The sequence below is a fragment of the Gilliamella sp. ESL1225 genome (genome assembly GCF_058502635.1).
In genome coordinates, this window is the sequence record NZ_CP196358.1 from 865,071 (window position 1) to 1,326,443 (window position 461,373).

Consider the following 461,373-nt stretch of genomic DNA (forward strand, 5'->3'; position numbering starts at 1 on the left):
CAGTTCAATTTGTTCTGGCAGATCTAATATTGTCACTTTGACGTCAGGATGATGATTAGCACAATAAAGAGCCCATTTACCGGTATTGCCGCCGACATCATAAATATGTGAAGGATTAAGCTGATGTATATATTTGAATGCGGCAGGGAAAGACCTGTCTGAATAAAAATGATCAAATGCAAACCAGCTCTCTTGAGCCTTTTTAGGTAGCTTGCTTAATGCGGGGTAAATGGTTGACCAATCACCAAAAACAGATAACCCAGCAGGTTTTCCTTTTTCTAAAGATTCTTCAAGATGGAACATCGCTTGATAACAGACGTTTTGCGTAAAATCCATATTAACGCGAGTCATTTTATCGTGTAATAAAAAGTGACCGACTTTGCCCAAAATATAGTATTCATCTTTTAAATAAATAATATGCATACTTAAAGCAACATCTAGTAATAGTTGAATAGCATAAGGAGGTAAAACCACATTATTGCAAATTTGCTCAAATTGAGCGCCTTTATCAGCAAATTGATCTAAATAGGCAAAAATGCCTTTATCTCGCATACATATTACGGCTTGAAATAAAATCGGTGAAAATGCGATTTTCTGGGCTTCGGTTATCGCTTCTAATGCAGTATAAGACTCTTTATCATAACCATATTTAACCCATTCTTTACTATTGTTTTGCAATTTATTTCCTTTTTGTATAATCTTATATCAATAAATGGTTGCGTAGCATACCCTTTTTAGGCATATTAGTCTAATACTTTTTTGTTTTTGGATAATCAAATAATTGACTGTATACTGGCGAGCCAGTAAATACTCAGTAATAATGATAAATAATAAAAATGAAATTTTCCTTTTCAATTGAAACTTGGTATGCATTATCATCAGCTTTAGCTACTAAAGCTGACTGGCAAGCATGGTCAAGTCAAATAAATCACGATTGGACGTTACCATTACCGCCGCTAACAAGGTTACCTATGATGCAAGCGCGAAGAATGAGCATACCTTCTCGTTTAGCAGTTGAAGTCGGACTGAATTTAATTAACGAAAAAAAAGTGGATTTTGCTATATTTGTTAGTCGCCATGGCGAATTAGAAAGAACTTATAAAATTCTTACAACGCTGAATCAAAATAAAGATATTTCGCCAACAGATTTTGCCTTATCTGTGCATAATACGGCATCAGGATTATTATCTATTATTGCCAAACAAGCTATTCCTATCACCTCAATATCTGCCATTGAAGATGGATTTCATCAGGGATTAATCGAGGCTCAAGCTTTACTTAGTAAAAATCATGAGCGTGTGTTATTGATTGATTTTGATGGGACAATTCCTGATATTTATCAAACACACATTCAAACAAATGCACAAAATTATGCAGTAGGTTTGATTCTTACCTCCGGTGATGCAATAAATGTTGAGGCGGTGCCAAAAAGTTCACGTACTTATCAATGTCATTATCCACAATCACTGGCATTTTTACATGGTTATTTAAGTCAGCAAAAAAAATTTACTTTGCAGGGTAATTTTCAAGATTGGCAATGGACTATTGAGTAAAAATGAAATCGTTATTGAATAAGTTAAACCTATTATGGCGAATATTTGCCACTGGATTGGCATTTGCTTTATTTGGGCTAGGTGGGTTAATTATTTTATCAACTTTGTTATTTAATTTATTAAGGTTATTTATTTGGAATCAAAGTTGTCGTAATATTATTGCTCAACATAGTATCAATTTAAGTTTTAAATTTTTTTTGAGGATTTTGAAATTATTAAGAGTTTTTGATTATCAATTCAATGGACTTGAAAAATTAAAACAAGATAAACATTGTTTGATTGTTGCAAATCATCCTACTTTATTAGATTTTGTTTTACTTGCCTCGGTAATGCCTCGTTGTGAGTGTATGGTTAAAGAGTCCCTCTTTAAGAATATTTTTGTTAGGGGAATTATCAAATCTGCAGGATATATTGCAAATACACAGGCAAGTAAAATGTTACCTAATTGTGCTGAAACGTTAAAAGATGAAGGGCGAATTTTAATTTTTCCAGAAGGGACGCGCAGCACACCGAGTAAACCGCTCAAATTGCAAAGAGGTGCAGCTAACATTGCATTACGCTGTCAGGCAGACATTAGAATTATTCATATTGAATGCCATCCTCTTTTCTTACTAAAAGGGCAAAAATGGTATGATGTGCCAAAGCAAAAACCAATTTTTACTATCACTATTGGCGATAAGATTGCAATAGGTGATTTTAATGACGATAATGTCACGCTTGCGGCAAGAAAATTGACGCAATATTTAACATTAAAATTAATTAATCATACAAATAACAATAATCTTTATAATAGGGAAATCGATGAATAAACTACATGAAGAAATAAAGCAACTCATTATTGATGTATTAAATTTAGAAGAAATGACTCTGAACGATATTGAAACTGACGCCCCATTATTTGGTGATGGTTTAGGATTAGATTCCATTGATGCATTAGAGCTTGGACTTGCCATCAAAAATCATTTTGGTATCGTTTTATCGGCAGAAAATGAAGAAACAAAACAAATTTTCTATTCAGTCAAAACGCTGGCTGACTTCATTTCTTCTCAACAATAATAATAAAGGAAATAAACCATGGAAAAACAACAAATATTTAATGAAATACAAACTTCCCTTGTGCAACTTTTTGAGCTATCACCAGAAGATATCAAGCCAGAATCTAAATTATTTGAAGAATTAGATCTCGATAGTATCGATGCAGTTGATCTTGTTGTTCACCTTCAGAAAAAAATCGGCAAAAAAGTCGATCCTGAAACATTTAAATCAGTGAGAACTGTCCAAGACGTCGTTGAAGCGGTGAATAAATTGATTAATGGTTAATTTCTAATATTTCAATTTATTCATTTCATTACGATGAAAAAATTACAAATAATCATCAAAATAGTGACTAATATTTTATTAGTCATCTATCCGGTTATTCTTTTTTTCGCGTTCCGTGATGGACGTATTAGTTTAGCTATTTTATTTTTAATCGTTATCTCACTATTAAGATTAATTATGCTTCCGGCATTATTTTCACAGCGATATTGGTTAGCCAAACTTTTGCCAAGCATTGGGCTGATATTAGCTATTGCTAGCTGGTTACTGGCTAAGCATCAGCTGTTACTTTACTATCCGGTTATGATTAATGTGGTTTTATTGGTTGTATTTAGTTACTCATTAAAAGAACCACCCACGATTATTGAACGATTTGCCCGAATGCAGCAGCAAGATTTACCGGCAAAAGCGATAGCTTATACACGTAAAGTGACGATTTGTTGGTGTTTGTTTTTTATCTTTAATGGCAGTATGGCTTTACTTACCTGTCTATTAGGTCAAATCGAATGGTGGACTTTATATAATGGTTGTATAAGTTATATGCTTATGGCGGTATTAATGGGGGGAGAATGGTTAATTCGCAAAAAAATTCAGCATTAATGCCATTAACAAAACAGCTTGATAGATTTGATGATGACATTATTGCCTTTAGAAAAGCCGCCCCTTTATATAGCGCAGATCTTAAGCAGCAAGTAATAGTAATTTATAAGCAATTGGTTTTGTCACCGTTTGAGCGTTGGGCTTTAGTCATAGAAGATAGCTTTAATTTTGTTGTGGGATTATTAGCATTACTTTATTCAGGTAAGCATCCTATATTAATTAATCCTTTGTATAAAGGAGCAAATAGGTATTATGAGGCAATATTGACTGATAGGGTTTTGGAGAATAATGCGTGGTCAGTAAAGCAAGTGATTAATATCAATCAACTTGAAACAAACCAGCAATTTTCTTTTATGCCTAATGGTTTTCAATCTACAGAATTAACCTTATTTACATCAGGCTCGACGGGTTTACCTAAACCTATTATCAAGAATATTTTTCAGCTTGAAAAAGAAAGTGAAATCCTTGCGGAAAATTTAGATCTATTACCTAATCACACCATTTTAGCGTCAGTTACGCATGACCATTTATATGGCCTAACGTTTAAGATTATTCTTGCATTAACAAATCAACTTCCTTTTGTTTGTGAATCAATTCAATATCAAGAACAACTTACACATTATAAAGATAAAAAAATTATCTATATTACAACGCCTTCTATTATTAAAACATTAGATTGCCATATTCAAAAAATATCTTGTGATAAGGTGATATCGGCGGGCGGTCCCCTTGCGTTTTATGAAGCACATTTAAGTTTACAGTGCCTTGGTGTTTTACCGACTGAAATATACGGCTCGAGCGAAACAGGGATTATTGCTACACGAATACAATGTCAAGAAAATACTCCTTGGAAATTGTTTCCACAAATGCAATTAAAATTGAGCGATGAGAAAAGCCGCCTTTTATCTCCACTACTTAGTCATGAAGAGCTGCTAAACGATAAGCTTGAAATTATCGATGATCATCATTTTTATCTAAATGGACGTTTGGATAAAATTGTTAAAATTTCAGAAAAACGCATTTCGCTCACTTATATTGAAAATTTACTGCATCAAATGAGCGAAGTCATTGATGTGAAAGTTATCCCACTCGAACAGCAAAATCGAACCGTTTTAGCTGCCGCCGTACAATTATCAAAGAACGGAAAACAGAAGTATCAACAATTAGGTCATTTTCAATTATCGCAATTTTTTCGACAACAGTTGAAAGATAAATTATCACTCGTAACAATTCCTAAAAAATGGCGATTTGTAGAACAATTGCCAACCAATACGCAAGGAAAATCAACGTATATGGAATTGAAAGCATTATTTGATAAAGCAGAGCCAATTATGAATAAGTTACTCCCAAATTTACTAAAAACAGAGATTGATGGAAAAAAAGCCGATCTCGTTTTGCATGTTCCAGAAGATCTATTTTGGTTTAAAGGGCATTTTACATCACAACCTCTGTTGCCTGGATTTGTGCAGCTTAATTGGGTTATGCATTACTGCAACATGTTACTTAATATTCAGTCGACGATTAAAGCAATTGATGTTATTAAGTTTCAAATGCCCATCTTACCTAATGATACGGTACAGCTTAATATTGAATGGGATGAACCATTAAAAAAACTACGTTTTGCCTACATTGTTGGCGATAACATTGCTAGTTCAGGGAAGCTAAAATTATGCCCATAGATATTCGGTCTTCTTACTGCTTTGTTATCCCTTGCTATAATCATGGCGAGACGATTATATCGGTGCTTGAAAAAATTGAGTCTTATCATATACATTGTTTTTTAATTGATGATGGTAGTGTTGCGGATACAGCGCAAAAACTAAGGGATATTGCGCACAATTTTAGTTGGATAACTTTAATTCGTTTGCCATATAATCAAGGTAAGGGGGCAGCCGTGATGACCGGTTTTAATCACGCTTTGTTGCAAGGCTATTCCCATGCTATTCAAATCGATGCTGATGGGCAACATAATTGTCAAGATATCAAAAAACTGATTAATGAATCCTTAACTTATCCAAATTCATTAATATCAGGGCGACCAATATATGATAAGTCGGTACCTAAACACCGATTAATTGCACGTTATATTACGCATTTTTGGGTTTGGGTAGAGACTCTCTCATTTTCAATTAAAGACAGTATGTGCGGTTTTAGAATTTACCCACTTGCACAAAGTGTTGCTTTGATGCAAATGCATCAAATAGGCAAACGTATGGATTTTGATACAGAAATGATGGTACGCTTGTATTGGAATGGCATACCTTCTTATTTTATTGCAACTCAAGTAATTTATCCTGAAAATGGGGTATCGCATTTTCGAGCATTTAAAGATAACTTACTTATTTCGTGGATGCATACCAAATTATTTTTTTGCATGTTGCCAAAGATACCGTCACTGATTAAACAAAATTATACTTTAAAAACTGAACAAGCCCATTGGTCACAAACAGCGGAAAGAAAAGGACTATGGGGAATAAAATTTATTTTATTTTTGTATCGAATCTTTGGGCGTAAGGTAGCGCGCCTAATTATGTTACCAGTTATTACTTATTTTTGGTTAACGGGCAAAAAGCAACGACAAGCGTCAAAAATTTATTTACAAGCCATTAAACAAAACTACGAAAAAGTCCCTTTGATAAGTCAAAATAAACTGACGACATTTCATCATTTTAATCGTTTTGGCGACTCATTGCTTGATAAACTCGCCAGCTGGCGCGGTGATATACAATTACAAGATCTCTATTATCCTCATAAAGATAAATACTTAGATATTATTAATAAAAAACAAGGGATTATTTTATTGGGATCGCATTTAGGTGATCTTGAAATATGTAGAGCTATTGCCAATTTTTCTCATCAGGTGGTTATCAACGCTTTAGTATTCACCCATCATGCAGCGCGATTTAATCAGGTGTTAAAAGAAGTTAATCCTAAATCACCGATTAATTTAATTCAAGTTGATAATCTAGGCGCAGATACCGTTATTTTACTTAAACAAAAATTAGATGCAGGAGAATGGATCGCAATTGTCGGTGATAGAACATCGACCAATCATTATCATAGAGATGCCGATGATTCGATTGTTTGGGCAGATTTTTTAGGTAAACTGGCACCTTTTCCTAAAGGTCCTTTCATTTTAGCTTCTGTGCTTGCAGCTCCCGTATACCTTATTTGGGGATTAAAACCCAATGATCGTTTTCAATTTTATTTTGAACACTTTACCGATAAATTAGAGTTGCCAAGAAAAGAACGAAATCAAGTTTTAAAAACAATTATTCAAACTTATGCAAGCAGGTTAGAACATCATTGTTTAATTTCACCACTTGATTGGTTTAATTTTTACGATTTTTGGCAACAAACAAAACCTAAACAATTTCAAGTAAATAAGAATAAATATGAAAAATAATACAAATTATAGTGCAACAATCACGCTGACAACTTCATTCCATGATACCGATGCGATGGGCGTTGTTTGGCATGGTAATTATTTAAAATTTTTTGAAAAAGCCAGGGAGGCTTTATTTCAAAAGTTTCATTTTGGTTATAAAGAGATGCTCGATTCTGGTTACGTTTGGCCAATCGTTGACACTCGCGTAAAGTTTATTTCGTCAACTTTTGCGGAACAAACGCTACAAATAACGGCACAACTTGAAGAGTATGAGCATCGGCTTAAGATTAATTATGTGATATATGATGCAAAGACGCTAAAAAAAACCACATCAGGTTATACGATTCAAGTTGCCGTATCAGCAGCAACAAAAGAGATGTGTTTTGTTACTCCTAATATTTTATTAGAATACTTTGGATTATTGAAATGAAAAAATATTTAGTACTTTGCTTTACATTATGCATTACGTTTTTTTCCGCATTTAGCTATGCGATCACTTTGGACACCTTACAAAAGCAATTTAGTCAATATTCAGTAACACGCGCGAATTTTGTCCAAGATCGTTATATCCAAGGTCTAAATAAACCTCTCCATTCGACCGGGCAAATGATTATTTCTAAAACACTGGGGTTATGGTGGCAGCAGCAGGCACCTTTTTTAATGACGTTAAAGATGAATAATCAACGGATGGAACAAAGTATTGGCAATCAATTACCACAAGTGATAACAGCTGAAACACAAGGACAATTATTTCAGTTTAATTATTTATTGGCAGCTATCTTTAATGCAGATATGGCGACGTTAGAGGAAAATTTTATACTGACATTGTCGAATAAAGATAAAGAGTGGACACTATTATTGCAGCCTAAAATGGCGCCACTTAATCGAATATTTGAGCAAATAACGCTAAGTGGAAAAGACTATCTATTACAAATTGTGATTGATGATAAACAGCATGATAAAACGATTATTCAATTTTCTCATCATCAAACTGAACAGCTAACACAAGATGAACAGCAATTATTTCAATAATATTAGCAGTAATTTTACGATTAATCGCTTAAAAAAAGTCGCTTTATTGTGGCTGATCATTGTTATTGGTTTATTATTGTCTTTAGCCTATTTAGTCCCTAAAAGTAAGTTAAACAGTAATGTTCTTGCATTGTTACCACATGAACAAACCAATGATATACCACTAGAAATCATTGATGGCTTTCAAAGTAGGTTAGATAAACAACTTGTCTGGTTAATTAAACCTGCTAATGCGAATAATATTGAAGCTGTATCTTTTTGGTATGAGCAATTAAAAAAGCTGAATTTTATTGCTGAAGTTAATGGTTTTTTTGATCAAAATTTTCAATATGAATGGGGACAATTTGCTTACCAATATCGTTATCAACTTGCTGATGATCAAACCCTGCAACGATTAAATAATCATACTCAATATGATTGGATTTTAAGTCAAATTTATTCACCTTTCAGTGGGATTAATATTACCGAATTAAACCATGATCCCTTATTGTTAACACGAAGCGCCCAGCTAAACCAACTCAGTCATAGTGATGGGTTAACTATCAATAATAATTGGTTAACTGTTAAAGATAAGCATGGCAATACCTGGTATATGATCGTTGCTGAATTGAGCGGATCCTCATTTAATATGAATCAATCGCATGATATGGTCACTCAATTAGAAAATCTTACGCTTTCATTAAAGCAGCAGTGGCCAGATACCGAAATTTTAAAACGAGGAATTTTATTTTACAGCGATTATGCGAGCAATCAGGCAAAAAGTGAGATATCAATGATTGGTAGCTTATCAATGATAGGTATTATTATTTTAATGCTGACGATTTTTCGTTCTCTTCGTCCCATTCTATTAACCATTTTATCAATTGCGATAGGTATTTTATCGGGACTTATTGCGGTATTAGCCATATTTGGTGAAATTCATGTTATTACCTTAGTTATGAGTACAAGTATTATTGGCGTTGTTATTGATTATGCTCTGCATTATTTAACCGATCGCTTGTTACATGGAGATAAGCAATCTCCTTATCTTAGCTTAACTAAACTATTGCCAACATTAACGGTTGCATTAAGCACAAGTTTAATTGCCTATTTAATCTTATTAATTACCCCTTTTCCTGGTTTAAAACAATTAGCAATATTTGCAATAATTGGACTTATTGGGGCTTTTTTAACAGTCATTAGTTGGTATCCGTTTTTAGTCAAACGCTTACCAGTTCGAGAAAAGGTGGCTGAGCGTATACTCCTTTTTTGGCTTAAAATTTGGCAAAAAAATCCTGTGCAAATCATTATGGTGAGTTTGGCGATTATTTTCATGGTATATGGAATTAATCGTTTAGTCATCGATGATGATATCGGTCGCTTACAAACATTACCTGCACATTTAAAGAATGAAGAGCAGGAAATAGCTGCTATTACGCAGCAATCTGGGGATCAAAAATGGTTTATTATTTATGGGCAAACAGCTGAACAGACTCTTGAGCGATTAGAGTTATTTTTACCCAAATTAGATAAAGCAAAAAAAGAGGGAATATTTAAGCAATATCAAACCATTAATTTACCGTCACAGCAAAAACAATTACACAATATAGCGATTATTGAGCAAAATTCGTCGCAAGTTATTGAATCTTTACAGCAATTAGGTATTGCTGTAACTCCCATTACTTTTGCGCCTAAACCCGAATTAATTACGCCAGAATTATGGCAAAAAAATGCCATTAGCCGAGGAAGAAATTTACTTTGGATCACTTTAGAAGATGGTCAGAGCGCAACACTAATTGCAATTAGTGGTATCAATAATAGCGAAGAAGTAAAGAAATTAGCGATAAATGAAGAAGGAATACAGTGGTTAGATAAAAGGCAAGAGTTTAACGATATGTTTGCTAGCTATCGAATACATATAACGCAATTGTTGGCAGTTGCCATTGCCATTATTTGTCTTAGTTTTATCTATCGTAATCGCCGTTTTGGTGTAGTCGTCGCTTTAAAAAATACGCTACCCACATTATTGTCGGTTGGATGTGCGGTATCTATATTAGGGATAACCCATCAACCTCTTAATTTGTTTGCGATTTTAGCACTTATTTTGGTTATTGGTATTGGTATCGATTACACATTATTTTTGGGCAATGAGAAAAATCAAGCAACCAGTTCTTTATTAGCCGTATCAATGGCTGCACTGACAACACTATTATCATTTGGTTTATTAGTACTCAGTCATACCAGTGCAATCGTTGGATTTGCATTGGTTTTATTAGTTGGCATTTTTACCGCTTTTTTATTTTCACCGCTCGTACAAAAATCATAAGAGAGACAACAATGAAAAAAATTCGATTTTGGTTATTATGTTTAGGCATATTATTTTTATCAGGCTGCGCAACAAAACAATCAACGCAAGCTTGGCTAACTAAACAAAATAAAGTTAGTTTACCACCGGCAAATTTAGTGCAAAATTATCATGATCAGCAATTATTGACCTTTAATTATAATAATCAAACTCACTCACTTATTACCTTGGTTGATACTGATGCTGATTCGCTTACGGTGATTGGTCTTTCGACCCTCGGTATTCGTTTATTTAAAATTGAATATCGAAATAATTCAATTACAACAGAACAAAATATCTTTATTAAAGAATTGCCATCTGCATCGCAAATTTTAGCGGATATTATGCTGAGCATTTATCCAACTGAAGAATGGCAAGCGGTATTACCAACGGGCTGGCAATTAATTGATGATGGATTATATCGAAATTTAGTCAATGATAAGCAGGAAGTTATTATTAGTTTCACCTATGAAAAACCAGTTTCCGTTGAGATTCGAAAACCGATTAATATTAAACACAATGTGTTTGGTTATCAAATAGCCATTCAGAGTATGGAATAATTATTATGGTTTATATTGCTGCATTAGGTGCGATTAATTCTTTAGGTAATGATATTACTGAAATCAGTAAAAACTTAGCAAATAGCCATGTTAATAATTATTTGGTCGAGAAAAAAAATTGGTTATTGCATAACAAAAGTGCTTGGTTTGGTGCTGTGAGCTGCGAACTGCCACATATTCCGCCGTCTCTTTTGCAATTTAGCAGTCGAAATAATCAGTTAATTTATGCTGCCTATTTACAAATTCAAACGGAAATTAAGCAGGCGATAGCAAAATATGGCGTAAAAAGAATTGCGATTATTATGGGAACGAGTACATCAGGAATCGATGAAGGTGATCTTGCTATAAAACACTATTTACACACTCAATCATTACCTGAAAACTATTATTATAATCAACAAGAGCTAGGTGATCTTTCTTATTTTTTAGCAACGTTACTTAATTTAGAAGGTCCTGCTTATTCAGTTTCAACCGCTTGTACATCAAGTGCGAGAGCAATAATCAGCGGAAAACGATTAATTGAAGCAGGCATCGTCGATGCGGCGATTGTGGGTGGCGCAGATAGTTTAAGTCGAATGCCAATTAATGGTTTTGATGCGCTTGAGTCTATGTCAAACAAACCTTGTAGACCTTTTGCAGAAGATCGTGATGGTATTAATATTGGTGAAGCAGGCGCATTATTTTTACTCACTAAAACTAAAAGCAGTGATATTGCGATTTTAGGGACTGGCGAATCCTCGGATGCTCATCATATATCGGCACCTCATCCAGAGGGTATTGGTGCTGAAAAAGCGATGCAAATGGCATTAAAGGATGCAAGTCTTCAGGCAAATGATATTGGCTATATTAATCTGCATGGCACAGCTACTCCTCTAAATGATCAAGCGGAAAGTCGGGCAGTGCATCGGTTATTTAAACATACCGGTACTGTTTGTAGTTCAACTAAACATTTAACCGGTCATACCCTTGGAACGGCTGCTGCAACTGAACTTGCTATCAGTTATCTACTTATTGAACAAAAAATAAAGTTACCTAAACAAGATTTTTCAATATCGCCCTTTGATTCTAAACTTGATAACATTAATCTTGTTACGCAAGATATGATGCTCGAAAAACCCATTATTATGTCAAATTCATTTGCATTTGGTGGGAATAATGCTTCTTTAATTATTGGTAAAAAATAATGCAATACGAGTTAGCTATAAACTACCTTCCCCATGACACGCCGATGGTTATGATCCAAGATGTAATATTAGTGGATGATGAAAGCTGTATTTGCCGTGTTGAGGTAAGTAAAGACGGAATTTTGTTTCCTTTCTTAAATGATCAATTCGCCTTACCTAACTATTTCGCCATCGAGTTGATGGCACAAACGATAGGTGTTTGGAATGGTTTCCATGAAACAGAAACAAGCCAAACATGCAAAATCGGTATGTTATTAGGCGGGCGTGCAATAGATATGACAATGAGTCAATTTCCGTTAGGGAGTCTATTAGACATTCATGTAAAAATGGTTTTTGCAGATACAAAATTGGCGAGTTTCGATTGCCAAATAAAAATAGCCGATACCACTGTTGCAACGGGTAGGTTAAATGTTTACCAACCTGATAATTCAGAATTTGAAAGTTTATTCGGCAATAAGCGATTAGGAGAATAACATTGATACAAGTAAAAAAAGTCCTGATAACAGGCGCTAGCAAAGGAATAGGTAAAGCAATTGCCTGTAAACTTGCTCAAGATGGTTTTAATATTGTTGTACACTATCATAAAGATCGCGAAGGTGCTTTAGATACATTAGCTCAAATTGAAACAATGGGTGGCACCGCGCGTTTATTACAATTTGATGTTAGTGAACGCGTTGAATGTCAGCAAGTACTGGAAAATGAAATTCAGCAAAATGGCGCATTTTACGGCATTATTAATAATGCGGGTATTATTCGAGATTGTGCTTTTCCAGCGATGACAGAAAAAGATTGGCTTGATGTGATTCATACAGATTTAAACAGTTTTTACAATGTAATTCATCCTTGTATTATGCCAATGATAGGTTTACGTGACGGTGGGCGCATTATTGTTATCTCATCCGTATCAGGTCTTGTCGGTAACCGTGGTCAAGTTAACTATAGTGCAGCAAAAGCTGGTGTTATTGGCGCAAGCAAAGCTTTAGCGATTGAGCTTGCTAAACGCAAGATCACAGTAAATTGTATTGCTCCTGGTTTAATTGATACGGGCATTTTAGAGATGGATCCGATAGCTTTACAAAAAGCAATGAAAATGATCCCATTAAGACGTATGGGACAGGTTGATGAAGTTGCCGGTCTTGCCAGTTATTTAATGTCAGATATTGCCGGTTATGTTACTCGACAAGTTATTTCAATTAATGGAGGAATGGTATGACTAGGCGTGTTGTAATAACCGGAATGGGTGGAGTAACGGCATTAGGTAACGATTGGGCAACAATTTTTAAGCAACTAAAAAATTTACAAAATGCGGTTAGATATATGCCAGAGTGGGAGATCTACGAGGGTTTAAATACTAAACTTGGCGCACCTATCGATGATTTTAAATTACCTGAACATTATACGCGTAAGAAAATTCGTTCAATGGGGCGTGTATCTTTAATGGCAACGCGAGCGACAGAAATCGCATTAATGCAATCGGCTCTGCAAGATGATCCCGTTTTAACGAATGGACAAACGGGAATTGCATTTGGCTCTTCAACAGGTAGTACAATGCCTGTTGCTTCGTTTGCAACTATGCTAAATGAAAAACATACCAATAATATTACCGCAACAACGTATGTACAAATGATGCCACATACAACGGCTGTCAATGCCGGATTATTTTTTGGCTTGAAGGGGCGGGTTATTACGACATCTAGCGCATGTACTTCGGGTAGTCAGGCAATTGGTTATGCCTATGAAGCGATAAAATTTGGTATGCAAAATGTGATGGTTGCTGGTGGTGCCGAAGAGTTGTGCCCATCTGAGGCGGCGGTGTTTGATACTTTATTTGCAACTAGCCAAAAAAATGATCAACCAAAAAGCTCACCTCGACCATTTGATCAAGATCGTGATGGTTTAGTGATTGGAGAAGGGGCGGGCGCTTTAATACTTGAAGAATATGAGCATGCCAAAGCCAGAGGCGCTAAGATTTATGGTGAAATAGTTGGCTTTATGACAAATTGTGATGCAAGTCATATCACCCAACCACGCAAAGAAACCATGCAATTTTGCATTGAACAAGCGTTAAAACAAGCCAATCTTCCACCAAGTGCTATAGGTTATATTAGTGCACATGGTACAGCAACAGATCGTGGAGACATTGCCGAAAGCAATGCAACAGCTGCAATCTATGGCAATAAAACCCCTATTTCATCATTGAAAAGTTATTTAGGGCATACTTTAGGGGCGTGTGGAGCATTAGAAGCGTGGATATCTGTCGAAATGATGCATTCTAAATGGTTTCACCCAACTATTAATCTTAATAATCCCGATCCAAATTGTGGCGATTTGGATTATATAAAAGGTAATGGGCGAGTATTAGATGTTGAATATGTCCAAACCAATAATTTTGCGTTTGGAGGTATTAATACTTCAATTATTATAAAAAGAATGGATTAACTTTTCAGATTAATTGAATTTAAAGTAATGAGATTATTTTAAATCAGCTTTATTCCGCTTTTTAATCAGATATAATCTAATTAAAACACCTGATTCATTATAATTATATAATGATTATCTTAAATCAGAGCGGAGTTAGAAAACAAGTTGGGGTACTGTCAAATTAACTTTTAATAATGAATTTTAATTTGGCAGTTAACCTCTAATGTTGAAATTCAGACGTAACTTGGGTAATAATTTTCCATTCTTTAAACCTTCGTTCGGCTAAAATACGAAAAGTTTTAGCTGAGCATAAATGCCTTGCACAATTGAAATGATCATATATGTTTCCAAAACTAGATAAGAATAACTGTGCTTGCTTTAATGATTTAAATTTATGCATTTTCTTTTCTTTAAGCTTTGTTGGTTGATGTGAATTTTCAGCGCGATTATTGGCATATTGATGCGTAATATGAGGAGTGGTTGAAAGTAACGTTTTGATTGGTTTAATGTAGCTTTTAAGTTTATCTTTAACGACCTTTGAAACAGGTTGTTTAATACTTTTTCTTACCTTTTGAATAAATCGATTAGCGGCTTTACTGTCTCTCTTTTCATGAACCAACACATCAATTGTTTGACCATCTTGGTCAACGGCTCGCAACAAATAAACACGTTTACCGTGAATTTTGCAAAAAACTTCATCCATATAAACATAATTACCATGCTGTTTAGTCTTTTTAATACGTTTAGCATAAAGTTTACCAAATTTAATACACCAATAACGAATAGATTCATAAGTCACAGAGATGCCTTTTTCCATCATGATGAGTTCAATATCACGATAGCTTAACGTGAAATGATAATAGAGCCATATGCAGTAGCTAATAATGGATGAGTGATAACGATGTCGTTGATAGATTTTACTTGTTTTCATCTGTATAATTATACTTAAGATGAGTTAACTTGACAGTATAGATGAAACGAGAGTTACTAAGCCCGCGTTATACCACTCGTTGGGATGAGCTGTTAATGGCTAAATGACTAATTTGAGTTTGACTTAGTAAAATTATGAATTATGATTTATCAATATAAACGTTAATGGAAAAGGTATGTTTTGGATAAAAGTCGAATAAATTCAGCAAGCGTACAAAATCATTTAGGGTGATACGGATGATTAACAATATAACGAATAAACTTAATAGCTTAGATGCTGTAATTAATTCCTCTCCTTGCATTTCCATTTATCGCTCAAAAAAACGACAAATATTGTTAAATATTCCTATATTAAAGCCTCTACTCATCATTATATTAAATGGACATAAACTTGTGGGTAACAAAACAAAACACACCTGTAATGTGGGCGAGTTTATTTTTTTTACGAATATGCAGTCTGTCGATATGAGAAATATTCCAAGTAATTCTAATTACTTGGCATTACTGATAGAGTTTGAGTTCTCTGATTTCTATAATTTACCATTAAAAACAGAAAAGATTAAATACGAAGGTTATACAACAGGTTCAGTCAATGATTCTCTAGGTAAATGTGTCCTACAATTTATAGATATGATCGAGTGGGCTCCTCCAGAAATACTTGAGGGTAGGAGAATAGAAATCATAAAACTGTTAATTTCTATGGGATATGAAAATTTAAGTTATTTACCTAATCACAAAGAAACAACTCAAAAAGTTATTAATTTATTCAGAGAAGATAATAAAATAACAACCGCCGAAATTTGTAAAAAAGTCTGTATGAGCGAATCAACTTTATATCGAAAACTAAGATCAGAAGGTGAAAATATCCTAAAGATTAAGGAAAAGATCTTGATGGGAAAAGCAATCCACTTGTTGCAAACAACGAATTTATCTATTGAACGAGTCTCCGAGCAAGTTGGTTATGCATCTTCACTTCGCTTTTCACAGAGATTCAAATTATATTTTGGATTAACACCCAGGGATTTAAAAAATACCAAATAAAATTGATTATGGAATATAAATCTACCTACTTTAAATACGGATGGAACTCCGATGTGGTCACAAGGAATAATAGGCTCAATTTCTTATACTCAAAAAATGATTGCTGTGTGTATCTGTAGTACGTTTTATTATGCTGCTGTGGGTATAGATATTGAAGCAATAATGAATATACAACAAAGTAATGCTGTAACGGAACTAACATTCAATGAACCTGAATTTTTTGAAAATAGACCAAAATCTATGTTCAACTATAATCGTGAACTGTACTCAACTATTATCTTTTCAGCAAAAGAATTTATTTTTAAAGCGATATATCAAAGTTCTGGATGTTATTCTGATTTTAAGAATATTTGTTTAATTAATTATAATAATATATTGAGCTTCAAGATCATGTCAACAATCAGCGAAAAATGGTGCGTAAACAGGGTAATCAATGTTTATTTTGATATTTTTGAAGAAAATGTATTAACACTAGTTTTAGAAAAGTGAACAACAAATAGTAAAGAATGTATATTAAAATTTCTCCCTTAGCTATACAGTATTCCAAGTTCTGCGAATAAATCACTTAATCAAAATAATCTAACAGTCACGTTTAAAACTAGTAACTGTTAGATCAGTTTTTTAGCTAGTACAAAAGTTAAGATAGTTCAATAACTGCTTTAACTAATTTTGATATTCCTTGGTACGCATCGGCTAAATTTATACCGTCATCCATATAGGCGGGTGTCGTGACTATCTTATTTTTCTCATCAATTATACAATCTGCTGTGTGGCATTTATGATGTGAAACCCCTGTTTTTTCAATTTCATCTGCAAGATTTTTATCATTTCCTAAAGTAATGCTAGGTTTATTAGCGCCTAAAGATAATGCAATTAAAGCAGGCTAAATACATATAGCGCCAATAGGTTTTTTATCAAAATGAAATGCATGGATAGTCTTTAAAACAATGGGATTCATTTTTGCATTGATGCCATCAAAAGCAAAGCTACAAAGATTCTTAGCAACACCAAATCCACCTGGAATAATTAACGAAGAATAATTATCAACATTAATTTTAGTAAGATCCTCAATTTTACCCCTAGCAATTCTAGCTGACTCCTCTAGAATATTCCGCTTTTCATTATCCTGTACATTACCTGTCAAATGATTAACTACATGGTATTGATCTTCATTCAAAGAAAAAATATCATATTTTACTTTTAGAGTGTCTAATGCCAAAAGAGTTAAAACAGATTCTCTAATTTCTGAACCATCTAAATATCCACATCCTGAGAGTATTACAGCTATTTTTTTCATATTAAACCTCAACTTGATTGATAATAACATTGTTTTTTACTTTGATACTTGTTGATACTAAAGAGATTAAGGCATCAACATTTTTTTATTGTGATACATCAGCGATTTTTAAATTTAACTCTGTATCTTTACCAGAAAAGGTATTATTCAGTTGACTAACTAATTGTATTTTAGTGACATCACTACAACTCCCTTGCCTATGCAACGCTCGTATTCTTTGTCTCTCTTTCATCACTATCCTTTATTTATATATAAGAACATGAAATTTTAATTTTTAGAGAAAATAAAAAAATAACAATTAACATCATTATCTATACAAAATAGTTCATTTTGATAGTAAAGAGATTAAAATGAGCGTCCATTGTATTTACAGCCGACGATAAAGTAACTAGTGCTTTTATGTTGATGATAGTTTTAAACAGTGTTCAATAGCTTATATTTTTTAGATCAGAACAATGTTTTTAACACTTAATTCATTAGGGTATTACATTGTTTATGTTAGCCACAACTTTTAAATACGGATTGTTGTAAACAATATCAGGAATAAGCATTTTGGGGTCGTCAAATAAGTAGCTATGTACTTTTTTAGTACTTTTGGGGACTTCAACTGCACAAGTCCAAATACTATAACCATCTTCTAATCGTTTGTGGTATCTGAGCTTTTCAAATGCTTTTTGCATATATCGCCAGGCAGGTGTTTTTTCAGCTTTAGCAACCTGTTGCACTTGCGGAAATTCCACCACGTAACGCATAAAAATACCAGGTTCTTGATTTGGGGAATAAGGTGTTAGCAAAGTGAATCCGTTAACGTACAAACCTTCCTCATGATTTTATGTTGTATACCGGTTTTTCTCATGATGCAGAAGAGGCAACTTTAACTATTTTAAGATCTTTAACCACACAATGAATAAGATATTTGATATTACCATTGTCGGAAATGGTTTATTGGGAAGTACATTAGCCTTCTATTTATCTGAACTAGGCTATAATGTTTGTATTATAGGGGCTAGTTATGGGCATAAAAATAAGTATTTTTCATCTCATCAAGATGAAACTAGGATAGTGAGAACATTTCATCACGATAATGAATATTGGGAACAATTAGCTAAAGATTCTTTTGATGTATTGATGAATATTTCATATGAAAATCAAAATCTTTTCAAGATGGCCCCAGTTAAATATTTATTAAAAGATGATAATAAATATATTAATCCCTATTTAATAAAAAGTGTTAGTGATCATTTTAATTATGTTGATGCATTTGGTGGTATCTTAAATCCTATTTTATATATTAATTATATGAATAATAAGGCAATTAACATTGGGGCATCTTTGATTCTGGATGATGTTGTTTCTATAGAATATAAAAACGAATCTTATTGTTGTAATGGTGATTTTGGAGAAATCAAATCTGAATGACTTATTGATTCCAGAGGAATTCATGATATTACAGGAAAGAATGATAATGAAATGATTGTTGGTAAGATTGCGATGTTCTTTGGTTTAACTGACACCGGAAATTACTCTAGCTTTGCTTTTATTGATGAAATAACCAAATCAAAATTAATCAACGATTTTTATGGTATTTGCTATTACAAAAACCAATTTGGTCAGTTGATGTCAAAAATTTCATTTACTGAAACAAGTCCTATTATTTTAGAACCAAAAACAGTATCAAATATAGTTTTAAAAATAAACACCATAACTTCTTATACCAGTAATGAAAACACAGTTAACTATCCTTTTTTAGCATTATTTGATTGTACTAGAGATTTATTAATGTTGGTTTCATCTTATGAAGATGTTTTAAATTTTAACGCTAATTTTATAAATTGGGATTCTTTCAATTTTGTTGGTTTTATTGTAGCCTCAAAACCTAATAACGGAAGTGTATATTTCAGGTTTTTTGCACCTAAAGCCGGAATTCCCGAAGATCGAGCCTCTGCTTCAGTTATTCCCTCTTTAATCCAATGCTCTTTGTTGTTAGACTTAAATGTAAATGATTTAAAATATATTCAGTTGTCTGGATTTGATGTAAGTTTTAGTGTATGTAATAAAAATGAGTTAGTTTATATCTCTGGTAATGTTTTTGAAATTTAATAATTAAAGGAGTTTTTATGAGTATCGAACAAATGGTTCATTATCAATCAAAATTATCTTATGAGTTAGATTCATCGGATTTATTCTCTGCAATTAGTCAAAAAGAAAATATTGTTATTGTAGATGCAAGATCTCCGATCTCATATAAAAAAGAGCATATTCCTAATGCAATTAATTTGTGGCATAAAGATATGTCATTTAACACTACTGATAATTTAGATAAATCTAAAATATATATTTGTTATTGTGATGGGATTGGATGTAACGCTTCTACAAAAGCTTGTTTGAAATTATTAACTTTAGGGTTTAATGTCAAAGAATTGATGGGTGGGTTGGATTGGTGGAAAAGAGATGGTTTTGCTACTGAAGGCGATGAACCTCAATCTGGAACGGAAATTAATTGTGGTTGTTAACTTATAAGAGAAAAATGATGAAAAAAATTATTACCTTATAATTATTGGAGCCAGCCTTGCTGGCTGTGCTGCCGCCATAATGTTAAAAAAAATGGCGCATTTGTCACAATAGTAGAAAAGTCCGAATCAATTGACGCATATAAAAAATTGTGTACCCATTTTATTCAACCAATTTCAACTCCAATCTTGCACGAGCTGGGTTTATTCGATTTTGTTCAAGAGCATGGATTAAAAAGTAAAGCAAAATTTTATACACCTGCTGGTGTAATTGAAAGTTCTGGACCATATTCGGATAAGGAAAATTCGATAGAATATTATGCATATAATATTGAACGTTCAGTGTTAGATCCTGAGATAAGAAAAATAGTATTAGAGCATGGTATCGGATTAAAAATGAATGCTACTTTTCAAGAAGTTGCTATTTCTGAGAATAGTTGTACAGTTACAATAGATGATAATGGTAAAAGTTCTAAACTAGAATGTGATGTTTTAATTGCAGCAGATGGAAGAACCTCTAACGTTTCAAAATTTTGTAATTTTCAACAGCAAGAATTCCCAAATGACAGATTAACATTATTTGCTTATTTTGATGGTTATCCATTGTAGTACAACTTGGATAACCACCCCCATCATTGGTTTGGGCTAGCCCTGCATCAAAGAGTTTTGCCCGAGCAGGTCCATAACAATCATGTGTAAAATCAGCGATTTCTTGAGCAAGCAGTGGATCATTGATACGGGTATTATCAATGTCGATACGCATTTGTCGTAAATCGATGCCACAGGGTATTGATGCTACTGCGCTACTAGTGATCCCTTTTGAGACGGAATGTATTAAAAACCACCACAGCGGCACTCTAGCCGTTTGATTATTGAGTGAAGTAAAAGCATTATTCCAGTTTGTGTCTTCAGGTTTTGCGACTAATACCTGACATTGTTCAGAACGACTCGTGTCATATTTGATGCTAGCAAGGTTAATATCAATAAAAGGCACTCCCGCAAATAGAATTACGACAATCGCTACCCAAATGCGGTTTTCCACCCGAATTGCAGATAAAGCACCTTTGTTACCCTCGTCCGCTCCTTCGGCTCGGGCTTTAAGCCATTCTTGTAGGATGATGCTAATAAAAGGTAAGACAAAGAGTCCCGAGGCTTCAAGCACTTGCCAAATGCCGTTACTAACTATCCAACCTACAAGAGTTAAGTAGTATTCTAAATAATCGGAGGAATAAAGCGTCATCATAAAGGTTTTATCTCCCTAAACCATTACTCACTTCCAATACTACAAAAGCGATAGCGGTTGCTAGTTCAATGCGTAATAAACGTTGCTTAAATGCCGTCATTGATTGTTCATCTTCCTTTTCCTCACGAGCCATTAGGCGTTTTTTAACCCACAGCCAACCGACGAGTATCAGACTATACAAAACAACTCGCCACACTAAAAAGTAGCGGACATTTTCGGTTAGATATCGTTGCCAAATTTCTATCGTGCTAGTAACACGAATACCGAGCATGTTGATAACAAGAGCCACCATCATTAATCCAAGTAAACTTAGAAAGAACAAAGCGATTGAACGGTTGAATAACCACTGTAGTTTTGATTTTTTTAGCATAGTTATGTGCCTATTCATTTTGTAGTTTTTGAATTTGCTGTAGACGATTACGATCTGGGTCGCCTTGGTAAATGGTGCGTGAGTTTTCGCTACGCTGCTGATGACGGTCTAAAATGGTTTTAGCGGCGTTATTAGCTAGTTTTTGTCGTAAATCAAGTTCAGCATTAAGATTATTAATTTCTTGTTCTAAAATGTTGTTTTCACGGCTTAGTGCTGTTTGTGCAAGTTCATTACTGGCAACATTAGGCTCTTTGCTCCCTGTAATCATCACACGTTGTAATAGCAGAGCTTGTTCCATGACAGACGATAACGCCACTTCAGACGCAAGTCGTGTTGTCATCATATCTAAATCAGGTTCATCGCGCAGCGCTTCTATAACACCGCGCGTAAAATGATTGACTACCTGCATTTTGTAAGTTTTCAAAAGTCATACTTTTATTACCCGACACTAAATCCTCAATAGTTTTGAGTTTTTCTTCATAAGCTTCTTGTATCAAGGGGGTTAATCCTACGCCGGCTGTGGTTTGGGTTTTGGTGCAACCATCACATGTTTGGTTTATTTGTTCACCTAGAATACGTACCGCAAAGTTACTGGCTTGGTCTGGCGTGACAGACGAGATTGTTTCCACATTGCTTTTTATCGGTACTACTCGTTGCGATGACAGCACGTCCATTAAGCAGGTTGTAACAACCCTAATACGAAACAATTGGAAATTGATGTAAAAAAAGCGATTTTTTGTGTTGATGGCGTCATTAGTATAGGTGAATTTGATATTTTGCTCGATGCTGAAACAAGAGAGTTTATTATTAAAATTTCCTATACAGATAAATATAACAATACTAACGAGGCATCATTTAATGTTACAGATAACAGATAAAGGGGTTGAAATTGATGATGTTGAAACGATTAGAAATCGCTTAATTGCCTCGTTTAAATCCATTTATGGTGAAAATATTAATCTTGATAGTGATACACCTGATGGACAATTATTAGGCTTGTTTTCGCAAGAGCTGGCTAACATTCATCAAGCAGTATCATTTATTGTGCAAATGCTAGATCCTTATCAAGCAACAGGTCAATGGTTAGAACAACGTGCGATGTATGCAGGATTAACGAGAATCACCGCCTCTTATTCCTATATTGATGACGTCATTTTTACAGGAAAACCAAAAACCGTAGTACCGAACAATTCTATCTATATTGATAAAAACAAAAATAAATGGGTAACAACGAACGACATTATATTAAACGATCTAGGTAGTGCTAGAGCTCAATTCAGATCGTTAGAGCTTGGCAATTATAAAACCGATGCGCAAGAAGAATTTACGGCAAGCACAATTATTATCGGTATAGACAAAATAATTGCAACTATCGCAAGTTATGGTGGTGTTGACGAAGAAACGGACAGCCAATTATTAAAGCGATTCATGCTTTCACACTCAATTAACAATTCTGATAACAAACAAGGAATACAATCAGCATTAATAAATATAGAAGGCGTTAAAAAATGTATTGTTTACGAAAATTACACGAATAAAACCGATGAAAAAGGTGTACCGCCTCATTCATTTAATGCAGTTATTCTTGGCGGAACTAACGAGAAAATAGCGGAAATTATTACAAAGAAAAAAATAGGTGGCTGCGGATTGTATGGTCAAATCGATGCTAATTATCTTTTAGAAGGCATATTAAGAAAGGTATTTTTTGATAGACCTAAAAAAATAGATATTAATGTCTCAATGACGATAGGTCGTTACAAGTCATTTAATGATATCAATTCAGAGCAGATCAAAGCTAATTTAAAAAATCTCGATTTTGATATTGGCGAGAATGTTTACGCGTCACGCATCATATCTAGCATTAATTTAGTTGATGGTTTTTATATTAAAACCCTAACTGTAAATAATGGAAATATTGCTCAAATTGGCTATAGAGAATATGCGCAAATAACAAAAGTCGAGGTGCTAATTGAATAGAGAAAGATTTTTAATTTGGCAATATCGAACTAAACCAAAAGCGCTTGGCACGGTTAGAGCAATTTACAAAGAAACAACCGAGACATTTAAAAATGTCATACAAATTAGCGACATTCTTAGCATTGATGATGCCACAGGTTACGCGCTTGATTTGGTTGGTCGTCATGTCGGCGTTTTTAGAGTTTTACCTACCGCAATTGCTAAAGAATATTTCGGGTTTTTAGACGACAAAACTGCATTATCATTCAATTTAGGTGAATTTTATCGTTATAACGATTCATTATCAGCCTCAGTTATCTTAAATGACGAGGATTACCGTTTTTTCATTAAAGCCAAAATTACTAAAAACTATCAAACAGGGGAAATCTCAAATATTGTTAAATCAATTAAATTTATTATGGGTAATCACAGCAACATAATCGATTCACAGAATATGTCAATGAACATAATAGTAAATGGGGATAGCCTTAATTCACTTACGTTATACGCAATTAGTGAAATGGATATTTTGGTGAGACCTGTTGGCGTAATGTACCAATATTTAATATTAATCAATGATAAGCCATTTGGTTTTTCAAATGAAAATAAATCGTATGGATTTAATTTAGGTAAATTTGTCAGACTTCAAAAAATAGGAATTAAACAATGATTGTACAAGAAAAACCGGATTATTTAATTTTTGCAGAATCAGCAAAAAATGGAGAGTTAACCGATTTTCCCAATGTTAGTAGAGGATGGGGTGTCACTATAGATCAGACTGCATCAAAACCGCCAATGGAATGGATGAACGGCGCATTTAATCGCATAGATAAAAATATGTTGTATTTAATACAGCAAGGTATACCTGAATGGAGCGAATCGGTTAAATATCCCGTAAATGCCATTATTAAATATAACGGTACTCTATATACAGCAATAGTTGAAAATGATAGTACAAACCCATCAACCAATAACACAAAATGGAAAAAAACTCAGGAAGAAATCGAAAATGCAACTTTAACTACAAAAGGAATTGTGAAGCTAAGCTCACGCATTGATAGCGATTCAGAATCAGAGGCAGCAACTTCAAGAGCTGTTAAAACAGTAAATGATAACGCCAATAATAATATTGCAGGCATTAAAGAAAATTTTTGTACAAATGAAACTGAATCACGCATTTATTCACAAGACAAACGAACATGTATAAATGTATCTGATAAAGGATTAGTAGAAGTGTATCACTCTAGAGAAGACGAGCCTGTATGGCGCATTCATAGTGATGGTGTTTTAGGGAAGGGTTATATCCCTACAAGTCAAGTTTTAAATCTTGATGAATTTGTGAAAGATAGAGCTGTAACATTAACAAATTATACACAAAATTTTGCCCAGAATGGTTACTGTAAATTACCTAATGGACTAGTTTTTCAATGGGGAAAGATTGATACATATAGAAAGAACCAAAATTTCTCTATAACATTTCCTGTCACTTTTCCTATTGCTTGTGTATCTGTTTGTTATGTTAAAAGTAATAATGGCGATGCATATTATACAGGTAATAATGATAATTCATGTATTGGGTTAGTAACAAAAACATCATTTCAAGCACGTGGTGACAATAATGATTATTTATCATGGTTTGCAATTGGTTATTAAAAGAGGATATTAAATGACAAGTATAATCAATAATGAAATTATAAAATATTATTATAGTAAATTAAATAATAGTTTTTATGGCAGTGATGTAAATAATGATCTTCCTCAAGATGCGATAGAAATAATTAAGTTGAAGCATGAAGAACTATTTACTGCTATAAACCAAGGCTGTATTATTTTCGATGATCTTACTTATTCTACACCACAACCGACACAATTTCATAATTGGAATGGTACAAAATGGATAGAAGATAATAAAAGAAAAGAGCATTGGATTAATAGTATAAACCAGTTAAAACTTAATGAATTAAAACAAGAAGCTACTCAAAAGATAGCAATACTCCAAGATGCCATTGATTTAAATATGGAAGAAAACGGCGACACAGATAAATTAAACCAATGGCGGAAATATAGAGTGTTACTAAGTCGAGTAGATGTAAATATTGAGAAAATGGAGTTACCACAAAAGCCTAGTTAATAGGATTTAATTTCGGTTATTTTTTTAGTATAAGCGGTGCAGTTATCTGGAATATTTTGGTTAATGAAAGACATTGCGCCGATAACAACATTGTTCCCAATAGTGACTTCACCGCCCAAAATTGTAGAATGGGCTCCTATTTTTACATTATCACCAAGTTTAATTTGGTATGGGTCTTTAGCAAAACCAATTGTCACGCCTTGATAGCAAGTAAAATTTTCACCTATAATTGCTGTTTTTGTAATGGTAATTGCTGAATAATGAATAATTTTCAATCCTTTACCGATTTTCGCACCAAGCTCTATTTCAATATTATATTTTGATATAAGAAGTTCTTGAATTTTAAAAGCAATTGATTTTTGCTTTTTATTTCCAAAAGAATACATTTCATTGGCTAAACGCCACCAAAAGTAATAGTTTACATTCTTTTTATTTTTAAAAATACGAACTAGTAATTTTATCCATGAAAATTTGTCTGTATTCATATGTTCATCTAGCCAAAAATCTTTAAGTCTACTTAAATCATGTGACATTAAAAAAATAATTATAAGTATATATTTAAACATTATAGCTATTCCATATTTTAGTTTTATCCGTTCAATTGACATAAAATAGCATAGAATGTGCTAAAAGGGAAAGTATGGAAAATATACAGGGTATTTTTCTCTAGAATTGATACAAATCATTTGGAAATTGAGTTGCCAATTAAGCCGTAACTGATTATCTGAAATAATTAATTGTATGCAATTATTTCAGATGCTTTATTGACAATAATGAAGTAAAAAGTGACAAAAATATTACAACTGTATATTACAACTTATTACAAGTGATTAATAATTATTCAGTTAAGATTGAAAGTATATAAACACTAACTATTTGAAATTGCTCAGGAAAGATGGCGGAAGCGCAGAGATTCGAACTCTGGGAAGGTCGCCCTTCGCCGGTTTTCAAGACCGGTGCTTTCAACCGCTCAGCCACACTTCCGCAATGCCGCAGAATATTAAAGTAGTTCTGAGGGTTTGTAAATAGTTAATTTTAAAAAAAATGCTTGTTTGCTTTTATTTTCATCACTTTGTCGTTTTTTTGTTAGATTTATACAGCTTTATTCTTAAAAGAGTATCTCAATTTATTTAATTAAGTATAATAAATCACATTAAATTTTAAATGATTAATGTATTGACTAAAATGTTAGCGCAAATTGCAACTGATGAAGCAGGTTATTTACAAAATTGGCAGGATTGGTCTATTGATTTGGTTCCTGAGCTTGCTTTGCAAGAAAATATAGAATTAACAGATGCGCATTTTGAAGTTATTTTATTCGTGCGTGAGTTTTACTTAGAATATAAAACATCGCCGGCAATTAGAGCGTTAGTTAAGGCGATGGAAAAGAAATTTGGCATTGAAAAAGGCAATAGTCGATATCTTTATAAGTTATTTCCGCAAGGACCTGCCAAACAAGCGACCAAATTGGCTGGTTTGCCAAAACCCGTAAAATGTATTTAACAGTCTAAAGTAATTAAATGATGAGATGGAAATTACCTTTACTTTTATTTGCGATATTATGCTATTTACAGTACTCATTATGGAGTGGCAAAAATAATTTTTCAGATTATCAGAATAATATTGTTATGCTGAAAAATTTACGACATGAAAATAATACTTTAAAAGCGCGTAATGAAGAAATGTTTGCCGAAATAAATGATTTACAGCGCGGATCTGAAGCAATTGAAGAGCGTGCTCGTAATCATTTGGGTATGATTAAACCTGATGAAGATTTCTATCGAATTATTCCCAATGTGAAATTTCCATAGTTATGGATAAAATAGTTAAATAACAATAGGTGTCTTGTGCATATCATTCCAAAAATTATTGCAATTGTTCCGGCTGCCGGTCAAGGTATGCGAATGAAGAGTAAAATTGCAAAACAATATCTGAAAATCGGTGATAAAACCATTTTAGAACACACGCTTGATAAATTATTAGCTCATCCTTCTATCGCTAGAATTATTGTTGCAATCCATCCAAATGATCATTTGTTTGAAACCTTAGCTATTGCTACTCATCCTAAAATTACCTCTGTAATAGGCGGTAATACTCGTGCTGAATCTGTGATGATGGGGTTAAATTGTCTTCAAGATGATGAAATGGCGTTGGTGCATGACGCAGCAAGGCCCTGTGTTCATCTTGATGATATAACAAGGCTAATTGAAACAGTGCAAAGCAAACAACAAGGCGGCATTTTAGCCATGCGGCTTTCTGATACTATTAAACGCGCATTGCCGAATGAGCAAGCAATCAAAACGACAGAAAATCGTGAGTATCTATGGGCTGCGTCAACGCCTCAGCTTTTTAATGCTGCTGAACTTAAGTCAGCATTACAATCAGCACTGCAATTAGGTATTGTTATTACAGATGAATCTTCGGCAATGGAACAACTCGGTATGCATCCATTATTGATTGAGTGCCGGCGCGATAACATAAAAATTACCCATGCTGAAGATTTAGCCTTAGCAACATTTTATTTAACGGTAAATAATCCAAAATAGGAGCATTTTAATGAGGATAGGACAAGGTTTTGATGTACATAAATTTGGCGGTGAAGGTCCTATTACATTGGCTGGAGTAAAAATCCCTTATCCTATGGGGTTAATTGCTCATTCCGATGGTGATGTTGTTTTACATGCTATCACTGATGCATTTATTGGAGCTTTAGCTTTAGGTGATATTGGGAAATTATTTCCTGATACCGATCCGCAATATAAAAATATTGATAGCCGAATTTTACTTAAAAATGTATATAAGTTAGTACAAGATAAAGGTTACGAACTTATAAATTTGGATACAACGATTATTGCTGAGCAACCAAAAATGAGACCTCATGTTGATCAAATGCGCGTCAATATCGCAGATGATTTACATGTTCATTTTGATCAGATTAGCATTAAAGCAACCACTACTGAGCAATTAGGATTTACCGGCAGACAAGAAGGTATTGCTTGTCAAGCGGTGGTTTTATTGAAAAAAATGAATTAACAGCATAAAGGCAATTATTGTGTTAACGGATCTACAATATTTATATACTAAACCTTCTGCAACAGGTAATTATAAACAGCAATGTGAAGATTTTATTGTCAAAGAAGAGTTAGGATTTGATTTTACAGGTGAGGGTGAACATGTTTTAGTTCACATACGTAAACGTAATGCTAATACGCTATTTGTTGCTGAACAATTAGCAAAATATGTGGGTATTGCTCCCAAACTTGTCAGTTATGCAGGATTAAAAGATCGACAGGCAATTACTGAGCAATGGTTTAGTCTTCATATGCCAGGACAAATGACGCCTGATTTTGCCGATTTTAATCTTGAAGGATGCCAAATTTTAGCGGTTACTAGGCACAATAAAAAATTAAAAATTGGTGCCTTAAAAGGTAATCATTTTACATTAACATTAACAGATATTAGCAATAAAAATGAAATTGAAGAAAAATTACAAATAATCGCTAAAAACGGCCTGCCTAATTATTTTGGTGAACAACGATTTGGCCGAGATGATAATAATTTACATCAAGCCATTAAATGGGCAAAGGGTGAAATTTCGGTAAAAGATCGTAAAAAACGTAGTTTTTATTTATCAGCTGCGAGAAGTGCCATTTTTAACGCCATTATTAGTAAGCGCATTGAAAAAAACATTTTTCATCAAATCCTTGCTGGCGATGCGTTGCAATTAGCCGATCGTGGCAGTTGGTTTATTGTGACTGCAGATGAAGTTGTAAGCGCTCAACAACGTTTAGAAGAAAATCAAATTAGTATTACTGCTCCGATGCTAGGTGATTCCTCCTTAGCGACAAAAGAACAAGCGTTAGCTTTTGAGCTTGATTGCTTAAATGATTGGTTAAATTTCCAACCTTTATTTAACAAAGAACGGCTAGAAACAGCAAGGCGCTCTATTTTATTAATACCAAAAGCCTTAAATTGGCAATGGAAAGACAATAATCAATTGCTGATTCATTTTTATTTAAATGCCGGCAGTTATGCAACATCTGTATTGCGAGAATTGATAGTTAGGAATAATGAATGATAATACAAAGTTTAAAAGCTCAATCATTAATTAAGTTTTTAAAGCAGCAAGGCATTAAAGATGAGCGAGTTTTAATGGCTATGGCATCAATACCTCGCGAGCTTTTTGTTGATGAAGCGTTATCTCACCAAGCTTATGATAATCGTTCATTACCAATTGGCGCAGGTCAAACTATTTCGCAGCCTTTTATTGTTGCGCAAATGACAGAGCTTTTAAATTTAAATCCCAAATCTAAAGTTTTAGAAATAGGAACAGGATCGGGATATCAAACAGCAATTCTTGCAAAATTAGTTGATCATGTTTGTTCGGTTGAACGTATTAAAAATCTTCAATGGAATAGTAAACGGCGATTAAAGCAGTTAGATATTCATAATGTTTCAACTAGACATGGTAATGGTTGGCTAGGCTGGTCAGAACGATCGCCTTTTGATGGCATAATTGTAACCGCTGCTGCATCGGAATTACCGATAAAATTACTTGAACAATTAAATGACAAAGGACGATTGGTTATTCCCATTGGTGAACATCAACAAAAATTACAATTAATAGAACGTGATGGAGACAGATTTATCACTAAAATTATTAGTGAAGTAAAATTTGTACCATTAGTTAAAGGAGAGATTGTTTAGTTTTTTCATTAAGGTAACTTAGTAAGTTGTCACCTTAATGAAAACAATTTAATGTGTTTTATAATTGGAAGTGGTGTTCGAAGTCGCCTGCTTAATCGATAAATTCCATTCGCAAATACCATAAATAGCATTAAACAAATAAACACAATATTGTGTTGCTATTATGGGGTTGTTGGTATAGATGTTTAGTGCAATGACTAATACATTCATGATAATCCATAAATACCAGTTAAATGAATAACGTGTCATCAATAAAAATTGTGCTACAACCGATAATCCCAAAACTAAACAATTCGTGATTAGCTGATAATCTGTATTGTCAATGCCCACCGAGTCAGTGAGAAAAATATTAAGATAAATAACAGCAATTAAAAAGATAAGTGTGTATAAAAAGGCTTTTTCACTCAGAACCCGTACCTTGACATGATTATGTGTATCTTCATTTTTTTTCCAAGTAATTAGCCCATAAACATGAGATGCAAAATTATAGATTACTTGTAAACTTGCGCCAAAATTGCCACCTAAGAAATTTGCGATACTTTCAAATACAACGGCAAACATCCCTAAGATATTACCGATATTGTTACGTTTAGCTAATAAAATGACACAAATTAATCCCAAAAAAGCACCTAAATAAGATATAACATAACGCCAATTTAAAGATGTAAAAGGATCGGTATAAATAAATGAAAGCGTGATAATTAATAAACATAGGTAAGGGTAGAATCGATTACGACCTATCATTATGATAAATTGGCTAATGCGGTTCATGTTTTTATTCTCCATCATTAATAAGTTGATTAACAAGTTTTATACAATTCAAATAGCGTTCATCATAATTGGCAGAGTTTATTTTGACATATTTGATCTTATTTTTATTAAGTAGATTGATAAGTAATTGTTGAAAATCTTTGCGTTGACTGGCTGAGCCAAGATGTCTTAAACCGTCGGCAACCCATGGGGTATTATTTTCTAATAATATGACTAGATCAAAACGATAATTGTTGATCATCGCTTGTACAAATGGATGTTCCTTGCCTTCGTACTTTTTGCAAAAAGCTTGGGTTGTTATAAAATCGGTATCCATAAATGAGATACGATTAGCATGTTTGATAGCAAAGTCGATATATTGAGCTTGTCCTAAGGCAATTTTGGCGTAATCAGTAAATTGTAGCGCACGTTCATCTCCTCCTAATTGAGAAAACACATATTCGCGTCCATATTCCCATGCACTTGTTGTGTTAAAAATATTAGCAAGTTTATTGATAAGGGTAGATTTACCACTGGATTCCCCCCCCAAAATAGCGACAGTTTTAACAAAAAATGATCGGACTTCGGTTGGAATATATTGCCAATTCTTTAGTGGTGCTTTCCTAATTTGTGTTGCACTGACAGGCATAAATTCACGATTAGGGTCAATTAAAACGGTGTCTAAATCAAAAAGATTTTTATACATGTCAGCATCTTGAGGTTCACTTGAAAAGACACAATCCGGTTTAATGCCTTTTTCTTTAAATAAAGATTTAACGCGTAAACTCCATTCTTGCCAACCGGTTGGATATGCAGGTAAACCATCTTCTTCAAGTATTTCTATATGAATATTTTTTTGATATTTGAAGGTTTGTAAAAGCCACCGAATCCTATCTTTTATTGTGGGCTGTTTAACCATGGCACTTTGTTTAAATAATGATAAATCACGTTCAGTATCGGAACACAAAATAACATAAAGTTCATCGACTTGGCTGATTGCACGTTGAATTAAATAAATATGTCCTGTATGTAATGGGTAGAATTTGCCAAAAATAACGCCAATTTTTTTCGTTTTCGTTTGGGGTTCGATATTTAAAAAATGATGAAGATCATGTAATTTTTTTGCACTCGGATTTTTGATTTTTCCATTGATAAGCTGGCTTAAATAACCTTTTGTCATATGACAAGCATCAGCAACTTGTTGAAGAGATAAATTTTTTCGCTTAATTTCTGATTTAATATATAAAAAATTATGCATAAGATGACTCACGATAGTTTTTGATATAAAACGAAATTTAACATATAAATTAATTACGTTCAATAAACTAAACAATTTTGATTAAAAATATTGAATAATTTGTTCAATATTTTTTAAATATATATGAGGAATAATTAGGTAAGCTTATAATTTTTTATATTAATAGATAACAAAATAATCGCATTTGACGAAGTTGTTTTGTCGTAATAAGGCTAATATGTCATAATTTCTCATTATCGATTATTTATATGAAAACCCTTTTTAACGGATTGTAGAATTAATGATGTCATCTTGGTTAGAACTTCTAAAACAACATGCACAGGTAACGTACCTTGATATCCATTTAGCACAATTTATAACGGATAAAAGTCATTTTGATGATCCGTTAATGAGTAAGCGTTTTGCTTTTTTAGTCACTAAATTAAGTATTGAAGTGCGAGCCGGGCATGTCTGTTTAGAGATGATAAATTTTGCCAATCAGTTAATCGATAGTCCCTTTTGGCAAGTGTTAGAAGCACCAGATATTCATGATTGGAATAAGATACTTAATCAAGCAATACAAAAACAAAGTGTCAGTAATGGTCTTTTTTTAGCGCCTCTTATATTTGTCGACAATCGACTTTATTTACAGCGTATGTGGTTTGATGAGCAAAATGTTGCTGCGTTTTTTAAATATAACCCCCCTTTAAAAGCCGATATAATTCCAATTTTAAATCAATTATTTAATCATAATGATTACGAAATCGACTGGCAAAAAATCGCCGTCACGTTGGCTTTAACACGTAAAATTGCGATTATATCTGGCGGCCCTGGTACGGGTAAAACAACCACCGTTGCCAAAATATTAACGAGTCTCTTATTTATTGATCCAAAAACGCGAATTATAGCCGCAGCACCAACCGGTAAAGCGGCTTCACGATTAAGTGAATCGTTAAAACGTTCTGTCGCTGAGCTTAAAATTGCGTCCGTTAATCTACAAACCGAAGCCATAACATTACACCGCCTACTAGGCGCTAAATCTGACAATCGTAGTTTTATTTATCATAAACAAAATAAACTTAATTTAGATGTGCTTGTTATAGATGAAGCGTCTATGGTTGATCTCAATATGATGGCTAGGGTGATTGACGCATTACCGGATAATGCTAGGTTAATTTTATTAGGAGACAAAGATCAGTTATCGTCAGTTGAGGCAGGGGCAATATTTGGGGATTTATGTGAATTTATTCAATATGGTTACAGTCAAGGTCGCACTGAAGAATTAGCAGCATTAACCGGTTATCGCTTACCAATTAGTGATTCAAACATAACAATTGCAGATAGTATTTGTTTATTACAAAAAAGCTACCGTTTTCATGAACAATCAGGCATTGGGCAGTTAGCTAATGCGATTAAATTAGGTCAGCAGCAACAAGTTAACCAAATATTAACAAATGATACGTTATCTGACATAAAATTTTACTCATTATCAGAGATGCAAAATTATAACGAAGTGATCATAAAAAGTGTTTATTATTATCAGGCTTATTTACAGGCAATTAAATCAGCTGATTCAGTTGATATTGATTCTATTATTAATAGTTTTGCCTCTTATCGATTGTTATGCGCGTTGCGTGAAGGTATTTTTGGCGTGAAGCAACTTAATAAAGCAATAGAATTGCTATTAGCACAAAAAAAATTGATAAACCTTAAACCCAATGATGTTTGGTATATTGGTCGCCCGGTGATGATTGTGCAAAATAATAGTGCATTAGGATTATATAATGGTGATATTGGTATAACGCTACCGTCTAAACGCGATACAACAAAATTACGTGTTTATTTTCCTTTTTCAGATGGAACAATTAAAGGATTTTCACCTTTTCGTTTACCTGAACATGAAACGGCTTATGCGATGACGATACACAAATCGCAAGGTTCAGAATTTGACCATGTCAGTGTGATATTACCGACCGAAAAAACGCCTTTAATTAGTCGTTCTCTTTTATATACTGCTATTACGCGCGCTAAGAAAAGCGTTGCCGTTTATGCAACTTTTCAAACAATAAAGCATGCGGTAACGACGCAAATGGTAAGACAAAGTGGACTTGTCGATTTATTGAAAAAATCTTAAAAATAAAAAAGAGAAAAACCGCAAAATTTATTGCGGTTTTAAAGATAATTGTTCTAGTTATTTATAGCATTAATGAATAATTTTAGCTAAAAAGTCTTTAGCGCGATCAGATTGCGGATTAGAAAAGAATTGTTCTTTCGAAGTATCTTCAATAATTTCACCTTTATCCATAAAAATGACGCGATTAGCAACTTTACGCGCAAAACCCATTTCATGTGTTACAACCATCATGGTCATACCTTCATAAGCTAATTCGACCATGACATCTAATACTTCATTGACCATTTCAGGATCGAGTGCTGAGGTTGGTTCATCAAATAACATAACAATTGGATCCATACAAAGCGCGCGAGCAATAGCAACACGTTGCTGTTGTCCACCCGATAATTGCGATGGGTATTTTTTAGCATGCTCTAACAATCCGACACGTTTTAATAAATTTGCAGCGTTTTCTTCGGCAATTTTTTTACTACGTTTTAATACTTTAATTTGTGCCAGTGTAAGGTTTTGAAGTATTGTCAAATGAGGAAATAACTCAAAATGTTGAAAAACCATCCCGACTTTTGAACGTAATTTTGCTAAATCAGTATTTTTACTGGTTACCTCTGTATCGGCAATTGAAATTTTACCTTTTTGCACAGGCTCAAGCCCATTTACTGTTTTGATTAATGTTGATTTACCTGAGCCAGAAGGTCCACATACAACAACAACTTCGCCTTTACCAACTCTGGTTGAGCAGTTTTTTAAAACCTGAAATTGTCCATACCATTTGGATACATTTTCTAAGGAGATCATTGACTTATCCCTTTCTTAAAATAATTAACTAAACGAGTTGCAGAATAACAAATTATAAAATAAATTGCTGCTGCAAAAATAATCATAGAATATTTAACGGTTCCACCAGAATTATTACCAATATTTATCATACTGGCACTAAAGAAATCGGTTAAACCAATCACATAAACAAGCGACGTATCTTGAAACAAAATAATCCCTTGTGTTAAAAGCAAAGGCACCATAGCTTTAAACGCTTGCGGTAAAATAATTAAGAGCATGGTTTTGCTTTTTGTCATACCCAGCGCATAAGCAGCATGAAATTGCCCTTTATTTACAGCAGTGATACCTGCTCGAATAATTTCAGAATAATAAGCCGCTTCAAAAAGGGCAAAAGCAGTCATCGCAGAAATGATTCTAACGTCAAAATCGGGTGATAAATTGAATATAAATTTAATGACTTGCGGTAACGCTAGATAAAACCACAATAACACTAATAAAAGTGGGATTGATCGAAATAAATTCACATATAATTTAGCAATAAACTTTAACGATTTATAACTGGATAAACGCATCAACGCTAATAAGGTACCTAAAGAAATACCGACAACGACCGCAACGAATGTTATTTTAATCGTTAACCATAATCCATTAAGCAATACTTGGTAGTTATTTATTACTAATGAAGGTATATTGGCTATCCATTCAAATAATTGCATATTTAGCCCCCACTCACTGTATTTGGTAAACGTGTTGCATTTTCGACACGACGCATAATAAGGATAACACTATAATTGATTAACATAAAAGCGAGCGTAACACCGATTAATACCTCAACAATTCTATTAGTTGCATCGTTAATTCGCTCAATTTGACCGATTAAGTCAATTAGACCAATTGTTGATGCGACCGACGAATTTTTAATAATATTAGTCATTTCTGAGGTTAAAGGAGGAATAATTCGACGATACGCATTAGGCAATAGCACATACCAATAAGTTTGTTTGATTGATAAGCCTAACGCAATCGTTGCATATTTTTGCCCTTTTGGTAATGATTGAATACCTGTTCTTACTTGTTCAGCAATACGAGCAGAGGTAAATAATCCTAAAGCAATAGCGGCCGTAATAAACGCGCTCACATTAGGCGATAAATCATTAATAAACCAAGAATGTAAATTGCCGATTAGCATTTCAGGAAGCAACATATACCATAAGAACATTTGTACTAATAAGGGGATATTGCGGAATAATTGAATGTAACCTGCAGCAAAATTACTGATTATTTTATTTTCAGACGTACGTAATACACCAATAATTGAACCAAGTACAAAAGCGATAATCCATGCAGTGATTGATAAAGTGATCGTCACAAGCATGCCGCTTAAAAGCCAATCGAAATAGACACCATCACCATAAGGGGTAGGCTCTAAAAAAAGGCGTACGGTATCGTACATTAAATAGATGAAATTAATTACACCGTAATAGAGATATTTAATACTATCTATTAGGCCAATCATGCCATCGGTTATCGAAGAATGTAAAAAATTAAAATTCATAATATACTTAAATTCATTAAATTAAGTTATATGCTAATGCAAATAAAAGCGACACAGTTATTTTAGTAAAAAATAGTGGAAAATAATAAAATTATTGTCGATTTATCGAGATACAATAATAAATTTGAAAATGTTTATTATTGTATCTTGTCATCTGATTTTAAATTTGATGAGTTTTTAGATACATTGAGCAATTATTTTCAAACTATATATTTAAACAATAATGTATAGTTATAGATGCATAATGTTAACATCAATAATTAATCTAAAGCTTTATCATTAGGATGTTCAAAAAGTTCTACCATTTTAGGTGAAATTTCAAGATCCATATTTGCGCCATTAGGCGGAATTGGTTGGGTAAACCAACGGTTATAAAATTCTAGTGCTTTACCAGATAATTGTGCATCTGCAATTGTTTTATCAATTAATTGCTTAAATTGATCATCATCTTTCCTTAACATGCAGCCATAAGCTTCATAAGAAAGAGGTTCACCAACAATTTTCCAATCACTCGGTTTAATCGCGCGCGAACGTTCACCGGCTAATAATGCATCATCAATAACAAAAGCAACAGCACGACCTGTTTCAAGTGCATTAAAGGCATCACTATGGTCTTTAGGCGTAATTATACGCATTCCCAATTTTAGTTGGTTATTGATTTGATTTAATCTTACTTCTGAGGTTGTTCCCGCTGTTGTTACAACATTTTTACCTTTTAAATCTTCGATAGAATTAATGTTGCTATCAGCTTTAACAAGAAAACGGGTACCGACAATGAAAATAGTATCAGAAAAACTCACTACTTTTTGGCGTTCTAGATTATTAGTTGTTGAGCCACATTCAAAATCATATGTTTGATTGTTAAGTAATTGAATACGCGTTTTAGATGTAACCGGTAAATATTTTACTTTAAGATCCGGTAAATCTAATTGTTTTTTTACTGCATCAACGATTAAATCAGAGTACTCTTGTGAATAGCCTATTACGGTTTGGTTATTCCCATAATAAGAAAAAGGAATTGAAGATTCACGATGTCCGACAACAATTACCCCATTTTTTTTAATTTTGGCTAAGGTTCCGCTGAGATCTTCTGCAATAGCTGCGCTACTCATTATCCCTAACATGGCAAATGATAATACGAGTTTTGCTAACTTCGTCTTCTTTTTCATGTGTATCTCCTTCAATTAGATTCGTGTTCTATTATTTTTTACTATAATAGCCAACAAAGGACAGCCATTATAACTTATTTTTTACTATAAAAGTACTTTTTACTGTTTATTTATATATGTTAAAAGTCTATCCTTTTGAATTTAAAAGCATAATTTTAGATAAGTTTGAAATAACAATAACTCATTGGCTCATAATTAGATGCAAAAACTATACCAATTTTATTATTTTTTAAAATTTTTCTATTGTTGTCATTGTTTTCTTAATTTTTGGGATCAATGGAAGTCTTTTTATTAAAGGAATTATTAAAAATATTTTTAATAAAATGACTTTTTTTAATAAAAAGTATGATTAACATAATCATTATAGCCATATAGTAAAGCGTGTTACCACAAGAGGCATAAGGAGTTAATCCAATCGTTGGTGATAAAGAGAGGGTTAATGTGTTGCTTTCAAATTGGGGTAATTGCTTAATGATATTACCATTGTGATCAATAATCGCCGTTATACCATTATTAGTGGCTCGAATAAGGGGGCGCCCAAATTCTAATGCTCTAGCTTGTGCCATTTGCAGGTGTTGCCATGGTCCAATACTATTACCAAACCAAGCATCGTTAGAAACCGTTAATAAGAAATCTGTTTTATCAGTAAAATTTTGCCAAATTAAATCCGATAAGATAATTTCATAGCAAATTGCCGTTGTAAAATTAAATCCTTTCATTTTAAGAGGCGGCTGTATTGCTTGACCTTGGCTCATCGATGACATGGGAATGTTTAGCAATGTAGCAATTGGGGATAGCAGTGTTTCAAATGGGGTAAATTCGCCAAAAGGTACAAGGTGATGTTTGACATAATGCTGTGCTGTTGCATTTTGATAATCTTGTTTGTCACCTAATACTAATAATGTATTAAAAATATCAAATTTACTTTTATCAGCATTCAAACGGGCATCTAAAATTCCTAATGCAATTTGCGAATTCTTTAATTTACTAAGATTATCAAGATAATTAATTATCGCCTGTTGTCTTATTTCGATATCGGTAATACTACTTTCGGGCCAAATAATAATATTATTTTCTTTGGTATTTTGTAGTGTTAATGAAAGATAAGTATCGATTGCTTGCTGGACCATCGACTCATTCCAAAGTAGAGACTGAGGAATATTACCCTGTACTAAAACAAAGTTAGCGGTGCGGCTTGAATCAGTATGTAACTTTTGGGTGTTATAAGTCAAAATTGGTGCACCAATGATCACTATCAGTGCAACAAGAGCATATGCGATATATTTATATTTTTTCTGATGATATAAATGATAAGCAATATAAACAAATAAACCACTTATTATCGTGGTAATTAAATCCACTCCATGAATACCAGCAATGGCAAAATAATGACGTAAAGGGCTATCGATTTGACTATAACCTATTTCGAGCCAAGGAAATCCACTTAAAATTGTACCACGTAAATATTCAGTAAACTGCCAAAGCAGTGGCATAAGTAAAGTTAATTGTTTGATTGAATAACTGGGTGCTAAACGAGGAAAACATCTTACTAATAACGCAAATAGTAACGGAAAAATAGATAAATAGATGATAAGTCCGGTTAATATACTTGCGGCAAGTACATCAGATAATTCACCGTATTGTTTAATACTAATATATATCCAATGTATTCCTGAAGAGAAATAAGCAACTCCCCACAAAAATCCTAATAACATGGCTTGTTTTTTGGTTTTATTGGCGATTACCCACATTAAACCGCCAATTGAAACGAAGGCTAAAAACCAAAGATGAAATGGGGCATAGCTAAATACACCCATTGCTCCAAAAAGCATGCTTAAAAAAATAAATTTCACCATTCATTAGGACTCAAGGTTAGGAGTAGGTTTGCCATCAGGTATAGTTACATGAACTTGTATGATACGCCTTCTATCGACTATTGAGACTTTAAATAAGTAACCATCAATATTAATCGTTGCATTACGAACAGGTAAACAGCCAAATTGTTGCATAACTAATCCACCAACCGTATCATGATCTTCATCACTAAAATGTGTGTCAAAAATTTTGTTGAAATCGGTGATAGGTGTTAATGCTCTAACCGTATAAACAGATGAAGATAAACGGCGGATATCGCGATCTTCTATTTCGTCATATTCATCTTCGATATCACCCACAATTAGCTCAAGAATATCTTCAATCGTAACTAATCCGGATACACTACCAAATTCATCAATAGCTATTGCCATATGATAACGTTGTAAACGGAATTCTTTAAGCATGTGGTCAACCCGTTTACTTTCAGGAACAATAATGGTTGGTCTTAAGATCGATTTTAAGTTAAATGTTTGCTTGTTTTTTTGTAAAGCATAGATTAATAAATCTTTAGCAAGCAAAATACCTTCAATATGATCTTTGTCTTCCCCTATGACTGGATAGCGTGAATGACCATGTTTTGAGATCACATCTAAACACTGATCTAATGAATCATTATCGTTTATGGTAACAATTTGTGAGCGAGGAATCATAATATCGCGAATGCGCTGATCGGCGATATCCATCACACCTTCAATCATATCTAGGGTATCAGGATCAATTAATTGTTTTTCTTCAGCATCGCGAATAACGTTAATAAGTTCTTCTTTATCTTTGGGTTCTGAATTAAATAATTGGCTTAACCATAATGTAAAACCGTTTTTTGATCGCCGATGATTATCATCACTCATTGATTTGTCCTTTCATAAGTTAACATAAAAATTTAAGATAAAATTTATTTAAAACGTCATTAATCTTCTGTAATTGGAAGATAAGGATTAGTAAATCCTAATTGTTTCATAATATCGATTTCAATATTTTCCATCTCTTCAGCTTCTTCGTCAATAATATGATCGTAACCGAGTAGATGTAAACAGCCATGCACAATCATATGAGCCCAATGTGACATTAATAATTTATGTTGTTCATTGGCTTCGGATTCGACGACTTGTTTGCAAATAATTAAATCGCCTAATAAAGGTACCTCGATTTCGATTGGTGCTTCAAACGGAAAAGATAATACGTTAGTGGGTTTATCTTTATGGCGGTATTGATTATTTAAATTTTGGCTTTCATCGCTATCAACAATGCGAATAGTTATTTCGGCAGTTGGCATAAATTGCGGTAAAATGATATCTAACCATTGTTGAATTTGTTGTTCAGTTGGTAGATTATCGCTATTTTGTGTTGCAATTTGTAAATCTAAAATAATCTTATTCATAAATGAGATATCCAAAATTATTCACGGTGATAAGGGTGATTTGTCGTTAAGCTCCATGCTCTATAAAGGCTTTCAGCGACAATAACACGTACTAACGGGTGAGGTAATGTTAAAGGTGAAAGTGACCAACTTTGCTTAGCTAAAGATTTACAACTTGGCGCTAATCCTTCAGGCCCACCAATTAATAAACTTACATCACGACCGTCGTTTTTCCATTTCTCTAATTGCTCGGCTAATTGATGAGTCGTATAGGGTTTACCGGGTATATCAAGCGTTACAACGTGATTACCTTTTGCAATCGACGTTAACATTTGTTCGCCTTCTTTATCTAAAATGCGCGCAATATCGGCATTTTTAGTCCGTTTACCGGCGGGAATTTCAATTAATTCTAACGGTAAGTCTTTAGGAAAACGTGATTGATAATCAGTAAAAGCAGTTGTTACCCAGTTAGGCATTTTTGTACCAACAGCAATAAGCTGAATTTTCACAGCTTTAACCCCATAGTTTTTCTAGTTGATAAAGATCGCGACTTTGTTCTTGTAAAATATGAACAATTACGGATCCCATATCGACAACAACCCAATCCGCATCTTGTTGTCCTTCACTTCCTAAAATGGAATAATTATGCTTTTTGGCTTCGTCAATCAGGTGGTTTGCAATAGAGGATACATGACGGGAAGATGTGCCAGTGCAGATAATCATTAAATCAGTAATACTTGATTTTCCTTTTACATCGATTTGAACAATATCTTGTCCTTTTAAATCGTCAATTTTATCGATAATAAAATCGGCTAGTGTTTGTTGCAAAATAGACTCTCTATAAATAAAAAACAAAGCATAAGTATATCATGTTTTAATAAAGGGATCTTTTATCTAAAAAGGAAATTTATTATCGATAAGGATGAATAAATCCTAAATAAAAAAGCTATCAATATAACTTGATAGCTTGATTAACGGAAATTAACGCTAATTTAAGAAACTAACATTTTGATTATATTTTTAATAATCAAGCTAATTATTTAGCTAACTTTGTTCTTTATTGATTTTATTTAATAATTTAGAGGCTTCTTTAGTGAGTCCTAATTGTTCTAAATGTGTCACCATAGATTTTTGATAAACGATATTATTTCGAATCGATCTAGGTTGTTTTTTCCACCAAGTTTGTATAGAAGAGGGATCTTCTTGTGCCAATTGATCCATTCGTTTGATATAGGCAGTTTGCTGATACTTATTTAATACAGAATCAGTAAAAATATGTTGTTTCATCATATCGGGTAAAATATCAATTATTGCTTCAAAATCGCCGAGGGTAAAATAAACTTCATTGGCAAGTTTTAAGACTTCTTGATTATGTGGCTTTTGATTTAACAACTCGTCAATAATTTTCTTTGCGGATTCATATTGTTTATTTTTAATGAATAAACGAATCTGAATCAATTTTAAGGCAAACTGATCTTTAGGATGGCAAATTCGCGCAGCGTCATCAATATAAGATTTAGCTTGATCTAATTGATTATTTTCTATTTGAGATTGCGCGAGTAATAAATAAATCAATGATTTATTTTTAGATCCTTTTAAACTTTTAATTAAATATTTACTAGCTTTGGTATAATCGCCTTCGAGTAAAAGTAATTGAGCAAGTTCAAGGTGTTTGATAGACCATTTAGCGCGATTAAAGCTAAACCAATTTCCAAATAACGTGCTAGGGTAACAGATTTTTTTGCCTAACCATAAAATAAAAGACAAAACTAAATACACTAAAATTAAGGCAACCATAAAAACTGTAAATGACATAGAAATTTTATAATTAGCAACATCAAAAACAACCGAGCCTTGATTACCTTGTAATGAAGGACCAACAAAGAAGCCCGCAACTAATATTAAGAAAATAATAAATAATTTAAACATACTAAGCTCCTAGTCTGCCAAAAATGATCGCACACGTGTTTGCATAAGTTTTTCAAGCTCAGGTAAACTTTCTAATTTTTCCGTGACATTAGTTGCACTAATGGATTGTTCTTGTAGATGATTAAGATCATTTAAAAATTCTTTTACACTTGGAATATTTGGATCGAAATACGCCTTGACCCATGTGGCGACATCTTTTAGTGATTGTTCATAAATCTGTGCTTGATGCCTTGGTACGGCTTGTGCCGCTATCAACAAAAGAAAACGAATGTTTTCACGTAAATATAAAGATTGTTCTAAACTAATCGGTTTTTTTAAGATTTGACAGCGAACCATTTGTTCTTCATCTTTGCCAGCTTGCGCTAGGCAAGTAGCAAAATTGCTTTCATTTTCATCTTTCTTTTCAATAGTGATAAATTTTTCTAGAAAACTTTGTGAGCTATGCCACAGGTTTGTTGACCATTTTGATAATAGAGATGGGATTGTTTCATTTTCATTTGTTGGGACATCTGTTTGCTGATCAGTTGCCACTATTGATTCATTTGCGGCAAGTTCATTAGGTTGTTTTTCGATTTTGGTTAATGGTAAATCATTAATCGCATTGGCGAGTCCCATTAAATTCATAATAATGCCATCAGTATCAACCTGGCTAATACTCGCGAGTGATGCAATATCATTATGTAATGCTTTTCTTGCAGGTAATAAACTTGGATCATTGATTTGCGCTAAATTTTCATCGGCATTTTTAAGCAATAATCGTGCAGTAACATAATCTTGATCATTCCATATTTTACGTCCTGCTAGGTTAACGAGGTAATTAGCTTGTGAAATAAGCCACACATGATTTTCGGTCGGCGATAAAGCGGCTAAACGTTCATTAAATTTACTCAGGTTTTTTTCGGTCAGAGTAATATTATCATTGATACGGTTTCGTAATTCTTGCTGAGATTGTGCTTGCTCTTTAAGTTGTTGTTGCATGTTTTGTTCTAATGACGAAAAAGCCAGCCATTGTTTTTTATTGCTCTCATTAAATTTAATGTCTAATTCTGTTGTCAATGCGGTTTTGGTCGATAATGTAAAATCTGTTAATTGTTTTTTAAGGTCATGAATTGTTTCTGATTGTTGTTTTAATGAGTGATAGCCATAATAGACGGCGCCCCCTAAACATAAAGAAAGCAAAATGGCGACAATCGATAGTTTTGACGAAGGTCGTGATTTTTCTGTTGTTATTTGGGATTTATTATTGGCATTTACAGATGAGGGTTGTTTGTCATTTAGTGTGGTTTGTGTTTTTTCAGTCATAATCGGATCCGCTTTATTGTTGGTACCGCTATTAACATTGTTAATATTATCAGTCTTAATATTAGTAGCAGAATTAGGATTTATGGTTGAGTGTCGTGGTTCACTAGCTCGTGATGTACTCATAGTTGAATTGGTCGCATTTGCGCCATAATATCTCGATTGCATAGTTCATCCCTCATTTCCTATTATAAAAATATTTAGGCATTATGACATAAAGATTTTACTTCTTTAAATAAAATCTGATTATTTGCACTTGGCACCGTTACAATTGTTGACCAGTTTAATTGTTTAGCTTTTTCGAAAATTCGAAGGCTTGTTACGATTAATTTTGACTGTTTTTTTAAATGAGGTGTACATAGCATTTCGAGTTGCATTAAATGTTTAACACTCGTAACAATAAAAAGCGAATTGTTTTTTATTTTGATTGTATTATTTAGGGCATAATCAATCGGAATAAGTTCATAGCAGGTTAATGGCAAAACGAATGCTTGATTGGCACATAATGTTTCTTCTAATAAGGCACGGCCTTCTTCACCTCGAAGAATTAATATGCGCTTTTGTTTGATTTTTTTTAATTCGGGTAAAGAAAGTAATCCTTCGCTATTTTCTTGTTTTGGATACTTAACCTCGCAATGACATAATGCCGAAAAAAGCTGCGCTGATTTTTTGCCGATCGCATAATAATGAATATCAGTTGGAAACTGTATATGAATGTTATGATTATTAATCATGTAGCTAACTTGGGGCGAAACGACAATAACCATATCATTTGGCTTCAATCGATTAAGTTCTGTTTGTAACGAATTTAAATCACGACCTTTAACAATATTAAATAAAGGCAAGTGAATGGCAGATAAATTTGCTTGATGGAATAAATGGGTTAATTCTTGCCCTGATGTAGAAGGTCTTGTGACATAAATCATCAACAATATAATTCCTTTAAAATGCGATCGGCTCCATTTTTTAATAATAAATCTGCAACGTTAATGCCAATTTGTATAGCGTCTATTTCATTGCCAGCCAATTTTGCAGTAATAATTTCACAACCATCAATTGTCCCAACAAGTCCTTGTAAATAGATATGGTTATTAATCAATTGGCTATTGCAAGCTATAGGGACTTGGCAACCTCCTTGTAATCGACGATTCATTGCTCTTTCAGCTTGAATACAATAGCGCGTTTGGCGATCATCTAAAGGAGCAAGTAGTGATAAGATTTCTGTATCATTGTCACGGCACTCTATACCAATTGCACCTTGACCGACGGCGGGTAACATTATATCTGTATCAAGGTATTGGGTAATTCTGTCTTCTAAACTTAAGCGTTTTAGTCCTGCTGCCGCTAAAATAATGCCATCGTATTGTTGATTATCTAATTTTTCAATACGGCTACCAACATTGCCACGTAAATCTTTAATTTGTAAAAAAGGGAATTTTGCTCGTAGCTGACATTGGCGCCTTAAACTTGATGTGCCAATCACCGCATTAGAGGGAAGTTCATTAAGAGAGTTATAGCGATTAGAGACAAAAGCGTCACGTTTATCTTCGCGTTTGCAAATTGTGGCAAGCGTTAATCCTTCAGGAAATTCAGTTGGAACATCTTTAATAGAATGAACAGCAATATCTGCTTCATTATTTAATAATGCGTGTTCAAGTTGCTTTACAAATAGCCCTTTACCACCGATCTTGGATAAGGGACTATCTAAAATAATGTCACCTTGCGTAACCTTTGGTATTAGGTCAATGGTTAAATGAGGATGAGCAATTAATAGTTGTTGTTTAATAAAATTAGCTTGCCAAAGTGCTAATGGGCTTTGTCGAGTTGCAATGCGAATTTTCATGCAAAGTTCCTTAATTTAGCAGATTATGTATTATAGTTTATTGACTAAATACTCAGCTAAGCCTAAATAATTAGCAGGTGTAAGTTGTTTTAAACGTGTTTTTTCTTCATCTGGTAAAGAAAGTGAATCAATAAATTGTTGCATGCCTAACGCATCAACACGTTTACCTCGCGTTAGTTCTTTTAATTTTTCATAAGGTTTCTCTATACCGTATCGGCGCATAACGGTTTGAATAGGCTCAGCAAGAACTTCCCAATTACGATCTAATTCTTCACGTAAGTGATTTTCGTTGACTTGTAATTTACTTAATCCTTTTAATGTTGATTGATAGGCAATAACAGCATAACCAATACCAACACCTAAATTACGTAATACGGTTGAATCCGTTAAATCTCGTTGCCAGCGAGAAACAGGTAATTTTTGGCTTAAATGATTCATCATTGCATTAGCAATTCCTAAATTACCTTCTGAATTTTCAAAATCGATAGGATTTACTTTATGTGGCATCGTTGAGGAGCCTATTTCACCCGCAATGGTTTTTTGTGTAAAATGATTTAAGGCAATATATCCCCAAATATCACGATTAAAATCGATCATTACAGTATTAAATCTTGCAATACAGTCAAAATATTCCGCAATGTAATCATGCGGTTCGATTTGCGTCGTATAAGGATTCCAGCTTAAACCTAACGAGGTTACAAAATCCTTACTTAATAAATGCCAATCAAGGGTAGGATAAGCGGCAATATGGGCATTGTAATTACCGGTTGCACCATTAAATTTACCGAGGATCTCGATTTGTTGTAATTGTTTTAATTGGCGTTTTAATCGATAAGCAACATTAGCAAATTCCTTGCCAATCGTTGTTGGCGTCGCTGGTTGACCATGTGTACGAGCCAGTAGCGGCAATGATTGAAAAATTTTAGCTTGCTCAGTGATTGTATCAATTAATTGTGCCCAATAAGGAATTAAAATGGTATCGCGTGCTGTTTTTAACATCAGCGCATAAGATAAATTATTAATATCTTCAGAAGTACAAGCAAAATGAATAAATTCACTAATGGCATTAAGTTCAAGATTATCTTTTATCTTTTCTTTTAAAAAGTATTCAACGGCTTTAACATCATGATTTGTTGTTTGTTCTATGGTTTTAACGCGCATTGCATCTTGCAATGAAAAATCCTCAGCTATTTGTTTTAATTGCCCAATTGATTTTTCTGAAAGCATCGGAACTTCATCAATATCAGGCTGTTTCGCTAATTGTAAAAGCCAACAAATTTCAACATAAACTCGATATTTTATTAGCCCAAATTCACTAAATATAAGGCTTATGTCAGTCGTTTTATCTTTATAGCGACCATCAAGAGGAGATAGAGCTGTAAGGGCAGAAAATTCCATTAAGTAACTCCGTGTTAGCGGTTAGGTTAAATGATTTAAGATAATGTTATACAGGTTTATCCTTAAAAATCATTATGTGCATTCATCATTTAACAAGATAAATAAGGTATTAAAATAATAAAATACAAATATTCAATTAGATGATTGATTTATGGTTTGCAAAATCTCTGTTGCTGCGCGATAGAGTCGTTTGCGAGCAAAAATAAATTGAAATTTATTTCCACCGACTTGCTTATAAAGTAATGCAGAACGGACACAGCCCAATAACGCTGTTCTCACTTTTGCTTGTATTAATGTATTTTGCAAAAATTCAACTTTACCCATTACTTTTATTTTAATCGATAGCGGACTTACAATATCGACATATATTCCGGCTAATGAATAAGTCAGTGTTTCGATATTTTCATGAATAGTTTCATTATTAAGTGAAGGATAAAGTGCAGAGATATGAGTTAACCGTTGCCCAATTTTCGTTAAGGCAGTTTGATTATTATTTAACTTATTAGCAAGACCAATACTGGCAAATAAATAGCGTAATACATCCATTAAATGTTTTTGCTTATTAGTTAATAATTGAATTAATAAATTTAAACCGACTTTTAGATTATCGACACCGCCATAAATATCATCAAAAGAGGTTGGCTCAGTTTGAAAGAGCGTATAAATTGATTTTTCATAAAATTTTTGATCACAAGCGCCAGTATTGGCTAATTGCGGTATCAACATTGCGCTTTGACAAATTCCTGCCAAAGCCATCGCAATATCATGATATTTATTATTCATTAATTAGACCTTTATTGATAATATTTGAGTCGTTTGATATGTCAATAATGCGTTCTTCGATAATGCCACCACCTAAACAAATCTCCCCTTGATAAAAAACAGCAGATTGACCTGGTGTTACTGCGGCGACAGGTTCGTTAAAAATAACTTTTATTGTATCGTTATCAAGTGGAATGATTTGACAAGGTATATCTTGTTGTCGATAACGTGTTTTAACGGTGCAAGAAAAAGGTTTCGTTCTGACATTGCGATCGACCCAATGCAATTGAGCAGCAATTAATCCCGCTGAAAATAGAGAAGGGTGATCATGACCTTGAGCCACAATTAATTCGTTTTGTTCTATATTTTTATCAACCACATACCAAGGTGTATCATTGGCATCTTTAAGTCCCCCAATGCCCAATCCTTTACGTTGACCTAATGTGTGATACATTAAGCCCTGATGCTTACCAATAATATCACCATCAACAGTTCGAATGTTTCCTTGTTGAGCGGGTAAATAACGTGCTAAAAATTCAGTAAACTTTCGTTCCCCGATAAAGCAAATTCCGGTTGAATCTTTTTTTGTCGCCGTTATCAAACCTAAATCCTTAGCAATGGCACGGACAACAGGTTTCTCTAACTCACCAACAGGGAATAAACTTTTTGCAATTTGTGTTTCGCTAAGCGTATATAAAAAGTAGCTTTGATCTTTATTGTTATCTATACCACGTAATAATTCGACATTATTATTAATTTCGCGCTTACGAACATAATGACCTGTTGCAATATAATCAGCTTGTAAATCTTGTGTCGCATAATCTAAAAAAGCTTTAAATTTAATTTCTTTATTACATAGAATATCAGGGTTTGGCGTTCGTCCAGCTTTATATTCTGATAAAAAATGTTCAAAAACATTATCCCAATATTCAGCGGCAAAATTGATGGTCAGTAATTCGATATCTAATTTTTCGCATACTTTTTTTGCATCTAAAAGATCTGCGGCGGCAGAGCAATATTCTTCGTTATCGTCTTCTTCCCAATTTTTCATGAAAAGACCAACAACATCATAACCTTGTTTTTTTAATAAATAAGCGGAAACTGAGGAATCAACGCCTCCTGACATACCGACAATGACTTTTTTTTGACGTAAATTTGACATACTTACATAGCTAATATTGAGTAGAGATAATGGAAGATTTTAACATAATCCATCGTAAAAAGCATAAAGTTATGAGGGGAATGGAAATCGAAAAATTAAAATTATATTATTTTTATAATAAGATAAAGATTAATTGTAGAGATCGTTTTTTATTACTTAAACTTCATCTTTCAAAGAAGCCCATATAATTCTTTTTAAAAACGCGTTATTTAAATAAGTAACTCGGTTAATTAAATAATTTTTTAATAAGAGAAGACATAAGATAAAATTTTTTTGAAAAAATTGAGATTTCGCATGACAAGTTATATAACTTAAACTATTATAATATATAAGAAAATTAGAATATCGGTTATATTGTGATTTTCTTGTTTAACTCAAAAAAAGAAAGGTGATTTAGAATTCATTTAATTAATAGTTATTTTTTTATCATTTAATTTTATACTAATTTTTAGGATTTCGTTTTTTTCTTTTGTTTTCGTTTTTTTTGAAATTTTTTACTTGAGTTCAGGTGTTTATGTGCTATTCTGTACTGAAGTTTTTTTTGCTTTTAATCTAGTAAAGTAGATAATCTTTAGTATGGTAAAAGCTAATATTTGACAATGAGGATCTCCCAATGAGAGAACAAGAACAAGATTGGTCACCTTCAAGAGTAGTCGGTGAAATTAAAATTCGTGGTGGTAGTTTACGTGCATTATCACGCGCAAGTGGTTTACAAGCTGATACCCTTCGTAATGCTTTATACCGTCACTGCCCTAAATACGAAAAAATTATTTCGGATTACTTAAAAGTTCCAGCCGAAAAAATTTGGCCAACTCGTTATCGTAAACCGAAAAATAAACTTATTTAAGTTTGTGTTCTTCTAAATTTTAATTTAACAAGTTAAATTAAATCAGGGAAAGAAAGACGCATGATGCGTCTTTTTTCGTTTTTAATCATAGGGATAATACCATTATCTCTATGATTATAGGCAAGGCAAAGTCGATTATTTCGTTTTATTTTTGGCAAGCGCTGCGGCTTTTACAATTGTTGCAAATGCATCTGCTTTTAGAGAAGCACCGCCAACTAAAGCCCCGTCGATATCGGGTTGAGTAAATAGCTCAGCTGCATTTTTATCATTAACAGAACCGCCATATTGGATAATAACTTGATTTGCAACTGCGGCATCATGTTTAGCAATATGATCACGAATAAATTTGTGAACGGCTTGTGCCTGTGCTGGAGTCGCTGATTTCCCGGTACCAATCGCCCAAACAGGTTCATAAGCAATTACAGCTCCCATAAATGCTTGCACGCCTTGAGAGTTTAATACGGCATCAATTTGTTTTGCACATACTTGTTCGGTAAGTCCAGCTTCATTTTCTGCTTCAGTTTCACCAATACAAAGAACAGGGGTTAATCCAACTTCTTTTAAAACTGCAAATTTTTGAGCAATTAATTCATCAGATTCTTTATGATAAGTACGTCGTTCAGAATGACCAATAATGACATGAGTGACACCAACATCTTTTAGCATTTCAGCCGATGTTTCGCCCGTATAAGCACCCGATAAATGAGTGCTAACATCTTGTGCACCTAAAAAGATATTTGAGCCACCTAATTGGTGTTTAACAAAATCAAGATAGACAAAAGGAGGAGCAATAGCAACATCACATCCAGATACAGTTGATACTTCAGCACGAATACCCGACACTAAGTTTTTCGCCATATCTATACTACCGTTAAGCTTCCAGTTACCCATCACGAGAGGTTTACGCATAATTTTCTCCATCTTAGAGTTTAAAAAAGTGTAGATTTCAAATGAATTCGTTATAATGGGCGTTATTATACACCAAATAAATATATCCTGAGGTAAAATATGTCTTTAGAAATGTTGAATCAATTAGAAAGTAAAATTCAAGTTACGGTAAACACGATTAATTTATTGCAACAAGAAATCGTTACGTTAAAACAAGCTAATCTTGAATTAGAGCAACTTTTTAATGAAAGTTCAGATGAAATGACTGCCTTACGTGACGAAAATCAAGCATTAAAGCAAGAACAACAGATGTGGCAACAGCGGATCCAAACTTTATTAAGCAAAATTGGTGAAATCACGCAATAATAGTTTGTAGTGATAGATTAAAGATCAAATTTAAACGCGGCATTGTCGCGTTTGTCATTTTAAAAATAAACTGTTATTATGTTTTCTGTTTATCTTATTGTTTTTTAATAATAAAGATAAGCCATTTGAACATCTATTTTTAAATGAGCTAATGTAAAATAACTTACGAAAGTTATTTTATAATAATTAACTTATAATAAACATTTTATAATACTTATTTATATAACAAAGAAGTTAGAAGACTAGATTTTAGATGACCAAGAATTTATATAAATAACAAAACTAGATTTCTCTTTTTATTTGGTTATTAGGCGATATTTATTTTATCGGAATTAAATAACAACTAAGAATCTTCAGGTATAAAATTCTAATGTTAAATAAAGTGATTCTTTAACGTTGTAAAATATCAAGTAGCAAATCTTGCTAACTTAAATTAAACATTAGAAGTAAAAGTACGGGAATGATAGAAATGGTAGAAAAGAACAAGCAATTAAATTGTGATATGGCATATTATATTAATGATCGCTCTTATTATTTTTGCAAAATGTTTATGATAATGATGGCTTTATTTATGTTGTTTGGTTGTAGTTCGACCGAAGGACAGTTAGCCGTTAAAAATGGCAAACCTGATGCATTAATGCTCGCCAAAATCGATTCTCATTATAAAACATGGAAACATACCCCATATCGATATGGTGGTGCCTCCCTTAAAGGTAGTGATTGTTCCGGTCTAGTCATGAATTTTTTTAAAACTAAATTTTCTCAAAAATTACCTCGAAGTACTGCAGAACAATCTAAATTAGGTTATAAAGTTTCTAAACCACAAGCTGGCGATCTTGTATTTTTCAAAACAGGGCGAGGAAATAATGGATTACATGTGGGCATTTATTATTCAGATGGTAAATTTTTACATGCTTCTACTTCTAAAGGCGTTATTTATTCAAATTTAAACGATAATTATTGGAAAAATCGCTATTGGATGACAAGACGCATTAGTGATAATTTATAATTAATGCGATTTATTTTAATTTTGATGCGACACAAACAATCCAGTTAGTATCGCTCTCTTATCTATTCCTATTTATGATCTTAAACTAATTTATAGTTGCTTTATTTTAAACCATTTTATTGTGCACATTTAATAATGAATCATCTTAATTAAGGAATTTTTATTGATTGATATTATACTGATATATAATAATTTTAACGACAATACTTCAAAATAAAGAATTAAATAAGGAAAGAAATTCAAATGATAGATTTTCGTCAAAAAATTAATTATCAAAGACATCAAAACAGAACATTAACTCAACCCTTCGATGATTATGGGATCATTAAACAGTTTGAAAGTGATCGGGGGCGAGTTTTAAACTCAGCCGCTATCCGTCTTTTGCAACAAAAAACGCAAGTATTTCCTCTTGAGCGTAATGCAGTCGTCCGATCCCGTTTAACTCATTCAATGGAAGTAGAGCAAGTGGGTCGTTATATCGTCAAAGAAATAATAAATCGATTAAAAAAGGTTGATGCAAATGATAATTATGGCTTACAACAGTATCAGATTGCATTAGAAAGCTTAGTTGAAATGGCTTGTCTATTACATGATATTGGTAATCCACCTTTTGGTCATTTTGGTGAAGCAGCCATTAATAAATGGTTTTCTTGCCGTTTAGGAATAGATAAAACTTCTGATCAAATTAGCGATTATTCACCGTTACAATTTCATTCTCACGATGATTTATCATTAACAGAATTAAAACACAAAATCCGTTATGATTTATCACATTTTGAAGGTAATGCCCAGGCAATTCGCTTAGTGCATAGCATTTTGCAGCTTAATCTAACTTATTCACAAATAGCCTCAATTTTAAAGTATACAAAACCTGCTTATTTGTCGAAACCTATCCCAAAAGAATTTGATTATTTAATGAAAAAGCCGGGTTACTATTTATCTGAAGAGCCATTTATTAAGGAATTATCACAGCAATTAGATATTGAACCATTTCACCGCTATCCACTCAGTTATATTATGGAAGCCGCAGATGATATCTCGTATTGTATTGCAGATTTAGAAGATGCTGTTGAGAAAAAAATCTTCACTGTCGATGAACTTTATAAATATTTACAAAAAGCATGGGATAATCCAAAAAAAGATGATCTTTTTGATAAAGTCGTCAATCGCCCTTATCTTAATTTACAAAAAGCTAAATATCAGGCAATTGGTATCGATCAGTTTTTTATGTATCTTCGTGTTAATTGTTCAAAATATCTTGTGGCACATGCCGCCGAAAGATTTATTGAAAACATTGAGTTGATTTATCATGGTTCATTTAATCATGCTTTACTTGAAGATTACGGTGAAGAATATAAATTATTACAAATGTTTAAAAATGTAAGTTGTGATCATGTTTTTAATCATCAATCTGTTGAAAATCTTGAATTACAAGGTAATCGAATTATTTCCGGATTATTAGATATTTACAATCCATTATTAGCTATGCCTACCGGCGATTTTTTACATTTGATCGAAAAAAATAATCATAAATCTTATCCAATTGAAACAAGATTATTTCATCGATTATCAACCAAACCGCTTGGTGCTTATCTGCAATCAATTGAGCAATTAGATAAAAATGATAATGCATTTTCATGCTGGGAATTTTATTATCGATCTCGTTTATTACAAGATTACATTAGTGGTATGACAGATCATTATGCTTACGATGAATATCGTAATCTAATGGTAATTTTTTAATATTTAATGTATTACAAAAAATTGTCTTTTTTTATTGCGATTTTTAGTTAAGATAAAAACAGGCAATTTTTATTTAATATAAGACATATAAATCCTTTGATAATCCTATTCATTTATCCCTAAAAACTTTACTGCACGCTTTTATATTCAATAAAATTTTATCTCTTTCTTTTTTTATATTGATTTATTTAACTAATTTTCGTCATTAACATATTGAAACAATTGGCACAACTTTTGCATTTTTTATAAAGAAATCTTATTTCTTGTAGGAGTTAATTATGAAATTAGTTACCGTAATTATTAAGCCATTTAAGTTAGAAGAAGTTCGTGAAGCACTCTCAAATATTGGTATTACAGGATTAACTGTAACTGAAGTCAAAGGATTTGGTCGACAAAAAGGACATGCCGAACTCTACCGTGGTGCAGAATATAATGTTAATTTTTTACCTAAGGTTAAAATTGACTTAGCGATTAGCGATGACATATTAGATGAAGTCATCAACACGATATCAAAATCAGCCATTACCGGCAAAATTGGTGACGGTAAAATTTTTGTCACAAATCTTGAACATGTCGTTCGTATTCGTACTGGCGAAACCGATGAATCAGCACTATAAATAAGGAAAGGATTATGTTTAAAAAAATATTATTTGTTTTAGCCATTTTATTTTCAAATTCCGTTTTTGCCGATGAGATTGCGACTGTTGATAAAGCTGATAATGGCTTTATGATGATTTGTACAGCGCTTGTATTATTTATGTCTATCCCGGGGATTGCACTCTTTTATGGCGGTTTATTACGTGCAAAAAATGTATTATCTATGTTGTCGCAAATTTTAGTTACTTTTTCATTAATTGCGATTTTATGGGTGATTTATGGTTATAGCCTAGCTTTTGGTGAAGGTAATTGGATTTATGGTAACTTTGATAATTTTCTTTTAATAAATGTAAATATTAATGATATTTCAGGTACTATTAGTGAATTTGTTTGGGTTGCTTTTCAAGGATCATTTGCATGTATTACCTGCTGTTTGATACCGGGGGCATTTGCGGAAAGAATTCGTTTTTCTGCTGTTATGATTTTTATGGTGATTTGGTTTACCTTCTCTTATGTGCCTATGGCTCATATGGTTTGGGGAGGGGGCATATTAAATAACGAAGGTGAATTGGATTTTGCAGGTGGGACTGTTGTACATATTAATGCTGCAGTTGCGGGATTAGTGGGAGCTTATTTGCTTAAAAACCGCATTGGATTTAACAAAGAGCCGCTAAAACCCTTTAATTTACCGCTTGTCTACTTAGGTGCGGCAATTCTTTATATTGGTTGGTTTGGTTTTAATGCGGGTTCATCAACACAGGCTGACAATGTTGCGGCTTTAGCGTTTATTAATACAGTTATTGCAACGGCTGCCGCTGTTTTAGCATGGACTTTTGCAGAATGGATAACGCACGGTAAACCTTCGTGTTTAGGTGCTGCTTCAGGCATTATTGCAGGTCTTGTTGGCATTACACCTGCTGCTGGTTTTGTGGGAATAGGGGGAGCATTAATTATTGGTTTAATTTGTGGTGTTGCGGGTATATGGGGAGTTTCAAGTTTAAAACGCTTATTAAAAATTGATGATACTTGTGATGTTTTTGGTGTACATGGTGTTTGCGGAATTATTGGTTGTTTATTGACAGGTATTTTTACGTCAGACTTATTAGGTGGAATAGGTTATGAAGACGGTAGAACATTGTTAAGTCAACTTGGCGTACAAGCTTTAAGTGTAATTATTTGTATTGTTTGGACGGCAATTGTTGCCTTTATCGCATTTAAAATTGCAGATAAATTAGTTGGGCTAAGAGTGTCTGAAGAACATGAACGCGAAGGTTTAGATATTAATAGCCACGGTGAAAGTGCTTTTAATAATTAACTAGATGAGGTACCAATAAAAAGAGTCAAAATTATTATATCTATCTTAATCACCGTTTTGCCGGTATAAATTTATAAGGCTGATAAACGGTGATTAGCTTTTATAAAGAACAATATTTTATTTAAAAATAGATATGCCATAATCCATGGGCGTTAATGAAAAATAATCTGCAATCGATTGCCCAATATCTGCAAAGGTTTCACGATGACCTAATGATCCACTTTGTACATTTTTGCCATAAAATAAAACAGGAATATATTCACGGGTATGATCGCTACCATACCAAATGGGATCACAACCATGATCGGCTGTAATGATTAAAATATCGTCTTGTTGCATTAAAGCAAATAATTCAGGTAAGCGACTATCAAAATATTCAAGAGCGGCGGCATAGCCGGCTACATTTCGACGGTGACCATAATTTGCATCGAAGTCGACAAAATTAGTAAAAACAATCGAGTTATCATCAGCTGTTTTAATTTCATCTAACATTTTGTCAAATAATTGGTTGAGACCAGTCGCTTTAACTTTTTTGCTAATACCTTTATGAGCATAAATATCCGCTATTTTACCAATTGAAATAACATGACCAGATTTTTCATTGATAAGTTTTTCGAGTACTGTTTGTGCTGGCGGTTCTACTGCTAAATCACGACGATTGCCCGTTCGCTCAAATTGACCAACTTGCGTACCAATAAATGGGCGAGCAATCACTCGACCAATGTTATAACCACCTAAATTTAACTCTTCTCGTACAATTTGACAAAGCTCGTATAAACGCTCAAGACCAAATGTCTTTTCGTGGCAAGCAATTTGAAAAACGGAATCAGCCGAAGTGTAAAAAATCGGTTTGCCACTTTGCATATGTTCAAGACCAAAATCATCTAAGACTTGTGTTCCCGAAGCATGACAATTAGCAAGGTAACCCGGTAAATTACCGCGTGTAGCGATTTTATCTAACAAATCTTGTGGGAAGCTATTTGTTTTATCGGCAAAATAGCCCCAATCAAAAAGTACGGGAACACCGGCGATTTCCCAATGCCCAGAAGGTGTATCTTTACCTGATGAAATTTCGCTTGCAAAACCATATGCACCGATAATTTTATCAGGTTGAGGCATTTTTGCCGCATAGCGTCCGGTTGCTTCTTCGGACGCTTTAGTTAATCCTAAGCGCGTTAAGTTCGGTAAACTGAGTGGACCTTGCCGACCGATATCTGCAAATCCTAAAGCACATTCTTGTGCAATATGACCAAAAGTATCGGCTCCTCGATCATTAAATTTATCGGCATCTCGGCTATAGCCTATACCAAATGAATCTAATACAGCGATAAATACTCTTTTCATAACTTAACCTTAACTTAAACTAAAAAGTGTGAACAGATTATTTTAGTTTGTTTCACTTTTTGGATGACGATAATTAAATAAAAAATAGAAAGCAATAAATAAAATAAAAGCATAGCCTGCAAAAATAAGCCAAATGGTATGCCAATCTTTAACACCTTGTGAATTTGTAAAAGTATCAATAACCATACCACTCAATATTGAACCAATATAGGCACCTACACCATTTATCATGGTCATATATAAACCTTGTGCACTGGCACGCATCGAAGGATCAACTTCTTTCTCGATAAAGATAGAGCCCGAAATATTAAAAAAGTCAAATGCGCAACCATACACGATCATCGAAAGAACGAGTAAAACGAATCCCTCATTTGAAGGACTGCCATAAGCAAATAAACCAAATCTAAGTGTCCAAGCAAATAAACTAATTAACATAACCGTTTTAATGCCTAATCTTTTTAAGAAAAAAGGAATAGCAAGGATGAAACCAATTTCGGCTATTTGCGACAAAGATAATAAGATAGAAGGATAATTCACAACTAAACTATCAGCATATTCTGGTATAGTGTCAAAGCTATGTAAAAAAGGATTAGCAAAAGTATTGGTAATTTGCAAAATAGCGCCGAGTAGCATGGCAAAGATAAAAAATACAGCAATGATAGGGCGTTTAAATAATACAAAAGCATTTAAACCTAAGCGTTCTATTAAACTTGTTTTTTCATTGTCATTATTTTCAATTTTGTTAACTGGCACAGTGGGTAAAGTAAAAATATAAGCAATTAAAATAAGACTTGCACCGGCAGAAATATAAAGTTGGTAATGGCTAAGTTCAAATTTTAATAAACTAACAGTCCACATTGCTGTTACAAAACCGATAGTACCAAAAACACGAATTTTAGGGAAAATCGATACCGCTTCTAATTTGTTTTTTGCTAAACAATAATAACCAATTGCATTGGATAATGATAAGGTTGGCATAAATACGATTGCGTTAGCAAGCATCACCCAAAACATTAAGGATGGAGAATTGACTTGTGCTGCGTAAACGAGTGTTAATGCCGATAACAGATGACATGTCGCATATAAATATTTAGCAGGAATAAACTTATCGGCAATAATTCCGATTAAGCATGGCATAATAAGTGCAGAAAAACCTTGTGCACTATAAACAAGACCGACTTCAGTACCCGTAAAATTTAGGGTATACATCATGTAAGCGCCAAAAGTTAGTAGCCAACTCCCCCAAATAAAATATTGACCAAACATCATTATTTTTAAGCGACTTGTAATATTCATGGTTTATACCCAATTGGTTTGTAAGTGAATAAAATAAATGTTTTTGTTACATACGAGCAATAGTTTCTTTAACCAATGATAAGAAAGTGTTTTTTACGCGTTCAGCTGTTTCTATCACTTCTTCATGCCCAAGAGGTTGTTCTAAAATACCGCAAGCCATATTGGTTAAACATGAAATACCTATGGTTTTAATACCAGAATGATGGGCAATAATCGCTTCGGGTACGGTTGACATACCGACAGCATCTGCACCTAATGTGCGAATCATGCGAATTTCGGCCGGTGATTCGTAGGTTGGACCACTCCACCAGGCATAAACTCCTTGTTGCAAATCAACATTGAGATCTTTTGCAACATCTTGAACAATCGAACGTAATTGTTTGTTATAGACTTCACTTAAATCTAAAAAGCGTACGCCTAAATCAGGATTATTTGGTCCAATTAAAGGATTGTTCCCGGTAAGATTAAGGTGATCTGTGATTAGCATTAATTGACCGGGTTTGAAGCCGGTATTGACGGCACCACATGCATTAGTGATAATCAGTTTTTCAACACCGAGCATTTTCATCACACGTACAGGAAAGGTGACTTGATCTAAAGTACAACCTTCGTAATAATGAAAACGCCCTTTCATAGCAATAACGATTTTACCTTCAAGTTCACCAATAACAAGTTCATTGGCATGCCCAACGGCTGCTGATTTAGAAAAATGAGGAATGGTATTATAAGGAATATGAACAGCATTTTTTAGTGAATCCGCAAAAGGTCCCAATCCTGAGCCAAGAATAATACCTATAGTGGGTTTTTTATCAGTTTTAGTTTGAATAAAATTAACGGCTTGTTGAATATCAGCGGTGTGATGCATATTATATCCTTTAGAATTGAAGAAATATCATGATATAGGTTAAATCAAAAAAGTGCTGTTAGAAAGGTAATGAGTATATAGGCAAACAGGCTTTACGTCATCAAGATTATGTAGGCAATTTAAAAAAATAAAGTTAAAAATTATATTCTTGTTCATTACCATTATTAATGGAGTTATTAATAGTTATATTCGATTATCAACACTAAAACAGTTAAGCTACTGCATTTAATTTTAATCGTTAAATAAGCAGGCTATTAGATTTTATTTTTCGATTAAATTTTAATAAAATCACAGAGATACCGATAATCTTTGCTTGTCATAATATCTCTGTAATTGAAATTAAGTACTTAAGATAGATGCGATAAACTGGTTTCCTCATCTTGTTGTAATATTTTTTTATCTGTTTGATGTAAAATCTGACTAGTTAGCATGCCAGCTGTCATGGAGCCATTGACATTTAACGCAGTGCGTCCCATATCGATTAAGGGTTCGACTGAAATAAGCAATGCAACTAGGGTGACAGGTAAACCCATGGCAGGTAACACAATTAAAGCGGCAAAAGTTGCACCCCCACCAACACCAGCCACACCAACTGAACTGATGGTTACAATACCAATTAGAGACGCGATCCACCAGGGATCCATTGGATTAATGCCCATAGTTGGGGCAACCATGGTGGCTAACATAGCTGGATAAAGTCCAGCGCAACCATTTTGTCCAATGGTTGTACCAAATGAAGCCGCAAAGCTAGCAATAGATTTTGGAATACCGAGTCTTGATGTTTGTGCAGCTATACTTAAAGGAATAGCTGCAGCACTTGAGCGACCAATAAAAGCAAAGGTTAATACCGGCCAGACTTTGTAAAAATATTTCCACGGATTAATGCCAGCAATTAACAATAAAATGGCATGGAATACAAGGATGGTAAATAAAGCAAGATATGACACAAGTACAAAATCAGCCAGTTTAATGACATTATGGACGTTTGATTCAGCCACAACCTTGGTCATTAGCGCCAGTACTCCATAAGGGGTAGCTTGCATGACAAGTCGGACAAGTTTCATGATCCAGCTTTGTAGTACATCAATTGCCGAAATAACGCGTTTGCCTTTTTGTTCATCGCTTTGTAATAATTTGATAGCAGCAATGCCTAGTAAAGTTGCAAAAATAACAACGCTAATGATAGAGGTGGGATTGGCTCCCGTTAAATCAGCAAACGGATTTTTAGGAATAAAAGATAATAATAAATCAGGGATATTTAAATTAGCGACTTTACCTGCATAATTTTGTGAAATATTTTTCCATCGCGCTGTTTCAGCATCTCCTTGTACTAAACCATCAGCCGTTAAACCAAATGCACTGACAAATAAAGTACCAATTAAGGCGGCAATAGCGGTCGTAAATAGTAAGATACTAATAGTTACCACACTGATTTTACCCAATTGGTTAGCATTATGTAATTTTGCAACGGCGCTGAGGATAGACGCAAATACGAGTGGCATAACGATCATTTGTAATAGTTTTATATAACCATTACCCACTACATTAAACCATAAAATGGATGCTTTTAATATTGGATTATTAAGACCATAACATGCTTGCAAGCCTAAGCCAAATACAATGCCGATAATCATGCCTACCAAAACTTTTTTTGATAAACTCCAGTTAAGGCGACGTGTTTGCGACAGTAAAATCAGTAAAATAATAAACAGCAATATATTTACCAAAAGGAAAATATTCATCGAGTTACTCCAAAGTAATAACAATTTCGGTATCTTAGATACAGTAGGGTACGCATAACTCGTTATAAAGTGAAATAGTTTTTATATAAATATTTATTACTTTTAGTTATAAAGATAATGATAAAACAAGCTTTAATGTCATTATTTGCACCGTATTTGCTTTATTTATTATGTAGTTATACTTTAATTCGATCAGATCCGGAATAAATGACACCTTTATCCCCCCGAAAAAATCCAATTAAAGTTAGATTCGTTTTTTTTGCCATTTCAACCGCCATTGAAGTTGCAGCTGAAACAGCCAGTAAAATTTCAACACCACTTTGGACTGATTTTTGTACCATTTCATAACTTGCTCGACTTGAAACTAAGATAACCCCTTTCCCGTCATGTGCTTTTTGATAGATTTTTTTAGCTCGATAGCCCAGTAATTTATCTAAAGCGACATGTCGTCCAACATCTTCAAATCCCGCAATAAATTGACCATTTAAATCAAGCCAAATAGCTGCATGGGTGCAACCTGTTTGTTGTCCAACCTCTTGCACCGAGGCTAAATGAGTTGGGCTTGCCTGAAAATCAGTTAATTTTATGTAATGATTATTTGGCAAACTAAGCAAATTTTGACAGACTTGCTGTAATTGTTCGCTGCCACAAATGCCACAACCAGTTCGTCCACTTAGGTTACGTCTTTTTTGTTTAAGTTGCATAAAACAACGAGATGAAATTTCAAGATGAATTTCAATACCTAATTCAGTTGTAATAATATCTATCCCATAAATATCTTGTATTTGATTAACAATATTTTCAGTTAATGAAAAACCAACCGCAAAATGTTCAAGATCTTTTGGTGTTGCCATCATAACCACATGCGAGATCCCGTTATAAACTAAGGCAATAGGCATTTCGACCGCAATATTATCTTCTTGCAAAAGCATACTTGGCAAAGATAAATCATGTTTTAGAGAGAATTTTGTTACTTGGGTCGATTTTAGGGTCGTTATCATCAAAAATCCTACATTTATTTTATATCTAGCTTAGTTATCATTATTATTTATATTTATGAGAAATAATAGCGTTTATATCTTTTATTGTTTGATTTAGAATGTTTTAATTCAACTACAAATTTATTCATTAAACGGTAAAGTTAACATTTATGTCAATTTCTGAATATTTGCATATCTTATTGGATTTTATTTCACAACATCAGATATGGGCGATTCCAATTGTTTTTTTATTAGCTTTTGGAGAATCATTAGCTATTATCTCTCTTTTAATCCCGGCGACCGCTTTTTTATTAGGGGTGGGGGGATTAATTGGCGTGGGAGCTTTACCTTTTTTACCGATACTTATTTCCGCGACAGTAGGTGCTATTATTGGCGATTTTTTATCTTACTGGTTAGGTAAACATTATCACACGCAATTATTGAGAGCTTGGCCTATTAATAAATATCCCAAATTAGTGAAGAAATCCGAACAGTTTTTTTTTCATTATGGCATGTTAGGGGTATTTATTGGTCGCTTTTTTGGTCCATTTAGAGCTTTTGTTCCCCTCATTGCAGGTATGTTTAAGATGTCATTATTAAAGTTTAATATCGCCAATATAACTTCAGCACCAATATGGGTTTTTGTGCTGTTGGCTCCGGGAGCATATGGAATTGGCTGGCTAGCATCGTTATTTGGTTAATCTTTTAACTGTCTTTACGGACAGTTAAAAGAATATATTTCTATCACCTTGAGGAGGTATCGATTTAAATACTTCCTACCTTATAAGTACGACGTTCATTTTTACGTCCCATCGCTTCTAAATTGGTTTGTAGCGGAGGGAAAGGTAGATGTAAGCCATGCTTACGATAGCCGGCTACAATTAATTGTTGTATTTCACTGCGTAATAACATTCGATGACCAATTTCGGCAGCAAAAACACGTAATTCAAATAATTGTATCCCTTCTTGAATATCAACTAAAAAGATTTGTGGTTCAGGATCCTCTAAAACATAGCCACAATCTTCAGCGGCTTGTTTTAAAATGCTGATAACTAAATCAGTATTAGCATCGGCGGTTGCAGGGATTGTCAATACTATTCGAGTGATCGTATCAGATAATGACCAGTTAACTAATTGTTCTGTGATAAAGGCCTTATTCGGCATGACAATTTCTTTACGATCCCAATCAACAATTGTTGTCGCCCGAGTATTAATTTTTGTAATAGTCCCTGTTAAATCTCGAATAGTGATTGTGTCACCAATACGAACTGGTTTTTCAAATAAAATAATTAAACCTGAGATAAAATTAGCAAAGATCTCTTGTAAACCAAATCCTAAACCAACACCTAACGCAGCAATGAGCCATTGAATTTTAGACCAATCTATCCCGATGAAGGAGAAAGCAATCATTGAACCAATCATTAAAATTACATATTTAGATACGGTCGAAATGGCATATCCGGTCCCAGGTGAAAGATCAATATGTTGTAAAATTCCAAGCTCTAATAAGGAAGTTAGATTTTTTACCATTTGCAGTGTGATGGTCATCACTAAAATAGCAATACATAACGACCCTAACGTAATATATTGTTCTACTTCTGCACCATTGACAATGGTGCTTGTGCCCCATAATTTAATATTGTCCATAAATGCAAAGGCAGAATGCAGCTCGGACCAAAGTAAAATCATGCAGATAAGTGCAATTAACATAATGATCGAACGTACAAGGTTTAATGATTGCACACTAAGTGTGTTAAGATCGACGACGGGTTCTTCTAAAGTTTCATTACTTGAAGCTGATTCATCTTCATCATTAGTTTTAGCGCGTTGCATGCGTTCTAAGCGTTTTTGTTTTTGTCTTTCAAATTCAAGTCGTCTTTTTTGAATTAACATCCAACGTCGAATCATAAAATAAATAACGAGTAAACTTAACCATATGATGACGGAGGCTTCTAATCGTCCTAATAAGATTTGTGCTGTTGATAAGTAACCTAAACTTGCAGCTATAATAGCTAACCAAGGTGCACACAATAAAATAAACCAAATTATATGGCTTAATAAATTATCGCCAGAGCCTTTTTTGTCTATATACATCGGCACATCAGCACGATGGATTGAATTAGACATAAAAACTAAAGTAAGGCAAAGTAATATAAAGGCAAAACGTCCAATAGTTGCCGCAAATTGACGATTATTGTATTGATCTAAACTCATTACAATAACCACAAGTGGAATCAAAACCCAAACGGATAATTGGTAATATTTCATTCCTGAGCGAACAGCTGTTTCTGACCAACCTAAATGGCCGATAAATAATCCTTTTGGTAAAGCAAAGTGTGCAGTAATAATAAAAACCCATAAAATAGGAGCGGCTTTATTAACCCCATAACCGATAGCAACAGCTGCCGGATAATCCGAATTAATTTGTAAGCAATAACCTAAAACTGCCCATAAAATGGGAATGGCAAGCGCCATAATTAACGAAAAAATAATTACTTTGGTGGTTAAAATAAAATTGTCTTGGGTAACTTTACCAATACGTGATGAGGATTTAGATAAAAAACCATAATATTTATGGCGCATTTTAAAATGAATACCAACAAAAACTAATGATAAAATAATTAAAAATAAAGTTTTAGGTGTTTGAATTGCATCTAAACCTGCATGATAAATCTGCGATAAGATATCAACAGATACAATCATATAAACCATGTCTTTAGCGAGTTGAATAGGATAATTAATCGATATTGGATTAACATCCGCTACCCAGAAGAAATAACGATGCGACGCATCGTTCACTTCATCAATCGCATAATTTAATTGTTTATTGGCAATTTTAAGCTTGGTTAATTCTAAAATTGTGGTATCTGTGCCGGCAATTAGTGTTTTGATAATTTCGGCTTCGTCGCGTAATAATCTTCGATATTGAATGCCAGATTTAGTATTAATTATATTTTCAGGGAGGTTTTTTAAGGTGTCTATCTCGTTTAATCGATTACTGTAATTTAATTGTTGCAGTTTAATTTCGGCAATCTCGGCATCAAGAGGTTGAGATTTTGGTTTTTCTGGCAATCTTAGTAATTGTTGACGTAATGTTTCGCCAAGTGCTGTTGAAAAACCTATCCATTCTCCTTGTTCATCAAGTGTTGATAAGGTATTTTGGACGTGCGAAATCTGTGTTGAGATATTATTTTGTTCATTAACAATGCTAATTAAATGATTTTTTTGTGATTCAATATTTTGCTGGAGTTCCTCATTGTTATTAGTTAATTGCTGAATATGCGTGTTAAGATCATCTTCATTATTAATAACAAAAGGTTGCTCGTCTGCCGCATAAACTAATGATGTCAAAAATATCAATAAACAACATAGTATGTTGCACATCCTCATATCATTAAATCCTATCTGCTAATTTTTGACCGACGCGAACTTTAGTATTCAACGTTAATTCTTTATTAAATTGCGTTGTATTTGCGGCAAACAAGTTAATGACAGTTGAGCCTAGTTTAAAACAGCCCATTTCTTGTCCTTTAGTCAATTTAACCTCATCTGTATAGGTCCAACGTTTGATGATTCCTTCACGAGGAGGCGTTATCACACCTTGCCAACTTGTTTCAATACTTCCAACAATGGTTGCGCCGATTAAAATTTGCGCCATTGGGCCAAAATCTGTTTCAAATAAACAAATTACTCGTTCATTACGGGCAAAAATATTGGGAATAGTGGCAGTTGTTGCTTTACTGACTGAAAATAAGGAACCAGGAACATAAATCATTTCGCGCAATGTGGCATCACATGGCATGTGAACACGGTGATAATCAGCAGGGGATAGATAGGTGGTTGCATAAGCTCCGTTTTTGAAAAACGAGATCATATCAGGGTTACCAGCAACAAGAGAATCAAGGCTATATAAATGTCCTTTAGCTTGTACTAATTGGTTTTGTTGAATGATGCCAAATTCACTTAATGTACCATCCGCAGGCATCACAATATCGTTAATATTTGAATCTATTGGTCTTGCGTCTGCTTTTAATTTTCGGGCAAAAAAATCATTAAAAGTGAGGTAATCTTGAGCATTTGTAAATTCGGCTTCCTGTAAATTAACTTTATAAATTTTACAGTAACCTTTAATGATCCAAGTCGTTAATTTGCCTAATCGACGATTTGCCAACCAACCTACCATTATTGTTAATAATTGCTTAGGTAAAATATATTGGAACATGGCTTTAAATAGATTTAACATAGGTTATTTCCTAACGTTTATAAAATTAATAATTATAGCAATATTAGAAACAAAAGTATAAAGCTGACCCTATATCCATGGCAAGTTTTACATGTGTTTTTGAATAAAAAAATGATTAAAATTAGATATGTTAGAATCAAAAAATAACAAGCTAACGTTGATTGTTTGATACATTTTATTTAGCAGATAGAATATATATCATAATGATTTGATTTAATATTTCTTCCTTTAATCTAGATAAAGTCTTTATAAAAAAATTAAATTATCGATTATAAAAATGGGCATTAATAAAAGTAGTGTCCATTTCATATAACCGATAAAGCTTGGCATGCGAATCATGTTTTGTTCAGCAATGGATTTAACCATTAAATTTGGCGCATTACCTATATATGTTATTGCACCCATAAATACTGATCCCATTGAAATTGCTAATAAACTATATCGCTGGCTTGTCATTAACACATTGGGATCGCCTGAGGCTAGATTAAAGAAGATTAGGTAAGTGGGTGCATTATCTAAAAATGCTGAACATAAGCCAGATAGCCAAAAATACCCAGAGGTAATAAAGCTAATATCTTGATTTTTTAACCATGCTATATAAAACGCCATATCACCTTCGTTATTATTACGTAATAGCGTTAATATAGGCATGATTGTAATAAATATCCCGATAAATAATTTAGCAACCTCAATAATAGGTTGCCAATTATAGTTATTTTCTTGGCGAATTGAGGTTGGCGTCGTGAATAAAGAGATAATAATAATTAAGATGAAAATGCTATCCCGAATTAAATTGGATAGGGTTATATTTGTCTCAAATAAACAAAAGCTTAAAGATGATTGCCATAAGCCAGAAATGAATACATTAATAATAATTAGAATGAGTAACAATACATTTATATAACCTCGCAATTCAAATTTATGTTTAATGGGCGGGTTTATCGCGAATGGTGTCTGTTTATATTGTTTTAAAAAATAATAGCTATCAAGGCAATAAAAAATAATTAATAGCATCAAGGTATTGGTTAATACCGGTAACAACATAAATTGCATTGTCCAAAAGAAATTAACGCCTTTTAAAAATCCAATAAACAAGGGGGGATCGCCTAAAGGTGTTAACCCACCACCGATATTGGCAACTAAAATAATAAAGAAAATAATAATATGACATTGTTTTTTTCGATAGTGATTTGCTCGAATTAATGGGCGAATCATTAACATCGCGGCACCTGTTGTACCCATGATTGATGATAAACAAGTGGCGATAGCTAAAAAAATGACATTAGATTTGGGCGTACTCATTAAGTCACTTTTAATTACAATTCCTCCCGAAACGGTAAAAAGTGCTGTTAATACGAGAATGAAAGGTAGGTATTCTTCAATAATAATATGAAAAGTTAGATTAAATGTGGTTTGTAATCCCAAAGATAAGATTGCCGGGAATAAAAACAATAAAGTGCAACTAAGGATAATTTTTCCATAATGAGAATGCCAAAGTGTTGGCAAAAAAGCGGGTAATAGGGCAATGGATAGTAAGATCAGTAAAAAAGGTAATCCCCATAATAAAGTAAAATGAGGGGCGTTTACCTCACTCGCGAATGAATATGAAGGTAAAAAACAAAATAAGACGACAAATAGAATGAATAGCAAATTTGAATTTTTGCTATTTTGCTTTTTTTTAAATGCATTATTTTTTAACATATTGTTTTTTTAATGATTGCTTTTTAATACAGACATAAATGAATTGGTATTATTGCAACAATTAGAATGAATAGCAAATTTGAATTTTTGCTATTTTGCTTTTTTTTAAATGCATTATTTTTTAACATATTGTTTTTTTAATGATTGCTTTTTAATACAGACATAAATGAATTGGTATTATTGCAACAATTTTTTAAGTTTATAAAGTTCATCAAGCGCTTGTTTTGGTGAAAGCAAATCAAGATCAATATGCTTTAACGCTTCTTCAATGATTGAGGGCTCAGCATCAACTTGAAGAGATAATTGGGATGTATCAATAGTGCCATTTCCGCTATGTTTGGATAATGATTCTAACTCGCGCAATTTTTGTTTAGCGCGTTGTAATATTATTTTTGGCACACCCGCTAAGCCGGCAACGGCAATACCAAAGCTTTTACTTGCTGCGCCTTCAGCAACTTCATGGATAAATGCAACTTTATTATCATGCTCAATAGCATCGAAATGAACATTATATACGCCGTGAATTTGCTCTGGTAATTGTGTTAATTCAAAGTAATGGGTGGCAAATAAGGTCATCGCTTTTATCTGATTAGCGAGATTTTCCGCACATGCCCATGCTAGAGAAAGCCCGTCATAAGTTGAAGTGCCGCGACCGATTTCATCCATTAAGACTAAACTTTTCTCAGTCGCATTATGCATAATATTGGCGGTTTCGGTCATTTCAACCATAAAAGTCGAACGTCCTGAGGCTAAATCATCAGAGGCACCAATGCGCGTAAAAATGCGATCGATAGGTCCAATCACTGCCTTGTTAGCAGGCACAAAACTGCCAATGTAAGTTAGCAAGACAATTAATGCTGTTTGCCTCATATAGGTACTCTTCCCCCCCATATTCGGACCCGTAATGATCAGCATTTTTCGATTAGGCGATAATTGCAACGAATTAGCAATAAAAGGTGTTTTTAATGCTTTTTCAATAACAGGATGACGACCTTTTTCAATATGGATCCCAAGTTTAGGTGTTAATGTAGGGCAATGGTAATTAAGTGTTAAAGCACGCTCGGCAAGATTACAAAGTACATCAAGTTCGGCTAATGCTTCAGCACTTTGTTGTAAATCAGGCAATATGGGTAAACAGAGATCAAACAATTGTTCATATAGCTGTTTTTCTAACGCTAAGGCTTTGCCTTTTGAACTTAACACTTTATCTTCATATTCTTTTAATTCAGGAATGATATAACGTTCAACATTTTTAAGCGTTTGTCGACGAACATAATGAATTGGTGCAAGGTGGCTTTGTGCTCGGCTAATTTGAATATAATAACCATGCACAGCATTAAATCCGACTTTTAAAGTTTCAATGCCAAGGCTTTGCCGTTCTCTGATTTCTAAATTATCAAGATATTGATTTGCGCCTTCAGCTAATAGGCGTAATTCATCTAATTCTGCATGATAACCGTTTGCAATCACTCCCCCATCGCGAATAATTGCCGGTGGCGTATCAATAATAGCTTTGGTTAATAGATCGGCTAACTGATCAAATTGATTAATTTTCTGTTTAAGGGTTAATAAATAAGGTGTTTTAAAGGTACTTAATGTTTGTTGAAGGAGAGGTAATAGATTATAGGCATCGCGTAATTTTGCAAAATCACGTGGTCTTGCGCTGCGCAATGCTAATCTCGCTAAAATTCGCTCTAAATCACCAATGGGTTTTAATAAACTTTGAATATCGCTAATCGCACTTTGTAATTCGGCAATTGATTGTTGGCGATGAAGTAATGTTTCGGTATGACGGATTGGCGAATGTAACCAGCGACTTAACATGCGACTACCCATCGCAGTTTGAGTATTATCTAAAATTTCAGCAACTGTATTTTGCTTGGTACCTGAAAGATTTTCTGTTAATTCTAAATTACGGCGAGTTGCTGCGTCTAATAACACAAAATCAGTAAGAGATTGCTTAATAATAGTACGAATATGGGGTAAGGCAATACGCTGTGTATCTTTAACGTATTGTAATAAACACCCTGCCGCGCAAAGGGCGTAATGACAATCTTCAACACCAAAACCTATGAGATCTTGAGTACCAAATTGTAAATTAAGTTGTTGCTTTGCAGTTGCTAAGTCAAAATCCCAAATGGGTCGACGGCGTAAACTGTGGCGGTTTTCGATTAATGACATCGCTTCGAAATCTTCAGGATAAAGCAGTTCAACAGGATTTGTACGCTGTATTTCGGCTTGTATAGATTCTAAATTGTCACTTTCAAATACATAAAATCGACCAGAACTGATATCTAATGTTGCATAACCGTAATGATTTTTAGATTGATAGATAGCTGCTATAAGGTTATCTTTACGATCTTCTAATAATAATTCGTCACTGACTGTACCGGGCGTTAAAATGCGTACAATTTTACGTTCAACAGGTCCTTTACTGGTCGTTGGATCGCCAATTTGTTCGCAAATAGCAATAGATTCGCCCATTGCGATTAGTTTGGCTAAATATCCCTCAACAGCATGATAAGGCACACCTGCCATCGGAATAGGCTCACCGTTAGATGCTCCTCGTTTAGTGAGGGAAATATCTAACAGTTGTGAGGCGCGTTTAGCATCATCATAAAAGAGTTCGTAAAAATCCCCCATACGGTAAAATAATAAAATATCGGGATTTTCCGCTTTTAATTTAAGATATTGTCGCATCATTGGGGTGTGATCAGCTAAATTATCATCAATCATAGAATCAACTCTTTCAGTTTTAATGTTTTTTTATTAAGCGAAAATAGTTAGGTATTATAGCCAAATATTCTTAGATGGCGGAACGATTATTTTTAATAGATTTTATTAATTTGGCTAGCATCCATTTTAAATATCAGCGATAATGCGAGGCATTATGTTTTCTACATGGATTAGATTCGATGAAATTTTGTAAATTTTTGCTTATTACTCTATTAGCTAGTTTACTGTTAACTGGCTGCTCGTTTGTCGATGAGTGGATCTATCGTCCTGATATAAATCAGGGTAATTATGTTTCACAAGACAATCTGGATAAACTCAAAATTGGGCAAACAAAAGAACAAGTTCAATTCATTATGGGATCACCTATGCTAAAATCTGTATTTGGTGATAATGTTTGGTATTATGTTTTCCGTCTACAACCTCGTCATGATTCGGTTTCTCAAAAAACGTTTACTGTTATATTTAATCAGGCGGGTCGTGTTACTGATATTAAAACCTCTGAATTAGGTAAAGCAATATCTCTTGAAGAAATGTCTAAAAAAGAAATTTCAGATAAAATTGATTATGACAATAGCAGTTCTTCTTCAATAAATATGAACGAGAAAGAAAATACTGACGATAAAGAAAGTAAGGAATGATATTTCAAACTTTGTTAGATGAATGAAACCTCGCAATAAGCGGGGTTTTTTATTGATTAAAAGATATTTAGCATAAATTAACTGTAATTATGTTAAAGGGTAGTAGAGTGGAAACTAATTAACGACGCCAAGCAAACTAGGGGTTAATATTCACTAATGATAATAATTATAAAACCAATAAATTATCATTAATACGTTTCGAATCAAATCAGTTAATTTTCCCCGTTTTTTTGTAAAAAATTACCTAATAAATAGAATTCAACAGAGTAATTAATTCAATCGTCTGATATGTGTGGGCGCAGCTAAAATTTCACGAGGTGATTTAGAAACAATTAAAACATTTGTAATTAGAAGCAACGATATGACTAATAAATATCAAGACTAATGTTAACTTAGAAAAGGAAATTGGCTCTTCTAAGTTAGTTAACAATAATTGAATAAAAAAATAGTTTTAAAGTGCATCAAAATGCGCTTTGATTTCATCTTCTGGTAGATTAATACCAATAAAAATCATTACGCTTTTTTTGTCTTCATTAGGTAACCATTCACGATCCCAATCAGCACTATACAAACGTTGAACTCCCTGGAATAATAAACGCCGATTATCCTCTTTAATTGCGAGCAATCCCTTATAACGTAACAGATTATCTGCAAATTTAACCAATAAGGATTCCATTAAAACGGAGATGGTTTCTAAATCAACAGCATGATCCAGTTCAATTACAAGTGATGTTACATTATTTGATGGCGTTGGGATAAATCGAAATAATGGTTTTGATAAGGTAAGTTTATCGTTGAGAATAAATCCTTCAATATCGAACAAATTCTCAAGTGCTATTTTGCCATGGCACACCTTATGAATTGGAGCACGAACATTAATTTTATGTAATCGATCAATCAGATGATTATTGTCATCTTGAATATCGGTTTTTGTTAGTAAAATACGATCAGCATAACCTACTTGTGATTGGGCTATGGTAAATTGTTCTAGTTGCTTATCTGCGTGAACGGCATCAACGAGTGTAATAATCCCATCAAGTAAAAATCGTTCACATAAAACAGGGTGGGAGAAAAAAGTTTGTGTTATTGGACCCGGATCAGCCATACCGGTACATTCAATGATAAGACGATCAAAATCAAGTTTGTTGTTATCAAGACCATTAAGTAAATCTTGCAAAGCCTCGGCTAATTCGTTAGCACTATTACAACAAATGCAGCCATTACTTAATGTTGTGATGTTTGTCGTAGTATTTGGTAATATCTGATTGTCAATTGCTGTATCACTAAATTCATTTTCAATGACAGCAATTTTATAACCATGTTTTGCATTGAGGATATAGCTCAGTAATGTCGTTTTCCCTGAACCAAGAAATCCCGTTAATATCGTTACAGGAATTGCTGATGCCATCATTTATCCTTATTTAAATAGCAAGTTAATTAGCAACATTTAAAGCCACCTTTACCATCTCCCCCATAACGAGCTTGTTGGCGTTCACGAAAAAACTCTTCATAGGTCATTGGTGGTTGCTCTGGATGGTTTAACTTCATATGTTCAACATAGGTATCATAGTCAGGTACACCTATTAACATCCGAGCAGCTTGCCCTAAGTATTTACCCGCTTTTCCCAAATTGTCAAACATGATGTTCCCCTTATTAATATTTTTTCTTTTTTTAAAAAGGTTTCAAGGCTAAGCCCTGAAACCTTACTCATTAATGATAACTAATGTTAATAAAGAATTATAATTCGTTTTATTTATTAATGACCTGAAACAGTTTTCACACCACCTTCAGGAACTGGAACATAAGGTGTTTCTTGATCAGTTCGTTCTGGTTTTTTGCTGGCTTTATAAGCAACGCGAATACCGTAGAAAATGATACTGTAAACAACAACCAAGAATAAAATACTTAATCCAGCATTAGTATAGTTATTAATGACAATATGATGCATATTACTGATAGCTTGTGTATTAAGTTCAGCGCCCGCACTCATTTCAGTAATTTTACTGTTGTAGTGATTAGCCATATAGAAGAAACCTTCTAATGATGGATCTTGACTAAAGAGTTTTAATCCTATCGCGCAGGTTGTACAAATGAGTAACCAAACAGCAGGGATAAGTGGCACCCAAATATATCTTGAACGTTTCATTTTAATTAGAATAACTGTCGAAAGTATTAACGCAACAGCGGCTAACATTTGGTTTGAAATACCAAAGAGTGGCCATAAACTTTTTACTCCGCCTAATGGATCGACAACCCCTTGATATAATAGATAGCCCCATAATCCAACACAACCTAGTGTGCCGATAATACCCGCAACAATAGAGTCGGTTTTCTTCAAAAATGGCACAAAGTTACCTAATAGATCTTGTAGCATGAATCGACCAGAGCGAGTACCTGCATCTAATGCAGTTAAAATAAATAACGCTTCAAATAAAATACCAAAATGATACCAGAATCCCATATTAGCTGCAGGTATAATTTGATGGAATACATGAGCAATACCAACAGCTAGCGTTGGCGCACCGCCAGCACGATTAAGAATTGAAGGTTCACCTATGTCTTTTGCTGTTTGTAATATTTCCTCAGGTGAAATCACAAATCCCCAAGAGCTAATTTTTGCAGCAGCAACAGAACTTGCTTCTTTAAGCGCGCCAAGAATCTCTGGTGCATTAGTTTCATTTAAATCGTGAAGATTTGGCATAACAATGCCCAATCCAGCGGGTGGCGTGTTCATTGCAAAATAAAGTCCTGGTTCAATAATTGAAGCAGCAACTAACGCCATTACGGCTACAAACGATTCCATTAACATCGCACCATAACCAATAAAACGAGCATCCTTTTCATTAGCAAGCAATTTAGGTGTCGTTCCAGAAGAAATTAAAGCATGAAAACCAGAAACGGCCCCACACGCAATGGTAATGAATAAAAACGGAAATAGTGTTCCTTTCCAAACAGGACCAGAACCATCAACAAATTGAGTAATGGCTGGCATTTTTAAATCCGGATTAAGAATCACAATACCAACAGCAAGCCCAACAATGACCCCAATTTTTAGAAATGTCGCTAAATAATCACGTGGCGCTAAAATTAACCATACAGGCAACATTGATGAAATAATTGAATAGATAATTATCGTATAAGTAATAGTTGTATCTTTAAAAGTTAATGCCGGTCCCCAGTATGGATCATGAGCAATCACGCCACCAAACCAGATCGATAAAATAAGTAATACAATACCTATTACCGAAACCTCTGCAACTCGACCTGGGCGGAGATATCGCATATAGATACCCATAAAAAGTGCGATAGGTACTGTCGAACAAACAGTAAATACGCCCCATGGGCTTTCTGCTAATGCTTTTACAACAATCAGGGCAAGAACAGCTAAAATAATTAACATGATCAAGAAACAACCAAACAAGGCTATGGTTCCAGGTATAACCCCCATCTCTTTTTTAATCATTTCGCCTAATGAAGCCCCATTACGACGGCTTGAGAAGAATAAAACCATAAAATCTTGAACTGCACCAGCAAAAACTACCCCTGCGAGTAGCCATAAAACCCCGGGTAAATAACCAACTTGTGCAGCGAGTACTGGACCCACTAATGGACCGGCACCGGCAATAGCCGCAAAATGATGTCCAAAAAGAATATTTTTATTCGTTGGAACAAAATTTAAGCCATCATTATTCGTTACTGCTGGTGTTGCTCGAGTAGGATCGAGTCCTAATACTTTATTCGATATATATAAACTATAATATCTATAAGCAATCAAATAGACTGACACTGACGCAGCAATAATCCATAATGCACTAATATGTTCGCCACGCCGCAGAGCGACTACAGCCAAACAACACGCTCCAATAATGGATAATATTATCCAAGGAATGTGTTTGAGAGTTTTTTTATTAAACATCTTTTTTCCTCATTAAAAACGTTTTATTTTCAATCAGTTTAGTAGTTAAGATTGATGAAATCACCATAACTACTTTAATAACAGCGTCATACTATCTTTACCAATAAGGCAAAGATATTTAAAATTAGGTGACTGGTTGAATTTTAATGTTGAGTGGTTAATAACTAAATATGAGCGGTTTAAGTCTATTTGACTTGGATGATCACTTGATGTTGTTCACTTAAGCTGTATATTACGAAATTAAACAAACTGTCTTTATTACTGATAATTAATTTAACAACATAATGATAAAATTATATATCTAATAATGTTTTCAAAATTTTTAGATAACGCCGGCTAACGGGCGTTGCTGCGCCATTAGTTAAAATAATTTCAGTTTGTCCTTCTTTACTAAAATTAATCTCTTTTAGCTGTTTCATATTAACCAAATATTGACGATGGCATCGAACCAAAGAGGTTCGTTGTTCCAATGTATTTAGGGTTAGTTCTGAAAAATATTCGGTATTATTCTGAGTAAATACAGAAACGCCGGTAATTTTTGAACAAACATAATAAATTTCATCGGCATTTAATAAATATATTCGGCTATGACCAACACAAGGAACATATTTAAATAATTCGCTAGAGACTAAATTTGTAATATTTTGTGGCGAATGATGCAAATGTAATCGTTGTAATGTTTTATTTAAACGAGCAGGATCAATTGGTTTCATTAAATAATCAAATGCCTGCTCTTCAAATGCAGTCAAGGCATATTCATCATAGGCTGTAACAAAAACCACATGCGGTAAGTATTTTGGATCTATCATACTTAACATTTCAATACCATTAATGCGTGGCATTTGGATATCTAAAAAAATGACATCAGGATGTAAACGGTGTATTGCACTGATGCCTTCAATAGCGTTACTCGCTTCCGTCAACACTTTTATATTTTCATCTTTTTCAAGTAATGTACGTAAATTTTCACGAGCTAATGGCTCATCATCAATAATTATTACATTTAGCATAATTCAGTCCAACTAAGCGGTAAGGTCAAACGAATACGTGTATAGTGCGATGGCTTACACACCACATTCATACCATAATCTTCACCGTAACAAACTTGAATTCGTTTATGTACTAAACTCATTCCTAATCCTTGTTCATCTTTTTTATCTTCTTGGTATAATCCAGCATTATCTTCAACATCAATAAATAAATTATTGTTTTTATGATGAACATTGATCATTATTTTTCCTGTTTCTAATAAGTTAGCAATGCCATGTTTTACTGCATTTTCAACCAAAGGTTGTAAAGAAAAAGCAGGGAGTTTTGCTAGTAAATATTGTTGTGGTACATTGATTTCTACTAGCAAATTGTCCATAAAGCGTGCTTTTTCAATTTGTAAATAGGCGTCAATATGCTCTAATTCATCTTTTAATGTGACAACTTTATCGGGGCGTTTCAAATTTTTTCTAAAAAAAGTTGACATGTTTTGTACTAATTTGCAGGCTTCGAGATCATTTTTTCGAATCACTGCGACTAACGTATTTAGCGCATTAAATAAAAAATGGGGATTCACTTGGGCATGTAATAGTTTGATCTCTGTTTCGGAAAGTAATTGTTTATAGTGTTCATTTTGTCCAGCTAAAATCTGTGCCGAAAGTAAACTTGCGATGCCTTCTCCTAAAGTTCGATTCATTGAACTGAATAATTTATTTTTCGCCTCATACAATTTTATTGTGCCAATAATCGTTTGGTTTTCACCTTTTAATGGAATAACGAGCGTTGAACCCAATCGACAGTTTTTATCAATTGAACATTGATAGGGCGTATTAATTCCATCGACATATTCTACTTCATTATTTTTTATTACTTGCCATGTATGCATAGATGATATCGGGGTTCCAACAATATGGTGATCATCACCAATTCCAATAAAAGCGAGCAATTTTTCTCTATCTGTAATCGCAACGGCACTCAACTCTAACTCATGATAAATAATATCAGCAACTTTCATGCTATTTTCAGCATTGAAACCTTGCCGAAGTATTCCTTCTGTACTTGCTGCAATTTTTAATGCGCGGGACGAAAATGCAGTGGTATATTTCTCAAACATCGCTCGTCTGTCAAGCAGTATTCGCATGAACATAGCAGCACCAATACTGTTAGCGAGAATCATAGGCGCTGCAATATTATGTACTAAATTGAGGGCTTCAGAATAAGGCTTAGCAATTAAAATGATAAGTATCATTTGTAAACATTCAACTATTGCCACAATTGTGGCTACAGTAATTGGGTTATATAATTGATCGATTCGTCCTTTACGAAGTAATTGTGCATTTATTATTCCCCCGACAAGTCCAGCAAGAATCGTTGATAACATACAACTTTCAGCCGTCATTCCGCCTAAAAAATAACGATGTATGCCGCCTGTTATTCCAACTAATAAGCCAACTAGAGGACCGCCAAGTAACCCACCCAAAACAGCGCCGATGGCTCTTGTATTTGCAATCGAGTCTTGAATATCTAAACTTAAATAAGTCCCCATAATACAAAAAGAGGAAAAGGTAAAAAAACATAACAACTTATGAGGTCTATGTAGGTTGGTTTGCATTAATGGAATAAACAATGGAGTTTTACTTAGTAAATAAGCAATCACTAAATAAATACACATTTGTTGTAAGAGTTGAAAAATTAAACTAAGTTCATGCATGATTCAAACAACTATAACTAATAATAAGTTTTCTTTAATTGCCTGTTTCGATAATATCGCTGCAGTATTTTAGCTAATCGAGTAAGGCTGTTGTCATGTTTTCATCGTAAATAGGGTTGCCGATTATGAAAAAAATTAAATTTGTTTTTATAATAATACTAAAGTGTTCGTGCTAATCATTTTCTTAATCGTAAAGAATCGATGCAAAATATCAAGGGTTGAGCATTTACACTTAATTCCCTTGGTGACAACCTCATCAAAGTGTTTTATGGCGTCCCCTACAGGATTCGAACCTGTGACCTACGGCTTAGAAGGCCGTTGCTCTATCCAGCTGAGCTAAGGAGACATTGAAGATTTTTTGAATTAACGGGCGTTATTATATAAAGCTATTTAGATCCGTCAATCGATTTTGTAATTTCTGCATGAGTTTTATCAAAATATCATCAAAAATTAAACTGAATTGGAAATAAATAGCCATTTTGCCAAAATCAAAGTCCTAATTATGGTTAGTTCGAGAATTAGCGACAAGCGCTTTTAATTTTGCCAAGTGATTTTGATCTTGCTGTAATTTCTTTTCGGCTGATAATTGTTTTTTACTATCTTGCCATATCAAATCGTCCTGTGGTAATTCTAACAAAAAGCGACTTGGCTCAACAGTTAAGGTCTCGCCATATTGTTTACGTTGGCGACTAAAGCTAAAGGTTAATTCTTGCTGAGCACGTGTGATGCCCACATAAGCTAATCTTCTTTCTTCTTCGATATTATCATCATCGATACTATTTTGATGGGGGAGTAGACCTTCAGATACACCAATTAAATAAACAAAAGGAAATTCTAATCCTTTAGAAGCATGAAGTGTCATTAATTGGACTTCTTCACTTTCTTCTTCAAAATCATTACGATCTAGCATATCACGTAACGTCAATCTAGCAACGGCTTGTTCTAACGTCATCGGCTCCTCAAGATCATTACCACTTAACATCTCTTGTAACCAATCAATAAATTGAAAGACGTTACGCATGCGCATTTCACCAGCTTTAGGTGAGGTGGATGTTTCATAAATCCAACTCTCGTAATGGATATCGTGTAATAGCGTTTCTATCGTTTCAACAGGATAAGTAGACATGTGTTGTCTAAGATTCTCAAACCATTGAATAAAGGTCGCTAGTGATTCTATGCGTTTACCGCTAAAGAGAAGCGTTACTCCCATATCACAACTAGCTTGATAAAGGCTGATTCCTTTTTCCCTTGCTAAGTCTCCTAATTTTTGTACCGTCGCTGGACCTATGTCCCTTTTTGGCGTATTGATGATACGAATAAACGCATTATCATCATCAGGATTTGTTAATAAGCGCAAATAGGCCATTAAATCTTTAATTTCAATGCGCGAAAAAAACGAGGTACCTCCAGAAATGCGATAGGGGATGCGATACTGCATTAGCATTTTTTCAATTAATCTGGATTGATGATTTCCTCGGTATAAAATAGCATATTGTCCATAGTGATTATTATTCGCAAATCGATGCCCCATCAAGTGTTCGACGACTTTACTTGCTTCATGCTCTTCATCATTGGCGGAAATTATGTTGACTTGTTCACCATAATCGAGATTTGAAAATAATTTTTTACTAAAAATATGAGGGTTATTTTCAATCAGAATATTGGCAATTTTTAAAATTCTGCCTGACGATCGGTAATTTTGTTCAAGTTTAATGACTTCGAGATGGGTAAAGTCCTGTTGGAGTAAGACTAAATTTTGTGGGCGAGCACCACGCCAAGAATAGATGGACTGATCATCATCACCGACTACAGTAAATTTAGCGCGATCACCGACGAGTAGTTTTATAAATTCATATTGGCTTGTATTGGTATCTTGATATTCATCTACTAATAAATAACGAACCTTATTTTGCCATTTTTCGCGAACTTGTTGATTTTGTTTTAATAATAAGGTTGGCAATAAAATTAAATCATCAAAATCTAATATGCTACATGCTTTTAATTGCTTTTCATAAAGTTCGTAGCAATAAGCAAATAATTTTTCTTTTTCTGTTTGTGCACGCGCTAAGGCGGTAGTTGCATCAATAATATCGTTTTTCCAATTTGATATAGTTATGCGTAATTGATTAAGGAGATCTTTATCACCTTCAAGCCATTCTTCAGTCAGATCTTTTAATAAAGCAATTTGATCATGATCATCAAATAATGAAAAATTAGCATTAATACCAAGATGTTTATATTCTTGACGAACAATATCTAATCCTAAAGTATGGAAGGTTGAAATTTTTAGTCCACGTGTTTCTTGTTTTGATAAGGATTGGCTAATTCGTTCTTTCATTTCACGAGCGGCTTTATTAGTAAAAGTTACAGCAAAAATATGTCGTGGTAAATATTCTTTTACGCGAATAAGATAGGCAATTTTATTAATAATTACCCGAGTTTTACCTGAACCTGCGCCCGCTAAAACTAAGCATGGTCCCGATACATATTCCACCGCTTGTTGTTGACTAGAATTTAAACGCATTAATGAGCCTTTTATGTTTAAATTAAAACACTTTTATAAAACGAACATTACAAATGAACTTATTCAGATATAAAGGATAACGCTTGCTCAACAACCTTTATGCCTGCATCTTTTTTATGTGCATTCTCACTGAGATGCCGGCGATATTGCCTTGCACCTTTCATACCATTAAATAAACCTAGTGTGTGTCGCATAATATGATTTAGTTGTGCGCCTTGTCTTAGTTGCTTTTCAATATAAGGATATAACGCCATAATAATTTGCTTCGCTGTTAAAATCTCTTGATCTCTATTAAATATTTGTTTATCGATTTCTGTTAATAACATCGGATTTTGATATGCTTCTCGACCAATCATTACCCCATCGACATGATTAAGATGCTGTTTTATTGCTTCTAGCGTTTTAATACCGCCATTAATGGCAATCGTTAAATGAGGATAATCACGTTTTAACTGGTAAACGCGTTCGTAGTTAAGAGGTGGAATTTCGCGATTTTCTTTTGGGCTTAATCCTGATAACCACGCTTTACGTGCATGAACAATAAAAGTTGAGGTATAAGGCATAACTGTCTCAATAAATTGACATAAAAATTCATAGCTATCTAAATCATCAATGCCAATACGTGTTTTAACGGTGACGGGAATTGTAACAACGGCTTGCATCGCCTCGATACAATTTGCAACTAAATGCATTTTATTCATTAAGCATGCGCCAAACATCCCGTTTTGAACGCGGTCAGACGGGCAGCCCACATTTAAATTAATTTCATTATAACCGCGCGCTTGCGCTAATTTTGCGCATTTAGCAAGCGCATCAGGATCACTGCCACCTAGTTGTAAACTAATTGGTTGCTCTTCATCATTAAACGCTAAATAATCCCCTTTACCATATAAAATAGCACCTGTTGTGACCATTTCAGTATAAAGGAGTGTTTGTTTGGTTAATAAACGATAAAAGTAGCGACAATGTTTATCAGTCCAATCGAGCATAGGGGCGACTGAAACGGTGTTTAAATTATTAGCCATTAACATTCCAATATTTATCTCAGTTTTATCATATATTTTAAAATCGTAATTTTTGAATTTTTTGTTTATTTTACTTTATTGAAATAATATAAAAGATCTCAAGTAATAAATAAAATAAGTTAAGATTTTAAAAATGCGCCATTATATCATAGACAAATAAAGAAATAGGCGAAGAGGTGAAAAGAAGATTGAATAATTAACAAACATTTGTTTTTATGATTAAAATCTAAAATTTTTTAGAGGAGTAGATAAAATGAAGAGAGAATTATTTGTCTTGCTGTTTTTATTAGCTATTCATAATCACAAATTAAATCGTGATTATGAATAGTAAAAAATAAAGCGATTAGAGCGAATCTATATCATCAATAATGCCATTAATCGCTTCTTGTCGTTGTTTTTGTTTATTTTCATCAACTTTACCGTCATTAGCTAAAAAATCATGACGTTGGAAGTAAGCATTACGCATAAAATTATAAGGATCATCACTATTTTTAATCAGATCTTCATATTCCATCGCAACAGCACGCATTTCAATACCATCAAATATACCGCGAATTAATGTGCCTTCAAAACCTAACCAATGAAGGGGTGGATATAAAGAATCGACCATTTTTCCTCCGTCCTCTCTAAGTGTTGCTTGCCCATAGAAAGGTAAAACAACATAAGGACCATAAGGCACATCATAATGACCTAAGACGCTACCAAATTCCCGATTAGTGCCTTTTTGTAACTGCGGATCGGCTCGACTAGCGACGTCAATTAAACCACCAAAGCCAAATACGGTATTAAGGAAAAAACGCGCTAGATGAGTACCTGCTCTGTGAACATCACCAACTAAGACATTATTAACCATCGATGCCGGTTCTGAAAGGTTTGATGAAACATTACTAATACCTGTGCGGACTGGCATTGGTACATAATCTTTCCAAAAGACAGCAGTAGGACGTAGAATATAAGGATCTAAAGCGTAATAGTTAAAATCAAACATTACACTATTGAACCCTGATAGGGGATCGCTATAACTATTATCTTTAGAGTCGTAATTTGCGCAACCCGATAATGTCATTAGAGACATAAATATGATGATTATATATTTTTTCATAAATAAAATGATTATTTGTTATAGGTAAGAGTAAAGATGACAAAATTGTAACATGTTTATTATAAAGATAAAGAAGCTAAATATAAAAATTTTCGTTTTTATTTGGCATTATCTATTTAAATTGATTAGAATATCTGCCTACGACCCCATAGTTAAATGGATATAACGAGCCCCTCCTAAGGGCTAATTGCAGGTTCGATTCCTGCTGGGGTCAGATTTTTGCGTGCATATTCAATGCTAGTTATAACTTTCCAATATTTTTTAAGTTCGATGAAATTGTCGATAAAAGCCCTTTTATCAAAAGGGCTTTTGCTGTTCTATTTGCCATTGATTGCTTAACTTTAATATTTATTACATTTATTAAAAATAATTTTAATAAATATGCTAATAAATTATTGTAATAAAGTATCAATTTTATCTTTAGCGGCTTCTTTAATAACCTGAGTAACTGTTTTTCCATTTAGTTTTTCTTTAATCAATTCATCAAGTTTATCTTTATCGCCTTGAGCTTCTGCAGTTATTTGTTTTACGATTTTGTCTATAGCATCTTTAAATTGTTGTTTTTCACTGTCGCTTAGACCATTAGAAAGTTGTTCAACGGAAGTTTTTAGAGATTCAGGAGAAGAAAAATCTAATTTTTTATCACCACAAGCCGCTAATAAAGTTATTGCTAATAAAACAACTAAAAGTTTTTTCATTTTTTATTCCCTCATTGATATAGACTAACTGTGAACTAACTTATTGAAGTTTAATAATATATTTTCATTGTATAAAAAGCAATTAACATTAGTTTATTATTTATCATTTATGATATGAAAAACAAAATAAAGGAAAAAAGAGGATAATTATTAATTGATGGAATTATTATTGGGGAGCTATATTAAATTGTCTTTTTATTATGATTTAAAACTATAGATAAAAAGACAAGATAAATGAAGTTCTTATATAAAAGAGCGATGAATATTTATGATATTTATTTAAAAAAGCATTTAATAATTAATGCAATAAATCTTCATATTTAGTTATTGATTTCATTAATAATTTGGCTAGCTGTTTTACCATCTAATCTTTCTTTGAGTAATTCAAACATTTTAGTTTTATCACCGCCTGCTAAAAATGCAGCTTGCATGGTAATTTTAGTTAAAGCATCACTAAATTGTTCTTTTTCCCTATCATTTAATTCATTACCAATTTTTTGAACGGAAGTTTTAAAAGATTCCGGAGAAGAAACATCCATTTTTTTCTCACCGCAAGCCGTTAATAATGTTATTGCTAATAATATAACTAAAACTTTTTTCATATCTAATTCCTTAATAAATATGGACTAAGTTATCGGAATTTATAATATATTTTAAATATATATAAAGCAAGTAGCATTATTATCGGTTATTATTACTCATTGTTATTTATAATTATTTAACAATAAGATAAATAGAATCATTAAACGTTATAATAAACGTTTAATGATTCTATCAATGCGTATACGGCTTAAGCGCTTAATGAGTCGTTCTACATTTTTTGGATAAAATTGACTAGCTTGAATTTGTTGAAAATGTGTAATTTGCGTAGTATGCGCGCGTATATGTTCTAATTCATTATCAAATTCCGTTTGTAATTGTTGTTTGGGATCATGGATAAGAATGCCATTTTCAAGATCTAAACGCCAGGCTCGAGGATTTAAATTATTTCCGGTAACTAATATCCAATCGTTATCAATCCAAATTCCTTTTAAATGATAACTATGTTCTTCATCTTTCCAAAGACGAATAATAAGTTGATCTTTATCAATATAATTTTGTAACCGTTCAACAAATTTACGCAAATTGATTTCGTAAAGATAGGGTAATCCGCCTGTAATATTAAATGGTTTATCTTCAGGAATATAAAAATCATTAGCTGTTTTATCGCCAATAATAATTTCTATATGTTTACCTTTACGTAATAGGCGAATAATATCGCGTACTAAAATATTCGGTAAATTAAAATAAGGAGTACAGAAAATCGCTTTATGTTGGGTGACATTAATTAGATGATGAATAGTTTTATTAAGAGGATTTCCTTTACCTAACCCAACGAGAGGGGTAACGGATAAAGAATCATGGTTATGATCTTTATTAAATTGATATTCCGCCTCCATTAAATGTTGGCGTAGAATTTTAATATCTTGTTTAATTTGTTTACGTGTCTTTTGTTTCTCGACATCAAGGCGACTTACGGCTTCAAATGGTATAAAATGGTGATTAAGGTAATTGACTAAACTATCGGCAAGTTTAGCATTATGAATCACATGATAACGATCATAACGATATTTATCTAATTTATGTAAATAGACGTTATTAATACTCGCTCCGCTATAAATTACGGTATCGTCGAAAATAGATCCCTTTAAATGTAAAACGCCTAACACTTCGCGTCGATTAACGGGAACGCCATAAAGCGGAATATCGATATCTGGATGTTGTAATTTTAGCTGATAATAATAACTGGCATTATTTAGGTTTTTTTCTTCACCAATGCGACCACGCTGAGCGCGATGCCAATCGATAAAAATTTTAATATCAAGATTTGGATGTAATTTTTTAGCTTCATATAAGGCGTCTAAAATTTCCTTACCCGCTTCATCACGCTCTAAATATAACGCGACAAGATAAATGCGGTTTTGTGCATTTTTGATATTATTCAATAATGATTGATGATAAGCTTTAGCATCTAATAAAATTTGATAATTGTCAGCTGTTTGTTCGATTTTATTTAGTTCATCAAGATATTTTTTGTGATTATATTTTATAAAAGGTATACGCATATTTCTGGTGTTCTATCAACTTACTTGCTCGTTAGCATATCATAATTTTAACAAAAAAATAACTGCTCATAGCGGCTGTAGATTGAGTTCATTAATATCACTAATCAGCATTATTTTATAGATAAAATCTAAAAAATGCATAATCATAATATTGCTACCTAATGTTATATGATTTTTTAAAAATCAATGACAATCAATAGTTACGGATTGTCTTATTCTTTTTATCAGACTATCTATATTTGCTTCTCAGCTTGTCGTATCTTTCTTGCTATTTATTGTTTAGCGGTGATAATTTAAAACACGCATTTTTTAATAGTTCAACGCATTCTAAATTAGTGCGGTTATAACTTAGTGGTGTAACGGCAATATAATTATTGTTAGCTGCTGTTAATTCGGTGTTTTCACCTAAAATATGTTGATTTCGATAGGCGCGAAACCAAAAATAATCGTTTCCTTCGGGATCAGTTATACATTTAACTAAATAATCATCAACATTTGCCTCGCCTTGTTCGGTAATCTTTATCCCTTTAACCTTATCACGCGGGCAGTTAGGAAAATTAATATTAAAACAAATTTGGGACGTTAGCTTAAGGGATAACAATGATTTAATTACGCATAAAGCATAATGCGTTGATGCTTGCCAATTCGTTGGGTCTTTATTTTCAGAAGTAAATTGACTTAATGCCATAGCGGGAATGCCAAGAACAGTTGCCATCATTGCACCACCCACTGTGCCTGATAAAGTTGTTTCAAAACCGACATTTGATCCATTATTGATGCCACTTAAAACTAAATCTGGCAAACAATCTTGCATTAAATATTTAATTGCAACGACAGCACAATCAGCCGGTTTACCATAAACAGCAAATTTACGCTTTTGGCGTTTTTTGACTCTAAAGGGGGATGATAGACTGACTGAACAAGATACGCCACTTTCATCATTGGCAGGGGCAACAATCCAAACTTCATTTGCTAATTGATTTGCAATGAGTTCTAGATGATTCATACCTTCGGCATCAATACCATCATCATTGATAAGAAGAACACGATTAATAATTTTGTCAGACATATTCTTTCCTTAAGGTTTGTTATTTTTTAGCCTATAATGGCATAATTATTCGCTTGAGTTAACTATTAATTTTATACTTAAAAAATAAATACCAAATAGGCAAATAATCTATTTTTTTATGATAATTAATAAGGTTTAGTTATTAGGATTAATATTAATTGATGGGAGTATAATTAATTTAATGAGGAATAATTGTTTCTATCTGTACAATAATAAAATTAGTATTAACCTATATCTATATTATCAATAAGCAATGAGCAATATTTAAATTATGATGGATAAAAGCCTATCTCAATATTTAAAATAATCGTTAAATTTTGCGGTAGAGTAGAAAGTTTTATATCATTCTCATACAAATATAACTTAGTAATAAGGTTTATATTCTCATTAATGTGTTATTAAATAAGGTGTTAAATATGGCAGACAAAAAGAATCGACAAATCGTAAATGCAACATTAACTGTGCAATCTATTGAGCATCTATCGAATAGTCTCATACGTATTATTTTTTTAAGCGATAAAACCCTTCCGATTAATCCTGCCTGGATTGGACCTCATCTAAAATTAATTTTTCCAAATCCGGCAACTCACCGAGTTGAATTTCCATTATTGAATGAAGAGAATAAAATTGACTGGCAACAAGGGATGCGTGAAAGGGTACGTACTTATAGCGTGCGTGATTATGCCTCGGTCGAAAAATGGTTAACAATCGATTTCGTTATTCATGATAATGGTATTGCAACAACATGGGCAAAAAAGGCAAAAGTAGGCGAAAAAATTGGTTTATTAGGCATGGGAGCTAAACGAGAGTTTGATGACCATCATTTGGTTTTAATTGGTGATTTATCAGCCGTGCCTGCCATCTGTTATATTTTAAAAACGTTACCAGAGCAAAACAAAGCGACGGTATTTATTGAAGTCAATCATCAAGATGATATCTTACCGATTAAAGAAGCACACAATTATTCAATTGAATGGATTATTAAAGATACGCAAAATGCAAATCAATTAACCGATAAAGTTATAAATCATTCCTATAAAAATCAGCATCTTCTTTTTTGGGGAGGATTAGAAGCTACAGCAGCTCAGAACTTGCGCCATGCGATTAAAGATCATTACCCTAATATCGATCCGGATGCTATCCAAATTATCGCTTATTGGCGAGAAGGTTATGCCGAAGGTGAATTTAAACATCGTGAATAGAAGATAGATGTCTGCGGATGGTTTGTGTTTAGGCATGCTAACTTAACAAAACATTAACATTATTAAAATGACAAATCGCTTTAAACTAGTTAGCACTATTAATTAAAATTAACAGCGCTAGCTAGTTTAATCAAATTGAATTATTTATTCTAAATCAATTGGGCGGTGCGTAAATCTCAAAATAAACAATTAGATAATGCTAAAAACTTGGCACATGAATAATACCGTTTTTGGCTGTAATTTTATTTTTTGATAATGGCGTTATTTCAATCGGCGAATAATTTTCTAAACTTGCAGGATCGGTTATGCCTTCGACGTTAGTACGTTTAAGCGTTCGGACAACTTGATTTTCTGGTAAAGGAGTATCTTTATTAATACTATTCCACATTAAATTCATAGCTTCATTGCTATAATAATCAATATTCAATAATGTATCTTCAAACGGTTTATTACCCTCTAAATAACTGCTATTTTCGATTTCAATATAATGTAAATTAGTATTAGGACTTTCAGCAATACTATTAAGTGCAACATAAGCCCGTGAATTATGATTCGCTAATTGTTTAATATTAACTTTACCTTGAACGATAATGGTTTTAATTTGATTTAAATGACCCGTGGCTCGAATTTCTTCAATACCTTCTTTAACACGGCGGTCATTTAATTTGTCATTTAAACAAATCACCCCTTGAGTATTATAATCTATTACAGGGCTATCTATTGAAGATGAAAATAATTCTCGACGAGGTTGATGCGGATCGCGATTAGAAACAAGGTCGATCGCAGCAACTTCATCATCAAGCCATAATGGCATACGACCATTACCTTGTGACCATAATTGAGCGAAATCATTATCTTTTAATGGTTCCATTTCGCCTTGGTTATATACATGTTTTTGGTTAGTACTACCAATAGAATAATCGCATAGATTTTCAGTCACATCATATCGCCCATATGAACTAATATATTGATATGCTAAGGCAATCGTGTCATGGTAATAAGAATAAGGTAATTGCTTTAACATTGCTGTCGACCAACCTGCTGCTTGTAATTTCATTAATGCATCATAGGGGTTATCCGAATTTATTAATCCAGCCTTTTTGAGTGCTTCGCAACGGTTTTTGGCAAAAACAAATTTAGAACTATAAGGCACTTTTTCATTAATTTGTTTATCTATTATTGGTACAACACACGGTAAATATAAAGCAGCTTGCAAAGAATAATCGGCAATAGATATGGGTTTTAATGGCACAGGAGCAATCTTGGCATAGGTAATTTGCAAATTGTTTCGATCTTCCGGAAGAATTTGTGGATTTATTGCAACAATACCATCGATTAAATTAACAGAATCTAATTCACCAGCACGTAAGGCAGCCCCTCCACCATCATTGGCACCATAGACTAATACCTTAGTATTTTTATTATTAAATAATTCTTGTTTGCCATCGCCATATTTTTGATTTAATGCAATAAAAGCAAATTGAATTGAGCGTAATACATATTCACCCCATTTTTGCTCTGGATTCGTCATTGAATGAAAAGATTTAGCTGCAAATCGATTAGGAAACTGTTGTTTATATTGTTCTGCATTTTTAATAGTCGGCTTAAACATTAAATCTGTCGATTGCACTTTACCGTCTATTGTATAACCTAAATCATGAGAAATATCATATAAATTATTACCCTGACCTTTATCATTATAGACAACAGCGCAATGATGATTTAATCCCCATAGTCCTCGAATTTGTAAATCATAAGCATTATAAAGCCCCTCTGCATCTATGCTTGGTACGGCAATAATGCAAGGATTTTTTTTATCGAAATCAAGCGGGATTTGCAGTAAAAAACCGGCTTCATTTTGATTATATGTCGCAAGAGTTTCATAACCGGCAATTTTGCCATCAAATAAAGGGGATAGTTTTTTTTGATTAAATCCAAAAAGAGAGCCTTCACCGTTCGAAGTATGAATAAAACGCTTTAATTTTGCACGACGCAATTCATGAAGAGTAGGATGAGCGGGATCTTGATAATGGGCTTTTTGATTTAATGTTGATAACTGTGTAAATCCAAAGCCAGCTGTGACTAAATCATCGCTATCGCCATCATAATAAAAGGTTTCTCTAATATTAAGCCAACTGGGTATATCTACAAATGGGTGTTCAGATTTTGCCTTATTAGGTATTTCATTTGCAGGGGTAAGCTGTGCACTCGCCTGATTCAATAAGGTAAAAAAAGTAATAAAAATTAATAAGTTAAATGAACTTAATTTATGAGTTATCTTCATGGCTCGACAGTAATTTACGATATATTCTGTTTAATATTTGTTTTTATTATAGCTAATCATAAGTGGATAATAAAAAAAAATTTTTTTTTCAATTAAATATTTTGATTGTTTAAGTTCCAAAAAGCGGCAATCGTTTTTTCATTTAAGCGTTTTTTTTGTACACAAATACCAATATCAAAGGCTTCAATCGGATTGACCGACCATTCAATAATACGATTGCGAACCGTCTCAGGACTATTTTCGATCACGACTTTGGGTAATAATGCCACTCCGCAACCTAAAGCCACCATCGGCACAATAGCTTCATGACCGGCAACGGTTGCATATATTTTAGGCATGGTAATTTGTTGTTGTTTAAACCATAAATCAATACGATGACGGCTAGGTCCATGTTCTGGAAGGATAAACGGGATATCATGCCAATCGGGATTTTTTTGATAAAGCTTTTCGCTAAAAATAGCATTAACTTTTGGTATTAATAGTACCATTTCTATCTCGGCAATTTTTAAAAATTCAATGCCTGATGGTAATTTTTTAGGACGGCCAGCAATAGCTAAATCAGCATGGTGAGATTGTACTTTACTCACTGCATCAGCGGCATCGCCGGTTGATAATTTAATTTCAACTAGCGGATAATGACTTCGAAAGCGATCTAAGATAGTTGGCAAATGACTATAAGCCGCGGTAACAGAACAAAACAGCGTTAATTCGCCAATTATTTGTTGTTTTGTTTGATCAAGATCTTGTTTTAGTTGTTGATAATGAGTAATAGTTTGCTGTGCAAAATAACGGACTTTTTCGCCCTCCTTGGTCAAACCAACTTGCCTTTTATCACGCATAAATAACGTTTGACCGACATGTTCTTCTAACCGTTGGATCTGTCTTGAAAGCGTTGAAGGGCTAACATGCATCATATTAGCTGTTTTACCAAAGTGGCAAGTTTCACAAAGATGCAAAAATAATTTTAGGTCGCGAATATCCATAATGATTTCCTAGCTATGAGGCAGTTATCTTAAAACAAAAAGCCGCTATGTGGTAGTCTTTGCGCAAAGCGCCTTCTCAAAAAGTAAGAAAATAGTATTATGCTTAGATATCTGTTAAAATCCTTACATTTTTTGAATGTATAATAATTAGGTAAAATCAATAACTTTATGACAGATCAAGCTTATTTAGATCAAGTTAAGGCAAGGCGTACTTTTGCAATAATATCTCATCCCGATGCGGGTAAAACAACTATAACCGAAAAAGTATTATTATTCGGTCAAGCCATTCAAACAGCAGGCACCGTTAAAGGGCGCGGTGCTGATGCCCAGCACGCGAAATCTGACTGGATGGAAATGGAAAAACAGCGAGGAATTTCCATTACTACCTCAGTTATGCAATTTCCTTATGCTAATTGTTTAGTGAATCTTTTAGATACGCCAGGACATGAAGACTTTTCAGAGGATACTTATCGGACTTTAACGGCTGTTGACAGTTGTTTAATGGTGATAGATGCGGCCAAAGGGGTAGAAGATAGGACTCGTAAATTGATGGAAGTGACACGCTTACGTAATACGCCTATTTTAACTTTTATGAATAAGTTAGATCGTGATATTCGTGATCCTTTAGAATTGCTTGATGAAGTTGAAAATGAACTCAATATTATGTGTGCGCCTATTACCTGGCCAATTGGATGTGGTAAATTATTTAAAGGCGTTTATCATTTAGCCAAAGATGAAACGTATTTATACCAATCTGGTAAAGGTCATACCATTCAAGAAGTTAGAATCATTAAAGGAATTGATAACTCTGAACTTGATACAGCTATTGGCGAAGATTTAGCTAAACAGCTTCGCGCTGAGCTCGAATTAGTGCAAGGTGCATCTAATCCATTTGATTTAGATGCTTTTTTAGCTGGTGATTTAACGCCCGTTTTTTTTGGTACTGCATTAGGGAATTTTGGTGTTGATCATATGTTAGATGGCTTAACTAAATGGGCACCAATACCGAAACCACGTTTAACGGATAAACGTGAAGTACTGGCAAGTGAAGAAAAATTTAGTGGTTTTGTATTTAAAATTCAAGCTAATATGGATCCTAAGCATCGCGATAGAGTCGCTTTTTTGCGTATTGTTTCTGGTAAATATGAAAAAGGCATGAAGCTTAAACATGTTCGTATTGGTAAAGAAGTTAATATTGCCGATGCGTTAACTTTTATGGCGGGTGACCGGGAACAAGTCGAAGAAGCTTATGCAGGTGATATTATTGGACTACATAATCATGGTACCATCCAAATTGGTGATACGTTTACACAAGGGGAAGAATTAAAATTTACAGGTATTCCTAATTTTGCTCCTGAATTATTCAGACGTATCCGATTAAAAGATCCCTTAAAACAAAAACAATTATTAAAAGGTTTAGTGCAACTTTCAGAAGAAGGTGCGGTACAGGTGTTTAGACCTCTTATTAATAACGATTTAATCGTGGGAGCGGTTGGGGTTTTGCAATTTGATGTTGTCGTTGCGAGATTAAAATCTGAATACAATGTTGTTGCCGTTTATGAGCCAATAAATGTCACAACTGCAAGATGGATCGAGTGTAATGATGTTAAAAAGTTAGAAGAGTTTAAACGTAAGTGTGAACAGAATCTTGCTTTAGATGGGGGGGATAATTTATCTTATATCGCTCCAAGTATGGTTAATCTAAATCTTACTCAAGAAAGATATCCAGATATCGTCTTTTGTAAAACAAGGGAACATTAATCTATCGATTATTATAATAATGGGCTAAAGTAATGCTGAATATAAATTTTATAATAAAATTTGTGCGTTGTTTGATTATTTTACTTTCTTTGATAAATTTTAGTGCAGTATGGGCTTTTCAACAGGAAATCATTATGCCTAAAAAACTAATTCACGTTGAGCAAAGTGATCGTGATAATCGTTTGTATCAAGTTATAGAACTTGATAACAAGATGAAAGTGTTACTGGTATCCGATCCACAAGCAGTTAAATCCTTGGGATCGCTTGCTTTACCTGTTGGATCATTGCAAGATCCGCATAACCAACAAGGTTTAGCCCATTATACCGAACATATGGTTTTGATGGGATCTAAAAAATACCCCGAACCTGCCAGTTTTTCGGTATTTTTAAACCAACATGCCGGTAGTTATAACGCAAGTACGGCTGCTTATCGAACAGCATTTTATTTTGCCGTTGAAAATAATGCTCTTGATGGCGCTTTAGATCATCTAGCTAATGCAATTGCAGAGCCTCTTTTAGACGTACATAATGCAGATAAAGAACGTAATGCCGTTAATGCTGAGTTAACTCTTGCACGTAGTAATGATGGATTTCGTATTCAACAAATTGATTCAGAAACGCTTAATCAAGATCATCCCGCAGCACAGTTTTCTGGTGGTAATCTTGAAACATTAAGCGATAAACCTCAGAGCCAGTTACAACAAGCATTAGTTAATTTTCATGCCACTTATTATTCCGCTAATTTAATGGTCGGGGTAATATATAGTAACAAGTCTATTGAAACTTTAACGCAATTAGCAAAACAAACCTTTGGTCAAATTCCCAATAAGAATGTTGTTGTAAAACCATTAACGCAAATCGCACTTAAGGCAGAAAATTTGAGTAAGCAAATTTTCATGAAGCCAGCACAACCCAAAAGAGTCTTATTATTACAATTTCCTATCAATAATAATATAGCTGATTTTGCCGAAAAATCTGATGAATACATTGCCTATATGCTCAATAATCGTAGCGAATCGACCTTATTTGATCAGTTACAACGACAAGGTTTAATAGAAAGTTTGAACGCTTATAATGATCCAAATCGTTATGGTAATAGTGGACTTTTTACAATTAGTGTTAGTTTAACCGAACAAGGATTACAACAAAAAGATAAGGTAATAGCCGCGATTTTTAATAATCTACAATTGATTAAACAAAAAGGCGTGCATGATTCTTATTATCAAGAAATGCAAAAAGTTTTAACGTTAGATTTTAAATACCAAAGTATTACTCGTGATATGTCGTATGTGGAATGGTTATCCGATCAAATGCTATTTTACCCAATCCCCCATATTTTAAATGCTGATTATGTTGCGACACATTTTAACGCCGCTGCTATTTTGGCAAGATTGGATAAGATGACAATTAATAATGCGCGTATTTGGATCATATCCCCTAATGAGCAGACAAATAAAACCGCTTATTTTGTTGATGCCCCTTATAGAATTGAATCAATAACGGCACAGCAACAAAAACATTTGCAACAGCTAGAACATGATTTCCATTTTGAGTTACCAAAGTTGAATCCTTACATTGCAGATGATTTTACGATTTTCAAACATAACAAAAATGAAATAAAACCGACTAAATTTGATAGTAAAGGGAATTATATTTATTTGGTAAGCCAACATTTTGCCAATGAACCAAAAGCCAATATTATTTTATCATTACGAAATAATCATGCATTGCAAGATGTCAAATCACAAGTGATGTTTAATTTATTAGACTATATCGTCTGGCGAGGTTTAGCACAATTACAATACCAAGCAGGAATTGCCGGTATTTCATTAACAGCTCAAAATGACCATGGTCTATTGATAAGGGTAGATGGTTTTAATCAGTATTTACCTGAGATGCTCCTTACCGTTTTAAACACATATAAACAAACTGAGATTGATGATCAAAACCTACAGTTAGCAAAATCTTGGTATCTACAAAAATTAGAAGCTGCCGATCATGCCAATAGTTATTCATTGGCTATGCAACCGATTATGGCTTTATCATCAATCCCTTATTTTGATAGGCAAACCAAACGCGACATAATGAATACAATTACTGTTCAAGACGTAATTGAATATCGTAATACATTATTAGCAAATGGCGTACCTTATTTATTTAGTCTTGGTAATTTATCTAATCAAAATACGGAAGATCTTTATCAAAAGATAAAACAAGATTTATCGAATAAAACACAATTTATTCCCCCAAAAACAATTAATATTACTCAGAGTCAAAATGCACAAATTACTCAAAATGCTGCATCGACAGATAATGCACTTATGATGGGATTTGTTGCTAAAGATTATGATGAGGCGAAAAGTTTTTCATTAAGTTATCTTTTATATAAAATTATTTCACCTTGGTTTTATGATGAATTACGCACTAATGAACAATTAGGTTATGCTGTATTTGCACTTCCCGTCACCATCGGTCAATCTTCAGGTATTGGATTTTTAATTCAAAGTAACCAATATGATACCAATTATTTAATGCAGCGTTATCAAGCGTTTTTTCCTGTGATTGAGAAAAAACTCAATGCGTTGTCAGATGAGGAGATAAAACAGTACAAAAAGAGTTTGCAAAATGAGATGCTAATGCCGCCACAAACGCTTGAAGAAGAAGTAGCGCGTTATCAATCTGATTTTGCTCTGTCACGTTTTGATTTTACAAGTCGTGCTAAAAAAGTTGCTGCATTAGAAACTATTTCAAAACAAGATATTATCGATTTTTATAAAAAAACTGTTTTAAATGAGCAGGGTTTATCATTGATTTCACAAGTTCTTGGTAAAAAACAAGACACTTTTACTAAACCTATCATTCAATATCAACCCTATAATGGCGCTTCTGAATTACAAAATAGGCTATTAAAAGATCAATAACGAGTTAATTTATAACGCTAAAAAAGTTATACAGATAAAAAAATCCCGAAAGAGAATATCAATCGGGATTTTTTGACAGTTAAATTATTTGCTTAATAATTTATTCATAATTTGAATAAATTTACTTGGATCACTTAAAGAGCCTTTTTCAGCTAATAAAGCTTGATCTAATAATAATTCGATCCATTCATTAAATGCGTCGTCTTCTTGAATATCAGCAACACGTTTTACTAATGGATGAGACGGATTAATTTCAAATGTATATTTGATATCTGGCGCTTTTTGACCGACTGAGGCAAATAATTTTGCCATTTGTGTCGTCATTTCATCGGCAGCTGTTGTTACAACAGCAGGCGTATCTGTTAAACGATGTGTTAATTTCACATCCTTCACTTTGTCACCTAACACAGTTTTAACTCGCTCAATAAATGGCTCTAATTCTTTATCGGTTTGTTTTTGTTGTTCGTCATCTTGATCAGCAAGTTTTTCGATAGATTCATCTGACTTACTGATAGATTGGAATGATTTACCCTCAAATTCGGTTAAATTATTCATCATCCATTCATCAACGCGATCGGAAAGTAATAATACTTCAATGCCTTTTTTGTTGAAAAGTTCAAGTAACGGGCTATTTTTAGCGGCACCATAACTATCAGCGGTAATGTAATAAATTTTTTGTTGCTCTTCTGGCATACGAGCAAGATAATCTTCGAGTGAGACAGTTTGCGCATCGCTTTCGCTTTTGCTTGTGCTAAAACGTAATAATTTTGCTATAAATTCACGATTAGCAAAATCTTCGCCAGTACCTTCTTTTAACACTTGACCAAATTCGGTCCAAAATTGTTGGTATTGTTCTTTATCATCGCTGGCTAGTTTTTCAAGCATTTGTAATACGCGTTTAGTACAAGCGCTACGTAAGCTTTGTGTTACTTTATTATCTTGCAAAATTTCGCGTGAAACATTTAAAGGGAGATCATTTGAATCAATTAAACCTTTTACAAAACGTAAATAATTAGGCATGAATTGATCAGCATCATCCATTATAAACACACGTTGTACATAAAGCTTTAAGCCATGTTTATTATCGCGGTTCCACATATCCCAAGGTGCTTTAGCAGGAATATAAAGTAAACTTGTATATTCTTGTTTACCTTCAACCCGGTTATGACTCCAACAAAGCGGATCAGCAAAGTCGTGCGAGATATGTTTATAAAACTCTTTGTATTCCTCATCACTAATATCGGCTTTATTACGTGTCCAAAGTGCTTGTGCTTTATTGATTTTTTCCCATTTTTTCTCTTTTGTTTCATCGTCAGTGACTTCAACTTCAACCGGTAATGAAATATGGTCAGAGTATTTACTAATGATAGAGCGTAGGCGCCAATCATCTAAAAATTCTTTTTCGTCATCTTTTAAATGTAATGTAATTTCAGTGCCGCGAGTTTCTTTTTTATCATCACTAATCGTGTATTCACCTTCGCCCGCCGATTCCCATTTAACAGCTTCATCTTCATTCGCTGTGGCTGCACGAGTCAGTACTGTCACATTATCTGCAACGATAAATGCTGAATAAAAACCAACACCAAATTGACCGATTAATTGGCTATTTTTTGCTTTATCTTGCCCTAATGAATCCAAAAATGCTTTGGTGCCTGACTTAGCAATAGTTCCTAAATTTTCAATGACTTCGTCACGAGTCATACCAATGCCATTGTCCGAAATCGTTAAGGTTCCTGCTTCTTTATCAGCATAAACACGGACACCTAATTCAGTATCACCCGCATATAAATTAGGATTTTCAAGTGCAACAAAGCGCAATTTATCAGCAGCATCAGATGCATTAGAGATAAGTTCTCTTAAAAATATTTCTTTATTGGAATACAACGAATGAATCATCAAATGAAGAAGTTGTTTTACTTCGGATTGAAAACCGCGGGTTTCAGAATGGTTAGATGTTTGGCTCATTGAATAATACCTCTACAATAAATGGTGTCAATTTAATAAACGTAAACTGTATATGGGTATTAAAAAGGGAAATTCAAGCAAAAATGACAGATTTGTTGTTTTGTCATTAATAGGTTGCTTATTCTTTATTTTGATAAAAGATAAGCCCCTATTTTTTAACTACTTTTAATTTTCGTCATTTCCTAAATTTTAGTAATCGTAGTGCATTGGCGGTTACTAGGGCTGTTGCTCCTGAATCAGCAAGTACTGCCATCCAAAGCCCGGTAATACCTAATAAGCTTGTCACTAAAAAGACAATTTTAAACCCAAGTGCTAGGGTAATATTTTGTTTAATATTACGATTGGCAAAACGACTTAAGCGAATTAATTTAGGCAAACTAAGCAAATTATTTTGTGTTAAAGCTGCATCAGCGGTTTCAAGAGCAACATCGCTTGCGCTACCCATAGCAATCCCGACCGAGGCAGTTTTCATCGCTGGTGAATCATTAATTCCATCACCTACCATAGCAATAGGTGCCTTTTGTGCTAATGATTCAATTTCATGTACTTTATCGGATGGTAATAGCTGACTACGGTAATCAATAGATAATTTTTGTGCAATGGTGTGTGCGGCACGCTGATTATCGCCAGTCAACATAATAGGATGGATCTGTAATTCATCTAACTCAGCTATGGTTTTTTTTGCTTCAGGGCGTAATTTATCAAGTAAAGCTATTAGTCCAATGCATTGTTGTAAATTAGACGATGTCTCTTGCCAAATGAGCATTAACGTTTTGCCTTCATTTTCGAATTGCATTATTTGGGATTGATAATATTGTTTAAATTGTTGCTGTTTTTTATTGTCAAGCTTGCAAATTAAATGATTGGATTGCGCTGGCGACAGAATCAAATACCGCTTATTATCAATCATGCCTTGAATACCACTGCCAATTAATGTTTTCTTTTCGGTAGCCATCGGATAATCAATGTGTTGCACTGTAGCAAAATCAATAATGGCTTTAGCGAGAGGATGCGAAGATCCTTCTTCAACTGCCGCGACGAGCGAAATAAGATCGAATTTTGGCAGTAAATGACTATAAATATCGGTAATTTCAGGTTTGCCTTCGGTCAAGGTACCTGTTTTATCAAATGCTATTGTTTTTATTGTGCCTAAGCGTTCTAATGTTGCGCCGCCTTTAATTAAAACACCTTGCTTAGCCGCACAAGATAATGCGGATGTAATTACAGCGGGCGTTGAAATCACAAGCGCACAAGGGCAACCGATTAATAATAACGTTAACCCTCGATAAATCCAAGTATACCAATCGCCTCCCCAAAATAAAGGTGGGCATAGCATAACCAAAAAAGCAACCAGTGTAATAGCAGGGGTATAATAACGGCTAAATTTGTCAATAAAACGTTCGATAGGCGCTTTGCGATCGTCGGCTTGCTCGATCAATTGTAAAATACGATCGACAGCATTTTGCCCTGATTGGGACTGCACTTTTAATATAATGGTTGTATCAATAACCAAAGAGCCAGCTAAAATTTTATCTCCTTTCACATAATCAACGGGTAATGATTCCCCCGTTAACATACTTTCGTCAATGCTCGCTTGTGCACTTAGTAAAATTGCGTCAGCCGGCAATCGACCACCTGATGAAATTTCGATAACATCATTGGGCTTTAATGTTTGGCTGGGTACTTTTATCCTAACCCCTTCTTTTATTAATAATGTTTCTTCAGGCATTAATGCAATTAAAGAAGATATGCCTGTCTTGGCTTTATAAGATGCAACGCCTTCAAGCATTTCGCCAATCATAAATAAAAAAATCACCATGGTAGATTCTTCAGCAGCACCAATCAATAACGCGCCAATGGCTGAAATAGTCATTAGAGATTCAATAGCGAAAGGGGTGCCACTTTTTAATAAAATTAATGCTTTTTGGGCGATAGGAATAATGCCGATAATTGCCGTTACTGTAAATGCCCATAAAGCAAAAGGCTGATTAATTAAAAGAACGGCATAACTGGCAATAATTAAAAAGGCGTAACCAATAATAGGTAAAAATGTTTTTTTGCCCAATGATGTTTGAGTTAAGGTTAATCTTTTATTGCTATCTAATCGAATAGCTTCATAACCTAATTGTTTAATTTTTCGTTCGATATTCTTAATTATTTGCGGATTTTGATCGATATCAATAGTTTTATTATTCAAAAACACCACTAATTTTTGTGTTGCAAAATGAATTTTAATGTGTGAAATAGATGGAATAACAGCTAAAGCATTTTTAATTTTTTGGGCACAACTGGCGCAATCCATTCCTTTTATTTGCCAAACAAGAGATATTGATGAGGAACTGGGGTCGGGATCATCAGATTCATTTAATGAACTTTGATCATCATCAATATGACAACACTCATGAGTATGATTTTCATGAACTTGAATTTTCTTGATATGTAGACGTGTTCCTTGATGGTTGTGATTATGTGTAATATTTGAACAATTATGATGACAATGATCATGGGATTTGTTATTAAATAACATAGTGTTACCTCGTGTAATTAGTGATATTATTTTAAATTCTAGATTAAAAGAATAAGAAATAAAAGTATTTTAATCGTATTTATCTTACTGAAAAGCTTATGCCAATGTGACTACAGATAAAAATTTAATCTATAAAAAAATCTGGGATTTCGCTCTGACATGTATATAATTAAACTCTATTCTGCAATGATAAAGAGGTGATAATGTCAAATTTGCATAATCTTCTTAATAAAAGTCCTGTCATATTTGTTGCCTTTCTCTTTTCAAGTTTTATTATTGGTATTGCAGGCGCACTACAATCTCCTACCTTAAGCCGTTTTTTATCGGGCGAAGTTAAAGCAAATGATATCTCTGTCGGTATATTTTATTCTGTTAATGCAATTGCTTGCATTGTCGGTAGTTTTTTACTCGCTAAATATTCCGATAAAAAAGGGGATAGACGTAACATTGTTATGTTTTGTTGTTTGATGGGGATTGCGAATAGTTTAGTTTTTGCTTTTTCACGTCAGTATTTTATTTTAATTACTGTCGGTGTTTTTTTTGCCGCCTTAGCATCGGCCGCTATGCCACAAATTTTTGCTCTAGCACGCGAATATGCGGTTAGTAGTAATCGTAATGTCGTTTATTTTAATTCCTTAATACGAGCACAATTATCGTTAGCTTGGGTAATTGGCCCGCCACTTTCTTTTACTTTAGCCGAAGGTTTTGGTTTTACTACCATGTATTTAAGTGGCACATTAATGTATGTGATTGCTATTATCTTTGTGGCAATATTTTTACCGAAAGTTATCAAAAACCCGACAACACCCATTCAACGTCCAACTGATCTCGTCAAAGTTAATCAGCCCATTTTTAAAAATCATGATGTCGTTTATTTATTTTTAGCGACGATATTTATGTGGACTGCCAATATGATGTACTTAATTGATATGCCTCTTTATGTTGACGAAGTGTTGCATTTATCTCCATCATTACCCGGTCATTTAATGGGGATGGCTGCGGGTATAGAAATTCCCGTTATGATCGCTGCAGGTTATCTTGTTCCATTTTTAGGAAAACGTAATTTATTTTTTATTGCGATAACCTGCGGATCGTTGTTTTATATGGGAATTTTATATTTTACAAACGAAGTCTCATTAGTTGCATTACAAATCTTAAATGGTTTATTTATTGGTATTGTTGCTAATATCGGTATTCTTTACTTTCAAGACCTATTACCAACACGCATGGGCGTTGCCTCTACCTTATTTAATAATGGGGTCTCTTGTAGTGTCATTTTAGCCGGTCTATTGCAAGGTATAATCTCGCAATTTTATGGACATCATGCTATTTATTGGATAGCACTTATAATGATTATTATTTCTTTCTTCTTTTGTGCCAGATTGAGAGTGCGTTAATGAAGTTATGATTATATCATTTGGATTTATTTGATTTATATTTTTTATAAATCTTGATAACTATTCAAAAATAAGTATACAATTTAAAACAGTAAACAATAAGTAATTTACTGTTTAATAATATTAATGTACAAACCTGTATTTTCCGATGTGATCTTTTATAAATTAATCGACAATAAGGGTTGAAGGACAGGTATATAAGCATATTAATCATAAAATCAAGTTATACATTTTAAGTTATAGATATTGCATAAATGCAGTCATGTATCAAATAGGAAACTTTTATTTAATAAAAGAAAATCTAATAATAAAAGGTAAAAAAACAAATTAAAAATAATATATTGTGAGAAAGAGGTAATAAAATGTTTGACACTACATCAATTAATGGTTATGTTATACTGTTATACTGTTATACTGTTATACTGTTATCTAAATTAAAGTATATAGCTAAATCATTTATCCATTTCTTAACTTATCAAAACTCATCCCCCTTTAGACTAAGACAATTAACAATACAGACACTTTTGACCTTGAGTAGCTTATTATTTAGCGCTAATAGCCATGCTGAGCAACCTCTAAGTGCTACAAGTGCTGGCAGGATTCAAGGTACATTACCGTATTTCTCTCTCGATGGTGGCGTGACAAAATCACAAAATATGGATGAGCTCGTGTCACTGAAATTAACGGATGGTCGAGTATATAAAAAAGAGGATTCAAATACAATAACTCAATTAAATCCTATTATTTTGCCGAAAGGAGAACATAATTTATTAACCATAAGCCCGTTGCATTTGGTAGATAAAACAACAGTTAATACCTGGACTACTAGTGATTTTAAGCAATATTGGTTTGATGATAATGGTGATGAAATAATTTCAAATGGTCGGGGATTCAATATTCAAATTAAAAATATAGATAGTAACAATGTGGCTATCGATGAAGATTTAAAAGATTGCTATACTCCCTATAAAATTCAATTATCTCTCGCTGATATAAATATTAGAACTCTTTATGGCTATCCACGCAATCCGAATGTCAAAGAAGCACAAAGCGTTTTTTATATTGACCAAATCGTTGAAAACCCATATGTTTGTTGGGCGCAAAGGTTTATATATGATGCCGAAGCAGAAAATAATCCCCATAATATTCGAACGAAAGAATATGATTTGGATTATGGATTTCGACCAATAGATTTAAATAACCCCAGCACGAATTTTCCGACAACAGGATTTGATAATGCTTATTTTTATTTAATTTTTGGTGGTATAAGAGATGGGGAATTTGAGATAGACAAAACACCAATTAACTCGCCGATAACGGTTAGCTTGTCGGGGTGGGGTAAATCCGATAGAGAATACTTTTCCACGAAGAAGAAAAAAAATCGATGGGGATATAAACTAATATTAAGAGGTCCAGGTAACAATGCATCTAAAACGGAAGCTTTGTCGTTTGTACCTACTACATTTAAATTATACCGTAAAGGTGATAAAAGTAAGGTAATATATAGTTTTCAAATAAAAGACTGGTTTATTCCAACTGGAAAAACGTATAGCAAAGAGCAAGCTGCTGATGCTGCCACAGATTGCGTAACAAGCTTTGGTTATCGAATCTCTTCAGTACGAGAGATGACAAATGCACATTCTAGTGATATTCCTGGTGGTTATCAAGGAACTCATGCTGGAGCTTCTGTCCCCCAAATAGGAGGTGGTCTAGCGCCTGAATGGGACGAGTTATCTCTACGAGGTTATCCCGATTCTGGATTTCCATCTGAAATCAATGCCTATTATTTTTCTCTTTATAACAGTAATTATTATGTTTCGTCTAGAGGTATCGGTGATCTTCAAAAATTATCTCGTGTTGATAGTTCATGGATAAAATATTCTGCTGTTTGCATATATCCATAAAATTAGGCCAATTTGACAAAAAATAGAAACACAAAAAAATGCCTCATCACGATCAAAAATGACAAAATAAGACAGGTTTTATTGTGCAATAATTTCTGCAAAATTTGCCAATGATGGGCAAATTTTGCTTATGTTCTCCATTTTTTACTTTGTGTTATTACTTTTTACTTACGCTTTTTTAACAAAACATGCTTTTAACATAATTTTTATGCCATCGACTTTACAATCAATCTCGTGATCGCCTTCAACTAAACGGATTCCTTTGGCTTTAGCCCCTTTTTTTAACACAGTTGACGAGCCTTTTAATTTTAAATCTTTAATTAATAACACATCATCACCGTCTGCTAATAAATTACCGTTACTATCTTTAACTATTAAACTTTCAGAATCGTTCGACGATTGCGCTGGATCCCATTCATTTGCACACATTGAACAAATTAAAAGATTACCATCGGGGTAGGTATATTCTGATTGGCAAGAAGGGCAGTGAGTAGATTGAGTCATAGCATTTCCTAAATAGTAGAGTAAACAAAATAAATAGCGGGCGATTATAACAGGTTTTATTAATTCCGTTTAGATAGAACTCATACAATCGCCGTTTTGTATTTAGCACATTTCAATAAAATAACGCATGATAGTATTATTTGCGGTTAATTCAGGATGAAATGAACACACCAATATATTATTTTGCTTTGCCATGACGCATTTATTATTAACAAAAGCAAGTTGCTCAACCGCCGATCCCGCTTTTAAAATATAAGGAGCACGTATAAAAACAGCGGGGATTGAATCGCCAATATTTTGGATAGATAAATGGGTTTCAAAGCTATTAATTTGACGACCAAAACCATTACGTTCAACTTCAATATCGATTAACTGTAATAATTCAACTTCATTGTTTGGTGTTGACATACCGCATAATACCAAACCCGCACAGGTACCAAAAATGCCTTTACCTCGGTTGGCAAAATCTTTTATAGGAGCAAAGAGATTGTTTTGTTTAATTAAACGACTTATGGCTGTTGATTCTCCACCTGGAATAATCAAACCAGCAAGATCGTTTAATTGATCGGCATGTTTAATAGCAACAGCTTCTATATTATCGATCGTTTTTAGCATGGCAAGGTGCTCACTAACTGCACCTTGCAAATTCAAAACGCCGATCTTTTTGGTGTATTTGACCGCATTTGTTGTCATTACCAGCCTCGCTCTTGCATTCTGTCTGCATCAGTTAAACGGCTGATTTCAATGCCTTTCATTGCTTCACCTAAACCTTTTGATAATTCAGCTAAACGCGGATAATCATCAAAATACGTTGTCGCTTGAACGATGGCCCTAGCAAATTTTTCAGGATTTTCAGATTTAAAAATACCTGAACCAACAAACACCCCATCTGCACCTAACTGCATCATTAAAGCAGCATCAGCAGGGGTTGCAATGCCGCCAGCAGCAAAATTGACAACAGGCAATTTGCCTAATTCTTTAATTTGTAAAACTAATTCGTAAGGTGCGCCGATTTCTTTCGCAAATGTCATAAGTTCATCTTTTGATTTACTAGTGACTAATCGAATTTGTTCGTTAACGCGGCGCATGTGTCGCACAGCTTCAACAATATTGCCTGTTCCTGGTTCACCTTTAGTGCGTAACATTGAGGCACCTTCACCAATTCGTCTTAATGCCTCACCTAAATCACGGCAACCACAAACGAAAGGCACGACAAATTCATTTTTTAATAAATGATATTGTTCATCAGCCGGTGTTAATACTTCGCTTTCATCAATATAGTCAACGCCCATTGATTCTAAAATACGTGCTTCGACAATATGACCAATTCGTGCTTTAGCCATCACAGGAATGGTGACTGCGTTCATCACTTCTTCGACAATGGTTGGATCAGCCATTCTTGCTACGCCACCGGCTGCACGGATATCAGATGGGACACGTTCTAATGCCATAACCGCTACTGCGCCTGCTTGTTCTGCAATTTTAGCTTGCTCAGCATTGATTACATCCATAATCACCCCTCCTTTTTGCATTTGTGCCATACCACGTTTTACAGCGTCAGTTCCAATAATATGCGTCATTTAATGCTCCTAAAAATAAGTTTTAAAAAAGGTAAGTTAAGCTACGGGCTAACAATTAATTAATAAAAAATTAATTGATAAAAATTTATCAATATTAATAAAAGTTGATAAAAATAAATAAAACATTAAAAAATAAAACCGAATATAAAGATTTGTTGAGTTAGATAAGTTATGATATTTAGCACTCATCTAATGCTTTATAAGAATAAATCTTTACTCGATAACTTAATTGATTGGTATTATGACAAAAACCATCATAAGGGTTAAACGTCCAATTGGACTATAATTAAACCATCCAATTTTCAAACATTAGGTTATCAAGTAAATAGGTAATTAAATGTGGAATAATCAAGCGCTTGACGCTTTTAATGGTGCTTTATTTAAAAAAATCATCGCCTTAATTGAACAATATATCGATCAGGGGATATTAATTGCGGGCGAAAAAATACCTTCTGAGCGCGAATTAGCTAAAGTATTACAGGTCAATCGTTCAACTATTGTGCATGCATTAGATGTTTTAACTGAACGCAATGTGCTTATACGAAAAAAAGGTAGTGGTACTTTTGTGAACGATCAAAAATGGGGTTTACAAATTCAACCCTCAATTAATTGGCGCCTACCTGCCTCGTTTTATCAACATAATCAAACATTATATCAACAAAAATCCAATCAAATTCGCACCTTAAATCACGATATTAATGATTTAAGCAATGGTGATTTACCGAGTGATTTGATGCCTCGCTTAATGTTACCGAATTTAACAACGCAAGAATTAGTTTGGCATGAAAAAAATACCGAAAAATTACAACTTGGTTTACCATCTTTAAAAACACAAATCGCAACTTATATGTTAAACCGTTTTGGTATGCAGGTTGATACAAGTGAGATTTTAATTACCTCTGGCACCCAGCAATCACTTTTTTTATTAACGCAAGGATTATTAAAACCCGGTGATGCAATAGGCATAGAATTGCCATCTTACTTTTATTCATTGCCCTTATTTCAAGGTGCGGGATTACGTTTATATGGCATTGAAACTGATCAAGAGGGGATCACTCTTGATAGTTTACAAGCCGTTGTAAAAACGCATCCTATAAAATGGTTATTTCTAAATCCTATTTTTCAAAATCCAACCGGCTATGTTATGAGCTCAAAGCGTAAGCAAGAAATTTTATCTTTTTGCTTTAAACACTGCATTGGTATTGTTGAAGATGATGCCTATAGTGGAATTTGTTTTGATAAAAATAGTGATGTTACGCCGATAAAAAAATTAGATAAACAAAATCAAGTTATATATTTAGGGTCATTATCTAAATATATTGGTCGCAGTATTCGTGTTGGGTGGATGATCGCACCCAATGCGATTATCAAAAAATTATCAGAAATACGTAAACAAATTGATTCAGGGCTGAGTATTTTACCGCAATTATTAGCCGAGGATTACTTAGCTCATCATTATCAGTCACATCAAGAACAATTAAGTCAGGCATTAAATCTTAAAGCAAATCAATTAATGAATTGGCTAGATACACAGTTTCATTATAAAATTACTTATTATAAACCGCGAGGAGGCTTTCATCTTTATGCACAATTTCCTGTTGAAACTGTGCAACAAGAAACGCAATATTTTAATCAATTACTCAGCCAAAAAATAATTGTTGCGCAAGGATATGAATTTGGTGACAAGCTGGGCATGGCAAGATTAAGTTATGGGCATTTTAGGCAAGATTTGTTGAAAGGCTAAAAATGGCTATAGATTTTTATTCGACTTATAAGCTTGGCTGGCTTTATTTATTAGCATTATCTATTAAAAGAGACTTTTTAATTAGTTTATGACATAGGACTTATACTACATATGGGATACTTAAATGAAAAATAAAACAACAATTTCAGTTAATAAATTATTATTAATTGCAGGAACCGGCTGGTTATTTGATGCAATGGACGTCGGTTTATTATCATTTATTTTAACGGCTCTTAAAGAGGATTGGGGATTATTACCTACTGAATTAGGATTGATTGGTAGTGTCAATTCAATTGGTATGGCGGTTGGGGCATTTGCTTTTGGTATTTATGCCGATAAAAAAGGGCGAAAAGCGGCTTTTATGCTGAGTTTATTAATGTTTAGTCTTGCTAGTGGGTTAAGTGCTTTTGCATTTGGTTTAACAAGCTTATTAATTCTTCGATTCTTTATTGGTATGGGTTTAGGTGGAGAATTACCGGTTGCATCGACTTTAATCAGTGAAAACGTCGACAGTAAGATAAGAGGTCGAATGATTGTATTAGTCGAAAGCTTTTGGGGATTAGGATGGATTGTTGCCGCTTTAATTGCTTATTTCTTGATTCCAATACCTGAGATTGGTTGGCGTGGTGCGTTACTTTTATGTGCTCTTCCTGCTTTGTATGCTTTATATTTACGTCGTAATTTGCCGGATGGAACTCACTATATTAAAAACATGTCTCAATCACAAAAAGAATCAATTTTTAATAAAATAAAAGGATTATGGACTGCCAATTATCGTCGACAAACTTTAATGCTATGGATTTTATGGTTTTGTGTTGTCTTTTCGTATTATGGCATGTTTTTATGGTTACCAACTGTTATGACAACTAAAGGTTTTCCGATGGTAAAAAGTTTTGGTTATATGTTTATTATTACCTTAGCACAACTACCGGGTTATTATACCGTTGCTTGGTTAATTGAACATATTGGTCGTAAATTAATTTTAGTCATTTATTTATCTGGAACGCTAATTAGTGCTTATTTATTTGGTATTGCTGATTCCGAAACACAATTATTAATTTTTGGTTCTTTACTTTCCTTTTTCAATTTAGGTGCCTGGGGGGCGATGTATGCTTATACACCTGAACAATATCAAACATCAATACGAGCTACAGGTGCAGGCATGGCTGCGTCAATTGGACGAATTGGCGGGATATTAGGTCCTTTAATGGTGGGATACTGCATTTCATTTAATATATCTATTAGCCTTATTTTTACGATATTTAGTCTTGCTATCTTGTTGGCTATTATTGCTGTTATCTTTTTAGGGAAAGAAACAAAACAAACTGAATTACTTTAATATTCAAAAGTTAGTCTATTATTAAAAAATAAAAGACAAACCAAAATTAAATAATAACCAATGCTAGATTATTATTTGATCTTGATATTAAACTAAATTAAATCAAATGCTTACTGAGTTATCAACAGGTTTATTAATAACTTATTAAGCCTTTGCGTGCATAACCTAAAAAGAATATAAACAGGGCTTTTTTAATAGCAATCTTTATGGAGATTGCTAATTTTTATTAATAATTCTTATTCTAAATCCTATTTGTTATTTATTCACAAAAGCAACATTAATTTGAAGGAATCATTATGAAAAGCGAATTAAAAAGTAATCCTCAACCTGTGACTAATCCTCCTGGTAAATCTGCAATGTTTATGTCTTTCAATATTAAAGCAACGCCAGAGGCGCAATCAGCTATTAAGGCATTTTGTACCGATTTTTCTGCTTTAATTCGCAGTATGACCTTGCGCGATTTTTCACGTAGCTTTTGTGCCATTATTGGATTTGGTTCTGATGCCTGGGATCGGTTGTTTGGCATACCCCGACCTAAAAAATTACATCCTTTTCAAGAAATTAAAGGTGAAAAACACATCGCACCAGCAACTCACGCCGATTTGTTTTTTCATATTCGAGCCAATGATATTGATCACTGTTTTGAATTTGCACGTGAAATGATGATAAAAATTGGTGAGGCAGTTATACCGGTTGATGAAGTTGTTGGGCATCGCTCGTTTGATGCAAGAGGGATTTTAGGATTTGTCGATGGCACTGAAAATCCATTAGGAATTGATGCTATCAATTATACAGTGATTGGTGATGAAGATCCTGAATTTAGTGGTGGCAGCTATGTGTTAGTACAACGTTATGAACATAATATGAAAGCTTGGGCGCAATTACCCATTGAGCAACAAGAATTAGTGATTGGGCGCCGTAAAACAGATGACTTAGAACTTACTGCGCAAGAAAAACCGCACAACGCACATAACTTTTTAACCAGTATTAAAGATGAAAACGGTAATGATTTAAAAATTGTTCGTGATAATTTACCCTTTGGTAGCCCAGCCCACGATGTTTATGGGACATATTTTATTGGCTATGCTAAAGATCCTGATGTAACGGAAAGAATGCTACGTAATATGTTCATTGGTGATCCAGTTGGGAATTATGATCGAATATTAGATTTTAGTACAGCCATAACTGGGGCATTATTTTTTGTACCGTCGTTAAATTTATTAAAACAATTGGCACATAAATAAGATTTATTATTTCGAGGTAAATAGCAAGGAATAAATTAATAGTTATTTGATTTATTTATAAAAATAAATTTTTAATTTATTAATGAGCGATATAGACAGTAAAATCAATCGTTTTATAATGCTAAGAGTTAGTCCAATAGTTGATGAGTTATTTTAATCAGTTATTTCATTTTAACAAAAGGAAAACCTATGAAAAAGCTTACTGTAAAATTAGTGCCTATGTTATTAATATTAGGATTGCCTCTATTTGCTTTTGCAAACAATTGCGACGAAATTCGTCAAAATATTGCGACTAAAATCGAGAATAATGGTGTTCCAGCTGATTTATTTCAATTAAATCTTGTTGCGAGTGATTTAGCAGATAGCCAAGTTGAAGGTCAAATTGTTGGCTCATGTGATGCGGGACAACAAAAAATAGTTTACTTGCGTTTAGATGAAGTGGCAACAAAACCGCAAAGGTCAATTGATCAGACGGTAGATGCTAAATCACAAGAAATATTAACAAATCAATCTGTTGATCAGCAAAAAAGCAATATTGAAAAAGCATTACCCAATACTAAAGATACACAACCAATTATCGTTGAAGAACAAAAAGAAATCTTGATTGCACCTACTGCAAATTAATTGATTTGATGGAATGCATATTTAGGTAAAACTATCGATTAAATAAGATGTCAGGAATAGTTCTAAATAGTTCAATTCGCTTCTAACTAAAAAGCAAAAAAGCAGGATGAACCTGCTTTTTTTATTTATTAAATACTATTATCAAGCTGATTTAGCCTTGATATTTTTTCATCACGATTGATGCATTAGTTCCACCAAAACCGAAGCTATTTGACATTACTGTTGTTAATTCGCGTTCAGTTGGTTTAGTAATAATATTCATACCAATTGCAGCTTCATCTAACTCATCAATGTTAATACTTGGCGTAATAAAACCGTTTTCTAACATTAATAACGAATAAATTAATTCTTGTGCGCCTGTTGCACTTAATGAGTGACCTGTCATCGATTTAGTTGATGAAATCGCTGGAATATTATCACCAAATACTTGTTTAATCGCCCATAATTCTTTCACATCACCTACTGGGGTTGATGTGCCATGGGTATTAATATAGTCAACCGGTACATCAAGATCTTGAATTGCTAATTGCATACAGCGCATAGCACCTTCACCTGATGGTGCAACCATATCATAACCATCCGATGTAGCAGCATAACCGACAAGTTCACCGTAAATGTGCGCACCACGTGCTAAAGCGTGCTCTAATTCTTCAACAACGACCATACCCGCACCACCGGCAATAACAAAACCATCACGATTAGCATCGTAAGCACGTGATGCTTTTTCAGGTTCATCATTATATTTGGTTGATAAAGCGCCCATGGCATCAAATTCACATGACATTTCCCAGCAAAGCTCTTCGCCACCACCCGCAAAGACAATATCTTGTTTACCTAATTGAATTAATTCTGCCGCATGACCAATACAATGAACGGAAGTGGCACAGGCAGAAGTCATAGAATAGCTTACGCCTTTAATCTGAAATGGTGTTGCAAGGCAAGCTGAAATAGCAGATGACATTGAACGAGTAACAGCGTAAGGACCAACGCCTCGTAAGCCTTTGTTTTTCATACCTTCAACGGCAGAATATTGATTTTTTGTAGAGCCGCCATAGCCAGCAATTAAACCTGTGCGTGGGTTTGAGACTTGTTCTGGGGTTAATTTGGCATCTTCAATGGCCTGTTGTAGTGCTAAATATCCATAAACAGAAGCATCATTCATAAATCGGGCAACTTTACGATCAATAAGACCTGTTGTATCTAATTTAACGTTTCCGCAAACGTGACTGCGCATTCCGCTATCTTTCATTTCTTGTGAAAAGGTGATACCACTTTTACCAATTTTTAATGATTCTAATACTTCTTTGGTATTATTTCCGATACTAGAAAGAATACCTAATCCAGTAATAACTACACGTTTCATTAATACAAAACTCCTACATTAACTTGCTTCTTACGAAAATTGTGTTAATTATAGCGTACACTTGTAAGCTGAACAACACTAAAATAATTTATTTATCACATACAATGATTAGAAAGATACCGTATTACGGTATTTAGTTAAAATACTTAACCCCAAAACAACATGGCAACATAACAAAATTAAAATAAATTTGGATAAATTTAAATTATTTTTACTTGCTATAAGCATTAAATTAGCTAAAACATTTTTTATATAAATGTATTTAGGTGATAAAAAAGGTTAAAAATAATGAGTCAACTTGAAATCATTAAAATATTCGCACTTTTTATTTATTTCTGTATAATGTTGCAACCCACGTTACAGCAACGTTCTTCCCAACGTTGTTTTCGGTTGTGAAAAATTAATATAACAACTCGAAGGGGTTTGTTAGTTAACAATAGCAATCAAAAAGTGTAAATAAATCAATAGATTTATTAACGTGAGATTAATTAAATTTTTGGATAATTACTAATGAGTACTTTTTCAGCCAAACCAGAAACAGTTAAACGCGACTGGTATGTTGTCGATGCAGCAGGTAAAACATTAGGTCGTTTAGCTACTGAGATCGCCAGCCGTTTGCGTGGTAAACACAAACCAGAATACACACCACATGTTGATACAGGTGACTATATTATTGTTATCAATGCAGAAAAAGTTGCTGTAACCGGCAAAAAACGCACTGATAAAATTTATTATCGTCATACTGGTTATATTGGTGGACTTAAAGAAGCGACTTTCAAAGAAATGATTGAACGCCATCCTGAACAAGTCATCGAGATTGCCGTAAAAGGCATGTTACCGAAAGGTCCTCTTGGTCGTGCAATGTACCGTAAACTTAAAGTTTATGCAGGTAGTGCGCACAATCATGCGGCTCAACAACCGCAAGTATTAGATATTTAAGGGGAATAAAAGATGGCTGTTAATCAATATTACGGTACAGGTCGCCGCAAAAGTTCTTCTGCTCGTGTTTTCATCAAACCAGGTAGTGGAAATATCGTTATTAATCAACGTTCATTAGAGCAATATTTTGGTCGTGATACAGCTCGTATGGTTGTTATGCAACCACTTGAGTTAGTAGAAATGACTGATAAACTTGATCTTTATATCACAGTAAAAGGTGGTGGTATTTCAGGTCAAGCTGGAGCAATCCGTCATGGTATTACTCGTGCTTTAATGGAATATGATGAAACATTACGTTCTGCTTTACGTCAAGCAGGTTTTGTTACTCGTGATGCTCGTCAAGTTGAACGTAAAAAAGTGGGTTTACGCAAAGCGCGTCGTCGTCCACAGTTCAGCAAACGTTAATTGTATTGCGAAAGCATGTTTCAAAACCCAGCAATTGCTGGGTTTTTTATTTTGTAAAAAAAAGATATTTTTAATGTAAATAGGAATTAACCAATAAATTAAATTCATAATTATTACGGGTTTATTTTCTCAAAACAAGTCAGTAAAAGAGGTTTTTTTCTTATCTTTCAAGCATATTTTAATTAAATTGTAATTTAAAAAATTAAAAAAATAAAAATAAAACAAACAGTTAAATAAATGGTTATAAAAAGAATTACATTTTTTTAACAAATTTGTTAATCAATTTGATAGAATAAGTAACAAGTCGGTATTTAAATAATATGTTTGGGAGTGAACATGGTTGTTGCTGTGAATAAACGTTCTGTAATGACATTATTTTGTAATACAACGGATATATATGGACATCAAATTCGTTTTGTTTTAGCCGAAAAAGGGGTAACGGCAGATATAGAATTTGTTAATGCTGAAAATATTCCCCAAGAATTATTAGATCTAAATCCATACGGCTCTATTCCAACGTTGATTGATCGCGATCTAACTCTTTATGATCCCCATATAGCTTTAGAATATCTTGATGAACGTTTTCCTCATCCTCCTTTAATGCCTGTATATCCTATCATTCGAGCTAATACACGTTTATCCATGTATCGAATGAAAAAAGAGTGGTATAAAGGATATGAAATCATTATATCTGAGCCTGAAAGCGCGCAAGCTAAAGAAGCTAGAAAAAATTTAACAAATGATTTAATTGCAATTTCTATCATGTTTAAAGAAAAGGATTACTTTTTAAGTGATGATTTTTCACTAAGTGACTGTTATTTTGCTCCTCTACTTTGGCGTTTACCCTTATTAGGTATAGAGTTACCAAAAGTTGCTGAAAAAAATTACTTGCCTTATATGGCACGTATATTTGATCGTAGCGCGTTTATCAATTCTTTAACGGATGATGAAAGAAAAATGCGTATGCAGCGTAATTATTAGTATTATAATTAATGATCATATTGATTTAATCATTATATAATGATGATTTATAGGTAAAACATGATTGATATCGAACAAATGACACCAAGGCGTCCTTATTTATTTAGAGCGTTTTATGATTGGATTTTAGATAATGAATTAACACCTTATATTGTTGTTAATACAACTGTTTTAGGTGTGATGGTACCAGAATCTTTTATTGAAAATAATCAGATTATTCTAAATATTGCGCCTCAATCAGTTGGGCAATATTCTTTTAATAATCAAAAAATTGAGTTTAATGCTCGTTTTTCTGGCGTTCCTGAACATATTATTGTTCCTATGGCTGCAATTCAAGCTATTTACGCACGAGAAAACAACGTTGGACTAGCCTTTGAAGAAGAACCTTATTACCTAAAAGAGCATCATAAACAAGAAATATCGCAAGATGAAAAGTCAGCAACGAACAAAAAACAGACAACGAATCCGTTTCATATTGTTGAATAATTTGCAGATGTTTTCTTTGTCATAATAAATCGATTATTAAGGTAGGTTATACTTTCTTTTGATGAGAGTTAACTTATCTTCAATTAGTGGTATTTGTTTTTTATGATGATTTTCCGTTATTGAAGCGAAATTTGTAATCCATCTTCCGTTACAAGCCCCATCATTATTTTGCCGCTTAATAATCTTACTTTGATAAAATCCCCTAATTGACCATTCGTCAAAGCTTTACCTTGAGATTCAATTCGAAAACCGTCACCCAGCAAAATAATTTTTATATTCTGCCCAGCTTTAGCTAGCCAGCTTTTACGTAACATTGTTGATTTAATAGGTTGATTACGTTGAATGTTTCGTAATGCGACTTGTCCTGTAATTATATCGTCATCAATGATTATATCTCTCGCCAATTGATCTAAAGGTCCAGTAATTAACTCAATATCGTCTTGCATTAAAGTCTCACCAGAGGATATATTGCGTTTAGCGACATAATAATTGCCAATAACGTGAATATGCATATGTAAAAAATATTTTTTGCCATTACAACTTGCGACAAGAATCGTTTTTCCGAAATATTTATTAGGGTTAGTTAATGATAGGTCTGGCTGCTTACAAGACAAGTTTGGTAAAGGATTTGTTTGTTTTACATTAATATTATCAATCGCTTTAGCAAAAGGTGACGTAATTAATTTTTCGCTAAAGAATTGATTGATTTGTGTCGATAATTCATCCGCAAAGGCGGGATTTTTTGTTAAAAATAACAAAAAAAATAATCCTATCAACTTGAATTTTTTCATATTTTTTAATTCTATTCCATAACAAGATAATCATTGTAACGGATTACGACTTAGTTCAAAGCTTGAAATAAGGATAAATTTAACCGTTATTTATACAATAATTTTTTTTTGACTAGCTTAAAATTTATAACATCGAAATGAAGAGAGTTAAGGAAATGTTAAATAAACTGGAATCAATGATTGGTTTTCATCGTCAAGCATTAAGTTTACGCGATCAGAGGCAACAAATATTAGCCGCTAACATTGCCAACAGTGATACACCTAACTATCAAGCGCGTGATATTGATTTTAGTGCGCAATTAAAAAAAGTTATGATGAACGAATCCGACATGGACGTTAACCTCAATATTACTAAAACAAATCATATTAGTGATAATAGTAATTTATCCATTAATCATCCTATTTTATATCGCATCCCTTACCAAGCCTCTGCTGATAATAATACAGTCGATATGGATATGGAACGTATGGCATTTATGGATAATAGCCTACGTTATCAAACCAACCTAACGATTTTAGGTGAACAATTTAAAAGTTTAATGACAGTATTACAACAAGGATAATTAGGCATGAGTTTTTCAATTTTTGCGATTTCAGGCTCCGCCTTAAGCGCGCAAACACAGCGTATGAATGTTAGCGCAAGTAATTTGGCAAATGTTGACAGTGTTACAAGCACAAATGGGGAAGCTTATAAAGCTAAGCAAGTTATTTTTCAAGTAGATGATGGATATATGCATAGCGGCATTGGTGGCGTAAAAGTGAGTCAAGTGATTGAAGATCCTACGCCAATGAATTTAGTTTATGAGCCTCATCATCCCTTAGCAGATGAACGTGGTTATATTCAAAAACCCAATATTGATGAAGTAGCTGAAATGGTTAATACCATATCGGCATCACGTAGTTATCAAGCTAATATTGAAGTCATTAATACGGCAAAAAATCTAATGTTAAAGACATTATCACTCGGACAATAGTAGGGAAAAATTATGGGTGTCTCAAGTATGTCTATTCAGCAAAATAGCGCTATCAGTCCGACTAATAAAGCAAGTTTAAGTCAGGGTAATTCAAGTCAAGAATTACATGATAGTTTTTTAACGTTATTAATTGCACAAATGAAGAATCAAGATCCGACTAACCCAATGGACAACAGTCAATTAACTTCACAATTGGCACAAATTAGTACTTTATCGGGTATAGAAAAATTAAATACGACATTAGGTGTCGTATCAGGGCAAATGGATAATAATTTATCGGTAACAGCCAGTAATATGATTGGACATGGCGTTATGATTCCGGGTAATAAAATTTTAGTTGCGTCATCAAAACCTGAATTCCAACCACGTGCGGAAGAGGGGGGGGATAAAGATAATATCCCACCAACTGGCGAAACAGTCACGACTCCTTTTGGTTTTGAGTTAGCCAATAAAGCTGATTCAGTTATTGTGACAATCAAAGACGAAAAGGGCAATGTAGTACGCAAGGTTGACATGGGGAGTGTTGCGGCAGGTGTTAGTTCATTCACTTGGGACGGTGAATTAGACGATGGAACAATGGCGCCTGATGGCAGTTATAGTTTTTCAATTGATGCCACCTACAATGGACAAAAAGTCCCGGCGACTTCTTTGTCTTATTCAGTCGTATATGGGGTTATCAATAGTAAAGTGAATAATACGATATTACTTGATTTAGGTTTATCAGGAACTATTAGCATTAATGAAGTCAGACAAATTCTTTAAAATTCAAATTTGTCATGATTTAAATTCTTTGTGATTTAAGGAGTAGAAATGGGATTTTCTCAAGCAGTCAGTGGTATGAATGCAGCATCAAAACAGTTAGATGTTATCGGTAATAATATCGCTAACTCGGCGACAGTCGGTTTTAAAAGTGCGGGTATTTCGTTCGCTGATATGTATGCAGGATCTAAAGTAGGGATTGGGGTAAAAGTTGCCGCAATTACACAAAATTTTAATGATGGTGTAACGACAAATACTAACAATAAGCTTGATGTGGCAATTTCTGGAAATGGTTTTTTTCGTTTAATAGACAGTAATGGACAGGCGCTATATACACGTAATGGGCAATTTCAATTAGATAATGAACGAAATATTGTTACAGCCGATGGATTAAAGCTAACCGGCTATTTAGCGAGCGGTAATCCGCCTAAAATACAAGAAACCGGTAATCCTGTCCCTTTATCTATCCCTCAAAATAGTTTAGCCGCGACAGCAACGACGAAGGGTTCATTGGTTGTTAATCTTAATGCTAATAATAAAGTGCCTGAAAAATCACCCGTAAATGCAACAAATGCAGAAACATTTAATTATTCTAATACGATAACAACCTATGATTCATTAGGTAATGAACGTAATATTCAATTGATTTATGTAAAAACGGCTGATAATAAGTGGGATGTACATTACCTTGATACCAGTGATCCAAAAGCGGCTCTTAAGCAAGCAGGTGTGATGGAGTTTGATAAATCGGGTAAATTAATTAGTGATCCTTCGATGACGCTAAATATTAGCGGTTTAAATGGCTCAGCCGATAATACCATTACCATGGCGTTCGATAAAACAACGCAACAAAATATGGGTAGCGACGCTGGAAGCATTAAAACCCCTATAATTGATGGATATGCAGCAGGTAATTTAATTGGTTATAACATTAATAATGATGGCAGTATTTATGGAATTTATTCTAATCAACAAACGTTATTATTAAGCCAAATCGTAATGGCTGATTTTTCTAATATTAATGGTCTTGAATCCGTTGGTGGTAATAATTGGCAAGCAAATGGTAACTCAGGGCAAGCAGTGATAGGTTTTGCAGGTACCAGCACATTTGGCTCATTAACTAGCGGTGCAGTTGAAGCTTCGAATGTCGATATGAGCCAAGAATTAGTCAATATGATTGTTGCACAACGTAATTATCAATCTAATTCGCAAACCATTAAAACGCAAGATCAGATTTTAAGTACGTTAGTTAATCTACGTTAATTGTTAGGATTACTATGGATCGTGTAATTTATACATCAATGACAGGCGCAAGCCAAACATTGTTGAAACAATCAATTACTTCACAAAATCTTGCTAATGTATCAACGCCCGGTTTTCGGGCGCAGTTAGCTGCAATGAAAGCAGTCCCTATTTTAGGGTCGGATTTACCAACTCGAACAATGGTCACAACAACTACGCCTGGATTTGATTCAAGCCTCGGTATGATGGATTATACAGGAAGGGAGTTAGATGTTGCTTTAGAGCAAGATCATTGGTTAGCCGTATCTTTGCCAGATGGATCTGAAGCATATACGCGTTATGGGGCGATTCAAATAGATAATGAAGGGCTTTTAACGGTAAAAGGTTACCCTTTATTAGGCACTAATGGTGAATTAACTGTACCAACTCAATCGCAAGTGAGCATCAGTAACGATGGTACCATCTCGTTTTTGGGTGCGGGTAATAAAGCGACGACGATTGCACAGGCAGGCAAAATTAAACGTGTCAATATTACTTCTAATGAGCTTATACGTGATGATAATGGCTTATTTCGTTTGACCAACAAAGCACGTAATGAACGAGGCGCAGTATTAGATGATAACCCTAATACTTCATTAATGTCAGGCGTGCTTGAAGGGAGTAATGTTAACCCCGTGTCGTCAATGGTTGAGCTCATTAGTCAAGCAAGGCAATTTGATATGCAAATGAAAGGAATTTCAACGGCGGATGAAAATGCCCAAAAAGCCAATCAATTATTATCATTAAGTTAATGGATTATTATTTTTATAAAATCAGTAAGTTAAAAGGTTAAACTCATGATTAAATCATTATGGATAGCCAAAACCGGTTTATCTGCACAGCAAATGAATATGGATATTATTTCTAATAATCTTGCGAATGTCAGTACCAATGGTTTTAAACGTAATCGTGTTGTATTTGAAGATTTGCTTTATCAAACAGTTCGTCAACCTGGCGCACAATCTTCAGAACAAACAACATTACCTTCAGGATTACAAATTGGTACGGGGGTCAGACCCGTCTCAACAGAACGTATTCATAGCCAAGGTAATCTTGAAGCCACTGACAATAGCAGTGATGTTGCGATTAATGGGCAAGGTTTTTTTCAAGTATTATTACCGGATGGTACGCAAGCCTATACTCGTAGTGGTACATTTCAAGTTAATCAAAATGGACAACTTGTAACTGCAGCTGGTTATGAAATCCAACCTTCTATTACAATGCCAAGTAATGCAACGAAAATGAGTATTTCGCGTGATGGCATAATCAGTGCAACTTTAGCTAACCAAACATCACAAGTACAAGTTGGTCAATTAACATTAACCACATTCATTAACGACACAGGGCTTGAAAGTGTCGGTGAGAATTTGTATTTAGAAACAGAAAGTTCAGGGGCACCGACCGAAAACACACCAGGTTTAAACGGCGCGGGACTGTTATATCAAGGATATATTGAAACCTCAAATGTTAATGTTGCTGAAGAATTAGTCAATATGATCCAGGTACAACGTGCGTATGAAATCAATAGTAAAGCGATTTCGACCTCAGATCAGATGTTACAGCGTTTAAATCAACTCTAATTAATTGTGAAGATAGGCGACGTGATGAAATATTTTTGGTTATTTATTTGTGCAAGCTGTTTAATGGCTTGCGCACAATTACCGAAAAAATCTTTAATTGAAGGTGAGACAAGTATTGAGCCTCATATGCCCAATATGATTAATATGAATGGTTCAATTTACCAAACACCTGAATTAAGTAATTATGGTTATCAGCCTATGTTTGAAGATAGACGCCCAAGGCATGTGGGCGATGTTCTAACGATTCTATTACAAGAAAATGTCAGTGCAAGTAAAAGCTCGTCAGTTAATGCAGGTCGCAGTAGTGCTTCTAGTTTAGGTATTAAATCGATCCCAAAAATTCTTGGATTAAATAATCAATTAGGCAATGGAAAATTAGATACCGATATTTCTGGCGGCTCCGATTTTAAAGGATCAGGCGGAGCGAATGCAAAAAATACCTTTAGTGGAACTATCACAGTTACGGTTAGTGAAGTATTGATAAATGGTAATTTAAAAGTGATTGGTGAAAAACAAATTGCGATTAATCAAGGTACTGAATTTATACGTTTTTCGGGTATTGTTAATCCACGCACAATTAGTGGTGCAAATTCAGTTATATCAACACAAGTTGCCGATGCGCGTATTGAATATGTAGGTAGCGGTTATATTGATGAAGCGCAAAATATGGGTTGGTTGCAACGCATATTTTTGAATCTTTCCCCTTTCTGATAGGTTAAAACGTGATAAAAAAATTCTTTTTTAATCTTAAATTAGTCATAGTGTTTTTTTTAGGTATAGCAAACGTTAATGCTGAGCGTGTTCGTGATCTTGTTATGATTGAGGGAGTCCGAGAAAATGCCCTTTTAGGATATGGGCTTGTCGTTGGTTTAGATGGCACAGGCGATCAAACATCACAGACTCCATTTACTATTCAAAGCATAACCAATATGCTTTCCCAATTAGGTATCACAGTTCCCTCAGGAACTAATATGCAATTAAAAAATGTGGCAGCTGTGATGGTTACAGCTAAATTACCGCCGTCACCACGTGTAGGACAAGAGATAGACGTTGTTGTTTCCTCATTAGGTAATGCAAAAAGTTTACGTGGTGGGACTTTACTCATGACACCTTTAAAAGGTGCTGATAATCAAATTTATGCTATCGCACAAGGTAATCTATTAGTTGGCGGAGCAAGCGCGGGTCAAGGAGGTAATAATATTACCGTTAATCAACTCGCAGGAGCGATTATTCCAAATGGTGGACGAGTTGAACGTGAATTGACAACCACTTTTGGCAAGCAAGATGTGCTACATTTGCATCTTAATGAATATAGCCTTTCGCAAGCTTTAGCAATAACCAACGCGATTAATAAACTTAAAAAATTATCCGCAAAGACCATTGATGGAAGTACCATCGCACTTTCGATGCCTAAGGATAGTCAACAGCGCATCGAGTTTTTAGCTCGGATTCAAAATCTTGAAATTGTAAAAAGTCCAATCCCAGCTAAAGTTGTCATTAATTCGCGTACAGGCGTTGTAGTTATGAATCAAAATGTAAAATTAGATAATTGTGCTGTCGCACAGGGAAATCTCTCGGTCACTGTTAATAATAGTTTTAATGTTAATCAACCTAATACTCCTCTTGCCGGTGGCTCAACTGTCGTTACCCCACAAACAAATGTAGGGATGCAAGAAGATGGGGGGTATTTACATGCGATTAATAAAAGTACTAATTTACAACAAGTCGTTAATGCGCTAAATCTTTTAGGTGCAACACCGACTGAATTAATGTCAATTTTACAGGCATTAAAATCAGCAGGTTGTTTAAATGCGTCGTTAGAAACACTTTAATAAAACTCGGTTATGCATAATATGATAAAAGATCCCATTAACCGCTTTGCCTATGATATGAATGGTTTTAATCAATTAAAACGTCAGGCGGCCTTGGGATCTCATCAAAATGTTCAGGAAGTTGCCAAGCAGTTTGAAGGGCTTTTTATTTCAATGATGATGAAAAGCATGCGTCAAGCGGTACCCGAAGGCGGATTATTTAATAGCTCTGCAACTCAATTTTTTACGTCAATGTTTGATCAACAAATAGCAATGCAATCCAGTAATAAAGGATTAGGTATTGCTAAAATGCTGACTAAGCAATTAATGGCAGACACAAATGCCTCGACAACGGTAGATTCTAGCAATAATTCTTCAAACAACGCGACCGATTTACAATCTAAACACCTAGACAAGAAAAGTAATCGCTTTACATTTGCCGATCAGCATTTAGCGCAATCTTTATATCATGATGCCTTTAAAAATAATTCAACAAATATTCCAACGCAGGCACTAGGTCATTTGTTATATCGCGCTAATAAACCAACTACGTTACATCAAGCTAACGACATTAATGTTATTCAAACAAGTCATGCTTTAGAGGATAGTGTAAATAAAAAAGTACACCACTTTATTCAAACATGGTTAGAGCCAGCACAAAAAGCGGCTAACAAAGTCGGGATCCCTTACGAAATTATTATTGCCCAAGCCGCGTTAGAATCAGGATGGGGCGAAAAGCAAATTTTAACTCATGATGGTAAACCTAGTTATAATTATTTTGGCATTAAAACAAATACGGCATGGCAGGGTAAAACCACCGAAATTATGACCAGCGAATACATTAGCGATCAAAAACAAAAAACCATCGCCAGCTTTAAAGTTTATGAGAATCATGAGCAAGCCATTGAAGATTACACTAAATTATTAACAACCAATAAACGCTATGAACCCATCAAGCAAGTATCAACTGCCAAAGAAGCGGCGCATGCATTACAACAAGCAAATTACGCCACCGACCCCAATTATGCCGCTAAACTTAATAAATTAATTGATAAAATTCATCTATTTAATAAAACAAATCATCAGTTAAATTCATCAAGCATTAAACCATTAAAATTTTCAATGAGTCCGTTTTGATTATTTTATCATTTTACTTTCGAGCAATAAAAACAGCTCTAACAGGGGCAGGATAGCCTTCAATCGTTTTATTGATATCGTTTGCATCAAGAAAATCAGCTAAAGAATTGGACGTCATCCATTCGGTTTTACGCTGCTCGGTCAGTTCAGTTTTAGCCACATCGACAACTTTGACTTCTTTAAATCCGCATTTATTTAACCAATTAATCATCGTTTTAACTGTTGGAATAAAATAGACATTACGCATTTGTGCATATCTTTCACCTGGCATTAAAGCTTGATGTTCATCCCCTTCAATGACAAGAGTTTCAAGGATAAGTTGTCCATTCTCGATAAGCTGATCTTTTAATTGATATAAATGATCTAAAGGTGAACGACGATGATATAAAACACCCATTGAAAAAACGGTATCAAAAGCTTGTAATTTAGGTAATTGCTCTATACCTAATGGCAATAAATGGGCGCGGTTATCATCACCTAATAATTTTCTAATGGCTTCGAATTGGCATAAATAAAGCGCCATAGGATCTATGCCTACTGCTAATTTAGCGCCAGCACCAAGCATACGCCATAAATGATAACCACTATTACAACCAACATCTAACACTGTTTTATTATGTAACGGATCGATATGGTTAATTAAACGTTGCCATTTCCAATCGGAGCGCCATTCAGTATCGACATGAATACCATAAAGAAAAAAAGGACCTTTTCGCCATGGCATCATGGTTTTTAAAAGATGAGTAATACGCTGTTTTTCACCTTCTGATAAAGGTTTATTGCAACTTGCAGTTACACTATCTTGTAAATCAATTATATCTGGAGTGAGATGCGGTAAATGATCAATACTGTTTAATAATTTTTGATAGTTGTTATCATTATTTTGTTTTTGCCAATGGGCTAACTGGCCAGGAAGAACTAAAAGCCAGTCGGCTAATTGTTTATGCTCCGCTATTAATTTATAAAAACGACCAAAATCAATCATTAAATTTAATCCTGTAAAACTATTTGATATCGCGTTTAATGGCAATAATCGATCCAAAATTAAAACATTGATACCAAGTATCAATATGGCTAAAACCTGCATGCTCTAAACGCTGTTTATGCGTTGCAATAGAATCGGTTAGCATCACATCCTCAAGCATCGTTCTTTTTTGGCTAATTTCGAGTTCGCTATAGCCATTTGCACGTTTAAAATCGTGGTGCATATTGAAAAGCAAATTATTGATTTCATTATCTTGGAAGCTAAATTTTTCCGATAAAACTAGAATGCCATTAGGATTTAGTGATTGATAAATATGATTTAATAGCAATTGTTTTTTTTCGGGTGCTAAAAATTGTAAGGTGAAATTAAGCACAATCATTGAGGCATTATGCATTTTAACATCACAGATATCTTGGCAAATAACCGATACAGGTGTTGACGATTTATAAGCATCAATATGGCGTTGACAGCGGTCAACCATCGCTTTCGAATTATCAATTGCCACGATATGACAATTAGGTTTTTGAATATTACGCCTAATAGCTAAAGTCGCCGCACCTAAAGAACAACCTAAATCATAAATCATGGAATTAGCTTGTACAAATCTTTCGGCTAACATGCCTATCATCGAAATAATATTTGCATAGCCAGGTATTGAGCGTTCGACCATATCAGGAAAGACTTCGGCAACTTTCTCATCAAATGCCCAATTGCCTAATTTATGGATAGGTGTTGCGAACAATTGATCTTTTTTAGAATTCATAAAATTGACTAATAATACAAAGTTTTTAGGTGAACAAAAATAATTCTGCTATGATACCACTTTTATTTTGTGATTGTTTGTAAAATGAAGAATTTAATCTTAATAGTCGCTGTTATAGTGATTATTTGTATGTCGATATATTTAGGAAAACGTTTAAAAGTTTGGTTTAATTTACGTTTTAATCAATTGGTTAATGTTCTGTTTTGGTTAATAATTTTCAGTTGCTCTTTTTCGTTTTTTACTTCGCTTATTCTTCAGTCTTTTTCTTATTTTTGGTTACCAATTATAAGTGAATATCTTTTTGCTGTTGTAATATGTGCGGTCTATATGATGCTTCTATTTGATGGGTTACATTTGCTATTTAAACAGTATTTTCCTATTGATAATTGGACTCGTCTTTCCTATATCCTATCAGTATTCTTATTATTCGGTTACGGTTATCTTTTAGCAAACGATCCTACCATCCGTTATTATCAAGTTACCATAAATAAAAAGGCGAATATTGACCATTTACGCATTGTACAAGCTTCTGATTTACATATAAATGAAAAGACATCCAATGGATTTATTGATAAGTTAGTCAGCGATATTAATCAATTAAAACCCGATATTATTGTATTTACCGGTGATATTATTGATAAGCGTTTATCACCTTTTGTTGATCATGCTTTTGATAAACAATTACAGCGATTAAAAGCTAAATATGGCACTTATGCCGTAGTTGGTAATCATGAATATTATGGATTAAAAGAAGAAAATAAAACGATAGATGATGTAATTAACGCTTATTCGACAGCTAATATGAAAGTCATGGCGGATGATGTCATTTATAATGATAAGTTAGGAATAACGTTGATAGGTCGTTATGATTATTCCGCTTATCAATATGGGATCCCGCGTGCAAAGCTAGACGATTTAGTCTTATTTGCCGATGATGAAAATCCTATTATCTTATTAGATCATCAGCCGAAAGAATTGGAACAATCAGCAAAATTAGGCATAGATCTCATGATATCAGGCCATACGCATGCCGGACAATTATTTCCACTTAATTTGATTGTCGCTGCTATGTATAAAAATTCGCATGGAAAATATTATGATAATAAACATGCCTTTACAAGCATTGTTAGTAGCGGTTATGGATTATGGGGCCCCCCAATACGTTTAATGACACAAAGTGAAATTGTGGTTATTGATGTTACATTTAATGATTCTAAAACACATTAAAAGGAACCGATTTTGTCTTACGTTTATATTACGACTGACGAGCAATTGGCTGATTATTGTACAAAAATCGCTAACAGCCACGAACTGGCATTAGACACCGAATTTATGCGAACAAGAACGTTTTATCCGATATTAGGATTAATACAAGTTTATAATGGTGAGTTTGCCGCTTTAATCGATCCACTAAAAATTACGCAATGGCAATGCTTTATTGCTATTTTGCGCGATAATAAAATAAAAAAATACTTGCATTCGGGTAGTGAGGACATTGAAGTTTTTTTACATTATTTTAATTGTATCCCTGAACCTATCATTGATAGTCAAATTTTAGCTTCTTTTTTAGATAACCCTATTTGCGCAGGATATGCTACGTTAGTTAATAAATATTTACATATAGAATTAGACAAAACAGCAACCCGAACCGATTGGTTAAAACGGCCTTTAACTCCTATTCAATGTGATTACGCCATTAATGATGTACTTTATTTATTGCCGTTAATTCATAAACTACAGACTTTATTAAGCGAAAAAAAATGGCTTAACGCTGCCTATGAAGAATGTGAACTCCATCTACGAAATAGAATTGAACCTATAGATGAAAATTCACTTTATATACAAATTAAAAACAGTTGGAAATTAAAAGGCAAAGCATTAGGACAATTACAAAAACTAACAAAATGGCGTTATAATCTCGCTAAAAAACGAAATATTGCGGTTAATTTCATTGTTCCAGAACCTATATTATGGTGTATTGCCAAAAATGAACCTACTTCATTAGCGGAACTAAATCATTTAGGATTAGCCGGAAAAGAAATTCGCCTTTACGGTATGGATATCGTCGATTTATTAACGCAAGAGACGCCTTCATTACCTGATATAAAACGCCTTAATCATTTACCAAATTACAAATTGCAGGTCGAGAAACTAAAGCAAGCAACTGATGAGATAGCTAAATTAACGGGATTAAGCCCAACGCTTTTAATATCAAAACGTCTAATCCATCAATTTATTCGATGGCAGATAAATAAAACCGATGATTTACCGGATATTTTGACGGGTTGGCGAGCTCAGCTTTTTCGTCCATATTGTGAAGAGTAAAATAACGAATAAAGATAACGCCTTATCCAATACCTAAATTAATACCTGAACAATACGTTATCTTTTTTTTGATTTTTCAAAAATGTTATTCTGTTAAAAATAACTTGCTATATTAGCTATATTAATAAATCAGCAATTAATTTAATGTCTGCTGGGGTTGTTTGGCAACACCCACCAATTAACTTAGCCCCTAATTTTTGCCAAATAGGTAATTGATTGCTGAACGTGCAACTCGAAACCTGAGTAGCATGCCATTTTTTGCTAATAGGATCGTAAATTTCTCCCGAATTTGGATAAACAATTAACGGTTTATTGGTTAAATGATTTAATTTTTCTAAAGCCGGGGTAACCTTATCAAGTGCGATACAATTAATCCCAATACTTGCGACTTGATCATTATCATTTAAAAAATTCACGACATTTATTAAATCTGTACCATCACTTAAATGTTCACTATCTTTTAGGGTAAAGGAAAACCATGCAGACATATCTTTGAACGATTTAAGTATTTGCATCAATGCTTTAATTTCACTAAATGACGGTAAAGTTTCAAAAGCTAATATATCAACTCCTGCCTCGACTAAGGCTTGTATTCTAGCAAAGTGAAATTTAATAAATTCTGCTTCAGTTAATTGATATTGACCTGTATATTCAGCGCCATTGGCGAGATAAGCACCGTAAGGACCAACAGAGCCCGCAATAAATAAAGACTTTTCATTAATGTTAGCACAGTGATTTAGGTATTGCGCTTTAGCTTGCAAAGCAAGGTCTACACTGAGTTTTATTAAGCGGATTGATTCATCGTTATCTATTCCTTTTTGTGCAAAAGCAAGCGGTGTTGCTTGATAGCTTGCTGTTATGGCACAATTTGCTCCGGCATTGAAATAATCATAATGAATTTGTTTTATGATCTCTGGGGCTTCATAAAGCACCTTAGCAGACCAAAGGACATCGCTTAAATTACAACCTCGGCGCGTTAATTCACTTGCTAAGGCGCCATCTAAAACAATATGCTGTTTAGATTCTAAAATTTGACTGATTGGGTTATTTTTTAACATATATCACTCTGTTTAAATTAGCATTTAAAATTAACTTATTTGATTATTTTTTGCTGGAATACTTTTTGCATAATTGTGTTAAGTGATAAAGCATAAAACAAACAATAATAAATGGTATGCCAAAATAAAGTCCAATTCGTTGTTCTGGATCAAAAGCAAGCCCAATACACGCTAACAAACACATAGAAAACCCCAAAATAGGGACTAGTGGATAAAATGGGGTTTTATATTTGAGTTGTTTAACCTGATCTATCGAAAGTTGCCTTCTAAAAAAGAATTGTGAAGCGCAAATTGCTAGCCAAACGGCAACGACGGCAAAACCAGAAATAGCCGTTAATGCAACATAAACGGTAGATGCAGCATATTTTTCACAAAATAATGATAAAACGCCACCAAGCATACTAACGCTAATGGCAATAGCTGGGATCCCTTTAGACGTTAATTTACTAAAGCATTTTGGTAAAGTGCCTTGATTTGAAAGTGACCACATCATTCGCCCTGATGCATATAGTCCAGAATTAGTTGCCGATAAAATAGCCGTTAATATAACAAAGTTCATAACATCAGCAGCATAAGGTATGCCTATTTTTTCGAATGCAACAACAAAAGGAGATTGGCTCACGTTTGCTTCATTTTGTGGTATTAAAGCAGCCAAAACAAAAACGGTACCAATAAAAAAGAATACTAAACGAAAAATTGTTGTTCGAATAGCAATAGGAATATTTTTTGCCGGATCTTTAGTTTCGCCTGCAGCCACGCCGATTAATTCTGTCCCGGAATAAGCAAAGTTAACGGCGATCATGGTCATAATAATCGGTAAAATTCCATGAGGAAATAAACCTGATGATGTCAAATTATCTAAATACGGGGCTGGCTTATTATCTGTCATTGGAATAAGTCCAAATATTGCAGCCGAGCCAGCAATAATAAAAACAATAATAATCATTACTTTAACAATCGAAAACCAAAATTCGCTTTCTGCAAAAAATCGTACGGTAAAAATATTTAATAAAAAAATCATCAAACCAAAGAGCATACACCAATGCCACGAAGGGACATCAGGAAACCATCGGGTCATAGAGGTAGCACAAGCAATTAAATTTGAGCCTAAAGCGACAGTCCATGTTAACCAATATAACCAAGCAACAGTATAACCGGTAGCAGGGCTGATATAACGGGATGCATAAGTATGAAAGGCACCCGTTTCAGGCATTGCAACGGCAAGTTCTCCTAAACATAGCATGACTAAGTAAACAACAAGAGCACCGATAATATAAGCTAAAATAGTACCCATTGGACCTGCTTTAGCAATCACATCACCTGTACTATTAAAAAGACCTGTACCAATTACACCCCCAAGAGATAACATAATTAAATGGCGAGATTTCATTGTACGTTGAAATTGTTTAACGGGTGATGTTGTCGAATCTTGATTTTGGTTTATCATAATAATTCTCCATTCCTTTTGGTTTATAATAGCTATTAATATTTTTGCAAAAGTTATTTAGATTTTTAGCTAAATAATTAAAACTTGTAACACAAAAATTTTAACCATGTTTCACATATTTACTTTTTGAATCATGGTTAAAAATAATTTTTAAAAAAATTGTACTAAATTAAAAGGATTAAAAAAATTTCAAAAAAGCTTATTTTTCTAATGATCATCACCAAAGATTGCTTCAAGTATTTCAAATGGATAACTAACACCATTAATAATAACTTGATCGTCATTTGTCCCTTTATCATAATGTACATCGCTGTAAACACCGGATTTACCGTCTTTTTCAAATTTAAAATAAGGGAGTGTTTGTAGAAAATACAAACTCATATTTACATCTCTTTTAGCGCTTGAAAATTGTTCATCTGAAACGTTATTATTATCTGGATCCATTATTTGAGCATAGGTATAACTTAAGCTATCTAACGGTGCATCCAGTTTAAGATCAAAATTCGTTAAAGCGCCTATAATTGAATAATTATCCCATATTGAGCTGTCCGTTATCGAATTATCCGTTTTAGTTAAAAAATCAAGTTTTATTTCGCCTTTTTTATTTTTAAAAATCAAATTCTTAATGTTTAAATAATTTAATTTATTAGTAATTATTAAATCACCCTCAAGATCAAGATCAAACATGAGGTTGCCAAGATTTTGCTTACCATATTGGAAAGCGCTTAGTTGATTTTTAGATTGAATATTATTGAAATTAGGTGAAACAGAAACTTGGCTTGAAAAGTTATCCATTATGAGAGATAGAGGATTAGATAGCTCGCTATTATCGTTTAATTTAAGTTTACCTATTTTTAACGTATATTCATTATTTGTTTTTGACGTTAACAAGAAGTCATCGAATTGCACTGCTCTTGTAGCGTTATCCGTAATATTTAAGTTATTAATACTATAATTAAGCTTCAAAATTTGAATATTATTTAAAAAATAATTATTTGTATATAAATTTAAATCCTGACATTGCTTAGAATCGCTACTATTATTTTGTCCTGAATCAGAAGTACAATTTAATAATGATTGAATATTTAAATTATTTTTAATTGTTGTATCGACTTTTAAATCATTAATTTGCAGACTTGCTTTGTCACCACCTGATGGTAACAATGAAAAGTTTCCAACATCTATCGAATAATCTAATAATTTCGTTTTCTTATCATAACTAATTTTTATATCACTCTTATCGATATTGAGATTATGATCACCATGATTAAGCTTAAATTTAGGGTAATTAAGCTCAACTTTAACATTATCTAAATCGGCATTTGTTTTTACTATTGTTTTACCAGCAGCAAATTCAAAATTACAATTGCTGGTATTTCCGCAAATTTTTTCTTTTATATTAGAAGAGTTTGTAGATAAGGCGTCATTTAAAAAAGTTACGGTTATATCATTTGAGTAACTGACATTAATATCCGTTGTAATAAACGGCTTATTTCCTGCTAATTCCCAAAGTTCAGGACTCGCTTTTTCACTCATTTGATAATTTACCCATAATAATTTAGGAGCAAAATTACCAGCCTTTAAAGCAGCTATTGGGAAAGGACCATGATCAATAGTAATGTCATCATCAAATATTGTTTCATTATCTTTGTTATCACTTGATGTAACGGTTAAATGCAAATGCGTCGTAAAAATCCCTTTTTTATAATTACTATATTTAATCGTTAACGAATTGTCATTATTAAATTGGTTTATGCTGTGTGTTAATTCATCTAATTGAAGGGGTAAATTTTTTTCAATAAGATTACCTGTATACCATGAAGTACCTACATAAGCTATTCCTAAAATAACTAAAGTACTAATGGCGATAGTGCTTTTTTTCATGATTTTCTCTTCTCTTTGCTTTTAGTTGATATTAATGACTATTTATAAAAATAGGTCTGCTATTTTGACGAGTTTGTTTTTTTATGCAAGTATATTTATTAAGTAATTTATAATTATGATAAATAAAAAATACACAAATAATATTTTAATATAGATGGTTTTTTTAAAAATAGTACTCGATGATGCCTTTTATTCAAATTTGAAATTTATTTTCCTCTCATATTTACTTTTCTAAAAAAACAGACCATTGATTAAAAATTTATTATTTATTACTAGTAAGGCGTGTTTAAACATGCTTAATAATGCCGGTTGCCGCAGGTATTTGAGGAGCTTAAGGGCGTTAACGTATAGGAATTCGATATCTATCGGTAAGATTATCATGCTGCGTGGCTGTTTTAATTGCCACTGTTAAGCGTGTTTCTTCATCTTTCTCATCACTCGTGCCATCTAACACAAGAGGGCTGTAGAGATAGGCGGCGCGGACACGTTTAATGATATCACTATTATGATAGCGATAATCCGCTTTAGCAAATCCCTCACTGTCCTCGTACTATTAGAAGAAATGTAGATGGATTCTTAGTTGTTTTAATTTATATTATTATCGTAATCGGGATATATAGGAGGAGATAAAATAGATAAAGTAATTTATCAACGATATTGTGCTTATTAATAAAACTGATAAGCAATAATCCCCATTAATAGTAAGGATTTTTACTTATAATATAGATCTAAAAAGTTACAACAATGTTTACTAATATTCTTTGCGTAGATAAAACCAACCTAAATTTCCTTTTTTATCAAGGATACTTTCTTTTATTGAAGTAATAGTAATAATTAACTTCATACCACCATCATATATTTGAGGGAAAATATCTGAAACAACTTCAGCGTGAGCAAATTCCATTTCTTCTTCCTCTGCTTCGGTAAGTGCTTCATCAAAAAACATTTCAACTGTCATGTATTGCCCATCATAATCAAGTGATATACCGCGCATTTTTTTTGAACTTCGACCAATTAAACTATACATAGTACTTCGATTAATTTCATGTTTAACTTTTATGATTTCTTCTGTTATTATTTTTTCATTCATCGTGAAGGTCTCGCCGGTACAATATGTACGCCTGTTTTTGAATAATGGATTATAAAATTAGTTGTTGGAATAAATGATTCAGTTTTTGTATCATAATATAAACCAATAATTTTGTTTGTCGAAATATTTTCTTTAGAGCCTGGAATACCCATAGCTCTTCCTGTCGGAATTTCCCTACCAGTTCCTGCATATTTATTAATTAAATTTTGTGTATTAATATTATTATTCAAAGTACTTCTTGGTGTTGAAGAACTTGCGTTTGCAGTTTTATGTTCATTAGTCCCAACAATATGCTTATTTTGTTGATTCATATTAACATTTAAATTTGGTTTTGTATCAGGAGCGAAATTAACACTCGATTTTACTGGTGTTATATTACCACTTGTTTTCTTTCCAACATATGGATTAAATGGACTAGTTTCACTATATTCAACCCACTTCACCTCACTAAAATCCTGAAACTTAATCGTATGACGTTTAAATGGCGTATTAGGTGATAAGTTTGTTGCACCGACTTCAAGGCTTTTAATGTCATCGGCAAAGGTACCATTTGGTGCACGTGTTGTTATTTTATTAAATGCCGCCATATTATGACGAGTATGAGCCATTTTGTTAATGGCATTTAATTTACTGGCTGCACCAATATCAATCAGTCCATAGGCGATACCTTCATACCCTTTAGGGACAATGCCGGTTTTAGCAATGATTTTTTCACCGATGGTACTGACTTCGTTATCGGTAATAAACCGACTCGCGCCGGCGGCGATATTATCTGCGCCAATAAAGCCAATACCCAGGGCAAGAGGTGTCCCACCGCCTAAGGTGCCAACTTCAGCGCCGGCTGCGGTAATCAGGGTGAGTGCCCCGCCAATGACTTGCAAGCCACCGATAATTTTATTTTCATATTTATCAATAAACGCTTGGTTTTTCTCTGCTTGGGCTTTTAGTGTATCACCCCAAAAATACCCGATGATGCACTTGTTATAGCCGACACAGGGGACATTAACGAGTCAGGACGGGTTGCCGCATCTAAGGCATTACTTAATTGATGAGGGTTAAGATAGCTAAAATAGTCATCAATAAATGCGCTATTAACCGCGCTTGTTGTATTGAGATAGTTTATAAAAAATGACGAGTTAATCGTCATTTTTTATTAAAGAGATTTATTATTTAATAAGCTATTTTTAGGATGGGTAAAAATCTTCACGTTTGAATTGTTTACCTGTGGGTTTAACTTCCTCTTTATCAAATGAAAGAAGATATTCTTCATCATAAAGGCTTACACCATATCCATAAAGGATACCATCTTCTTCACTTATTCCCAAAATTACCCCTTTTTTTCCAACATGCTTACCGGTTTTTTTTTACCATCATAAGCAGGAGGATAATATACGATTTCAACTTCTTGATAAAAATTTAATTTTTTTGTCATCTACTATTTACCTTGATAAGGGGAGTAATATTAATAAAAGTCTTCGTATTTAAATTGTTTACCTGTCGGTTTAACTTCTTCGACATCAAAGGAAAATGAATATTCTTCATCATAAAGTCTAACGGAATACCCATCAACAATACCGTTCTCTTCTCCTATTCCCATAATGACGCCTTTTTTTCCAACATGCTTACCGGTTTTTATTTTACCATCATAAGCGGGGGGATAATATACGATTTCAACTTCTTGAAAAAAATCTAGTTTTTTTATCATTTGTATTTTCCTTTTTATTAATGCGTAATTTTACCATCTAATGATATATTAAGATGTTTTCCATCTTTCGATGCCCAGCCTAATTGATTTTTACCTCTATCTGATAATATCACATCCCATTCAAATTCTTGACCTTTTGTTCGTGAGGGTCCTTTTATCCATTCATTACCAAATTTATCTAAATAACCATTATTCTTTCCTCTTCTTAAAGATCTAGTTGGTAAATAGTCATTATCAGGAATATATCTAATCTTCCCCTTAGTAGGTAATTGAGCATACCTTAACCGTTCAGAAGTCGTCCAGATTTTAGCTGCCCCAACTGACCCATATGGACTAAACGCCGGCTCTTCAATAGTAATAATATTACGTTGATTAAGCGAGATATTCTCAACAGTAATGCCAATTTCACTGGGTTTAACGGGTGGGGTGCCTTTAATGCTGGTGAGTTTGATGATATTACGGGATTGTGTTGCCGTTTTTATGACTAAGCCCGCTTTACCGGCGGCGGTCATATCGGCTAATGCGTAAATATCTTCACCGGTGCCATCGGGGAAGATGCCGGTCGCTTCAATTAAACTACCACCGATTGTTGAAGTGTATTCACCCGATATTAATTGGCGAGCCCCTGATTGGATATTATCTAGCCAAAAAAACAGTAACGTGGTTGCAAGTCCTAGACCTATGCCGGTCTAGGCTAATGAGTTGGCTGTGAGTTTTTTACTGTAGATGTAAAAAGAGAGTAGTATTAATTTAATAACGTATTACTAACATCACCAATTACATAAAAATCATAAAATGAATTTAAAATTATATTCCAATCATCTAATAAAATATTAGAACTCCATTCATCACCAAGAATTTCTATCATTTCATGTTCTACTAATTTATTATCATAAGTTCGTACAATATATTCTTCACCGTTATCTTCCCTTAGTGTTAATAAATATTTTCCTCGATCATGTAAAACTTGTAATGAAAGCGCACCAACGTCAATATCGATCCTATCTAATGTAACGCTTCCGTTATTATTTTTTAAATTGTCAAGTTTAATTTTTATATCTTCAAAATTTAGTGGCTGTTTATTACCGCCTTCATTATTGATAACCCATGATAGTAAAAATTTCATGTTTATTCTCCGATTAATAATGATCTCATACCCTTTTTCCAAAACAGAGTTTTTCCTGTTTCTATTTCTTTGATTGTTAAAGACTTTATTTCTGCTTTTTCTGCAATAGCTGCTATATCTCCTTTACAAAACCCACAAATAGGTTTACCACTAACATCAATTTTTAAATTTGCACCTTTAGCCAAACCCGCATTATGTACTTGTTGCAGAATAGCTATTTCTGCATGCGCATTAGCCATATTACTATTTGGTAGAGGAAGATTTCTCATTTTACCTTTTTCAATTAATGATAATTCTTTATTATTTATTAGTTCAGCAATTAATGTAGGTTCATTAGCATTTGCTTTTTCAATTGCTCGAGCTGTCTGATTTGAATCAATGAATTTTATTCCATTAATTTCTAGTTCAGCGATTACAGTTGGCTCAGTCCTAAAGATTGTTTTATTGGTAAGATTATTTATATTAACAATTTCAATTTTAGCACTTTGCTCAGCTTCTTTTGCAACCCACTTCACCTCACTAAAATCCTGAAACTTAATGGTATGACGTTTAAATGGCGTATTAGGTGATAAGTTTATTGCCCCGACTTCAAGGCTTTTAATGTCATCGGCAAGGGTGCCATTTGGTGTACTTGCTGTTATTTTATTAAATGCCGCCATATTATGACGAGTATGCGCCATTTTGTTAATGGCATTTAATTTACTGGCTGCACCAATATCAATCAGTCCATAGGTGATACCTTCATACCCTTTAGGGACAATGCCGGTTTTAGCAATGATTTTTTCACCGATGGTACTGACTTCGTTATCGGTAATAAACCGGCTCGCACCAGCGGCGATATTATCTGCGCCAATAAAGCCAATACCCAGGGCAAGAGGTGTTCCGCTGCCCACGGTCGCTACTTCAACGCCGGCTGCGGCAATCAGGGTGAGTGCCCCGCCAATGACTTGCAAGCCACCGATAATTTTATTTTCATATTTATCAATAAACGCTTGGTTTTTCTTTGCTTGGGCTTTTAGTGTATCACCCCAAAAATACCCGATGATGCCACTTGTTATAGTCGACACCGGGGATATTAACGAGTCAGGACGGGTTGCCGCATCGATGGCATTACTTAATTGATGAGGGTTAAGATAGCTAAAATAGTCATTAATAAATGTGCTACCCACCGCGCTTGTTGTATATTGCCAGTCATCAATATGTGCCCATTTATCGGGGATTTTAATATCGGCTAGTCCCTGAGTATTAAAACGCCCAATAAAGGTATGACCTTCGCGATTTGAGCTAATGCGATATTTAAAATCAGGGTGATGCTGTAAATAAAAACCATGGCTAGCTTTTAATTCAACATAGGCAAATTCAACCCGTGTGCCTTTTAACCGATACTTTTTGCGTGTTTCAACATGCTTAATGATAGCCGGTTGCCGCAGGTATTTGAGGAGCTTAATAGCGTTAATATAGAGGGACTCGATATCGGTAAGATTATCATGCTGCGTGGCGGTTTTAATGGCGGCTGTTAAGCGTGTTTCTTCATCTTTCTCATCACCTGTGCCATCTAACACAAGGGGGCTGTAGAGATAGGCGCGGACACGTTTAACGATATCACTATTATGATAGCGATAATCCGCCTTATCAAATCCCTCACTGTGTTTAAGCTGACTAACGGCTGAAATCACGTCCTTGTAGAGGGAGGGCGGGTAAGTTGCCCCTTCGCTGTCTTCATAGTCTAACGTGCCGATGCGCTGCTCGGCGGTAAAAAAATAGGTGTTGTTTAATAATATCAGTAGCTGATAAAACATAAACCCAATGTGCTCATCCGGGCGAAACATATTTTGTTGCCAAAGCAAAGGGGCATAGCGGAAATGCTCGGTTGAATAGCCATAATTAATTTGACCCGCTAGGGCGTTATCTATCTCAACCGTAAAGGGTGAATTGCCGGATGTTAATAAGGCAGTTAAGTCATCAAGCCAGGTTTGTGCCAGTTTTTTAACGTGTAAGCGTTTATCGCCCCTTTCTGCAAGTTCAATGGCGTTTAAGCCGCCCCCTAGCAGTAAATGTACTTTGGGATACACCTTTTCGGTACTAAATACACTTTTATTCTTACCTAAAAAAATTTCATCGGGGCTAAAATCATGATTGAACAGGAAATGAGCGGCATTAATGTCAGGCGCTGCGCCATCATAAAAGCCAACGGGCTGAGCGGGGCGATTGATGAGCTCAACAATAATCCAGGTGTAATCAGGTTGGTATTCCGGGATTTTTTTATTATATGGAATGGGCGGTGGCACAGGTGGGGAGGGAGGGCGCATATCGAAAACGGGATTGAAAATCGGTAAGGTGCGCAAAATAAGTCGTTCGTGATAAAGGGCCTGTAATAAACACTTCGCCACCTTATCGGGATAACGGTGATAATAAGCCGCATAATGTAAGCCGTTTTTTTGCAGTAAGGGATAGAAATTTTTACAGCTATTGGGGTTGGCAACGAGCTTTTTAATAATTGGGTGATAGTCGGTTTTATGGAAGTATTTAATGCGACGAGGATAAAAAGGACTGCATCTAAATTCGCCTTCACCCTCTCTAAATTCTTGGATAAGGTTATCCCACTCGCTTGGGGTGAGCAGTTGATAGTAGTACATTTCCTTGACCCATTTTATTGTATTTATTAATTAGTATCGGTTAGTTTAGAGCGTTATTGATTTTAGATAGAACCGATAATTATTGTAATGAGAAGATTAGCATAGGAAAAATAAATCACAAAGCGAATCTTATCAATTTCAATCAGTTATATATTATCCTATCCCAAGTCACCAAAACAAACTTGTAATGCGGTGATAGCTGTTAATGCGGCAGTTTCAGTACGTAAAATACGGGGTCCTAGTAAAATATCGGTAAATTGATATTTATGTGTCATACTAATTTCATCATCAGCAAGACCGCCCTCAGGTCCAATAAGTAAGCTAATAGGGTTGTTATCATAGGTTAAATCCGTTATTGACTTATCCGCTTTCGGATGCAAGTTTAGTTTTAGTCCAGGAGCTAAATTTTGGCACCAATCTTCTAATTGTTTGACAGGATGAATAGTTGGAATGATGTTTCGACCACATTGTTCACAAGCCGAAATAATGATTTTTTGCCATTGTTGTAATTTTTTATCTAATCTTTCGGCATCTAATTTGACGCCACAGCGTTTTGATATAAGGGGTGTTATTTGATTGACACCTAATTCGACCGCCTTTTGTATAGTGAATTCCATTTTTTCACCACGCGAAATGACTTGCCCTAAATGAATATTTAGCGGTGATTCTTTATCTTGATATTGTGCATTTTGCGTTTCGACAACTAATGATTTTTTTGTTATTTCACTGATTTTTGCAGGTACAATTTGATTATCGCCATTAAATAAAAAGATCGATTCCCCAACCTGCATACGTAAAACGCGAACGACATGATTATAGGCATTATCATCAAGCGTGATTTGGCTGTTTTCTGTTATTGGATAAGGTTGATAAATACGTGTCATTTTTGTTTTCACTTTAATTTTTTAAGCAATAAATTGTCGTGAATTATAGCGTAATTTATGGGGATTAGTTAATCTATAATCTGAATTAACGCGAAGTATAAATGATATTTAGTTATCTAATTTCTATTTTCATTTATATTAAATTTAAGCTTAATGATTAATTTTGATTGTGCACGGCATTATAAGCCGTTTATTATAAAATGGTTTTATAGTTTATAGGATAAAATTGATGCAAATTAATACTAATGATCGAGTTTTAATTGAAGGGTTAACGATATTTACAACGATAGGTGTTTATGAATGGGAAAAATCCATCCAACAAAAAGTGATTATTGATCTTGAAATGGCGTGGTCAAATAAGCAAGCTGGAATAACAGATGATGTCCATTTTTGTTTAGATTATTTTCAAGTAAGCCAAGCGATTACTCAATTTGTTGAAACTCATCAATTTAATCTTATTGAGCGGATAGGGGAAGAGGTGGCTCAATTAGTAATGCATAAATTTAATGTTAATTGGGTAAAAATTAAAGTATCGAAACCTTCAGCTATTGCCAATGCAGGCAATGTAGCCATCGTTAGTGAGCGATATAAGCAAGAAATGAAGTAAAATTAGGCGTCAGTGCTTAAGATGTTTTTATAAAATATAAAACAAATAAGTAATGAAAAAAACAAAATCGCTATATAATCGTAAATATTTTATCTTTACTAAACCACGTAATTTGTTATTAATTATCTTTATCTAATTGGAGAATTTTCTAATGAAAATGATGATGGTAGCTGTGATCGGTATTTTTATGTGTATTTTGTTAACTAATTGCCATGCTAGGCAAAGGCATGATCCTGTAACAGCGAAAAAGTGGTCGAAACCGAAAGGCGTTTTAGTTGGATGCGACGACGCTATGCGTTATTCGCAACAATGTAAACAAAATCCCAATAATCTTCAGTATATGATTGAAATCAATAAGAGTGAAAAATGAGTGCTTGGCTTTTATATGCGCTATTGTCGGCTATTTGCGCAGCTGGCGTTGCGATTTTAGGTAAAATTGGATTAAATCACCTCGATGCAAATACTGCAACCGCGATTCGAGCGGTAGTTATGGCCATTTTTTTAGTAGGCGTTGTTATTGTTCAAGGAAAGTTAAATCTTATTCAAACGTTTATTAATGATAAGAAATCATTAATAATTATTGCATTAAGTGGTATAGCTGGTGCGTTATCTTGGCTCTTTTATTTTATGGCAATTAAGGTGGGTAAAGTATCGCAAGTCGCACCGATTGATAAATTGAGCGTCGTTTTTGCGGTTATTTTGGCGGTTATTTTATTTGGTGAAAAGATTTCGTTTATTGCAAGCTTAGGCGTTGCGATGATAGCAATAGGGGCGATTTTAGTCGCCCTGTTTTAATGCAGACGTTATTTTAGTAATGAATTAAACAATTCGACGGTAACATATTCACCTATTTGTATGTTACCGCATTCTTGCTCAACAATAACAAAACAGTTTGCTTGATTGAAAGATTGGGTAATGTGTGATCCTTGTTGTTTGATAACCTTAACTTCTAGCTCACCCTCGGCATTTGTTTGCAATAATCCTCGTTGAAAATCTAATCTTCCTGCTGTTTTCTTTATTTCTGTAGTGGTTTTTACTTTAAAGGTTAATCCGAGATGATCGGCGTTTTTTTCGCCCGACATTTGTAAAATTAGCGGTTGTACTAAATGATAAAAAGTGACTAGCGTTGAAACCGGATTCCCCGGTAGCCCACAAAATAAGGCTTTGTCTATTTGTCCAAAAGCAAGCGGTTTACCCGGTTTAATCGCAATCTTCCAAAAGTTAATATTGCCCAATTCTTGTAAGGCGGTTTTGGTATAATCTGCATCACCGACTGAAACTCCGCCACTTGTGATAATTAAATCGGCTTGAGCAGCCGCTGTTTTTAATGCTTGTTTTATTTGCAGAGGATCATCTTTGATAATACCTAAATCAATGATCTCGCAATGTAATCGTTTTAAGAGTAGTTTTAGAATAAAACGATTACTGTCGTAAATAGAGGCGTTATTGCTTAAAGGATCGCCGAGTTGAGTAAGTTCATTACCGGTTGAAAATAAGGCGACTTTTAGCGGATCATAAACGTTAATTTGATTAATGCCCAAGGTAGAAAGTGTCATTAAATGCGTCATGGTTATGCGTTTACCCGCGGAAAGAACTACAGCACCTTGGCTGACATCTTCACCCGTGCGACGAATATTTTCGCCATGCTTGACCATTTTTAAAATACGTATCCCGTTTGCTGTTTGCTCAGTATTTTCTTGCATGACAACGGCATCAGTTTGAGGGGGAATAGGCGCTCCTGTCATGATTCGATAACAGCTACCTGTTGACCAGTCTAAATTATGAATATCATCACCGGCAAAAATAGCCCCAGCAATCATTAATTCGTGGGACTTATCCAAATCAGACAGTCTAATGGCATAACCATCCATTGCAGAATTGTCAAAACGGGGCACGTTAATGGGTGAAATAATATCAGTTGCATTGATACAATCTAATGATTCATCTAATTTAATCGTTTTACTTTTGAGAAGCGTTGTATTTATCGCGCTTTGTCGCATTTTTTGTTTTGCTTGTTCAAAAGTTAATAACATTAGAAGCTCCTTAATTTAGATAGGGGAATAGGGTTTTAAAATGTTTAAATTTTTAGTATTTAAACATTTTAACGATTGATTAGTTGATGATGGGATCATTCATCATTATCAATGACCTATAGTGAAAATATAGTGATGAATAAAGTATTAGATATTAAATAAAAAGTTCATGATATCGCCATCTTGAACAATATAATCTTTACCTTCAGCGCGCATTTTTCCAGCCTCTTTAGCACCTTGTTCACCACCAAATTTAATAAAATCATCAAAGGCAATAGTTTGTGCGCGAATAAATCCTTTTTCAAAGTCAGTGTGAATTTTACCTGCAGCTTGTGGTGCTGTATCACCCACTGAGATTGTCCATGCACGAACTTCTTTAACGCCAGCTGTAAAATAAGTTTGTAAGTTAAGTAATCGATAACCTGCTCGGATCACGCGATTTAGTCCTGGTTCAGTTAAACCAAGATCTTGCATAAATTCTTCTCGATCGGCGTCATCTAATTCAGAAAGTTCGGCTTCAATTGCCGCACATACAGGAACGACAACCGAATTTTCTTGTGCCGCGATTTGTTTAACTTTTTCTAAATACGGATTGTTTTCAAAACCATCTTCGTTAACATTAGCAATATACATTGTTGGTTTTAACGTTAGAAAACTGAGATATTTTATTGCAGCAAGTTCATCATCTGACAGGTTCAATAATAATAATTTTTGACCTTTTTCAAGATGTGGTAAGCATTTTTCGAGAATTTCTTGCTCAAATTTTGCGTCTTTATCGCCACCTTTAGCTTTCTTTTGTACACGGACTAACGCACGTTCACATGCTTCTAAATCTGATAAAGCAAGTTCAGTATTAATAATGTCGATATCTTCGGCAGGATCTATTTTACCAGCGACATGGATAATATTATCATTTTCAAAACAACGAACAACATGACCAATCGCTTCTGTTTCTCGAATGTTTGATAAAAATTGGTTACCGAGTCCTTCTCCTTTAGATGCTCCTTTAACTAAACCTGCAATATCAACAAATTCCATTGTTGTCGGTAAAGTACGTTGCGGTTTAACGATTTCGGCTAATTGATCTAATCGGGGATCTGGCATGGGGACGACACCTGTATTAGGCTCAATTGTGCAGAATGGAAAATTTGCGGCTTCAATACCCGCTTTAGTTAAAGCATTAAAAAGCGTAGATTTACCTACATTCGGTAAGCCAACAATACCACATTTAAATCCCATATTTACTATTACCTTTTGTCTTTATTAACTCGAAAATAAGCGCCAATTATATACAAATAACATCAGTTGTACCAATGTTTATTGATGAGGGGTGTTTTAAACATTAAAGACCGTAAAGAAAATTAGGCATTAATATATTTTTCGCGATCCGGTAACCAGCACGCAACGATTTCTTGAGCAACGTTAGGATAATTTTGGTAAAGATCATTAGAAATCTTATGAATTTTTGCAATCATCGCTTGATCACGTATAAGAGAGGCAATTTTAAAGTTAGCTGTTCCCATTTGCTTGGTACCTAATATTTCGCCTGTGCCACGTATTTCAAGATCCTTTTCAGCTATAATAAAACCGTCGTTGCTTTCTCGCATCACTTTCATGCGGGCAGTTGCTACCTTACTTAATGGTGCTTGATACATTAATACGCAATGAGAAACCGCTGTGCCACGACCGACACGTCCTCGTAGTTGGTGTAACTGTGCAAGTCCCAAACGTTCCGCATTTTCAATAATCATTAAACTGGCATTAGGCACATCAACGCCGACCTCTATCACTGTCGTTGCGACAAGGAGCTCTATATCACCTTGCTTAAATTCTTGCATCACGGACTGTTTTTGATCTGACTTCATTTTACCGTGAACTAAAGCAATTTTTAATTGTGGTAAATGTAATTTTAGTTCTTCTAATAATAGCTCAGCAGCTTTAGCATCTAAAGCTTCAGATTCTTCGACGAGTGTACAAACCCAATATACCTGTCGACCTTCAAGGCAAGCTTGATTGACGCGATCAATAATTTCATTGCGCCTTGAGTTAGGAATAACAATTGTTGTTACAGGTGTTCGATTAGGTGGTAATTCATCAATAATTGATACATCTAGATCAGCATAGATTGTCATAGCCAAGGTACGAGGTATTGGCGTTGCTGTCATGATTAATTGATGCGGATAATAATTATTCACAATCCCTTTTTGCCATAAATTTAAGCGTTGATTGACGCCAAAACGGTGTTGCTCATCAATGATAACAAGCCCTAATTGTGCAAACTCTACTTTATCAACAAAAACGGCATGTGTACCAATTAATAAAGAGATATGACCATTTTTGATTTCTTCGTAACGTTGTCGTTTTTGCTTAGCCGTTAAGCGCCCTGATAACCAGTCAACCGAAATACCCATTGGCTTTAACCATTGGCTAAAAGTATTGTAATGTTGTTCTGCTAATATTTCGGTTGGTGCCATTAAAACTACTTGTTGATGATTTTCTAAGGCATTTAGTGCAGCTAATGCGGCAACTAGCGTCTTACCGGATCCCACATCGCCTTGCACAAGTCGCATCATGGGTGTGCTTTTATTCATATCATGATAAATTTCTTTTGTTACTCTTTTTTGTGCATTGGTCGGTGTAAAGGGCAATGAGGATAAAAATGGGGTTATAAGGTCCTGCGTTGGCTTAAATCGGTGGGATTGTTGTTTTTGATTAAAGGATTTAAGTGTCATCATACTTAAATGGTAAGCAAGTAATTCTTCAAATATAAAACGTTGTATTGCAATATGTGTGCCAGCCATTAATTGATTTACGTCATCATCGAGCGATGGATTATGAATAATGGTTAAGGCTTGCATAACATCCAACCAGTTTTTAGCTAATGGTTCGGGTAATATCTCGTATGGTGGATTACGTTTTAATAACAAAAGTGCCGAGGTGATTAATTTGCGTATTACATGCTGTGTTAATCCATACGTAGTTGGATAGATAGGCGTAAAACATGCTGGGTTATTGGTTAAAGAAGAATGGATTTCTTTAGGTGTATCGCTATTTTTAATTTGAAATTGGGGATGTAACATTTCACGATACAATTGTCCACTTTTGATTTCGCCGTAAGCACTAATGTATTTACCGGTTGTTAAAGATTGTTTCATGCCGGTATTGAAATTCATAAAACGTAATATAGCAATGCCACTTTCATCTTGTATTTTGATAACTAACATTTGGCGCCGTTTAATGATGATTTCGTGGCTAATTATTTTTCCTTGTATTGTTGTATGAGAGCCAATCGCTGCTTCCATAATGCGTTGACATGTAGAGCGATCTTCATAGCGTAAAGGAAAATGAAATAATAAATCTTGCACTGAATCGATGCCAAGAGTATGAAACTTTTTTTCAAGCGCATCACCAATTCCCGATAATTGTTTTATTGGTAGATGGCTAAAAAAGCGATTTTTCATAAAGATTTGTATCAATTATTTAATATTACGCGAGACACTAACAACATCTTGCTGATAAGAAATTTTTTGCATAATTTCGTTAAGTTGTTGAATATTCTTAACTTCAATTTGTAAAATAATAGTGTAAATTTGTCTATCTTTTTCTTCGGTATTTAGCCATTGTACGTGAGCATTCTCATCAATAATAATTGAAATAATTTGCCCTAATGCGCCCGGCGTATTTAAAATATCAACCCAAATTTCAGCAACAAAAAGTTGATTAATGTGTTCAGCCCATTTTACAGGTAGATATTTTTCAGGATAATTTTGATAATCTGCAATGTTTCGGCAGGATTGATGATGAATAGTGAGTCCTTTTTCGGATGTTATGCAACCAACAATAGGATCATAGGGAATTGGATAACAACATTTTGAAAAAGTGACTTTCATATTTTCGCAACCGATAATAATGGCATCTTTATTTTCAGTTTCTGAGAATTCTTTTTCTTCTAGCTTATTGGCAATAAATTGGCTCATTAAATTGCCTAAGCCGATTTCATGTAATACTTCATCAAAAGTAGTTAATTTTGTTAGCTTAACTATTTGATTAATTTTTTCGACAGAAATGTCATTAACAGAATTCTCTTTAGTTAACGAATGATTGAGAAGTCGTTTGCCTAATTTTATTGCTTCATCACGTTTTAACGTTTTTAAAGCTTGCCTGATACGTGTTCGCGCTTTTGAACTCACCACAAAATTTAACCATTCGCCTATCGCTTTATGTTTCGGACATGTCTGGATTTCGACCGTTTGCCCACTCATGAGGGGTTCAGAAAGTGAGTAGGGTTTTCGATCGACTATTGCTCCAACACATTGGTTTCCAATATCCGTGTGTACGGCATAAGCAAAATCAATTGGCGTTGCACCTTCAGGTAATTCGACGATCCTGCCTTTAGGAGTAAATACATAAATTTCTTTCGGAAATAAATCAGATTTTACATTTTCAATAAATTCAATTGAATTACCGACACTTTGTTGTAATTCTAATAAACTTTGCATCCAACGTTGTACTTTAATTTGCGCCGTTGTGTTACTCAGTTTATCATTTTGATTATAAATCCAATGTGCGGCGACCCCCATTTCGGCCATATGTTCCATCTCTTTTGTGCGTATTTGCACTTCAATAGGTAATCCGTGTGGGCCAATTAAAGAAGTATGGAGCGACTGATATCCGTTCGCTTTAGGTATTGCAATATGGTCTTTAAACCGATTTAAACGAGGTTTATAAAGATTGTGAATGATGCCAAGTACACGGTAACAAGTATCGATATCTTTAACAATAATACGAAAGATATAGATATCCATAATTGAACGAAAATGTTGATCACGCATTAACATTTTTTGATAAATGGCATAAATATTGCGCTCTAACCCTTCGACATCCGCTTCAATTTTAACATCGCTTAATCGCTCACGAATTTCGTTTAAAATCCATTTGATCATGTCTTTACGTGTTCCACGTGCGGATTCTACTACTTTTTCGATTACACGAGCCCGATTTGGGTACATGGCATTGAAACCAAGAATTTCTAATTCTGTTTTGATTTGATGAATGCCAAGGCGATGAGCAAGAGGGGCATAAATTTCCAGTGTTTCTTTAGCAATTCGGCGGCGCTTATCGGGTCTTAATGCACCTAGAGTGCGCATATTATGAGTTCGATCCGCCAATTTTATAAGAATGACACGCACATCTTTGGTCATTGCTAAAACCATTTTACGAAAATTTTCAGCTTGTGCTTCTTTGCGGGATCGAAACTTTAATTTATCTAATTTTGATACACCTTCAACTAAGGTTGCTATATGCTTGCCAAATGTATTGGCTATATCTTGAAAGGTGATAGACGTATCTTCTATTGTATCATGTAATAACGCAGCAACAATGGTTTCATAATCAAGTCGCATGTCTGCCAATAGGGTTGCGACTGCGACAGGATGCGTTACATACGGCTCGCCACTGTTGCGAAATTGCCCATCATGCGCTTTTTGAGCAAAGAGGAAGGCTTCCTGAATAATATCGACTTGTTTAGACGGCAAATAGGTTGCCACTTCTTCTTTTAAGCTATCAAAATATTGCATTGGCAATCTCATTGAGCTTATTCGTATGAAGGGGTGTTTTCAAAAAGGATCGTTTCATGAAGCGTATTACGCGCTTCGTTAACTTCACTTTTGCGAACTTTAGATTCAACAGTATCTAAAATTTGTTTGTTAACTAATCCTTCTTCAATTTCACGTAAAGCAATAACTGTCGTTTTGTCGTTTTCTTCAGGAACTAAAGGAGAGTTATTTTCCACTTGTAATTGGCGAGCGCGTCTTGCTGCGACTAATACCAAATCAAAGCGGTTACCAATTTTATCTACTGCATCTTGGACTGTTACGCGTGCCATTTTTACCTCTAATGTTTTGTGATGTTTTTTATAAAAAAGATCTAATATTGTAAACAATTTTATTTATGAATGTCTAGAAAATTAGATTCAAAACTGCTTTTGTTAGTTTAAACGAATAAATTCTTTTTTTATTTAACTGATTGCCATGCTAATGAAATATGAAAATTATTAATAAATTTAATTAGTTATCTTGAGAATAAAATTATATATAAACGCTCTATAACAAGTTAAATTATATTTTAATTTTCTCATGTTCTTTATTCTTAATTATTTAATATTAATTTGTAAAAATAACATTGGATTTTCATAGTTAAACAAACATTTTACAGAGTTAAATAATCTATTAAATATTATTCGACGACTTCTAACCAATTATTTTTTCCTATTATTGGAAGATTGAGAAAATAACGTCGTAATCCATCGAGTGCGATTGCGGATAATATTTTTAATTCGGTATGTCTATTTGCGTTACGCCCTTTGTATTTTAAATTATATTGTTGAATATTGTTATTATCGGCAATGATTAAAGTGAATTGGCTATTACGTCCTTTAAAATTAATGAGTCCTATGGCTATATTAGCTTTGGTTTGATTTAGAAGATCTGTAAAATATTTATGTGGCTCTTCAACTAATAATGGAACAACTTCACTTTTTACTATTGGTGCATCGGATTCAAAAAGTTGATAGCCAATATAACCGGCTGTTTGTTGTTCAATTACAGCAATGGTTAAATTTCGCTCATGTAATAATCCAGCGACGACTTTTGCAAGTCCAATATCAATATCACGTGTTAAGATGCCTTCATACAACATATTATCTTTAACTAATTCTTTTAATTGATGCCATACTTTGTCCATGGCATTTTTTTCGCTTTGTGGTCCAGTTAATTTTAGTTCGATAATTGGCATTGCAGCACGATATCCAATAACAATGTTATCAGGTAGTGATAAATTTTCGTCGATGTCAGATGCCAAATCACTTTCTGAACGTCCCATTGTTGTTAATCGATAGCATAAGGTACGTTCGACCTTAGGAAATTTAAATTTAATTTGCGGTAATATAGATGTGCGAATCATTTCTTTAAATTCTGCTGGAACACCAGGTGTAAAAAAGACAAGGCAATTATTAATTATCATACTAAATCCACAAGCAGTGCCAATAGGATTGTCGATTATTGTGGCACTTTGCGGTAGCCATGCTTGTTTTTGATTACTAAGCGGCATGATGTTGCCACAGCTGGCAAAGTATTGTTCTATTTTTCGTAACCAATCGTCATTTAAAATCAAAGATTCATTATTCGCGATAGCTGCTGCTTGTGCTGTTAAATCATCACTTGTAGGACCAAGCCCTCCATTGACGATTAATATATCGTTTACTAAGCTGCGAGTTTTTAGTGTATCGACGATTTGCTCTAAATTATCACCGATGGTGTATCGTGAGGTAATTAAAAATCCATCTTGAAATAGTTTTTCTGATAACCATTTAGCATTGGTATCGACGATTTGACCATAAAGAACTTCGTTACCTGTACTTAGCATTTCTATCTTTAATTGCATTTTTTGGGTCATTTTATTCTTATCTCCTTATAGTTGAATGTCGATAAATGTTGAAAATCCGGTCTTAATATAAAATATTTATTTTCTATCGTTACTGAAGAACTTAATTTACATAATATGGACTATCATTGTGTTGTTATAAATCTTCAATATCAACGTGCTTAACTTTGTTAGTCATGTGTTGCTTACTTAATACGAGTTTTACCGCAAAATAAAGATCATAGGCAAATTCTAAATGATCTTTACTTGGATTAATATTCATTTGTTTAAACCATTGTTTTAGTGTTTTGCGCCTACCGGCTAATATCAAAACGACATTATGCTTTTGTAAGGATTTAACCAATTCATCAATTCCGTGTAATACACTGATGTCTTTCATGGTAAAACAAGGAATAGCATCAACAATTACATAATGAATTGAATTAGGTGATTGATCGATGAAATTGATAATTCTACGTTTAAAATAGGCAATATTAAAATAAGTTAATGGGGAATTAAATCGATAAATGATGGCGTTATCAATCGGATCAACATTTTTTGCCAGTGAATGAATACGTCCTTTATCATCGATTCCTAATAATTGATCTTTAGGGCGAAAGATACGGCGCAAAAATAAGAATATACCAAGTAAAACCGCGAGTGCCATACCGGGAATAATACCGATAATTAATACAGCAAAAAAAGTGGATAAGCTTAAATAATAGGCATCCATATCAAATTTAAAAAACTTTTTAATTGATTTGAAATTAATTAATGAAATGGATGAATAGATTAAAATGACGCCTAATACTGCGTTTGGAATATATTTTAATGGCTCCAAGAGAAAGAGGACAACGAAACCAATTAATAAGGCAGAGATGATAGAAACTAATTGAGTTTTCCCACCATTTGCATCATTAACAGCAGTACGAGAGGAGGTACCACTTACGACAAATCCCTGCGAAAACCCTGCTGCGATATTTGCTAATCCTAATGCATTAAATTCAGTATCAGCGTTAATTTCATAATTGTTTTTAGTAGCAAAACTGCGAACGGTTATCATCATACTAACAAAACTGATGATGGCGATGTTTAATGACGGCACAACTAATTCACGCACTAACCCTGTATCAAAGTTTAGCCAAGACTGTAAAGAAACGAATTCACTACTGACATTACCAATTGTATCTATATTGTGATGTTCAAAATTAAATAACCAAGAAAAGAAAGTGATGATGATCACAGCAAATAGGGGAGCAGGGTAGCGAGGTTTTATTCGGTTAATTGCGATTAAAATAGCTAAGGTAAATAAAGAAACAAAAGTTGTCGCAATATTGATTTCAGTAATCTTCAACGGTAAATATATGATACGTTCAATCAAATAAGAATAATCATAATGGAATCCTAATGTTTTGGCTAATTGATCGACAATTATGGTGACTGAGATACCATTTAATAAACCAATTAGAATAGGTTGGCTAAGTAAATCAGCAAGGGCTCCTAAGTGTAATTTAGCGGCAATAATACACCAAACACCGATCATGATGGTTAAGATCATAACCAGTTGCCAGCGTAAAATTTCATCATGTGCAGCAAGAGGAAAAACAACAGCCGCAACAACGGCACATGTTGCGGTATCAGGGCCAATAATAAGTTGTTTTGATGAACCAAAAAGCGCATAAATTATAAGTGGTAATATAGATGAATAAAGACCAGCGATTGCACCAACACCGGTTAATTCGGCATAGGCGATCGAGACAGGCAACGAAACAGCAGCAACAGAGAGCCCTGCTTTTAGATCAAAACTTAAATATTCTCGTTTGTAATTTAATAAACTTGCCAAACCGGGCATTTTATTTATTAAAATATTCCAAAAAATTCGTTTTTTATTCATCATTTTCTGTTATTTACCCGCAATGCTCATGTTATCAATCAATAGAGATCCCGATTTAATGGCTGTTTTATTTTCGCTATCATTTCCGATGGCAACGATATTTTTATACATATTTTTTAAATTACCGGCAATCGTTATTTCATGAACGGGATATTGAATTTGTCCATTTTCAACCCAAAAACCGCTAGCTCCACGAGAATAATCGCCTGTAACTATATTAACCCCTTGTCCCATTAATGATGTGATAAGAAGCCCTTTATCTAATTTTTTAAGCATAGTGTTAAAATCAGCATTATTATCACTCGGTGAGACTTGCCAATTATGAATACCGCCTGCATGCCCTGTGGTTATTAACCCTAATTTACGCGCTGAATAGTTTGATAATAAATAAGTTTGTAAAATTCCACTGTCAATAATATGTCTTTTTACTGTTTTTGTCCCTTCATTATCAAAAGGGCTTGAGGCGACGCCTTTTAGAATATGAGGATCTTCATATATTGAAAACCATGAAGGAAAAATTTGGCTATCAATTGCATCTAATAAAAATGAAGATTTCCGATATATTGATGAGCCACTAATTGCCCCAGCAAGATGACCAATTAATCCTGAAGCGACGTTTGCACTAAATAAGACCGGTGTTTGCATGGTAGCGATTTGTTTAGCACCTAAATGAGAGGCAGTTTTTTCTGCTGCTTCTTGTCCTACTGATTCAGGTGAGGATAATAAATTAATATCGCGTGATGAAGTATAGGCATAATTTCGCTCCATATTACCCTCTTGCTCACCAATGACTGAACACGAAAGGGAATGACTACTTGCTGCATAACTTTGTAGCATGTCTAAACTATTACCATACACATATATCCCGTACCGGCTAGCAAAATAGGCTCCATCACTTTTGGTTATTTTAGGGTGACTAAGCGCGCTTAATTCGGCATTTTTAGCATATAAAATAGCATTGTCGACATTAAGATCTGTTGGGTGAAAAAGATCTAATTCAGGCGGATTAAATGCCATTAATTCTATTTCACCTAATCCTGAATAAGGGTCGGGAGACGTATATTGCATAATATTAATCGCCATATCGATTGTTTTTGAAATTGCGCTATCGGAAAGATCATTCGTCGATGCATTGCCAACACGATTATTTTGATAAACCGTGATACTTAATCCACCATCACTATTAAATTCGATATTTTCGGTTTCGCCTTGTCGACTACTCACATTTATTCCTGTCGCTTGATTAATCGATACCTCTACATTATCAACGCGTGATTTAGCTAAATGAATTGTGTTTTTGATAAGATTTACTAATTTTTGTTGCTCTAATTTAACATCGTTGCGAATTTGGTTAATAGTCATTTGGATTATTTTCTACATTTATGCAAGTGATACGTTATAATAAGCTAGAATTGTGGTTAAGTTAATAAAGAAATGCTTATGAATCCTAATATTGAATCCTCTAATGAATTATCTGATCCAAATCTTATTGATGAGGAAATTATTTATGTCAGTAAGAGCGAAATAAAACGTGATGCTCAAGTTCTAAAGAAATTAGGCTTGGAATTAGTTAATCTCAGTAAAAATGAATTAGAAAAAATACCATTGGATGATAGTTTACTTTATGCTATTGAGCTTGCGCAGAAAATTAAGAAAGAAGGTTTTCGTCGTCAAATTCAATATATTGGTAAACTTTTACGTAGTCGAGATAATGATGAAATTATTATTGCCTTGGATAAACTTAAAAATCGTCATAACCAACAAATTGCATTATTTCATAAATTTGAAAAACTACGGGATGATTTGATTTCAACCGGAAATGCGGAAGAAATTATAACATATTATCCAAAAGCTGATCGCCAGCAATTACGTAGTTTGGCTAGACAAGCAAAAAAAGAAATTGAAGCAAATAAACCGTCTAAAGCAGCAAAACAAATTTTTCAGTATCTAAAAGAGCTAGCTGTTTAATTAACTTTTTAATAAGTTAATTCATTGATTAATTATTAATAAATAATCTATATATTGGGTTATCTTTTTATTTTAATCATCAATCATTATTATGTTAAATCGATCTTTTAATAATATTTCATTAAAAAATATATTATTAAAACCTACACGATTAACGATATACTATTAAACGATGTACTATTAAACTTAGATAGAGGATACAAAAATGGGACTATTAGCAGTACCTGTCGGTAAAGAATTACCAGATGATATTTATGTTGTGATTGAAATTCCTGCAAATGCTTCACCAATTAAATATGAAGTTGATAAAGATTCTGGCGCATTATTTGTCGATCGCTTCATGGCGACAGCAATGTTTTATCCATGTAATTATGGTTATATTAATCATACTTTATCGCTAGATGGTGATCCTGTTGATGTGCTTGTTCCAACTCCTTATCCATTACAAGCAGGGTCGGTAATTCGTTGTCGTCCTGTTGGTATGTTAAAAATGACAGACGAGTCAGGTCAAGATGCCAAATTAATAGCTGTTCCACATAGCAAATTAACTAAAGAATATGATCATATTAAAGATATTGATGATGTTCCAGAATTATTAAAATCACAAATTAAGCACTTTTTCGAACAATATAAAGCATTAGAAAAAGGTAAATGGGTTAAAGTTGATGGTTTTGATAATATCGATGCTGCGCGCGATGAAATCATTGCTTCTTATGCGAGAGCGCAAAATAAATAATGTATTTTATTTTTTAAGACATGATTTGATGCCTTGCTAGGTAAGAGTCGGAAAAAGATTTTATTTAAGAACAAATAAAATCTTTTTTTATTCTTATTTTATGATCATTTTCTTAGCTATTTTGTTAAATTTAATTTTGACTATTCCTCGCTATAAAGCTTTCCATTTTGAATGATTCCGCTTTATTTTTTATGTAAATATTTGTAAATTTCAGGTAAAAAACTTGAGAAATATCAAAATATAACCTCTTTTTTTTAAATTTTAAAAAAAACTATGGTCTTGTTCATTAAAAATGATATTAATTCCTTGATTTCACTATCAAGATATGCGGTAATAGTAAGTGACTAATACAGTAGTACAGTCGTAGCATATCAGTAATACATAATTATTGTTATTTTATTGGCGTTGTATTAAGTCTTAGCTGACCGAAAGGTCTATGATTAATTTTTGTTAGGATGTTTAGTAAAATGACTAAAAAAACTGGCCAAGTTAAATGGTTTAATGAAAGTAAGGGTTTTGGGTTCATCACTCCAACTGATGGAAGTAAAGATGTTTTTGTTCATTTCTCAGCAATTACTGGTGATGGATTTAAAACTCTTGCAGAAGGGCAACAAGTCGAATTCGCTATTCAAGATAGTCCACGCGGACCTGCTGCAGCTGAAGTTGTTATAATCTAGTGTAGTGATCCTTAACTTTTTACTTAAAAACGTTCATTGAATAAATGAGCGTTTTTATGTTTCTGTTGTGTCGTTTTTAGATTTATATTCTATAATTTAGTAAAAAATAGTTTAGTAAAAATATATCGCCATAATTAATCTTAATATATTAAAACACAATTTATTCCCTTTTTTACGAATTGTCTTTTGTCGAGATAGTCATTTCAATCCTGTTTGAGTAAAATTTGCTAAATATATAAGCAGTCTAAATCAATTAATTCGCGTAACCGTCAAGTAGTTGATTTAAAAGATGTTGATGTTTTACAACCTGTTTTTGTTTTTCAAAGCCTGAGGCTATGATAATTGCATTTAATGCAGCCAATGATTCTTGAAAATTATCATTAATAATCACGTAATCATATTCTTCGTAATGAGATATTTCATTTTGTGCTTTTTTCATTCTTTTTTGAATAATTTCAGGACTATCTTGTCCACGACCAATTAATCGCTTTTCGAGCTCTTGCAGTGAAGGTGGTAAAATAAAAATACTTTTAGCCGCCGGTAATTTCTGTTTCACTTGCTGAGCCCCTTGCCAATCAATATCTAAAAATACATTGATGCCTTTAGCTAAACTTTCGTCGATTTCTGCTTTTGATGTTCCATAGTAATGTTCAAAAACATAGGCATGCTCAACAAATGCATCTTGATCGATTAAAGATTCAAATGCATTTTTTTCTATAAAATAATAATGTTGACCATGCTTTTCACCGATGCGTGGTGCTCTTGTAGTATGAGAGACTGAAACTTTAGCCGATTGAATATTATTTTGTGCTAAATAAGCATTAATTAAACTAGATTTCCCGGCCCCACTTGGTGCGGAAATAATAAAGAGTGTACCTGCAAACATAAATAATTTATAACTCCTACTTTTGTGCGGTGACTAAAATATATCTTGCCATATTTAGATAAGTTTCATGTTGACAATATTGCTGTTCTAATTCTAATAATTCATTAAATCGCGATTGTTGTTGTGTTTTATCAATCAAATAGTCATGAAACACGCGAATACCCGTTTTTTGAGTAATAGTAAAACCTAAATTTTGTAACCATTGATAGACTTGTTCTGGAAATCGTGGATGATTTGGTGATAGTGTTTTCTTTTTCCGTTTTGCTAATCCTGATTGGGTATAACCAAAATTACCTAAGGTAATCGTTTTAAACAACAAGCTATGATAATTATAAAACATGAGCGATAAATAACCTTGTTGTTTTAAATAGGAAGTTAATGAGGTCAATATAAGTATTGGATCATATACCCACTCTAATACAGCATGACAGATAATCACATCAAATTGTTCTTTAAATTGATCCCCTAACTCTTGAATAGCAGAATGTAAAAATTCAACTTGATGATGAATATTGTTATCTATTTTCTTTTTAGCTTGTTCGAGCATTGTAATCGAAATATCACAAATAGTGACATGGTGTCCTAGTTTAGCTAATTGAATGGCAATTTGTCCTTGCCCACCGCCTGCATCTAATATTTTTAAAGGTGTATTAGCTGGAAAATGCGATAAGATTTTATCTAATTCTTGCCAAACAATAATTTCACGGATTTTTCCTTTTGTTGTGCCATAGATATTTTGTGAAAATTTTTCACTGATATCATCAAAATTGCGATCGCTTTTATTCATGATTCGTGTTGTTTATTTAGTTTGATTATTTATTATGTTTGCTTCTTTATTTATCTCTGCAATTTTGTTTGCCATTATTAAATAGCAATGTTCCATTAAGGCTTTGGTATCTTCTTTTTTAAGATTTTCTGTTGGGATAGGCTCTAGCATCTCTACGATAAAGTGACCGTTATTAAATCGATTCAATTTAATATCGTTTGAGTTAGATACACAAATAGGTACGATTGGTACTCCAGCTGCAATAGCAGCTTTAAAAGCCCCCGTTTTAAACGGTAATAAACCGCGTCCTTTATTACGGGTTCCTTCAGGAAACATCCATATGGAAAGGTTACGTTTTTTTATTTCATCAACAACTTCTACTATTGTATTGCGAGCTTTAGATTTATTATTTCTATCAATTAAAATATTACCTGTTAGATAATAAAGTTGCCCAAAAAAAGGGATCCACGCTAAGCTTTTTTTACCGACAGTAACCGTTCGTGGTTGAAATATTTTTGCCGCAATAATCATATCGTAATTATTTTGGTGGTTTGCAATATATAAACACTTACCCATGTTTTTGATATTTGGATATTCACGAGTATGAACTTTTATCCCTAATAATGGATTAAAAATGTAATAAAAAAGATGAGCAAAGCGGGCAACGTTCTTAATATTAAAAGGATTTAATAAACAATATAAAATACCAAAAATACAAATTAGTAGACCTATAATCGATGCTATTATTATACGTAGAAGAAGAAACATACTATACCTCATGAATTAATTTAACATATTATATACATAATCTAATTTGAGATATAGATAGTTATCATTATTGATCATATTGCTTAATATTTTTATTAATTCGACAATAAGATTATGAAAATAATCGACAAAATTAATTCGATAAATAACGAAATCGTTTTTATGACTAATATAAAGCCTAAATAATTAAGCAAGATATATTTATTGATATTAAGAATGGATTATTTATCAGCTAGATTAAAAAGAAATCAGAAATAAAAAAACCCGCTTATTATAGCGGGTTTAGCTATTGATTTTTTATTGTGCAACAACGTCAATAATAATTTTTGCCATGGCGTCACTATGTACTTGAAGAATAACTTCATATTCTCCAATATTACGTAATACACCACCTTCTGGTAAACGAACTTCGCTTTTTGATACATTAACACCTCGTGCTTTAATTGCATCAGCAATATCACGAGTACCAATAGAACCAAATAGACGACCTTCATCACCGGCTTTAGATGTGATAGTCACTTTTTCAAGTGCATTAATTTGAGCTGCGCGTTCTTCAGCAGCTTTTAATGTATCTGCAAGTTTAGCTTCTAATTCAGCACGACGTGCTTCGAAGAATTCAACATTCTTCTTCGTTGCAGGAACTGCTTTGCCTTGTGGAATTAGAAAATTACGTGCGTAACCCGCTTTAACATTTACTTGATCGCCTAAGCTGCCTAAGTTAGCAACTTTATCGAGTAGAATAATTTGCATTATATGTTCCTCTGTTGCTAATTACTGATGGTTGTCAGTATAAGGTAATAAAGCCAAGTAACGAGCACGTTTGATTGCACGAGCTAATTGACGTTGATATTTTGCACAAGTCCCAGTAATGCGACTTGGTACGATTTTACCACTTTCAGTGATATAACTTTTTAATAAAGAAACATCTTTATAATCAATTTCTTTAACGCCTTCTGCTGTAAAGCGGCAGAATTTGCGACGACGGAAATAACGTGCCATTTGGCTATTCTCCTAATAGTTTAATTTGGTCAGCATGTAAAACAAGTTGACTAACTTGATTACGTTTCGTATGTGTACTGATAAAACCAGATACCATAACTTTGCTGCCTTTTTTAATACTGTAACTTAATTCTTGTTGTCCTGAAATAATCACGGGAATAATACACCATGCTTTTCGAGTAAGATCTGCTTCAATTTGTTCAGAAATATGTTCTAAATAAAATTGATAATGCATCACTCCACTAGGACTAATCTTACGGATCGGGTTTTTTAAAATCATTCCCGATAAGATTAAACGATTATTCGTCAGAATCATCTTCCATAGTGTTAACTTCACTAAAATCTTCGTCAGCATTACGACGTTCATCTTTAGCTTTTAACATTGGTGAAGTTTCAGTTACAGCGTCTTTAGTACGCATAATTAAACTGCGAATGACTGCATCATTAAAACGGAAACCGTCTTCAAGTTCATTGACTGCTTCTTGAGTTGCTTCAACATTCATTAACACGTAATGTGCTTTGTGCAGTTTTTCGATAGGATAGGCTAATTGACGGCGACCCCAATCTTCTAAACGATGGATTTTACCACCATCAGTGGTAAGAATACCCGTATAACGTTCAATCATACCAGGTACTTGTTCACTTTGGTCTGGGTGAACCATAAATACTATTTCGTAATGACGCATTATCGCTCCCTACGGTTTAATCAGCTTTCTGTCGGGGCAACCGCAACCCATTGAAAGCAAGGAACATGAAAATTAGGCGGTTGAAATCGACGGCGCATTATATATCAATTAAGTTTAATTAACAATGGAATCTTGCAACGATTTTCTGTATCAAGAAGTTTACTGAAATTGGATTTTAAACATAAATTTTTAAACATAAATATAGTAAGGAAATTTATTAGGTTATTAAGTAGATATATAGATTTTTGTCTTTTATTAATATTATGTAATGTAAATCATCATTTTTTATCAGATTATGATTTTAAAATAACGCTGAATAACTATCGATAAAAATGTAACGATTTCTATACAATAAAAAAGAGGAATTATGATATACTTAGTTATATTAACTGTTTTATTTTAAAGGCATGTATAAGGAGATAGGTAATGGTCACCGAAACAATTTTTAGTAAAATTATTCGTCATGAAATCCCGGCAGACATCATCTTTCAAGATGATAGTGTTACTGCTTTTAGAGATATTTCTCCTCAAGCACCGACTCATATTTTAATTATTCCCAATAAAATTATTCCAACAGTCAATGATGTGACGGAACAAGATGAAACAGTTTTAGGACATATGATGGTAGTTGCAGCTAAAATTGCAAAACAAGAGGGTATTGATGAAAATGGGTATCGACTAATTATTAATTGTAATCAAGATGCTGGTCAAGAAGTCTTTCATTTGCATATGCATTTACTTGGCGGTAAAAATTTAGGTCGACTTGTTGGGTAAGATAAAGATGAAACAATTTAGCTATTTCTTTACCAAATTAAAATTGATGCTAATTATCTTTTGCATGATGATATCGTTGACGGGTTGCCAACTCTTATTAAATAATCAACGAAATAAAATAGAGGCGCCAATTCAAGAAGCAGAAATTATTGATCCGGCAATTTTAGAAACACCCCCACAACTAGAACAAACTATTGATTGGAATTCTATTTTAATTCCTTATGTTCATTTATTGTTTCAGTATTCGTCTGATACGCCTTCTCTTGTAGTAAACGCTAATCCCCGTCTTTTAATTAGTGACATTCAAAATAAAACAGATAATTATTTAGTCACGACTCAAATCCAACAAGCCTTAAATAATCTTATAAACGAGCAAAGAAAATATGTCATCGTTGATAGTGTTGCGGTTACTGAAGCAAAACAGTCTTTAGCCATTACTGCTGATGATAATTTGGTATCAAGGGGTAAAATGATTGGACTTGCTAAATTATTAAAAGCTGAATATGTTGTTTTTACAACGGTTTATCAATCTCCAACTTTAACTGACGATGGGGATTTAGCAATAGAATTATTATCTACAAAAACAGGCGAAATCATTAAACGTGTAACAACAGCAGATTTACGTGAAGTAGAGCCGCCGTTGATTGATGATTCTGATACTAATGATGATAAGGTTTTACATTAATGGGTCCATTAATTATCGATGTAGCAGGGTTAACACTGACAATGGAGGATAAGGAACTTTTAAAAGATCCTTTAATTTCCGGAGTTATTTTATTTTCTCGTAATTATGAAAATCTATCACAATTACAAGAATTAATCACTGAAATACGTATAGCTGCTAAGAAGCCGTTATTGATAACCGTTGATCATGAAGGGGGGAGAGTACAACGTTTTAAAAAAGAGTTTACCTTGATCCCACCAGCTCAAGCATTTGCTGCTTTCAATACAATTCCTAAAGCTAAATCATTAGCATTTGATGCGGGTTGGGTAATAGCGATGGAATTAATGGCATCTGACATTGATTTGAGTTATGCACCAGTGCTTGATTTAGGTCATGAGTGTTTAGCAATTGGGAGTCGTTCATTTCATCAAGATCCCGAGATTGCATTTCAAATCGCTTTAGCAATGATTGATGGTATGCATCAGGCGGGCATGAAAACGACAGGAAAACATTTCCCGGGACATGGTTATGTTTTGTCTGATTCACATAAAGAAATATCAGTCGATAATCGTTCACGTGCTTTAATCGAAAAAGATATGCAGATATTTGCACGATTAATTTCTTCACATAAATTAGATGCGATTATGCCGGCACATGTTATTTATTCGGATATTGACGATAAACCTGCTAGTGCTTCAAGTTTTTGGTTAAAGCAAATATTAAGACAACAATTACATTTTGATGGCGTAATATTTTCGGACGATTTATCAATGGAAGGTGCTTCAATATTAGGATCATATGGAAATAGGGCTAAAGCAGCATTAAATGCAGGTTGTGATTTGTTGCTTGCCTGTAATAATCGACAGGGCACGTTAGCAATTTTAGAAGAATTATCACGAATTAATCAAAAGGAATCATTACTTTTATCAAAAGCTGATTGTTTATTAAAAAAACGGTCGGTTTCGCGTTCAGACTTAATAAAAAGTCAAGAATGGAGAACAAAGCATGATAATTTAATGAAACTTAATCAGATTTGGATAGAAAATTATGAAAACAGCAATCATTGAAATTGATGCGCAAAAACATCTTATTAATTTTAATAAAGCCGCAAAAGATCTATTTCCTGATGAATTGTTGTCCTTACATCATCTTTTTGAGTATAAAGATATTTTTAATATTACTCATTCTACTGAAATAGAAACCCGTAATGACATGATTTTAACAATGCAGAATCAACTTTATTTATTTCAAAGAGTGCCTTACGGTAATCATACTCTTTTTATATTAGAGCCAATTGATTATCTAAAAAAACGATTATCAAAAATTAACGTGGTTAATAAACAAGCTTTTGAGCTCTTTGCAACTGAAAGTCAAACGATGCAAAAATTAATTGCTAAAGCCAAAGCTTTTTCATTACAACGTGAACCATTACTTATTTCTGGCGAGACAGGTACAGGTAAAGATTTATTAGCACTAGCTTGCCATCATTATAGCTCACGAGGCGATCAAGTATTTTTAGGGCTAAATTGTGCTGCCATGCCTGATGATGTGGTTGAAAGTGAATTATATGGTCATGCAGCTGGTGCATATGTAGGTGTAACAAATGATAAAAAAGGATTTTTTGAACAAGCAAATGGTGGTTCTGTATTATTAGATGGCATCGATGAAATGTCATTTCAAATGCAAACAAAATTACTTCGTTTTATCAATGATGGTTATTTTAGACGTGTTGGTGATGATAATGAGGTTTATGTTGATGTTAGAATTATTTGCGCTACCAAAGTTGATTTATCTGTTCTTGTAGAACAAGGCAAATTTAGAAAAGATCTTTATTATCGTCTTAATGTTCTTTCTCTTCATATTCCTTCATTACAAGAACGCAAAAATGATATTTCTATGTTAACGCAATTTTTTGTTAATGAATTTGCAAGCAAACAAGGTACTCTCCCAGCTAAGGTAGATAATTCTGTCTATTCTTATCTAAATCAATATTCCTGGCCGGGGAATGTAAGGCAACTGAAAAATGTTCTTTATTCTGCTTTAGCTCAATTAACAAGCCATTTATTAACGATTAAAGATATTGTTTTACCTTTACCTTCAAATCGATCTCATTCTTTTCTTGATGATCTTGAGGATAAAACACTCGATGAAATGATAAAACAATTCGAAAAAGACATTTTGACTAATTTATACGAACAATATCCTAGTTCTCGTAAACTGGCAAAACGACTAGGGGTATCGCATACGGCTATTGCGAATAAGTTAAGGGATTATGCAGTTGGTCGATGACATAATTTCTTATCGCGTAATTATATTTCTACAATAGTTTAAATATGAGTAAATATAAATGGTTAAATTAATAATTAAATTTTAAATAAAACAATAAATTATAATGTATAATCTATTTTAATAAGTAAAAAATTAAAAGTCGATTATTATTTTGATTATGGTTAAACAATTAAAAATATTGAATAGATATAGAAATTTGCTATTCAAGCGATTAAAAAATGATATAAAAAGATTTTTATTAAATTATACAAAAAAAGCTAAAACGCCGTTTAATATTGCAAATTACAAATCAGTTCTGCTTGTACTTTGTGATTCTGGTATAGGAGATGTGATTGTATCGTCTTTTCTTATTTATGAATTAAGAAAACATGGTTATATTGTTAATGTTGTTGTTGAGGACAGAATAGCGTTTCTGTTTAAATCGTTTGTAAAAGTAGATAATGTAATCCTTTTTGATAAGCGAAAAATAAAATCTTTTATTAAAGCTAATAGAATGAATGAAATAGATCTTGCAATTGATTTAAATGAGGAAGGAAGTAATAGTCTTCGTCGAGCACAGATTATTTCTGCTTTTCATCCTTTGCATACTATTGGATTTAATCAATCCAAATTCCGATTATATGATACTTCGATAGAATATAAATTATATGATGCCCATATAACTGAAAGAAGCTGTATCATTTTAAATCTGCTTAATATTTCTTATGATAAAGTTAGCTATCATTTCAGCGTAGCAAATCAGGACATGATAAAAGCAAAATCCTTATTAAATAACTTGCTCACAAGAAGTAAGCCTTTTCTGTTAACTTTTAATCCTTTTGGCTCAGATAGTGTTAAAAGTTTTTCTGAAAAACAAATTGAAGACATCACAGATTTTTTATCTTCTCAATCTAAGTGTATAACAATTATTACTGGCAAACAAAAAGATCTCAAAAAGATACGTAAAAAACCCAATATTATTATTAATCAAGATCCTTCTTTTTTTGTAACAACTGCGTTAATTTCATATTCTAATTTAGTTATTACAGTAGATACTTCAATTGTACATATTGCTTCATTTTATGATATTCCAACTATTGCACTTTATAACAATAGATATAATAAGCATTTTAATCAAAATAAAGTATGGGCACCATTAGGGGAAAAATGCTCTCAGATTTTTACTGAGGAATATTTGCATAAAGAATTAGGGGATCCGGTGGAAGATTTACCTTCAGAAGTCATTATTGAACAAATTCAAAATTATTTAAAAGATAAAAATATTTTAAAATGATTCATTGATAATTTTACTTGTAATAAGAGAGTATTCTATGAATACTCTCTTATTTGCTAAAGGAGTTGTTTTTCAGCCATTTGTTATCAAAAAGTATATTCTCATTAATGGTGTCAATATTAGAAATATTCAATAATTCCTTATAATTTATCTTACTTTGGTAAGTAGGTTTATTTATTTGAATTGAATTAAGGAGCTTTATATAAGCATGCTCAACTTCTTTTTTGTGAGCGATAAGTTTCTCATTTTTAGATTTAATATTATCTATTAAGTCATCAAGTATCTTATAAACTTCTGTTATATCAGTTTGGCTGGTAATACTTTCCGATAAAAATCCTCTACATGTCCCAGCTCGTGGATCATGGGCAATATTAATATTGGGAATGCCTAAGGAAGAACTCATTCCACAACCATGGACGCGAGTTGAAATAACTAAATCGAATTTAGCATAAAGATCAATATAATTTTTAGCATCATAGTTATAATATACGTTAGTATTTTTACCGAAGAGTTTATAAACCATAGCAATTTCGTCGATATAATGGCAAATAAAAGAGAATTCAATATGTTGATATTTTTCAATAAGATTGTTATATAATTCAATTGTATATAAAAAAGTATCATCATTGATGTTACCATCGGTTACAGTATCTTTCGCAGTTAAACCAAAAGATAAAGCAATTTTATTTACTGTTTCAATCTTTTTATGATTATTTAATCCAGCCGAAAATAATGCGGGGCATGGTAAATATTGGAAGTTATATTTTTTTGCTAATTCTTTTTCTAATAAGGTTTTATCTCGAACAGTTTTAATTAGAGCTTTCTCACAGATTTCTTGTATCACTTCATTGCCATTATCTAAATAGCCTACCCCTATTATCATGACAGGTAAGTTATTGTTAATGATATGTTCATAAAAATTAATACAGCGGTGAGATAACCATTCAGGTGTTCCAGCAAAAACAGCCAAATCCACGAAATCTAAATTGGTATTAAATTTAATAGAATTATCATGAAAACCAATTTTTAAATAAGCAGTTTGTTGATAGATATTATTAAGAGTAGTATAGTTTGTGGGTAATTTAAGGTTACGAAGTCCAATTGAATAGCCATTCATTGGTCTAATATCAGGATTTCGATTATAAATTATACTATTTGTTTTATTAAAAACTTTATCAAAAAGATTAGTTATTCCAAATAAAATAAATTCATCGCCTGGGTTCCATTGTCGAGTTGTATTATAAATTATGTTATGCATTGAGATATTTCCTTACATTACTATACTATAAACATTCCATTATTTATAGAAAATTTAATGACAATTTTTATATATTTAATAATTCTAAATCTAATGCCTTGTTTCCATTTTTGCAACTTATTTAAAAAGTTTAATATTTTTATATAAATATACCTTTATTTATAATCATTTATTAATAAGTAATTTATTAACTTCATTAAAAACCATATTAGAATTAATGCTTTTAATGCAAATTCTATTATTTTTATGATTGATACAATGTGAGTTCCATTCATTATTTATCCATTCACAAGAACTCGCACAAGATTTAGTTGAAATATTAATATTACTACTATAACCATAGACTTCAGGTGAAGTCGGACCAAAAATGACCACCGATTGCCCTCCATTTAACGCTTTGCGTAAATGTACCATACCGCCTTCACTATCAATATGTATCAATGAATTTTTAAGTAAGACTTTTAATTCATTTAAATTGGTTTTACCGATTAGATCAATATCAATATTATCTATTTGATGACAACGATCTAATGAAACACCTAGCTGCACTATTTTATAATCTTTATGGTGTTTTTTAATTGTTTCAACTAGTTTATTATATTCTTTTAAATCCCATAGTTTGACGGATTCTATTACATTTGATGAACCATCTACACCACGATTAATTGTAATGTAATTTTGTGATTTTAGATTAAATTTTTCTAAAACATTTATTTCATCATAAATAAAAGGTTTATATTTATAATTTTCTTGAATTTGTAAAATTTCATCAATATCAGCTTGTTGTATTCGTTTTTTATTATTAATCATTAAATATTGATTTGTCACTCCATCTAAAAAGGGTAAATAATCAAAAAATTTCTTATTTTTTTCATAAAATTGTTTATAAATGTTGATTAGATTAATGAGTTTTTTATCACTACCATATTTTGATAAGCTAATGTTGTCTTCTTTGATAACTGGAAAACGAGATAAGTGAATTTTTAGTAAATAAATTTGGGAATCATAATTATGATCTTTTTTGCTATAAATATGATATTTGCTCGAACCATCTAGTTTTTTTATTTGTTCGGGACTATTAACAAAAAAATCGATAGAAATACTATCGTTATTTAAATATTCTTGAAGATAAGCTGCATAGTTAAAAGCAATTAAAATATCACCTAATCCACCATCTAAATACAGTGCTATTTTATTATTTATAGGAACTACTAACGGATGATTTTTATTATCATTATTAGAAGAAGAGGCTATATTTTGTTGTTTTAATTTATGTTTTTTAATCGTTAATAATTGTAGTAAATTCCACCAAATTAATTTAATTGCTACTTTTTTATATTTGGAAGGATAGCGATCTCTATAAATATTTATTTTTTTTATTAATTTATCGAAATAATTCATATTACATAATTACCTTAATTCTTACATTATAAACATATTTTTATCAGGAACAGGAATTCGATAAGTAATTTAATATAATTATTAATAAAAGAAAACAAAAATATCAATTATTTTTATTACAAGCAAACTTATAATTAATGCATAACTTTAATTATTAAATCAAAAAATGATAATTTAAAATGTTTTATAATGATTGCTAATTTATTTTATCGAAATGATAAAAGCAAACATATTTTTTAAAAAGCTTGTTATTTTGTAGTATAATCTCACTAATATTATTATTTGCAAGCCTAAATATGAATAAAAAATTCAATTCTTGGACGACATTAAAAAAACTCTGGCCTTTTATTAGGAATTATAAAAAGGCCTTGGTTGTAGCTGTTATTGGATTGATCATTAATGCAATAACAGATTCAACAATGATTTTATTAACGAAACCATTGCTTGATAATGGACTAATGAACAAAAATTATGACTTACTTATTTTTATTGCAATTGCGATTATATTATTGATTGCAGTTAGAGGATTATCAAATTATGCATCAAGTTATTGTTTGGCATGGTTATCCGGTAATGTTATTACTAAATTTAGACAAATGATTTTTAATCATTTACTTAAAAGTCCTGTTAGTTTTCATGATAAAAGTTCGATAGGTCAATTAGTAACAGTTATAACCTTTAATACGCAAACATTATCTAAAGCTTCTTCTGATGCTCTTATCATTATTGTGCGTGAAATTTCTTATGCAATTGGATTGTGTGCTGTAATGTTTTATGGCAGTTGGCAATTAGCTTTGATTTTAATTATTCTTGTGCCTCTTATTATTTTTATTGCACAATTTATAGCTAAAAAATTTAGAAAAACATTAGAATCAATTCAAAAGGGAATGGGAGATATTACTTCGTCCGTTAATGCAATGTTACAAGGACATAAAGAAGTTCTTATTTTTAATGCTAAGGAATATGAAAAAAATAAATTTAAAATAATCACAGAAATATTTCGTCGCGATATGTTACGAATTGAATTTATTTCAAGGTTATCGACTCCTATAATTCAATTAATTGCCACAATGGGACTAGGTTTTATTTTATATATTGTTGCAAGTCAGCAAATGAATATTACTCCCGGCTCGTTTACAGTTGTTTTTTCTGCTATGGTGGCTGTAATGAGACCACTTCGTGAATTAACTAATTTACATGTTGAATTACAAAAAGGTTCAGTTGCATGTGAATCATTATTTAATCTTTTAAATCAGCCTCTTGAAGAAGATTCCGGAACAATAGAAGCTAATCGAGTTAAAGGTGATATCCAATTTCAAGATGTTATTTATCATTATCCTACAAGTCCTACTCCTATTCTTCAGAATTTTAATTTAAAAATTAAATCAGGTGAAACAGTTGCGTTAGTTGGGCGTTCTGGAGCAGGTAAATCAACAATTGCTAATTTATTGCCACGCTTTTATGATGTAAATGAAGGAAAAATATTAATCGACGATATTAATATTAAAGATTATACATTGAAATCATTACGAAAACAGATTGGTTTTGTTTCGCAGCGCGTTCATTTATTTAACGGTACCATTGCAGAAAATATTGCTTATGGTGGTAAATACAAATATACCCGAGATGATATTGTAAAAGTTGCTGAATTAGCTAATGCAATGGAATTTATTGATAAATTAGAGCAAGGAATTGATACACCGATAGGGGACAATGGTACTTTATTATCTGGAGGGCAACGACAACGCATTGCGATAGCAAGAGTTTTATTACGTAATAATCCTATATTAATTTTAGATGAAGCAACGTCAGCTTTAGATAATGAATCTGAAAGAGTGATACAAGAAGCAATTGAAAATCTTAAAAAAGAACGTACTTCGATTATTATTGCACATAAATTAACGACAATTCAAAATGCTGACCGCATTTTAGTGATTGATGAGGGGAAAATTGTTGAAGAAGGCAATCATCAATCTTTACTTAACCAAAACGGTATTTATGCTCAAATGCATAAAATACAAATAAATACTTAATAAAAAATTATGAAATTAAATAGTAAGAACAATATGAATGATCATAATATTGATCGTGATTTTTCAACCTGGCATACGTTTAAAAAGCTTTGGCCATATATTTCACAAAATAAATTAATTCTTTTTATTTCTATCATTCTTTTAATCTTAAGTGCTTTTGCGGATACATCCTTAATAGCTATATTAAAACCATTATTAGATCGCGGTTTTTCAATGAATGATCATGATTTTTTAATGATGGCTCCGATTTATATTTTCGGTTTAGTCTTACTTCGAAGTATTGCCAACTATGGTTATTCCGTATTTTTAGCTCTGATCTCGGGCAAGATTGTGATGAAATTTAGACAGCAAATATTTAATCATTTTGTTGATTCTCCTACTTCCTATTTTGATCACAATTCAAAAGGAAGACTCATGTCTCGTGTTACTTATGATACCGAACAGGTTGCATCCTCTTCATCGGACGCTCTTATCACGATTATTCGAGAAACTGCCTTTATTATTGGTCTTTTTTATACCATGTTTATGAGTAGTTGGCAGTTATCTTTATCACTTGTTATTATTACCCCCATAGTCATAGCACTAATAACTTTTATTTCAATTAAATTTAGAAAACTGGCCAAAAACATGCAAAATTCAATGGGTAATGTCACAATGTCAGTTGAACAAATGTTAGAAGGTCACCGAGAAATTATTGTATTTGGAGCTCAAGAAGAAGAGTCAAACGGGTTTATCAAAACGAGTAACAAATTTAGGCGTGATACGATGCGTTTGGTTTCTATTTCGTCATTATCTACTCCAATTGTACAACTTGTTATTTCCTTTGCTATTGCATTTGTTCTTTTGACTGCAAGTAATCCGAGTTTAAATATTACTCCAGGTGAATTTACAGTTGTTTTTTCATCACTAGTCGCCTTAATGCAGCCTATAAAAAGTTTAACAAGTGTTAATGCGAATTTCCAAAAAGGGATGGCAGCCTGTCAGACATTATTTTCCATTTTATCATTACCAATAGAGAAAGATACTGGAAGTCTAACTATTACAAATGTAAAAGGGAACATTGAATTTAAACATGTTACCTTTACTTACGAAACACAACAAACACCCGCTATTAACGATATAACTTTTTCTGTTCCAGCTGGTAAATCGATTGCTTTAGTTGGACGTTCTGGTTCAGGTAAATCGACAATTGCGAATCTAATCCCTCGATTCTATGATATTGAAAAAGGCGAAATTTTTATAGATGACCATAATATTAAGGACTTTACTTTGCATTGTTTAAGAGAACAAATAGGTCTTGTATCGCAAAATGTACATCTATTTGATGACACAATTCTTAATAATATTGCCTATGGAAAGTTAGAGCAGTATAGCCGTGAACAAATTGAAGATGCTGCTAAAAAAGCTTATGCCTATGATTTTATCATGAAACTTGATGAAGGTTTTGATACTAAAATTGGTGAGAATGGCATATTACTCTCTGGAGGACAACGACAAAGGATAGCTATTGCCAGAGCACTTTTACAAAATAATCCGATTCTTATATTAGATGAAGCGACTTCAGCATTAGATACTGAATCAGAACATATTATTCAAAAAGCGTTAACTGAATTACAAAAAGGAAGAACCTCGATTGTTATTGCACATCGATTATCAACTATCGAGAATGCGGATACTATTTTATTTATCGAAGAGGGGAAAATATTGGAACAAGGGACGCATAAACAATTAATGAATAAAAAAGGTGCTTATTATCATTTACATTTAAGTAAATTTGATTAATATTATAAGTATTTAAAATCATATATAAATTTTTATTATAAATAACTATTGTTTGATTTTTATCTTATTTATCTTTTTATTTAATAATTAAGGGTTTTTAATTTATTTATATTGGATGTTTATTATACATGTTATACAATTTTTATAGTGCTATAAAATTAATAAATCGAAAAAGAAATTTAATTATTAAGTCTACTAAACGTAAAATTGGATTGTTCATTTTAAATAATAAAAAAAAATATCAAACTCCATTGGAATTAAATAAATACAAATCAATTGCTATTTTAATGGTAGATCAAGGAATCGGCGATGCTATAATCACTTCTTATCTTATTAATGCTCTTAGAAATAAAGGATTACATGTTTCGGTAATAGTTGAGAAAAGGATTGCTTTTATCTTCAACGATTCTATATGTGTTGATAGTATTATTAATTATGACAAAACAAAAAAAACAAGTCATTTTTTAAAACATGTTATGAATCATCCCGATTTAATTATTGATATAGCTGATAAAAGTAATAATAGTTATAGGCGTGCTAAAATAATCAATCTTCTTAAACCATTACATGTCATTGGATTTAATCAAGATGATTATAAAATATATGATACATCAATAAAATATCAAGAATATAAATCTCATATAACAAATCGAATCAATAAAATTTTGCAACTATTACAAATTAAAACAGATTTTATCCATTATTACATTAATATTCCAAAACAAATCCGTGAATCTGTCGATAGATTTATGACTTCTAAAGTTTATAATAGACAAATTATTATTTTTAATCCTCATGGTTCAAATAAAACGAGAAGTCTATCAGATATTCAAATAGAAAAGACCTTATATTATTTATCTCAATTACCTAATTATTGTACTATTCTAATTGGTGAAAAAGAAAAAATTCTACATATAAAAAGTTTTAAAAATGTCTTTATTAATCCGTTGCCTTCTTTTTCTGCTTCTATAGCATTGATTAAAAAAGCTAATTTGGTTGTTACAGTTGATACGTCTATCGTGCATATTTCTAGAGTTTATAATAAACGAATGATTGCCATTTATAATAACAGAATAATTGATGGTAAATTCATTAATAATTTTGTTTGGGGACCTAATTATGATAATTGTACGCAATTATTTACCTCAGAGAATTTAGGTACAAGTCTGGGTGATGAAGTTGCCAATTTAGATACAAATGTACTCATTAATACCATAAAAAAGGAGTTGGATTATACAATAAAAAGAGAACTAACTTATTAAATAAGAATAAATTTTAAATAAAATTCTCTCATTCGTTAAGTGATCATTTTATGAATTTATGTTGTAAATAATTTAAATAATATTTAAATCCCTTGAAAAATTGTTTATTCTTAAAATATTTTTTCGAATAAATTCGATAATCATTAGCGCGCATTCTAGACTGGTAACTTTTAAGAGGTATATCTGCCCACGGTGTAAAATGTTTATAAAAACAATAAATATTTTGAGCTAAACCACTATGTTCTTTATACCATATCTTTCTTGCACCCGTAAAATGAATGATATAAGGTAATTGTTGTTTATTATTAAAAAAACACTCTTTTTGAGCATCATTCATCCAAGTAAACAAATAATTCCATTTGGGATCGATATATTTTACTTTATCTTGTAATACGATATTTAATGCATCTTGATCGGGATAAATCAGCGGATATTTATTAGCTAATAAAATTTGATTAACTTTATGTTCTGTATCAAAGTTTAGCCAATTTTTTATATTTATATATAAAAAACCAGAGTTAAAATAAATATTTTTATCTAAATCTAACCTTTGGATATTTTTAGCCATATTATCATTATTTAATGAATCAGGAGTGGCAGCACAAACGAATTCTTCTATATTTATATTTGTAATAGAGGATATATCATGAAAACATAAGGTATCAGCATCGAGATAAATAAATTTATCAATAATATTATTTAATAATCTGGGAACTAATAATCGTATAAACATTGAACGATTGATGTGTTTAATTTTATTGTTCGTTTTATTTTCATACTGACTTAATTCAGAATCAGGGATCACATAAGTTTTAATATTTGGGCTTAAAGATTGTAATTTTTTTTCATCTTCCAGACTTACATCATATAAAAAGACATGAAATTGAATATCATTATTCAAGTTATTCATGATTATTGATTGAATTGATGTGCTTACATATTCTAGATAATTAGTATCTGTACAATAAGCAATATGAATATTATTATCAGTCAAAATAAAAATCCTACGATTACCTGTGTTTATTTATACCTAAGAACGGCGATTTGTCAATATAATCTTTGTTTAAAGTCCTTCTTTAACTACCTAACTTATACTATAATGCCTAAACCTAAATTCTACCAATAAATCATTATGGTAAAAACTGATCTTTTAATTCGTGAAAAAACGTTATTATTTCAAAACAATATCGATACTGAAACTGTTTTACATATCGCATTTTGTTTTGATAATAATTATGCAATGCCGGCAGGGATTGCAATGACATCGGTGATAAAAAATAATCAAGATAAAAATTTAGTTTTTCATTTATTTATGAATAAAGTTGAAAAAAACAAAATTTTAAAATTTCATGAACTTAATAATAAAAATGTCACTATTTATTACTATGAAATTAGTGATGATTTTTCAATTAATCCTAATACACTTGTATTACATGTTTCTGCATCGACATGTTTACGTTTTTTAGTACCCGAATTATTACATGATTTAACTTCTCGTATTTTATATCTAGATTGCGATGTGCTTTGTATTAATAATCTAAACGAATTAATTAATATTGATTTAACAAATAAATATGCAGCTGTTGTAGCCGATCTTGAAAAAACACAAATTAAACAAAGTGTTGCTTGTGATATTCCTTATGGTGAATATTTTAATGCTGGTATGATGTATATTAATACTGATACTTGGGTTGAAAATAACCTTACCGAAAAGGCTTTTGACATGATAAATAGCGGTAAAATATTTAAATTTGCCGATCAAGATGTTCTTAATATTTTATGTAAAGGGAAAACGATTTTAATACCTGATAGATTTGATAAAATGGTTGCTCTTACAGTATCAAGTAATCAAGATGCTGATTTAAAAAAAGATACAGTCATCATTCATTATGTTACCGGTAATAAACCTTGGTATAAGTTATATTTAACCAATTTATATAAAACGTATTTTTCATCATCACCATGGGCAAATCAAAAATTAACATTAGCAAATGAAAATGCACCTTCGACAACTCGGCAATATGCTAAATTATTAATGAATCAACATCGTTATTTCAGTGCTTTAAAATATTATGCAATTTATTTAAAACACAAATTTTTTAAAAATAAAGGGAAATAATTATGGAGATAATTCAATATATCAAGCAAAAAAATGAACTTTCGGAAGTAAATTTTCGAGAGACTGAACAAGTATTGAATATTGTTTTATGTTTTGATGATAACTATGCGTTACCCGCAGGTGTTAATATTATTTCAGTTATACAAAATAATCCTAATCTTTCTCTTCATTTTCATTTATTTACTATCAATATATCTGAAGAAAATAGAAATAAATTAGTAAAAATAAAAAGCGAAAATGTTTCTATAACAGAATATGTGATCAATGCTAATTTTAGCATTAATCAAAAAAACACCTCCGTCTTTCCTTTAGCTGCTTGTGCTCGGATAATTGCGCCATTAATTCTTGATAATATAACGCAACGATTACTTTATATCGATAGTGATACGCTTTGTCTTAATAACTTAAGTTCGTTATTTGATATTTGTTTAGATGAGGCTATTGTAGCAGCCATGGCTGATGTAACAAGTGTGCAAGAATCACAATGTGATAAGTATAAAATTAAATATGGAACTTATTTTAATTCAGGCGTGATGTTAATTAATGTATCTAAATGGATGGAGCAAGATATTAGCCAAAAAGCATTAAGCTTACTAAATAGCGGTGAAAAATATAACTATCCAGATCAAGATGTATTAAATATTATAATAGGAACGAAAAAAGTATTATTTGAAAGAAAATTTAATAATTTATTAGGTTTATCGATAAATGGTAATGAAGATTCGCAAGTAAGGAATGATACTGTATTAATTCATTATGTGACGAAAAATAAACCTTGGCATCAACCCTATCGTACAAGATTATTTGATTCTTATTTAGAACAATCTCCTTGGAAAGGTCATATATTACCTTTATATAATAAGAAGAAAACATCTTCTATTCGTGCATATTCACGATTAATGTTCAAACAAAACAAGTATTTATCTGGGTTAAAACACTATTTTATTTATTTACAGACAAAATTTATAAATTAAAAATCATATTTATTAATTAGGTACCCGTTAAGTGCTAACTGAATTTTCAAAAGATGGTTTGCTTGCTAAATCTATTACTGGATTTGTCGCACGTGAGCCACAGAAAAAAATGGCAAATAAAGTGTTTGATGCCATAAAACAACAGCGGTCATTAGTTGTGGAAGCTGGAACAGGGACAGGAAAGACTTTTGCTTATTTAGTTCCAGCGCTGCTAGCAAATAAAAAAGTTATGATTTCAACAGGCTCAAAAAATTTACAGGAGCAATTAGTTAGCAAAGATTTACCGATTATTAGAAAAGCATTAAATTATACGGGTAAAATTGCTTTATTAAAGGGTCGTAGCAATTATTTGTGTATTGAGAAATTTAATTATCAATATGCGGCGGTGGGCGATCTTGATAAAACAATAAGAGCCGATTTAGCACGTATTAAACAGTGGTCTATTAAAACGCGGGATGGAGATATTAGTAAATGTAGTAAAGTTACCGAAGATAATGCAATATGGTCATTATTAACAAGTACTAATGATAATTGTCTAGGCAGTGAATGTGAACATTATGATGATTGTTATGTTGTAAAAGCCCGTCGAAAAGCCTTAAATGCAGATATTGTGGTTGTTAATCATCATTTATTTTTAGCGGATGTGATTGTCAAAAAAACCGGCTTTGGGGAACTTCTTCCTAAAACCGAAGTAATGATATTTGATGAAGCACATCAAATACCTGATTTGGCATGCCAATATTTTGGTGAGCAGTTAACGAGCAAGCAATTATTTGATATCGCTAAAGAGATTAATCTATGTTATCGAACTGAAATTCGCGATATGTCGCAATTACAATTATGTTCCGATAAATTACATAAAAGTATTCAAGATTTACGCCTCGTATTAAGTCAACAAATGTCAAAAGGTAATTTACGTTTTTTATTAAATCAAACAACAATATGTCAAACAATAGGATATCTTTTTGATGCATTAATTTTTTGTCAAGAAGTTTTAGAATTAGCGGCGGGGCGGTCGGCAGTATTAGATAATTGTTTAGAAAGGATTAACGTTTATCACGATTTATTAAAGCGATTATGCGACTTCCAAAAACGTGGTTTTAGTTATTGGTATGAAAGTAATCAACATTATTTTGTATTAGCGATTACCCCTTTATCTGTTGCAGAAAAATTTGCAATTTTAATGAGTGAAAACGGGGGAAGTTGGATTTTTACCTCAGCTACGTTATCAGTAAATAATCAACTAGATTATTTTACTAAACGTTTAGGATTAATTGATACGGATTTTTTAATACTTGATAGTCCTTTTGATTATGAGCACCAAACGTTACTTTGTGTTCCTCGTTATATACCGTCACCGAATGAAAAAGGTAATGCCGAAAAATTAGTAAGTATTTTATTACCTGTCATTGAAGCAAACCACGGGCGTTGCTTTTTTTTATGTACTTCATATGCCATGATGAATGCATTAGCAAAACAGTTTAAAGAAATAACTCAATTACCGATATTAGTTCAAGGTGAAACGAGCAAGGTAAAATTACTTGAACAATTTATTGATTATGGCAACGCTATATTAATTGCGACAAGCAGCTTTTGGGAAGGGATCGATGTGAGGGGAGATACATTATCTTGTGTTATCATTGATAAATTGCCCTTTAGCTCTCCAGATGATCCATTAATGAAAGCTCGCATGGAAGATTGTCAATTACAAGGTGGTGATGCATTTAGGGACGTGCAATTGCCTGAAGCAGTTATAACCTTAAAACAAGGTGTTGGGCGCCTAATCCGACATCACCAAGATAAAGGTGCGATTATTATTTGTGATAATCGCTTAGTAATGAAACCTTATGGTGAAACTTTTTTAACAAGTTTACCCCCATCACCCAGAACGCGTGATATTAATAAGGTTATTGATTTCTTAGTCAATATTCAGGCAAATTAGAATTTTTGAATTAAATAATTGGAAAGAAAATGAATACACTTTTAGCCATTGATACATCCACAGAAGCATGTTCTGTAGCTTTACTTTATCAAGGTAAAATTTATCATGATTTTATATTATCATCTCGTGATCATACTAAACAAATATTACCGATGATCGATGGAATATTAAAACAGGTAAATTGTAAATTATCCGAACTTGATGCTATTGCTTTTGGTCAAGGTCCCGGTAGTTTTACGGGAGTTAGAATTGGTATTGGGGTTGCACAAGGATTAGCATTTGGTATAGATAGACCAATGATAGGTGTATCAACATTAATGACCTTAGCCCAAGGCGCTTATCGAACCGTTAAGGCAAATCATGTTATCGCGGCTATTGATGCACGTATGAATGAAGTGTATTTAGGACAATATCAATTAAAAAATAATGAATGGCAATTATTAACTCCGGAATGTGTTATTGCGCCTGAACTTGTATCGACAAAAGTTAAAAAAATCGACGAAAATACATATTCGGCTGGAACAGGGTGGCAAACTTATCCGACTATGTTAGATGGGATTAAAACCAGCGATATCTTATTACCTGATGCTCAAGATCTTATTGTTATCGCTGAGCAAAAGTGGCAAAAGAAATTAACGATTAAGGTGGAAGAAGTCGAGCCCACTTATTTACGTAATGAAGTTACTTGGAAAAAATTACCTGGACGATAAATTTATTGCAGGGATTATCAGTAATTTATTCTTAATCAGTAATATTTTAATAAACAAACAACAAAGAAAAACAGGGTTAAACCCTGTTTTCGATTTTATTGATAGAATTATTTCATCATTTAAATAAAAATTATTAAAAATATTTTTATTTAAATTACTCGTCTTTAAATAACCCTAAATGTTCTTTAGCATAAGCTTCAAAATCTGTGCAACCGCCAATTGGTTTTTCATCAATAAAAATTTGTGGCACAGTTTCGACGGGTTTCCCGACACTTTTCGAAAGATCTTCTTTGGTTATACCTTCGGCATGAATATCAACATATCGATAAGAAAAATCCTCACGTTCTTCAGAAAGTTTCTCAGCAAGTTCTTTAGCTCGCATACAATATGGACAACCAGGGCGTCCAAAAATTACAACGTACATTTATCACCTCTTTTGTTAATTTCCGGTCAACTGTTTGTTTTTTATAATACGTTAATGAACTTATAAATAAAATCATATTTTTTATACAAGATTTTATTTTATTCATTAAATGGTCTAAAACAAACAAAAATATTTATCATTTCATGAAGCTACTATACTTTAGTTTAATAAAAAAAACTGTTAATTAAAGATTAATTTAATAGATTTTGTCTATTTTCAGTATAGTAAATATAATATAAAAAATAACTTATTAATTTTAAATGATCTTTTACAAAAATATAGTTTACATTTTCCATCTAATCCATGTAAATAAAATATTACCTGTATTATGTTTTACTCCGGGTACATAGGTATTTTGTATTGAGAAGCGATCATATTCGAATGATAATAAAGGTAATGGAGCAGGGAAAGGGATCCAATTATAATCATGACGTGCGGTAAGTCCTAAGGTATAACCTATTCCTATTCGCCATTTACCTTCTTGCCCAAATCGCCAATATTTTTGATAAGCATAACCTGTAAAGGGTTCAATAATATTATGTGAATCTTGAAATTCCATTATGTATAAGGCATGCCAATCGCCATCATCGTCAAAACGTGATACTCCATAACCGATCCCCCAGGGTTTTTCGTTATAGTGATCAATCTTATCCTTATCATATCTTGCTCGATTATGCCAAGTATTAATAGGGATATAAAGATCATAAGTCGCTGATTCCCATGTCGTAATGAAATCATTTTCAATGTTTGCCCAAAGGCTTTTAGGCTTATCAGGATGAATTAAATTATCATTTTGATCGGCTTGTGTTGAATGAATATAACCGAAAAATATCGTTATAACAGTTAGATAAGTAAATAAAATTGATTTTTTCATGTTGAATTAATCCTATATTAAGGTTCAATTCTCTATGTAAGAGAGAATTGATTCTTCTTACTATTTATAACTTATTTTAAAAAAGTTTAATTAATTTACAACACTTATCTAGAGTGATTATTTTCAGTTTTATTTAAATTTTATTTGATAACTCAATACGTATTTTATCATTTTTTGTGGCAATCTAATGAATTAAAAATAGTGTAATCAAATTGTACTATTAGCACAATAAGTTAATAATCAACGCCATGAAAAGCTGCAGTAAAATGGAATGTGATATAGATATCTTTACCGAGTTTGCAATGTCATACCGACATAGACATTCATGCTAACTTTTGCGACAATACGTCCTTTCGATTTTAATCTGGATAAGGTTTATGGCGTCTCGTATTATAGATGGCAAATTAATTGCTAAAAATATCTGCAATGAGGTTAAACAAAAAATCATAGAAAGAAAAACGCAAGGTTTATCTGTTCCTGGTCTTGCTGTCGTTTTAGTTGGGGATGATGCGGCTTCTAAAATTTATGTTAAAAATAAACAGAAAGCTTGTGAAGATATTGGTTTTAATTCATTTGCTTATCATCTACCTACGAGCACAACGAATGAGCTTTTAGTCTTGATTGATGAGCTTAATCAACGTACTGACGTTCATGGCATATTAGTGCAATTGCCATTACCTGATTATATTGATAAAACTAAAGTACTGGAACGAATTAACCCACAAAAAGATGTCGATGGATTCCATCCTTATAACCTTGGTAGATTAGCTCAACGTGAACCTGTGTTACGACCTTGCACGCCTTATGGCATTGTAAAATTATTACAATCAACTGAGGTGAGTCTTGCGGGTTTAAATGCGACAATAGTTGGCGCCTCTAATATCGTCGGGCGCCCAATGGCTCTTGAACTATTATTATTAGGCGTTACACCGACTATCACTCATAGCCGAACGCGAAATATTGAAAAACATATCGCTCAAGCAGATATTATTATTGCCGCTGTTGGGATCCCTAATTTTGTAAAAGGAAGTTGGATTAAACAAGATGCTATAGTCATTGACGTCGGTATTAATCGATTGCCAAATGGAAAATTAGTAGGTGATGTTGAGTATGATGAAGCGATTAATAAAGCGAGTTGGATAACGCCTGTTCCGGGTGGTGTCGGTCCAATGACGGTTGCGACCTTAATGAGTAATACTTTGACCGCTTGCGAATTATTAGATGAATAAGAAAGTTAATCTGATTTTTGTATTTTTTAGTTCATTGTTTTATTTGATATTTATTTGAAATGTGTTTAATTGTTGTTTTTCCATAAGCAAAAACATTAATTAAATAGATAATAAAAATAAATCATTCTCTAAATAACTTAATGATTATGATATAATTGCGTTACATTATAGTTGATTGAGGTTAGTTTTAATTTCGCCTATGAAAAAAAAGGAATCAAAAATGATTGTATTTCATACTAATTATGGGGATATCAAAATCAATACATTTGATGATAAGGCCCCAATAACTGTTAAAAATTTTGTCGATTATTGCCAAGAAGGTTTTTACAATAATACGATATTTCATCGCGTTATTGATGGTTTTGTCCTTCAAGGTGGTGGATTTGAAGTTGGCATGAAACAAAAAAAGACTAAGTTACCGATTCAGAATGAAGCAGATAATGGTTTAAAAAATAAAAGAGGAACGCTTTCAATGGCAAGAACCTCGGATCCCCATTCAGCTACTGCGCAATTCTTTATTAATGTTGTTGATAATGATTATTTAGATTATCGCTCTTCTGACGTTAACGGCTATGGATATTGTGTATTTGCTGAAGTTGTCGATGGCATGGACGTGGTTGATAAAATTAAATCAGTCAAAACCGGTCGAAATGGTATGCATTCTGATGTACCAGTTGAAGATGTCATTGTTAAGAGTGTCACGATTGAATAATCCTTCTCGATATATTATCGCAGATATTCATTTAACAGATAATGAGCCTGTTATATTAGCAGGCTTTTTATCTTTTTTGGATTCTTTACCGGACGGATGCGAACTTTATATTTTAGGTGATCTTTTTGACTATTGGATAGGCAATGATATCAATACGGATATTTCGCAACTTATTGCAAACGCTTTATATAAGTTATCTAAGCGGCAAATTAAAAAATATAATATTGTTGGTAATCGCGATTTTCTATTAGATCAAAAATATGCAAAAATGTGCGATATGACATTATTACCCGATACTTTCTGCCTCTATGATGATAAGCAAACCATTTTATTATTACATGGTGATCTACTTTGCACTGACGATAAATCCTATCAAAAATTTCGTAAAATTATGCATAATAAAATCTTACAAAAGATTTTTTTGGCTTTACCAAAATGGATAAGACAACATATAGCCCGCAAATTACGTCAAAAAAGTGGTGAATATAATCAGCACAAAAATGAATTGATCATGGATGTCAATCAAGAAGCTCTTGTTAAAATGCTCAACGAAAATAATGCTGATATTATTATTCATGGACATACCCATAAACCCGCTAGTTATACTTTTATGGTTAATGATCAACCTAAAAAACGTATTGTGCTAGGTGCGTGGCATAAAGAAATTTGGTTTATTAAACAAGAAGCTAACAGCGATCATTTTATATTACAAAACCACCCTTTTAATGTATAACTTTATAGGGATCATTAACTTTAAAACCAATCTTGCAAATAGTCCCTTTGTAAAATAGATTCAGTCTCGCCATAATCGCGAATATGTCCTTGTTCTAAAACCACAACGTTATCTGCAATGCGTTTAACTTCATTAAGATTATGCGTAACATATAATATTGGAATTTTTAATTGTTCAGCTAAAAGATGAATATAAGTTAATAATTCTTTTTTGCGAGGCATATCTAATGCCGATAGGGGTTCATCCATTAATAGAAGAGAAGGTTGGCTTAATAATGCGCGTCCAATGGCAACGCGTTGCTTTTCACCACCCGATAATTTAACTGGATAGCGATATAATAAATGATTGATATTTAACAAATTAATAATTTCATCCATATTAACGGTTGTTTGTTTAGTCATTCCATATTTAAGATTTTTTATCACGTTAAGATGGGGAAAAAGCAAAGCATCTTGAAAAACGGTACCAATTTTTCGCTTTTCAGGAGGCATAAAAAATGATTTTTCTGTATCGACTAATAATATATCATTTAAGTTAATTATGCCGTTATCAGGTCGAGTTAAACCATTAAGTAGACTAATTAATGTTGATTTACCTGAGCCAGATACACCCAATATGGCAGTAATGCCTTGACTTGGTAAATCTTTTTTAAATTCAAAAGAAAAAGAGGATAAATGTTTTTTAACATTAATCGATAACATCTTAACTCATCCTTCTTTTTTTATGCCAACGGGCTAACCATTCAGATAAAAATAGTGCCACAAAAGATAATAAAATTGAAATAATGCAAATACGCATTGCAGCGAATTCGCCGTCGGGGATTTGCAATAAACTATACATGGCTAAAGGCAATGTTTGCGTTTCACCCTGAATGTTAGACACAAAGGTAATTGTTGCTCCAAATTCACCTAAACTTCTTGCAAAACCTAGCACGACACCGGTTAAAATACCTGGTATTGCCAAAGGTAGAGTGATAGTAAAAAAGGTTCGCAATCGCGTAGCGCCTAGTGTACGGGCTACATGCTCAAGGCGACTATCAATCGATTCAATACTTAAACGAATTGCTCTGACTAATAGTGGAAAAGAAACGACAGCAGAGGCTAAAGCGGCTCCTTGCCAATTAAAACTAAAGCTAATATGAAATGTTTGATCTAACCATTGACCGATCACCCCGCGGCGTCCCATTAAAATCAATAATAAATAGCCAAGCGCAACAGGAGGTAAAACCAGCGGTAAATGCACTAAGCTATCTAATAAGGATTTTCCCCAAAATTGATGACGCGCTAAAAGCCAAGCGATAAATAATCCAAATGGCAAACTAAATAAAATTGCTGTTATGGCAATTTTTAAACTTAAAAATAAGGTTTGCCATTCAAATTCAGTTAATAACATGATGATGATAAATTATTTATTGGCTGCAAACAGTGGAACAAATCCTAAATTTTTGAAAATTGTGGTTGCGGGGTGTGATTTAAGATATTGATAAAAATTCTCACCGTTAGATGTTAATAATGTCATTGGATAGCTGATTTCTGAAAAAGAAGAAACAGGAAACTCACCAATAATTTTTACTTTTTTGCTAATTTTTGCATCCGTACTATAAACAATACCGAGAGCTGCTTCATTACGTTCAACTAACATTAATGCATCACGTACGTTATTTGCTGGCGCAAATTGAGGCGCTAATAGCGAATAGGCGCCTAAATTTGTTAATGATTCTTTTGCGTAAATGCCAGCCGGAACATGATTTGGATCGCCAATAGCTAATTTTTCATTCGCGGGTAAAAGTGATTGCCAATCTGTTTTATCATCAATTTGGATATTTTGTAGTGGTGAATCAATCGGAGCAATTAAAACTAAAGAATTTTTTAATAAGTCTTCTTTATGAGTGACAATATGCTTATCGATTAAATAATTCATCCATTTTTGATCGGCAGAAATAAAGATATCAACTGATGCCCCTTGTTCTATTTGTTTAGCAAGTACAGACGAAGACGCAAAAGAAAAACGGATATCGGCATCTGGATGCGTTTTAACATAAGCTTGTTCAATTTCTTGCAAGGCATTGGTTAAAGACGCCGCGGCAAAAACAACCACTTTTTCGCTGGCATGCGCAGTAAAAGAGGTAATAAATGGAGTTAACAAACTTAATATCAATAAAAAATTAATTAATCGTCGTTTCATCATTTTTCCTTTAATCATTTTATCTTATTTAGTAAAACATCAAAACAGACTAAATAAATAATCTAATAAAGATGTTATTCATTATGTAAATAAATACATAACGATGGTAACAAAGTTTATAATCTCAGTCAAAACTTAAACGTGAAAAAGATGCTTTATTTATAACTCAATCCATTTATCATTCGATTTATTTTAACCACATAACGATAATAGCAATTTGATTTGGGTTAAATGCTTGCATGTATTTTGAAGTCATCACTAAAAACGATTACAATAACTTTCATAATTTACTTTACCGTAATTGTTTATGTTTTCTCCTGAAATTTTATTAACTCTAAACTTAAATCAACAGCTATTTGTTGATTTTAAGCGAATAGCATTATTAAAAGCGATAGCTGCAAAGGGATCGCTAAATCAGGCTGCAAAAGAAATCGCTATCAGTTATAAAGCGGCTTGGATAGCGATTCAAGATATTAACAAGCTTGCACCGAAGCCTTTTGTTATTCTAACTACTGGAGGCAATAAAGGTGGGGGAGCAAGATTAAGTGATTATGCGATTCGATTTTTACAACTTTATGATCGCTTAGCAGAATTTCAGCAGCAAGCTTTTACCATTCTTAAAGATGAAAGTGTGGATCTTGATAATATTTTAGCAATATCGTCTAAATTATCGGTGCAAACAAGTGCCCGTAATCAACTTTATGGCACGATTAAGCAAATTAGCAAAAATACTATTGCTGGTTATATCGTCGTACAACTCAAAGAGAGTCAAACGTTATTAAAAGCCACTGTCACGCAAGCAAGTATAGAACGATTAAAACTGGCTCTTAATAAAGAAGTCATTTTATTAATCAAAGCACCTTTATTGCATATACATAGTCACGAATGTCAAGATAAAACAAAACATGCCTATAATGAGGAAATAATTGAAAACAAACTCAGCGTCGAAGTGGTAAAAATAGAGCAAAATGAATTATTTTGTGACATAACCTTTAGATTGCCATCGGATCACCTTATTTATGCCAACAAAACAAAATCTGATATCGATAAGTTAGATTTAAAAATTGGACAATGTCGAAATATCAGTATTCAACCTAATCAGATTATTGTTGCATCTTTAGTTTAATGATTAAATTGACTCGCAAAGTTTAATTATTAAATTTTTCCTAAAAACTCATTACGATAACAACGAGGATAATATGTTACAGATAGAAAATGCCAAATATAAAATTAATGATCATAAAGTCTTTTCAATTGGTAATTTAAATTTACAAGCAAATGAAAGTTATGCTTTTGTTGGTCGTAATGCTAGTGGTAAATCAATGTTAGCCAAAGCCTTGGCAGGGGAATTAACTTTATTATCAGGTGAAGTCAGCAATCAATTTAAGCGAATAACCTTATTATCATTCGAAAAATTACAAAAAATATTAGATGAAGAATGGCAACGTAACAATACTGATTTATTAAGTGAAGGCGAACAAGAGCCGGGATTAACCACAAGGCAAATGATTATTGCTGAAAATGACGATAAGGAAAAATGTGAACAGCTAGCGAAACAATTTGGCATTTTGCATTTATTAGAACGGCATTTTAAATATTTATCGACGGGTGAAACGCGCAAAACCTTAATTTGTAAAACACTAATGGCAAACCCAGATTTATTAATTTTAGATGAGCCCTTTGATGGATTAGATAAAGAATCAAGACAAAATTTGGCTGAGCAATTAACAGAGCTCGTTTTACAAAATATCACCCTGGTTGTTATTTTAAATCGTTTTAATGAAATTCCTGATTTTATCAAAAATGTCGGTGTTATTGCAGATTGTCAAATTATCGAGATTGGACAAAAAGATATCATATTGAATAATGAAGCAATAAAACAACTACAGGAATTGGAATTATTATCAACAATACAATTACCGCCTTCTGATGAGGTAATTGCAGCATTACCGGATGATAAAACGCGTATTATCCTAAACAATGGCTTTGTTTACTACAACGATAAAACGATCATTAATGGTTTAAGCTGGCAAGTAAAAGCTAATGAAAATTGGCAAATTGTTGGACCTAATGGCGCGGGTAAATCGACTTTATTAAGTTTGATTACTGGCGATCATCCGCAAGGATATAGCAATGATTTAGTTTTATTTGGACGAAAACGCGGCTCCGGTGAGACAATTTGGGATATAAAACGCCACATTGGTTATGTCAGTAGCAGTTTCCATCAAAATTATCGCGTCAATACGAGTGTCATTAATGTATTGATATCTGGATATTTTGATTCCATTGGTGTATATCAAGCCATTAGTGATAAACAAACGCAATTAGCTCAACAATGGTTAACCTTACTTGGACTTAGTGATCAAGCACAAAAACCGTTTCAATCATTATCATGGGGTAGTCAACGACTTGTGCTCATAGCGAGAGCTTTAGTTAAACATCCAACACTTTTAATTCTAGATGAACCATTACAAGGATTAGATCAACTTAATCGAGAATTAGTCAAAAGATGGATCGATTATTTAATCAATGAAGGGCATAGCCAATTATTATTTGTCTCACATCATAATGACGATGCCCCTAAATGCATCAACAATCGTTTAACATTTATGCCTAGCGCCGACCATGGCTATCAATATGTAATTGAAAAGTTGCTATAAATTTAAGGTGATATCTATTAATAATTGTAATAAAGATAGAAATAAACCATCAAAAAATTTTCTTTATAATGTGATTTTTTTTATTAACCATTGAAAAACTTAATAAAGACTATACTTATAAAGTTATCCCCGATGGCTGTGGATAACTCTGTTAATAGATTATTTAAAAAACCATCGACCTCAATGAGCAACAGGATTTAGCTCGATTTGGTTAGATTGTAGGCGTAAAAATAAAAAACGATAAAAATCAATTAGTTATATTAAATCAAGGGAAGTTTTAATAATGCCATAGTGTGTTTTTGTTATAGAATAAACAAAAAATATACGTTTTAAAAAGGTCAAGTCTTTTTGGGGATAATTTTTATTAATAGGTAAAATATTAGGTTACAACGTAATGAAAAATTTTAAACTTAATTCAAAATTTAAACCGGCAGGAGATCAACCTACTGCAATTGAAAAAATTAACCAAAATCTTGATGATGGTATTGCTCACCAAACCTTATTAGGCGTTACAGGTTCGGGCAAAACATTTACCATGGCAAATGTGATTGCAAAACATAATCGTCCAACAATTATTTTAGCGCCTAATAAAACCTTAGCGGCTCAACTTTATGGTGAAATGAAAGACTTCTTTCCAGAAAATGCGGTTGAATATTTCGTGTCTTACTATGATTACTACCAACCCGAATCTTATGTTCCATCAAGCGATACGTTTATTGAAAAAGATGCATCGATTAATGAACATATTGAACAAATGCGCTTATCAGCTACCAAATCATTACTCGAAAGGCGCGATGTCATTATTGTCGCATCCGTATCGGCAATTTATGGATTAGGGGCGCCAGAAACCTATATGTCAATGATCTTACATCTAACAAAAGGGACAATTACTGATCAGCGCTCAATTTTAACGCGTCTTGCTGAATTACAATATAAACGTAATGAAATTGGTTTCACCCGCGGTACATTTCGAGTTAGAGGGGATGTGATTGATATTTTTCCTGCAGATTCTGATGAATTAGCAGTAAGGGTAGAATTATTTGATGATGAAGTAGAAAGAATCGTGCTATTCGATCCTTTAACCGGGAATAATATTAACGAAGTTCCTCGTATCACTATTCACCCCAAAACGCATTATGTTACGCCCCGTAACATCATGGATAATGCCATAGCCGAAATTAAACAAGAGCTACAAGAAAGACAAAAGATCTTACTTGATAACGGTAAATTATTAGAAGAACAAAGGTTAACACAACGCACGCTTTTTGATATCGAAATGATGACAGAGTTAGGCTATTGTTCTGGTATCGAAAATTATTCGCGCTTTTTATCGCAACGCAAACCGGGTGATCCGCCTGCTACATTATTTGATTATTTACCGCATGATGGGCTGCTTTTTATTGATGAATCCCATGTTGCTATTCCACAATTAGGCGCTATGTATAATGGTGATAGATCACGTAAACTTAATCTGGTTGAATACGGATTTAGATTACCTTCCGCGTTAGATAATCGTCCCCTAAAGTTTACTGAGTTTGAAAAGGGAATGCCACAAACAGTTTATGTTTCAGCAACCCCCGCCAAATATGAATTAGAAAAATCTGGTCGTGAAATTATAGAACAAGTTGTAAGGCCTACGGGTTTGCTTGACCCTATTATTGAAGTTAGACCGGTTTCGACTCAAGTCGATGATTTACTTTCTGAAATTAATAGCCGAATAAAACATGATGAGCGAGTATTAGTGACTACACTAACAAAAAAAATGGCCGAAAATCTAACCGATTACTTATCTGAACATAATATCAAAGTAAGATATCTTCATTCTGACATTAATACCGTTGAACGAATGGAAATTATTCGTGATCTTCGTTTAGGTGAAATTGATGTACTTATTGGTATTAACCTTTTACGTGAAGGGTTAGATATTCCTGAGGTCTCACTGGTTGCGATTTTAGATGCTGATCGTGAAGGTTTTTTGCGTTCTGAAAGCTCGTTAATACAAACGGTTGGGCGCGCTGCGCGTAATGTAAATGGAACAGCCATTTTATATGCCGATAAAATAACACCAGCGATGCAAAAAACGATTGATGAAACAGCACGACGTCGAAAAAAACAACAAGATTTTAATACTGAACATGGCATAGCACCAAAATCGGTCCGTAAACAAATTAAAGATATTTTAGATGCAGGTTTAAGTACCAAAAAATCCACCGCCAAAGTGCAAGCATTTGAACCAGGTAAAAAATATGAATATGTTTCAATTAAAGATGTACAAGCGAAAGTCAAAGAGCTTGAGGCCATGATGTACGAAGCAGCACAAAATCTAGAATTTGAGAAAGCAGGCGTATTACGTGATGAAATTAAAAAATTGCGCGAGGATTTTATTAAAGTTTCTTAAGTTAAATAATATAGATAAATTGAAATGGAAAAATAAAGTACTTTTTATAAAAATTCTTTACTTTATTTATCCATTTTTGATTAAAGTTTGATGGCTCATTAAGCTTGTATATTAACAATGATCAAAAAAAATCTATCATGAAAATATTACCTTTTTGAGATTAATTTTTAATATTATGCTGCGCTAAATCGTCTAACAAATTTTTTATATAATTAATTCGATCATTTCTTTCGGTTATTTGCTTTAATAATTTTAGGCGATTTGCATTTTCAAAACGATAATGTTTCGGGTTGCTTTGAATTAATTCGATTAAATAATCAACGGAAACTTGATTATTTTGGGCAAATTCAATAGCCCCCCCTTTTTCACCTAATTCTATTTTGCGTATACCTAATTTTTCTGCCTGTAATTTAATTTTAGTTGTATCTAATAAAAATAAAACAGCATCAGGTAATTTTCCAAAACGATCACGCATTTCACTTCTAATATCATCTAAGCTGTCAATCTCTGTTGCGCTAGCGATATTTTTATACAGTGATAAACGGGTATTTACATCAGGAATAAAATCATCGGGAATTAAAGAAGGCAAACGTAATTCGATTTCAGTTTGTTGATTATTTAACAAAGATTCAAGGGAAGGCTCTTTACCTTCTTGTAAGGCTTTTACAGCATCTTGTAATAATTCAATGTAGAGATTAAAGCCAATAGTTTCAATTTGACCACTTTGATCACTACCTAATAGTTCACCGGCACCACGAATTTCAAGATCGTGGGTTGCTAAGGCAAATCCAGCACCTAAATCTTCTAATGAGGCGATAGCCTCTAGACGTTTTTTGGCATCTTTCGTTAATAATTTAGGGTGTGGTGTTAACAAATAAGCATAAGCCTGATGATGAGAACGCCCAACTCTTCCTCGTAATTGATGCAACTGTGCTAAACCAAATTTATCAGCACGTTCAATAATAATCGTATTTGCATTAGGAATGTCGATCCCGGTTTCGACAATGGTTGTACAGACTAAAATATTATAACGTTGATGATGGAAGTCATTCATAACGCGCTCTAAATCTCGCTCATGCATTTGCCCATGACCAACACCGATGCGAGCTTCAGGGATCAATTCAGTTAATTTTTCGCGCACTAATTCGATATCAGAAACATCATTATGTAAATAGTAAACCTGACCACCGCGTAAAATTTCTCGTAAAATCGCTTCACGAATAATCAGCTCATCAAATTCACGTACAAACGTTTTAACAGCTAAGCGCCTAGCTGGCGGTGTTGCGATGATAGATAAATCACGCATTCCGCTCATTGCCATGTTTAATGTCCGTGGGATAGGCGTTGCAGTCAGTGTTAAAATATCAATATTGGCTCGCAATGCTTTAATTCGCTCTTTTTGACGGACACCAAAACGGTGTTCTTCATCGACAATTAACAGCCCGAGATCTTTCCATTTAATTGATTCTTGTAATAATTTATGGGTACCGATAACAATATCAATTTTACCTTCTGCAAGTGACTTAATGATAGCTTGTTGTTGCTTTGCCGTTTTAAAGCGCGATAAACTTTCGATTCTAATTGGCCAATTGGCAAATCTATCTAAAAAGTTCTCATAATGTTGCTGGGCAAGTAAAGTTGTGGGTACCAAAACAGCCACTTGTTTTTGATTCATAATCGCTAAAAAAGCCGCACGTATCGCAACTTCGGTTTTACCAAAACCGACATCACCACACACCAGGCGATCCATCGCTTTATGTGAACACATATCACCGATAACAGCACCGATGGCATTTTGTTGATCATCGGTTTCTTGGTAAGGAAAAGCTTGGCAAAATAAATCATATTGCTCACGATCTTGACTAAAAGAAAAGCCTGATTTACTTTCGCGTTCTGCGTAAATATCTAACAATTCCGCCGCAACATCACGCACTTTTTCGGCGGCTTTTTGCCGCGCTTTTTGCCATGCATCAGTTCCTAATTTATTAAGAGGCGCATTTTCTTCATCGCCCCCTGAGTAGCGACTAATTAAATTTAGTGAAGAAACAGGAACATATAATTTACTGTCATTTGCATAAAGTAAAATAAGATATTCGGCGCTGATACCACTCGTTTCTATTGTCGTTAAACCAGCATAACGACCTACGCCATGCGATAAATGCACAACCGGTTTTCCGGGTGTTAATTCAGCAAGGCTGCGAACTAAATTTTCAGTATTAATTTCTTGTTTTTGTTCTTTTTTACGGATAACAATTCGCCGACCTAATAATTCATTTTCACTAATTAGCGCAATACCATCTTGTTGATTGATAAATCCTTGTTCAGCCAAGCTAATCATCAAAAAATAGCGTTCATGAGTATTTTCGCTGTGATATAACTCATCAATTTCATGAATGACTTTAGGATGGATTCTTATACGTTGTAATATTTCTTGTAAGGCTTCTTTTCGTCCTTCTGACTCGACAGAAAAAAGAATTTTTCCCTCAAACTCATGAATAAAATTTTCAAAATGAACATAGGGATTTTTTTGCTGGGTTTGAATCGCTAATTCCGGTAATAATTCAAACGGGAAATTATAATGATGATTCGCTTTTTTTAATGTTTCATGTGTCAATTCAATACGTGGGTAATGTTTGAAATCGGCAAAAATTTCATTTGTTTGCGTCCAAATAAGGTTGGGCTCTAATAGAGGACGCATTGGATCAATATGGCGACTGTTATAACGTTGTTGAATATCTTGCCAATATTTTTGGGCATGATTTTCGATATTTTTTGTGGTTAATAACAGGCTATCATGCGGAAAATAGGCAAATAACGACGTCAGCGGACTTGCAAAAAATAAAGCCTGCCAATATTCAATGCCGGAAGGTAAAATATGCTGACTAACTTGTTGATAAATACTTTCGGGATCAAGCCTAACTTCGAATTTTTCACGCCATTGGCTTCGAAATAAATCTATTGCCTTTTGATCCGTTGGAAATTCATGCGCAGGTAACAAATGAATTTCATCTACTTCGCTAATGGTAAGCTGGTTATCGACATTAAAAGTACGAATGCTATCTATTTCTTCATCAAGAAAATCAATTCGATAAGGGGTTTTGCTTCCCATCGGAAAAATATCAAACAATGCGCCCCGTGTTGCATATTCCCCGTGTTCCATAACTTGACTAACCGCTCTGTATCCGGCGTTTTCGAGTTGCAGCCTTAGTGCCTCACGACTAAGTGTTAGTCCTTTTTTCATTAAAAAAACATGACCACCAAGATAATCGGGCGGACAAACTTTTTGCATTAATGTCGTAATCGGTAAAATCATGGCGCCTTTGCGCATATGAATGAGGCGGAAAAGACAGGATAAACGTTCGGAAATAATATCTTGATGAGGCGAAAAACTATCGTAAGGCAATGTTTCCCAATCCGGGAAAATCATACTTGGCAAATCAGTAAATTGTTTTAATTCTTCAAAAATACGTATGCTTTGCTGCATATCATCGGTCACAATGATCACCAATCCGTTGTGCGCCTCTATGATTTGGGCTGCAATTAACGACAATGATGAACCGACTAATTGTCCAAAATGATGAAAATTCCCCGATTGTTGCGGAATAAGTGTTGTTAAAGGCGTATTAGGCATGAATGAATATGATCGATTTTTGATGAAATGAATATTATGATTATAACTTACCTAAGTCCCTATTTTCTATAGAAGTTTATTCTAGTATGATATGCGCCTTATTAAATATAGGAATTTATTAATTAAAATCCTTAATTTGAGAATGGGACGTGTGATTTATTTTACACATTTTACTAAAACTTAAAATCAAAGTCTTAGTAAATTTATAATATACAGATTACCTTTAAAGGTAGTGAAAATAGAGATAGCTTAGGAGACTTTATGTCAGCTAATACTAAACAAAAAATGACTATATGGGAGTTTTTCCAGAATTTAGGAAAAACATTTATGCTACCAGTCGCATTACTTTCTTTTAGTGGAATAATGCTCGGCATTGGTAGTGCATTAACCGGCAAAGAAGTATTGGGATTATTACCTTTTCTTAATAATTCTATCTTACAATTTATTTTTGCTTGGATGAGCCAAATTGGATCATTTGGTTTTAGTTTTTTACCCGTTATGTTCGCGATGGCTATTCCGCTAGGTATGGCGCGTGATAATAAAGGTGTCGCTGCATTTGCTGGTTTTGTTGGCTTTGTTGTATTTAATCTGGCTATCAATTTTGTACTAAAACAACAAGGGCTTTTAACGGCGAAAGGTTTTCCAATTCATGAGACTGACAAGATCCCAGCAATTTTAGGGATTTATTCAATTGATACGGGGATTTTGGGCTCCATTATTATTGGTTTAATTGTTTATGCTCTTCATGAACGCTTCCAAAATATTAAATTGCCTGATGCTTTTGCTTTCTTTGGTGGTACAAGATTTGTGCCTATTATTACTGCTTTAACGTTAGGTGTTGTTGGATTAATTATTCCAACAATTTGGCCTTATTTCTCGATGGGGATTAGTGGTTTAGGTAAATTAATCAATAGTACCGGAATATTTGGACCTATGCTTTTTGGTACAGGTGACCGCTTGTTAATCCCATTTGGTTTACATCATATTTTAGTCGGTATTATTCGATTTACTGATGCTGGCGGTGTCATGGACGTCTGTGATAAGACTTATACCGGTGCATTATCTATCTATCAAGCTCAATTAAATTGTGGTATTCCGACAACAGAAAGCGTAACGCGATTTTTAGCGCAAGGTAAAATGCCAACATTCTTAGGTGGCTTACCGGGCGCAGCATTAGCCATGTATCAATGTGCAAAACCGCAATATCGTCATAAAGTAAAAGGGCTGATGATTTCAGGTGTCTTTGCTTGTATTATTGGTGGCACAACTGAACCATTAGAATTTTTATTCTTATTTGCTGCACCTATCTTATATGTTATTCATGCTTTCTTAACAGGTCTTGGATACTTAGTAATGGAATCGTTGGGTGTTATTATTGGTAATACCGATGGGACAATTATTGACTGGTTTGTGTTTGGTGTTTTACAAGGCAACCATACTAAATGGTACTTTGTGCCTTTAGTTGCTGCATTATGGTTTGTTATTTACTATGTTATTTTCCGTTTCGCTATCATGCGCTTTAATCTTAAAACACCAGGCCGTGAAAATGATGAAACAACGGATAAGAGCACTAAATCAAATGCGCCAGCAGTTAATACTAAATCCGGTTATGATAGTGCCGCTATTTTAGCTGCTTTAGGTGGCGCAAAAAATATAGAATCACTTGATAACTGTATTACGCGTTTAAGATTATCCATAAGAGACATGAGCTTGGTCGATGATGCTGCATTAAAAGCAAATAGAGTAATTGGTATTGTCCGATTAAATGATCATGGTCTACAAGTCGTTATTGGTCCTCAAGTTCAATCAGTAAAAGATGAAATTCAAGCATTAATGACAGCCAATTAGTCATCGTAATGAGTCAATTACTCTTTACGTAATGCTTAGTAATCATAACTATCTTTTAGTCTGACTAGGAGATAGTTTCTATTTATGAATTTAACTTATTTAAATAGCATAAAAAAATAACGCTATTTAATGTAAAATAGGGACCTATCATGTTTGATTTTAATAAGGTTGTCGATAGACACGGAACTTGGTGTACACAATGGGATTATGTTGCGGATCGTTTTGGTTCGGCAGATCTTTTACCATTCACCATCTCTGATATGGATTTTAAAACTGCGCCTTGTGTTATAGAAGCGTTAGAAAAACGAGTACAACATGGCGTTTTAGGTTATAGCCGTTGGCAACATGAGGATTTTTTAGGCGCAATTCATAATTGGTATCAAAAGCAATTTGCCGATGATATTAACATGGATTTAGCCATTTATGGACCGTCGGTTATTTATATGGTTGGTCAAATGATTCAAATTTGGTCAAATGAAAATGAAGGCGTTGTCACTTTAACTCCTTGCTATGATGCTTTTTTTAAAGTTATTGAAAGTAATAAACGCCGATTAGTGGCTTGCCCTTTACTTAAACAAGGTAATGATTGGCAATGTGATATGATTGAATTAGAACGTTTATTAGCTCAACCTGAAAATACGTTATTTTTATTATGTAGCCCTCATAATCCAACAGGACGAGTTTGGACAAAAGATGAATTAACACAAATTGCGACATTATGTGAACGTCATAATGTAAAAGTTATTAGTGATGAAATACATATGGACATGGTTTGGGGAGATAATCATCATATTCCTTGGAATAAAGTTGCTAAAAATGATTGGGCTTTATTAACATCGGCTTCTAAAAGCTTTAATATTCCAGCTTTAACTGGCGCTTATGGCTTTATTAGTAATAAAGCCAGTCATGAGAAATATTTGCATAATTTAAAAAACCGTGATGGATTATCATCGCCAGCAGTGTTATCAGTTGTTGCGCATATTGCCGCTTATAATCAAGGTTTGCCATGGTTAAATGCCTTAAAGATTTATTTACAAGCTAATTTAGCGTATGTAGCAAAACGTTTAAATGGAGCTTTTCCTGAGCTTAATTGGCAACCTCCACAGGCTACCTATTTAGCATGGATAGATTTGCGCCCATTAAAACTTGATGATGTTCAGCTTCAAAAACAACTTATTGAACACGAAAAAGTTGCTATTATGCCAGGTAGTACTTATGGAAATGAGGGAGACGGATTTATCCGCTTAAATGTAGGTTGCCCACATAGTAAAGTCGAAGCTGGCGTTAATGCATTAATTCATGCAATTAAAATCTTAAAAAATACCGCGTAAATTTCTAATTCTGTGCTATTTTTATAGGTTAAATAAAGTGTTCTAGTTAGCCTGTTGTTATTTTACACAACTAATTAGAACACCTTTGTAGGAATAAAAAATGAAAATAAAATAAATGAGACAGATTAAGAACGAGTTTAAAAACATGATTAACTCAAATAATATTATAATTGCTCATTGATAAGGTTTAGATTTATGTCAAGAATTTATCGTCCAGTCATTTTTTTTATAGGTTTGCGCTATATTTATGGCAAAAAAAGTGATGGATTTGGTCGTTTTGTATCATGGTTATCCATGATAGGAATTATGTTAGGTTCAATGGGATTGATCATTGTTTTATCGGTAATGAATGGACTTGAGGCGCAAATGCAAGGCAACATTTTGCACTATTTACCGCATGCACAGGTAACAAATCAAGCCGGTCGAATCGAAAATAATGAACAACTTCGGCAAACTTTAATGTCATTAAAAGGGGTTGAAGCTGTAACGCCATTAATTACAAGTGATGTCATTATTCAAAGCGAAAAAGGGATAACATTTAGTAGTTTAATGGGGATTAACCCCTCAGATAACGAGCCTATCAAGTCACATATTTATCAAGGATCTTTTTTGACGCTTATTGAGGGTCAATACAATATTATCATTGGTTATGGGTTAGCAAATGAATTAGATGTTTCGATAGGTGACAAGTTAAGATTAATGGTTACAGATGCGACACAAATAACTCCTATTGGTCGAATACCCTCACAGCGTTTATTTACCATAAGTGGTATTTTTTCGGTAAATAATGATATAGATAGATCACTTATTTATATTCATCAAAACGATGCGCGAAATTTATTACGTTACCCATCTAATGTTATTTCAAGTTGGCGATTATATTTAACTCAGCCATTATCGATAGCACAATTTACAGCGCAACCTTTAACAAATAATCTCATTTATCATGATTGGCGAGCAAAACGTGGTGAACTTTTTCAAGCGATAAAAATGGAAAAAAGCATTATGGGCTTGCTAATTAGTTTAATTGTTATTGTTGCAGCGTTTAATATTATTACTTCGTTAAGTTTACTGGTTATGGAAAAACAAGCCGAAATCGCCATACTCAAGACCCAAGGATTATCCCGCTGGCAAATCGTTATGATTTTTGTCATTCAAGGGGCAAGTTCTGGTTTTATTGGCACATTGTTAGGGACGTTTTTAGGATTAATCATTGCCATTTATTTATCAGATATTATGTCTTTATTGTCTATTTCCTTAGCGGGTATTTCTTTACCGACTTTAGTCGAACCGATACAAATTATTATTATTACTTTGGGTTTATTGCTTTTATCGTTATTTGCTACCCTTTACCCGGCTTATCGTGCTGCAAAAATCCAACCTGCTGAGGCATTACGTTATGAATAATTCTGAAATTTTATTATCAGCACAGCATCTTTATAAGACATATCAAGAAGGAAAGATGGTTACACAAGTCTTAAATGATGTTTCTTTAGATATTTATTCAAGTTCTTTGATGGCAATTATAGGTAGTTCAGGCTCTGGCAAAAGCACATTATTGCATTTACTGGGTGGTTTAGATAAACCAACTGCAGGAAAGATATTTTTTAAATCCCAATGCATTAATCAATTATCAGAAAATCAAAAAGCAAAATTACGTAATAATGAAATTGGTTTTGTATATCAGTTTCATCATCTTTTACCGGATTTTACAGCACTTGAAAATATTGCAATGCCACTTTTGATTGGCGGCATTCCAATAGCTCAAGCAAAACAAAGAGCTTCACAAATGCTTGAGGCAGTGCAACTGGCAAAACGTGCTAATCATCGTCCTGCTGAACTTTCGGGAGGAGAACGTCAGCGTGTTGCTATAGGTCGAGCGTTAATTAATAATCCATCTTTAGTCATGGCAGATGAACCAACTGGTAATTTAGATAAAACCAACGCCAATACTATTTTCGATTTGTTAATTAATCTAAATCGCGAATTAGGAACATCGTTTTTAGTTGTAACTCATGATTTAGAATTAGCCAGTAAACTCGACCGTCAATTTGTGATGTCTGACGGTAAGTTGGAAATTCCAAAACACTTAAATAAACAGTCATAGGATAAATAATATGAATTATTCACTAATGACTGCTCTAAAATTTCGCAAAGGGCGCAATAAAAGTCATATGTTATCTGTAATATCTGTGATTTCTACCCTAAGTATTGCCATTGGAATTGCCGCTTTAATTATCGGGTTAAGTGCAATGAACGGATTTGAACGCGAATTACATAATCGTGTGTTATCAGTCGTTCCTCATGCTGTTATTTATGATTCAAACCATCAAATGGAAAATTGGCAATCTATTCAGCAACAGTTAACGGCAAATCCAAATATTATAGGCGCAGCTCCCTTTGTGCGATTTACAGGTTTAATTGAAAAAGGTAGCAAGCTTAATGTTATTGAAGTGCAAGGCATAGATCCTAAGCTAGAAAGTAAAATCAGTCATTTACCAAAATTTGTCTTAAATAATAAATGGCAAAATTTTACAGCAGGTCAACAACAAATCATAATAGGTGCAGGTATTGCAAAAACACTTTCTATTCAAGAAGGCGATTTTATTACCTTACTTATTCCCGATAATCGTGATACTAATCAATTTAAACCGCCTAAGCGAGTACGATTACAAGTTCATGGTATTTTAGAGTTAAATGGAAGTTTAAGTAATAATTTAGCTATTTTGCCATTAATCGATGCTCAGCAATTAAATCATCTTGGGCAAAATGTGACAGGATTAATGATATCCGTTTCAGATGTTTATCATGCAGCGGCGATCACAAATTATGCAGTATATCGCCTTGATAGTCCTGTTAAATTTTCTAGTTGGGAATCAAGCTATGGGTTCATGTATAGGGATATTCAAATGATAAGGCAAGTCATGTACTTAGCCATGATAGTTGTTATAAGTGTGGCCTGTTTTAATATTGTTTCGACACTCGTTATCGCCGTAAAAGATAAACAGCGTGACATAGCCATTTTAAAAACATTAGGCGCGACTAATGCATTTATAAAACGCGTGTTTATCTATTATGGATTAATTTCAGGTTTTATTGGAAGTGTGATAGGTGTATTATTAGGCGTGATTATTGCATGGCAATTGTCACCTGTTATTAAATTTATCGAATCAATCACAAATTATCATTTTTTAAATAGCCATATTTATTTTATTGATTTTATTCCATCGGAAATACATTTAATTGATGTTATCACTGTATTTATTACTGCCATGCTGCTAAGCTTATTAGCCAGTTATTATCCAGCTAGTCGGGCATGTAAAATTGAGCCTGCTCGTATTTTAAATGGCTTTTAATTGTTTTAAATCAGGGGTATAGTAGTAATCACTTTTTGTTACATGGCTAGTTAATATGACAAATAAAAAACATCTTATCCAGCAATTATTAGCAAAAACCCCGATTAACATTAATGGTGATAATCCGTGGGATATTCAGATTTTAGATGAGTCTTTTTATGACGATGTCTTAAAAAATGGCTCTATTGGATTGGGTGAATCCTATATGCAAGGCAAATGGACTTGCCAGCAAATAGATGAATTGATTTGTATTATTTTAACCGCAAAACTCGATGATCAAGTTAAAACTAAATTTGATCTCCTCACTAAATTACAATTCTTGTTTTTCAATTTACAAAGTAAAACGCGAGCCTATATCGTTGGGCGCAAGCATTATGATTTTGGCAATGATTTATTTGAAAAAATGCTTGATAGAGGAATGAATTATTCCTGTGGATATTGGAAGAATGCTAAAACGTTAGACGACGCACAAACTGCAAAACTTGATTTGATTATTCAAAAATTAGGCATTAAACCAGGGATGAAAGTGCTTGATGTAGGATGTGGCTGGGGTGGTTTTACTGAATATGCGGCTCGACATTATGGCTGTATAGTAAATGGTATTACTATCTCAAAAGAACAAGCTAAATATGCGGCAGAGCGTTGCGAAGGATTACCAGTCAAAATTTTACTGAAAGATTATCGTGATCTTAATGAACATTATGATCGCATTGTATCAATTGGTATGTTTGAGCATGTTGGTTATAAAAATTACGCGACTTATTTTGACAAATTATCGGATCTATTAGCAGATGATGGTTTATTTTTATTACATACGATTGGCGCTAATACCACTCATTTAGGTAATGATCCTTGGTTAAATAAATATATTTTCCCAAACGGTGTCTTACCATCAATTGCACAATTAAGTAAAGCGAGTGAAGGGAAGTTTGTGATGGAAGATTGGCAAAATTTTGGACCTGATTATGATACAACATTAATGGCGTGGTATGATAATTTCATCAAACATTGGCATGAAATTGAAAATCATTATTCTTTAGAAACCTTCAGAATGTTTCAATATTATTTACTTTGTTGTGCCGGGACCTTTAGGGCAAGAAGCGCTCAATTATGGCAAGTGGTCTTTTCAAAAAATCGTAAACAGCGTTATGATGCTCCTCGTTAAATATTGTAATTAACGTCAGTTAAATTCCAACAGTAATTATTAGATTGAGTTATTAATAGAAACGGTTAATTTAATTTAACCGTTTTCCTAAAATAACGAGATCGCGTTTTATTTCATCTAATTCTGCGATTTCAGGCAAATATCCCCACTCTTTATAACCTTTTTGTTTAAATAGTACTAGGCTAGGAAGATTGTGCGCAAAAATAAAACTTAAAATACTATCAATATTGGCGGATTTAGCAAACTGCTCAATCTGATTAAGTATAAAAGTGCCAATTTTTTTACCGCGATAATCTTGATGTAAATATAAGCTAATTTCAGCAGTATGCTGATAGGCTGGTCTACCATAAAAAGAAGAAAGACTAATCCAACCACATGGTTTTTGATTATATGTAATAAGCCATAATGGACGTGTTTTTGGATTATGTTCATAAAACCAATTTAATTTGCTTTCCACCGTGATTGGGCTAAGATCGGCTGTTACCATTCGACTAGATATTGTGGAATTATAGACTTCTACAATGAAAGGTAAATCTTCAATTATGGCATCTTGATAACAAATCATTGTATTCTCTAATTTATTTTAAAACTAAATTGTAATGGTTTTGAATTGCTTAAGCAACTTAAGCAACATAAGCAACATAAGGCAAATATGAATGGAATAATTATTATAGAAAGAGAATAACTAAAATATTTAAAATTAGGGAGAGTATTATTAAATTATTTGGTGAAGGAGGGGGACAAACAAAGACCATGATAAATTGTTTAAAGGTAACAGTTTATTTTATATTTTTAATTCAATATATAAATCAAATAATCATAAGCAAAATGCTTTAAAAATTTTTAAACGCTTAAATCTGCTTTTTTAAAGCAATTATATATTTTTTTATCTTTTTAAATTGTCTTATAAATCAAATCTATTTTTAAAATCGATCATGAATTTAATATTTTAATCTCTAGAGTCGATTAATTAATCAATCAGGTTAAATTATTTTGATTATTGATTAATAAAAAGTGGGAATATATAATTTTTTTATTTTTAAATTATTTTATTTCTATTTAGCCTATCATTAAATGATAATCTAAATAAAATTTTAATAAGATGATGGATATCAACAAAATACTAAAGGAGAAAGCGATAATGTTTAAGTATATGCATATAATTATTTTTTTAATAACGCATGATTTAACCGAGCTTAAAGAATATTGGTGTATAGAACATATTAAAACTAAAAGGTTTAATTGGAGTAGCTTGCTACAAGCACTATATAGAAATGAGAACAATATAAACTTCCATTTTTGGTGGAGACTTGCAAATTATATTTTCATACATGGTTCTTCAAGCCAAAAAAGAGCAGCTGTGAAAATAAATAAAATTATATCAGCAAAATATAATGTCGAAGTTCAAATAGAAACAAAAATAGGCAAAGGTTTTAGAATTGTCCATTTTTCATCAATAGTAATAACGAATTTAGCTGAAATTGGAGATAATTTTGTTTGTCATCAATCAGTGACAATAGGAAGGAATAGAGAGCAGTGTAAAATTAAAATTGGCAACAATGTTTCCGTGGGTTGTGGATCAGTAATTTTAGGTGGTGAAATTGTTATTGGCAATAATGTCACAATAGGTGCCATGACATTTATTAATAAAAATATACCTGACAATTGCACTGTTTATAGTAAGAAAATAAACGAATTAAAATAATTTCTATTGTTTAGTTTTAGGGACTACTTAGTTTCTTCAATTTACGTACAGAGCTTATCAACAATAACTCTGTACTTTTTTACGCTCCGGGCTTATCCCTGGTACTGTCTCATTAAGATTGACGCATATAAAAATTAACAGAGATGTTAATTTTTGACAATTCATTTAAAAACTAGTCTTTAATTGGTGGGCTGTGGGGGGATCGAACCCACGACAAATTGATTAAGAGTCACACGATATATTTTACGCTGTAAATTTAATTTAATATAAATCAATTGATTATGAGGTTAGCCACTCAAAAAGATGTACATTTATTCACTATTTTTTAGAGGGATTAATGTAATTTACGGCACAATTACGGCACAGTGATTATTTATATATTTAGTTACTTTAATAAATATATAAATAACCATTCTGTGATTCACCACTAAACTTTTTATTTTATATCTTCACACACTATGGCTTATCTGGAAACTTAATGTTTAACTGATTTATATCAATTCTAGAGAAAAATACCCTGTATATTTTCCATACTTTCCCTTTTAGCGAATTCTAAGCTATTTGTTTAATAAAGATTATTCCAAATAATTGTACTGTTTACACGCAAAAAACGAATACAATCATTCGGAATGATTAGCTATTATTCAGGTTTTTTTGGCCAACTAATTTCGGCAACATCATTTACATTAATACGATTTATTAACACACGGTATTTTTTCCAATCTAATAATAATTTGATTTCTTTATCTGTAGCTATTTCCGCGTCTACAGCATTTTGCAAATAATTAATTTGTGTCGTAGCTTCAGTAATTAACTCATTACGTTTTAATGTTGCAATGTTAACATCAAATTGATGTTTTTCATCTTCATCAACTACCCATTTTTCACCATCCCATTTATCAAATCGTGTTGTTGGAGGGATTAAAGTAAATTGTTCGCCAATAGCGCCAATTTGTCGAACCATAAATTCACGACCATCAACAATTGAATAGACTTTTTTACCACGGTGATCTTCAAGATAAAGCCATTTATCGCCATCCCTAACAATCGCTTGACCTTCTTTGGTGTTTTTAGGTGAATCTAAGTAAGCGTAAGCAGGTAGTCCCACACCAACAGGTAAATATTGATATTTAGCCTCGATAAATTCATTCGTTGATGGGTTAACATTATAAATTATTGCGTAGCCTGCTTTAGTTGTAATACCATTACTATTAATAACGGCTTGCTGTGGTTGTAATTGATTGCTCATATTAAATTTCCTCTAGATTATTCTGTTAGATTATTCTGCTTTGATAATATAATTAAATGCGATGTTACGTGGTCGGTTTTCAGCGGCAGTTGGTACAACTCGGGATGCATCGAATTCAATTAATTTTTCATCGTTTTTTCCTCCATCACCTTTTCCATAATTATTTTTTACATAAAATGCACCTGTCGTTGTCGTATAACCATTATCATCGGTTCCTACAAAGGTTCCTGAGATGTTGCGAATTGCATCATCTTGATAACTTAAAACTTCACGATTAGGATCTAGCCCTCGGCTGTTATCTTTACCACGTATAAAAACACCTCTTAAATCAGGAAAATATCCACTAGGATAAACCGCTGCAAGACGAGGAAATAAATTCATATCAAACTTAGAGCCGTTACATTCACACCACCCCGCTGGCAAAGTATCACTTCCCCAAGGTAGGGGAATTCCAACAGGTAATGCGTAATCTCTGACAAATTCATCAAGATATAAAATTTGACTTGCTGGAACGTACCCTTGACCAAGCACCCCATCACTATGGACATGCCATACAGACCTCTCCAAATCTAAGTTATAAGTCCCGGTAATCCCATTATCATTAACATATGTGTATACACGTTTACTGCGGGAATAGACCCTCGATTCATTATCATTAGTAAAAAAATTCTCTCTAATACAAGCTATATTATAATTAGATTGGTCATTTACTAGTTTAATAGCTCTTGGAGTTGCCGCCTCTGATTCTGAATCGCTATCAATGCGTGAGCTTAGCTTCACAATTCCTTGTGTAGTTAAAGTTGCATTTTGGATTTCTTCCTGAGTTTTTTTCCATTTTGTGTTATTGGTTGATGGGTTTGTATTATCATTTTCAACTATTGCTGTATATAGAGTGCCGTTATATTTAATAATGGCATTTACGGGATATTTAACCGATTCGCTCCATTCAGGTATACCTTGCTGTATTAAATACAACATATTTTTATCTATGCGATTAAATGCGCCGTTCATCCATTCCATTGGCGGTTTTGATGCGGTCTGATCTATAGTGACACCCCACCCTCTACTAATATCCGGAAAATCGGTTAATTCCCCATTTTTTGCTGATTCTGCAAAAATTAAATAATCCGGTTTTTCTTGTACAATCATTGTTTAATTCCTATTTTTTGAAGTCTGACAAATTTACCTAAATTAAATCCATACGATTTATTTTCATTTGAAAAACCAAATGGCTTATCATTAATTAATATTAAATATTGGTACATTACGCCAACAGGTCTCGCCAAAATATCCATTTCACTAATTGCATATAACGTAAGTGAATTAAGGCTATCCGCATTTACTATTATGTTCATTGACATATTCTGTGAATCAATTATGTTGCTGTGATTACCCATAATAAATTTAATTGATTTAACAATATTTGAGATTTCACCTGTTTGATAGTTTTTAGTAATTCGGGCTTTAATGAAAAAACGGTAATCTTCGTCATTTAAAATAACTGAGGCTGATAATGAATCGTTATAACGATAAAATTCGCCTAAATTGAATGGTAATGCGGTTTTGTCGTTTAAAAACCCGAAATATTCTTTAGCAATTGCGGTCGGTAAAACTCTAAAAACACCGACATGACGACCAACCAAATCAAGCGCATAACCTGTAGCATCATCGATGCTAAGAATATCGCTAATTTGTATGACATTTTTAAATGTCTCGGTTGTTTCTTTGTAAATTGCTCTAACCGTGCCAAGCGCTTTTGGTTTCGTTCGATACTGCCAAATTAAAAATTTTTCTCTATTCAATTAGCACCTCGACATTTGTTATTTGCGCATATTCTCTATAGCCTATTTGAGCAATATTTCCATTATTTACAGTTAGGGTTTTAATATAAAAACCATCAACTAAATTAATGCTAGATATGATGCGTGACGCGTAAACATTCTCGCCAATATCAAAATCGAGATTTTTTAAATTAGCTTTGATCTGCTCTGAATTGATATCATTAAATGACTTGTAACGACCTATCGTCATTGATACATTAATATCTATTTTTTTAGGTCTATCAAAAAATACCTTTCTTAATATGCCTTCTAAAAGATAATTAGCATCGATTTGACCATACAATCCGCAGCCACCTATTTTTTTCTTTGTAATAATTTCCGCTATTTTCTCGTTAGTTCCGCCAAGAATAACTGCATTAAATGAATGAGGCGGTACACCTTTTTCATCGGTTTTATTCGTGTAATTTTCGTAAACAATACATTTTTTAACGCCTTCTATATTTATTAATGCTGATTGTATTCCTTGTTTGTTATCAGAATTGTTAATTGAGTGTGAAAGCATGAATCGCTTTAATAATTGGCTGTCCGTTTCTTCGTCAACACCACCATAACTTGTGATAGTTGCAATTATTTTGTCTATACCGATAATAATTGTGCTTGCCGTAAATTCTTCTTGCGCATCGGTTTTATAATTGCCTAGTTCTAACGATCTGAATTGAGCTCTAGCACTACCTAGATCGTTTAATATAATGTCATTCGTTGTTACCCATTTATTTTTGTTTTTATCAATATAGATAGAATTGTTCGGTACTACGGTTTTCGGTTTTCCTGTAAAAATGACGTCATCAATATAGGAATAAGAGGCGGTGATTCTCGTTAATCCTGCATACATCGCGCGTTGTTCTAACCATTGACCTGTTGCTTGATAAGGATCTAGCATTTGCACAATAAATGATACTGCTTGATGAATGTTAGCCAGCTCTTGCGAAAACAAGCCTAATAATTGTCCATCAGGTGTATCACTATCAAGATTAATATTTTCACCATAAATGGATTTAAACGAGGTGATTAAGCGATTTTTAATCGTTTCAACATCATCAATTTCAATCCCTTTATCTGTTATCTGTAACATTAAATGATGCCTCGTTAGTATTGTTATATATATCTGTATAGGTAATTCTGATCTGAAATTCTCTTGTATCAGAATCAAGCAAAATGTCGAACTCATTAATACGTGTGACGCCGTCAACACAAAAAATCGCTGCTTTCACATCAATTTCCAGTTGTTTCGTATTAGGGTTTTTAGTTAGATAGTCAAACCAAGCAATCCCATCATCACGACTTAAAAACCAATCTCTTTTTAACGCTAATAATTTAGTTTTGACGCATTGGGCTATCGCATCGGATCCTTCTAAATAATTGGCAAGTCCATACCCAAATGTCCAATCGTGATTTTTATCTAATCCCCTAACTATCATTTTGGCTCTCCCGTTGTGTCATTCCCACTTTTTACGCCCATGTGTACATGTGAATTTAAAGCCACTCCTTTATTCGTCATAACATCCTCGGCGGTAATCACGCCGGTACTTATTGTGTTACCTGCTGATTGGTTATAACTTCCTATTTGGTTATAATTCCCTTGTTGCAGAGTATTGCCCTCATGTTCGACATTACCTTTAATGTAAATCGTGCCATTCGTTAACCTAATATGCGTTGAACCGTCGTCCGTTTGCATTGATACGCCATCATGATAAAAATCTGGAATTTTATTCGGCAGACTGTTAACACCGACAATAAAAAAACCATCACTTAAATCATTAATTCTGTTATCTAACGGTTTTGTTGCATGACCCGATGCAAACCATCCATCAATACAACGACTTGAAAATATAACAAGCCCCTCATCACCTGCTTTAATTGGAACGGTAATACAAAAGCCGCCCGCATGTGGGAAATGCGCAGGGACATCTACAAGGGGAGGGAGTGAAATTTCTTCACCATTGGCAAGTACCCTGTTAATCATGGGTTGACATGTGACGGTATGACCGTTGAAGTTAATCACCTTTGCTGGTAATGCGGTATAAATATTTGATTGCGCGCGTTTGATTTGGTTTTCAATGGCTTGAAATAATGAATCTATCATAATTTCCCCAAGGCAATAAAATGCCCTCAATAGTTAAATTGCTAAGAAAAAAGGGCTATTAAGCCCTTTATCTTGTATTAAAAATGTATTCATAATTACTTATCTTTCAACTCGTTTTGTATGTTATCTAGCTGATCGCAAACCGCCCAAATAGCATCCATGACGATACCGTGCTGGGTTTGGAAACCATCAATACTTTGTCCATCAGTTGTTAAAAGTTGAATTATTGCAATAGCTTTTGCGATTGATTCGCTCATTTTGTCGATTGAATCTAATGAAAAGGTTTTTTGATTTGGCATAATATATCCTCTATTAGCCCCTCTTTGGGGCTTATTATTAAATGGTTAGGCGATTTCTTTATTGATAAGATGATTTTTTGATTTCATCTATTGCTTTTTCGTTATATCTAAAACTTTCAACTTGTTTATCAGATGAACGGGATTTGTCTAATACAAAAATGCCGTAGCCTTCTGTTTTTAAGTTAAGTCTATTCGCTATACGACCAACCATATTTGAGGATAATCCTAATTTTTTCCCCACTTCATTTGCGGTATAGGTTTTTTCTTCCAGTTTAGGTAAAGGTATTACATTTTTACCCGCAATTGGATTTAGAGTATCTGCATAAATGGCTTGTTTTGACTGTTCGCTAAGATGCGGTAAATTAATAAACATTTGATCTAATGCTCTAACTGATAACTCCATGGCTTTTGCTTGTCGATATTCAGGTAAGTAAGATTTAAAAGGTTTCTGAATATTTTTTAATTCACCTTTTTTATAATCCAAAAATATTTGATTAACCATGAGTTGAAATTTTGGACTTATCCAACCAGCATAAGATATGGCTAAAAGTTCGTGAGCAAAAGTACCGCCTGCGCGACCTTCAGATGAAACTATGCAATTTTGCACAGTTTCTTTTTTTACTTCTTCAATTAAATCTTGCGCAGTTTGAGTTCTCAACCATTGTGCCGGTGCTTTATTACTACCTAGACCACTAGCCTTATGTAAAGCATTAAGATTATATCTTCCCTCTTTATCGGTTGTGATAGATACACCAGCAATTACTGGACAATTTGAAACATTTTTATTAATATTACTCATAAGTTTAATCCTTATTCGAAAGTTTGTGGTTAACTTGATTTAGGGCTTTAACTGTTGACGCAGCTAAAGCCTTTAGCTTTTTAAATGCCTGCAATTTTCTTTTCCTCTTCTGTTAATGACTGTTTTACTCTGTTTACGAGTTCTTGGCTCATAGTTCTATCGTTCATTGTTGCTAATATCTCAAGTGCAGCTTTAAGACTGACTGGTATTCTTGCGGATAACGTTACTTTATTTTCTTTCACTTATTCCTCCTGATTATGTTATGATTTATTCAAGTAACTTAATACATCGTAATATGAATTATTCATATTGTAAATGGATATTTTCAGGATTTTTTCATGTGCAAAATAAACGAAGAATTTTCAGAAAGACTTTCTTCAATGAGAAAAACTCATTTGATGACACAAACAGAATTAGCAAAAAAAGTTGGAATAACTCAGAGACAAATAGCTGCTTATGAAGCAGGACAAGCTAAACCGAGAAAAAATACATTATTAGACTTGGCTTTTTATTTAGGGGTTCCATCTACATGGCTAGCAACAGGTGTTAATAGTAATCTAGATAAATTAGTAAATTATACACCTGTAACATCTCAAGAACAGATTGCTATTTATAATTTAGATCAATTTGATTTATCCCTTCTTTGTGAAAAGAAAGTCATTACTAATGAGTTAGAGCTATACCCATTGCCAGATAACCTCAAAAATATTCATAAAAGTGCTTTTGCCATCCGAATGTATGGAGATTCAATGGAAATCTTTAAAAATTTAGGTATACCAGACGGATCTATCGTAACATTCAATATGGATGCCAAAATAAAAAGTGGCGATATTTGTTTAATTGAATTTGATAATGTCTATTCAATTAAGCAACTTTTTATTGATGCAAACCAAACAACTGCTCATCCATTAAATGCTAATTATTCCGATATTATTTTGAAAAAAAATGAATACAAGATAATAGCTAAAGCAGTTCGGATTGATATTAAATTATAAATAGCCCTTCAGGATTTCATTTAGTTTACCCCTTAAGTTTTGGACAATAAAAAACCACCTAAAGGTGGCTTTATGTGTATACAGATATAAACCCTTTTTCAGATTTTATTATGGTTTTGGTAATAATATCTGTTCTTTAGTTTTATCTGTTATTTTGCTTTTTGCTGTCTTTAATACTTCCGGCCAATCTGATTTACTTTTTAGAAGTTCAGCTAAGGTTTTATATTTATCTAACTTGCCGGGATTTTTAGTGTCAAATTCCCATAAACCTAAATAAACCGCTTCAAGAGAATCATTAGGCTTATCGTCTTTTCCTAATTTATTCATATTTTCCATCGTTGTTTCAAGAAACTTTTTAAAATAACTATCCGCGGTTACGCAATTTTTTAAGCTAGGAAAGATGACATTATTTTTAGTGCCTACACAGATTAAATCAAGTTTACTGCCTTTATTAATATTCATTGCATCATCTTTATTTTTTAGTTCAAGTGATACGTATTCAAATTGATTTTTACCGTTTGCAATAATGTAAGGATCGCCTGATAAATTCGTTTTCACACCTGATGCGACAGTTTTAATATTAATCACGACATTATCATATGTTTTTTCGTATTTATATTGATTGTTTTTATATTCACTAATTAAGGTTGAGGCTGAAACTAACGGAATTTGCTCTTTAAAAATTGCATCTCCTCCATTACGAAAGATTTTTATATCATCTTTAATCATAAGTTCCATGAATCTTTTTCCATTATCATTTGCTGAGGCACTAAAACCAACCAGTAGTAAAAATGAAATAGCGATTATTTTTTTCATTTTTTATTTCCCATTTATTAAAAATGACAAAATAGCAAAAAAATTAAATTTTTACAAACTTCCCCCCAGTGCAAACTAACTTGCTATGCCAGTTATCACCGTATAAGTCGCCATTATGCTCAATTGAATTAATTTTATAATCGCCGTTATATTCATTTAGTTTAGATTCAATTCGTATCAACGAGCCAATCCGATAATAAGGATTACATAAGGTTGTGACTTCAATGCCATTATTGGTTTTTTTAGGGCTGCCGATCATGCCCGTATTTCTTGAAATAACAAAACCCTCATCATTAGCAATGGCTTTACTTTTTGGAATAACAAGCAATTGATTATCTTGAATTGACCAGTCGGCATGGTTATTAGTTGCGATTTTGTTCATTACCTCACGCGTATCACACATTAATACCTTTCCGCGCGGTAGTTCTTGATTATTGGGTAAATCAATACTTCCTTTAGAAATATCAAAACTAATTAAAGCCTCATTTAAAAAGTCGCTGTCTTTTTGCCCTTTTTCGAGGGTTTTAATGAGGGTTTTATCGGTAAATGCGAGATGACCATCACCACAACGCATTGATGTTATAATGTCTTGTCCAGATATTTTATTTTCAACGGTTAATATATCCCCGCAAAAAATCATTCGTAGCGTATTTTCTTTATAACAAACAAATAACTCAATAAAGTTATATTTTTTGCTTGTTAATAAATTACGATTAGAATTATTAAGATTGTAAATTGATATGTCGCCCGTATTTGGCTCTGATGTTAACGTTTTTTTAATAGAGAACGTAACGCGAAGATTGTTAATGATAATGCTTTCTTTTCTGTTGCCTATTTTAACCTGTAAAACCCTGCCAAATTGTTTCACGGTACTCTTCCTTAGTCATGATAAATAATTGCATCCGATTATTAAAATCAGTTTTAGACATCGCATTGATGCCTAATCCTGATTTGTCATATAAAACCAATACAAAAGGTAATTTAAACTCAATCAATGAGGGGCTATTTACGGAAAGCCCCTTATTTTTAGTGATATACTCGTCATTATCCATATTAAATAAATCAAATTGATAGCTGTTTAATATGTCGTTATAACGTAATGTTAATCGCAAATTCATATCATATAAGGTGAATGATTGCTCAAGTTCATCATCTGTTGTTGTTTGTATCATATACATATTATAGTTACCTATTAAGTAATAACCTTAAGCACAGACTTTGGATCAACCTCTTTAGGTTGTGTTACGCCAAGATTTCTGACTTTAAGTCCCTTTGCTGTTTTTGTTTCAACAATAAAAACCTCTTTAAATGTTAAGATAAATTCGCCACAACTGTTTTTTTTCTGCGTAAATCCCACGGAGGTTATCAACATATTTTTATATTGCCTTGCGTTTGTTTGTAGGGTTATGGTTTCACCACTACGTTGTATTGCAATAAGTTTTTCATAAGCGTCACTGATTCTGTCGGAGGTTACGCGGTTTAAATTTGGCGATTGGTAATCGGGTAAGAAATCAGCAATAACTTGATTAGTCATTTTTTCGCCGGTTTGATAGTAAGACGCATAGCGTTTTATTACATTTTCGGCTTGAGCTGTAATTGATTTCACCGATATTGGTAATGGGTATTTATCAAAATCATAACCTATTATATTTTCAAAATTACCTAATTTTGGATCATATCCAACAACCAAACCAGAAATCGTTATTTCCTTTGGATCTAATACAGCATGATCGGCGATACTGCCACCGCTCTCAATCGGATTATTTGTTATTCTGAGTTTTGAAGAGTGTTGCTCAACTGTGTTGATATCAAGACTAAATGTATAATTTTCAGTGATAATTAAGCCTGAATTTGGTGAGGTTTTATTTAATATGCTTTTAAACATTAATTCGCTCCTAACGCGGTGTTAGTATTATCAGCAACCTGTTTAACTGCATTTTGCATTATCGTATCTAATTGCTCTATCCCTTCTTGTGCTGTTGTTACATTCATTGTGTTATTAACTGTCACAGCATTATGATTACTCACGTTTTTATTGACAGATGAAATTCCAGCAGCTTGTGCAGCATTCGTATTAACTACAGCGTTAAGACTATCAGTTGTTATTGGGTTATCATTTGCGTCAATTTCATCATCATCACCACCAAAACCAAAGAAGCTTGCCACTCCTCTAATTTTCTTTTTAACCGTATCAATAAAACCAAAGAATTTATCATTAATCCAAGATATCGCTTTTATAAATGGTGCTGTAATAAAATCAGTAATTGCTGAAAATGATTTTCCTAATTTTTCAGTAAAGGATAAGCTATCATCATCCCAAATAGAGAATAGCGATTTTATAAGCTCCCAAGCGGCGTAAAAAGGGGCTGTTATAAAATCAATGATTAAATTAAATGCGTCACCAATCGCGTTAACGGTATTATTAGCTCCTTCTTCACTCATGCCAAAATACATTAAAATGTTTTTAATCCCATCTTTAAAAAAGCGGGTCACATTATCCCAGAAGTTAGAAAAGAAATTTACTAGCATATCCCAGTTGTCATAAATGAGATATGTAGCAAGCGCAATGGCCGTGATGATAGCTAAAATAGGGTTAGCCATCATAATTGAGGTTAACCCTTTAACGGCAACGCCAATTAATTTGAATGCTTTAGAAATCGATCCTAATGTACTTGTAATTATATTAAGCAGTTTACCTTTGCCCGTAATCCATGCAAATTTAACACCTAATAAAGTCATATAACCAAGCACGGCAAAAATGACCGCTTTCCAGTTTTTATCAAGTTTTTCCCACCAATCGATAATATTTTTTATGCCATCGCGGCATGTTTGCCAAAACGAACCAAATGCGCTTTTTCCGCCATTCATGTAAACCATGAAATCATCAACAAGTAAAAGCAGAGCTGCAAATGCTCCAATAATAATACCCATTGGACTAAATAGTAACTTACGATTAAATGCTGCCCATGCTATACCTAATGCAATAAGGGCGTTTTTCCATCCAATTGTGCTCGTAATAATCATATCGATAAATTTAACAAAATTGACAATGACTTGAATTACCATTCCGATAGCTTTAATGGTTTTAGTTATGCCTTCTGTGATCAACTCTTTATTAATCGTTAACCATTTCCTAAGACCGACACTTAAATTAGTGATGGCTGGGGCAAGATCTAAGGCTATCTTAGTTTTGATGCTATGAATTGCCAGCCCTAATTTGCCCATTTCGCTTTTATATTGCAGGGCTTGCACTAATTCAGCTTGAGATACTTTAAATAATGCACCTTTTCTAATTGCTAACTCACTAGCTTGATCCAATGCATTATTAAATGCGTTAACCATTCTTTTACTATATAAAACCGCCATGGCGGTTAAACCTGCTAACGCAAGTTTTAGCGCACCAAGTTTTGATTTTGTTTTTTCGGCAGATTTTCCGGCTTTTTCTGTTGATTCTTCGGTTTTATTGATCGCATTATCTAAATCTTTTTGCATACTATTTGCAGTATCAGAAAGTTTATTCGCTCCCGATTGTAATGTATTAACTACTTTTGTGATTTCACTCGCTTTTAAGGCATCAACACCTATTTTTATTAAAAATTCCTCTAAATACATGTCACGCCTCATTGTGCCGTTTTTCAGTCAATTTTGTTTCGGCTATTACATTATGCATATCAATAACATCATCTAATGAATAAACAGTTCTAAGCTCGTGGAGTGTCGCATATTTATTAACAATGACACCCCACACAAACCAATCTATGTCACTTTCTTGGCTATCTCCTCCAAGCTGAACGTATTTAGATTGGACAATACGCCACTTGGTAAAAAACCCAAAAAATGGAACTTTAACCCTTCGATGATTATTTGATAATAGTGATCACGGTGTACATTAAAAAACTCGCTGGCTTCTTTGGGGTTTTGAAATAAGACTTTATTATAATTTTCATCTGTTGCTGAAACATAATTAAGGATAAATTTTTCTATTTCCTCAAATTGTTCTGTACCAAGATTTGATGCTAATTGACCAATATCAAACCCAGTTTTATCACTATCCAATGAAAAACAGCCCTTTAGAAGAGCTGTTAATTTTTTTAAATATTTGTTTGCTTTGAAAAAATCCGCTTGCTTGAATGTATAAGTTATATCGCCAATGATAAAATCTGCATGAGTCATTAAAGACCTCCCTTGATATTAAATTCTGCTTTTGTTGCTTTAAATGTCCACGTTAACCCATTGTGAGAGGTGCCGCGAGCATGAGTAGGGGGCGTTGTAAACCAGCACCCAGTTAATAAAAACTCATCGCCGTTACGTAAATCTTTATATGTAATTAGTTTACTTGTTGCCGTTGTTGGGTTATTTAATTGATTGTTTCGTAATTGATTGAGCTTTTCATTTGTCTCACTATGTTGTAATGTTTTAATCGTAATCGTAGCCCCTCGGTTACATGAATTAATAAATATCCCCTCACCATTAATGCCATAGGTAATATCACCATCATCACCAATAGGCGCAATGCTGATTGAATCTTGTGCATTTTCATAACCTGTTATTTCGTATCCGTCGATTGTTAAAACGGCGTCTTCTAAAGAAAATGATTTAGACATAAAAAATCCTTATCGATTAAATTGAACAATAATATCGACGCTATGACCTGCTCCGGCAAGTTTTAACGCGCAGTTAATAGGCATCATTTTGCGCGCCTCTCTATCAGCGATGTCTTGTGTGTCAAATGAATCAGAATAAAAATAGTAACCGTTAACTTGATCGCCATATGACAGATTGCCTAAGTCGCCTAATGTCCATTTACCCACACCTAAGAAACCATTATTGATAAATTGCTCACCAATCACTTTTATTGAGCTAATTAAAATTTCCTGTCCGCGGTCAGTCTGGGGTATTTTGGTTGGACAACCTTGTAGGGTATTAAAGGCTTGTACCTGTACTGCATTAATAAATGCGTCTAAGCCGGTTGTTTCATCAATAAATGTGCCGCCAATCATTACCCCTTCAGCTAGCATATTAACGCCTGCATAATCCGTGTAATAATTGATGCCTAATCTGCGACACTTTGTCGCCTCATTCACTGTAATTTTATCGTCGGAGGTAACACTCACTTCTTGCTTAAATTTAACCGTTTTTGCCGTATTTACCCCGGTCCATATAGTCGTTAAGGCGATACCCATTAATTCGGCGGCTGCATGTGCATTGCCTTTATTGTTATATTGCACCATTAAACGACCACTATTACGTTTAAATAGTGTTTTAAGTACGTTTGTATCCACATATTCAATATTCGCGGCTCTTGTTTCAGTGAACGCCATGACTTTAGCATTCTCGCTTCCTTGAGCCACAACCCAATCATGGGCTTCGATTAACTCAACATCTGTGATTGTGTTAGCAAAATAAACCCCGTACCAATTTTGGTCTTGGTTTTGTAACTGACTTAGGGCTTCAGTCGGTGTTTCTTTGCTATACGTTGTAGCATCATCACCCTTAATTAATGTTCCTTTACCATCAATTAAGTTAAGCATGCTGCCAATGTAAGTACCCTCTAATTCACTGTTAAACACATAACCAAAATTATCGCCTTTACCTTCTTTGTTTGACATTAAAATAAAACGGCTACCAACCTCATCATAAATAAATGTAACGCTAACATCTGTTAGTTTATTATTAATAATCGTTGCGACATCATTCATCGTTGAAACGCTAGAAAAATTTAGCTCTTTAATATCTACTTTCACATCACCAAAATAAAATGATAAATAGCCATCTGTAATCGTTTTAAATTGAATGTAAGAAACCGACAACACTGAGCCATTTATTTTTGCATTAATTGCCGGTGTAGTAAGTTCATCCTGTCTGTATTTTGCAATAAGTGCCGTTTTTGGTTTTGGTCTTGCCGAAAATAATGCTGCCGCTGCGCGATAAACATCGGTATTTGTGCCAAATAACGCGGCGACGCTATTAATATCTGAAACAACAATATATCTTGTATCAGAATTCATAAATTCATCGCACATTTCATTTGTGAAAATAGCAACAACGCTTAGATCGCGTTTTTGGGCACCTTTGGGGGATTGTTGCATTGTGACATCTACAACTTGACTAATTGGTAAACTCATTTAATAGCCTCTAATTTAAATTCCACGTTATCGCCTCGTATAACGTCTACTTTAACGATTGGATTAATTGAAAAAATAAGATCGACCTGAGCTCGCTGCTCTTTTCCAGCGGCGATGGTCATTGGTAAACTGCGGATTTGTGAACATCTTAAATATCCCATTTGTAACCGTTTTAATCGTTGCCAAACTGGGGTTAATTTCATTGACTCAGTTAATTTACATAAAATATCGTAGGCGTTGATACCGTAAGCGTTCACCGATAAAGTGACCTCTTTTAATGTTGATGCTGTTTCAATCTCATTTTCACCGTTGTATCGAATTTCAGTGCCAATGTCGGATTGATAGGAATTAAACACGGTAATAAATTCGCTTAGGGATGAAATATCTTGCATATTATTTGCATCAAATATGATTGACTCAGGTAACGTTAAAACCTCGGCTATCATGCGCCTGACTTCCATCATATCGAGTCGCGAGACAGTCGTAATAACCATAATCACTCCATATTGCATTTGAAATTATTTTAAATCGCATATTATGATGATAAAAAAGCATCCCATTCGTTAATTCCGTTTTGGAAAATATCCGCACAGTCGGATTAAATCGGTCACCTTCTGGTAATATCTGCAAATCATCATTACTGGCTGGTTGGATAACACAGGTAATTAAACCTAATTCATCAAATTTAATTTTTGTTGCAAAGAAGGGATCACGTAAAAATGTTGAAATAAATTCACGCTTCATTTTTCTCTAATCTCATAAGTTATTGATGCCTCAAGTTGCCCTGAATCAATAAGTGGTTTATTGGATTTTTTCCTTTTAATAGTATTTTTTGTGTTTGGTGTAAATTCGCCATCAATGATTTTATCAACGATTTTATCCCGAAAATATACGCCAACTGTGGCTAACGGATCCTGTGCAGATTTGTCGCCTTTCAAATATTCTGAGATTTTAATCTTTGCCAATCCCGTAATATTTTCGTTCTCTTCTGTCGCCGTTGATCGCATAAAAGACCGTTCGGGAATATTTTTATCCGGACAGCCAAATTCGTGGATCATCCCAAGCTCAGCATTTGTTATTTCGGTGTTATTTTTTTCCGAACTTTCACGAGCAGGGTTATCACTAGGAATACCGACCACTAATTCAAACTTACTTAGCTGTTCAGTGCGTTTAACAATTTCTTTTATGCGTTTTACAATGTTAAGTTCATTCATCCAACAACTCCTATAGGCGTAATAAGCCGTCGTAATCGTAAATATTCCTGACCGTAGGATGTGGACGTTAGATCATAATCGCTAGGATTTCCTAACGAAGTATTTTGTGATGTATAACCAATTGATAAATCACCGGCTGATTTGTTTGATACTGATTTGAAATTTTCGCCTTTATTGAAAATAATATTATTGTCTAAATCCCGATTTAAAAAACCCTTGACCGCCAATCGATGCGCTGTATAAGCAAAAAGCCCGATGTTATATAATTTACCCCAAGCTTTTTTATTCATAATCAGCGCGCTACTTTCTAAAAAATGATTGATTGTGCTATCATCGACTAAATTAAACTCAGGGTATTCATCGCGAAATTGCATAAATACCCCCTTTGTTAGCATTTATAGTCTACATACTGGGCAGATTTCGGCTCTTTCCACATAACCCCGGTAAATGCCGAACGGTAACCACTTTGATATGACAATAAATCTTTTCTCATAGTCTCTAATAACTCAGGCATGTGGACCTTCATTTCGAGATAATCTTCATCATGAGAATAAATCGCTAATCGAGATTTCCCTTTTGTGATTTGTTTAGCATATAGAGCAGGAATTTTAACAAATGTAATATTAAAACTTTCATTTTTTGAGGCTTTACGTAATGCAGCCATTACGCGATCCATCGCGGCTATCGGTAATAAATCAGTGCCTACAATGGTTTGATTAGTATCAAATTTTTGCATAGCCGCCATAAAGTCCGCTGCATCCATTGCAAGATGAGTTGGCTGAATAGAATAGTTAGAGCGAGACCAAACTTCATCATAAGCATTTAGAATCATTGTGACAAATTCTTCTGATGTCATCTCTTTTATTGTTTTATCTGATTGCTCTTTATAAACATTGATATTTTTACCCGTCAATAATCCTTCTTGACCCGGTTTTTGCACATGTCCGACATAACCAGCATACTGGATTGTTGTCAGTGCGTTAGCATAAAGATCGTTTTGTTTTTTTGTTGGTAAATTAATACCCAATTTCTGCGCTTTCTCAATTTCTTGTTGAGTGTACACAAGACCTTTTGCCCATTGAACAACGGGTGATTTTTTTGCTTCAATTGTGCTATCAATGGTTTCAAGGGAAGTGGTTTGAATGCCAATGACCCCATTTTTTACCGAGCCACGAACTTCTGTTACGCCAAACTCAAATTCTTCGATAGCAAAATCAAGTCCTTCAGTAATGGGCACAGCTTCGCCAATATTGATTTCGGGTAATTCTTTTTCTTGTAGCTGTTTATCACGCTCTAATAATTCCTCAGTGATAACATCACTGTAATCTACATTTTCATAAGCCATTATGCCTTAGCTCCTTTTGTTACATTTTTTACTGATTGCACATATCCTAACGTTATTGCCGCGCAGTTGTTCCCATTACTGACACGTTCAACCCAATAACCCAAATCGATATTACCCTCTGAGACATTTGTAATTTTTCCTGCATCTTCACCAGTGGCAATAATGTAAACTTTGTCACCGCGTTTTAATTCGATATCGTTTATTGCTAACGCTACAACTGAATCGCCATAAGAAAAATGGCCAATATTAATTTGACGATTACTTGGATGTTCATCACCGTAAATGTCTCGTACAATAATGCCGTGGATTAAATCATTTGTTGATTCAAGTGGCTTAATCCCACCATCTGCATTAACAGCGACAAATGTCCCACATAATAAATTTTTCCCTGTTAAATTTTCCTCACCCCAAACCTTGCTTTCTGAGCTAGATACACGGTAAATAGCCCCAGGTTTCATTGTTCCATTATCAGAATCCCACTGTGTAAAACTGTAACCCATGTTATTTACCTCCTAATCGTGCGCTAGCCGTTTTAATTTTGTTGTTGCTATCATTTAATAAACTAGAAACAACTTTATTTTTCTTTGCGCTTGTCGCCACAAGCCCAGCATAAGCCGCTCTCAGCTCTGCATCGGTTAATTTAGCGGCTTGTTCCTTCGAATAAATACCGGCATCAACAAGTACCTTGATGCGGACCTCATTTCCCGATTTTGCATCGGTCAAATTTACTTTCGGGAATCGTGATTTTGCATCATTCATAACCGAGCCTTTGTCTTTTTCATTTTCAAGCTCCTCAACGCGTGCTTTATATTCGTCACGCTCTTTTTTGACCTCTTCCAACTCAGCCGTCAATGAAACTATTTGTGCATCTTTTTCATCTTCTGGCTCATTGTCAGTTGAAGAGGGCAGCTTAGCCTTTAGTTCATCGATTTGTTTTTGAAGCTCTTCAGCTTTCGCCCTTGATTCTTCATCGTCTTTTTCTTGCACTTGTGCAAGCTGAGCTAATAACTCGTCAATTTGCTTATTAATTTCATCTTTCGATAATTCACCTTCTGCATCATTGAGCTTTTTACGAAAAGCATCAATTAATGCGGTTACCCCTTTTTTTTTCATCAATGGTTTTCCTCTACTGTCTGTTAATAATCTACAATCCGAGCCAGCACGACCTTCCACAACAATCGCAATATGATTAGCTCGTATGTTTATGTGATAAAACTTCCCACTTTCTTCTTGAATATCTACACGCTCATAACCGACGGATAATTCGCGAATATCTTTATCTTTCAATAATTCAATCGCTAATGCGTCTTGAATATAGGCATCACAGATGATGTAATTTCCTTCAATTCTAACGTTTTGGATATGTCCGACTGCTTTATCTTTCCAGTCTTTTGCATCAACGGATTTTTTATCAGGGTGTGTTATTGTGATTGGCAAACCTTCAAATGATTTAATGGTTTCAGGCTTGCTTAATTCATCAATCGTTCGATAAACCTCTACTAATTGATTTGACTTGCTACCGGTTAATCCAATTTCATGTCCGTAATACGTTAAAATGCTGCCTTTTGTTAGCCTTGCCTTTGTTTTTAAATATCCTTGTGACGTTATTTCCCAAGTCATAAAATCCCCTATATTTTCTTTAGGCGTAAATAATCCTACTTAATTAAAAGCATTCATTTTTGTTAATGATAAAAATCTGATGCGAGTATTAGCTAGACAACGACATTGGTAATCCTCCCCCGGATTTCCGATATAAGCGCCTATAGATGATCGTTTTTTCCATGTTATACCATCATCGTCTGAGTAGACGGTTGGATCTGAATATTTGCAAAGCATTCCATTTAGGACAGTATGAGAAGCTCGTTGCCGCTCATCACAAGTCCCTCTCCAAACATATTCATCAAAACCTAGTTTAATGTTGCGCTCTTTTTCAAAATTGGCATTAATTTTTGCGGTTTGATCTCTCGCGATTAATTTAGCTCGAGAATATGAAACATTACCTCGCTCGCGTATCTCGTTAATTAATTCGCTATGCCTAAAGCCTTGTTTAAAATTAGTAAAAACATTTGATCCAATATCATTAATGAAGTCATTTTTGATAGAGGTGATTAATTCAACATTTTTATTAATAGCTGATGCTAATGTGTCACTTAATTGCTCATTATTAATGATGTTACCAATATCAATATTAAACGCCTTACTAAAGTTGCGTTTATACTGTTCTTTATTTTGATAATGCACTTTACTAACAAAGCGTGTAGCAAGCTTTTTTGCGTTTTCTTCAATTTGATCGCTTGCAATTGAGGCTAAAACAGCAATTAATGAGTTAGTATAATCATCTTCACTAATAGCGACCGCATCAACGAGATTTTTTTTGCTGAGCGCATCCGTTAATTTGTTAACCATCGCTCGAATATAATCAGCTAACGCATTACGATAATAAACCTCAGCGCGTTTGCTCGGTGTTGTGGGTGCTAATACTCTATCGCGTCCCTTTAGAATATTAGCTAACTTCAAAGAGGTTACCATCTTTTAAATCTTCTTCGGTTGTATTGACGAGAAACTTACGCGCAATGAGTTCTGTTTGTGCAACCTTATCCGATAGAATTTGCGCTGTTACTAAAGAAGAAAAACCACTGGCAAATTGACTAAATCTAGTGGCTTCTTTATCTTCATTGACAATTTTTATCGATGGGTATTGGTATGTTAAATTGTGATTTGGCATCATTTTGTCAAGAATGAATCTATCTATAAATTCTTGTAGTGGTCTTAGCCTGCTTTCTTGTAATGCGTTTATTGTGCCGTGATAAGATTCGAGGTCTTCTTCACCCGTTGAAAAACCACTAGCAGATAAACCAAATAAAACTGTAATTGGTCTATCTAGTGCCCCCGCAGTCACTGTGATTAATTTTGTTAAAATATCTGACAGTCCGCTGTAGGTTGCTGTTTTTTGCTCCCATCGTCCCTGAGCCTCGCTATTACCCGCATCTAGCACAATGGCATTCATCGATGACTTAGTATGATTAATCAGATCAATAAATTTTTTGATTTCATTCTCTTTGCCTGCTGCTATCTTTGCTATCAGATCGGGAACAAACAGGACATCAACATTACTATCTTGGATAATATCCCCAATGCAGGTAATAGTCGTATCAAATAAACGAATAATATTATATTTATTCTGTATATCTGATGTGCCATACGCTTTTTTGTCGGTTAATCGACTCTTGCCTAGTTTTAACCTGTGACAGCGTGAATGGTGTATTTTTTGATTTTTACCAATTATGTAATAAATAGGCTTACCAAAATTTGCCGATCTTAAATCATCTTCGATATTATTATCGGGTGTGTACTCACCTTTTGTTAATACGATAAATCGCTGTATGTCTTCAAAATCAGAGTAGGGCTCTGACATGTTTTCTTCATCCGTTATGGCAATAATTAAACTATCGCCATAAAGCGCACCAAATGACAAAAACTGATCTTTGATCCACTGTAACCCTAAATCATTTTCTTTATTGATAACGAGTTTAAGTAATTCCTCATCATAATCACCTTTAAACGTTCGTGGTAATTTCAACATGTCTTCTGAGGTTTTATTGATATATTTACCGGTTAACCATGAATCATCATACATTGCTAATAGCTGTTTATCGGCTATTTTTTTACCGGTATATCTAACAGAATTATTTTTACCGCCGAGTGATGTAAATAAGCTTTCCATCGAATCATTAATAAAAGTTTCTGGTTTTTTAATTGTCATAGTACATCCCATAGTGAGGTTTTACTTTTCCCATATAAATCCCTTAATGCCTGAGTCATACTATCTACAACATCATCATGAGAACCGACAGGAAACGTTGTTATTTCTTTCACTGCCTCAGTTATCCAAGGAGCAATGTCTTTATGTGGCAACCATATATTTCCTGCCTCCCACTCGGGTGTAACAGAGTGAGCGCGAGCAACTTTACTGCCATCTGGCTCTACAGGTATAAGCCCAGATATTGAGTTTTTTAGAGCGTCAATGACCGCAGGTCCATTTGCTTTATCTTCAACAAGCTTTCTTCTACCTTCAGGATAATCATTTGCCATTTTTACAACCGCTTTTTTAGTTGCTGTAAAAGCCATTCTTTCGCGATGTTGGTGTAGCAGATATGAATTAGCCCCTTTTTTACCCCACACTTGACCAACAACAAAATCCGTCCCATCGGTATCTTTAAATGTCATATCCCAACTGTGTATCACTTTATCGAATGTTTTCGGTAAGTCTTTTGGTAAATAATATTGAATCCATTCATCTTTAAAAATTACACCACCAAGGGTTTTTGGCGATTGCTGATACATAGCAGACCAAAAATAATCACCCAGTATCTCTTTTGTTTCTTGTAGCTTGTCGATTGGGTGTAACTCAGGAACAAGAGCATGGCCGTTTTCATCAATGGCTGGGAATTGCAAGACTCTTGATTTTTTATTCTTATCAATTACCCTTCCTGACAAATCATCAGTAGCCCAACGGGTAGCCATAATGATTTCGCCGCTTGATTTTGATAGTCGCGTTTTAAATGTAGAGACATACCAGTTCCATATACCCGTTTTTGTTGTAGGGCTCAAAGCTTCTTGAGCGTTTTTTATTGGGTCGTCAATAATACCTAAATCAACTTTCTTTCCCGTTAATGGTCCACCCACGCCTTGACTAATGTAAGCACCTTTCCGACCGACAATCTCAAACGTTTCAGAGTTCCGTTTAGCCTCAACCTCTACAGTAACCACACGTTTTTCGTTAAGGCATGATTTGGGGAATAAAATCTTATATTCATCACTCATCATGATATGTTGAACATCGCGGTTCATGTCACTAGCGAGGTCTTTACCATAAGATAGCCCGGCTATACGCAAGTCTGGGTATAATCCAAATATATAAGCTGGAAGATAACGAGAAACAATATCTGATTTACCGTGCTGTGGAGGCGCTCCTAAAATTAATACAGGACGCTTACCTAAAACCATATCGATAATAAACTGATCTAAGGATGAACATACAGTTTTTGAAAAATGGCTCACAATGTAATCGGGGTTTATAAAGCAAATAAATGACTGTAGGTCACTTCTAGCCCTCCGTCTTTTCATTAGTTCTATTGCTGCTTCTTGTTGACTGACCTGCGATAATGCTTGCGAGTTGCTCATCTGTTAAGTCCGCTGCTGTTATACTTTTTGGTGACATACTGCCATCTGATGATTGATGATCTATCTCTTGCTTTTCACTATAACCATGGTTAGCAAGCATTAGCTTTGTAATTATGGCGTTGAAAGAATTCGTTAACCCACCATTTACTAGTTTATTTTCTTGTAACGTTTTTATTGCTTCTAACGTGTCGGAAAATTCTTTATTTTGCTTTGAATATTCATACATTGATGACTTATGCTTACCAAGATAACAAGCTAATCCTGCAACACTAGGAACTACATCGCCAAATGTTTCGTAACCCCCAAGTAGATATTCCTTAGCTTTACTTAAACTTTCAGCTAATTCACTTGGGCGACCTACTTTTTTCTTTTCCCTTTTTGCCATATTCATTCCTTATGTTGGTAACTGATTAACGCGTAGTCCTGTACTAATCAATTCGTAATTAAATTTAAGTTGATATTTATCTTCCCACGCTTGAATGCGTGACTTGATATTCTTTTTAGCTGCTTTCCTTATATTCATTACTTTTCCTTTTAGAGATGAACCCTAGTCGCAAAGAAAATAGCCCACAACAGGAAAGTAATAACCTAACTATTTCCTATAGGGTTCATTTCTAACTGGGTTGTGTTTGTTAAAATTGCCTTGCGACAGGCATAAAAAAACCGCACTAGGCGGCTATACTGTTAATTGTAATTGTGATTTATTCATGAGTGAGTCGAGCTTATTCTCAATATTTGGTTTTATACGTTTCCAGTTAGATAGGATCCGACCTGCTTGGCTAGCTCCCTCTTTTTCATATTGAAACTCAAAAAGTAGTTTGTTTATTTCTTTCATGAAGTCAAATCGCTCTTTTGTCCAATATTGGTACAAAACGTTATAACATTCTCGTTTGTATTTAATTAGCTTGTCTTTTAATTCTGGTTTTATTTTCTTGGTACTAACACCAAACAGCCAACCATTTAGCATTGATAACGGTAAATAAACAACTTCACGTTTTTGTATATCACCATCTAGCTGCGTCTTCATTATGAAGACGGAGGTTTTAATTACTTCATCTCGCATGATAGGCAGCTTTTCACTTTCACACCGTCGTGCTATTCATGTGAGTTGGAATGTCTTTAAAAATACTGGACCACTTCTTGTTAATAAGTGACTTGCAATAGGCATAAAAAAACCGCAATTAAGCGGTTCGAGGATAAATATGCAGTTATTTTTTATATAACCGCGGAAAAATTTAGACTTTATGCAATCAAAACGATTAAATATTCATTTCATACACATGAACTCACTGCCATTTTTTGGCGCAATCACATCACAATAATAATGTTGCCATCCTTCAATCATGGCTTTGTTGTAAGTGATGGCGTCTGAGAGACGGTAATAATCTTGTTCAGAAGATTTTGCAAGTCGTAAGGCTCTGTTAGCAATAGTGCTGGTGGTGGTGTTATCTCGCATGACTGAATCGACTTTGACGCGCAATTCGACAAGACCATTATTAACAGCATCGCGTAAATTATTCGTTTTAGCTTGCCCATCTTTTAATGCCTCAATAATATTTTTCTCTAAATTCTTAACAAGGTGATTGTCTTCTTTGTAGCGATTGAATTCGTTTTCTACCTTACTTACTGCCGCTAATGCCTGCTGTTCACCTTTATAGCATTGGTACGCTAAATAAAAAGCAAACAAAGTCAGAAAGAGGCAAAAGACTGGTGAAATCTTGTAAAGCGTTTTTAATTTTTCAATCATGATTACTTAACACCTTCATGCTCAAGCGAAAAATGATTACCATCAGGTTTAGTAAAACGACCGCCCCATGTTCCACCTAAGCTTTCCCAATATTCGCCAAGGGTTCGATAAGCCTCGGTTGAGGTTTGATAAACACCTTTAATAAATAAATTAAAATCGACTGCTAGCCGCAGAGTGTGCAAACTGTTTTTAATTCCTTTTCCTGTTTTAGCGTTTAACTCCGCTTGTTCAGGTGTCCTGTAAGCTTCGCCATACGTTAATTGATATCCTTTCGAATCTGCAAATACGATTAATTTTGCCGTCATTACCGTAAATAGTGCTTGTTTTTCGGAGAGTTTCATTTTAGTCATTGTCCTTATTGTTACAATTACCTGTTTTTTTGTTAATGATTGAGTTAGATATTTGCCTTAATTTGTCAACACCAATAAAGCCAATCACACCGCCAAGAAAAGGGTTAAAACTCACCGGCAAACCAAAGTAATCAAGTCCACTACTTGCCGCTAGCGAAAGCGCACCACAAAGTAATGCTTCGACCCATTTACGGCGGCCACCCACACCGTCATACGTTAAACGACCATAGGCGATTAGGAAAGACAGGATAACCCCATAAATTAACGGGGCATTATCCTGTAACCAATTTAAAATTGTTGTTTTGTACATTTTGATAGTCTTCTTTTGAAAAAAATTAACATTTTTGTTTATTTTAATGTAGACAAAGTAAACATTTTTGTTTATTATTATCTTATCTTAAAACAACACGGATAAATAATGAAACAAAGTGAGTTTTTAAGATGGTTAGTTGCTCAAGGCGTTGAAGTAAAACAAGGAAGTAATCACTTGAAACTTTATTACAACGGAAAACAATCAACCATGCCAAGACATCCAAGTAAGGAGTTAAAAAACGGCACAATGATTGCAATCAAAAAGCAACTAAATCTCTAATTAAAGCCCTCGTAAGGGGGCTTGTTTTGAATGAGGTTAATATGTTTTATCCAGCAAAATTAGATAAAGAAGATAGCGGTTATACCGTAACATTTAGAGATATTCCTGAAGCAATTACTTGTGGTGATGACTTGCAAGATGCATTAAAAATGGCTCAGGATGCATTAATAACAAGTATGGATTTTTATTTTGAAGATCATCGTAAAGTACCATTACCAAGCAAAGCCAAACGTGGTGAACATTTAATTGAATTACCAACAAGTATTTTTGCTAAAGTGTTACTACTTAATGAAATGATCGAACAAAATATGTCAAATGTTGAACTTGCAAAACGTATTAATGTAAAACCACAAGAGTTACAGCGTATTGTTAATTTAAATCATACAACAAAAATCGATACAATTAGTAAAGCGTTATCTGCTTTAGGTAAACATCTTGAATTAAGTATTGCCTAAAGTTTCAACCTAACTCTATTGACATCCTTGGCGGCCATTATGTTTTTTACTCTTGGAATTGAATCCCCGAAAAATGATAATGAAGCTTATGGAATTATTATTCCAGCTTTATGCAATAACGAATATAGCTGTTTTTCTGCTGCTGATAGCGAAGAAGATATCCCATCAATGGCAACAGAAGCTATTTTATTAACTATTCAAGATATGATTGAATCCGGTAAATACGACATTAGGGATATTCATAATCATCATATTTCATACCAAAATAACAAAGAATATGATCACTGTGATATATGGCTCATTATTGATGTTGATGTATCGAAATTTAGAGGCAAACAAAAACGAATCAATATAACATTGTCCGATGTGCTTATTGATAGAATCGATAATGCTGTTAAAACAAATCACTCAATCTATAAAGATAGAAGTAATTTTTTAGCAGAAGCTGCGATTAATGAGTTATCTTCAATCAATAGAGCCTCTTAACTGAGGCTTTATTTTGCCAATAAAAAAGCCCGCATTTGCGAGCTTCTATATTTTATGCGTTAAAACCGCATATTAGGCACATTATCCGTATAAACGTTTATACAGTCAAGTGTTTTAATGGATTATTTATAAATACCTTAATAACTAAATTGCTAAGAAAAAAGGGCGATTAAGCCCTTTAGGTGAGATTGTTAGTGATGTCTAATAATAGGCAATACATGATGCCATTTATCTGCGATGGTTTTCGTTGTAATATGCGCGGTTTCTCGCTCAATGATTAACTTAGCATTATTTAACGTTCGTTTGTATTCAAGTGCCATTGAGTAGAATGCCCCTTTAAAACCTGAGTCGATGATTCGTAATGCCGGCTCTATTAATTCAATTTGATTCCGCATTATATCTGCAGCTTTATACAGCCATGCCAAATCGTACCATTCTTCCTCGCTTAATCCTTGTTTTAAATTTATTCCACCTAAAAATTTGATGGCTTCCTCAAATTTATTTGATGGTAAATCTTGATAGCGGGGGATTTTAAAATGTTCGTATAATTTGTGGTATACAGATTGATAGTGTTCGCCAGTTCTATATGCCCGCTCATTAACCGCTTGTTTGATTTGCTGTTGTTGTTCAAGTGATATTGTTTCTGTAATTCCAATTTCTTTATCTGCTAAATCAAGTAACCATTTTCTTACTTCTCTTGCTATTTCTGTATTAGCAAACATTGCAATTAAATGAGCACCACGGAGGGAAAAAATACGGACTGTTTTTTCCCGTAAACTATTGTTTATGCCATTGGTGGTCATTTTGACTACCATTGTCATTTTATTAGTAAATTCATCGGAATTACGATTATAAAGTCTTGTAACTGATTTAGAATCTGCATACCGTAATAAATTAGATAAATCGTTTGAAGTAATCCAAATTTGATTATTTTGTTTAATTGATTGAATGGTAGTGTTATGAAAAGATAATTGATTAGTCATTATTTGTACCTTCAGTGTAATTTAAAATTATCACCACCAACACGCCAATATTGGGCGGTGAACTAAGCAAGGTTGGCGTACTGGTCACTAAAGGCAAACCCAGCGAGCTTTTCAGCTCCCTTACCCAGTCCACCATAGACTAGGTACAAAAAAACCGCTTTCGCAGTTCATCTGCCAATAATGAAATCAGGACGCCAATCCCGACGCTAGATTTTGCTAACGTATTTTCACTATACAATTTAATTCTATTCATTGTCAACTAGGCTACTTTTGAAAACAATTCAATAATATGACCACGAACGAAACACTCAGCAGCCAGTAATACTTTCGTTAACTCTGAGGTTTGTTTTCCTATAGTTCTTGCCTGTTTGCTACAAGACATATTTTCTAAATAAAAAGAAGTTAAAACTATCCAATATTCCATATTATCAGCCTTTAGTTTTAGTACTGCTTTATCAACAATTTCCGCCTCTTCTTCGGTCAAATATTGTCTAAAATCAAAATCACGAAAAGCACCATTAATGCCAGCTGACTTAGATGGATATTCTGTTCCAATTCGTTTTAATATCCTTGTGTTTTTCCACGCCGTTAAAATGTCTTTAGTCTCTCTCATTACTCCCTCCATCTAACTCACTAATCAAAATATCAATCTTTCCACCCTTGATCACGTCTTTACGCTCACTATGGATGATATCTATCTGATCATCATCCAACATCACACCACCGTGCACTAGCGCGTCAAAAAGAGCTTTATTAATATTGTCTAAATCGCGTTTTCGTCTATCAGGCATATAGGCACTAATATCTACTTTAAGTCGACTCGTTAGCTTTTTATTTGCTTTATTCGCCAAAATGATGGCTATAACATTTTGCCGAAATAATTCACCAGCCGGTTTAATGAATCGCCGTTTGCCAGACGTACCCCAATAATGATTTACTGTTGGTGGATAAGGTAACGTGAGCTTAATCATGCAATAGCCTTATACATGCGACCAAGCGTTTCATTAAGTAAATCTAGCTCTGTCTTTTTAAGGATTTTTAAATATGTTTTATCGCCATGGATACCCAACGCGCCTTGATGGCAATCGAAACAAAGTGGAATAGTTAAATAATCACCCGCACGCTGCGCGAGTCCTTGACCTTCTCTAATATGGTGGAGACAAGTGCGTCCACTTTGTCTTTGTCCAAGCAACTCACAACAAATACACGGCATTGCTGCTAATATTTCCGCATGTTTTTTATTCATCTTTTATTGCCTTACCCGTTAATTCCAACCATGTTTAAATTTAATTCCATTCGCGTAAAACTTACCGCATGAGCCTTTAACTTCGCCATTTACGCCGACTAATGGACGGTCACACACAAATAAATCTTTATCAAGGTTATATAAACATTCAGCGCCACATTCAGGGCACTTAAATGATGACTTTTTTAACCTATGCTTTTTTGACATCTCGCCACCTTCGATAATTGGTCCTTATATTGTTCAGCTAATTTGATTGCCTCTTGAGCTTCATAGCTAAAGTTGACACCATTTTCAGCGCCAAATTGCTCAGCGCAAGTTATAACGTCCGCGAACTCACGTTTATTCATTTTGCGAGTCGATAACCCCATGAATACAAGTCCACCCTGTAACCCCTTTACACATTTCTGTCCGTGTAAATTAGCGGTTATCAGATGTTTCCATTCTTCACTTGTCAGCGTCTCACCACTCCATTGGACCTGTTTAGCAATATCATTTAGAACGCTCCACATCATTCGATTTTGTGCTAAAGAGCGTTTGTCTTCATCAATAACAATTCGTAACGGATGAGTGTTATCAATCGGCAATTGTCTAATAAAATTAATTGCATTATCGCGAATTGATTCATGAACTAATCGGTAGTTTTTAATCATTAATTATTACCTCCCAAAACAAATAACTTTTTTAATTAAACTTAGCCATTTCTATTGATAAATTTCTTTTATTCTTTCCTCAGTTTTCTTTTCTTCGTCCCGATAATGAGGAAATAAAATTAAGTTATCAAATCGATATTGAGTACGAATAGAAGGTCTAAATTGATATTCGTTTTCAATAAAAATTCTATTTTTGTAAAATTCTTCCATTGAAGCGCTATTGGGTGCATAATATTCTAAGCAATGACTTCCATAAGGATAATTAGCTATCCAAATACCGTATATATTTTCCTTATGCTTTAAATAAACAACATATTCACTACTTTCTAGAACCTTAAAATCATCTAAAATTTCATTCAGTTTTAAATCCCATTCCTTATTAAATGAATTTAGATCTAGTTTTAGTAATAGAAAACGACGAATAAAATAAAAAAAATATTTCATTATTAATTAACCTCTACACATTCAAAATCACTTAGCTTTATGGGGTAATCTTTATGACCCCAACTATCTTTTTTTCTGCCACTTAGCTTTAATAAACACTGCTCAAGTGTTAATGCTTGCTTACAAAAATGAGTCCAACTAATGGGGGGCTGTCCGACTTTATTGATGCTTGCTGTTATTTTATACATTGTTTAATTTCTCCTTTTGTTCCTTTGCTATTCTGTTTTTCTTTATCTAGCCCATACTTCTTTTTTATTTCGCTAATCTTAAAAAGACTTTGTTCACGCGTTAAAGGTTTACCCTTTATGGTTTTAGGTAGTGTTTTCTTTGGTATCGGTATAACGTAGCCATTCATCATTTTTTTTGCTAAATCTAAAATTAATTTATTAGCTCGCTCAATAAGTTTTTGGGCTCCTAAATTCTCGTCATACATTGCCCGATATAAATCGGTAACTAGCCAATAATTTGCATCGCTACCAAAATCAAATTCATAAAAATCATCTAGTCCACGCCGACTTAAATACTCATGCAATTTAGCCTCTAAATCACACGCAGACGGCAAATTATATTGTTGCCTTAGCCCTTCTGTGCACCACTCGATAAAAAGCCCGACAGGTGGTAAAAATGGCTTAGTTTGTTTTCTGGCTATGTGCAAACCAGCCTTTAACATTTCTGGATTTATTTTGTTTTCAATGAATGCAATAACCCATTGTTGTTTTATGGTTTTTAATTCTTCATCACTGACACCAGCTAGCATGGCAGGAAAGATACCGCGTAATTCTTTAAATAAATCATTAACAATCTGCACCCCATTCGATACGCTTTGGCTCTTTTGTTCGACGGTATGTTTATTCATGACCGTTGGCAAAATGTCAGTAATATTTTTCATCACAAACGCCCTATTAATTCATCTGCCCAGCTTGTGTCATCTAAATCAATTTTTGGTTTCACCGCCAGTTGTGTTCGATTATTAACTAGCTCATCCTCCCATCGCCGATTGTTTAAGTATGTCGTCGGATGCAATTTATCGAATCCAAATTGATTTATTACTACTCTGTTTTTGATGTCATTAGCGATCATGAATGCAAATTCATCGATATTTTTTGTTTTATTTGCAGCTTTCCAATTTTTGTATGCGGCTTCAAAAGATTTTAACGCTTTCGATTTGTTCACTTTGACTAAACCTGCATTCCAAAAAAGAGCAAACGCACTATTAATATTATTTTGTATAGTTGTTTTTATATTGTCTTTTGTGTGTTCAGATTCTGAACTAGTCACTAGTTCATTTTCTTTACTAGTGCGGTTCAGATTCTGAACTAGTTCGGATTCTGAACTAGTTGAGTTTTTTAACCAGTAAATACTTATATTTCTATGCCCTTTTTTGCTTTCAATTAAGCCTTTTTCTTCAAGCGATTTACAGCAATTCACCACAACACTACGGCTTAATTTTGTTAATAATTCGAATTGAGATAAAGAAATCGCATCCTCTATCTTTTGCCATCCTTTAGTTTTTCTAACGATTATTAGATAACACTTAAGCTCATTACCGCTTAGCTCGGCTATCATTTCATCCACAAGCGCATTAGGAACTTGAAATGAATTAGGTATAAATTTATTATCCATTTAATAATCCCTATTTTTTGTGCAAATATTAATTAACTTTTTAAATATTGATATCATTTGGTTTTATATCCTTGTTTAGCCACTAATTACGGTTAGTGGTTTTTTTATAGGCACAATTAATCATTTAAAAAATATGATTAATTTAGTTTCCCTTCCTAATTACTGACCAGTTGACATCGGGGCGAAGCTCTTCGCATTTCACAGTACCATTAGTTTTATCTTCGATTTCTATGCAAATTTTTTCACCTAGCAAAGCGCTTTTATCTGAAAGCCTTTTTCTTAAATATTTAATTGTTGTACCGCATTTAATGGCAAAATTAATTTGCTCGTCGATTTTCAAACTATTTAGATAATCCCTTAACTTTTCCATAAAAATTACCATTTGGTTATAAATTTACTTACATATTACCTTAAGGTAACTTAAAAGTAAATTTATTTTGGTAATTTACCGGATGGTAAACATTTATTAAAATCATAGAAAACTAAGGGTGAATATAATGAATAAATATGAAATAAGACGACTAAACTTATTAAGGCTGATGAAAGACTTCTGTCATGACTCTATAAAAGAGTTAGCTACTAAATTAGAAAAAGATCCTTCGTATGTATCAAGATTGTTATATGAAGAAGGGAAGAAAAATAAAAAAAATATAGCTGATAGAGCCACAACAGATATTGAGAATGCTTTTAATTTACCCCGTGGATGGCTTGACGGGTTGTTAGATAATGACGAACCAATAAAAACAAATACTCCTAACAATGCTAATGGTAATTCATTCTATGTTGAAGTTTTAAATGTTTCCGCTAGCGCAGGTAAGGGTTATTTAAATTCCGACGTTAAAGAAGTTATAAAGTTAATTGAATATGACAAGGAACAAGCTATGACAATATTTAAAGGGATTTCTTCATCAAATTTAAAAGTAATCAATATAAGTGGGGATAGTATGCAAGGAACCTTCGAATCGGGGGATTCAATATTTGTAGATATCTCAAAAAAAGAATTTGAAGGTGATGGTATATATGTTTTTACATATGGCAGGGGACTGTATGTTAAAAGATTACAACTAATAAAAGACAAAATTTTAGTCTTATCAGACAATAAAAAATATCATGATTGGGAAATTTCTGTCGATGAAATAGAACAATTTTATATTCACGGAAAAGTTATGTTAAGTCAATCAATGTTATTAAGAAAACATGGATAATTAAAAATAATTTACGATCAATGCGTAAAATATTTTTTCAATAAAGAATTACCTTACTTTCTATAGATTTTTCTCAACAACTGCTTTTAACCCGCTAATAGCGGGTTTTTTCATATCTAAAACTATTATTTCTAGGATTATATGCCTTAATTTCAAATATTAATGGTTAAATATTAATCAAATAAAAACCTTCCGTATGTATAACTTCATTTAAAATTTAACTCTAGGTAATTGCAACCATCAAAAAAATTACCAAAAGGTATTTACTTTTAAATTACCTTTTGGTAATATAATCCCATCAAAACAAATCAACTTAACAAAAAAATTAAACAAGACCACGAGTTATTTAATTAGTTAAGAAGATTCAAGTAGCGAGCAGAAAGCATATGAACAAACTGCGGTTTTGAGATAACAAATCACGCAAGTGAAGCTCTTTAAAAATTAGCAAAGTCGGAATAGCAAGACAGACTTATAGTCAACAAGAAGCTAGCGCGAAAGCCGAGAAAGTAACAAAGACTCTCAGAACGAGGATTTGAACTCCCTCTCTTTAGTGGAACTGTTGATCATAACGAGTCTAGGTTATACAGAAATGTAGGCTATTAACGCATTGCCAGCTGTGAGGCATTAAACCAGCTTTTATAACAAAGCATCTTGATTCAGGGTGCTTGATTATGAAGTTACTTAACAATGAGGATATAGATATGGCTACAAGATCAAATATAAGTGTAAAGGTTGGGGATGTATATAGAACTGTTTATTGTCATTGGGATGGTTACCCGTCATACAATGGGCAAATATTACTAAGTCACTTTAACACGCAATGCAAAGTTGAGGGACTCGTTAGCTACGGTGATATTTCCACTCTTGATCAAAGAATTGACAAGCCCGAAGGTCACTCATTTAAAAATAGAGCTAAGGGTTGCACTCTTTTTTATGGCAGAGACAGGGGCGAGGAAAATACTGGATACCAAGAATCAACAGAACGACCTTGCCTTGAAGAAGAGTACTTATATGTTTTTGAGGATGGGAAATGGTTTGTTGAAGGAAATTATCTTCCCTATCAAGAATTAACTCAAGAAATAATTGATAACAACTAATTATAACAAAAGTCACTCATTGAGTGGCTTTGATTATAAATTTTTTCATTAAAATCAAAAGGCTAATTATGAACTTTCTAACAGCATTGAAAAAGTTAAAGATTAAGAAACATCAATGGTTAATCGATGCCTTTCAAGCCTCATTACTCATGTTCTTCTTAATCATAATGATGAGCTTAGAAAGTTGGATATTAGGTGATTAGTACCTTAACTATTTATGACAGCTGGAAAGACAGCGATTTGGCCATTAGCCCCTAATACAGGGGCTTTTTTTAAAAATTTACTTAATAAGGGCAAATTTATGATAAGCGATGAATTAAAAGCAAGATTAATAGCGAGTGATTGGTTAATTAAATTTAAAAATATGGCAGAAAGAAACTTAATTTTAAGTGCATGTAAAGCAGTAGGGCTGGTTTGGCATGGAGGTACACCTATATTTGATTATTATTTTGAAGACAATGAAGGCTGTATCTTATTTAAAAGAGACTATGAAGGGATACAACGTGGTCCAAAAATTAGAAAAGGCAGCAGAACAATAGTTTCGAATATCACAGACTTCTTTTTTAACGAAATTCAAAAGGATAAAGATATGACAACAGAAACAAACATCGAGCTTACACCACATCGCATTGCAGAAGATACCCCTCTAAATATTTCCTTTGAGCTTTGGAAAATTATAGATCCTAAATATAAATACGCTGCGATGGAAGAAAACGGAAGTGTATATATATACACTGAAAAACCAACAAAAACACCGGAATTCTGGTCCTCCTTCATTAATGAGAATGAGTATATTGATAATGTTGAAATATCTGGATATGTCGTTTTAAATACAATAGGCGTCGAGTGGGATAAATCCCTAACAAAACGACCTGAATGGATATAAATCATGATAAACGATGAATTAAAAGCAAGATTAAAGGCTGGCGATTGGGTAATCAAATTTAACAATGACCATGAGTTAGCATTAATTGTAGATGCTTGTCAAGATGTAGATATAGCTTGGATGAATAGGAGTAGAGCTACAGAGTGTAACATCCAGTATTCAAAGGGATTTGTTGAATTTGTACGCTCTTATGGGGGCATGTGGTTTGATGCCGATCTCGATATAAATGTCGAGTCTGAAGACATTACCGACTACTTTTTTAACGAAGTATAACTGTAATCATCTTAATATTAATCATATTATCAAGGGCTTAATGCCCTTTTATTTTAACTATAAGGATTTAAATATGGCTTTAAAAATTATCAAAGCAGAGCAAGCAATGCCCGTTACAAATTTAACTATTTGCTTATATGCGCCACCGGGTCTCGGTAAAACATCTACCGCTTTTACCTCTAAAAATCCATTGTTACTTGATTTTGACAAAGGCGCTTATCGCTCACAATTCAGAAAAGATGCTGTCGAAATTAATAACTGGCAGGATATAGAAAATATCACACCTAATGATTTAAAAGAGTATGACACAATTGTCGTTGATACCGTTGGTCGAGCACTTGATTTTTTGCAAGCTCATTTAATTGCTGGAAATCCAAAACTTAAAGGCGCAAGTGGGCAATTAACATTACAAGGTTTTGGTGCATTAAAGGCATCCTTTACGGCATGGTTAAAATCTTTACACTTTCTAGGTAAAGATGTCATTTTAATAGCTCATATGAGTGAAGAGCGTAGCGGCGATGATATTGTTGAGCGGTTAGACATTCAGGGCGGCTCAAAAAATGAAGTGTACAAAGTCGCTGACGTCATGGGACGCATTAAGATTGATAATCATAATAACCGTGTAATTGATTTTAATCCTAGCTCATCGGGGTTTGGTAAAAACCCGGCTCAACTTGACATTATCACTATCCCAAACTATTCAGAAACCCCCTACTTCTTTAGTGAAATTGTAGACAATATTAAATCAAAGTTAAATGAAGAAACAGAAATTGCGAAAAAAGAAAATGAGCGATTAATCTATTTAAGAGAGGCGTTAGAAGGTTTTGGTGATATCTCTGAATTTAATGAACAGCTCGAAATCATGGCTAAATCAAAAGCAACAGATAAGCGAATACTTATCGATGTGGCTAAGTCAAAAGGGTTTTACCTAAACAAAGAAAGCAAAACATTCGAGGTACAAAATGATTCGAATCTCAGCAACTAATTTAGAATCATTCCGCCGTTGGCTTCTTGATGAAGAAGCCACTGTTGAGGAAATGGTTGCCTATTTAAAAAGAGAAACGCCACCAACTGAAGCAATGATGGCGGGTACAGCTTTTCACAAAATATTAGAAAATGCTCAATATAACGATGAATTATCAATCGTTGAGCAAGATGGTTTTAAATTTGATTTTGATTATCTTGATTGTGATTTTGCTTTACCTGAAATTAGAGAATTAAAAATTGAAAAACAAACCATTATTAATGGAGCTGATGTTACTTTCGTTTGTGTTGTAGATACTATCCATTTAAAAGAAATATCAGATCACAAATTAACTTCACGTGCAGAGGCAGAAAATTATATTGATAGTATGCAATGGCGATGCTGTCTTGATTGGTTTGATGCCGATAAATTTACGTATAACTTATTCCAGCAATATAAATCACCCAACCAAGATATTTACCAAATAAAAAGTCTTTTACAAGTTAGTTTCTGCCGATATCCAAATATGCGAAAAGACATCGAAACTTTAGCTGCTCAATTTATTGATTTTGTCAAAAATCACGCGCCGGAACTCATTAAAGATAATTGATATTCTTCCCTCTCCCCTATGCAAGATACTCTGCGAAAAACCAAGACTAGGACAGCTTAGGGAACATGAACGGCTACGCGATCTCGGCTTTCAGGTCGAGGTGTTAGACTCAAACGACGTCGGATTTCTCGACGAGAACTAAAATAGGAGGTTAAAATTATAGATATTAAAAAGATCAACGCCATTAAAAAACCCGTTATTGACGTATGCTGCGGCTCTCGTATGTTCTATTTTAACAAACAAGACAATCGAGTCTTATTTTGCGACAAACGTAAAGAAAATCACATTTTATGTGATGAGCGAGCACTAGAGATAAACCCAGACATTCAACTCGATTTTACTAATCTCCCGTTTCCAAACGAATCATTTCATCTAGTCTGTTTTGACCCACCACACCTCATCAAAGTCGGTTGCAATAGTTGGCTAGCTAAAAAATATGGACGACTTGATGAATCAACGTGGCAAGAAGATTTAAAGACAGGTTTTAGCGAATGTTTTCGTATTCTTAAAAAAAATGGAACTTTAATATTTAAATGGAACGAAACGGACATTAAGGTTAAAACGATTTTAGCGTTAACCGAATACAAACCTTTATTCGGACATATTAGCGGTAAACGTTCAAATACTCATTGGATATCATTTATTAAATAAAAATAGATGAATCCATAAAGATTCAGAATGTTAAATTTAATTAATAGACAACAAATAAGAGGACTTAAAAATGACATTAGATAATTTAACCATAGGTCAAGCTAGAGAATTGGCACAAATATTTAATGGTAATACTAAAAAAGACAATGACATAGCATCCCACCTAATGAATGACTACGTCATTGTTAGAACCTATTCCGCGGGAGTATGGTTTGGGCTGCTTACAAAAAAATCAGGAAAAGAGGTAATTTTAAAAGACGCTCGCCGAATGTGGCAATGGAAAAACGAGCGATCAATTAGCATATCTGGTGCCGCGCTATATGGGATCGTTGATGAAGAGTCAAAAATAGTCGAAGCAGTCGATAGCGTGTGGTTGGAAGCTATTGAGATCGTTGAATGTTCCGAGGTAGCTAAAGCAAGTTTAAAAGGTGCTAAAAATGTCATTGCTGAATGATGAAAGATACGGTACTGACCGCGGTTTCGTACGAGGTACTGACTGCGGTTTCGGACGAGGTAGTGGCGATGGCGGTGGCGCGGGCAGGGTCGATGGCTATGGCTATGGCGGGGGCTATGGTGATGGACATGGCGATTGCTATGGATATTGCGACCATGATTGCAGTCTCTGCGTCTAAAATCAAAAACTGATGTAAAGGGCTTAATGCCCTTTTTTATTAGTTTTCCAACGGCAATAGGAGGGCTTACAAATGTCATTGCTGAATGAAGAAAGATACGGTACTGAACGCGGTTTCGTACGAGGTAGTGGCGGTGGCGAGTACGAAAGCTGGGGCGATGGACGTGGCTGGGGCGATGGTGATGGCGATGATGATGCCGACGGTAGTGGCGTTGGATGTGGCGCTGGTGATGGCGGCGGCGGGGTCGATGGTGATGGCTATGGCTATGGCTGGCGATGGCTGGGGCGGTGGCTATGGCTATGGCGGTGGACGTGGCTATGGCGATGGTTGTGGCTATGGCTATCGCGATGGCTGTGGCTATGATGATGGCAGTTGCTAAGGCTAAAATTAAAAACTGATGTAAAGGGCTTAATGCCCTTTTTTAATGAGGTGATTATGTTTAAAAAATATCAACATTTAGAGCGATTAGGCTCGGATGAAGTAAAAGGAATTGATGTTGGAACTTGTTATATATTTCCAAAACTAGATGGCTCAAATGGTTCCGTATGGCTCAGTAATGGTGAAATCAAAGCAGGCTCACGAAACAAAGAATTAACGCTCAATAATGATAATCGTGGATTCTACAACTACATTATTAATCATGCCCCCATTAGAAAATATCTTGAATCTAATCCACACCATATTTTGTACGGCGAATGGCTTGTCCCTCATTCTCTTAAAACCTATTGTGATGATGCGTGGCGAAAATTCTACGTGTTTGATATCTACAACAAAGAAAATGATTCTTACATTGTATGTAAGAAATATATCCCAGAATTGGACAATTTAGGCATCGATTATATATCACCGATGATGATAGTAATAAATCCAGTTCAAACACATATTGAACAGTGTTTAACTGAAAATACTTTGCTAATTAAAAATGGGCTGGGTATTGGTGAGGGAATTGTTATTAAAAACTATGATTTTGTTAATCAATATGGTCGTACTATTTGGGCAAAAGTTATTTCAAATGAGTTTAAAGATACCAACAAAAAAGAAAATAGCGTAAAAAAAATTGATAACAAAGGGGTTGAATCAGAAATAGTTGATCGCTTCATTACTAAGTCATTTATTGAAAAGGAGTTAGCAAAAATCAATGTAAACGGTTGGAGCAACAAATCAATACCTCGATTATTAGACACGATTTTTCATGAGTTGGTAAAAGAGGAATCATGGAATTTTGTCAAAAAATTCAATAATCCAATTATTGATTTCAGAGAGCTACATTTTTTAACTATAAAAAAAGTAAAAGAAGAATTACCAGAAATTTTTAATTAAGCGCAATACAGTACTAATCGACACATTTAGCTTCAGAAGCTTTCAAAAAAGAAGCAATGGAATGCATAGATGAATTAAAACGAAAATAAAAATTTAATGAGGAGTAATAATGGGAGCAACAACAACAGTAACTTACACATGTGATTTTTGTAAATCAGGATTAGACAGTCCACCACAAAAAAATATAAGGCTTTTTTATAGAAAAGGTTATGAGTGTAACGTGGAAATTAATATTAAAGTTGAAGCTACTATGCAATGGCAACCAGAACAGTATTTATGTAAGAAATGTTTAATTAAATATATGAAAAAATGGATAGAGGAACAAGAAAATGTCAATTAACTCATTTACCGCATCAGGCTACCTCGGTCAAGATGTAGAAATAAGATACTTTCAAAATGAAAGCGCTATTGCTACTTTTCAGTTACCTGTTACACAAGGATATGGTGACAAGAAAAAAACATCATGGGTTAAATGCGTGATGTGGGGGGGAATGGCTGAAGCATTTAGCAAAATTAAAAAAGGCAGTCTAGTTACCGTAAGCGGTGAATTCTACCTAGAAACATGGAAAAAGGACAACATTGAATATTCGCAACCTTGTATCCGCGTCCTACAAATACAGCCCGAACGAAAATCACCAAATGCTAACATTGAACAATCAAACCAATCAACACAGGAATATCAAACACAGCAAGCTTCAGAAGTGTTTGATGATGATATTCCTTGGTAGGAGCTATTATGGATAAACAAGAAATAATGAGTGAATGTATTGAATCATATTCAAGACTTAAAAACCTAAAACTTGTTGGGCTTGAGGTTGGTATACCTTGGCAAACTGTTTATGTACATCTAAAAAAAGCAGGTATTAACGTAACTGGAGATAAAGCTCGTTATGGCTCCGTTACAGATAGACTGGCTGTTATAGGTGAGCAGCTTTTTCATAAAACAGTTCCTTTCGCAATTGATAATAATGATTTGAAATTTCAAGCAGATATTGACTTTAGTGTATGCAATTTCACAGTTGATGTTAAAACTTCAAGGCTTAAGCATTATCAAAATGATAATGATAGATGGGCTTTCTGTATCAACAAGCAAAAAGATTCGGCTGATTTTTTCGTTTTATATGCATTAAATGATGATATGGAAACTGAACATATTTTTCTAATGCCAAGTGAAATAATTACCACGGTATCAAGCGTGTCAATAACCGCGACTGGTAAAAGCAAGTGGTTTGATTACAAAGTAAATGAAAACGAGCTGGCTGGTTTTTTTAAACAGTTAGCCGCATAACGCTATTTTTTATAATTTGACATTAAATATATCGGGTTGTATAGTGTTGGCAAGTGCTCAACACACTTACAAACTAGCGGTAACCGCACCCGAAAGTTAAGCGGATTTTTTTTGTCTCCAGTTATGTCGGGTGGCGTGTAACTATACAATACCGAAAGGAAAAGTTACAGGCTGTTCTAGTTTGCAGTGTTGAAGCGCCCGACGCCCATGCTCAACACATGGATTTAAAACAAACTAGGAGATTAAAATGTCTAATTTAACCCCCCATATTTTTAATGGTGTCACTGTACGATCAATAGAGCGCGATGGTGAAATATGGTTCGTTGCTTCTGACGTATGTAAAGCATTAGAAATTAACAATACACCTCAGGCACTTACAAGACTAGACGATGATGAAAAGATGACTATCATTAATAATGATAGTCGTGCCGGACAAGGCGCACAAAGCTACAACATCATCAATGAAAGTGGATTATATTCTCTTATATTGCGTAGTCGCAAAATAGAAGCAAAAAGATTTAAAAAATGGGTAACATCTGAAGTTTTACCATCCATCCGGAAAACAGGCAGTTACTCTATTATCAATAAATCAGACTACATCACGTCGAAACAGCTAAATGACTTAAAAACAATTGTACATAATATTTCCAATGCTTTTTTCTATAATGAAGCCTTTACTCAAGGTGTTTGGAAGATGATAAGAAATATTACTGGTGTTGATAGTGTTCAGCGTATAACCAAAGACAAGTTACATTTACTTGTTCCTGCACTTGAAAAAATCATGGCTGTTACTCAAATATATGTGAATTTAAAAAAAGATACTGAAAGCGCAATAATCAAGGGAATTTTTAGAAATCAAGAAGACCAAGATATTGCATTGTTTAATGTCAAATATAAACACGCACATTTCATATCGGATCTAAACAAAAACCACAAATTAAAGTTAGATAACTTTAGTAAAAAATTACTATCCAATCTTAATTAACACAAAGGGCTTAATGCCCTTTTTAAGCTAGATGATTAATCGAAATTAACCGCTCATGTAGCGGTTTTTTATTGAGGGAAAAAGTATGAAACAATTACCGGACAAAGATAACCAATTCTACCCGACTCCACCGACGATAGCCAATAAGCTTTTTTCAATGCTAAAAAAGAGAAAATCAGAATATAAACACATTTTAGAGCCAAACGCAGGCAAAGGCGATTTAATCAAATCATATGTTGAAGGATTAAGTGCGTACGAAAAAAGATTTTTGCATTTTCATTGTTGCGAGATAGACAAAAATTTATGCAGTATTTTGTATGATATGCAAAGAGAAGTCGGAAGAAGTGAATTTAAGTTAAAAATTGTTGGAAGTGATTTTTTAGAATTTAGTTCAATTGAAAGCTACGACTTAATTATCATGAACCCACCATTTAAAGACGGCGACAAACATCTATTACACGCGTTAAATTACGTTATTAATGGTGAAATTCTATGCATATTAAATGCTGAAACGCTAAAAAATCCATTTTCCAATCATCGTAAATTATTAAATCAAAAATTAGCAGAACTAAATGCCACAGTTATATATGAAACGAAGGCGTTTTCATCAGCAGAGCGCAAAACAGATGTGGAAGTAGCATTAATTCATATCGTAAAAGAGCAAGATATAGACGATATTTTTGGCTCTGGCTATGAAAAAGAAAAAATTGATATAGATTTGAAAGATGGGTCGGAAATCAAAAAAACAAATGAAAAAGAAAGTATTGAAGACATGTTAGCAGAATATCAAGATTTACAGCAGCGCATAACAAAAACATGCATTGGTATGTTTAAGGCATCGTATGGCTGTCGTGAGCTGTTTAAAGTTGGGGTTGTTGATGGGGAGAATTCGACAAATTATTCCATGTTTGAGGTTCAAAACGCAATCGGAGAAGCTAATAATATTATAAAAAAACGTTACTGGAATAAATTACTAAATCGCGACGAATTTAATAAAAAATTAACATCAAAATCATTGAGTAAGTTTCACAGCATTATTAAACAATTTAGTGACATGGAATTTTCACGCAATAACATCAACACCTTGTATGAGTACATTTTAGATAATGGTTCAGATTTATTTAAAAATGCGATATTTGCATTATTTGACAAAATTACGTATCAACACAGCCATTATCCAGAATCAAAGAACAGTATATATTTGTTTAATGGTTGGAAATCAAATAATGGCTATAAAATTAATAAAAAATTCATCTTGATTATGAATGCTTATTCAAGCTGGGGTATTGAATATTCTCTAATCGAAGAACTCAATGATATTGAAAAAGTTTTTGTCTATTTTAACAACGGGATTTACCCAGACGTTAAATTATCAACAGCCATCAAAGAATGGTCGGAAAAACGCAAAGCCGGATTAACATCGGATCGGTTTTTTGAAAATAGCATGTTTAAAGTGCAAACCTATTTAAAAGGTACTATGCATTTTTACATTAAAGATGAAGCATTGTTAAGACGGTATAACGTATTTGTTGGACGCGAGAGGAGTTGGCTACCCCCAGACTATGCTACAAAAACATATGATAATTGTAGCTATGAAGAGCAAAACATCATTAATGAATTTGAAGGCGAAAAAAGTTATATCGCCAATCTTAATGATCCGTCCATTCCAAATATGGACAAACCGCTACTTATGATTGAAGCCGCGTAGTTCAATTTTCTATATCACCAAAGCCCTAACCCTATTATTAACATCCTCGTTTTAGTTTCAAACTAAAATTTTATTATGGTTTTCAACCACAATCATATGGAGAATTAAAAATGTTTTTTAAAAAACTCATCGTATTTAAATTTGACAAAGACAGTAACCTAAACAAGATTAGCAATGATATTTTAAAAGAATTCGCTTTTAAACCATGCTCATCATTTGATATTTCAAGTCAAGGCTTTGTTCCACCGATGGGTGATGAAAATCTAATACATACCATTAATGGACAATCATTTTTAACTTTAAAAAGAGAAAACCGAGTTCTTCCTAACAAAGTAATTAAAAAAATGTTACAAGAAAAAGTAATGGAGCGACAAAAATCACTCGACAGAAGTCTAACTAAATGTGAAAAAACGACCTTAAAAGATGATTTAATGAATGAGCTAATACCTAAGGCGTTTGTAACCGAAAATCTTACGCCTATTTGGATTAATCACCGTGAAGGTTTCATAGCTATCGAAACTTCAAGCTTTAAACAAGCTGAAGAGATGCTAAGTATATTAAGAAGAGCATTAGAAAAATTATCCGTTATCCCGCTTTATGTATTTCAATTAATCAATAACATTTTTAATGAATGGCTTAAAGAAAACAAAAAGCCAAATAACTTTACTATACAAGACAACGCGTTATTAGTTGAACCATTCGCAAGCAGTAAAATAAAACTCACTAACGAAATCTTAAATACTGATGAAGTGAAAGCTTATTTACATTCAGGACGAAACGTTGAATCGTTATCTTTAACTCACAAATCAGGCATTACTTTTACGGTAAATACCGCACTTGTCTTTTCTAAAATCAAATATTCAATCGATATTCTTGATAAAAACGTCGATATGTGGGAAGACGAAATAGCAAGAGATGAGGCTAATTTTTTAATGGTGACAGAATTGTTATCTCAACTGATTAATGATCTCATCGGTGCGTTAAATGAATAAATAGTTAGACCAAAATCATAAACCGCTCATCCCTATTGAATGCGAAAGACTGCAAACTTTACCAGATAATTACACGGCATCAGTAAGTAATTCGCAACGCTACAAATTACTTGGTAACGGTTGGACTGTTGATGTAATTGCGCATATTTTATCCATCTTAAAAGAATTTTAAGATGAGGTGAAATCATGAGTGATTATTTAAAAATAGATGGGACGAAATATACATTGATACAGGTGCTGTGTTTGGTCATGAATTAACAGTATTAGCACTTAAATAAGATATTGAATGATAATATTTTTTAGGAGATAAATTATATGGAGTTGATAACCCTAAAAGAAGCTGTACGCACAACACCTTTATCCTATACATATCTTTACGAAAACAAATCAAAACTGGGTTTTTTCCAAATAGACAATAAAGGTAAATGGTTAGCCGATAAAAAAGAATTTGAAGAAAAATTTAAAGCAAATGATAATGGCAATCGGCTAACCTCTAAGGAGGTAATTAAATGTCAATCAAAAAGCGCGGTGAAACGTGGCATATTGATATCGCGGCGCCAGATGGATCAAGAGTTAGACAATCTACTGGCACGACAGACAAAAAGAAAGCTTTAGAGTATCACGATAGATTAAAAGCTGAACTATGGGATATATCTAGACTAGATAAAAAGCCGCAACGCTTATTTGAGGATGCGGTTATTTTGTTTCTTAAGGATGGTAAAGAGCAGAGTAATTTTAGTACTAAACAGACTCGCGCCGAATATTTCCTTAATCATTTTTCTGGACGTATCCTTAATTCAATCACAGGTGAAGAAATATTGAAGTCGTTACCTATGACATCTAAGAGAACAGGCGCGGCAGCTTCTAATGCAACCAAAAACAGATACCGAGCTGATATTATGCGAATGTTTTCGTTGGCATATAAACTAGATTGGATAGAATCTGTTCCGTTCGTACCTCGAAGCAAAGAGCCTAAAGTGAGAGTGAAGTGGATAACCAAAGAAAAAGCGAATTTACTTGTACATAACTTACGATTGCAATGGATGAAAGATGTTTGTTTTTTTGCTTTATCTACTGGTGCACGAATGAGTGAAATATTTACCTTAACATGGCACAACATTGATCTTATAAATAGTATAGCAACTATTACAAACGAAAATGCAAAATCAGGAAAAGCTAGATCATTATTATTAAATTCAGATGCAACTGAATTAATAAGAAAACTAAAGTCTAAAACCGATTCCGAATATGTATTTACGCGTTCAACTAAAAAACGCATTTATGATATTGATCGGCGTGATTTCAGTGATGCATGTGAATTAGCAGGAATTGATGATTTTCATTTTCATGACTTGAGGCATACATGGGCAAGTTGGCATGTTCAAGCGGGCACCCCATTATTTACGTTAAAAGAGCTTGGCGGCTGGGAAACGTTAGAAATGGTAAAAAAATATGCTCACTTGAACGCGGATCACATGTTAGAGTTTGCCAACAACGTCACATTTACGGCACAATAAACAATTAACATATTAGCAAATAGGGTTGTTAATTGTTAAAACTTATTTAAAACCAAACTATTAATTGGTGGGCTGTGGGGGGATCGAACCCACGACAAATTGATTAAGAGTCAACTGCTCTACCGACTGAGCTAACAGCCCGATTAATTAGATTAGTTATTTTATTAAAAAATAAAATTTATTGCAATTGGATAATTCAAAAAACTTTATTTTATATTTGACAAACTAACTAATTAGATTAAATATAGTGACGATAATTTGTAAATAATTAACGTTAAATTAACTATTAATTTTCTATTAGATCATTAGTTATACAAATGATAAAATGTTTATTAAAAATTATCTTATTTTATCTACTTTTTTATTATTAAAATTCATTAATAAAATAATTAAATAGGAGTTATTAAATGAAAAAAACAACGTTAGCATTATTAGTCTCTTTAAGCTGCGTTAGTAGTATGGCTTATGCTTATAGTGAAGGAGATGTTATTGTTCGTGGTGGTGCAATTTATATTCAACCAGAAGATCACAGTGAGCATGTAAAAGTCGGTGGTCCAAGAAGCGATCTTAGAGCTGAAACCGATAGTGATATCCAATTAGGTTTAAATTTTCAATACATGATGACGGATCATTTCGGTATTGAATTATTAGCATCCACACCTTTTTCTCATGAAATCAATCTAGGTGGATATTCTACACGCTTTACGGGTAGATCTCTTGGTAAAATCAAACAATTACCACCAACATTAAGCCTTGTTTGGTATCCTTTAGATTCACAATTTGGTTTACAACCATACATTGGTGCAGGTATTAATTACACTTACTTTTATGATGAAACTTTAAGTAATAGTGCCCAAAGAAGAGGTTTTCACGATTTAAGTCTTGATAATTCGTGGGGATTTGCTGCCCAAGTGGGGATAGATTATCAACTTAGTGATAATCTTTTTGCCAATCTTCAAGCACGTTATATTGATATAGAAACAACCGCAACAGCGTATTTAGGTAATAAAAAAGTACAAGCAAATTACAAACTTAATCCTTTTGTTTACATGTTTGGTCTTGCTTATAAATTTTAATTATCATTTCATGATAAAAAACTCTCGTATTGCGAGAGTTTTTTAATTACTGTCATTATTGTTAAAGATTATAGGCTTTGAATAGCTAAATATTGTTCTTGTAGTTTCGCTTTATCTTCAATATAACCTTGTTGTTTTTCTTTTTCTTTCTCAACAACAGCTGCTGGCGCTTTATCAACAAAACTTGCATTCGATAATTTATTATCAATACGAGCAATTTCTTTATCAACACGATCGATTTCCTTTTCTAAACGAGTGAGTTCGTTTTCTTTATTGATGATGTCTGCCATTGGGAATAAAATTTCAGCGCCATCGACTAATTTGGTTATAGACAATGGTGCTTGCTCATTTTCGTTTAATAATTTAATGCTTGATAAACGTGCCAATGATTCAATAAAAGCAATATTATTGTTTACGATACGATGTACAACGGGCGATGCATTTCTAATCAGTAAATCTAGTGGTTTATTTGGTGCAAGATTCATTTCAGCACGAATATTACGCACGGCAATAACGACATCTTTTATCCAAGAAATATCTAAAATGGCTTGCTCATCAATTTGTTTAGGATCGATGGTTGGCATAGGCGCCAACATAATAGTGTCTGCTGTGATATTCATTAAGCCTTTAATATTTTGCCAAATTTCTTCGGTTATAAATGGAATAATTGGATGTGCTAGGCGTAATAATCCCTCTAAAACGGTTATAAGTGTATGTCGAGTTGCACGTTGCTGATTTGCATTTCCATTGTTTAAGATTGCCTTGCTTAGCTCTAAATACCAGTCACAAAATTCATTCCAAGTGAAATCATAAATGATATTAGCAGCTATATCGAAACGGTATGTATTGAAAGCTACGTGATAAGCGGATATGGTTTTATTAAATTCAGCCAAAATCCATTTATCAGCTAATGAATAATCTAGTTCACCACCTTTAAATCCGCAATCATGGCCTTCCGTATTCATTAAAACATAACGGCTTGCATTCCAAAGTTTATTACAAAAATTACGATAACCTTCTAAACGTTTTAAATCCCAATTAATATCTCGACCTGTTGAGGCTAAGGCAGCTAAGGTAAATCTTAAGGCATCTGTTCCATGTGCTTCAATGCCATTTGGAAATTGTTTTTGCGTTCGTTTGGCTATTTTTTCAGCTAATTGTGGTTGCATCATATTGCCGGTACGTTTTTCGAGTAGTTTGTCTAAGGTAATACCATCTATCATATCTAGAGGATCGATAACATTTCCTTTCGATTTAGACATTTTTTGACCTTCTTCATCGCGAATGAGACCTGTCACATAGACTGTTTTAAATGGCACTTGTGCTTTACCGTCTTTATCTTTAATGAAATGCATGGTCATCATAATCATTCGTGCAACCCAAAAGAAGATAATATCAAAACCGGTTACTAATACATTTGTTGGATGGAATGTCGCTAAATCATCGGTATTATTTGGCCATCCTAAAGTTGAAAAAGTCCAAAGTGCTGATGAAAACCAAGTATCAAGTACATCATCGTCTTGTCGTAATTTTATATCATCTGTTAATTGATATTGCTGGCGAACTTCATCCTCGTCACGTCCGACGTAGACATTTCCTTTTTCGTCATACCAAGCAGGAATACGATGTCCCCACCATAATTGGCGAGAAATGCACCAATCTTGAATATCATTCATCCATGAGAAATACATATTTTCGTATTGTTTTGGGACAAATTGAATATCGCCTTGTTTAACGGCTTCAATGGCGGGTTTAGCTAATACATTAGCTCGAACATACCATTGATCAGTTAACATTGGTTCAATGACAACTCCACCACGGTCACCATAAGGAATGGTCAAATCATGGGGTTCAATTTTATCTAATATTGATAATTTTTCGCATTCAGCAACAATTGCTTTACGAGCCGCAAAGCGCTCAAGGCATTGAAACTGTTGCGGTAAATCGGTCATGTGATCGGTGCTGATTTCGCCATTGGTATTAAAGACTTCGGCTTTTTCTCGAATATCTCCATCAAAGGTGAAAATATTAATCATGGGTAATTTATGACGACGGCCAACTTCATAGTCATTAAAATCATGTGCAGGAGTGATTTTTACACAGCCCGTACCTTTAGTCATATCAGCGTGCTCATCACCAATTATTGGAATACGACGATTTACAAATGGCACAATAACTTCTTTACCAATAAGATCTTTATATCGAGGATCATTAGGATTAACAGCAACACCTGTATCACCAAGGAGGGTTTCCGGTCTTGTTGTTGCAACAACTAAATAATTTTTGCCTTCAGCCGTTTTGGCGTTATCAGCTAACTGATAACGTAAATGCCACATCGAGCCTTTTACTGCACGATTTTCAACTTCGAGATCTGAGATAGCGGTACGTAATTTGGGATCCCAATTGACTAAACGTTTACCACGATAAATTAAATCTTCTTGGTATAAGCGAACAAAGACTTCTTTTACTGCGTTAGATAACCCTTCGTCCATTGTAAATCGTTCACGTTCCCAATCGACCGAATCGCCCAAACGACGCATTTGCTGAGTAATATTGCCACCCGATTCCGATTTCCATTGCCAGATTTTTTCAATAAATGCATCCCGACCATAGTCGTGACGTGTTTTGTTTTCTTCGGCAGCAATTTTGCGTTCAACAACCATTTGCGTTGCAATCCCAGCATGATCTGTACCTGATTGCCAAAGAGTATTATCACCTTGCATACGATGATAACGAATTAGCGCATCCATAATAGTTTGTTGAAAAGCATGTCCCATGTGTAAACTACCGGTAACATTTGGAGGGGGGATAGCGATACAATAACTTGGATTAGATTTATCACCATTGGGTTTAAAATAACCACTGTTTTCCCAGTGTTTATATAGCTTTTGTTCAATGGCGGAGGGATTATAAGTCGCGTTTTTCATAGTTATTGATGAGATCCTAATACAAGCTGTAAAAATAACCGTATTCTACAATAAATTGACAAAACTTAATACTGTCAATTGATATAAGATATAAAGGCGAAAGGGCGATTAGCCTCTTTAAGAAAAAAGCGATAAAATCGATTGCCAATCATTATCAAGTTTAGCTGTAATTTGTAATGGCTCTTTTGTGATAGGGTGAATAATATTTAATGAATTCGCATGTAACATTAAACGTTTAATGCCAAAATATTCACTAAATGCTCGATTTTGACGGAGATCACCATGCTTACTATCACCAATGATAGGATGGAAAATATGCTTCATATGTCGACGTAATTGATGTTTACGACCAGTTTGTGGCATTAATTTAACAAAACTATATCTTGCTGTTGTATATTTGCCAACCATGACGGGGATTTCAATTTTACTGATAGCTTGATAAGCTGTGATAGCAGGTTGTGCCGGTTTATTTTGCTTAGCAAATTTATCAGCAATTTTATCTAACTCTTCGATTAACGGGTAATCAATAGTATCATTACTATTAAGATAGCCTCTCACAATCGCATAATACGCTTTGCTAATTTTTTTCTGAGAAAAATCTTCGCTTAAACTTCGTGCAACATCACTAGATAGAGCAAATAATAATACACCAGAAGTCGGTCTATCTAAGCGATGTACAGGGAAAACATGTTGCCCAATTTGATCACGTAATGTTTGCATTACAAATTGTGTTTCTGCTTTATCAAGCCAGCTACGATGTACAAGCCAACCGGCAGGTTTGTTAATGGCAATAATTGCGTTATCTTGATAGAGAATTTCAAACATTAATTATGACAAAAATAGTTTAGTTAATTCATTAGCAATACTCGGACTGTTATTATCACCAATTGCATAATCCGCTATGGATTTAACTTCATCATCAGCATTGCCCATTGCGATACCAAGACCGGCAATGGTTAGCATACTAATATCATTATAACTATCACCAAAAGCAATAATTTCGTTTAGTGCTATATTTTCATGGGCAGCCCAATGCGTTAATCCATTTCCTTTGCTATTACCTTCAGCCGCGACATCAACACGATTCGACCATGACCATTCGCTTGAAAAGACTTTTTGTTGCTTTACAGCACTATCAAAATTAATTAAATCTGGAATATTGTGACTACTTGTTGCGAATTTAAAGATTTGTTTTGCATCTTGAATAACAGACGCTAATGAATCGACTTTTTTGAGTTTAGGTTGAATAATTTGTGGTAACGATGCAATCCAATTTAGTAATCCTTGAATATGATCGTCTAAAACAGCGTAAGTCATAAATTCATCAGTATAAATCATGGTATGGATGTGATGCTCATTGACTAAATTCAATAATAATTTTGCGTTTTCTTTAGTCATTGGTTTGGCTGCAAAGTTTTGTTGTTTTGTAAAATCATACAGGTAAGCACCATTACAACAAATAGCGGGTGTAGATAATTTAAGTTGATGATAATAAGGAAAAATAACACTATGATGACGCCCTGAAACTAAAATAACTTTAATACCTTTAGCTTGTATTTTTGAAATGACATCAACAGTTTCAGGTAAAATGAGCCGATTAGAGCCAAGCAAAGTCCCATCCATGTCAAAGGCAACTGCTTTGTATTTCATGTTATTTTCCTTATGATAGAAAGAGCAAAATATAATTTGTCTCGTTAAAAACTGAGTTAATTATAAATTATTCTAAACTGGACTAATAGTACTAATATAGTATTAATCGGATATTACTTAATATTCTCAAGCGGATCGGGACCGTATTTATTTGAGCCAGTAGTGCCTTTAAACATATACATAACAAGAAATACTAAATTCGCCAACGATCCAACATAGGGTATAAGCATAACTAATAGCCACCAACCACTTATATCAAGATCATGTAATCTGCGAACTGTTACAGCTAAGGCAGGAAGAAATATGACTAAAACCACAGCTATAACGAAGAATAACGCTATAGAAAGTGAACTATCATTACCTCTATAATAATAGTAAGAATTATAATAGTTAATATTAATTATCTGATTATACATTATGATCATTAAAATCGATAATAAAATGGATAAAAATAATTGAAAAGACCAATATTCTTTACGTCTTGCTCGACCTGAAAAATTACAATAGTTTTTTCTAAAACAATCTAAAAAAAGTGTAAACATAATTTATTTCCTATTCATTTACCCAAAATTGGGGTTGTAAATTATATATTATTCTACTTAGCTTACAACTATTATTTAATTAAATATGATTAATCATTTTTATTGAATGATTTTTAAAGAGTGCTGTATTTTTCTTTTATATTTAATTGATTATTTTAGTTAAGGTTAAATTTTTAACGTCATTAATTGTTTTTTTATTAAAATCATTATCTTATCTTGTTTGATGTTTTATAATGTTGCTAAAATTATATTGTTTGTTTTCTTGATTTATATAAAACAAATGTATAAAGTACGTGCACTTTATCTAGCATTTTAATATATAATTTATAGCATCAATAAAGGTTTAGTTAATTACTTATTTATAATAATTATAAAAATTAAGATATGAAAAAAATTATTTACTTTTTAGCTTATCTGTTTTTAATATTTAATTTGAATTTTACTTATGCACGAGAGATTGTAGGGACAACATATACGTATAGAGGTTATGCATATTCATATAATAGTGGTCGTGCAAAGGGACCTATCGATTGGGATAAGATTTTTAGCGGAGAGTTGATAAGGGGATGGGGGATTATAGATTGGATCCTATTTTTCCTGTTCTTCCTTTTGCCGGTTGGGTTAATGTTTTTAATTATTGTTTGGACGTGTGTAAATTTATTTATTGAATGGATAAAAAATCGATTCTTATCTCAATTTTGTAGGAAGAATAAGAAAAAGTAGAGGAAAAAGCAAAAATATAATTATTAAAGATTTACAGATTTTTTTTATATACAGTGTTATGCTACAACCCTTAGAGAGTTATTTACAAAAATAAAAATTATGTTAATCAATGCAAAGAGTATTTTAGAAAAACAAAATCCCCACAATAAAATCAATTATGACAATATTTTAAAAGAAATGATTGATGCATGGCAGGCTAAAAATTTCCGTCCAAAACTATTAATTCATAGTTGCTGCGCACCATGTAGTACCTATGTTTTAGAATACTTAGCGCAATATGCGGATATTACTATTTATTTTGCTAATTCGAACATTCATCCACGCGTCGAATATGAGTATCGTAGCAAAGTACAACAAAAATTCATCAATGATTTTAATGAAAAAACCGGTCATAATGTGCAATTTTTAGATGCACCTTACCAGCCTGCCGAATTTATTGAAAAAGTTGCGCATTTACGTGATGCTCCGGAAGGCGGTGAACGTTGTCATGTTTGTTACAAAATGCGTTTAGATTTGGCGGCAATTAAAGCTCAAGAATTAGGATTTGATTATTTTGCAAGTGCATTGACATTAAGTCCTAAAAAAAATAGCCAAAAAATAAATGATATCGGATTTGAAATTCAAGAAATATTTGCTGTTAATTATTTGCCATCGGATTTTAAGAAAAACAATGGTTATAAACGTTCAATCGAAATTTGTAAAGAATACGATGTATATCGTCAATGCTATTGTGGTTGTATTTTTGCCGCTAAAGCGCAAGGCGTCGATTTAAAAAATGTTATCAAAATTGCTAAAGCAGGGTTAGAAAATAATTTTGCTAATTAATTTTGATAAAATTTATAACAAATGAATTAATGATTTTACCTATACGCTTAAAGTTAAGCAGAAAGAATTTAATATCTCTTTTTGCTTAGTCATTCTAGTCAAAAGATGCCTTCATAATTTATGGGATTTTATGTTGTAGAATCCGTATAATTATTCCTCTAATCACTCTTTCTTTACCGCTATATTTTTTACGTAATTCACGTTATGATTAGAATTAATTACCGTTATATTCCTACCTATTATGAATCACGAAATTGAATTAAAATTTACTATTCAAAACCAGCAAATCCCAGCCTTAGCGCAATTTTTAACTGATTGGGTTCTTGCCGATCAAAATGAATTTACTCTTTCACCAAAGGTGACACAACCATTTCAATTATTAAAACTCGAAAATACCTATTATGATACACCTGATTATCAATTAAAGTCTCATCATCTAGGTTTACGTGTGCGATATATTGAGCAAGATAATGATTCATCCTATGAGATGACCTTGAAAGGTAAAGGAAAAGTAATAGCAGGATTACATGAAAGAGTTGAATATAATATAAATTTACCTAATAACCAATTAGATATCAGATTATTACCGATAGAAGCACTACCCAAATCTTTTGATATTGATTTGTTGCAACATTCAATTAAACCGTTATTTACCACGCATTTTTTACGACAAGTTTGGCTGATTTCATTTGCAAAAAGTGAAATTGAAGTGGTGCTCGATAAAGGATCGATTGAGTCTAAGGGAATAAAAATACCGTTGCAAGAAATCGAAGTAGAATTAAAAAGAGGTGATCCTGAAGATTTATTAAATTTTGCCAGTGAATTAACGCGGTTTAAATTGCATTTATTTTCACAAAGTAAAGCAGCAAGAGGTTATCAAATAATCAATAATCAAGCTATTTTGCCGTTTTCGCATGGTCTTCATAATATTACCGATTTATCTTGTTTACTTAAATTTTGGCAACAAAATGAAGAATATGCATTGGCTAATCAAGATGCATTACATTATCAGCAAACGTTGCAACAAGTAGATGAATTATTACAATCCTTTGGCTTAGTTAATCTACCAGAATATACATCATGGCATTCACAGCGCTTGAGGCTCGATGAGGCTAAATTTGATTATTTAATCTATGATTTTGCTTATAGTGAAATCAATAATAAGCTTAAATTAATTATCATGTTGCAGTTAAATCATTAAAGGATTTTTTATGAATATGCCTTTATCTTACGCACCATTTAATGCTCAGCAAGATGTGATTAAACAAAAACTAAGTCATTGCTCTGTGGAAGATGTGCAAAGTAATCTGTCTATTTTATTGCAAAGTGATTTTTTAGTTGACTCGTTTGCGCGTTTTCCAAAATGGTTAAATCGTATCAATAATGATGGCATACAAGCGGATGAAAGCGATTATTATGCTAATTGGTTAACAGAGGCTTTACAATATGTTAATGATGAAGCTGAATTAATGAAAACTTTACGACAGTTTCGACGTTATATTTTAGTTAGAATAGAATGGTCTCAATTAACGGAAACAAGCTCAACAGAACAAATATTAAAACAATTAAGTCAACTAGCCGAAGTCATCATTATTCAAACTAAAAATTGGCTTTATCAATTAACGTGTCAAGAATTAGGCACTCCCTGTAATGCTCAGGGAGAAAGTCAACCGTTTCTTATTTTAGGTATGGGAAAGCTAGGGGGAGGAGAGTTAAATTTTTCATCTGACATTGATTTGATATTTGCTTACCCAGAGCATGGGCAGACTGTAGGCGGTAGGCGCGAAATCGATAATGCGACTTTTTTCACACGCCTTGGGCAAAGGTTAATTAAAGCCTTAGATCAAGTCACAAATGACGGCTTTGTCTATCGAGTTGATATGCGTTTACGACCTTTAGGAGAAGGAGGGCCTTTAGTTCTTAGTTTTGCGGCAATGGAGGATTATTACCAAGAGCAAGGTCGTGATTGGGAACGTTATGCAATGATAAAGGCAAAAATACTCGGATCTCAAGAAGCGCCCTATGTGCAAGAACTTTATCAATTATTAAAACCGTTTGTGTATCGGCGATATATTGATTTTAGTGTTTTACAATCATTGCGAAATATGAAAGGTATGATTGAACGAGAGGTGAGACGGCGAGGTTTAAAAAATAATATTAAACTCGGTGCTGGCGGAATTCGTGAAATTGAATTTATCGTCCAGGTATTTCAATTAATCCGGGGTGGGCGTGTACCCGCATTACAAACGCGTTCATTGTTAAAAGCCTTAGAGGTGATTTACCAAGAGAAATTATTAACAAATGAAGAAGTTAATATTCTTAAAGATAACTATTTATTTTTACGTCGTCTTGAGAATTTATTACAAGCAATAGACGATAAACAAACTCAAAATTTACCTGAAGACCCGTTAGATAAGTTACGTTTAGCAATAGGAATGGCAATGCCAAATTGGGATAGTTTACTTGAGAATCTATCAAGCAGATTGCAAACAAATCGTCATATTTTTAATCAATTAATTGGCGAAGTTGTAGAATCAAATCAAGTTCAGCAGCATTATGATCCCAAATTTAATGATTTATGGAATGCTGATTTATCTGTTCAAGAGGTTAAATCAGTCTTTAATCAATTTAGCAATGAGAATGCGGTACAATTTTGCCAGCAATTACATCAATTTAGGCAAACCTTAACAAAGCGAACGATAGGCACACGAGGTCGAGAAATCCTCGATCAACTGATGCCACGATTATTATCATGCATCAAACAAGATAAACAATATCTTGACGTCCTTAAGCGAATATTATCGATGCTTGAGAATATTATTAGTCGCACAACCTATCTCGAATTATTATTAGAAAACCCAACGGCTTTACAGCAATTAATCCTACTTTGTCATGCCTCTCCTATGATAAGCGATCAGCTAGCACATTATCCTTTATTACTTGATGAATTAATCGATATAAATTCTCTTTATCGAACACTCAGTGCTACTGATTATAAACATGAGTTATATCAATATTTACTTCGTATTCCGCCTGATGATGAAGAGCAACAGTTAGAAGCATTGCGTCAATTTAAACAAATGCAATTATTGCATATAGCGGCGGCAGATGTTGGGGGGGTGCTACCAACGATGAAAGTCAGTGATCATTTAACCTATGTGGCTGAGGCATTATTAGATTTTGTTGTGCAAATGGCATGGGATCATATGGTTAAGCGTTATGGGATCCCACAACATTTGTCTATTAATCAACTGACAAAAAATCAAGAATCAATCATACAAGAAGGATTCAATCAACAACGAATTAATGATAAAGGTTTTTTGATTATTGCCTTCGGCAAATTAGGGGGATTAGAGTTAGGTTATAGTTCAGATTTAGATTTAGTTTTTGTTCATGATTGCCCGGCAAACAGTATGACGAATGGTAATAAATCAATTGATAGCCAGCAATTTTATTTACGATTAGTACAACGAATTATACATTTATTTACAGTTCGTATGAGCTTTGGCATTCTTTATGATATCGATCTTCGGTTAAGACCCCAAGGTGAAGCTGGATTACTCGCGACAAGTCTTTCCGCATTTTCTGATTATGAGCAGCAAGAAGCATGGACATGGGAACATCAAGCATTAGTTAGAGCGAGAGCAGTCTATGGAGAATCTAAGCTGATTAATGATTTTAATCGTATTAGACGACAAATTTTAAGTAAAGAACGCGATAAGCAAATATTAAAAAAACAAGTATTTGAAATGCGCGAAAAAATGCGAACGCATTTAGCAAATAAAGATCCGAATTTATTTAATTTAAAAACAGATAAGGGTGGTATTAATGATATTGAATTTTTATCGCAATATTTAGTATTAGCATATGCACATAAGTATCCTAAATTAACCGATTGGCAAGATAACGTCAGAATATTAGAGCAAGCTTATCAAAATCAAATAATTGATACCAATGAGGCGATAAAATTAACACAAGTTTATATTGATATGCGTAATGTGATTCACCAATTAGCATTACAAAATCAACCGGCAGTTGTTGATAGTGAGCTTTATCAGCAAGAACGAGATTTTGTTATACAAAAATGGGATCAGTGGTTAAGGTAGTTTATTTGCTCATACATAAAAATAAAAGCAAATTTTTTGCCTTAGGCTAGACAAGCAGGCATTAATAACGCAAAATTGCCACCTAAAATGACTAACTATTTGATATAAATGATTAAAGAATTTTCTGATTCACACTATGTTGCCGAACTTGATAAAAAAATAATTTATTTAAACAATTTATTGACTGAGTTTAATCCGCCTGAATTGCGGGTTTTTCCATCACCAATTCGTCATTATCGAATGCGAGCAGAATTTAGAATATGGCATAAAGGCGAAGATTTGTACCATGTTATGTATGATAAACAAACTAAAAGACGTGTCCGTATAGATAGCTTTCCTATTGCATCAGAATTGATTAATCAAGGTATGCAAGCAATTCTTCCATTGTTGCAACATAATGAATTATTACGTGATTTACTCTTTCAAATTGATTACCTTTCTACGTTAAGTAATCAATTACTTATTACACTGTTGTATCACAAGAAATTAACAGAAGAATGGAAAGCAGAAGCAGAAAAATTAAAAAAAACATTATGTGAACAAGGTATTAACGTAAATATTGTTGGAAGAGCTACAAATCAAAAAATAGTTATAGATAAAGATTATGTTGTCGAAATTCTCCCCGTTTTTGATAAAACATTTATTTATAGGCAAGTCGAGAATGCATTTACGCAACCTAATGCGGCTGTCAATATTAAAATGTTAGAATGGGCAGTTTCAGTAACGAAAGATCTTGCGGGTGATTTATTGGAGTTTTATTGTGGTAACGGTAATTTTTCGATCGCACTTGCGCAAAATTTTCGAAACGTCTTAGCGACCGAAATTGCTAAAACATCAGTAAATGTCGCAAATCAAAATATTTTAACAAATAAAATTGAAAATTTAGTCATTGCAAGATTATCGGCAGAAGAATTTACCCAAGCAATTAATAACGAGCGTCAATTTAAACGCCTTAAAGAGATTGATTTAAGCACATATGATTGCCAAACCGTATTAGTTGATCCTCCTAGAGGTGGGCTAGATAGTGATACGCTTAAACTCTTAAGCCATTATCAGCGTATTATCTATATTTCATGCAATCCTCTCACACTTTATGAGAATTTACAGCAACTCACTTTAACGCATCAGATAAAACAGTTTGCCCTATTTGACCAGTTTCCTTATACCGATCATATTGAAACTGGCATTGTTCTAGAGAAATAACTAGCTAAATCATTAATTTAATGCTATTTTTAGACCTAAAACTTCAATCTCAACGCAATTCAATTGTGTTATTCTAAAACTAATTATTTTTTGATTTTGTTGTTTTTGATTAATTTAAATGATGCCATTGAATGGCATCTTAGGCACATAAAAAGTTTATTTACTAAAAAGGACAAAAAAAAACCCTAGTAAACTAGGGCTGCATAAATTGCAAAGAATGGATGAAAGGAAATAAAACAATGATACATGCTATCTAGCTTCATGAATCACTGCAGGTGTAATATAACAAATTTAATCTAACTTAACAGTGACATTTTCATTACATAATTGTCATAATTACAAAATTATAAGAAATAATGATATTAAATGCCCTTCATCAAAAAATTTGGATTTACTCATTCCTCATAATAGCTTAAATTATCTATTATCAAAATAGTTATTTTTTAGTAAAAGATTCATTTAGGTTTTATCTCAAAGATCTAATAGGAGCAAGGAATTAGTTTAAATGAAATTATTAGTCGTTGAAGATGAAGTAAAAACAGGTGAATATCTTCGTCAAGGTTTAATTGAATCAGGATTTATTGTTGATTTAACAAATAATGGCCTTGATGGTTATCATCGAGCCATGACAGAAGATTATGATCTTATTATTTTAGATGTTATGTTACCGGATATTAATGGCTGGAAAATAGTCCAATCTTTACGAGAAGCCGGTAAAGAATGCCAAATTATGTTATTAACAGCAATGGGAAGTGTAGAGCATAAGGTTAAAGGGTTAAATTTAGGTGCTGATGATTATCTTGTGAAACCTTTTTCCTTTGCAGAATTATTAGCACGTGTAAAATCTCTTCTTAGACGAAACGTTCCGCAAGTCAATAATTATCAATTAAGTATTGCGGATTTAATTTTAGATCTACCTAAAAGAACAGTTACCCGTGCAGGTAAGCGTATTGATTTAACCAATAAAGAATTTTTATTACTTGAATATTTTTTACGTTATCCTGGTGAAGTTTTACCGCGCTCTCTTATTGCTTCGCAAGTTTGGGATATGAATTTTGATAGTGATACAAATGTCATTGATGTTGCAATTCGGCGTTTGCGTAATAAAATAGATGCAAATTTTGAACCTAAATTAATTCATACTATACGAGGTATGGGATATAAAGTTGACGTAATAGATGAGCCAGCTGAAGAATAAAAGAACTAAATTATCTTATCACCTAAATAAAATAAATTTATTTAGAATACCTATCTTAATTTGTTTATTTATTTGTATTTTATTATTTTGTTTAAGTGTTATTATTGAGAATTCTTTTGAAAAAATCGTGCAGAAGCAAAATGTTAACGAATTAAATTTTGTCGTTAAGTCTATCGAGCGCGAACTTAAGAATTCTTACAATAAAAATAAAGACGAATTTATTCAAAATTTATTATTAATTTTGACTGATCATTATCGACTATTTGTGTATGTTATTGATGATAAGGATAAGGTTATTTATCGAACACGTGGGCCTAATCTGACTCTTGCACAATCTGAAATTCATTTAAAAAAAATTCTGGAACAACCTAATTCAGATTTATGGGAAAATAAAAATTCATCTTATCGTATTTTACAATCAAAATTGGTGCTTGCAGATAGAGAATATACAACTATAGCTGCTATAGACAGAACTTTACAGCTTGATTTCATAAAACGTTTACATGAAGGGCTAATAATATTAATTATATCCGCTTGTTTACTCGTTCTTATAGGTACAGTGATTTCGATTTATTTAGTTCAAAAACCTATCAATCGTTTAACTAAAAAGATAGAAATGGTGAATCTTGCTAATCTTCATTGTTGTATTCCAACATCAACGGTTCCAGTACGTTATAAACGGTTAATTGATGCCATTAATAATATGCTATATCGAATTGAAGATGTCTTTAGACGTCAGCATAATTTTACCGCTGATATTGCCCATGAAATTCGAACGCCAATTACTAATTTAACCATGCAAACGCAAATTGCTTTAAATAGTAAAAGAACTGCCGAGCAATATCGTGAAACATTATATTCAAATCTTGAAGAATATGAAAAAATGTCACAAATGATTTCGGACATGCTTTTTTTAGCGAAAGCAGATAATCGTGAACTAATTCCTAATTTAGAAATAATAAATATTAAAGATCTTATTATGCATCTTTGTGATTATTTTGAGCCTCTTAGTGAAGAAAAAAATATCACTTATGAGTTAATTGGGAATTGTTCTAACATTCAAGGCGATAAAATGATGCTAAGCCGAGCAATAAGTAATATTTTATCGAATGCGATTCGTTATACTCCGGAATATTCACAAATCAAAATTACATTGGCGCAATTTAATCCCCAAAAAATAAAAATGGTGATTGAAAATCCCGGAACAAAAATAGAAAGCGAACATTTAGATCATATATTTGATCGTTTTTATCGAGTAGATAAATCACGAAAACGCAATGAAAATGAATCTAATTCTGGTACCGGTATTGGTCTCGCCATTGTAAAATCAATTATTCAAGCGCATAAAGGATCTATTGAGGCTAAATCAGACGACCATTCAACGAAATTTATTATTTATCTACCGACAAAGATATCGACCAAGTTATAAATTAAGGTATATTCGATGCTAAAAGACCGATAATTTAGTACAAAGGTCGATATCTTTTAAGATTATTATTCATCCAAATAATCACTAATTAATAAATTAGCTGCAGCATATGCGGCTTTGTTTTTGAGATCCTCGGGTATATTATTTGTACTAGCTACTTCATTTAACACATTTAAAACCACTTGCAAAGGTTCAGTTAGGTAGCCTAATTCATTGCTGCCTATTTGTTCATATTTTTCACAAATTAATGGGCAATAAGGTAATTTCATGATTATCTCCTTGATGGATAAATGTTGCATATCGAGGAAGCATTTGTTTAGGTATGCGCAGACTCGATAGAAAGATGAGATGATAAATTAATCATAGTATCTAATTGCTGAAAAACCTCAGCCGCTTTGATACTTTGCATTGATTTATCGGGTGAGATTAGCGAGTATTGATTTTGCCCATAACCACCAATTAGTTTGGGATCTGTTTTGCCAAATAAAGTTAGATTTGGCTTATTTAACGCAGCTGTCAGATGGCTTAATCCTGTATCGACTGAAACCACCGCTTTGGCATCGGCTAGTATTTTAGCTATAGCTTGTAATGATAATTTAGGGAGAACGTCGACATGTGAAAAATCTTGAGCTAAGCGTACAGCTCGCTGATATTCATGCGTTGCTCCCCAAGGTAATTTAATTCGTAATCCTGTTGGCTCAAGTAAGTGAATTAGTTCGCGCCAATAGACCTCTGGCCAATGTTTTTCATCGCGTGTGGTCGCATGTAAAAAAACTAAATATGGTTGATTATTTGAAGGTAAAGTAGATAAGAAATGCGATGCGATTGCATAATCACCTATTGATGAAGGTAAGGAATAACATAGACTTTCAGCAAACAATTGACGAATACGCGTAATAGCATGCAAATCTTTATCAACATGATGTTTAACATCATAAAAAAGACTGGCAATGGGTTCTTTGATACTTTTACCATCTAAACCATGTTTAATACCTTTAGCATGGCGTGCAATTAAAAAAGCACTTTTAATCAGTCCTTGTGCGTCGATAATTGCATCATAATGTTTACTGGACAATCTTTCGTTAAATGTTTTTCGTTCTTTACGAATATTTTTACCAAACCAGTTTTTACGCCATCGCCTTATTGCAACAGGAATGATTTCATCAACAGCATAATGCCAACTAGGAATTTGGCTAAAATTTTCTTCGACTACCCAATCAAATTTTATATTTGGAATAGCGAGAGAGGCATCGGTTAATGCGGGTAAGGTATGTAAAACATCTCCCATTGATGATGTTTTAATAATAAGAACGCGCATGATTATTCCTATTGCTTAATACGAGTTAATAATCGCATTAGTTTTTCAAAAACTAAACTTGGTTGAATATCGATAAGGCTTTGATGATAACCTTCAGCTGCACCGCCTTTACGAATTGTTTGATATCCAGAAATTAAACGAATAATTTCTGCTTGCTCGGAAAGGGGTGGAGTAAAATCGGGGCTACTTGGTCCATAAAGTGCAACCAATGGTATATCAATTGCTGCAGTAATATGCATAAGTCCGGTATCATTGGTGACTACGGCTTTACAAGCAGCAATTAAATTTATTGCTTGTTCTAATGTTGTTTTTCCCGCTAAATTAATACATTTATTGGCAAAAACCATTTTTTGTTTGATACTTTCGCCAACGGGAAAATCTTTTTCCGATCCAAAAATGATTATCTTTGCATGCTGTTTAATAATTTTATCTGCTAATGCGGCATAATGGTAATGAGGCCATCGTTTTGCGGGTCCAAATTCAGCGCCTGGGCAAAATCCAATAATAGGCTCATCTTGTTCAATATTAAATTCATTTAACGTTGTAAGAATTTGTGCTTGATCGACTTGTAATTTAGGATATAAAAGTGGTTTAGGGAGATTATCTGCCGTTTGTATATCGGTTTTTGGATAAGCTAAAGCAATATAACGCTCAACCATTAAGGGAAACGCTTTTTTATCGAGTTTTCTAGCATCATTTAAGAGACCATAGCGCATTTCACCAAGCCATCCCGTACGAATTGGAATATCAGCAAAATAAGGAATTAATGCAGATTTAAACGAATTAGGTAGCACAATAGCATGATCATAATGATCTCTCCGTAACAGTTTACCTAGTTGATAGCGTCTATTTAGTGCAAATTCACCATGCTTAAGCGGCATACTTAGAGCATTTGTTACTTCAGGCATTTTTGTTAATAATGCACGACACCAATCAGGTGCCATGACATCGATTTGATTTTCTGGATTAAGCTGTTTTAATGTTCGATAAAGGCTTTGCGACATCATCATATCGCCAACCCATGAAGGACCAATAACGAGCGTCTTCATTAATATAATATCCTTAATCCATTATTGATTGTTTAGCCATTGCATATATTCAGTTGTTCCTTCTGTCGCTGTTTTAAATTTAATTGGACAACCGGTACTTCTAAAATGAGTTAAATCTGCTTGCGTAAAGGTTTGATAACGACCTTTTAATTTATCAGGGAAAGGAATGTAATCAATTTCGGTTTTGTTATGAAATTTTAATACAGCATCGGCAACAGTTTGGAATGATTCTGCACGTCCCGTTCCACAGTTATAGATGCCAGATATTTGATTTTTCCAAAACCACAAATTGACATCAACTACATCAGAGACATAAATAAAATCACGTTCAAAATTTTCACTTCCTGCAAATAATTTAGGAATTTCCCCTTTTTTAATTTGCTTATTTAAATGAAATGCAACACTTGCCATACCCCCTTTATGATTTTCTCTTGGTCCATATACATTAAAATAACGGAAACCACAAACTTGAGAATGAGCATTAGGTAAAATTTCGCGGACATATTGATCAAATAAAAATTTAGAATAACCATAAACATTTAATGGTTTTTCATATTTTCTATCTTCGATAAAATGATCGGAGCGCCCACCATAGGTTGCTGCAGAAGAGGCGTATAAGAAAGGAATACTAAAATCTAAACAATAATGTAGCAAGTCTTTTGAATAAGCATAATTATTTTCCATCATATACTTACCATCCCACTCAGTGGTCGATGAACATGCACCTTCATGGAAAATAACATCAATTTCTAAATGCTCGCCAGCAATAATAGCGGCAATAAATTCATCTTTATCCATATAATCGGCGATATCTAAATCGGCTAAATTCGCAAATTTAGTTCCGTCTGTTAAGTCATCAACGACTAAGATATCTTTATGGTCTAAATTATTTAAGCCTTTAACAATGTTACTTCCTATAAATCCGGCACCACCTGTTACTACTATCATATTTATTACCTCTTTTATAAATTAACGCATATGATACCTATTTAAATTCAATTTTTCGAGTAAAGAATCGTTAATGCTAATGCGATAACATTTTATTTAGCGAATTAGATCACTCGTGAAAATTGTTGTTGACGAACAATACGACGCATATAACGATCAAAACACATACAAATATTACGAATTAATAAATGACCGGTAGGATTTACTTGAATTGTAGTAGCATCTAAACTAATTAACCCATCTGCTTCAAGTGGCGCTAACAGGGCTAAATCCTCGGCAAAATAATCATTAAATGAAATTGAATAAGCATCTTCAATCTGTTTTTTATCTAAATAAAAATGGCAGATTAATTGTTTAATCACATCACGGCGGATTTTGTCATCTTCATTTAAAGTTAATCCTTTCCAAAGCGCATGCTGTGATTCATTAATTTGTAAATGATAATTTTTTAGATCTTTTTGATTTTGGGCATAACAGTCACCTAACATACTAATAGCAGATACCCCTAATCCTAGCAAATCTGCATCACCATGAGTTGTATAACCTTGAAAATTGCGATGCAAGTGTCCTTGCTGTTGTGCAATTGCCAATTCATCAGTCGGTTTGGCAAAATGATCCATACCAATGTAATGATACCCAGCTTGAGTAAATTTTGTGATGCTCGATTGGAGGATTTGTAATTTAAGTGCAGGAGAGGGCAAATCGATCTCTTTTATTTTACGTTGAGCGGCAAATCGGCTGGGTAAATGAGCATAATTAAAGACGCTTAATCTATCAGGATTAATGTCTATAATTTTATCTAACGTCTCATTAAAGCTATTTACGGTCTGTTTTGGTAAACCATAAATTAAATCTAAACTAATTGATTTAAATTGATTAACGCGTGCTTGATTAATTAACAAACGAATTAATTTTTCATCTTGCTCTCGATTAATGAGATGTTGGATCTCATAATTAAAATCTTGAATCCCCATGCTTAGGCGATTAAAACCGACCTTAGCTAAATGATCAATAGTTTGCGTTGTAATTTCTCGCGGATCAACTTCTATTGATAGTTCAGCATCTTTAGCAAAACTAAAATGTTTTTTAACTGCATTAATTAAATGACTTATTTCCTCATTATTTAAAAAAGTCGGTGTCCCACCGCCCCAATGCATTTGCGTGACTAATCTATTTTTAAATAATTTTGCCTGATGTTGAATTTCGAGATCTAAACTGGCTAAATATTGTTTAACTTTATGTGTTTGTCTAGTAATAAGTTTATTACAACCACAAAAATAACAAAGTTTATGACAAAAAGGGATGTGAATATATAAAGATAAAGGGCGATCAGGATAACGTGTTGTCGCTGCAATAAAATCTTGAGTTGTGAAATTCTCATTAAATTCTAAAGCGGTAGGATATGAGGTATATCTAGGACCTGAATAATTATATTTTTCAATTAAAGCTTGATCCCAAACTACCTCATTAACATGAGTTAAATTAACAAAAGAAAGATTGTTAGACATTGCCTGTTCCGTTATTTTATATTTGTATAAAGTTTAGTCAGTCTGTTGATTGTTATTTTTATGTTTTATAACCTATTTTTATTTTTTAAAAAGATGATAGTTTTTTTTAGTTGTTTTAGTTAAATAATGATGTTTATTTTTAGCTTTAATTCGATTTGTTTTTATCAGAAATAGCAACACACAAATAAAAAAACCACCATATAAACTTAACATAATTAGCATGAGCATATGACTGACCTATCTATCAAAATTATTTGCGTTTTAATAAACTGACGATATCTTCTTTATCGTCATCATCGTCTTTTTGTTCATCATATTGATAACCAAGTTTATCCATCAGTTCTTCAATGCGATTTAACTTGTTATCTAAATAATTTTGCTGATCTGACGTAAGGATTTTACCTTGTTCAACCCGATCTAATAAACTATCAAGTTTAGTATCATTTTCAAGTAAGGTTAATTCTTGCTCTGCTGATAATGTTTTATTTTTTGTTGTTTTAGATGATAAATCTTTGTTTTGACTGATGGCTTTCGAAGCCGATAAGGATATAGGCGTTTTACTTCCAATTCGAGGATCTTTTGATTCTGTGTGTTTTTGATTATCAGACGCAACATTATTATTAAAGCGATGACCACTAGGTAAACCTTTATGCTTACGTTTGCGTTTTAAGGCTCGAGACTCTTCATTGATCTCTTGACGCGTTTTTTTCGGTTTTTGTTTCGCTTTTAACATAAATCCTCGATTGATTAAATAACTTATTTTTAAGTCCTATATTCTATCAGTAACTTAATAATCTGGCTATGTTCTTAATTGAAGTGCAATGATAAGTTAATTTATGATTGTCAATCCTTCGATTTATGTATAATCTGTGCAGCATAATTTGCCAAACAGGATATTTCATGAAACACCCTTTAAGCCCTTATATGCAATTTACTCGTCAAGAATGGGCAAGATTGCGAAATGCGGTGCCAATGACATTAATGGCTGATGAAATTGATTCATTGCAAGGAATTAATAACGATCTATCTATGGAAGAAGTTAGCGAGATTTATCTTCCATTATCACGATTACTTAATTATTACATTAACAATAATTCATCGAGGCAACTTGCTCTTTCTAAATTTTTAGGTAAAAGTCAAAAAATTCCTTATGTTATTGGTATTGCTGGTAGTGTAGCTGTAGGTAAAAGTACTACAGCGAGAGTTTTACAAGCTTTATTAACACGTTGGCCGGAGCATCGCCATGTAGCTTTAGTAACAACAGACGGGTTTTTATATCCAAACCAATATTTAAAAGATCATAACATAATGAACAAAAAAGGATTCCCTGAATCTTACGATACACTAAAATTAATTAACTTTATTGCTGATATCAAATCGGGACAAGCTAAGGTTAAGGCACCGGTTTATTCTCATTTGGTTTATGATATTGTTGCAAACGAAGAAATTGAGATAGATTGCCCTGATATTTTAATACTTGAAGGATTAAATGTACTACAAGGGACATTTAATTCAGCAAAAGCCTTAAATCGAGTATTTGTATCTGATTATGTCGATTTTTCAATTTATGTTGATGCAGAAATACCTTTATTACATAAATGGTATGTAAATCGATTTCTAAAATTCAGAGCCGGTGCTTTTAGTGATCCTAATTCCTATTTTCATCATTATTCACAGTTAAGCGAGCAAGATGCTATTAATATCGCGAATAATATTTGGAAAGAAATTAATGAATTAAATCTAACAGAAAATATATTACCAACCAAAAATAGAGCTAATTTAATTTTAACTAAAGGACAAGATCATAAAATTGATCATGTACAATTAAGAAAATAAACAGATAGAATCTGTTTAATTACATTAAAAATTCCAAATGTTACACTGGCTATTATTAAAACTATAATCGACCCATGTATTTTCGAGAAATTTGACAGTCGAAACTTTGTAGTAATAAAATTGCAAATAATGTAACTGACGTTACCTTGAAGAGGAAAATAAGATGAAACATTTTATTAAATTTATGTCAAAAACAGTATTTATTTTTTCTGTCAGTTTTTTTTCAATTAATGCTTTTGCTGATCATGATGAAGTAAAAGGAGCAACATGTGAATTAAAAAAACAAACCTTAGAACATAAATTAAATGAAGCTAAACAAGCTAAAAATCAATATCGTGTTGGCGGTTTAGAAATCGCATTAAATAATATCAATAATGACTGTAATAATGCCTCACTGGAAAAAAAATACACCAAAGAAGTAAAAGACAAATCTGATAAAGTGGCGAAGCGTTTACAAGAAATTAAAGAAGCTGAAAGTAAACAGGATCTGCACAAAATCACTAAATACAAAGCAAAATTAGTCGAAGATGAAGATGATTTAACAAAAGCAAAACAAGAATTAGCCGATTTTTATGATGCCACAAAAAAATAATCATTTATCACAAAAAAGCCTTACTCTATGATTAAGGCTTTTATTTTGTCTGCAATAATTTAGTCTTAACTGGCGCTCTTTATAAAGTGGTTAAATAAACATATGGTATTTTATTTCATAAATTTGCAGAATACTTAAACTTTTATTGTTAAATATTAATAACTACTATCAAATTTGGAAATGATTATAGGAAGAAATGGTGGGTCGTGAGCGATTCGAACGCTCGACAAACGGATTAAAAGTCCGCTGCTCTACCGACTGAGCTAACAACCCATATAGAAAGCTGAAATTGGTGGGTGATACCGGGTTCGAACCAGTGACCCCCTCCTTGTAAGGGAGGTGCTCTCCCAACTGAGCTAATCACCCCAAATTTCATAAAAACATCACGGTAAAGTATGGTGGGTGATACCGGGTTCGAACCAGTGACCCCCTCCTTGTAAGGGAGGTGCTCTCCCAACTGAGCTAATCACCCTTACCGTGTGGATGTGCATTATAAGGCACCGTCTGAATTCGTCAACCCTTTTTTTATAAAATTCCTAAATTTATGAGTGTTAGTTGTAATTTTAAACATTTTTTGCGTATAGGATCGCAAATACGCTATTTATCTGTTTTTGATTTGCTTTTATTTAATATCATGGTGCTAATCTGTTACGAAAAAAATAATTTGATATGTGGATAAATAAAAAACAAGTCATCCTATTAGTGCAAGATAAGGAATTAAAATATGCGATTTTTAAATCGCCTAAGCCATTTAATCAATTAAGTGAACAATTGTTTGATTCTTTTGGTTATCAGAATTACCAAGATTTAGAATTGTTTATAAATGATCTAAATAAAAAAATTCCGGCGCGTAGTAAATTAAGTATTTATCTCAACCCTAAGCAAATAAAAATACAATCTATCCAATTGCCGCCTATTCAATTAACCACAAACGAAATAGTTTTGTATGTTAAATCCTCAATTTATAAATTATTCCAAATAAAAGCGGATGATGTCTATTTTGATTTTATCGTTAATCATACTCTATCACCTAAAGAACTTATTATCGGTGTTTGTCCATGTAATATTATTGATGAATGGCAACAATTATTAATGCCTTATTCTTTTGTGACGTCATTAATTGGTTATGAGTTATCAAAAGTATCTTTATCAACTCAAAAAGCACAAAAAAATAATTACAAGCTAGCGTTTAATTTTTTACCTTGGCGAAAAAAACAGGCTAAAAAGCAATTAATCAATTGTTGTCTAGTGCTATTAATTAGCATCAGTTTTTGTTCTTCGCTATTGGGTTATTTATGGCAGGTTAAAACAATACAATTAAGCGATCAGCTGCAGCAACTGGCTAAACATCAGCAAATTCAACAACAATCGCAAATCAATCAGAGATTGTTAACACAAGCCCCTTCTTTTCAGCAGATTAAACATATTTTAAATTTACTTGCCAATGAGTTACCACAATCAATTTGGCTAAATTCTTTTGACTATTCGCCCGATAAAATTAGGTTAACGGGGAGCAGTTATGTCGATTTTGATATTGCATTGTTTAATCAATCTTTACAGCAACAAGATTTTATTGCATTTCATCGATTACACTCCATTGAAAAGATGAATACATATTGGCAATTTGCGATGGAAATTGATCTCAATGTTCAATGATTTTTTATTAAGACCAATTTGGCAACAATATTTACTATTGTTAAGTTCAATATTGTTATTATTTTTTGTAGGTTATCAATATTTAATTCCAAATCTTGATCAAAACATTTTCCAGCAAGCAGTGTTAATTTCGACCAATAACAGGCAATTTGAAGAGTTGACAAAACGATATATGCGATTAAATCAATTCGAACAAAATACACAACGTCAACCTGATACAACCAAATCACTAACAACCATCAGTGATCATAAGTTAATTTATTGGTTACAAGAACACGGATTAATATTAATGAAGTTTAATTATCATCCTCAAGAAGAAACATCACTATGGGAAATCGAAGTCATCGGGCAATTTAAACATTTTATGGATTTTTTGGATGAAGTTGAGCAGCAAGATATTTTTTTTAATATTAAACATCTTAGCATTGACGAACAAAATGCACAGTTAAGCTTTAAGCTTATGCTGCAATTAGAGGATGAATCATTTTGATAATAAATAGCGCTATCAAATTTAAATGGGTTTTTATGAGTTTTTGTATTAGTTTTTTTACTTATGCGAACGAAAAGGAGGTTAGCAATAAACGAGATCCTTTTAGGCAACCCAATGAAATTATCGATAACTTTCTTTGTGATGAGCAAGAAAAATATTTGTTGCAACAAATACAAAAGTGGCGATTTAAAGGAGTAATTGAAACGAAAATGCGCCAAAAAATTCAATTTTGGCTAGTAACGGATAAAAATTGGATTTTTGTTACGCAAGATAAACCAGCAGCGCAAGAACAATCTGATAACTCATTATATCCATGGCAGATTCAATCTTTTAACCTAAATACAATAAATTGGATCGCAATGATGAATAAGGCTTGTAAAAAATCACTCATCTGGTCAATGCAGCTTAATGGGGGTGAAGACCTTAATAAGGAAAATAAAAAAGATGAAAATAAATATAATTAAATTCATTAATATTTTTATTTTATTGATATTTTTCAGCTATTTCCCGTTGGGCAAGGTTAAAGCGGATGTTTTATTACCAGATGATAATTTAATTGACCTTAATTTTCAACAAGCACCAGTAGCGATGATTTTGCAAGCTTTGGCTGATAGCCGGCAATTAAATCTTATAATAAGTGAAGAATTCACTTTACAGCAAACCATTGCTTTAAAGAAGGTAAATTGGCAAAAAGCATTAGATCTAGTACTGAAATCTGCCAAACTGCAGGCAGAAATTGACGGTAATATTTTATATATTTCTAAACAACAAGATTTTGAAACATTAAATCAACAAAAATTAAAGCAACAAAAAGATCTCGAGAACAAAGCCGCTTTAACCTTTTTATCATTAAAAATTAAATATGCTGATCTTACTAAATTAAAAACAATAATTGAACAACAGGGATTATTATCTGAAAGGGGCAAAATTGTTATTGATGAACGGACTAATCATATCGTAATTTTCGATATCAAAAAATCATTTAATGCAATTAAAAATTTAGTTATTGTTTTAGATAAGCCTATGCCACAAGTTCATATTTTGGCACATATCGTTAACATGAGTGAAGAAAGTTTAACTGAGCTCGGTGTTAAATGGGGATATCTTAGTCATGGTTCACAATTTATCAATAATTTTAATGTTGATTTAAATAGTATAAATCCATCAAGTACAGTGGGGTTTAATTTGGCTAAACGATCGGGTAGCTTATTAAATCTGGAGCTTTCAGCTTTAGAGGCTGAAAATCAAATTAATATTATTGCTAGTCCTAATTTATTTACTTCAAATCAACATATGGCATCTATTAAACAAGGAACTGAAATTCCTTATGAAGTTTCTGCCGGTAATAATGCAACAACCATTGAATTTAAACAAGCCGTGCTAGGGCTTGAAGTCACACCTCACATTATTGATAATAAACAATTATTATTGGATTTATATATTACTCAAAATACCGCGGGTAGAGCAATAAAACGGAGTAATGGTGGCGAAGCCATTGCCATTGATACGCAAGAAATTAAAACACAAGTTTTAGTCAATCAAGGTGAAACGGTGATTTTAGGGGGTATTTTTCAGCAATCTAATAATCATAATAAAGATGAAGTACCAACTTTATCGAAAGTTCCTTTATTTGGTAAGCTTTTTAAATATGATGGTCAAAAACAACAAAAAAGAGAATTAGTCATTTTTATTACGCCACAATTGGTTGAGTAGAAGTAAAAGCCGTTGTATGATAAGGTTATTTTAAAACTGTCTAGTTGATTTTGAGTTATCATTGATTATTTATGATAACTGTAACAATTTAAAAATAGAGAATAATATGTTTCAAGTCGTGGCTTCTGATTTAGATGGGACGTTATTAACTCCTGAACATCAATTATCTTCTTTTACTAAACGAATCTTACAATCTTTGCGTGCAAAAAATATTAATTTTGTGTTTGCAACCGGGCGACACCATGTTGATGTTGCTAAAATGCGCGAAAACATGGAAATAGATGCTTACATGATTACTTCAAATGGAGCAAGGATCCATGATAGTAAAGGTAATTTAATCTATAGTAAAAATTTAGATCCTGATTTAGTGACTGAAATTGCTAAAATTTGTTTAGATGACCCGTTAATTTATACACATATGTATCAAGGTGATGATTGGTTAATAAATCGTGAAGATGATTATTCCTTAAGCTTTTATAAAGATACTCAGTTTAGTTATCAAGTCTTTGATCCATTAACATGTAATACGCAAGATGTAGCAAAAATATATTTTACAGTCAATGATGATGCCTTACATTCGCATTTGGTAGCCCTTAAAAATCGCTTAGAACAATTGTTTTCAACTCGGATTAGTGTTGCTTTTTCAACCATTAATTGTTTAGAAGTCATGGCTGAGAATGTATCAAAAGGTAATGCCCTTAAGCATGTAACTGAATTATTGGGTTATACATTGCAAGATTGTATTGCCTTTGGTGATGGTATGAATGATTTTGAAATGTTAACTATGGCAGGAAAAGGTTGTTTAATGCAAAATGCGGGCGCAGAACTGCGAGCTAAATTACCTAATTACGAAGTGATTGGCTCTAATGCGCAAGAAGCGGTTACTCATTATTTAAATCGGTTATTTTTATAGTTAATTAGTAACTGAATGTATAGATTATTTTTGAGATTTTATGAAAAAAGTTTTTGATAAACAACTCGATGCTTGCGGATTACGTTGTCCTGAACCCATAATGATGGTACGTAAAACAATGCGAGAATTGCATATTGATCAAGTCCTTTATGTGATAGCCGATGATTTGGCAACCAAGCGAGATATTCCAAGTTTTTGTCGTCATATGGATCATGACTTGCTCGATTACCAAATTGAAAGTAAGCCTTTTGAGTATTGGATCAGAAAAACGCATTAATTTAACTAATATTAATATTAAATAGGGATTGTACTTTATTACGCCTATATTTTATTAATAGCCGAGGTATATATTTAACGTTTGATTTATTCTCTTTTTGTTAATTGTTAAACTTAATTTGTCGCAAATAATAATGCAAGTGGCGCCAATCTTCTAATGTAAAATTATCTACCCATAAAACAAAGGTACATTTTTTGTTGTTACGACAAGATTGTAAATTTAAGATGATCATAAAACCATAAGTGATCGGTTTGCGTAAAATATACCAACGCTGTTTAGACAAATAGATCTGCTCTAAATAACGAAAATAAGCCATTTCACCTTTTATATTTTCCCTACACTTATACCCTCGTTGCCATTCTTTCACCATAATAGGTATTATTATGATAGATAAAAAATCCAATTTTGTTTGAGCCAAAATGAATAACATTATAAATGTTAAACAAAGGTAAAAAATACTAATACTTATAATAAATAATTTGGATGGAATTAATGTTGCTTGCCACATAAGCTCTCCTTGACTATTTTTTATTAACAACAGCAAAAATAACGCTAAAATTACTATTTTTTATTTTCATTAAAAATGCATATAAATCATAATAAATTTGAAAATTTGGGAGCTATCACGCAAAATTTTGTTTTATCAATATTAATTGAAGTCATATATGAATGTAATTATTTTGTGACTTTGCGCATAATTGTTATATACTCATGTTCAGAAATGAAAACGAATCTGTTACTTATTAAGTATCTTCTAATCGTCGTCAAAATATCCCTTTACATTAATTAAATAAGGTTTTTTTGTGCTATTTTTTCGTCTAATTAAATTGTTACTCAAATTTTTTATTGGCTGTTTTTTGTTAGGTCTGCTAGTTATTTTAGGCGGATATTTTTATTATTCTAAAGAATTACCTGATGTTGCCGCTTTAAAAGAAGTAAGATTACAAACGCCACTTCGTGTTATGACGAAAGAGGGGGAGTTGATAGCGATTTTTGGTGAAAGACGCCGTTTTCCATTACAATTTGAACAAATTCCTGAAAAGGTCATTGATGCGATTATTTCGACTGAAGATTCTCGTTTTTATGATCACTATGGGATCGATCCAATCGGAATTGGTCGTGCGATTTATATCGGTTTAACCGATCATGGTTTTTCACAAGGTGGTAGTACCATCACTCAACAAGTTGCTAAGAATTTTTTCTTAACGCCTGAAAAAAGTATTTCTCGCAAAATAAAAGAAATGATTTTAGCTATTCGGATCGAAAAAGAATTATCTAAAAATGAGATTATTACGCTTTATTTGAATATGATTAATTTTGGTTCAAGAGCTTATGGCATCAGTGCTGCATCTTATACATTTTTTGGTAAAACAGTCGATAAATTAACAATTGATGAAGCCGCATTATTAGCGGGTTTACCTAATGCTCCCTCTGCCTATAATCCAATTTCACATCCTAAAAAAGCTTTAATTAGACGTAACTGGGTTTTACATCGAATGTTAGAGCAATCTTATATCACTGAACAAGAATATCAAGATGCTATCAAAAAACCATTAGCTGTTAAATATCATTCTCCTAAAATTGAAGTATCAGCGCCTTATGTTGCCGAAATGGCACGCCAATTTATGTATAATAAGTTTGGTGAAAATGCTTATAATGAAGGCTATACCGTTTATACAACTATTTCTAAAAAAGATCAGCTTGCTGCGAATCAAGCAATCGAAAATAATGTCATCGCATATGATATGCGTCATGGTTATCGAGGACCACAAAAAACATTATGGAAAACGGCTAATCAAAAATGGGATAAAGATAGAATTGTTACTGAGTTGAAAGCGAATTCTTGTTATAAAAATATGTGTCCTGCTGTTGTTACAGATGCGAATAATTTAACAGCAACGGCTATGTTAACTGATCAAACAATTATTACGATTTCTTATGACAATATGAAATGGGCACGCCCATTTATCACAGATGAGCTGCAAGGCGATTACCCAACAAAAGTATCCGATACATTAAAAGCAGGCCAATTAATTTGGGTCAAAAAGATAGATAATAATTGGAATTTAGCGCAATTACCGCAAATTAATGCTTCGTTAATTTCTTTAAATTCTGATAATGGTGCGATTAATGCGGTTGTTGGAGGATATGATTTTAATATGAGCAAATTTAATCGTGCAACACAAGCATTAAGACAGTTTGGCTCAAACATTAAACCTTTTATTTACACAGCTACATTGGAACAAGGTTATACGTTGGCAACATTAATTAATGATGCTCCGATTGTACGCTGGGCAGGTATTGAAAGTTGGCGACCTAAAAATTCGCCACCCGTCTATGAAGGACCTTTACGTTTACGTGTTGGTTTAGGTTTATCAAAAAATGTGATGGCGGTTAGAGCATTACGGGCAATTGGTATTAATTATGCAACTGAGTATTTAGAGCGCTTTGGTTTTCCTAAAGAAAATATTCCTCATAATGAAACACTTGCTTTAGGAGCAGCATCTTTTACACCTATGCAGGCAGCAAGAGCTTATGCGGTTATTAATAATGGTGGATATCTGATTACTCCTTATTTAATTGATAAAATTGAATCTAATCATCAAGTGATTTATGAATATAAGCCAGATGTGGCATGTAAAAATTGTGCAGGTCATCATTTGCTGGATAATAATAAGGTTATCTTAAATAATGTTGAAGATACAGCCAAAGACAGTGATGAAGGCATAGAATTAGATATGACACATATGAAAATCGATGATGATCTTATGATATCGGATTTAAATGAAAACAAAGGTAACCTCAATGTTAATGGTTCATATGCTAAACAAACTATTAATAGTGATGTTGCTTTTTTAATAAAAGATACAATGAAGTCCACGATATTTGGCGAAAAAGAATGGCGTGGAACGGCATGGCGCTCAAAAGCGTTAAATCGTAAAGATATTGGTGGTAAAACGGGTACAACTAATGAAGCGAAAGATGCCTGGTTTTCTGGTTTTGGCGCCAATAATGTAACGACAGTCTGGATGGGCTTTGATGATCATCGTCGAACTCTTGGTAAAACAAGTCGTGTAGAGGGTGGAGCTGTCACAGCAAATCCAATTTGGAATGATTATATGGCAGTTGCATTAAAAGATGTACCTGAACAAGAAGATGTTATTCCTGGAAATATTATTCAAGTGAATATCGATCGAAAAACCGGCTTATTATCGCACGATGAAACGACAGGCATCAGTGAGTATTTTATTGAAGGCACTGAACCAAAACACTATGCGGCTAAAGAAATCCAAACCGAAGTTGTTGATTCTGAAGGTAATACATCAGAATTATTTTGATTAGGATAAAAATATGAGAGGTTTTATCAGAATAATTGCCGGTAAATGGCGTGGTCGAAAATTAGCTGTCTTAGATAAAGAAGGGTTACGTCCAACGACTGATCGGGTAAAAGAAATGTTATTTAATTGGTTAATGCCAGTAATTCATGATTCGAATTGTTTGGATTGTTTTTCTGGCAGTGGCTCACTGGCATTTGAATCTGCATCCCGAGGAGCAAAGCAGGTAGTTCTTATCGAAAAAGAAAAACAAAGCGCTTTGTTATTGAATAAAAATAAACAATTATTACAAGCCGAGACCATAACTATAATTCAAGGTGATGCTTTAAATTGGCTAAATCAACAAGCGACTAAAAAATTTGATATTGTTTTTATCGATCCCCCATTCCACCATGATCTTGTTGCAAAAACAATTTTATTACTTGAAAAGCAAGATTGGCTTAATTGTGGTGCTTATATCTATATCGAAACCGAATTAAACTATAACTTATTACCGCAAATACCGGCATCATGGTATTTACATCGCGAAAAAATAATAGGGCAGGTGCATAGTTATTTGTTTATACGACAATAAAACACGAATTAGCACTAAACTATAACTAATATGAGAAATTTCAATATGTTTATAATTTTAGGTAAATTATTTTATACAATTATTTGGTTGTTCTTTATCATAAATTTGATTCATCCTTATCCACACCCAGCTAATGTTATCGCAAATATTGGGCTTGTTGCCTTTGTGATTACTCATGGATTACAAGCATTAATATTGCAATCCACCATGACAAAGCAAGAAAAAAAACAAGATAAATTTAGAGTTTTACGTTTATTTTTTTTCGGTGTGTTTGAATCATTAAGTTGGAAAAATAAATAATAAAAGAGTGATTATTAATTAGAATTGATATTAAAATTTAACTAAATAGATAATTAATAATCACTTAGATAGTAAATAGCTTGCAAACAGGAAAATTTTTTGTATAATGCACAGCACTTTTTACCAATCTCTTTAATGCGGGAATAGCTCAGTTGGTAGAGCGCAACCTTGCCAAGGTTGAGGTCGCGAGTTCGAACCTCGTTTCCCGCTCCAAATATTAATCTACTGATGTCCAGTAACATCTAAATATTCAATAGCCAGAGAGTCATGCCTCTTATCTTTTCAAGCAAAGCCATTGAAATGTACTCAAATGCATAACCCATAAGTACATCTTTAATTACATTGTTTTTCAATTTAAGTGCTTCGGTACTTGTTATCTAATTTAGTCTGATTCTACTGCGTTCTGTCGTAGGTTGATCCCTTGATATTTTCTGTTTTTTTATTTCTGTTTTTTTATTTATTTTTACCTTTATATTTTATCAATAGGATATGGGGCTGAGATGTTTAACGGATTTAAGCGTTCATCATGCAAAGGTGAAGTTGTCGGTGTATACGCTGTTTGATGCATGGTTTGGAATTACGGTTTGAGCATTATGGGGCTACATGGTGGCTTTTTAAAGTATATTTGACAACCTAAATTTTCTCCTATATCATTAACCGTATTGTATTATATTGTATATCTTAATATTAAATCATTACTATATAATATTAGTAGACGTTTAAATATACAACTTTTTTTGTGTAAAATAATACCATTTTCAGTCAAAGTCGAACCAGATTTTTTAGTGTCACAAATTATTTGTTTGTTAACTATTGTAACTGTAACTTATGTTTGCTGGTTTGTGTTGTTCTTTAATTTGACAGTATCGGCTTGCTTGATTAATGGGTAAGAAATTTATAATAAACAATAATTAAGTTAATTGGGTTAACGGAAAACTAACTATGATCTATCAGACCAAACAGCAATTATTAGATGAAATAAATAAAACGGCTGATCTATTTATTGAAGAGTTTAAAACGGTCACTGAAGATAAAAAAGATAGTTTAGTGGATGGAGTTGATAAAACACCTGCGCAAATGATTGCTTATCAACTAGGTTGGTTAGCATTAGTAAAGTCATGGGATGATACAGAACTCTCAGGAGAGATTCCCATTTTACCTGCCAAAGGCTATAAATGGAATCAATTAGGGGAGCTTTATCAGTCATTCTATCAAGCATATAAGGATTTATCTTTAAAAGAGCTTATACAGCACTTTGAACAAGCGGTCGATATTTGGACTGGCTGGATTGGTTCTTTGTTGGAAGAAACACTATTTATAAAAGATAGTAGGAATTGGACTAAGCCTTATCCTGAAAGCTGGACTGTTGCAAGATTTATTCACATCAACTCGGTTGCTCCCTTCAAAAGTTTTCGGACTAAAATAAGAAAATGGAAAAAGTTAATGCAATAACTGTATATCTGATAAAAATTACCTACAAAAGAATAGCAATAGCATTCGGAGTATGGAGATATTAGTCATAATTAGTCAATAGGGATAATATATCATGAATGATGTTTCAGCTTCAAATTGTAACGATAATGGCTTCAAAATGTCATTAACGCCAGGTCAACAAAGTTTTTTATTTCACTCATTGGCAGGAAAGGGGAGCCGTAATTATCACGAGCAATTTGTTTGCCGTTTCGCTGAACGTGTTGATGTTGAATTTTTCCAATGGGCATTAGAAACTTTATTCCAAAAACATGATTGTTTCCGCGCTCATTTTTTCTGGAATGAAGGCGAACAGCCTTATCAAATCGTTAAAAGTGATATTTTACCAAGATTGCATATTATCGATATTGATCAGGATATTCAACAACTCAATTTTCCACTGAATAGTGAGATTACGTTGACATATGATTAAGGTGGCAATCAGGATGCTTTTGTCAAAGAATTTCTACATACTGATTTAAATCATGTTTTCGATTTAAGTTCAATCCCAGTTAGAGCCTATCTAATTCAGTTACCTAAAGAGAGTGTATTTATCTTTTCTTATCACCATATTATTATGGATGGCTGGAACTTATCTATTTTTGTTCAACAGCTTTTAAGTTTATACAATACTGCATTGGTGACAACAATAAGAAATGCTGATGCTATTTTATCAATGCCGCTCAAGCCTTTTATGGAAGAAATTTCTAAGCGACAAAAAGTATTTCAACGAGATTATTGGTCATCATATCTTCAAAATTTACAGCCAAGCCATTTTGAGCCTTTTTCAAGACTTCCTGATATAAAAAACAATTCGGAAGAAAGCACCGTTATCTGGTTAGAAAAATCATTGCCGCAAAAGATTAACCAAAATATACAGCAATTATGTGGTCAATATCGGATTACTCCAGCTTCGTTATTTTATGTTGCATGGGGTATTTTATTACAACATTGGCTTAATAGTAACGATGTGGTATTTGGTATAACCGTCTCAGGAAGAAATTCCTCTATCGATGGCATTGATGATGCATTAGGATTATTTATTAATACCTTACCATTACGTTTGAAAGATGAGGGATCAAATACACTGATTCAGCATTTACAACAGATGCATGAAAGGTTAATTGCTCATTATGATCATGAGTACGATTCATTATCAAAAATTAAGAAAACCACGCCGGAGGCAAATTATCAAGGTGAATTTTTCGATTCTCTTGTCGTTATCGAAAATTATCCGGTCGATTCGTCTTTGCTGGTAAAAGAAGGGCAAATCGCTATTGATAGCATGAGCGTTCAAGAACAAACTCATTATCCATTAACGTTGACTGTTTTAAATCAAAATGGTTATGTCTTTAAAATAGGATATTTAAATCGATTTTTCTCTGAAAATATGGCTCAAACAATGTTAACGCATTTGAGTTATTTGATTGAACAAATTGTAGATAACCCAGTACGATCAATCGGCTCTTTGCTTAATATCTCACCTGAGCAGCAAACACAATATATCGAGTCTCAAATTCAAACTATGTTATGTGAAAACTGGGATAGACAATCTAATGTGATCGAACAATTTTATTCTATAGTTGAAACAGAAGGGGACCGAGTTGCAGTAGTTGATGAATATGAATCATTGACTTACCAGCAATTAGCAGATAAAGCAGATCAAATAGCAACATTTCTTATTCAGAAAGAGATAAAACCAGATAATTTTATCGGAATTATCAGTGAGCGTACTGTTTATACCGTGGCAGCAATTATTGGGGTGATGCGAGCCGGCGCAGCTTATATTCCGATTAGTGCGGACTATCCAGTAGCAAGAATTCAAGAAATGATTGACGATAGTCAAATATCATTATTACTAGTGCAGCGAAACACGTTTGATGAACTTAATCTAGAACAATATGATCTTTATGATTTACCACCTACACCAAAAGTGGTTTATCCTGAAATTAATCGAGACATGAATGCTTATGTAATTTATTCATCAGGTTCAACAGGTAAACCTAAAGGTATTTTGGTATCGCATCGAGGACTATTGCGGCTAGTACAAGCAAATAGTCCATTAAAATTAAAAAACTATAGCACGACATTACTATTTAGCCCGTTTGAGTTTGATGTTTCAGTGTTCGATTTATGGGGAACCTTAATTAATCGCGGTAAGTTAGTTTTAATTCGTAAAGAATCGTTGTTTGATATTGATAAAGTTAGCAACGTAATAATGAAACAGCAGGTTACGAATACGACAATAACTTCATCATTATTTAATACTTATGTTGCAGAGGGAGCAACATTTTTTGAGCATTTTAAACAAATTATTGTAGCAGGCGAACCACTTTCGGCTAAACATGTTAATGAGATTATAACTAAATATCCAAATTTGGTAATTATAAATGGATATGGTCCAACCGAAAACACTATTTATACGACGGCTTATCGAATAGATCATCTTGTACCCAATCGAGTTCCGATCGGATACGCAGTACCTGGCACATCACTTTATATTATTGATAGATATGGGCATCTATTACCTATTGGGGCAATGGGTGAACTTGTCGCAGGCGGAGAGGGTGTTGCAGTCGGTTACCTAAATAAACCACAATTGACTGAAGCAGTCTTTATGCCAGACCCTTTTATTTCTACTGGTTATATGCATAAAACAGGAGATTATGCGCGACTACTTGATGATAACTGCGTGGAATGTTTTGGTCGTAAAGACGGGCAGATAAAGATTAATGGGCAGAGGATTGAAATTGGCGAAATTACACAGCGTTTGCTAGATTCTAAAGGAATTATTGAAGCGATAGCTTTAACTTACACGTTGCGAAATAGTCAACACATAGGGGCGATTATATGTGTTGATGAGAATTATAATGAAATTGCTACTCGCTCACATTTAACTGCTACTTTGCCTTTATTTGCTCTACCAAATCCTATCATCGTAGTCGATGAAATACCTAAGAATCATAATGGTAAAGCTAATCTTGAGGAACTACGTAACTTATTACTTGTGAAACAAAAAAATATTGTTCCCACTTCGAGTTTGGTGCAATCTAATCTTGGTATTACATTAAAAAATATTTGGCAACAAGTGTTAAATCAGTCACAAATTGATGGCAGTAAATCTTTCTTTGTTTTAGGTGGAACATCATTAGATACAATTAGAATCAAAGGCGAAATTAAAAGACAACTTGAAATTGATGTAGATATTACGGATCTATTTAAATATCCGACATTAGATTCTTTAACTGCTTATCTTACAAAAACAACGTCCGCAAGTGTGTTAAAACCAGAATTGATTACTAAATACAGTGAATCGCCAATTGCAATAATTGGTATGGCAGGGCGTTTTCCAAGTGCTAACAATATTGAATCACTATGGCAGTTGATTTCAGGGCGAGAATCTGGATTGACTTTTTTTAGTGATGATGAATTACTTGCTTATGGTGTTTCATCTGAGCAATTAAATTCCAGTTATTATGTTAAAGCAAAAGGCGTGTTAGACGATTTAGAATGGTTTGATGCGGCTTTTTTTGGTTACACTCCAAATGAAGCAGAATTAATGGACCCACAAATTCGCTTATTACACCAATGTTGTTGGCAGACCTTGGAAAATGCAGGGTGTGATCCTAGCACTTATCCTGGCTCGATAGGGGTATTTGCTGGATTGTTAAGCTCACCTTATTGGTTAAAAGCGGTTATGGAAAATAGCACCGATTCTACCTCGTTGTATAAAGCCAGTTTATTAAATATTCATGCTGCTACCGCTTTAATTGCCCATTCATTGAATCTTACCGGACCGGCAATAACCATTGATACTGCTTGTTCAACTTCTGCAGTAGCTATTCATCAAGCATGTAATGCTCTTCGTAATAGAGATTGTTATGCCGCATTAGCAGGTGGGGTTTCAATCGAAATGCCTGCTTATCGAGGTTATGAATATCATGAAGGAATGATCCATTCTAAAGACGGTATTTGTCGACCATTTGATAGTAAAGCCTCTGGAACGATTACCGGTGATGGTGTTGCAACTGTATTATTAAAACGCCTTGATGATGCTATTAAAGACAAAGATTGTATTTATGCTGTCATTAAAGGAACTGCTATCAATAATGATGGACATGACAAAGTGGGTTATACAGCACCTAGCGTAAATGGACAAAGAGACGTTATTTGTTCTGCGATGAAACGCGCCAATTTTATGCCAGATAGCGTTGGACTTATTGAAGCACATGGAACTGCAACAACACTTGGGGATCCCATTGAAATCCGAGCACTTAATGAAGTTTTTGGTTCAGCCACTACACCATTTTGTGCTGTTTCTGCAATAAAAAGTAATATCGGTCATTTAAACTCGGCTGCGGGTGTCGCAGCGGTTATCAAAACTTCATTAGCACTTTATTATCAAGAATTGCCACCAACAGCCCATTTCCAACAATTAAATCCTGCTATTAATTTATCAAATTCAGCGCTTTACATAAATAGTCAATCTAAGCCATGGGTTCAGTCGTCCCCACATCGAGCTATGGTCAGTTCATTTGGCATAGGAGGGACAAATGCCAGTATTGCACTTGAAGGCTATGATACTTTAGAAAATAATGCCGGACTAATTCGTGATTATTATTTATTACCTTTTTCAGCAAAAACTGCAACAGCTCTTGATTTAAGAGTGATCTCGACGTTAACACATATTAAACATACACCAAATTTACGATTACCGGATGTTGCTTATACCTTACAAACAGGGCGAAGTGCATTCAAATATCGTCGTGCTTATTTGGTAAGCCGTGGATCAAAAATTGATTTATCTTCAAGCACCGTATTAAATGCTCAACAGTTTAATGGTAAAAATGAGTTAACAGCCGCCATCTGTTTTATATTTCCCGGTCAAGGAGGTCAATATCGAGGGATGTCAAAGGGTCTTTATGATAGCCAACCACTATTTCGTGAACAGATGGATAAATGTTTTAACGCTTATCAACGTATTTCATCGATTGATCTTAAAGATATATTATTTAATGAACAGTCATCTCATGATATTAATCAGACCATATTTACCCAACCCATACTATTTAGTGTTGAATACAGCTTAGCAATAACATTAATTGAGCTAGGAATTAAGCCTGCAAGTATGATTGGACATAGTCTAGGTGAATATGTGGCAGCTTGTATTGCGGGTGTATTTTCGTTTGAAGATGCAATGCGTATTATTGAAGCTCGCGGCCGTTTAATGCAATCTATGCAATCAGGTAGCATGCTTGCTGTTTATCTAAATCGTGTCGAGCTAGAACCTCTTTTGAATCAACATGATAATATTGAATTGGCGGCTAATAATAGTGAACGCTTTTGTGTTGTAGCAGGTCCTGATGACGCAATTATTGCTTTTACTTATGCTTTAGAAAAAGAGAGCATTAAGTATACGAGATTAAAAACCTCACATGCATTTCATTCAGTCATGATGGAACCAATGTTGCAAGAATTTGCCAAATTGTTAAACCAAATCCCGTTAAATGCTCCGCAAATTCCATTTATGTCTAATGTTTTAGGCGATTGGATTACGGCTGAACAAGCAACATCATCTGATTATTGGGTCAAACAAGTAAGATGTCCTGTCTTGTTTAATGAAGGAGCCACTCATCTATTAAAAGAGTCCCCTTTATTTATTGAAATTGGACCAGGTAAAGCATTATCTACCTTTATTCAAACAAATAGTTATTATCATAATCAGATAATGATACAGACAATACGCCAAATTAAATCGCCGGTTAATGATGATGAATTTTTACATCAAGCCCTTGCCATGCTTTGGGTAAATGGTGCAACTATTGATTGGCACCAATTTAATCGCGATGCATTAGGACAGCATATTCCTTTACCCGGCTATCCTTTTGAGCAAAATTATTATTATCGCTATGGTGAAGCGCTTTCCGGTTATCAGAAGTTCCCCCATCCACTTCGTCAACCCAAAAGTGAATGGTTACAGCGTGTTATCTGGCAAAAAGAGACCTCATTTTTATCAGACGCATTTTATATGACAGGCTCGTTAGTTATTATTATCGGAATAGATTGTGACTGGATTAAACAAATTCTAGCTCAAGATGGCATCGAAAGCCTTATTATCGCACCGCCTATTTCGCCGTTTGAGCAGATGTGGGACAGTAATAGGATTAATCAGCATTTTCAACCACTTATAGAAATAGTGCAACAAAAGCATTATCAGCAATTGCATTGTATTTATTTATCACCGGAGTATTTATCTCTTATCCAATCATTATTTGCAATCTACCGTATTTCAACTTGGTTTTTGCATGATGCTATATCAATGGCTTCGATGACAATTATTACGCAAAAAGCGTTTCGCATTCAGGAAGAAGAGGTACCGGAGCCTTCTCAAACTGCATTATCTGGCGTTGTAAATGTGCTTATTCAAGAATTAAATCCAACAGTCGTACGAATGTTTGATTTTGGACATGAAATTACAGCGGATGATATGAGCGTATTAAATCACCAGATTGATAATGGGAATAGTCAAGCAATCATGGCTGTACGACAAGGTATCGCCTATTCACGTCATGTTATACCAACTAATTTACCCGTAAATCCAATATCATCAGGTATTGAATCAGGTAGTGTAATATGGATTATTGGTGGCGAAAAAGGGATTGGTCGAGTAATTGGTGATATGTTGGCATCTCGTGATGGGGTAAATGTGATTTTAAGTAGTCGTCAGGCGCATTTAAATAATGAGATCATTATTGCTAATACTGAAATCATGCATTGTGATGTAACTTCTGCCGATGCAGTAAATTCTTGCCTGACTAAAATTTTGGATCGGTATCATCGTCTTGACGGTGTGATTTTTGCTGCCGAATCGACTACAGCTAAAGATCCATGATAAAACTATAGTTGATTATTTATATCGTACTGCCGATAAATACGCCGAAAAAACGGCTGTTTTTATGGGTGACAACATTATAACCTATCGAGAGCTAAATGAACGTTCTAATCAATTAGCGCATCATTTACGTGCCCAAGGAATTGGTGAAGATAGCGTAGTCGTTATCATTTTCCCACGAAGTATTGAAATGATGATTGCTATTTTTGGTGTGATAAAAGCGGGAGCTGCTTATTTACCATTAGCAGCAGATGCACCAAACAGCCGTATTAAAAATATACTCACTAGCAGTGCAGCTTCATATCTTATTTGTCATAGCTCATATAATGAAAACCATTTATTGCCTATGTGTCATGTAGATGACGATGCAGTACTTAATCAGACGACGACTAATTTAACGTACCGCCCACATCCTCATCAATTGGCATATGTAATTTATACGTCGGGATCGACTGGTGTACCTAAAGGAGTTGCAACCGAACATGGTGCTTTACTTAATCGTATTGAGTGGATGCAAAATGCCTATCAGATTACTGATAATGATGTACTGTTTCAAAAAACGGTTTATACCTTTGATGTATCGGTTTGGGAGATGTTTTGGTGGGCAATGCATGGCGCTTCGTTGGTATTACTGCCATCAGGACTTGAAAGCGATCCCCGCACCTTACTAAAACTTATTCATCAGCATCAGATCTCTGTTGTGCACTTTGTCCCATCGATGCTTAATCTATTTGTTGAATATCTTGAGATAAAAAATGATAGTAAACTCATCGCCTCTTTAAAATGGGTATTTGTTAGTGGTGAAAAGCTAAGTCACTATAGTGTGACCAAATTTTATAAAGAAGTGACCCAAGGTACATTGGTTAATCTTTACGGACCAACGGAAGCAGCAATTGATGTGAGCTATCATACATGCTTGCGTGATCATGACTATCATGATGTACCAATTGGAAAGGCTATTACTGGTTGTCGCCTTTATGTTCTTGACGATAAATTGAATATTGTTGCCGATGGTGAAGAAGGTGAGCTTTATATTGCTGGTATCAGTTTAGCAAGAGGATATCTTAATAATCCTGAGCTGACTAAACAGAGCTTTTTTATTCATCCTTCTCTTTCTTATAATGGACAACCTGAACGATTATATAAAACTGGTGATCTAGTACGTTACGACAGCACAAGTAAGGAAATTAATTATATAGGGCGTAATGATTTCCAGATTAAAATAAGGGGATTGCGTGTCGAACTTGGGGAAATTGAAGCCCATATTATGCTTGCTTCCAATATTCAACAGGTTTTCGTTGTTGCAGATCAAGAAGATGCAGATCATCAATTAATTTATGCTTTTATTGTCAGTTCAGTAGACGTTGACCTTAAAGCTTTGCTCGATTCGTTATCTGTTTCATTACCTGACTATATGCTACCTAATCGACTAATAGCATTATCGTCACTACCACTTTCAGCTAATGGGAAATGTGATCGTAAAAAGTTGATAGAGATAGCTCGTGAATATTCAGCAAAATGTGTTGATTTGCGTGAGTTGCCAACAGTGCAATATTGTCCATTGTCACCAATGCAAGAATCTATGTGGTTTATGCAGCAGCTCGTTCCAAATATTGCACTTTATAATAATCCTAGCGCATTACAACTTGAGGGTATTGTTGATCTTGCTCGTCTTGAAGAAGCGATTAAATGTGTGATGAGTCGACATTCGTTACTACGGGCGACGGTTGAGCTTCAAAATGGTAAACCGATGCTTGCGATTTCGCCAACACTACCAAACCCGTTTTTTATCACAACTCAACTCCAAGAAACGGATGATTTGCAAAATCAACTTAAGATTAAAGTTTCCAAACCAATGCCTTTGACTGCTACATCACCACTTTGCTATTTCGAATTAATAAAATGCAATCAAACCAATCATGTATTGCTGATTCATTTACATCATATTATTAGTGATGGTTGGTCAAAAGGTATTTTATTGCGTGAGTTGCAAGCTATTTATAATGGTGAAGTATTACCTAATGAGCTACCAATGGAATATGCTGATTATGTCAGCGAGCAAGAACAGTGGCGAAAAAGTCAGCAATATCAAGATGATTTGTCTTATTGGCATGAAATGCTCGGTGATAATTTACCTGTACTTGATATTCAAGGAGATAGGCCTCGTCAAAACGTTAATCAGCATCAAGGGGCATTTATCTCATTTGAATTACCCATATCCCTTGGTGACGCTGTTGTAGCATGTGCGCGTTCACAACGTGTTTCATTATATAACTATCTTCTGGCTGTTTTTTTAGTTTTATTGCGACGTAATGCACGTCAACAAGACTATATCGTTGGAATGCCGATTGCAGGTCGTTTGTCACAGGAAAGCGAATATCTTATTGCGCCTTTGATTAATGTGTTACCTTTACGTTTAAGTGTTGATGAAACGATACCTTTTCAAACCCTTATACAGTCAGTCAGAGGGAAGTTACTGTCTTCTATTAAACATCAACGACTGGGCTTTGATGAAATCGTACGGACGTTACATATTGATCGTAGTACAGAGCACTTTCCGGTTTATCAATGTATGTTCCAATTAGATAATATGCCGATGACACGTCCGATGCTTAACGGCCTTACTGTGACACCATTATTATTGGACACCGGAGCTTCTCAAGTTGATATTTCTTTAAGTATGCAAAATATCGATGGGCGTATCACCGGAACATTTGAATATGATGCCGAGCTTTATACTGTAGAACGGATACAGAACTTTATAGAACAATTTCATGAATTACTTGAAATAACGAGTCGTGAACCTGCGATTATTATTAGCAATTTAATTAAAGTTAATCAACGGGAATATACTTGGTTACAACAGCATAATGCCACTAATACCAAGCTACCTCAAGTGACTAACGTTGTGGATCTCTTTTCATCGTATTACCAAGATTCTCCGAATAATATTGCATTGCGCTGTGGTACAGCTGTTATGAATTATGAGCAGTTACAGCAAGCTATAGCACGAATACAGCAATGGTTAATTGATTTGGGTGTCAAACCTGGCGATTATGTTGCTTTAATGTTACCACTATCGTTTGATTTGATTATTACTCAACTAGCCGTGTTATCACTTGGGGCAGCCTATGTACCAATTGATAACGATGCGCCAATAGAACGTAATACCCTTATTTTAAAACAGGTAAATGCGGTCATTTTAATCACTACACAACCATTTATTGAGCTAAATACCCCTTCACTACGTCATATATCAATAGTGAATTGGCAAGATTTACCGGTGGTTAACCAGTTGGCGCTATCTTCCTTAACAACTCAAAATTCGTTAGAGAAAGACGCTGTAATTATTTTCACCTCAGGTACAACAGGCGTACCTAAAGGGGTGAGATTAACGCAACTTAATCTACTCAATTTGATTTGTTCATTTATTACCAGCTATCAGGTAAGTGCAACAGATGTGCTGTTACCAATCACTTCTGTTGCCTCTGCGAGTTTTGTTGGTGAAATATTACCAATTCTTGCCGCTGGTGGCACTTTAGTCTTGGCTGAAAAAACACAAAGTTTAGATACCGATGCGTTTATTCGTTTACTGCAAGAAAAAAATGTCACCATTGTTAGTACAACACCATCACTATCAACGAGTATTTCTTCATTAAGTAGTGATTTGAGATCACTACGATTGTTTCTTTGTGGTGGGGAAGTGATGGAATATGATCAGATTAAACCTTTGTTATCACATACGACGGTTGTAAATGGTTATGGGTTGACTGAAAGTGGTATTTGCTCAACTTATTATGTGGTTCCAAAACAAACCAAGCAAGAAGATGGACCCATGCCCATTGGTCGACCTATACAAAATACTAAAGCATACGTGGTTGATGCTAATCATAATCTTGTTCCACCAGGCGTAAGAGGAGAGTTGTGTTTTTCTGGATTAGGGTTATCACCAGGTTATTTAGATATACAGCAAAACCGTGTCCGTTTTATTAATTTACCAGAGGTGCCAAGCGAACGTGTGTTAAAAACAGGCGATCAAGCCTATTGGTCGATAGACGGTAATTTGTTCTACCTTGGGCGAGAAGATCGTCAAATACAAATTCGCGGACATAGGGTGGAAATTGGTGAAATTGAAAGTCAGTTGAGATTACATCCTGATATTACTGATGCATGGGTTGATATAAGACGTAATGCACTGGCAACCCCAATTTTGGTCGCATTTTATGTGAGTAACGGCACAGTACTTGATGCTCAGCAAATCCGAATTTGGCTTAGTTTGCGTTTATCATTGCATATGTTGCCACTGTTTTATATTCCAATTCCTGCTTTACCCATTGGTTTAAATGGCAAGGTTGATCCAAATAAACTGCCAGAAGTTGATCTCGGTCAACTTGATGTGCAAGGTGAATATATTACGCCAACTAATGAATTAGAACGCCAATTGGTCATGATATGGCAACAGCTACTTGGAATTGAACAAATTAGCTGTACGACTAACTTTTTTGATTTAGGGGGGCATTCATTACTCCTGGTAAAAATGCAACAGATGATTGGTCAAATATGTGGTCAGCATGTACAACTAGTTGATTTAATGCGTTTTACTACGATTAAAAGATTAGCCAGTTATTTACAAATGCCGATGGCTACACAAGGCGATACGGCGACGATCACTCAACAGCGAGCAGAAAAACAACGTTCAGCATTTGAGTCAGCCTATTGGGGGCGTAGAAACTAAGTTACAAGATAAGTGAATTAATCGAACGTGTAATAATTATAAAATTGAAAGGAACCATATGAAAGGAAATAATTTTGGTGTTGCCATCGTAGGTATGGCTGGGCGTTTTCCACAAGCAGAAAATATTCAAGCGTTTTGGAATAATTTAGTTGCAAACAAAGAGTGTATTACTTTTTATAGTGACGAAGAATTATTGGAAATGGGTATTACCCCCGAATTTATCAACCACCCTGATTATGTTAAAGCGAAAGGCGAGGTTGCGCATATTGATAAGTTTGATGCGGCTTTTTTTGGTATAGCGCCAAGAGAAGCAGAATTAACCGATCCTCAACATCGTGTATTATTAGAAACAGCTTGGGCAGCATTTGAAGATGCGGGTTATATACCTAGTGACTATCCGGGTGATGTTGGTATTTTTGCCGGGAAAAGTATGGATTCTTACTTAATGTTGAATCTAATGCCACACTTTAAACGTGTCTTTTCTTCAGGAAGTTTGCAAGCAGCAATTGGTAATGATAAAGATAGTATAACTACGCTGATTGCTTATCACTTAAACTTACGAGGTCCGGCAATCACAGTCCAATCATCTTCATCCACCTCATTAGTGGCTGTCTGTGTTGCTTGTCAGAGCTTATTAACATGGCAATGTGATATGGCTGTCGCAGGGGGAGTAACACTTGGACCACCGATAAAAACAGGCTATTTGTCACAAGAAGGGGGTATTACTTCTTCTGACGGGCATTGCCGTGCTTTTTCTGATGAAAGTAATGGATTTGTACCTGGTACAGGTGCTGGTATGGTTGTTTTAAAACGGTTAGATGAAGCCATGCGAGATGGTGACCATATTTATGCTGTTATTAAGGGGTTTGCTGTCAATAATGATGGTTCTGAAAAAATAAGCTACACAGCACCAAGTGTTGATGCACAAGCACGTGTTATTGTTCAAGCTCAAAAATTGGCTGGTGTGACACCAGATGATATTAGTTATGTTGAAGCACATGGAACAGGTACAAAATTGGGGGATCCCATTGAGTTTGCAGCCCTTAGTCAAGCTTTTATGGGAGCAACAGAAAAACAGTACTGCGCACTTGGCTCTGTTAAAACGAATATTGGTCATCTTGATACGGCTGCCGGTGTTACAGGGTTAATCAAAACGGCTTTAGCTGTTCATCATGCTAAAATTCCAGCAACACTACACTTTAAAAGACCCAATGAGCAAATCGATTTAACTAATAGTCCTTTTTATATTAATACCACGTGTCGAGACTGGTTACCTAAAAATGGGGTTCGTCGTGCAGGGGTAACTTCGCTGGGGATGGGAGGAACAAATGCACATGTAATAGTTGAACAAGCACCGTTAGTCGATAATAGGCGCTGTGATGCGCCGCAATACTGCATTTTTCCATTCTCTGCTAAAACAGAAAGTGCGTTAAACAATGGTCTACTTTATTTTTCAAACTATTTACAGCAAGGGAATCTCCCTGATAAGCGTGATGTCGCTTGGACATTAGCTACGGGAAGAAAGGCATTTAATCACCGAGCCGCTATCATTAGCGGCGATCTTATCGATACGGCTGAATTATTAATGAATGCTAATAATGAACCATTTATGAAGGGCGAGGCTAAAGCCCAACCTAAACTGGGGTGGTTATTTTCAGGGCAAGGCAGTCAATATCAACGAATGGGACAACAGCTTTATAACCAATGGCCAGTTTATGCTTCAGCATTTAACCGCTGTGCAGATATCTTAGCAGATAAGGCCGACATTGATATTTGCTTAGAGTTATTTACGGCTGAAATATCAAACGAACAAGCTGAGCTCTTATCACAAACGTGGTTGACTCAACCATTACTCTTTAGTGTTGAATACGCACTGGCACAGCTTTGGCTTAGTTGGGGTATTACACCAACTGTTATGATTGGTCATTCTCTTGGCGAATGGGTTGCGGCAACGCTAGCCGGTGTATTTTCTCTTGAAGATGCATTACAGTTGATTGTTAAACGCGCTAAGTTAATGGATAGTGCCGAAACGGGTGCAATGTTAATGGTCGCTTTATCAAAAGAAGAAGCGGATACCTTTGTAAATAGCTCTGTTGCTATAGCAGCGATTAACTCTCCGACTCACTGTGTTCTTTCAGGTTCAAAAAATGATATTAAATCGATAAGTGAGTGTTTAACACAGCAAAACATCATTAATAAACCGCTAAGAACATCGCATGCATTCCACTCTAATATGATGAAACATGCGGCACAGGAATTGCGTATTGCCTTTGCAAATATTCAACTAAACTCACCTTCTACTAGCATTATTTCAACGGCAACGGGGATGCCCGTTGATGCAAATACCTTGACTACACCTGATTATTGGGTTGAGCAAATGCTGATGCCAGTACAGTTTTCAGCTGCAGTACAACAGGCGCAACAACAATTTGATTGTGATTTTCTTGAGATAGGTCCCAATTCGACCTTAATTCGCTTAACTAATGATAATCAATTAGGAAGTAATCTGCTCAGAAGTTCGATGCCAACATTCAATAGTGGTAGTGACGAAAATAAACATATTTTAGAAACGGCAGCTATGTTATGGATAAGAGGACATAATCTGAACTGGTCAATGTTGGTTGGTGAGCATCCTAGACGTGTTTCATTACCTACTTATCAATTTGATAAAACATCTTATTGGGTTCCTAGCCCCGAAGAACAAGGATTGCAAACAAAAGTTAATGAAGAAGTAAAATATGTTGAAACTAAGCCGAAAGCCAATTCAATTAAACAGCGTCGTCCTAATTTTTCAACACCTTACGAGTCGGCACAAACCGATACTCAGCATCAGTTGTTAGCGATTTTCGAAACGATACTTGGTATTGAAGGTTTAGGTATCGATGATGATTTCATTGAAGCAGGTGGGCATTCGTTGATGTTGGGTATTTTACTTGCTCAAATTCAAGAGGTTTTTTCGGTAACTCTTTCATTTGTGACATTAATTAACGATACCAATGTCCGCGCTTTATCAGAGCAAATAGATAATATACGAAATGAGGATCCTGATGCTTTACTGACATCATTAATTGAGGAAATCGTTAAAAATTGAATCGTAAGTGTAATAATTAATTGTCGTTTTTTACTATTAAAATAGGATGCTAATGATAATGCAACATGTCGCACTCGTACATAATTTACCTTCGGATAAAAAACAAAAATTATTACAACAATTGGCACTAAAAGGGATTTCACCTTTGAGTATTCCAATTGTTAAAATCGATGAAAAAGTCAATTTTCCTCTTTCTTTTAATCAAGAACAACTGTGGTTTTTACAGCAATATGATACTTGTGCGACTAATTACAATCTTTATGTCGTATATGAGATACAAGGTAAAATTGACTATCATCTTTTAAATCAAGCCTTTCATATGGTACAGGCGCGTCATGACATTTTACGTACGCGCTTTGCTTTGCAAGATAAACAACTATGTCAAATTATTGATGAAAGTCCTTCGTCATCAATAGAACAGTTACTGTTAAACAGTAATGTAACACCAGAAGAACGCGATATCGTGATTCAGGCCGTGCTAAATATTCAATACGATCTTGCTAATGGTCCATTATTTGTTGTGAAGCATCTTATTCAACCTGGACAAAATGATTATTTAATCTTTTGTGCGCATCACATTATCATGGATGGTATTTCGTTAGGATTACTTTTTAACGAATTTCAGCATCATTATATTTATCTAAAAAATGGTGAAATGCCTATATTACCAAAGCCTGAATTGCAATATACGGATTATGCTTTTTGGCAACGCGAATGGCTAAAAGAGCCTTTACTAACGAAAGAACTTACACAGTGGCGGGCACGTTTACAAGATGCACCTCAATTATCAACGTTTCCAGCGTTATATCCTAGACCCGCGGTTCCTAGCCAGGAAGGTGCGCAAATTTCTATCACTTTAGATGTTACATTGAGTAATGCTATCAAGCGCATTGCTAGTGAACAAAAAACGACACAATTTGTTTTATTGCTCACAGCATTTAAATTATTGCTACTCCATTACACCGAACAGTTACAATTAATTATAGGTACGCCTGTTTCTGGTCGCATTAGACCTGAATTACTAAATAATATTGGTTATTATGCAAGTACTTCGGTTATTAGCACAGATTTTACCGACTCAAACACATGCTTAGATGCTTTACAACAAGTAAAAGCGAGTGTTAAAGATACACTTGGAAGTCAGCAATTGCCATTTGAAACATTATTAAATGGATTGAATATTCCTCGTCAGTTATCTCATTCCCCATTATTTCAGATTTTATATATCCACCACAGCCAAGTGACTGATCGGTATTTTTCTGTTGCTGATACAAAATGGCAACAATTGAAATATCACAATCATTCGGCTAAATATGATATGACAGTTGAAGTTTTTCAACGGGAAGAGACAATTGAGGTGACATTTGAATATAACCTAGGATTATATGATGAGGCATATATCCGAAATATTGCACAAGCATTTCGCCAATACTGTACTGTTTTAACGGATAATATAAAAACACCATTAGCTCAGATTAAATCGCATCATTCTGCTCAGATACACTCTGTACTACAGGTTTTAAATGACACCAAAGTAACTTGGGCTGAACCTCACGATTTACTCATGTTAATTGAACGATATTCTTTACAAACTCCATCACAAATTGCAATTCAAGGTGACAATTATTCTATCAGTTGGCAAGAATTATGGCTGAACATACAAACTATTGCCGGTTATTTGATAGATCAAGGCATAAAATCAGGGGATCATATTGGCGTGTTTTTGCCTCGTCATGGCGATCTGATTGCAACGATGCTAGCCGTTTGGCACATTGGCGCTGTCTACTTGCCATTTGATATCAGTCAACCACCAGCAAGAATAAGACGTCTTATGCAACGAGCTAATTTGACGTGTCTGGTTGTAAGAGAGGCAAATGAGTATCAAGATATTGCACCATTATTCATACTTACAGAAGAGAAGTTAAAGACAAATTCATTTTCAGGCAATGAATTTATTAGGGCTCCGATCGTTCTTGATTCTCCAGCATATATCTTATTTACATCAGGTAGTACCGGTGAACCTAAAGGCGTAACCATTACTCACCGCAGTTTACTTAATTTATTATTGGATATGCAAAAGACGTTTGCAGTTTGTGAACATGATCGATTACTGTCTGTTACAACGCCATCTTTTGACATTTCATTCCTTGAGTATTTATTGCCATTGATATCTGGTGCGAGTTTATATGTGGCTGATGCACAGCAAGTTACAGACAGTTTTCGAATGATTAAGTTGATTAATGAGTATCAACCAACGCTGATGCAAGCAACACCTTCATTCTGGCAAGCGTTGTTAACATCCGGATGGCAAGGTAGTTCAACACTTTGTGTTTTGAGCGGTGGTGAGGCATTACCAGAAAGTACAGCTAAAGATCTATTAAGTAGATGTGCGCAATTGTGGAATTTATATGGTCCAACTGAAACAACAATTTGGTCATTAAAATCTAAAGTAACGGATTTTAACAACATCAGTATCGGTCATCCTATCGCCAATACCCGGATTTATATTTTAGATGATGATGGCAATGATGTACCAACTGGTGTTGTTGGGGAATTATACATTGCAGGTGATGGTGTTGCATTAGGTTATGATGGGCAAATAGAATTAACCGATCAGCGTTTTTTACCTGAACACGGTTACCCTATTGGAACAAAAATGTTCCGTACAGGCGACTTAGTCAATTGTGATCCTTCTGGAAATATACGCTTTATTGGACGAAAAGATACTCAAATCAAACTTAGAGGGTATCGTATTGAATTAGGTGAAATTGAACGTATACTTGCAAAGCATCCGCAGATTGATAGTGCAGTTGTTGTTTGTATTGAAAGTGAGCGTCTAGATAAAGTGTTAGCCGCTTTTGTGATTACTAAAGTAGATATCAATTTTGATGTTTTAAAACATGAGCTTCAAAATCACTTACCAAGTTATATGATCCCGACTTTGTGGGAAAAAGTTGATTGTTTTCCGCTCACACCTAATCGCAAAATAGACCGTCAGCATTTGGCAACTAATTTTGTACATGACATTTCTTTAGCTTCTATGCCAAAAAGTGAGCTCAGTGAACTAAGTGATAAAGAACAGACATTGATGGCTTTATGGATGCGTTTTTTACCAATTAAAAATCCTGATCCGAATAGTGATTTTTTTAGCCTAGGTGGTCACTCTTTACTTGCCGTTGCACTTTTGGCCGAAATTAATCGTGAATTTTCCTGTTCACTTACTTTAAAAGATATCTTTCATTATTCGACTGTGCGTGCATTAAGTGCTCGTATTGAACAGTTACCGTTGCAAAATGAGTCGGTTATCTCTGACATGATGTCAATTCATGAAAATCTTAATGATATTCATCAACCATTTCCGTTGACGGATGTTCAACGCGCTTATTGGATTGGTCGTCAAACCGGTGCCGCGACTGTTGCAACTCATGTTTATCATGAATTTGAGGTTAGCCATTTTGACGTAAATCGTTTTACTCAAGCCCTGACAAAACTCGTTGCTCGACATGATATGCTACGTGCAATCGTTTTGCCGGATGGTAATCAACAAATTTTAACTCAGGTGCCAAAATATCAAATTAAATGCCATGATTTAACTGCGCTTAGTTTGCCAGATCGTCTTAACGCGCTACAAGAAATCCGCAGCGAGTTATCGCATAAAGTACATATTGCAGATAATTGGCCGCTATTTGATTTTAGTTATTCAAAATGCTCGGAAAAAGAAGGTAGATTACACTTTAGTTTAGATTTATTAATCGCTGATGCTGTTAGTATGCGCATTTTACAGCAAGAGTTGATTACTCTCTACCATCAACCCAATACCCTACTACCAAAATTACCTTTCTCATTTCGTGATTATGTTCTGGCACTTATTGTTGAACAAAATAGCGAAATTTATTCACGTGATAAAGCCTATTGGGAAAAGGCTCTGGTAGATTTATATGGCCCTCCGTTATTACCGATTAAAGGGGATTTATTAAAATTACCTGATATCAAATTTGTGCGGCGTAGCCACCGTATATCGGTTGAAAATTGGCGTACGTTGACACGAATAGCGCAAGAAAATCGATTAACAAAAACGGTCTTATTGTTGACGGTATTTAGTCAAGTATTAGCACGTTGGTGTACTCATCCTGCTTTTACCTTAAATTTAACGTTATTTAATCGGCCATTAGGGTATGTTGGAGCAGAATCGGTCATTGGTGATTTTACGGCAGTTAGCTTACTTAATATTCATTATGACAGCCGACGTAGTTATGCTGATAATGCGCAGTTAATTCAATCTCAACTATGGGATGATCTTGATCATCGCTGATACAGTGGTATTCGTGTTAATGAAGCCTTGATCCGTAGTGATCGATTTTCGTCTCCTATGCCAGTTGTTTTTACCAGCATCCTTGATACTTTAGAAGAAGATCCAACTGTTAACGGGGTTGATGACTTTACGCTTCTAGAAGAGGCGAATATAACGCAAACACCACAGGTTTGGCTTGATCATCAAGTAATGGAATCAGCAGGAGAGTTACATTTCAATTGGGATGTCGTTGATGCGCTTTTTGAGCCAATCGTTATTGATGCAATGTTTGCGGCTTATTGTCAAGCACTGAACAAAATAGCTACTGAATCGCAGTATTGGAATATGCCAAATAGCGCTTTAATTTTTCAGATGATTCATGCGCCAGTTGAGCAAGCACCAGCACCGACGGAGTTATTACATCACGGATTATTGCGTTATGCTGAATTAACCCCAAATGAAATTGCCTTAATTAGCTCAAAACATCGCTTAACTTACCGTCAGTTATCTACCGCTGCTAATGCGGTTGCTAAAGAATTGCAAGTGCTAGGGATTAAACGAGGTGACCGTGTTGCTGTGATGATGGAAAAGGGATGGGAGCAAATTGCTGCCGTGCATGGTATTTTGCGTTTAGGTGCCACTTACTTGCCAATTGATCCATCTCAGCCAGCCCAGCGGCAATCGTTGTTATTGTCAGAAAGTGAAACGCGGGTATTAATCACTCAACCGGGTATTGTTTTAGCTAATTCTGCTGGATTACCTGTATTAGAGGTTGTACCTCAAATGCTTGATGCACAAATACCGGAATTGGTTGTCGAGCCAGCGGATGTCACAGATACGGCCTATATTATTTTTACATCAGGCTCGACGGGAATGCCAAAGGGTGTGATGGTTGATCACCGAGCAGTAATGAATACGCTTGAAGACATTAATAGTCGTTTTGGTTTGACTGCAAGCGATAGAGTATTTGGTTTATCGTCCTTGAGTTTTGATTTATCGGTCTTTGATGCCTTTGCGCCGTTTATGGTCGGTGCAGCGTTAGTATTACCTAATGCTGGGCATGAAAAAGATCCGCGTCATTGGCTTGAAATGTTAGAGATGGGTGCTGTAACGGTATGGAACTCAGTACCGGCTTTAATGCAGATGTTATGCGAATATCTCAATGGTAAAGCCTATTTTTGTCCAGCGCTTCGTTTATCGCTACTTAGTGGTGATTGGATCCCATTAACATTACCAGCGCAGATGCGCTCAAGACTGAACTTTTCAATGTCAATCATTAGCTTAGGAGGAGCAACGGAGTGTGCAATTTGGTCAGTCTTTTATGTCATAGATAACGTTGACGCGGAATGGAAAAGTATCCCTTATGGTCGAGGGTTGTGTAATCAGCCCATCTACGTCTTAAATGAGCTTTTGGAGGAGTGCCCAGTTGGAGTAGAAGGCGAAATTTGTATAGGGGGTATGGGGTTAGCGCAGGGTTATCTGAATGATAATGAAAAAACAAAGGCGAGCTTTGTATGGCGTGAGGCGAGCGCTGAGCGAATTTATCGTACAGGGGATTTAGGGCGTTATTTTGCAGATGGGCAAGTTGAGTTTTTGGGACGTAAAGATAATCAAGTTAAGGTTAATGGTTTTCGGGTCGAGTTGGGTGAAGTTGAAAGATGTATTGAAAATCATCAAGATATCGAACAATCTGTTGTTGTTGCCGTTGGTAATCGTGAAAATAAGCGGTTGATCGCTTTTGCTAAATTATATGATCATGAAAAAGCACAAGCATTACACGAAAAAGAGATGCAAGAACAAGCAACAGAACAAGGCATAATCGTTAATCCTGCTGAACGCTTGGCTTTTAAATTGAAAGAGCAGCATATTCGTAAAAATACAGCCACATCGATTAAGTTAGCGACGCCAACACAAACGGATACTTATATTCATCGCCGTAGTTATCGTAACTTTATTCAGCAAAAAATCCCATTAGCACAACTCGGGTTACTGGTTAATCAATTAGTTCAAATAAGATTAGCGGGTCTGCCTTTTGCTAAATATACCTATGCTTCAGCAGGTGGTTTGTATCCGGTACAAACGTACGTTTATTTACATCCAAATAAAATTGAAGAGGGCGTATATGGGATCTACTATCTTAATCCACGCGAAGGTAGCCTTGTACCGATAGCCCCTAATGTAGAATTGAATAATGATTTTCATGCAGGACCAAATAGAACAATTGCAGATCGTGCCGCATTTTCATTATTTTTTATTACAGATATGGCTGCTATTCAACCCCTGTACGGTGAGGATGCAGGGTGGCACTTTTCTGTTATGGAAGCCGGAACATTATGCCAGTTGTTAGAAAATGAAGCACCAATACATGGCTTAGGTCTATGCCAATTGGGTATGGCTGATTTTATAAAAGTTGCTCATCATTTCCAGTTATCACCAACACATCGTTATATTCATTGTACTGTAGGAGGGATAGTTGGCGAAGATGCTTTTACAGAAGCAGCATTATTAGAAGATTTTTCAACCTATGAAAAATCGAGTGATAGTAAGGCGAGCACGTCGGTGAATGTTCAGAATTTTAAAGATGTAATTATGACATCGCTTAAACAACAATTACCGGAATATATGTTGCCGACTAATTTAATATTAGCAACTCATTTTCCATTGAACGCTAACGGGAAATTAGACAGAAAAATACTACAACAGCAAGGTGAAAAAATTGCCTATAGTGTGTCACCGATAGTCAAAACACAAGAGACCACTGATCTTCAAAAACGGCTATTAGCGTTATGGAAAGAGGTACTTGGTGTCACTAATTTGACAGTCGAAGATGATTTCTTTTCTATGGGGGGAAGTTCTATCGAATTAGTACGTATTCAACAAGCACTTGAGAAAATGACAGAACAAGAAATTCCAATTGTCACTCTATTTAGATTACCAAACATTATAGAGTTATCTAGCTACATTGAGTCGCTAAAAAATGAACAGCCAATAGCAGATTCTGAAGAATTGTCCGCGCAATCAGCAGATATTGCAACTACTCGAAAGAGTCTTGTTTTACGGCGTAAAGACCAAATAGAAGGAAATAACCAATGAGTGAGCATTCTAATTACCGTACTGCAACTGAACTACTGTCGCTGCTGGCTGAAGGTAAAACCACTTCAGTAGAATTAGTCCAGTATTATTTTGAGCGTATGGCTAGATTCAATGGAACATTAAACGCAGTTGTACAACAGTATAAAGCATCGGCATTAAAGGAGGCTGAGCAGGCAGATAACGCTCGAAAATCAGGTGAAAAACTGGGAATCTTACATGGGCTGCCTTGTACAATTAAAGATTCTTTTGATGTTCAAGGCTGGTTAACAACATCAGGTGCCAGCCATTTAAAAAATAATCGAGCAGTACAAGATGCGCCTTCTGTAGCACGCTTGCGTGAAGCCGGTGCAATTTTTATGGGAAAAACCAACGTACCTACGATGACTGCAGATTGGCAAACCTTTAATCCTGTTTATGGTACAACAAATAACCCATGGGATCTCAATCGTACACCAGGCGGCTCTTCGGGGGGAGCTGCTGTTGCATTAGCGGTAGATTTTACGCCTGTTGAATTTGGTAGTGATCTTTTTGGTTCTTTACGGGTTCCGTCACACTATACTGGCGTATATTCGCATCGTTGCAGTCTTGGGTTAATGTCTGTTCGTGGACATGTGCCCGGAGGCGATGCGCAAGATACTTGTGAACCAGATCTATCTACAGCTGGACCAATGGCACGTTGTGCCGCTGATTTACGTTTAATGATGCGTGCACTGAGTTCTTTTTGGATAACTCCCCCTCGTATTCCTGATTTTACTCGTTATCATGCTAAAACTCGGTATCGCATTTGTACTTGGTTTAATGCGGTAGATCATCCTATTGATAGTCAAGTTGCTAAACGTTTTGAACATTTTGTTAACGCACTTAAAAGGCATCCGAATATTGAAGTGGATGAAGCTATGCCAGCGGCAATTGATCCACAGAAATTATTTGATATGTCTGTAAAACTAAGTGGGCGATTAGTCGGAACAGCGCTTAATGCTCGACAACGTTTAACTGCAGGATTGGCATCTTTAGGTTTTAAATTATTAAGTTATATAAAAGATGTTCCTGAAGGAATGTCTAGCTATTACGCGGGCATGACAAATAATACTAATGAACAGTTAGAAACAGATCGCTTACGTAAGGAATATAGCAATTTGATATCAGAATTATTTTCTCATTATGATATTTTGCTTACTCCAGTGAGTCCTGTATTAGCATTTCATCATATGCAACAGTTAACCAATAATCGCAAACTAATGATTAATGGTGTTGCCTATGATTATAACGAACATCTATTTTGGAATATGTTGCCAACTGTGTTTGGTCTTCCTGCAACCATCTATCCTTTAGACAAACAAGCCGGTGAATTGCCTTGTGGTATTCAGATCGTTTCAGGCCATTTTAATGATGATATCCTAATTGATTTTGTCGAATTTTGTGAAGGCATTAGTGGTGGTTTTTCTAAACCAGAGGGGTATGAATAATGCAACAAGTTATTCTAATCAAAAGTAAGGTGATGAATGTGAAAATAAAAATGAGGATTAAATATGGTTTCAGATAAGGTTCAACTTGAAGAACATCCTTCAAGTGATGATATTTATAATATTCCCAATATGTTTAATGGATCGCTATATGGCTTAATTATTAGATTATCTTTACCAATACTTATTGGTCTTTTGACTCAAGTGACTTATGGCATAGCCGATATTTATTGGCTTAGTCATATTGATGTTGGTCGGGGTGATATCATTGCCGGTGTTGGGCTTGTTTTACCAATTGGCATGGTACTTTTTGCTATTGCTAATGGCATTCAAATAGGTATGGGGTCATTGCTATCTCGTTCAATTGGGATGAAGAATTTAGAAAAATCGCAACAAATATTGTTTGTAGGTATAACGATAGTTATCTTCTTCTCCGTGATAATTTGTCTGTTGGGTTATCTGTATGCTGAGCCATTATTACATGGTTTAGGAGCAAGTGAAGCTATTTTTGTTTATTCTGCTGATTTTTATTATTACTCCTTACCGACCGTATTTAGTATCTTACTGGGTGGTGCAATGATGGGGTTATTTCAAGGTGCCGGTAAGACAATGGTCATAATGAAAGCATCATTACTTGCTGCTGTGATTAATATTATCCTCGATCCTACCATGATTTTTATCTTTGATTTTGGCGCAAAAGGTGTTGCATTAGCCTCATTTATTGCTCAAGTTGCTTTTGTTATCTATTTTATTTTTTCTTTGTCGTCATTAAAAATTGGACTCAAATTGAAGTTTTCGTTGCATTATTTATCTTTGCCAGTCTATAAACAAATTCTTTCGGTTGGATTAGCGCAAATGTTAATGCAAGTTATTATTTCGGTCGGGATTATTATTTATAACTTTTTTATTGTTAGATTAGATGTTAATGCGATGGCTGCTTTTACCTTAACTGGGCGCATCGACTATTTTATTATGACGCCAATGTTGGCGATTGCCGCCGCCTTGTTGACTGTTGTTGGACAAAATTGGGGGCGGGGTAATATTGATCGTACGCTTCAGGCTTATAAAGTAAGTGTTGTTCTTGCATTTTCCATTGTTTTGATACTATCGATTATTCATATTGTTTTAGCTCCGTGGATTTATCCGTTATTTACGCAATCAACAAAAACATGTGATTATGCGATTTTACAAGTTGAAATCATGGAGTTAGCACTCCCTTTTATTGCAATTAGCTTATTGGCAAGTGAGTATTTTCAAGCAATTGGTAAATCGATGTATTCAGTCTTATTAACTTTAACTCGTCATGTGTTTATCTCAGTTCCGGCTGTGTATTTATTGGCATTTGTATTCAAAATAGGCATTATGGGTTTTTATCTTGGTGCAATGAGCGGGACGTTTATTTCGGCAATATTGGCTTGGTGGCTATTGAGAATGTCTCCACGGTTGGTCGAATGGAATAAAAAAAGCCGTAACGAAAAATAACAAGATAAGGAAGCATATTATGAAGTCTAACTATCCATTAATGTGGTCACAACAGCAATGTTTAATTATTGAACAACTTTATCCTAATAGTTGTGTTAATAACATTGGTGGTTTATGTTTTATTGATGGGGCTGTTGACATTGAACGGTTACACAGGTCTATGCAATCTGCTATAAGGCATTTTGATGTTTTAAGAATGCAGTTTGTGCAAGCAGAAGATGGTAGCATCTATAGTCGGGTATTACCATATCAATCACGAGCAATCCGTCATGTTACTTTTACCGATAACTTTGTTGCAAAAAAATCTTATCCTCATATGCTTGAGACTTTTCAAACTGAGTTATTTAGCCAACCTTTTAAACTATTAGAAAGTGATCTCTTCGAATTGATCTCATTTACGTGTGGTGAGCAGCAAGGAGGGTACTTTTTCAAAGCTCACCATGCCATAGTTGACGGCTGGTCAATGTCACTTTTATCTGATCACGTAAAGTGGGCTTATGAAAATCCACACGAGGAGTGGTTAGATTCACTCCCGCCATCTTACCCTAGTTTTTTGACACAGCAGGATAACTATCAGGCTTCGAAACGTTTTGTTGCAGATCATCTTTGGTGGCAACGTTATATTTCTGAACATATTGATTATTTTCCTGAAAAAACACCAATAACCGAAACAGGTGGAATTTCAAGTACTACTTGGCTTGCTCCTGATATGATAGAACGTATTTATCGATTATGTGATCATTATAAATGCTCGTTAAATGTTTTATTTATTGCATTATTTACGCTATATCGAGCTCGTGTTTGGGGAGAAGAAAAAGGGATAATTGGGGTACCTTTATCTAATCGTTTTTCGCGAGAAGCAAGAAGTTGTTTTGGTATGTTTACTAATCATATGCCATTAGCTTATAGCCTAGATCGCGATATGACCTTTGATGATTTGGTAATAAAAATAAAAACCGAACTTGAAAATGGTTTTAAACATAGTAAATATCCATCATTATTGTTCAATCAAAATTTAGCAGAATATGGTGGTAATCATCTACGGGCTTTTGATTATTGTGTAAATTATTATAATTTTACTTATGAACGTGAAATTATGGGGTTGAATCAACACGTTGAGGCTTATTATTGCAATCAACAGTCTTATAAACTACAACTCGTTTTGCAAACTGTTAATTCACACAAAGAAAGCCTTAAGCTTTGTATTGAAGCGCTAAGTAGTGAATTTGAACCTCGTCAATTAACTGCGTTGAAAAACGGGCTATTAGATCTAATTAATGCTATTGATATACAGCCTCAAGCTACTTTATTGAATTTACAAGTTTACAACACCTCAAGTCATGAAATTGATGATGGCAGAAATTGTAGATTATTTAATGAGCTTTTTCATTCTCAGGTAGAGAAGAACCCTAAACGTATGGCAATAAGGGACAATGGCGTAGACCTTACTTATCAGCAACTGTCATTTAAAGTTGAAAAAATGGCAAAAATATTGGTGAATAAAGGTTTTGGTCAAGGTAGTATTATTGGCATAGCTGCTGAACGAAGTGCTGATACCGTTATTGCTATTTTAGGTGTGCTACGATGTGGTGCTACTTTTTTGCCGCTTAATCCTGATTTACCTGTGGATCGGCTGCGTTTAATGTGTGATAAAACAAAGGTTTCGCATATCCTTTATGATAGAGAGACAAGCGAGTTAGTTAAAAAACTTGATTATAGTGCCACTTTACTTTCGAATATCGAAGATACTATTGACGTGACAGATCTTCCATTATCAACCGTTAATGCAGCTAATTTAGCTTATATTCTTTTTACCTCAGGTTCAACCGGTGAACCAAAAGGGGTACAAGTCACTCACGGTAATTTAGCTAATTATCTTGATTTTGCTATAAAACAATATTTTAACACAGAAGATGAAGTCCCCCTTTATTCCTCATTATCGTTCGATCTGACGATCACAAGTTTATTTGCAACTTTAGGGATAGGTGCTTGTATTAATGTTTGCAGGCGAGAGGAAAGCGAAGCACTCTTGCGACGAGCTATTGTTGAACAACCTAATACGTTTATTAAGCTCACGCCCGCTCATCTGCGTTTAATTTGTGTTGCCGAAATGGGAAGCCAACATATGCGGACGGTTGTTGTTGGCGGCGAAGATTTCAAACTTGAACTCGCTCATAAGGACGCAGCACTGTTTCCTAATGCGACAATTTATAATGAGTATGGTCCAACTGAAGCCACCGTTGGATGTATGATCTACCGTTATACGGGAAAAGAAAAGCTGAACTCTGTGCCAATTGGTCATGCGATTGCTGGATGTCGTATTGATATTTGTTCCCCGTGGGGATGTCTTGTTCCTTTAGGAGAGTCTGGGGAGTTAGTCATTTATGGTGATTCTGTCACGCAAGGTTATATTGCCGCACCAAAACAAACATCCGCCGTTTTTCTTTATGATAAATCTAATACTAGAATTATTGGTTATCGTAGTGGTGACATTGGTTATGCAATAGATTCTGATACGTTAGTTTATGTTGGGCGAGCAGATAATCAAGTCAAAATCAATGGTTATCGTATTGAATTGTCCGAAATCGAACACGTTTTATTAGATGCACCACAGGTTACGGCTATGGCAGTTTCTGTCGCTAATGATGTTAAAGGCAATCCTTGCGCTTTATTAGCTTGGGTTACACCAGAAAATGTTAATATCCCATCTGTTATGCAGTATATGCGAGAAAAGTTACCAAGTTATATGATACCGCAGCAGTGCATTGCAATAAACAATTTACCATTATCATTAAATGGAAAAGTGGATCTTCAGCAACTTATACAAACCGATGGTAAATTTTTGCAGACAGTAGCGTTAAAAGCAGATGAACATCTTTGTGATGAGACAATATATGATAATGTGCGTAATATTGTTAAAAAAGTCTTAGAACAACAACAGTTTGCAGATAATGAAAATTTGTATTTGTTAGGATTAGATTCTATTAAGAGTATTCAAATCGCCGCTGATCTTAGGAAACTTGGTTGGTTTATTCCAGCCGTCCAAGTCATGGGTTGTGGTACGGTTAAGAAAATAGGTGATTTTATTGCAAATCATCATGATTCTTCTTCAAAGCAATCTCTTGAGCTTAGCAATCTAGTTAATTTACCTGCTGTTCATTGGTTTAACCACTTAGATCTTGTTAATCATAATTTTTATAATCACGTTATTATTTTAGATATTTGTTTTTCTTACTCTTTTGAAGAGATAGAACAATGTTTAATTGCGATTATTACCCAGCAGCCAGCCTTGCGTAGTCGATTAAATTATGATGGTTCATTAACCATTAATGATATGTCAACGTGTTATCCTAACGGAGTGCTTAAAACGTATTTTGGAAAGCAGCAATCACTTGAGCAAGTTATCGATGAGGTTAATCATGTTATTGATGTCAGAAATGGACAAGTATTTACCGCAGCCTATTTTCAATCAAGCGTTCAAGAAAATGATAAGTTAATTTTATGCGCACATCATCTAGCGGTTGACATTCACTCTTGGTATCTCATTCTAAGTGCGTTAGATGCTCCGTTTGATAAATCTCAGGCACCTAATCAGGGATTACAAAAATGGAGCCAATATTTGGCGACTAAACGTGTGGATCCGGTGACACAGGACTATTGGAAAACAGTTAATGAAACGGTTCCTCCATCACTGCCTTTTATTAATAATATTGACGTTTCATTACCCTATACGCAAATTTGGAGTGAGGATTTCCGACATGTTTGTGTAGGTCGATTATTATTAAGCGGCGGTGAAAATTCGACTCAGGAAGCAGAAACGCGGCTGCTAACGGCCTTAGCTTCTGTTTTATCGGGTTATAGTAACGATACTTCTTGTCGTATTGATATGGAAGGGGTCGGACGAGGTTGTTGGGTTGATGAACCTGATATTGCTGATACCGTTGGTTGGTTTACGGCTTTTTATCCATGCATAATCCCATTATCTAATGATTTTGCAGATTTATTACCAGATATTCATCATAGATTAGCTCAGCGACCTAACGGTGGCGGAGATTATGGTTTGCTTCAAATGCATAATCAACTCGATAGGCAATTAAAGCCAAGATTACGGTTTAACTATATTGGTATGGGGAGTTATCCAACATTAACACATTTTCAAATTGATCATCAGCGAAGTACTATTTATAACGCACCTGAAAATCATCCTGGTTGTACTTTGGAGCTTAATCTTTTGCTTAGGGCAAGTAATAATCTCTCTTTTTATTGTCGATTTGATCCAAGGCAGATCACATTAAATGAGGTACAGCACCTAATTGCACGTTATAAGAACAATTTAATTAGCCTCGATATATGGCTAAAACAACAATCCAATTGCAATAAAACAAAAGCGAACACATCGGGATTATGGGGTTTATAAAATTATTACATTAACAAGGAAATACAACAATGATTAAAAATGAATTTACATGTGGAGCATTAGATATAGCCATTATTGGTATGAGTGGTTATTTTGCAGGTGCTGAGTCGGTATCTCAATGGTGGAAAGCACTATTATCAGGTAAAGAGTTAACGCAACCAAAACTTGGAAAAAATGATAATGGAGAACCGTGGGTTAACCTCAATTGCATGATTGAATCTCCTTATGATTTTGATGCTGCATTTTTTAATATTCCACCAGGTGAAGCTATTTTAATGGATCCTCAACACCGTGTATTTTTGGAGTGTTGCTATAATGCTATTGAACATGCTGGCTATATACCTGAACAAGTTAAACGCGTAGGCGTATATGGTTCAACTTATGCCAACAGTTATTTAATCGATAGAGTTTATCCTTATCTTAAAAAGAGTCAGGATAATCGTTATTTACAGATTCAAATTGCCAATGAAAAGGATTATTTAAGTTCTTTTGTATCTTATAAACTCGGTTTTAATGGCCCAGCAGTCAGTGTACAAACAGCATGTTCAAGTTCACTAATGGCGCCCTATTTAGCCTGTGAGGGTTTACTTTCTTTTCAAGCCGATATGGCGTTAGCTGGCGGGGTTACATTAGGTTTTTTACAGGAAAATGGTTATAGCCCTGTAGGTGACAATCTGATGTCACAAACGGGACACTGTGCTGCTTTTAATGCTGATTCTACGGGAACAGTTTATAGTAGTGGAGCAGGCGTTGTTGTACTTAAGCGTCTTGAAGATGCTTTGCGTGATAAAGATACGATTTATGCTGTGATTAAAGGTGGTGCATCTAATAATGATGGTTCAAGGCGTGCTGGGTTTGTTGTTCCAAGTGTTGATGGGCAAACAGAAGTCATAAAAATGGCACTTAATGCTGCTGAAGTGAGTCCCAAAGATATTTCTTTGATCGAAACTCATGGTACAGGTACTCCACTTGGTGATGAAATTGAACTCGAAGCTTTACATAAGGTATTTGCACCTGAATGCGCACCCCATAGTATACAAATTTGTTCGGTGAAAGCCAATATTGGACATCTTGGTGTAGCATCAGGTGTTGCAAGTTTAATTAAAACCTCATTAACTTTACATAATAAAAATATACCACCACAAATTAATCTAAACCGTAAGCATAAAAAGTTATTGCAACCTAATACACCGTTTTATATTAGTGAGCTTGTCACGCCACTGATGCCTGAGAAAAAACAGATTGTAGCAGTTAGTTCATTTGGAATGGGTGGCACTAATGTACATTTGATTTTACAAAACTGGGCAATTAAAACAAATGAAGATATTCAACGCAAAGATTACTATATTTTTCCTTTTTCAGCTAAATCTAACTCTTCTTTGAAACGTTTACTTCAGGTTTATTGTGAAGTATTAGCCGATTATAAAGAAGAGGATATTGCTCGTATCGCTTATACGCTTAATGAACGTCGTACTCATTTTTCTTATCGCTGTGCTATTGTTGCTCAAAGTCTTTCTCAATTACGCGATAAGTTAATAGATAAACAAAATAACACTACTCTCTTTACGTCTTTTAAGGAACAACAAAAAATCGTTTTTTTGTTTCCTGGATATGATCAAGCCTTAGAACAGAGCATGACATACCTTATGATGAATCAACCTTCACTTAAACAGAATTATGATCAATTTTCCGCAGCTGTTGATCTGTTTTGGCAAAAAGAGACATGGACACAACCATTAAATCAATTTATTTACCAAGTTGTTTTAAGTGAGTGGTTAATTGAACAAGGTATAATACCGAATGAAATTATGGGTAATAAAGTAGGTGATATTACAGCACAATTTGTCTTACAGGCGATTACCCTTGAAGAGGCTATTTTACAGTTAAAAAATCTTTCCTCTAACCATCAACATTCATCTTCGATTGATGATAGTTTTCGCGAAATCCTTTTTGATATGGCTCTTTCACAAGGGGTTATTATGTTAGAAGTGGGATCTTTTTGTGAGTTTGGCTCTTTATATCATCAAAATATTGACTGGCTTGGTCAGGATCTTTTCTTCACTGTATTAAGTGAACCAATGCTTAAAGATATTTATCCTTTATTGGCGACATTATGGCAAAGTGGTGTAGTTAGTAGTTTACCAAAATGCGGAACAACCCGAACTATTGGTTTACCAAGCTATCAGTTTGATCGTATTCGATATGAGATTCAAACTAACGGTGAAAGTGAAAATAATACATTGCCAGTAAGTTATGCTTCAGTTGAAGATTTTGTCAAAAAAATGTGGTCTACTTTGTTAGATATTGGTCATTATAATGAAGAAGAAACGATCTTTGAGTATGGTGCGACTTCATTATATATTATTTCGTTTGTTAGTCGTTGTAATCATATTTATAAAACCTCTTTAACAGCCGCTGATATTTATGCTAAACCTTGTATTAAGGAACATACAGCCTATATTGCTGAATGTGTGGATGCAGTTTTATCATTTAATGACAGGAATGAAAAATGAAACCATTTAATCGATTCAATTTTTATTTTGTGTTTTGTTGGTTAGTGTGGCTTTTTAGTGCTAATTCACTGGCTGATGATATTCACTCAAGCATTTTACAAGATGCTGGGTTGGTCGAATTAATTCAAAGTCGGATGCAAATAGCGAAAGCGCCTTCAATTGCTGTCAGTGTTAATATAGCAGGCGAACAACGGCGCTTTATATACGGTTTTTCTAATTTAGAACAGCAAATTCGAAATACTGAGAATACGGTTTATGAGATAGGTTCAATGAGTAAATCTTTTACTGGTTTAGCAATTGAGCTATTAATTGAGCAAGGTAAGCTATCTCTTAATGATGATATCAAACAATATTTACCAAATTTAACTTTACGTTATAAAGGGGAGCCGATTAAATTAGATATTTCTGATTTTTTGTACCATACCTCAGGTTTACCTTTTAACACACTAGTTAAGTTGGAAAAACCAACGCCTAATGTATCAATTGAGCAGAAATTACAAGATGTAAATCTGTTATTTATGCCAAAAACGCAATTTTTCTATGCATCTGGTAATTATGATGTATTAGGTGTAGTCATTGAAAAAGTTACAGGTAAAAATTATAGAGAAGCTATCGCATCTCTTATTCTTGAACCATTAGGGATGATGTCGACTTTTTCAGTTAATGGCAATGAGCAAATCACTAACAAAGCAACAGGGTATAAGCTCCGATTTGGTTCACCGGTAAAACTAGATGCACCGATCGCTCTTACTCATGTACCCTCCGCTTATATTCATAGTACGTTAGGCGATATGGAAAAATGGATAAGAGGGCTAATCCATACGGATACACAAGCCTCGATGTTACATCGAGCGATTAAAAATAGTTGGCAGGGAAATAGCAATATACCGTTAGTATCAAATAATCGTGTTTTATATGGTAGTGGTTGGTATATTGACCAAAATCAGGGCCCCTATATTAGTCATGGTGGGCAAACCCCTAATTTTTCCTCTTGTATAGCCTTACGGCCAGAACAACAGGTTGGTATTGTAGTACTGGCTAATATTAATTCGAATGTCATATTGGAGTTATGCTCTGATATAGATAACTATTTACGTATCAAAAAATATGCTGATAACGTAACTGACTTGATCGCTTTAAGTGACTCTATTTTTACTTATTTATTTTTCATTTTGATATTTTTTATTATATTAATTAGTTTACGCATACTGTATCGTTTTTGCGGACACTATAAGAAAAATGGGCATTTAAGTATTGGTTATCGAGATTGGTTGATGTCATTACTAGTTCCTATGATATTAGTAATTGTATTTTATTTAATACCGATTCTATTTTTCTCCCTTGATTGGCATTTTATATTGTTATGGTTACCATCTACAATTTTAATAGATTTGTCAGCAATCATTATTTTAACTTTTTTATTAATATTTAATCATCGAATTAAACGGGTTATTTCACTCAAAGAGGAAGGATGTAATGAGTAATATTAGTTTATATTGTTTACCATATTCTGGTGGTTCAGCTTCGATTTACTATAAATGGCATACCAAACTTGCGGATAACATTATTTTGGTACCTTTAGAACCGGCAGGAAGAGGTACACGAATTCGCCAACCATTATGTCAAACTATTGAAGATGCAATTCAGGATTTTTATCAGCAGTTTATTACACATTATGATGGTGGGGACTATGTGATTTTTGGTCATAGCCTAGGAGGGTTAATGGCATTTGAACTTGTGCACTATATTCTAGACCAAGGGCATGCCATGCCAAAGGCTATATTCTTTTCGGGAGCCAGACCACCGGATAGTGTTCGTGATGAAAAAATATTGCATACTCTTTCTGATGCAGATTTTTTAACTGAAATAGCAAAATTGGGCGGCACATCTGTTGAAGTTTTACGTAATAAAGAGCTAATGAATATTTTTACTCCTATTATCAAAAATGACTATAGGCTTTACGAGCAGTATTCTTTTCAACCTAAATCACGCGTATTAACTTGTCCAATAATAATATTACACGGCGATGCTGATACTTTAGTTACATTAGAGGAGCTTCCTAAGTGGGAAAAGTTCACTGATAAGAAAACTAAAATAATAATTTTTCCAGAAGGAGACCATTTTTTTGTTGATAAAAAATATGAGCAGCTCGTTAATATCGTCAATCAGACTATAAATGATGTGATGCAGAGAAGGGAGTAAATATTTTTATCATATACATATTATAATTTATTACTGAAATGTTCAGAGAGCATTATCATGATATTTATATGAGGTTGCTTGGTTGGTAAATATACGCAAAGTCAAATGATTTAACTAAATACACTGATCCTTGCTAAAATATTAGACAGTGCTCTCCTGTCTAATAATAAACGTTTAAAATTTTGCTACAATACTGATAATTTGTCTTGAATTGGGGACAATAACATCTTTCATGATTTTAAGTTAATTATGAATATGTTGATAATCATTGATTGGATTAAATGTTAACAAAGTATCATAATTAAAAATAGCAATATGATTAGGCGCTTTTGATAAAGATAATGAGATAACTATATCGTTTTTTATCCACTGATGAATACTAATATCGATATCATGAGAGTTTATAAAAATTGAATTTGCAGAAATATTAATATCAATACAATTTAAGCCTAACGACAATCCCATTCCTCGATATTTTATATAAGCTTCTTTGAGCGTCCAGAGTTTCCAAAATAATATAAAACCCTCATCATATGGCAGAGTAGCTATTTTTTGGTATTCGCTTTCAGTGAAAAAACTTTTGCTAATATTTAAATGCGAAGTTGATTTTTCTTGAACAACATCAAGGCTTCGTATCCTTTCAATATCGACTCCAACATCACTACTTTGGCTTATTATAATTGCGATGGCATCAATAGTATGAGATATATTGAAATATAATGGTTTAGGTAGTTTCGGATATTGGATGAAAGGTTTTCCATAGCGATTTTTTAAAAAAATCCAGTCTGTCTTATCAACATGAGGATAATATTTACTTAATGCAAGTTTTAACATTTTTCGTGAAAGGGCATAAATAATCTTATCTTTCTCAATTTTTATCTTATGGTAGCGATATAATTCTTTGGTATCGAGGTAATTTATTGCATCGGCTAGTTCATTACTATTAAAATCGATGTTATCTGCAATAAATAAGGCGTTATTCATCATTTATTCTTCCTTTAATAATATATAAATAGATGGTAAAAGCGGTTTTTATTTTTTATCAAAAATGGGGATAACCCGTTTAGATAAGAGTACAATGTATTAGGCCAGTGGTATTAACTCTATGTGATTGTTTTATAACACTAACTGGGTGGAAAAAACCGGTTCTATATCATATTAACAAGGTGTTAAAAATTTTAATCTACCTCTTATTATACTAGTTAGAAGTAATAACTTGAACTCTATTTAACATCAGTTTCAGTATATTTATGTGTTTCAAGAAACACGGAATAAAACATATTTTGAATTTTGGGATGAACTTTCATAAATTGCCCTCTAACAGAGAACAAAAACTTGCTGTTACAGGTAAAGCAGAAGAATGACAAAATAATGATATTGATTATCTGATATATTGCAATAACGTTTTCTTGAGATATTATATGCCTTGATTTCACTATACTTTATTTATGAGAATTATTTGGATTGTCCTATATTATCAATTATGGTTTTGTTATGTTTGGTTTAACGCGCTTAGTTTGTCACTTATTATGTTGTTTTTTTATTCTGTTATCTGGTTTGAATTATGCACAAGCACATAATTTCTTTAATCATAGAGCAAATTGTGGTGATTTTTTGCGTCAATTCGATCACAATGCGCCAAACTACTTTAAATTAACTAAATGTAAGTTATATGATGAGAGCCAAGGAAAACCTATCATCGTATATTATGAAGTTAATGGTAAATATGCCAGACAAGCATTGCAATATCTTGCTGATAAAATGGGAATTGATGATGAACTTGAGTTTATCTGTTGCTATTGGGGTTATAGGCGTTATCAACCAGGCTCATTTATTAATCCCCAAGATAACACAATTTACCAGGTAAATTTTGCTTCTGGTGAGACGTTGTCTAGCCATCCATGGGAGGATTTAACTTTTTATCTTAGTATTGAAGTATTACGAGATGATATTTAGGATATCGAATCATTCTCGGTAAAATTAGATCATATCGGTGTCTATTTTTACTTAGTATTTTAATCGATTCTTAAAGATGAAATTGACGTTAACTGTTTTACTCTTAATTTACTTTATTTATACATAAAAGTATAAAATCTGCCTCTTAATCTTTTATAAAATTATGAGATGTTAAGAGGCAAGATCATTTATTCAATTATCTTCCATAAGTAAATGTCAGTGAGGTTGAACCTAGAGCATGTTGATTTTTCATAAAATGAACAAGTGCAGGAGTGGCATTTTCATCAACATCTAATTTATCTACATTTAATGCCGTTAAAGTAAATATATAACGATGTGTTGATTGTTCTGGAGGGCAAGCTCCCATATAACCTGGTATTCCTAAATCATTTCGGGTCGATAGGGCTTGCGTAGGTAAAATAGAAGAATTTTGTCCTGCATTTTCGAGTATTTCATGAGTAGAAGATGGAATATTTACAACCATCCAATGTATCCAACCGATGCCAGTAGGTGCATCAGGATCATACATCGTTAAAACATAGCTTTTAGTCCCTTCGGGAGCATTTTGCCAACTTAGTTGCGGAGATATATTATTGCCATTACAGCCAAATCCAAAATCAGAACTCAAACTAAATTGTTGAGGAATTTCAGAAGATTGGAAGCTGTTAGTGCTTAAACTGAATTGTTTAGCTTGGCAATTGGGAACTATTACAAAAAGACCTATGAAAGAAAGTAGCGTTAAAGCTAAACTTTGGTGCTTCATTTTTTTATCCTTACTAAAGTATTGATGATTAATTTTAAGATAATAATTATTTAATTTTATAAAATAATTAGTTAATCAATATAGCAATATACTTTTTTTTATTAAAATAAAAAGTATTTATTAAACGAGAAAAAAATAGCTTCTTTTTTATAAAAAAAGAAAAGTTGGAGTATGCTTTATATTTTGTTGAAATGCGATATTCATTGTCATTAACTATTTTATTAAGAGATTAAAAATATAAATTTAATTTATATGTTCTTAATGATAAATATGGAAAATATTTAAATTCAATAGGTTAGTTAATTTTATGGAAGTATTTTAGTGCACATAAATTGTTTATTTATTCTGTTTACGTATCTTTTATTTAACAAAATAACATTAATCATCACTTAGTTTTATAAATGAATAAATGTTATTATGATTCAGTATAAGATATTTTAAGTAACCAATGTTGTAGAGGATGAAAACATTATGAATCAATTAGATGAATTAAAAAAAATTACAATTGTTGTTGCAGATACTGGTGATATCGATTCTATTAAACAGTTTTCACCAGAAGATGCTACAACAAATCCGTCCTTAGTTTTAAAAGCTGCAGAATTACCCCAATATCATTATTTAATTCAATCTGCGGTTGAAACGGCTAAAAAATTAGGCGGGAGTCACGAAAAGCAATTAGAGAATGCGAGTGATCAAGTTGCGGTAAATATTGGGGTAGAAATTTTAAAATCCATTCCAGGTCGTATTTCAACAGAAGTCGATGCACGCTTATCGTTTGATACACAAGCTTGTATTATAAAAGCACGCAAACTTGTTGAATTATACCGTGAAAAAGGGATTGATAAATCGCGTATTTTAATCAAAATTGCTTCAACATGGGAAGGGATTAAAGCAGCCGAAGTGCTTGAAAAAGAAGGTATTAATTGTAATCTCACCCTATTATTTTCATTTGCACAAGCAAGAGCATGTGCTGATGCAAATGCGTATTTAATTTCACCTTTTGTCGGTCGAATTTATGATTGGTATCAAGCACGTAAACCGATGGAGCCTTATATTGCAGATCAAGATCCAGGTGTTGAATCTGTTCGTAATATTTATAATTATTATAAACAGCATGACTATAAAACCATTGTCATGGGAGCAAGTTTCCGTAAGGTTGACCAAATTTTAGCATTAGCAGGTTGTGATAGATTAACAATTTCGCCTAATTTATTGGCTGAACTGCAAAAATCAAATGCGCCTGTTGTACGTAAATTAGAGCCAAATCAACCTATTACTGAAAAACAAGCACCTTTAACCGAAGCTGAATTTAGATGGTTACATAATAATGATGCAATGGCTGTTGAAAAATTATCAGAAGGTATTCGTGCTTTTGCGGTTGACCAAGCTAAATTGGAAACAATGCTAAAAACTTTATTTTAGAGATATTTATTTGTATTTATAAATATTTTTAAATGAAAGATTTTAAAATAATCATGCAAACAAACTATTAATTATAATTTGATATTATATAAATAATTAATCATTGCAAAATTAAAAATATTATAAACTGCCCATTTGCTATGGGCAGTTTGACAATTTAATATTTAATTTAACCTTTAATCGTTAATACTTATTATTATGAATATCTATTAAAGATTAAACATTTTTTGGAGAGACAAGAATGAGTTCAACCCCGTTATCTCACCGTGAATTGGCGAATGCGATAAGAGCATTAAGCATGGATGGTGTTCAAAAAGCAAAATCAGGTCACCCTGGCGCTCCTATGGGTATGGCTGATATGGCAGAAGTTTTATGGCGAGGTTTTTTGAAACACAATCCGAACAATCCTAAATGGGCAGATAGAGATCGTTTTGTATTATCAAATGGTCATGCTTCAATGTTAATTTATAGCCTTCTTCATTTAACGGGTTATGATCTTTCTATTGATGATCTTAAAAATTTTCGTCAATTACATTCTAAAACTCCAGGTCATCCTGAATATGGTTATGCACCCGGTATTGAAACCACAACAGGACCTTTGGGGCAAGGCATAGCTAATGCAGTTGGTATGGCTATAGCTGAGAAAACCTTAGCTGCGCAATTTAATCGACCAGAACATACTATTGTTGATCACTTTACATATGCCTTTTTGGGTGACGGTTGTATGATGGAAGGGATATCACATGAAGCTTGTTCGCTTGCGGGTACTCTGAAATTAGGTAAATTAATAGCATTTTATGATTCTAATGGTATTTCAATTGATGGTGAGATAGAAGGATGGTTTACTGATAATACGGCAGAAAGATTTGAAGCGTATCATTGGCATGTCATTCGTGATATTGATGGACATGATGCGGCAGCAATTGCCGATGCTATTCGTCAAGCACAGGCTGTAACGGATAAACCTTCTTTATTAATTTGTAAGACTATCATTGGTTTTGGGTCGCCTAATAAAGCCGACAGCCATGAAAGCCATGGTGCACCATTAGGGGATATCGAAATTGCCGAAACTCGTAAAGAACTTGGTTGGGTATATGGTGCTTTTGAAATTCCACAAGAATATTACGCTGCGTGGGATGCAAAAGTTAAGGGTAAAAAATTGGAAGATGAGTGGGATAGCCGTTTTAATGCCTACCGCAGGGCTTATCCAGAACTAGCTGATGAGTTTAGCCGTCGTATCAACGGCGATTTACCAACTGATTGGTTGAATACTGCAAAACAGTATATTGAAAATCTACAAGCTAATCCTGCCAATATTGCTAGCCGTAAAGCATCACAAAATGCAATCGAAGCTTACGCACATGTATTACCCGAATTTTTAGGTGGTTCTGCCGATTTAGCACCAAGTAATTTAACCTTATGGTCAGGATCTAAAGAAATATTAAATAATCCAAACGGTAATTATATTCATTATGGTGTACGTGAATTTGGTATGTCGGCAATCATGAATGGGATTACTTTACATGGTGGATTTATTCCCTATGGTGCGACCTTTTTGATGTTTATGGAGTATGCTCGAAATGCCGTTCGCATGGCCGCATTAATGAAAATTCGAACTTTATTTGTTTATACACATGATTCTATTGGACTTGGTGAGGATGGACCAACTCATCAACCTGTAGAACAAATTGCAAGTTTGCGTTTAACACCAAATCTGAGCACTTGGCGTCCTTGCGATCAGGTTGAGTCCGCCATCGCTTGGCAATATGCGATTGAACGTAAAGATGGTCCAACGGCATTAATTTTTTCTAGACAAAATTTGAAACAACAAGAACGTAATCATGAACAATTAGCGAATGTTTATCGTGGTGGATATATTCTAAAAGATTGCCAAGGTACGCCTGAGCTCATTATTATTTCGACAGGATCTGAGGTTGAATTAGCGGTTGAAGCTTATGATAAGTTAACATCACAAGGTAAAAAAGTTCGCGTTGTGTCAATGCCAGCGACAGATGCCTTTGATAAGCAACCCGCATCTTATAGAGAGTCGGTTTTACCTTCTTCAGTAACAGCAAGACTTGCTATTGAAGCTGGTATTAGTGATTATTGGTATAAATATGTCGGATTACAGGGTAAAGTTATTGGTATGAAAGGATTTGGAGAATCTGCGCCTGCAGAACTGTTGTTTAAAGAGTTTGGGTTTACATTAGATAACGTTTTATCTGTTGCGACAAGTTTATTAAAATAAATAATTATTATTGAATAAATGATTAGAGAAGCCTCGTCCTTGCGGATGAGGCTTTTTATTTTAAAAATCAATATTTAATCCGACTTGTAAACTACGTCCAGGTTCGGTTGTTAAGTCTAAATATTTTGGACTGGAATCAGCAAACATTTTGTTATTACTAAGGTAATCCCAATATTTTTTATTAGTCAGATTATAAATACCAGCATTAAATTTAATATTTTTCGTCATATTATAATATGCCGTTAAATCTATAGTGCCATGTCCTGCAATACGGAAATACCTTTTATTTGAATCAGTAATGGGTTGTCCATTATTATTGTAACTGGAACGATTAGTCGGCTCTGCTCGTTTCCCTTTTTGTAACGTGGTGGTTAATGCTAACCCATATATCCCATCAGAATCATCCCAATTTAATCCTATAATTGTTTTCAATGGTGCAACAGAATCAATTTCAACATATTTATCACCTAAATAATTTGATTTTGATTTACCTTGATTGTAACCAATAGCAAAACGAGCTGAAAGACCATTAATTGCGGTTAACCATGTGCCAAAATCCCATTTACTAGATAATTCTGCACCATAGATATGCGCTTTATCTCGATTAGAAGGTTGATAAAGAACTTTATTATGAGATCCCGCATAGTCCTTGATATAACGATCATAAGCAATAAAATCTTTATAATTGTTATAAAAAATTGCACTTGATAAGATCAATCCTTTAGTCGGTTCGCCTTTTAGTCCTAATTCAAAATTATCACTCGTTTCTGTTTTTAAATTAGGATTGCCCACTAAAGCATATAAGTTGTAATGTGCTAAATAAGAGCCATAAAGCTGGTTACTGTTAGGCATTTGTGCACTACGTTTATATTGTAAATATAAAGTAAGATCACGGTTTAAATCATACATTAAAGCAAGGCTTGGTAACACTTTAGTATCATGGCTATTTGAATATTCTTTACGTAGCTGTGCTTGATTCATACCAGGTAAAATCATATTACTAAAGTTTTTAGGTTTAATATGCTGATAGTTAACTCTGACCGCGGGTACTAAATAAAGATTATTCTGGTTAATTTCAGCAATTGTCATACGGTCTTCTGCAAACATACCTGCCATAAAACTTTCACTATCTGCTTGTGGTTTTGAATAGTTACCATTAGGAAAGATACCAGGAAAGTTAGGTTTTGTATTTGTCCAAAATGGTGATTTATCAGAAAGCCATTTGCCATTGATACCGGCTGAAATAGCCTGATTGTGTGTCGTTTTGTAGAGTTTACTTTCAAATCCGCTCGTTTTGGTTTTAAAGGCCGTCTTCATTAAACTATGCATGTTGCCTAAAGCAGTTTTATCTTTAGCTTCTGTTTGCTGATAATAAATTTGACTGGAAAGTAAATCAATCCATGTCATATTAGCGGGTGTCCAAATATCTTTAATAACTAAGCTTAATCGATTTGTATCACTGGTTTGGCGATCGTGAGAATCAATTGCCGTACCATCTTTATTCCATGTCATGTAATTGGAATGATTATTACGTTCGTAATAATCTAAAATAGTTCTAATTGCATGTTCGTTTGTTGCTTGCCAATTGAAACCCGTTAATACAGCATTTGAATGCCAATTTTCAGGATAAGCATGAATAATATTACTTTTGTTACGTGTTTCTTGCCCATCGCGACGGCTATAAACCAAAATACCATTAAAATCTTTATCACCAAAAGCAGAAGTAAAACCATTATGCCAACTATGATTACTTGTATCGTAATTGGATTGGTAATTAATCGATATATCTTTGTTATCAGTTAAATATTTCGATGCCGTTTTGGCTTCAAAAGCTACATTTCCGCCCAAGGCTGTATTAGCATGACTTGCTGATGTTGCCCCGGCTTCAATCGTGACATTGTCATACATATAGGGATCTAGATAGTCTCTGCCTATCCCATAGCTACCAAAACCAGCGCGTCCAACTCCGTTAACTCGACCTTGTGCGATGGGCTGTTCAATACCATCCACTTCAATGGAGACTCGATTTGCATCTAAACCACGGATGTTATAACCAGTATAACCACCACGATCCCAACTACTTTTACCGGTACTTGAGCCACCTACGCTACCAGAAGCGGAAATCAAAGGTTGATAACGCATGATAGAGCCAAAATCATTACCGCCATATTTCTCCATATCTTGCTGTGTGATTTCGGTTTTGCTTTCGGGATCTTTATCTAACTCCACTGCTGGCGCTTTGATAATCATAATATCATTTTTTTGACTAGCATGAGCAAATGGAAAATAGCAAAAAGATAAACTGATACTTGCCAATAAAATATTTCTTTTTTTAATCATGGAAAAGCCTCGTTGTTATTTGATTCAACCATTTTGTTGATATCGACAGTTTTAAATATGAAAATATTAATTTTTACATTGTCCAATGGCTGGCAGTTTTGCCATGAATTTTATTATTTTGATTGAGGATAAAACCCGTTATAAAGTATTTTGGCATCTTGAGCTATATTTAAACCTAATCCAAGAATGGCATATTGATCTATATCAATAATACGTTGATTTTTCCAAGCATTTGTATGTTCAATGCCCGAAATGGATTTTAAATTATTTAATCCGCCTAATGCATCAATTGATTGAGTCGTTGTGACGATAATATCGGGATTGGCTGCGATAAATGCTTCTTCAGAATAAATTTTATGACCTTGATGAGTCGCAAGATTTTCTCCACCAGCAAGATTAATTAATTCATCAATTATCGTGTCTTTTCCTGCAACTAAATTTGTCCCTTGCATATTAAATAAAAATAATACTTTTGGTTTTGTTGTTTGTTTTGCTATTTGTGATTGCAGTGTTTTTAAATCACTTTTTATATTGTTGATTATTGTTTCACCTTGTGAGGGTTTGTTAAGTATATTAGCGATAGATTCAATATTACTAAACAGCGAATTGGGCGTAGCTGGAAGGCGTGGTAAGGCTAATATTTTAACATTATTTTCTGTTAATTGATTAAATATTGTGTTTGGTTCAATATCTTGCCAAGCAATAAATAAAGTAGGATTGAAAGATAAAATACCCTCAATATTTAAGAGTTTCCAATAACCAATTTTAGGTAATTGTTGAACTTGTCGTGGATGGACACTTGTTTTATCAACAGCAACAATTTTATCGCCACTATTTAGCACGAAAATGATTTCTGTTAAGGCATCACCAACGCTAATAATTCGCTCAGATTGATTTTGTGTAGTTAATGGTGGTGTTTGTAAGGCAGGTACAACATGATTGGCGCTCACATCGTTTGAATATAAGTTGCTATTTATGTTGCTATTAGCAAATACATGACCACTATTTACAAAAAACAGAATAGCTAAAGTCAAGACAGCAAATAAAGCTGGCATTGAACGTTTACTCATAACTAACCCCTAAAATGATATCATAAAGATCTGTCATTTTATTGTAAATGAAAATCATTATCAATAATGGCTTTGTAAATTTTATCCTGTTAACATTTTTTAACTTATTAATTTATATTGTAATAAAAATATAAAATTATCTTATATTAAATCTAAGCCATTAAATTTTAGTTGATAAATGAGAATAATTATTATTTAATCTATTTTCATTTACTAACTTATGCCCAATAAAACATGAAATTAGCAGAGTTTATAAAAGACAATCCAAATTCACCTTTACATGAAGTTGCATCTCAATTTCATGTCTCTTTGCAAACTGTACTTTGCAGTTATCCTAATTGCTTTTTTGTTCATGCCGATCATTTTGATACGATTTGGCAGGCGGTAAGAAATTGGGGTGAAATTATGTTTTTATTACATCTACCGGATATTATTGTCGAAGTAGAATGCCATTTGCCGGATGGAAATTATCATAATGGTTATTTTAATCTTACTCATCAAGAAGGATTTAGTGGACATTTAAAAGTTGAAAATTGCCAAAGTATTGCTTTTATAGAACGCCAATTTTCGAAGATGGATACCTCAGCCATTATTTTTTTAAATCAAGAAGGAAATTCCATGTTTGAGATTTTTGTTGGTTACGAAAAGTTAGATTCAGGGCTTAAAATTCGTCAAGACCAATTATCGAAATATCGACAATTAGCAAAGCAATTAACGAATTGAATAAATTAAAATCAATTAAATCCGATAGTTAAAATTTAAACTTCTTTCAATAAAAGTGATTAATATGAACGACACAGAATTAAAAAATTATGTTATCCATCATCCGACATTTACACTCGAAAAAATAGCCGATGATTGCCATGTTAGTTTATTACAAGTTATTCACGTTTTACCAAAACAAAAAACAGTGTCATCTGAACATTTCGATGCAATTTGGGAAGAGGCAACAAGATGGGGTAAGGTTACTTTTGTTGTCTACACGAAAGATATTATTTTGGAATATAAAGGACCATTACCGGAGGGATATCATAAAGTGGGTTACTTTAATTTAAAGCATACGCATGGATTAGGAGGGCATATTCGTGCTAATCATTGTCAATTTATTTCATTTGTAGAAAAGGAAGTTGAAATAAAAGAACAAAATAAAAAAATGCATTCTGCTTGCATTATGTTTATAAATCAAAAAGGGAATGCGATTTGTAAAGTTTTTGTTGGCAGAGATGCTCAGCATAATTTAGATAACGATCAATTAGCAAAATTTCATTATTTAGCCGATAAATTTACTGAAGTTATTCCTACAGCCTCATCAAATAAACTTTAATGACACAATAATTAATATATGAACGAACAAACCAGCAATATAAAGATTGCGAAAATCGATTTACTTAAACCCTATATTGGAATAATGATCCTTATATGCTTACTTTTGATAATGATAATTATTGCTGCCAGTTTAGGGGCTTTAAGCATATCTTTTAATCAAATAATTCATTTATCAATGAAAGATCCTCTTTGGCAAATTTGGTTTGCTATTCGGCTGCCTCGTATTTTGTTAGCAGTCATTGTTGGCATGGCGCTAGCTTGCTCTGGCGCTGTGATGCAAGGATTATTTCGTAATCCGCTAGCTGATCCAAGTTTGCTTGGCATAAGTAGTGGCTCAGCATTAGCTGTCGCTTTTATGGTAATATTACCTTTAAGCAGTTTACCTTCGTTTATTCTATTATATAGTCAAATATTTGCTGCATTTATGGGGGGAGCAATAATATGTTTATTAATTTATCTTTATAGTTATTCACAACAAGGTACATTAACTAAATTGATATTATTAGGAGTTGCTATTAATGCAATTATTGGCTCAATCATCGGTTTATTAAGTTATATTAGTAATGATTTACAATTGCGCCAATTATCGCTATGGACAATGGGTTATTTAGGTAAAGGAGGCTGGCAATTAGTTGGGCTGTCGTCACTTTTAATCTTTCCGGCTATATTTTTCTTATTTCGCTTATCTTCTAAACTCAATATATTACAATTGGGTGATGAAAATGCTTTTTATCTTGGCATAAATGTCAAACAAATCAAACGTTATCTCTTATTATTGTGTTCGCTCTTGATAGGAACATCGGTTGCCATTGGCGGAATTATTGCTTTTGTCGGATTGGTTGTACCGCATATGATTCGATTACAAGTCGGATCTGATCATCGATTTTTAGTTATTGGTTCCGCTTTAGGTGGTGCTATTTTATTACTGCTTGCCGATACGCTTGCTCGTACACTGGTGGCACCGACAGAAATTCCAGTTGGACTTTTTACCAGTTTTATCGGTGGACCTTATTTTTTATTTTTGTTATTAAAAAAAAGAGCGAATTTATGTTGATTGCGGATAACCTTTATTTATATTCTTCCTTAACTAAAACGCTATCTAAAAACAATCCTAAATACGCTAATAATGAATTAAGAAGAGCGATTATAGATCAGGTTTCATTACATATTAAGCAAGGAGAGCTAGTTGTTATTATTGGTCCAAATGGCGCAGGTAAATCATCTTTGATCAAAATGCTAACAGGATTTATCAAACCAGACAAAGGAAAATGCTTTCTATTGGGAAAATCATTAACGGAATGGACACAGTTACAATTAGCTAATATCCGTGCTGTTATGTTACAACACAACCAGGTAGCCTTTCCATTTACTGTTAATCAAGTTGTTGCTATGGGGTTATCGGCAAGCGCTAAAAAAGTAGATCAACGTATTATCAATCACGTCCTAGACTTAACCGATACCTTAAAGTTTATCCATCAAGATTTTCGAACACTATCAGGTGGAGAGCAGCAACGAGTCGAACTATCTCGAGTATTAGCACAAATTTGGTCAAAAAATACACCGCAACAATCAAAATTATTATTTTTGGATGAACCCACTTCAGCGTTAGATTTACACCATCAGCAAAGTAGTCTACGTTTACTTAAAACCCTTACTCAGCAAACATCGTTAACAGTTTGTTGCATCTTGCATGATCTAAATTTAGCTGCGCTATTTGCAGATAAAATTATCTTACTCCATCAAGGTAAAATAGTTTGCCAAGGAACACCAAAACAAGTATTGAATCAACAAAATATACAAAACTTTTATCAGGTAGATATAAATATTTTAAAGCACCCATCACACAAAGAAATCCCTCAAATCCATCTACTTAAATAAAAAAAGAGACGATTGATGTAATTATATGCGATTGCATCTTGACGATAATATAAGTCAATGCTACTATTGCGCCTCAATTCAAAGGCGCGTTGGCAGAGTGGTCATGCTGCGGATTGCAAATCCGTCCACCTCGGTTCGATTCCGGGACGCGCCTCCATTATATACTCTGTAAAATCAACGAGTTAAAAAAACACCCCGATTAAAAAGAATACGAATTGGAATAAAGTTAGAATATACAGTATTAATTCTATTATTGTTTAAGTTAATTTATACTACATCTTTTTAGACGGATTTAAGGTTGGGGAAATTTTAACTTTGCGGTCATAAATATTGACCTGTGATTCCGTTTTTGACCACTAAATAATTGTTTATCTTTTGTTCCTCCTTCATAATCTGAAATCGCTTTTGCTTTGATATCATGAAATGTACAATTGATTTTTATTCTTAATCTATTTTCTGCTTTTCGTTTAGCTTCTATCCAATAAGAATTAAATGTTTTGTGGATTAATGGTTGTCCAGATTTATTTAAAATAATAAATGATTCTAAGTTTTTAGGTGGGAATAATTTTGTTGCGGAATCAATTGCATTTTTTAATCTTTTTGTCCATTGTTTAATTTGACATTTCCCTGTTTTCCCTTATTTGATATATAATCCCTCTTTTAATATTTGATTATGTCTAAGTGTAAAAATATCTCCTTCGCGTACGGCGCATAGATAAGATATTTCCATAGCTATTTTTATGATATCGGATGCCTCGTCATAAATTGTATAATATTCAATATCTTCTATATATTTATCCCGACTTTTGATGCTAAATTTTTTCACATTCGCACATGGATTAGCTTTGCAATAGATGCGTTCATATCCCCAAGCGAAAGCAACTGACATATAAGATAATTCATGATTTGCTTGAACTTCACTTTGCTCTGGATAGGCTACACTAATTAGTACCAGTTTTATAAGGTCATTGTTATGATAAACCAACAACAAAAGAAGGTAATAATAATGACAATCAATTCACCAAGAAGAACAAAATGCAGTTTTACTAACGAGTTCAAAAAACAGATGGTGATGCTGTATCAAAATGGTAAAAAACGTGCAGATATCGTCGCGGAGTATGACCTAACCAAATCAGCATTAGACAAGTGGATAACACAGTACCAAACTACAGGCTCATTTACCGCAAAAGATAATCGTAGCGATGAAGAGAACGAGCTTATCGCATTACGCAAAGAGAATAAACGTTTGTTAATGGAAAACGATATCCTAAAGCAAGCGGCGTTGATAATGGGACGAAAATCAAGTTAATTTCACATAATAAGCATCGATACAGCTTACGCGCATTATGTCGGTGCTTAAGAGTGACAAGAAATCGTTTCTATTATCAACGGCAATTAACTCAAAAACCACAAGATGCTGCGCTCAGTGAAATAGTGGGCGAAATTTTTGATAATAATTATCGTGCTTATGGTACAAGACGTTTGCAAGCAGAACTTAGAAAACGAGGGATCACGGTATCTCGACGACGAATTAGTCGAATCATGGTGAAAAATGGCTGGGTTTCGAAATATACCTATAAAAAATACCGTATTCATATTGAAAATAGCAATGAATCGATAGTGAATAATGAACTTAATCGTGAGTTTGATATAGGTCAACCACGAAAAATACTGGTGACCGATTTAACCTATGTGAGGGTTAAACAACGTTGGCACTATCTTTGTGTAATTGTTGATATCAGTAATCGAGAGATAGTTGGGCGAAGTGCAGGTAAGCATAAAACAGCGGCTCTGGTCATGCAAGCTATCAGTCAAATTCCAATGAATTTACAGTCTATAGAGTTCTTTCATTCTGATAGAGGAAAAGAGTTTGATAATCATCTGATTGATGAGTGCTTAACCGAGTTTGATATTAAACGTTCGTTAAGTCGCAAAGGCTGCCCGTATGATAATGCGGTGGCTGAAACAACGTTTAAAGCAGTGAAAACAGAATTTGTATCAAATACTATTTTTGATTCACTGGAGCAACTTAGATTGGAATTTAATCATTATGTGGATTGGTTTAATTATAATCGACTTCATTCAACATTAAATTATCAGTCACCGATTGAATACAAAAGAAATCGATGACCTTATCTTCTTGGTACTAAAAAGTGTGGACATACCAACGCTATACATCTAGAGTTAAAAAACATAGGTAGGAGTGAGGAACGTCGTATAAGTAAAATATTAAAGGAATTAGGGTACGTTAGAAAGGTTGTTAGAGATGGCAAAATGTTGTTAAAAGGCTTCGTTAAGGAATATTAAAAAGTTACCCTTATCCCAGAAATGTTACACTACGCGAAGTCGAGTACAGTAACAGTTTAAGTCCTTGCAGGAAGGGGCTTGTTACCTTTGTTACTCTTGTTACCCTTATTTTATAATTGTATATAATATATATTATATATATATATATATATTATATACAATATATAGCTACTAAATAGAATGGGGGGTTAACGTGGTAACACGGGTAACAAGGGCGGTTTATATCTATATTAAAAGCCTTATTGTATAAGGATTTGTTGACTGTTTTTTATCTGTTACTGATCGTCTTTACCTTTAACACAGACTTTAGATTTATGTTACAAAACGGCTAATTTATGAACAAAAAAGAAGGAAACCATATATAAAATTTTACGATTTCCTTTTTTGTTTTTTAGTTTGGGAGTTTTTGCGGAGGTTTTACTAAGATACTAAGATTTTTAATTTACCTTTTGCGTACAATTCGTTTATGGCGGATACCTGTATTTTATATTCTATTGGGTCTTTGTATTTTAGGTGTTCCGGGTATTTTATTTCTTTAGTCCCTTGTTCGATAAGGAAGTTTAAATATATATCACGGCGCTTTTTTACTCGCTCTATATTATTTACTACGCCTTGAGGGATCTTATATTTGCCTTTTTCCCACTGTTGCCACGTCTTACGGTTTACCCCGTTTGGATGGGCATCATCGGCGGCTATGCGTTTAGCCCCTTCGGCGTCCAGTTCTAAGTTTAAAAAATTTCTAAATGCTCTTAATTCTAGATTATTCATAAAATCACCGTATAAAAAAAATGCCCCTCAGGGGGCTTTGTATAATATTAAAGGGTTTTATAATAGCTCGCTTTGTGGCTAAGGGCTTCGAATGCCTTAGTTCTTGTTCTACCCGTGTACATTAATTCTATTAAAAGGTATAAAGCGTAAAAAACTGCATCAGTCCCACAACCCCCTATATAAAGCCCTTTGTGATTGTCATATCTATTTTTTATGGCTGTTGCTATAAATTCTTCTAAGTTAATGTATTCGCTTTTTTTGTTATAAAACCCACGGACAAACCGGAGCGGGATACGTGATTAACATCGCCATAAAAGGCTTTAAATTGATTGTTATAGATTAGATAGAATATGCGGCTGTTTCTTTCATCATTTAAAATAAAGTCTTTAAGTTGTTTACTAACATGACCTAAAGATTTTTTATTTAAAATTGCTTGCGTTTTTTCTGTATAAGTTTTCATTTAAAAGCCCTCTTCGGTTGACTTAATATCGCAAACTTATTTTTGCGATTTGCTTGTTTAGTACCCCGTAATGGGGTTGTTTGGTGCTAATGTACCCCGCAAGGGGGTGGTGGTCAACAACTTTTTTTAAAATTTTTAAAATTGATGTTACAAGCAAACGACTACGCGCCCACTCGCGCAAGGTTTTGTGGGTGCTTTTTGCGTTTATTAAATAAAAAGAAAAAAGGGAGTAATAAATCATTTTTACGGTATTTATTTCGGTACAAATTAGTTAATTAAACTTATAAAGCCATACAAATAAAGGTGTTTGAGAGAAAAAAGATACTTTGCGACAAAAGAATCTTATGCCTAATCGCTTGCTTTTTAATCAGATATCGGGCTAATATAAAAGGCAAAAAGGAAAAGGAATACGTATAAAATGAGAGAGACTAAAGACATATTAAACGCATAGAAAAATACCAAAGATAGGGAAAAGATATGGGGAGAGCCGAGGCTTGGCTATCCTAGCGTATCGTATTCCTCACCCGCTAAAATCCCTTTTGATTATCGCCAGTATTTAGACGAAGAAGAAACGAAAACGGTAGATAAAGCCCTAGAAATCTTAAAGGAAGATGATCCACATGCGCATTGTATTCTTGTTAATCTTTACGCCAAGTTGAATTTTCACCAGATGAAACAGTATATGAGGCGATAATAAGGCATGAAGATGATCACAATAATGAAAAGAAATAAATCTTTCTAAATATTACTTTGAAAAAAAGCTATCAATGTTTGAGATTGGAATATTAAACATTGATAACTGAGCACGCAATAACTGTTTATAATCGATTAAATTTTTATTAATAGTGAAGGAAAAGTATTTAAAATTTTTAAGGTCACTAAATATGTATTTTAGATATTTAACTGTAATAAAATATTTACGTGATAATGATCATTCTTTAAAAATTTTTTATTAGACATCTCCTTTTTTTGTTTTTAAGATAAAATTTCTTATCAAATAATAAAGGATTTTATTATGGCTAAAATAAGGCATCTACTTACCCCATTTTCATTAAAAAATCTCACTTTAAAGAATCGAATTGTTATGCCGCCAATGTGTCAATACACGGCAAAAAGTGATGGTTTACCTAATGATTGGCATTTTGTACATTATGCATCGCGTGCTGTTGGCGGTGTTGGATTAATTATTGTTGAAATGACGAGTATTTTACCCAATGGAAGAATTTTACCCAATTGCCTAGGTTTATGGAATGATGAGCAAAAAGCCGAATTTAAGCGTTTAGTTGATCTTGTTCATACTAATGGAAGCAAAATTGCCATTCAAATAGGTCATGCTGGCTGTAAAGCTTTAAAAGAAAAAGACGTCGTTTCTTCCTCAAACGTGAGTTATGTAGATAATGTGGAAAATGAAAGCAATTATCAAATACCGAGACCATTATCGAAAGATGAAATAAAAGAATATATAAAGGCTTTTCAGTTATCTGTAAAACGTGCAGTTGAAGTGGGATTTGATGCAATTGAATTACATGGAGCACATGGTTATTTAATTCATCAATTTTTTTCACCTAAGTTTAATCATCGAACCGATGAATATGGTCAAGATAAGGCTTTATTTGGTGAACAAGTGATTAAAGCCGTAAAAGAAGTTATGCCTGAAGATATGCCACTTATTTTTCGTATTTCAGCGCAAGAATATGGCAAAGACGGGTTTGATATGAATTATGGCTGTGAATTAGCGAAACGCTTTACCGCCGCAGGCGTTGATATTTTCCATGTAAGTGGTGGTGGAGATGGCGCTTTAGATCCTAAACATACTCCCGTTTTTAATGCAGGTTATCAAGTCTATTTGGCTGATGCTATTAAAAAAGTAACCCATTTACCCGTTATTGCTGTCGGTATGCTTGAATATCCAATGTTAGCCGATTATGTACTTGGTGCTAATCAAGCAGACTTAATCGCAATAGGAAGAGGGTTATTACGTAATCCTTATTGGCTTTTAGATAGTCAATATAATTTACCTGCCGCAGATCACAGTGAATTACAATTTATTCCGGATCCATATAAAGGCGCATTTTAGCGTAGCTTTTTTTCGCTTAATAGTTTCGGATTTAACTATTAAGCGAATTTTGTATAAGACGATTTCAATTAGCCTTAAAATTTATCAGTATTTTGTTGAAAATATAACCAAAAAACAATAAAATCACGCGTATCACTTAGTGGAAAAGTGAATTGATTTTAAAATCAAATTTACCTATTGGATCTATCACAGCATTACACTTTAGCTATGTTTTATACATCATTGAGGACGTAATAATGGATTCCAAGTCAATAAAATTTAAATCAAAACCATTTGTTTTAGTTACATCAACTATCTTATTTTTACCTTATACCTATGCCACATACTACCATTTCAATAATGAGACGGGGGATGCGAAAGTATTTTTTGAGGGTAGCAATGGTACAGATTTAAGAACCGATAATGGTGGAGTTGGTGATATTACAGATAATGGTTCTATAGCGTCCCCTTTTTACGATGGCCTTTTAGTTACAGCACCTTATGGTACATCGTTATTAAGTGTTAAGGGATTTATTGGCAATATTGGAAATAGCTCTCGTGTTGATTCTCATATGGGGGCATTAACATCACAAGGGACAAAGTCAATTGTGAATTTATTTAGTGATGGCAATTTAAATGCTATTCGTGCCAATGGATTGACAGCAACTCATTATTGGAATGGCTCAAACATCCAAAATTATGCCACTTATGCAGAGATTCAAGTAAAAGGTATAGGAAGCTCACCGTATAACATTTTTACTAATTCCACAAATGCTAATGCATTAAAATTAGAAACGATGGGAAACGCATATGTTAACATCGAAAATACGGCATTAACCACATATGGAACTAACAGTCATGCTATTTTTGTTAACTTTAATGGCCCAAGTTCGACATTAAGTAATACTTCTTCAAAACTGATTATTCGAAATAATATTAATACATATGGTGTGCAATCTTATGGAATAAATATTGATAATACAAAAGCATTAACCGATCATTTAGATTATATAGAATATTTTAATGGTACCATTGAGACTAATGGAACACAGTCTTATGGGATTTTCAATAATTTATCTTTTCAAGATCAACTAAACAATAATGAAAATGATTTTAGCTATATTTATATTGGACTAGAAAATAATGCTTCCGCTAACACTAATATTATTACCAATGGATCAGCCGCTCATGCAATTTATGTAAAAAGTAGCTCAAACAACAACAGTACGATTCTTTATCCTCATAGTGATCAGGTCTATATAAGCGAAGGAAATATACAAACTTATGGTAATGCAGCAAATGGGATTTATATGAATAATTCGCTTGGCGGAAATATGATTTTTTATTCTTTAAAAGGTACAACGATAAATACAAAAGGGACCAATAGTCATGGTATTAATTTAACATCTACTAATTTTGGTAAGTCGGCGATAACAAATAACAGTAATATTACGACGCAAGGAACAGAGGCTGATGGGATTAAAGTTGCGGCAAATAGTCATCAGCCAGATAATACGGATCTTGTTTTTATTGAAAATGGGCAAGCAGGTAATTCTTTAGGTACAACATCAATTACTACCTCAGGCTCTGGATCTTCTGGAATTCATTTAACGAGTAATATTAGTAACGACGTCAGACTGTCAAATCACTTTAATGCCAACATATCAAATAATGATACGATTACCACACTTGATAAGTTAAATACGAAAGCATCTGCTATTCGAGTAAATAGTAATGGTTCAATTAATAATTTATTCTTATTTAATGGTGGGATATTAAAATCATTATCGGGTAATACGATTAATATAAATGGAGTACAAAATGTTAACGTACAAAATTCCGGCGAGATACAAGGTAAAATAAAAATTCAAGGGAACAGTAATGTTTATATGCAAAATAATGGTAACTTTTTAATGTATGATTTTAATTATCAAACAGATACCATTACGAGCAAGAACAGTGTCAAAAATACCATTAGTAGCTCTAATACCACTCTTCCATCTGTATTTTTTAATGATAACGGCGGTGCGATCCGTTTTGATGATCAAATGTATGATGGATATGCTAATCATGCGGTGTTTAATGTTAATCAATTTATCGCAGGTGAAGGAAGTGCAATTTATATTAATCAATATACCGATCCTCAAAATAATACGCCAAATAATACATTTACTATTAATGGAGACTATTATTCGCAAGGCGGATTCGTTTTTTTTACAAGTTTAGTCGATTCTTATAAAGATGGTGAAATAAAAGATGGAATCAGTGACAGATTAATTATCAATGGCAATGTAATAGAAAATGAAAGTCCAAATAAAATTATGCGTGATAATAATAGCAATAATAAACCGACTTTAGTTTATATTACACCAAGCCAAGCTAGTACAGGTGGTGACATTGGCATAAATGGAATTAAAATTATTCAAGTAAATGGTCAACGTTCTGATGATAATGCATTTAAGTTAGGGCGTCCTATCGCCGTTGGTAAATATGAATATATTTTATCTAAAGGTAAAATCCAAAGCACACAAAATAATTGGTATTTAGATAATTATATTTGGGATCCAGATCACAAACCTGATAGCGGTGATAATACTGGTAATAACGGTAATAACGGTAATAACGGCAATAACGGTAATAACGGTAATAACGGTAATAACGGTAATAACGGTAATAACGGTAATAACGGTAATAACGGTAACAGCGGCAATAACGGTAATAACGGTAATAACGGTAATAATGGTAATAATGGTAACAATGGAAACAATGGAAATAACGGCGGTGATTCAGGCTCAAGTGGTAATGGAGGGAGTTCTGGAACTGGAGGAGGTAATGGTAATGGTGGAGATTCCGGTTCAAATGGTAACGGGGGAGGTTCAGGAGGAAATAGTGGAGGAAGTGGAGGCAATAACGGAGATAATAGTAATGGTAATGAAAATCAAGATGGGCACAATCATGATCATTTAAAACCAGGTGATGTTATAACTCTACTAAACTCATCAATGGCGAGTTATTTAGCTAATATCAAAACTTCCATTAATTTGCAGCAGCAACAATTATCAGATCGTTTGATATCGATGGTAAATCAACATGATGCCAAAGATAAATTTTTATGGTTACGAACCGCTTATGATAGAAATCGTTATGATACCTTAAAAGGTTACAGTCATCTAACAGGACATAGTTATAAAATACAATTAGGAGGCGATATTGCGACTTTTGAAAGTCAAGCAGGTTATTTACACACAGGATTAATGGGAGCCTTTGCGACTAATCGTCATAAAAACATCTCTAAATTAACAAGATTAGAAAGCAAAGGTACTGTTTACGGCTATCAAATTGGGGCTTATGCCACCTATTTTGCTAATAATGATATCAATCATGGTTTATATGTTGATATGTGGACACAATTAGGTTTTTATGAAAATCGAGTTTATGGCAAAGTATTTCGCAAAAATGAAACCTATAATTCAACTGTGTCAACAACATCAATTGAAGCAGGTTATGGATTTACCGTACTTGAAAACGATAATTATCTATGGCATTTAAAGCCACAAGCTCAAGTAACTTATAATTTTTATCATGGCTCATCTCGTACCGATGATAATGGTTTAAAAATTTCAAAAGGCGATGCAAATGGGATTATAAGTCGCCTTGGTGCAAGATTTTTTGCAACAAGTCGTGATCCTAAAAATTCTTTATTTGAACCTTTTATTGAAGCCAATTGGTTATATGATAACGCTAAATATAGACTAAAATTTGCTCATGAAGATAAACATAGTGATGGATCTCATAATAAATTTAAAGGCAGTGCTGGGGCTAAAGTGAATTTAAAAACGAATTTTTCGTTATCTCTCCAATTTAATGCTGAATATGGACGTTTACATTATAGAAATTATAGTGGTAATTTTATAGCGAACTACCAGTTTTAATTCTATGTAAGCATATCTTAAATCAGGTGCTTCTAATTAAATTTCAGTAAGGTGATTATATTAAAATGATCACCTTTTTTATATTATTTTTTTGTTTTATAAAAATAAAATATTCTAAAATAAGGTCATTATTAATTATTGTTTTCGTTTAAAAAGCCAATAACTAATGAACAAAAATATGACACTTGTAATTAAAGCGCCAATTACTGGATAAATGCCAAGAACAATACCAATTTGCGCAAATAGACTATCAGTTATATAAAATAAAAAGCCAAAAGTAATACCTATTACTATACGTACACCCATTGAAACACTGCGCAAAGGTCCAAAAATAAACGATAAGGCAAGTAACATCATGACAGCGACCGAAATAGGCTTGATGATCTTTTTCCAAAATAGCAAATCATAATATTTGCTATCTTGACCTGATGTTTTTAAATATTGGGAATATTGATATAAACCTGATGCGGATAATGATTCGGGATCAAATGCTATAATACTCAATTTATCTGGTGTCATCTTTGTATTCCATGGCATGGTAATAAAATTATTGCCAATAATTTTATCGCTTTGCGTCAAATCATTTTGTTCTACTTGATTTAAAATCCATTTATTTTTTTCGAATAAACCATAAGCGGCATGAGTAATGTAATTTAGTTGATTGTCGGCGGTTGAATAAATGGTAATATTTGAAATTGAATTATCATTATTGACTTTGCCAATATAAATATAATCATCACCGTCTTTCATCCATAAACTATTTTGGTTTGCAATAACGGCATTTCCATAGATTTTTTCAGATCGCATATTGCGAGCGGTTTGTTCACTCACAGGTGCAACCCATTCCCCGATTGCCATCGTAATAATGACTAACGGAATCGCGGTTTTCATCACTGCTTTAGCAATTTTAAATCGACTAAACCCTGATGTTTCCATGACAATGAGTTCACTATTAGAGGCTAAAAAACCAAGTCCAATTAATGCGCCTAATAAAGCGGCCATTGGGAAAAAAATTTCAATATCTTTAGGGACTAATAATAATGAATAAATACCAACCGAAAACGCATCGTAATCAAATTTAATTTTTCGTAGCTGTTCAATAAAACGGATAATACCCGATAAACTAATTAGTAAAAAAAGACATAATCCGATGGTGCTTATAATGGTTTTACCGATATAGCGATCTAAAATTGAAAACATCCTATTCTCCTTTAAGCTGCACGATAGTTTAATCGAAATCGGCGTACTAATAAGCTATCCCAACAGTTCAAAATGAGAGCCATGATAAAGTATCCTGAATTAAGGATATAAAACCATAAAGTAGGATCTAACTTGCCTTTACTCGCATTTGCTTTAATTGAACTTGCAATTAAAAAATAAACTAAATAAATGAGTAAAGCCGGCATGATTTGCGCAAGTTTACCTTGCCTTGGGCTTGAAACACTTAATGGAATGACTAAAAAAGCCATTAAAGGGACAGAAAGAATAAGCGTAATACGCCAATAAAATTCTGCTTGCGCTTTATTTGATTTGTTATGATATAACTCATTAAAACTGATTTGCTGTACATCTTGTTTGTCAATTTCATCATTTGAGACAAGTTCTTTTGGTTTAATAATGCCGACATAGTTATCAAAGTTTGAAATACGCATATCTTTTGATTGTGCAGATCCTTCATAGCGGTTAGCTTTATCAAGTGTAATAATTTGATTACCATCCGCATCTTGCCCAGTTTTACCTTTGTTTGCCATAATAACCGATGGGCGTTTGTCATCTGTAGTTAATTGGGCGATAAAAACATGGCTAAGATTATTTTTATCAACATTGCCAATATAAATAACGGATTTTTTATCGGGTGATTGTTGAAATTGACCAGCAAGTAATCCCGCTAAACTTGGGTTGATTTTTGCATTTTCAACAAGTTGATTTTGTTTTTCAGCAGACCAAGGAGAAAACCAAACTGAATTGAATATGGCAAATATACAGGTTAATAATGAAAGAAATGCAACAACCTGATATCTCAGATTATTTTTACCACCGCAAGCTTGTATCGCGATCATTTCGCTGTTGGCATATAATTTACCAAAAGTGATTAAAATACCTAAAAATAAGCTTAATGGTAAAATTAAATCTATCATATTCGAAATCCCTAAAAGCAATAAGGGAACAATCAAATCACGAGGAATATCACCATCAATGGCACTTGATAAAATTTTTATAAGTTTCTGAGAAAAGAAAATAACTAATAAAACAAATAAAATTGCACATTGAGTTTTTAAAGTTTCTTTGATCACATATCGACGAATTATCACATTTTACCTATTAATACGTACTTAAACCCAATTATTATAGCTTGATTTAATGAGATTAGTTATCTTTTTGTTGATATCTTAAAATGACTAGTTAGAATATTCTTATTTAAATCCACTTATTGCTAGGGACTGTTATGGAATTTCTTATTAATCAAACCGCTTTTATTGACCAACCAGTACAATGTTTAGTTGTTTCTGTTTTTTCCGATGATGAACAATCAGAATTATTACGTCAATTAGATAAAAAAATGGACGGTAAAATTAGTTTATTAATAAAAACAGGAGATTTAACGGGCGAATTAGAACAGTCAATTCTCTTATATCCCATTCAAACTCATTTACAGCAAAAATTACTATTAGTTGGATGCGGTAAGAAGCAAGAAATAGATTCGAAATCAATGCAAAGCATAACAAAAACTATTTTAAAAAATGTATTAGCACAAAAAATTTCATCGATTGCGTGGGATCTATGTGAACATTTAACTAATAACACTCTAGCTTGGATTAAAGATATTCCTAAATTTATCGCTGAACAAACTTATCGATTTGAACAATTTAAATCTCAAAAAAAGGACTTACCAAGTTTAACGAATATTACGTTTTATTGTTCCAATGCTACTTTGATAGATGAATTAACACAAAACTTAAAATATGGTCAAATCATTGCCAATGCAATAAATACCACCAAAACATTGGCTAATATGCCTTCGAATGTATGTAATGCTCAATATTTATCTGAACAAGGGAAATTATTGGCACAAACGAATCCTTCAATTAAATATCAATCTTTTAATGAAGAAGAGCTTGCTAAATTAAATATGACAGCCTATTTAGCCGTTGGACGGGGCTCAGCAAATGAATCAATTATGACAGTTTTAGAATATTATGGAGCCGTAGATAAGAATGCAGCTCCTTATGTTTTAGTTGGTAAAGGATTGACATTTGATTCGGGCGGCATTTCGATTAAACCTTCAGCAGGTATGGACGAAATGAAATATGATATGTGCGGTGCGGCAACTGTATACGGTGTCATGCAAGCCATTGCCGAGTTAAATCTTCCGATAAATGTAATTGGCATAATGGCTGGTTGTGAAAATATGCCAGATGGTAATGCTTATCGCCCCGGAGATATTCTAACGACTGCCTCGGGTATTACGGTTGAAGTAACTAATACCGATGCAGAAGGGCGTTTAGTTCTTTGTGATGTTTTAACCTATGTCGAAAAATATAAACCAAAAGCAGTTATTGATATTGCAACCTTAACTGGAGCGTGTATTGTTGCTTTAGGGCATCATTATTCCGGCGTAATGGGAAATGATGATTCTTTGATAGCAGAATTAGTTAAGGCATCTAATCGAGCAAATGATAAAATTTGGGCACTGCCTATTGATGAAAATTTTGATAAACAAATTCAGTCAACTTGTGCGGATATTGTTAATGCTTGTGGACGTGATGGTGGCACAATTACGGCGGCATGTTTCTTATCACGATTTACAAAAAACTATTCATGGGCACATTTAGATATCGCTGGTACTGCTTGGAAATCAGGTGCCGATAAAGGAGCGACAGGGCGACCAGTTGCGATGCTGATCGACTATCTAGCAAATCAATAAATACCAGGATTTTTTTAATTATATGATTAAAAAAGTAATTTTTTATTTGATCGAAAATACTTCCTTAATGAATGAGCAAGGCGAACTTTTTCATGAACGTCTTGCTTGTGAGCAAATTGCTTCTGCCTGGCAAACAAGAAAACGTGTAATGGTAACTTGTCAAGATAAAGCGCAAGCAGAACGCATTGATGAGGCACTTTGGCAGCTCAATCCGGATCAGTTTGTTCCCCATAATTTAGCAGGTGAAGGGCTTAAGAATGGTTCGCCTATAGAGATTAGTTGGTCTGAAAAAAGAACAACTGATAAAAGGCAATTATTGATTGTCTTACAAGAACAGTGCCCAGAATTTTCGTCAATTTATCAAGAAATTATCGATTTTGTTCCTAATGATGAGAGATTGAAATCATTAGCACGCGAGCGATATAAAATATATAAAGACCTCGGTTTTAATATAAAAACGATTCCGATTTTAATACCATAAATCGCTATTAAAGTTTTATACCTAAGTATATACTTCGTTCTATGCTTATTTTTTGATAAAAATTTAAAATGTTAATTAAAATTTGTGAACGAATGACATTTTTTACAAGTAATTTCATAGTAAGCAATATCTAATGTAATGTTAAAAGAAAGGATTTATTTATGATTATAGGCAATATTAATCATCTAAGGCTGACTCCCTATTTACCACCGACAATCAAACAAGCTATAGAATATATTCGAGATAATGTGAATAGTCAGACGCCTGTTGGTCGCTATTCATTACAGGGGGATAAAGTTTTTTTTATGCTTTCAAATAGCCCTACACGAAATAGAAACGAAGCCAATCCTGAATTTCATCAATCCTATATTGATGTACAAATTATTCTTGATGGTATCGAAGGGATGGCGGTTTCGACTTTACCACCTTATACTGAAATTATTGAAGATAATTTAAATGATAATGATATTGCATTTATAAAAACACCATCTGAAGAAACCGTCATTAACTTACAGAGTGATGATTTTATTGTTCTCTATCCACATGAAGTCCATAAACCTTTATGTTTGGTTGATGAAAAATATCCTACTATTCGAAAAATTGTCGTTAAGATTGCTATCGATTGCCTTGATAGCGGAAAATAAAAATATAAGTGATACAAATTAATTAAAATTAATCAGAAAATCAGAAAGAGTAATAATATAACGTTCAGGGTTTTAATTTAATTTTACTGTATTGAATATTTCACCTATCTTATTTATTTAATTGCATTTTTATTGAAATTGAATATATAATGTACAGTTGTTTTTTATTTTATTTGTCTAAAAATAGACTAAACCTAAGAAGAAATTCATGTCAATAAAAGATATCGATATTCGTGGTGCTAGAACGCACAATTTAAAAAATATCAATGTAACTATTCCTCGTGATAAATTCGTTGTAATTACAGGATTATCAGGATCTGGTAAATCATCATTAGCATTTGATACATTATATGCTGAAGGGCAACGGCGCTATGTCGAATCTTTATCAGCTTATGCTCGCCAATTCTTATCCTTAATGGAAAAACCCGATGTTGATCATATTGAAGGCTTATCACCGGCTATATCTATTGAACAAAAATCGACGTCGCATAATCCGCGTTCAACGGTTGGAACTATTACTGAAATTTATGACTATTTACGGTTATTATTTGCTCGTATAGGGGAGCCACGTTGCCCTGAGCATGATTTACCTTTAGCGGCACAAACAGTTTCACAAATGGTTGATAGCATTATGAGTTTACCTAACGATAAACGTTATATGCTCTTAGCACCGGTTATAACCGAACGAAAAGGCGAATTTGTTAAATTATTTGAACAACTTGCGGCAAGTGGGTACATTCGTGTCAGGGTTGATGGTGATATTTATGATTTATCTGATCCACCTAAACTTGAATTACAAAAGAAACATACCATCGAGGTTGTTGTCGACCGTTTTAAAATTCGCGATGATTTAAAATTACGTTTAGCTGAATCGCTTGAAACGGCACTTGCCATTACAAATGGAATTGTTAAGGTCGCAAATCTTGATGATCCTAATGCGGAAGAATTACTTTTTTCGGCTAATTTTGCGTGTCCAATTTGTGGTTATAGTATATCAGAACTTGAACCACGATTATTTTCATTTAATAATCCGGCAGGAGCATGTCCTGATTGTGATGGTCTTGGCGTGCAACAATTTTTTGATGCTAAACGAATTGTACTTATGCCCGAGGTCTCTTTAGCTGCAGGTGCTATAAAAGGTTGGGATAGACGTAATTTTTATTATTTTCAAATGCTAAAATCGTTAGCAGAACATTATGAGTTTGATATTGATCTTCCTTACGAAAAGTTACCAGCTAAAATTAAAGATATTTTATTAAATGGTTCAGGGCAAACTGAAATTCAATTTGTTTATACCAATGATCGTGGCGATGTGGTTAAACGTAAACATACTTTTGAAGGGATTTTAAATAATTTAAGTCGGCGCTATAAAGAAACTGATTCGCAAACAATTCGCGAAGAATTATCTAAATATATTAGTAATCGCTCATGCCCAACATGTGGTGGGTCACGGTTATGTTCTGATGCAAGGCATGTCTTTATCCAAAATACCAATTTGCCAACGATATCGGATTTAAGTATCAAACAAGCTAAAACATTTTTTGATGATCTTAAACTTACTGGCCAACGTGCGAAAATTGCCGAAAAGATCTTACAAGAAATTAATGATCGCTTAAAATTTTTAATTAATGTTGGATTAGATTATTTAACCTTATCGCGATCTGCTGAAACGTTATCAGGTGGTGAGGCGCAGCGTATTCGTCTTGCAAGTCAAATTGGGGCAGGTCTAGTTGGTGTTATGTATGTATTAGATGAACCTTCAATTGGTTTACATCAACGTGATAATACGCGTTTGATAAATACACTAACCCATCTTCGTGATTTAGGAAATACAGTAATTGTTGTTGAGCACGACGAAGAAGCAATTTTAGCAGCTGATCATGTTATCGATATTGGACCTGGTGCAGGTGTTCATGGAGGTCAAGTTGTCGCAGAAGGAACGCCTAAACAAATTATGGCAAATAAAAATTCTTTAACTGGTAAATATTTATCAGGTAAAGAAAAAATTATGATCCCTAATACACGCACAAAAATGGATAAATCACGTCAATTATCATTGATAGGCGCGACAGGAAATAATTTAAAAAATGTTACTTTAAATATTCCGGTGGGTTTATTTACTTGTGTAACCGGGGTATCGGGATCAGGTAAATCTACGTTAATTAATGATACTTTATATCCACTTGCGCAAAATGAATTAAATGGTGCTGAAAAGAGTGATATTGCACCTTATAAATCGATAAAAGGTTTAGAACATTTTGATAAGGTTATTGCTATCGATCAAAGCCCTATAGGGCGTACACCAAGGTCTAATCCTGCTACTTACACTGGTTTTTTTACATCCATCCGAGAACTCTATGCTGGAGTACCAGAATCTAGGGCGCGCGGTTATACCCCCGGTCGTTTTAGTTTTAATGTCAAAGGGGGGCGCTGTGAAGCATGTCAAGGAGATGGATTAATTAAAGTTGAAATGCATTTTTTACCAGATATTTATGTTCCGTGTGATCAATGTCATGGTAAACGTTATAATCGTGAAACACTGGAAATAAAATACAAAGGAAAAGATATTAACGAAATTCTTAACATGACGGTTGAAGAAGGGCGTAAATTCTTTGAACCTGTACCGATGATTGCTCGCAAATTGCAAACATTGGTTGATGTAGGATTGTCCTACATTACTATTGGACAATCAGCGACGACATTATCAGGTGGTGAAGCTCAGCGTATTAAATTAGCTAAAGAATTATCTAAACGTGATACGGGTAATACTTTATATATTCTTGATGAACCGACAACTGGGCTTCATTTTGCTGATGTTAAGCAATTATTAAGCCAGTTACATTTATTAAGAGATAAAGGCAATACAATTGTTGTCATTGAACATAATTTAGATGTTATCAAAACTGCCGATTGGATAGTCGATTTAGGACCTGAAGGTGGGAGCGGTGGTGGTGAAATTATTGCCGAAGGGACACCTGAAAGTGTTGCTAAATCAACTAAATCACATACTGGTCGCTATCTAAAAGCGGTATTAGAAAAAGAGTAAGTAAAAGAGTTATTAATGAAAATAATAAATTACGGAATAATAAAGTTGAAGCAGTTAAAGAAATGACTTTAAACTGAAAATAAATTCCCAAATTTATGACTTTCTGCGAATTTATATGCCTTATAGTAAGATAGAGAGGGTGTATAATATATATCAGCTCATTGGCGGTATATGCCGCTAATGAGCTTACTCTTCAATAATCATTTAGCCTTCTAAATTTATTAATTTATAATATTAAATATGTAGAGGATCTTTTTAAGAAGACTGTTCATTTATCCAAGCATAAATCAGATTATAGCTTAATGCTAAAACGACAGGACCGATAAATAAACCCATTAATCCGAAAGCAAATAATCCACCAATTACACCAAATAAGATAAGCAAGAAAGGCAAATCAGCTCCTTTTTTGATTAAATATGCTCTCATTAAACTATCTAGAACAGTTAAAATAAGTGCGACTACTATTAAAACTCCCGCAAAAACAGGATGCCCATCCCAGAATTGCCAAGCAATGCAACCAAGCATTACAATGACAGGCCCTATTTGGGCGACGCAACAAATAAATAAAATTAATGTCAAAATAGCTGCATAAGGCATATTTGTGATGACAAAACTGATACCACCGATTAACGTTAATGTAATAGCTGTTAATACGACACCTAAAGCAACCGCTCTTATTGATTGCCCTGCAAGTGTTAATGTTGAAGCACCATATTGACTTGATACGCGATTAGCAAATAAATAAATATATTTATTGATAGCTTCGCCTTTTAAATACATTAAGGCACTAAAGATTATCATAATGGCTCCATGAAATAGGAATGAGCCAATGTTAGTAATTTTTTCAATAAGCCAAGGTATCATTTTGCCAATATGTGGCTGTATTTGTTTAATCAGTTCACTACCATCGTTACTAATTAAATCTAACCATTTTTGATGAATTTCATCGCCAAAAACAGGAATATTATTTAACCAGTCAAGCGTTGGTGGAGAATGGGATGATAGATTTCTAGCTGAATCAATTAGAAATTGTCCATTTTTAGCAATACTAAAAATAATTAATACAAAAGGGATAACACAAACGATTGTTAAAATTATCATCATAACGATAACTGACAAGAGGCGTTTATTAAATAGTTTTTTCTGAATTTTTATCATTAAAGGCCATGTAGCAATGACCACCATAACAGCCCAGAAGAATCCAAATAAAAAAACTTGTACAACTTCATAAGTAACAATAATAAGAAGACCAATTAATAATAAATTTAAAATTAATTTCAATAAATCTATCGTATTTTTTTCTGGTGCCATGTTATGACCATAGTAATTTATTTAAACGGTGTTATTATACTCATTATTAGAAAAAAGCCCATATCTGATTTTTAGTCACTATTATGTTATAGATCAGAATTTTTTTATAGGAGAAAAACAAGTGCGTAAAATATTACTCGTCACATTAATTGGACTTTCATTAACAGCTTGTTCGCATTCCGCGAAAGATCAAAGCAACAAAAATCTTAATGATGTGGCACCTTACCCTGAAGCGAGCGCGGGTTATACGCGTTATGCAATTAATCTTCCATTTCTAAAAAATGAAAATAATGCCAAGGTTGAATTGGTCATTGGTAAAGAAATGAAAGTGGATTGTAATATTCATCGTTATTCGGCGACCATTAAACAAGAAGAATTAAAAGGATGGGGATATTCTTATTATGTTGTTGATAAAGTCAACGAAGGGATCTCGACCTTAATGGCATGTCCTGAAAATAGTACTAAAACTCAATTTGTACAATTTGATGATGGGTTAGGTTTATTACCTTACAATAGCCAATTACCAATAGTTATTTATGTGCCAAGTGATATTAAAGTCGACTATCGTATCTGGCAGAAGGATAACAAAACATTACATGCGAAAAGTGAATAAATAATCGTTATTTAATGTGATTTTTTCTGACAAATAAGTGCCTAAAATTTAGGCGCTTATTTGTAAAATGCTTAATATGTGTTTTTTTATCTAGACATATTAAAAAAATCAGGTATTTTATGCCCGTAATACAGGATTAACTCTATATATTCTTTACGATATATTGGATCTGTCATTGCCTGATATTACCTAGGTTTCGCCAAGTTTTTTTGTATTTTTAAATGGTAAAATTTGGGGGTTTACTATTTTTAGTAAACTTGTGTTTAACATGTAATATCCCTTGAGGAGAAATGGTGAGCATGTTTAGTAAACGTAAATTAATTCTATCTATTATTGCTAGTGTTACATTAGCTTTATCTCATTCCGCAATTGCTAAAGAACGCGTAGTTAATTTTTACAATTGGGCGGGTCAAATTGGTAATCAAACTATTCCAGATTTTGAATCAGAAACGGGCATTAAAGTCATTTATGATGTCTATGATTCAAATGAAGTTTTAGAAGGTAAATTAATGGCAGGCCATTCTGGCTATGATGTCGTGTCACCATCGGATAGTTTTTTAGCACGTCAAATTAAAGCCGATATCTATCTTCCATTAGATAAAAGTAAATTGCCGAATTGGAAAAATCTTGATCCTAATTTGATGAAATTAATGGCAAATCATGATCCGGATAATAAATATGCTATACCCTATGTATGGATGACAACGGGGATTGGCTATAATATTGATAAAGTTAAAGAACGCTTAGGTGACGATGCGCCTGTTGATAGCTGGGATTTAGTTTTTAAACCAGAAAATATGGAAAAACTCAAAGATTGCGGTGTCGCATTTTTAGATGCACCGACCGAAATCTTTGCGAGCGCGCTTCGATATTTAAATAAAGATCCAAATAGTACTGATGCGAAAGATTATACAGGTGCTGCATTTGATTTATTATCAAAAGTTCGTCCAAATATTCGTTATTTCCACTCATCTCAATATATAAGCGATCTCGCTAATGGTGATATTTGTGTTATTTTAGGATGGTCAGGGGATATCCTTCAATCACGTGATAGAGCTAACGAAGCAAATAACGGTGTTCATATTGGATATCAAATTCCAAAACAAGGAGCTCTCGTCTTTTTTGATACTCTAGCTATTCCAAAAGATGCAAAAGATGTTGATGAAGCTTATGAATTTTTAAATTTCATTATGAAACCACAAATCGCAGCGCAAGTGACAAATGATGTGAAATTTGCGAGTGCTAATAAAGTAGCTAATGATGAATATGTAAAACCCGAAATAAAAAATGATCCTGCAATTTATCCAAAGCCTGAAGTGATGGAAAAATTATTTACCCTAACAGTTAAAGATCCTAAACTTGAACGTGTAATTACACGTACCTGGACAAAATTGAAAACAGGTAAATAAAATTGAAACAATAAGTAATTTTTTAGATAAATTTATAGATTTTAGAATCAATTAAATTTATCTTAATAAAAGCTTAATAATTTCAATATTATGCGGATTAATAAAAAAGGCGGAGAGATTAAAAAAATCTTTCCGTCTCGTTTTTTTTGGCTTGTTGTTATGAGGAAAAGTGATAGTGAATAATAAAACAACAATTCAGGTTCAGCCTAAAAAAAAGATGATCACCCCATTATTGGAGATCAAAAATTTAACAAAAGTATTTAACGATGATTATTATGCAGTTGATGATGTTAATCTAACTATTTATAAAGGCGAAATTTTTGCTTTATTAGGTGCATCAGGTAGTGGTAAATCCACGTTATTGCGTATGTTAGCCGGGTTTGAACAACCCACGGCTGGTCAAATAATTCTCGACGGCATTGATCTATCACAAGTACCTCCTTATAAACGTCCGATTAATATGATGTTTCAATCGTATGCTCTTTTTCCTCACATGACTGTTGAACAAAATATTGCTTTTGGTTTAAAGCAAGATAATTTAAATCGCGATGAAATAGATAGACGTGTCACAGAAATGTTAGCTTTAGTACATATGGAGCAATTTGGTAAACGTAAACCTCACCAACTATCAGGCGGTCAACGTCAGCGCGTTGCATTAGCAAGAAGTCTTGCAAAACGTCCAAAATTATTATTGCTTGATGAACCAATGGGCGCATTAGATAAGCAACTGCGCGATCGAATGCAATTAGAGGTAGTAAACATCCTTGAACAAGTGGGTGCGACTTGTGTAATGGTAACTCATGATCAAGAAGAAGCCATGACCATGGCAGGACGGATTGCCATTATGAATAAAGGTCAATTTGTGCAAATTGGTGAACCTGAAGAAATTTATGAACATCCTAACAGTAGTTATAGTGCCGAATTTATTGGATCTGTTAATATTTTTGAAGGTGTTTTACAAGAAACGCTAGATGATGGACTTATAATTAATTGCCCAACTATCAAGCATCCTTTAAAAGTGGACTATGATTCACCGGTTGTTGAAGGTGTTCCAATAAAAATCGCTTTACGCCCTGAAAAAATCAAATTGTGTCAAGAAATTCCCGAAGAAGGTTATAATTTTGCTATTGGTGAAGTGGCTGAAATTGCTTATCTCGGTGATTTATCTATTTATCATGTTAGATTACAAAGTGGGCAAATTATTATTGCACAGTTGCAAAATGAATATCGTTATCGTAAAGGGATGCCAACATGGGGAGATGATATGTATCTCTATTGGGATGTTGACAGCCTTGTAGTACTTCCTGAATAAATAAAAGAGGAAATTATGATGCGAAAACTCATATTGAGTATTTTGTTAAATGCTCTTTTATTCTTAGCATTTTATATTTATTTAAGTCAAAGTGATATAAACGGTTGGGTAGTAGAAACTGTCATAATAGCGTTATTTTGCGGATTGCTACTCGCGTGTTTTGGTTTATATTTACTTAATTATAGACCATCGAAATTCGCTTATGATCTGATTATGATAGGAAGTATTATTTTTATACCAACAGGTATTTACACGGTTTATTTATGTGAAATACAGAAAAGAAATACTTCAAATGATTCTGATTTAATGACGTTATATGGTCGTATTGCCGTAATAATTATTCCATATCTATGGATGTTATTATTATTTTTATTACCATTTTTAATCGTCTTTAAAATTAGTTTTGCTGAAATGATATCGGCAATTCCACCTTATACGCCGTTGGCATTTTTTGAAGATAACATTATTAATATCAGTATAAATATAGGTAATTATTTTAATTTAGTTACTGAATCTTTGTATATTAATGCTTATTTACAATCGTTAAAGATTGCAGCGATTTCGACATTTTTATGTATCTTACTTGGTTATCCTTTAGCTTGGGCAATTACACAGTGTAAACCGATTACCCGCAATGTATTATTATTGTTAATTATTATTCCTTCGTGGACCTCTTTTTTGATTCGCGTTTATGCATGGATGGGGATCTTAAAAAATAATGGTTTACTTAATAATTTCTTAGAATGGCTAGGAATTATTGATCAGCCTTTAATTATTCTAAATACGAATGTGGCTGTTTATATTGGTATTGTGTATTCCTATTTACCGTTTGTTGTTCTCCCAATATATACCTCATTAAGTAAAATCGATAATACTTTAATAGAAGCCGCTTTGGATTTAGGTTGTAAACCATTGAAGACATTTTTTAAAATTATTGTTCCATTGACTAAAGGTGGTGTTATTGCTGGCGGTATGTTGGTTTTCATTCCAGCTGTTGGTGAATATGTTATTCCTGAATTATTAGGTGGATCGGATACGATTATGATTGGTCGTCAGCTTTGGGATGAATTTTCTAAAAATCGAGATTGGCCGGCAGCATCAGCGGTTGCATCGGTTATGTTATTGATTTTAATTGTTCCGATATTTTACTTTAATAAATTTCAAAACCGCCAAACAGGGGAGAAATAAATGAAAAATCTATCTATCATTATTCGCTCTAGTTGGATAGTTTTTTTTGCAACGCTAATCGGATCTTATGTCTTAACTTTATTAGTTTCATCGTCTGGCTTTTCGGCGGCGACAGAGTTAAATACTTATGTCGGGTGTTTGGTTTTTAGTTTGATTGTCACACTAATAATCACATTGGCATTATTATTAAAAAGTCTTAAAGGTTTAATTTTAATACTAGTCTTTGGATTTTTGTATATTCCTATGATTATGCTTGTTATTTATTCATTTAATGAATCAAGACTTGTGACTGTATGGTCGGGATTTTCTGTTAAATGGTATTTTGAATTAATGCATAATGAAGCCTTGAGAGATGCGGTTTGTTTAAGTTTATTAATTGCCTGTGGCGCAGCGACAATGGCGACGATATTAGGTACCTTAGCATCTTATGCACTTGTTCGTTATAGAAAATTTAAAGGATCGAATTTATTCTCTTTTATGACAACTGCGCCATTAGTTATGCCTGATGTTATTACAGGTCTATCACTCTTATTATTATTTGTTGCATTAGGTCAATTTATCGAATTATTTCAAGTACGTGGTGCTTTGACAATTTTATTGGCACATATTACCTTTTGTTCCGCTTATGTTATTGTCGTTGTCAGTTCTCGATTACGAGAATTAGATAAATCGATTGAAGAAGCAGCGTTAGATCTCGGTGCTAATCCATTAAAAGTATTTTTTGTCATTACTTTACCAATGATAGCACCAGCTTTATTATCTGGGTGGTTATTAGCTTTTACTTTATCACTAGATGATGTTGTGATTGCAAGTTTTGTTACTGGACCTGGCGCAACCACTTTACCAATGCTTATTTTCTCAAAAGTAAAATTAGGTGTGGATCCGCAGATAAATGCATTGGCGACTATTATTTTATTTATTGTTGGGTTAATCGGATTTATTTCATGGATAATCATTCGTCGATCGGAAAAACGGGAGCTTAAAGCAAATCGTTAATATTAATGTAAAAAGATTGTTCAAATAAGCACCTTCTTTTTATAAATTAGTATTAAATATTTTGTAATTGTATTAAAGTTAAAAGGTCAATCTTTAGTTGACAAAATTCTCAGGGCGGGGTGGAAGTCCCCACCGGTGGTATAGCCCACGAGCGCTTAATAGTGAATTAAAAATAACGGGTATGTTATTGCTAATAATATTAAGGACTAGCAGATTTGGTGAAATTCCAAAGCCGACAGTTAAAGTCTGGATAAAAGAGAGTGGCTTATCTTTCCTAATTTGCCTACGCAAAATTATTCTAGTCAAGCACAGCCCTGATTCTGGTATGTAATTCATTAATATATTTAATAAAATGATATACAACTGTTGATAATTTAATTCATTAAACTATCAAAATTATTAATGAAGTTTTTAATCAAAAGGATATAGGTAATTACCATGAATCAGTTTAATTTAAATCAATTTGGATTCCCAATTGAACGTGTTAAAAAAGCAATATTAGCCATTTGTGAAGGTAATGGTGTTTTAGTGTTGGATGATGAAAATCGTGAAAACGAAGGGGATATTATTTTTGCTGCTCAAACTATAACACCAAAGCAAATGGCGTTAACAATTCGACATGGCAGTGGCATTGTATGTTTATGCTTACCTCAAGCAAAATGCGATGAACTTGAGTTACCTATGATGGTTGCAAATAATACGAGCAAAAATAATACGGCTTTTACCATTTCTATCGAAGCGGCAAAAGGGGTAACTACGGGCGTTTCAGCACAAGATCGTGTGACAACAATTAAAGCGGCAGTAGCTGATGATGCTAAAGCGTGTGATCTTAATCATCCTGGTCATGTTTTTCCATTAGTAGCCAAAGAAGGAGGCGTTTTAATGCGCCGAGGCCATACTGAAGCCTCAATCGACTTAGTCACTATGGCAGGATTTCAACCAGCAGCCGTATTATGTGAATTAACGAATGACGATGGTACAATGGCAAGAATGCCTGAGGTTGTTCAATTTGCCAAACAGCACAATATGCCGGTTGTTACTATTGAAGACATTGTTCAGTATCGTAAACAACAAGACTAAATATAGTTTTAATTTTGATATAAAACAATATAAATCACACAAATAATATAGTTATTAAATTATCAATAGTTAGTTAACTAAATTCATTAATAACTATATCATATAAATTGTCTGTTTAATTTTCATAAGAATTAACATAATTGTTTACTTATTAGCAATGATGATCGCTCCATAAGTTAAGTTTATATATATTATTGCATGGTTATTATGTATGTTTCGATTATTTATCTGTGTCATTATTGGATTGTTTATGATGAATAAATCTCATTCAATAGAAAATTTTAAAAGTAAATTAATTGTTCCTAATACGCACATAGAAATTTTCCATTCACAAAAAATTGGCGACTATAAAATAACCACTTATGTCCCTAATAAACCTGTTCCGCAAGAAGGCTGGCCCATTATTTATTTACTTGACGGGGATAGTTATTTTTTAGTTGCCAAAAGTATTTTAAATACACAAAGCTGTTCACGATGTAATATTCAAGATGGCATAATTGTGGCTATAGATTACCCAAATAGTGAACATGGTTATACTCGTCGAGATTTAGATTTTTTGCCTAAACCTGAATCGTTAACGTTAGAGATTTTACCTAATAAAAAAATTAATATGCCAAAACAATATGGCGGCGCAGATTTATTTTATGATTTTATCGTTAACGAAGTAAAACCACATATTGAACAACAAAATGTTATTAATAAGAATCAACAAGCCATTTTTGGTCATTCTTATGGCGGGTTATTTTTATTACATAGTTTATTAACTAAACCGCCTGTTTTTAATCAATATATAGTATCAAGTCCATCAATATGGTTTAGTGGGCAATATGTTATGCAAGAGTTAATCGATTTTTTAAAAACAGATCTGACTTTGAGCTTTAATAAAAAGCGATTACAAGTGATGATTACTGTCGGCGGTAATGAGGAATCGTTGGTTAAAACAGAAAAACAATTAGCCGTCGATCAGCAGGAATTATTATTGCAGCATCGTCAAAATAGAAAAATGATAACTGCGTCAAAACAATTTTATGAACGTTTACAAGAGGCTCAAATCAAAAATCTTCAGTTAAGTTATCAGATATATGCTAATCAAACCCATAAGACGGCACCATTAATTGCATTGCAAGATGGAATACAAATTAATTTTACTCAAAGCAATAAGAAGAATTAAATCTATTCATTCATTTTTTAAACAGCATGTTTATTTAAGTTTTCAATAAATAAAAATAGTTTATTAAGCTAATCGTTTTAATTAATTTATAGCTGTGATTATCGATTAATTGATCTCATTCATACTTAGTTGTTTTAAATATAAGCAAATAAGCAAATAATCGAATAAATAGCATTTACATTTTTATTATAAAGTTGATAATGAGAATGTTTATCATTGCTATTTTTAATTAGCAGAGAATTTATCAATCATAAAGGATTAAGATTAATGTTTAAACGTAAGTCAACTTATATATTGTCCCTTTTTGTTACCCTTGCTTGCCAAAATGTTTACGCCGAAACAACACAAGATAATAAAGATAATTATGTAGAACCTGAAGATGTTATGATCATCTCAGCAGCTGAGCAAACGCGGCAAGCCTTAGGTGCTTCTGTTATTACATCCAAAGACATTAGCAAAACACCTCCTAAAAATGATCTTTCTGAAATTATTCGTACTATGCCTGGCGTTAATTTAACGGGTAATTCGGCTAGTGGACAACGTGGTAATAACCGTCAAATTGATATTCGTGGTATGGGTCCTGAAAATACATTAATTATGATTGATGGAAAACCTGTTAAAAGTCGTACGTCAGTGCGATATGGTTGGCGAGGAGAGCGAGATACGCGTGGCGATTCTAACTGGGTTCCTGTTGATGCGATTGATCGTATTGATGTTATTCGAGGACCTGCTGCTGCACGTTATGGTGACGGAGCTGCCGGCGGTGTTGTCAATATTATTACCAAACGAACAACGCAAGAATGGCATGGCTCTTTAAATAGTTATATCAATTCCCCAAGACATAAAGATGAAGGCGCAACCAAACGGACCGACTTTTTATTATCAGGTGGTTTAACTGATTCATTAAGTATGCGACTTTACGGTAATATAAATAAGACGGATTCGGATAAATGGGATATCAATAAAGGACATGCAATCGATCCAACTTCAATGCCAGCAGGGCGAGAAGGGGTACGCAATAAGGATATTAACGGATTGTTACATTGGGACATGACGGATAAACAGTCTTTAGAATTCGAAGTGGGTAACAGCCGTCAAGGCAATATTTATGCGGGTGATACGCAAAATAATAAACCAAACGAAATTGTTAATAATCTTTATAAACATGAAACTAATCGCATGTATCGTCAGAATTATACCTTAACCCATCGAGGTTATTGGGATAATGGTGTAAATAGTTTATCTTATATTCAGTTAGAAAAAACACATAATAGTCGCATAAAAGAAGGTTTAGCCGGTGCGACAGAAGGGCGTTTTGAAAAAAATTCATTTACAACAACCAAGTCAGATAATATTACGCTACATAATGAAACGAATGTACCTTTAAACCTTTCTTTACCGCAAACATTAACGATTGGATCCGAATATAGCCATCAACGGATGAAAGATCCCTCTTCAATTTCGCAGACAACCGGTATGGGGGGGAGTGTTGATGGTATTAATGATGTTAATCGTCGAAGCAAAGCTTCAGCCAGTTTATGGGGCGCTTTTTTAGAAGACAATATTGAATTAACGCCAACAACCATTTTAACACCGGCAATACGTTTTAATTATCATAGTGAAGTTGGTAACAATTGGAGCCCAGCCTTAAATTTAGCGCAAGAATTAGGTGATTTCTTTACTTTAAAATTAGGTATTGCAAGAGCTTATAAAGCCCCAAATTTATATCAAACAAATCCTAATTATTTACTCTATAGCCGCGGAAATGGCTGTAAAGATAATGTTTCATGCTATTTAATGGGTAATAAAGACTTAAAAGCAGAAACCAGCGTTAATAAAGAGATAGGTTTAGAATATCATGATAATGATGGCATGATTGCAGGCTTAACTTATTTCCGTAATGATTACCGCGATAAAATTGAGGCAGGTGACAAAGTCATACAAGTTACTGATAAAGATTCTAACGTCTTTCAATGGGAGAATATACCAAAAGCTGTTGTAGAAGGGTTTGAAGGAAGTTTTACACTACCCCTTACTTCAACAATCAATTGGCGTAATAATTTGACGTATATGCTTCAATCCAAAAATAAAAAGACGGGTAATTATTTATCGATTATTCCTAAATACACGCTTAATACGTCACTTAATTGGCAAGCAACGGATAACTTATCTTTAATTTCATCAATGACATGGTACGGAAAACAAGTACCTAACAAATACGGCTATCGTGGTGAAAAATTGGAAGACAGCTCAAGAGATGAATTAAGTCCTTATTCTATCGTTAATTTTAGTGGACAATATCAATTCAGTAAAAACTTTACTGTAACTGCCGGAATAGATAATATTTTTGATAAACGTCTTTTCCGTCGTGGTAATTCCTCAACAATTAAAAATGAAACAACGGGGCAAATCGCTTCAATCGGTGTAGGCGCTGCTACATATAATGAACCTGGACGTAGCTTTTTCTTAAGTACTAATATTTCTTTCTAATTTTTGATAAAAACTTATCGAATTAGATTAACTTTAAATATAAACAGACTAATTATATATTAACTCTTGATTAGTCTGTTTATATAAAGCTTCATTAGTTAACTATTTAAACAATCAAATGATTAAAATCTTTCTTAGTCTTGCCATTTTAACGATGGTATTATAGAATCGATATTCTTTTAAATAAAATTATGACATATCGATCAATTTCCATGTGATTAAGAATGTATTTATACATAAATAATCAACTTAAAAGCAATCAATTACGAAATAGTCATTATCTAAATAGCTAAAATTTGTTAAAAACACTTCAATACATTAAATAAATTACTATTCAAAATATATTCCCGATGAAATTAAATAAATAATCAGAAGTTTAAAACATAAAAGTTAAATATAAAAACTTCATTCGTGAGGAAATTATGTATAAACAAGAAAGAGAATGGTTATATGTTTTTTTAACCTGCTTTTTTGAATTATGTTGGATTATTGGATTTAGTACCGCAAACCAATGGTGGCAATGGCTTATTATTGTTGGAATAATTTTATTTGATTTTTCTTTCCTAACCAAAGCTTGTAAAACCATACCGACAGGTACCGTTTATGCTATATTTTCGGGGATCGGTGCAATTGGTGCGACTTTTATTGATAAAGTTTTATTTGATAAACAAATAGAGCATTCTCAATTATTCTATGTCGCATTAATCATTATTGGTGTTGTCTTACTAAAACGTTCCGACACTAAATCATAAAAAAATAAAGGAAATAAAATGGGCTGGCTATTAATTATATCTGCTTCATTTTTTGAAATAATTGGGTCAATAGGTCTTAAATTATTTTCTAAACAAAATACGCTTATTAGGCGTTTACTTTATTGGGGAGGTTTTTTTGTATCATTTGTCTTACTTTATTTTTCGCTCAGTTATATCGAATTAAGCGTCGCTTATCCAGTATGGGTAGGAATAGGCACGTCAGGAGCTGTTTTAGCTAATATGTTCCTATTTAAGGAACCCAAAAACATAACCCGCATTATTGGACTTGTGTTTATTGTAATTGGTGTAATTGGACTACACTCATCGATTTAAATATATTTGTAATAACAAGTAGTTAGGATTTTCATGTCAGTTAATTTAAAATTTTCGCAATATCTTGTCATAAGTATTGCTCTATTTGGTCTCTTTTTTGGTGCAGGTAATTTTATTTTTCCTTTAGCACTAGGTCAACAATCAGGAACGAATTATTGGTTAGCCATTAGCGGATTTTTAGTCAGTGGTATTGGTTTACCATTTTTAGGGGTATTGGCAACAGGTTATAGCAATGGAGAAAATCTTCAAAAATTAGCGGCTAAAATTCATCCCGTTTATGGTGCAATTTTTGTTATCCTCTTATATCTAACCATTGGGCCATTATTTGCTTTGCCAAGAACGGGTACTGTATCGTATGAAATTCGACTTTCATCATTTATTAATGATAAGTATCAAACGCTAGGTTTAGTCATTTATTCGATTATTTATTTTGTGTGTGCGCTTTATTTTTCACTTAATCCTAATAAAGTTGTTTTTTGGATTGGAAAAGTATTAACGCCGATTTTTTTATTATTCACCTTAATTATCATATTATTATCAATTTTTTTTCCAATGGGTGGATTGAATCAAGCACATAATGCTTATACTACGCATGCTTTTAGTCAAGGCATTTTAGACGGTTATAATACAATGGATGTGCTTGCTTCATTAGTATTTGGTTATATTATTGTCAAGGCGATAAAAAGTTACGGGGTAACTCATCCTAAACAAATTGTGACTGTTACGGCAATAGCTGGCTCAATGGGCATTTCTTTAATGGCTATTATTTATATCTCTGTCGGTTATATTGGTGTAACTAGTGTTGATACGATAGGATTATATGATGTCAATGGAGGCAGTAGTATCTTAGGTAATGTAATAGAGCATTATATGGGCGCATATGGCAGTATATTTTTAGCCCTATTAATTTTCTTTGCTTGCCTAACAACGGCAATTGGTCTAATTAGTGCATGTGCAAGTTGTTTCAATTATTATTTTCCAAAAATAAGTTATAAAAAATTTGCTATTATTGTAAGCATTGTTGCCACCTTAATTGCCAATATAGGATTATCTAATATTATTAATTTTGCGTTACCGATATTAAGATTATTATGTCCATTAACCATTTGCTTAATTCTTTTGATATTTGTCACTAAATCAAGAATTGTTTATGTCATAACAACTATTTTTACTTTTGTTCCTAGCCTTTTTGATGCGATTAACAAAGCGATCGATGTTTTTAATATTCAATCAATACCGCATTTTTTAGAAACAATTTTACATGAATATAGTTATTTTCCATTATATCAATATGGCATGAGTTGGATATTACCGATGTTTGTGGGATTATTCATAGGTCTGATTATAAATAGGGCAAGTAATAATAAATAATTATTTAATTAATTTTATTAAAAAAACGGGGTATTACCCGTTTTTAAATTATTATCGTGATAAATAACAGACAATAAAAAAACCGGCTTTAAGCGCCGGTTTTTTTATTGTCTAAGCTAAAATCAATTAAAGATCATTTGCATTTTCTTTTAAGTAGCTAGCTACGCCATCTGGGCTACCTTTCATCCCTTTTTTACCTTTTGTCCATTGCGCAGGGCAAACTTCACCATGCTCTTCATGGAATTGGAACGCATCAACAATACGTAACATTTCATCAATATTACGACCGATAGGAAGATCGTTCACAGTTTCATGACGAACAATACCGTCTTTATCAATGAAAAATGAAGCACGTAATGCTACACCAATTTCTGGATGTTCAATACCATAAGCTTGCATGATGTCATGTTTGATGTCTGCAACGATAGGGAATTTTACTTCGCCAATACCACCGGCATCTTGAGAGGTTTTACGCCATGCATTATGAACAAAAGCTGAATCCATTGAAACGCCGATAACTTCAACACCACGTTTTTTGAATTCGTCCATACGATGATCAAAAGCGATAATTTCAGACGGACATACAAAAGTAAAATCCATTGGCCAAAAGAAAACAACAGCGTATTTACCTTTAGTATGATCTGCAAAATTAAAAGAATCAACAATTTCGCCATTTCCTAAAACAGCACTTGCTGTAAAATCAGGGGCTTTACGAGTGACTAATACCATAAAATTTCTCCTTTTATTCATAAACTATTAATGTTTTATTCACAATTACCTAATAATAATTAAAATTAAACTCAAAAGAAGATCATTTTAAATTAGATAAAAATGATAATTTCATATTGTACTTCAAATATTACTTGTATTATATCAATTCAAGACGATTATCCCAGTTGCTAAAAGCAATTAATTTGATAAATACTAACTATTAATATCTTTTTATTATTCGCTAGTAGTTATTAAATTATGTTTAACAATTTTATTTTTAGGCTTACCTTTATTTTTTAAATCACGATGACGAACTTTTACCTTCACTTTTTTAGCTTCTTGTTTTTTATCATTCTTTTTTTGTTTCGCTTTAAGTGATATTTTCTTTTTGGTTACTGTTTTAGGGACTTTAGATGTCGGACGCAATTCATCAATAGTGCGACTTTTTATCGATTCATGTATGTAACGCTCAATCTTCAGTAATAGGGGATAATCATGTGCTTCAATTAAACTAATCGCCGTGCCTTTTTTTCCAGCTCTTGCTGTGCGCCCAATTCGATGTAAATAAACATCACCGGTTTTTGGTGCGTCAAAATTAATCACATGCGTAATATCATCAATATCAATGCCTCTAGCTGCGACATCGGTTGCGACTAGGATATTGCAACTTCCCGTAGTCATCCGTTTGATAGCTTCGTTACGTTTAGATTGCACCATTTCACCTTCTAAATAGCAAGTATGAATACCCGCTTGATGAAGTAAACTGACTAACTCATGCAATCTTTCGCGCTTACGGACAAAAATAATACTTTTTTTAACATCTGGTTGCTTTAATAAATGAATTAATAAGGCAACTTTATGATCTAAATCATCCGCACGATAATAAAATTGAAGAATCTTTTTACGCTCTTTGCGAGATGATTCAGCATTAATTTCAACGGGCTCTGTCAGAATTCGTTTAGCAAATTCAAGTAATCCTTCGCCTTCAAGTGTGGCAGAAAATAATAAGGTTTGTTTACGCCAACGTGTTTCGGCGGAAATAGTTTCGACATCTTGCGAGAATCCCATATCAAGCATGCGATCTGCTTCATCTAAGATCAGCATTTCAACGGCACGACAATCGAAATTTTCTTCTTTAATATATTGTAATAACCGTCCTGTTGTTGCGATAACAATATCTTGGTTTTTACTGAAAATTTCTGCATGATTCATATAAGCAACGCCGCCTGTAATAGTCGCTATACTTAAATGCGTTCCTTGTGTTAAAAGTTTTGCTTGTTCGGCTATTTGTATGGCAAGCTCACGTGTTGGTGTTAAAATTAAAATACGAGGCGGACCTGATTTATGACGAGGAAAATCTAATAAATGCTGTACGGCGGGGATCAAAAAAGCTAATGTTTTACCAGTACCTGTTGGAGCGGAACCTAAAACATCTTTACCATCTAATGCAACAGGTATGGTGCTTTCTTGAATACTCGTTGGTGTTTTAATATTTTGTTCTAGAAGATTATTAATTAAAATATCGTCTAACTGTAAATTGTTAAAGGTATCTGTTTTCATGATTATCTTTAATGAACGCGATTTACTGTTATTATAACGGTAAATCGAAAAAGTAAGGTAATTATTACTGATAAATATAAATTTATTAACCAAATCTATTCATACCAGCTTGATTTATTACTAATATTTTTTACCTGATCAGTAAAATAGATAAGGTATGATTGTGTTATTCAATTCAAATTAATTGCATCAGATAAATCGCTAATTAAATCTTTTACATGAGGATTATGCGCATTTTCATTTAAAATAGCTTTCAGAAAGCGTGTCCATGTTCGTTTAATTTTCTTATTAGCGAAATATGTCACATAATTTGCAATAGGTAAAAAAGTAGAATTACCAATATTATCAACAATCACCAAGCGTGATTTTTGTGGTGATTGTTGTTGAAAGAGAATATTTTTGCTTTTGATCGTCATGGTAATAATACGATCTTTGAATAAATCCGTTTTTAATTGTTTAAGGCCATTTAAAAGGGCGTCATAATTTTGCTTAGTCAATTCGGCTTTTGCTAAATAATCTTCAAGTGGTAACGAAGTAATACCATCTTCATTGCGTATTAATTCAAAAACTTGTCCTTTACCTAAATTAGTATCAATCTCACCGAAATATTGTGCAAGCGCGTGCCAATTTATATTACGTTTTATAAGATGACGATAATATTTAATTTCACGATTAGTTTCTTCTTCGGCACCTTGATTATAATTGATTTTAATACATTTATTATTATCAAGCGGATGAAGATAACATTTACGATGTAATCCTTTACCAATATAATGTTGTTTTAAAAGTTCAAGTTGTTTTTGCATAAAGATGTTTGCACTTTCAATAATTAAAAATAAATGTTTAATGCTTACCGTATAAATAATAGATCTTTAGATTGACACAGTAAGCATACAAGTTAGTGTATAAATTTAATCAATTATAATAATGTCGAATGATTAAAAACCTGAAGTTGTATCTTGGAATAATCCGACTTTTAAATCAGAAGCTTCATAAATCAATTTTCCGTCGACAAAAACTTCTCCATCGGCAATACCCATAACAAGTTTGCGATTAATTACTCGTTTAAAATGGATTTTATAAGTGACTTTTTTATTTGTGGGTAAGATTTGCCCGGTAAATTTAACTTCACCGACTCCTAAAGCACGACCTTTACCTTTGCCGCCAATCCAACCTAAATAAAAGCCGACTAATTGCCACATTGCATCTAAGCCTAAACAACCAGGCATAACAGGATCATTTTTAAAATGGCTTTTAAAAAACCATAAATCAGGGTTAATATCAAATTCAGCTTCAACATAGCCTTTATTATAGCTGCCACCGTCTTCGTTCATTTCAACAACGCGATCCATCATTAACATTAAATCAGACGGTAATGGGGGACCATCATGACCAAATAACTCATTATTCCCTGATTTAATTAGATCAGCTTTATCGTACGAAGATTTACGTTCAAATGTCATAAAAAAACCTTTTATTTGTTTGTGTTTAAATGTTTATTAATCATAAGATTAAACTTGATTAAATGACGTTATCTAGTTTAAATAAAATTCTTTTAATCTCATTTATATTTATTTAATTAATATAACTATTATATTGTTAATTGTATCTTATCAATTTAATTACTATAAAAATAACAATTCAGTTAGATAATTGCAGATAGTACATTTTATTATTTTATATTATTACTTTATATTTTTTTGTATAAACGTTGCCATTTGCTTAACCATGAATCACGTTTTTTATCTATTTGTTGTAGGGTATTAATTCGTGCCTGAATAAGTTTATATAAACTTAATTGGTTATCAGATTTATAAGGTAAACCCATTAATAAATAAATTGCCTCTGACACATGCTCAACTGTCCAAATTGAGAACTGATTATTTGCAATGGCGTCTGTTACTTCATCGTTTAAACATAAATGGCGTACATTAGACGCGGGAATTATAACACCTTGTTGTCCGGTTAACCCTTGCTGTTTACAAATCGCAAAAAAGCCCTCGATTTTAGTATTTACGCCACCTATTGATTGCACTTGTCCAAATTGATCAACGGATCCTGTAACAGCCAATTGTTGATCGATTGGTTGACCTGCTAATGCGCTTAGTAAAACACATAATCCTGCTAATGAAGCACTATCACCATCGATTTCATTGTAAGATTGTTCAAATACAAGTGAAGTTGAAAAAGGTAATGGGTAATTAATGGCAAGCTCTGACATAATGAATGCCTGCATAATCATCATACCTTTAGAATGTATACTTCCCGCAAGCTCCGTTTTTCGTTCAATATCAATAAATTCTCCGTCACCAAAATGAATTAAACAACTTAAGCGGGTAGGTTCACCAATAGCTTTAGGATAGCCTGGGTATTCAACGACTGATAGTCCATTAATCTGACCGACAACTTGATCTTTGGTATTTATTACGATTTGTTTATTTAGAAATTCATCATGAAAACATTCCAATAGATAATTTTCACGCCATGATTTTTGTAAAATGGCTTGTTTTATGGCGGTATTGTCAATTTTATGATTTTGAACAAAATAAGCAGCATTAGCTAATAAAGAATGAATCCAATCAATTGATAATGGTAGATAATATTGATCGCCCGTATAACGAGTGGCCTGCTTAAACAACTGACCAAAAGCTGAAATATCAATCGCTGGTAAATGTTGTTTGTTAGCAATAAACGATAAATAGTTTGCCCAATGGGTAATTTGTTCGGTTGATTTAACATGTAAATCATTTTCAAATTCAGTATAAAGCGAATTTTCATATAATTCTGGCTCTAAAGCTTCTAGTTCTGCCAAACTAATACGATCACCAACCAAAATAATACGTAAATCTAAAGGTAAAGGCGGAATAGCAAAAGGCAAAGGATGAGATTCATCTGGTGAATGCCATGTAAACTCTTGTTTTAATACCATATTTTTTAAATGGGTTAACAAGGTTGGCTCCGACAATAAACTACGTAAACCTAAAATTAATACGCCACCATTAGCTTGATGAACTAATCCTGATTGTAATCGAATAGGGGTATTTTCTGGTTGCCGAATACAACCAAATAAAGATTCATTATCAACGGTTAACGAACTTAAGCAGCTGGATTTGATTGCAAAATTATCTTGCCTGCTTTTGGCTTCTGTCAAAATGATTTGATTTTCATTGACATGGTAACTATAGCCTATATTTGTTAACGATATACTTTTACTAATAGTCTCACAAAGCATATCAGTAAATAAAAGGCTTTCAGGGCTTTTTAATAACATAAAACGAGGCTGATAAGACGCACGTTTTTTTGGGCATAATAGAGACAAAGTTGCCGCGATTCGAGGTTGCCAAGCTAAAATATTTTCATTATTGCTTATTTGAGCGTCCATTTTTAAAATAGGCTCAACGAGCGATGAAATTTTGGCTAAATCAGGTTGAATCTGTTCAAGGGACAGTTGTGTAATGGTCAAAATGTTTGTCTTTTATTACCGATAAAATGATGCGGATGATTATAGCAATTATCCTTAATTACGCAAACAATCCGTGAACTTTAAAACAGCTAAATAAATCAATACAAAGATTTTTGAAAATCAGTTAAACTTAACCCTAAATTTCAGGATATTAATTTGCGTTACATTCTTTAAATACATTTAACTATGATCAAAATCAAAAATACTCACCGTCTAGAAGATTCTACAACACAAATCATAAGTTGGGGGCATTGGTTTACTTTATTTAATATTATTCTTGTCATTATTCTTGGTAGCCAATATTTGACTATTGCTGATTGGCCAAGAACATTTTATGGGCGCTTTTATGCTATTATAAGTGCCATCGGTCATTTTAGTTTTTTAACTTTTGCGGTTTATATTATTTTATTATTCCCGTTAAGTTTTATTATTCGCTCTCTAAAATGGCAAAAGATTATTGCAACCCTTGTTGCCACATTAGGTATTACCTTATTACTCATTGATATTGAAATTTTTAGTCATTTTCGTTTGCATCTTAATTTATCAATTTGGAAGATTTTAATTTCAGATGGCTCTTCTTTTTTAAATCATGCTTTTATTTTAATTCCTTTTATTTTACTGCTTGAAATTCTTTTTTCCATTTGGAGTTGGAAAAAGTTACGCATGTTAAATAAACGAAGTAAATACGCTAAAGGCACTGTAATAATTTGTTTTACCTGTTTTATCGCTTCTCATTTAATTCATATTTGGGCTGATGCCAATTTCTATCGCCCAATTACGATGCAGCGATCGAGCTTACCGCTATCTTATCCACTTACTGCACGTCATTTTTTAGAAAAATATGGCATTATTAACGGAGAAAATTACCGTAATCGCGTTGCTGAAGAAGGCAATCCTGCCGCTATTGCAATTGAATATCCCCTCAGCAAAATTGATTTTTCTAAGAAAGAAAATCCTAATAATATTGTTATGATAATAATTGATGGATTTAATCAAACTTTAGTCAATAAAATGCCGTTTTTAACGCAATTCGCTGAGCAAAATATCCAATTTACTAATCATTATGCGGCAAGCAATGAACCTTATTTAAATGATTTTTCATTATTCTATGGATTAGATCCTAATTATTACAATAGCATTCTCGCCAGTCACAAACCGACTGTCATGCTAAATATTATCGAAAAAGAACAATATAAGTTAGGATTGTTTTCGTCAGAAGGATTTAATACTCCACTGTATCGCAATGCGATATTATCAAATTTTACTATCCCATCAACGAGTAAAAAGACAAACAAAGAAACGACAGATGCATGGATTGATTGGCATAAAGAAAAGATTAAGCTTGAAAATCATTCAGCATTATTTTCACTTATCCATTATTCTCTCTACCATAATGGCGATAAACTTTCTAGCGTCGAATTACAAAAACAAGTCGCTAAACTTGATCAACATATCGCTAGCATTATAGAGCAACTTAATGAATCAAAAGATTTGAAAAATTCAATAATTGTTATTACGGGAACAAATAATTTTTATATTAATAACAATAATATGGCAGTCGGAATAATCAATAACAATTTTAATCGTGATCTATTAAAAGTTCCTTTGATTATGTCTTATCCTAATAAAAAAACAGGTCTATATGATAAAATCACCTCACAAACCGATATTATGACGACGTTGATGCAAGATGTTTTAAATGTGACATCTTTCTCACAAGATTATAGCCAAGGTAAAAATTTGTTTACATCAAATACACGCGATTGGATTGTTGCGGGAAGTGAAAATAAAATTGCGGCTCTTTATGCAGATGAAACTATTGTCATTGATGGATATGGGGCTTTAAAAATTTATAACTTAAACAATAAGCTAGAGAAAAATCAAAAAATAATATTACCTTTATATTTACAAATTATTAATGAAAATCGACGCTTTATGGTAATGGATAATTAATTCTACTAATTTGCTCTTTTATTTGATTTTTTGTGTAATGTCCCCCATTTAAATGGGGGACAAGTGATTTATCTATATAAAATTATTTGACTTCTTTTCCCATCGCTTGTAAATCTGCATGATAAGACGAACGGACAAAAGGACCGCAGGCTGCGTGCGTAAATCCCATATCTAAAGCGATTTGTTTTAATTCTTCAAATTCTTGCGGAGACACATAACGCTCAACGGGTAAATGGTATTGGCTTGGTTGTAAATATTGACCTAACGTTAACATGGTCACACCATGAGAACGCAAATCTTTCAACACTTGTATTAATTCTTGATTTGTTTCACCAAGCCCAACCATTAAACCTGATTTTGTTGGTACATTAGGATGTCTTTCTTTGAACGCCTTTAATAATTTTAATGAACCTTCATAATTGGCGCCTGGGCGAATTTTTGGATATAGACGAGGAATATTTTCAAGATTATGATTAAACACATCTGGTGGATTAGCCGCTAAAATATCAACCGCTAAATCAATACATCCACGAAAATCAGGTGTTAATGTTTCGATTTTAATATTTGGATTTAAAGCGCGAATTTGCGATGTACATTCAGCAAAATGAGTTGCTCCTCCGTCTTTTAAATCATCTCTATCAACAGACGTAATTACCACATAGCGTAAACGCATTTCATTAATTGTTTTTGCCAGTTTGATAGGCTCTTGGCTATCAGGTGGTAATGGACGACCATGAGCAACATCACAAAATGGACAACGGCGCGTACAAATATCGCCTAAGATCATAAACGTTGCAGTGCCATGCGTAAAACATTCTGCTAAATTAGGGCAAGAGGCTTCTTCACATACTGAATGTAATCCATGTTTACGCATAGTGTTCTTTATGTGGGCAATATTTTCAGAATGCGCGGATAACTTAATTCTCATCCAATCAGGTTTTTTTAATGGCGCAGTTTGTTCAAGTGTTTGTGTTGGAATTAAACGCGTTTTATCGCCATCACGGTATTTTGAACTACGAAGGGTATTTTCATTATTTTGCATAGTTTTATCTTAACTTTTAGGTAATTGGTTAACAAAATAATTTGTTAATAATTGGTTGATTTCAGGGCGAGAAAGATTATTAACATAATCTTTCATTTGAGTCATTTGTAACCCGGCATAACCACAGGGATTAATATTATTAAATGGGCTAAGATCCATATCAATATTCAAAGCAAGTCCATGTAAGGTACAACCTTTCGAAATATGTAAACCTAATGAACAAATTTTCTTATCATCAACATAAACGCCGGGGGCATCGGGTTTTGCATAACTATCAATATTAAAATGCTTCAATGTAAAAATGACCGTATTTTCAAGAAATGTCACCATTTCGCGAACCGTTATTTTTAGTCTTTTTAAATCAATCAAAACATACATAATTTGTTGACCGATTGCATGATAAGTAATTTGTCCACCTCTATCAGTTTGAATAATAGGGATCGATGTTTGCTTAAGCAAATGTTCAGCTTTGCCTGCTTTTCCTTGTGTAAAAACAGGTAAATGCTCTAATAACCAAATTTCATCAAGACTATTTTCATCGCGTTGCTGTGTAAAATTATGCATAGCGAGATAAGTTTGCATATATGGCACAATGCCTAATTCTTTAATGATCATAATCGTTTTATAACTGTTAGATTTAAAAAATAATCACGTTTTATTTTTATCGTTATGATTAAAAATGAAGGTCAGTATACCTTGTTCGTGAATCAAGATGAAGTAAAGTATTAGTCAATTTCGATGATATTTATTTTTTAAAACTTCTTTTTTGAGCATTCTTTTGATAAAAGCATTACGTTTTTATTGATGTTTACAAATGAAAACAGTCATTTACATCAATTTAATGAAATAATTATAATTATAATTATAACTAATTTTTTTTAAGTTAGCTTGAGGTTATCAAATTCAGCTATTTATTAAATTTTAGTAGGCTTTAGCAATTGATAATATTACAATGGTAATAAAAATTTAATTATTATTGAATTCTTTTTTAAGAAAAAAACGGTATTTTTAAAATAAATTAAATTATTTCAAATAATTAAATAAATTTATTTTGCTCCATATTTAGATTTATCGGATTAACTAATTAATTCGATAGTCAGTAACATTCTTTTATTTTAGTTGCTTTATTGGACCTTCATATATAATTAGTACGGTCAAATTAAATTGAAAAGAATGTGTAAAATAGAATTGATGAAAATTATGGCAATATAACCCTTTTTTAAGGGATTATTTAACAGTCATATTATCGATTCTATATTTTTTTAAACAAATAAGAGGTTTTACTATGTCGGATATGCAAATAAATGATATCGATCCCGCCGAAACGCTAGACTGGCTTGAAAGTATTGAATCGATTATACGAGAGGAAGGAACAGAAAGAGCCCAATATATTATTGGTCAACTTATTAATAAAGCAGGTACTTTGGGTGTTCCTTTATTATTCGGTTCTTCAACAAGTAATTATATAAATACCATTTCTGTAGAAGACGAACCAGCTTATCCAGGGGATTGGGACATTGAAAGGCGTATCCGTTCTATCGTTCGTTGGAATGCAATGATGATGGTACTACGAGCTTCTAAAAAAGATTTAGAGCTTGGTGGTCACATGGCATCATTCCAATCTGCCGCCACGTTTTATGAAGTTTGTTATAACCATTTTTTTAGAGCTCGTAATGAAAAAGACGGTGGGGATTTAGTTTACTTCCAAGGTCACTTATCACCAGGAGTATATTCACGTGCTTTTGTAGAAGGGCGTTTAACTGAAGAACAACTTGATAATTTCCGCCAAGAAATCCATGGGCATGGTTTATCTTCTTATCCTCATCCAAAATTAATGCCTGAATTTTGGCAATTTCCAACCGTATCAATGGGATTAGGTCCTGTTAGTGCTATCTACCAAGCTCGATTCTTAAAATATTTACATCATCGTGGTTTAAAAGATACCTCTGAGCAAACGGTTTATGCATTTTTAGGTGATGGTGAAATGGATGAGCCAGAATCAAAAGGTTGTATAACGGTTGCTACTCGTGAAAAACTGGATAATTTAATTTTTATTGTTAACTGTAATTTACAACGCCTCGATGGTCCAGTTACTGGTAACGGTAAAATTGTCAACGAACTAGAAGGCATTTTTGCTGGCGCGGGTTGGAATGTAATTAAAGTGCTTTGGGGAAGCCGCTGGGATAAATTACTTCAAAAAGATAAATCGGGTAAATTAATTCGCTTAATGAATGAAACGCTTGATGGCGATTATCAAACGTTCAAATCCAAAAATGGTGCTTATGTTCGTGAGCATTTCTTTGGTAAATATCCAGAAACAGCAGAACTTGTTAAAGATATGACAGACGATGAAATTTTTAAATTAAATCGTGGTGGTCAAGATCCTTCTAAAATGTTTGCTGCGTTCAAATTAGCTAAAGAAACCAAAGGTCGTCCTTCTATTATTTTAGCGCATACCATTAAAGGTTATGGCATGGGCGATGCTGCAGAAGGTAAAAATATTGCTCACCAAGTTAAAAAAATGAATCTGGACGGTGTCCGTCATGTTCGAGATTTCTTTAATATTCCAGTTGCTGATGAAGCACTTGAAAAATTACCATACCTTAAATTCGAAAAAGATTCACCAGAATATAATTATATTCATGAACGTCGTAAAGCGTTGAATGGTTATCTTCCAACTCGTTTGACAAAGTTTTCGGGTTCACTATCTATTCCTCCATTGAGTGAATTTAGTTCATTACTCGAAGCGCAAACGAAAGAGATTTCGACAACAATTGCCTTTGTTCGTGCGTTAAATATTATGCTTAAAGATAAAGCCCTTGCGCCACATTTAGTACCAATTTTAGCTGATGAAGCTCGTACTTTTGGTATGGAAGGGTTATTCCGTCAAATCGGTATTTATAATCCAAATGGTCAACAATATACACCACAAGATAGAGAACAAGTTGCTTATTATCGTGAAGATGAGAAAGGTCAAATCTTCCAAGAAGGGATTAATGAATGCGGTGCAACGGCATCATGGCTAGCCGCAGCGACGTCTTACAGCACAAATGATTTACCAATGATCCCATTTTATATTTATTACTCGATGTTTGGATTCCAACGCGTCGGTGATTTAATGTGGGCTGCAGGCGATCAACAAGCACGTGGATTTATGATTGGTGGAACTTCTGGACGAACAACTTTAAATGGTGAAGGCTTACAACATCAAGATGGTCATAGCCATATTTTATCGGCAACAATTCCAAATTGTATTTCTTACGATCCCGCTTATGTTTACGAAGTTGCGGTTATTATGCAAGATGGTTTACGTCGCATGTATGGCGATCAAGAAAACGTCTATTATTATATAACGACTCTTAACGAAAATTATGCACAACCGGCTATGCCTGAGGGAGCAGAAGAAGGTATTCGTCGTGGTATTTATAAATTAGACAGTGTTGAAAGCAAAAATGCTAAATCTCGCATTCAATTATTAGGCTCCGGCGCAATTTTACGACATGTTCGTTTAGCTGCTGATATTTTAGCTAATGATTACGGTGTTAGCTCAGATATCTATAGCGTGACATCCTTCTCTGAACTTGCTCGCGATGGACAAGACTGTGAAAGATACAACACGTTACATCCATCAAGCACACCAAAAGTACCTTATGTTACGCAAATTATGAATGCAAATCCTGCAGTTGCGGCAACAGATTATATTAAATTACATGCTGATCAAATTCGAGCATTTGTTCCGGCTGAAAGTTATAAAGTCCTTGGGACTGATGGTTTTGGACGTAGTGATAGCCGAGCAAATTTACGTCATCATTTTGAAGTCGATGAGTTTTACGTTGTCGTTGCGGCATTAAGTGAACTTGCTAAACGCGGCGATATTGAGAATTCAGTTGTTGAAGAAGCAATGAAAAAATTCGAGATAGATGCCGATAAAATTAATCCACGTGTTGCATAAGAGGTTGGAAGAATGAGTATAAATATAAAATTACCGGATATTGGTAATGATGAAGTTGAAGTCACCGAAATTTTAGTTAAAGTTGGCGATAAAGTCGAAGCAGATCAATCGTTATTAACTGTCGAAGGCGATAAAGCGTCGATGGAAATTCCAGCGCCACAAGCCGGGATTGTAAAGTCAATTAACGTTAAAGTTGGTGATAAAGTATCAACTGGCGTTGATATTATGGTTTTTGATGAAGAGGGTGCAAGTTCTGCACCTGCGGCTAAACAAGAAGCTGCCCCAGCACCTGTACAAGCAATACAAGCGGCATCAGGTACTAGCCAAGTTGTTGATGTACATGTTCCAGATATTGGTAATGACGAAGTGGAAGTCACTGAAATTTTAGTCAAAGTTGGCGATGCCGTAGCGGTTGATGATTCTTTAATTACCGTTGAAGGTGATAAAGCGTCAATGGAAGTACCAGCAACTATTGCAGGTACAGTTAAAGCTATTCTTGTTAATGTTGGGGATAAAGTAAAAACTGGCACAAAAATTATGCAATTTGAAACATCGGCGTCTGCATCAGCTGCACCGATGAATTCACCAGCGCAAACAACTCAGCCAACCGTCGCTACTGAAAAAACAACTGCACCAGCTAATGCATCAAAACCAGTCGCACAAGCAGCATCTAATGATTTTGTTGAAAATGATGCTTATGCGCATGCTACTCCATCTATTCGCCAATTAGCACGTGAGTTTGGCGTAAATCTTGCGAAAGTGACAGCAACTGGACCTAAAGGTCGAATTCTGCGTGAAGATCTACAAAATTATGTTAAAAACGCGGTTAAACAAGCTGAATCTGGCTCGACGGCGGGGGGAGCATTACCTGGATTATTACCATGGCCTAAAGTTGACTTTAGCAAATTTGGTGAAGTCGAAGAATTAGCTTTAACGAAAATCCAAAAAGTATCGGGTGCAAATCTACATCGTAACTGGGTCATGATTCCACATGTTACCGAATTTGATGAAACAGATATCACGGATTTAGAAGCTTTCCGTAAACAACAAAATGTTGAAGCAGAGAAGAAAAAACTCGATCTGAAGATTACTCCACTTGTGTTTATTATGAAAGCAGTCGCGAGTGCATTAACGGCTTATCCACGCTTTAACAGTTCGTTATCAGAAGATGCACAAACTTTGATTGTTAAAAAATACATTAACATTGGGGTTGCGGTTGATACGCCTAATGGTTTAGTTGTTCCAGTCATTAAAGATGTTAATAAAAAGGGCATTATTGAATTATCACGCGAGCTTGCAGTAATCTCGAAAAAAGCGCGCGAAGGTAAATTAACAGGGGCAGATATGCAAGGCGGTTGCTTTACTATTTCAAGCCTAGGTGGTATCGGAACCAATGCCTTTACACCAATTGTTAATGCGCCAGAAGTCGGTATATTAGGTGTATCACGTTCAAGTATGAAACCGATTTGGAATGGTAAAGAGTTTGCTCCAAGATTAATGTTACCATTATCGTTATCATTCGATCACCGTGTCATTGATGGTGCAGATGGTGCACGTTTCTTAAGCCACATCGTTAATGCATTATCCGACTTACGTCGTTTAGTGATGTAAGGAAGGGGTTAATTATGAGTCAAGATATTAAAACACAAGTTGTTGTCTTAGGTGCAGGTCCAGCGGGTTACTCCGCTGCCTTTCGCGCAGCTGATTTAGGATTAGATGTAGTCCTTGTAGAACGTTACTCGACATTAGGTGGTGTATGTCTTAATGTGGGCTGTATTCCATCTAAAGCATTATTACATGTTGCCAAAGTCATGGATGAAGCAAAATCCTTAAATGCGCATGGAATAGAATTTGGAACCCCAAAATTAGACATTGAAAAAGTTCGTGGTTGGAAAGAAAAAGTCATCAACCAATTAACAGGTGGACTTGCTGGTATGGCCAAAATGCGTAAAGTCAATGTTGTACAAGGTGAAGCTCAGTTTACTGGCAGTCACAGCATGGCGGTGACTTCTTCAAAAGGTATCACCAATATTACGTTTGACAATGCGATTATTGCTGCAGGTTCAAGACCAATCCAATTACCTTTTATTCCACACGATGACCCGCGTGTTTGGGATTCAACAGATGCTTTAGCTTTAACGACTATTCCAAGAAAGTTACTTTTGATGGGTGGTGGTATTATCGGCCTTGAAATGGGTACAGTTTATCATGCATTAGGTTCAGAAGTTGACGTTGTTGAAATGTTTGATCAGGTCATTCCTGCAGCCGATAAAGACATTGTCAAAGTTTTTACTAAACAAATTCAAAAGAAATTTACTTTACGTTTAGAAACTAAAGTGACAACGGTTGAAGCAAAACACGATGCTATTTATGTTACAATGGAACTCAAAGACGGTACTATTGAAACACATACTTATGATGCTGTACTCGTCGCAATTGGCCGTACACCAAATGGTAAATTAATTGGCGCTGAAAAAGCAGGTGTTAATGTAACCGATCGTGGTTTTATTGAAGTTGATAAACAAATGCGTACTAATGTACCGCATATTTATGCTATTGGTGATGTAGTTGGTCAACCAATGCTCGCACATAAAGGTGTCCATGAAGGTCATGTTGCCGCAGAAGTGATTGCGGGTAAAAAACATTACTTTGATCCTAAAACAATCCCATCAATTGCTTATACTGAACCAGAAGTAGCTTGGGTTGGTTTAACCGAAAAAGAAGCGAAAAACAAAGGTGTTGATTATGAAGTCAGCATCTTCCCTTGGGTTGCATCCGGTCGAGCTATTGCATCTGACTGTAGCGAAGGTATGACAAAGCTTATATTTGATAAAGTAACTGGCCGATTATTAGGTGGCGCGGTTGTTGGTGTGAATGGTGGTGAATTATTAGGTGAAATTGGACTGGCTATTGAAATGGGCTGTGATGCTGAAGACATGGCACTGACAATTCATGCGCATCCAACCTTATATGAATCTATCGGTTTAGCTGCAGAAATTTTTGAAGGTACGATTACCGATTTACCGAATGCCAAGGCTAAAAAGAAATAAGAGTTATTATTAATTAATATATTTAATAAATACTCTCAAAAATGAACTTGATAAAAATCGCTAGCGTAAGTTAGCGATTTTTTTATTTTTAAAATTTTGTTTAAAAGATAATCTGCAATTGAAAATATATTCTTAATAATTAAAAGAATGTTTTTAATTCACTTTATAAGATTAAGTAACAATCAATAAAAAATTATAAATTGACAGAAACTTACGAATATTATTGGAATTTTTATCAGCTTCATAAAAGGACAAAATCTTTTAAAATAATTATAGCTGTTTTTTTTTTAAAAGCTTATTATTATGGATGATTTTTGTGTCATAAATAAAATACTAATATATGATCTCAAATGTATATAGATCAATAGGTTAGTAATTTATTTTTAATGAAAAGAAAATAAATTAATAGTGTATTATATATTATTGTATATAAAAATTAATATCCTATTAATAGATATTAAAAAAATTATATTTTATAAATTAAAAGGAATTAGAATGTTTTTTTTTAAACCATTAACTCGTTATAATTTTAAAGATTTATCGAAAACTATCAAATTAACATATATAATACTGCTAACGCTCAACCTGATTGGCATATTATTTGTTCCATTCGCACGTTCTATTTATTCACCAAGTAACGCCACTACCAACGGAATAATACAAGGAACATTACCTTATTTTTCGCTAAAAGAAAATCCTGCGATTAAACCTGAAGGATTTGATGACTTATTTGAAATTACCGATAAAGATGGAAAGGTATATAAAAAAGTGGATGCTACCGAAACAGAGAAAAATCCTATAATAATACCAAGTACTGGAACTAAAGTTAGTGATCTTATTCCATTAATACCAGCAAGTACGTCGACAACACCAAGTATTGCATTAAATCAATTAACACAATATTTTCGAGATAATGAAGAAGATATAGTTGATAGTACAGGTATTCCGAGCAACAAATATTATCGAATGACTATCACGGACGTTGACAATAACCCACGAACTAACAGTGAAACATTGAACGGTTGTTTATCCCCTTACAAAATTACTTTATCAACCGATGAAACAACAATAGAAAGTCGTTATGGTTATCCCCATCAATTAAATTTTCCAAGCAGTCAAAGTACTTTTTATGTTAAGACTGCTATAACTGATCCCTACGTTTGCTGGGCTCAACCCGTTATATTTAATGTTGACAGCAATGGGCCGAATATTCAAACCACTCAGTATGATAAAGATTATGGATTTCCACCTCAAAATATTGAAGCTCCAAGTAGAAATTTTCCTCGTTCTGGATTTGATCAAGCGATTTTCTATTTAATTTTTAATGGAATAAGTAGTGGAGATTTTGAAATAGAGAAAACTCCTTCCATATCGCCAATAAATTTATCATTAGGAGGTTGGGGCAACTCAGATAGAGAAGTAAATTCCCCAACTCCCAAAAAACGTTGGGGTTATAAGTTCATATTAAGTGGACCTAATTACACTTCAACAAAAGAGGAAGCTTTATCATTTATGACGACCACATTCAAGATATATCAAAAAGGAAACAACAAGCGATTATTATACAGTTTTGCAGTAAAAGATTGGTTTATTATATTAAATAAAGCATACCTTTCTGATCAAGAAACAGCTAAAACGGCTGGAGAAGATTGTAAGAATATCTATGGCTATGAACCCTCAACAGTTCGAGAGATAACGAATGCAAAAATTACTAGAAGCGGTGTCCCAGACATATTTAATGCGCATCCACAATCAACAGGTTGGTATGTTCCTAAAATCAATGGTGGATTATTATCTGAGTGGGGTTACTTAGATAAATTTTTATACCCAGATTCAGCACTATCTAATTTGAATATATTCGTTCAATATTTAGGCAATTATTATTATATATTTAGAGCGTCAGGTTTGGTAGTACCTTTATCTACACAAGATATTATTAATAAACAGTTGCCTACTAAAACAATGATATGTAGTTCCCCAACTACATCAGCATCGATAATGGACTTTTTAAAAGGAACCAATGAATCGATATTAAAAATTTATTAAACAAAATAAATGGGGATTAGTCATGTAAATTTTTCTTATTTTGATTAAACAGAATATTAATTTTTAAGATAAATTTCTTAAAAAATATTAATATTATTATTCAAAAATAGAATTCTTTATTATTTTAAATCGATAGCGTAAACTATAAAGCAATTTAACGGTTTGATGAGGATTTAATGTGATAGGGCGATTGCGTGGTATTGTAATTGAAAAATCTCCACCTAAGGTTTTAATTGAGGTTAATGGTGTGGGTTATGATGTTTTTATGCCAATGACATGCTTTTATGAATTACCTGATAATCAGCAAGAGGCGGTTATTTTAACGCATTTTGCTGTTCGTGAAGATGCTCAGGTTTTATATGGGTTCAATCAAGAAAACGAACGCGAATTATTCCGTGAATTAATTAAAGTTAATGGTGTTGGTCCTAAATTAGCGTTAGCGATTTTATCGGGTATGTCTGCTAAGCAATTTATACAAGCAGTTGAAGCAGGCGAAATCAAGACCTTAGTTAAGTTACCTGGTGTTGGAACTAAAACCGCAGAACGGTTAATTGTTGAAATGAAAGATCGCTTAAAGCGTTTAACGAATGAATCCTCATTAACAGATTCCTCCGTAAATCCTGCTGTAGATAAAAAATCAGCAAATCAAATTGAAAATGAAGCTGTGCAGGCTTTAATTTCGTTAGGTTATAAACCTCAAGAAGCTAGTCGCATTATTAGTAAGGTCCTAAAAGCGGATATGGATAGCGAAACCTTAATACGAGAAGCATTAAAATCGGTATTATAATTGAAAAATATTAGATAACGATTTTTATCTTAAATTTTACCCATTAAGGTAAACAGCTAAGACATTTTAAAGAAGGATAAACTATGATTGAAGCGGATCGCTTAATCGCTCCCCAATCCCAGAAAGAAGAAGAAACCTTAGATAGGGCCATTCGACCAAAATATTTAGATGAATATATCGGTCAACCACATGTGCGTGAACAAATGAAAATTTTTATTCAGGCGGCTAAACAGCGTTCTGAGGCACTTGATCATGTTCTTATTTTTGGCCCTCCTGGACTAGGTAAAACTACACTTGCTAATATTGTCGCAAATGAGCTGAACGTTAATTTACGGACAACGTCGGGACCTGTACTTGAAAAGGCAGGGGATTTAGCTGCCATGTTAACTAATCTTGAAGCTAATGATGTTTTATTTATTGATGAAATTCATCGATTATCCCCTGTTGTTGAAGAGATTTTATATCCAGCAATGGAAGATTATCAGTTAGATATTATGATTGGAGAAGGTCCAGCCGCTCGCTCAATTAAAATTGATTTACCGCCGTTTACTTTGATTGGTGCAACAACACGCGCTGGTTCGTTAACTTCGCCATTACGTGATCGCTTTGGCATTGTACAACGGCTAGAATTTTATCAAGTGGCAGATCTAGAATATATTGTTAGCCGTAGCGCTAATTTTTTAGGTATGAATTTATCGCCTGAAGGAGCCCATGAAGTCGCGAAACGATCGCGAGGAACACCAAGAATAGCAAATCGCTTACTACGTCGAGTAAGAGATTATGCTGAAGTGAAAACAAACGGGGTAATTGATGCAAATATTGCTATTAAAGCGCTTGATTTATTAGATGTCGATACGCAAGGTTTTGACTTTATGGATCGTAAATTACTATTAGCGATAATAGAGAAATTTATGGGTGGGCCAGTTGGGCTAGATAATATTGCCGCAGCTATTGGAGAAGAACGTGAAACTATTGAAGATGTCCTTGAGCCATTTTTAATACAGCAAGGATTTATTCAACGTACACCACGCGGTCGCATTGCTACTTCTCATGCTTATCGTCATTTTGGTATTGTTCAATGTGGTGATAATGACGATTAATGATTGATCGTTGTCCTATAAAGGTTTACTGGCTTGCGCCAGGCGCTCCTCATTAAATCGTCATTTTTATTATTAATCTTTATGACTACTGTTTAATAAAGAAGTGTGGTCATAAAGAAAATAAGATGGGATATGTTGTAAGTTTGAGCATATCTTTCTAAAGCATTATCCCAATTCTTTTTCAGTAAATACCCCACGGAATAAATCTGTACTCAAATAACGTTCACCCGATGAAGGTAAAATTACAACAATGGTTTTATCTTTATATTCAGGTAATTTTGCTAATCTATCAGCGGCAATGACTGCCGCACCCGATGAAATGCCGACTAAGATACCTTCTTTATCCATAATTTCGCGTGCTGTATTAATCGCATCATCATTACTGACGCGTTCAACACGATCAATCAAATTTAAATCTAAATTGGCAGGAATAAAACCAGCACCAATACCTTGAATTTTATGAGGGCCTGGCACAATTGGCTCTCCAGATAAAGCTTGAGTAATAACGGGCGAATTTTCAGGCTCAACAGCAACTGCAATAATCTTTTTATTTTTTGTTTCTTTTATATAACGTGTAACACCGGTAAAGGTACCCCCTGTGCCGACACCTGCAACAAAAATATCAATATTACCATCCGTGTCTTGCCAGATTTCGGGTCCGGTCGTTTTTTCGTGAATTTCGGGATTAGCTGGATTACTAAATTGCTGGAGCATTAAGGTTTTTTTAGGATTTTTGGCAACGATTTCATCTGCTTTTGCAATCGCTCCTTTCATACCGTCAGCTGATGGGGTAAGTATTAAATTAGCACCTAAGGCTTTAAGTAATTTTCGACGCTCAATACTCATACTTTCTGGCATTGTTAATGTTAATTTATAACCTCTTGCTGCCGCAACTGCGGCGAGCGCTATACCTGTATTACCACTGGTTGGTTCGATTAATTCTACCTCAGGCGTTAATAATCCACGTTTTTCGGCATCCCAAATCATATTAGAAGCAATACGGCATTTTACACTAAAACTGGGATTACGAGATTCGATTTTAGCTAAAATTCGACCTTCGCCAAAATGTTTTAATCTAACAAGTGGAGTATGTCCAATAGTTTGTGAATTATCATCAAATATTTTGCTCATAAACAAATCCTTATCAATCGTATTACAAAAAAAGATTACTTATATTGCTATAGTTAGTTATCTCTTTCAAATAGAATCTATTCAAAAAAGATGATTATTTGAATTAATGGTAAGTAACACGTAAATTTATTATAAAAGGATTTCATTTAGAGGATAGTAATTTATGGTTATATGTTTATGAAGTTTTATTATATTTATTTTGAACGTTAATAACGAATATGAACTTTTAAACGACTATTTTGAAATGTCGCCCTAATATGAGCGACATTAGATTTGATATGAATAGCTTTATAAGCTCGTCCTTTAACGCTAAATTATATTAATGATTACGTTTGGTTAGAACATTAATAACATCCGTTAAAGATAAATCTTGATCTTGTAATAATACAAGTAAATGAAATATCAGATCGGCAGCTTCATTCCCTAGCTCGTATTTATCATGTACTGTTGCTGCAAGCGCTGTTTCAACGCCTTCCTCACCAACTTTTTGTGCAATTCGTTTGGTGCCTGAATGATATAATTTTGCTGTATAAGACGAAGTAGGATCCGCATTCTTACGTTCAGCAATTAATTTTTCTAAAGCAAATAAAAATCCTGCTTTAGTTTGCATGTCACTAAAACAGCTATCTGTACCTGTATGGCAAGTGGGTCCTTTGGGATCAACTAAAACTAATAATGTATCATTATCGCAATCAGTATTTAACGCCATTAATTGTAAATAGTTACCCGAACTTTCCCCTTTTGTCCAAAGGCGCTTTTTTGATCTTGAATAAAAAGTGACCTGCCTTGTTGCTAATGTTTTGGCGAGGGCTTCTTGGTTCATGTATCCAAGCATTAATACATTGCCCGATATATAATGTTGAATAATGACCGGTACTAAATTATCCATTTTTTGCCAATCAAGCTTATCTATTTGTAGTTGATTATTATTTTTAGACGCTATCATAATCGTATCTCCACATTATTTTGTGATAAATATTGTTTAAGTTCACCAATGTTAATAATTTGTTTATGAAAAACGGATGCTGCTAAAGCACCATCGATTTGAGCTTGTGTAAAAGCTGCTAAAAAGTGATCTTCATGACCTGCCCCCCCAGACGCAATTAGAGGAACTTTACAAATAGCGCGAACCAGTTTTAATTGTTTAAGATCATAGCCTTTTTTTATCCCGTCTTGGTTCATCATATTGAGTACGATTTCACCTGCACCTAATTGTTGTACACGGTTCACCCAATCTAATGTTTGCCATTTGGTGGCAATAGTTCGATGTTCGTCACCGGTAAATTGATAAACTTGATAATCATGACTTTGTTCGTCATACCAACTATCAATACCAACAACGATACATTGCACACCATAACGATCCGCTAGGCGACTAATTAGTGAAGGATCAGCTAGAGCGGGCGAATTTATCGATATTTTATCGGCACCAAATGATAATATTTGCCCTGCATCATTAATACTTTTAATGCCTCCTGCCACACAAAAGGGGATATCAATGACTTCAGCAACTTTCGCGATCCAGCTTTTATCGACCACTCGACCATCTGAAGAGGCGGTAATATCATAAAAAACTAATTCATCGGCGCCTTCTGCAGCATAGCGTTTAGCAAGGGGTACAATATCACCAATAATTTCATGATTTCGAAATTGCACACCTTTTACAACTTGTCCATCTTTAACATCTAGACAAGGGATTATGCGTTTTGCAAGCATGAAATTGCCTCCTGTAATGTAAATTTATCTTCTAATAATGCCCGACCGACAATAATACCGGATATTGGGCAATGCGCTAATGCTGCGATATCAGAAAGTTGTCCTATACCACCAGAAGCTTGTAATGCAATTTGCGGATACATTTTACCGATAGTTTGGTAAAGATTAACATTGCTACCCGATAATGTACCATCTTTTGAAATATCGGTGCATAGCACATGTTTTAAGCCATAAGGGAGATACGTTTCAATAACCTGTTCGATAGTGAGATTGGATGCTTCTTGCCAACCATGAATCGCGACATAGTTATGTCCTTCTTCATCAATTCGAACATCTAGTGCTAAAACGATTTTTTCACCACCATAATGGGTAAACCATTGTTTAACGGTTTCAGGCTGTTTTATAGCAATCGAACCAATAACGATACGGTTAGCACCCGCTTGTAATAAATTATCGATTTCATCTTTTCGACGGATACCGCCACCGACTTGAACGGGAATAGTAACGCCTTTTATTAAGGATTCAATAAGAGCAATTTGCCGTTTTGACGGATCTTTAGCTCCCGTTAAATCAACAAGATGTAATAACTTAGCCCCTTGATTTGCATAGTTTTGAAGGCGAATTGAGGCATCATTGCCATAGTCTTGCTGTTTACCATAATCTCCTTGATGTAGTCTAACAACTTTGCCATCAATTAAATCTAATGCCGGAATGATGATAGGTGAATTAGACATAATTACATCTCCAAAAAATTTTGTAAAAGTGTTGCCCCAGCTTGTCCAGATCGCTCAGGATGAAATTGTACGCCATAAAAATTTTCTTTTTGAATGGCCGCACTAAAATTTTCTCCATAATGCGTTTTGGCAATAGTATTGCTAATCAATGGTATGGCATAGCCATGTACAAAATAAAAATAAGCTCCTTTCGGGATATGACGAAACAAGGGATGATTATCTTCGTCATAAACTTTATTCCATCCCATATGAGGCAGTGGTAAATGATGATTAGGTATTGCTGTTACGGGGCTGTTGATAATATCTAATGTTTTTATATTGCCTTCGGCGCTATGTGAGGCTAAAAGTTGCATACCAAGACAGATCCCTAAAATGGGTTTAGTTGTTTCTTTGATTAAATCAATTAAACCGCGTTCTTGTAATTTTTGCATGGCGGCAGAGGCGGTACCGACGCCGGGTAATAATAATTTATCTGCTTGAAGAATTTGTTTTGCGTCATATGAGATAATTGGCTGATAGCCTAACCGTTTAATGGCATAATTAACGGAGGATAAATTCGCGCAGCCCGTGTCTATTATGATAATTCTCATTATAAGACTCCTTTAGAACTCGGTAAACTTTCACTATTTATGACGATAGCTTGTTTTAAGCAGCGGGCAAAAGCTTTAAATAAGCTTTCGATTTTATGGTGATCGTTAGTTCCGTCTGTATCAAGATGCAAGGTTATTGCCATGGCATAACTTAAGGAGTAAAAAAAGTGTTCAACCATTTGTGTACTCATTTCGCCAACTTTCGGATAACTAAAATCTGCCGAAAATTTAAGATAAGGACGACCAGATATATCGATTGCACAATGTGCTAAACATTCATCCATTGGAATGATTGATGCATAACGTGCTATGCCTCGTTTATCACCTAAAGCAATTTTTAACGCTTCACCGAGCGCAAGACCGGTATCTTCTATGGTGTGATGATCATCAATATGGAGATCGCCTTGAACTTGAATATTTAGCCGTATCCCACCATGAGTTGCAATTTGATCTAACATATGATCAAAAAAACCGATACCGGTTTGTATTTGATTTGAGCCTTGTCTATCTAACCAAACTTCAACAAGAATTTGTGTTTCTTTAGTATTACGGATGACCTTTGCATAACGGTCTTTAGTGGTTAGTCGTGCAGTAATTTCATCCCAATCTAATTTCTGTTGGTTTTTTCCGAGAGGATCATAGAGTAAACCTTGGATTTGCATATTTTTAGCTAATTGCATATCCGTTACCCTGTCACCAATAACATAACTATTTAATTTATCCAATTTACCATTTATTAAATATGGTAAGACAAGTTTAATATTTGGCTTACGACATGAACAGTTATCTGCCTCAAAATGGGGGCATATTAAGACATCAATAAAATCGATCCCTTGTGAATTGAAAATATTTAACATTAAATTATGTGGTCCAAGAAAATCAGCTTGGGGAAAACTTTCGGTACCTAAACCATCTTGGTTAGTAATCATAACGAATTTATAACCCGCATTTTTTAATTTAAGTAAAGATGGAATGACGTTCTTTTCAAACTTAAGTTTTTCATAACTATCGATTTGAAAGTCTAAAGGTGGCTCACTAATCAATGTTCCATCACGATCGATAAATAAATATTTTTCTAACATGGGTAGTCCTCAGTCAGTAAATTTAATGCCTCAATTAAGGCTTCGCATTCATCAGGATTGCCAATAGTTATGCGTATAAGACCCGATGTCAACATAGACTTGCTCTGATCGCGTAGGATAATACCTTTATCCCATAAACGTTTAAAAACGTCTTTATCAGCCGCAAATTTGACACAAAGATAATTGCCGCCACTTTGATAAACTTGTTCAACAATGGCTAATTGCATAAGTTTATCTTGTAGTTTTTTCTTTTCATTATTAATTAAATTAACTCGCTGCTTCATTTCGTCTATACCCTGTTTGCTTAATGCTTGTTCAGCAATTTTTGCAACAGGCGAGGGGATAGGATAAGGAGCAATCACTTTTTGTAATACATCAATAACAGGTTTATTGGCAATCACAAACCCACAACGTAAGCCGGCTAAGGCAAATGCTTTTGATAAAGTGCGTAAAATTACTAAATGTTCATAATCTTCGAGCCATGTGGTAACTGTTGCTTGAGCTGAAAATTCTATATAGGCCTCATCAATCACAACCAAGGCTTTATTTTTTGTCAGATTAAGTAATTTTTGTATATCAGCAGGATTGATTAAGTTGCCTGTCGGATTATTAGGCGAGCAAATATAAATTAATTTAACCGTATCAAGTGACTGTTCAATTTCAGTAAGATTTAATTGCCAATGAGTATTAGTATGAACTGTTTTAATGTTAATACCTAAAGTTTCTGCACTGACATGGTACATCCCATAAGTTGGTGGACAATATAAAATACTATCTTTTGACGGTTCACAAAAAGCACGCATTAATAATTCAATGGCTTCATCTGCTCCTCGACAAACTAATAATTGTTCCGTTTTAACATTGGCATAATCAGCATAATGTGCTAATAATTCCGTAGGTTGTGGCTGAGGATAGCGATTTAAATGAGATAAGGTTAGCGTAAATTCTTCAGCAATAGGGTATTCATTGGCATTTAACCAAATATCACCATGTCCGCCGATGCGTCTGGCAGATTGATAAGGTGTTAATTTTTGAACGTTTTTTCGAACTAATTGATTGATATCCATGTTATTTACCTGCTAGTCGATAATTTTAATTAGGTTACTTTCTTTTTTTATTCACATTTAATAAATGCTTAACCATAAATAAAGTAATGGTTAAGTAAAATAATTAATCATGGTTTGCCTTTAATTTATCTAATCTAATCGTGATGGCATTTTTATGCGCGGTTAATTTTTCGGCAGCAGCCATCAATTCCACCGCTTTGCCAATTGCTTCTAGTCCTTCGGCGGTTAATTTTTGAATCGTCATTCTTTTTTGAAAATCTGCCAAGCCTAAGCTGGAATAAGTTGCAGTATAACCATATGTTGGTAAAACATGGTTGGTACCCGAGGCATAATCACCCGCGGCTTCTGGAGACCAGTCGCCTAAAAATACGCTGCCCGCATTGTCAATTTTATTCACAAGTGTATCGGCATTTTGTGTTTGAATGATAAGGTGCTCCGGTCCATATCGATTACTTATCGCGACACACTCAGCTAAATCTTGAGTAATAATAATACGACTTTCTTGTAATGCTTTTTCAGCTATATCTTTTCGTGAAAGTACAGCAAGCTGTTTTTCAACTTCATCAGCAACTTTTTGGGCGATATTTTCATTTGGAGTCAGTAAGATAACTTGTGAATCCGGTCCATGCTCTGCTTGTGATAATAAATCGGCCGCAATAAAAGCAGGATCTGCTGTTTCATCTGCTATGACTAAAACTTCTGACGGACCTGCTGGCATATCAATTGCTGCTCCGTCAATTTGTTCACTGACTTGTCTTTTAGCTTCGGTTACATAAGCATTGCCGGGTCCAAAAATTTTGGCAACCTTAGGTACCGATTCTGTACCATATGCCATTGCGGCAATCGCTTGAGCTCCTCCAATTTGATAAATATCACTAATACCGCATAATTTTGCAGCAAATAAGATTTCATTAGCAATCGGAGGCGGGGAACAAAGAATAATTTTACGGCATTTAGCAATTTGTGCCGGGATACCGAGCATTAATACAGTTGATAATAAAGGCGCCGATCCGCCAGGAATATATAACCCAACGGAATTTATAGCACGAGTGACTTGTTGACAAATTATGCCTTTTTGCGTTTCAACAGTGATCGTTTCTTTAATTTGTGCCGTATGAAATTTAGTAATGTTTTGAGCTGCTAATTGCATAGCTTGTTTTAATTTAGACTCTACACGATTTGCAGCGGTATCTATTTCGTTAGCGGTTAATTTTATTGTTGTAATTGCTGTTTTATCAAATTGTTGCGTTAAGTCCTTTATTGCTTTATCACCTTGTTGTTTAACTTGCATTAGAATTTGATTAACATTTTGGTTAATCGATTTTGATAATGATAACGCAGGGCGTTTGAGTAAATTAGCTTGTTCAACAGTATTATATTGTTGCCAAATATAAATTTTCATTTTGTTACTCCATCATTTTTTCAATGGGTAATACTAATATGGAACTTGCACCAAGCGCTTTAAGTTTTTCCATTGTTTCCCAAAATAAAGTTTCACTACTGACCATATGCAAGGCAACTCGGTTTTGATCACCCGTTAAGGGCAAAATGGTTGGATGCTCAGCACCAGGTAATAATGCAACGACTTGTTCAAGAACGTGAGTTGGCGCGTGCAGCATAATATATTTAGATTCTCTAGCTTGAATTACACCTTGAATTCTCGTTAGAATTTTATCAATTAAGGCTTGTTTTGTGGCAGACATTTCCCCGGTGCGTTGTATCAGGCAAGCTTTAGAACGATAGATAACGTCGACCTCTTTTAGACCATTAGCTTCAAGTGTTGCGCCACTTGAAACGAGATCGCAAATACAATCTGCAAGTCCTGCCCTTGGGGCAACTTCGACCGATCCTGTTAATAAGCAAATCTTAAAATTAACGTTTTTACTTTGCAAATATCTTCTAAGTAAATGAGGATAAGTTGTCGCGATACGTAAGTTATCTAAACATGTTACATCGGTATAGACAAAATCATTGGGAGCGGCAAGTGAAAGGCGGCATTCACCAAAATCTAAATTGCGTAATTTTATATAATGTGGATTTTGTCCTTCAGCTTGTCTTGATAAGACTTCTTCTTCTAAAACATTTTCGCCAATAATACCTATATCTACAACACCATCTATAATCAACCCCGGAATGTCATCATCGCGAACACGAAGGATATCAATCGGCATATTTTCGGCAAAGGCAATTAATCGTTGTTCTTGAAGATTGATTTTTATTCCACATTGAGCGAGTAATTTTTTTGAGTCCTCACTTAAGCGTCCGGATTTTTGCATGGCGATACGTAAACGTGAATTATCTAACATGAACTTCTCCAATTATTTTTTAAATTTAGTTGAATAATAAAAAACCCCCGGAAGATAAATCTTCCGGGGGTTTTTTACTGTTTCTGCATTGCACCGGAAGATTTTGCCTTCCAGCACATGATGCCCGAAGACGAGTCAGGAATCATGATGATGATGGTGCATTGTATTTAATAAGCAAGAACAGTTCATTCTTTTAATTTCCAAATATAATTTGCTGAAAACTTTTACAAAATATAACAGATTTAAGCAATCAGCAACATTTTTGTCATTAATTTTTAATAATTAATAAATTTCATTTTTATTAAAGTTAGGTAAAAGTGCGATTTTACCACTACCTAATAATGCCATAGCTAAAGCAACTAATGCCATAAATGCGGGATATTCCCAACCGCCACCGGGGTTTTGAAATGCAAAGCCATGAGGTGCGTGTACAAAACAGATAACAATCATTTGTAAAAAAGCTAAAAAAGAAATTAAACGAGTAAAAATACCAATAATTAAAAAAGCCCCGCCACCAATTTCAAAGATTATTGTTAAATAAGCCGCGTAAGCAGGAAAGCCTATCGATTCAAAATAAGCAGCTGTGCCGGAAGGCGTGTTTATTAATAACTTGGTTAAACCATGAGAAAGATACATAATTCCAAGTGCAAGGCGTAAGATAAGTAAAGCAAAGTTAGATTGTAATGATTTCATTGGATATTCCTATTAATGATTAATTAAACATAACTTCATTTATATCAATAAAAAACGACTCTAAATGGAGAAACAAGCAAGTTAGCATGCCAACTTCATTTTATACAGCCTAATTTTTGACTTAACTAAAAAAGGGTATTTAAAATTTAAATGTATGCCAGGGTTAAAGTATGTCGTTTTTAGATATTAGCACTTTTGATTTATTATGTATTTAAAATTTAAATAAAAATTTATTTTGAATCATCTTTTAGAAGAGTGATTAATCATCAACTAAAATCAGTGGTGTATCACTAATTTTAACAGTTTGTAATAAGCGTTGTTTATTTGCTTGAGTTAAATGTTTTATGCTAGCAACTACATAGCTACAAGTATGGCAAAGCAAGGCCTTTTCGATAACAGTAATTAAATTGTCTTGTTGAAGATTAACAAGTTGCACCACTTTTTGTTTATCTAAACCGGCAATATCAATCCAAGCACGTTTTAACATTGGTCTATCTGAAAGCCATAATTGCCATTTATTCATTTTATTATATTTACGTAATAAAATACCTTGTTGCTGTAAAACTTGTTGAAATGGTGACTCAAAATTAAAGGCTAATAGTTGCTTTGTTGAATTTTCAATTAACATAAAATACCTGTTAAACTGTATTAATATACAGTGGATATTAATACAGTATTTTTGATAAGTAAAGTTATTTTTTTGTTTATTAGATAGTGTTCAATTATCTTGATTTTATTAATTTTTCAATGATTCAAATGTTAAAATTCCCAAGTAAGTCATTAGAATTGAGCCAAAAAGATGACATGCGATAGTAAAGAGTACCATATTAATACGTCCCGCTTGTAATAGATTTACTATCTCAAGCGAAAAGGTAGAAAAAGTTGATAAGCCTCCACAAAATCCTGTAATTACAAGTACTCGCCATTCTTGAGGTAGGCTAGACTGATTGAAAAAAGCGACAGCAAAGCCAATAATATAACCTGCGATTAAATTACAGGCTAAGGTGCCTAAAGAAATACTATTTGAAGCATAATTAAATTTTAATGATAAGAACCACCGCAATAAACCGCCTGCAATTGATCCTATCGCAATAGCCACAATAACTTTAAACATGCGAAAAATCCCTAATTTTAAATTATATATTTTCGGCTTACTTGATAGTTAAAAATTATACTAAATAATAGAAAATCACAATCAAGATACGTTATTATAAACCGTTTTTACAGTTAATAGGATGGTTTAAGTATGTTTACAGGTATTGTGCAAGGTATGGGGCAAATAATTGAAATTAGAGATAGTGAAGAATTGAGGCAATATAAAATAAGATTACCCGCTCACCTTACCTCTGATATACAACAAGGTGCCTCAATAGCTAATGATGGTTGTTGTTTAACCGTTACCTCTCATGCCGATGATTGGGTAACGTTTGATATTATGTCTGAAACACTTGCCTTAACTACGTTAGGTGATAAACAAATATCTGATTTTGTTAATATTGAACGTGCTGCTAAATTTGGTGATGAAATCGGGGGGCATTTAATGTCAGGTCATATTGCCTGTAGGGGCAAAATTACTAACATTTTAAAGACAGAAACCAATTGTCAAATGACTATACAACTACCAAAACAATTTATGCCTTATGTTTTATATAAAGGATTTATTGGTATAGATGGTGCAAGTTTAACGATTGGTAATGTGGGAGAGGATCATTTTAATCTGCATTTAATTCCAGAAACGTTAGCAATTACCACTTTACAATTTAAAAAAGTTGGCGATAAGGTCAATATTGAAATTGATAGTCAAACACAAGCCATCGTGACGACAGTTAATCAAATTTTACAGAATCGATTTTTACAGAGTGATTAATAAGACGCCGTTAAACTTATTATCCATTTTATTATTTTTATTTTAAATTATTAAACTCATTAAATTATAAATAATGAGTTTGATGAAGAATTACATTTTTTTGCTATCTTTTTGCTTTTTATTATCTTTTTGCTATATTAGTACCTTTACTAGCTTTTGTTTAACAATTATTTAATTAATCAACATTGAATCCTCCATTAAAGGTAAAAGGTGATCAAATGTCTCTTTCAGCTTTGCTTAAACCTTCTAATAAAGTTAAACCAATCCCTGTCGAAACCTTATTAAAATCTGATCCAATTTATTGTTGTTTGCTCGACGGCAAAGGTTATGCAATAAAAATAGATGATAATAATAAAAGTAAATTAAAAGCGACGACCGAAACGCCTTGTTGGATCCATCTTGATTATACCTTACCAGCAACCATTAATTGGGTTAATTCGACTGATTTATTACCTGAATTAGCCAAAAAAGCTTTACTTGACCATGATTTAAGCCCTAAAGAAGCTCGATTTGACACGGGTATTTTAGTAACGTTAAAGGGCATAAATGTCTCTCATGATCCTGAATTAGATTCGATTGTCGCTTTTCGTTTTTATATTGCCGATAATTTAATTATTTCAACCCATCGTAAACAAAATGATATGATTTTAGATATCACTCATAATCTCGATAAGGGAATAGGACCTGTCGATGTTGCCGATTGGCTTATCCAATTTTCAGATTTATTAACCGATCAAGCGAATAACTTCTTTGATAATATTCATAACACGATTGTTAAGCTTGAAGATAAAGTTTTAAATGAGCATCTTTATTCGCATAACGAAATAGGTCATGTACGTCGTCGTTTAAATATTTTAAGACGGATCTTAGTGCCTGAGCGTGATATTTTTGTAAAAATTGCGACAGAAAGGGTGTCATGGATTGATGATAATGATAGGCAACATTTGCACGATGTTTCGACCCGTTTAACACATAATTTATCAGATATTGATACAAGCATATTACGTTTAAATTCGATTATGGAACAAATCAATTCGTTATTAACCGAATCAATGAACAAACGTATTTATTTTATGACATTATGGACACTTATTTTTTTACCGATTACTTTTTTAGCAAGTTTATTTGGTGTTAATTTGGCAGGTATACCTTTTAATAATGAAAAATGGTCATTTGGTATTTTTGCAGCGATTTTATTTGGTATTGCTATTTTTGTTATTGTATGGCTTAAGTCTAAAAAATGGTTTTAACGAAAATAGTCATAGCAAAGTTTCAATGTTTCTTTATTTTTCGCAGAAATTTTAGTGATAATTTTTAATAATTAAATCAGCTTACAGATGACGATTCGCTGCAGCTGATTTATAATCAAATAGCCTTAATTTATCATTTAAATCGATTCAACATGTTATATATTGCCGAAAAACCTAGCCTTGCTCGAGCTATCGCCGATGTTTTACCTAAACCATTACAATCAAAAGAAGGTTATATTCAAGCAAGTAATGGTGACATCGTTAGCTGGTGTATTGGGCATTTATTAGAGCAAGCAATGCCAGAAGATTATGATAAACGTTATAAAAAATGGCAATTGCAAGATTTACCGATTATTCCTGATAAATGGTTTTTGATTCCTAAAGCAAATACTAAAAAACAATTTGATATCTTAACAAAATTAATTAAATCTGCTGATGAAATTGTTCATGCCGGCGATCCTGATAGAGAAGGGCAATTACTGGTTGATGAAGTATTAAATTATTGCCAATTACCTAATGAAAAACGTAAAAATATTAAACGTTGTTTAATTAGTGATTTAAATGCAAGCGCCATAATAAACTCATTAAAAAATCTTAAAAATAATCAAGATTTTATTCCACTTTCAACCTCAGCCCTTGCCAGGGCAAGAGCTGATTGGTTATATGGCATTAATATGAGTCGTGTATGTACTCTTATTAGCCGTAAAACAGGTTATCAAGGTATGATTTCTATAGGGCGTGTACAAACGCCAATTTTAGGATTAATTGTGCGTCGTGATCAGGAGATCGAGCAATTTATTGCCAAACCTTTTTATGAAGTTTTTGCCGTTTTACAGACAGAACATAATGAAACTTTTCGAGCCAAATGGCAACCAAGTGAAGCATGTGCCCCCTTTCAAGATGAAGAAGGACGAATTTTACATAAAGGATTAGCCGAGAATGTTTGCCAACGAATTTTAGGTAAAGATGGTATTGTGACGCAAGTAAGTAATAAAAAACGTGAACTTAGTCAGCCATTACCATTTAATTTATCCAGTTTGCAAATCGAGATGGCTAAAAAACAGGGATTCACGGCTCAACAAGTATTAGATATTTGCCAATCGTTATATGAAAAACATAAATTGATTACATATCCACGCTCTGACTGTCGTTATCTGCCCAGCGATCATCTAAAGCAAATAAATCAAATTAAAGCGGCAATTTTAAATAATTGCCCTGATTTATTAAGTGCCATTGAACAAGCCGATTTTACGATCCGTTCCAAAACGTGGGATGATAAGAAAATTACCGCTCATCATGCCATTATTCCAACATTTGCTAAAATAAAATTAGCGACATTATCGACACAAGAAATCGCAGTTTATAACACAATCGCTTTACAGTATTTGGCGCAATTTTATCCTGTTTATCGTTATGCAGAATTACAAATTGATGTGGTAATTACTGGGGGTAAATTTATCGCAAAAGCAACACAAATGTTAGATGAGGGTTGGAAGGTTCTTTTTAAAAATAATAAAATTGAAGATAAAAATAAAGTTAGTTCTGAACAAGAAAATAATGTCTTGCTTAGCAAATTGGTTAAAAAAGGAGATAAAGTATTATGTTGTGATACTGATCTACTTATAAAAGAAACTCAGCCACCTAAGCCATTTAATGATGCGACGTTATTATCTGCATTAACCGGTATCGCACGTTTTGTAAAAGATCCTGAAATTAAAAAAATTCTAAGAGAAACAGATGGACTTGGCACCGAGGCGACAAGAGCGGGTATTATTGAATTATTATTTAAACGAAATTTTTTAATCCGCCAAGGAAAATCCATTAAAGCAACGCCAATCGGTCGCACCTTAATTACTTGTTTGCCTGAAATGATGTCGACTCCTGATATGACAGCACATTGGGAATCTCAATTAGATGAAATGAGCCATAAAGTATTTTCTTATCAATTATTTATGCAACAATTAAATTATTCGTTAGTTGATCTTGTCACTTTATTAAAAAAGATTAAAATTAATAAACCAATCATTAATTAATTTTTTGTTTTTTATCATTTTTTTACCTATTTGCCATTTATTTACATAGTTTTTTAAAATTATTTGACGATTATGAAATTTATATAATGTCAGTTTTTAATGCTTATTTAGTGAAATAACTTGATTTTAAATTAATCAAAACAAGGTGACTATATGACTAAGACGAATAAAATAGTTTTTCAGAATAAATGTGATATAAGTAATAAAATTCATTCTACAATAAAATTAACTAATCAAACTATTGCAAAATTCCCTTTAAAAAAATTAGGTATTTTACCTTTATCCGCTTATTTATCGACTTTAATTCCATTCAATGTGCTGGCAACACAAATAGATGTTACTAATTCAAATACTGAATTAAGTAGACAAAATATTACCGATGGTCAATTAGATATTAACTTTGATCCTGCACAAGGAAATCAGACGCTTTCTTTTCAATATAGTCTTCCTAGTAGTGGTAAAAATGGTGGGGCGATAAATTTAAATCCAAATACAAATGGACAGATTAACTTATCAGTAAACAACGCCGGTAATTTATCATTTATAGGTAATCAAACATCAACTTCAAGTTACGGCGGTGCGATTTACGCTTCATCGCAACAAGCCGATTTGAATAATACGATTAATATGGGCTTTGGTGATAACGTTAAATTTAGAAGTAATGTAACAAATGGGCGCTCTAGTGGTGGTGCAATATATAGCTTTGCAAGGGGGATTAATAATAGTGCTTTTCCAACTATTAGTAATAATTTAACCTTTGGTGAGGGAGCTCAGTTTATCCAAAATCAAGCTAATAATGGTACATCAAACGGGAGTAATCCTGGATTTGGTGGCGGAATTTATTATAAAACATTACTTACACTAACCCCGTATTATGGTGCTAAAACCGTATCAGGTTCAGCATCTTCAAATATTCAATTTGGTGATAATGCGAATTTTTCATTAAATAACGCGGGTACCTATAGTAATGGCGGTGGTATTGCGGTTGAAACAGTTTCGCAAGGCGGCTTACCTAATACCAACGGGTCAAAATTAAGTAGTATTACAGATACTGTCAATTCATTAATTTCTGTTGGAAATGGTGCTCTTTTTTATGGTAATACTGCCGATCAGCTTGGTGGGGCAATTTATGCACTTACATTGTCGCAATATGATGCTACATCAACGGAGTCTGGTGCCGTAATCAATGGCGATATGAATAATACTATGTCGATAGGAAGTAATGCAACATTTGCTAACAATTCCGTTATTGATATTACTTCTAAAGGTTACGCTTTCGGTGGTGCTATTTATAGTAAAGTGAGTGTTAATTATCAAAATGATGCCTCAAATAGTAAACTTATACATGATACGATTCAGTTAGGAGAAGGGGCTTATTTTTATGAAAATCGTGCCGGTAACAATCAAGCAACAGCGAGTTCAGCACAATATGCCGGGGGAGCTATTTATGCCTTTCATGATCTTTATTTGTCAGGTAATAGTTATTTTACCGGTAACCTTGTTGGGCAGGGTGCAACGAGTTTAGGTGGCGCGATTTATATGGAAGGTAATAACAATAATCAAAAATCGTCAAATCTTCTCTCTTTGGCAACTGATGCGGGCCATATTGCCTTTAAAGATAATTATGTCAATGTTCCTGCTAATGAGTCAACAGGAGGAAATGCCAATTCTATTTATTTAAATGGTAATACTCAATTATTGATTTCGGGAGATAACAATGTCTATTTTGATGATCCTATAGATAGTGGAACTATCGGGGGAAATAGCATGATAAAGGCCGGGGAGGGTTATGTACAATTTGTCGGATATAATAAATTGTATACTATGGGGATAACTGGAGATTCGGTTAGTGTTGAAGAAGGGACATTACGTGTTGTAACGGACGGAAATTTAGATGCTTCTGGATCTGGTATAGTTAGCGTCGATGAGAAAGGGACAATAGCCGGTGGTGGTTCAATCACAACTACAGATGGTTTTTTAATTTCGGGCACTATTGCTCCTGATGGCGATCGTTATGCTATCCCTGATTATCAAGATCATCAATTTTCAAATTCAGTGACGCGTGGTAATAATCACACGTTAGGAACGTTAACATTAAATGGCAATGTGACTTTTACAGATGAGTCTACTATTCGTTTAACGACTGATTTTGATGCGCAAACTACAGATAAATTGGTTATAAATGGTGATGCTGATGGCTCAGGTTTTGTAGATGTAACCCCACAAGGAGAAGGGCGCCCAACAACTAATTTAGAAAATGGTATTGAAATTATTACTATTAGTGGTTTGAGTAATGCTAATTTTTCATTACAGCATCCTGTTAGAGCGGGTTTATATGAATATATTTTAAATCATAATTCTAATGGGAACTGGTATTTAAATAATATAGAATTACCTCCGCCGGCACCAATACCTAATCCAATACCTACACCTACACCAATACCTCCTAGCATTGCAGAGGTTCCGGAACTTCCTTTAGTTCCACATTTACCCATCGATCCTGAATTACCTTTAGATCCAAATCGTCCATTGGATCCAGATATTACTTTAAATCCAGATTTTCCAATAATTCCTGTTTTACCGGATAATCCACCTGAAATACCTAAACCTAGTAAACCATTGAAACGATTGATGAATATTAGCATTGGTGGAACTTTATCTAATCAGCTCTCTTCATTAATATTATTTAATGATGCTGCTCAAAGAATATGGCGAGATACAGCTAAACGTTCGATAGATCAGACTGTATGGGGTTATTACCATTTTAATAAATTAGAAACTGATTTATTAAGTGGTAAGCAAAAAACAAAAATTAAAAGCTCTGAAATGGTATTGGGGATAGATTTATTAAAATATGATCAAATGACAGCAGGGGTATATGGCGCTATAGGGCATACAAGTAATAATACCCATTCTCGCCAAACCGGTAGCAAAGCATCCGGTGATGTTAATGGATATAGTGTAGGTATATATGGTGATTGGCAACAAGATCGTCATAATGGTGGATTTAATCTAGAAGGTAATGCTCAATATAACTGGTTTAAAAATAAGTTAAATGCGAGCGGGGATCTTAAAAACTCAACTTATGATAGTTCGGCTGTTAAATTAAATACGATTGCAGGTTATGGATTTTTAATTCGACAAAATGATATCGATCATTATAAGTGGTTTATTGAACCTCGTATTCATTTAGGTTATACCTGGTTAAATAGTGATTCTTTTAAAGATAGTACTAAAACCAAATTTTCGGATTTAAACTTTGATGGTGCCGAATTTAAATTAGGTGGACGTTATTATGGCATTCATACTAATGACACAGTTGGTATGTTACCTTATATTGAAACAAACTGGGTTTATCATTCAAATGATGCCGCTCTTAAAGTAAATGGTCACCATATTACCTCAGATATGGCTAAAAACCTTTTTGAAATTAAAGCGGGGGTAAATGGTAATGTAAATGATAGTTTTGGTGGTTATGCTGAATTAGGCTATCAATCAGGTAAAAATGCTTATTCAAGCATTGATGCACGTATTGGTATAAATTATACGTTCTAATGATATGACCTAATATTACTTAAATTTAAAGCTAATTATTACCACAATAACATTAGTGATTAGATGTTATTGTGGTATTTTTATAAAATGTAAATAATCCAATGGATTATCTTATTAAAATTTATTAGCTATTGAAATTTAATGGATAAAAGGTTATATCAAATAGTAATCAAACAATGTACTAGATTGATATGTTTTTATTTAAATATTTTAGATAATCAAAAAATTTATTATAAAAAAACTAATAAGCTTGCATTTTTTAAGGATATATGCGTTAATACTAACACGCATATGACATGCAGATTTATTTTTTAACATCTTGATATTTTTGGTTTGTTGTTTACTTTCTTCTGCTTAAATTTTTTTTGCTTCGATAGTATTAATTCTCTTCATCTTATATTTTTAAGTGTTCTCAAGTAATCTATGTTTTATGTGATAAATTAACCATATGGTTAATAGTTTATTTTTAGCTAAATTTTAAAAATAATTGAGAAAAACACTTTTAAGAGGGACAACAAATGTCAAAATTAACCGGTCAAGTAAAATGGTTTAACGAAAATAAAGGTTTTGGTTTTATCGCACCAAGCGATGGTAGTAAAGATGTCTTTGTTCATTTTTCTGCTATTGTTAGTGATGGATTTAAAACGTTAGCGGATGGGCAAGAAGTTGAATTTACTATTCAAGATAGCCCACGTGGACCTGCGGCAGCGAATGTTATTGTAAAATAGCCATTCTGCTATTTCGGTCTTTTCTTTGTAAGAAGACTAAATAAAGGCATTAACGAATCATGATATTTGTTAGTGCCTTTGTTATTTAAATATATTTTGTTTTCGTCGAAAATCCCAAGGCGCTATAGGGAATTTATCTTGCCATAATCCTCGTCTTTGTTTTTTAGCCACTTCTTCCCGTTTTACCATTTTTTCATTATTGGCTTTTCCTTTAAAGCGATAAGCCCATGCATAACCAGATTCGACCATTTTTTGATTAATATTTTTTTGCTTATAGAAAATAGTCCCTAAAAAGCGATTATAGATATCTTTTTGGTTTTCTTTAACAAAAACATTTTTACCGGCAATGTAAGAAGCAAGTTCTTTTTTTGCAGCTTTACCGAATGCTTGATTTAGTTCAGGAGCATCGATGTCAATCAATCTTACCTTAATGTTTTGTTTTTGCATTGTCTTAGTATCTGTTATTAAAATATCAATCGTATCACCATCAATCACCTTAACGACTTTACCTTTAAAATCGGCATAAACAGAAAAAACACTAAAAAATAAACACAAAAATAAAGAAAGATTTTTACAAAATGAATGAGTAAAATACATAATCTATTCACTTAAGAGAAGAATTAATAAAAATTTTGATTTTAATATACAACTATCATTAATAATATAAGCAAAATCATTTAATTAATACTCTAATTAAATGATTTACTATCCCGCTTATGAAGATATGATAATTATTATATTATGGAAATTTTTTAGGTCGCTTTTGACGGCTAATCGCTTAAAGAATATAATTCTTCACTGCATTGTAAAATAATCGTTATTGATTATTTATCTGATTTTTACAACTACAGAGGGATATATGACATTACAAATTGTAACTATGATCATCATTGCTTATCTCTGTGGATCATTATCAGGGGCGGTGATTATTAGTCATCTTATGCATTTACCTGATCCTTATACCCATGGATCAAAGAATCCTGGTGCAACGAATGTTTTCAGAATCAATGGCATATTACCCGCTTTATTTGTCTTAATTTTCGATATGTTAAAAGGTGCTATTCCCGTTTATATTGCTTATCGAATGGGTATCTCGTTTTTCTTTTTAGGTATTGTTGGGGTATCCGCTTGTTTAGGACATATTTTTTCTTGCTTTAATCATTTTAAAGGGGGGAAAGGGGTTGCAACCGCCATCGGGATGATGTTACCCATTGGATTAGATTTTACAGGATGTTTTATTTTTACTTGGCTGATTACTTTAACTATTACCGGATATTCATCATTAGCTGCAATTGTTGGATTTTTGCTAGCGCCTTGTTATGTATGGCTTTTTAAACCGGAATTGACCTTACCCGTTGCTATGCTATCGTGTTTGATTATTCTGCGCCATATTAGTAATATTGTTAGACTTTCAAAAGGAATTGAGCCGCGCATTTATATGCGTAAAAAACATTGATTTTAATTAGTTCTTTTATAAGATTCTCACTAAAAAATCAAATTTCATTATGGCTTTTGTTTTCATCAATACTAAAAAAAGGTATGATTATGTACCTATAATTCATCTAATTTTTAATTATTTTTCTGTTTATCTATGCAAATAAGCCCTTTATTAGAATCCCTCATGGAAGCTTTACGCTATCTTCCCGGTGTTGGTCCTAAATCAGCGCAACGTATGGCGTTTCATTTGTTACAACGTAACAGGCAAGGTGGGATCAAATTAGCCCAATTATTACAAGAAGCGATGACAAACATTGGACATTGTCAACAATGCCGCACTTTTACTGAACAAGAAATTTGTAGCCTATGTGCTAATGTTAGACGGCAGGCGAGTGCGCAACTTTGTATTGTCGAAACGCCGGCCGATATAGTTGCTATTGAGCAAACCGGTCAATATAGTGGTCGTTATTTTGTATTATTAGGGCATCTTTCGCCATTAGATGGCATTGGACCTAATGAAATTGGATTAGATCTATTAAAAGAACGACTTGCTACTCAACAAATTAACGAGGTTATTTTAGCCACCAATCCAACTATTGAAGGAGATGCAACGGCTAATTTCATTGCGCAGATGTGCCATGAATTCAATATTGTTACAACTCGTATTGCCCATGGTGTTCCAGTTGGTGGTGAATTAGAAATGGTAGATGGCACGACCTTGTCACATTCATTTATTGGTCGACAAAAAATAGAATTTTAACAAACTAGTTTTGATAAAAATTTATTAATCTAAAGCTAATAAAATCCTGCCTTTAGTTAAATCGGCTAAAAAACCTTTTAAATGGTGCGCATTATCACGAGTCAACGCAACACTAACGGTTACACCTGACGCACCAAAAATTGGATTTTCAAAAATAGCGTCTAATTCTTTTAATTTATTTTCGATAATAGACCATTCATTATAATAGCAATCAAAATTGATAGGGATCCGTTCAATTATTTCAAGCAATTGCGCTTGCTGTAGGCAATGACTAGCACTACCTCCATAGGCTCGAATCAATCCCCCTGTGCCTAATTTGATGCCCCCAAAATAACGTGTAACGACTATGATTACTTGATCGCAATTTTGCCCATCAATGGCAGATAAGATAGGTTTGCCGGCGGTACTTGTCGGTTCTCCATCATCATTAAATCGATATTGTTGCCCAATTTTCCATGCCCAGCAATTATGCGTTGCTGATGGATCACTAATAAGGGCTATAAAGTCATTGGCTTGTTGGATCGATGTCACTGGCGCAGCATTAACTATAAAAAGGCTTTTTTTAATTTCTTCGCGGATTTGAATAGAAGTTGTTAATGTAAAAGGCATGATGAATCTGTTAAAATTTAAATCTTGCTAGTTATAATACCGAGTGAATTAAAAATGTCTATTAATTTAGCCGAATTAAGAAAGCAACAACAATGTTTAGCTGAGCAAATTATTTTACAAGATGAATTTACTTTACCAATTAAGCATATTGCAGGGGCGGATGTCGGTTTTGAGCAGCAAGGCGAAATCACAAGGGCTGCCATTGTTGTTTTATCTTATCCCGATTTTGAAATTATTGACTATCAAATCGCAAGAGTAAAAACAACGTTTCCTTATATTCCTGGTTATTTATCTTTTCGAGAATATCCCGCTTTATTAAAGGCGTATGATCAGTTAAATCATCGACCATCACTATTAATGGTCGATGGACAGGGGACTTCGCATCCACGGCGGCTTGGTATCGCTTCTCATGTCGGTTTATTACTTGATTTACCTACTATTGGAGTAGCTAAAACGAAACTCTGCGGTAATTACCAAAATTTAGATAAAGTGATGGGGAATATCAGTCCATTAATGGATGGTAAAGAGCTTATAGGCAATGTGTATTATAGCAAAAATAAATGTAATCCTTTGTTTATATCAGCAGGGCATAAAATAAGTCAAGAGTCGGCATTATATTGGGTTAAAAACTCAATGCGAGGTTATCGTTTACCTGAGCCAACAAGATGGGCAGATGCAATAGCATCAAACAAACCATTAGTACAAAAATCAAAAATAAATTAATTATTTAATTCATTAATTGTTTATATCACAATTAAAGCCACAAAAAAGAAGAGTGAAAATAGTACAAAATGATGGTCAGCAATTTTTCCAATTTACGAAGTAACGGATTTACTTTTAAACAATTTTTTGTAGCTCATGATAAAAGTCCCATGAAGGTGACAACGGATAGTGTATTGTTAGGCGCCTTTGCTCCAATTTCAACTTTACCACATCATGTTTTAGATATAGGGACGGGCTGCGGAGTAATCGCATTAATGCTTGCTCAACGTTTACAATCTTTTCCGAAATGCGTGATTGATGCCATTGATATTGATTTCAATGCTGTAAAGTAATGTGATGAAAATATAAGAAATGCTCCTTTTAAGAATATTTCTGTTTGGCAAATGGATATTAAAGAATGTTTAACGCAACATTTTTCTAAGCAGAAACAATATTATAGACATTATGATTTAATCGTTTGTAATCCGCCGTATTTCGAATCTGCTTCGGCATGTCGCAGCAATCAGCGTCAAATTGCACGTTATACTGAGCAATTGTCACATGAAGATCTTATTAAATGCGTAATTTATCTTTTAGCTGAAAAAGGCCTATTTTGTGTCGTTTTACCCTTTCATTTATTTGAACAATTTGAGCAAATCGCTTTAAAACATCAATTATTTTTACAGCAGTCACTTAACATAAAATATCAACCTCATAAACACGATTCATTAATGATAGGATGTTTTACAAAAATAATTTCAAAAAAAGTAAAAAGGCAAAATTTGTGTATGAGAAATCAAGAAGGGCAATATAGTCATGATTTTGCTGATCTAATGCGAGACTTTTATTTGCGATTTTAATCATATTAATCAAAAAACCTCGCTAAAAAGCGAGGTTTTCGTATTTATTTTGAAATTATTCACCTTCAAATTGTATTAAGGTAAAACATTCAATGCCCATATTAGTTAATTTTGTTTTACCACCTAAATCAACTAAATCAATAACAAAGGCTGCATCTTCTACTATTCCACCTGCTTTACGAATTAATTTAGCCGTTGCAGCGACTGTGCCTCCTGTTGCAAGTAAGTCATCAACAATTAAAACGCGTTCATCTTTTGCGATAGCATCAGTATGTATTTCTAAAGTGTCAGTACCATATTCAAGTTGATATTCTTCTTTAAATACGTGACGGGGTAACTTATTGGGTTTTCGAACAGGGATAAATCCGACACCTAATGCTAAAGCAATCGGTGCTGCAAAAATAAATCCTCTTGCTTCAGTGCCAACAACTTTATCAATTTTTTTATTACGGTAATGATTAATTAAAAGATCTACAGTGGTCTTAAAAGCTTCGGCATTTTCAAGAAGACTTGTAATATCCCGAAATAATACCCCTTTTTTGGGATAATCGGGGATAGTAATAATACTGTTTTTAATTAACGCAAGTTTCTCTTGTAATGGGTTCATAATTTAATCACTTTGTTTACTAATTAGGAAATAATAAATAGAAAATAGGGTGCATTATATACCTGTTAACATTTCTGTAACAGTTAAGATAATGTAAGCATCTAAATTTTGTATGTTATTATTTTTTATTAAAAATTTCTAGATTATTTAATGATTAATTATTGGTTTTCTCTTTATTTGTAACTATAATAAATAAAATATTTATCTTCTTATTTATCAATAAGTTATTGTTGTTTCTGAAAATAACTTGTTTTTTCGATAAAACTTTTTTGGAGATATAAAATGCATTACAACGATTTTCTTGTTATTGCGCTTAAATTACTGGTTGTTTTTATTTGTATTATCATTTTCTTAAAAATAACCGGTAAAACTTCACTATCTCAAATGTCTAGCATTGATTTTATCGGTAATATGATTTTAGGTGGTATTGCGGGTGGTATTATTTATAATCCCAAATTAACTATTTTTGATTTTTTGATTGTTCTTTTTATGTGGACAGTCATTATGTATATTTCTAATTTTTTGAAAGAAAAAAGTCAAAGTGCGAAAGCGTTTATCGTTGGTAATCCTATTTCATTAATGGATCAAGGTAAAATAGATGTGCAAGCATTTGAAGATAATAAATTAAGTATGTCGTCTTTTGCCATCTTGTTAAGGATGAAAAATATTTTTAGTATTAGTGAAGTCAATAAGGCTATTTTAGAACCTAATGGGCAGCTAACAGTTGTTAAAAAAGGAGATAAAGGCATAGCGTATGTAGTATTAGAAAATGAAAAACCTAATATCGATAATTTAAAACAAATTGGTAAAGACGAAGAGTGGTTAAAAGCACAATTGAGTCGACAAGGTTATGATAGTTATAAGGGATTATATTGTGTTGAATATTATGATGGTCATATTTATGTAATACCGACTTTGTCATTGAATAAATAATTAGTCTATATAGATTATATAGACTAATTATTAATGCTAATTCACATAAAGTGGTGATTGATTTGTTGAATGGGCTATAAAAGCATTAATATTTAATAAATGTAATTTTGCTAAAAGATTATTTGCCGCGCTTTCACTTTGACACTGCGTAAAAATACATGCGCCGGTACCTGTTAATCGAGTAGGGGCAAATTCATTTAGATAGTCGATGAGAGAATGAATGATTGGGTAATGGCGCTTAACGGTATTTTCACAATCATTTTTATGTTCAGAATATGAAATTGATAATAATTGTTCAAGAGTTCGTTTTGGCGAATTACGAGTAAGTTCGGGTAAATTGAATATTTTTGCGGTTGAAACTTCAATATTCGGACAAGTGATTACATACCAATTTTCTTGGTAATTAATGGGTTGTAATTTATCTCCAACACCTTCTGCAAATGCGGCATGTCCATAAATAAAAATAGCAACATCCGCTCCGATTGATCGTCCAATATCGATTAACTCTTGTTTCGATAAATTTAGATCCCATAGTTCATTTAACGCAACTAAAACCGTAGCAGCATTTGATGAAGCGCCACCTAATCCTCCACCCATAGGAATTTTCTTATCAATTTTGATATCAATGCCTAAATGTTTAGTTTGAGGTTGCTTTTTGTATCCATAAGATTGTAATTTTTTTGCGGCAACCACGATCAAATTTTTTTCGGCAGAGACATTATCAAAATGGGTTAACAAATTAATCTCATCATCATGACGAACATCAAAGGTAAGGGTATCGTTATAATCAATAAATTGAAAGAGAGTCTGTAAATCATGGTAATTATCTTGCCGTCGATTTGTAATATATAAAAAGAGATTTAATTTAGCCGGTGATAACCAAAATTTTTTATTGTTTTGCATACAACTTGACCTAGAAAACTTTCCAACTATTAATTTTGACATTAATAAACGTATCTTTTTGTGTTAGCTCTAATGATGAGGGAAGCGCTATTTTTTGTTTATAGGTAGAAACAGTAAGATAATGAGTAATTTTTAATTGCCAAATTTTATTTTGTTGGCTAAATTGTGTCGCATAGAGGCGACCTTGATTATCTAATTGATCCCATTCTGGATTATTCGAATAACCTTTTAACCAATCATGCAACGATAAAAGTGGGATATCGAGATTGGCATAATTTTTAAGAAGTGTTTCAATATTGATATCTCGATAAGTCTGTCCATTTCTATCGGTTAATTCTGCAAATAATTGTGAAACTTTAATAGTTAATATACGCATTCCTAAGGAAGATGTTAATTTAATTTGATAATCATCATTTGCTTTTTGTTGAATGATAAATCGGCCATAATTTTTGCCATCTTTTCCTTTATAAGTCAAACTACCATTTGCTTGAAAGGCGCTAATTGTTTGTAATTTTTCTTGATGTAGATGCCAATCTTGTTGCAAAGTAAGCTTATCTTTAGGTACTGAAACCTGACAAGAGATGAGGAAAAAAGTCAGTAAAAAAATAAGATAAGGTTTTAAATAGGGCATCATTTAGTTTGGATTTTTTTATAGTGAAAGTTTTACTATTATAACTGATAATTAATGAAATTGAAAAAGAATGACACCATTTAACCTTATTCTTTTTTGTTGTATACTAACTTAACTAAACGCTTAATAAAGCGTAATAAACAATAAACTAAACAATGGTCTAGTTTTGTTAACGAATGAATAAATCGATTAAAACTTACCAATAAGAAAATACGCAATGTCAATTACAATATTAGGTGTTAATCATAAAACCGCGGCTATCGCTTTGCGTGAAAAAATTGCTTTTTCAACAGAAATGATGGATAAAGCTTTATACAGCCTTTATCAACATCCTCTCGTTGATGGATGTGTGATTTTATCAACATGCAACCGAACTGAAATTTACCTTAGCTATGAATATGAAACAGATTTAATTCGTTTAAAAGAATCTGTCATTGAATGGCTTGCAAATTTTCATCAAATTGATATCTCGTTATTCAAATCGGCTTTATATTGGCATGAAGGGCGCCAAGCTATTGAACATTTAATGTCGGTTGCAAGTGGTATTGATTCAATGATTATTGGTGAACCCCAAATCTTAGGGCAAGTTAAACAATCTTATACTGCTGCTCAGCAAAATCACACTTTATCAATGCCATTGAAAAAACTTTTTCAACATATTTTTCATGTTGCAAAAATTATCAGAACAGAAACTAATATAGGCTCAAATACTGCATCGATCGCTTATGAGGCATGCCTTGTCGCTCGTAAACTTTATGAAGATACTAAAACTATTAATGTTATGCTAATTGGGGCAGGTGAAACGATAGAGCTTATCTCACGTTATCTTAAACCACATAGATTTAATCATATTATTGTCGCTAATCGAACACGCGAAAAAGCGCTTAAACTTACCTCATTATTAATTGATGCCGAGATTATTTCTTTGCATGATATTGCAACACGTTTAAGTGATGTTGATATTGTAATTAGCTCAACGGCAAGTCCCTTACCTATTATTGGTAAAGGTATGGTTGAACGAACTTTATCAATAAAGCGAGCATTGGCTAAACAGCAATCTACCACACAAAAAAATGATATGCTTTTTATTGATCTTGCTGTCCCTCGTGATGTTGAAGAAGAAATCAATCAATTAGAAAATGTTCATTTGTATACCATTGACGATTTGCAAAAAACCGTAACGGCAAATTTAGAACAACGAGAAATCGCAGCCAAAGAAGCACAATATATTATTCATGAAGAAGCTGAAAAATTTATCCAATGGCAAAAATCACGTCATGCAGTTGATTATATTAAAGAATATCGACGTCAAGCAGAAGAGATTAAACGTGATTTGGAAATAAAAGCACTAAATTCAATCAAACAAGGTGCAAATATTGATGATGTTTTAAGTGAGTTTTCCTATAAATTAACTAATAAACTGATTCATGCCCCAACACAAACTTTAATGAATGCGGCAATGGTAGAGTGTGACAATTGTTTTAGAGTTGTAAGTAAAGGTTTAGGGCTAAAAGAACATTAATTTATAACATTAAAAGAGGTTAGGATCTTATTGGATCAAATTGAATTTTTTACAATACCCAATCCTTGTAAACGGATTTGTGAAACTAATTTACAAGGTTATTGTTTATCTTGTTTTCGATCAAGGCAAGAAAGATTTGATTGGCAAAAATATAATGATACCCAAAAAAAGCATGTTTTAAGATTAGCAAAACAACGAAAATTAAAATATCAAAAAAGACAATTATCTCAATTACCTTACCCTATAAATATTGAAACTGTAAAACAATTCGATTTAAATTTATAACAGAATGAATTGTAACGAATTTAATTTATCTCTTCTTGCAATATTGATTTAGTCAGAGTAGCATTTTTGAAATAGTCGATGTGAATTATTTGAATATTAAGTAAGAGGCATTACATGAAAATGTGCATAGCTTGTGGGATGCCAATGACGACAATAGGTGATTATCCGTTATTCGATATGACAAAAAACTATTGTAAACATTGTGCAAATCAGGAGGGTTTACTTATTTCCTTTGAAGAAAAATGGCGTTCATTAACGTTACATTATGCTAAAGCACATCATTTGGATTATGAAATAGCAAAAGAAACTGCATATCGGGTCTTAAAAAAATTACCGGCTTGGCGCTATTATAAACAGCAAAAGTAACTGACAATCTCAAATAACAGACTAAAAATTACGCAAATGGTTTTTTTTAGGCTTTTATTTATTGCAGATAAAAGCTAACTCGGTATAATGCCTACGTTTACTTATTATCACATAAATGCCAGTGTGGCGAAATCGGTAGACGCAGCGGATTCAAAATCCGCCGCCCTTAAAGCGTGTCGGTTCGAGTCCGACCACTGGCACCAATAAAATCAACGATTTACATAAATAATTATTTCGCACAAATTCTTAATAAAACGCTAAGTGGCGGTAAAATAGCGCTATTTAAGTTTATCTTTTGACTCAAAATGTCTTTAAAATTCTATTTTTATTCAAAAATACTTAACTTATTGTCATGGCACGTCTGGATACACCCATAAAAAGAGTAACATCTAAAGTCATACTATTCGCTAAATGAATTCATGTAATGACTAAACTTGCTGACAAGTAGGACGTATAATAATTTCATTCATTGTAGTGTCGGCAGGTGAATTAATGGCAAATGCAATGATTTCAGCAATACGTTCTGGTTGAATAGCGACTTCTTGGTACAACTTATCGATAGCGTTTTTTATATCTTGATCTGTAATGGTATGAGTAAGTTCTGTAGCAATTGCTCCTGGTGATATGACGGTAACGCGAATATTACTTTTGGCTAATGCTTCTTCTTGACGCAAACTATCACTGATTGCTAATACCGCATGTTTTGTAGCACTATAGACACCGCCCCCCGGGTGGGTTAAATGTCCAGCAATGGAAGAGATGTTAACGAAGTGACCTTGCTTTCTTTGGCGCATCGGTAATAAGGCAGCGGCAATGCCATATAAAGTACCTTTTATATTAACATCGATCATTTGCTCCCACTCATCTACTTTTAGTTTGCTGAATGTTGATTGTGGCATTAGTCCGGCATTATTGATCCAAACATCGATTTGTTTATATTCATCCAACGCTTTTTTAGCCAAAAGTTCAACGTCATTGCGATTAGTTACATCGGTAACTAGGTAAGTAGCTATACCTCCTATCGATGAGATATCTTTTATAATATTTTGTAGTTTTTCTTCTCGTCTGGCTCCTAACACTAGTTTATAACCTTGTGCTGCTAATAATTTAGCAGTCGCTTCGCCTATACCACTCGAAGCACCTGTTATGACGATAACTTTTTTATCTTTTTTCATATATTAACTCCTTCTTCAATAGATTTTATGAGCTTAATACAGTGATTAGGGCTTGTTGAGTTGTTTCTGCTTGTTTTTCACCGACCTTATCACGTAAGGTATTAATAACAGCGTTTATTTGTTGTTGGGTTAATTCGATATTCATGGCGATCTGAATGTGAGACTGTAATTGGCTTTCAACGCCACCAAGGCTTGCCAATGCTGCAATTGTTGCTATTTCACGGCTTTGATAGTCAAGGTTATTACGTCCAAAAATATCACCAAATAAATGAGCTTTTAAAAATTGATCAATCGCCGGGCTAAAAACCATTACACCACCTGATACGGGCATACCAACTAGATAGGTTTGTATGTCTGTTCCTAAGTCTAAACTGGTTTTATTTTTGGGTAGTGGGTCGGCTTCTTTGCCAAGAGGGTTATTGATGCCTTCTTGTTGGCGTTCTTCGAATAATTGCATAAAGGCAGTGATAGCATTTAAGCTTCGAGGGAAGCCCGCATAGGCATACATCTGTACAAGCACTTCTTTAATTTCATTGACGGTTAAGCCATGATCTAATCCTTCTTTCAGTGCAATTTTAAGTTTGGGTAAATTACCTTCCGCAGTGAATGCAGCAATCGGAATAATGTATTGTTGTTTTAAAGTTATTGGATCTTTATCCATAATGGAAGCTCCATAGCTGGTTGATAGATTGCACAGCATAAAAAAAGTAATTATCACGATCAGTAGTTTTTGCATAAAGTATTTCTTTATCAAATTTGATTTTAGATAAAATTGTACCCGTTGTTTATATCAGTTCGATGTGTCTAAATAAAGAGTAAGTTGATTAACCCTTGACTAAGGTTTAACTTGATATTCAGCATCAGTCACTTTTTCCATCCATACCACATTTTTACCATCAATTTCTTCAACAACAGAAAGATGTGTCATAGCAATGTTTGGTGAAGCTCCATGCCAATGCTTAATGCCAGGTGGGCAAATTATTACATCACCAGGGTAGATTTTAACAATAGGTCCTCCCCATTCTTGGGTATAACCTACGCCAGAAGTCACAACTAATGTTTGGCCTAGTGGATGAGTATGCCACGCCGAACGTGCACCAGGTTCAAATGTGACATAAGCACCTGAGGTGCGAGCGGGGCTGATTGCAGGAAATAAAGGGTCTATTCTTACAGTACCTGTAAAGAATTTTTCGGGTCCTTTAACAGAGGCTTGAGAGCCATTTTTTATGATTTTTTGTGATGTTACATTAGCTTCTTGAGCATAAGCGCCAGTAGAAAATCCGCTGATTGCAGCGAGTGAAATAGTTAAAAAGCGTCTTGGTAAAATATTCATTACATAATCCTTATAGTAACTAATAAAAATAGTTGGTTTATTTACTCTAACGCGATCGAGGATGAACCAATAGATATGATCCTATTGGATTATTGCCTAATTATGGCAGTTTTAAGATTGTTTTTTATGTATAACCTTGTACTATAATTAGTGGATTATGCGGATAAGCCCTAGGGAGAAACTTTATGACGAGTAAGCCAGAAACTGACGTACAAATCATAAACAATCAACTCAAAGAATCTATGCTGCAATGGATGCCAAAAGCGGGTGACTATCTAACAGCCATACCTAACTTTGGTATTTATCGGCGTGATAGAATAGATTTTTCTGAAAATTGTTTTTATCGCCCCTTGGTTTCTATTATTACTCAAGGCATTAAGCGCTCATTAATAGGTTCAGAAAAGTATAAATATGGTGAAGGAGATTATCTTATAACCTCAGTTGATATTCCTACCATCAACTCAGTGATTATTGCTTCTGAAGAACAACCTTTTTTATCGCTTGCGCTTTATCTTGATTATCAAGTGATTAATCAATTAATATCAGAGTTTCCTGAGCTCGCTCGTATTGAAGCGATTCCCTTTAAAGGTATTTCAGTCAAGACTGTGGAGTTGGATATTCTGACTGCTTTTTTGCGATTAACTCAACTGTTAGAAAGACCTGAGCAAATTACCGTATTAGCACCGATGATGATTAAAGAAATTCATTATTTATTACTTATGGGACCCTTCGGGCAACAATTGCGCTCAATAAATACGCAAGGGACACAAAGTAATCATATTGCGAACGCGATAAATTGGTTAAAAGAGCACTATAAAGAATCAATTACAATAGAAGCATTAGCGGAGCAATCCAATATGTCTTTATCTACGTTTCATCGGCATTTTAAAGAAGTAACAACCCTAAGCCCATTACAATATCAAAAACAGCTACGCCTTTATGAGGCCCGTCGCTTGATGTTGTCTGAAGGGTATAATGCTGCAAGTGCAGGCCTTGTGGTAGGTTATGAAAGTGCTACTCAATTTAACCGAGAATACAAACGCCTATTTGGAAATCCTCCCCATACAGATATTAAAAATCTTCAATAAAAGATTATTATTAGCAATTACGGCTGATTTTAAAAGAGAAAAACGTTAAGTGATTGATTATAAAATGCTATAGATATTGAATTTATGACAACTAAAATCCTTTCTTTTATTTGTATTGCGTTGTGTGAATGCTGGCATATGAAATCGTCGCCTAAAAGCAATTTACAACTCATATGTAAAGGCTATATTATTAATTACAAATGTAAAATCAATCACACCGATTTCTTTTTGATATAAAATGAACAATCATTATTTCACTACTCTATGTCTACTATGTTGTTTTTGAAATAGTTAATGATCGCTTCAGTTGTTTGGGTTTTCCTTAAGTTTTTGCGCCAAATAAGGTATATGTCAATTCTTAATTTTGTATCTTGTTTTTTAATTAAATTTTTGTATACAACACCATCGATTTTTGCCTGAGTCATAGACTGAGGCAAAAGCATCATCCCTTTACCTAATGATACTTCAAGTAACATTGATAAATTATCTGATAATTCCGCACGACGAACAAGAGGAATATGTAATCTTTTATATACTCGCTCGCATTGTTCATAAAAAAAGGGATTTAAATATTGTTTAAACCAAAATAATGGTAAGTCAGTCACATCATTAAGATCAACAAATTCATGAGTGCTACATGGATGGAGTTCAGGCAAAACTAGGATCATTGGCTCTCTGTAAATTAATTGAGAGTTTTCGTTTACATCTCTTGTCTGATAATCTGAAACAAATGCAAAATCGATATTTTCCTTTTGTAGCTCAAGGAGAAGCTCTTTTGATGTGTAGTTATATTTGTAAATTTCTGTTTCATCAATAAAAGTAGATAGAAATAATTTAAAAGGAGGAATAAAATCGAAAGAGAGCGTTTTTGTTGTGCCTAATATAATTTTTTCAATATTTTTTGATTTTATGGATTTAGTAATTAAACTGAGTTCATTCAATAACAGCTTTACTTTTAACTTAAGTTTTTCCCCTTCATTTGTTAAAACAACATTACGTGAATTTCTTAAAAATAGAGTTACATTTAATTTGTCTTCTAAATCTTTTATTTGAATTGAAAGTGGCGGCTGACTTACACCTAATTTATCAGCTGCGCCCCTAAAACTTCGTTCTTCACAAACGGCTATAAAATATTGTAACTGTTTGACAGTGGGTAATTTTTTACAATAAATATCCACAATATTTAACACCTCTATATATTCACATTAACATAATTTTAAACGTATTAATCAACAGGATTAAGACAATTATTTAGATGAGTTAAGTTTATCGGTACTGTTATTTTAATTGTTGCAGATTGTATCACTATAATGTCAAAGAGTGTAATTTATTTGCCATATTCTTTAATTACTAGCAATTTACAATAATTTTAGTTCAATCGATATATTTTACTGATTAGCATCATTAAAGGATTTTTTAATCTACTCCATTAGTAGTTTTTTTGTAACATCCCATCGAATTTACGTGTTAACTCATTTTCTTTCGATGCCAAGATAAATAACAGTATTGTTTATAACCTTTTCTTCAAATGGAGTTAAGTATAATTAATATTCCAAACCCCGATCTTTGATATGAATTTCATATCGCTAAATAAGTATTTCTGCATTTTTGTATTTTTGTTTAGGATTTATACAGTTTTATAACTTATAAAAAATAAGGCATCTAATTCATAAGAAATTTTTATTTTGAGGAGAAAAATTTGAATAAGTTAGTAGTTGTAGGTGATAAATTCAGTGAGTTTGCAAAGTTAAATAGGACTATTATTCTAAGCCAAAGGGTACATCTATCAACCTCGATGGCGGAGCTTCCATCGGATATGGATTTTTAAGGAAAATACTCATCATGAAAAAAAATTTTTTATATACCGTCATCTTTATATTTTTCGCTTTCTTCAGAGAAACAAGTATGGCTGACTTAAAAACTGTAGCCAAATCATTTAATGCCCCAACAGGAATTGCTTTTGACAGTGCTGGGGCTATGTATATTACCAATTGGTCTGGAAATTCAATCGTTAGAATAAATGCTAATGGAGATCATGAAACGATCTATTCGAATATTTCGTCACCAGCGGGGATCGTGATTGATGCAAAAGACAACATTTATATATCTTCTTATAGTGACAATTATATCTTGAAAATTACAACCTCAGGGGAAGTTCAAAAAATTTCTGACGGTTATCATACTCCTACTGGTATAGCATTTTCTAATTCAGGGCAATTATTGATTACTAACCGCTCTACTGGAGAAATTGTTTCGTTAGATTTAAATAATGGTAAGAAGAAAGTTATTGTTCGTGGATTATCTACGCCAGTTGGTGTTACACAACTTCCTGATAATAGCTTAGTTGTTTCCCAATACAGTGGTCGCCTCACTTTGATTAGCCCTAATGGCGATAAAACAGAATTAGGTAATAGTTTTAATAGACCTGGCGTTGGTATTGTAACCATTGCACCTAATGTTGTGGCTGTAATAGATAACGGTGCAAATATGGTGCGAAAAGTTGATATAAATACAAAAGAGGTGAGTACTTTAGTTTCATCGTTATCGGGGGCCGTTGCATTAGCATTTCGCGATAATTGTTATTATATAGGAACATGGGGTGATGGTGCTGTCTACATGTTTAATGATGGAAAATTTTAACAAACACAAAATTGGAGTTAGATATTATGAATAAATTACCAGAAAGAACCTTAGGTTCAAGTATTAAAGTTGGTGCAATAGGATATGGAGCTATGGGATTAAGTGAATTCTATGGACCTGCAAACGATCAACATTCATTGAAATTATTGCACTCTGTTGTAGATAATGGTGTGACTTTGATTGACACCGCCGATATGTATGGTCGTGGGGAAAATGAATTACTTATTGCTTCATTTTTAAAAGAATTAACGTCATCCCAACGAGAAAAATTAACTATTGCGACAAAATGTGGTATAGATAGAAGCAATACGGTTGGTTATGGAAGAAGTATAAATAATTCGCCTGAATATATTAAATCTTGCTGTGAGGCATCTCTTAAGCGATTAGGTGTAGAGCAAATTGATCTATTTTATATTCATCGAATTAATCCAGAAAATCCAATCGAAGAAACGATGGAAACGATGGCAAAATTAGTGAAAGAAGGAAAAATCAAGCATACAGGGCTTTGTGAAGTTTCTACTGATTTATTAGTTCGAGCACATGAAACCTTTCCTGTTGATGTTGTTCAAACAGAATATTCGCTTTGGACACGAGATATTGAAGATAATGTCTTACCGTTATTAAAAAAACTAGATATAGGTTTAGTACCATACTCACCTCTTGGACGAGGTTTTTTAACGGGTAAATATCAGTCGGAAAAAGATTTTGTAGACGGTGATTTTCGCAAAACAAATCCAAGGTTTATGGATGCCAATATAGAGCAAAATAAAAAACTGTTGCAAGCAATAAAGCCAATGACTATTAAATATAATTGCACTAGTGGTCAGATAGCATTAGCTTGGTTATTGGCTCAATGGGAGAGTATTGTACCTATTCCTGGAACAAAACAAGAAAAATATTTAATAGAAAATATAAATTCTTGCTTTGTCGAAATTGAAATGGAAGATGTCATAATACTTAATGATTTAAAAAAACGTATTAGTATAAAAGGAGAACGTTATACACCTGAAGGAATGAAAGGTATTTTCTAAAGATATTATGAATTGGAGCGGGAAACGAGGTTCGAACTCGCGACCTCAACCTTGGCAAGGTTGCGCTCTACCAACTGAGCTATTCCCGCAAAAGAATTGATTAAGTAAGTGGTGCCCGGGGCGAGACTTGAACTCGCACGGCCAAAAAGGCCGAGGGATTTTAAATCCCTTGTGTCTACCGATTTCACCACCCGGGCTCAAAACAATTATTAACTGCTTCGATGGACATGCATTTTACAGATCTTATTTTCTGCGTCAATAAAAAAATGCTAAACCTGTTTTAATTGCTTAATGTTTGGCTAAATTATTATTATTTAATCTTAATAAGATTATTTATTAACCAATAATTTAATATAAAAAATGATTAACAAAAATGATTGAAGCTTAAAATAAATTTCAAATAGGGTTAATTAATTTTAATTTGATCAAATAAGTCTTTTTTAGCCATTCCTAAATATTGTATCATCGAATACAAAGTTAAAAAGGAAGCGATATATAACGCAATAAGACCTGCGTAAATAACGATATCGCAAGGTCTCCATAAAAGCCAGGTTAAAGCTGTCATCTGTAAGATGGTTTTAATTTTACCTGCTTTAGAAACGGCAACTTGATTACGTTTACCGATTTCCGCCATCCACTCGCGTAAAGCTGAAATAATTATTTCACGGGAAATCATGATAATTGCTGGAATAGATATCCACCATGCTTGGTAATATTGAGTGATAAGAACTAAGGCGATAGTGACCATGATTTTATCAGCAACGGGATCTAAAAATGCACCAAATTTGGTTGTTTGACCTAACCGACGGGCAAGGTAACCATCTAAAATATCCGTTATTGCTGCAATTAAAAAAATAAGTGCCGCAAAAAATCCTGACCATTCATGTGGAAACAAATAGAAAGATAAAACAAAAAAAGGAATTAAGATAACTCTAAATAAGGTTAATAAGGTTGGAAAGTTAAGTTTCATTTAATGCAAGCTCTTTCTATAATCAAAACTCAGTGAGATTTTCCTTCACTGTAAAATGGTTATTTATGTTGCCTTAATTAAGTGAATTTTTCAATTATCTATTGCTTTAAATTGAGATAAATTTTTTCAGCTAATGATTTCGATATACCTTGTACTTGAGCTATTTCGTCAATGCTTGCATTTTTTAATTCACGTAAGCCACCAAAATGCTTCAATAAAACTTGTCGTCTTTTAGTTCCAATCCCTTCTATATGCTCAAGAGCACTATCTGTTAATTGTTTTACTCCTTTTTTGCGTTGACCAACAATAGCATGATCATGTGAAGCATTACGGATTTGTTGGATTAATAATAAAGCAGGGGAGTTATCTTGTAAGTAGTGTCCAAAGCCTTGTGCTTCAAAAAATAAGGTTTCTAAACCTTCCTTACGTTCAGCCCCTTTAGCCACTCCAATTAGGATTGGATGAGATTTATTCCAGTTAACATTGAGTTCATCAAAAACCTGTAAAGCTTGATTTAATTGTCCTTTTCCACCATCGATAAAAATGACATCAGGGATCTTATCAGAATGAAGATCTTTTTTATTATACCTTCTTGTTAATACTTGTTTCATTGCTGCATAATCATCGCCAGGCGTAATACCTGTGATATTGTAACGTCGAAATTCAGTTTTAACGGGTCCTTTGTCATCAAAAACAACGCAAGAAGCAATGGTATTTTTCCCCATAAAATGACTAATATCAAAACATTCCATGCGCTTAATGCTTTTTATTCCTAAAAAGGATTTTAAAGCATCATAACGTTGTTTTATGGTGGAATTTTCAAGCAATTTATTTTTAACGCCGGTATTGGCATTTACAGTCGCTATCTTTAATAATTTAAGATTATCTCCTTTAGGTTCATCAATGATTTTGACCTGAAACCCAGCTACGATTGATAAAGTTTCCTCAATAGAATGTTTATCTGAAAGTGAAAAATTCAACAGGATTTTTTTAGGAATAATACGATTTTGATTTCCTTGTAAATAAAATTGACCAATAAATGTTTCAATAACTTCTTCAAGCTCGGTATTAGAAGGCACTTTTGGATAATAAGCTCGATGACCAAAAGTTTGTCCATTTCGAATAAATAAGACATAAATACAAGCAATTCCAGCTTCATAGTGAAATCCAATAACATCAAGATTGTCATTATTATTATAAATAACTTGTTGCTCATTAATTTGTTTTATAGCTTGTAACTGATCTCGTAAAACAGCTGCTTTTTCAAAATTAAGATCTTGACTTGCTTGCTGCATATCTTTTGTAATTTGAGCGACAATTTGAGAAGACTGACCTGATAAGAAAAGTCGAATATAATTAACTTGTTCTTGATAATCTTCATCACTTATCAGACCTGATACACAAGGCCCTAAGCAACGTTTTATTTGGTATTGCAAGCATGGACGTGTGCGATTTTGGTATGTTGTATTTAGACATTGTCTAACTGGAATTGTCTTTTGTAATAAGGCTAAAATTTGTTTTACAGCATACGAATTAGGGTAGGGACCAAAAAATTCACCTTCTTTACGATTAACAGCTCCTCGGTAAATAGATACACGAGGATGTTTTTCTTTGCTTAATTTGATAAAAGGATAACTTTTATCATCTTTTAAAAGGACATTATAGCGTGGTTGATGTTTTTTTATGTATGTTTGTTCTAAAAGTAAAGCTTCAGTTTCAGTATGGGTAATCGTAAATTCAACATGATGAATTTGGCTTACTAAAATTTCAGTTTTTAATGTTTTTTTGCTGCTATTAAAATAGCTTTTTAATCGATTATTTAGATCTTTGGCTTTGCCCACATAAATAATAGTACTTGTATCATTAAACATCTGATAAATACCGGGTTTATGTGGGACTGTTTTTAAAAATGATTTAGCGTCAAATGAAGTCATATCAATTTTCAAAGGCGAGGTTCTTTTTCTCGATTAATCTCATAATGATGCTTAAAATACTATTTATCAAGAGGTAAATGAATCCTGTGACAAGATAAACAGTAAAATCATAATTACCGCCAAATATATCTTTATTATAGCTCATGACATCCATTAAGGTTATGAGTGAGACGAGAGCTGTTCCTTTTATAACAAAAATCATTTCATTTGAATAAGTCGATAATGCGCGTTTTAAAGCATAGGGTAAAATAATCTTTAAAGATTGTTTATTATTCATTCCTAATGCTTTACATGCTTGCCATTGGCTTGGTGGAATGGCTTTTAAAGATCCATAAAAAATTTGCGTCGTATAAGCAGCACTATTTAAGGTTAAGGCTAAATATGCACAAAACCACGCATTGGATAATAAATGTCCAAGCCAAGGAAGGTTTTTTGCAATAGATGGAAATTGATTTGGTCCATAATAAATTAGAAATATTTGTACTAATAAGGGAGTTCCTGTAAATAAAACTGTATAGCCTCGAATAACATAGGTTAATACTTTACATTGGTACGATAAGAATATGGTTAATAAAATAGCTAACAAGCAAGCAGATAAAATGCTAGCCAAACCAAGTGACAATGTAACAGGTAATCCTTTAGAAAGAATGAAAAAATATTCTATTATTTTATCCATGATTTATTACCTTCTGATCATAATAACGTGTTCTAATTTCTATCAACTTGAGTACTTTTTGGCTTATGATCGAAATAATTAAATAGATAATAGCTGCAACTAAATACCATGTAAAAGGTTGATTGTCACTGGATATGAATTTTTCAGATTGTTTCATAATATCATTAATGGATATTAAAGAGACTAAAGCTGTATCTTTTAACAAGACTAACCACTGGTTACCAAGTCCAGGTAATGCATAACGCCATATTTGAGGAATAATTATATGTGTTAAGGTTCGAAAGCGACTTAGACCCAACAATTGCGCGGCTTGTTTTTGCCCAATAGGTACAGCTTTAAAAGCGCCGCGAAGCGTTTGTGAAGCGTAAGAGGCATAAAGTAACGAAAGGGCAATAATTCCGCATAAAATTGGACTAACATCAAAATTTTCAATATCAAATTTTACATTGATATCAATTATTTTTAGATCTATCGTAAAACCATCTGCTAATGTAATAAGAAGCAATGGAATACCATTATAAATTGCAAGTACAACTAAAACTTCAGGTAAACCTCGAATAATGAGAATAAACCCTGAGAAAAACCAAGCAAGAGGTTTAAATTTTGCAGATTCTAAGCTTGTAAAAACAAATGCTAAAAATAAACCAACAATTAACGAGGCTAGCGCAATAGATAGCGTCGTAATTGTTGCAAATGCTAATGGTCCTAAATTTTGTAAAAATTCCATAAAATCTATTAATTAAACCATTTATTTTCTAATTGTTCGAAACTACCATCCTGTTTTAATTTTTCAATCGCTTGATTGAATTTTTCTAATAGTTCACTGTTACCTTTACGCATTGCGACGGCAATACCTGAACCAAAAAAAGATGGATCTATATATTTTCCGCCGATTCGCACTAGATCAGGTTCTTTTTTTATCCAATCATTAACCACTGCAGAATCAGCAAACACAGCATCAATACGACCTGCTTTTAAATCTAAAATAGCATAAGGAATACTGTCATAACTGATGTTTTTAATATTGGGTAATTTTTCGATTAAATATTTTTGTAAAGTACTCCCATTTTGTGTACCTACACGTTTACCTGTCAATTCATCAATCGACGTAAATTTATTTTTTAAGCTGATGAATTGAGCATTGCTATCATAATAAGGTATTGTAAAATCGACTTTTTTACTGCGCTCTGGCGTAATATCAATCGCTGAAATAGCCACATCTATACGTCGGGTAATAATATTTGGAATTAAAGAATCAAAAATTTGATCTTTAAATTTACAGCTTATATTTAAATTTTGACAAATCAGATTAGCAACATCAACATCAAATCCAACTAATTCATTTTTATCATTATAAAATTCATAAGGCGCATAAGATCCTTCAATCCCAATAACAATGTCTTTGGCATATGTACTAAAGGCAGTAAATGCCAATAAAAAACTTATAAACGTTTTTTTCATAATTTATACCTTTTGAATTAATGTGCTAGATAGGCCGCAAACTGTTCAGATTGCGGATTTGAAAATAGGTTAATATCACCTTGCTCTATGATTTTTCCATTTTCCATATACACAACATTAGTGGCGACCTTTCGTGCAAAATCAATTTCATGAGTCACAATAATTTGTGTCATACCTGTTTGTGATAACTCATTAATGATTTCAGCCACTTGTGCAGTAATAGCAGGATCGAGTGCTGCTGTTGGTTCATCAAATAATAGAATCTTAGGCTCCATCATCAAGGCTCTTGCAATTGCGACGCGTTGTTGTTGTCCCCCTGATAAATGTAATGGAAAGCGGTTGGCCATATTATCAATTTGTAATCGAGTTAAGATTAACATCGCTTTGTCGATGGCTTCTTGTTTTGGCATTTTTAACACCTGACATGGCGCTTCAATAAGATTTTCTAAGACGGTTAGATGAGGCCACAAATTATAATTTTGAAAAACCATTCCAACATTGGTACGTAATTTGCGAATATCATCATGATTGATTTTCTTAGTAAAATCAAAATGCATATTTTCGATTGTCATTTGACCCGATGTCGGGATTTCAAGAAGATTAAAAACTTTTAATAATGAACTTTTACCCGCTCCACTTTGACCGAGTAAAACGATGGTTTCACCGAGTGGAAAACATAAAGAAACATCATTCAGTGCCTGATGAGAACCATAGAAACAGTTAATATGGTCTAATTTAATATTCATTAGTTGCTTATATATATTTAATGGAGAACTGACTAAATATTACTTTTTTCTGCATAAAAATGCAATCTAATTTATTAGACACCTTATTAACGAAGAAAGGATGTAAAATAAATTTATGTTCTATCAATGTATTAGACCAATTTTTAAGAAATTTTAATTATCTATAATAGGTATCATTGGACCTAAAAATTTAGGTTTTTTACCCAAAATATAAATATCTAGAAAAGCATTAACTCGAGCTAACACTTCACGAAGGTAAATAAAACGTACATTTTCAGGCATTCTAACCGCATAACATTGCGCTTTTATTCCTTGCGATAACGCAATAAAAATAGCTCGTTCACAATGAAATTCTTGAGTAATAATAGTAAAATCATCTGTATCAAATACTTTATTAGCTCGAATAATAGAATCTAAAGTACGGAAACCCGCATAATCTAATACGATAAATTCTTGAGGAATATTCGCTTTAATGAGATCCTTTTTCATGGTGATGGGTTCATTATAATTTTGTTGTCGATTATCACCACTTAATAATAAATAATTGACTTTATTTTGCTGAAATAGGTCAATTGCCCCTTGTATACGGTAATGATAATATTTATTTACAGATCCCCCCCGAAGATATTTAGATGTTCCAAGAACCATGCCCACTGTACGATGAGGCAATTTTTCAATATCATGATAAATATAAGGAGATGTTTTATAACTAATCCAATAAGAAAGGCTAAGAATAATAAATATTAAAAGCATTAATAAAAATACCGTATAAAAGAGAATTTTTTTATATTTCATATGTTATAACCAATTAAAAATAAGAATTATTATAGGGAATAAAAAAGGAGCCAGAATTGAAGTCATGATACCGCATAATACTAAGGATAATGAGCTATAAGCACCTTCTTGTAAATCAACTTCAATACAACGTGCTGTACCAACAGCATGGGATACTGATCCAATAGCAAGACCTCTTGCTGCTTTTGACTTTATCCTAAACAAATTTAAGACTTGATGACCAAATACACCTCCTAGAATACCAACTAATATGACACATAAGGCAGCAATAGATGGTACACCATTTTGATTTTCTGCAAGAATTACGGCAATTGCTGTTGTCACAGATTTTGGTAAAACAGAAGCCGCGATCCCTTCACTACCACCAAGCCATAATACAATACAAACCCCAGTCAACATAGAAGCTATAGAAGCTATAAAAGTGATAAATAGGATAGATTTCCAGCGAGTTTTAATTTCAGGGACTAATTCATATAATGGATAAGCTAGCGCAACAACAGAAAAAGGTAATAAATCATTAATAATAGATACATTTTTTTCGTATTGTATATAACTTGTATGAGTTAATAATAAAATTGGAATTAATATTACAACCGAAATTAATAAAGGATTGAATAGCGGCTGATTGATTTTTAATGACCAATAACGAATGGTAAAAAAAACGATTAAAGTTAAAGGAAGCATCCAAATCATAATTTAGAATTCTCTTGATCTGTTAAATTGTTGGTATGCTTATAAAAATGATCTGCTAAATATCCAATAAAAATTAATACTACCAACCAACTTAATATTGAACCGATAATAATAGGTAACCAATTATCTAATAGAAGTTTATAGCTATCCATAATCCCCATTGCAGCAGGAATAAATAATAATGTCATGTATTTCATAAATAAATTACATGTTTTTTTTATCCATTTTGTCGGAATCAATTGGAACGTTAACAAAAAAAATAAAATTAAAAGACCTAAAATACTTCCTGGAATAGAAATAGGCAGTAATTTAGCTAACAAATTGCCTACCCACAAGCAGATGGCTAGGATCAAAAAACCTAGAGCATAACTAAAGAGGGCATAATATAATGAATAAAGCCGATGTTTTATCGTTACATGTTTATCGAAAAAATGTTTCATAATTCTTATTTAATCAATTGGTTATATGACCTTTTAAAAATAGTTGTTTATCTAAAATTGTGATTTAGTTAATAAATAACAATATAAATTTGCATTTATCATCAATAATAATAATTTACATCCATTAATTTTTACATCATACGCTCGTTAATTAAATTAGCCAACTAAATGATAACAATAATGATATAACGATTTTATTAATGCTAATTTATCAGGTTGCTGCATATAATGATTTGCTAGATCTTCTAAATTATGCAAATAATCATTAATTTTATGGTGATTTAATTTATCATGACAATAATCTTTCCATTGGATCTGTTCAGAAGGGCTTAAACTTTGCGGGTAATTTTTAGCTTTATAACGGAAAAATAAGGTTTTTAAGCGTGGATCATCAAATTGTAAATATAAATTACTCAATAAGCTATTAGGTGTATTTCGAATCGTTTGACAATGTAATTTATCTTGCCTATCTAAAAATGCATCATATAATTGATTGTCAACATCCTTATTTTGCGGAAATTCTCTTTGTTTAGTAAATAGTTCCGCCATTTTTTCTTGCAAAAGTACTTTATTGTCTAATAATTTTTGATGATTAACTAAACATTGCTTAAGATCTATTTTAAAACGTTCGGCATTTTCCGGCAACAAAGCTTTTAAAGGTGCAACGATAGGGCATTTATTTATGTGAATCAATTTTAAAGGAATTCTTGATTCATTTTCGGCAAGATCTTCTGTTTTTGTGTACAATTTTTCATACAAATCATCAACAGGTAAATTGATTAATAAATCGATATCACCTGTTAAATCGCAAAGTATAACATCATTATTACGTGATGGATGTATTAAGATAGGGCTAAAAATTGATAAATTACCACGATAAGCGCCTAACATTCCAGAAACATGTAAAATGGGTGTCATATTAATAACATCTATCAATTCAGCAACTTTATTTTTATGGCGTAATTGATAAAAATAATTAAATAATTTAGGTTGTTTTTGCTTAATTAATTTAGCCATAGCGATAGTTGCATATACATCCGACATCGCATCATGGGCATGTTCATGATTAATATTATTTGCAACGGTAAGGTGCTCTAAACGAAAACTTGCAAATCCTTCGTCGTTTATTGGCCAGTTAATACCATCAGGTCGTAATGCATAACAAGCACGCATTACATCTAACAAATCCCATCTAGAATTATTATTTTGATAGCTATAGGCATAAGGATCATAAAAGTTACGATATAAAAGATGGCGTGTTACTTCATCATCAAATCGAATATTATTGTAGCCGACTATACAAGTATTAGGTTGTGAAAAGGCGTTATATATTTGTTTAGTAAATTCTGCTTCTATAATCCCTTTCTGATTAGCTTCTTGAGGCGTTATTCCTGTAATTAAAACAGCCTGAGGATCGGGTAAATAATCCTCAGTTTGTTTGCAATAAAGGACTAATGGATCTTCAATGATATTAAATTCACTGTCTGTTCTAACGCCTGCAAATTGAGAAGGGCGGTCAAGTGCAGGATTGATACCAAACGATTCATAATCATGAAAATAAAAAGTTGGTTTATTATTAGGATCCATTTTCAATAATATTGGCACATTTTTCTAAAGAAAGACGTAAAAATTTAGGCATAGATTCGATGTCCATAGAATCCATTAAATTTTTTATATATAAACCTAATTCGGTATCGCCCTCAATAATCAAACGACGTTGAAAAAACAAGGTGTCGGGATCTTGTCTTCTTGTCGCAATTAAAATCAAATCATTCGCTTCTCCAATAAAACTAACATCAGCAATTTCTTGACGGCTAACGACAAGTTTATTATCAATGAGGCTGACAAACCAAATTAATTGCAAATCCGTTACATGTATCTTTAACCAACGATTTTCTAAAAATTCAAGATCACCATCTTCTAATGATTGTTTAAATTGGAGATGAAGTAATTGTTCTATCACCTTTTGCTTTATCGAAAAGGGGATATAATTTAGTGTTAACCCCAATAGGCGAGGTGCTTTATTAACAAATAAAGCACGAGCATTATCAAATAATTGATGACTAGCTTGAAACATTTAATTTTCCTCAGAAATCATATTTTCGTAGATATCTAAATCATTACTTAAGTGTTCATAAATTTCTTCACTAACTTCATGTTTAGTTTTCATAACTAATAATGAAGAGCGTTCGGCACCGATCGCAACAAGGCGCATACGTCTTTCAAGTTTTTCAGCTTCTAATGCTTGTTGTTCTAAATTTTTAAGACCGGTACGTCGCCTTAATGATGAAATAACACGAGAACCAACTTCATGAACAATTTCATTAGTTATAGCGTCATTAGCAGTTTCTTCAAGCAAATTGTTTTGCATTTTTTCTAAACTAATAATCGCATCCTCTGCCATACGTCCTTTAACACGTAATAGTTCATCTTTTTGCGATGAATTATCTAAAATAACTTTACCACGAAGTAAAATTGGTAAAATAATCGCTGCAGTAACTAATGAAACTAAAATTACGCCAGTTGCAATAAAAACTAATTCATATCGCCCTGTAATTTTTGTGGATATAGATAACACACCGGCTAAAGTGATAGCACCACGCACACCAGCGAACGTTGAAATTAACAAATCTTTGGTTGAATAAGATTGAAACGCTAACGGGCGTTTAGGACCAAATGGCAATAAAGGAAGTTTTTTCATTGCTAATAACCATAAAAATCGGGTTCCCATTAAAGCAATAAAAACAAAGATAACGATTAATCCTAATTGCCAAACTTCAATAGAATGGTCATCGATATTTGCTTTATAAGTCTCACTTAAAATACTTGGTAATTGTAATCCTAAAAGTACAAATACAAATCCATTGAAAACAAAAGTTAACATTGACCATGTACTGTCAGATTGTAATCTTGCTTTTAATGGCGCTTTATTCATAATACCTGAATAATTAACGGTCATACCCGCACTAACAGCTGATAAAATTCCTGACATACCAAGATGTTCTGAGATGACATAAACGGCAAAAGGTAATAAAACAAGTAGTACTATTTGAATAACCGCATCATTACTTGTTAATTGATTGATTTTACGGAGAATTAAAGCGTAAAGATAAGTAAAAACTATACCAACTGCTATACCGCCAACAGCCATAAAAACGAAAGATGTGCTTATTTGGAAAAAATGGAATTGCATTTCACCTAACGCAATTAATGCAGCAAATTTTAAACAGACTAGACCTGACGCATCATTTAGTAAGGCTTCACCTTCGATAATTTCCATTTTTTCTTTTTCAATGCGCCCTTTACCAACGATACCACTTAATGCAACGGCATCGGTTGGTGATAATACAGCAGCTAAGGCAAAAGCGGCAGCTAAAGAAACATTAGGAAGTATCCAATATAATAAGTATCCAAGTGCGACAACCGTAATAAACACTAAAACAAGTGCCAGACCAACAATTTCACGAGAATTATGGATAAAATCTTTTACAGAGGTTTTCCGTCCATCATCAAATAAAAGGGGAGGAATAAATAAAAGTAAAAATAATTCATGATCAAATTCAATATAAAGCCCTAACCAAGCTAAAATACATCCAATTAAAATTTGCATTAGTGGTAAAGGAATTTGAAAGCGCAATAATTTAATAATAACGCCAGAAAGGGAAACGAATAATATTACAATTAAAATAGTAGAAAATAGATCCATAATTATACTGTGTCTGTAGATAGTTTTTTTATAGTGTTAATTATAACGTAATCTTGGATAGATTAAAGATGAAAATGTCTATATTCTAATTTTTTTAATTAAAATGATTTATTTTTATTAAATTGAATAATCTAAAGAGTGTAATTTTATGGAAAATTGGCAAAGGGCTTTTGTTTTACATTGTAGACCTTATACTGAAAGTAGCTTACTTGCTGATCTTTTTGTCGAGCATAAGGGAAAAGTTACGGTTTTAGCAAAAGGAGCTAGGCGAAAAAAATCACCTTTAAAAGGAATTTTACAAGCTTTTACGCCAATTATTATTCAATATTCAGGTCTTGGGGAAGTTAAAACATTAAAACATGTTGAAGCCATGTCATTATCATTACCTTTAGCTTCAATCTGGCTATATAGCGCATTTTATATTAATGAGCTTCTTCATCGTGTTTTGATTGCTGAAACAGATATGCCATCACTTTTTAATGATTATTTAATTAGCTTACAAGATTTGGCCAAACAAATACCAGCTGAAAATGTATTAAGAAAATTTGAATTAGCTTTACTCGAAAATTTAGGTTATCACTTGGATTTTTTTCATTGTTATGCGACAAAAGAGCCAATTATTGACTCTATGCTTTATCAATATCATCCTGAAAAAGGCTTTTTAAGTAGTTTATTACAAAATAGTTCTAGTTTTAGCGGCGAGCAAATTTTAGCAATGGGCAAAAGGGAATTTAATAGTTCTGAAACGTTAAAAGCCGCTAAGCGATTTACACGTTTAGCATTAAAACCTTACGTTGGCTCTAAACCTTTCAAGAGCCGAGAATTATTTCTAAAAGTGTAATTTGTTTTTATAACATTATTTTACGATATTAAGCCTATATCATTTTGATAAAAAAATACAAATTCCCTAGTCTTCTTTACAATATACTATTTAAAAATATTGCGATTGATGGTAATATATCCGGCTTATTTTTATTGTTACATGTGCGCTTTCGTATGGCGCACCACTGTTATAAAGGATTTATTATGCCAATTATTACTCTTCCTGATGGAAATCAACGTCATTTTGATAAACCTGTTACTGTATTAGAGGTTGCCCAAAGTATTGGTTCTGGGCTTGCAAAAGCATGTATTGCAGGTCGTGTTAATGGCGAACGCAAAGATGCGTGCGATGTAATTGAACACGATTCGGAGTTAGCAATTATCACGGCTAAAGATGACGATGGACTTGAAATTATACGTCATTCTTGTGCTCACTTATTAGGTCATGCCATTAAACAACTATGGCCAGATACGAAAATGGCGATTGGTCCAACAATTGATAATGGTTTTTATTATGATGTCGATTTAGATCATTCCTTAACACAAGAAGATTTAGATACCCTCGAAAAACGGATGCTTGAATTGGCAAAGAAAAATTATGATGTCAAAAAAGAAGTCGTAACATGGCAGCAAGCACGAGATGTTTTTAAAGATCGTGATGAACCTTATAAAATGACTATTTTAGATGAAAACATTGCAAAAGATGCTTCACCTGCTTTATATCATCATGAAGAATACATTGACATGTGTCGTGGTCCTCATGTCCCGAACATGCGTTTTTGCCATCATTTTAAATTACAAAAAATAGCGGGTGCATATTGGCGAGGCAATAGTGACAATAAAATGTTACAACGTATTTATGGCACCGCATGGGCAGACAAAAAACAATTAGATAGTTATTTACAATTTTTAGAAGAAGCCGCTAAACGTGATCACCGTCGAATTGGTAAACAACTCGATCTTTATCATATGCAAGAAGAAGCACCGGGCATGGTATTTTGGCATAATGACGGTTGGATTGTGTTTCGTGAGCTTGAAACTTTTGTCCGTACTAAACTAAAAGAATATAAATATCAAGAAGTAAAAGGTCCATTCATGATGGATCGTTTATTATGGGAAAAAACAGGGCATTGGGGTAACTATAAGGAATTAATGTTTGTCACCTCATCTGAAAATAGGGAATATTGTATTAAACCAATGAATTGCCCTGGTCATGTGCAGATCTTTAATCAAGGATTAAAATCTTATCGAGATTTACCATTACGAATGGCTGAATTTGGAAGTTGTCATCGAAATGAACCATCTGGATCATTACATGGACTTATGCGAGTTAGAGGTTTTACTCAAGATGATGCACATATTTTTTGTACAGAAGGGCAAATCCGAGGTGAAGTCAATAGTTGCATAAAAATGGTTTACGATGTTTATAGTACTTTTGGTTTTACTGATATTACCGTAAAATTATCAACTCGTCCTGAAAAACGAATTGGTAAAGATGAAACTTGGGATCTGGCAGAAAAAGATTTAGCTGAATGCTTAACGGAAAATGGCATTAAATTCGAATACTTACCTGGTGAAGGTGCATTTTATGGTCCTAAAATAGAATTCACACTTCATGATTGCTTAGGACGTGCTTGGCAATGCGGTACAGTTCAACTTGATTTTATGCTACCAGAACGTTTAGATGCCGTATATGTCGGTGAAGATAATGAAAAACATGTTCCCGTTATGATCCATCGTGCAATTTTAGGATCAATGGAACGATTTATGGGGATATTGATTGAAAATTGCGCAGGATTTTTCCCTACATGGCTTGCCCCTTTACAAGTTTCTGTTATGAATATTACAGATAAACAAGCCGAATATGTTACGCAAATAAGCGAACAATTGCAAAAAGTTGGCATTAGAGCAAAAGCAGACTTGAGAAATGAAAAAATAGGGTTTAAAATTCGCGAGCATACTTTAAAACGCGTTCCATATATGTTTGTCTGTGGGGACAAAGAAATGGAATCAGGCACTGTTTCAGTGAGAACACGTCAAGGTAAAGATCTTGGTAGCTTTGAAATGAAACATGTTATAGAATTGTTACATAACGAAATTCATAATCGTTCATTAGAACAAATGAATTAAAAGCTCACTTAATTTGGAGGAATTAGATATTAAAGTCAGTAAACGAATTCAGTCAACACGGGCACATAAAATCAATGATGAAATTACTGCTCGTGAGGTCCGGTTAACCGGTGTAGAAGGGGAGCAACTTGGTATTGTGACCTTAGATGAAGCATTAAAACAAGCTGAGCAAGCTAGTTTAGATCTAGTAGAAATAAGCCCTAATGCGGAACCACCAGTTTGTCGAATTATGAATTATGGCAAATTCCTCTACGAGAAAAGTAAAGCTACAAAAGAACAGAAGAAAAAGCAAAAGGTTGTTCAGGTTAAGGAAATTAAATTCCGACCTGGTACAGATGAAGGCGATTATCAGGTAAAACTTCGCAGCCTGATTCGTTTTCTAGAAGACGGCGATAAAGCTAAAGTAACACTACGATTCCGTGGTCGTGAAATGGCTCACCAGCAGATAGGGATTGAAATGCTTGATCGCATTAAACAAGACTTAACTGATTTGGCTGTTGTTGAATCTTATCCAACTAAGATTGAAGGACGTCAAATGATTATGGTACTTGCGCCGAAGAAAAAATAATGGTTAACAAGTTGATATTTATAACGTATTAATAATAAATATCGCTAAATCTTACAATAAAATACTATAAAGTTTACCTTTATAGTATTTTTAGATTAGGTTAAGGCAATAATTATTTAGTATTATCTGTTCTAGAATCACACCATTATTTTATTATCATTAACAATGTGAAGTGGAAATTTTAAAATGCCAAAAATCAAAACTGTAAAAGGTGCTGCTAAGCGCTTTAAAAAAACAGCTTCTGGTGGATTTAAACACAAGCAAGCAAACAAAAGTCATATCCTAACTAAAAAATCAACTAAACGTAAACGTCATTTACGTGGTTTGACTACTGTGTCAAAAGGTGATTTAGGTTTAGTTGTAGCGTGTTTACCATACGCTTAATTTATTAAGATTAATATTTTAGAGGATATAGTTTATGGCTCGTGTTAAACGTGGAGTTATTGCTCGTGCACGTCACAAGAAGATTTTAAAACAAGCAAAAGGTTATTATGGTGCTCGTTCACGTGTTTATCGTGTTGCTTTCCAAGCGGTAATTAAAGCAGGACAATATGCATATCGTGACCGTCGTCAACGTAAACGTCAATTCCGTCAATTATGGATTGCACGTATTAATGCTGCTGCTCGTCAATGTGGTTTATCTTATAGCCGTTTTATTAATGGTTTAAAGAAAGCATCAATTGAAATTGATCGTAAGATCTTAGCTGATATTGCTGTGTTTGATAAAAATGCATTTGCTGCATTAGTTGAAAAAGCAAAAGCTGCATTATAATAGTCTTTTAAAAGCCGAATTATTTCGGCTTTTATTATTTTTAATAGAGAACAAATTAGTGATGTATTTAGTTATTTTTCGTTTCTTTTTTTGCTTTATTAAAATAGTTTACTAAAGAGGCAAATGATAAACGAAAGATAATTATAAAAGCCTCGGAAGAGGCTTTTTTTATATATTGAATACTAATTAGGAGAACCAAATGTCTCAATTATTAGAACTGGTTAAAAATGCTAAATTAGCAATTGAACATGCAAAAGATATCAATACTATCGAACAAATTAGGGTTGAATATTTTGGTAAAAAGGGTTTTTTTACCTTACAAATGGCATCATTACGTGATGTTCCTAGTGATGAACGTCCGGCAGTTGGACAAAAAATTAATGAAGCTAAACAAGAAGTCGTCGATTGTTTAAATACAAAACGAACACTATTAGAAAAACAAGCACTTGATGCAAAATTAGCGAATGAAACGATTGATATCACTTTACCAGGTAGAATTCAAGAATTAGGCGGATTACATCCTGTCACAAAAACGATTAATCGTTTAATTGATTTTTTTTCCGAACTAGGTTTTATGGTAGCAACGGGACCTGAAATCGAAGATGATTACCATAACTTTGATGCGCTAAATATACCGGCTCATCATCCAGCACGAGCTGATCATGATACTTTTTGGTTTGATGCCAAACGTTTATTAAGAACGCAAACATCAACAGTTCAAATTCGTACAATGGAAAATCAAAAACCACCTATCCGAATTATTGCACCGGGTAGAACTTATCGTAATGACTATGATCAAACACACACACCAATGTTCCATCAAATGGAAGGGTTACTAATCGATAAAAATATCAATTTTGGTCATTTAAAAGGATTATTACATGACTTTCTACATTGTTTCTTTGAAGAAAACATGGAGATCCGTTTTAGACCAGGTTATTTTCCTTTTACCGAGCCTTCAGCCGAAGTTGATATTAAGGCTAAAAATCGTAAATGGTTAGAAGTTTTAGGTTGTGGAATGGTTCACCCTAATGTTTTACGCAATGTTGGTATAGATCCAGAAATCTATAGTGGTTTTGCTTTTGGTATGGGAATAGAAAGATTAACCATGCTTCGTTACGGCGTCACCGATCTGCGTTCATTTTTTGAAAATGATTTACGTTTTTTAAAACAATTTAACTAATCTGGAGACCAAGACATGAAATTTAGTGAAAGCTGGCTACGTGAATGGGTTAATCCAGAAATCAGTAGCGATACATTATCCGATCAATTAACAATGGCTGGATTAGAAGTTGATGATGTCGAAAAAGTTGCAGGTGATTTTACAGGCGTTGTTATCGGTGAAGTTGTAGAATGTCAACAACACCCTAATGCTGATAAATTGCGAATTACCAAAGTTGATATAGGTCAACCTGAACTATTAAATATAGTTTGTGGAGCGCCTAATTGTCGTAAAGGCTTAAAAGTGGCTTGTGCAAAAGTTGGAGCTATATTACCTGGTGATTTTAAAATTAAACCGGCTAAATTACGAGGTGAACCTTCTGAAGGAATGTTATGTTCTTACTCGGAATTAGGAATTAAAGAAGATCACAGTGGTATCATTGAATTACCTATCGATGCACCTACTGGTCAAGATATTCGTGAATATTTAAAACTTGATGATGTCATTATTGATATTAGTGTGACACCAAATCGTGCCGATTGCTTTGGTATTATTGGCATTGCTCGGGATATTTCATCGATAAATAATATTGCAATGCAAAAATTATCAGTAAATCCTGCCCCGGTATCTATTTCTGAAACGCTTAATATTCAAGTTAATGAACCTAATGCAGCCCCAAAATTTTTAGCTCGTGTGATTAAAAATATTGATGCGAAGGCGGCAACGCCTTTATGGATGAAAGAAAAGCTTCGTCGTGGGGGGATCCGATCTATTGATGCTATTGTTGATATTACTAACTTTGTATTATTAGAACTAGGTCATCCAATGCATGCTTATGATTTATCAAAAATCGAAGGTAGTATTATTGTTCGATATGCAAAAGTAGATGAAAAATTAGTATTACTTGATGGTAATGAAGTTGTACTTGATGATAATACATTAGTCATTGCAGATCAGCATAAAGTCCTAGCGTTAGCCGGTATTTTTGGTGGTCTAGAGTCAGGAGTAACGACTAATACAAAAGATATTTTATTAGAAGCTGCTTTTTTCGCTCCTTTAGCGATTACCGGTAAAGCTCGAAAGTATGGATTACATACTGAAGCATCACATCGATATGAACGAGGTGTCGATCCAAAATTACAACTTGCAGCGATAGAACGAGCAACACAATTAATTATTGACATTTGTGGTGGTGAAGTTGGACCTATTATAGATGTTACAAATGAAAATGAATTACCAAAAAATGAGACAGTTTTATTGAATCGTCAAAAAATTGATCGCATTATTGGTTATTCTATTGAAACACAACAGATAACTGATATTTTACTAAGATTAGGTTGTAAAGTTGAATATCAAAATGATATTTGGACACTTACAGCTCCTAGTTGGCGGTTTGATTTGCAAATTGAAGAAGATTATGTCGAAGAGATAGCTCGTATTTACGGATATAATAATATTCCTAATGTAAACTTGAAGATCGAATCAGTCATGCAACCAAAACCAGAAGGTAAGATATCGTTACAACGAATAAAAGATCTTTTAGTCGATCGTGGTTATCAAGAAGCAGTGACATATAGTTTTGTTGATCCAAAAATTCAACAAATTCTGCATCCAAATGAACCAGCAATACATCTACCAAATCCAATATCAAGTGAAATGTCAGCTATGCGCTTATCACTTTGGACAGGTTTATTAAATGCTGTTTTATATAATCAAAATCGCCAACAATCTCGTATTCGTTTATTCGAAACAGGATTACGTTTTGTTCCTGATGAAAAGGCTGATCTTGGTATTTTACAAGAACAAATGCTTTCTGGCGTTATCACAGGTTCTTTATATGAAGAACATTGGGATCAAACCAAAAGGCATGTGGATTTTTATGATTTAAAAGGCGATATTGAAGCTGTTTTATCTCTTTTAGGTTATTCAAACGTGATCCAGTTCACAAAATCTGAATTAGCCTCTTTACACCCTGGGCAAAGTGTGTCCTTATATTCGAATAATGTTAACGTAGGTTATTTCGGGGTTTTACATCCTGAAATAGAAAGAAGGTTAGGCTTAAATAGTAAAACGTTTGTTTTTGAAATAAATTTGACTAAATTTCAATCAAAGAAAATTCCGTTAGCTCAAGAAATTTCAAAATATCCGGCAAACCGTCGTGATATCGCTATTCTTGTCTCAAACAGTATTCCTGCGTCTGACATTATTGATGCTTGTAAAAATGCTGCTGGTTGTCAACTTGTTAAAATCAATTTATTTGATGTGTATCAGGGCGAAAACATTCAACCCGATCAGAAGAGCCTTGCTATCAGCCTCACTTTACAAGATAAATTAAGAACCTTAGAAGATGAAGAAATCGCGAATATTGTAAACAAATGTATTTCTGTTTTACAAACTCGCTTTAAAGCCCTATTGAGAGAATAATAATTATGACATTGACAAAAGCGGATATAGCCGAACGCCTAGCTGAAAAATTTAATATTGATCGCCAAGAAACTAAATCACTTGTTGAACTTTTTTTTGAAGAAATTCGCATGTCTTTAGAAAGAGGAGAACCAGTTAAATTATCGGGTTTTGGTAACTTCACGGTACGTGATAAAACATCACGTCCGGGACGAAATCCCAAAACAGGCGAAAGCGTTGCTATATCAGCTCGAAGAGTAGTAACATTTAGACCAGGAATTAAATTTAGAGAACGGATTGAAAAAAATATTGCTCTTTGAATAAGATTCAAATAATAATTTAATAAGCTTTTCATTGGTTTCCTTTGAAAAGCTTTTTTTATTTTAAATGAGCGCTAAAAAAGATTGAATTCATTAACAAATTCTTGCATAATAATGCCTCTTCAATGGAGGCTCCATGGGTCCTCTTGCAACATTTTTTTGCTCATCAGGTCAGGTCCGGAAGGAAGCAGCCAAAGTAAAAAATATGTGTGTGGGATGTGGCCGATGGAGCCTTCGCCATTTTAATTCAAATTTTCGATTATTTATCTCATATTTTTTATATTAAACATTATGAAGATAGTGACAAAATACGATAAATCATATAAAACTACTCTTTAAATTTGAAATCTAAGATTTATATAAATTCATAAGAAGGGTATTACTCCCATTTAAAAGAGGCAATATATGTTACGAATAGGATTATTCATTTTAACAAACTTAGCAGTTATGTTTGTTTTTGGTATTGTTTTAAGTATTTTTGGTATTGATAGACAAAGTACTTTAGGATTACTTCTTTTTGCTGCTATTTTTGGATTCACTGGGTCAATTATATCGTTATTATTATCGAAAACCATTGCGCTGCGATCAGTAGGCGGTCAAATTATTACAACACCAAAAAATGCCCAAGAACAATGGTTAATCGATGTGGTAACTCGCCAAGCAAAGCGCCTTAATCTTAAAACTCCTGAAGTTGCTCTTTATCAAGCTCAAGATATGAATGCTTTTGCGACAGGCGCAAGACGAGATAATTCACTTGTTGCCGTTAGCACAGCATTATTAAATACAATGACTAAAGATGAGGCTGAAGCTGTTATTGCACATGAAATGAGTCATATTGCTAATGGGGATATGGTTACCATGACCTTATTACAAGGAGTTGTAAATACTTTTGTTATTTTTATATCTCGAATTTTAGCCTCGCTTGTCGCTCAATCAATGTCAGATCGTAATAAATCCGATTCACAGGTTTCTTATTATTTAATCGCTATGGTTTTCGAGGCAGTATTTGGCGTATTAGCCAGTCTCATTGTTCTTTGGTTTTCAAGAAGACGAGAATTTTTTGCCGATGCAGGATCAGCTAAACTTGTTGGTAGCCAGAAAATGATTGCCGCCTTGCAATGCTTAAAAAAGAGTAGTGAACCACATGAAGAAAGTACAGTTATGGCTTTATGTATTAATGGAGCAAAAAAAATTAAATTCTCAGAATTATTTATGTCACATCCACCATTAGATAAACGAATCGAAGCCTTACGAGAAGGAACTTATATTAATAAATCAACACTATAATTTATATATGAATTTATTAGATAAAAGTTGATCGTTAATCAATGTATAATTGATTAACTCTATGAATAACCTTCTTTAATTTTAAATAAAAGGAGGTTATTATAGGTAATAATTAATTCTGTTAATAACATGTTTTTAATGAGATGTTACAATGTCACAAATTGCCTCGCAAATAAATAATAATCACTTAGAATTATTAAGTCCTGCTAAAAATCTAGAAATTGCAAAACAGGCTATTTTACATGGTGCCGATGCTGTTTATATTGGAGGACCAAGTTTTGGTGCTCGCCATAATGCAGGAAATTCAATAAGCGATATTCATCAATTAGTGCAATTTGCTCATCATTACTACGCAAAAGTTTTTGTAACACTTAATACAATATTACATGATAATGAATTAGAGCCTGCTCAAAAATTGATATGGCAACTTTATGAAGCAGGTGTTGATGCCTTAATCATTCAAGACATGGGTATTTTAAAATTAAATATTCCACCTATTGATCTGCATGCAAGTACGCAAATGGATATACGCAGTGTCGAAAAAGCAACTTTTTTAGCAGATGTAGGATTTTCTCAAATTGTATTGGCTCGTGAATTAGATCTTCAGCAAATTACAGCTATTCATCAAAAATGTAATGCAAAAATAGAGTACTTCATTCATGGTGCTTTATGTGTTGCATTTTCAGGACAATGTTATATTTCTCACGCACAAACAGGGCGCTCAGCTAATCGTGGAGATTGTTCACAGGCTTGCCGTTTACCCTTTACATTAAAAGATGATCAGAATCGGGTTGTTGCTTACGAAAAACATTTATTATCAATGAAAGATAATAATCAAGCGGATAATTTAGAAGAATTGATTCAAGCAGGAGTCAGATCTTTTAAAATAGAAGGTCGTTATAAAGATTTAACTTATGTAAAAAATATTACTGCATTTTACAGGCAAAAACTCGATGCAATTATGACCCACCATCCTGAATTTATACCAGCATCGAGTGGTAAAGTTAACCATTCTTTTATACCTGATCCTAAGCAAACCTTTCATCGGGGCAGCACCGATTATTTTGTTCATGGAAGGCAAAACAACATCGGTGCTTTTGATTCGCCTAAATTTATTGGATTACAGGCCGGTGAATTAACTAAAGTGACTTCTGAGTATATTGAGATCAAATCCGAAAATCCTTTGCATAATGGAGATGGATTGAATGTTCTCATAAAACGTGAAATTATTGGATTTCGAGCCGATAAAGTAGAAAAAATAAATCAAAATCAATATCGCATAATAACTAACGAAATTCCAAAGGAGTTACTATCGGTAAAATTACCTATAACCGTAAATCGTAATGTTGACCATGTTTGGCAACAAAATTTATTAAAAGAATCAAGCCGCCGATTAATTGGCATAAAACTGACATTAGTTAATAATGATAAAAGTGTTAGGCTAATTGCTGAAAGTGAAGAAGGGATCATAAGTTATTATGATCTTAATCATGAATTTGAGGTGGCAGAACAAAAAGATAAAACTTTAAAGGTAATCAAAGACAACTTATCTAAATTAGGTCAGACATCTTATTATTTACAAGATTTAACCATTAATCTAACGACAGTTTATTTTATTACTAGCAGCCAAATAAATCAGTTAAGGCGAGAAGTTATTGCAAAATTAAGCGATAAACGAATAACAAAATATACTTGTGCAATTCGAAAAGCTGAAATCTCACCAAAACCAATATACCCAGATAACCAATTATCTTTCTTAGCTAATGTTTATAACCATAAAGCTCGAGAATTTTATAAAGAACATGGTGTTGAAATAATTGAAGATGCTTATGAAGCCCATAAAGTTGTTGAAGATGCACCGTTAATGATAACTAAACATTGTTTGCGTTTTGCATTTAATCTTTGTCCTAAGCAAGCAAAAGGTGTGCAAGGGGTAAAAACAAAAGTTAGCCCAATGAAGCTTGTGCATAATAATGAAGAACTCATTTTAAAATTTAATTGTAAGGCATGTGAAATGCAAGTATGGGGAAAAATTAAAAATCATATCTTAAAAATGCCATTACCAGGTAGCGAAGTTATTTATTTAGATAAGTCTTAATATTTATCTTATTTGAATAAAAAAAGCCAAGTAAAAAAGGGCATTAATATAAATATTCAAGACATATTTTTATAGAAATTAGGTTATAAATTGTAATATTTTGTAGGCTTCAAATTTATTATTTATGATATAAAGCATAGATATATAGAAACATACCTCATTAAGTTATAACAAATAAATTGAAATCGTAAATATTTTTCTTCATTAATAATTTTAGTTAATGCTTGTTGAAAAGTAATATGTTGTTTGCATTTCTTGCACGGCAATATTTTGATTATTTGAAAAAGCTAAAATATTTCCTTTCATCTCATTTTAATTGTTAATCAATATAGGAAGCAAAATGATAAATTAAATTGCAAATAAAAGCATCGAAAATCGGTAATTTTTTATTTGTTTTAATAACCAATAACAAGTTAAACTAATTTTGGTTTATGTTGTAAGAATCAGCTAAATAACGATAAAAACTAAACAAAATCATAATCATTGATTCTTTATTTTCTGTAATAAAATGATTAATTCGGATTTAAATTTTTTAATTTCGTTAAAATACATTAGCAATTAATAAGTAAAGATCTTCTTATTAACTTAAGTTCGCATAATATATATTATGTTAAATTAAATATAAATATTAAAATTGCTCCATTCTTCTTTTATAAATTTGTTATTAATCTCATAACACGATATCTAATATTTCAAATAATGCTGATAAAGAAAAATTAAAAACTGGAAAAATTTAATTAATTGTATTTTTAGAAAAAAATGCTAATCTACTGTTTTAAATTTAGAATTAACTATTAACTCATGTTCAATGATGCTAAAAAATTAAGTTCTCAAATTTCTTCAACATCCCACCACTTTATTAATAATGAACATTTTATTTATATGCTCAATAACGACACCTTAACTAAAATTGTTCAACGCAAACTAACCTACGACAAAAATAAACTTTTAACCGAAAAAAATAAGCCTTTTGTTAAATTTTTTATTATTCATACTGGTGCTGTAAAGACGTATACTTTATGCCAAAATAATCATGAAAAAATCAATGGTTTTTATTTAGCTGGTGACATTATTGGATTAGATGCTATTACAACAAATAAATATAATTACAATACAAAAACACTTGTTAATTCAATTATTTATGAAATTGATTATTCGATATTAATGAATAAAATCGAATGTGATTCATTTATTCGTAATTATATTTTTCATTTATTAAGTAGTAATTTGTACAAATATCAAAAAATAGCTTTATATAATTCGTTAAAAAAATCCGAAGAAAAACTAGCCTACTTTATTTATTCTTTATATCTACAATATTTACAACGGGGAAATACTACATTAACGATAAAATTAATGATGAGCCGTATGGATATTGCTAATTATTTAGGGTTAACCATTGAAACAATTAGTCGAAATTTTACAAAATTTGAAAAATTAGAAATATTAACCGTTAAAGGAAAATATATTCATATACATAATTTAAATGCGTTAATAGATTTAGCAAAACATTTTTAATTCGTGTAAAATGATAAAAAATTTATATAAGGTTAATATCAATGGCATTACTCAAGAAAACATTTATCGCAGTATCTTTTGCTCTAATCCCCTTTTCTTCTTTTGCAGCAAAACAATTAACATTAGAAGAAGCCAATAAATTACAACCATTTAAAGAAATTAACGTCCGTGGCGCTTTTTATACAAATACAGATTATGTAAATGCAGTATCGAAAGTTGCAGATAAACAAGGTGCGGCTTCTTTTTACATTACAACTACTAATATAAGCCCCTCTAACGATTCATTACGAATTGTTTATGCTAATTTATATAAAGCAGATGCATCTGAAAAAATTCAAGAAACTGAAAAGTTTCGCCAGTTTAATGGCGTTTATGAATATCCAAAACAAACTGCTATTCGATTAGAACCTTTTGATATTGTTCGTCTTCGAGGATATTTTCCAACCGAGATAGACATAAATAATGCCATGGGCAAAGAAGCTGCCTCTAAAGATGCTTATGCGTTTTATATTGATGGACGTCAAGAAATGGGAAGTAATGTAATATTGACAGCCTATTTATTTAAAAAAGATGCCGTTGAACGAAAAATACAACCTGAAAATGCGATTCCTTATGATTCCGAAGCTGGTCGAGCCGCTTTAGCGCAAGGTGGTGAAGCGGCAATGCAAGTCGAGAAACCCGGTTATTACTCTTCATCAGATTTTAATGAAAATTTTTATGCGCAAAAGTTTAATAATGAAATTATTGAAAAACCGACCTCATCATCTTCTTCACAAGAAGATACAGCAATTGTAAATAAATCTGATACAGTTGATAGTTTTGATAAACCTGTTGAAACAAAAACAGAAATTGATGTAATGAATACGGCAGATACTGTCGCAGCTCCGCAAACAACAAATCGTTACACTGTCACTCTTCCAGATGGGCGAAAAATTCAAGAATTAAATGATGCAACAGCACTTAAAATGGTACCCTTTGATACTATTAAATTTAAAGGTTATTATGTCACTTCGCAAGAAGTTTCATATCAAGCAGGTAAAAGAGCTATCGATAAAGGTGCGAAATATTACCATATCTCTCGAGTTAGCCAAGATACCAGTGGACCTAATGTAACCGTTTTTGTTGATCTATACCGTTAATATAAAAAATAGTACAAAATAAAAAAGGGCTTATGCCCTTTTTTATTTTGTAAATGAGCCAATTATTGGTGTTTTAAAATTCAAACTAAAATTTTTAATATCCATTAATTTTTAGTTAATTCTATCATATGTTGTAAAATACGTTTTGCCGAGATGGGATAAGATGTTCCTATTTGCTGTGCAAATAAATTAACTCTTAACTCTTGAATCATCCAAGCAACATTTTTTATATCAGAAGGCAAAAATTTACCCACTATTAAGCCTTGTTGCCATTTCTGATATTTGCTTTCAATCTCTTCAATCTCATTAATAGCGACTCTATCTTTATGAATATTCATCGATAATTTTTCAATCCGTTTTTCAATAGCTGTCAAATATCGATAAATATCTGGTAATTTTTCATAACCAGAATCTTGAATAAATCCTTTGTAAATTAACTGGTTGAGTTGTTTTTTTATGTCCGATAAGGCATAAGCTAAAGAGAGATCGACCCGCCCTTTTAGCTTTTTATTGATGGCAAAATGCAGTGATAATATTAATTCTACTTGTTTAGCTATATCTATAACGATTTCATTAATATGTGTTTTTGTATAAGTTAATAATTGATCATAATCTTGTTTAGAAGCAATTTTTATAGCAAATTTTTCAATTAGATAATCGATACCACAAGCTATACAATCATCGATTAAATTTAGTACAGTTCCAAACGAATTAAAATATAATCCTAATTTAGATTTATTAGGTAATTTTTCATGCAAATATTTTATCGGTGAAGGAATGTTTATCATTAATAAACGGCGTAAACCTAATTTAGTTAAAGCAAATTGTTCTTGTGGATTATCCACTAATTTAATACTTACCGAATCCTTCTCATCAACCAAAGCCGGATAAGCTTTAACAATATAATGATTATGTTTTTCTTCATAAACTTCGGGCAATCGATCAAAATCCCAATCGGTAATATTATCTTTTTCGATACTACTGGCTTTTTGATTGGAAATTTGCGTTAATGCTTGTTGCATTTTTTGTTTTAATTGTTCTTTTATCTGCGATAGATCTTTGCCTGATAAAATTTCTTTATTTTTATTATCAACGATTGAGAACGTCATTTTTAAATAATCAGGGATTTGCTCTAATTGCCAATCTTCTTTATTTATTGTGACTCCTGTCATTTTACGAAATTCCGTTGCCATTGATTCTAATAAAGGTTTATTAATCTGATTATCTCTAGCTAAAAAAGCTTGCGCATAATTTGGTGCAGGAACTAAATTACGCCTAAGATTCTTAGGTAAAGCTTTTATTAATGCAATAATAAGTTCTTGGCGAAAACCAGAAACTTGCCAATCAAATCCTTCATTTTTTACTTGATTAAGTATATCAATTGGGATTTTAATTGTGACACCGTCACGATTATGACCAATATCAAAATGATAGGTTAATGGTAATTTAAGATTATTTTGATACCAAAAATTAGGGAAATCTTGTTCAGTAATTTTTAATGCAGCCGAATTTATTAACATTTCTTTACTGAAATTAAGATAATTGGGAGCTTGTATTTGTTTTTTTTGCCACCAACTATCAAACTGTTTAGCATTAACAATCGAGTCATCTATCCTTTGATCATAAAAATCAATCAAGACATCCTCTTCAATTAAAATATCTTGTCTCCTTGATTTATGTTCCAATTCTTCAACTTGTTGTATTAATTTTAAGTTTCGTTTATAAAAATCATATGAAATTGAAAAATCGCCTTCGACTAATGCATGCCGAATAAATAAAGCTCGACTTATAATTGGATCAATTTTGCTATAATTTACAGGACGATTCATAACAATAGGCAATCCAAAAAGGGTTACTTTTTCGTTAGCAATGACAAAACCTTGTTTTTTAGACCATCTTGGCTCACTATAACTATATTTCACTAAGTGTTTAGCAACACCTTCTATCCACTCCGGCTCTATCTTAGCGGCTATTCGTCCCCATAAACGGTTCGTTTCAACTAATTCACTTACAAAACACCATTTCGGTAAGCTTTTAAATAATACAGAATTGGGAAATAATGAAAATTTAATATTCCGAGCACCTATATAATCATGTTTTTCATGCTCTTTCATACCAATGTTAGAAAGTAATCCACTTAATAAAGAAATATGTAAAGCTTGATACTCTGCTGGTAAACTATTTATTGACCAAGATAACTCTTTAACAGTTTGTCTTATTTGGGTATATACATCTTGCCATTCGCGAATTCGAAGATAATTTAAAAAATCTTTTTGGCAAAGGCGTCTAAATTGATTTGTTGATAATTTTTTTTGCTGTTCTTCAATATAACTCCACAAATTCACAAACGAAATAAAATCCGATTGTTTGTCGGCAAAGCGTTTATGTTTTTCATCTGACGCTTGCTGTTTGTCAAGCGGTCTTTCACGGGGATCTTGAATTGATAATGCAGCAGTTATAATCATAACTTCTTTCAAACAGCCTAGTTTGCGAGCCTCTACAAGCATTCTAGCTAATTTAGGATCCAACGGTAATTTGGCTAAGACTTGACCTATAGCTGTTAATTTATATTGATTTTTTTTCGGGTAGATAGCACTTAATTCTTCTAATAAACGAATACCATCACGAATATATTTTGCATCGGGCGCTTCGACAAAAGGAAAAGCTTCAATATTACCTAATCCAAGCGCCATCATTTGTAAAATCACAGAAGCTAAATTAGTACGCAAAATTTCGGGATCAGTAAATTCCGGTCTCAATAAGAAGTCTTGTTCATCATATAAACGAATACAAATACCATCTGAAACACGTCCTGAACGTCCTTTTCGTTGATTTGCGGACGCCTGTGATATGGGCTCTATGGGTAATCTTTGTACTTTAGTACGATAACTATAACGACTAATACGTGCAAAACCGGGATCGATCACATATTTAATGCCAGGTACCGTTAATGATGTTTCAGCGACATTGGTTGCTAAAATAATACGTCGATCTTGATGCGATTGAAAAATACGATTTTGTTCAGTCGCCGATAATCTTGCATATAAAGGTAAGATTTCGGTATGTTTGAGATGAGATTTAGTTAATAAATCAGCCACATCACGAATTTCTTTTTCACCTGTTAGAAAAATCAAAATATCGCCATAACTCTCTAAACTTAATTCGTCTATTGCTGATAAAATAGCCTGGAAATGCTTATCAGACAAATCAGTGTCGGATTTACCATCTTCATCTTGAATCTCTTGTAATGTAATTGGTCTATATCTTACTTCAACAGGAAAAGTTCGACCAGAAACTTCAATAATAGGTGCCTGATTAAAATGTGCAGAAAAACGATCAACATCAATTGTAGCCGAGGTAATAATCACTTTTAAATCAGGTCGCTGTGGTAATAATTTTTTTAAGTATCCTAAAATAAAATCAATATTTAAACTACGCTCATGCGCTTCATCGATAATAATCGTATCATATTGTCTTAGCAGTTTATCTTGTTGGATTTCTGCCAATAAAATTCCGTCCGTCATTAATTTTATTAGTGTATTATCACCAACTTGATCTGAAAACCTTACTTTAAAGCCAACCACGTCTCCAATCGATGTTTTTAACTCTTCAGCGATTCGGTTTGCGACTGAACGAGCAGCAAGGCGCCTTGGTTGTGTATGGCCAATATATCCTTTAACACCTAACCCCAATTCAAGGCAAATTTTAGGGATTTGCGTAGTTTTACCAGAGCCTGTTTCGCCAGCAATAATTACGACTTGATTCTGTTTAATCGCTTCATAGATAACTTGCTTTTTTTCAACAACTGGTAAGTGACTGGAATAATCAATTTGAGTAGGAACATTCTCTTTTCGGCATTGATAATGTAACGTTGCATTTTCAATTAATTGCTGCAAATTTTTTAAATGGTTCTGTTCGCTGTCTGCTTTCGTTTTAGCATGATTTACGACTTGCTTATTTTGAAGCTGCTCATAATTGAGAATTTTTTGCTTATCCACCAATGTCATAGAATCAAATAATTGGATTTGGGATTGAGATAACATAAGAGGTTACGTATAATTGTTTCAATAAAATTCATTTGATTATAACAAAATTTATCCAGCATTAGGGAACTTATATGCAAAAAGCATTTATGATATGCCTATTTTTTGCCATGAACTTAAGTACTGTAGCTTGTCAGTCAAATACCACCATTACTGCAAACAATCTGATGCATCACCGATTTATTTTATCTCGCATTGATGATCAACCCGTAACCGAAATTCCGATTCTTAGTGAATTAACATTTAGTGAAAATATGTATGTTATCGGTAACTTTTGTGACTATTTTTCGGGTAATATGACTTTAGAAGGCTCATTTTTTAAAATCCCTAACTTAAATATTATTAAATCACCGTGTCTTGACGATGACTTACAAAAATCCAGAGAGATTATAGAATCTTTACTCAAAGATGGCGGTAAGATAAAACTTAATGATAAACAGCTTATTTTATATAATAAAAACCATCAAATTAATTATATATTAAGCGATTTAATGTAATTTATATTTAGATTGATTTGCATAAAATTCTTTATTTAAAACATGCTTAAAGTTATAATAGATTTATCTCAAGGTATACTAAATATTAATGATTATTAACTATTCGATTTCTTCAAATCATATTAAATTTAATGCTAGTGGTTTTTTAATACCATTGACGTTTTCTTGTACCAATGCAAATGCATTGGTTTTTTTTAAGATAATTTAACAACTATATTTCTAATACATAGTGTACCAAGCAAAGTTTCGTTTTTAATTTTAACCATTATTGATAATTTAAGTAGATAACATTATGAAAAAGACAAAAATCGTATGCACCATTGGTCCTAAATCTGAATCTAAAGAGATGTTAGCAAAGTTATTAAATGCTGGCATGAATGTCATGCGTTTAAACTTTTCCCACGGCGATTATGAAGAACATGGTAGTCGTATTAAAAACCTACGTGAAGTCATGCAAGAAACTGGAAAAAAAGCGGCAATCATGCTTGATACTAAAGGTCCAGAAATCCGTACCATTAAATTAGAAAATGGAAATGATGTTTCATTAGTTGCCGGTCAAACCTTTACTTTTACAACAGATAAATCTGTCGTAGGTAATGCGCAAAAAGTTGCTGTAACTTATGAAGGTTTTGCCCATGATCTTAAGCCAGGGAATCGAGTACTTGTTGATGATGGTCTTATTGCGATGGATGTGAAAGAAATTTCCGGCAATGATGTTATCTGTACCGTTCTTAATAGTGGTGACTTAGGTGAAAATAAAGGCATTAATTTACCTGGTGTTTCAATTAAATTACCTGCCCTTGCTGAAAAAGATAAAAATGACTTAATTTTTGGTTGTGAACAAGGTGTTGATTTTATTGCTGCCTCTTTTATTCGTAAACGATCAGATGTAGAAGATATTCGAGCACATCTTAAAGCTCATGGTGGTGAAGATATTAAAATCATCTCTAAAATTGAAAACCAAGAAGGTTTAGATAATTTTGATGAAATTCTTGATGCTTCCGATGGAATTATGGTTGCACGAGGTGATTTAGGTGTTGAAATTGCCGTAGAAGAAGTTATTTTTGCTCAAAAAATGATGATCAAAAAATGTGTTAAAGCCTCTAAACCTGTAATTACTGCTACCCAAATGTTAGATTCAATGATTAAAAATCCTCGCCCGACTCGTGCTGAAGCCGGCGACGTTGCGAATGCGATTATTGATGGTACCGATGCAGTTATGTTATCGGGTGAAAGTGCTAAAGGAAAATATCCTTTAGAAACCGTTGAAGTTATGGCAACCATTTGTGATCGTACTGATAGTATTTTACCAGCACAATTAGAAATTAATGCTAATGAAAAATTACGTATAACTGCTGCTGTATGTTGTGGTGCTGTCGAAATTTCAGAACGCTTAAATTCACCGTTAATTGTTGTGGCAACTCGCAGTGGTAAATCAGCACGTGAATTACGTCGCTATTTCCCGCATGCTCGAATTTTAGCATTATCTTCTAGCCAAAAAACTGTGAATCAACTCGCTTTATCAAAAGGTGTTGAACCGGTTCTTATTGATGGTATTAATTCGACAGATGATTTTTATCGTTTAGGTAAAGATATGGCGATTAAAGTCGCAGGTCTACAAACGGGTGATATTATTGTTATGGTTTCAGGTGCATTAGTACCTAGTGGCACAACAAACACTACATCTGTACACCGTTTATAATCACTGATTAAAAGCTGTTTGAAGCCAGCAAATTGCTGGCTTTTTTTTTGACATAGGTTATTCTGTTATTAGATATTTATGATATTTGATGGGCTCAAAGTGACAACAAAATGAATGATGATAAGATGTATTTCCCTAAAGAGTTAAGTTGGTTATCTTTTAATCAACGAGTTTTACAAGAAGCGGCGGATAAAACCAACCCTTTAATTGAACGCATCCGATTTTTAGGCATCTATTCCAATAATCTAGATGAATTTTATAAGGTCCAATTTCCTAATTTAAAAAAATATTTATTAATCGAGCAAGAACAAGGCTCACCCTCTATCACAAATACCAAATATTTATTAAGGCAAGTAAACCAAAAAGTCATTCAACTGGAATTACAATTTGATCAACTCTATAACGATTTATTGCTAGAAATGGCACGTAATCAAATCTTTCTTATTAATGAAAGACAATTGACTTCATTTCAAGAAGAATGGATAAAAGAATATTACAAACAAAATTTACGTCCCTATATTACCCCTATTTTACTCAATAACCATTCTGAATTAATTCAATTTTTAAAAGATGATCATGCCTATTTAGCAGTCGAAATTATAAAAGGCAATGATATAAACTATGCCTTATTAGAATTACCGACTGATAAAATATCACGTTTTGTTTTATTACCTTCAGATCATTCCACTAAAATAAAATCTATTATCTTTTTAGATAATATTTTACGTTATTGTTTACCCGATATTTTTAAAATATTTTTTGATGGGAATGAATTTAATGCTTATTCATTTAAAATTAATCGCAATGCAGAATATGAGTTAAATACCGAATTAGATAGTTTATTAGAGCTAATGTCACAAGGCTTAAAACAACGTTTAACAGCGCAACCAGTTCGATTAATTTATCAAAAAAATATGCCTAAGCCCTTACTTGAACTTTTAATCAACCGTTTAAAATTAAGTGAATATGATGTTATGCCGGGTGGGCGATATCCGAACTTTAAAGATTTAGCTAATTTTCCATCGTTAGGAATGAAAAATCTATTAAATAAGCAACTGCCAAGTCTTTCTTATAAACGTTTTAAAAAATATCGTAATTCTTTTGAAGCTATACGTGAAAGAGACGTTTTACTCTATTATCCTTATTATTCATTTGGACATGTCATTGAAATTATGCGCCAAGCCTCATTCGATCCAGCTGTAACACATATTCGGATGAATATTTATCGTGTTGCCAAAGATTCTCGATTCTTAAATGCAGCCATCAATGCCGCAAATAATGGAAAAAAAGTAACAGTTGTTGTTGAATTACAAGCAAGATTTGATGAAGAAGCCAACATAAGATGGGCAAAAAAACTCATTAGTAGTGGCGTAAAAGTAATATACTCACAACCAAAATTTAAAATCCACGCCAAACTTTTTTTAATTGAACGCAAAGAAAACGATCAAATTGTGGGATATGCGCATATAGGAACTGGTAACTTTAATGAAAAAACAGCTCGATTATATACTGATTTTTCACTTATCACCGCCGATCCAGCCATTACGGAAGAAGTTAAAAAAGTCTTTAAATTTATCGAAAATCCATTCAAACCTTTTTTCTTTCATTATTTACTGGTATCACCACAAAATACAAGGCAACGATTAGGTGAATTAATTCAACGCGAAATTTTTCATGCTAAACAAGGAAAACCTGCTGCCATTTATTTAAAATTAAATGCGATAACTGATTTTGAAATGATAGATCAACTTTATCATGCCTCAAATATGGGCGTTAAAATCCGTATGATTGTTCGAGGGACTTGTGTACTTATACCAGAAATGGCCAATATGAGTGAAAATATTTTTGTAACAAGTATAGTTGATCGTTACTTAGAGCATGCTCGTGTTTATATTTTTGAAAATAATGGTCTTCGAGATACCTATATTTCATCAGCCGATTGGATGCCCCGCAATTTAGATAATCGCGTTGAAGTTGGCGTACAAATCCTCGATCCTATCGCTAAAGAAACAATCAATTCGATCTTTGAGATCCAAAGCCAAGATAATGTTAAAGCTCGTATCATTAATAAAGATAACAACAACAAATATGTTGAACGAGGTAATAAAAAGAAAATACGGTCTCAATATGTTATTTATGATTATCTAAAAAAACTAGAAGATACTGAACAAGAAGATATTGAATGATAAAGGAAAGCCAATAATGAATAATTTTAACGAATATGCTGTTGTTGATTTAGGTTCAAATAGTTTTCATATGATTATTGTGCGAAATATAAACAATGCAAATCAAATTATTTATAAAAATAAACAGAATGTTCATTTAGCAACAGGACTAAATCAAGAAAATTCATTAAGCGAATCCAGTATCAAACGTGGGTTAGATTGTCTATCACTTTTTGCCGAAAGATTACAAAATTTTCCGATTACCCATATCCGAGTAATTGCAACCTACGCGTTAAGAACTGCAAGCAATAGACATGTTTTTTTAACGGCAGCCTCTAAAATCTTCCCTTTCCCGATCGAAGTCATTTCAGGACGAGAAGAAGCAAGATTAATTTATTTGGGTGCGATGACAACTGAATCAACAGAGCCTAATGATACTACCTTTGTTATTGATATAGGTGGTGGTTCGACCGAAATCGCAATTGGTAAAGGTAATGAATTTAAACCTTATTTTGTGATCAGCCGACCGATGGGTTGTGTCACGTTTACCAAACAATTTTTTAATGATAAAAAAATAACCTCCGACAATTTTAGACGCGCAAAACTGGCAGCAGAACAGCAATTAGAAACAATAATCAATTATATTAAAAAGCAAAATATTAGCCTTGCTTTTGGTTCATCTGGCACCATTAAAAGTATACATCAAATCCTTTTAGATATAGGAGTAAATGATGGCATTATTACTAAACAACGATTAGATGATTTAGTTAATTATGTTTTAGATGTTCAAAACGTAGAGCAGTTAAACTACCCTTCGCTGTCGAAGGAAAGACAACCGGTTTTTGTCGGTGGCTTGGCTATTTTTAGCGGTGTATTTGACGCATTAAATTTACAGACATTGCAATATAGTCATGGCGCCCTACGCGAAGGTGTTTTATACGAACTCGTTGAAGGTAATAATTATCGTGATATTAGGCAAAACACCGCTGAATCTCTATTAAAACAATATAATATTGACGAGAAACAAGCTAATTTAGTTACCTTAGCTGCAAAATATTTTTATTTAGCTTGGCAAAAGCAAACCCAAATAGAAATCAATCCACATTTAGAAGCTATTTTATATTGGGCAGCACAATTACATGAAATAGGATTAAATATTAATTTTAGCGCTATTCAAAAACACTCAAGTTATATCTTAAAGAACAGTAATATGCCGGGTTTTAATGAAGAGCAACAATTATTATTATCGACTCTCGTTCGTAATTGCCGTAAAAGCCTACATATCGATGAATTTCCATTTTTTAGCTTATTCGAATTTAAGCAAATTATGCCGCTATTACAAATCTTAAGATTAGCAATTTTGATCAATAATCAACGTAATGCCATGATTAATTTTGAAGATTTTAATTTAACACTGCAATCAGGCAAAATTAATCACTTTATTCTTACCATTAAACGCGAATTTGTTGAAAATAATAAATTGATTCTATTAGATTTAGAACAAGAACAGCGTTATTGGCAAGACGTTAATCATTGGCAACTTACCATTCAAATTAATTAATATATGATATTTGATAGTCTTTATCTAATAACTCAAATATAAAAAGCTGAGAATTAGCTAAGATTAATTGATTTTGTTTAGTGATAAAAATAGCAGCTAAATGCTTCCTGTATTGTAAAAATTCAAGCGCTTGTTTTAGCCCAAATCCATATAAAATGGTAGACATAATATCGGCTTCTAAAGCCGATTTAGTTATCACCGTTACACTAATTAAATCATTATCAAGCGGATAACCCGTTTTAGAATTTAAAATATGATGATAAATATGTTTATCTTGAATAAAATAACGTTCATAAATACCCGATGTTACAATGGCTTTATCAATAAGTAAAATTTTACCGATAATTTCATGCTGTGTAGCAAAGGGTTTCCTTAAACCGACCTGCCAATATCCGTTTTCGTTAATAGGTGATAAGCCTAACGTTAATACATTACCGCCTAAATTTATAATAGCTTGTGAGATTTGTTTTTTTAGTAAAATTGCTTTAACAACATCAGCAATATATCCTTTTGCAATTGCACCTAAATCAAGTTGCATATTAGGTTTACGTAAATAAATTGATTTATCTTGAGGATTTAACTCGATATCATTAGGATCACAAAGCGGTAATAACGCCTTTATATCTTCTAAATCTGGGATCAAATCCCCCGAGAATCCAATTTTCCACAATTTTACGAGCGGTCCAATGGCAACATTGAAACAACTTTCTGGCAATAAACTTGCTTTCTTAGCTTGTTCTACAAGTGCAAATACATGAGGATTAACCTTTATTGGACAAATTCCTGCTGAATGATTAATCGACATCACATCTGATGCAGCTCGGTTCACCGTCAACTGATCTTCAAGTAATCGAATGGTTGCAAAAATCCTTGCAACCATTAACGGATTTATTTTATCAGCTTCATATAATTGTAGTGTGATCTGGCTGCCCATTAGTATTTGTGAAAATTCAAAAATATCATTACCTGTATTTTGCTTAGTCAACAAAGTATTATTCGTCATTTCTTTAACTACACTAATTATTTAACTGTATCATTGAGTTTTAGTACTTATCTCATTTATCGAATTATTATGCACAATAAAATCTACCGCATTTTTACCCGCTTCTAAACCAAAAACAATAATATCTGCAACAGCATTACCACCGATACGATTAGCCCCATGAACGCCACCTACAATTTCACCGGCTGCAAAAACGCCTTTAATAATATTGCCTTTTGTATCTAAAACTTGCGTATGAGAATTTATTGTCACCCCCCCCATGGTATGATGAATTCCTGGCGCAACTTTTATCGCATAGAAAGATGGGCTATTAAGTTGATGACGTAATCCTGTATTACGGCAAAATTCCAAATCCTGTTGTTTTTGTACAGCTTGATTATACTTTTTGATCGTTTGCTGTAACACTTTTGTATCTATTGCTAATTTATCGGCTAACTCATCGATATTATTTGCTTCAACAACAAATTGCTGCGCAATATATTCCTCAATGGCTTTATTACTTTGTCGAATTTGTTCATCGAAAATAATATAGGCATATTGGTTTGGTAATTGTCTAATTTCTGCTGAGACTTTATCACGGGTATCTAATTCGTTAACAAATCGAACACCGGCTTGAGAGACTAAAATTGCTCCGGCGCCACGTACCGATTCAGAGATTAAAAAACGGCGAGATTGTTCAACAGTTGGATGGATTTGAATTTCATTCATATCAACCGTTGCAGCGCCTAATTGTTGTAATAGATGAATACCAGAACCCAATGCGCCCTTATGATTTGTGGTAATAAAATCGCTTAAATCAGGACAAAAATGCGAGATCATTTTTTTATTTGCCCCAAACCCCCCTGTTGCCATAATCACCGCTTTGCAGTGAATTAATCGAGATTCGCCTTCAATTTGTTTTACACGAACAGCCACGACGTTATCATTTTTATAAACAATCTTATCAGCAACCGTCTCTAACTTAATATCAATACCTCGTTGATTAATATTTTTTAGTAAACCGCTAATTAAATAGCCGCCGACAGCTTGCCCATTTTCAGGTCGATGCGTTCTATCAACACTCATACCGCCAGTTGTTGTAATATTACTTAAAATAATACCTTTGTCGGTTAACCAATCTAGGGCTGAACTGGCATTTTCAACTAAAAAATGAAGTAATTCTGGATTATTTTTATTTTTTCCTGCTTGTAATGTTTCATTATAGAATTGCTGTTTATCGTCCTTAATTCCTTGCTTATGTTGAAATTGACTTTCAGCTACATTCATACCTGCCGAGGCTTTAGTTGTATTGCCTCCGATCACTGGCATTTGTTCAATAATAGTGACACTGTAACCTAAGTCATGGGCTTGAATCGCTGCGGCAAGACCGGCTCCGCCACTGCCAACAACAACAATATCATAAAATTGATTATGTAAATCTACCCCGGCAGTTATGATGGCTTCATGGTTAGATTGGGTTATTGCCTTGACTACTGCTTTTTTAAAAGCTTCACTTTGCGAAGTTGCACCTGCTATCACATCGACATGAGGACTGTTACTATCAATAATACGCTGTTTAATCAAATTAAAATTATCATTTGTTTGCTTATCAAAGACGTCACTATTCACTAACTCCATATTTTCAATAAAGTCTTTTCCTAAATCGACATTGATCACAAATTCATGCTGATCTTCAACAACAATTGATTGAAAACGCCCTTGTTTAAATTTAGCATGCATCACTTTACTGCTATCGCCTTTATCATCAACAATTAAATTTTTAACAAGTGGGAAATGCCAAAGTGGCGTCGGGATCGCCAGTTCATCTCGCTTATCAATGGCAATTTTAAGTGATAAATATTGATTATTTTTAATGCGCGATACCCAATCAGGATAAGCAATAAAAGCGCGCCCTACAGCAATTAAATCATAACCTTGGCTTAATGCACTATTTGCATCAGATTGATTCACGACATTGCCAACACCAATAACGGGGATCGTTGCCAATTTTGCCGATCGCATAGCAATATATTTTTCAATTAGCGGTGTAGGATCTTGTGTTTCGATAAGCGATGATCGCATGGTTGTACCCATCGAAAAATGCACATAATCAATCGATTTTTCAGCGATTTTATTTAATAGATAAAGTGTATCTTCAAAACAAATGCCGGGAGTTTCAAGCTCTTCGGGCGAGAAACGATAGCCGATGATAAATTGTTTTTTCTGGTAACGTGTTTTTGCTTGTAATGCTGCATCAACAACAGCTAAAGGAAATGTAGTGCGCTTTGCACGGCTCCCTCCCCATTTATCTTGTCGTTTATTAGAATGAGGGGAATAAAATTGTTGAATTAAATACGTATTCGCACCATGAATTTCAACACCATCAAAACCAGCCAAGATGGCTCTATTTATCGCTTGAGTAAATTTCTCAATTAATGCTTCGACTTCAGCAAAGGTTAACGCATTTGGTATTGGTGCATCGGGCCTTAGTGCCGCAACGGCGCTAGGTGCAACGGGTAAATCACCTCCGATTAATTTTGGGGTGACCATTCGACCGCCATGATAAACTTGTATGATCGCTTTTGATCCTTTATCTTTTATTGCTTTCGCAATTTTAGCAAGCCCTTCGATTTTATCATCACTATCCAACCCAATCGCGCCAGGAAAAGCCAATCCTTGCTTTTCAATATAACCACATTCAACAATAATTGCGGCTGCCTCCCCCGCTCGTAATCGATAATATTCAATCATATCTTGTGTTACGCTGCCGTCATGAAAACCTGAACATGTTGTCATCGGTGCCATTACAATGCGGTTTTTGAATTCAATGCCATTGGGTAAGGTTAAAGGTGTAAAAAGTGTCTTATTTTGCATGCGAGTAGGATTAATTTTAAAAATAAAAATTTAATTATTAAGAATATCAAATTTTCGACATGTTAGGTTATGTATTTATCAGCAACAAATAGAGATTTATTAATAAAAATCGCTATAAGGTTTATTTTTCGGTAAAAAATTACTTATAAAGTCTAAAAAATAATACTCTATGCTTTTCATTTACTTAAAGTTATTTTAATAATTGTAACTTGCAGTTTGATAAAATTAGGCTAAAATTCTGCTTTATTTATGACTAATTTAAAATACAATTCAATAATGTTAAGTCAGCTCAAAGCATTTAATCTATTTATTCAAATAATCTTTAAAAAAGAGGCAATCCTCCCTTTATGGAGGATTTTTTTTGCCTAAAGCCAACGATATCTAACATTGTTACTAAAAATTAATCGCTAGGGTTTAAGAGAAACATCAAAAAATAGGAGGAGATATGCCGTCTTTAATTCCATTTTACGATCCAAATAAAAGTTATGAAGAAAACTATTCTGATGGTCCTTATGGATTTTTTAGTAAACCAAATCTAACTAAAATCAAACAAAAAACACAAACTCAGTTTTTAGGTCAACGTATTAATTTACCATTTGGAATTCCGGCAGGTCCATTGCTAAATGCCAATTATATTAAAGCCGCGTTTGATTATGGTTTTGATTTATGCGTTTATAAAACTGTACGCTCAGAAAAACGAAAATGTCACCTGTTACCAAATATTTTATCCATCCATCCTAATGGCGATTTACTCCCTCATCTTGAAACGGTATTAGCCGATAAAAATTTTAGTGAACCTTTATCAATTACCAATTCTTTTGGTGTTCCGTCATTTGATCCTGATATTTGGCAAGTCGATATGACACAAGCGGTAAATTACGCAAAACCAGGACAGTGTGTCATTGGTAGTTTTCAGGGTACACAAGGTAAAGGAAAGATAGAACTTGATTATGCATTAACCGCAAAATTAGTCAATGAAACGAAAGTACCTATTCTTGAGGCTAATTTAAGTTGTCCTAATGAAGGCGTTACAAATTTATTATGCTTTGATACGAAAAAGGTAGAGCGTATTGTTAATGCGATTAAATCGGAAATTCCTGATAAACCGCTTATTATAAAGTTAGCCTACTTTGCAGATGACGACAAACTTTTAAATTTATTGAATAAAATTGGTCATATTATTGATGGTATAAGTACAATTAATACTATTTCAGCCAAACCGGTTAATCTTGATGGGAAACCTGCATTAGGTCCTAATCGGATAGAAAGTGGTGTCTGTGGTGATTCAATTCGCTGGGCTGGGCTAAATATGGTTAAACGATTAGCACAATTAAAACAGCAATTAGGATTACGATTTACCATTATTGGCGTCGGGGGGATGAATAAACCTGTGCATTATCAGGATTATATCAATTCAGGTGCCGATGCTGTGATGAGCGCAACAGGCGCCATGTGGGATCCTTTATTAGCCTTACAGCTCAAACAAACGTTATTTGAATAGTTAAGACGGTAATAATTCTTGTACCTACCTAATTTTACTGTTCGATACTAGTTCAGTTAATCTTAGGTAGGAAAAGACTTCAAATTAATTCAAATAGGTTAACTCGGTTTCTAATTTAGTTCACTGCTTGACATTGTGATGTAATAAAAGAATTATCATTACCTTGTAATTCCATAATTAACTGATTACGTGTACATTCCCATTTTTCAGGGGGATACATCTTATCCCACGCATTCATCAACTGCTGGTCTTGTTTAGATAAATTAATATTGTATTTCGTAGACATATAAAAATAAGAACGAGCAATCATTCCGCGAATTTCGTCGCGAGGTTGAAACTTACGATCTTTAAAATCAACAGCCGATTGACATTGACCATATTGAGTAAATTCTTGTGTAAATTGCGAATAGCGATAATTAGAACGATCGCCATTTACTTCACCGATTGCAGGTTGCAGATTATGCATATCCCCTTCCATCGATTTATAGATAGGATCTTTAGCGCAATTATCTCGTCCGCCTTCTTGCCAACAAGCCAAATGTTTACCAAAGTTTTCAGCAGGCATGACGTGTTCCCATTCAATACGTTCAGCACGAGTTTGATTTTTACGAACTTCATAACCACAGCTTTCTAAATCAACAACGCCCTTTTTTCCGTTAAATACAAAATCACATCCACAATAAAATTCTTTTTCATTAGGATTGGCGTTATAAATTTTGATAAGTTGTGTTTTTGCAGAGGCAAAACTAACGGCAGCATTGGCTAAAAATGGAAATAAAATAAATAATAAAAGTAAATTTTTCATAGAGTCCCTTCAAATATAATTTTATAACATTACACAAAATGTTTATAAAATTGGTATTCATTACCGTTATAAAACAGTCATAATAGGCATTGTTAATAATCTAGTATTATATAACATAAACTAGATAAAAATATACAAAATATTGACTGTAATACTTTAAAATAATGTTCGATGTCTTCTCTCTAATAAAAAAAAAGATAAGTTGATAAAAAGGATTTTGTTTGCTCAATTCGATGGGGCTATATAATTTAATTCAGCTAAGTTAATTGATAAAATTAAACAAGTGATGGTAGGTAATAAGATCGATTCATTAATTTAATGAATTTAATGAATTTATTTTAAAATTGGCGGAACGGACGGGGCTCGAACCCGCGACCCCCTGCGTGACAGGCAGGTATTCTAACCAACTGAACTACCGCTCCGCTAATAAACTCTTTAGTGCATTTGCATTAAAGTAGGCAGATATTAATAATAAATTTATATGCCGTCAATTAAATTTTAAAAAAATACATTCAATCGGATAGAAAATCTACACTTAACTATTATTATCCATAAAATTCAATTATTTTACGGACCATAAAGTAGATCCTGCTTTTTTGGTAATTTTATCTAAAATAATTTGATGTTCAGTTAGTTCATGACTATCGGCTTTTATGATTTTTAATTTATTGCCATTGCGTTTTAATAACCTTGAATTAGCGGCATCATTCAAATTTAAACCTAAATCATCCGAGTTGAAAGAAAGACTGGTTTGCCCGCCAGTCATTGTCAAATAAACATCAGCAAGAATTTCAGCATCGAGTAACGCGCCATGTAATACTCGATGAGAATTATCTATTTGATAACGTTCGCAAAGTGCATCAAGATTATTGCGCTTACCTGGAAATAATCGTCTTGCCATGGCAAGAGTATCTGTTATTAGGCAATGTTCACTTGTCTTGAAATCAATACCCGCCAACTGAAATTCATAATCCATAAAACCAATGTCAAAAGGCGCATTATGGATGATTAATTCTGCCCCATCGATGTAATTAATAAACTGTTGAGCGATTTGTTTAAAGATCAATTCATTTTTAACGGCGTCATTACTTATACCATGGACTTTAAAGGCTTCCTCATCAATGCTTCGCTCTGGATTGATATAAACATGAAAATTATTACCCGTTAAACGACGATTTATCACTTCAACTGCGCCAATTTCTATAATTTTATGACCTTCAAAATGATCACCATCTCCGAAATTCATACCGGTTGTTTCTGTATCTAATACAATTTGGCGTTCTGGTTGCGTTTTCACTGCTGTCTCTTTGTGTAAAATTTAAAGGAATAAAGAAATGTGCTATAGTCTATCACCAAAACGAGTTTAAAGAGAAGAACGCTTCTGAAATGCTTAAAAAAATTGAAATTTTCACCGATGGCTCTTGCTTAGGTAATCCGGGAAAAGGTGGCTATGCGGCTATTTTAAAATATAAGGATAACGAAAAAATTTTAACACAAGGTTATTTTAACACCACTAATAATCGTATGGAATTATTAGCAGCGATTGTCGCACTCGAACAATTAACTCAACCATGCCAAATTAATCTTTATTCCGATAGTCAGTATGTGCGTAATGGCATTTTAACTTGGATCCATAATTGGAAAAGAAATGGCTGGAAAACAGCCGATAAAAAACCTGTTAAAAATTGTGATTTATGGAAACGGTTAGATGAAGTTGCAAAAAAACATCAAATCGAGTGGCATTGGGTAAAAGGTCATTCTGGTCATATTGAAAATGAAAAATGCGATATTTTAGCTAAACAAGCTGCCGAGAATCCAACCCTTGCTGACACCCTATTTGAACAGTCTTTAGCTCAGTAATTGCTCAAATAGGTTAAATAAAATACAGAAATGTAAAAAATAAGTAGGTTTTTATTATAATTTACTATATAATGGCGTTTTTTTGTTCGAACGGCTATTACTTTGCTACATTTTATAGTAATAGAAATCGTTAGCAATACTTTTGATCATGGGTCTCATTAAAGACCTTTTTTATTTGTGATGAAATCCTCTTTTGGTATTAAGATGCGCAAATTTTATTTTTGCTCATTAAATAATTCCCTCAAATAATAAAGAGATAATAAAATATTAGCATTATTATGTTGACGTTACTATTAATTGTCCTTCGGTATTTATCACTAAGTTTTGTTTTTTTATTGCAAATATCGTAAAAGGCATTATTGACGTGATTAATTTTAGTTATACTGAAATTTTAATTTTCTTAAATTCTCTTTAATTTTAGGATCCAAAAGACATATATTAGGTGTAATAAACGACTTAATGAAACAATATATTTTCAAAATAATTCAACATTTATCTATTTTGGCTGTCGTTTGTCTATTTTTAGTTGCTTGCCAAAACCGCACCGTTAGACAAACAACAAAATACAAATCCAATGCGATAAAAGAATCTGTTGTTAGCAAAACCAATAAAGGTGCGACTAATTTAAACGAACTAAAACCGTTAACGAGTAACAAGCTTTCGGACTCTGACACTAGTTTAACTGATTACCTTGCTGATAAATATAGCCCAAAAGGCAATAATTTAATTACGCAAAATCCATGGCAGTTTATTCAAAACAATATTAATGTTAAAGTCCCAAATAATGTCCGTATTGTTCGTGAAAGAGAAAAAGTTCTTAAATATAAAATAGGCTTTGAAAATGTTGCTAAACGTTCAGAGCCATATGTTTATTATATTGTTAATCAAATTAACAAAAATGATTTGCCTGTCGAATTAGTCTTAATCCCTTTAATTGAAAGCGCTTATGATCCATCGGCAACATCCGCTTCTCATTCTGCTGGTTTATGGCAATTTGCTAAAATTACGGCAAAAGAATACGGTTTAGAGCGTAATAATTTCTTCGATGCAAGACGCGATTTTATCCGTTCAACGGATACCGCAATTACTATGTTAAAAACCATCAATAGTCGATTTAATGGTGATTGGTTATTAACGTTGGCAGCTTATAATGCGGGCGAAGGTCGTATTAGACAAGCCATAAACTATAATAAATCTCGAGGGTTAGCGACTGACTTTTGGTCATTAAAGTTACCTAAAGAAACAATGCAATATGTTCCTAAAATGTTGGCCATTATTGATATTGTTAAAAATAATCGTCAATATGGTGTTAATCTTCCTGATTGTAATTATGAAAATTCATTAGTTAAATTGGATCTATCTACTAAGCTTTCGCTAGCAAAAATTGCAAAATATACCAATATACCATTGAAAGAGTTAACAAATTACAATGCTGGATATATAAATCAAACAGTTAATGGCCCTTACCATTTATTAATTCCTTATAGTTATGCTGAAGAATTGCATCAAAAATTATTAGCAGAAAATTTAGTTAGTAGTGAAATCATTGATATCGTACAAGAGCCAGCAAATAATGATAATATGGTGCCATTTAAATCCGATAAAACTAAATTAAACAGCAGTTTAAAAATAGTTTCTAAAGAACAAAGCAATAAAAATAAAATCACTTATCTAGTGAAAGCCGGTGATAATCTTTACTCTATTGCCCAAAATTATCGTGTCAAAATGGATGATATTTTAGAATGGAATAATTTAAAAAATGGACGCGTAAAAGAAGGCGATTTATTGACGATTAATATTGTGGATAATAATCCAATTTAAATGTTGCATATAAAGGATTATGATCAGAAGCATCTGTATCAATAATAGTGTTGTCTTCTAATTTTAATCCTTTATAAAAAATAAAATCTAAAGGTCTTCCTAAAAACATTTTTCGTTTATCATGAGTAAAATCGACAACTTTAAGATCAGTTGATGTTATTAAATTAAGTAATAAATCTAACCGTTGTTTATTCCACGTATTAAAATCCCCTGCCAGTATGATAGGCCCTTCATGGTGTTTAATTTGTAAGAATAAATCATTGATTTGTTGACTATAAACTTTAATGCCAAAGGTAAAATTAATCGCATGAATATTGATAACTAATAACGTATTTTGCATATCTTTAATAGCAAAATGACTTACTAGCGCCGATTTAGGAACACGTAAATAAGGCTCTTTTTCTTTAAAAGACAGGAATGAAACAGGCTTACAATCGCTAATCGTCATCACTCCTGTAAACATACGATTAAATTCATAAGCTGGTACTAAATCAGCATTTTTTTGATGAGTAGATATAAGATTGATTAATTCAGGTGATGCTTGCACTTCTTGCAATAACATAAGATCCGTATGAGTCATATAAGTAGAGAGTACTCTTAAACAGTTGGATCTTTTTTGTTTATAAATATTCCAAACAAAAACCGAAAATGCTGAATCTGCCATCAATAGCGGATGGCAATTCAGAATTTTTTGAGATGTGCGAATAAATTCAGATTCGTTTTTGTTGTTAAATCTAACAACAAAATCACGCTGTTTAAACATAATTATTGTTCATTTTTACGTTTTAAATATTCATCAAATGATAAAGTATCATTGGCTTGTTTTTTTAATTGTTTATCTAATGATAAATTTCGTTGTAATAAAAAATCCGCTTCAGTCAGTAACGCTAATGGCTCGGCAATTAATTGTTGTTTATATTGATTTGCTAAAGCTAAACCAAATTCAGCCGTACCCAAATCACTTATTGCTTGTAATGTTCTTGCCGATAAAGTTAATTCAGGCTGATCTAACATGATCGCATGCCGTTCACAAACACCACGATATTGCATTTTATCATCTTGATGATCTAAAACATCAGCAACACGTAATAAATCATTAAAAAGCGCATGTCCAACAACAGTTAAAGGCTGTTTAATTGCCCCGCAGTCCATACTTAATTCAAGTCCTGGTCTGCGCCCGTCCATAATAACACGATTCCAATTTAATTTAGCACATTCTAATTCTTGACTACTCATTTCTGGCGCCGGTGCTAATGCACACCAAATTAAAAATAAATCAATAAAGCGGATTTGATCTTCTGTTATACCAACGGGTGAAAATGGGTTAACATCAAGCGCTCGGACTTCAATATATTCTATTCCTCCACGCAGTAAAGCATCTGACGGAACTTCGCCATTTCGTGGTACACGTTTAGGGCGAATTGGTGCATAAAATTCGTTTTCAATTTGCAAAATATTATCGTTCAATTGACGATAATATCCGCCAACCTTAATCCCAATTTGATTAAATTCAGGCGATTTAGTCTGTACAGCACGTTTTAAATCAGCTGCATAATTTTTAAGATGATTAAAGGTAATGCCTAATTGTTTTTGAGCATTATTCGTATAGCCGACATCACTTAATCTTAACGATGTAGCATAAGGCAAATAATCTTTACCTTGCGTTAA

At 33.5% G+C, this 461,373-nt stretch carries 423 protein-coding genes, 13 tRNA genes, 1 other RNA gene, 6 pseudogenes, 1 riboswitch and 1 other annotated feature (2 of these 445 running past the window's edge); of the genes and pseudogenes, 227 read left to right on the forward strand and 216 right to left on the reverse strand.

Features of this window, described 5'->3' with window-relative positions:
• Positions 1–678 carry the 5' portion of a methyltransferase gene (locus ACSYSW_RS03805; RefSeq protein WP_491706305.1) on the reverse strand. 414 nt of this gene lie to the left of the window's left edge, so 678 of the gene's 1,092 nt are visible here — the first part of the coding sequence; its start codon is at positions 676–678; its stop codon lies off the left edge, out of view.
• A 158-nt stretch (positions 679–836) separates the two neighbouring features.
• Here ACSYSW_RS03805 and ACSYSW_RS03810 point away from each other — a divergent pair, with 158 nt between their 5' ends.
• The 15 genes from ACSYSW_RS03810 to ACSYSW_RS03880 all read left to right on the forward strand — a co-directional run bounded on the left by ACSYSW_RS03810 (position 837) and on the right by ACSYSW_RS03880 (position 14,396).
• Entirely contained in the window at positions 837–1,553 is a 717-nt protein-coding gene (locus ACSYSW_RS03810) for a beta-ketoacyl synthase chain length factor (RefSeq protein WP_491704619.1), read from the forward strand.
• Between the two features lie 2 nt (positions 1,554–1,555).
• The gene (locus ACSYSW_RS03815; protein WP_491704618.1) at positions 1,556–2,362 is read left to right on the forward strand and encodes a lysophospholipid acyltransferase family protein; all 807 of its coding nucleotides are present in this window, start codon (positions 1,556–1,558) and stop codon (positions 2,360–2,362) included.
• Positions 2,355–2,609, forward strand: coding sequence for a phosphopantetheine-binding protein (locus ACSYSW_RS03820; RefSeq protein ID WP_491706306.1), 255 nt, complete (start codon positions 2,355–2,357; stop codon positions 2,607–2,609). Before ACSYSW_RS03815 ends, ACSYSW_RS03820 begins: the two co-directional genes overlap by 8 nt.
• An 18-nt stretch (positions 2,610–2,627) precedes the next feature.
• Positions 2,628–2,873, forward strand: coding sequence for an acyl carrier protein (locus ACSYSW_RS03825; RefSeq protein ID WP_491704616.1), 246 nt, complete (start codon positions 2,628–2,630; stop codon positions 2,871–2,873).
• Positions 2,874–2,906: 33 nt separating this feature from the next.
• Entirely contained in the window at positions 2,907–3,470 is a 564-nt protein-coding gene (locus ACSYSW_RS03830; protein WP_491704615.1) for a COG4648 family protein, read from the forward strand.
• Positions 3,440–5,149, forward strand: coding sequence for an ApeI family dehydratase (locus tag ACSYSW_RS03835; protein ID WP_491704614.1), 1,710 nt, complete (start codon positions 3,440–3,442; stop codon positions 5,147–5,149). Before ACSYSW_RS03830 ends, ACSYSW_RS03835 begins: the two co-directional genes overlap by 31 nt.
• 62 nt (positions 5,150–5,211) lie before the next feature.
• Positions 5,212–6,876, forward strand: a complete 1,665-nt coding sequence (locus ACSYSW_RS03840) for a glycosyltransferase family 2 protein (protein WP_491706307.1) — start codon at positions 5,212–5,214, stop codon at positions 6,874–6,876.
• Positions 6,866–7,288 (forward strand): acyl-CoA thioesterase, encoded by a 423-nt coding sequence (locus ACSYSW_RS03845; protein ID WP_491704612.1) that lies wholly within the window; start codon positions 6,866–6,868, stop codon positions 7,286–7,288. The genes ACSYSW_RS03840 and ACSYSW_RS03845 overlap by 11 nt, the downstream gene beginning before the upstream one ends.
• Positions 7,285–7,890, forward strand: coding sequence for an outer membrane lipoprotein carrier protein LolA (locus ACSYSW_RS03850; RefSeq protein WP_491704611.1), 606 nt, complete (start codon positions 7,285–7,287; stop codon positions 7,888–7,890). The genes ACSYSW_RS03845 and ACSYSW_RS03850 overlap by 4 nt, the downstream gene beginning before the upstream one ends.
• Positions 7,868–10,195 carry an MMPL family transporter gene (locus tag ACSYSW_RS03855; RefSeq protein ID WP_491704610.1) on the forward strand — a complete coding sequence of 776 codons (2,328 nt, stop codon included), beginning with the start codon at positions 7,868–7,870 and terminating at the stop codon, positions 10,193–10,195. Before ACSYSW_RS03850 ends, ACSYSW_RS03855 begins: the two co-directional genes overlap by 23 nt.
• 11 nt (positions 10,196–10,206) lie before the next feature.
• Positions 10,207–10,773: a DUF3261 domain-containing protein gene (locus ACSYSW_RS03860; protein WP_491704609.1), complete on the forward strand. Its 567-nt coding sequence runs from the start codon at positions 10,207–10,209 to the stop codon at positions 10,771–10,773.
• Positions 10,774–10,778: 5 nt separating this feature from the next.
• Entirely contained in the window at positions 10,779–11,957 is a 1,179-nt protein-coding gene (locus tag ACSYSW_RS03865) for a beta-ketoacyl-[acyl-carrier-protein] synthase family protein (RefSeq protein WP_491704608.1), read from the forward strand.
• Positions 11,957–12,430 carry a hotdog family protein gene (locus ACSYSW_RS03870; protein ID WP_491704607.1) on the forward strand — a complete coding sequence of 158 codons (474 nt, stop codon included), beginning with the start codon at positions 11,957–11,959 and terminating at the stop codon, positions 12,428–12,430. Before ACSYSW_RS03865 ends, ACSYSW_RS03870 begins: the two co-directional genes overlap by 1 nt.
• Before the next feature lie 5 nt (positions 12,431–12,435).
• Positions 12,436–13,170: a 3-ketoacyl-ACP reductase FabG2 gene (locus ACSYSW_RS03875; protein WP_491706324.1), complete on the forward strand. Its 735-nt coding sequence runs from the start codon at positions 12,436–12,438 to the stop codon at positions 13,168–13,170.
• Positions 13,167–14,396 carry a beta-ketoacyl-ACP synthase gene (locus tag ACSYSW_RS03880; protein ID WP_491706308.1) on the forward strand — a complete coding sequence of 410 codons (1,230 nt, stop codon included), beginning with the start codon at positions 13,167–13,169 and terminating at the stop codon, positions 14,394–14,396. The genes ACSYSW_RS03875 and ACSYSW_RS03880 overlap by 4 nt, the downstream gene beginning before the upstream one ends.
• A gap of 202 nt (positions 14,397–14,598) precedes the next feature.
• Here the strand turns inward: ACSYSW_RS03880 and ACSYSW_RS03885 are convergent, their stop codons facing one another.
• Entirely contained in the window at positions 14,599–15,309 is a 711-nt protein-coding gene (locus ACSYSW_RS03885; RefSeq protein ID WP_491704605.1) for an IS6 family transposase, read from the reverse strand.
• A gap of 41 nt (positions 15,310–15,350) precedes the next feature.
• Between ACSYSW_RS03885 and ACSYSW_RS03890 the strand changes: the two genes are divergently transcribed.
• The 3 genes from ACSYSW_RS03890 (at position 15,351) to ACSYSW_RS03900 (ending at position 16,838) form a co-directional block, all read left to right on the forward strand.
• A complete protein-coding gene (locus ACSYSW_RS03890; protein WP_491706098.1) occupies positions 15,351–15,416 on the forward strand; it encodes a DUF4113 domain-containing protein in 66 nt (21 codons plus the stop codon).
• Between the two features lie 129 nt (positions 15,417–15,545).
• A complete protein-coding gene (locus ACSYSW_RS03895) occupies positions 15,546–16,349 on the forward strand; it encodes a helix-turn-helix domain-containing protein (protein WP_491704604.1) in 804 nt (267 codons plus the stop codon).
• Between the two features lie 51 nt (positions 16,350–16,400).
• Positions 16,401–16,838, forward strand: a complete 438-nt coding sequence (locus tag ACSYSW_RS03900; RefSeq protein WP_491704603.1) for a 4'-phosphopantetheinyl transferase superfamily protein — start codon at positions 16,401–16,403, stop codon at positions 16,836–16,838.
• Positions 16,839–16,986: 148 nt separating this feature from the next.
• Here ACSYSW_RS03900 and elbB read toward each other — a convergent pair.
• Together elbB and ACSYSW_RS03910 are read right to left on the reverse strand one after the other, a co-directional pair.
• Positions 16,987–17,646 (reverse strand): annotated as a pseudogene (elbB, locus tag ACSYSW_RS03905) (isoprenoid biosynthesis glyoxalase ElbB).
• A 476-nt stretch (positions 17,647–18,122) separates the two neighbouring features.
• The gene (locus ACSYSW_RS03910; RefSeq protein WP_491706309.1) at positions 18,123–18,461 is read right to left on the reverse strand and encodes a conjugal transfer nickase/helicase domain-containing protein; all 339 of its coding nucleotides are present in this window, start codon (positions 18,459–18,461) and stop codon (positions 18,123–18,125) included.
• An 88-nt stretch (positions 18,462–18,549) separates the two neighbouring features.
• Here ACSYSW_RS03910 and ACSYSW_RS03915 point away from each other — a divergent pair, with 88 nt between their 5' ends.
• The 4 genes from ACSYSW_RS03915 to ACSYSW_RS03930 all read left to right on the forward strand — a co-directional run bounded on the left by ACSYSW_RS03915 (position 18,550) and on the right by ACSYSW_RS03930 (position 20,765).
• Positions 18,550–19,065 carry an FAD-dependent oxidoreductase gene (locus tag ACSYSW_RS03915; protein ID WP_491704601.1) on the forward strand — a complete coding sequence of 172 codons (516 nt, stop codon included), beginning with the start codon at positions 18,550–18,552 and terminating at the stop codon, positions 19,063–19,065.
• Between the two features lie 51 nt (positions 19,066–19,116).
• Positions 19,117–19,746 carry a hypothetical protein gene (locus ACSYSW_RS03920; RefSeq protein ID WP_491704600.1) on the forward strand — a complete coding sequence of 210 codons (630 nt, stop codon included), beginning with the start codon at positions 19,117–19,119 and terminating at the stop codon, positions 19,744–19,746.
• A 17-nt stretch (positions 19,747–19,763) separates the two neighbouring features.
• Positions 19,764–20,159, forward strand: coding sequence for a rhodanese-like domain-containing protein (locus ACSYSW_RS03925; RefSeq protein WP_491706310.1), 396 nt, complete (start codon positions 19,764–19,766; stop codon positions 20,157–20,159).
• Between the two features lie 147 nt (positions 20,160–20,306).
• Entirely contained in the window at positions 20,307–20,765 is a 459-nt protein-coding gene (locus tag ACSYSW_RS03930; protein ID WP_491704598.1) for an NAD(P)/FAD-dependent oxidoreductase, read from the forward strand.
• Here the strand turns inward: ACSYSW_RS03930 and ACSYSW_RS03935 are convergent.
• The 3 genes and pseudogenes from ACSYSW_RS03935 to ACSYSW_RS03945 all read right to left on the reverse strand — a co-directional run.
• Positions 20,674–21,399 (reverse strand): conjugal transfer protein TraG N-terminal domain-containing protein, encoded by a 726-nt coding sequence (locus ACSYSW_RS03935; protein ID WP_491704597.1) that lies wholly within the window; start codon positions 21,397–21,399, stop codon positions 20,674–20,676. The genes ACSYSW_RS03930 and ACSYSW_RS03935 overlap by 92 nt on opposite strands.
• 7 nt (positions 21,400–21,406) lie before the next feature.
• Positions 21,407–21,787, reverse strand: coding sequence for a hypothetical protein (locus tag ACSYSW_RS03940; RefSeq protein ID WP_491706311.1), 381 nt, complete (start codon positions 21,785–21,787; stop codon positions 21,407–21,409).
• Positions 21,780–22,456, reverse strand: a pseudogene (locus ACSYSW_RS03945) (integrating conjugative element protein); the annotation flags it as partial. The pseudogene ACSYSW_RS03945 and the gene ACSYSW_RS03940, both read right to left, overlap by 8 nt.
• A gap of 20 nt (positions 22,457–22,476) precedes the next feature.
• On the opposite strand from ACSYSW_RS03945, the gene ACSYSW_RS03950 reads away from it, so the two are divergent.
• The 5 genes from ACSYSW_RS03950 to ACSYSW_RS03970 are packed head-to-tail and all read left to right on the forward strand — an operon-like array spanning position 22,477 to position 25,856.
• Positions 22,477–22,647: a hypothetical protein gene (locus tag ACSYSW_RS03950; RefSeq protein WP_491706312.1), complete on the forward strand. Its 171-nt coding sequence runs from the start codon at positions 22,477–22,479 to the stop codon at positions 22,645–22,647.
• Complete coding sequence (locus ACSYSW_RS03955; protein WP_491706313.1) at positions 22,628–23,746, forward strand: baseplate J/gp47 family protein; 1,119 nt, start codon at positions 22,628–22,630, stop codon at positions 23,744–23,746. The genes ACSYSW_RS03950 and ACSYSW_RS03955 overlap by 20 nt, the downstream gene beginning before the upstream one ends.
• Positions 23,739–24,395 carry a baseplate wedge 1 family protein gene (locus ACSYSW_RS03960; protein WP_491704594.1) on the forward strand — a complete coding sequence of 219 codons (657 nt, stop codon included), beginning with the start codon at positions 23,739–23,741 and terminating at the stop codon, positions 24,393–24,395. Before ACSYSW_RS03955 ends, ACSYSW_RS03960 begins: the two co-directional genes overlap by 8 nt.
• Positions 24,392–25,378: a phage tail protein gene (locus ACSYSW_RS03965; RefSeq protein WP_491704593.1), complete on the forward strand. Its 987-nt coding sequence runs from the start codon at positions 24,392–24,394 to the stop codon at positions 25,376–25,378. Before ACSYSW_RS03960 ends, ACSYSW_RS03965 begins: the two co-directional genes overlap by 4 nt.
• A gap of 13 nt (positions 25,379–25,391) precedes the next feature.
• Positions 25,392–25,856: a tail fiber assembly protein gene (locus tag ACSYSW_RS03970; RefSeq protein ID WP_491704592.1), complete on the forward strand. Its 465-nt coding sequence runs from the start codon at positions 25,392–25,394 to the stop codon at positions 25,854–25,856.
• Here ACSYSW_RS03970 and ACSYSW_RS03975 read toward each other — a convergent pair.
• Complete coding sequence (locus ACSYSW_RS03975) at positions 25,853–26,422, reverse strand: serine O-acetyltransferase (RefSeq protein ID WP_491704591.1); 570 nt, start codon at positions 26,420–26,422, stop codon at positions 25,853–25,855. The genes ACSYSW_RS03970 and ACSYSW_RS03975 overlap by 4 nt on opposite strands.
• Before the next feature lie 330 nt (positions 26,423–26,752).
• Positions 26,753–26,840: transfer RNA gene (locus ACSYSW_RS03980), tRNA-Ser, on the reverse strand.
• 201 nt (positions 26,841–27,041) lie between these two features.
• Between ACSYSW_RS03980 and ACSYSW_RS03985 the strand changes: the two genes are divergently transcribed.
• The 6 genes from ACSYSW_RS03985 (at position 27,042) to ACSYSW_RS04010 (ending at position 30,563) form a co-directional block, all read left to right on the forward strand.
• Complete coding sequence (locus tag ACSYSW_RS03985) at positions 27,042–27,359, forward strand: TusE/DsrC/DsvC family sulfur relay protein (protein ID WP_491706097.1); 318 nt, start codon at positions 27,042–27,044, stop codon at positions 27,357–27,359.
• A 17-nt stretch (positions 27,360–27,376) separates the two neighbouring features.
• Positions 27,377–27,667, forward strand: a complete 291-nt coding sequence (gene ftsB, locus ACSYSW_RS03990) for a cell division protein FtsB (RefSeq protein ID WP_491704590.1) — start codon at positions 27,377–27,379, stop codon at positions 27,665–27,667.
• 87 nt (positions 27,668–27,754) lie between these two features.
• The gene (gene ispD / locus ACSYSW_RS03995) at positions 27,755–28,402 is read left to right on the forward strand and encodes a 2-C-methyl-D-erythritol 4-phosphate cytidylyltransferase (RefSeq protein ID WP_491706325.1); all 648 of its coding nucleotides are present in this window, start codon (positions 27,755–27,757) and stop codon (positions 28,400–28,402) included.
• A gap of 10 nt (positions 28,403–28,412) precedes the next feature.
• Positions 28,413–28,889 carry a 2-C-methyl-D-erythritol 2,4-cyclodiphosphate synthase gene (gene ispF / locus ACSYSW_RS04000; RefSeq protein WP_491704588.1) on the forward strand — a complete coding sequence of 159 codons (477 nt, stop codon included), beginning with the start codon at positions 28,413–28,415 and terminating at the stop codon, positions 28,887–28,889.
• A gap of 16 nt (positions 28,890–28,905) precedes the next feature.
• A complete protein-coding gene (gene truD, locus ACSYSW_RS04005; RefSeq protein ID WP_491706326.1) occupies positions 28,906–29,934 on the forward strand; it encodes a tRNA pseudouridine(13) synthase TruD in 1,029 nt (342 codons plus the stop codon).
• Between the two features lie 2 nt (positions 29,935–29,936).
• Positions 29,937–30,563, forward strand: coding sequence for a protein-L-isoaspartate(D-aspartate) O-methyltransferase (locus tag ACSYSW_RS04010; RefSeq protein WP_491706095.1), 627 nt, complete (start codon positions 29,937–29,939; stop codon positions 30,561–30,563).
• Positions 30,564–30,611: 48 nt separating this feature from the next.
• Here ACSYSW_RS04010 and pnuC read toward each other — a convergent pair whose 3' ends face one another.
• Complete coding sequence (gene pnuC, locus ACSYSW_RS04015; RefSeq protein WP_491704587.1) at positions 30,612–31,334, reverse strand: nicotinamide riboside transporter PnuC; 723 nt, start codon at positions 31,332–31,334, stop codon at positions 30,612–30,614.
• 4 nt (positions 31,335–31,338) lie between these two features.
• On the reverse strand, positions 31,339–32,571 hold the full coding sequence (nadR, locus tag ACSYSW_RS04020; protein ID WP_491704586.1) for a multifunctional transcriptional regulator/nicotinamide-nucleotide adenylyltransferase/ribosylnicotinamide kinase NadR: 1,233 nt from the start codon (positions 32,569–32,571) through the stop codon (positions 31,339–31,341).
• A 280-nt stretch (positions 32,572–32,851) separates the two neighbouring features.
• Here nadR and recD point away from each other — a divergent pair, with 280 nt between their 5' ends.
• Positions 32,852–34,684 (forward strand): exodeoxyribonuclease V subunit alpha, encoded by a 1,833-nt coding sequence (gene recD / locus ACSYSW_RS04025; RefSeq protein ID WP_491704585.1) that lies wholly within the window; start codon positions 32,852–32,854, stop codon positions 34,682–34,684.
• A 69-nt stretch (positions 34,685–34,753) separates the two neighbouring features.
• On the opposite strand, the gene ACSYSW_RS04030 is transcribed toward recD, so the two are convergent.
• From ACSYSW_RS04030 to mnmA, 16 genes are all read right to left on the reverse strand, one after another.
• A complete protein-coding gene (locus tag ACSYSW_RS04030) occupies positions 34,754–35,479 on the reverse strand; it encodes an amino acid ABC transporter ATP-binding protein (RefSeq protein WP_491704584.1) in 726 nt (241 codons plus the stop codon).
• Positions 35,476–36,177 (reverse strand): ABC transporter permease subunit, encoded by a 702-nt coding sequence (locus ACSYSW_RS04035; RefSeq protein ID WP_491704583.1) that lies wholly within the window; start codon positions 36,175–36,177, stop codon positions 35,476–35,478. The genes ACSYSW_RS04030 and ACSYSW_RS04035 overlap by 4 nt, the downstream gene beginning before the upstream one ends.
• A 2-nt stretch (positions 36,178–36,179) precedes the next feature.
• Positions 36,180–36,914: an amino acid ABC transporter permease gene (locus ACSYSW_RS04040; protein WP_491706094.1), complete on the reverse strand. Its 735-nt coding sequence runs from the start codon at positions 36,912–36,914 to the stop codon at positions 36,180–36,182.
• Between the two features lie 362 nt (positions 36,915–37,276).
• Positions 37,277–38,185 (reverse strand): glutamate/aspartate ABC transporter substrate-binding protein, encoded by a 909-nt coding sequence (locus tag ACSYSW_RS04045; protein WP_491704582.1) that lies wholly within the window; start codon positions 38,183–38,185, stop codon positions 37,277–37,279.
• A gap of 260 nt (positions 38,186–38,445) precedes the next feature.
• Entirely contained in the window at positions 38,446–40,041 is a 1,596-nt protein-coding gene (lnt, locus tag ACSYSW_RS04050) for an apolipoprotein N-acyltransferase (protein ID WP_491704581.1), read from the reverse strand.
• 3 nt (positions 40,042–40,044) lie between these two features.
• Positions 40,045–40,908, reverse strand: a complete 864-nt coding sequence (corC, locus tag ACSYSW_RS04055; protein ID WP_491704580.1) for a CNNM family magnesium/cobalt transport protein CorC — start codon at positions 40,906–40,908, stop codon at positions 40,045–40,047.
• A gap of 59 nt (positions 40,909–40,967) precedes the next feature.
• On the reverse strand, positions 40,968–41,438 hold the full coding sequence (gene ybeY, locus ACSYSW_RS04060) for an rRNA maturation RNase YbeY (protein ID WP_491704579.1): 471 nt from the start codon (positions 41,436–41,438) through the stop codon (positions 40,968–40,970).
• A gap of 17 nt (positions 41,439–41,455) precedes the next feature.
• Complete coding sequence (gene rlmH, locus ACSYSW_RS04065; protein WP_491704578.1) at positions 41,456–41,926, reverse strand: 23S rRNA (pseudouridine(1915)-N(3))-methyltransferase RlmH; 471 nt, start codon at positions 41,924–41,926, stop codon at positions 41,456–41,458.
• Positions 41,927–41,930: 4 nt separating this feature from the next.
• Positions 41,931–42,248 carry a ribosome silencing factor gene (gene rsfS / locus ACSYSW_RS04070; protein WP_491706093.1) on the reverse strand — a complete coding sequence of 106 codons (318 nt, stop codon included), beginning with the start codon at positions 42,246–42,248 and terminating at the stop codon, positions 41,931–41,933.
• Positions 42,249–42,461: 213 nt separating this feature from the next.
• The gene (locus tag ACSYSW_RS04075; protein WP_491704577.1) at positions 42,462–43,346 is read right to left on the reverse strand and encodes a heme biosynthesis HemY N-terminal domain-containing protein; all 885 of its coding nucleotides are present in this window, start codon (positions 43,344–43,346) and stop codon (positions 42,462–42,464) included.
• A 9-nt stretch (positions 43,347–43,355) separates the two neighbouring features.
• On the reverse strand, positions 43,356–44,813 hold the full coding sequence (locus tag ACSYSW_RS04080) for a uroporphyrinogen-III C-methyltransferase (RefSeq protein ID WP_491704576.1): 1,458 nt from the start codon (positions 44,811–44,813) through the stop codon (positions 43,356–43,358).
• Between the two features lie 32 nt (positions 44,814–44,845).
• Positions 44,846–45,571, reverse strand: a complete 726-nt coding sequence (locus ACSYSW_RS04085) for a uroporphyrinogen-III synthase (RefSeq protein WP_491704575.1) — start codon at positions 45,569–45,571, stop codon at positions 44,846–44,848.
• Positions 45,571–46,488, reverse strand: coding sequence for a hydroxymethylbilane synthase (gene hemC, locus ACSYSW_RS04090; RefSeq protein WP_491704574.1), 918 nt, complete (start codon positions 46,486–46,488; stop codon positions 45,571–45,573). The genes ACSYSW_RS04085 and hemC overlap by 1 nt, the downstream gene beginning before the upstream one ends.
• Positions 46,489–46,518: 30 nt before the next feature.
• The gene (purB, locus tag ACSYSW_RS04095) at positions 46,519–47,886 is read right to left on the reverse strand and encodes an adenylosuccinate lyase (protein ID WP_491704573.1); all 1,368 of its coding nucleotides are present in this window, start codon (positions 47,884–47,886) and stop codon (positions 46,519–46,521) included.
• A gap of 132 nt (positions 47,887–48,018) precedes the next feature.
• Positions 48,019–48,669, reverse strand: a complete 651-nt coding sequence (gene hflD / locus ACSYSW_RS04100; protein WP_491704572.1) for a high frequency lysogenization protein HflD — start codon at positions 48,667–48,669, stop codon at positions 48,019–48,021.
• Entirely contained in the window at positions 48,662–49,810 is a 1,149-nt protein-coding gene (gene mnmA / locus ACSYSW_RS04105; protein WP_491704571.1) for a tRNA 2-thiouridine(34) synthase MnmA, read from the reverse strand. Before mnmA ends, hflD begins: the two co-directional genes overlap by 8 nt.
• Before the next feature lie 613 nt (positions 49,811–50,423).
• On the opposite strand from mnmA, the gene ACSYSW_RS04110 reads away from it, so the two are divergent.
• Positions 50,424–50,657, forward strand: coding sequence for a helix-turn-helix domain-containing protein (locus ACSYSW_RS04110; RefSeq protein ID WP_491704570.1), 234 nt, complete (start codon positions 50,424–50,426; stop codon positions 50,655–50,657).
• Positions 50,658–50,792: 135 nt separating this feature from the next.
• On the opposite strand, the gene tpiA is transcribed toward ACSYSW_RS04110, so the two are convergent.
• The gene (tpiA, locus tag ACSYSW_RS04115; RefSeq protein ID WP_491704569.1) at positions 50,793–51,566 is read right to left on the reverse strand and encodes a triose-phosphate isomerase; all 774 of its coding nucleotides are present in this window, start codon (positions 51,564–51,566) and stop codon (positions 50,793–50,795) included.
• A 99-nt stretch (positions 51,567–51,665) separates the two neighbouring features.
• Between tpiA and zapB the strand changes: the two genes are divergently transcribed.
• The 5 genes from zapB (at position 51,666) to amtB (ending at position 56,575) form a co-directional block, all read left to right on the forward strand.
• Entirely contained in the window at positions 51,666–51,911 is a 246-nt protein-coding gene (gene zapB / locus ACSYSW_RS04120; protein ID WP_491704568.1) for a cell division protein ZapB, read from the forward strand.
• A gap of 460 nt (positions 51,912–52,371) precedes the next feature.
• Complete coding sequence (locus ACSYSW_RS04125; protein WP_491704567.1) at positions 52,372–52,920, forward strand: C40 family peptidase; 549 nt, start codon at positions 52,372–52,374, stop codon at positions 52,918–52,920.
• 243 nt (positions 52,921–53,163) lie between these two features.
• Complete coding sequence (gene dgt, locus ACSYSW_RS04130) at positions 53,164–54,663, forward strand: dGTPase (RefSeq protein WP_491704566.1); 1,500 nt, start codon at positions 53,164–53,166, stop codon at positions 54,661–54,663.
• A 278-nt stretch (positions 54,664–54,941) separates the two neighbouring features.
• A complete protein-coding gene (gene glnK, locus ACSYSW_RS04135; RefSeq protein ID WP_491704565.1) occupies positions 54,942–55,280 on the forward strand; it encodes a P-II family nitrogen regulator in 339 nt (112 codons plus the stop codon).
• A 14-nt stretch (positions 55,281–55,294) separates the two neighbouring features.
• A complete protein-coding gene (gene amtB, locus ACSYSW_RS04140) occupies positions 55,295–56,575 on the forward strand; it encodes an ammonium transporter AmtB (RefSeq protein WP_491704564.1) in 1,281 nt (426 codons plus the stop codon).
• 117 nt (positions 56,576–56,692) lie between these two features.
• Here the strand turns inward: amtB and ACSYSW_RS04145 are convergent, their stop codons facing one another.
• From ACSYSW_RS04145 to fdhD, 5 genes are all read right to left on the reverse strand, one after another.
• Positions 56,693–57,919: a phosphopentomutase gene (locus ACSYSW_RS04145; protein WP_491704563.1), complete on the reverse strand. Its 1,227-nt coding sequence runs from the start codon at positions 57,917–57,919 to the stop codon at positions 56,693–56,695.
• A 42-nt stretch (positions 57,920–57,961) separates the two neighbouring features.
• Positions 57,962–59,215, reverse strand: a complete 1,254-nt coding sequence (locus tag ACSYSW_RS04150; RefSeq protein WP_491704562.1) for a nucleoside permease — start codon at positions 59,213–59,215, stop codon at positions 57,962–57,964.
• Positions 59,216–59,261: 46 nt separating this feature from the next.
• Entirely contained in the window at positions 59,262–60,080 is an 819-nt protein-coding gene (locus ACSYSW_RS04155) for a purine-nucleoside phosphorylase (RefSeq protein WP_491704561.1), read from the reverse strand.
• Positions 60,081–60,427: 347 nt separating this feature from the next.
• On the reverse strand, positions 60,428–61,822 hold the full coding sequence (locus tag ACSYSW_RS04160) for an L-cystine transporter (protein ID WP_491704560.1): 1,395 nt from the start codon (positions 61,820–61,822) through the stop codon (positions 60,428–60,430).
• 176 nt (positions 61,823–61,998) lie between these two features.
• Positions 61,999–62,823 carry a formate dehydrogenase accessory sulfurtransferase FdhD gene (gene fdhD, locus ACSYSW_RS04165; RefSeq protein WP_491704559.1) on the reverse strand — a complete coding sequence of 275 codons (825 nt, stop codon included), beginning with the start codon at positions 62,821–62,823 and terminating at the stop codon, positions 61,999–62,001.
• A gap of 149 nt (positions 62,824–62,972) precedes the next feature.
• Here fdhD and ACSYSW_RS04170 point away from each other — a divergent pair, with 149 nt between their 5' ends.
• Entirely contained in the window at positions 62,973–63,503 is a 531-nt protein-coding gene (locus ACSYSW_RS04170; RefSeq protein WP_491704558.1) for a DedA family protein, read from the forward strand.
• A 64-nt stretch (positions 63,504–63,567) separates the two neighbouring features.
• Here the strand turns inward: ACSYSW_RS04170 and mscM are convergent, their stop codons facing one another.
• From mscM to mutS, 4 genes are all read right to left on the reverse strand, one after another.
• Positions 63,568–66,153 carry a miniconductance mechanosensitive channel MscM gene (gene mscM / locus ACSYSW_RS04175; RefSeq protein ID WP_491704557.1) on the reverse strand — a complete coding sequence of 862 codons (2,586 nt, stop codon included), beginning with the start codon at positions 66,151–66,153 and terminating at the stop codon, positions 63,568–63,570.
• A gap of 43 nt (positions 66,154–66,196) precedes the next feature.
• Positions 66,197–67,045 carry an archaetidylserine decarboxylase gene (gene asd / locus ACSYSW_RS04180; protein ID WP_491704556.1) on the reverse strand — a complete coding sequence of 283 codons (849 nt, stop codon included), beginning with the start codon at positions 67,043–67,045 and terminating at the stop codon, positions 66,197–66,199.
• A gap of 246 nt (positions 67,046–67,291) precedes the next feature.
• A complete protein-coding gene (locus ACSYSW_RS04185; RefSeq protein ID WP_491704555.1) occupies positions 67,292–68,746 on the reverse strand; it encodes a sodium:proton antiporter in 1,455 nt (484 codons plus the stop codon).
• A gap of 177 nt (positions 68,747–68,923) precedes the next feature.
• A complete protein-coding gene (mutS, locus tag ACSYSW_RS04190) occupies positions 68,924–71,482 on the reverse strand; it encodes a DNA mismatch repair protein MutS (protein WP_491704554.1) in 2,559 nt (852 codons plus the stop codon).
• A gap of 179 nt (positions 71,483–71,661) precedes the next feature.
• Here mutS and bamE point away from each other — a divergent pair, with 179 nt between their 5' ends.
• Positions 71,662–72,120: an outer membrane protein assembly factor BamE gene (gene bamE / locus ACSYSW_RS04195; RefSeq protein ID WP_491704553.1), complete on the forward strand. Its 459-nt coding sequence runs from the start codon at positions 71,662–71,664 to the stop codon at positions 72,118–72,120.
• A gap of 451 nt (positions 72,121–72,571) precedes the next feature.
• Here bamE and yjiA read toward each other — a convergent pair whose 3' ends face one another.
• The 9 genes from yjiA to ACSYSW_RS04240 form a co-directional block, all read right to left on the reverse strand.
• On the reverse strand, positions 72,572–73,528 hold the full coding sequence (gene yjiA / locus ACSYSW_RS04200; protein WP_491704552.1) for a GTPase: 957 nt from the start codon (positions 73,526–73,528) through the stop codon (positions 72,572–72,574).
• 29 nt (positions 73,529–73,557) lie between these two features.
• Positions 73,558–73,761, reverse strand: a complete 204-nt coding sequence (locus tag ACSYSW_RS04205) for a YbdD/YjiX family protein (RefSeq protein ID WP_491704551.1) — start codon at positions 73,759–73,761, stop codon at positions 73,558–73,560.
• A gap of 116 nt (positions 73,762–73,877) precedes the next feature.
• Positions 73,878–76,037 carry a carbon starvation CstA family protein gene (locus ACSYSW_RS04210; RefSeq protein WP_491704550.1) on the reverse strand — a complete coding sequence of 720 codons (2,160 nt, stop codon included), beginning with the start codon at positions 76,035–76,037 and terminating at the stop codon, positions 73,878–73,880.
• A 293-nt stretch (positions 76,038–76,330) separates the two neighbouring features.
• Positions 76,331–77,047, reverse strand: a complete 717-nt coding sequence (gene btsR / locus ACSYSW_RS04215) for a two-component system response regulator BtsR (protein WP_491704549.1) — start codon at positions 77,045–77,047, stop codon at positions 76,331–76,333.
• Complete coding sequence (locus ACSYSW_RS04220; RefSeq protein ID WP_491704548.1) at positions 77,041–78,735, reverse strand: LytS/YhcK type 5TM receptor domain-containing protein; 1,695 nt, start codon at positions 78,733–78,735, stop codon at positions 77,041–77,043. The genes btsR and ACSYSW_RS04220 overlap by 7 nt, the downstream gene beginning before the upstream one ends.
• Before the next feature lie 269 nt (positions 78,736–79,004).
• Positions 79,005–79,081 (reverse strand) — tRNA-Arg (locus tag ACSYSW_RS04225).
• Positions 79,082–79,231: 150 nt separating this feature from the next.
• Entirely contained in the window at positions 79,232–81,259 is a 2,028-nt protein-coding gene (gene rep / locus ACSYSW_RS04230) for a DNA helicase Rep (protein WP_491704547.1), read from the reverse strand.
• A 59-nt stretch (positions 81,260–81,318) separates the two neighbouring features.
• Positions 81,319–82,290, reverse strand: a complete 972-nt coding sequence (gene dusA / locus ACSYSW_RS04235; RefSeq protein WP_491704546.1) for a tRNA dihydrouridine(20/20a) synthase DusA — start codon at positions 82,288–82,290, stop codon at positions 81,319–81,321.
• Positions 82,291–82,627: 337 nt separating this feature from the next.
• Positions 82,628–83,386, reverse strand: coding sequence for an MlaA family lipoprotein (locus ACSYSW_RS04240; protein WP_491704545.1), 759 nt, complete (start codon positions 83,384–83,386; stop codon positions 82,628–82,630).
• A 142-nt stretch (positions 83,387–83,528) separates the two neighbouring features.
• Here ACSYSW_RS04240 and ACSYSW_RS04245 point away from each other — a divergent pair.
• A tRNA-Arg gene (locus tag ACSYSW_RS04245) sits at positions 83,529–83,600 on the forward strand.
• A 178-nt stretch (positions 83,601–83,778) separates the two neighbouring features.
• Here ACSYSW_RS04245 and ACSYSW_RS04250 read toward each other — a convergent pair.
• The 4 genes from ACSYSW_RS04250 to surE form a co-directional block, all read right to left on the reverse strand.
• A complete protein-coding gene (locus ACSYSW_RS04250) occupies positions 83,779–84,084 on the reverse strand; it encodes a DUF6694 family lipoprotein (RefSeq protein WP_491704544.1) in 306 nt (101 codons plus the stop codon).
• Between the two features lie 320 nt (positions 84,085–84,404).
• Positions 84,405–84,686 (reverse strand): DUF6694 family lipoprotein, encoded by a 282-nt coding sequence (locus tag ACSYSW_RS04255; RefSeq protein ID WP_491704543.1) that lies wholly within the window; start codon positions 84,684–84,686, stop codon positions 84,405–84,407.
• Between the two features lie 147 nt (positions 84,687–84,833).
• The gene (gene pssA, locus ACSYSW_RS04260) at positions 84,834–86,189 is read right to left on the reverse strand and encodes a CDP-diacylglycerol--serine O-phosphatidyltransferase (protein WP_491704542.1); all 1,356 of its coding nucleotides are present in this window, start codon (positions 86,187–86,189) and stop codon (positions 84,834–84,836) included.
• 268 nt (positions 86,190–86,457) lie between these two features.
• Positions 86,458–87,258 carry a 5'/3'-nucleotidase SurE gene (gene surE / locus ACSYSW_RS04265; protein ID WP_491704541.1) on the reverse strand — a complete coding sequence of 267 codons (801 nt, stop codon included), beginning with the start codon at positions 87,256–87,258 and terminating at the stop codon, positions 86,458–86,460.
• Between the two features lie 416 nt (positions 87,259–87,674).
• On the opposite strand from surE, the gene ACSYSW_RS04270 reads away from it, so the two are divergent.
• A complete protein-coding gene (locus tag ACSYSW_RS04270) occupies positions 87,675–88,460 on the forward strand; it encodes a siderophore-interacting protein (RefSeq protein ID WP_491704540.1) in 786 nt (261 codons plus the stop codon).
• Positions 88,461–88,659: 199 nt separating this feature from the next.
• On the opposite strand, the gene ACSYSW_RS04275 is transcribed toward ACSYSW_RS04270, so the two are convergent.
• Both ACSYSW_RS04275 and ilvY read right to left on the reverse strand, forming a co-directional pair.
• Positions 88,660–90,744, reverse strand: a complete 2,085-nt coding sequence (locus tag ACSYSW_RS04275) for a 3-hydroxybutyrate oligomer hydrolase family protein (protein WP_491704539.1) — start codon at positions 90,742–90,744, stop codon at positions 88,660–88,662.
• A 92-nt stretch (positions 90,745–90,836) separates the two neighbouring features.
• Entirely contained in the window at positions 90,837–91,727 is an 891-nt protein-coding gene (ilvY, locus tag ACSYSW_RS04280; RefSeq protein ID WP_491704538.1) for an HTH-type transcriptional activator IlvY, read from the reverse strand.
• A 168-nt stretch (positions 91,728–91,895) separates the two neighbouring features.
• Between ilvY and prfC the strand changes: the two genes are divergently transcribed.
• Complete coding sequence (prfC, locus tag ACSYSW_RS04285; RefSeq protein ID WP_491704537.1) at positions 91,896–93,488, forward strand: peptide chain release factor 3; 1,593 nt, start codon at positions 91,896–91,898, stop codon at positions 93,486–93,488.
• Between the two features lie 134 nt (positions 93,489–93,622).
• Positions 93,623–96,409 (forward strand): pitrilysin, encoded by a 2,787-nt coding sequence (gene ptrA / locus ACSYSW_RS04290; protein WP_491704536.1) that lies wholly within the window; start codon positions 93,623–93,625, stop codon positions 96,407–96,409.
• A gap of 84 nt (positions 96,410–96,493) precedes the next feature.
• Here ptrA and htpG read toward each other — a convergent pair whose 3' ends face one another.
• Both htpG and ACSYSW_RS04300 read right to left on the reverse strand, forming a co-directional pair.
• The gene (htpG, locus tag ACSYSW_RS04295; protein WP_491704535.1) at positions 96,494–98,374 is read right to left on the reverse strand and encodes a molecular chaperone HtpG; all 1,881 of its coding nucleotides are present in this window, start codon (positions 98,372–98,374) and stop codon (positions 96,494–96,496) included.
• 175 nt (positions 98,375–98,549) lie between these two features.
• Positions 98,550–100,901 carry a heavy metal translocating P-type ATPase gene (locus ACSYSW_RS04300; protein WP_491704534.1) on the reverse strand — a complete coding sequence of 784 codons (2,352 nt, stop codon included), beginning with the start codon at positions 100,899–100,901 and terminating at the stop codon, positions 98,550–98,552.
• A gap of 203 nt (positions 100,902–101,104) precedes the next feature.
• Between ACSYSW_RS04300 and ACSYSW_RS04305 the strand changes: the two genes are divergently transcribed.
• Positions 101,105–102,298, forward strand: a complete 1,194-nt coding sequence (locus ACSYSW_RS04305; RefSeq protein ID WP_491704533.1) for an MFS transporter — start codon at positions 101,105–101,107, stop codon at positions 102,296–102,298.
• Between the two features lie 530 nt (positions 102,299–102,828).
• Positions 102,829–104,202: a hypothetical protein gene (locus ACSYSW_RS04310; RefSeq protein WP_491704532.1), complete on the forward strand. Its 1,374-nt coding sequence runs from the start codon at positions 102,829–102,831 to the stop codon at positions 104,200–104,202.
• Between the two features lie 168 nt (positions 104,203–104,370).
• Here ACSYSW_RS04310 and ACSYSW_RS04315 read toward each other — a convergent pair whose 3' ends face one another.
• The 3 genes from ACSYSW_RS04315 to pdxS form a co-directional block, all read right to left on the reverse strand.
• Entirely contained in the window at positions 104,371–104,706 is a 336-nt protein-coding gene (locus ACSYSW_RS04315; protein ID WP_491704531.1) for a zinc ribbon domain-containing protein YjdM, read from the reverse strand.
• A 102-nt stretch (positions 104,707–104,808) separates the two neighbouring features.
• Positions 104,809–105,399, reverse strand: coding sequence for a pyridoxal 5'-phosphate synthase glutaminase subunit PdxT (pdxT, locus tag ACSYSW_RS04320; RefSeq protein WP_491704530.1), 591 nt, complete (start codon positions 105,397–105,399; stop codon positions 104,809–104,811).
• Positions 105,399–106,286, reverse strand: a complete 888-nt coding sequence (gene pdxS / locus ACSYSW_RS04325) for a pyridoxal 5'-phosphate synthase lyase subunit PdxS (protein WP_491704529.1) — start codon at positions 106,284–106,286, stop codon at positions 105,399–105,401. The genes pdxT and pdxS overlap by 1 nt, the downstream gene beginning before the upstream one ends.
• Positions 106,287–106,623: 337 nt before the next feature.
• On the opposite strand from pdxS, the gene ACSYSW_RS04330 reads away from it, so the two are divergent.
• The 4 genes from ACSYSW_RS04330 (at position 106,624) to ACSYSW_RS04345 (ending at position 111,237) form a co-directional block, all read left to right on the forward strand.
• Positions 106,624–108,030 (forward strand): aminotransferase-like domain-containing protein, encoded by a 1,407-nt coding sequence (locus ACSYSW_RS04330; RefSeq protein ID WP_491704528.1) that lies wholly within the window; start codon positions 106,624–106,626, stop codon positions 108,028–108,030.
• Positions 108,031–108,154: 124 nt separating this feature from the next.
• The gene (locus tag ACSYSW_RS04335) at positions 108,155–109,369 is read left to right on the forward strand and encodes an MFS transporter (RefSeq protein WP_491704527.1); all 1,215 of its coding nucleotides are present in this window, start codon (positions 108,155–108,157) and stop codon (positions 109,367–109,369) included.
• A 296-nt stretch (positions 109,370–109,665) separates the two neighbouring features.
• Positions 109,666–110,613, forward strand: coding sequence for a Dyp-type peroxidase (locus ACSYSW_RS04340; protein ID WP_491704526.1), 948 nt, complete (start codon positions 109,666–109,668; stop codon positions 110,611–110,613).
• Between the two features lie 189 nt (positions 110,614–110,802).
• Entirely contained in the window at positions 110,803–111,237 is a 435-nt protein-coding gene (locus ACSYSW_RS04345; RefSeq protein WP_491704525.1) for a DUF1161 domain-containing protein, read from the forward strand.
• A gap of 151 nt (positions 111,238–111,388) precedes the next feature.
• On the opposite strand, the gene fabB is transcribed toward ACSYSW_RS04345, so the two are convergent.
• Positions 111,389–112,600 (reverse strand): beta-ketoacyl-ACP synthase I, encoded by a 1,212-nt coding sequence (fabB, locus tag ACSYSW_RS04350; RefSeq protein WP_491704524.1) that lies wholly within the window; start codon positions 112,598–112,600, stop codon positions 111,389–111,391.
• A gap of 510 nt (positions 112,601–113,110) precedes the next feature.
• On the opposite strand from fabB, the gene rplM reads away from it, so the two are divergent.
• From rplM to ACSYSW_RS04370, 4 genes are all read left to right on the forward strand, one after another.
• The gene (rplM, locus tag ACSYSW_RS04355; RefSeq protein WP_491704523.1) at positions 113,111–113,539 is read left to right on the forward strand and encodes a 50S ribosomal protein L13; all 429 of its coding nucleotides are present in this window, start codon (positions 113,111–113,113) and stop codon (positions 113,537–113,539) included.
• Between the two features lie 12 nt (positions 113,540–113,551).
• The gene (gene rpsI / locus ACSYSW_RS04360; protein WP_491704522.1) at positions 113,552–113,944 is read left to right on the forward strand and encodes a 30S ribosomal protein S9; all 393 of its coding nucleotides are present in this window, start codon (positions 113,552–113,554) and stop codon (positions 113,942–113,944) included.
• 336 nt (positions 113,945–114,280) lie between these two features.
• Positions 114,281–114,925, forward strand: coding sequence for a glutathione S-transferase N-terminal domain-containing protein (locus ACSYSW_RS04365; RefSeq protein ID WP_491704521.1), 645 nt, complete (start codon positions 114,281–114,283; stop codon positions 114,923–114,925).
• Between the two features lie 60 nt (positions 114,926–114,985).
• Complete coding sequence (locus tag ACSYSW_RS04370; protein WP_491704520.1) at positions 114,986–115,411, forward strand: ClpXP protease specificity-enhancing factor; 426 nt, start codon at positions 114,986–114,988, stop codon at positions 115,409–115,411.
• Positions 115,412–115,527: 116 nt separating this feature from the next.
• On the opposite strand, the gene flgA is transcribed toward ACSYSW_RS04370, so the two are convergent.
• On the reverse strand, positions 115,528–116,169 hold the full coding sequence (gene flgA, locus ACSYSW_RS04375; protein WP_491704519.1) for a flagellar basal body P-ring formation chaperone FlgA: 642 nt from the start codon (positions 116,167–116,169) through the stop codon (positions 115,528–115,530).
• Positions 116,170–116,357: 188 nt separating this feature from the next.
• Here flgA and flgB point away from each other — a divergent pair, with 188 nt between their 5' ends.
• The 9 genes from flgB to flgJ are packed head-to-tail and all read left to right on the forward strand — an operon-like array spanning position 116,358 to position 123,744.
• A complete protein-coding gene (gene flgB / locus ACSYSW_RS04380; RefSeq protein WP_491704518.1) occupies positions 116,358–116,765 on the forward strand; it encodes a flagellar basal body rod protein FlgB in 408 nt (135 codons plus the stop codon).
• A 6-nt stretch (positions 116,766–116,771) separates the two neighbouring features.
• Positions 116,772–117,176: a flagellar basal body rod protein FlgC gene (gene flgC / locus ACSYSW_RS04385; RefSeq protein ID WP_491704517.1), complete on the forward strand. Its 405-nt coding sequence runs from the start codon at positions 116,772–116,774 to the stop codon at positions 117,174–117,176.
• Positions 117,177–117,203: 27 nt separating this feature from the next.
• The gene (locus ACSYSW_RS04390; protein WP_491704516.1) at positions 117,204–117,938 is read left to right on the forward strand and encodes a flagellar hook assembly protein FlgD; all 735 of its coding nucleotides are present in this window, start codon (positions 117,204–117,206) and stop codon (positions 117,936–117,938) included.
• Positions 117,939–117,986: 48 nt separating this feature from the next.
• Complete coding sequence (gene flgE, locus ACSYSW_RS04395; RefSeq protein WP_491704515.1) at positions 117,987–119,198, forward strand: flagellar hook protein FlgE; 1,212 nt, start codon at positions 117,987–117,989, stop codon at positions 119,196–119,198.
• A gap of 14 nt (positions 119,199–119,212) precedes the next feature.
• The gene (locus tag ACSYSW_RS04400) at positions 119,213–119,968 is read left to right on the forward strand and encodes a flagellar basal body rod protein FlgF (protein ID WP_491704514.1); all 756 of its coding nucleotides are present in this window, start codon (positions 119,213–119,215) and stop codon (positions 119,966–119,968) included.
• A 45-nt stretch (positions 119,969–120,013) separates the two neighbouring features.
• Positions 120,014–120,796: a flagellar basal-body rod protein FlgG gene (flgG, locus tag ACSYSW_RS04405; RefSeq protein WP_491704513.1), complete on the forward strand. Its 783-nt coding sequence runs from the start codon at positions 120,014–120,016 to the stop codon at positions 120,794–120,796.
• Between the two features lie 24 nt (positions 120,797–120,820).
• Positions 120,821–121,507, forward strand: a complete 687-nt coding sequence (locus ACSYSW_RS04410) for a flagellar basal body L-ring protein FlgH (RefSeq protein ID WP_491704512.1) — start codon at positions 120,821–120,823, stop codon at positions 121,505–121,507.
• Between the two features lie 11 nt (positions 121,508–121,518).
• Positions 121,519–122,628 carry a flagellar basal body P-ring protein FlgI gene (locus tag ACSYSW_RS04415; protein WP_491704511.1) on the forward strand — a complete coding sequence of 370 codons (1,110 nt, stop codon included), beginning with the start codon at positions 121,519–121,521 and terminating at the stop codon, positions 122,626–122,628.
• A 21-nt stretch (positions 122,629–122,649) separates the two neighbouring features.
• Complete coding sequence (flgJ, locus tag ACSYSW_RS04420; protein WP_491704510.1) at positions 122,650–123,744, forward strand: flagellar assembly peptidoglycan hydrolase FlgJ; 1,095 nt, start codon at positions 122,650–122,652, stop codon at positions 123,742–123,744.
• A 13-nt stretch (positions 123,745–123,757) separates the two neighbouring features.
• Here flgJ and cmoB read toward each other — a convergent pair whose 3' ends face one another.
• Positions 123,758–124,729 (reverse strand): tRNA 5-methoxyuridine(34)/uridine 5-oxyacetic acid(34) synthase CmoB, encoded by a 972-nt coding sequence (gene cmoB, locus ACSYSW_RS04425; protein WP_491704509.1) that lies wholly within the window; start codon positions 124,727–124,729, stop codon positions 123,758–123,760.
• A gap of 19 nt (positions 124,730–124,748) precedes the next feature.
• Positions 124,749–125,483 (reverse strand): annotated as a pseudogene (gene cmoA / locus ACSYSW_RS04430) (carboxy-S-adenosyl-L-methionine synthase CmoA); the annotation flags it as partial.
• Between the two features lie 336 nt (positions 125,484–125,819).
• Here cmoA and ACSYSW_RS04435 point away from each other — a divergent pair.
• Together ACSYSW_RS04435 and rnd are read left to right on the forward strand one after the other, a co-directional pair.
• Positions 125,820–126,719, forward strand: coding sequence for a metallophosphoesterase (locus ACSYSW_RS04435; RefSeq protein WP_491704508.1), 900 nt, complete (start codon positions 125,820–125,822; stop codon positions 126,717–126,719).
• A gap of 12 nt (positions 126,720–126,731) precedes the next feature.
• Positions 126,732–127,817 (forward strand): ribonuclease D, encoded by a 1,086-nt coding sequence (rnd, locus tag ACSYSW_RS04440; RefSeq protein ID WP_491704507.1) that lies wholly within the window; start codon positions 126,732–126,734, stop codon positions 127,815–127,817.
• 116 nt (positions 127,818–127,933) lie between these two features.
• Here rnd and mmuM read toward each other — a convergent pair whose 3' ends face one another.
• The 9 genes from mmuM to ACSYSW_RS04485 form a co-directional block, all read right to left on the reverse strand.
• Positions 127,934–128,875 (reverse strand): homocysteine S-methyltransferase, encoded by a 942-nt coding sequence (gene mmuM / locus ACSYSW_RS04445; protein WP_491704506.1) that lies wholly within the window; start codon positions 128,873–128,875, stop codon positions 127,934–127,936.
• Positions 128,876–128,918: 43 nt separating this feature from the next.
• Positions 128,919–130,322, reverse strand: a complete 1,404-nt coding sequence (gene mmuP, locus ACSYSW_RS04450; RefSeq protein ID WP_491704505.1) for an S-methylmethionine permease — start codon at positions 130,320–130,322, stop codon at positions 128,919–128,921.
• A gap of 207 nt (positions 130,323–130,529) precedes the next feature.
• Entirely contained in the window at positions 130,530–132,206 is a 1,677-nt protein-coding gene (locus ACSYSW_RS04455) for a DUF945 family protein (protein WP_491704504.1), read from the reverse strand.
• 751 nt (positions 132,207–132,957) lie between these two features.
• Entirely contained in the window at positions 132,958–133,296 is a 339-nt protein-coding gene (locus ACSYSW_RS04460) for a MafI2 family immunity protein (protein WP_491704503.1), read from the reverse strand.
• Entirely contained in the window at positions 133,293–134,177 is an 885-nt protein-coding gene (locus ACSYSW_RS04465; RefSeq protein ID WP_491704502.1) for a polymorphic toxin type 50 domain-containing protein, read from the reverse strand. The genes ACSYSW_RS04460 and ACSYSW_RS04465 overlap by 4 nt, the downstream gene beginning before the upstream one ends.
• A 62-nt stretch (positions 134,178–134,239) precedes the next feature.
• Complete coding sequence (locus ACSYSW_RS04470) at positions 134,240–134,443, reverse strand: hypothetical protein (RefSeq protein ID WP_491704501.1); 204 nt, start codon at positions 134,441–134,443, stop codon at positions 134,240–134,242.
• A 37-nt stretch (positions 134,444–134,480) separates the two neighbouring features.
• Positions 134,481–134,621: a hypothetical protein gene (locus ACSYSW_RS04475; RefSeq protein ID WP_491704500.1), complete on the reverse strand. Its 141-nt coding sequence runs from the start codon at positions 134,619–134,621 to the stop codon at positions 134,481–134,483.
• Between the two features lie 137 nt (positions 134,622–134,758).
• Positions 134,759–135,001 carry an Imm31 family immunity protein gene (locus ACSYSW_RS04480; RefSeq protein ID WP_491704499.1) on the reverse strand — a complete coding sequence of 81 codons (243 nt, stop codon included), beginning with the start codon at positions 134,999–135,001 and terminating at the stop codon, positions 134,759–134,761.
• A 17-nt stretch (positions 135,002–135,018) separates the two neighbouring features.
• Complete coding sequence (locus ACSYSW_RS04485) at positions 135,019–135,513, reverse strand: polymorphic toxin type 17 domain-containing protein (protein WP_491704498.1); 495 nt, start codon at positions 135,511–135,513, stop codon at positions 135,019–135,021.
• A gap of 43 nt (positions 135,514–135,556) precedes the next feature.
• Here ACSYSW_RS04485 and ACSYSW_RS04490 point away from each other — a divergent pair, with 43 nt between their 5' ends.
• Entirely contained in the window at positions 135,557–135,694 is a 138-nt protein-coding gene (locus ACSYSW_RS04490) for a hypothetical protein (RefSeq protein ID WP_491704497.1), read from the forward strand.
• Positions 135,695–135,746: 52 nt separating this feature from the next.
• On the opposite strand, the gene ACSYSW_RS04495 is transcribed toward ACSYSW_RS04490, so the two are convergent.
• The 3 genes from ACSYSW_RS04495 to rsmE all read right to left on the reverse strand — a co-directional run bounded on the left by ACSYSW_RS04495 (position 135,747) and on the right by rsmE (position 139,647).
• A complete protein-coding gene (locus ACSYSW_RS04495) occupies positions 135,747–136,127 on the reverse strand; it encodes a DUF6911 family protein (protein WP_491704496.1) in 381 nt (126 codons plus the stop codon).
• Between the two features lie 2 nt (positions 136,128–136,129).
• Entirely contained in the window at positions 136,130–138,763 is a 2,634-nt protein-coding gene (locus tag ACSYSW_RS04500) for a cytidine deaminase-like fold-containing protein (RefSeq protein ID WP_491706314.1), read from the reverse strand.
• A gap of 158 nt (positions 138,764–138,921) precedes the next feature.
• Complete coding sequence (gene rsmE / locus ACSYSW_RS04505; RefSeq protein ID WP_491704494.1) at positions 138,922–139,647, reverse strand: 16S rRNA (uracil(1498)-N(3))-methyltransferase; 726 nt, start codon at positions 139,645–139,647, stop codon at positions 138,922–138,924.
• A gap of 229 nt (positions 139,648–139,876) precedes the next feature.
• Here rsmE and folB point away from each other — a divergent pair, with 229 nt between their 5' ends.
• From folB to ACSYSW_RS04520, 3 genes are all read left to right on the forward strand, one after another.
• Positions 139,877–140,254: a dihydroneopterin aldolase gene (gene folB, locus ACSYSW_RS04510; protein WP_491704493.1), complete on the forward strand. Its 378-nt coding sequence runs from the start codon at positions 139,877–139,879 to the stop codon at positions 140,252–140,254.
• Positions 140,255–140,405: 151 nt separating this feature from the next.
• A complete protein-coding gene (locus tag ACSYSW_RS04515; protein WP_491704492.1) occupies positions 140,406–140,624 on the forward strand; it encodes a hypothetical protein in 219 nt (72 codons plus the stop codon).
• A complete protein-coding gene (locus tag ACSYSW_RS04520; RefSeq protein WP_491704491.1) occupies positions 140,621–141,049 on the forward strand; it encodes an EamA family transporter in 429 nt (142 codons plus the stop codon). The genes ACSYSW_RS04515 and ACSYSW_RS04520 overlap by 4 nt, the downstream gene beginning before the upstream one ends.
• Before the next feature lie 8 nt (positions 141,050–141,057).
• Here the strand turns inward: ACSYSW_RS04520 and moeA are convergent, their stop codons facing one another.
• The 8 genes from moeA to pmbA all read right to left on the reverse strand — a co-directional run bounded on the left by moeA (position 141,058) and on the right by pmbA (position 152,962).
• Positions 141,058–142,287, reverse strand: a complete 1,230-nt coding sequence (gene moeA / locus ACSYSW_RS04525) for a molybdopterin molybdotransferase MoeA (protein ID WP_491704490.1) — start codon at positions 142,285–142,287, stop codon at positions 141,058–141,060.
• Between the two features lie 147 nt (positions 142,288–142,434).
• Complete coding sequence (ychF, locus tag ACSYSW_RS04530) at positions 142,435–143,526, reverse strand: redox-regulated ATPase YchF (protein ID WP_491704489.1); 1,092 nt, start codon at positions 143,524–143,526, stop codon at positions 142,435–142,437.
• 122 nt (positions 143,527–143,648) lie between these two features.
• Entirely contained in the window at positions 143,649–145,748 is a 2,100-nt protein-coding gene (gene recG, locus ACSYSW_RS04535; protein WP_491704488.1) for an ATP-dependent DNA helicase RecG, read from the reverse strand.
• Positions 145,749–145,763: 15 nt separating this feature from the next.
• Complete coding sequence (gene spoT / locus ACSYSW_RS04540; protein WP_491704487.1) at positions 145,764–147,863, reverse strand: bifunctional GTP diphosphokinase/guanosine-3',5'-bis pyrophosphate 3'-pyrophosphohydrolase; 2,100 nt, start codon at positions 147,861–147,863, stop codon at positions 145,764–145,766.
• Positions 147,864–147,880: 17 nt separating this feature from the next.
• The gene (rpoZ, locus tag ACSYSW_RS04545; protein ID WP_491704486.1) at positions 147,881–148,171 is read right to left on the reverse strand and encodes a DNA-directed RNA polymerase subunit omega; all 291 of its coding nucleotides are present in this window, start codon (positions 148,169–148,171) and stop codon (positions 147,881–147,883) included.
• A 350-nt stretch (positions 148,172–148,521) separates the two neighbouring features.
• Positions 148,522–149,739, reverse strand: coding sequence for a CinA family nicotinamide mononucleotide deamidase-related protein (locus ACSYSW_RS04550; RefSeq protein WP_491704485.1), 1,218 nt, complete (start codon positions 149,737–149,739; stop codon positions 148,522–148,524).
• Positions 149,740–149,863: 124 nt separating this feature from the next.
• On the reverse strand, positions 149,864–151,603 hold the full coding sequence (locus ACSYSW_RS04555) for a SulP family inorganic anion transporter (RefSeq protein WP_491704484.1): 1,740 nt from the start codon (positions 151,601–151,603) through the stop codon (positions 149,864–149,866).
• A 6-nt stretch (positions 151,604–151,609) separates the two neighbouring features.
• A complete protein-coding gene (gene pmbA / locus ACSYSW_RS04560) occupies positions 151,610–152,962 on the reverse strand; it encodes a metalloprotease PmbA (RefSeq protein ID WP_491704483.1) in 1,353 nt (450 codons plus the stop codon).
• 78 nt (positions 152,963–153,040) lie between these two features.
• On the opposite strand from pmbA, the gene yjgA reads away from it, so the two are divergent.
• The 3 genes from yjgA to cspE (ACSYSW_RS04575) all read left to right on the forward strand — a co-directional run bounded on the left by yjgA (position 153,041) and on the right by cspE (ACSYSW_RS04575) (position 154,981).
• Complete coding sequence (yjgA, locus tag ACSYSW_RS04565; protein WP_491704482.1) at positions 153,041–153,568, forward strand: ribosome biogenesis factor YjgA; 528 nt, start codon at positions 153,041–153,043, stop codon at positions 153,566–153,568.
• 205 nt (positions 153,569–153,773) lie between these two features.
• Positions 153,774–154,304 carry an inorganic diphosphatase gene (ppa, locus tag ACSYSW_RS04570; protein WP_491704481.1) on the forward strand — a complete coding sequence of 177 codons (531 nt, stop codon included), beginning with the start codon at positions 153,774–153,776 and terminating at the stop codon, positions 154,302–154,304.
• Between the two features lie 467 nt (positions 154,305–154,771).
• Positions 154,772–154,981 (forward strand): transcription antiterminator/RNA stability regulator CspE, encoded by a 210-nt coding sequence (gene cspE / locus ACSYSW_RS04575; protein ID WP_491704480.1) that lies wholly within the window; start codon positions 154,772–154,774, stop codon positions 154,979–154,981.
• 253 nt (positions 154,982–155,234) lie between these two features.
• Here the strand turns inward: cspE (ACSYSW_RS04575) and gmk are convergent, their stop codons facing one another.
• The 7 genes from gmk to rpsF form a co-directional block, all read right to left on the reverse strand.
• On the reverse strand, positions 155,235–155,867 hold the full coding sequence (gene gmk, locus ACSYSW_RS04580) for a guanylate kinase (RefSeq protein WP_491704479.1): 633 nt from the start codon (positions 155,865–155,867) through the stop codon (positions 155,235–155,237).
• Between the two features lie 16 nt (positions 155,868–155,883).
• The gene (locus ACSYSW_RS04585; RefSeq protein ID WP_491704478.1) at positions 155,884–156,654 is read right to left on the reverse strand and encodes a methyltransferase domain-containing protein; all 771 of its coding nucleotides are present in this window, start codon (positions 156,652–156,654) and stop codon (positions 155,884–155,886) included.
• A 12-nt stretch (positions 156,655–156,666) separates the two neighbouring features.
• The gene (locus tag ACSYSW_RS04590) at positions 156,667–157,401 is read right to left on the reverse strand and encodes a 1-acylglycerol-3-phosphate O-acyltransferase (protein WP_491704477.1); all 735 of its coding nucleotides are present in this window, start codon (positions 157,399–157,401) and stop codon (positions 156,667–156,669) included.
• A gap of 297 nt (positions 157,402–157,698) precedes the next feature.
• Complete coding sequence (gene rplI / locus ACSYSW_RS04595) at positions 157,699–158,151, reverse strand: 50S ribosomal protein L9 (RefSeq protein WP_491704476.1); 453 nt, start codon at positions 158,149–158,151, stop codon at positions 157,699–157,701.
• A gap of 21 nt (positions 158,152–158,172) precedes the next feature.
• Positions 158,173–158,400: a 30S ribosomal protein S18 gene (rpsR, locus tag ACSYSW_RS04600; RefSeq protein WP_065556660.1), complete on the reverse strand. Its 228-nt coding sequence runs from the start codon at positions 158,398–158,400 to the stop codon at positions 158,173–158,175.
• 4 nt (positions 158,401–158,404) lie between these two features.
• Positions 158,405–158,713 carry a primosomal replication protein N gene (gene priB / locus ACSYSW_RS04605; RefSeq protein WP_491706092.1) on the reverse strand — a complete coding sequence of 103 codons (309 nt, stop codon included), beginning with the start codon at positions 158,711–158,713 and terminating at the stop codon, positions 158,405–158,407.
• A complete protein-coding gene (gene rpsF, locus ACSYSW_RS04610; protein ID WP_491704475.1) occupies positions 158,700–159,086 on the reverse strand; it encodes a 30S ribosomal protein S6 in 387 nt (128 codons plus the stop codon). Before rpsF ends, priB begins: the two co-directional genes overlap by 14 nt.
• Before the next feature lie 426 nt (positions 159,087–159,512).
• Here rpsF and ACSYSW_RS04615 point away from each other — a divergent pair, with 426 nt between their 5' ends.
• The 5 genes from ACSYSW_RS04615 to ACSYSW_RS04635 all read left to right on the forward strand — a co-directional run bounded on the left by ACSYSW_RS04615 (position 159,513) and on the right by ACSYSW_RS04635 (position 164,086).
• A complete protein-coding gene (locus ACSYSW_RS04615) occupies positions 159,513–159,860 on the forward strand; it encodes an HIT domain-containing protein (RefSeq protein WP_491704474.1) in 348 nt (115 codons plus the stop codon).
• Between the two features lie 7 nt (positions 159,861–159,867).
• Positions 159,868–160,545 carry an LpoB-related protein gene (locus ACSYSW_RS04620; RefSeq protein ID WP_491704473.1) on the forward strand — a complete coding sequence of 226 codons (678 nt, stop codon included), beginning with the start codon at positions 159,868–159,870 and terminating at the stop codon, positions 160,543–160,545.
• Positions 160,545–161,591: a beta-N-acetylhexosaminidase gene (gene nagZ, locus ACSYSW_RS04625; protein ID WP_491704472.1), complete on the forward strand. Its 1,047-nt coding sequence runs from the start codon at positions 160,545–160,547 to the stop codon at positions 161,589–161,591. The genes ACSYSW_RS04620 and nagZ overlap by 1 nt, the downstream gene beginning before the upstream one ends.
• Complete coding sequence (locus ACSYSW_RS04630) at positions 161,572–162,813, forward strand: sigma 54-interacting transcriptional regulator (protein ID WP_491704471.1); 1,242 nt, start codon at positions 161,572–161,574, stop codon at positions 162,811–162,813. Before nagZ ends, ACSYSW_RS04630 begins: the two co-directional genes overlap by 20 nt.
• A gap of 157 nt (positions 162,814–162,970) precedes the next feature.
• Positions 162,971–164,086 carry a glycosyltransferase family 9 protein gene (locus ACSYSW_RS04635; protein ID WP_491704470.1) on the forward strand — a complete coding sequence of 372 codons (1,116 nt, stop codon included), beginning with the start codon at positions 162,971–162,973 and terminating at the stop codon, positions 164,084–164,086.
• Between the two features lie 49 nt (positions 164,087–164,135).
• Here the strand turns inward: ACSYSW_RS04635 and ACSYSW_RS04640 are convergent, their stop codons facing one another.
• Together ACSYSW_RS04640 and ACSYSW_RS04645 are read right to left on the reverse strand one after the other, a co-directional pair.
• Positions 164,136–165,344: a polysaccharide pyruvyl transferase family protein gene (locus ACSYSW_RS04640; protein WP_491704469.1), complete on the reverse strand. Its 1,209-nt coding sequence runs from the start codon at positions 165,342–165,344 to the stop codon at positions 164,136–164,138.
• Positions 165,345–165,509: 165 nt separating this feature from the next.
• On the reverse strand, positions 165,510–166,745 hold the full coding sequence (locus tag ACSYSW_RS04645; protein ID WP_491706315.1) for a glycosyltransferase family 9 protein: 1,236 nt from the start codon (positions 166,743–166,745) through the stop codon (positions 165,510–165,512).
• Positions 166,746–167,041: 296 nt separating this feature from the next.
• Between ACSYSW_RS04645 and msbA (ACSYSW_RS04650) the strand changes: the two genes are divergently transcribed.
• The 3 genes from msbA (ACSYSW_RS04650) (at position 167,042) to ACSYSW_RS04660 (ending at position 171,822) form a co-directional block, all read left to right on the forward strand.
• Complete coding sequence (msbA, locus tag ACSYSW_RS04650; RefSeq protein ID WP_491704467.1) at positions 167,042–168,778, forward strand: lipid A export permease/ATP-binding protein MsbA; 1,737 nt, start codon at positions 167,042–167,044, stop codon at positions 168,776–168,778.
• Positions 168,779–168,811: 33 nt separating this feature from the next.
• Entirely contained in the window at positions 168,812–170,560 is a 1,749-nt protein-coding gene (gene msbA, locus ACSYSW_RS04655; protein WP_491706091.1) for a lipid A export permease/ATP-binding protein MsbA, read from the forward strand.
• Between the two features lie 128 nt (positions 170,561–170,688).
• On the forward strand, positions 170,689–171,822 hold the full coding sequence (locus ACSYSW_RS04660; RefSeq protein ID WP_491704466.1) for a glycosyltransferase family 9 protein: 1,134 nt from the start codon (positions 170,689–170,691) through the stop codon (positions 171,820–171,822).
• Between the two features lie 43 nt (positions 171,823–171,865).
• Here the strand turns inward: ACSYSW_RS04660 and ACSYSW_RS04665 are convergent, their stop codons facing one another.
• On the reverse strand, positions 171,866–172,816 hold the full coding sequence (locus ACSYSW_RS04665) for a glycosyltransferase family 8 protein (protein ID WP_491704465.1): 951 nt from the start codon (positions 172,814–172,816) through the stop codon (positions 171,866–171,868).
• A 138-nt stretch (positions 172,817–172,954) separates the two neighbouring features.
• On the opposite strand from ACSYSW_RS04665, the gene ACSYSW_RS04670 reads away from it, so the two are divergent.
• From ACSYSW_RS04670 to tsaB, 4 genes are read left to right on the forward strand one after another with little or no spacing between them, the layout of a single operon-like run.
• Entirely contained in the window at positions 172,955–173,941 is a 987-nt protein-coding gene (locus ACSYSW_RS04670; RefSeq protein ID WP_491704464.1) for a glycosyltransferase family 8 protein, read from the forward strand.
• A 2-nt stretch (positions 173,942–173,943) separates the two neighbouring features.
• Entirely contained in the window at positions 173,944–174,915 is a 972-nt protein-coding gene (locus ACSYSW_RS04675; RefSeq protein WP_491704463.1) for a glycosyltransferase family 8 protein, read from the forward strand.
• A gap of 31 nt (positions 174,916–174,946) precedes the next feature.
• A complete protein-coding gene (gene yoaA / locus ACSYSW_RS04680) occupies positions 174,947–176,857 on the forward strand; it encodes a DNA repair helicase YoaA (protein ID WP_491704462.1) in 1,911 nt (636 codons plus the stop codon).
• A 29-nt stretch (positions 176,858–176,886) separates the two neighbouring features.
• The gene (tsaB, locus tag ACSYSW_RS04685) at positions 176,887–177,567 is read left to right on the forward strand and encodes a tRNA (adenosine(37)-N6)-threonylcarbamoyltransferase complex dimerization subunit type 1 TsaB (RefSeq protein ID WP_491704461.1); all 681 of its coding nucleotides are present in this window, start codon (positions 176,887–176,889) and stop codon (positions 177,565–177,567) included.
• Between the two features lie 154 nt (positions 177,568–177,721).
• Here tsaB and ACSYSW_RS04690 read toward each other — a convergent pair whose 3' ends face one another.
• The gene (locus ACSYSW_RS04690; RefSeq protein WP_491704460.1) at positions 177,722–177,991 is read right to left on the reverse strand and encodes a GrxA family glutaredoxin; all 270 of its coding nucleotides are present in this window, start codon (positions 177,989–177,991) and stop codon (positions 177,722–177,724) included.
• A gap of 283 nt (positions 177,992–178,274) precedes the next feature.
• Positions 178,275–178,865, reverse strand: a complete 591-nt coding sequence (pagP, locus tag ACSYSW_RS04695; RefSeq protein ID WP_491704459.1) for a lipid IV(A) palmitoyltransferase PagP — start codon at positions 178,863–178,865, stop codon at positions 178,275–178,277.
• A 377-nt stretch (positions 178,866–179,242) separates the two neighbouring features.
• Here pagP and folD point away from each other — a divergent pair, with 377 nt between their 5' ends.
• From folD to ACSYSW_RS04710, 3 genes are all read left to right on the forward strand, one after another.
• Complete coding sequence (gene folD, locus ACSYSW_RS04700; RefSeq protein ID WP_491704458.1) at positions 179,243–180,094, forward strand: bifunctional methylenetetrahydrofolate dehydrogenase/methenyltetrahydrofolate cyclohydrolase FolD; 852 nt, start codon at positions 179,243–179,245, stop codon at positions 180,092–180,094.
• Positions 180,095–180,314: 220 nt separating this feature from the next.
• Positions 180,315–180,806 carry a peptidylprolyl isomerase B gene (gene ppiB, locus ACSYSW_RS04705; RefSeq protein WP_491704457.1) on the forward strand — a complete coding sequence of 164 codons (492 nt, stop codon included), beginning with the start codon at positions 180,315–180,317 and terminating at the stop codon, positions 180,804–180,806.
• A complete protein-coding gene (locus ACSYSW_RS04710; RefSeq protein WP_491704456.1) occupies positions 180,799–181,539 on the forward strand; it encodes a UDP-2,3-diacylglucosamine diphosphatase in 741 nt (246 codons plus the stop codon). Before ppiB ends, ACSYSW_RS04710 begins: the two co-directional genes overlap by 8 nt.
• Positions 181,540–181,559: 20 nt before the next feature.
• Here ACSYSW_RS04710 and modC read toward each other — a convergent pair whose 3' ends face one another.
• The 3 genes from modC to modA are packed head-to-tail and all read right to left on the reverse strand — an operon-like array spanning position 181,560 to position 183,723.
• Positions 181,560–182,240: a molybdenum ABC transporter ATP-binding protein gene (gene modC, locus ACSYSW_RS04715; RefSeq protein ID WP_491704455.1), complete on the reverse strand. Its 681-nt coding sequence runs from the start codon at positions 182,238–182,240 to the stop codon at positions 181,560–181,562.
• Between the two features lies 1 nt (position 182,241).
• Positions 182,242–182,931 (reverse strand): molybdate ABC transporter permease subunit, encoded by a 690-nt coding sequence (modB, locus tag ACSYSW_RS04720; protein WP_491704454.1) that lies wholly within the window; start codon positions 182,929–182,931, stop codon positions 182,242–182,244.
• A 12-nt stretch (positions 182,932–182,943) separates the two neighbouring features.
• Positions 182,944–183,723 carry a molybdate ABC transporter substrate-binding protein gene (gene modA / locus ACSYSW_RS04725; RefSeq protein WP_491704453.1) on the reverse strand — a complete coding sequence of 260 codons (780 nt, stop codon included), beginning with the start codon at positions 183,721–183,723 and terminating at the stop codon, positions 182,944–182,946.
• A gap of 307 nt (positions 183,724–184,030) precedes the next feature.
• On the opposite strand from modA, the gene ACSYSW_RS04730 reads away from it, so the two are divergent.
• The 3 genes from ACSYSW_RS04730 (at position 184,031) to uvrB (ending at position 188,781) form a co-directional block, all read left to right on the forward strand.
• Entirely contained in the window at positions 184,031–184,849 is an 819-nt protein-coding gene (locus tag ACSYSW_RS04730) for a TOBE domain-containing protein (protein WP_491704452.1), read from the forward strand.
• Between the two features lie 73 nt (positions 184,850–184,922).
• Positions 184,923–186,383 (forward strand): molybdate ABC transporter ATP-binding protein ModF, encoded by a 1,461-nt coding sequence (gene modF / locus ACSYSW_RS04735; RefSeq protein ID WP_491704451.1) that lies wholly within the window; start codon positions 184,923–184,925, stop codon positions 186,381–186,383.
• A gap of 394 nt (positions 186,384–186,777) precedes the next feature.
• Positions 186,778–188,781, forward strand: coding sequence for an excinuclease ABC subunit UvrB (uvrB, locus tag ACSYSW_RS04740; protein WP_491704450.1), 2,004 nt, complete (start codon positions 186,778–186,780; stop codon positions 188,779–188,781).
• A gap of 160 nt (positions 188,782–188,941) precedes the next feature.
• Here uvrB and mfd read toward each other — a convergent pair whose 3' ends face one another.
• Positions 188,942–192,412 carry a transcription-repair coupling factor gene (gene mfd, locus ACSYSW_RS04745; RefSeq protein ID WP_491704449.1) on the reverse strand — a complete coding sequence of 1,157 codons (3,471 nt, stop codon included), beginning with the start codon at positions 192,410–192,412 and terminating at the stop codon, positions 188,942–188,944.
• A 261-nt stretch (positions 192,413–192,673) separates the two neighbouring features.
• Here mfd and malX point away from each other — a divergent pair, with 261 nt between their 5' ends.
• The 6 genes from malX (at position 192,674) to cfa (ending at position 200,112) form a co-directional block, all read left to right on the forward strand.
• Positions 192,674–194,260 carry a maltose/glucose-specific PTS transporter subunit IIBC gene (malX, locus tag ACSYSW_RS04750; protein ID WP_491704448.1) on the forward strand — a complete coding sequence of 529 codons (1,587 nt, stop codon included), beginning with the start codon at positions 192,674–192,676 and terminating at the stop codon, positions 194,258–194,260.
• Between the two features lie 149 nt (positions 194,261–194,409).
• Complete coding sequence (locus tag ACSYSW_RS04755; protein WP_491704447.1) at positions 194,410–195,591, forward strand: MalY/PatB family protein; 1,182 nt, start codon at positions 194,410–194,412, stop codon at positions 195,589–195,591.
• Positions 195,592–195,795: 204 nt separating this feature from the next.
• Positions 195,796–196,998, forward strand: coding sequence for a lipoprotein-releasing ABC transporter permease subunit LolC (lolC, locus tag ACSYSW_RS04760; RefSeq protein ID WP_491706090.1), 1,203 nt, complete (start codon positions 195,796–195,798; stop codon positions 196,996–196,998).
• Complete coding sequence (gene lolD / locus ACSYSW_RS04765) at positions 196,991–197,698, forward strand: lipoprotein-releasing ABC transporter ATP-binding protein LolD (RefSeq protein ID WP_491704446.1); 708 nt, start codon at positions 196,991–196,993, stop codon at positions 197,696–197,698. Before lolC ends, lolD begins: the two co-directional genes overlap by 8 nt.
• A gap of 10 nt (positions 197,699–197,708) precedes the next feature.
• Complete coding sequence (gene lolE, locus ACSYSW_RS04770) at positions 197,709–198,947, forward strand: lipoprotein-releasing ABC transporter permease subunit LolE (RefSeq protein WP_491704445.1); 1,239 nt, start codon at positions 197,709–197,711, stop codon at positions 198,945–198,947.
• 55 nt (positions 198,948–199,002) lie between these two features.
• Complete coding sequence (gene cfa, locus ACSYSW_RS04775; RefSeq protein ID WP_491704444.1) at positions 199,003–200,112, forward strand: cyclopropane fatty acyl phospholipid synthase; 1,110 nt, start codon at positions 199,003–199,005, stop codon at positions 200,110–200,112.
• Positions 200,113–200,182: 70 nt separating this feature from the next.
• Here the strand turns inward: cfa and ACSYSW_RS04780 are convergent, their stop codons facing one another.
• Complete coding sequence (locus tag ACSYSW_RS04780) at positions 200,183–200,677, reverse strand: GNAT family N-acetyltransferase (RefSeq protein ID WP_491704443.1); 495 nt, start codon at positions 200,675–200,677, stop codon at positions 200,183–200,185.
• Between the two features lie 576 nt (positions 200,678–201,253).
• Between ACSYSW_RS04780 and ACSYSW_RS04785 the strand changes: the two genes are divergently transcribed.
• Positions 201,254–201,817: a serine acetyltransferase gene (locus tag ACSYSW_RS04785; protein WP_491704442.1), complete on the forward strand. Its 564-nt coding sequence runs from the start codon at positions 201,254–201,256 to the stop codon at positions 201,815–201,817.
• A gap of 640 nt (positions 201,818–202,457) precedes the next feature.
• Here the strand turns inward: ACSYSW_RS04785 and ACSYSW_RS04790 are convergent.
• The 9 genes from ACSYSW_RS04790 to ACSYSW_RS04830 form a co-directional block, all read right to left on the reverse strand.
• Complete coding sequence (locus ACSYSW_RS04790) at positions 202,458–203,066, reverse strand: tail fiber assembly protein (RefSeq protein ID WP_491704441.1); 609 nt, start codon at positions 203,064–203,066, stop codon at positions 202,458–202,460.
• 30 nt (positions 203,067–203,096) lie between these two features.
• Positions 203,097–204,215: a phage tail protein gene (locus tag ACSYSW_RS04795; RefSeq protein ID WP_491704440.1), complete on the reverse strand. Its 1,119-nt coding sequence runs from the start codon at positions 204,213–204,215 to the stop codon at positions 203,097–203,099.
• Positions 204,212–204,868: a baseplate wedge 1 family protein gene (locus tag ACSYSW_RS04800; RefSeq protein ID WP_491704439.1), complete on the reverse strand. Its 657-nt coding sequence runs from the start codon at positions 204,866–204,868 to the stop codon at positions 204,212–204,214. The genes ACSYSW_RS04795 and ACSYSW_RS04800 overlap by 4 nt, the downstream gene beginning before the upstream one ends.
• Positions 204,861–205,979: a baseplate J/gp47 family protein gene (locus tag ACSYSW_RS04805; RefSeq protein WP_491704438.1), complete on the reverse strand. Its 1,119-nt coding sequence runs from the start codon at positions 205,977–205,979 to the stop codon at positions 204,861–204,863. Before ACSYSW_RS04805 ends, ACSYSW_RS04800 begins: the two co-directional genes overlap by 8 nt.
• Positions 205,960–206,325 carry a contractile injection system sheath initiator gene (locus ACSYSW_RS04810; protein ID WP_491704437.1) on the reverse strand — a complete coding sequence of 122 codons (366 nt, stop codon included), beginning with the start codon at positions 206,323–206,325 and terminating at the stop codon, positions 205,960–205,962. Before ACSYSW_RS04810 ends, ACSYSW_RS04805 begins: the two co-directional genes overlap by 20 nt.
• The gene (locus tag ACSYSW_RS04815) at positions 206,322–206,990 is read right to left on the reverse strand and encodes a Gp138 family membrane-puncturing spike protein (RefSeq protein ID WP_491704436.1); all 669 of its coding nucleotides are present in this window, start codon (positions 206,988–206,990) and stop codon (positions 206,322–206,324) included. Before ACSYSW_RS04815 ends, ACSYSW_RS04810 begins: the two co-directional genes overlap by 4 nt.
• 95 nt (positions 206,991–207,085) lie before the next feature.
• Positions 207,086–207,289: a hypothetical protein gene (locus tag ACSYSW_RS04820; RefSeq protein ID WP_491704435.1), complete on the reverse strand. Its 204-nt coding sequence runs from the start codon at positions 207,287–207,289 to the stop codon at positions 207,086–207,088.
• Positions 207,290–207,347: 58 nt separating this feature from the next.
• Positions 207,348–208,088 (reverse strand): KilA-N domain-containing protein, encoded by a 741-nt coding sequence (locus ACSYSW_RS04825; protein ID WP_491704434.1) that lies wholly within the window; start codon positions 208,086–208,088, stop codon positions 207,348–207,350.
• An 80-nt stretch (positions 208,089–208,168) separates the two neighbouring features.
• Entirely contained in the window at positions 208,169–208,330 is a 162-nt protein-coding gene (locus ACSYSW_RS04830) for a hypothetical protein (protein WP_491704433.1), read from the reverse strand.
• 96 nt (positions 208,331–208,426) lie between these two features.
• On the opposite strand from ACSYSW_RS04830, the gene ACSYSW_RS04835 reads away from it, so the two are divergent.
• Positions 208,427–209,083 carry a helix-turn-helix domain-containing protein gene (locus ACSYSW_RS04835; protein ID WP_491704432.1) on the forward strand — a complete coding sequence of 219 codons (657 nt, stop codon included), beginning with the start codon at positions 208,427–208,429 and terminating at the stop codon, positions 209,081–209,083.
• Between the two features lie 108 nt (positions 209,084–209,191).
• Here the strand turns inward: ACSYSW_RS04835 and ACSYSW_RS04840 are convergent, their stop codons facing one another.
• From ACSYSW_RS04840 to ACSYSW_RS04940, 21 genes are all read right to left on the reverse strand, one after another.
• Positions 209,192–209,899, reverse strand: coding sequence for an OB-fold protein (locus ACSYSW_RS04840; protein ID WP_491704431.1), 708 nt, complete (start codon positions 209,897–209,899; stop codon positions 209,192–209,194).
• A gap of 43 nt (positions 209,900–209,942) precedes the next feature.
• On the reverse strand, positions 209,943–210,767 hold the full coding sequence (locus tag ACSYSW_RS04845) for a phage protein (protein WP_491704430.1): 825 nt from the start codon (positions 210,765–210,767) through the stop codon (positions 209,943–209,945).
• Positions 210,736–211,077: a phage baseplate plug family protein gene (locus ACSYSW_RS04850; RefSeq protein ID WP_491704429.1), complete on the reverse strand. Its 342-nt coding sequence runs from the start codon at positions 211,075–211,077 to the stop codon at positions 210,736–210,738. The genes ACSYSW_RS04845 and ACSYSW_RS04850 overlap by 32 nt, the downstream gene beginning before the upstream one ends.
• A 14-nt stretch (positions 211,078–211,091) precedes the next feature.
• Positions 211,092–211,784, reverse strand: coding sequence for a phage baseplate protein (locus tag ACSYSW_RS04855; protein WP_491704428.1), 693 nt, complete (start codon positions 211,782–211,784; stop codon positions 211,092–211,094).
• The gene (locus ACSYSW_RS04860) at positions 211,784–213,511 is read right to left on the reverse strand and encodes a phage tail family protein (protein WP_491704427.1); all 1,728 of its coding nucleotides are present in this window, start codon (positions 213,509–213,511) and stop codon (positions 211,784–211,786) included. The genes ACSYSW_RS04855 and ACSYSW_RS04860 overlap by 1 nt, the downstream gene beginning before the upstream one ends.
• 144 nt (positions 213,512–213,655) lie before the next feature.
• Positions 213,656–214,072, reverse strand: coding sequence for a phage tail assembly chaperone (locus tag ACSYSW_RS04865; protein WP_491704426.1), 417 nt, complete (start codon positions 214,070–214,072; stop codon positions 213,656–213,658).
• Positions 214,072–214,503: a tail tube family protein gene (locus tag ACSYSW_RS04870; RefSeq protein ID WP_491704425.1), complete on the reverse strand. Its 432-nt coding sequence runs from the start codon at positions 214,501–214,503 to the stop codon at positions 214,072–214,074. Before ACSYSW_RS04870 ends, ACSYSW_RS04865 begins: the two co-directional genes overlap by 1 nt.
• 9 nt (positions 214,504–214,512) lie before the next feature.
• Entirely contained in the window at positions 214,513–216,024 is a 1,512-nt protein-coding gene (locus ACSYSW_RS04875; RefSeq protein ID WP_491704424.1) for a DUF3383 domain-containing protein, read from the reverse strand.
• Positions 216,021–216,518 carry a phage neck terminator protein gene (locus ACSYSW_RS04880; protein ID WP_491704423.1) on the reverse strand — a complete coding sequence of 166 codons (498 nt, stop codon included), beginning with the start codon at positions 216,516–216,518 and terminating at the stop codon, positions 216,021–216,023. The genes ACSYSW_RS04875 and ACSYSW_RS04880 overlap by 4 nt, the downstream gene beginning before the upstream one ends.
• Complete coding sequence (locus ACSYSW_RS04885; protein WP_491704422.1) at positions 216,442–216,768, reverse strand: hypothetical protein; 327 nt, start codon at positions 216,766–216,768, stop codon at positions 216,442–216,444. The genes ACSYSW_RS04880 and ACSYSW_RS04885 overlap by 77 nt, the downstream gene beginning before the upstream one ends.
• Positions 216,765–217,238, reverse strand: a complete 474-nt coding sequence (locus tag ACSYSW_RS04890; RefSeq protein ID WP_491704421.1) for a hypothetical protein — start codon at positions 217,236–217,238, stop codon at positions 216,765–216,767. Before ACSYSW_RS04890 ends, ACSYSW_RS04885 begins: the two co-directional genes overlap by 4 nt.
• Entirely contained in the window at positions 217,235–217,612 is a 378-nt protein-coding gene (locus tag ACSYSW_RS04895; RefSeq protein ID WP_491704420.1) for a DUF4054 domain-containing protein, read from the reverse strand. The genes ACSYSW_RS04890 and ACSYSW_RS04895 overlap by 4 nt, the downstream gene beginning before the upstream one ends.
• Before the next feature lie 14 nt (positions 217,613–217,626).
• Positions 217,627–218,583, reverse strand: coding sequence for a major capsid family protein (locus ACSYSW_RS04900; protein WP_491704419.1), 957 nt, complete (start codon positions 218,581–218,583; stop codon positions 217,627–217,629).
• Entirely contained in the window at positions 218,583–219,083 is a 501-nt protein-coding gene (locus tag ACSYSW_RS04905) for a gp53 minor capsid family protein (RefSeq protein WP_491704418.1), read from the reverse strand. Before ACSYSW_RS04905 ends, ACSYSW_RS04900 begins: the two co-directional genes overlap by 1 nt.
• A 1-nt stretch (position 219,084) precedes the next feature.
• Positions 219,085–220,203 carry a DUF2213 domain-containing protein gene (locus ACSYSW_RS04910; RefSeq protein WP_491704417.1) on the reverse strand — a complete coding sequence of 373 codons (1,119 nt, stop codon included), beginning with the start codon at positions 220,201–220,203 and terminating at the stop codon, positions 219,085–219,087.
• Between the two features lie 39 nt (positions 220,204–220,242).
• The gene (locus tag ACSYSW_RS04915) at positions 220,243–221,112 is read right to left on the reverse strand and encodes a phage head morphogenesis protein (RefSeq protein WP_491704416.1); all 870 of its coding nucleotides are present in this window, start codon (positions 221,110–221,112) and stop codon (positions 220,243–220,245) included.
• Complete coding sequence (locus ACSYSW_RS04920) at positions 221,087–222,346, reverse strand: phage portal protein (RefSeq protein WP_491704415.1); 1,260 nt, start codon at positions 222,344–222,346, stop codon at positions 221,087–221,089. Before ACSYSW_RS04920 ends, ACSYSW_RS04915 begins: the two co-directional genes overlap by 26 nt.
• The gene (terL, locus tag ACSYSW_RS04925) at positions 222,343–223,767 is read right to left on the reverse strand and encodes a phage terminase large subunit (protein ID WP_491704414.1); all 1,425 of its coding nucleotides are present in this window, start codon (positions 223,765–223,767) and stop codon (positions 222,343–222,345) included. The genes ACSYSW_RS04920 and terL overlap by 4 nt, the downstream gene beginning before the upstream one ends.
• Positions 223,691–224,152: a DNA-packaging protein gene (locus tag ACSYSW_RS04930; protein ID WP_491706158.1), complete on the reverse strand. Its 462-nt coding sequence runs from the start codon at positions 224,150–224,152 to the stop codon at positions 223,691–223,693. Before ACSYSW_RS04930 ends, terL begins: the two co-directional genes overlap by 77 nt.
• A gap of 9 nt (positions 224,153–224,161) precedes the next feature.
• Positions 224,162–224,290 carry a hypothetical protein gene (locus ACSYSW_RS04935; protein ID WP_491704412.1) on the reverse strand — a complete coding sequence of 43 codons (129 nt, stop codon included), beginning with the start codon at positions 224,288–224,290 and terminating at the stop codon, positions 224,162–224,164.
• Between the two features lie 153 nt (positions 224,291–224,443).
• Positions 224,444–224,794, reverse strand: a complete 351-nt coding sequence (locus ACSYSW_RS04940) for a phage antirepressor N-terminal domain-containing protein (RefSeq protein WP_491706159.1) — start codon at positions 224,792–224,794, stop codon at positions 224,444–224,446.
• 1 nt (position 224,795) lies between these two features.
• Here ACSYSW_RS04940 and ACSYSW_RS04945 point away from each other — a divergent pair, with 1 nt between their 5' ends.
• Positions 224,796–224,921, forward strand: a complete 126-nt coding sequence (locus ACSYSW_RS04945) for a hypothetical protein (protein ID WP_491706160.1) — start codon at positions 224,796–224,798, stop codon at positions 224,919–224,921.
• 113 nt (positions 224,922–225,034) lie between these two features.
• On the opposite strand, the gene ACSYSW_RS04950 is transcribed toward ACSYSW_RS04945, so the two are convergent.
• Genes ACSYSW_RS04950 through ACSYSW_RS04960 form a run of 3 tightly spaced genes read right to left on the reverse strand, consistent with a single transcriptional unit; the run spans position 225,035 to position 226,174 of the window.
• The gene (locus ACSYSW_RS04950; protein WP_491706161.1) at positions 225,035–225,514 is read right to left on the reverse strand and encodes a lysis system i-spanin subunit Rz; all 480 of its coding nucleotides are present in this window, start codon (positions 225,512–225,514) and stop codon (positions 225,035–225,037) included.
• Between the two features lie 2 nt (positions 225,515–225,516).
• Positions 225,517–225,855 carry a M15 family metallopeptidase gene (locus ACSYSW_RS04955; RefSeq protein ID WP_491704409.1) on the reverse strand — a complete coding sequence of 113 codons (339 nt, stop codon included), beginning with the start codon at positions 225,853–225,855 and terminating at the stop codon, positions 225,517–225,519.
• Position 225,856: 1 nt separating this feature from the next.
• Positions 225,857–226,174, reverse strand: coding sequence for a phage holin, lambda family (locus tag ACSYSW_RS04960; RefSeq protein WP_491704408.1), 318 nt, complete (start codon positions 226,172–226,174; stop codon positions 225,857–225,859).
• A 108-nt stretch (positions 226,175–226,282) separates the two neighbouring features.
• Between ACSYSW_RS04960 and ACSYSW_RS04965 the strand changes: the two genes are divergently transcribed.
• From ACSYSW_RS04965 to ACSYSW_RS04975, 3 genes are read left to right on the forward strand one after another with little or no spacing between them, the layout of a single operon-like run.
• Positions 226,283–226,456, forward strand: a complete 174-nt coding sequence (locus ACSYSW_RS04965) for a type II toxin-antitoxin system HicA family toxin (protein WP_491704407.1) — start codon at positions 226,283–226,285, stop codon at positions 226,454–226,456.
• Positions 226,457–226,497: 41 nt separating this feature from the next.
• The gene (locus tag ACSYSW_RS04970) at positions 226,498–226,911 is read left to right on the forward strand and encodes a type II toxin-antitoxin system HicB family antitoxin (protein WP_491706089.1); all 414 of its coding nucleotides are present in this window, start codon (positions 226,498–226,500) and stop codon (positions 226,909–226,911) included.
• A 39-nt stretch (positions 226,912–226,950) separates the two neighbouring features.
• Positions 226,951–227,397 (forward strand): type II toxin-antitoxin system HicB family antitoxin, encoded by a 447-nt coding sequence (locus tag ACSYSW_RS04975; protein ID WP_491704406.1) that lies wholly within the window; start codon positions 226,951–226,953, stop codon positions 227,395–227,397.
• 191 nt (positions 227,398–227,588) lie between these two features.
• On the opposite strand, the gene ACSYSW_RS04980 is transcribed toward ACSYSW_RS04975, so the two are convergent.
• From ACSYSW_RS04980 to ACSYSW_RS05030, 11 genes are all read right to left on the reverse strand, one after another.
• Complete coding sequence (locus ACSYSW_RS04980; protein WP_491704405.1) at positions 227,589–228,380, reverse strand: P22AR C-terminal domain-containing protein; 792 nt, start codon at positions 228,378–228,380, stop codon at positions 227,589–227,591.
• 259 nt (positions 228,381–228,639) lie between these two features.
• Positions 228,640–228,993, reverse strand: a complete 354-nt coding sequence (locus ACSYSW_RS04985) for an antiterminator Q family protein (RefSeq protein WP_491704404.1) — start codon at positions 228,991–228,993, stop codon at positions 228,640–228,642.
• Positions 228,980–229,351, reverse strand: a complete 372-nt coding sequence (locus tag ACSYSW_RS04990) for a RusA family crossover junction endodeoxyribonuclease (RefSeq protein WP_491704403.1) — start codon at positions 229,349–229,351, stop codon at positions 228,980–228,982. Before ACSYSW_RS04990 ends, ACSYSW_RS04985 begins: the two co-directional genes overlap by 14 nt.
• Positions 229,348–229,626, reverse strand: coding sequence for a Ref family recombination enhancement nuclease (locus ACSYSW_RS04995; RefSeq protein WP_491704402.1), 279 nt, complete (start codon positions 229,624–229,626; stop codon positions 229,348–229,350). Before ACSYSW_RS04995 ends, ACSYSW_RS04990 begins: the two co-directional genes overlap by 4 nt.
• 18 nt (positions 229,627–229,644) lie before the next feature.
• Entirely contained in the window at positions 229,645–229,833 is a 189-nt protein-coding gene (locus ACSYSW_RS05000; RefSeq protein WP_491704401.1) for a hypothetical protein, read from the reverse strand.
• The gene (locus tag ACSYSW_RS05005; RefSeq protein ID WP_491704400.1) at positions 229,812–230,276 is read right to left on the reverse strand and encodes a recombination protein NinB; all 465 of its coding nucleotides are present in this window, start codon (positions 230,274–230,276) and stop codon (positions 229,812–229,814) included. Before ACSYSW_RS05005 ends, ACSYSW_RS05000 begins: the two co-directional genes overlap by 22 nt.
• A gap of 51 nt (positions 230,277–230,327) precedes the next feature.
• Complete coding sequence (locus ACSYSW_RS05010; protein ID WP_491704399.1) at positions 230,328–230,720, reverse strand: hypothetical protein; 393 nt, start codon at positions 230,718–230,720, stop codon at positions 230,328–230,330.
• A gap of 2 nt (positions 230,721–230,722) precedes the next feature.
• Positions 230,723–230,908: a DUF1187 family protein gene (locus ACSYSW_RS05015; RefSeq protein ID WP_491704398.1), complete on the reverse strand. Its 186-nt coding sequence runs from the start codon at positions 230,906–230,908 to the stop codon at positions 230,723–230,725.
• The gene (locus tag ACSYSW_RS05020; RefSeq protein ID WP_491704397.1) at positions 230,896–231,609 is read right to left on the reverse strand and encodes a replication protein P; all 714 of its coding nucleotides are present in this window, start codon (positions 231,607–231,609) and stop codon (positions 230,896–230,898) included. The genes ACSYSW_RS05015 and ACSYSW_RS05020 overlap by 13 nt, the downstream gene beginning before the upstream one ends.
• Positions 231,609–232,343, reverse strand: coding sequence for a replication protein (locus tag ACSYSW_RS05025; protein WP_491704396.1), 735 nt, complete (start codon positions 232,341–232,343; stop codon positions 231,609–231,611). The genes ACSYSW_RS05020 and ACSYSW_RS05025 overlap by 1 nt, the downstream gene beginning before the upstream one ends.
• Before the next feature lie 142 nt (positions 232,344–232,485).
• The gene (locus ACSYSW_RS05030; RefSeq protein ID WP_491704395.1) at positions 232,486–232,713 is read right to left on the reverse strand and encodes a transcriptional regulator; all 228 of its coding nucleotides are present in this window, start codon (positions 232,711–232,713) and stop codon (positions 232,486–232,488) included.
• Positions 232,714–232,840: 127 nt separating this feature from the next.
• Between ACSYSW_RS05030 and ACSYSW_RS05035 the strand changes: the two genes are divergently transcribed.
• The 20 genes and pseudogenes from ACSYSW_RS05035 to ACSYSW_RS05130 all read left to right on the forward strand — a co-directional run bounded on the left by ACSYSW_RS05035 (position 232,841) and on the right by ACSYSW_RS05130 (position 246,471).
• Positions 232,841–233,548: a S24 family peptidase gene (locus tag ACSYSW_RS05035; RefSeq protein WP_491704394.1), complete on the forward strand. Its 708-nt coding sequence runs from the start codon at positions 232,841–232,843 to the stop codon at positions 233,546–233,548.
• Between the two features lie 701 nt (positions 233,549–234,249).
• The gene (locus ACSYSW_RS05040) at positions 234,250–234,645 is read left to right on the forward strand and encodes a post-segregation killing protein PndC (RefSeq protein ID WP_491704393.1); all 396 of its coding nucleotides are present in this window, start codon (positions 234,250–234,252) and stop codon (positions 234,643–234,645) included.
• Positions 234,646–234,713: 68 nt separating this feature from the next.
• Entirely contained in the window at positions 234,714–234,848 is a 135-nt protein-coding gene (locus ACSYSW_RS05045) for a hypothetical protein (protein WP_491704392.1), read from the forward strand.
• A 14-nt stretch (positions 234,849–234,862) separates the two neighbouring features.
• Entirely contained in the window at positions 234,863–235,531 is a 669-nt protein-coding gene (locus tag ACSYSW_RS05050; RefSeq protein WP_491704391.1) for a hypothetical protein, read from the forward strand.
• Between the two features lie 3 nt (positions 235,532–235,534).
• Positions 235,535–235,804 (forward strand): hypothetical protein, encoded by a 270-nt coding sequence (locus ACSYSW_RS05055; protein ID WP_491704390.1) that lies wholly within the window; start codon positions 235,535–235,537, stop codon positions 235,802–235,804.
• A 73-nt stretch (positions 235,805–235,877) separates the two neighbouring features.
• Entirely contained in the window at positions 235,878–236,789 is a 912-nt protein-coding gene (locus ACSYSW_RS05060) for an ATP-binding protein (protein WP_491704389.1), read from the forward strand.
• Positions 236,767–237,378: a hypothetical protein gene (locus ACSYSW_RS05065; protein ID WP_491704388.1), complete on the forward strand. Its 612-nt coding sequence runs from the start codon at positions 236,767–236,769 to the stop codon at positions 237,376–237,378. The genes ACSYSW_RS05060 and ACSYSW_RS05065 overlap by 23 nt, the downstream gene beginning before the upstream one ends.
• Before the next feature lie 222 nt (positions 237,379–237,600).
• Entirely contained in the window at positions 237,601–238,029 is a 429-nt protein-coding gene (locus ACSYSW_RS05070) for a class I SAM-dependent methyltransferase (RefSeq protein ID WP_491704387.1), read from the forward strand.
• Between the two features lie 70 nt (positions 238,030–238,099).
• Positions 238,100–238,483 carry a DUF6948 domain-containing protein gene (locus ACSYSW_RS05075; RefSeq protein WP_491704386.1) on the forward strand — a complete coding sequence of 128 codons (384 nt, stop codon included), beginning with the start codon at positions 238,100–238,102 and terminating at the stop codon, positions 238,481–238,483.
• A complete protein-coding gene (locus ACSYSW_RS05080) occupies positions 238,480–238,674 on the forward strand; it encodes a hypothetical protein (RefSeq protein WP_491704385.1) in 195 nt (64 codons plus the stop codon). Before ACSYSW_RS05075 ends, ACSYSW_RS05080 begins: the two co-directional genes overlap by 4 nt.
• Positions 238,675–238,890: 216 nt before the next feature.
• A complete protein-coding gene (locus tag ACSYSW_RS05085; RefSeq protein ID WP_491706162.1) occupies positions 238,891–239,040 on the forward strand; it encodes a hypothetical protein in 150 nt (49 codons plus the stop codon).
• Between the two features lie 56 nt (positions 239,041–239,096).
• The gene (locus ACSYSW_RS05090; protein ID WP_491704383.1) at positions 239,097–239,981 is read left to right on the forward strand and encodes an RNA ligase family protein; all 885 of its coding nucleotides are present in this window, start codon (positions 239,097–239,099) and stop codon (positions 239,979–239,981) included.
• A gap of 109 nt (positions 239,982–240,090) precedes the next feature.
• On the forward strand, positions 240,091–240,321 hold the full coding sequence (locus ACSYSW_RS05095) for a hypothetical protein (protein WP_491704382.1): 231 nt from the start codon (positions 240,091–240,093) through the stop codon (positions 240,319–240,321).
• Complete coding sequence (locus ACSYSW_RS05100) at positions 240,311–240,709, forward strand: single-stranded DNA-binding protein (RefSeq protein ID WP_491704381.1); 399 nt, start codon at positions 240,311–240,313, stop codon at positions 240,707–240,709. Before ACSYSW_RS05095 ends, ACSYSW_RS05100 begins: the two co-directional genes overlap by 11 nt.
• 8 nt (positions 240,710–240,717) lie before the next feature.
• The gene (locus ACSYSW_RS05105) at positions 240,718–241,269 is read left to right on the forward strand and encodes a hypothetical protein (RefSeq protein ID WP_491704380.1); all 552 of its coding nucleotides are present in this window, start codon (positions 240,718–240,720) and stop codon (positions 241,267–241,269) included.
• A 247-nt stretch (positions 241,270–241,516) separates the two neighbouring features.
• The gene (locus ACSYSW_RS05110; RefSeq protein WP_491704379.1) at positions 241,517–242,254 is read left to right on the forward strand and encodes a BRO-N domain-containing protein; all 738 of its coding nucleotides are present in this window, start codon (positions 241,517–241,519) and stop codon (positions 242,252–242,254) included.
• 85 nt (positions 242,255–242,339) lie between these two features.
• A complete protein-coding gene (locus ACSYSW_RS05115) occupies positions 242,340–243,962 on the forward strand; it encodes a DUF4942 domain-containing protein (RefSeq protein ID WP_491704378.1) in 1,623 nt (540 codons plus the stop codon).
• Positions 243,963–244,072: 110 nt separating this feature from the next.
• Positions 244,073–244,954, forward strand: coding sequence for a recombination-associated protein RdgC (rdgC, locus tag ACSYSW_RS05120; RefSeq protein ID WP_491704377.1), 882 nt, complete (start codon positions 244,073–244,075; stop codon positions 244,952–244,954).
• A gap of 19 nt (positions 244,955–244,973) precedes the next feature.
• Positions 244,974–245,126: pseudogene (locus tag ACSYSW_RS05125) on the forward strand (DNA cytosine methyltransferase); the annotation flags it as partial.
• Positions 245,127–245,463: 337 nt separating this feature from the next.
• A complete protein-coding gene (locus ACSYSW_RS05130) occupies positions 245,464–246,471 on the forward strand; it encodes a tyrosine-type recombinase/integrase (protein WP_491704376.1) in 1,008 nt (335 codons plus the stop codon).
• A 65-nt stretch (positions 246,472–246,536) separates the two neighbouring features.
• Here the strand turns inward: ACSYSW_RS05130 and ACSYSW_RS05135 are convergent.
• Positions 246,537–246,612: transfer RNA gene (locus ACSYSW_RS05135), tRNA-Lys, on the reverse strand.
• 266 nt (positions 246,613–246,878) lie between these two features.
• Here ACSYSW_RS05135 and ACSYSW_RS05140 point away from each other — a divergent pair.
• A complete protein-coding gene (locus tag ACSYSW_RS05140) occupies positions 246,879–247,547 on the forward strand; it encodes an OmpW/AlkL family protein (protein ID WP_491704375.1) in 669 nt (222 codons plus the stop codon).
• Between the two features lie 68 nt (positions 247,548–247,615).
• On the opposite strand, the gene ACSYSW_RS05145 is transcribed toward ACSYSW_RS05140, so the two are convergent.
• The 4 genes from ACSYSW_RS05145 to ACSYSW_RS05160 form a co-directional block, all read right to left on the reverse strand.
• Positions 247,616–250,474, reverse strand: coding sequence for a valine--tRNA ligase (locus tag ACSYSW_RS05145; RefSeq protein ID WP_491704374.1), 2,859 nt, complete (start codon positions 250,472–250,474; stop codon positions 247,616–247,618).
• A gap of 117 nt (positions 250,475–250,591) precedes the next feature.
• The gene (gene truC / locus ACSYSW_RS05150) at positions 250,592–251,299 is read right to left on the reverse strand and encodes a tRNA pseudouridine(65) synthase TruC (protein ID WP_491704373.1); all 708 of its coding nucleotides are present in this window, start codon (positions 251,297–251,299) and stop codon (positions 250,592–250,594) included.
• A 3-nt stretch (positions 251,300–251,302) separates the two neighbouring features.
• Positions 251,303–252,124, reverse strand: coding sequence for a pyridoxal phosphatase (locus ACSYSW_RS05155; protein ID WP_491704372.1), 822 nt, complete (start codon positions 252,122–252,124; stop codon positions 251,303–251,305).
• 113 nt (positions 252,125–252,237) lie between these two features.
• Complete coding sequence (locus ACSYSW_RS05160) at positions 252,238–252,666, reverse strand: DUF805 domain-containing protein (RefSeq protein ID WP_491704371.1); 429 nt, start codon at positions 252,664–252,666, stop codon at positions 252,238–252,240.
• A gap of 822 nt (positions 252,667–253,488) precedes the next feature.
• Here ACSYSW_RS05160 and ACSYSW_RS05165 point away from each other — a divergent pair.
• From ACSYSW_RS05165 to ACSYSW_RS05190, 6 genes are all read left to right on the forward strand, one after another.
• On the forward strand, positions 253,489–254,214 hold the full coding sequence (locus ACSYSW_RS05165) for an epoxyqueuosine reductase QueH (protein ID WP_491704370.1): 726 nt from the start codon (positions 253,489–253,491) through the stop codon (positions 254,212–254,214).
• Between the two features lie 241 nt (positions 254,215–254,455).
• Complete coding sequence (locus tag ACSYSW_RS05170) at positions 254,456–255,415, forward strand: CYTH domain-containing protein (RefSeq protein ID WP_491704369.1); 960 nt, start codon at positions 254,456–254,458, stop codon at positions 255,413–255,415.
• A 16-nt stretch (positions 255,416–255,431) separates the two neighbouring features.
• Positions 255,432–258,320 (forward strand): bifunctional [glutamate--ammonia ligase]-adenylyl-L-tyrosine phosphorylase/[glutamate--ammonia-ligase] adenylyltransferase, encoded by a 2,889-nt coding sequence (glnE, locus tag ACSYSW_RS05175; RefSeq protein ID WP_491706327.1) that lies wholly within the window; start codon positions 255,432–255,434, stop codon positions 258,318–258,320.
• A 108-nt stretch (positions 258,321–258,428) separates the two neighbouring features.
• A complete protein-coding gene (gene trmA, locus ACSYSW_RS05180) occupies positions 258,429–259,523 on the forward strand; it encodes a tRNA (uridine(54)-C5)-methyltransferase TrmA (protein WP_491704367.1) in 1,095 nt (364 codons plus the stop codon).
• 505 nt (positions 259,524–260,028) lie between these two features.
• A complete protein-coding gene (locus ACSYSW_RS05185) occupies positions 260,029–260,721 on the forward strand; it encodes a heavy metal response regulator transcription factor (protein ID WP_491704366.1) in 693 nt (230 codons plus the stop codon).
• Positions 260,702–262,150, forward strand: coding sequence for a heavy metal sensor histidine kinase (locus ACSYSW_RS05190; RefSeq protein WP_491704365.1), 1,449 nt, complete (start codon positions 260,702–260,704; stop codon positions 262,148–262,150). The genes ACSYSW_RS05185 and ACSYSW_RS05190 overlap by 20 nt, the downstream gene beginning before the upstream one ends.
• Before the next feature lie 65 nt (positions 262,151–262,215).
• Here ACSYSW_RS05190 and ACSYSW_RS05195 read toward each other — a convergent pair whose 3' ends face one another.
• From ACSYSW_RS05195 to yihI, 6 genes are all read right to left on the reverse strand, one after another.
• A complete protein-coding gene (locus tag ACSYSW_RS05195; RefSeq protein ID WP_491704364.1) occupies positions 262,216–262,419 on the reverse strand; it encodes a YaeP family protein in 204 nt (67 codons plus the stop codon).
• Positions 262,420–262,466: 47 nt separating this feature from the next.
• Positions 262,467–263,468: a lipopolysaccharide heptosyltransferase RfaC gene (gene rfaC / locus ACSYSW_RS05200; RefSeq protein ID WP_491704363.1), complete on the reverse strand. Its 1,002-nt coding sequence runs from the start codon at positions 263,466–263,468 to the stop codon at positions 262,467–262,469.
• Between the two features lie 8 nt (positions 263,469–263,476).
• Positions 263,477–264,517 carry an ADP-heptose--LPS heptosyltransferase RfaF gene (rfaF, locus tag ACSYSW_RS05205; RefSeq protein WP_491704362.1) on the reverse strand — a complete coding sequence of 347 codons (1,041 nt, stop codon included), beginning with the start codon at positions 264,515–264,517 and terminating at the stop codon, positions 263,477–263,479.
• Between the two features lie 21 nt (positions 264,518–264,538).
• A complete protein-coding gene (gene rfaD / locus ACSYSW_RS05210) occupies positions 264,539–265,465 on the reverse strand; it encodes an ADP-glyceromanno-heptose 6-epimerase (protein WP_491704361.1) in 927 nt (308 codons plus the stop codon).
• A 104-nt stretch (positions 265,466–265,569) separates the two neighbouring features.
• Positions 265,570–266,973, reverse strand: a complete 1,404-nt coding sequence (hemN, locus tag ACSYSW_RS05215) for an oxygen-independent coproporphyrinogen III oxidase (protein ID WP_491704360.1) — start codon at positions 266,971–266,973, stop codon at positions 265,570–265,572.
• A gap of 250 nt (positions 266,974–267,223) precedes the next feature.
• Positions 267,224–267,706 carry a Der GTPase-activating protein YihI gene (yihI, locus tag ACSYSW_RS05220; protein WP_491704359.1) on the reverse strand — a complete coding sequence of 161 codons (483 nt, stop codon included), beginning with the start codon at positions 267,704–267,706 and terminating at the stop codon, positions 267,224–267,226.
• 167 nt (positions 267,707–267,873) lie between these two features.
• Here yihI and coaA point away from each other — a divergent pair, with 167 nt between their 5' ends.
• The gene (gene coaA / locus ACSYSW_RS05225; RefSeq protein WP_491704358.1) at positions 267,874–268,809 is read left to right on the forward strand and encodes a type I pantothenate kinase; all 936 of its coding nucleotides are present in this window, start codon (positions 267,874–267,876) and stop codon (positions 268,807–268,809) included.
• Between the two features lie 163 nt (positions 268,810–268,972).
• On the forward strand, positions 268,973–269,401 hold the full coding sequence (locus tag ACSYSW_RS05230) for a DUF1090 family protein (RefSeq protein ID WP_491704357.1): 429 nt from the start codon (positions 268,973–268,975) through the stop codon (positions 269,399–269,401).
• Between the two features lie 197 nt (positions 269,402–269,598).
• Here ACSYSW_RS05230 and ACSYSW_RS05235 read toward each other — a convergent pair.
• From ACSYSW_RS05235 to ACSYSW_RS05245, 3 genes are all read right to left on the reverse strand, one after another.
• Positions 269,599–269,674 (reverse strand) — tRNA-Lys (locus ACSYSW_RS05235).
• Positions 269,675–269,691: 17 nt separating this feature from the next.
• Positions 269,692–269,767, reverse strand: a tRNA-Val gene (locus ACSYSW_RS05240).
• Positions 269,768–269,797: 30 nt separating this feature from the next.
• A tRNA-Val gene (locus ACSYSW_RS05245) sits at positions 269,798–269,873 on the reverse strand.
• A 197-nt stretch (positions 269,874–270,070) separates the two neighbouring features.
• Between ACSYSW_RS05245 and ACSYSW_RS05250 the strand changes: the two genes are divergently transcribed.
• The 6 genes from ACSYSW_RS05250 (at position 270,071) to tusA (ending at position 274,450) form a co-directional block, all read left to right on the forward strand.
• A complete protein-coding gene (locus ACSYSW_RS05250; RefSeq protein WP_491704356.1) occupies positions 270,071–271,057 on the forward strand; it encodes a PilN domain-containing protein in 987 nt (328 codons plus the stop codon).
• Complete coding sequence (locus ACSYSW_RS05255; RefSeq protein ID WP_491704355.1) at positions 271,047–271,547, forward strand: hypothetical protein; 501 nt, start codon at positions 271,047–271,049, stop codon at positions 271,545–271,547. The genes ACSYSW_RS05250 and ACSYSW_RS05255 overlap by 11 nt, the downstream gene beginning before the upstream one ends.
• Positions 271,548–271,582: 35 nt before the next feature.
• On the forward strand, positions 271,583–272,011 hold the full coding sequence (locus ACSYSW_RS05260) for a hypothetical protein (protein ID WP_491704354.1): 429 nt from the start codon (positions 271,583–271,585) through the stop codon (positions 272,009–272,011).
• On the forward strand, positions 271,992–273,260 hold the full coding sequence (locus ACSYSW_RS05265) for a secretin GspD/PilQ domain-containing protein (protein ID WP_491704353.1): 1,269 nt from the start codon (positions 271,992–271,994) through the stop codon (positions 273,258–273,260). The genes ACSYSW_RS05260 and ACSYSW_RS05265 overlap by 20 nt, the downstream gene beginning before the upstream one ends.
• A 106-nt stretch (positions 273,261–273,366) precedes the next feature.
• A complete protein-coding gene (locus ACSYSW_RS05270; protein ID WP_491704352.1) occupies positions 273,367–274,173 on the forward strand; it encodes a Cof-type HAD-IIB family hydrolase in 807 nt (268 codons plus the stop codon).
• A gap of 40 nt (positions 274,174–274,213) precedes the next feature.
• Positions 274,214–274,450, forward strand: coding sequence for a sulfurtransferase TusA (gene tusA, locus ACSYSW_RS05275; protein ID WP_491704351.1), 237 nt, complete (start codon positions 274,214–274,216; stop codon positions 274,448–274,450).
• Positions 274,451–274,550: 100 nt separating this feature from the next.
• On the opposite strand, the gene ACSYSW_RS05280 is transcribed toward tusA, so the two are convergent.
• Positions 274,551–274,958, reverse strand: a complete 408-nt coding sequence (locus ACSYSW_RS05280) for a protein YgfX (protein WP_491704350.1) — start codon at positions 274,956–274,958, stop codon at positions 274,551–274,553.
• 295 nt (positions 274,959–275,253) lie between these two features.
• Here ACSYSW_RS05280 and ACSYSW_RS05285 point away from each other — a divergent pair, with 295 nt between their 5' ends.
• The 16 genes and pseudogenes from ACSYSW_RS05285 to ACSYSW_RS05360 all read left to right on the forward strand — a co-directional run bounded on the left by ACSYSW_RS05285 (position 275,254) and on the right by ACSYSW_RS05360 (position 314,308).
• Entirely contained in the window at positions 275,254–277,788 is a 2,535-nt protein-coding gene (locus tag ACSYSW_RS05285) for a penicillin-binding protein 1A (RefSeq protein WP_491704349.1), read from the forward strand.
• Positions 277,789–277,801: 13 nt separating this feature from the next.
• A complete protein-coding gene (rsmD, locus tag ACSYSW_RS05290; RefSeq protein WP_491704348.1) occupies positions 277,802–278,359 on the forward strand; it encodes a 16S rRNA (guanine(966)-N(2))-methyltransferase RsmD in 558 nt (185 codons plus the stop codon).
• Between the two features lie 45 nt (positions 278,360–278,404).
• On the forward strand, positions 278,405–278,659 hold the full coding sequence (locus ACSYSW_RS05295; RefSeq protein WP_491704347.1) for a DUF1145 domain-containing protein: 255 nt from the start codon (positions 278,405–278,407) through the stop codon (positions 278,657–278,659).
• A 137-nt stretch (positions 278,660–278,796) separates the two neighbouring features.
• Positions 278,797–278,872 (forward strand) — tRNA-Gly (locus ACSYSW_RS05300).
• A 729-nt stretch (positions 278,873–279,601) separates the two neighbouring features.
• Positions 279,602–280,111, forward strand: coding sequence for a ClbS/DfsB family four-helix bundle protein (locus ACSYSW_RS05305; protein ID WP_491704346.1), 510 nt, complete (start codon positions 279,602–279,604; stop codon positions 280,109–280,111).
• Positions 280,112–280,250: 139 nt separating this feature from the next.
• Positions 280,251–283,325: pseudogene (locus ACSYSW_RS05310) on the forward strand (amino acid adenylation domain-containing protein); the annotation flags it as partial.
• Positions 283,326–283,463: 138 nt separating this feature from the next.
• Complete coding sequence (locus ACSYSW_RS05315; RefSeq protein ID WP_491706328.1) at positions 283,464–287,021, forward strand: type I polyketide synthase; 3,558 nt, start codon at positions 283,464–283,466, stop codon at positions 287,019–287,021.
• Positions 286,987–291,756 (forward strand): amino acid adenylation domain-containing protein, encoded by a 4,770-nt coding sequence (locus tag ACSYSW_RS05320; protein ID WP_491706040.1) that lies wholly within the window; start codon positions 286,987–286,989, stop codon positions 291,754–291,756. Before ACSYSW_RS05315 ends, ACSYSW_RS05320 begins: the two co-directional genes overlap by 35 nt.
• A gap of 58 nt (positions 291,757–291,814) precedes the next feature.
• Complete coding sequence (locus tag ACSYSW_RS05325; protein ID WP_491706163.1) at positions 291,815–294,847, forward strand: beta-ketoacyl synthase N-terminal-like domain-containing protein; 3,033 nt, start codon at positions 291,815–291,817, stop codon at positions 294,845–294,847.
• Between the two features lie 52 nt (positions 294,848–294,899).
• A pseudogene (locus ACSYSW_RS05330) lies at positions 294,900–302,231 on the forward strand (amino acid adenylation domain-containing protein).
• A complete protein-coding gene (locus ACSYSW_RS05335; protein WP_491706164.1) occupies positions 302,228–303,697 on the forward strand; it encodes an amidase family protein in 1,470 nt (489 codons plus the stop codon). Before ACSYSW_RS05330 ends, ACSYSW_RS05335 begins: the two are co-directional and overlap by 4 nt.
• Positions 303,698–303,760: 63 nt before the next feature.
• Positions 303,761–305,176 (forward strand): MATE family efflux transporter, encoded by a 1,416-nt coding sequence (locus ACSYSW_RS05340; protein ID WP_491706165.1) that lies wholly within the window; start codon positions 303,761–303,763, stop codon positions 305,174–305,176.
• Between the two features lie 19 nt (positions 305,177–305,195).
• Positions 305,196–309,593: an amino acid adenylation domain-containing protein gene (locus tag ACSYSW_RS05345; protein WP_491706166.1), complete on the forward strand. Its 4,398-nt coding sequence runs from the start codon at positions 305,196–305,198 to the stop codon at positions 309,591–309,593.
• 29 nt (positions 309,594–309,622) lie between these two features.
• On the forward strand, positions 309,623–312,106 hold the full coding sequence (locus ACSYSW_RS05350) for a beta-ketoacyl synthase N-terminal-like domain-containing protein (protein WP_491706167.1): 2,484 nt from the start codon (positions 309,623–309,625) through the stop codon (positions 312,104–312,106).
• On the forward strand, positions 312,103–313,590 hold the full coding sequence (locus ACSYSW_RS05355) for a serine hydrolase domain-containing protein (RefSeq protein ID WP_491706034.1): 1,488 nt from the start codon (positions 312,103–312,105) through the stop codon (positions 313,588–313,590). Before ACSYSW_RS05350 ends, ACSYSW_RS05355 begins: the two co-directional genes overlap by 4 nt.
• Complete coding sequence (locus ACSYSW_RS05360; protein WP_491706033.1) at positions 313,583–314,308, forward strand: thioesterase II family protein; 726 nt, start codon at positions 313,583–313,585, stop codon at positions 314,306–314,308. Before ACSYSW_RS05355 ends, ACSYSW_RS05360 begins: the two co-directional genes overlap by 8 nt.
• Before the next feature lie 243 nt (positions 314,309–314,551).
• Here ACSYSW_RS05360 and ACSYSW_RS05365 read toward each other — a convergent pair whose 3' ends face one another.
• Positions 314,552–315,295, reverse strand: coding sequence for a 4'-phosphopantetheinyl transferase family protein (locus ACSYSW_RS05365; RefSeq protein WP_491706032.1), 744 nt, complete (start codon positions 315,293–315,295; stop codon positions 314,552–314,554).
• A gap of 507 nt (positions 315,296–315,802) precedes the next feature.
• On the opposite strand from ACSYSW_RS05365, the gene ACSYSW_RS05370 reads away from it, so the two are divergent.
• Positions 315,803–316,264 (forward strand): DUF4952 domain-containing protein, encoded by a 462-nt coding sequence (locus tag ACSYSW_RS05370; protein WP_491706031.1) that lies wholly within the window; start codon positions 315,803–315,805, stop codon positions 316,262–316,264.
• A gap of 196 nt (positions 316,265–316,460) precedes the next feature.
• Here ACSYSW_RS05370 and ACSYSW_RS05375 read toward each other — a convergent pair whose 3' ends face one another.
• On the reverse strand, positions 316,461–317,027 hold the full coding sequence (locus ACSYSW_RS05375; RefSeq protein ID WP_491706030.1) for a YbhB/YbcL family Raf kinase inhibitor-like protein: 567 nt from the start codon (positions 317,025–317,027) through the stop codon (positions 316,461–316,463).
• A gap of 471 nt (positions 317,028–317,498) precedes the next feature.
• Here ACSYSW_RS05375 and tal point away from each other — a divergent pair, with 471 nt between their 5' ends.
• Positions 317,499–318,449, forward strand: a complete 951-nt coding sequence (gene tal, locus ACSYSW_RS05380; protein ID WP_491706168.1) for a transaldolase — start codon at positions 317,499–317,501, stop codon at positions 318,447–318,449.
• Positions 318,450–318,690: 241 nt separating this feature from the next.
• A complete protein-coding gene (tkt, locus tag ACSYSW_RS05385) occupies positions 318,691–320,697 on the forward strand; it encodes a transketolase (protein ID WP_491706028.1) in 2,007 nt (668 codons plus the stop codon).
• Positions 320,698–320,757: 60 nt separating this feature from the next.
• Here tkt and ACSYSW_RS05390 read toward each other — a convergent pair whose 3' ends face one another.
• Entirely contained in the window at positions 320,758–323,037 is a 2,280-nt protein-coding gene (locus tag ACSYSW_RS05390; protein ID WP_491706027.1) for a TonB-dependent receptor domain-containing protein, read from the reverse strand.
• A gap of 113 nt (positions 323,038–323,150) precedes the next feature.
• On the reverse strand, positions 323,151–324,107 hold the full coding sequence (locus ACSYSW_RS05395) for a heme/hemin ABC transporter substrate-binding protein (RefSeq protein WP_491706026.1): 957 nt from the start codon (positions 324,105–324,107) through the stop codon (positions 323,151–323,153).
• Between the two features lie 234 nt (positions 324,108–324,341).
• On the opposite strand from ACSYSW_RS05395, the gene hutX (ACSYSW_RS05400) reads away from it, so the two are divergent.
• The 6 genes from hutX (ACSYSW_RS05400) to ACSYSW_RS05425 all read left to right on the forward strand — a co-directional run bounded on the left by hutX (ACSYSW_RS05400) (position 324,342) and on the right by ACSYSW_RS05425 (position 329,441).
• Positions 324,342–324,830 carry a heme utilization cystosolic carrier protein HutX gene (gene hutX, locus ACSYSW_RS05400; RefSeq protein ID WP_491706169.1) on the forward strand — a complete coding sequence of 163 codons (489 nt, stop codon included), beginning with the start codon at positions 324,342–324,344 and terminating at the stop codon, positions 324,828–324,830.
• A 64-nt stretch (positions 324,831–324,894) separates the two neighbouring features.
• Positions 324,895–325,431 carry a heme utilization cystosolic carrier protein HutX gene (gene hutX, locus ACSYSW_RS05405; protein WP_491706024.1) on the forward strand — a complete coding sequence of 179 codons (537 nt, stop codon included), beginning with the start codon at positions 324,895–324,897 and terminating at the stop codon, positions 325,429–325,431.
• A gap of 111 nt (positions 325,432–325,542) precedes the next feature.
• The gene (locus ACSYSW_RS05410) at positions 325,543–326,487 is read left to right on the forward strand and encodes a FecCD family ABC transporter permease (RefSeq protein WP_491706023.1); all 945 of its coding nucleotides are present in this window, start codon (positions 325,543–325,545) and stop codon (positions 326,485–326,487) included.
• The gene (locus tag ACSYSW_RS05415) at positions 326,481–327,311 is read left to right on the forward strand and encodes a heme ABC transporter ATP-binding protein (RefSeq protein WP_491706022.1); all 831 of its coding nucleotides are present in this window, start codon (positions 326,481–326,483) and stop codon (positions 327,309–327,311) included. The genes ACSYSW_RS05410 and ACSYSW_RS05415 overlap by 7 nt, the downstream gene beginning before the upstream one ends.
• Before the next feature lie 83 nt (positions 327,312–327,394).
• Positions 327,395–327,468 (forward strand) — tRNA-Cys (locus tag ACSYSW_RS05420).
• 849 nt (positions 327,469–328,317) lie between these two features.
• A protein-coding gene (locus ACSYSW_RS05425; protein ID WP_491706021.1) for an IS3 family transposase occupies positions 328,318–329,441 on the forward strand; the annotation gives its coding sequence in 2 pieces (ribosomal slippage) (positions 328,318–328,612 and positions 328,612–329,441; 1,125 coding nt in all).
• Between the two features lie 597 nt (positions 329,442–330,038).
• Here ACSYSW_RS05425 and ACSYSW_RS05430 read toward each other — a convergent pair.
• The gene (locus ACSYSW_RS05430) at positions 330,039–330,386 is read right to left on the reverse strand and encodes an Aca2/YdiL-like domain-containing protein (protein WP_491706170.1); all 348 of its coding nucleotides are present in this window, start codon (positions 330,384–330,386) and stop codon (positions 330,039–330,041) included.
• Between the two features lie 235 nt (positions 330,387–330,621).
• A complete protein-coding gene (locus ACSYSW_RS05435) occupies positions 330,622–330,846 on the reverse strand; it encodes a hypothetical protein (RefSeq protein WP_491706171.1) in 225 nt (74 codons plus the stop codon).
• Between the two features lie 1,015 nt (positions 330,847–331,861).
• On the opposite strand from ACSYSW_RS05435, the gene ACSYSW_RS05440 reads away from it, so the two are divergent.
• Both ACSYSW_RS05440 and ACSYSW_RS05445 read left to right on the forward strand, forming a co-directional pair.
• A complete protein-coding gene (locus ACSYSW_RS05440; protein ID WP_491706172.1) occupies positions 331,862–332,923 on the forward strand; it encodes an NADH:flavin oxidoreductase/NADH oxidase in 1,062 nt (353 codons plus the stop codon).
• A gap of 236 nt (positions 332,924–333,159) precedes the next feature.
• The gene (locus ACSYSW_RS05445; RefSeq protein WP_491706173.1) at positions 333,160–336,834 is read left to right on the forward strand and encodes an autotransporter outer membrane beta-barrel domain-containing protein; all 3,675 of its coding nucleotides are present in this window, start codon (positions 333,160–333,162) and stop codon (positions 336,832–336,834) included.
• Between the two features lie 135 nt (positions 336,835–336,969).
• Here the strand turns inward: ACSYSW_RS05445 and lptG are convergent, their stop codons facing one another.
• Complete coding sequence (gene lptG, locus ACSYSW_RS05450) at positions 336,970–338,034, reverse strand: LPS export ABC transporter permease LptG (RefSeq protein ID WP_491706016.1); 1,065 nt, start codon at positions 338,032–338,034, stop codon at positions 336,970–336,972.
• 11 nt (positions 338,035–338,045) lie between these two features.
• Complete coding sequence (gene lptF, locus ACSYSW_RS05455; RefSeq protein WP_491706015.1) at positions 338,046–339,146, reverse strand: LPS export ABC transporter permease LptF; 1,101 nt, start codon at positions 339,144–339,146, stop codon at positions 338,046–338,048.
• 134 nt (positions 339,147–339,280) lie between these two features.
• Here lptF and ACSYSW_RS05460 point away from each other — a divergent pair, with 134 nt between their 5' ends.
• The 4 genes from ACSYSW_RS05460 (at position 339,281) to uvrA (ending at position 344,930) form a co-directional block, all read left to right on the forward strand.
• Positions 339,281–340,759 (forward strand): leucyl aminopeptidase, encoded by a 1,479-nt coding sequence (locus tag ACSYSW_RS05460; RefSeq protein ID WP_491706014.1) that lies wholly within the window; start codon positions 339,281–339,283, stop codon positions 340,757–340,759.
• 25 nt (positions 340,760–340,784) lie between these two features.
• Positions 340,785–341,240 (forward strand): DNA polymerase III subunit chi, encoded by a 456-nt coding sequence (locus ACSYSW_RS05465; RefSeq protein ID WP_491706087.1) that lies wholly within the window; start codon positions 340,785–340,787, stop codon positions 341,238–341,240.
• Between the two features lie 161 nt (positions 341,241–341,401).
• Entirely contained in the window at positions 341,402–341,884 is a 483-nt protein-coding gene (locus tag ACSYSW_RS05470) for a NanQ anomerase/TabA/YiaL family protein (RefSeq protein ID WP_491706013.1), read from the forward strand.
• Between the two features lie 214 nt (positions 341,885–342,098).
• Entirely contained in the window at positions 342,099–344,930 is a 2,832-nt protein-coding gene (gene uvrA / locus ACSYSW_RS05475; protein WP_491706086.1) for an excinuclease ABC subunit UvrA, read from the forward strand.
• A 255-nt stretch (positions 344,931–345,185) separates the two neighbouring features.
• Here the strand turns inward: uvrA and ydiK are convergent, their stop codons facing one another.
• A complete protein-coding gene (ydiK, locus tag ACSYSW_RS05480; protein WP_491706012.1) occupies positions 345,186–346,241 on the reverse strand; it encodes an AI-2E family transporter YdiK in 1,056 nt (351 codons plus the stop codon).
• Positions 346,242–346,362: 121 nt separating this feature from the next.
• Between ydiK and eco the strand changes: the two genes are divergently transcribed.
• The 11 genes from eco to brnQ all read left to right on the forward strand — a co-directional run bounded on the left by eco (position 346,363) and on the right by brnQ (position 358,956).
• Positions 346,363–346,854, forward strand: coding sequence for a serine protease inhibitor ecotin (gene eco, locus ACSYSW_RS05485; protein ID WP_491706011.1), 492 nt, complete (start codon positions 346,363–346,365; stop codon positions 346,852–346,854).
• Between the two features lie 299 nt (positions 346,855–347,153).
• Positions 347,154–348,263 (forward strand): extracellular solute-binding protein, encoded by a 1,110-nt coding sequence (locus ACSYSW_RS05490; protein ID WP_491706085.1) that lies wholly within the window; start codon positions 347,154–347,156, stop codon positions 348,261–348,263.
• A gap of 217 nt (positions 348,264–348,480) precedes the next feature.
• Positions 348,481–349,575 (forward strand): putrescine ABC transporter ATP-binding subunit PotG, encoded by a 1,095-nt coding sequence (gene potG, locus ACSYSW_RS05495; RefSeq protein ID WP_491706084.1) that lies wholly within the window; start codon positions 348,481–348,483, stop codon positions 349,573–349,575.
• A gap of 213 nt (positions 349,576–349,788) precedes the next feature.
• The gene (gene potH, locus ACSYSW_RS05500; protein WP_491706083.1) at positions 349,789–350,763 is read left to right on the forward strand and encodes a putrescine ABC transporter permease PotH; all 975 of its coding nucleotides are present in this window, start codon (positions 349,789–349,791) and stop codon (positions 350,761–350,763) included.
• Between the two features lie 165 nt (positions 350,764–350,928).
• Entirely contained in the window at positions 350,929–351,759 is an 831-nt protein-coding gene (locus ACSYSW_RS05505) for an ABC transporter permease subunit (RefSeq protein WP_491706082.1), read from the forward strand.
• 101 nt (positions 351,760–351,860) lie between these two features.
• Positions 351,861–352,025: riboswitch (FMN riboswitch) on the forward strand.
• A 172-nt stretch (positions 352,026–352,197) separates the two neighbouring features.
• Entirely contained in the window at positions 352,198–352,839 is a 642-nt protein-coding gene (ribB, locus tag ACSYSW_RS05510; protein WP_491706010.1) for a 3,4-dihydroxy-2-butanone-4-phosphate synthase, read from the forward strand.
• A gap of 250 nt (positions 352,840–353,089) precedes the next feature.
• Entirely contained in the window at positions 353,090–354,010 is a 921-nt protein-coding gene (locus ACSYSW_RS05515) for an alpha/beta hydrolase (RefSeq protein WP_491706009.1), read from the forward strand.
• Positions 354,011–354,277: 267 nt separating this feature from the next.
• Entirely contained in the window at positions 354,278–356,500 is a 2,223-nt protein-coding gene (locus ACSYSW_RS05520) for a TonB-dependent siderophore receptor (RefSeq protein WP_491706008.1), read from the forward strand.
• Between the two features lie 422 nt (positions 356,501–356,922).
• Complete coding sequence (locus ACSYSW_RS05525; protein WP_491706007.1) at positions 356,923–357,252, forward strand: DMT family transporter; 330 nt, start codon at positions 356,923–356,925, stop codon at positions 357,250–357,252.
• 18 nt (positions 357,253–357,270) lie between these two features.
• The gene (locus ACSYSW_RS05530) at positions 357,271–357,585 is read left to right on the forward strand and encodes a DMT family transporter (protein ID WP_491706006.1); all 315 of its coding nucleotides are present in this window, start codon (positions 357,271–357,273) and stop codon (positions 357,583–357,585) included.
• A gap of 33 nt (positions 357,586–357,618) precedes the next feature.
• Positions 357,619–358,956, forward strand: coding sequence for a branched-chain amino acid transport system II carrier protein (gene brnQ / locus ACSYSW_RS05535; RefSeq protein ID WP_491706005.1), 1,338 nt, complete (start codon positions 357,619–357,621; stop codon positions 358,954–358,956).
• A 126-nt stretch (positions 358,957–359,082) separates the two neighbouring features.
• On the opposite strand, the gene ACSYSW_RS05540 is transcribed toward brnQ, so the two are convergent.
• The 5 genes from ACSYSW_RS05540 to ACSYSW_RS05560 all read right to left on the reverse strand — a co-directional run bounded on the left by ACSYSW_RS05540 (position 359,083) and on the right by ACSYSW_RS05560 (position 364,690).
• On the reverse strand, positions 359,083–359,685 hold the full coding sequence (locus ACSYSW_RS05540; protein ID WP_491706004.1) for a peroxiredoxin C: 603 nt from the start codon (positions 359,683–359,685) through the stop codon (positions 359,083–359,085).
• Positions 359,686–359,901: 216 nt separating this feature from the next.
• Complete coding sequence (gene srmB / locus ACSYSW_RS05545) at positions 359,902–361,227, reverse strand: ATP-dependent RNA helicase SrmB (protein WP_491706003.1); 1,326 nt, start codon at positions 361,225–361,227, stop codon at positions 359,902–359,904.
• A 170-nt stretch (positions 361,228–361,397) separates the two neighbouring features.
• Positions 361,398–362,033 (reverse strand): YrbL family protein, encoded by a 636-nt coding sequence (locus ACSYSW_RS05550; protein WP_491706002.1) that lies wholly within the window; start codon positions 362,031–362,033, stop codon positions 361,398–361,400.
• A 132-nt stretch (positions 362,034–362,165) separates the two neighbouring features.
• Positions 362,166–362,690, reverse strand: coding sequence for a bifunctional 3-hydroxydecanoyl-ACP dehydratase/trans-2-decenoyl-ACP isomerase (fabA, locus tag ACSYSW_RS05555; RefSeq protein WP_491706001.1), 525 nt, complete (start codon positions 362,688–362,690; stop codon positions 362,166–362,168).
• A gap of 227 nt (positions 362,691–362,917) precedes the next feature.
• On the reverse strand, positions 362,918–364,690 hold the full coding sequence (locus tag ACSYSW_RS05560; RefSeq protein ID WP_491706000.1) for an AAA family ATPase: 1,773 nt from the start codon (positions 364,688–364,690) through the stop codon (positions 362,918–362,920).
• Positions 364,691–364,876: 186 nt separating this feature from the next.
• Here ACSYSW_RS05560 and ACSYSW_RS05565 point away from each other — a divergent pair, with 186 nt between their 5' ends.
• A complete protein-coding gene (locus tag ACSYSW_RS05565; RefSeq protein WP_491705999.1) occupies positions 364,877–366,643 on the forward strand; it encodes a DUF3413 domain-containing protein in 1,767 nt (588 codons plus the stop codon).
• 82 nt (positions 366,644–366,725) lie between these two features.
• Here the strand turns inward: ACSYSW_RS05565 and lipA are convergent, their stop codons facing one another.
• Together lipA and lipB are read right to left on the reverse strand one after the other, a co-directional pair.
• Positions 366,726–367,685 carry a lipoyl synthase gene (gene lipA / locus ACSYSW_RS05570; protein WP_491705998.1) on the reverse strand — a complete coding sequence of 320 codons (960 nt, stop codon included), beginning with the start codon at positions 367,683–367,685 and terminating at the stop codon, positions 366,726–366,728.
• Positions 367,686–367,694: 9 nt separating this feature from the next.
• Positions 367,695–368,300 carry a lipoyl(octanoyl) transferase LipB gene (gene lipB, locus ACSYSW_RS05575; RefSeq protein ID WP_491705997.1) on the reverse strand — a complete coding sequence of 202 codons (606 nt, stop codon included), beginning with the start codon at positions 368,298–368,300 and terminating at the stop codon, positions 367,695–367,697.
• A 670-nt stretch (positions 368,301–368,970) separates the two neighbouring features.
• On the opposite strand from lipB, the gene aceE reads away from it, so the two are divergent.
• The 6 genes from aceE (at position 368,971) to ruvB (ending at position 378,620) form a co-directional block, all read left to right on the forward strand.
• Complete coding sequence (gene aceE / locus ACSYSW_RS05580) at positions 368,971–371,637, forward strand: pyruvate dehydrogenase (acetyl-transferring), homodimeric type (protein ID WP_491705996.1); 2,667 nt, start codon at positions 368,971–368,973, stop codon at positions 371,635–371,637.
• Between the two features lie 12 nt (positions 371,638–371,649).
• On the forward strand, positions 371,650–373,248 hold the full coding sequence (gene aceF / locus ACSYSW_RS05585) for a pyruvate dehydrogenase complex dihydrolipoyllysine-residue acetyltransferase (protein ID WP_491705995.1): 1,599 nt from the start codon (positions 371,650–371,652) through the stop codon (positions 373,246–373,248).
• A gap of 14 nt (positions 373,249–373,262) precedes the next feature.
• Positions 373,263–374,687: a dihydrolipoyl dehydrogenase gene (gene lpdA, locus ACSYSW_RS05590; RefSeq protein ID WP_491705994.1), complete on the forward strand. Its 1,425-nt coding sequence runs from the start codon at positions 373,263–373,265 to the stop codon at positions 374,685–374,687.
• A 495-nt stretch (positions 374,688–375,182) separates the two neighbouring features.
• Positions 375,183–376,733: a hypothetical protein gene (locus tag ACSYSW_RS05595; RefSeq protein WP_491705993.1), complete on the forward strand. Its 1,551-nt coding sequence runs from the start codon at positions 375,183–375,185 to the stop codon at positions 376,731–376,733.
• 178 nt (positions 376,734–376,911) lie between these two features.
• The gene (gene ruvA, locus ACSYSW_RS05600; RefSeq protein WP_491705992.1) at positions 376,912–377,520 is read left to right on the forward strand and encodes a Holliday junction branch migration protein RuvA; all 609 of its coding nucleotides are present in this window, start codon (positions 376,912–376,914) and stop codon (positions 377,518–377,520) included.
• An 83-nt stretch (positions 377,521–377,603) separates the two neighbouring features.
• Positions 377,604–378,620 (forward strand): Holliday junction branch migration DNA helicase RuvB, encoded by a 1,017-nt coding sequence (gene ruvB, locus ACSYSW_RS05605; protein WP_491705991.1) that lies wholly within the window; start codon positions 377,604–377,606, stop codon positions 378,618–378,620.
• A 165-nt stretch (positions 378,621–378,785) separates the two neighbouring features.
• On the opposite strand, the gene cysK is transcribed toward ruvB, so the two are convergent.
• The 12 genes from cysK to crcB all read right to left on the reverse strand — a co-directional run bounded on the left by cysK (position 378,786) and on the right by crcB (position 389,053).
• Positions 378,786–379,751 (reverse strand): cysteine synthase A, encoded by a 966-nt coding sequence (gene cysK / locus ACSYSW_RS05610; RefSeq protein ID WP_491705990.1) that lies wholly within the window; start codon positions 379,749–379,751, stop codon positions 378,786–378,788.
• A 319-nt stretch (positions 379,752–380,070) separates the two neighbouring features.
• Positions 380,071–380,697, reverse strand: a complete 627-nt coding sequence (hisIE, locus tag ACSYSW_RS05615) for a bifunctional phosphoribosyl-AMP cyclohydrolase/phosphoribosyl-ATP diphosphatase HisIE (RefSeq protein ID WP_491705989.1) — start codon at positions 380,695–380,697, stop codon at positions 380,071–380,073.
• A complete protein-coding gene (gene hisF, locus ACSYSW_RS05620) occupies positions 380,694–381,467 on the reverse strand; it encodes an imidazole glycerol phosphate synthase subunit HisF (RefSeq protein ID WP_491705988.1) in 774 nt (257 codons plus the stop codon). Before hisF ends, hisIE begins: the two co-directional genes overlap by 4 nt.
• Positions 381,449–382,186 (reverse strand): 1-(5-phosphoribosyl)-5-[(5-phosphoribosylamino)methylideneamino]imidazole-4-carboxamide isomerase, encoded by a 738-nt coding sequence (hisA, locus tag ACSYSW_RS05625; RefSeq protein WP_491706081.1) that lies wholly within the window; start codon positions 382,184–382,186, stop codon positions 381,449–381,451. The genes hisF and hisA overlap by 19 nt, the downstream gene beginning before the upstream one ends.
• 17 nt (positions 382,187–382,203) lie before the next feature.
• Positions 382,204–382,791: an imidazole glycerol phosphate synthase subunit HisH gene (gene hisH / locus ACSYSW_RS05630; protein WP_491705987.1), complete on the reverse strand. Its 588-nt coding sequence runs from the start codon at positions 382,789–382,791 to the stop codon at positions 382,204–382,206.
• On the reverse strand, positions 382,791–383,873 hold the full coding sequence (hisB, locus tag ACSYSW_RS05635; protein ID WP_491705986.1) for a bifunctional histidinol-phosphatase/imidazoleglycerol-phosphate dehydratase HisB: 1,083 nt from the start codon (positions 383,871–383,873) through the stop codon (positions 382,791–382,793). The genes hisH and hisB overlap by 1 nt, the downstream gene beginning before the upstream one ends.
• Positions 383,867–384,940, reverse strand: a complete 1,074-nt coding sequence (gene hisC, locus ACSYSW_RS05640) for a histidinol-phosphate transaminase (RefSeq protein WP_491705985.1) — start codon at positions 384,938–384,940, stop codon at positions 383,867–383,869. The genes hisB and hisC overlap by 7 nt, the downstream gene beginning before the upstream one ends.
• Before the next feature lie 103 nt (positions 384,941–385,043).
• A complete protein-coding gene (hisD, locus tag ACSYSW_RS05645; protein ID WP_491705984.1) occupies positions 385,044–386,342 on the reverse strand; it encodes a histidinol dehydrogenase in 1,299 nt (432 codons plus the stop codon).
• Positions 386,343–386,346: 4 nt separating this feature from the next.
• Positions 386,347–387,246, reverse strand: a complete 900-nt coding sequence (gene hisG, locus ACSYSW_RS05650; protein ID WP_491706174.1) for an ATP phosphoribosyltransferase — start codon at positions 387,244–387,246, stop codon at positions 386,347–386,349.
• 35 nt (positions 387,247–387,281) lie between these two features.
• Positions 387,282–387,400: a sequence feature (His leader region), on the reverse strand.
• A gap of 128 nt (positions 387,401–387,528) precedes the next feature.
• Complete coding sequence (locus ACSYSW_RS05655; RefSeq protein ID WP_491705983.1) at positions 387,529–387,939, reverse strand: DoxX family protein; 411 nt, start codon at positions 387,937–387,939, stop codon at positions 387,529–387,531.
• 259 nt (positions 387,940–388,198) lie between these two features.
• Complete coding sequence (locus ACSYSW_RS05660; RefSeq protein ID WP_491705982.1) at positions 388,199–388,567, reverse strand: SulA-like leucine-rich domain-containing protein; 369 nt, start codon at positions 388,565–388,567, stop codon at positions 388,199–388,201.
• A gap of 108 nt (positions 388,568–388,675) precedes the next feature.
• Positions 388,676–389,053: a fluoride efflux transporter CrcB gene (gene crcB, locus ACSYSW_RS05665; protein WP_491705981.1), complete on the reverse strand. Its 378-nt coding sequence runs from the start codon at positions 389,051–389,053 to the stop codon at positions 388,676–388,678.
• Positions 389,054–389,185: 132 nt separating this feature from the next.
• Between crcB and ACSYSW_RS05670 the strand changes: the two genes are divergently transcribed.
• The 5 genes from ACSYSW_RS05670 to cspE (ACSYSW_RS05690) all read left to right on the forward strand — a co-directional run bounded on the left by ACSYSW_RS05670 (position 389,186) and on the right by cspE (ACSYSW_RS05690) (position 397,372).
• Positions 389,186–389,806, forward strand: coding sequence for a riboflavin synthase subunit alpha (locus tag ACSYSW_RS05670; protein WP_491705980.1), 621 nt, complete (start codon positions 389,186–389,188; stop codon positions 389,804–389,806).
• A 218-nt stretch (positions 389,807–390,024) separates the two neighbouring features.
• Positions 390,025–391,056 (forward strand): zinc transporter ZntB, encoded by a 1,032-nt coding sequence (zntB, locus tag ACSYSW_RS05675; protein WP_491705979.1) that lies wholly within the window; start codon positions 390,025–390,027, stop codon positions 391,054–391,056.
• A gap of 152 nt (positions 391,057–391,208) precedes the next feature.
• Positions 391,209–393,089 (forward strand): DNA topoisomerase III, encoded by a 1,881-nt coding sequence (locus ACSYSW_RS05680; protein WP_491705978.1) that lies wholly within the window; start codon positions 391,209–391,211, stop codon positions 393,087–393,089.
• Between the two features lie 153 nt (positions 393,090–393,242).
• The gene (locus tag ACSYSW_RS05685) at positions 393,243–396,644 is read left to right on the forward strand and encodes an autotransporter family protein (RefSeq protein ID WP_491705977.1); all 3,402 of its coding nucleotides are present in this window, start codon (positions 393,243–393,245) and stop codon (positions 396,642–396,644) included.
• A 518-nt stretch (positions 396,645–397,162) separates the two neighbouring features.
• A complete protein-coding gene (gene cspE, locus ACSYSW_RS05690) occupies positions 397,163–397,372 on the forward strand; it encodes a transcription antiterminator/RNA stability regulator CspE (protein ID WP_491705976.1) in 210 nt (69 codons plus the stop codon).
• 81 nt (positions 397,373–397,453) lie between these two features.
• Here the strand turns inward: cspE (ACSYSW_RS05690) and ACSYSW_RS05695 are convergent, their stop codons facing one another.
• A complete protein-coding gene (locus ACSYSW_RS05695; RefSeq protein ID WP_491705975.1) occupies positions 397,454–397,969 on the reverse strand; it encodes a thermonuclease family protein in 516 nt (171 codons plus the stop codon).
• Positions 397,970–398,231: 262 nt separating this feature from the next.
• Here ACSYSW_RS05695 and plsY point away from each other — a divergent pair, with 262 nt between their 5' ends.
• Positions 398,232–398,828 carry a glycerol-3-phosphate 1-O-acyltransferase PlsY gene (plsY, locus tag ACSYSW_RS05700; protein ID WP_491705974.1) on the forward strand — a complete coding sequence of 199 codons (597 nt, stop codon included), beginning with the start codon at positions 398,232–398,234 and terminating at the stop codon, positions 398,826–398,828.
• 135 nt (positions 398,829–398,963) lie between these two features.
• A complete protein-coding gene (recR, locus tag ACSYSW_RS05705; protein WP_491705973.1) occupies positions 398,964–399,569 on the forward strand; it encodes a recombination mediator RecR in 606 nt (201 codons plus the stop codon).
• A 24-nt stretch (positions 399,570–399,593) separates the two neighbouring features.
• On the opposite strand, the gene ACSYSW_RS05710 is transcribed toward recR, so the two are convergent.
• Positions 399,594–400,178, reverse strand: a complete 585-nt coding sequence (locus ACSYSW_RS05710) for an IMPACT family protein (protein WP_491705972.1) — start codon at positions 400,176–400,178, stop codon at positions 399,594–399,596.
• A gap of 54 nt (positions 400,179–400,232) precedes the next feature.
• On the opposite strand from ACSYSW_RS05710, the gene nfi reads away from it, so the two are divergent.
• The 3 genes from nfi to ACSYSW_RS05725 all read left to right on the forward strand — a co-directional run bounded on the left by nfi (position 400,233) and on the right by ACSYSW_RS05725 (position 401,740).
• Positions 400,233–400,901, forward strand: coding sequence for a deoxyribonuclease V (nfi, locus tag ACSYSW_RS05715; RefSeq protein ID WP_491705971.1), 669 nt, complete (start codon positions 400,233–400,235; stop codon positions 400,899–400,901).
• 149 nt (positions 400,902–401,050) lie between these two features.
• Positions 401,051–401,233 carry a methyltransferase gene (locus ACSYSW_RS05720; protein WP_491705970.1) on the forward strand — a complete coding sequence of 61 codons (183 nt, stop codon included), beginning with the start codon at positions 401,051–401,053 and terminating at the stop codon, positions 401,231–401,233.
• 51 nt (positions 401,234–401,284) lie between these two features.
• Positions 401,285–401,740 (forward strand): hypothetical protein, encoded by a 456-nt coding sequence (locus ACSYSW_RS05725; RefSeq protein WP_491705969.1) that lies wholly within the window; start codon positions 401,285–401,287, stop codon positions 401,738–401,740.
• A 55-nt stretch (positions 401,741–401,795) separates the two neighbouring features.
• On the opposite strand, the gene apt is transcribed toward ACSYSW_RS05725, so the two are convergent.
• Positions 401,796–402,347 carry an adenine phosphoribosyltransferase gene (apt, locus tag ACSYSW_RS05730; protein ID WP_491705968.1) on the reverse strand — a complete coding sequence of 184 codons (552 nt, stop codon included), beginning with the start codon at positions 402,345–402,347 and terminating at the stop codon, positions 401,796–401,798.
• A 282-nt stretch (positions 402,348–402,629) separates the two neighbouring features.
• Here apt and ACSYSW_RS05735 point away from each other — a divergent pair, with 282 nt between their 5' ends.
• Positions 402,630–403,280 carry a DUF421 domain-containing protein gene (locus ACSYSW_RS05735; protein ID WP_491705967.1) on the forward strand — a complete coding sequence of 217 codons (651 nt, stop codon included), beginning with the start codon at positions 402,630–402,632 and terminating at the stop codon, positions 403,278–403,280.
• Between the two features lie 36 nt (positions 403,281–403,316).
• Here the strand turns inward: ACSYSW_RS05735 and ispE are convergent, their stop codons facing one another.
• The gene (ispE, locus tag ACSYSW_RS05740; RefSeq protein WP_491705966.1) at positions 403,317–404,183 is read right to left on the reverse strand and encodes a 4-(cytidine 5'-diphospho)-2-C-methyl-D-erythritol kinase; all 867 of its coding nucleotides are present in this window, start codon (positions 404,181–404,183) and stop codon (positions 403,317–403,319) included.
• Between the two features lie 10 nt (positions 404,184–404,193).
• Positions 404,194–404,817, reverse strand: a complete 624-nt coding sequence (gene lolB / locus ACSYSW_RS05745; RefSeq protein WP_491705965.1) for a lipoprotein insertase outer membrane protein LolB — start codon at positions 404,815–404,817, stop codon at positions 404,194–404,196.
• Positions 404,818–405,031: 214 nt separating this feature from the next.
• Here lolB and hemA point away from each other — a divergent pair, with 214 nt between their 5' ends.
• The 4 genes from hemA to ACSYSW_RS05765 all read left to right on the forward strand — a co-directional run bounded on the left by hemA (position 405,032) and on the right by ACSYSW_RS05765 (position 407,190).
• Positions 405,032–406,336, forward strand: a complete 1,305-nt coding sequence (gene hemA, locus ACSYSW_RS05750) for a glutamyl-tRNA reductase (protein WP_491705964.1) — start codon at positions 405,032–405,034, stop codon at positions 406,334–406,336.
• Positions 406,337–406,366: 30 nt separating this feature from the next.
• The gene (locus ACSYSW_RS05755) at positions 406,367–406,621 is read left to right on the forward strand and encodes a DUF1289 domain-containing protein (protein WP_491705963.1); all 255 of its coding nucleotides are present in this window, start codon (positions 406,367–406,369) and stop codon (positions 406,619–406,621) included.
• A 114-nt stretch (positions 406,622–406,735) separates the two neighbouring features.
• A complete protein-coding gene (locus tag ACSYSW_RS05760) occupies positions 406,736–406,987 on the forward strand; it encodes a zinc ribbon domain-containing protein (protein ID WP_491705962.1) in 252 nt (83 codons plus the stop codon).
• 117 nt (positions 406,988–407,104) lie between these two features.
• Positions 407,105–407,190, forward strand: a tRNA-Leu gene (locus ACSYSW_RS05765).
• Positions 407,191–407,415: 225 nt separating this feature from the next.
• On the opposite strand, the gene ACSYSW_RS05770 is transcribed toward ACSYSW_RS05765, so the two are convergent.
• The 3 genes from ACSYSW_RS05770 to ACSYSW_RS05780 form a co-directional block, all read right to left on the reverse strand.
• Complete coding sequence (locus ACSYSW_RS05770) at positions 407,416–408,162, reverse strand: SDR family oxidoreductase (protein ID WP_491705961.1); 747 nt, start codon at positions 408,160–408,162, stop codon at positions 407,416–407,418.
• Positions 408,163–408,187: 25 nt separating this feature from the next.
• Positions 408,188–408,823, reverse strand: coding sequence for a carboxymuconolactone decarboxylase family protein (locus ACSYSW_RS05775; RefSeq protein ID WP_491706175.1), 636 nt, complete (start codon positions 408,821–408,823; stop codon positions 408,188–408,190).
• Between the two features lie 174 nt (positions 408,824–408,997).
• On the reverse strand, positions 408,998–409,495 hold the full coding sequence (locus ACSYSW_RS05780) for a (R)-mandelonitrile lyase (protein ID WP_491705960.1): 498 nt from the start codon (positions 409,493–409,495) through the stop codon (positions 408,998–409,000).
• 185 nt (positions 409,496–409,680) lie between these two features.
• Here ACSYSW_RS05780 and ACSYSW_RS05785 point away from each other — a divergent pair, with 185 nt between their 5' ends.
• Positions 409,681–410,583: an AraC family transcriptional regulator gene (locus ACSYSW_RS05785; protein ID WP_491705959.1), complete on the forward strand. Its 903-nt coding sequence runs from the start codon at positions 409,681–409,683 to the stop codon at positions 410,581–410,583.
• Between the two features lie 257 nt (positions 410,584–410,840).
• Here ACSYSW_RS05785 and ACSYSW_RS05790 read toward each other — a convergent pair whose 3' ends face one another.
• A complete protein-coding gene (locus ACSYSW_RS05790; RefSeq protein WP_491705958.1) occupies positions 410,841–411,761 on the reverse strand; it encodes a LysR family transcriptional regulator in 921 nt (306 codons plus the stop codon).
• 727 nt (positions 411,762–412,488) lie between these two features.
• On the opposite strand from ACSYSW_RS05790, the gene ACSYSW_RS05795 reads away from it, so the two are divergent.
• Both ACSYSW_RS05795 and ACSYSW_RS05800 read left to right on the forward strand, forming a co-directional pair.
• The gene (locus tag ACSYSW_RS05795; RefSeq protein ID WP_491705957.1) at positions 412,489–413,223 is read left to right on the forward strand and encodes a Vgb family protein; all 735 of its coding nucleotides are present in this window, start codon (positions 412,489–412,491) and stop codon (positions 413,221–413,223) included.
• Between the two features lie 26 nt (positions 413,224–413,249).
• Complete coding sequence (locus tag ACSYSW_RS05800) at positions 413,250–414,254, forward strand: aldo/keto reductase (RefSeq protein ID WP_491705956.1); 1,005 nt, start codon at positions 413,250–413,252, stop codon at positions 414,252–414,254.
• A gap of 13 nt (positions 414,255–414,267) precedes the next feature.
• Here ACSYSW_RS05800 and ACSYSW_RS05805 read toward each other — a convergent pair.
• From ACSYSW_RS05805 to ACSYSW_RS05870, 14 genes are all read right to left on the reverse strand, one after another.
• A tRNA-Gly gene (locus ACSYSW_RS05805) sits at positions 414,268–414,343 on the reverse strand.
• Positions 414,344–414,363: 20 nt separating this feature from the next.
• Positions 414,364–414,451, reverse strand: a tRNA-Leu gene (locus ACSYSW_RS05810).
• Positions 414,452–414,660: 209 nt separating this feature from the next.
• Positions 414,661–415,224 (reverse strand): CDP-diacylglycerol--glycerol-3-phosphate 3-phosphatidyltransferase, encoded by a 564-nt coding sequence (gene pgsA, locus ACSYSW_RS05815; RefSeq protein WP_491705955.1) that lies wholly within the window; start codon positions 415,222–415,224, stop codon positions 414,661–414,663.
• Between the two features lie 98 nt (positions 415,225–415,322).
• Positions 415,323–417,158: an excinuclease ABC subunit UvrC gene (uvrC, locus tag ACSYSW_RS05820; protein WP_491705954.1), complete on the reverse strand. Its 1,836-nt coding sequence runs from the start codon at positions 417,156–417,158 to the stop codon at positions 415,323–415,325.
• A 1-nt stretch (position 417,159) separates the two neighbouring features.
• Entirely contained in the window at positions 417,160–417,825 is a 666-nt protein-coding gene (gene artM / locus ACSYSW_RS05825; RefSeq protein ID WP_491706079.1) for an arginine ABC transporter permease ArtM, read from the reverse strand.
• A gap of 1 nt (position 417,826) precedes the next feature.
• Entirely contained in the window at positions 417,827–418,561 is a 735-nt protein-coding gene (gene artQ / locus ACSYSW_RS05830; RefSeq protein ID WP_491705953.1) for an arginine ABC transporter permease ArtQ, read from the reverse strand.
• An 8-nt stretch (positions 418,562–418,569) separates the two neighbouring features.
• Positions 418,570–419,295 carry a transporter substrate-binding domain-containing protein gene (locus ACSYSW_RS05835; protein WP_491705952.1) on the reverse strand — a complete coding sequence of 242 codons (726 nt, stop codon included), beginning with the start codon at positions 419,293–419,295 and terminating at the stop codon, positions 418,570–418,572.
• Positions 419,296–419,312: 17 nt separating this feature from the next.
• The gene (gene artP / locus ACSYSW_RS05840) at positions 419,313–420,041 is read right to left on the reverse strand and encodes an arginine ABC transporter ATP-binding protein ArtP (RefSeq protein ID WP_491705951.1); all 729 of its coding nucleotides are present in this window, start codon (positions 420,039–420,041) and stop codon (positions 419,313–419,315) included.
• Between the two features lie 153 nt (positions 420,042–420,194).
• Positions 420,195–420,836, reverse strand: a complete 642-nt coding sequence (locus ACSYSW_RS05845; RefSeq protein ID WP_491705950.1) for an ElyC/SanA/YdcF family protein — start codon at positions 420,834–420,836, stop codon at positions 420,195–420,197.
• 3 nt (positions 420,837–420,839) lie between these two features.
• Entirely contained in the window at positions 420,840–421,529 is a 690-nt protein-coding gene (locus tag ACSYSW_RS05850; RefSeq protein ID WP_491705949.1) for a CidB/LrgB family autolysis modulator, read from the reverse strand.
• On the reverse strand, positions 421,526–421,969 hold the full coding sequence (locus ACSYSW_RS05855) for a CidA/LrgA family protein (protein ID WP_491705948.1): 444 nt from the start codon (positions 421,967–421,969) through the stop codon (positions 421,526–421,528). The genes ACSYSW_RS05850 and ACSYSW_RS05855 overlap by 4 nt, the downstream gene beginning before the upstream one ends.
• A 156-nt stretch (positions 421,970–422,125) precedes the next feature.
• Positions 422,126–423,556: an exodeoxyribonuclease I gene (sbcB, locus tag ACSYSW_RS05860; RefSeq protein WP_491706078.1), complete on the reverse strand. Its 1,431-nt coding sequence runs from the start codon at positions 423,554–423,556 to the stop codon at positions 422,126–422,128.
• Entirely contained in the window at positions 423,546–424,046 is a 501-nt protein-coding gene (ubiT, locus tag ACSYSW_RS05865) for a ubiquinone anaerobic biosynthesis accessory factor UbiT (RefSeq protein WP_491705947.1), read from the reverse strand. The genes sbcB and ubiT overlap by 11 nt, the downstream gene beginning before the upstream one ends.
• Complete coding sequence (locus ACSYSW_RS05870) at positions 424,047–425,675, reverse strand: Na+/H+ antiporter (protein WP_491705946.1); 1,629 nt, start codon at positions 425,673–425,675, stop codon at positions 424,047–424,049. It lies immediately after the preceding gene.
• Positions 425,676–425,823: 148 nt separating this feature from the next.
• Here ACSYSW_RS05870 and recO point away from each other — a divergent pair, with 148 nt between their 5' ends.
• The 14 genes from recO (at position 425,824) to ACSYSW_RS05940 (ending at position 439,894) form a co-directional block, all read left to right on the forward strand.
• Complete coding sequence (gene recO / locus ACSYSW_RS05875; protein WP_491705945.1) at positions 425,824–426,516, forward strand: DNA repair protein RecO; 693 nt, start codon at positions 425,824–425,826, stop codon at positions 426,514–426,516.
• A gap of 185 nt (positions 426,517–426,701) precedes the next feature.
• The gene (gene thrS / locus ACSYSW_RS05880; RefSeq protein WP_491705944.1) at positions 426,702–428,627 is read left to right on the forward strand and encodes a threonine--tRNA ligase; all 1,926 of its coding nucleotides are present in this window, start codon (positions 426,702–426,704) and stop codon (positions 428,625–428,627) included.
• A 28-nt stretch (positions 428,628–428,655) separates the two neighbouring features.
• Positions 428,656–429,195, forward strand: coding sequence for a translation initiation factor IF-3 (gene infC, locus ACSYSW_RS05885; protein WP_491706077.1), 540 nt, complete (start codon positions 428,656–428,658; stop codon positions 429,193–429,195).
• 186 nt (positions 429,196–429,381) lie between these two features.
• A complete protein-coding gene (rpmI, locus tag ACSYSW_RS05890; RefSeq protein WP_491705943.1) occupies positions 429,382–429,579 on the forward strand; it encodes a 50S ribosomal protein L35 in 198 nt (65 codons plus the stop codon).
• Positions 429,580–429,613: 34 nt separating this feature from the next.
• On the forward strand, positions 429,614–429,967 hold the full coding sequence (rplT, locus tag ACSYSW_RS05895; protein WP_491705942.1) for a 50S ribosomal protein L20: 354 nt from the start codon (positions 429,614–429,616) through the stop codon (positions 429,965–429,967).
• A gap of 61 nt (positions 429,968–430,028) precedes the next feature.
• The gene (pheM, locus tag ACSYSW_RS05900) at positions 430,029–430,082 is read left to right on the forward strand and encodes a pheST operon leader peptide PheM (protein ID WP_491706076.1); all 54 of its coding nucleotides are present in this window, start codon (positions 430,029–430,031) and stop codon (positions 430,080–430,082) included.
• Positions 430,083–430,166: 84 nt separating this feature from the next.
• On the forward strand, positions 430,167–431,150 hold the full coding sequence (gene pheS / locus ACSYSW_RS05905) for a phenylalanine--tRNA ligase subunit alpha (protein ID WP_491705941.1): 984 nt from the start codon (positions 430,167–430,169) through the stop codon (positions 431,148–431,150).
• Between the two features lie 15 nt (positions 431,151–431,165).
• The gene (pheT, locus tag ACSYSW_RS05910; RefSeq protein ID WP_491705940.1) at positions 431,166–433,553 is read left to right on the forward strand and encodes a phenylalanine--tRNA ligase subunit beta; all 2,388 of its coding nucleotides are present in this window, start codon (positions 431,166–431,168) and stop codon (positions 433,551–433,553) included.
• A 5-nt stretch (positions 433,554–433,558) separates the two neighbouring features.
• Positions 433,559–433,852 (forward strand): integration host factor subunit alpha, encoded by a 294-nt coding sequence (locus tag ACSYSW_RS05915; protein WP_491705939.1) that lies wholly within the window; start codon positions 433,559–433,561, stop codon positions 433,850–433,852.
• Positions 433,853–433,987: 135 nt separating this feature from the next.
• An RNA gene (gene ffs / locus ACSYSW_RS05920) (signal recognition particle sRNA small type) lies at positions 433,988–434,083 on the forward strand.
• Between the two features lie 174 nt (positions 434,084–434,257).
• Complete coding sequence (htpX, locus tag ACSYSW_RS05925) at positions 434,258–435,139, forward strand: protease HtpX (protein ID WP_491705938.1); 882 nt, start codon at positions 434,258–434,260, stop codon at positions 435,137–435,139.
• A gap of 151 nt (positions 435,140–435,290) precedes the next feature.
• Positions 435,291–437,237, forward strand: a complete 1,947-nt coding sequence (locus ACSYSW_RS05930; protein ID WP_491706176.1) for a peptidase U32 family protein — start codon at positions 435,291–435,293, stop codon at positions 437,235–437,237.
• A gap of 801 nt (positions 437,238–438,038) precedes the next feature.
• On the forward strand, positions 438,039–438,755 hold the full coding sequence (locus ACSYSW_RS05935; protein ID WP_491705937.1) for a helix-turn-helix domain-containing protein: 717 nt from the start codon (positions 438,039–438,041) through the stop codon (positions 438,753–438,755).
• A 41-nt stretch (positions 438,756–438,796) separates the two neighbouring features.
• Positions 438,797–439,894, forward strand: coding sequence for a YdgH/BhsA/McbA-like domain containing protein (locus ACSYSW_RS05940; protein WP_491706177.1), 1,098 nt, complete (start codon positions 438,797–438,799; stop codon positions 439,892–439,894).
• A 104-nt stretch (positions 439,895–439,998) separates the two neighbouring features.
• Here the strand turns inward: ACSYSW_RS05940 and hrpA are convergent, their stop codons facing one another.
• Positions 439,999–443,937: an ATP-dependent RNA helicase HrpA gene (gene hrpA, locus ACSYSW_RS05945; protein ID WP_491706178.1), complete on the reverse strand. Its 3,939-nt coding sequence runs from the start codon at positions 443,935–443,937 to the stop codon at positions 439,999–440,001.
• 74 nt (positions 443,938–444,011) lie between these two features.
• Between hrpA and ACSYSW_RS05950 the strand changes: the two genes are divergently transcribed.
• The 4 genes from ACSYSW_RS05950 to ACSYSW_RS05965 all read left to right on the forward strand — a co-directional run bounded on the left by ACSYSW_RS05950 (position 444,012) and on the right by ACSYSW_RS05965 (position 449,862).
• Complete coding sequence (locus ACSYSW_RS05950; RefSeq protein ID WP_491706179.1) at positions 444,012–444,434, forward strand: META domain-containing protein; 423 nt, start codon at positions 444,012–444,014, stop codon at positions 444,432–444,434.
• A gap of 292 nt (positions 444,435–444,726) precedes the next feature.
• The gene (gene pykF / locus ACSYSW_RS05955; protein WP_491706180.1) at positions 444,727–446,136 is read left to right on the forward strand and encodes a pyruvate kinase PykF; all 1,410 of its coding nucleotides are present in this window, start codon (positions 444,727–444,729) and stop codon (positions 446,134–446,136) included.
• A gap of 110 nt (positions 446,137–446,246) precedes the next feature.
• Positions 446,247–448,322 carry a polyphosphate kinase 1 gene (ppk1, locus tag ACSYSW_RS05960; RefSeq protein WP_491705932.1) on the forward strand — a complete coding sequence of 692 codons (2,076 nt, stop codon included), beginning with the start codon at positions 446,247–446,249 and terminating at the stop codon, positions 448,320–448,322.
• A gap of 16 nt (positions 448,323–448,338) precedes the next feature.
• On the forward strand, positions 448,339–449,862 hold the full coding sequence (locus ACSYSW_RS05965; RefSeq protein WP_491705931.1) for a Ppx/GppA phosphatase family protein: 1,524 nt from the start codon (positions 448,339–448,341) through the stop codon (positions 449,860–449,862).
• On the opposite strand, the gene ACSYSW_RS05970 is transcribed toward ACSYSW_RS05965, so the two are convergent.
• Entirely contained in the window at positions 449,855–450,865 is a 1,011-nt protein-coding gene (locus ACSYSW_RS05970; protein ID WP_491706181.1) for an FAD:protein FMN transferase, read from the reverse strand. The genes ACSYSW_RS05965 and ACSYSW_RS05970 overlap by 8 nt on opposite strands.
• Before the next feature lie 30 nt (positions 450,866–450,895).
• Positions 450,896–453,718 (reverse strand): flavocytochrome c, encoded by a 2,823-nt coding sequence (locus ACSYSW_RS05975; protein ID WP_491705929.1) that lies wholly within the window; start codon positions 453,716–453,718, stop codon positions 450,896–450,898.
• A 445-nt stretch (positions 453,719–454,163) separates the two neighbouring features.
• Here ACSYSW_RS05975 and ACSYSW_RS05980 point away from each other — a divergent pair, with 445 nt between their 5' ends.
• A complete protein-coding gene (locus ACSYSW_RS05980; protein WP_491705928.1) occupies positions 454,164–455,219 on the forward strand; it encodes a dihydroorotate oxidase in 1,056 nt (351 codons plus the stop codon).
• 115 nt (positions 455,220–455,334) lie between these two features.
• Here the strand turns inward: ACSYSW_RS05980 and ACSYSW_RS05985 are convergent, their stop codons facing one another.
• The 3 genes from ACSYSW_RS05985 to dnaQ all read right to left on the reverse strand — a co-directional run bounded on the left by ACSYSW_RS05985 (position 455,335) and on the right by dnaQ (position 457,321).
• Positions 455,335–456,024 (reverse strand): endonuclease, encoded by a 690-nt coding sequence (locus ACSYSW_RS05985; protein WP_491705927.1) that lies wholly within the window; start codon positions 456,022–456,024, stop codon positions 455,335–455,337.
• Positions 456,025–456,369: 345 nt separating this feature from the next.
• Positions 456,370–456,446, reverse strand: a tRNA-Asp gene (locus tag ACSYSW_RS05990).
• A 140-nt stretch (positions 456,447–456,586) separates the two neighbouring features.
• A complete protein-coding gene (dnaQ, locus tag ACSYSW_RS05995) occupies positions 456,587–457,321 on the reverse strand; it encodes a DNA polymerase III subunit epsilon (RefSeq protein ID WP_491705926.1) in 735 nt (244 codons plus the stop codon).
• 89 nt (positions 457,322–457,410) lie between these two features.
• Here dnaQ and rnhA point away from each other — a divergent pair, with 89 nt between their 5' ends.
• A complete protein-coding gene (gene rnhA, locus ACSYSW_RS06000; protein ID WP_491705925.1) occupies positions 457,411–457,884 on the forward strand; it encodes a ribonuclease HI in 474 nt (157 codons plus the stop codon).
• 459 nt (positions 457,885–458,343) lie between these two features.
• A complete protein-coding gene (locus ACSYSW_RS06005; protein WP_491705924.1) occupies positions 458,344–459,705 on the forward strand; it encodes a transglycosylase SLT domain-containing protein in 1,362 nt (453 codons plus the stop codon).
• Here the strand turns inward: ACSYSW_RS06005 and ACSYSW_RS06010 are convergent.
• Positions 459,677–460,468, reverse strand: a complete 792-nt coding sequence (locus ACSYSW_RS06010; protein WP_491705923.1) for an endonuclease/exonuclease/phosphatase family protein — start codon at positions 460,466–460,468, stop codon at positions 459,677–459,679. The two genes, ACSYSW_RS06005 and ACSYSW_RS06010, sit on opposite strands and share 29 nt — an antisense overlap.
• Before the next feature lie 2 nt (positions 460,469–460,470).
• Positions 460,471–461,373: the 3' portion of a glutamate--cysteine ligase gene (gshA, locus tag ACSYSW_RS06015; protein WP_491705922.1), read on the reverse strand. It continues 660 nt past the right edge of the window; only the last 903 of its 1,563 coding nucleotides appear in the window; the start codon falls outside the window, past its right edge; it ends in the stop codon at positions 460,471–460,473.

Bases quoted from the DNA above. Each gene is read 5' to 3' on its own strand.
- ACSYSW_RS03810 (WP_491704619.1), top strand. From the start codon at position 837: ATGAAATTTTCCTTTTCAATTGAAACTTGGTATGCATTATCATCAGCT.
- ACSYSW_RS03815 (WP_491704618.1), top strand. From the start codon at position 1,556: ATGAAATCGTTATTGAATAAGTTAAACCTATTATGGCGAATATTTGCC.
- ACSYSW_RS03820 (WP_491706306.1), top strand. From the start codon at position 2,355: ATGAATAAACTACATGAAGAAATAAAGCAACTCATTATTGATGTATTA.
- ACSYSW_RS03825 (WP_491704616.1), top strand. From the start codon at position 2,628: ATGGAAAAACAACAAATATTTAATGAAATACAAACTTCCCTTGTGCAA.
- ACSYSW_RS03830 (WP_491704615.1), top strand. From the start codon at position 2,907: ATGAAAAAATTACAAATAATCATCAAAATAGTGACTAATATTTTATTA.
- ACSYSW_RS03835 (WP_491704614.1), top strand. From the start codon at position 3,440: ATGGTTAATTCGCAAAAAAATTCAGCATTAATGCCATTAACAAAACAG.
- ACSYSW_RS03845 (WP_491704612.1), top strand. From the start codon at position 6,866: ATGAAAAATAATACAAATTATAGTGCAACAATCACGCTGACAACTTCA.
- ACSYSW_RS03850 (WP_491704611.1), top strand. From the start codon at position 7,285: ATGAAAAAATATTTAGTACTTTGCTTTACATTATGCATTACGTTTTTT.
- ACSYSW_RS03855 (WP_491704610.1), top strand. From the start codon at position 7,868: ATGAACAGCAATTATTTCAATAATATTAGCAGTAATTTTACGATTAAT.
- ACSYSW_RS03860 (WP_491704609.1), top strand. From the start codon at position 10,207: ATGAAAAAAATTCGATTTTGGTTATTATGTTTAGGCATATTATTTTTA.
- ACSYSW_RS03865 (WP_491704608.1), top strand. From the start codon at position 10,779: ATGGTTTATATTGCTGCATTAGGTGCGATTAATTCTTTAGGTAATGAT.
- ACSYSW_RS03870 (WP_491704607.1), top strand. From the start codon at position 11,957: ATGCAATACGAGTTAGCTATAAACTACCTTCCCCATGACACGCCGATG.
- ACSYSW_RS03880 (WP_491706308.1), top strand. From the start codon at position 13,167: ATGACTAGGCGTGTTGTAATAACCGGAATGGGTGGAGTAACGGCATTA.
- ACSYSW_RS03885 (WP_491704605.1), bottom strand. From the start codon at position 15,309: ATGAAAACAAGTAAAATCTATCAACGACATCGTTATCACTCATCCATT.
- ACSYSW_RS03895 (WP_491704604.1), top strand. From the start codon at position 15,546: ATGATTAACAATATAACGAATAAACTTAATAGCTTAGATGCTGTAATT.
- ACSYSW_RS03900 (WP_491704603.1), top strand. From the start codon at position 16,401: ATGTGGTCACAAGGAATAATAGGCTCAATTTCTTATACTCAAAAAATG.
- ACSYSW_RS03915 (WP_491704601.1), top strand. From the start codon at position 18,550: ATGAATAAGATATTTGATATTACCATTGTCGGAAATGGTTTATTGGGA.
- ACSYSW_RS03920 (WP_491704600.1), top strand. From the start codon at position 19,117: ATGATTGTTGGTAAGATTGCGATGTTCTTTGGTTTAACTGACACCGGA.
- ACSYSW_RS03925 (WP_491706310.1), top strand. From the start codon at position 19,764: ATGAGTATCGAACAAATGGTTCATTATCAATCAAAATTATCTTATGAG.
- ACSYSW_RS03935 (WP_491704597.1), bottom strand. From the start codon at position 21,399: ATGATGACGCTTTATTCCTCCGATTATTTAGAATACTACTTAACTCTT.
- ACSYSW_RS03940 (WP_491706311.1), bottom strand. From the start codon at position 21,787: ATGAATAGGCACATAACTATGCTAAAAAAATCAAAACTACAGTGGTTA.
- ACSYSW_RS03955 (WP_491706313.1), top strand. From the start codon at position 22,628: ATGTTACAGATAACAGATAAAGGGGTTGAAATTGATGATGTTGAAACG.
- ACSYSW_RS03965 (WP_491704593.1), top strand. From the start codon at position 24,392: ATGATTGTACAAGAAAAACCGGATTATTTAATTTTTGCAGAATCAGCA.
- ACSYSW_RS03970 (WP_491704592.1), top strand. From the start codon at position 25,392: ATGACAAGTATAATCAATAATGAAATTATAAAATATTATTATAGTAAA.
- ACSYSW_RS03975 (WP_491704591.1), bottom strand. From the start codon at position 26,422: ATGTTTAAATATATACTTATAATTATTTTTTTAATGTCACATGATTTA.
- ACSYSW_RS03985 (WP_491706097.1), top strand. From the start codon at position 27,042: ATGTTAGCGCAAATTGCAACTGATGAAGCAGGTTATTTACAAAATTGG.
- ftsB (WP_491704590.1), top strand. From the start codon at position 27,377: ATGATGAGATGGAAATTACCTTTACTTTTATTTGCGATATTATGCTAT.
- ispD (WP_491706325.1), top strand. From the start codon at position 27,755: ATGCGAATGAAGAGTAAAATTGCAAAACAATATCTGAAAATCGGTGAT.
- ispF (WP_491704588.1), top strand. From the start codon at position 28,413: ATGAGGATAGGACAAGGTTTTGATGTACATAAATTTGGCGGTGAAGGT.
- pnuC (WP_491704587.1), bottom strand. From the start codon at position 31,334: ATGAACCGCATTAGCCAATTTATCATAATGATAGGTCGTAATCGATTC.
- nadR (WP_491704586.1), bottom strand. From the start codon at position 32,571: ATGCATAATTTTTTATATATTAAATCAGAAATTAAGCGAAAAAATTTA.
- recD (WP_491704585.1), top strand. From the start codon at position 32,852: ATGATGTCATCTTGGTTAGAACTTCTAAAACAACATGCACAGGTAACG.
- ACSYSW_RS04030 (WP_491704584.1), bottom strand. From the start codon at position 35,479: ATGATCTCCTTAGAAAATGTATCCAAATGGTATGGACAATTTCAGGTT.
- ACSYSW_RS04035 (WP_491704583.1), bottom strand. From the start codon at position 36,177: ATGCAATTATTTGAATGGATAGCCAATATACCTTCATTAGTAATAAAT.
- ACSYSW_RS04040 (WP_491706094.1), bottom strand. From the start codon at position 36,914: ATGTACGATACCGTACGCCTTTTTTTAGAGCCTACCCCTTATGGTGAT.
- ACSYSW_RS04045 (WP_491704582.1), bottom strand. From the start codon at position 38,185: ATGAAAAAGAAGACGAAGTTAGCAAAACTCGTATTATCATTTGCCATG.
- lnt (WP_491704581.1), bottom strand. From the start codon at position 40,041: ATGGTGAAATTTATTTTTTTAAGCATGCTTTTTGGAGCAATGGGTGTA.
- corC (WP_491704580.1), bottom strand. From the start codon at position 40,908: ATGAGTGATGATAATCATCGGCGATCAAAAAACGGTTTTACATTATGG.
- ybeY (WP_491704579.1), bottom strand. From the start codon at position 41,438: ATGAATAAGATTATTTTAGATTTACAAATTGCAACACAAAATAGCGAT.
- ACSYSW_RS04075 (WP_491704577.1), bottom strand. From the start codon at position 43,346: ATGTTTAAATTATTTATTATTTTCTTAATATTAGTTGCGGGCTTCTTT.
- ACSYSW_RS04080 (WP_491704576.1), bottom strand. From the start codon at position 44,813: ATGCAATCGAGATATTATGGCGCAAATGCGACCAATTCAACTATGAGT.
- ACSYSW_RS04085 (WP_491704575.1), bottom strand. From the start codon at position 45,571: ATGATTTATGTCACAAGACCTTCTACATCAGGGCAAGAATTAACCCAT.
- hemC (WP_491704574.1), bottom strand. From the start codon at position 46,488: ATGAAAATTCGCATTGCAACTCGACAAAGCCCATTAGCACTTTGGCAA.
- purB (WP_491704573.1), bottom strand. From the start codon at position 47,886: ATGGAATTTTCTGCCCTTACAGCTCTATCTCCTCTTGATGGTCGCTAT.
- hflD (WP_491704572.1), bottom strand. From the start codon at position 48,669: ATGAATAATAAATATCATGATATTGCGATGGCTTTGGCAGGAATTTGT.
- mnmA (WP_491704571.1), bottom strand. From the start codon at position 49,810: ATGTCAAATTTACGTCAAAAAAAAGTCATTGTCGGTATGTCAGGAGGC.
- ACSYSW_RS04110 (WP_491704570.1), top strand. From the start codon at position 50,424: ATGAGAGAACAAGAACAAGATTGGTCACCTTCAAGAGTAGTCGGTGAA.
- tpiA (WP_491704569.1), bottom strand. From the start codon at position 51,566: ATGCGTAAACCTCTCGTGATGGGTAACTGGAAGCTTAACGGTAGTATA.
- zapB (WP_491704568.1), top strand. From the start codon at position 51,666: ATGTCTTTAGAAATGTTGAATCAATTAGAAAGTAAAATTCAAGTTACG.
- ACSYSW_RS04125 (WP_491704567.1), top strand. From the start codon at position 52,372: ATGATAGAAATGGTAGAAAAGAACAAGCAATTAAATTGTGATATGGCA.
- dgt (WP_491704566.1), top strand. From the start codon at position 53,164: ATGATAGATTTTCGTCAAAAAATTAATTATCAAAGACATCAAAACAGA.
- glnK (WP_491704565.1), top strand. From the start codon at position 54,942: ATGAAATTAGTTACCGTAATTATTAAGCCATTTAAGTTAGAAGAAGTT.
- amtB (WP_491704564.1), top strand. From the start codon at position 55,295: ATGTTTAAAAAAATATTATTTGTTTTAGCCATTTTATTTTCAAATTCC.
- ACSYSW_RS04145 (WP_491704563.1), bottom strand. From the start codon at position 57,919: ATGAAAAGAGTATTTATCGCTGTATTAGATTCATTTGGTATAGGCTAT.
- ACSYSW_RS04150 (WP_491704562.1), bottom strand. From the start codon at position 59,215: ATGAATATTACAAGTCGCTTAAAAATAATGATGTTTGGTCAATATTTT.
- ACSYSW_RS04155 (WP_491704561.1), bottom strand. From the start codon at position 60,080: ATGCATCACACCGCTGATATTCAACAAGCCGTTAATTTTATTCAAACT.
- ACSYSW_RS04160 (WP_491704560.1), bottom strand. From the start codon at position 61,822: ATGAATATTTTCCTTTTGGTAAATATATTGCTGTTTATTATTTTACTG.
- fdhD (WP_491704559.1), bottom strand. From the start codon at position 62,823: ATGATAACGACCCTAAAATCGACCCAAGTAACAAAATTCTCTCTAAAA.
- ACSYSW_RS04170 (WP_491704558.1), top strand. From the start codon at position 62,973: ATGTCAATTTCTGAATATTTGCATATCTTATTGGATTTTATTTCACAA.
- asd (WP_491704556.1), bottom strand. From the start codon at position 67,045: ATGTTAAATCTATTTAAAGCCATGTTCCAATATATTTTACCTAAGCAA.
- ACSYSW_RS04185 (WP_491704555.1), bottom strand. From the start codon at position 68,746: ATGTTAAAAAATAATGCATTTAAAAAAAAGCAAAATAGCAAAAATTCA.
- mutS (WP_491704554.1), bottom strand. From the start codon at position 71,482: ATGATTGATGATAATTTAGCTGATCACACCCCAATGATGCGACAATAT.
- bamE (WP_491704553.1), top strand. From the start codon at position 71,662: ATGAAATTTTGTAAATTTTTGCTTATTACTCTATTAGCTAGTTTACTG.
- yjiA (WP_491704552.1), bottom strand. From the start codon at position 73,528: ATGGCATCAGCAATTCCTGTAACGATATTAACGGGATTTCTTGGTTCA.
- ACSYSW_RS04205 (WP_491704551.1), bottom strand. From the start codon at position 73,761: ATGTTTGACAATTTGGGAAAAGCGGGTAAATACTTAGGGCAAGCTGCT.
- ACSYSW_RS04210 (WP_491704550.1), bottom strand. From the start codon at position 76,037: ATGTTTAATAAAAAAACTCTCAAACACATTCCTTGGATAATATTATCC.
- btsR (WP_491704549.1), bottom strand. From the start codon at position 77,047: ATGCTAAATGTAATAATTATTGATGATGAGCCATTAGCTCGTGAAAAT.
- ACSYSW_RS04220 (WP_491704548.1), bottom strand. From the start codon at position 78,735: ATGCATGAACTTAGTTTAATTTTTCAACTCTTACAACAAATGTGTATT.
- rep (WP_491704547.1), bottom strand. From the start codon at position 81,259: ATGCGTTTAAATTCTAGTCAACAACAAGCGGTGGAATATGTATCGGGA.
- dusA (WP_491704546.1), bottom strand. From the start codon at position 82,290: ATGTTAATGGCTAATAATTTAAACACCGTTTCAGTCGCCCCTATGCTC.
- ACSYSW_RS04240 (WP_491704545.1), bottom strand. From the start codon at position 83,386: ATGAAAAAATATATAATCATCATATTTATGTCTCTAATGACATTATCG.
- ACSYSW_RS04250 (WP_491704544.1), bottom strand. From the start codon at position 84,084: ATGAAAAAACTTTTAGTTGTTTTATTAGCAATAACTTTATTAGCGGCT.
- ACSYSW_RS04255 (WP_491704543.1), bottom strand. From the start codon at position 84,686: ATGAAAAAAGTTTTAGTTATATTATTAGCAATAACATTATTAACGGCT.
- pssA (WP_491704542.1), bottom strand. From the start codon at position 86,189: ATGCGTATACCTTTTATAAAATATAATCACAAAAAATATCTTGATGAA.
- surE (WP_491704541.1), bottom strand. From the start codon at position 87,258: ATGTCTGACAAAATTATTAATCGTGTTCTTCTTATCAATGATGATGGT.
- ACSYSW_RS04270 (WP_491704540.1), top strand. From the start codon at position 87,675: ATGGCAGACAAAAAGAATCGACAAATCGTAAATGCAACATTAACTGTG.
- ACSYSW_RS04275 (WP_491704539.1), bottom strand. From the start codon at position 90,744: ATGAAGATAACTCATAAATTAAGTTCATTTAACTTATTAATTTTTATT.
- ilvY (WP_491704538.1), bottom strand. From the start codon at position 91,727: ATGGATATTCGCGACCTAAAATTATTTTTGCATCTTTGTGAAACTTGC.
- prfC (WP_491704537.1), top strand. From the start codon at position 91,896: ATGACAGATCAAGCTTATTTAGATCAAGTTAAGGCAAGGCGTACTTTT.
- ptrA (WP_491704536.1), top strand. From the start codon at position 93,623: ATGCCTAAAAAACTAATTCACGTTGAGCAAAGTGATCGTGATAATCGT.
- htpG (WP_491704535.1), bottom strand. From the start codon at position 98,374: ATGAGCCAAACATCTAACCATTCTGAAACCCGCGGTTTTCAATCCGAA.
- ACSYSW_RS04300 (WP_491704534.1), bottom strand. From the start codon at position 100,901: ATGTTATTTAATAACAAATCCCATGATCATTGTCATCATAATTGTTCA.
- ACSYSW_RS04305 (WP_491704533.1), top strand. From the start codon at position 101,105: ATGTCAAATTTGCATAATCTTCTTAATAAAAGTCCTGTCATATTTGTT.
- ACSYSW_RS04315 (WP_491704531.1), bottom strand. From the start codon at position 104,706: ATGACTCAATCTACTCACTGCCCTTCTTGCCAATCAGAATATACCTAC.
- pdxT (WP_491704530.1), bottom strand. From the start codon at position 105,399: ATGACAACAAATGCGGTCAAATACACCAAAAAGATCGGCGTTTTGAAT.
- pdxS (WP_491704529.1), bottom strand. From the start codon at position 106,286: ATGACGCATATTATTGGAACTGACGCTGTAAAACGTGGTATGGCACAA.
- ACSYSW_RS04330 (WP_491704528.1), top strand. From the start codon at position 106,624: ATGTGGAATAATCAAGCGCTTGACGCTTTTAATGGTGCTTTATTTAAA.
- ACSYSW_RS04335 (WP_491704527.1), top strand. From the start codon at position 108,155: ATGAAAAATAAAACAACAATTTCAGTTAATAAATTATTATTAATTGCA.
- ACSYSW_RS04340 (WP_491704526.1), top strand. From the start codon at position 109,666: ATGAAAAGCGAATTAAAAAGTAATCCTCAACCTGTGACTAATCCTCCT.
- ACSYSW_RS04345 (WP_491704525.1), top strand. From the start codon at position 110,803: ATGAAAAAGCTTACTGTAAAATTAGTGCCTATGTTATTAATATTAGGA.
- fabB (WP_491704524.1), bottom strand. From the start codon at position 112,600: ATGAAACGTGTAGTTATTACTGGATTAGGTATTCTTTCTAGTATCGGA.
- rplM (WP_491704523.1), top strand. From the start codon at position 113,111: ATGAGTACTTTTTCAGCCAAACCAGAAACAGTTAAACGCGACTGGTAT.
- rpsI (WP_491704522.1), top strand. From the start codon at position 113,552: ATGGCTGTTAATCAATATTACGGTACAGGTCGCCGCAAAAGTTCTTCT.
- ACSYSW_RS04365 (WP_491704521.1), top strand. From the start codon at position 114,281: ATGGTTGTTGCTGTGAATAAACGTTCTGTAATGACATTATTTTGTAAT.
- ACSYSW_RS04370 (WP_491704520.1), top strand. From the start codon at position 114,986: ATGATTGATATCGAACAAATGACACCAAGGCGTCCTTATTTATTTAGA.
- flgB (WP_491704518.1), top strand. From the start codon at position 116,358: ATGTTAAATAAACTGGAATCAATGATTGGTTTTCATCGTCAAGCATTA.
- flgC (WP_491704517.1), top strand. From the start codon at position 116,772: ATGAGTTTTTCAATTTTTGCGATTTCAGGCTCCGCCTTAAGCGCGCAA.
- ACSYSW_RS04390 (WP_491704516.1), top strand. From the start codon at position 117,204: ATGTCTATTCAGCAAAATAGCGCTATCAGTCCGACTAATAAAGCAAGT.
- flgE (WP_491704515.1), top strand. From the start codon at position 117,987: ATGGGATTTTCTCAAGCAGTCAGTGGTATGAATGCAGCATCAAAACAG.
- ACSYSW_RS04400 (WP_491704514.1), top strand. From the start codon at position 119,213: ATGGATCGTGTAATTTATACATCAATGACAGGCGCAAGCCAAACATTG.
- flgG (WP_491704513.1), top strand. From the start codon at position 120,014: ATGATTAAATCATTATGGATAGCCAAAACCGGTTTATCTGCACAGCAA.
- ACSYSW_RS04410 (WP_491704512.1), top strand. From the start codon at position 120,821: ATGAAATATTTTTGGTTATTTATTTGTGCAAGCTGTTTAATGGCTTGC.
- flgJ (WP_491704510.1), top strand. From the start codon at position 122,650: ATGATAAAAGATCCCATTAACCGCTTTGCCTATGATATGAATGGTTTT.
- cmoB (WP_491704509.1), bottom strand. From the start codon at position 124,729: ATGATTGATTTTGGTCGTTTTTATAAATTAATAGCGGAGCATAAACAA.
- ACSYSW_RS04435 (WP_491704508.1), top strand. From the start codon at position 125,820: ATGATGCTTCTATTTGATGGGTTACATTTGCTATTTAAACAGTATTTT.
- mmuM (WP_491704506.1), bottom strand. From the start codon at position 128,875: ATGTTAAAAAATAACCCAATCAGTCAAATTTTAGAATCTAAACAGCAT.
- mmuP (WP_491704505.1), bottom strand. From the start codon at position 130,322: ATGATAAACCAAAATCAAGATTCGACAACATCACCCGTTAAACAATTT.
- ACSYSW_RS04455 (WP_491704504.1), bottom strand. From the start codon at position 132,206: ATGAAAAAAAGCACTATCGCCATTAGTACTTTAGTTATTTTAGGAATA.
- ACSYSW_RS04460 (WP_491704503.1), bottom strand. From the start codon at position 133,296: ATGAATGAAAAAATAATAACAGAAGAAATCATAAAAGTTAAACATGAA.
- ACSYSW_RS04470 (WP_491704501.1), bottom strand. From the start codon at position 134,443: ATGACGATTAACTCGTCATTTTTTATAAACTATCTCAATACAACAAGC.
- ACSYSW_RS04480 (WP_491704499.1), bottom strand. From the start codon at position 135,001: ATGATAAAAAAACTAGATTTTTTTCAAGAAGTTGAAATCGTATATTAT.
- ACSYSW_RS04485 (WP_491704498.1), bottom strand. From the start codon at position 135,513: ATGACCGCCGCCGGTAAAGCGGGCTTAGTCATAAAAACGGCAACACAA.
- ACSYSW_RS04490 (WP_491704497.1), top strand. From the start codon at position 135,557: ATGCCGGTCGCTTCAATTAAACTACCACCGATTGTTGAAGTGTATTCA.
- ACSYSW_RS04495 (WP_491704496.1), bottom strand. From the start codon at position 136,127: ATGAAATTTTTACTATCATGGGTTATCAATAATGAAGGCGGTAATAAA.
- ACSYSW_RS04500 (WP_491706314.1), bottom strand. From the start codon at position 138,763: ATGTACTACTATCAACTGCTCACCCCAAGCGAGTGGGATAACCTTATC.
- rsmE (WP_491704494.1), bottom strand. From the start codon at position 139,647: ATGACACGTATTTATCAACCTTATCCAATAACAGAAAACAGCCAAATC.
- folB (WP_491704493.1), top strand. From the start codon at position 139,877: ATGCAAATTAATACTAATGATCGAGTTTTAATTGAAGGGTTAACGATA.
- ACSYSW_RS04515 (WP_491704492.1), top strand. From the start codon at position 140,406: ATGAAAATGATGATGGTAGCTGTGATCGGTATTTTTATGTGTATTTTG.
- ACSYSW_RS04520 (WP_491704491.1), top strand. From the start codon at position 140,621: ATGAGTGCTTGGCTTTTATATGCGCTATTGTCGGCTATTTGCGCAGCT.
- moeA (WP_491704490.1), bottom strand. From the start codon at position 142,287: ATGTTATTAACTTTTGAACAAGCAAAACAAAAAATGCGACAAAGCGCG.
- ychF (WP_491704489.1), bottom strand. From the start codon at position 143,526: ATGGGATTTAAATGTGGTATTGTTGGCTTACCGAATGTAGGTAAATCT.
- recG (WP_491704488.1), bottom strand. From the start codon at position 145,748: ATGAAAAATCGCTTTTTTAGCCATCTACCAATAAAACAATTATCGGGA.
- spoT (WP_491704487.1), bottom strand. From the start codon at position 147,863: ATGCAATATTTTGATAGCTTAAAAGAAGAAGTGGCAACCTATTTGCCG.
- rpoZ (WP_491704486.1), bottom strand. From the start codon at position 148,171: ATGGCACGCGTAACAGTCCAAGATGCAGTAGATAAAATTGGTAACCGC.
- ACSYSW_RS04550 (WP_491704485.1), bottom strand. From the start codon at position 149,739: ATGACCCAAAAAATGCAATTAAAGATAGAAATGCTAAGTACAGGTAAC.
- ACSYSW_RS04555 (WP_491704484.1), bottom strand. From the start codon at position 151,603: ATGATGAATAAAAAACGAATTTTTTGGAATATTTTAATAAATAAAATG.
- pmbA (WP_491704483.1), bottom strand. From the start codon at position 152,962: ATGACTATTAACCAAATTCGCAACGATGTTAAATTAGAGCAACAAAAA.
- yjgA (WP_491704482.1), top strand. From the start codon at position 153,041: ATGAATCCTAATATTGAATCCTCTAATGAATTATCTGATCCAAATCTT.
- ppa (WP_491704481.1), top strand. From the start codon at position 153,774: ATGGGACTATTAGCAGTACCTGTCGGTAAAGAATTACCAGATGATATT.
- cspE (WP_491704480.1), top strand. From the start codon at position 154,772: ATGACTAAAAAAACTGGCCAAGTTAAATGGTTTAATGAAAGTAAGGGT.
- gmk (WP_491704479.1), bottom strand. From the start codon at position 155,867: ATGTTTGCAGGTACACTCTTTATTATTTCCGCACCAAGTGGGGCCGGG.
- ACSYSW_RS04585 (WP_491704478.1), bottom strand. From the start codon at position 156,654: ATGAATAAAAGCGATCGCAATTTTGATGATATCAGTGAAAAATTTTCA.
- ACSYSW_RS04590 (WP_491704477.1), bottom strand. From the start codon at position 157,401: ATGTTTCTTCTTCTACGTATAATAATAGCATCGATTATAGGTCTACTA.
- rplI (WP_491704476.1), bottom strand. From the start codon at position 158,151: ATGCAAATTATTCTACTCGATAAAGTTGCTAACTTAGGCAGCTTAGGC.
- rpsR (WP_065556660.1), bottom strand. From the start codon at position 158,400: ATGGCACGTTATTTCCGTCGTCGCAAATTCTGCCGCTTTACAGCAGAA.
- rpsF (WP_491704475.1), bottom strand. From the start codon at position 159,086: ATGCGTCATTACGAAATAGTATTTATGGTTCACCCAGACCAAAGTGAA.
- ACSYSW_RS04615 (WP_491704474.1), top strand. From the start codon at position 159,513: ATGGTCACCGAAACAATTTTTAGTAAAATTATTCGTCATGAAATCCCG.
- ACSYSW_RS04620 (WP_491704473.1), top strand. From the start codon at position 159,868: ATGAAACAATTTAGCTATTTCTTTACCAAATTAAAATTGATGCTAATT.
- nagZ (WP_491704472.1), top strand. From the start codon at position 160,545: ATGGGTCCATTAATTATCGATGTAGCAGGGTTAACACTGACAATGGAG.
- ACSYSW_RS04630 (WP_491704471.1), top strand. From the start codon at position 161,572: ATGAAAACAGCAATCATTGAAATTGATGCGCAAAAACATCTTATTAAT.
- ACSYSW_RS04635 (WP_491704470.1), top strand. From the start codon at position 162,971: ATGGTTAAACAATTAAAAATATTGAATAGATATAGAAATTTGCTATTC.
- ACSYSW_RS04640 (WP_491704469.1), bottom strand. From the start codon at position 165,344: ATGCATAACATAATTTATAATACAACTCGACAATGGAACCCAGGCGAT.
- ACSYSW_RS04645 (WP_491706315.1), bottom strand. From the start codon at position 166,745: ATGAATTATTTCGATAAATTAATAAAAAAAATAAATATTTATAGAGAT.
- msbA (WP_491704467.1), top strand. From the start codon at position 167,042: ATGAATAAAAAATTCAATTCTTGGACGACATTAAAAAAACTCTGGCCT.
- msbA (WP_491706091.1), top strand. From the start codon at position 168,812: ATGAATGATCATAATATTGATCGTGATTTTTCAACCTGGCATACGTTT.
- ACSYSW_RS04660 (WP_491704466.1), top strand. From the start codon at position 170,689: ATGTTATACAATTTTTATAGTGCTATAAAATTAATAAATCGAAAAAGA.
- ACSYSW_RS04670 (WP_491704464.1), top strand. From the start codon at position 172,955: ATGGTAAAAACTGATCTTTTAATTCGTGAAAAAACGTTATTATTTCAA.
- ACSYSW_RS04675 (WP_491704463.1), top strand. From the start codon at position 173,944: ATGGAGATAATTCAATATATCAAGCAAAAAAATGAACTTTCGGAAGTA.
- tsaB (WP_491704461.1), top strand. From the start codon at position 176,887: ATGAATACACTTTTAGCCATTGATACATCCACAGAAGCATGTTCTGTA.
- ACSYSW_RS04690 (WP_491704460.1), bottom strand. From the start codon at position 177,991: ATGTACGTTGTAATTTTTGGACGCCCTGGTTGTCCATATTGTATGCGA.
- pagP (WP_491704459.1), bottom strand. From the start codon at position 178,865: ATGAAAAAATCAATTTTATTTACTTATCTAACTGTTATAACGATATTT.
- folD (WP_491704458.1), top strand. From the start codon at position 179,243: ATGGCGTCTCGTATTATAGATGGCAAATTAATTGCTAAAAATATCTGC.
- ppiB (WP_491704457.1), top strand. From the start codon at position 180,315: ATGATTGTATTTCATACTAATTATGGGGATATCAAAATCAATACATTT.
- modC (WP_491704455.1), bottom strand. From the start codon at position 182,240: ATGTTATCGATTAATGTTAAAAAACATTTATCCTCTTTTTCTTTTGAA.
- modB (WP_491704454.1), bottom strand. From the start codon at position 182,931: ATGTTATTAACTGAATTTGAATGGCAAACCTTATTTTTAAGTTTAAAA.
- modA (WP_491704453.1), bottom strand. From the start codon at position 183,723: ATGAAACGACGATTAATTAATTTTTTATTGATATTAAGTTTGTTAACT.
- ACSYSW_RS04730 (WP_491704452.1), top strand. From the start codon at position 184,031: ATGTTTTCTCCTGAAATTTTATTAACTCTAAACTTAAATCAACAGCTA.
- modF (WP_491704451.1), top strand. From the start codon at position 184,923: ATGTTACAGATAGAAAATGCCAAATATAAAATTAATGATCATAAAGTC.
- uvrB (WP_491704450.1), top strand. From the start codon at position 186,778: ATGAAAAATTTTAAACTTAATTCAAAATTTAAACCGGCAGGAGATCAA.
- mfd (WP_491704449.1), bottom strand. From the start codon at position 192,412: ATGCCTAATACGCCTTTAACAACACTTATTCCGCAACAATCGGGGAAT.
- malX (WP_491704448.1), top strand. From the start codon at position 192,674: ATGTCAGCTAATACTAAACAAAAAATGACTATATGGGAGTTTTTCCAG.
- ACSYSW_RS04755 (WP_491704447.1), top strand. From the start codon at position 194,410: ATGTTTGATTTTAATAAGGTTGTCGATAGACACGGAACTTGGTGTACA.
- lolD (WP_491704446.1), top strand. From the start codon at position 196,991: ATGAATAATTCTGAAATTTTATTATCAGCACAGCATCTTTATAAGACA.
- lolE (WP_491704445.1), top strand. From the start codon at position 197,709: ATGAATTATTCACTAATGACTGCTCTAAAATTTCGCAAAGGGCGCAAT.
- cfa (WP_491704444.1), top strand. From the start codon at position 199,003: ATGACAAATAAAAAACATCTTATCCAGCAATTATTAGCAAAAACCCCG.
- ACSYSW_RS04780 (WP_491704443.1), bottom strand. From the start codon at position 200,677: ATGATTTGTTATCAAGATGCCATAATTGAAGATTTACCTTTCATTGTA.
- ACSYSW_RS04785 (WP_491704442.1), top strand. From the start codon at position 201,254: ATGTTTAAGTATATGCATATAATTATTTTTTTAATAACGCATGATTTA.
- ACSYSW_RS04790 (WP_491704441.1), bottom strand. From the start codon at position 203,066: ATGAGCAATCAATTACAACCACAGCAAGCCGTTATTAATAGTAATGGT.
- ACSYSW_RS04795 (WP_491704440.1), bottom strand. From the start codon at position 204,215: ATGATTGTACAAGAAAAACCGGATTATTTAATTTTTGCAGAATCAGCA.
- ACSYSW_RS04805 (WP_491704438.1), bottom strand. From the start codon at position 205,979: ATGTTACAGATAACAGATAAAGGGATTGAAATTGATGATGTTGAAACG.
- ACSYSW_RS04810 (WP_491704437.1), bottom strand. From the start codon at position 206,325: ATGATAGTTAGGGGATTAGATAAAAATCACGATTGGACATTTGGGTAT.
- ACSYSW_RS04815 (WP_491704436.1), bottom strand. From the start codon at position 206,990: ATGATAGATTCATTATTTCAAGCCATTGAAAACCAAATCAAACGCGCG.
- ACSYSW_RS04820 (WP_491704435.1), bottom strand. From the start codon at position 207,289: ATGCCAAATCAAAAAACCTTTTCATTAGATTCAATCGACAAAATGAGC.
- ACSYSW_RS04825 (WP_491704434.1), bottom strand. From the start codon at position 208,088: ATGAGTAATATTAATAAAAATGTTTCAAATTGTCCAGTAATTGCTGGT.
- ACSYSW_RS04835 (WP_491704432.1), top strand. From the start codon at position 208,427: ATGTGCAAAATAAACGAAGAATTTTCAGAAAGACTTTCTTCAATGAGA.
- ACSYSW_RS04840 (WP_491704431.1), bottom strand. From the start codon at position 209,899: ATGAAAAAAATAATCGCTATTTCATTTTTACTACTGGTTGGTTTTAGT.
- ACSYSW_RS04850 (WP_491704429.1), bottom strand. From the start codon at position 211,077: ATGTATATGATACAAACAACAACAGATGATGAACTTGAGCAATCATTC.
- ACSYSW_RS04855 (WP_491704428.1), bottom strand. From the start codon at position 211,784: ATGTTTAAAAGCATATTAAATAAAACCTCACCAAATTCAGGCTTAATT.
- ACSYSW_RS04860 (WP_491704427.1), bottom strand. From the start codon at position 213,511: ATGTATTTAGAGGAATTTTTAATAAAAATAGGTGTTGATGCCTTAAAA.
- ACSYSW_RS04865 (WP_491704426.1), bottom strand. From the start codon at position 214,072: ATGACTCATGCAGATTTTATCATTGGCGATATAACTTATACATTCAAG.
- ACSYSW_RS04870 (WP_491704425.1), bottom strand. From the start codon at position 214,503: ATGTCTAAATCATTTTCTTTAGAAGACGCCGTTTTAACAATCGACGGA.
- ACSYSW_RS04875 (WP_491704424.1), bottom strand. From the start codon at position 216,024: ATGAGTTTACCAATTAGTCAAGTTGTAGATGTCACAATGCAACAATCC.
- ACSYSW_RS04880 (WP_491704423.1), bottom strand. From the start codon at position 216,518: ATGGTTATTACGACTGTCTCGCGACTCGATATGATGGAAGTCAGGCGC.
- ACSYSW_RS04885 (WP_491704422.1), bottom strand. From the start codon at position 216,768: ATGAAGCGTGAATTTATTTCAACATTTTTACGTGATCCCTTCTTTGCA.
- ACSYSW_RS04890 (WP_491704421.1), bottom strand. From the start codon at position 217,238: ATGAATGAACTTAACATTGTAAAACGCATAAAAGAAATTGTTAAACGC.
- ACSYSW_RS04895 (WP_491704420.1), bottom strand. From the start codon at position 217,612: ATGCAATTTCGCGATGAATACCCTGAGTTTAATTTAGTCGATGATAGC.
- ACSYSW_RS04900 (WP_491704419.1), bottom strand. From the start codon at position 218,583: ATGGCTTATGAAAATGTAGATTACAGTGATGTTATCACTGAGGAATTA.
- ACSYSW_RS04905 (WP_491704418.1), bottom strand. From the start codon at position 219,083: ATGGGTTACAGTTTTACACAGTGGGATTCTGATAATGGAACAATGAAA.
- ACSYSW_RS04910 (WP_491704417.1), bottom strand. From the start codon at position 220,203: ATGACTTGGGAAATAACGTCACAAGGATATTTAAAAACAAAGGCAAGG.
- ACSYSW_RS04915 (WP_491704416.1), bottom strand. From the start codon at position 221,112: ATGGTAACCTCTTTGAAGTTAGCTAATATTCTAAAGGGACGCGATAGA.
- ACSYSW_RS04920 (WP_491704415.1), bottom strand. From the start codon at position 222,346: ATGACAATTAAAAAACCAGAAACTTTTATTAATGATTCGATGGAAAGC.
- terL (WP_491704414.1), bottom strand. From the start codon at position 223,767: ATGAGCAACTCGCAAGCATTATCGCAGGTCAGTCAACAAGAAGCAGCA.
- ACSYSW_RS04930 (WP_491706158.1), bottom strand. From the start codon at position 224,152: ATGGCAAAAAGGGAAAAGAAAAAAGTAGGTCGCCCAAGTGAATTAGCT.
- ACSYSW_RS04935 (WP_491704412.1), bottom strand. From the start codon at position 224,290: ATGAATATAAGGAAAGCAGCTAAAAAGAATATCAAGTCACGCATTCAA.
- ACSYSW_RS04940 (WP_491706159.1), bottom strand. From the start codon at position 224,794: ATGAAGACGCAGCTAGATGGTGATATACAAAAACGTGAAGTTGTTTAT.
- ACSYSW_RS04945 (WP_491706160.1), top strand. From the start codon at position 224,796: ATGAAGACGGAGGTTTTAATTACTTCATCTCGCATGATAGGCAGCTTT.
- ACSYSW_RS04950 (WP_491706161.1), bottom strand. From the start codon at position 225,514: ATGATTGAAAAATTAAAAACGCTTTACAAGATTTCACCAGTCTTTTGC.
- ACSYSW_RS04955 (WP_491704409.1), bottom strand. From the start codon at position 225,855: ATGAAACTCTCCGAAAAACAAGCACTATTTACGGTAATGACGGCAAAA.
- ACSYSW_RS04960 (WP_491704408.1), bottom strand. From the start codon at position 226,174: ATGTACAAAACAACAATTTTAAATTGGTTACAGGATAATGCCCCGTTA.
- ACSYSW_RS04965 (WP_491704407.1), top strand. From the start codon at position 226,283: ATGAAACAAAGTGAGTTTTTAAGATGGTTAGTTGCTCAAGGCGTTGAA.
- ACSYSW_RS04970 (WP_491706089.1), top strand. From the start codon at position 226,498: ATGTTTTATCCAGCAAAATTAGATAAAGAAGATAGCGGTTATACCGTA.
- ACSYSW_RS04975 (WP_491704406.1), top strand. From the start codon at position 226,951: ATGTTTTTTACTCTTGGAATTGAATCCCCGAAAAATGATAATGAAGCT.
- ACSYSW_RS04980 (WP_491704405.1), bottom strand. From the start codon at position 228,380: ATGACTAATCAATTATCTTTTCATAACACTACCATTCAATCAATTAAA.
- ACSYSW_RS04985 (WP_491704404.1), bottom strand. From the start codon at position 228,993: ATGAGAGAGACTAAAGACATTTTAACGGCGTGGAAAAACACAAGGATA.
- ACSYSW_RS04990 (WP_491704403.1), bottom strand. From the start codon at position 229,351: ATGATTAAGCTCACGTTACCTTATCCACCAACAGTAAATCATTATTGG.
- ACSYSW_RS04995 (WP_491704402.1), bottom strand. From the start codon at position 229,626: ATGAATAAAAAACATGCGGAAATATTAGCAGCAATGCCGTGTATTTGT.
- ACSYSW_RS05000 (WP_491704401.1), bottom strand. From the start codon at position 229,833: ATGTCAAAAAAGCATAGGTTAAAAAAGTCATCATTTAAGTGCCCTGAA.
- ACSYSW_RS05005 (WP_491704400.1), bottom strand. From the start codon at position 230,276: ATGATTAAAAACTACCGATTAGTTCATGAATCAATTCGCGATAATGCA.
- ACSYSW_RS05010 (WP_491704399.1), bottom strand. From the start codon at position 230,720: ATGAAATATTTTTTTTATTTTATTCGTCGTTTTCTATTACTAAAACTA.
- ACSYSW_RS05015 (WP_491704398.1), bottom strand. From the start codon at position 230,908: ATGTATAAAATAACAGCAAGCATCAATAAAGTCGGACAGCCCCCCATT.
- ACSYSW_RS05020 (WP_491704397.1), bottom strand. From the start codon at position 231,609: ATGAAAAATATTACTGACATTTTGCCAACGGTCATGAATAAACATACC.
- ACSYSW_RS05025 (WP_491704396.1), bottom strand. From the start codon at position 232,343: ATGGATAATAAATTTATACCTAATTCATTTCAAGTTCCTAATGCGCTT.
- ACSYSW_RS05030 (WP_491704395.1), bottom strand. From the start codon at position 232,713: ATGGAAAAGTTAAGGGATTATCTAAATAGTTTGAAAATCGACGAGCAA.
- ACSYSW_RS05035 (WP_491704394.1), top strand. From the start codon at position 232,841: ATGAATAAATATGAAATAAGACGACTAAACTTATTAAGGCTGATGAAA.
- ACSYSW_RS05040 (WP_491704393.1), top strand. From the start codon at position 234,250: ATGGCTACAAGATCAAATATAAGTGTAAAGGTTGGGGATGTATATAGA.
- ACSYSW_RS05045 (WP_491704392.1), top strand. From the start codon at position 234,714: ATGAACTTTCTAACAGCATTGAAAAAGTTAAAGATTAAGAAACATCAA.
- ACSYSW_RS05050 (WP_491704391.1), top strand. From the start codon at position 234,863: ATGACAGCTGGAAAGACAGCGATTTGGCCATTAGCCCCTAATACAGGG.
- ACSYSW_RS05055 (WP_491704390.1), top strand. From the start codon at position 235,535: ATGATAAACGATGAATTAAAAGCAAGATTAAAGGCTGGCGATTGGGTA.
- ACSYSW_RS05060 (WP_491704389.1), top strand. From the start codon at position 235,878: ATGGCTTTAAAAATTATCAAAGCAGAGCAAGCAATGCCCGTTACAAAT.
- ACSYSW_RS05065 (WP_491704388.1), top strand. From the start codon at position 236,767: ATGATTCGAATCTCAGCAACTAATTTAGAATCATTCCGCCGTTGGCTT.
- ACSYSW_RS05070 (WP_491704387.1), top strand. From the start codon at position 237,601: ATGTTCTATTTTAACAAACAAGACAATCGAGTCTTATTTTGCGACAAA.
- ACSYSW_RS05075 (WP_491704386.1), top strand. From the start codon at position 238,100: ATGACATTAGATAATTTAACCATAGGTCAAGCTAGAGAATTGGCACAA.
- ACSYSW_RS05080 (WP_491704385.1), top strand. From the start codon at position 238,480: ATGATGAAAGATACGGTACTGACCGCGGTTTCGTACGAGGTACTGACT.
- ACSYSW_RS05085 (WP_491706162.1), top strand. From the start codon at position 238,891: ATGGCGGCGGCGGGGTCGATGGTGATGGCTATGGCTATGGCTGGCGAT.
- ACSYSW_RS05090 (WP_491704383.1), top strand. From the start codon at position 239,097: ATGTTTAAAAAATATCAACATTTAGAGCGATTAGGCTCGGATGAAGTA.
- ACSYSW_RS05095 (WP_491704382.1), top strand. From the start codon at position 240,091: ATGGGAGCAACAACAACAGTAACTTACACATGTGATTTTTGTAAATCA.
- ACSYSW_RS05100 (WP_491704381.1), top strand. From the start codon at position 240,311: ATGTCAATTAACTCATTTACCGCATCAGGCTACCTCGGTCAAGATGTA.
- ACSYSW_RS05105 (WP_491704380.1), top strand. From the start codon at position 240,718: ATGGATAAACAAGAAATAATGAGTGAATGTATTGAATCATATTCAAGA.
- ACSYSW_RS05110 (WP_491704379.1), top strand. From the start codon at position 241,517: ATGTCTAATTTAACCCCCCATATTTTTAATGGTGTCACTGTACGATCA.
- ACSYSW_RS05115 (WP_491704378.1), top strand. From the start codon at position 242,340: ATGAAACAATTACCGGACAAAGATAACCAATTCTACCCGACTCCACCG.
- rdgC (WP_491704377.1), top strand. From the start codon at position 244,073: ATGTTTTTTAAAAAACTCATCGTATTTAAATTTGACAAAGACAGTAAC.
- ACSYSW_RS05130 (WP_491704376.1), top strand. From the start codon at position 245,464: ATGTCAATCAAAAAGCGCGGTGAAACGTGGCATATTGATATCGCGGCG.
- ACSYSW_RS05140 (WP_491704375.1), top strand. From the start codon at position 246,879: ATGAAAAAAACAACGTTAGCATTATTAGTCTCTTTAAGCTGCGTTAGT.
- ACSYSW_RS05145 (WP_491704374.1), bottom strand. From the start codon at position 250,474: ATGAAAAACGCGACTTATAATCCCTCCGCCATTGAACAAAAGCTATAT.
- truC (WP_491704373.1), bottom strand. From the start codon at position 251,299: ATGTTTGAAATTCTCTATCAAGATAACGCAATTATTGCCATTAACAAA.
- ACSYSW_RS05155 (WP_491704372.1), bottom strand. From the start codon at position 252,124: ATGAAATACAAAGCAGTTGCCTTTGACATGGATGGGACTTTGCTTGGC.
- ACSYSW_RS05160 (WP_491704371.1), bottom strand. From the start codon at position 252,666: ATGTTTACACTTTTTTTAGATTGTTTTAGAAAAAACTATTGTAATTTT.
- ACSYSW_RS05165 (WP_491704370.1), top strand. From the start codon at position 253,489: ATGTTAATCAATGCAAAGAGTATTTTAGAAAAACAAAATCCCCACAAT.
- ACSYSW_RS05170 (WP_491704369.1), top strand. From the start codon at position 254,456: ATGAATCACGAAATTGAATTAAAATTTACTATTCAAAACCAGCAAATC.
- glnE (WP_491706327.1), top strand. From the start codon at position 255,432: ATGCCTTTATCTTACGCACCATTTAATGCTCAGCAAGATGTGATTAAA.
- trmA (WP_491704367.1), top strand. From the start codon at position 258,429: ATGATTAAAGAATTTTCTGATTCACACTATGTTGCCGAACTTGATAAA.
- ACSYSW_RS05185 (WP_491704366.1), top strand. From the start codon at position 260,029: ATGAAATTATTAGTCGTTGAAGATGAAGTAAAAACAGGTGAATATCTT.
- ACSYSW_RS05190 (WP_491704365.1), top strand. From the start codon at position 260,702: ATGAGCCAGCTGAAGAATAAAAGAACTAAATTATCTTATCACCTAAAT.
- ACSYSW_RS05195 (WP_491704364.1), bottom strand. From the start codon at position 262,419: ATGAAATTACCTTATTGCCCATTAATTTGTGAAAAATATGAACAAATA.
- rfaC (WP_491704363.1), bottom strand. From the start codon at position 263,468: ATGCGCGTTCTTATTATTAAAACATCATCAATGGGAGATGTTTTACAT.
- rfaF (WP_491704362.1), bottom strand. From the start codon at position 264,517: ATGAAGACGCTCGTTATTGGTCCTTCATGGGTTGGCGATATGATGATG.
- rfaD (WP_491704361.1), bottom strand. From the start codon at position 265,465: ATGATAGTAGTAACAGGTGGTGCCGGATTTATAGGAAGTAACATTGTT.
- hemN (WP_491704360.1), bottom strand. From the start codon at position 266,973: ATGTCTAACAATCTTTCTTTTGTTAATTTAACTCATGTTAATGAGGTA.
- yihI (WP_491704359.1), bottom strand. From the start codon at position 267,706: ATGTTAAAAGCGAAACAAAAACCGAAAAAAACGCGTCAAGAGATCAAT.
- coaA (WP_491704358.1), top strand. From the start codon at position 267,874: ATGAAACACCCTTTAAGCCCTTATATGCAATTTACTCGTCAAGAATGG.
- ACSYSW_RS05230 (WP_491704357.1), top strand. From the start codon at position 268,973: ATGAAACATTTTATTAAATTTATGTCAAAAACAGTATTTATTTTTTCT.
- ACSYSW_RS05250 (WP_491704356.1), top strand. From the start codon at position 270,071: ATGTGGATAAATAAAAAACAAGTCATCCTATTAGTGCAAGATAAGGAA.
- ACSYSW_RS05255 (WP_491704355.1), top strand. From the start codon at position 271,047: ATGTTCAATGATTTTTTATTAAGACCAATTTGGCAACAATATTTACTA.
- ACSYSW_RS05260 (WP_491704354.1), top strand. From the start codon at position 271,583: ATGAGTTTTTGTATTAGTTTTTTTACTTATGCGAACGAAAAGGAGGTT.
- ACSYSW_RS05265 (WP_491704353.1), top strand. From the start codon at position 271,992: ATGAAAATAAATATAATTAAATTCATTAATATTTTTATTTTATTGATA.
- ACSYSW_RS05270 (WP_491704352.1), top strand. From the start codon at position 273,367: ATGTTTCAAGTCGTGGCTTCTGATTTAGATGGGACGTTATTAACTCCT.
- tusA (WP_491704351.1), top strand. From the start codon at position 274,214: ATGAAAAAAGTTTTTGATAAACAACTCGATGCTTGCGGATTACGTTGT.
- ACSYSW_RS05280 (WP_491704350.1), bottom strand. From the start codon at position 274,958: ATGTGGCAAGCAACATTAATTCCATCCAAATTATTTATTATAAGTATT.
- rsmD (WP_491704348.1), top strand. From the start codon at position 277,802: ATGAGAGGTTTTATCAGAATAATTGCCGGTAAATGGCGTGGTCGAAAA.
- ACSYSW_RS05295 (WP_491704347.1), top strand. From the start codon at position 278,405: ATGTTTATAATTTTAGGTAAATTATTTTATACAATTATTTGGTTGTTC.
- ACSYSW_RS05305 (WP_491704346.1), top strand. From the start codon at position 279,602: ATGATCTATCAGACCAAACAGCAATTATTAGATGAAATAAATAAAACG.
- ACSYSW_RS05315 (WP_491706328.1), top strand. From the start codon at position 283,464: ATGGCAGGGCGTTTTCCAAGTGCTAACAATATTGAATCACTATGGCAG.
- ACSYSW_RS05325 (WP_491706163.1), top strand. From the start codon at position 291,815: ATGAAAGGAAATAATTTTGGTGTTGCCATCGTAGGTATGGCTGGGCGT.
- ACSYSW_RS05335 (WP_491706164.1), top strand. From the start codon at position 302,228: ATGAGTGAGCATTCTAATTACCGTACTGCAACTGAACTACTGTCGCTG.
- ACSYSW_RS05340 (WP_491706165.1), top strand. From the start codon at position 303,761: ATGGTTTCAGATAAGGTTCAACTTGAAGAACATCCTTCAAGTGATGAT.
- ACSYSW_RS05345 (WP_491706166.1), top strand. From the start codon at position 305,196: ATGAAGTCTAACTATCCATTAATGTGGTCACAACAGCAATGTTTAATT.
- ACSYSW_RS05350 (WP_491706167.1), top strand. From the start codon at position 309,623: ATGATTAAAAATGAATTTACATGTGGAGCATTAGATATAGCCATTATT.
- ACSYSW_RS05355 (WP_491706034.1), top strand. From the start codon at position 312,103: ATGAAACCATTTAATCGATTCAATTTTTATTTTGTGTTTTGTTGGTTA.
- ACSYSW_RS05360 (WP_491706033.1), top strand. From the start codon at position 313,583: ATGAGTAATATTAGTTTATATTGTTTACCATATTCTGGTGGTTCAGCT.
- ACSYSW_RS05365 (WP_491706032.1), bottom strand. From the start codon at position 315,295: ATGATGAATAACGCCTTATTTATTGCAGATAACATCGATTTTAATAGT.
- ACSYSW_RS05370 (WP_491706031.1), top strand. From the start codon at position 315,803: ATGTTTGGTTTAACGCGCTTAGTTTGTCACTTATTATGTTGTTTTTTT.
- ACSYSW_RS05375 (WP_491706030.1), bottom strand. From the start codon at position 317,027: ATGAAGCACCAAAGTTTAGCTTTAACGCTACTTTCTTTCATAGGTCTT.
- tal (WP_491706168.1), top strand. From the start codon at position 317,499: ATGAATCAATTAGATGAATTAAAAAAAATTACAATTGTTGTTGCAGAT.
- tkt (WP_491706028.1), top strand. From the start codon at position 318,691: ATGAGTTCAACCCCGTTATCTCACCGTGAATTGGCGAATGCGATAAGA.
- ACSYSW_RS05390 (WP_491706027.1), bottom strand. From the start codon at position 323,037: ATGATTAAAAAAAGAAATATTTTATTGGCAAGTATCAGTTTATCTTTT.
- ACSYSW_RS05395 (WP_491706026.1), bottom strand. From the start codon at position 324,107: ATGAGTAAACGTTCAATGCCAGCTTTATTTGCTGTCTTGACTTTAGCT.
- hutX (WP_491706169.1), top strand. From the start codon at position 324,342: ATGAAATTAGCAGAGTTTATAAAAGACAATCCAAATTCACCTTTACAT.
- hutX (WP_491706024.1), top strand. From the start codon at position 324,895: ATGAACGACACAGAATTAAAAAATTATGTTATCCATCATCCGACATTT.
- ACSYSW_RS05410 (WP_491706023.1), top strand. From the start codon at position 325,543: ATGATAATTATTGCTGCCAGTTTAGGGGCTTTAAGCATATCTTTTAAT.
- ACSYSW_RS05415 (WP_491706022.1), top strand. From the start codon at position 326,481: ATGTTGATTGCGGATAACCTTTATTTATATTCTTCCTTAACTAAAACG.
- ACSYSW_RS05430 (WP_491706170.1), bottom strand. From the start codon at position 330,386: ATGAATAATCTAGAATTAAGAGCATTTAGAAATTTTTTAAACTTAGAA.
- ACSYSW_RS05435 (WP_491706171.1), bottom strand. From the start codon at position 330,846: ATGAAAACTTATACAGAAAAAACGCAAGCAATTTTAAATAAAAAATCT.
- ACSYSW_RS05440 (WP_491706172.1), top strand. From the start codon at position 331,862: ATGGCTAAAATAAGGCATCTACTTACCCCATTTTCATTAAAAAATCTC.
- ACSYSW_RS05445 (WP_491706173.1), top strand. From the start codon at position 333,160: ATGGATTCCAAGTCAATAAAATTTAAATCAAAACCATTTGTTTTAGTT.
- lptG (WP_491706016.1), bottom strand. From the start codon at position 338,034: ATGTTTTCAATTTTAGATCGCTATATCGGTAAAACCATTATAAGCACC.
- ACSYSW_RS05460 (WP_491706014.1), top strand. From the start codon at position 339,281: ATGGAATTTCTTATTAATCAAACCGCTTTTATTGACCAACCAGTACAA.
- ACSYSW_RS05470 (WP_491706013.1), top strand. From the start codon at position 341,402: ATGATTATAGGCAATATTAATCATCTAAGGCTGACTCCCTATTTACCA.
- ydiK (WP_491706012.1), bottom strand. From the start codon at position 346,241: ATGGCACCAGAAAAAAATACGATAGATTTATTGAAATTAATTTTAAAT.
- ACSYSW_RS05490 (WP_491706085.1), top strand. From the start codon at position 347,154: ATGTTTAGTAAACGTAAATTAATTCTATCTATTATTGCTAGTGTTACA.
- potG (WP_491706084.1), top strand. From the start codon at position 348,481: ATGATCACCCCATTATTGGAGATCAAAAATTTAACAAAAGTATTTAAC.
- potH (WP_491706083.1), top strand. From the start codon at position 349,789: ATGATAGGAAGTATTATTTTTATACCAACAGGTATTTACACGGTTTAT.
- ribB (WP_491706010.1), top strand. From the start codon at position 352,198: ATGAATCAGTTTAATTTAAATCAATTTGGATTCCCAATTGAACGTGTT.
- ACSYSW_RS05515 (WP_491706009.1), top strand. From the start codon at position 353,090: ATGATGAATAAATCTCATTCAATAGAAAATTTTAAAAGTAAATTAATT.
- ACSYSW_RS05520 (WP_491706008.1), top strand. From the start codon at position 354,278: ATGTTTAAACGTAAGTCAACTTATATATTGTCCCTTTTTGTTACCCTT.
- ACSYSW_RS05525 (WP_491706007.1), top strand. From the start codon at position 356,923: ATGTATAAACAAGAAAGAGAATGGTTATATGTTTTTTTAACCTGCTTT.
- ACSYSW_RS05530 (WP_491706006.1), top strand. From the start codon at position 357,271: ATGGGCTGGCTATTAATTATATCTGCTTCATTTTTTGAAATAATTGGG.
- brnQ (WP_491706005.1), top strand. From the start codon at position 357,619: ATGTCAGTTAATTTAAAATTTTCGCAATATCTTGTCATAAGTATTGCT.
- ACSYSW_RS05540 (WP_491706004.1), bottom strand. From the start codon at position 359,685: ATGGTATTAGTCACTCGTAAAGCCCCTGATTTTACAGCAAGTGCTGTT.
- srmB (WP_491706003.1), bottom strand. From the start codon at position 361,227: ATGAAAACAGATACCTTTAACAATTTACAGTTAGACGATATTTTAATT.
- ACSYSW_RS05550 (WP_491706002.1), bottom strand. From the start codon at position 362,033: ATGCAAAAACAACTTGAACTTTTAAAACAACATTATATTGGTAAAGGA.
- fabA (WP_491706001.1), bottom strand. From the start codon at position 362,690: ATGACATTTGAACGTAAATCTTCGTACGATAAAGCTGATCTAATTAAA.
- ACSYSW_RS05565 (WP_491705999.1), top strand. From the start codon at position 364,877: ATGATCAAAATCAAAAATACTCACCGTCTAGAAGATTCTACAACACAA.
- lipA (WP_491705998.1), bottom strand. From the start codon at position 367,685: ATGCAAAATAATGAAAATACCCTTCGTAGTTCAAAATACCGTGATGGC.
- lipB (WP_491705997.1), bottom strand. From the start codon at position 368,300: ATGATCATTAAAGAATTAGGCATTGTGCCATATATGCAAACTTATCTC.
- aceE (WP_491705996.1), top strand. From the start codon at position 368,971: ATGTCGGATATGCAAATAAATGATATCGATCCCGCCGAAACGCTAGAC.
- aceF (WP_491705995.1), top strand. From the start codon at position 371,650: ATGAGTATAAATATAAAATTACCGGATATTGGTAATGATGAAGTTGAA.
- lpdA (WP_491705994.1), top strand. From the start codon at position 373,263: ATGAGTCAAGATATTAAAACACAAGTTGTTGTCTTAGGTGCAGGTCCA.
- ACSYSW_RS05595 (WP_491705993.1), top strand. From the start codon at position 375,183: ATGTTTTTTTTTAAACCATTAACTCGTTATAATTTTAAAGATTTATCG.
- ruvB (WP_491705991.1), top strand. From the start codon at position 377,604: ATGATTGAAGCGGATCGCTTAATCGCTCCCCAATCCCAGAAAGAAGAA.
- cysK (WP_491705990.1), bottom strand. From the start codon at position 379,751: ATGAGCAAAATATTTGATGATAATTCACAAACTATTGGACATACTCCA.
- hisIE (WP_491705989.1), bottom strand. From the start codon at position 380,697: ATGATAGCGTCTAAAAATAATAATCAACTACAAATAGATAAGCTTGAT.
- hisF (WP_491705988.1), bottom strand. From the start codon at position 381,467: ATGCTTGCAAAACGCATAATCCCTTGTCTAGATGTTAAAGATGGACAA.
- hisH (WP_491705987.1), bottom strand. From the start codon at position 382,791: ATGAGAATTATCATAATAGACACGGGCTGCGCGAATTTATCCTCCGTT.
- hisB (WP_491705986.1), bottom strand. From the start codon at position 383,873: ATGTTAGAAAAATATTTATTTATCGATCGTGATGGAACATTGATTAGT.
- hisC (WP_491705985.1), bottom strand. From the start codon at position 384,940: ATGGATATCAATCAATTAGTTCGAAAAAACGTTCAAAAATTAACACCT.
- hisD (WP_491705984.1), bottom strand. From the start codon at position 386,342: ATGAAAATTTATATTTGGCAACAATATAATACTGTTGAACAAGCTAAT.
- hisG (WP_491706174.1), bottom strand. From the start codon at position 387,246: ATGTTAGATAATTCACGTTTACGTATCGCCATGCAAAAATCCGGACGC.
- ACSYSW_RS05655 (WP_491705983.1), bottom strand. From the start codon at position 387,939: ATGAAATCATTACAATCTAACTTTGCTTTACTTATCTTACGCCTTGCA.
- ACSYSW_RS05660 (WP_491705982.1), bottom strand. From the start codon at position 388,567: ATGTTAATTGAAAATTCAACAAAGCAACTATTAGCCTTTAATTTTGAG.
- crcB (WP_491705981.1), bottom strand. From the start codon at position 389,053: ATGTTTAAAGTTATTGTGGCTATTGCGATAGGATCAATTGCAGGCGGT.
- ACSYSW_RS05670 (WP_491705980.1), top strand. From the start codon at position 389,186: ATGTTTACAGGTATTGTGCAAGGTATGGGGCAAATAATTGAAATTAGA.
- zntB (WP_491705979.1), top strand. From the start codon at position 390,025: ATGTCTCTTTCAGCTTTGCTTAAACCTTCTAATAAAGTTAAACCAATC.
- ACSYSW_RS05680 (WP_491705978.1), top strand. From the start codon at position 391,209: ATGTTATATATTGCCGAAAAACCTAGCCTTGCTCGAGCTATCGCCGAT.
- ACSYSW_RS05685 (WP_491705977.1), top strand. From the start codon at position 393,243: ATGACTAAGACGAATAAAATAGTTTTTCAGAATAAATGTGATATAAGT.
- cspE (WP_491705976.1), top strand. From the start codon at position 397,163: ATGTCAAAATTAACCGGTCAAGTAAAATGGTTTAACGAAAATAAAGGT.
- ACSYSW_RS05695 (WP_491705975.1), bottom strand. From the start codon at position 397,969: ATGTATTTTACTCATTCATTTTGTAAAAATCTTTCTTTATTTTTGTGT.
- plsY (WP_491705974.1), top strand. From the start codon at position 398,232: ATGACATTACAAATTGTAACTATGATCATCATTGCTTATCTCTGTGGA.
- recR (WP_491705973.1), top strand. From the start codon at position 398,964: ATGCAAATAAGCCCTTTATTAGAATCCCTCATGGAAGCTTTACGCTAT.
- ACSYSW_RS05710 (WP_491705972.1), bottom strand. From the start codon at position 400,178: ATGCCTTTTACATTAACAACTTCTATTCAAATCCGCGAAGAAATTAAA.
- nfi (WP_491705971.1), top strand. From the start codon at position 400,233: ATGTCTATTAATTTAGCCGAATTAAGAAAGCAACAACAATGTTTAGCT.
- ACSYSW_RS05720 (WP_491705970.1), top strand. From the start codon at position 401,051: ATGAAGGTGACAACGGATAGTGTATTGTTAGGCGCCTTTGCTCCAATT.
- ACSYSW_RS05725 (WP_491705969.1), top strand. From the start codon at position 401,285: ATGGATATTAAAGAATGTTTAACGCAACATTTTTCTAAGCAGAAACAA.
- apt (WP_491705968.1), bottom strand. From the start codon at position 402,347: ATGAACCCATTACAAGAGAAACTTGCGTTAATTAAAAACAGTATTATT.
- ACSYSW_RS05735 (WP_491705967.1), top strand. From the start codon at position 402,630: ATGCATTACAACGATTTTCTTGTTATTGCGCTTAAATTACTGGTTGTT.
- ispE (WP_491705966.1), bottom strand. From the start codon at position 404,183: ATGCAAAACAATAAAAAATTTTGGTTATCACCGGCTAAATTAAATCTC.
- lolB (WP_491705965.1), bottom strand. From the start codon at position 404,817: ATGATGCCCTATTTAAAACCTTATCTTATTTTTTTACTGACTTTTTTC.
- hemA (WP_491705964.1), top strand. From the start codon at position 405,032: ATGTCAATTACAATATTAGGTGTTAATCATAAAACCGCGGCTATCGCT.
- ACSYSW_RS05760 (WP_491705962.1), top strand. From the start codon at position 406,736: ATGAAAATGTGCATAGCTTGTGGGATGCCAATGACGACAATAGGTGAT.
- ACSYSW_RS05770 (WP_491705961.1), bottom strand. From the start codon at position 408,162: ATGAAAAAAGATAAAAAAGTTATCGTCATAACAGGTGCTTCGAGTGGT.
- ACSYSW_RS05775 (WP_491706175.1), bottom strand. From the start codon at position 408,823: ATGGATAAAGATCCAATAACTTTAAAACAACAATACATTATTCCGATT.
- ACSYSW_RS05780 (WP_491705960.1), bottom strand. From the start codon at position 409,495: ATGAATATTTTACCAAGACGCTTTTTAACTATTTCACTCGCTGCAATC.
- ACSYSW_RS05785 (WP_491705959.1), top strand. From the start codon at position 409,681: ATGACGAGTAAGCCAGAAACTGACGTACAAATCATAAACAATCAACTC.
- ACSYSW_RS05795 (WP_491705957.1), top strand. From the start codon at position 412,489: ATGGCTGACTTAAAAACTGTAGCCAAATCATTTAATGCCCCAACAGGA.
- ACSYSW_RS05800 (WP_491705956.1), top strand. From the start codon at position 413,250: ATGAATAAATTACCAGAAAGAACCTTAGGTTCAAGTATTAAAGTTGGT.
- pgsA (WP_491705955.1), bottom strand. From the start codon at position 415,224: ATGAAACTTAACTTTCCAACCTTATTAACCTTATTTAGAGTTATCTTA.
- uvrC (WP_491705954.1), bottom strand. From the start codon at position 417,158: ATGACTTCATTTGACGCTAAATCATTTTTAAAAACAGTCCCACATAAA.
- artQ (WP_491705953.1), bottom strand. From the start codon at position 418,561: ATGGAATTTTTACAAAATTTAGGACCATTAGCATTTGCAACAATTACG.
- ACSYSW_RS05835 (WP_491705952.1), bottom strand. From the start codon at position 419,295: ATGAAAAAAACGTTTATAAGTTTTTTATTGGCATTTACTGCCTTTAGT.
- artP (WP_491705951.1), bottom strand. From the start codon at position 420,041: ATGAATATTAAATTAGACCATATTAACTGTTTCTATGGTTCTCATCAG.
- ACSYSW_RS05845 (WP_491705950.1), bottom strand. From the start codon at position 420,836: ATGAAATATAAAAAAATTCTCTTTTATACGGTATTTTTATTAATGCTT.
- ACSYSW_RS05850 (WP_491705949.1), bottom strand. From the start codon at position 421,529: ATGATTTGGATGCTTCCTTTAACTTTAATCGTTTTTTTTACCATTCGT.
- ACSYSW_RS05855 (WP_491705948.1), bottom strand. From the start codon at position 421,969: ATGAAACATTTTTTCGATAAACATGTAACGATAAAACATCGGCTTTAT.
- sbcB (WP_491706078.1), bottom strand. From the start codon at position 423,556: ATGGATCCTAATAATAAACCAACTTTTTATTTTCATGATTATGAATCG.
- ubiT (WP_491705947.1), bottom strand. From the start codon at position 424,046: ATGTTTCAAGCTAGTCATCAATTATTTGATAATGCTCGTGCTTTATTT.
- ACSYSW_RS05870 (WP_491705946.1), bottom strand. From the start codon at position 425,675: ATGGATCTATTTTCTACTATTTTAATTGTAATATTATTCGTTTCCCTT.
- recO (WP_491705945.1), top strand. From the start codon at position 425,824: ATGGAAAATTGGCAAAGGGCTTTTGTTTTACATTGTAGACCTTATACT.
- thrS (WP_491705944.1), top strand. From the start codon at position 426,702: ATGCCAATTATTACTCTTCCTGATGGAAATCAACGTCATTTTGATAAA.
- rpmI (WP_491705943.1), top strand. From the start codon at position 429,382: ATGCCAAAAATCAAAACTGTAAAAGGTGCTGCTAAGCGCTTTAAAAAA.
- rplT (WP_491705942.1), top strand. From the start codon at position 429,614: ATGGCTCGTGTTAAACGTGGAGTTATTGCTCGTGCACGTCACAAGAAG.
- pheS (WP_491705941.1), top strand. From the start codon at position 430,167: ATGTCTCAATTATTAGAACTGGTTAAAAATGCTAAATTAGCAATTGAA.
- pheT (WP_491705940.1), top strand. From the start codon at position 431,166: ATGAAATTTAGTGAAAGCTGGCTACGTGAATGGGTTAATCCAGAAATC.
- ACSYSW_RS05915 (WP_491705939.1), top strand. From the start codon at position 433,559: ATGACATTGACAAAAGCGGATATAGCCGAACGCCTAGCTGAAAAATTT.
- htpX (WP_491705938.1), top strand. From the start codon at position 434,258: ATGTTACGAATAGGATTATTCATTTTAACAAACTTAGCAGTTATGTTT.
- ACSYSW_RS05930 (WP_491706176.1), top strand. From the start codon at position 435,291: ATGTCACAAATTGCCTCGCAAATAAATAATAATCACTTAGAATTATTA.
- ACSYSW_RS05935 (WP_491705937.1), top strand. From the start codon at position 438,039: ATGTTCAATGATGCTAAAAAATTAAGTTCTCAAATTTCTTCAACATCC.
- ACSYSW_RS05940 (WP_491706177.1), top strand. From the start codon at position 438,797: ATGGCATTACTCAAGAAAACATTTATCGCAGTATCTTTTGCTCTAATC.
- hrpA (WP_491706178.1), bottom strand. From the start codon at position 443,937: ATGTTATCTCAATCCCAAATCCAATTATTTGATTCTATGACATTGGTG.
- ACSYSW_RS05950 (WP_491706179.1), top strand. From the start codon at position 444,012: ATGCAAAAAGCATTTATGATATGCCTATTTTTTGCCATGAACTTAAGT.
- pykF (WP_491706180.1), top strand. From the start codon at position 444,727: ATGAAAAAGACAAAAATCGTATGCACCATTGGTCCTAAATCTGAATCT.
- ppk1 (WP_491705932.1), top strand. From the start codon at position 446,247: ATGAATGATGATAAGATGTATTTCCCTAAAGAGTTAAGTTGGTTATCT.
- ACSYSW_RS05965 (WP_491705931.1), top strand. From the start codon at position 448,339: ATGAATAATTTTAACGAATATGCTGTTGTTGATTTAGGTTCAAATAGT.
- ACSYSW_RS05970 (WP_491706181.1), bottom strand. From the start codon at position 450,865: ATGACGAATAATACTTTGTTGACTAAGCAAAATACAGGTAATGATATT.
- ACSYSW_RS05975 (WP_491705929.1), bottom strand. From the start codon at position 453,718: ATGCAAAATAAGACACTTTTTACACCTTTAACCTTACCCAATGGCATT.
- ACSYSW_RS05980 (WP_491705928.1), top strand. From the start codon at position 454,164: ATGCCGTCTTTAATTCCATTTTACGATCCAAATAAAAGTTATGAAGAA.
- ACSYSW_RS05985 (WP_491705927.1), bottom strand. From the start codon at position 456,024: ATGAAAAATTTACTTTTATTATTTATTTTATTTCCATTTTTAGCCAAT.
- rnhA (WP_491705925.1), top strand. From the start codon at position 457,411: ATGCTTAAAAAAATTGAAATTTTCACCGATGGCTCTTGCTTAGGTAAT.
- ACSYSW_RS06005 (WP_491705924.1), top strand. From the start codon at position 458,344: ATGAAACAATATATTTTCAAAATAATTCAACATTTATCTATTTTGGCT.
- ACSYSW_RS06010 (WP_491705923.1), bottom strand. From the start codon at position 460,468: ATGTTTAAACAGCGTGATTTTGTTGTTAGATTTAACAACAAAAACGAA.